Consider the following 452,303-nt stretch of genomic DNA (forward strand, 5'->3'; position numbering starts at 1 on the left):
GCTCCCATGCGTGCCTTCATCGTGCCGAACGGATGCTCGACGGTCTCGCGACGAAGGCGCATGGCGAGCGGGTTCGCATCGAGCCGTTGCTGCACGGCGTCGAGTAGATCCTCGTGCTCCCATCGCGTGATCCGGCGCTCTGACCCGGGCGTGCACTGGGGTTTGATCGAACAATTCTTACAGGCGTTGGTCCAGTAGCGCCGCAGCATCTTGTCGGCTTCTTCGTTGGTATAGCGATACGGCAATCGCTCCCCGGCCGGACAACGATAGGCGTCTTCCTCAGGCAAATAGACGAAGTCCTGCTTACCGAAGCGTCCGTCCGACTTGGCGCCCGAAGTCATCGGCTTGGGTAGAGTTACCGTGATGCCGGCCTCGTGGCAGGCGAGGATCTCCGGGCTGCTGAAGTAGCCGCGATCGGCAACGGCCTCGAGCGCCTCAGTCTTCAGAACAGTCTTCGCCTGCATGGCCATATTGGCAAGTTGTGCCCGATCTGAGCCGCTGTTCGTCACCTCATGCGCGATGATCAGGTGATGGTCGGTATCGACGGCGACTTGGACATTATAACCGACAACGCCGGATCCGCGGCCACTGGTTGCCATCGAACGGCTGTCCGGATCGGTCAGGGAGATTTGCTGATCCGGCGAAGCAAGCATCTGCTTCTCGTAGGCGGCAAGCTTGCCCATCTCCTCCTTCAACTTCGTCAGCTTCTCGGTAAGCCTCGTCACCTTCGCCGGCAGCGCCTCGCTCGGCTCCTGTCGGTCGGCCGTGTCAAGTTGGCTCAGATAGCGCGCGACGCTCTCCTCCAGCTGAGCACGACGCCGTTCCACCTTCGCCCGTGTGAAGTTCTTGTCCCGGTTGTTCACGGCTTTGAACTTGCTGCCATCGATCGCAACGCTTGCCGTCGCCAGTAAACCCATCTCTCGGCAGAGTTCAACGAAGCGCGCACATACCTTGCGCAGTGCCAGGCCGCTGTCCTTGCGGAAGTCGGCAATCGTCTTGTGATCGGGAGCGAGCCGACCCAGCAGCCACATCACCTCAACATTGCGGCCGGCTTCTCGTTCGAGCCGCCGGCTCGATTGTACCCGGTTCAGATAGCAATAGATGTAAAGCTTCAGGAGAACCGAGGGGTGATACGACGGCCGACCCGTTGCGGCTGGCTCCGCTCCCTCAAAGCCCATCTCAGCCAAATCGAGCGCATCGACAAACACGTCGATCACGCGAACAGGGTTGCTCTCGTCAATGAATCATCGAGGCATTCAGGCAATAAGGTGCATTGCCCACGATCCGCCTGCTCAACGAAGCGCCTCATCAGCTTCCCCCGCAGACTCACGAGAGAATCATAGCAAAGCAGCAGCGTTTTCACACATGGGGTAATTCCGGACTCGGAGCCATACTCAGGCTCCGGGAATCAGCTCTCCAGGGCTCGACGAGGCCTACCTCAGGGCCTTGCAATGACGGAGAGAGGCAATCGAGCACTATGTCGGATTAGACGTGTCACTGAAACTGACTTCGATCTGCATCGTCGATCGGACAGGAAAGGTCGAGCGCGAAGGGGTGGTTACGTCTGACCCGGAGGCGATTGCGACATTCATCAAATTGCACGCGCCACACGTCGTTCGGATTGGGCTCGAGACTGGAGCAACGTCGACATGGCTGTGGACCGAACTGAATAAGATCGGGTTACCCGTTATCTGCATTGACGCCAGGCATGCGAAGGCGGTTCTGAAGATGCAGATCAACAAGAGCGACCGAAATGATGCTGCTGGCATAGCGCGTATCATGCAATGTGGTTGGTACAAGGAGGTTTGCGTGAAGGATCTCGATAGTCATGCGACCAAAGCCCTTCTTGTCAGTCGAGCTCTGCTCGTCAAGATCAAGCGGGATATCGAAAATCAAATCCGAGGGCTCCTCAAGAACCTTGGGCTTGTCATCGGACGAGCAAAGATGAATATGTTTGCTGTGCGCGCCGCGCAGTTGGCCAAGGATCGGTCAGAGCTTTTTGCCGCGGTAGATCCATTGCTGAAGGCACGCGAGGCCGTCGAGCAACAGATTGTGGACCTTGACCGCAAAGTGCTGCGGCTGGCTCGCAACAATGCTCAGGTGCGACGGTTCATGACGGCTCCTGGCATCGGCCCGGTCACGGCCCTTTGCTTCCTTGCGACGATCGATGACCCCGCTCGCTTCAAGAGATCACGAAGCGTCGGAGCCTACGCAGGGCTAACGACCCGCCGATACGCATCCGGCGAGATTGACTGGACGGGCCGAATCTCGAAATGCGGCGATAAGATGCTGCGAAGTTACCTCTACGAGGCGGCCAATGTGCTGCTCACACGCGTAGCAAAATGGTCAGCACTCAAGGCGTGGGGCATTCGGCTTGCGAAACGAAGCGGGCTACGCAAGGCCAAGGTTGCGGTTGCCCGAAAACTTGCCGTCATTCTGCATCGGATGTGGATCGATGGTACCGAATTTAAATGGTCATCAAGGGATGCTGCTGATCAGCCTGCATAAAGGATAACGAGTTCCCGCCAAACAGCGGGAGCGAACGTCCCTGCCGGGACGCTGGCGTTGGTGAGATCGCCCCTGGCTTTGCGGTGCTCGAAAGGGCAAAGCGCGCTTCACACATTGATCCGCTAACGTCATCTTACGCCATCATGCGGAGGGCACGCCCCTACCGCGGAGAGAACCATGGCCCCGGCAAGGATGTTCAAGGAGAGCTTGACCTCACGCCCGGAATTAGAGAACAGCCAGGGTCAAACTGCGACATTGGCGGATGCTGACCGGAAGTCCACTTTACCCTCGTAAGCCGACATTCATCGGGATGGTTGACAGGTCTGAAAGGGGCCAGAAACGGACGTTCTAACTCTTCGTCATGCATGCTAAGCTGAGAAAATGCGGGATTTTGGCGAGTATTTGCGAGCTTATTTGGCCTATGTCTCGGTCAACCTTGGTTGGGGCAGAGCTGTCGGATTTGCACTTGTGTGGCTTGCTGGAATGTTCGCTCCGGTCGTAGCAAGAACGTTGGTGGAGTTGCCGAGTTGGATGGTGATAACGTGGATGATTGGCTGGGCGTTGCTTGGCTATGTTTTCACGCCTTACGGAATGTGGAAGCATCACCAGATTGCGAACTTGAGTAAGCCAGACGGAAAATAGTCGCGGACACAGGTCCGAGACGTTCGTGATGAATTTTTTCCGGCGACGTCAAGGTCGCCGCCATGGACCCGGAAAAGTAGCGCCTGTTTAGGCGGCAATCAGAGCCGGCCGGCGTCGACGATGGCCCGGGCGAAGGCCTGCGGCGCCTCCTGCGGCAGATTGTGCCCGATACCGCCCTTGATGACTCGGTACTCATATCTGCCCGTGAATTTTGCGCGATAGGGCGTGTCGTCCGGAAAGTGCGGAGCGCCGTTGGCGTCCCCTTCCATGGAGATGGTCGGCACAGTGATGACTGGAGCCATCGCGATCCTCTTTTCCACATCGTCGTACTTCGACTCGCCTTCGACAAGCGAAAGTCGCCAGCGATAATTGTGGATCACGATGGAGACATGATCCGGATTATCGAAGGCGGCCGCACTGCGGTCGAACGTGGCATCGTCGAATTTCCACTTCGGCGACGCGATCTGCCAGATCAACTTCGAGAAGTCGCGCCGATATTTCTCGTAACCGGCCCGGCCGCGCTCGGTGGCGAAGTAGTACTGGTACCACCATTGCAGTTCGGCTGCCGGCGGCAACGGCCCCTTATTGGCTTGCCGGTTGGGGACCGCATAGCCGCTCACCGTCACCAAGGCTTTGCAACGTTCCGGCCACAGTGCCGCAACGATGTCGGCCGAGCGCGCACCCCAATCGAACCCGGCCAAGGTGGCCTTCTCGATCTTGAGGGCATCCATCAAGTCGATGACATCGACAGCTACTGCGGCTTGCTGACCGTTGCGCGGCGTGTCGGCGGAAAGAAATTGCGTCGACCCGTAGCCGCGCACATAGGGGATGATCACCCGGTAGCCCTGCGCCGCGAGCGGGGGCGCAACCTCCACGAAGCTATGGATGTCGTAGGGCCAGCCGTGCAGCAGGATGACCGCTGGACCATCAGCTGGACCGGCCTCGGCATAGCCTACGTTCAGCAGCCCCGCGTTGATCTGCTTCAGCGGCCCGAACGAGGCAATCGCGTCGGACGTCGCGCTCTGCCGGACGACGTTGTCGGATTGCGCGCTTGCGGCCGCGACGATACCCAGATTGGCGGCGGCAATGGTCGCTGCCATGGTGCCAAAGAAGCGGCGGCGAGAATGGTTGACGTGTTCGGATGTCATGCTTGCAGCCATCTGCAATCCTCCATGGTTTCGAGCTTCTTTCGCCCGCGTGGTGTTGGCCGCCGCCCTGCTGTCCGAGAAACGTAAGAGGCGGACTTCGCAAGGATCAGTCGTGCAACAGCATATCTCGTAATCTCGCGTCCGCCGCCAGATTCGCGGCAGGGGGGGCCTGCACCTGAACAACAGCGCGATCAGTCACGTAGGCGACCCCCCTTTGCGGATAATCTGCCGTCGCGGTCTGTGCGACGAAGCCGACGATCAGGAGCGCGGCGAGTCTGATCGCGATGAGCGAAAGCAGTTTTTCGGATGTAGCCATGACCAGAGCCTTGTTCGAGGTTGGTCGAGCATAGTCGGCCGAAGATTTAGCGCAATTCGGAAGATTCGGTAGCAGCCTTCGGCCAAGACGAAGGCTGTATGCCGGCCGCACGGTATGGGACACAGCATGCGTCTCGATGTGGTCGATCTTTGCAGGCGGACAAGTTATTGTCAGCTTTGAGTCAAGGCTGTGTGAAAACGCATCTGAGCCAAGGACGCTCAGAATAGTTTTCTCAATTGCCCTCTACCAGCAGCACCTCCCGGTGCGATTGGTTTCCGCGGCGACGAAATCGAGATGGAAATTCTACGCGCAGATTCAGCGTCTGAGTTTTCGCACAGCCTGGGTCACAAGCCGAAGAACTCCCTTGGGGCACAATTGGTCTGCCGCGCTCCCTGAAGCGGACTTCGCTTCCGGCTTCTTGGCAGCGCCGCATAGGCCGGTGAGTTCTCCTGATCTGGCATGCCGCCGCCTCCTGCCGGGCCGCATGCGGTCAACGATCACGCCAGCAGCGCGCAGAAGCAGACATGCCGGGAGGTCCGAGAAAGGCCAACAGGCCGACATTCTGACGAGCGACGCCGCGAAGCGAGGCGCCGCTGAGATGACCACGATCGCAGCCACTCCCGGCAACAAAATTGAACTCGGCACGATGCCCAGAAGCAAGCCGCCGATGAACGTCCCGATCATTGATCCCTAGTCCGGGACTTGGGGGCTGTAAACACGGGATCGCCAATGTGTTAGACTTTGCCCAGCCGATCAGGGAGAAAAGCCATGACCGCCGAGTTCGATGAAGACCGCTTCAACATGGCTATCCGTAAGTTTCTGAAGCATGTCGGAGTTACATCGCAGCGTGAAATCGAGAACCTAGTGCGTAGCGGGGCGGTGAAAGGTGGCGAGCTCAAACTGCGAATGACCCTGTCCGCTGAGGGGACGCCGCTGAAACATGTTGTCGAGGAAACAGTCGCACTCTGACGAGGGCACACGCTGCGACCCAACGTCCGTTCAGGGTCAACAGGCGACGTCACGGGTTGCTATTGCAAAGTCCTTTCATTCGGGAAGACCAGCCAGTTGCAATGGATTGATCAACGCGTCGAGATGTTCCTGATTGCGATAGGGCAGGCCGTGCGCCCAGCGGGCGACGGAAAACCCGGGATTGCGAGCCAGCAACTCCTTGGCAGCGATACGCGCCTCCCCCTCATGACCCAAATTCCAGAGGGCCGCCACGAGAGTCGAGTGTGCGGTCAGCCAGCGGGGTTTCTCTTTCAAGACTTGTGAGGCGATATCTCGCGCCGCGATGAAATCACCCAAGTGGTACCTTGCCCGCGCTTCATCGACCTTGGATGTAAGAACCATTAGCGGACTCCATCGCTGTGCATGCTCCTCGTAGAGAGCGCAGCTTCTCGGAAATTACCGGCGTATCCATGATACATTCCCGTCATGTGATAAACGTCCGCGCCACTTGGGCTGAGAGCAACAGCCTTTTCTCCAGCCGCCACGGCTTCGTCATGGCGGCGCTGGAATGAGCGAACGTACCCGATGACCAGATAAGCTTCGGCGCAGCAGGTATCCTCTGCCAAAGCCCTGGCCGCGCAGTCCAGTGCTGCTTCGAAGGTGGTGGCTCGGTCTCTTTCCCAACCAAATCGAGCCTGATCGGTTAGCGTAAGGCCGAGCAGGTAGAGTCCCGGTGTGAAGGCGGGATTGATTTTCAGAGCTTGTTCAAATTGAACTCGGGCTTGCGCATGAGTGTACTTGGCAAAATTCTCGTAAAGCTTCCGACCTTTTAGGAAATGCTCGTAGACTAATGGGCTGCCGGAGCGCTTCCGCCAAATCCGGGCCTGCTCGGCACCCGTCAACTGTACTTCAATCGCCGCGACTATCTCTTGGGTGATACGGTCCTGCAGATCGAACACATCGTCCAGCCTGCCGTCAAAGCGGTCCGCCCACCGATGACTGCCGTCCGAGCTGTCGATCAACTGCGCGGTCAACCTCACTCGATTGCCGGCTTTGCGGACACTTCCTTCCAGCACATAGCGTGCACCGAGTATTCGTCCGATTTCGCGCACATCCTTTATCTGCCCCTTGAAGGCGAAGCTCGAATTGCGCGCTATGACCATCAACTCCTGTATCTTTGACAGGGTCGTCAGCACGTCTTCGGCTATGCCGTCGACGAAATACTCTTGCTCCGGATCGCCGCTCATGTTTTGAAACGGCAGCACGGCTATGGAAGGTTTGTCAGGTAGAGGAAGCAGCTTTTTAATGTCAAGCGCCGAGGTCGATGGCGCTGCCGTCCCCCCTGGTTTGATTGCATAGACGCGCACGGGACGGTCGATGTTCTTGAAGCTCTGCTCGCCCAAATCGACAAACTCGACCGCAACCTTGCTGCGAACCTGATCGTAAGCAGAAGCCGAGATAGAGATGCCGCCGGGTTCTGCGATGCCCTCAAGGCGCGCCGCAACATTGACACCGTCACCGAGAATGTCGTCGCCCTCGATCAGGATGTCACCGAGATTGATCCCGATCCGGTAAAGCATTCGCCGGTCCTGCGGAATGTCGTGGTTACGCTCGGCCATTACCGATTGCACAGCTACCGAGCATTCGACTGCGTCGACGACCGAAGGAAACTCAAGCAACACGCCGTCGCCCGTGCTCTTGACGATCCGGCCACCGTGCTTTGCTACCAGTGCATCGAAGACGGCCCGATGTTCGCGGAGAGCGCGCGCGGTGCCGACCTCGTCCAACCCCATCAAGCGGCTGAAACCGACAATATCCGCCGCCACAATAGCTGCTAGTCGCCGTTCGACCCGATTGCCGCTCAAGTGAGACCCCCCAAGACCGGGAAATCGTTCTTTCGGATCAGACCATACTGACCTGCTATCTCGCTAGGGGAAATGTCTCATTTGGGTCAAAAGGCGAAGAACTCAACGTGAGCAAATGTGGTCCGCTATGCCTCGCTGAGCGGACCTGAGCCCGGCGTTACGCCATAGCAACTAAGGGCCAACAACGGAAGTCTGGCGCGCTGACGTGAGTCCAATTTCTCACCCGCAGATGAGTAGAGCCTCGCGCGCTTCGATGTCTGGCATTTTGCTGGCATATGCCCGGTATTTATATGAGCGTATATGCTAGCTTTGGTCAACGAAGCTTTCGGAAACAACAGGGGGGGCGAGGATTGCGGAAACAGCCCGTTGCAATCGAACCACCGGACGACAGTCATCTAGACCTCGGCGACAATAGCCGGTGCAACAACACCGCTTTGCGGAAGGCGACGCGTCGCGTCTCGCAGCTCTACGATTCCGTGTTGGCGCCGACAGGTCTGCGCTCCACGCAGCGATCGATTCTGCTGAACATTGCGCGCTTCGGAAGCCCAACGATGGGCCAGCTTGCCTCATCTCTTGTGCTTGATCGATCCGCGCTTGGTCATAACCTCAAGCCGCTTGAACGAAACGGATTTGTCGTCCTCGATGTAGACCCCGACGATAAGCGGAACCGATTGGCAAAGCTTACCCGGAAGGGGGAAAGCAAACTCCGCGAAACTACCGCCTTATGGCAGGAAGCGCAGAAGCGCTTTGAACGTAAATTCGGCGTTGAGAGAGCGGCATCACTTCGAAAGGCGCTCGCTGTCATCGCTGCGGAAGAGTTTGATGATGCCTTCGAAGCTCCGACCACTTCGCCCACCGCTAAAGCGCGCCCGAAGTCGCAGACGACGAATTGAGTCACGTCCTATCGCGAACTACGCTGGGGCAACGGTGTGCAGGAACTTCACGAGTTGGTCACTCACCTGGTCCGAGGCTTCGTGTTGCACCCAGTGGCCCACATCGTCGAGTTCGAGCCCGCCCACGAGACCCGGAAGGCCGGCGCGCATTTGGTCGATGCTCAACGGATAGAGTTCTCTCAACCCGTCTGCCTTTCCCCAGATGAAAAAGCTGGGTTGAGTGACTTTTGCGCCTTTGAACGCGGCGGATAGATCGAAATAGGGCTCTGCGCCGCGGTAGTAGTTCAGACCACCGTGAAAGCCGGTGCGCTGGAACTCCGCGATGTTATGAGCGACGTAGTCTGGCTCAGCCCACGACGGTAACGGTCCAGGAGCGGCACGATAAAGGCTCCGTGCGGGATCCATAGGGCTCCAGCGTTTATCTGTCGGAGCAGAGCCTGATGCCCAGTACAGAATCCCCGGGATCGTGACCGCAGCGTCGGCCCAAATTTGGTCGGCGTCCAGTCGCATCTGTTCGAACATGTAGAAGTCGTTTTGATGGCCCGACTTCCGCATACGCTCGAAGACGCTGACGTCCCCACGCGGCACGTAAGGCACGCTCAGGCAAAAGACTGCCTTGAATCGGTCCGGACGCATCATCGCGGCGTTCCAGGCATGAGTAGCACCCCAATCATGCCCCACCAAAACCGCGCTGGGAATCTTTAGTGCATCTAGCAGGCCGACCAGGTCGCCGGCCGTTTGGAACGGCGTGTACAGGGTTGCATCCGCCGGAGCGGAACTGCGTCCATAGCCGCGCATATCCGGGGCTATTGCTCGATATCCGGCTGAGGCGGTGGCTTTCATTTGTTGGCGCCACGTGTAGGACGTATCGGGAAATCCGTGGCAGAAGAGAACCGCTGGCCCTTCCCCTTGCTCAGTGACATGCAAGGAGATGCTATTGGTCGCGATGTCGTACTCCTTGAGATCCGAGTCGCCTCTGGGATTCGCTGCCTTCGTCATTTGACTCTCCAACAGGCCTGCGACAACGGCCGTCCCGGCCACGAGCAAAGTGCGTCGCGAGATTGGCATTATACTTACAGACCTTTCGCTTTGAGCCACGACTGAATGGCTTCGGTCAATTCGGTTTTGCGCTCGAGCGGCAACCAATGGCCGGCGGGGAGGCCCGTTACGGAGAGATCCTGGCATGTGCTGCGCATGGGATCTCCGAGGCGGCCGTGGGTGATGTCGCAAAGCGCGTCCCAATTGCCATTGACGAACAGCACGGGCTGGCGCAGGCGTCCGCCGTCGGGTGCCGCATGGGCGTAGACGAGGTTGGCGGTGTCATTGAGGTACCAAGCGTTGGCCGTCCGGAAACCGCGAGCGCGAAACGCCTCGACCAAAGCATCGAAGTCGGCGGGTGGCCAGAGCGTAGGGTCGGGCTGAACTGCCGGGGCACGGCGTGCAGAACCAAACCACCCCCCGTTTGCCGAGACCAAGGCTGACCGATAGACTTTGCCGATCGCCGCAGGGTTTCCCTGTCGATAGATTGCCGCGAGCGTCGCGGGGATGTCCGCGTCGAAGTCGCCGACCGTCTGGTCGAAATGGGTCGTATAAAAGCGATAGTAGTCCCATGGCCCGTCGGGATATCCGTCGGCGGGGTAGAGCTCACGGTCGACGAGTGGCACGAGGCTCGGCAACGCGAAGGCCTCTGGCGAGTAAGGGACAGAGACGAACACCGCGCGGCGACAGCGTGCCGCGTGATGGGCGGCTATCGCCCCGACAACAGGACTTCCCAAATCGTGGCCGACCCAGACTGCAGGACGCGCGCCCAGATGGTCGTGAAGCTCGACCATGTCGTCGACAATCTCCTTCAGGGCATAGGCCTCTGAGGGGGCCGGCGCCGATGATCCGCCGTAACCGCGCATATCGGGCGCGATGCAACGCCAGCCTTCGGACGCGAAGGCCTCGACCTGCGCACGCCACATCAGGCCAATTTCGGGCCAGCCGTGAACGAAAATCATCAAGGGCCCGTCGGCGGGGCCGGCCTCCCAATAGCGCGTCGTGTGGCGGGGCGAGCTGAAGGTGTGAGCCTGCAGGAGAATATCATTAGTCGTAGTGTGAACGCCCTGGGCACTTCCAGAACCTTGCGCTTTGGCCATTTGACCCTCCAGGAGACCACTTGCAACAACGACAGTCCCGCCCGCGAGCAGAGCACGGCGAGAGATATCGGGCATCTTCTGAATCATTATCCATTTCCACGGTTCGGTCGGAGTAAAAGCCTGCACTCCCTACTTAAAGGGCGGACCCGGCCCCCTTGCGCATATCGTTGGCATATGCCCATAATATGCTGGCATATGCCCCTAACGTCAAGTGCCGACGAAAAACGCGAGATCGGCCGACCGTCGTCCTCGCCACGAAGGAGTCACATGATGACGCATTCCCATGGCGCCGCTTTCCCGGCCTTCACCGAACATCGAATCCAACGCGATCGCGGGAGCGTGTATGTCCGCGACTTTCCCGGCGATGGACCCGCATTTGTGGCGCTGCACGGATTTCCCGACAACTCGCACATCTATGATGAACTCATTCCGCATCTGGTCTCGGCCGGTCGCAGGGTGGTCGCGGTCGACTTCTTGGGTTTCGGCGCATCCGACAAGCTGGCGGGTGCGCACTACAGTTTCGCGCAACAGCTCGGTGATCTGGAGGCGGTAGTGGAGGCCTTGGGCCTCGATAAGATCATCCCCGTGGGACACGACGCAGGTGGCCCTGCAGCTGTCAATTTCGCCCTGAAGCATCCGGATCGCACTAGCGCCGTCACCTTGATGAACGCATTCTACGGCGACGCCCCAGGACTGCGGGTTCCCGAGTTTATTGAACTTTTCTCAAATAAAGGGTTGAAAGCCCTTCACATGCATTTCCTCGCGAGCCCACAGCAGTTTGCCTGGTTGCTGGGGTTTCAGCGTGACCAGATGCAGGTAGGGCTCACTGAGGTGCAGAAGGCCCGCTACACAGAGTTCCTCGGCCCGATTATCGACAACAACTTCAGGCAGCGGCCGAGCGCCGGACCTGCCTTCGCGCAGATGACTTACCAATTGACAGACGAGGTCGCTGCAAACACGGCCCGTCTGATGGAGTTTAGGCGGTCGAGCGTTCCCCTCCTACTGATCTGGGGGAAGGCCGATCCCTACCTTCATGTCTCAGTTGCCGAACACATGCGATCCCAGGCCCGGAATGCTGTCCTTCATGCCCTTGATGCAGGGCATTGGCCACAGATCGACGCGCCTGCTGACGTCGCCCGGATCATGCTTGCAGGCCATTAATCGCAAGTGGTCGCTTCGCAAAAGTCGACGTCGGCGCGCGCCCGAAGAGATTCGAACTCCTGACCCGTAGCTTCGTAGTTTGTCGCCCCATGCTCGAAATGGTCATCATCGTCAGGAGCCTACATTCCAAATCTACCATTACGCGAATATCTCCCTCTTTTTAAATATAGCCAATTATCAACAGGCCGATCGTGAACCTCGACCCGATTTTGAGTATCTTGGAGGCAGCTTCACAAACCTCCGAGCTCTCGATGAAACCGACGAAACGGAAGAGGATTGAACCGACACGGCCAAGCTTCAGGGAAGTAGCGGCCCTCGTCACGCCTAATGTGCCGCCCTGGCTACCGGCCTTTTTGGAATGGTGGGCTCAAGGAATTCAGCATGATCGCATGGCAGACGAGATCCGCCCCTCAAGGGCTAAAACAGCCGAAATGTTGTCCGAGATCGAAGACGCACTGGCTCTTGCTCGAAGCAATCTGAATAATCCTGACATTCGAAATCTTATTGAAGCGACAGAGAATCGATCACCGCCCCTCGGCGCGCTGATCGCTGCAGTACAAGATTTGTCCAAGAGGACTTCGAGGGCACGCTCATCGTCCATCGTCGCAGGAAAGGATGGAAAGACCAAGAGAGGAAGGGGCAAGCCGAAAACACCGAATATTTTCGATGCGAAAACACTTTGCGCTGCTCGGATCCTCGAACTGGGGCGGTTTCTCAACAAATTCGAACCCGGCATAAGGAGTCCAAGCGCAGCCAAGGCCGCTCAGGCGTACTGGCTTGCGTCCGGGGGCAGTTCAGACGGAGCTGGCGACCCAATCAATGGGTGGAAACACCATTTTAAGCTCGCGAAGGAAAACGCTGAATCGATCGGACTTAAGCGATTGATTTGGTGGCGCGATCTCGAGCAATGCCAACGCCGCGGGAGACCATCTTGGTTCCTTGGGACCGAATATCCCCCTCAATAGGCGGGAATTTAGGTCGGCTATCTCCCACGTCAGTTACCCCAATAACATCCTGTCAGGTTGCTGAACTTTCAGGATGTACGCGATGGACGACTATCTCTTCCGAGGGACGCCCTTCGGCTCCAATGCCGAACTGACGAAATTCACCTCTGGCCGGGCAATCCTCCAGTGCTTGGTGTCGGATCTTCAGCCCCACCCAAGCAATGCTCGGCAGCACAGCAAAGCTCAAATACGTGCGATCGCGAAGAGTATCGCCACGTTCGGTTTTAATGCACCGATACTGGCTAACAAGGACCTTCAAGTCCTGGCCGGTCATGGTCGCTGCGAGGCCGCCAAACTTCTCGGGCTGACGCATGTACCCGTGATCTTGCTTGATCACCTCACCGATACTCAGGCCAAGGCGTATATGTTGGCCGACAACAAGCTGACGGATAGATCGTCTTGGGATGAACCCAGATTGGCCATTCAGCTCAAGGAATTGGCCGATCTAGCGCTAGAATTCGATATTGAAGCCACCGGCTTCGAAGCACCCGAGATCGACTTTCGAATACAATCGCTGGAAGAGTCCGTTGACGAGGACGACGGACTTTTCATTGCGCAGGGTCCTTCGGTGTCTAAGCAGGGTGATCTCTGGCACCTCGGAGACCATCGCGTCTTCTGCGGCAATTCACTCGAGGAAGAAAGCTACGTCACACTTGGAGCCGGCCTCCAAGCAGACATGGTATTCACGGATCCACCATATAACGTAAAGATCGACGGTAACGCTGCGGGGCATGGAAAAACTAGCTATCGCGAGTTCGCTATGGCTGTCGGAGAGATGTCCGATGGGGAGTTTACCGGATTTTTGACGACGGCATTATCGAACGCTTCTTCGAGCGTTACCAAGGGCGGGATTATCTACGCTTGCATGGACTGGCGGCATATGGAGCAAATACTTGCCGCAGGCCGCGCATCAAAACTCGAGCTGATGAACTTGTGCGTATGGGTTAAACCAAACGGAAGACTCGGCTCCTTCTACAAGTCACGACACGAGCTGGTTTTTGTTTACAAGAACGGCAATGAATCCCATCGAAATAATATTCAACTTGGCCGCTTCGGGCGCAATCGGACCAACGTCTGGAATTACTCCTCTCCAAGCCCTCTCAAAGCCGAAGCCGCCAGATCAGCAGAAATGCCGGCGACACATCCGACCATAAAACCGGTTCAGATGGTTTCTGACGCCATCTTGGACTGCACGGATAGAAACTCGATCGTTCTCGATCCCTTCTTGGGTAGCGGCACGACTCTCATGGCTGCAGAACGAACCGGACGCCGGTGCTACGGCATCGAGCTCGATCCTCTCTACGTCGATGGCGCCATCACGCGTTGGCACGCGCGACTGGAAAACGAGCAATCAGCCCTCTTGGCGAGACATTCGAGTTCATAAAGGCAAAGCGGATGGACGGCAATGAGTGAGCCTTCAGACCAATATGAAGTTGGGTACGGGCGCCCTCCCCTGCGGACTCGCTGGAAGAAAGGTCAAAGCGGTAATCCTCGTAAGAAGCCCAGACGGCCGGAGAATGAGATAGAGATCCTCGATCGACTACTGCTGTCCGAGGTGAAGCTTACTTTGAATGGAGAAACAAAACGCGTTGCCGCCATCGAAGCCATCATATCGCGGCTTCAGCTAAAGGAGCTGTCTGGGAATTCCAAGGCATCCCGCACGCTCTTGAAATACCGACGCCTCGCGAACGAGCATGATGATCGACGTCAACCCCTGCAGTTGAGATTCACAAGCGACGTCGGATCAGTCGGAACGTCGGAGAGCGATCTTGGCTGACGACGCCGTCGGCTACGGCCGGCCACCAAAACAGTCTCAGTTCAAGCCCGGAAGCTCCGGCAACCCTCGGGGCCGACCGAGACGTAAGCCGACCGCTTTGGCCGACGTGATCTCGGGAACCCTCACAGCACCAATCCAGTACCGCGAGCATGGCCGCACCCGAACGACAACACGAGCAGAACTGGGTCTGAAGGTCATCGTCGACAGAGCGGTAAAGGGAGATATCAACGCAGCAGACCTGATCCTCAAGATTCGCGCAGATGCCCTGCGAGGCGGCGTATCCCGTAGCGAAATGCTTGAAATTGACGGTTGGCTCCGGGATTTTCCCAACCAGACGGCCGAGCAGAAGGCCGCAGATATTGCAGGGACCGCAGTGGCTGACTCGTTCAAAGAATAGACGCTGCGTTCCACTTTATAAAAGGCCTGAGGCTTCCGCAGTACTCTGATCAGAGGTTGCAGGTCCACGAACCAAATCGGTCTTCATCGAAAATGCGTCTCTCTCTAACTCCGCTCCACATCGGGCAAGAAGCCGCTCATTCGGCGCTCCGGACGCATCGCTTCAAAGCGCTTCGGTGCGGGAGACGGTTCGGCAAGACCGACTATGCGAAACTCTGGATCGCCGACGGCCTCCTCCGTGGCTGGGAATGCGCCTGGTTCTCGCCCCAGCACCGGACCTGGTCTGAGGTCTATTCCGAGCTAGTGGTCGACCTACGTCCTCTCATTGAAAGAACTTCCAAACAGAGCGCAGTCATGCGCTTTAAGACGGGCGGCCGTTTGGACTTTTGGACCCTTGAGAATCCGATCGCTGGTCGCAGCAGACGTTACCGGCGTATTGTGATCGATGAGGCCGCATTCGCAAAGGACGGCGACAATAAGGTCGAGGGTTCCATGATGAGCATCTTTGAGAAGGCGATTAAGCCCACGCTCTACGACTTCAATGGCGAAGTCCTCGTTTGCTCAAATTCTGCCGGAAAGAATCCCGACAATTTCTTCTACAACATCTGCACGGACGCTCAGTACGGCTTCGTCGAGTACCTCGCCACCACAGCGGACAACCCGCTCTTGCCCAAGAGATTGGGACATGAGGATATTGCCACTTGGACCGACCGCCGCACGCGCCTTCTGGCCGAACTTGCTCGAGACAACGACCTGGTATATGCGCAGGAATACCAGGCGGAGTTTGTTGATTGGTCCGGCGTCGCATTCTTCAGCAGGGAAAAGCTTCTGGAGACTGGCCAACCCGCAGCGTATCCCGGCTCTTGCGATGGCGTATATGCCGTTATCGATACTGCCTCGAAAACCGGGACTGATCACGACGCGACGGCGGTCACGTATTTCGCGATAAATCGCTTTGGGCCATCTGCGCCGCTCGTCATCCTTGATTGGGATATCGCGCAGATTGAAGGAGCGACCCTGGAGACGTGGCTCCCATCGGTCTTCATTCGACTTGAAGAGCTTGCAAGGATCTGCGGAGCCAGGGGTGGGGCGCTCGGTGCCTGGATCGAAGATAAGAACTCCGGCACAATTCTTCTGCAACAGGCGCAGCGCAGAGGAATGATGTCGAGGCCGATCAATACAAAATTGACTGCCCTCGGAAAGGACGAGCGCGCAATTTCCGTCTCAGGTTACGTCCATCGCGGACAAATTAAGTACTCCGGCCACGCCTTCAACAAGGTATCCATTTACAAGCGAAAATCACGCAACCACCTTCTTGATCAGGTTGAAAGTTTTCGGATCGGGGACAAGGACAGCGATCGAGAAGACGATCTGTTGGACACTTTTTGCTATGGAATTTCGATAGGCCTCGGCAATAGCGACGGTTTTTAATCTAGCCGACCAAAACAGCGCCTGCGGCCGTCTCGATCAGACTTGCCTTTTCAGAATGAAGCGTTTTCCACGTTTATGAACCGCATGATGAATTCGGGACTTGAGAGCGAGCCATTCATCGTCAGACTGTCTTCCAAGAAGCAATCGGTCGCCTTCGCGAAGAAGGAGCCTGAAAATTTCACATAGTCTCCTTGGACGGCTTCTCCAAGAGCGAAGTACAACTTGGTGTCAGGTTCGACGAGCGTGTCGGATCCGGCATCCGACAGGCTCGTACTGAACGTCTTGACTACAATGCCAGGTGCAATTTCAACCACAACAACACCCTTGCCGTCACCATTCGTCGTGAGGCGAACGAGTTTGCCTATCCAGTTTTTCACCTGAGTAGATTTGAAAAACGCACAGATTGCCTTGCCCGCTGTGGCCGGATTGCTCCCTTCGCGAAATCCGTCTTCGCCGCTTCGTAAGCACCGTGCGCTTTGGCCAATATCTCAATGAGTGTCGTTTCGTCAGCCGGCATTGGCACACTACGAGCTTTCATCAGGCCCGTTTCCGCGTCGTCATCGTACCAATCGATGTCGGTTTTGTCGCCGGGTGCAGCGACGGTCAGAACACCCGGGAATTTCTGGCCGTCGGCGATCACCATCGTCGTGTGGCATGCAATCGTATTCTTAGCCGGATCCGCGAGTAGTAGCTTGTCGCTCTTGTAGTCAATGATCTTTATCTTCCGCCCCGCGAGCTCTGACGAAGCATTTAGCTCATCGATTACTATCTTCTTTAGGTTTGGCGGATCGCATGGCGTGCCGCCCTTTTTTTGCGTTTGCTGGGCGAGCGACGGAGTTCCCGCGAGGATCAACAGCGATAAACAAACTAACGCCTCCTTGGCCAAACTAGCATTTCTCGTTCTGTCTCGCGCACGCAATGGTATGTCCTCCCTGATGTGCCGACAACTTCACGTTAGCTCGGACCACCACAACTATCCCGTTTTGGGATAATCCTTTTTCAGGATCAGATTGCTGGCCGCTTTGCGCCGGCGGTCAATGCAAAAATCTCTCAAATCGACTGAATATGCCCGTTTCATTGCGATACTTGTCGCGATGCGGAAAGACGCAGGGGTCCGCCAGCAGGCTCTGGCGAAGAAGCTTGGTCGGCCTCAATCTTTCGTAGCCAAATATGAAGGCGGCGAACGCCGGATAGATGTGCTCGAGTTTATTGCGATTGTTCGCGCTCTAGGCGCTAATCCCTCGAAAGTGTTTCGCGATTTCCTGGCTGGAAAAGAGGCGCCAACGAAGCGCTCGGGTCGCTGAGAGAGCGAGAGCGGCCGAGACCAGTTCGCTGAATGGCCCTGTCCCTAAAAAGAGCCAGAAAATTGCTCGGAATCCACTCGACTTCAGGGCGAAGGGGAGCGTCACTGTTCCTCGTAAACGGGGAGATGGGACATGGACAAACCAGCCTTCAACGACGCGGTTATCGCCTGTCTTGGCGAGATTCATAAACAGCTGTCCGAAGCGGCGCAGATCGCGAAGGCTGCCGAGGCCTGTGCGCTTGCCGGACGCGTCCCGGAGGCCATCACGATCTCGATGAATATCGAGCAACTGATTTACGAGGCCGGCCGGCTTCATGACGCCGCCTCCCTCATGCACAGGCTCGCGCAAGACTGACCAGGATTATCGGCTTGCGTGCCCGGTCTTAGGCCGGGCTCGTGTCAGTGGCAGCCCCTGTTGCTGCCTCTGGAACGATGGAGAGCCAAATGACCGCCCGAAAGTCCAAGTCAAATTCAAAGTCGTCAAAATCGCCACGAGGTCGAACTCCTTCCAATACCCGGGCGCCGGTCAAGGCGGCGGTTCTGGCCAAACCAGTCCGCTCTAAAGACCCAAAAGCGCGGGCAGCCTCGTCGAAGCAAGACACTGTGCTCACGCTTCTTCGTCAGTCCAAAGGTACGACGATAGCAGCCGTCATGAGGGCAACAGACTGGCAGCAACATTCGGTGCGCGGATTCTTCGCCGGTGTTGTCAGGAAGAAGCTCAAACTGAACCTGACGTCGGAAAAGATCAACGGCACCCGTGTCTATCGAGTCGTTCAAGCGGGCGCGGCCTCATGACCGGTCAGAATGCTCTTGCCAAAGCCGACCCAGCCGCCGAGGCTGAGTTAGGTCGGCTTCCCAGCATGCCGATCGTCGAGCTGCGGAAGCGGTATCGGGAGCTTTTCCGGGGCGAACCGCCCCCCGCTTTTGGCCCCGACTTGCTACGCCGGAGCATCGCCCACAGGATTCAGGAGAAGGCCTACGGCGGCCTTCCCTCTGCAACAAGGCGTCTCCTCGACCAGTTGGCCGCCTCAGCGCTGCCCAAAGGCCGGCTGGAACTGCCGCGCAAGATCAAGCCAGGATCCGAACTTGTCCGAAGTTGGAAGGGCAAAACCTATCGGGTGACGGTGTTGCCCAAAGGATTCGGATACTTGGGAAAGGCATTCGCTAGCCTCTCAGAGATCGCCTTCGTCATCACTGGCACCAAATGGAACGGCCCGCGGTTCTTTGGTCTGCGCTCGGCGCCCGGTCAGGAAGCGGCAAATGCCGAATGATGCCAAGGCCAGCTTTCGCTGCGCCATTTACACCCGTAAATCAACCGAGCACGGCCTGGACCAGGAGTTCAACTCGCTGGACGCCCAACGGGAAGCTTGCGAGGCCTACATCAAAAGCCAGTCGTTCCAGGGTTGGAAGGCCCTACCGCAGCAATACAACGACCCCGCCTTCTCGGGAGGCAATCTCGACCGCCCCGCCGTCAAAAGGCTGCTTGCCGACATTGAAGCCGGCAAAATCGATGTTGTCGTCGTCTACAAGATCGACCGTTTGACCCGCTCGCTGGCGGACTTCGCAAAACTCGTGGTGGCCTTCGACGCCAAATCGGTCTCATTCGTTGCGGTAACCCAACAGTTCAACACCACCACGTCTATGGGGCGGCGGACCCTCAACGTCTTGCTTTCCTTTGCTCAGTTCGAGCGCGAATTGTCCGCGGAGCGTGTCAGGGACAAAGTGGCCGCGAGTCGGCGCAAGGGGAAATGGACGGGCGGCACCGTGCCGCTGGGCTACACCGCCAAGGACAAGAAGCTCGTCATCAACAAATCTGAAGCGGACACCGTCCGCACGATCTTCAGCCTTTACCGAGAATTGGGCTCATTCAGCAAGCTTGTGTCTGAACTCGACCGGCGCAAGATCGTCACCAAGCGCCGTGACACCAAGATCGCAAAATACCGGGGTGGCATTCCTTTCACGTACGGCCCTCTCGCCTACTTCCTGAAGAACCGGATCTACATCGGGGAGACCCATCACGACGGGAAATGGTTCAAGGGTGAGCATGAGCCTATCCTGGACCGGCAACTCTTCGATGCAGTGCAAGAAAAACTCAAATCAAAAACGGTCAGGCGTAAGGTCGCTTATTCGGAAAGCGGCGCTCTGCTGCAAGGCAGGATTTTCGACGACAACGGCAATCTCATGGGGCCGAGCTTTTCGAGCAAGAACGGAGTTCGATACCGCTTCTACGTCAGCAGGGCACTGCGCGGTCGCAAGCAAAACGCCGGATCGGTCACTCGGATCTCCGCTCCTGAGATCGAAGGGCTTGTCGAGGCTTCGATGCTGGAGAGATGTGGTCTAAATTTGGAACAAGCAATCAACAACGTCGGGCGGATCGTGGTGTCGGAGAACAAGATCCAAGTCTCGCTGACCACCGGCCGCCCGAAGGACAAGCAGTTCGAGTTACCCTGGACGCGGCGGCCGAAGAAACTATCTCATGTTCAACTCGCCGGCTCGGAGGATAAAGCCGATCAAGCGCTGCTCCGGTCTATTGTCCGTGCTCGGCTATGGCTCGACGAGCTATTATCCGGCCGCCACGCGTCGATCGAAGGCTTGGCGGTTTCCGTTGGAATCCATCCGAAGATCGTGCGGCAAGGCTTGAGACTTGCTTTTCTGGCGCCCGATGTCACGGCCGCGATTGTCAATGAGGGCTTTCCGATCAAGCTGAAGCAGATTCCAAAAACTCTGCCTCTTGCTTGGAGCGACCAGCTAAGCATTATCGGTTAGCGTCGCCGCCTCGGCAGCTACGCGGCCTTGCTTCGGCCACCCTCAACCACAGTAAACAAAGCGCGCCGATCCACGGGTGATGTCGTTGGCGGCGTCTGCTCGCGAATGAGCTTCACATCTGATTCTGATACAGCTTCTTCCATCAAAGCCGGTGCAGGAGCGTCGCGCGTCGATTCAATCCAGGCCGGAGCGGCCCTAGCGCTCTCTTCCATCATCTCAAGCGCAGTCGCGCCCTTCGCCGTCAACCGCCAGCCGAATGAATATCTCTGCACGAAATCAAGCGAGAAGACGTCCAATGATGGGAATGCAGCACCCAGCCGCTTGCTGTAATTCGTCCAATCAGAGCCGCTGGTCGCCAAAAATGCGAGGTCGCTCTTGATGTTCGAAAGCGTAGCCAACCCATTTGGGTAGCTGGCGAGCACCTTCAAAATGGATACCTGGAAATTCACGACCGCAACCCATACAAATATACTCACCACTCTTTCAGCAAAGCGTTGCCCAAGCAATCATTTCCAATGGACTACGCGCTGAATCCGCCTTCGCCCTCAACTATCCCCTGACATCCCCGATTACCGCCAAGGCTCTCGGTTCATCCGGTTCGCAAGGCTGGTGGCTGGTCGAGCGGCGGGCTTAACGGTGTAGCATCGGCCCGCTTCGAGTCGCCGATCGAATGTTATGGAACATGCCTCACAGGGACTGCCATCAGGCAGTGCACTGCAGACGAAGCTCCAGTCAGTGGTGGCACTGGGGATAGAGCGGGCGAAAAGCCCAACGGCGATGGTTCGGTTGGCCATTACCAGCACCAGCGTGCCGCAGATCGCCGCCGTGACCGGCCGCTCCCTGAAGGAGTGGAGCCATTCTCGACGCGTACTACCGCGGTCGCGACATTCAGCTCGTTAATGCTTACAGCGGAACTGTAAATCGAAAGCAGAAGAAAGCGTCGACACTGATTTCAACGAGAAGAGGTAAAGCGGGCGGATCGCAATGAGCGAGGCCCGCCCTGAAGTACTTTTAACCAAGATCACATGCCGTAAATGATCTTCAAATCGCCGCCGGCCCGAAACGCGATGACGATGCCATCGGCGGGCAGATAGACCTTTTCCAGCTTCGCGGAAGCGAGATGCCCCGCCATGCGGAAACCGTCCTTCAGCGGCCGGTTGAGCTTGGCATTGGCGGCGTTAAGGAGGTTTTCGTAAGCAATGCCGTAGTCGATATTTGCCTTCGATCCGAGTTCAGCCGTGATCGGGGCGATGAGCGGTTCGAGCGCTTCATTGTTGGTCGTCACCGCCAGATCAGACAGACGGATGGCATGGCCATCTGCGTCGACCTGAACCGCGCCGGCAAGATAAACCCATTTGCCTGCATTGGGATCCGTCTCGGAGGCCTTCGCGACGCGTAGTCCGATGACGAGTTTGCCGGACGACGGATAGACGTCGATATCGCGAACCGCGATACCTGGCACTGCCGGCATCGCGGCGATGACCTGCTTCAGTTTGTCCTTGAGCACGTCGTAACCAATTTTGACCGGAAGGACGACATCGAACGCGCCGGGCGCATCAACATCGCGACCGAGGGACGGCAACGCCGTCGCGGCCACTGTCGGTGGGGCCTGACCGATAATCGTCGCGGCCGTGCCGGACAGTTCGAGCGAGCCGCGCAGAACCTTCGCATCGGCACGCACGCCGGCAAAGGACGCGTTCTGCGGCGTGATCTGCAACCAGACGGAGGGATTATCCGAGAGCTGGATCGGCTCAAACGCGTGCCGCCAGGCCGCCACGGCCTTGTCGTGGAGATCGAGGCGCCGCGCCGCAGCCAACGCGTGCGACCTGACCACGGCAAGCTGGCTATGAATTCGAGGCTCGGCATATTTCGCCAATGGAATTTCGCGGCCCATCACATGCAAGACCGGCGGCTCGCTCCAGTGGAAGCCGTCGCTGAAGTTCAGGTCGAGCGACCAGTCGCGGTTGAGCTGCGGATGCGCCTCGGCCTCGATCGTAGCACTGGCCTCGGTCTCGCCATGAATGCGCGCCGTGAACCGGTTGGCGCCCTGCCCTTCGAGGACGCCGTGGATCGGCACCGAACCATAGACCCGGTCGCCGTGGCCATACAGCGAAACACCACCGGAGCGCTCAACATAGCCCCAGACATCGCAATTGGCGTTGACGCGGAAGAACAGGACGCGGCGGTGCACGCAGCTAATCTTCTCGTCGATGCTGGCAAGACGACGGGGGATGTCCCTCTCGATGTCAGACGCCAGCGCCGGCAGTCCGAATTCGATCGTCGCGGAGATACGCGAATCCGTGCTGAACGGCGCCACGATATCGGGAGCAAGCGGCGGCTTGTCGGCTGCCGATGCAACCGAACAAAAGCTGATCAGGGTCAATGCGGCCACGGCAGCGCCGGCCTGAAAGCGCGATTTCGGAATGAAGAGCATGATGGGCCTCGATCTCTAGATGATGAAGTAAAGGTTGAAGGGCCGGTATGTCAGAGGCGGTGGCGGCCGCCGCCAAACCCGCCACCGCGAGCGAAGGATCGCGGCGCCGGCCGGAACGCCTCGGCACGGGAGCGCATGAACTGCGCGCGCGGTGCCGCCATCGGGCGATTGAAGCTCCGCGCCGGCATCGCCGCGTGGTTCGCCTGCCTTGCGGCCGACCTTGGGGCAAAGGACTTCGCCCCGTCCGGCGCACGCCGGGCCAAGCCTGCCGCGCCGATGGCCTTCGCGGCCTGGCCTGCGCCATCGAACTTGTGGTCGGCTTCGCGTGACAGCTCGGAACGACCGGCGTCCATGTGATCCTTCAACGCATCGCGCGCGGCGAGCGTGTTGCCCCGGCCGAAGCGTTCGGCGACCGCAGCATTGCGGTAAGGCACATCGCCACGGTGCGCGGGATTGTGGGCCCAGATGTTGTTGGTGATGTCGGTGCGGTTAAACGCGTTGAAGCGGTTGACGTTGATGATCACGTTGTTATGCCACCAGTCGCATCCGCCCCAGATTGCCGCGCCGACGGCGATGCCCGCTGCGAAAGAGACGACATTGCTGGCAACGAACCCCGGCGGGGACCAGAAAAATGGCGGATAATCCGGATAGCCCCAGGTGCCGTAAGCTGCGGCCGGGTCGTAGACCGGGACATAGTAGACATCTGGATCGACCGGCGCGATCACAATGGCCTGTTGCCGCGACGGCGTTGAAACGCCGGCCGGAGCGGGCTCTGTCGTGACGCGCTGCTGAGCATTCGATTGCAAATTGCCTGCCGCCTGCGACTCGGCGCGCAGCGTTTGCACGGCGTTCATGACGTCCTGCTGCTGGGCGAGAAAGGCGTCGCCGAGCTGCTGCGTCCAGTCGAGCTTGTCGTTCATCATCTGGAGCGTCTGCGGCACGGCGGCCAGCGCCTTCACGCTCGGATCCCAGGGCTGCGTCTGCATCGCGCTCTGCAGCGCCGCACCGTTCATGCCGGGATTGTCGCGAGACCAGCGAGCGGCCTCGACGATTTCGAGCGGATAGGTCGACGCCATAACGACCTGGGTGAGCAACGGATCCGGATAAAGCGCGATCGGCGCGACGAGTTGCTCGAGCTGGCCTTCGGTGAGCTTTTGATCGGATGGCGCCTGCCCTTGGGTTTGCGCCTGCGACGCGGATGCGTCCTGCGCGCGCACCGACGTGCCGGCCAACCCCAATGCGAGCACGACAGCCGCACCACAGAGTGTGAGGCGTCCGAGCGCCGATTTGATCTGGTTTGTCATCTTCGTGTCCTGTGTTTGATCCACGGACCGGCAGCACTGCCGGCCCGCAATTGGAGCTGGCTTACGGGCAGATGCGCTGGTTGTTGCGCCAGTAGCAGGTTGATCCGCGATGATAGGCATAGACGTTGCCGTAGCGGCCGACGGCGACGGCGCCGTTCCGGTTGAAGGCGACGCCGCCGCGCGGACCGACGCAACCTGCGCCGTAGACGTTTCTGCCGCAGGAAAATGCCTGGGCCTCGGACGGTGTGAACATGGCTGCGAGGCCGGCTATCGCCACAGCCGCGCAGGCTGACGCGGCCGCGCTCTTTACGGCTACTCTGCCTATTTTACTCGCTAAACGGGAATTTACGTTCGAGATCGTTTTCATGGTCGTTGTCCTTTGTCGGTGATGACGAAATTGTCCCGTGGGCGGCGTTTGAGCTCGCCTTCAAAGCGAGCGACAAATGCTCCCGCAAGCCTCCGAGCACAAATACCGCTTCCATATGCAGGTATCGGCGCGCGCTATAACCGCCGGTGAAACAATCGCTGGATTGGAAAAACGCTCGTAAATCAGCCTGCGGAACGAAAACCTCTATGACTTCAACTGCTGCTCACAAGAACGTGCTTCACGCGCCGCCGAGCGCAAGGCGACTGACCTCGTTCAGGCCGCGTCCCTCCAGTTCGGCCAGCACGGCCTCGTCCGAAAGCGGCAGCTTGCGCGCTCGCTTCCAGTCCTGCTTGACGGTCTCGAGGAGACGCCGCACCACATGGTCCGATGTGGTCTCGATTGCCAGCTCGCGCCGGTCATCGAAGCTGCCAGGGCTGAGATTGATAGAGCCGATGATCGCGCGATCGTTGTCGGCCACCATGATCTTTCCGTGTAGCTTCAGGTGCCTCAGCGTGCGAACCTTGGCGCCGACATCGTGCACGATGCGTAAGCCGCTGACGCCCTCGAACAGCTTCTTGTGCTTCAGCTTGTGCAGCGCGCGCGACATGATCCGGACCCGCACGCCGCGTTTCACGGCGCGAACCAGCCGCTCGATGATCACCATGTCCTGATAGCGCTCGTTCTGGAGCCAGAGCGTTTCCCTCGCACCGTCGATGAAATCGGCGATGCGTTGACGGCCGTTGTTGGGGCACCAGATCAGGTCCGAGTCCGGGTCGGGCGAAAACGGCTGTTCCGCCCAGTCAGCGTCGAAGCACCGGACCATCTCCGCGACTTCGGATGTATTAGTCGTTTGGACCGCGTAGTCGCGCGTCTCGGTGAGATCCCGCGGCTCCCAGTTCAGCGATTCGACAAATCCGGTGCGCCCGTCAATCACCATCGACTTCTGGTGGGTGACCGCAAACTCCGTGCTGCTGTCCTTCACTGCAACGCCCGCGGCTCGCAGCGCTTCGCGCGCGAGGTCGTTGTCGCTGGTGCCGTCGCGCCGCGATGGATTCAACATGACACGAACGTTGACGCCGCGCCGCCGGGCAGAGACCGCAGCTTCGAGCAGCGTCGGATCGGTGAACAGGAACATCCGGATGTTGAGGCTATGGCGGGCAGCGTTGATGGGAGCGATGATCGCATCTGCGGTATCGTCGGGAAGAACGATCAGCCTGTGTGACATGGTACCTTGATCCTGGTTTCGAGGCATTCAAGCCGCATTGGCGGAGCGGGCTTGTCCGGCCTGATGCTGAACATGATTGAGATCCGCGAAGACGCCGCCGCGCGCCAGCAGCTCTTTATAGCCGCCCTCCTCCGCGACCACGCCGTCCCGGAGCACGATGATTTTGTCGGCGTCAGCCAGCGTATTCAGACGGTGGGCGATCATGAGGACCGTGCGGCCTTTCATCAGGCGATGGAGGGCCTCGATGACGAGCCGCTCGGACTGCGGATCCAAGGCTGCAGTCGGCTCGTCCAGCACGAGGATGGGGCTGTCGCGTACGACGGCGCGGGCGATGGCGATACGCTGCCGCTGGCCACCCGACAAATGGTTACCGTGCTCGCCGACCAGCGAGTCGTATCCGTGCGGCATGCGCGCGATGAACTCATCCGCATTGGCGACGCGGGCAGCTGCTAGGATGTGCTCCTCGCTGGCGTCGGGCCGGCCATAGGCGATGTTCTCGCGGATCGTTCCTGGAAACAACACTGTGTCCTGAAGGACGAAGCCGATCTGGGCACGCAGCGCGGCAACCTTGTAGTCCGCGATATCGATGCCGTCGACCAGGATGCGGCCGAGCCTCGGATCGTAGAAGCGCGGCAACAGGCTCAGCAGCGTCGACTTGCCGGAGCCGGTCGGGCCGACGATGCCGACCACCTGCCCAGGAGCGATTTCGAAGGACACCTCGTTCAGCACCTGCTCATCGCCCTCGTATCCGAAGCTGACGCGGTCGAACCTGATGCCGCCCCGTACCCGGCCGGGTTCAACCGCGCCAGCTCGCTCGGCAATCACCTCGTCGGCGGACAGAATGGTCTGGATCCGCTCAAGCGCGACCGTGGTCTGGGCAATTGTGCTGGTCATGCTGGCGAGGTCCTTCACCGGCTTGAAGAATCGCTTGAGGTAAGCGAGGTAGACGGTCAGCGCACCGGCCGTCATGGTGCCGGCAACGATCAACGCCGTTCCCTTCCAAAGCACGATGCCTGTGCAGATCGCGACGACGACACTCACAAGGGGTGACATCAGCGATTTGATCTTGCGAGCTCGAAGGGCCGCCTCCACAGTGGCATGGCTTGCCGCCTCCAGATGTGCGATCTCGAGTTCCTGCCTTCCGAACGCCTTGGTGACCTTGATCGTGCTCAGCCCCTGCTGGACGATGGAAAGCACTTCGCTCTGGCGCATGCGGACGGCACGTGTCGCCTCCTTCACCGCTCGCTTGAAGCGGAACACGAACAGCAGCAACACCGGCGTGAAGGCGACCGCGATCAGGGTAAAATCCCAATCTAGCCACAACATCAGTCCCACCATGAACAGGATGGTAAGCAGGTCGATCACGATGTCGAGGGTCGAGGACGAGGCGAAATCCTGGATGGTCGCTACATCGCTCGTGATGGTCGACACCAGCGTTCCGACCTTGGCATGCTCGTAGTAGCGTAGCGACAGCCGGTGCAGATGCTCGTAGATACGCAGGCGCAGATCGTTGGCGACCCATTGCCCCACGCTCGTCGTGTAGTAATTATCGATGTAACCGGCGATCGCACCGATGACGGCAATGACGAGCGTCGCGACGCCTGCGAACAGGGCAACCCCTAGCGTGTGTTTGCCGAAGCCGTAGTCATGGGCCCATTCGAGCCAGTGCGGCAAATGGTGGTTACCGAGTGCATCGTCGATCACAAGCTTCAGCGGCCACGGTGCGGCGAGACCGGTCGCGATCTCGACCAGCATGGCGATGAAGACGATGGTCAGCCAGCCGCGGTAAGGCCGAGTCAGGTCGAGCACCAAGCGTGACATGATCTGACCTCGTCTATTGAGCCGACGCTTCGGCGGGCATCATGGCCGGAACCGGCTTGCCGCAATCATTCGGCACGGGCTGCCCGGCGAACCGGTCCATCATCCAGCCGACCGCTGCATTAGCGCTGTCGCGCGCGACCAAGCCGTGCCCGACGCCGGGGACCCACATCATGACAACCTTGCCGCCAGCCTTGCACTGCTGCTGCATGTAGGCGCGCGTCACGTCAGGACGGACGATGTTGTCGGCCGTGCCCTGCGCCAGGAACAACGGAATTTGAGGCGAAAGCGCAGCCGGGGTGTTGCGAATGGCGAGCGAACGCCAGGGCTCGACCGTTGCGATGTTCGGCACGGACATGAAGGTTTGCTCGAGCGGCTTCTCGGTCTGGCGGCGCTCGAGAATATCGAAGATCGATTCGATGCATTCGTTGGAGAGCCGGTCGACGGCCGGCATCGCCTGAGGTAGCACCACCTTGTCGATCGGTGCTCCATACACACGCGACCAGGACCACAAGGTCATGGCGGTGAGGTTCTTGCCGCCGGACGACTTGAAGTCGTCGCCCATCAGGGTCACGAGCGATGTCGCGGGGGCGGCTGCGGCAACGCCGACGAGGCGCAACTCGGGCGCATAGGTCTTGGCGATCAGCCCCGTGTAGAGCGATGCCTGGCCACCCTGCGAATGACCCCAAACGGCGAAGCTGTTGCCGTCACCGACGCCGGGCAGGCTCCGCGCGGCACGCACCGAGTCGATCACGGACCGCGCCTCGCTGTCGCCCACGAGGTAGGGATGCGGGCCGGTGGTGCCGAGGCCGGGATAGTCGGTCGCGGCAACCACCGCGCCCTGCTCGACCAGCTGGCGCAGCCCCGCCATCTGCTGAAAGACAAAGATCGCGAGCGACGGCGCACAATGCGGCACCACGCCGGTCGTCGGATGCGCCCAAGCCACGATCGGGCGGCCACCCGCTGGCGCGGGTCCCGGCGGCACGATGATCACGCCGGAAACGGCGATCGGTTCACCATGCATGCCGAGCGAACGATACAGCACGCGATAGGCCTGTGCGCCCGCCGGAGCGAACGCCATGGGCTCGGAGCGGATCAGGCTGCCAGGCGGCCCGGCAAGCTCCTGCGCCGATGCCTCATAGAAAGCTGTCTGCGCTTGCACTTTGGCAGTCGGCAGCGACAGCATCGCTGCGCAGAGCATCGCACCAAGCCACCGGCCCAGCGGCGGTGCGGCAGCCGAGAATTTCTTTGAAACTTTCATGATAGCCTCGCAATTGAATGTGGATGCGGGCCCGCGCCCGCCCGAGTCCCGACGCACAGTCGGGGGCCCTACTGAACTTCGCCGGAGTGGATGCGCGTCGTGCGCTCGTAGTCGTCCTGCTCGGAATGCTCAGGGAACAAAACCTCGCGGCACGGTTCGCTCAGCCTTGCCTCGTTACCCCGCAAGCATCCGACGATCGCGCCGACATTCGGGATGTAGCTGCCGCAGAGCCTGAAGACGTCCGGCCGGCATGCATTCTGCTGCTGCATGGTGCCTTGCGCGAAAGCGCTGGTTCCAATCGTCGACATGGCGACTGCAACAGCAACGGCTTTGGTGAGTCTCGAAAACATTCTGTCATTCTCCATTTGATATTAAATGCGCTCATGCAACAGTCTTAGGTTGTTGCTCGATGCATGCGACATGCGGGGCTAAACGCAGAACTGCAAACGTCTCAGATCACTTCATATGCAAAGAGCGTCGCGACGACCGTGATGGCAACCAGGCCACAGAGAAAAATTATGTCTGCGATCTGCTCGACCCAGACGCTGAGCCGGGTGCGGTTGGACCAGCGGATCGACAAATACGATGTCAACGCGCTGATCAGAAACGTTACTGCGGAAATCGCCGCATATTCGTCGACATGTGACGTGCCGTGCTTGGCTTCGGCGAGCTTGACCAGCCCGATCAAAGTTGCGCACACGCCAATCATCGTTCCCGACACCGGCAGGATATGCGACGCCAGACTGTCGTTTCGGGTCCGTATGGTGATCCTGTTCGACATGAAATGGTCGTTCGCTTTGCTGTGGTTTGCGCGCCGGGTTCAAACAATGCCGACGCACTCAGCCGTCATCAAGTCCACTGGCCGTTCGGGAGCCGACCATGGAATGGGGTATTGCGGCAGTGGCCATACGGTCCGTGCCAGTAGCCGGGAGGGCAACCGTTCCAGGCCCCTGGCGTCTTGTAGCCGCCGTTCGGCAGGCGACCGTAATAGGGGGTGTCGCGGCAATGGCCCAGGGACCGCGCCAGGCGTTGGGACCGCAACCGCCGGAGACCTGGATGACCATTGCGGGAGCGTCGGCACTCACTATCAGCGACGCAGCAGAGGAAGCAGAGGCAGTCGCCGCAAGCATCGCGGCGGCAACCATTGCGTCAGAAACTTCAACACGAGACCCTCCTTGGTTTTGATGATTTTCAGTTCAGAATGAGGACGCCCTACCGAGGGCGGCCGCGTAGATCGGGATGCTTAGATGCTCGAAGGCAGCCTGCTGCTGCGCGCCGAACACATCCCGTTCATCCATCGATGCCGAGATGTTCGGCCGATCGATGGAAATCTTGATCGCGTTGCAGGTGTCGACGAAGAACGTGCCGATGACCCGGCTCAGCGGGACACTGAGGATCTTCGCGACATTCTCGCGCGCGAAGACATTCGAATGCAGGGCCGCCTCGTAATTCTCCGCCGAGGTAAAGATGACGTCGAACGTCAGGCGATTGATCCCCGCATCTTTGCTGCGAATGACGACGGCCATATCAAGCAGGCGCTGGGCACCGACATGCGCGCCCACCGGTGCATGGTCTGCGATCAACGACAGGGTGCGGTCATCGACACTGCCGCGATAGCCGGCCTCTCCGAGATCGAAATAGCGCGGCCTCGCGTTGCCTTGCCTCTCCCATTCTGCCCCGTTGGCCTGATAATAGGTGATCGGGAACATCGCGTTCTTGATAACGTCTTCGTTCTGAAGCAGATGGTAGAGCGACCAGACGTAGGCGTCGGGCGCATCGAGGTTCAGCCGTGAATTCGTCTTCGGGCTTGCAACGCTTGTGATCCGCTCGATCTCGCGCTGGTGCTTAGACGCAAGCTTCTCCGGATCTAGATCTACGCTGCGCAATAGGACGGCGGGGTTCGAGGCATCGGCCTCGTTGATGGTGAATTGGGCTCCGGCAAGTGCATCAGGAAATTCTTCGCCGACGAGTTTGATCACGGCGTCCTTGATCCGCAGGTAGTTCTCGAAGAAGACAGGATCACGAGTCCCGCTCGGAACGATCGCCCCAAACAAGCCGTCCTCGCGCTTGAAGCTGACGAGGTTTGGCGACAATGGATAGGCGATGTTCCCCGCGGTCGCCTTGCGGCCGGGATAGCCGTAATGAATGAGATAGTGCGTGAGCAGGCTCGCAAGCAGGGTGGCTGCTTCCTGGGTCGTCGCCACGGTCTCGATGATGATGCCCAGCTCGCGCTGCGAGGCTTCGACTGGTGTCGCCTGGACGCCATTGCGGCCGTAAACCAGCACGTCGGGTGGAATCATCGGAAGAGCCACAGGATCGATGTAGATCAAAGACAACTTGCGTGCGCCCAGTCGGCGCGATCCTTCGAGCTTGATGCTCCATGGCCACGGTTTCCGCGAGCGGACGAATTGGCTGCCGCGAATGCCCGCGGTGCGGCTGTCGCGCGAGAAGAACTGGGTCTTCTCCATGACGAGAATGCCTTCCGGATAGAATTGCAACTGGGGGTGGCTCTCCTCGTAGAGCGAATGAGCCGCGATCGAATAGGCCGTGCAGCGGCGCGCGGGATTCGGTGCGCTGAACAAGGCCGTGCCATCATCATAGATCTCCGCGACAAGGCAGTCCGATGGCGAGCCTGGATCACAAGCGAGCGCACCGCATTCCAGGACGTGCCCGACATGATAGGCAAGCCCCGCGTCGATGCCGCGGCGGATCATGTCGGACGCGAACAGCGCGATGTCGCATGAGCGGCCGGCAAGGATATATTGTGCCCCGTCTTCCAGCGCAGTCATCAGGGGATGGATCCCCATCTGTCCGACGATGACGCTTTCGCGCAGCGCCTGCTCGTCAAGCTCTGGACCTGAGCCGGTCGGACGGAGCGTGCCATTACGGTACTCCTTGACGACGACCTCGGGATCCAACTCAGATCGGATCACCGCGACCTTGGCGTCTTCGACCTTCAGTTCGGCGAATATCTCCTTGGCGACCGCGATCATCCCGTCGAGATTGCGGTTAGCGCCGGCCATGCCGCTGCTACCGAGAATGACGGGACAGCCGATCTGCTTGCCGGCCTCGACCATGTGCCGGTAATCGGCCTTCACCGCCTCGCGTTCGAAATACTCCGTTCCCGTGCCGAGATAATAGGGGCCGGCATCCATCGACCCTCCATCGCAGATGATGGCGTCGACGCGTCCCTTCAGGGCCGCCTGCAACGATTCCTTTGGATACCCGTAACCAAGCGCACCGCAAGGAGCGACGACACGATAGATGAGGTTGGGCATCGAACAGTACCTTCTCGAAGAGGGGCAATCCGATGTGGCTCGCCCGCGAACGCGGCGGAGCAATGGTCCGAGCGGCCATCGAAAACAAATACGGCTTCGATATGGAGATATCGGTCTCGGTTATGGCTCGATCTGGTCAGCGTAATGCCAGGCCATGACAGCAAGCCGCATATCTCCCTCTTGGCGAGACTGATCAATGGCTTGCTCGAATGAGCAGCAACCGCGGCGGACAAGTCAAATGAAGGGGAAAAGTGCGGCTGATGCCGGCTATTCACATGTCCGTTATTGTCGAGTGAACGGAGACGAACCGTCGATGGCCGGCGACGTGGCATTGGAAATCGGTCCTCGACTAGCCATCACGCTCGTAAGCACTACAGGCGCGAGATTCGCAGACCTATCGCCGCCAGATATATCCTCATGCCGAATCCGTATTTGCCTCGCGCACCACTTTCGCCGAGTGAAACGCCAGTTCAGTGCGGCCGGCACTTATCCATTGCCCACCGCAGCTCAACCTTCCGCATATCACTCGAAAGGATTCACCATGTTTGATTCAAAGATTACGCGCCGCGGCTTTGCCGCCACCGCGGCGACCAGTGTAGCTGCGATCGGCCTCGTCGGTACCACCGTCAACTCCGCCGACGCCTATCAAGGCAACATGGAGCGTGCGCTCTCGTCGCTGTATCAGGCCCTTGGCGAACTGCGCCAGGCGACCGCCAACAAGGGCGGTCATCGTGTAAAGGCGATGGAGCTGGTTGGAGAAGCGATCGCTCAAACCCAAGCCGGCATCGAATTCGCCGATGAGCGGAGCGGCGGCTAGTATTCTTTGCGCGACTGCTGCCGACTCGGCAGCAACGGCAAGCCGCGTGACTGGGTGGTGGTGGAGAATTCAGCCTGATCGGGGCAAATCCTGCACCGAGACGCGCTCATTGATTCAGGCGGCACGTTCGAGTTCTCCGCCGCCGCACGGTGGAGCGCTCGCCTGCAAGCGGGACGATTTCCAGGTCCACCCCGCCGAACGGCTTCGTTCCGTTGTGGCAGCGGCGCCTGGAGCAACTGGTTTCTTACTCGTCGCCTATCGCTATCTCCAAGAAAATACTAGCGTTTTATGCCCCCTCCCGGCGCGGCCGCGGCAATTTTATAGGTGCGGAGCCGTCGGCGCTGTGTAAGATTGCGGCTTGGGGTGGTCCGCCGTCGAACTGGGCCGGTCGGACGGTGATCGAGCCGCCCAGAAAAGCTGCGGGCGACACGCGGTCATGCAATTTCGTCATCTTCGCTATTTCGTGAAGGTCGTCGAATCCGGCAGCTTCTCGCGCGCGGCTGCAACGATACACGTCGCGCAGCCCGCCCTTAGCCAGCAGGTCGGGGAGCTTGAAGAGCGCCTAGGCTTCACCTTGCTTGAGCGCAGTGCGCGCGGCGTACGTCCCACGGCGGCCGGCGACGTCGTGTTTCGCGAGGCCTCCGAAATCCTCCGTCAGCTTGAGCAGCTTCCCGGCCTTGTACGGTCGAGCGGCGGCGAAGTCGAAGGCATCGTCAACTTCGGAGTGACGGTAGCACTCGCGGGCGCCCTCGCGGGTCCGGCTGTCGCGGCATGCCAAGAAGCACTGCCGAAGGTGACGCTGAAATTCTCCGATGCTGACAGCGATGTGCTTCAGGCCAGGATCGAGGCACAGACGCTCGACATGGCCTTGGTCTTTGAAGATGATTTCGTACCGAATTTCTCACGTCATCCTATCTTCCGGCAGCGTCTTTACCTGGTGCGGCGCGATCCCCTGGCAGGGTGTAGCGGCGTCGTATCTCTCGAACAGGTCGCAAAACTGCCGCTCGTACTCCCGCCACTCCCCAAGCATCGTCGCGTCGTGATTGACCGCGCCTTCGCAGAAGCTGGGCTGACGCCAAACATCATCGCCGAGACCGATGCTGCGCTCAGCGAGTTGTCCGCGGTGCGTTCCGGCGTCGGAAGCTCGATCTTCAACGCCGGGACGTTTGAGAACGTCTATCCGGGTGCGTTCGCCGAGCCGCTGCTCATCGAGCCGCCGATCTCCCTCACGTGCTCGCTGGTTTCTTCAAGCGACTTTCCGCTCACTTATGCGGGCGAAGCCGTGAAAGACGTGCTGATCCGCTTCGTGAAAGATCAAATCGTGGGGAATACGCGACCGGGCGCGGAGCTGATCGCATGATGCAGTACCGCCATCTGCATTATTTTGTCAGCGTGGTCGAGGCTGGCAGCTTCTCGCGCGCGGCATCCACGATCCACGTCGCGCAGCCCGCACTCAGCCAGCAGATTGCGCAACTCGAAGAGCAACTCGGCGTGGACCTGCTCCTCCGGAGCGCACGCGGCGTTCGTCCGACTGCCGCAGGTGAAGTGCTCTATCGCGAAGCGTCTTCCATTCTGAAACGATTACAGCAGCTTCCCGGCATCGTGCGGTCCGAAACCGGAGCCGCGGGAGGCACCGTGCGGCTCGGGATGTCTTCAACCGTCATGGCGACGGCACCCATGGCATTCATAGAGCAATGCAAGGCGGCGCTGCTCAATGTTGTTCTCATGATGGCGGTCTCTGACAGCCCAACAATCAAACGGCGTGTGACCGAGCATGAACTCGACCTTGGCTTGATACTGGAGGACGAGCTCACGCCGACCGTCGCGCGTATTCCGCTGTTCAAGCAGCAGCTCTTTCTCATTCGGCCCCATGGGGCCTCGAAGGGCAAGCCCGTGCCACTCGCCGAACTTGCATCGCTGTCGCTGATCCTGCCGCCTTCGCCGAACATGACGCGCACCGCGCTCGATCGCGCTTTCGCGGCCGCAAAGCTCACGCCAAACGTCGTGATGGAAGCCGACATCGTGGCAAACATCATTACCGCGGTACGGGCTGAGGTTGGCGGCTCGGTGCTGCCGAAGGGTGATCTCTCCGACATGTCGGGCGGCGATCTCGGTCAGCCCGAGGCGATCGAGCCGCCGGTTTATCTCACCTGTTCGATGATTTCGTCCGGCAACTTTCCTCTCGCCAATGCTGCGGAGGCCGTACGCGATCTCTTTACTCGCTTTGTCGAATCTACTTTGCGAGAGACGCGGGCGCCTGGCGTCGAATGGATCGGCGCCAAACAATTCTGATCCGACATGCCGGTGCCCCTCCTGTTCAGCATGACACCTCCGCCGGTGCTCCTTCGATCGGGCGAGCGACTGCGCATTGATATTGGTAGCAGCATGGAGCTTCTGATCAGCGGTTAGAGCCACGGAAGGCAATGCGAGGCGACCCACTTCTGAAATCAGGCCGCCAACCGAAACGGTCTATTCGCTCAAAAAACAAAAATGAGGGGATAAGCTAAGATTGTTGAAAATATGCCAGTTCCCGTTATGGCGACTTCGAAAACGAGGACTGCTGCCAAGCGGTACCTCCGAGTCTGCAAACTCCACTGAATCCTACGCGCATCAATTCAAGGTGCAAGCAACCGCGGCTGAAGGTCCCATTTTCATTTGCCGTAGCCGTCCATGACTTCTCCTCAGCGGCCAAGGTATTGGGTGCGGCTATAGCTCTATATCGACATCGTCTTTGTAGGGATGGCGGCGATTAGCTATGACATTCGCCAAGCCGAACCCAGTGCGAACCGCGCGGCGATATGCAACGTCATTTTCGCGCCATACCGCAACAAAGCTGTCGAGGGACAGCGGATTGGCTTCGCCGCATCGCAACGAAGCGCTGCCATTCTCCCTTTAATATCATCGCAGGAGCGAGAGCATGAAGTCCCAAGTCTTGATTGTTGGCGCTGGACCGGTCGGATTGACGATGGCAGCGGAGCTTGCCCGTTATGGAGTTTCAGTGCGAATTGTCGATAAGGCGGCGCAGCGAACCGACAAGTCCAAGGCGGTCGTGCTCTGGAGCCGCACTCTGGAATTGCTCGATCGTGCAAATTGTGCAGACGCTTTCGTGGCCGCCGGAAACAAGGTCGATGCCGCAAACATTATCGCCGATAAGACGGTCATCGGTCATATTAATATCTCGGATGTGAACAGCCCCTATCGCTTCGCACTGATGCTGCCGCAATCGGACACCGAGCGGTTGCTCGAAGAACACTTGGGCCGCCTCGGTGTCGAAACGCAACGGCAAACCGAACTTTCGAGCTTCGAACAGGACGAAAGCGGTATAACGGCAGTCCTGCGGAATGCCGATGGGCAGGAAGAAGTGGTCAAGTCAGATTGGCTGATCGGCTGCGACGGCGCCCACAGCGCAGTGCGCCATAGTCTCGGCCTCTCGTTTCTGGGCAATACGTTACAAAGTGATTGGATTTTGGCAGATCTGCATCTGAGTGGATATCCGTTGCCTACAACGGAAATGGTGACCTATTGGCATGAGGATGGCGTGCTGCTCATCATTCCGATGTCAGCAACCCGCTTCCGCATTATCGCCGACCTCGGTCTCTCGAAGGGAGGCGCTCCCGTCAATCCTACGCTCGACCAGGTCCAGGCGATCATTGACAGTCGCGGTCCCGGTGGGATGACGACCGACAATCCAATATGGCTTTCAGCATTCAGAATCAACGAACGCAAAGTAAGCGACTATCGCTCCGGCCGAGCTTTCGTGGTTGGCGATGCCGCGCATGTGCATAGTCCGGCCGGCGGGCAAGGCATGAATACCGGCATGCAAGACGCATTCAATCTGGCCTGGAAACTGGCGCTGGTTTGCCGCGGCGAATCCGCGGAATCGCTGCTCGACAGCTTCAGCGTTGAGCGCAGCGCAGTCGGCGCAGAGGTGCTGAAGGCCGCGGGCCGGCTGACGATGGTTGCCACGATGCGAAACCACACGGCGCAAGCGGTGCGTAATCTGTTCGGCCGGCTCTTGCTGGGACTGTCGCCGGTTCGCAAAGCCATGGTGGATACCATGAGCGAGGTATCAGTCGGTTACGATCACAGTCCACTTAACGGACCCGGCGTTCACCGCGGTGATATACCAGCTCCCGGCCAGCGCTTGGGACCGATCGCTGGACAAACCCCGGTTGGCTTCGGGATTGCTCCGCGTTTCGCGTTGTTCGCTGCGAGAACTAGTAGAGTAAGCCGGTTGGCCGTGAAATTCCCCAGCCTTCTTGAGGCCGAGATTCGAGCCCCCCTCGATCCCAACGTAATGCTGCTAGTCCGGCCAGACGGTTACGTCGCGTGCGCGGCAGGAGCCGATGACGTCGGTATCATCACTGACTATTTGAGCGCAATCGACGTCTCGGAGGCCGTGGCTGCCTAGTTCTTGCGATCAGAATGCTTTGAGGCTGATTTGGTCGACTCGGCAGCTCGAAACCCTTGGGCATCGTGATAACGGACTTGTCGCGGTCCCTCTTGCATGAGAGCGACAAGAGTCCGGCCTCGTACTTCCTGCGTTTCGGGTTGTCGTACTCGTTAGCCAGCTTGCAAATGGCCGCCAGCGCGGCCGGTTGGAAGAACTCATCGACCTCTCGAAGCGTGTCAAGGACGGCTTCAGCGCGCTTGGCGAGGCCTTCCATCTTGGAGCGGATGGCCCCGATGATCGCCGCGACCTTCTCGGGTTCTCCGGCAAAGGGTGCCTTCGACGTAGAGATCAAAGGCCGTTTGCGCGAGCTCTTCGGGGCGCCGTTCTTGACACGTGCCATGGGGGGAGCCGTTGGTAGCGGGAGGGCGACTCCATCAAACTCCCCCCTCAAAATCGCCTTTGTCTTGAAGGCTCAACGGCTGCCCGCAAGAAGCTACTATCCCGCCTAGCCATCGCGATCAGATTTTGGCGTAGAGCCCGCTACCATATCCGCAGTTCCTTCTTGACGTGCTTCCGGCGGCTTGAGCACTCGTTTCCGCGGCCCGTTCTTCCAACGGGTTAGGCGGTGATGATCCGATCGGGCCGCTCTCTTTGCGAGCGCCCTCACAAGATGAAGCAACATTTCTTGCGTGGAAGCATTTCCGGGTTGTCTGTCGGACATGGCAAAGCCCCGCGCGGCTGGCACGACAGAATATCTGATTTTTAGATAATCTGGAATCTGTATTATTTGGACACCCCGTCAAAGTGGGGTTTGCAGTGTCCAAAACGATTCGATCGGCCAGACATGAAGCGCTTCGCACGCTCATTCGAGATCGGCGGAAAACAGCAGGACTAACCCAAGCACAGCTGGCGAAGCGCCTGGGTCGATATCAATCGTATGTCGCGATGATTGAAGGTGGCGAGCTCAGGATCGGTCTTATCGAATTTCTAGATCTTGCGAAGGCTATCGGGTTTGACCCTGCATTCGCAGTTCGAAAGCTTACTAAAATCGCGGAATGATGGCTAATTATAAGGAGATTCCTTTGGAAGTAAGTCCAGCGTCTCACGAATAAACACGGCTGGAATGATAACACCTAAGGAAAGGTCTTTGTCTTTGAAAATTGTCGAGTTCACCTGCTGGGTGATAAGACCGGCGAGAAATTGAATTGTCTCGCCCAAATGAGTGGCGCCGCCGTACACCCTGTTTCTATCCGCAAAGTAGACGGGACCACCGCTATTGCCGGGAAAAATTCGAAAATCAAACAACCAGTTCTTCTGGTCCTTGGCTGGGATCAGTGGATAAGAGGCAATTTTACCGCTTCTCAGGATAGGATAGCCGTGCTGTCCAGCGGCGAACAGAGGATATCCTAGACAAATTAACTCGTCTCCCGGATGGACCTCGAATTTTTTCAACCACTCGTCGGTACCGATCAGATCGATTGAAAGCAATTTGACCTTCTGAAACTCGGTCGGCATCTTCATGTACATGGCCGCAACGTCGACGTCCTTGTGCTTCACGTACAAGGCTTTGCCGTTCTCGCGAATCGCAAATTCATACTCTTGCTGACCGTAAGACCCATCATCGTTGCGCCAGCGGAAATTTATCTTTGCCGTGTCGCCGGCGATTTCCTCCAAGACGTGAGCGGCAGTGATCAGCACGAACGATGCTTTGGTGTCGCTCATGGGCTTTCCCATGATAAAAATAGTGCCTGCTGAAGTGGCGGCTTGTTGCTTTGCGCTGGCTCCAAAAACTTGGAAAGTTGCTTCCATCAATTGGGTGTTGATTTCGAAGTATTCGTTCTCGGCGCCTCGCGCGCTGCCTGCTGCAATCGCACCCATAATGATCCCCACCGCTAAAATGAATCTGATCAAGGTCTCGCCCTGCACCCTGAGGTTAGTATGCAGGGATGTACGCCTCTTCGACGGACTCGACTAGTGATTGCTTGATCCGAAATCACCACCTCCCGTCCATTTGGGCAAGACGGTGCTACTCGGCAAGATGGTACTACCCGCTACCAAAATTTACATTTTTTGCTGCAAAATCAGATATTTAGGCGATTTTTGGTAGCGGGAGAGGGACTCGAACCCCCGCCCCAAGGATATGATTCCCGTGCTCTCGTAATTGACTAGCTTTTGTTAGAAAGCAGTCAAAAAAGGACTACGTCGATCGGGCGGCAGTCCTGATCGAACTCGTCTCCGCCGATCGTCTTCGCAAAACGGGAATATTCGCGGATAGGGCCGGAGACTTTTCCCGATTTTCTCCCTGAGTTGGGCAGGCTGAGGCTCCGGAGACAAATTCGAATGCGCGAAAAGCCGGGATTTCCGGCTCATTTGCACCTCTATTGGGAAGTCTCTCCGGAGGCTGGACTGCGTGGCTGGGGCGGGAGGGATCGAACCTCCGAATGGCGGAATCAAAATCCGCTGCCTTACCGCTTGGCTACGCCCCAACAGGCGACCTAGGAACGAGGCGGAAGAACTGGCTACCGCGGATTCCCTCCAGTCGCAGCCGGTCTATAGGGAGCGGCGCGGCATTTCAACCGCCTGGAGGGGCAAAATACCACAGGCCCGGGATTGGCCGGGCCACACTCTATTATAGGCTCGATTATAGGCCCGGCGATGGCTCCGTTCCGGGCCGGTGCGACCCCGGCCGCCCCGGCAGTTGAGACCTCCGGCGTTTCATGGGAATACGGCGCCAAGACTGTCCACGGGAGCAAGCCATGACCTACCGCGCGCCGATTAATGACATGCTGCTGTCGCTCAACCATGGCGCCGGCCTGAAGGCCGCCGTGGAGGCCGGTCATTACGGCGATTTCGACGTCGACATTGCGGCGGCCGTGCTGGAGGAAGCCGGCAAGTTCGCAACCGACGTGCTGGCGCCGCTCAACCGGATCGGCGACGAGCACGGCATCAAGCTCGACGGCGGCAAGGTCACGACCGCGCCGGGCTGGCCGGATGCCTACAAGCGCTGGACCGACGGCGGCTGGAACGCGGTGTCCGGCCCCGAAGATTTCGGCGGCCAGGGCCTGCCGATCGCGATCAATGCGGCCTGCACCGAGATCTGGAGCGCCTCCAACGTCGCCTTCGGCCTCTGCCCGCTGCTCACGGCGTCCGCGATCGAGGCGCTCGACGCGCATGGCAGCGACGAGCTGAAAAGGATGTATCTCGAAAAGCTCGTTACCGGCGAATGGACCGGCACGATGCAGCTCACCGAGGCGCAGGCCGGCTCTGACGTCGGCGCGCTGCGCACCCGCGCCGAGCGCGCACCCGACGGCACCTATCGCATCAAGGGGACGAAGATCTTCATCACCTATGGCGAGCACGACATGACCGATAACATCGTGCATTTCGTGCTGGCGCGTCTTCCCGACGCACCCGCCGGCACTAAGGGGATTTCTCTCTTTCTTGTCCCCAAATTCATGGTCAACGCAGACGGCTCGCTCGGGCAACGCAACGACATCTTTGCTAGCGGCGTCGAGCACAAGCTCGGCATGCATGCTTCCCCGACCTGCACCATGACCATGGGCGACCATGGCGGCGCCATCGGCTTTCTCATCGGCGAAGAGAACCAGGGCATGCGCTGCATGTTCACGATGATGAACCAGGCCCGGCTCGGCGTCGGCCTCGAAGGCGTCGGCGTCGCCGATCGCGCCTACCAGCAGGCGTTGTCCTATGCGCAAGAGCGCAAGCAGGGCCGCGCCATCGGCAACAAGGGCGACGGTTCGGATGCGATCTTCGTGCATCCCGACGTCAAGCGCATGCTGATGCGGATGCGGGCGCAGACCGCGGCCGCACGCACCATCTGCTATGCGACCGCGGTCGCGCTCGACGTCTCGACGCGCGCCAAGGATCCGAAGGTCCGCGCTGATGCGGCTGCGCGCGCGGCGCTGCTGACGCCGATGGCAAAGGCCTATTCCACCGATGTCGGCAACGAGGTTGCCTATCTCGGCGTGCAGGTGCATGGCGGCATGGGCTTCATCGAGGAGACCGGCGCGGCGCAGCATTATCGCGACGCCCGCATCACCGCGATTTACGAGGGCACCAACGGCATCCAGGCGATCGACCTCGTCACGCGCAAGCTGGCGGCCAATGGCGGCGCGGCAGTGTGGGCGCTGCTCGACGAGCTCTCCGCGACCGTCAAGCAGGTCGAAACCTCCAACGATCCCGCCTTCGGCACCACGGGCGTGAAATTACGCGAGGCGCTGGATGCGCTGGCACGCACCAGCAAATGGCTCTTGGAGCGTGTCGCGTCGGCGCCGAACGAGGCGCTCGCAGGCGCCACGCCTTACCTCCAGCAGTTCGGTGCCACGCTCGGCGGCTGCATGCTGGCCTCCGAGGCGCTTGCCGCGAAGGCCGAGGGCTTTGCGGATGCGTCGCGCTTCGTCTCGCTCGCGCGCTTCTTCGCCGAGAACATCACCGTGCAGGCCGGCGCGCTGGAGCGCACCGTGACAGAGAGCGCGGAATCGGTCGCGGCGGCGGATGCGGTGTTGTTGGGGTAAAGCGGGCTACGAAGCTGCGATCTTAGCGGCTCTCCCCGGCCGCCACAGCACGACGCCGGCGGCAACGAGATCAAGCACCACACATATCGCAAACGCCATCGTGTAGTCGCCGGTCAGGCTGCGCACGAGGCCGATGATACCGGGGCCGAACGCGCTGACGATGCCGCTGATCGATGTTCCCAGCCCCATCGCAGCGGCGAAGGCCGCGCTGCCGATCTCGCGCTGGATGATCAAGGGCGGGAACGTGATCATGTTGCCGATCGAGAAGCCGTAGACGGCGCAGCACACCAGCAGCACCGTGGGGCTGGTGCTCTGAAGAAGCACGAACAGCGCCGCCGCCTGGCTCGTCATCGACGCCGCGCAGGCGAGCCGCGGATCGAGCCGGTCCACGAACAGGCCAAGCGACAGGCGGCCAACCACCGCCATGGCCGCCATGATGGTGACGGCAAGACCCGCAGCATAGCGGCCGATCATCGGCTCGAGGAACGTCACCTGATGGATGATGAATCCCATCTGCGCCAGGAGCGCGATCGCGATCGGCAGCACCATGGTCCAGAACGCTGCGTTGGCAAGCAGCGCCCTGCGCGAATGAGCTGCAGCGCCGAAGGCGCGCCCCGTTGACGCCCGCGACGCATCGGCCGGCCAGCCGGTGAAGATGACCACCACCGGCAACACCAGCACCACCATGACGATGGTGACCGCCAGCATGGCGGAGCGAAAGCCGATACTATCGGTCAGCACCAGCAGCACCGGAACGAGAACGATGCCGCCGCAGGTGGCGCCGTTGAAGGCAAGGCTGAGCGCGAGCCCGCGGCGCCGCTCGAACCAGGCGTTCAAGACGGTTGCGATCACCACGGTGCCCATGCCGGTCCAGCCCACGGACATCAGCGCATAAGCGAGATAGAGCTGCCAGGGCGCCTGCATCAGCCCCAGCAGCGCCGTCGATGCGCCAAGCGCCGACAGGCCGCACAGGATCAGCGCCCGCAGCCCGATGCGGGCGAGCAGATCGTCGGTGAAGATGACGAGCACGGAGGTCAGCAGGAACGAGAAGGTGCTGGCGGCGGATACCAGCGTGCCCGGCCAGCCATGGGCGCGCTGGAGCTCGGCAAGATAGACGCCCTGGCCGTAGAGGCCGAAGCCGAACATGAAGAAGGCCATCAGGAAACAGGCCAGCACCACGCGCCAGCCGCGATATTGCAGCGAGGATTCGTCAACGCCCGTTGCGGCAATCATCGATCGACTATTGGCCATATGGACCGTGCGGGCTCATCGTGCCGCACAACCACCGGTTTTTCAAATGAAACATTGTAGCCGATTGTTGCAGCGCGCAATGCAGCCTGAAATGCGATCCAGATTTCGTGACCAGGTTCCGCGGACCAATGCAACCATCGGGCGGGTGTCATGCAGCCACTCACGGGTGTCACGGTCGAAAAGGTTGAGCCGCAGGATTGGCATGCCTGCGAGATCATGTAGGCTGAGCGTCGCAGGACTCGCCGACGACAGGCGTCGCGGCGACCGCAGGGAGCCTTCATGGCGAACGGCAACATTATCGTCACGGAGGAACGCACCACACGCGTGATCACCCTGCGCCGTCCGGGCAAGAAGAACGCGATCACGCAGGACATGTATCGTGAGATGAGCCGCGCCATCGACACCGCGCAGAACAATCCCGACATCCGCTGCATGATCATCACCGGCGGCTCCGGCGTGTTCACGGCCGGTGACGATATCGACGATTTCCTGAAGGCCGACACCTCGCGCCCCGAGACGCTGTCGGACGGCGCCAAATTCCTCTATTCGCTGGCGCTCAACGTCAAGCCGATCATCGCGGCGGTGGACGGCGCGTCGATCGGCATGGGCACCGTGATGCTGTTCCATTGCGACTACGTGCTTGCCTCCAACGCCGCGACATTCTCGGCGCCCTACATCAATCTCGGGCTGGTTCCGGTCGGCGCCGCCAGCCTGCTGATGCCGCGCACCATGGGCTACCAGCGCGCCTTCGCCATGCTGGTGATGGGACGGGCCTTCACCGCCGCGGAGGCTCACGCAGCAGGCTTCGTCAACACCGTGGTCTCGCCGGGACATACCGAGGTCGAAGCCCGCAAGGTGGCGCGCGAGATCTGCCGGCTTCCGGCCGAGGCGGTGGCAATCTCGCGCAAATTGCTGCGTGCCGCGCCGGAAGAGCTCAGCCGCCGCATCGACCAGGAAGGCCATCTGTTCGGCGAGCGGCTGAAATCGGACGAGGCGATCGCCGCGTTCAACGCGTTCGCGAACCGGAAGAAGCGGTGAGCCGCTCTTCCACCTTTTCCCACAAGGGCAGAGGAAAGGAATCGCGGCGCGTTCACGACAATGCTTCGTGAAATCTTCGCGCGGAACGACTAATATTGTTCCATGCGACCTTTTCTCCGTCTCGCCTGCGTCACCCTCACGCTTGCTGCCCTCCCCGCCGCGGCCCAGACCGCGGCGCCGGTCGAGCTGCGCATTCTCGCGATCAACGATTTCCACGGCAATCTGCGGCCGCCGGCAGGCGGCATCCGCATCAATGATCCCGAGGACAAGAGCAAGAAGGTCACTGTCGCGGCCGGCGGCGCCGAATACATGGCGACGCTGGTCAAGCAATTGCGCGACGGGCACAGGAACACGATTTTCGTTGCCGCCGGCGATCTGATCGGCGCGAGCCCGTTTTTGTCGGCGATGTTTCACGACGAGCCCTCGATCGAGTCGCTGTCGATGATGGGGCTTGCGATCACCTCGGTCGGCAATCACGAATTCGACGAGGGCACGACCGAGCTGCTCAGGATGCAGAACGGCGGCTGCCATCCCCTTGACGGCTGCCAGGGCCCGCATCCGTTCAGCGGCGCCAAATTCCATTATCTCGCGGCCTCCACCATCGAGACCGCGACCGGCAAAAGCGTGCTGCCGCCCTACGAGGTCAGGGAGTTCGAGGGCCTCCCCGTCGCCTTCATCGGGCTGACCTTGAAGGGCACGGCCGGCATCGTCTCACCCGCCGGCATTGCGGGCCTCGAATTCCGCGACGAGGCAGAGACGGTGAATGCGCTCGTGCCGCAACTGAAGGCGCGCGGCGTGGAAGCCATCGTGGTGCTGATCCACGAAGGTGGCGAGCCCGCCGGCGACTACAATGAATGCCCGGGCATCTCGGGACCGATCGTCGAGATCGTCAAGAAATTCGACCGCGCCGTCGACGTCGTCGTCAGCGGCCACACGCATCGCGCTTACGTTTGTAATATCGATGGACGGCTGGTCACCAGCGGCGACAAATACGGCACGCTCGTTACCGCGATTGACCTCAAGCTCGATCCGGCAACACGCGACATCGTCAGTGCCAGGGCCGAGAACGTCATCGTCGCCAACGCCTCGCTGGCCAAGGATCCCGAGCAGACCGCGCTGATCGACGCCTACGACAAGCTGTCGGCGCCGATCGCCAACCGACCGGCCGGATCGGTAACGCAGACGCTATCACGCGTTCCGAACCAGGCCGGCGAAAGCCCGCTCGGCGACGTCATCGCCGATGCGCAGCTTGCAGTCACGAAGGATGCCAAGGATGGCAGCGCTGTCATCGCGCTCACCAATCCCGGCGGCATCCGCACCGACATCGTCCCGAAGGAGAACGGCGCGGTGTCCTATGGCGAGGTGTTCGCAAGCCAGCCGTTCCGCAACCGCCTCGTCACCATGACGCTCACCGGCAGCCAGCTCAAGGACATGCTGGAGCAGCAATGGCTCGATCCGAAGCGGCCGCGGATCCTCCAGGTGTCGAATGGATTCAGTTACAGCTGGGACGCCTCGAAGCCGCTTGGCGAGCGCATCATGACTGAGAAGATGACGCTTAACCGCCGGCCGATCGAACCGGCCACAGGCTATCGCGTGACCCTCAACGACTACCTCGCAGTCGGCGGCGACGGTTTCACGATCGCGAAACAAGGCACCTTGCCGCAATATGGCGGTTACGACGCCGACGCGCTGTTTGCCTTCTTTAGGGCACACGGGCCAATCGGACCGCTGCGGTCGGCCCGCATCCTGCGCGTGAATTGATCTGACGCAAACGGAATGGAACGGGACCACCCTTTGCCATTCCCGGCCAAATGCATAGATTGGGTTTTGCGTTGCGTTTTGGCGTCGGATGCGCCAAGCGACGTCGAGAGCCCGTACCCAGTGAGGCCGACCTAATGAGCACGCTTCTCCTCTCCCACAAGGCCTGCCTCGACCACGTCACGCCGCCGGGACATCCTGAAAGGCCCGACCGCCTGCGTGCGGTGGAAGAAGCGCTGTCGGTTGAGCGCTTCCAGTTCCTGGCGCGCGACCTGGCACCGGAGGGCGATCTCGATCTCGTCGCGCTCTGCCACAACGAGGACTACGTCACCGAGCTTCGCCACATCGCGCCGACCAGCGGCCAGGTCTATCTCGACGGCGACACCTCGATGTCGCCGGGCACGTGGGAAGCGGTGATGCGCGGCGTCGGCGGCGCGGTCGCGGCGACCGAAGCGGTGATGGCGGGCGAGCATCGCAACGCCTTCGTCGCGGTGCGCCCGCCCGGCCATCACGCCGAGATCGGCAAGCCGATGGGCTTCTGCTTCTTCGACAATGTCGCGATCGCCGCGCGCCACGCGCAGCGCAAATACGGCATCAAGCGCGCGGCCATCGTCGATTTCGACGTGCACCACGGCAACGGCACGCAGGACATCTTCTGGTCGGACCCGACCGTGATGTACTGCTCGACGCATCAGATGCCGCTGTTTCCGGGCACCGGCGCGATCGGCGAGCGCGGCGACCACGACACCATCGTCAACGCGCCGCTCGCCTCCGAAGACGGCGGCCCCGAATTCCGCACCGCGTTCGAGAATTTGATCCTGCCGCGCCTGACGGAGTTCAGCCCCGAGCTCCTCATCATCTCCGCAGGCTTCGACGCGCATTATCGCGATCCGCTGGCTTCGCTCAATCTGCGCGCGGAGGATTATACCTGGGTGACGCGCAAGCTGATGGACCTTGCCGACAAGACCGCTGGCAGCCGAATTGTTTCGGTGCTTGAGGGCGGCTATGATCTGCAAGGACTGAAAGAATCTGTTACGGCGCATGTCGGCGCCCTGATGGGCGCTTGACGACCCCGCCACATTAAGCCCGCAAAACTCTGCTGTTTTGCAAGAGAAGCGAATCGGGCAATCGGAAACGGATATGGCCGAAAACACCCAAGTCGACGTCTCCCGGCTCACCTTCGAGCGCGCAATCGAGGAACTCGAGACGATCGTGAAGCGGCTCGAGGACGGCAAGGTGCCGCTCGAAGAATCCGTCACGATCTACGAGCGCGGCGAAGCGCTGAAGCGCCGCTGCGAGGAGCTGCTGCGCCAGGCCGAGGCGCGCGTCGACAAGATCACCACCGATGCCAGCGGCCAGGCCACGGGCACCGCGCCGCTCGACGTGCAGTAAGCGCCCCGTTCAAAGCCGCCCGTTTTGGGCATCGGCCGCCTGCAATTTTTCATGATCGCACGCTGTTCCTCCGCTCATGAGGCCGGCTAGCTGGGCCATGAAGATTGAGGAACTCCCTCGCGAGGGCGTCCGAGCCTCTCGAATCCGTCCAAAAAGGCCTTGCTCTCGCCCAAAATCCTGCCAAGGAACCGGGCAAGATAGGAACCACCCGTCGACGCCGCGATTAACCACTCTGGCCCGCGGGTTGCACGGGTATGCCCGTAATCGGTCCGGCGGGTTGGCTTTGGCCCAAGCTTTGGTGTAAAGCTGCGCGGAGTGTGGCTTTTTGTTAGCCTTGCGTGGGCATCGATTACCGACGACAAGCGTTTCAAATCGCTAATGAAATTGGCTGGGACGGACGAAGCCGATCGAAGTGACAGGGATCACAGAGACTGAACCGGAGCGCACTTAAGCTCACCTAAGCTTGAAGACGGGGCTTTGCCCCATGCAGGTGGCTCCCACGGTTTGAGGACTCGCGCTGCGCCGATATTGTGCAAACCCATCGCGCACCGGAATGACTTTCCGGCGCTGACAAATTGGAAATCGCTGTGAACGAATACAGTAAAACGCCGCTTCTCGACACCATCCGGACGCCGGACGACCTGCGCAAGCTGAAGGTCGAGCAGGTTCGCCAGGTCGCCGACGAGCTGCGTCAGGAGACCATCGATGCGGTCTCGGTGACCGGCGGTCACTTCGGCGCTGGCCTCGGCGTGGTCGAGCTCACCACCGCGATCCATTACGTCTTCGATACGCCGCGTGACCGGCTGATCTGGGACGTCGGCCATCAGGCCTATCCGCACAAGATCCTCACCGGCCGGCGCGATCGCATCCGCACGCTGCGCACCGGCGGCGGCCTGTCCGGCTTCACCAAGCGCAGCGAGAGCGATTACGATCCGTTCGGCGCCGCGCATTCCTCGACCTCGATTTCCGCCGGCCTCGGCATGGCGGTCGCGCGCGACCTCGCCGGCGGCAAGAACAACGTTATCGCCGTGATCGGTGACGGCGCGATGTCGGCGGGCATGGCCTATGAGGCCATGAACAACGCGGGTGCGATGAACTCGCGCCTGATCGTCATCCTCAACGACAACGACATGTCGATCGCGCCGCCGGTCGGCGCCATGAGCGCTTATCTGTCGCGGCTCTACTCCGGCAAGACCTATCGCACGCTGCGCGAGGCGGCCAAGCAGATCAACCAGCGTCTGCCCAAAGTGCTCGCCAACCGGGCCAATCGCGTCGAGGAATATTCCCGTGGCTTCATGATGGACGGCGGCACGCTGTTCGAGGAGCTCGGCTTCTATTACGTCGGCCCGATCGACGGCCACAACCTCGACCATCTGCTGCCCGTGCTGAAGAACGTCCGCGACATGGAGACCGGCCCGATCCTGGTCCACGTCGTGACGCAGAAGGGCAAGGGCTACGGCCCGGCGGAAGCCTCCGCAGACAAGTACCACGCCGTCGTCAAGTTCGACGTCGCCACCGGCACCCAGGCCAAATCCAAGCCGAATGCACCGGCCTATCAGAACGTGTTCGGCCAGAGCCTCGTCAAGGAAGCCGAGAAGGACGACAAGATCGTCGCCATCACCGCGGCGATGCCGTCGGGCACCGGCGTCGATATCTTCAACAAGGCGTTCCCGGACCGCACCTTCGACGTCGGTATCGCCGAGCAGCACGCGGTGACGTTTGCCGCCGGTCTTGCGACCGAAGGCTACAAGCCGTTCTGCGCGATCTACTCGACGTTCCTGCAGCGCGGCTACGACCAGATCGTTCATGACGTCGCGATCCAGAACCTGCCCGTGCGCTTCGCCATCGACCGCGCCGGTCTCGTCGGCGCCGACGGCGCGACGCATGCCGGCTCGTTCGACAACGCCTATCTCGGCTGTCTGCCGAACATGGTGATCATGGCCGCGGCCGACGAATCCGATCTCGTGCACATGGTAGCGACGCAGGTCGCGATCAACGACCGCCCGAGCGCGCTGCGCTATCCGCGCGGCGAAGGCCGCGGCATCGAGATGCCCGACGTCGGCGTTCCCCTCGAAATCGGCAAGGGCCGCGTAATCCGGCAGGGCAACAAGATCGCCCTGCTCTCCTTCGGCACGCGTCTGGCCGAATGCGAGAAGGCCGCCGACGAGCTCGCAGCTCACGGCCTCTCCACCACGATTGCGGACGCGCGCTTCATGAAGCCGCTCGACACCGAGCTGGTGCTCAAGCTCGCCCGCGACCACGAGATCCTGATCACGATCGAGGAAGGCTCGGTCGGCGGTTTCGGCTCGCATGTCGCGCAGTACCTGACCGACCAGGGCGCGCTCGACAGCGGCCTGGTGCGCTTCCGCTCCATGGTGCTGCCCGACGTGTTCCAGGACCACGACACCCCGGCCGCGATGTACGGCCGCGCCGGTCTCGACGCCAAGGGTATCATCGCCAAGGTGTTTGAAGCGCTCGGCAAGGACGTCAAGACCGAGACGGTCAAGCTCGCCTGACGGCGAGCTTCGACCTTCGCCGAACAGCGCGACTTTCATGAAAATCTATCTGGCAGGCCCTGACGTGTTTCTGCCGGATGGGGTTGAGATCGGCCGGCGCAAGGCCGCGATCTGCGCTGCGCATGGGCTCACCGGTCTCTATCCCCTCGACAACGCCATCGACCTCGCCGCGCCCGACGCTTCGCGGCAGATCTTTGCCGGCAACGAGGCCATGATGAACGATGCCGACGCCATCATCGCCAATCTCACACCGTTCCGCGGCGCTGGTTCCGATCCCGGCACCGTCTACGAGCTCGGCTACATGGCCGGCCGTCGCAAGTTTTGTCTGGCCTATTCCAACGATCCCGCCACTTATGCCGACCGTGTCGGCCGCTTCATGAACGTCACGACCGAGGACGGGCGGCTGGTCGACGCGCAGGGGCTGACCGTCGAGGATTTTGGTCTCGTCGATAACCTCATGATGATCCACGCGCTGGAGCTGCATGGCTGCCCGTTGGTAACACCGGCCGCGATGCCGATCGACGTCTGGCACGATCTGGCCGCGTTCGAGGCTTGCGTCCGGATGGCGGCTGCGCGATTGATCGCACCATAAGCGCATCAGTCTTTTCCGGAGAGCCGATGTCCACTCCCCGCAAGCGCGCGGATGTTCTGCTGGTCGAGCGCGGCCTGTTCGAGAGCCGGGCACGGGCGCGCGCGGCGATCGAGGCCGGGTTGGTCACCGCGAACGACAAGCAGGTCGCAAAGCCGTCGGAGACCATTGCGGAGGACGCGGTGATCCGGGCCGAGCCCGCGCACCCCTATGTTTCGCGCGGCGGCGTCAAGCTCGCCGGCGCGCTCGAGCGCTACCCGATCGATATAGAGGATCATGTCTGCCTCGACGTCGGCGCCTCCACCGGAGGCTTCACCGAGGTGCTGCTGGCGAACGGCGCGAGCCTGGTATTTGCCATCGATGTCGGCACCAGCCAATTGCATGCATCTTTGCGCGGTCATCCCAAGATCGTGTCGATGGAAGAGACCGACATCCGCGCCTATGAGGGCAAGCGGTTGCCGGCGCGGCCCGATGTCGTCGTCATCGACGTCAGCTTCATCTCGCTCAAGGCCGTGCTGCCGGTGGCGCTGTCGCTGGCCGCAGCGCCGATGAGCCTGCTGGCGCTGATCAAGCCGCAATTCGAGGCGGACCGGAAGCACAACAAGAAGGGCATCATCCGCGACGCCGCGGTGCACCAGGAAATCTGCGACGACCTCGCAGCATTTGCCGCCTCGCTCGGCTGCACCGACATCGCGGTGTTTCCCTCCTCGATCGCAGGCGGCGACGGCAACATCGAATTCTTCCTGGGCGCGCGCCGTGGTTGAGCGATTGAAGATCGATCACGTCGGCCATCGCGGCGACGGCGTCGCGCTCGACGCAGGCGATACGCTCTACGTGCCCTATACGCTCGGCGGCGAGACCGTCGAGGTCGATCATGTCGCGGGCCACCATCCCGACCGCCGCAAGCTGCTCGCGGTGGAGACCGCAAGTCCCGAGCGCATCGCGCCGTTCTGCCCGCATTTCGGCGTCTGCGGCGGCTGCGCGATCCAGCACTGGGCGCCCGAGCCGTATCAGGCCTGGAAGCGCGGCATCGTGGTCGAGACGCTGGCGCAGGCCGGCATAGACTGCGAGGTCGCGCCGCTGGTCGACGCGCATGGTGTGGGGCGCAGGCGCGTCACGCTGCACGGAAGGTTCGGCACGCACAACGTGCTCAAGGTCGGTTTTTCCGCAGCAAGCTCGCACGACGTCATCCCGATTCATCGCTGTCCCATTCTCGATCCCGCGCTCGACGGCGCGCTCGATGCCGCCTGGGCGGTCGCCGAGCCGCTGACGTCAAAAATGCCGGTGACGAAACCGCTCGACATCCAGGTCACCGCCACCGCCAACGGCCTCGATGTCGATGTGCGCGGCTCCGGCCCGCTACCGACACCGCTGGTCACCGCGCTGTCGCGCGTCGCCGAACAGCACCGTCTGGCGCGGCTGACGCGACATGGCGAGCTGGTGCTGCAACGCCTGCCACCGACGCTGCAGATGGGCCGCGCCGAGGTGACGCTGCCACCGGGCTCGTTCCTGCAAGCCACCGTCGCGGGCGAAGAAACACTTGCTGCACTCGTCGCGGAGCGCGTCGGCAAGGCCAAGGACGTGCTCGACCTCTTCTGCGGCGTCGGTCCCTTTGCGTTGCGGCTCGCGGAGAAAGCGCGCGTCACCGCCTATGACAACGATGCCGGCGCCGTTGCCGCGCTTGCCAAGGCCGCGCGCACGCCGGGGCTGAAACCGATCACGGCCGAGCCGCGCGACCTGTTTCGACGTCCGCTGGTGTCGCCAGAGCTGCGCGACTTCGACGCCGTGGTGTTCGACCCCCCGCGCCAGGGCGCGCAGGCGCAGGCGCTAAGGCTCGCTGCGAGCAAGGTGCCGGTCGTGATCGCGGTCTCCTGCAACGTCGCGACCTTCGCTCGCGACGCAAGGCTGCTCATCGATGGCGGTTACAAGATCGAAACCGTGGTTCCGGTCGACCAGTTCCGGCACACGCCGCATGTGGAATTGGTGGCGCGCTTTACCCGGTGATGTCTTAACGCCGCAGCGCGCCGAGCGCGGGCGACTCGCCTGGCAGCATGTTCGATCTGATATCGCTGTCCATGCGGCCCGAGTCCTGCTGGGTGAACCCGGCCCCGAACGTCAGGCTGAGGTTGGAGGTCGGCTTGAATTCGACGCCCCCGAACGCGCCATAGCCAGGTGCGGCGCCGGAGGTCAGCGGCGCCACCGAGCTGCCGATGCCACTGCCGTATTTCAGCGTGTCGAAACCGGCAAAGAACGTCACGGGCAAGCCGCCCGCAATCTTGGTGTTGTAACCGAACTGCGAGCTGTCATAGGAGAGCGCGCTGAAATTGCCGGCTGGACCGGTCTGGCTGAGGCCGCTCCAATTGAGGGTGCCGCGTTGGCTGCCGACAAAGAAGCCGTTCGCAAAATTGGTGCGCCCGCTGGGATCGAAGCTCGGAAAATTGCCGTAGGTATCCGAGCTCTGGCCGGCACTGCCGCCAAAGCCGAAAGCTCCGCCCGGTATCCAATAACTCATCGGCGCAACTTGCGCATGAACCGGTGCTCCACCGAGGCAAAGCACGGCGAGGAGTGCTGCGAGACCGCAAGAACGCGCGAGGCTGGACATTCAGGCTTCCGTCGAAAAGGTTCCAAATTATACCCCCGGGATCGCGCGAATGCCAGTGGAGGGGCGCCGCACATCGCTTGATCCAGTTCCAGGATTACGTCTTGCCGACGCGTTGAACCTCCCCCGCGCCGGATTGACCCACATAAAGGATGCGCAAGCCCAGGCCGCGGCTTTGATCGCGAAGGCTTGGCGCGGATTATAGCGCGCAATTGCGCGGACCCTTGAGAATGCCCAACGTCTGTATGGAGGCTGTCATGGAGGTCAATTCCGACAGGTTGAATGCCTTTATGGGCAAGATGGTCACCGAGTTCGGTGCGGCGATGAATGCATCGCTGGTCCTGCTCGGCGACAAGCTCGGTCTCTACCGCACCCTCGCCGCAAAAGGACCGATGAACTCGTCCGAACTCGCGAGTGCCACCGGAACGGCGGAGCGCTATGTGCGCGAATGGCTGTCGAGCCAAGCGGCGTCCGGCTACATCGAATACGATTCCGCATCGGGAAAATTCTCGATGCTGCCGGAGCAGGCGATGGCGCTGGCCGACGAGGACAGCCCGGTATTCCTCGGCGCCTTCGGCAACGTCATTGCCTCGGCGTTTCTCGACGAGCCGAAGGTTTCGGACGCATTCAAGAGCGGCAAGGGCGTCGGCTGGAACCGGCGCAGCGAGTGCCTGTTCTGCGGCACGGCCCGCTTCTTCCGCACCGGCTACATGCATCATCTGGTGCAGGAGTGGCTGCCCGCGCTCGACGGCGTCGTGGACAAGCTGAAGCGCGGCGCCAAGGTTGCCGATGTCGGCTGCGGGCACGGCGTCTCGACACGGCTGATGGCGGAGGCATTCCCGAACTCGCGCTTCTACGGCTTTGACTATCACGAGGGCTCGATCGAGGCCGCGCGGAAGGGAGCGACTGCAGCCAAGCTTGGCGATCGCGCCACCTTCGCTGTTCATTCCGCCAAAACCTACCCGGCCGAAGGCTACGATCTCGTCTGCTTCTTCGATTGCCTGCACGACATGGGCGATCCCGTCGGCGCCATCCGTCACGTGCGCGAATCCATGGCGAAGGACGGCACATGCATGCTGGTCGAGCCGTTCGCCAACGATCGCCTCGAAGACAATCTCAACCCGGTCGGACGCGTCTATTATGCAGCATCGACCATGATCTGCACGCCGGCCTCGCTCGACCAGGAGGTTGGCCTGGCGCTGGGCGCGCAAGCCGGCGAGGCAAGGCTGCGCAAGGTCGCCAGCGAGGGCGGTCTGTCGCGCTTCCGCCGCGCCGCGGAGACGCCCTTCAACCTGATCCTGGAGGCACGGGTCTGATCCCCATCATGCCGGGCGTGTGCATGCGGCCATGCCGATGCCGCAGCCTCGCCCGGCGTCGGCATCCTTGCCTCCCTCGCGCCGCAACGTAAGCTGGCGTCGAACAAGGCGGCGATAGTCCGCCGAATGGGAGGATGACGATGAGATATCTTGGCCTGGCGCTGGCTGTGCTGTTCGCTGTGACGATCTCGGGAGCAGGCCGCGCCAGCGAGCCGACCAGCTTCACGCCGCTGAAGCCGGACGAGCTCACGCCGCCGCAGAAGGAATGGGCGGATGCGATCGCGGTGCCGCCGCGCAATGCCAAATTCGCCAACCCGCCCTACCGCGCCTATATCCGCAATCCCGAGCTTGCGCCAAAGCTCTCGGCGATGTCGGACTATCTGCGCTGGAATTCGTCGCTGCCGGCGCGCTTGAGCGAATTCGCCATCCTGATCACCGCGCGGCAATGGACGGCGCAATATGAATGGTTCGCGCATTACCCGCTGGCGATGAAGGCCGGGCTCGATCCGCAGGTCGCCAAGGACGTCGCAAGCGGCGTGCGGCCGCAGGCGATGAAGGATGACGAGGCCGCGCTCTATGATCTCGCGATGGCGCTCTATCGCGACAAGAAGGTGTCCGACGAGGTCTATCGCTCGGCGCAGCAGAAGTTCGGCGAGCGCGGCATCATGGATATCATCGGCCTGATCGGCTATTACGACCTCGTCTCGATGACGCTGATCACGATGCAGGCCGAAGCGCCGAACGACAGCGTTCCGCCGCTGCCGCCGCTTGCGGCCAAGTAGAAGCGCACACAGGCCCTGAGAACTCTATCACCATCACCCTGAGGTGGCCGCTTCTTCAGCGGCGGGATGACGGATTTGACAGCAGCGATTGCGAGCGCAGCGAAGCAATCCAGCGACAAGCAGCCGTAAACGGCTACGCCGTCCTGTCCACCGAAGACGATGAATCCGCCGGCGGATATTTCGTCACCGGCACCACGAACGACTTGGTGCCGACCTGGTAGATGATCTTGCCGTTCTGTCCGTCATCCGTTGCGATCTGCGACTGCCCGAACATGATGACGTTCTTGTAGACGATGCCGGTGCCCTGGCGGGTGATGCCGTCGGTGGTGACGCTGACCTCCGCTTCATTGCCGTTGACGGCGAGCACGCGAAAGCTCGCGCTTTTGCCGTTGTCGCTGGAATAGCCACCCCAGCTTCCCATCAGCCTGCTGTCGGAGGCCGGCGGCGCTTGTTTTTCGAGAGACGCGGTCTGCTTGCCGGCGCCGCCCGCCGAGAACAGGAGCACCAGGTTCTTGCCGTCCTTGGTGCCGACCGTGACCGAGCCGAAGGTGATAAGCGAGCCGCTGATCTGGGCAAAACCGCGGTCGGTGTGGCCGTTGTGGGTGTACTCGACCTGTGCACGGCTGCCGCGAATGTTCACGACCTTGAAGCCGACGGGCTGGTTGTTGCCGGCCCAATTGCCCTTCCAGTCACCGAGCAGAGCGCTCTGGTGATACATCCGCTCATTGGCGGGCGAAATCTGGCTGGTGCTTTGCGTGACGATGGCCATGGACTTGCTCGACGAATGGGTCCGACGAACCCGCTTGCTGTCGAGCACTGGCAAGGAGCGTCAGAAACATTCAGACACAATTCTGATTAGGGCCACGCCGTGGTTAACAAGCGGTTAATTTCAACCGCCGGGTGCGACGGGGCAAATGGTCTCATCGGGGTGTGCGCCTCAGCGCCCCCAGCGGTCCGACCAGATCTTCTCGCCGATCGTGCAGCTGACGCGCGGCTCCTTGTCCTTGTCGGCAACCCGCACCACCGGACGCTCGGGCGTGCGGCCTGCGACTTCCATCAGGAGCTTCGTGCGGATCGCTTCCTTGAACTTGTCGCGGTCCTTGATCGTGATCACGAAGGAGCCGGGACCGCCGACGACGCAATCCTCGTAATAGTAATCGAGATTGTCGATATCCATGGTCGAATAGGACGGCTCCTTGACCATGATCGGCAGACCATTGATGACGATGCCCTTCTCGAGCGCGGCGTCACGCGCCAACGTGACCGGGCTGCCGTTGTTGTTGGGGCCATCGCCGGAGATGTCGATGACACGGCGAAGCCCGTGATAGGGATCCTCGTCGAACAGCGGCATCGCGAAAGTGATCGCGCCAGAGATCGAGGTGCGCGAGGCGCGCCGGATCGGCGTCTTCAGGATCTCGGTGGCGACCGCATCCGCGGTCTCCGGTCCATCGATCAGCCGCCAGGGGATGATGATCTTCTGGTCGGTGGACGCCGCCCATTCGAAATAGGTCACGGCGATCCGGCCGTTGGGGCCCGCCTTCAACGCCTGCAGGAACTCCTTCGACTGGATCGCCTGCGCGTAGCCCTCGCGCTGAATCGCGAGCTCGTCCATGTCCATGGAGTAGGAGACGTCGACCGCGAGGATCAGCTCGACATCAACCGACTGCGCATCCCCGTCGGCTGCCTGCCGCTGCGGTTGATTTCGCGCCGGTTCAAATTTAGGCCCTGGCGCCGCGATCCCCGCGACGTCCCCTCCGGCAAGCACGCCGGCCACCAGCACAGCCCCGATCGAGAACAGCATGCGCATCGCAGTCTCCCGTCGTATGACGCGATGGTGACATGCAAACGGCTTGCCGCAAAGTGCGAAGATCGTTTGTGCTTCACATTCGAGTTAGGAATTCGCGCGGCATGGTTTTCGTGCGTTGCGCGAAACCGCCGTCATGTCGCCATGCTTGCGTCGCCGCGCATGCGAGCCACGGGAGCGCAGTTCCCGCCCACTTGTCCCGCGCGATTTCCATGTTAGGCTGACCGCACAGATGGGGATGGAGTCCCCCGACAACCGCCCGGCGGTCGACGATCGTAGTGGGCTGATGACTCCTGCTTAAGGTGAGGCAATCAGCCTCTGCCTTTGGCGGGAGCATGGAGAAACCCGCCGGAGGCGGGTTTTTTGTTGCCTGATGACGAAGGTCGGGACTTGAAGGAAGAGACTTGAAGGCAATGACGTGACGACGACACCGAATGCAGCGCGCGCGGGGCTGCCCAGGGGGATCTGGGTGCTCGGCTTCGTCTCGATGCTGATGGACATCTCCTCCGAGATGATCCACGCACTGCTGCCGGTGTATCTCGTTACCGTGCTCGGCGCCTCCACACTCACCGTCGGCTTCATCGAGGGCATCGCGGAGGCGACCGCCTCGATTACAAAAATCTTCTCCGGCGCGCTGTCGGACTGGCTCGGTCGCCGCAAGCTGCTTGCCACGCTCGGCTATGGACTTGCCGCCTTGACCAAGCCGCTGTTTCCCCTTGCTCCCAGTGTCGGCTGGCTGGTTGCGGCGCGCTTCATCGATCGCGTCGGCAAGGGCATCCGCGGCGCGCCGCGCGATGCGCTGATTGCCGACATCGCGCCCGCGGGCTCGCGCGGCGCGAGCTTTGGGCTGCGGCAATCGCTCGACACCATCGGCGCCTTCGTTGGCCCGCTCGCCGCGATCGGCCTGATGTGGTGGACGGCGGACAATTTTGCCGCCGTGTTCTGGGTGGCCGTGCTGCCGGCGTTCCTGTCGTTCGGCCTGATCGCGTTTGCGGTAAGCGAGCCGGAGCCGGACGCAAACCGGGAACCTGCAAAGAATCCGATCAACTCCGCCGCGATGCGGCAGCTCGGCGCAGTCTATTGGCGAGTCGTCGCGGTCGGCGTCGTGTTCACGCTCGCGCGCTTCAGCGAGGCTTTTCTGATCCTGCGCGCCCAGAACATCGGCCTCAATGCGATGTGGGTGCCAGCGGTGCTCGTGCTGATGAACATCACTTACGCACTCTCCGCCTATCCGGCTGGCGTGCTCTCAGACCGGATCAACCGGACCGCCCTGCTCGCGCTCGGCCTCGTCTTCCTCGCGGGCGCCGATCTCGCGCTCGCGCTGCTGCCGAGCCTTGCGGGCCTCGCGCTCGGCGTCGTGTTGTGGGGACTGCACATGGGATTGACCCAGGGGTTGCTCTCGGCGCTCGTCGCCGATACTGCACCACCAAGCTTGCGGGGCACCGCGTTCGGCTATTTCAATCTGTTCACGGGGCTGGCGCTGCTGGCCGCGAGCGTGATCGCCGGCGCGCTGTGGGACGCCTACGGCCCGGCCGTAACATTCCTCGCAGGCCTCGGCTTTGCGGTGGCAGCGCTGGTGGGGCTGCTCGCCATCGGCAACGGGCTGGCAGAGAAAGGCAAATGATGACGGGAGGCCATACATCGTGCTGAGCGGAGTGATCGCAATCGTGATCGGCAGCATATTCGGCGGCTGCGCGCGCTATTTCGTCTCCGGCGCGATCGCGCGGCGGCTGGGCGAAACGTTCCCCTGGGGCACCATGACCATCAATGTCAGCGGCGCTTTCCTGATCGGCATCTTTGGCGCGCTGGCGACGCATCCCGGCTCGGTCTTCGCCTCGCCCAACCCGTGGCTGTTCGCGGTGACCGGCTTCCTCGGCTGCTACACCACGGTCTCCTCGTTCAGCCTGCAAACGCTGACACTCGCCCGCAACGGCGAGCCGCTCTCTGCGCTCGGCAACGTCGCCTTCTCGGTCGGGCTGTGCCTCCTCGCGGTCAGTTGCGGCTTCTTCCTCGCCGATGGCTTTGGAGGCTAGAGCCAGATGAAAATACCCTCCTTCACCGACCGCTGGCCAAGCGCGATACTTTATGCCTGGGTTTCCTTCGGAAGCATCCTTGGCGGGCTGGCGCGCTATTTCGTTTCGCTCGTGCTCGACATCGGTCCGGGTTTTCCGTTTGCGACGCTGTTCATCAACGCCACGGGATCCATGATCATCGGCTTTTATGCGACCTTGACCGGTCCGGACGGCCGCGTGCTGGCGCGGCCCGAGCACCGGCAGTTCGTCATGACCGGGTTCTGCGGCGGCTACACCACCTTCTCCGCCTTCAGCCTGGAAACCTTCCGCCTGTTCCATGGCGGCATGAAATTGACCGCGTTCGCCTATGTCGCGGCTTCCGTCGTCTGCTGGCTGGTGTCGGTGTGGCTCGGACATATGATGGCGAGCCGCTACAATCGATTGAAAAGGAGCTGACCATGCAAATTCCCAGTCAGGCAGTTTCGCTCCGCATCTTCATCGGCGAGAGCGACTATTGCGACGGCAAGCCGCTCTATGAAGCAATCGTGCTGATGGCGCGCGAGCTGCACCTTGCCGGTGCCACCGTGCTGCGCGGCCCCATGGGCTTCGGCAAGTCGAGCCGGCTGCACACGTCGAAGATCCTGCGGCTGTCGGAGGATTTGCCGTTGCTGATCGAGATCGTCGACGGCGAGGACAACATCAACGCATTCCTGCCCATCCTGGATGGCATGATGTCGAGCGGGCTGATCACCTTGGAGAAGGTGCAGGTCCTGCAATATGGTAAGAAGGCCGCAAGCTGATCGCCGGCAGGAACCCAAGCCCGCCGTATCCGGGAGGCGGAATGAACGACACTGTCACCACACCGAAAACCAGGACCAAGACCAAGGTCGAGCGGCCAAAGCTGCACAAGGTCATCCTGATCAACGACGACTACACGCCGCGTGAATTCGTCACCATGATCCTGAAGGCGGAGTTCCGCATGACCGGGGATCAGGCCTACAAGGTCATGATCACCGCGCACAAGCTGGGCGCCTGCGTCGTCGCCGTGTTCACCAGGGATGTCGCCGAAACCAAGGCCACCCGCGCCACCGACGCCGCCCGCACGAAAGGCTATCCGCTGCTGTTTACGACAGAGCCGGAGGAGTAGGGCGCGAGCTAGTTCTTGAGGCGCGCCATGATGATTTCGTCGTGATAGATGCCGTCGACCAGGATGGCCATCCGCCTGGTGCCCTCCTCGACAAACCCGACCTTGCGATAGAGAGCTGCCGCAGCGGTGTTGGTCGCGAACACGCCGAGCTCGATACGCCGGAATCCGAAAACGTCCGCGGCCTGAACGGCCTGCCGCAGCAACCTCTCGCCAAATCCCCTGCCCCTGAACTCCGGCAGAAGCCCCATGAAGAGATCACCGACATGCGCCGAGACGGCGCGGCCGGCGGGCGGCACGTTGCACCATCCGACCACGGCGCCGTCAGCGACGGCGACAATCTGCGGATAGCCGCGCTCGACGTTGCGGGCAACGAAGGCGCGGACCTGCTCGATCGGCGGCGCCTCAACGAGCGCGATATATTTGCGCTCGCGGGCAACGACATCGACGGCGGCGCGAAAGGCATCCGTGTCGGCGACCTCAATCTGGCGAAACTCGACGGTCATGGGCGGCCTCGTTGATTGCGTCGGAGCATAGCCCCGCGTTCGCGTCAATTTTACCGATCCTCGCCACCACAGGTTTAATCTCCTGTGTCACGACCATACGATGACAACCGCACTGCGCAAACAGCTCGAGCTCCGGCCCGCCCGCCCCGAAACCTCATTCGGTCCGTTCAAGCTCCTGCATGCCCTGCCCTGGCTGGTCCTGGCGGCCGCGATGCGGGTGATCGCGTTCGGCGGTGGCGGCGTGGCGTTGCCGGCAACGATCATCGCCGCGATCTCGGTACTGCTGGCCTTCTTTGCGACCGCGCAACGGTCAATCGAAGCGGCCGGCGGTCAGTCCTCGCTCAGCGAGCTGACGATGATCCAGCAGTTCAGGCTCTCCTTCTCGATCTTCTGGCGGGTCACGCTTCTGATGCTTACTGCATGTCTCGCCGCGGAGGCGATCGGCCACCAGGGGTTCGGACCGCACCTCATGTTCGGACTCGACGGCATGGCTTTCGACCAGTTCACCCATCCCGGGCGGTTCTGGAGCGCATGGATCGCCGCCATCGTGCTGCTCATGATCGTCCGCGCCGATCGCGACGACGGCAAGATCGCACTGTTTGCCGCGATCGGCGAATTCGCCCGGCGCGGTCTGTGGCTCGGAGCAGCCGTGATCGTGCTCGGCATCGTCAACGTCGCCCTTGCCTATGGACAGGAATGGGTGCGGAGCGCGATCTGGAATTTCTGGCAGACGTCGTCAGCGACGCAGTTCATCAAGAACCTGATTTATTTCGTCTTCATCTTCTCCTTCGCCATGCTCCGGCTGTGGATCACCCTGACGATCCTGACGCTTGGCCTGAGGCAGTCCTATGTCCGCGCTGACTAGCTTCGTCGGCCGCGCTATCCGCTAGGCCATCACCACCGGCGTCTCCTCGGCCAGCCCATAAACGCGCTGCGCCTTGGAAAATCCCGCGATCGGAAATTCGCCGAGCTCGCGCCAGCCTTCGCGGCGGATGTTCGCGAAAGCCTCCGACGCCACCACCGTCCGACCGGTGCGGCCGGCGATCTTCTCCAGCCGTGCCGCGAGATTGACGGCGGGGCCGATGCAGGTGAAGTCGAGACGGTCGCCGCCGCCGATATTGCCGTAGAGGATGCTGCCGACATGCAGGGCGACGCCGAAGCGGAAGCGCTCGATCACGTCGCCAACCGGATGCGCAAGCGCCTCGACGCTGGCACGGGATTCGCGCGCGGCTTCCAGCACACGCGCGCAGACATGCCCGGCGTCGCCGACATATTCGTCGATCGGGAACACCGCGAGCAGGCCATCGCCCATGAATTTCAGGACTTCGCCGCCATGGGCGCGGATCGCGGTCACCTGACAGTCGAAATAGCGGTTCAGGATCTCCACCACCGTTTCGGGCGGCAGCCGGTCGGACAGCGCGGTGAAGCCGCGCAGATCCGACAACCAGATCGCGGCCTGCATAGTGTCGTTGTGACCGCGCCGGATCTGCCCGGCAAGGATGCGTTCGCCGGCGCGATTTCCCACATAGGTATCGAGCAGCGTCGCGGCGGTACGGCGCAGGGTGACGATCTCGCTGACGCGCGCGAGCGGTGCCACGATCGAGCGGATCGTCGCGATGTCGTCATCGCTGAAACCGCCGGGATGCCGCGTGGTCCAGCTCAAGGCATGGATCGAGTCGTCGAGAAACCGCATCGGCGTGGCGATGTAGTCGGTGACGCCCTCGGCGCGCATGTCTTCCAGGAACGGAAACCGCTTGGTGTCGAGCTCGTCGATGCGTCCTCTGACTTCCAGCCCCTCCTCGAACACGATCCGCAACGGGCTCCGGGCAAATTCCGGCGTGTCCAAAATCTCGAAATCGACCGTGCCGATTTCGACCTCCTGTCCTTCCCGCCAGATGAAGTTGCGGCCGAAGATTTCGGGATGCAGCGTACGGATGAAGATGCCGAACCGCCACAGCGGCAGGCCGGCCGCGACCAGTTGCTCACAGGCGTCGGCGATCATCTCGGCCGGCCCGCGAGATGACCTGGCGCCGTCGATCAGCCAATTGATGATGCGCTGGAGCTCGGAGGTTTTCATGCGCGCATTTGCGGATGAAGTTGTGGAGCCGTCAAGCCGCGCGGAGGGCTACCGCCCGACCTGCCCGCGGTCGCGCAAAAAGTGATCCGCCAGCACGCAGGCCATCATGGCTTCGCCGACCGGGACGGCGCGGATGCCGACGCAGGGGTCGTGGCGGCCTTTGGTCATGATCTCGGTGTCGGCGCCGCTGCGATCGACCGTCAGGCGCGGCTGCAGAATCGACGAGGTCGGCTTCACCGCGAAGCGCACCACCACCGGCTGGCCGGTGGAGATGCCGCCCAGAACGCCGCCGGCATGGTTGGACAAAAAGCGCGTACCGTCATTGCCGGTGCGCATCTCGTCGGCATTCTCTTCGCCGGTCAATTCGGCCGCGCCAAAACCGGCACCGATCTCGACGCCCTTGACCGCGTTGATGCTCATCATCGCAGACGCGAGCTCGGCATCGAGCTTGGCATAGATCGGCGCGCCGAGGCCTGCCGGCACGCCCTCGGCGACGATCTCGAGCACAGCGCCGATCGAGGAGCCGCTCTTGCGGATTCCGTCGAGATAGGTCTCGAAGAACGCGGCCTTGTCCTTGTCGGGACAGAAGAACGGATTGTTGGCGATCTCGTCCCAGTTCCATTTGGCGCGGTCGATCTTGTGCGGCCCCATCTGCACCAGCGCGCCGCGGACTTTGACATCGGGCAGCACTTTTCGCGCGATGGCGCCGGCGGCAACCCGCGTCGCGGTCTCGCGCGCGGAGGAGCGGCCGCCACCGCGATAGTCACGCAAGCCGTATTTGGCCTCGTAGGTGAAGTCGGCGTGACCCGGCCGAAACTTGTCCTTGATCTCGGAATAATCCTTCGAGCGCTGGTCGGTGTTCTCGATCAGGAGCCCGATCGGCGTGCCCGTCGTCACCTGCACGCCAGTCTCCGGATGTGCCATCACGCCGGACAGGATTTTCACTTGGTCCGGCTCCTGGCGCTGGGTGGTGAAGCGCGACTGGCCGGGCCGGCGGCGGTCGAGGTCCTGCTGGATCTCCGCCTCGGCGAGCGGGATCATCGGCGGACACCCGTCGACCACGCAGCCGATCGCCACCCCGTGGCTCTCGCCAAAGGTGGTGACGCGGAACATGTGGCCGAAGGTGTTGAAGGACATCGCTGCTCGCTCGGTTCCGGCGTGTGGTAACGCGCGGGGCGCTGGGGGTCAAACCCGCAAGCCCCCCCGGAATGACGGTTGCAGGGTCTAACTATACTTCTCCAGCCGGCCGTCGCGGAACACGTAGACGGTGCCCTGCTCGATGTAGAGCTCGGCAGCGCTGGCTGGGGTCTCGATACCGAGCGAGACCATCAGGGCCCGGCAGGTGCCGCCATGGGCGACCGCGACGGTGTCGGTCCGGAGCTCGTCGTACCAGGCGCGGACGCGGACCTGCACATCGGAGTAGGTCTCGCCGCCTGCAGGGCCCACCGTCCATTTGTCGGCGAGGCGCCTCGCATAGATGTCCGGATTGGTCGCCTCGCTCTCGGCCAGGGTCAGCCCCTCCCAGACGCCGTAGCCGATCTCGCGCAGACGATCATCGAGCGCGTAGTCGGCAGGCGGCAATTCGAGCTTGCCGCGCGCAAGTTCCATGGTCATGCGCGCGCGGCCGAGCGGGCTCGACACATAGGGCAATGCCGCCTTGTCGCGGCCGTCGCGCTTGAGGAGGTCGGCGAGAATGCCGCCGGCCTGCACCGCCTGGCCGCGGCCGCGCGCATTGAGCGGAACGTCCTTGGTGCCCTGCAGTCGGCCGAGCGCGTTCCAGTCGGTTTCGCCGTGGCGAAGATAATAGATCGTGGGCGCGGGCATTGTCGGGGCGGCGATCAGTCTTTCGATGTGTCCGGCGCGTCAGGCCGCATCATGCCCAGCACGTTGTAGCCGGAATCGACATGGTGGACCTCGCCGGTGACACCGCGCGACATGTCCGACAGGAAATACACCGCGCTGTCGCCGACCTCCTCGATCGTCACATTGCGCCGCAGCGGCGCGTTGACCTCGTTGTATTTCAAGAGCTGGCGTGAATCGGCGATACCGGCGAATGCCAACGTCTTGATCGGGCCGGCCGAGATCGCGTTGACGCGGATCGCCTTCACGCCGAGATCGGCGGCCAGATAGCGCACGCTGGCTTCGAGTGCGGCCTTCGCCACACCCATCACGTTGTAGCGCGGCATCCACTTCTCGGCGCCGTAATAAGACAGTGTGAGGATCGAGCCGCCGTCGGTCATCAGCTTCTCGGCGCGCTGCGCGAGCGCGGTGAGCGAGTAACAGGAGATCAGCATCGACTTGGAGAAGTTTTCCGGCGTGGTGTCGACGTAGCGGCCGTCGAGCTGTTCGCCATAGGCGATCGCGTGCACGACGAAGTCGATCTTGCCCCATTTTTCCTTGAGGGTATCGAAGGCCGCATCGATGGTCGCGGCGTCGGTGACATCGCAATGGCCGAGCACGAGCGCGCCGACTTCGGCAGCCAGCGGCTCGACCCGCTTCTTCAGCGCATCACCCTGGTAGGTAAATGCGAGCTCCGCGCCGGCGGCGTGGCATGCCTTGGCGATGCCCCAGGCGATCGAGCGGTTGTTGGCAACCCCGAGGATCACCCCGCGCTTACCCTGCATCAGACCTGAATTCTGCGCCATTTCCTTAAGGTCCCGTCGATCTGGGTTGAGATCTGGAGGTACACCAGCCCTCCCCTGCGGTACAGTCCTAATACGCGGCGTTAACGCTGTTTCGAGCGCTGGAATAGCCGTTCCGCTCGGGTGTTATGATCGTTGAGGCGTTCGCGCCGAAGGTGAAGGACGTCAAGACGGCATGAGTGCGTTTCGCCAGAGTGTTGAAGCCATGATCCCGGCGTTGCGCCGCTACGCACGCGCGCTCACGCGCGACGCGGACGCAGCCGACGATCTGGTGCAGGACACGTTGGTGCGTGCGTTGCGTTCGGAGCAATTGTTTCTCGGAGGCGACGTCAGGAGCTGGCTCTACACGATCCTGACCAACCTCAACAAGAACCGGCGGCGCTCGCTGGCAAGGCGACCGCAATTCATGCAACTGACGGAGAACAACCCGGATGCCAGCGGGACCGAAGCCGAGGGGCGCGACATCGAGAGGGCGCTCTCGACGCTGGTCGAGGAGCAACGCTCGGTGCTGCTCTTGGTGATGCTGGAAGGCATGAGCTACCGCGAGGTCGCCGACATCCAGGGTGTTCCGATAGGCACCGTGATGTCGCGCCTGGCGCGGGCAAGGGCCCACGTTAAAGCGTCGCTGGAAGGTGAGCGCCCGGCGCTCAGGCGGGTGAAATGATGGCAGGGTTGATGCATGGCGTATGTCGCATCCTCCACATGCAGAGGGACGAGACGCAAGTAAGCCGCGAACGATATTTTGGGCCGCAGAGCCAGAGACGACCGATATGAACGACCACAACATTTCAGTGACCGAAGACGAACTGCACGCCTATGTTGACGGCGAGCTGCCGGCCGAGCGCTGCGCCGACGTCGAGGCATGGCTAGCCAGCCACCCCGAGGATGCCGAGCGGGTGCAATCCTGGCGCGCCATGGCGGAGATGCTGCACGCCCGCTACGACGGCGTCGCCCAGGAGCCGGTGCCGGCACGGCTGGAGCTCGAACGGCTGGAGCGCCGCCCGCGGCAATGGCTCTACGGTGCCGTCGCGGCTACACTGGTTGCCTTCGTCGCAGGCGGCGCGGCCGGCTGGGTCGCGCATGGCGCCACCAACGCGCCCTCGACCTTCCAGAGCTTTACGACGGACGCGCTCGACGCCCACCGCCTCTATGTCGTCGAGGTGCGCCATCCCGTCGAGGTCGGCGGCAACGAGCGCGACCATCTCCAGGCCTGGCTGACCCGGCGCTGCGGCTGGACCGTGTTCGCGCCCAATCTGGAGGCGAGTGGGCTGAAGCTCGTCGGCGGCCGGCTGCTGCCGGGGCCGAGCGGGCCGGCGTCCTTCCTGATGTATGAAGGCGCCTCGGGCGAGCGCTACACGATCTACACCGCCAAGACCGAAAACGGCGCAACGCAGATGCGCTACGCCAAGACGGACAAGGATGGGGCGTTGTTCTGGGCCGAGCGGGGCGTCGGCTACGTCGTCAGCGGCGGCGGCGGCGACCGTGACCGGCTGACCAAGCTGGCGCAGGCCGTCTACGACCAGGCGGAGAAAAACGGCGGCTGAACAACCACGCGAATGCGGTGCCTCGATTCCGACATTGAAAATTTGGAATCTGACATGCGTGCGTCTCATTATCGCACTGGATGCTCACGCGAAAATGAGCAGCGTTCGATCCGCCGATCGACGCGGGCGGCCTCGATTGGGGTTTTTGGTACCGCGCTGGTCCCCCTCTCGAGGCCGCACCTTTTTATCGGCTGCCCCGCCGGACAGCCGACACGTCGAACACGTGAAGCGCTACCGCGCCTCAGGCATATGAGCATCATCTCCTGCGAGAGTGCTCTCAGCCTTTAGGAGAACCCCTTCAGTTGCGATCTCGCCCTAAGGCGCGATGGCTCGCGCTTTAGCTACTTGTTTGCGCATGATCTTCTCGGAAAACCGCTGCGCGCTTTTCCGAATCACGCTTTAGCCAAGCCCGCTACGTGGATTGTAGGGGTGTTGGTCCCGCCACTTTTCCATCAATGCTTCAAGCTCGGCGTCGTTCCCGTCCGGTAGCATAATCCGGATAACGACGAAGAGATCCCCGATTCCGCCTGATTTCGGCAAGCCCTTACCTTTGAGACGGAAGGTCCGGCCGCTGGAGGTGTTTTTCGGGACCGACAATTCGACCGCATTGCCGAGCGTGGGCACACGGACCTTGCCGCCGAGCACCGCCTCATAGAGCGTGACCGGCAGGTCGATCCGCAGGTCCGCGCCCTCGAACTTGAAGAACGGGTGCGGCGCGATGCTGATGGTGATCAGGAGATCGCCGGGCGGATGGCCCTGCGCATTCTCGCCCTGCCCCCTCAGCCGGATCTGCTGGCCCTCGACGACGCCGACCGGAATCTTGACGTTGAGCTCCTTGCCCGTCGGCAGCCGGACGCGCTTCTCGCCGCCCTGCACCGACTCTTCCAGCGAGACGGTCATGGCGACGTTCAGATCGAGATCGACGCCGACCCCGCCGGTGTCGAACTCGAACTGGGCACCGCCGCCGGCCCCGGGCCGCGCACCGCGCACCCCGCCGCCGAACATGCTGTTGAGGATATCCTCGAACCCGCCCGAGCCTTGGCCGGGGCCCGCGCCACCGCCGCGGAACGTGTAGCTTTCGAACCCGCCGGGACCCGCGCGACCGCGCGCACCGCCGCCGCCTGGAAAGCCCTGGAAGCGCGGCTTGCCGTCGGCGTCGATCTCGCCGCGGTCGAACTGCTTGCGCTTGTCCTCGTCGCCGATGATCTCGTTCGCCGAATTGATCTCGGAGAAGCGCTCGGCGGCCTTCGGATCATCCTTGTTGCTGTCGGGATGGTGCTTCTTGGCAAGCTTGCGATAGGCGCTCTTGATCGCGGCAGCGTTGGCGCTCCGCGGCACCCCCAAGACCTCATAGGGGTCGCGCATCCGTCACGTCTCCTCTAGGGAAAATCGGTATGTTCAAAGGGCTCCCCGCCCCACATTGACTTCATGTGGGGGGCGAGTGGTATTTTTGCAACTAGCCGACCGGGTCGATTCTCTACGTTTGGAGAATGATCTTATCGGAAAACCGGCCTCCACTTTTCCGGATCATGCTCAACTCCGCCACGGCTTTAGCGTATGAATCTCCCAACGGCCACGGCTGCTTTGGCAGCCGGCGCCCTGAAGCCAGCTTTCGGTGTTCCCGTTGACATAGCTCGCCAGGAAATCGCGGCACTTGCGGCCGTCTTCGGCGGCATAGGACTGCGCGATCGGGGTGACCGAGCCACGCGCGCCCGTCTCCGGATTTTCCCAGTGCTGGCTGGCATCCTTGTCGCCTATGCTCAGCACGTCGGAGGCGGCGTTGCGGGCAAAGGCGAGATCGGTCTCGGTTGGTGCGGCCAGCTTCGCCGGCCGCGCGACCGAGCCGGTGAGGTCGCTATCGTCGGCCTTGGCGTAAGCAGTGGTGTCGCTGCGGGAAAAGCTGCATCCGCCTGCGCCGAGCCCGATCAGAATCATCGTCATGGCGAACCCGGACGGCCGCATCGCCGATAGGCCAACGCGCCCCCATGCCCTATATAGGGCGGTAGCGGACAACAACGCGTTTTGGGCCGCGGAACGCAACTCGGACTCCAGACATGACCGACACGACCTCGATGAAACACCAGACACCCTTAACATCCGGTGATTTCACCGCGGCCGACGAGCCTTTTGCGCTGTTTGCGGCCTGGCTGGACGAGGCGATCAAGAGCGAACCGAACGATCCGAACGCAATGGCGCTCGCAACCGTCGACCCGGACGGCCTGCCCGACGTGCGTATGGTGCTGATGAAGGGCTTCGATATCGAGGGTTTCGTCTTCTACAGCCACATCGCGAGCCAGAAGGGCCGCGAACTCGCCGCAAATCCTAAGGCAGCGTTACTTTTTCACTGGAAGTCGCTGCGCCGACAGGTCCGCATCCGCGGCAACGTGACGCCGGTGACCGAGGCCGAGGCCGACGCCTATTTCGCCACCCGCCCCAAGCAGGCGCAGATCGGCGCCTGGGCGAGCAAGCAGTCGCAAGAGCTGGAGAGCCGCTTCGCCTTCGAACAAGCCATCGCAAAAGTCGCGGCCAGGCACGTCATCGGGGAAGTGCCGCGGCCGCCGGGCTGGAGCGGCTGGCGCATCACACCCTCGCGCATCGAGTTCTGGCACGACCGCCCATTCCGCCTGCACGACCGCATCGAATTTCGCCGTGACGCGGCCGGCCAGCCATGGTCCAAGACGCGGATGTATCCTTAACATTTTGTTTGAGCATGATCTTTTCGGAAAGCCGCTGCACACTTTGCGCTAACGCGGCCCTCCGGGTCCGGATCACGCTCTAACCTGAAAGACCTTCATGCCGCAGTCCTCCAATGCGCCGCGCCGTACGCTGCTCCTGACCGGAGCCAGCCGCGGCATCGGCCATGCCACCGTGATCCGTTTCTCATCGGCCGGCTGGCGCGTCATCACCTGCTCGCGGCATCCGTTCCCGGAGGATTGTCCGTGGGATGCGGGTCCTGAGGACCACATCCAGGTCGACCTCAGCAATCCCACCGACACCGCGCGCGCGATCAACGACATCCGCAACCGCCTCGAAGGCGGCATGCTGCACGCGCTGGTCAACAATGCCGCGATCTCGCCGAAGGGACCGGGCGGCTCCAGGCTCGGCTCGGTCGACACTGACCTCGACACCTGGACCCATGTGTTTCACGTCAACTTCTTCGCGCCGATCATGATCGCGCGCGGGCTGATCGAGGAATTGAAGGCTGCGAAGGGCTCGGTGGTGAACGTCACCTCGATCGCGGGCTCGCGCGTGCATCCCTTTGCGGGCGCCGCCTACGCCACCTCGAAAGCTGCGCTCGCATCCCTGACGCGCGAGATGGCCTCGGACTTCGGCCGCGTCGGCGTCCGCGTCAACGCGATCGCGCCGGGCGAGATCGACACCTCGATCCTGTCACCGGGCACCGAGAAGATCGTCGACCAGCAGATCCCGCTGCACCGCCTCGGCACGCCCGACGAGGTCGCCAAGATCATCTACGTGCTGTGCACGGACACCAGTTCTTACGTCAACGGCGCCGAGATCCACATCAACGGCGGCCAGCACGTGTAGGCTCTCATCGTCATTGCGAGCGAAGCGAAGCAATCCAGACCGCCTCCGCGGAGACAGTCTGGATTGCTTCGTCGCTTTGCTCCTCGCAATGACGGAATTGAAAATGGCACCTGGGAAGCAAGGCGATCCAGACAAAGCCGCCGCAAGACCTGGATCGCCTTGACCCTTCCGTTCCTCAATCGGCGCGATAGCGACGCGACGTCTCGCGCAGCCTTGACGCTGCAGCATTTGGAGCGGCAGCGTTGATTGCAGTCGAGCAGTCGTCGTCGTTCTCGCCGTCGAGCAGCGGAGCACCACAGTGCCGGCACATGCGTGCCGACAACGACGGCGCCTTGCCGCTCGTCACGACCTGACGATAGCTCGCCAGATCGATGACGTTGCGGGGCGTCGTTATGTGTTTCTCAACCATGGCTTTTCCTCGCGGCTAGACGCTGCTTATCGCAGACAAGCTTCGCGTAAACGTTCAGCCCACCGCTCAAATTTTACCGGAGGAATTGGGGCGGAGATCACGTATCACAGCGCAGCCTCAATCCCGCTCTATTCTGCGACACCAACGGCTGTGTCTTTGCGACCGGCGTAAGGTCTCGGTCACTATTTGCCGAGAGCGCGACGAGATCACAGCCACTTCTTCCACTTGAAGATCCAGTACGGAACGATCGCCGCGCACAGCATCAGCACCAGCGCAAACGGATAGCCGTGCGTCCATTCGAGCTCCGGCATCGCCTTGAAGTTCATGCCGTAGATCGAGGCGATCAACGTCGGCGGCATCAGGACAACAGCCATGACCGAAAACAGCTTGATGATGTTGTTCTGCTCGAGATTGACGACGCCGAGCATGGCGTCGAGCACGAAGGTGATCTTGCTGGACAGATAGGAGGCGTGGTCGGTCAGCGAGACGATGTCGCGCTGCATGGTCTTGAGCTGCTCGCGCATGTCCTTCGACCATTTCACGCCCTCCACCACCGCCGACAGGAAGGCCACGACGCGGCCGATCGACACCAGGCTCTCGCGAACCTTGGAGGTTAGATCGCCCTTGCGGCCGATCGAGATCAGGATCTGCGAATATTGCTTGGCGTGGCCGTGACGCTCGCTCTCCGGCTCGAAGATGTCATGCGAGACCTGGTCGATCTCGGCGCCGCAGCGCTCCAGAATGTCGGCGCAGCGGTCGATCACCGCGTCCAGGAGTTCCATCAGCACCATTTCGCCGGTGATTCCGGGCGTACAAGTGCGGGCGAGCTTGCCCTCGACCAGGGCGAATGGCTTGGGCTGGTCGTAGCGCACCGTGACCAGACGGTGGTCGCCGAGAATGAAGGTGACCGCCGTGGTCCGGGGCATGTCGGTGTCGGAGTGGCACATGAGCGTCGCGGTCATGTAGCGGGCGCTGTTCTCGATATAGAGGCGGCTGGAGATCTCGATCTCCTGCATGTCCTCCCGGGTCGGGATCGCGATCCCCGAAAGCCGCTCCACGGCCTTGTCCTCGGCCGCGGTCGGGTTGAACAGATCAATCCAGACCGCGTGCTCCGGCACCGCAGCGAGATCGTTGACAACAGCCTTCTTCAGGGAGGAGTCGGAGGGAACAAACACAGAAAACATGCACAACTCCAGCAAGGGCCCGCGACAGGCTGACGCCCCTTAGCGCGATTCCGACAAGTTCACGATGACAACTACATTAACGGAGCGTTCCCATTTGTGGCTGCACCGTGGCACGGAATCGACAGTTCGACATCCTTAGCCCCAAAATCAGCGCAAGGTCGCAAAACTTGCGGCAAAAAAGCCACAGGTTGGATCTCGCAGCGCGGGACAAGCTCTGAAAGGCTGGAATTGTGGCGGATTTCAACGATAATAAGGGCTACGGAGTCGTGGAATTGAGCGTGGATCAAGCCCCGCGACAGCTTGTTGTTTTCGATTGGAACCAAATCATGTCGTTGCTGAAAGTTACGCTTGGTCTTTTGGCCGCCGGCTTCATGCTGTCGGGCTGCATGCAGTCCACGCACTTCGAGGCAACCAACACGCAGAATTTCAAGCCGAAGGACAAGGAACTGCTCGCCAAGATCCGGTATGAGAACACCCCGGTCGCTGAGCCCTTCCGCCGCGCCATCGTCGACTACCACCGCAAGGAATCGCCGGGTTCGATCGTCGTCGATTCCGACAACCACTACCTCTATTACGTGATGGATGGCGGCAAGGCGATCCGCTACGGCATCACCGTCGGCGAGGAGGCCATGGCTTGGTCCGGCATCGCCAAGGTCGGCAGCATGACTGAATGGCCGGCCTGGCACCCGACGCCCGGCGAGATTTCGCGCCTTGGCGTGCCGACCTTTGTCGCTCCCGGCCCCGACAATCCGATGGGCTCACGCGCGATGTACCTCTACTCGGGTGGCAAGGACACCCTGTTCCGCATCCACGGCACCAACCAGCCTGAATATATCGGCGCCTCGATCTCCTCGGGCTGTATCCGTCTGACCAACGAGGACGCGATCGATCTCTACAGCCGGGTCAAGGTCGGCACCATCGTCGTGGTGCTCGAGCCGAAGCACGGCGACTCGCCCTACAATTCGCGCCTCGCGCTCCAGGGCGGCGGCACGGGACAGGCCGGCAGCTACTGATCGCCGCCTGATCTCACGGACCTTCAAAAGCGCCGGTTTCACCGGCGCTTTTTTGTTGCGGGCTTGCTCTTGCTGGAATCGGCGGGCGCGGCAGGTTTTGCGGTGTCCGGATCGTCGGCTCCATCCTTGCTCTCGGATTTGGCCGCGACCTCGCGCGGCGGCGCTTCCTCGGGGCGCTCTGCCGGAAGCAGTGGCGCGACGTGCGGCAGGGGATCCCAGACATTCCATTGGCAGATCCGGTAATCGTTGCGCCGCTGCGCCAGGTCGAGATGGATATGGTCCTCGTGGTACCAGTCCGAGCCCGGGCCGAGCACTGTGGAAAAGCGCGAGCAGACCGAATGCAGCACGCGCTCGCGCACGTCGCGCGACATGGTGCGGTCGGTCAGGCCGATCGACTGCCCATTGGCGAGCTTGATGGCGCGGACATCGAGCGCGTTGGCCTTGCCATGCTCGGACAGCATCGCGCCGACGATCCGATTGCGGCCGCGGCATTCGAAGCTATCAAAATTGTCGAGATCAGAGATGGTCGAGCCGAGGCTTGCGGCGAGCGGCACCATGTCCGAGCGCACCCAATCCGCAATCGCAGTCGCCATGGTGCAGCGGAGGACCGCCGCTGGCTTGACCGCGACCTTGCGCTTGTCCGGCAGCACGATCGCCTCCAGCCGCACCAGATCCTCGCCGCCGCACCCGCCGGGGCCGCGGATGTCCGGAACTGAGGGCGCGATCGCGATCTCCTCGGTCAGCGCCACCCGGCAGGCCGAGGCCTGCTTCTCGGGCGGCGGTGCGGCCTCGGCAGGCTTTTCTGCGGGGGCCTTGGCCTCGGCGGCCGGAGCCTCCGGCGCGGCCTTGTCGGACGCTTTGGGGGCCTCGTCCGGCCGCGGCCTGGGCAAGGGAATCCTCGCGGAATGAGCTGTCCCGCGCGCCCGTGGTGTACCAAGGCCAAAGATATCGAGCGGCGCAGCATAATTTCGCGCGGCCGCCGGCTCAGGCAGCGCAAGCGATAGGCCGATCCCAGCGGTAACCATTGCCGCGCCGATGGACATATAGCCGCGACAAGACCATTTGCGGCGAAAGTCCGGCAGGCTAAAACTCATGACAATTCTTTGGCCCAACGCTGAGAGCGATAACACGCCCAGCGAATTCTCGGAGGAACGACGGAATGCTTGGTTTGATGCAAGACTGGCCCCTGCTCTGCCACAAGATCATCGAACACGCCGCGAAGATTCATGGCAAGCAGGAGGTCGTAACGCGCTCGGTCGAGGGGCCGATCCATCGCACCAGCTATGCCGAAATCCACCAACGTGCGCTCAAGGTCTCGCAGATGCTGGAGCGCGACGGCATCAAGCTCGGCGACCGCGTCGCCACCATCGCCTGGAACACCTGGCGCCATCTCGAAGTCTGGTACGGCATCATGGGCATCGGCGCCATCTGCCATACCGTCAATCCCCGCCTTTTCCCCGAGCAGATCGCCTGGATCATCAACCATGCGCAGGATCGCATTGTGATGGTCGACCTCACCTTCGTGCCGGTCGTCGAGAAGCTCGCCGACAAGCTGCCGAGCGTCGAGCGCTACGTTATCCTGACCGACAAGGCGCATATGCCGCAGACCACGTTGAAGAACGTCGTGGCCTACGAGGACTGGATCGCGGAGGCCGACGGCAAGTTCAAATGGAAGGACTTTGACGAGAACACGGCGGCCGCGATGTGCTACACCTCCGGCACGACGGGCGATCCCAAGGGCGTGCTGTACTCGCATCGCTCCAACGTGCTGCACGCGTTGATGGCCAACAATGTCGACGCGCTCGGCACCAGCGCCTCCGAGACGATGCTGCCGGTGGTTCCGTTGTTCCATGCCAACAGCTGGGGCATCGCCTTCTCTGCGCCCTCGCAGGGCACCAAGCTGGTGATGCCCGGCCCCAAGCTCGACGGCGCCTCGGTCTATGAACTGCTCGCGACCGAGAACGTGACGCACACCGCCGGCGTGCCCACGGTGTGGCTGATGCTGCTCCAGCACATGGGTGCCAACAATCTGAAGCTGCCTGACCTGAAGATGGTGATCTGCGGCGGCTCGGCGATGCCGCGCTCGATGATCAAGGCCTTCCTCGACATGGGTGCGAACGTCCGCCACGCCTGGGGCATGACGGAGATGAGCCCGATCGGCAGCGTCGCCGCGTTGAAGCCCCCGTTCCAGAATGCGACCGGAGAGGCGCGGCTCGACGTGCTCCAGATGCAGGGCTATGCGCCGTTCGCTGTCGAGATGAAGATTACCGATGATGCCGGCAAGGAGCTGCCCTGGGACGGCAAGACCTTTGGCCGCCTGAAAGTCTCCGGGCCTGCGGTCGCCAAGGCCTATTTCCGCCTCGACGCCAACATCCTCGACGAGGAGGGCTTCTTCGACACCGGCGACGTCGCGACCATCGACGAGGCCGGCTATATGCGGATCACCGACCGTTCCAAGGACGTGATCAAGTCCGGCGGCGAGTGGATCTCCTCGATCGACCTCGAAAACCTCGCGGTCGGCCACCCAGCCGTGGCGGAAGCTGCCGTGATCGGCATCTTCCATCCCAAATGGGACGAGCGGCCGCTTTTGATCGTGCAGCTCAAGCAGGGCCAGCAGGCCACCCGCGACGACATCCTCAAATACATGGATGGCAAGATCGCCAAATGGTGGATGCCCGACGACGTCGCCTTCGTCGACGGCATCCCGCATACCGCCACCGGCAAGATCCTGAAGACCGCACTGCGCGACCAGTTCAAGGAGTACCGCTTCCCGAACGCCGCGGCGTAAGCGACGGCCTCCAACGTCGTTCGGGGGCGCCCGCAGGGCGACCCCGGAATGACGAGCCGTAACAACCCGGAATCCCTTGAATTTGCTGCCGGGCCGTGGTCTCAACGGCTCATTCGGCAATTCCGCCGTTTCGCGCGGCGACGCCCCAAAACCCCGGCAGAGCTCACCCGATGGCCCGCAGGTTTTCCGCTCCCTATCAGTCGGAGCCCGTGTCCAGCCTCGCGAGCTGGGCGCGCAATCTGGCCGTGTTTGCGGTGGTCGCGGTGGCGGTGTCGATCATCATCGTCCGCTTTGGCTTCCTGGAGATGAAGCCTGCACTCGCGACCTTCTTCGGCGGGCTCGCGATCGCTGCGCTCTCGATCCTGTTCGGCCTCGCCGGCTTTGCCGCGATCTGGCAGAATGGCTCGCGCGGCATGGCGCGCATCCTGCTCGCTTTCCTGATTGCCGGGGTGATCCTCGCTTATCCGGCCTATCTCGGCCTGCAATACCGCAAGCTGCCGGCGATCCACGACATCACCACCGATCCGATCGACCCGCCGCGCTTCGACGCCTTAGCGCGCCTGCGCACCGGCGACGGCGCCAACAGCGCAGTCTATGCCGGCCTCTATTCGGCCGAGCAGCAGCGCCAGTTCTATCCCGACATCGAACCGATCGAGCTCGAAATTCCCGTCGACCGCGCTTATGCGATCGCGCTCCAGCTGGTCAACAAGCGCAAATGGCTCGTCATCGACGAGCGCGCGCCGCAGCCGCCGCGCCGGATCGGCCGCATCGAGGCAGTGGCGCGCACGCCGATCATGGGCTTTCGCGAGGACATTTCGATCCGGGTCGTGCCTGACGGCGACGATTCCCGCGTCGATATCCGCTCCGCTTCGCGCTATTTCGACAGCGATCTCGGCAGCAACGCTGCACGTGTGACCAAATTCATCGACGATCTCAACACCGCTGCGGACGCCGACGCGCTCAAGCCGGTGAAGAAGACGCCGGTGGCGCCGCCCAAGGCGCCGGCGAAGACGGTGAAGAAGTGACCGAAGGCTAGCCGGCCGCCATCCGGTACGTCCCGCCGATCACGGGATCGCCATCCGTCGCCACCACGCCGCGCGCGACCAGATCTTCCAGATGCGCCAGTACGGAATAGCCGGCGGCCGTCGTCAGCCGCGGATCGATGCCGATATAGATCGCGCGCACCATGGTCGGGATATCGGCCTCGCCCTTGGCGAGGCGGTGCAGTATCGACGCCTCTCGTGCCTTGCGGTGCCGGATCAGGAAGCGCACGAAGCGCGGGCCGTCCGGGATCTCGGGGCCGTGGCCGGAGAAATACAGATCCTCCTCGCGTGCAGCCAACCGGTCGAGCGATTCCATATAATCGATCATCGAGCCATCGGGCGGCGCCACGATCGAGGTCGACCAGCCCATGACGTGATCACCGACGAAGTTGAACTTTCGCTCGGGCCAGGCGAACGCGAGATGGTTGGCGGTATGGCCCGGCGTAGCCACAGCTTCCAGACGCCAGCCGGCGCCTTCGACGACGTCGCCGTGAGCGATCCTGACGTCGGGGATGAAATCGCGATCGGAGCCGGATTCCGGGTTGTGCTTCTCGCTCTCGAAGCGCGGGCGCGAGGCACGATGCGGGCCCTCGGCATAGACGGTTGCGCCGGTGGCTTGCTTGAGCCGCGCGGTGTTCGGCGAATGGTCGCGGTGGGTGTGGGTAACGAGGATGTGCGTCACGGTCTCGCCACGCACGGCATCCAGCAGCGCTGCCGCATGCGCCTCGTCATCCGGGCCGGGATCGATCAGCGCGACCTTGCCCCGGCCGACGATGTAGCTGACCGTGCCGGTGAAGGTGAAAGGGCTCGGATTGTTACAGAGCACACGCCGCACGCCGGGGCGGACTTCCTCGACGATTCCAGGCTTGAGCGGAAAGTTGCGGTTGAACGGGATGTCGTCGTTGTCGGACATAGCACTTCCTGCATGCTGCTGCCCCACCCTCCGCCGTCATACCCCGCGAAGGCGGGGTATCCAGTACGCCGCAGCGTCTGAGGCGAAGACGAGGTCTCTGGGATACTGGATCGTCCGCTCCTGTGCGCAAATGCGCACAGGAGCGGACGACGACAGTCGAGCCAAACAACCGCTACGGAATTCCGCGGCGACTAAAAGAACGCCTGGATGCCCGTGATCGCACGTCCCAGGATCAGGGCATGGACGTCGTGGGTGCCCTCGTAGGTGTTGACCGTCTCGAGGTTATGGACGTGACGCATCACGTGGTACTCGATCGAGATGCCGTTGCCGCCGTGCATGTCGCGCGCGACGCGGGCGATGTCGAGCGCCTTGCCGCAATTGTTGCGCTTGACGATCGAGATCATCTCGGGCGCGAACTTGCCCTCATCCATCAGGCGGCCGACGCGCAATGAGGCCTGGAGGCCCAGCGCGATCTCGGTCTGCATGTCGGCGAGCTTCTTCTGCACCAGCTGGGTCGCGGCCAGCGGCTTACCGAACTGCTTGCGGTCGAGCGTGTACTGGCGGGCGCGGTGCATGCAGTCTTCGGCGGCGCCGAGCGCGCCCCAGGAAATGCCATAGCGGGCGCGGTTGAGGCAGCCGAACGGGCCCTTGAGGCCGGAGACGTTGGGAAGCAGCGCGTCTTCCGGAACCACGACGCCGTCCATCACGACTTCGCCGGTGATCGAGGCGCGAAGCGACAGCTTGCCGCCGATCTTCGGCGCGGACAGGCCCTTCATGCCCTTCTCCAGCACGAAGCCGCGGATCTGGTTGTCGTGCGCGGCCGATTTGGCCCAGACCACGAACACGTCGGCGATCGGCGCGTTCGAGATCCACATCTTGCTGCCGGTCAGGCGATAACCGTCCGACACCTTCTCGGCGCGGGTCTTCATCCCGGCCGGATCGGAGCCGGCGTCGGGCTCAGTCAGGCCGAAGCAGCCGACCCACTCGCCGCTGGCGAGCTTCGGCAGGTATTTCTTGCGCTGGTTCTCATCGCCATAGGCGTAGATCGGATACATCACCAGCGAGGACTGCACCGAGTTCATCGAGCGGTAGCCGGAATCGACCCGCTCGATCTCGCGCGCAACGAGGCCATAGGCGACGTAGCCCGCATTGGCGCAGCCATATTCCTCCGGCAGCGTGATGCCGATCAGGCCGAGCTCGCCCATCTCGTTGAAGATCTCGCGGTCGGTCTTCTCTTCGAGATAGGCCTTGGCGATGCGCGGCAGCAACTTGTCCTGGGCGTAGGCGCGGGCGGTGTCGCGCACCATGCGTTCGTCTTCGGTGAGCTGCTCGTCGAGCAGGAACGGATCGTCCCACTGGAAAGAAGCCGAAGCCGGCTTGTCCTTGGCCTGAGGGCGCACGCTCATGAAACGTCCTTTCACGTCTGGTTCCGTCAAGAATTGCCCGACAAACTAAAGCGCCGCGGCAACAAGTGCAATTGCGTTGCAGATGTATGGGTCTGCGTGAATCCCGGGGACGCGCTTCGCACGCCCCGGGATGACAGCGCTAGCTTTCAAGCTGCTCGTTAGCGACGATCTCGATGCCGAAGCCCGACAGACCCTTGTAGTCGTGCACCGACGAGGTGAGATGGCGGATCGAGCTGACGCCGAGATCGCGCAATATCTGCGCACCGACGCCGACCTCGCGCCACTGGCGGTTGCGGTCGGCCTCCGTCGACGTCTCATCCGCCAGCGGTGCCACGGGGACACCGGCCGCGCCGTCGCGCAAGTAAACCAGCACGCCGCGGCCGGACTTCTTGAAATGCTCGAGCACGGCCGCCATGCGCTTGTGGCCGGTGAAGGTGTCCTTGACGATGTTCGGCTTGTGGAAGCGCGTCAGCACGTTCTTGCCGTCGCCGACGCCGTTGTAGACGAAGGCGACGTGGGCAATGGAATCGAACGGCGAGCGGTAGGCATAGCCCTGCAGCGGTCCGATCGGGCTTTCGGTGACGAAGGTCGAGACCCGCTCGATCAGCTTTTCGCGCGCCTGGCGATAGGCGATCATGTCCGCAATGGTGACATGCTTCAGCTTGTGCTCGGCAGCGAAGCGGGCAACCTGCTCGCCCTTCATCACGCTGCCATCGTCGTTCATCAATTCGCTGATGACGCCGACCGGCGGCAGGCCAGAGAGCTTGCAGAGGTCGACCGCAGCCTCGGTGTGACCGGAGCGCAGCAGCACGCCGCCGTCCTTGGCGATCAACGGGAAGATGTGGCCGGGACGGGCGAAATCGTTGGCGCCGGCATTGGGATTGGACAGCGCGCGGCAGCACGAGGCGCGCTCCTCGGCCGAGATGCCGGTGCCGCCGTCAGGCTTGTAGTCGATCGACACCGTGAACGCGGTGGTGTGCGCGGAATCGTTGTGGGCGACCATCGGGTCGAGTCGCAGCCGGCGCGCGTCCTCGGTGGTGATCGGCGCGCAGACGATGCCGGAGGTATGGCGGATGATGAAGGCCATCTTTTCCGCTGTGCAGAACGAGGCGGCGACGATCAAATCGCCCTCGCCCTCGCGATCCTCGTCATCGGTCACGACGACGAGCTCGCCCCGGGCAAAGGCCTGCAAAACTTCCTGAACGGTATCGGGCATTTCCCAATCTCTATCGGTTATGGGCCGGAGGCTTAGCCGGACGCCTTAGCTGGACTTGGGCCCAAGCGCTAGTGTCCTGGACGCAACCGCATATGTCCCGACACAGGCCTCTCAAGGAAGCTTGCACCGAAGATACCAAGATATAGGCGCGGGTGTCCCGGGCGGAAGGCGGCCGTCAGGGCAGCACTTCGCGCCGCTCGCTCAGCCGCACGTCGAGCTCGGCGCGCTTGTCCTCCAGCAGGCCGGCCTGGGCGGCTTCGATCACCGTAAACAGCTCATGGGCGTCGCTGAGCCGGGTCACGGTGACATAGCTGGCGCCGGCCTCGTAGAGCTCGCCGACGTCGGACAACAGATCGGCGGTCGCCACGATCAGGGCGTTCGGGTTGAGATTTCGCACGTGGCGGACCAGCTTCTCGTTGCTGGCGCCCTTCAACAGCGCATCCGGCACGCTGAGGATGATCATCTCGGACTTACCGATCCCGGCATGGAGCAGCGTGTCGACATTGCTGATGTCGCCATAGATCACGTGCAGGCCGCGCGAAAGCAGGGTCTGATACACATTGGGGTTGAAATCGACCACCGTGATCTGCTCCAGCAGCAGCGGGTTCTGCCGCTCGATCTCGGCGAGCAGCGCGCTCGCCGCACGAAAAAAGCCGAGGATGACGATGCGGCGGGCCTCGCCATGGCCGCCCTCGTCCCCCTCCTCGGCATGGCCGTGGCCATGATCGAGGTCGCGCAGGCCGATCCGCTTCAGGGGGCCTATGGCCCAGCGGGTGATCTCGTCGCTGCGCGTCATCACGAAGGTCGAGAGCACGGCCAGCACCACGAAGGCGAAGGAGGCCGCATTCGCCGTCTCGGCTGCGATGTGATTGTCGCTGACGCCGGTCTGGATCACCACCAGCGAGAATTCGGAAATCTGCGCGAGGTTGATAGCCGGCAACAGGCTCGCACGCAGGCCCTGCTTCATCAGATAGAGCGGCGTGAAGGTCGTGACGAGGCGGCTTACCACCGTGAACGCCGCGATCATCAGCGCGAGCCCGATCACGGAAAGACCAGGGACGGGAATGGTCATGCCGAGCGCGACGAAAAACAACGTGATGAAGAAGTCGCGCAGCGTCGTGACCTTGGCGGTGACGTCGAGCGCATAGGGGAAGGTCGAGAGCGAGACGCCGGCGATCAGCGCCCCCATCTCGCGCGACAGCGAGAGCTGCTCGGCGGTCTCGGCCACGAGAAAGCACCAGGCCAGCGCGCCGAGCAGGATCAGTTCGGGACGCCGCGCGATCTGGTGGAACAGTCGCGGCAGCACGTAGCGGCTGACCAGCAGCGCGGCCGCGACCAGCACCGCGACGCGGCCGATCGACAGCAGGATGACGCTCACTTGCAGATTGGCAAGGCTTGGCTGCACCGCCAGGAACAGGATGGCGAAGATGTCCTGGAGCACCAGCACGCCGAGTGTGACGCGGCCGGGCAGCGTATCGAGCTCGCGCTTCTCGTAGAGCACCTTGACGATGATTACGGTGCTGGAGAGCGCGCAGGCAATACAGAGATAGAGCGCATCGAAATGGCCGCCTCCGAGCGACAGCCCAATGCCTGCAAAGAACAGGATGCCGAGCAGGCAACCGCCGAGGAGCTGGCCGCCGGCCGCGAACAGGATCACCTTGCCTGCCCGCACAATCTTCTTCAGGTCGATCTCGAGCCCGATCATGAACAGCATGAAGATCAGGCCGAGCTCGGAGATCACACCGATCGATTCCTGCGACTTGACCCAGCCGGCGCCGAATGGACCTATGCAGAAGCCGGCGATAAGATAGGCCAGGATCAGCGGTTGCCGGGAGAAATGGGCGAGCAGGCCCAGCATCCAGGCAAACAGAATACAGAGAGTGATGTCGCGAATGAGCTCGTGCATGCCAGATGGGTCCGTTTCGTCGCACCCTAGAGACCGAGCGCAGTGCGGCAAGCGAGCAATTCGTCACATGCTGACGGCGCTCGCACTTGCAATGCTGCTATGCCCGCTCGCCTCTGCCCTGCCCGCGCTCGCGCAGCCCAAGGTCAATATCGAGCAAAATTTTGCGGATTCGCTCACGGCGATGCCGAAGGAGGAACTCGGCGTTTCCGGCGGCTTCTACGTCCCGGCCTATTCCAGTGTCGCGATGAGCCAGGGCAAGCTGCGCGTCGATTTTTCGGTGACGCTGAGCGTCCACAACGCCTCCGAGACGCAGCCGCTGGTGATCAAGCGCATCGCCTATTTCGACACCGCGGGCAAGCAGGTCGAGAGCTATCTGAAGGCGCCTGTCGCGCTCAAGCCGCTCGCCACCGTCTCGATCTTCATTCCGACCGACGATGTGCGCGGCGGGACCGGAGCCAACTTCATCGTCGACTGGGCCGCCACAGGCGAGATCACGGAGCCGGTGGTCGAAGCCTTGATGGTTGGCGGCGTCGCCAATGCGCATTACTCTTTCATGAGCCAGGGACGTCCGACCCGGACGGTTGGCAAGAAGTAAAGCAGGTCCAAGCGTCCCGCATTGAGGACGTCTATCGGCCGCGGCTTCGAGCGAGCGCTGTCGCGACCGCAGATCGAAAACCCGAAAACAACCCCATGCACAGTAGCCCGGATCTGCAAAATCAACGGCTTATTGGTCCGCGTAACACAGATGCGGATTTTACGAATTTTGTTTGACGCGTCGGGCAAAACACTGGCATGATGACATCATCGAAATCGCGGCGCCCGGTCGGCACCAGGTCGACCGCTCAATAAAAACAACGAGGAACGCTCCCATGACGTCCAGCTTCGATTTCGCGCCCCTGTTTCCCGCAGGGCTGCCGGCCCCTTCTGCGCGCTGGACTGGCCTCGCCAAATACAGCTTCGTCGGCGGCAATAACGACAGCGAGCAGTTGCCGCTCGACGAGTTGGTCGAGGCCGCCAATCAGGCCCTGCGACGCGAGGGACGGTCGCTCGCCACTTACGGGCTGGCGCACGGCCCGCAAGGCTATTTGCCCTTGCGCGAATTCCTCGTCACCAAGTTGAAGCGCGATGCCGGCATGAACTGTACCGTCGACGACATCATGATCGTCTCCGGCTCGTTGCAGGCGCTCGACCTCGTCAACCATACGCTGCTCACGCGCGGCGACACCGTGATTTTCGAGCAGGAGAGCTATCAGGGCTCGTTGACCCGCCTGGCACGCCTCGGCGTCAACGTGGTTGGCATCCCCCTCGACAAGGATGGCATGCGCATGGATGTGCTGGCCTCGACGCTGGCGGATCTGAAAAGCCGCGGCATCCGGCCGAAATACATCTACACCATTCCGACCGTGCAGAATCCGACTGGCAGCATCATGCCGGAGAGCCGCCGCGCGGAGCTGCTGCGGTTGTCGGCCGAATACGGCGTGCCGATCTTCGAGGACGATTGCTATGCCGATTTGGTCTGGTCGGGACAGCGGCCACCCGCGATCCACGCGATGAGCCCGAACGGCGGCGTGATCCATATCGGATCGTTCTCGAAGTCGATCGCGCCGGCGCTGCGCGTCGGCTTCATCGTGGCGCCTTGGGATGTGATGTCGCGGATGCTGGCGCTGAAGACGGACGCCGGCTCCGGTGCGCTGGAGCAGATGGTGCTCGCCACCTATTGTCGGCCGCACTTCGCAAGCCACGTGCCGGCGCTGACCAAGGCACTGCGCACCAAGCTCGACACGCTGATGGAAGCCTTGAACGAGCAGTTCGGGACCACCGCGGAGTTCGAAGAGCCCAAGGGCGGCATCTTCCTGTGGGTCAAGCTGCCCGACCAGGTCGATACGCTCAAGCTCTATCAGGCTGCGCTCGCGGCGGGCGTCTCGATCAATCCGGGGCCAGAATGGTCGACCAACAAGGGCCACTCCGGCTCGCGCCTGCGGCTGTGCTTTGCGAGCCCTTCACATCAGCAGATCCGCGAGGGCGTCGCCGTGCTGGCCGAGGTCTGCCGCAAGGAGTTCGGCGTGCCGGCCCGCAGCGCCAACATAGAGAAGGCGCGGGCTCAGTAGGCAGCCTGCCCACGCCGTCGCTGCGATTCGCATGTCTCCTCTCCTAGCGCGCGACCGTCACCGACCGTTCTGTTCGCGCCAGCGAAAAGAACAGGATTGCGGAGAGCACGAAAGCGAAGACGAAGAAGATGGTCCGTCCCAGCACCAAGAGCTTTGCTGAATCCGGCGGCAGAACGGAGATCAGGACGCCGCAGGGAATGTAGCACCACAGCACGATTGCGATGAGGCGCCCCACCCCGCCGAGGCGAAGAAAGCCCAGGGAGAACAGAAAGGTCGCGAGATAGCTCGCGTGAAACTTGATCTGCGACGCGGCCATCTGGAACTCGCCGTCGCCGGCAGAGACCGGGAGTCCCGCCTCGATCGCGTGCACCGTCGTCATGATGTGATGATTTTCGAGCGAATCGAGCAGCAGCGTCAGCATCGCGGCCGCGAGCGCGACGCCGACGAGACGGGCGTCCAGCACCTCGCGCAGCCGCGCGGCCAGCACGACAAAGAAGGCGCCGTAGAAAATCATGAAGAGGTTGTCGAGGCCGAGATTGATCCGCAAGCCCACAGCTCCCGATGGCGCTCCGAGGAAAGCACGATAGTCGTCCACAGCCCGCGCGCTCTGGAAGAAGTCCTGCGAACTGTGGGTCAGGAGAATGCCGGCAACCATTGCGGCGACGGTCGCGGCCGCAAGCGTTGCGAGCAGCCCGAGTGTGCGGTCCAAGCCTTGGTTATCCATGCTATATGCCCTCTCGTAAGCAGCCAATGCGTTACAGATATCATATGATATTCAAAAATCAATTGATATCTGAAGGAAGGATGGCGGTGTCGTGCCGAAGCTAAATCGTGAAGAGAGTCAAGCACGTACCCGGAGCCTTCTGATCGAGGCGGCTCGCCGCGAGATCGTCAAGAAGGGTTTCGCGACCGCCTCGATCCGCGACATTGCCGAGGCGGCGGGCTTTTCGCTCGGAGCGATCTACTCGAACTTTCCGGACAAGGAAGCGATCCTGCTCGAACTGATCCAGCAGCATCAATCGGAAGAGCGCGCGCGGATCGAAGCCGCGCTGACACGTGCGAACGGCGAAGCCGCGAGCGCCATGGCCGGCATCGAGAAATGGGCAGAGACCGTCAATTCGGACCCTGATCTCGGCGTGCTGGCGATCGAGTTGCAGCTGCACGCATTGCGCAGCCCTGCGTTCGCCGAAGTCTATAGCGAGATGAACCGGAAACATCGCCGCGCGCTGGGCACGATGATTGCCCAGCTATTCGAGCTGTTCGGCAAGCAGGTGCCGGGAGACCCATCAGAGATTGCGACGGGACTTGCCATGCTCAGCCGAGGGCTATCGCTGGCGCCGGCGGCCGGCGACAACCATCGCGCCGGGCGAATCCTTTTGACTTTCCTGAAGGCACTGATCGAAGCCGCCCCCACCGCACAAAAAGCGAAGAAGGCTCGCAGCGGCAAGGCGTCTGGCTAGTCCGGTCCAGGCCCGCAGATCGACAGATGTCACGCCGCCTGCTTCTGGCTGCTGTGGATTGCGGACGCCAGCCGCAGCAGCAGGACGATCGAGACATTGCCCTTGCCGGCCTCGATCTGCGCGATGTAGCGCTCGGAAATCCCCGACCTGCGGGCAAGCTCGCGGCGCGACAGGTTGCAGCGCATGCGCGAGGACCTCAAGCGCTCGCCCAGTTCGGCCAGGAACGCGGTTTCGGAATAAGGCGGCGCGGCACAGCTTCCCGGCAGCACCTCGCCCGCGAAATCCATCACTTGGTTCAGCATCGGTCTATCCAATTTCGCCTTCCGGAAACGCCATCTTAGCCGGCAAACGGCCGGCTTCATTGACGCGGATCAAATTCGTGCGCGATTGGCGGCTGCCGTGGACGATCGCGACGGGGATGCTACACTTTGGAATTCGTCGAGGCTGGGCTTGCAAGAACATGACGCGTTGTTTGAGCCGCTGGATCACGGCTGCGGTGCTGTGGATCGCGTTTGCGCCCCAGGCGCGTGCCGAGACGCTTGCGGCGACGGTCGAGCAATGGGGCCTGCTCGGCTCCTGGGCCGTGGATTGCTCGCTGCAGCCCGACCGCGACAAGGGCGCGCTGCTCACCTACGAGATCAGCAAGGACGGCCGCGTGATGTACCGGCGCAATTTCGGCGAGGCCAAGGACGAGAGCGAGGTGGTGTCCGCTGCGGTCAACGCGGAGGGCCTGCTCAATCTGATGGTGTTCTTCCCGTCGCTGCATCAGAGCCGCGAGTTCGGATTGCAGCTCGTGAAGGACGGCAGCCTGCGCGCGATCTACAATCGCAGCGAGCGCGGCGAGTACACAATCAAGGACGGCAGATACGTCAAGACCGGCGCGCCAACCCCGCCGCAACAACGCTGCGACTAGTCGCCTGAACAGATGTTCAGAATTCTCCCGCAGTTTCTCCGGAACGTTCGCACGCATGCGCCGTTCTCATTGGCATTACGTTGGAGGAGGACATCATGAAGAAACTTGGTTATGTGGTTGCGGCTCTCGGCGCGCTTGCGATTGTTGCACCGACGATGGCGAGTGCCGAGACGGTGGTGATCAAGGGCGGTCATCACGGCGCCTACGGCGCTCGCGCCGAAATGCGCGAGCATCACGACAATGGCTGGCATCGTCGCTGGCACCATCACGACCGTGTCGTGGTGATCAAGCACGGTCATCGCCATCACTGGGATTAATGCGCAACGCAATACGGAAATGGCCCCTCCCGGGGCCATTTCTTTGCGTTGGCAAAGCCTGCCGACGATACTAGTCCCACGCCGGCGCGAAGCCGGGATTGACGCAGCGCTTGTCCTTGGGCAGTGCCGCGATTTTCTTGCGGTCGGCATCGTCGAGCACGATCTTCAGCGCGTCCAGATTGGCCTGCTGGCTCTCTCGGCGTGACGCCTTCGGGATCGCGGCGACGCCGTCCTGGTCGAGCAGCCATTTCAACGCCACTTGGGCGGCGCTCGCGTTGTGCTTGGCGCCGATCTCGCCCAGCACCGGATCTGTGGCGACGCGGCCCTGCGCCAGCGGGCAATAGGCGACCAGCGGGATCGACTTGGCCGAGAGATAAGCCAGCACCTTCGATTGATCGAGCATCGCGTGATATTCGATCTGGTTGCAGGCGATCGGCGCCTTGATGTCCTCGACCACGGTCTTGAGCAGCGCCGTGGTGAAATTGGCAACGCCAATCGCCCGCGTGCGCCCCTCCGCCTTCAGCTTCATCAAGGTCTCGAACACCGCGCCCCAGTTCGCCGACTTCGACGGCCAGTGCACAAGATAGAGGTCGACATGGTCGAGCCTGAGCTTGTTCAGGCTCGTATCGAAGGCGCGGCGGATCGCGTCGGGGCTGAGGTTCTCGTGCCAGACCTTTGTCGTGACATGCAGCTCGCCACGCGGAACACCGGCGGCCGCGAGCGCGGCGCCGATGGCTTCCTCGTTGGCGTACATCTCGGCGGTGTCGATATGGCGATAGCCGATCGACAGCGCGCTCTCGACCGCGGCGCGGCAGGCATCGCCCTGCATGCGGAAAGTGCCGAGGCCGAGCTTGGGCATGCTGATGCCCTGTGTCTTCAAATTGTCCATTGAACAGGCTCCTGAGGTATTTCACCCCGCCGGATGCGCGCGGCGATGCCGCGTGAGCAGGCTCTTCGGTGATGGAAAAGAGGTGGCGGGAGAGGCCAGTATAGCGTGCTGGGCGCGTGGCGGCCAATCAAGATCGGGTTAGGTGCTTCCCCACCGTCATGCCCGGGCTCGTCCCGGGCATCCACGTTCTTGATGCCGAGCAGCGACGCGTGGATGGCCGGGTCAAGCCCGGCCATGACGGCGGAGAGTCGCGCACCCCTCAGGAATGCTGGGCGACCATGGCCGGACGGGCCTGCGGCTGCGGCACGATGTCGACCGACCAGAGATCGCGGTTGTCGACGTCCTTCAAGGTCACCGTCATCACGCCGGTCGCGCCGTCGATGTCGACGCGACCGAAGAACTGCAGGCTGAAACAGGGCGCGAGGTTTTCGCCCTGGGCTTCGCTACAGCCGTTCTGGTACATCGCGGCCGGGCCAAAAGTGTTGTCGAGCTCGCCAGGGCCCCAGGTGCCGGCATGCAGCGGGCCGGAGACGAACTCCCAGAACGGCTCGAAATCCTGGAACTGGGCTCTGTTGGGATCGTAGTAATGCGCGGCGGTGTAGTGCATGTCGGCGGTGAGCCAGACCACGTTGCGGACACCAGCGTGCTTGATGGACGCAAGCAGCTCCGCGATCTCATGCTCGCGCCGGTCGGGCGAACCGTTGCCGAGCGCGACGGCATCGAGGCTGATCAGGCCGATCGGCAGGTCGGCCGCGATCACCTTCCAGGTCGCGCGTGAGGCAGTGAGCTCCCGCTTCAGCCAGGCGAGCTGCTCGGCACCCAGAATCCAGCCGCGATGGTCACTGCCCTTGTTCCAGCTGTCGTCGCGATAGCTGCGCATGTCGATCATGAAGACGTCGAGCAGCGGCCCGTGGGCGATCTTGCGATAGACCCGTCCCTGACGCGCACCGATGTCGCGGATCGGCATGAAATCGAAGAAGGCGCGGCGAGCACGCGCGACCAGGCGCGGGGTGCCGTCGTCCTCATAGCCGGCCTCGTCGTAGCTGCCCCTCGGCGACCAGTCGTTGGTGACCTCGTGGTCATCCCACTGCGCCAGCATCGGCACCTGCGCGTGGAAGGCGCGAAAATTGTCGTCGAGGTGGTTGTATTTGTAGTTGCCGCGGAACTGCGCCAGCGTGTGCGCGACCTCCGCCTTTTCCTCGGTCACGAGATTGCGCCAGGTCTCGCCGTTCGGCAGCTTCTGTTCGGACGGGATGGTACAATCGGCATAGATGTGATCGCCGGAGTGGATGAAGAAGTCCGGGCGGTTGTCGAGCATGGTGCGATAGCTGCGGTAACCACCGCGCGCGATGTCGATGCCCCAGCCTTGGCCGGCGACGTCGCCGGACCACAGGAACGAGATCGACTGCTTCTCCGCCGGCGCGGTGCGGAAATGGCCGATGCGGCTTTCGCCGGCGAGGCCAGTCGCGATATCGTCGAACCGGACGCGATAGAAGATGTCCTGCCCGGGCGGCAGATCATTCAGCAGCAGCTTTGAGGTGAAGTCGGCATCCGGCGTGGCGTCGCTAGATGCCGACGCAATGATCGTCTTGAAGCTTTCGACGGTCGCGCATTCCACCTGCATCCGCGCCGGCCGGTCGGCGCGGGCCCAGATGACGGCAGAGCCGTCCGACACGTCGCCGGACTGGATGCCGCCCGCGATTTGCGGGCGATCGACAGCGCGACTGATGCGTGGTGTTGCGAGCGTGCCGAGCGACGCGATGGCGAGAGAGGACGTGGAGCGGACCAGGAACTGCCGCCGGGTCCATGCGCGCGAGGCGCGGAGCGTTGCCATTCAGGAGACCTTCGTCGAATCGTGACGGAAGGTGCCTGCGCTCCTTGACTCCCGGCTTACGGTTTCTTGACTCCGCGCCTACGGTTTTGCGACGCGGGGATGACGGCCTCAGATTGGACTAGCGCTGCCAGTTGCAGATGCCGCCGGTGCGGCACGGCCAGGTCTGGATACGGGTGTCTCTCGCCTGCGCGTCGAGCGGATTGCCGTGACGATGCGCGAGCTTGGTACGGGCCGCACCGCGCGGCTGCACGCTCTTCGTCTGCGCGACCTTTGGTTCCGACACATGCACGCGCTCGGCCGCGACCTTCTTCGGCACATCGACTGGTTGGGCCCGGGCCTGCGCCTCATTGCCGCCGCGTGCCTCTAACGCGACAGGCGCGAACTGCGTCTCGGGCCCAAGCCGCTTCGGCGACAGCACCGCCTTGGAGAGATCGAGTCCAAGATATTCGTTGGGCTTGTAGTCATCAGCGCGCGCAACACCGCCCCCTGCGAGCACGAGGGCAATTGCAACAGCAAAATGAACGCTCTTCAGGACCACGGACGCCTCCTGAAATGATGATTTAAGAGGTAATTTACCTCTATTTAGGAGGCGTCGCGCGCAATTCCAGCGGTCAATTGCCGCCGTGGTTAAGAAGTTTGACAGTGTCAGGCGACCTTTCTTGCCGTTCCCATATCCTCTAGGAACCCCATCAGGCGGCCGCGGATGATTTGTTCCGCCTCGCCCATGATGCGATCGACGAGTTCCTTGCAGGAGGGGATGTCGTGGATGAGCCCTGCGACCATGCCGCAGCTCCAGGCACCGGCATCCATCTGCCCGTCCAGCATGACCTTGGGATAGACGCCCGCAACCTGATCATGGATGTCGTCGATCGTGAGCTTGTCGCCCTTGGCGTGCTCGATCTCGAGCAGGCGATCGACATTGGCGTTCTTGAGCACGCGCTCGGTGTTGCGGAGCGCACGCATGATCAGGCGGGTGTCGAGTTCAGTCGCCGCGACCAGCGCGTTCTTGACGTTCTGATGTACCGGCGCTTCCTTGGTCGCGATGAAGCGCGTGCCCATGTTCATGCCGGCCGCGCCGAGCGACAGCGCGGCGACGAGGCTGCGCCCGTCAGCCATGCCCCCGGAGGCGACGAACGGAATCTTCAACTCCTCCGCCGCACGCGGCAGCAGGATCATGTTGGGAATGTCGTCCTCGCCGGGATGACCGCCGCACTCAAAGCCGTCGACGCTGACGGCGTCGCAGCCGATGCGCTCGGCCTTCAGCGAGTGACGGACCGAGGTGCATTTGTGGATCACCTTGATGCCGGCCGCCTTCAACGCCGGCATATAGGCTTCCGGGCTGCGGCCCGCGGTCTCGACGGACTTGACCCCGCCCTCGACGATGGCCGCGATGTATTCCGGGTAAGGCGGCGCCGCGAAGGTCGGCAGGAAGGTGAGGTTCACGCCGAACGGCTTGTCGGTCATGTCGCGGCAACGCGCGATCTCTTTCGCAAGCAGCTCCGGCGTCTTCTGCGTGAGGCCCGTGATGATACCGAGCCCGCCGGCATTGGAGACGGCGGCGGCCAACTCGGCAAAGCCGACGAAATGCATGCCGCCCTGGATGATCGGGTGCTCAATGCCGAACAGTTCGGTGATCGCGGTCTTCACTCAAGTACCTCCCGGAATTTTGCTTGATGTTTGGATCAGTCTAGCCGGACTTTTGCGCCGCGGTCACCATTTCTCTCCGAAGGGACGGATCTCCATCTCGAACGTCCAGGCGCTCTTTGGCTGCTGGTAGAGCTGCCAATAGGAGTCAGCCACCGCCGACGGCGGCATCAGCAGATCGGGATTATCGAGTGCATCGGGCCCGAGCGCCTCGAGCCGGCGCTGCCGCACCCACTCGGTATCGACGCCGGAATCGATGATGAGATGGGCGACATGAATATTCTTCGGGCCAAGCTCGCGCGCCATCGCCTGCGCCACCGCACGCAGTCCGAATTTTGCACTGGCGAACGCCGCAAAGCCGCTGCCGCCGCGCAAGGACGCGGTCGCGCCGGTGAAGAAGATCTTGCCGCCGCCGCGCGCCAGCATCAGCCGCGCTGCTTCACGGCCGGCGAGGAAGCCGGAATAGCAGGCCATCTCCCACACTTTTCGGAATACGCGCTCGGTGGTGTCGAGGATCGGGAAATTGACGTTGGCGCCGACGTTGAAAATGCAGACTTCCAGCGGCGCATGCTTGTCGGCGTCGTTGAGGAAGGAGATGACTTCCTCTTCCTTCCGCGCATCCAGCGAACGGGCGTGGATCTCCCCGCCCGCCGCTTCGATGTCCTTCACCAGCGGCGCCAGCTTGTCGCCGTTGCGACGGCCGGCGAAGATCGAAAAGCCTTCAGTGGCGAATTTCTTCGCAATCTCGGAGCCGATGAAATCGCCGGCCCCGATCACGGCCGCTGTCGCGTTTCGCTTGGGCAAGGTCGCCTCCTCCGGTTGAGACCAATATGATTGGGCAGGACGCTATAGTTCTAAAATAGAACTGTCAAATTTTGCGTCGGAATGCTAGGTATGGCTGCAAATTGCGCTGACCATTCAAGTCAGTTCCTTTTTCTGACTTACTCGACCAAGCCGGAGACGGATCATGAAGTGGGATACGCTGGACGAGGAGCCCTGCTCGCTCTCCCGCACGGTCGCCGTGGTCGGCGACCGCTGGACACTGCTGATCCTGCGCGAATGCTTCTTGCGCGTGCGCCGGTTCGAGGGATTTCAATCCTCGCTCCAGATCACGCGGCACCTGCTGTCGGAGCGGCTGAAGAAACTGGTCCGCTTCGGCATCCTGCGCCGCGTCCCCTATTCCGAGGCACCGAAGCGCTATGAATACATCCTGACGCAGAAGGGCCTCGACCTCTATCCGATCATCATGGCGATGGTGCATTGGGGCGACACCCACATGGGCGACGAACGCGGCCGCCCGCTGCTGCACGAGCACAAGACCTGCGGCAAGCAGTTCGACCCGGTGATGGTGTGCTCGGAATGCGGCGAGGCGCTGCATGCGAAACAGGTGCATGTGCATGCGGGGCCGGGGCGGAGGGAGGTGGCGGCGGGGTGAGCCCCAGTGCTGCCGGGCTAGATCAAGCCTACGCGAACGGAACACCATAATAAGCGTTGATGCCGCGCACCGTAGCGTCGTCACCCCAATTCCACTCGCTCTGCTCGCCATATTTCGGCGCGTCTTGCAGCTCCTTGGCCGTGATGCCCGTGACATAGCCGCCGAGCTCGGTGTCGTATTTCAGCGACTGCCAAGGCAACGGGTAGTGGTCGTTGCCGACGCCCAAGAATCCACCGAAGCCAAGCACGGCGTAAGACACTCTGCCGCTCGTCTTGTCGATCATCACGCGCTCGATCGAACCGATCTTGCTGCGATCGGCTCCATAGACCGACGTTCCCTCGACCTTGTCGCTGCCGATCAACCGACCCAGTTCGGCGCGATCCAGTTCGCCTTGATTCAACATCTCAATTCTCCGCTCGGCCAATGTCGAGGATCAACTTGATGCTGGGGTGATCGTTCCAGATGGCGTTGTGCGGCATCCTGCAGCGCAAGATCAAGAAAGAGCGCCGCACCGCGCTAGCAATCCCCGGTGATCTCAAGGAGGAAGCCTTCTGCAAGAAGCTGATCGAGCGGGCCGCGCAAGGCCTCGGCGGTCTCGACATCATCGTCAATAATGCGGCACGGCAGCAGACGCGCGCCTCGATCCTCGATCTCTCTTCGGAAGATTTCCACGCGACCATGAAGACCAACATCTATACGCCGTTCTGGATCATCAAGGCGGCGCGGCCGGCGGATCAGGAACCTTCGCTCGCTCCCGAGCTTTACGAAACTGTCATGGAGAACTTTCGTCGGCCGCGGACCAATGGCGCTCGTAACAGTCAAACCCACACGGATCGATACCGCGATCGCCGATCAGATCGCAGTTCGTACCAATTACGAGCTTGAGGATGCCGCGGAAGCGCTGACCTGGGGCGCAGACGAGCATGTGCTGCTCGCGCTGGCGGCGGCGGGCGGGCTCTATGTCCAGCTGCGCAAGCCGCAGCAGCGTCCTGTCGCAAATCATGTTTTGACCGTTTCACTGGTAACCGCCGTCCTGCCGCATATCCTCAAATCCGTATTCGACCAGACCAGGCCGGACCGGTTGACTGTTGTCGGCCATCGGCATGGCGTTCCCGTCTCAGGACGGGCTCGCGATGCCTTTCCGTCCGGTCATGCCGTCCACATGGGCGCGCTCGCGTCCGCAGCCGGTCTGCTGCCGCCGGCGCGGCGTCGCGCGGTGCGCGCGATTGCGGTCGCGCTCTCGCTGACGCGGATCGCGCTGCTCGCGCATTGGGCGAGCGACGTCGTTGCAGGCTTCGCGCTCGGCGCCGGTGTCGAGAGACTCTTGCGGCCGTGGACGCTGGCAAAACCGCGCCGCAAGTAGGCCGAGTCGCGCGATCAGCGAGCAACCACGACTTGGTCTGGTAAGCGCAGGAAATCATGCATCTCCGCCGCGACCTGCAGCTGCTCGATGCGCACGCTGACGGCGTCGCGCTGCTTGCCGTGTGGCAGGCTCGCAAGCTCATACTCGAGCCGCAGCCTTTGTGCCTCGATACGTTGTTCGAATGTGTGGGGCTCAGACCGTCTTCGCATCGTCCGTCCTTGGTGGTTGCAGGCCCGGGCTGTTGGCCCAACGCTCGACTTCTTCGATGATCTTCCGATGGCTCGGGCGCACTGGTTCTGGCGCTACGAACTCTTCGGAAAGCTTGCGGGGCAATCTGACTTCGTCCCTCATGACCTCGTCTCCCTCCCCAGTAAAACGCGCTTACGCGAAAGTAGTTTCACTATAACTTATTGATTTTGCTTGGTAATATTACTCAATTGATGATTCTTCCGACTCCGGCGGAACTCTTGTCAAATTGGTTCATTGAGCAAACTACTCACCTTGCTCAATTTACGGATTGACCATGAACGATCTTCGCGCCGAGCGGCTTCAAGTCATGCTCTCGCCTGAGGAACTGGCCGCACTTGATGATTTCCGATTCAAGCATCGCATGCCGACACGCGCGGCCTCCGTGCGCGAGCTGCTCAAGCTCGGGCTTGCCACAGCGGGGGTCGATGCGGTGCCCGGCGTCAAATCAAGCGATTTTGGCGTGTTCCGCCGCGGACGCGACGGACACACTCAGGCAGATCCTGAGGGCGGCGCCGAGGAATGAATCAAACGGCCCCGGCACAGGGGTGCCAGGGCCGTCCTTGGAGATTGCTTCCGGAGCACCGGGGGCATGACACCCGAAAGCAACTCATCGACGCTTCGCGCGGGGATTCGTTCCTCGCGGGACGCCTTCTAATGTTTGAGCACGATCTCTTCGGAAAACCGCTTCGCACTTTGCGTTAACGCGGCCCTTCAGTCCGGATCATGCTCTAGCCGCTCGGCGCGTCGCCGGAATCATCCGGCGTCATGCCGGAGCCCGGCGTCTTGCTGTCGTCGTTCAGCTTGGGATCGCGCGTCGCCTCACGCGACGGCGAGCCTTTTTCATTTTCATTTGTCTTATGCACGGTCTGCGCGCGCTGCTTGTCGCGCGGCTGGTCCTCAGCCTTGTTGTCCTTGACGATACCGTGGTCAGAATGCGCCATGATGTCCTCTCGCCTCTGCTGATGCTTCGAAGCGCTTACGCGCCGGGACGTCGAATGTTCCGGCGCGTGCGAGAGGGCGGCAACACTAGCTGTGCACAGCATGCACTGCGGCCGATGCATTCTCCTGATGCACCTGCCGGACCGTGGTCACCGTCGCGAACGCGACCGAGACGCCGAAGGCGAGAATGAGTGAGAGAAGAGCCAGACGTGGAGCCATCATAAAACCTCCTCCTGGAATCAAAAAATCAAGCGATCGACCATGCCCAGATGATTGTTGATTGGTCGCGCTCATTCCGTGCGCGGTCTCACACGCGGATTCACGAAAACGAGAGCGATCACGCAGCCACCCTGTGGCGGATGCGGACCCTCACGGGCGGGATTTCGCCGTCAAGCCAGTCCTGCTCGTTCGCCAAGGCGGTCCAGGCATCCGCCATACGCGAATAGCGATTATGGGTGGGCTGCCCTTCCGCGCGCTCGGCGAGTTGCAGGCAGTTGTCGGCGTTGTCCCTGAAGATATCAGACTGTTTCATGGATAAAACGTGGGCATGGAGCAGGCGTTCCGCAACCGCCCTTACGGGATCGTAACGTTGAGCGGAACTTCGCACGCTACCGGTCATTGGCTATTCATGCGAATTCTTGTCGCGATAATCCTGGTCTTCATCAGCTCCGCGGCGCTCGCCGACAGCACCGCTGAGCAAATGCGGGGTGATCACACGCCGACTGCAACCGATGTCATCGGCGGCCTCTACGCATTCGGCCGCTTCCAGCAGGGCCTGTTGGAGAGCACCGACCTGAAGGGCAATACGGAGGTCAAGAACCTCGCCGCCCTGCGCGCCGAGGAGGCGGCCAAGCGCGACAAGGCGCTGAAGGAGATCCAGGACACGATCGGCGCCGAGCCGCGCGTCAGCAAATCAGCGTCTGCTGGCGCCAGCCTTGCCGAGCCTGAAAGCGCGGATGGGCCAACTTACGTCAGACGTTTCTACGCAGCCCAAATCCCCGAATACGAGGCCGCTATCGGCTTGATCGAGCGCTATCTGCGCGCGCCTGACGACGCCGCACTCGGCGTCTTCGCGCGCGAGCAACTGCCGATCCTGCGCGCGCAGTTGAATGATGCCGAGCGCACCATGGCAGACAAGTAGCAGCCCTCATCATTGATGAACCGGCTGGCGCCACGGCCACATGGCGCAGTTGACGCCCCTTCCCGCCGGCCTGCAGCCGGACCATTCTCGCAAGGCTCCAGAAATCAGCTCCAATTTCTTTGGAACCGAATGGAACCGATTGCATCTTTCGCTGTTAAAGAGCCGGGCTGAGCAAAGCAGGTTCCATTTTCGCGTGCCGCAACCTTGGCGCTTGATTTCGAATTTGGCTGACGCTCTTGTTGAGTCATCGCGTCGTGCCTGGGATTCGGCCGACGCCTGCGGGGAAATCATATGAGCGACCTCGATTCCGGAACTGCATCACGCTCCGGTCGTCGCGTCCCAAAGCCAAAAACCAACGGTATGTCGGAGCCGGATTCCCGGCCGGAATTGCTGCTCGCGCTTCAGGCCATGCGCAGCGGCGATTTCTCCGTTCGGATGAGCGGCGACTATCTCGGCATCGACGGCAAGATTGCCGACACTTTCAATGAAATCATCGCCGCCAACCAGCGCATGGCGCAGCAGCTCGAGCTGGTCGGCCAGGTGGTCGGGCGCGAAGGCAAGACGCGGCAGCGCGTGAAGTTCGGTCTTGCCTCCGGCTCCTGGGCCGACATGGAAGGCTCCGTCAACACGTTGATCGACGATCTGTTATGGCCGACGCGCGAAGTGACGCGCGCGGTCGCAGCCGTTGCGCAAGGCGACCTGATCCAGACCGTCAAACTCGACGTCGAGGGCCGCCCGCTCCGCGGCGAATTTTTGCAATCGGCGACCATCGTCAACACGATGATCAAGCAGCTCGGCGTCTTCACCTCCGAGGTGACGCGCGTGGCGCGCGAGGTTGGCACCGAGGGCAAGCTCGGCGGCCAGGCCCAGGTGCCGGAAGTGACCGGCGTCTGGAAGGACCTGACCGAGAGCGTCAACTCGATGGCGAACAATTTGACCAACCAGGTTCGCAACATCGCCGAGGTGACGATCGCGGTCGCCAACGGCGACTTGTCCAAGAAGATCACCGTCGACGTCCGCGGCGAGATCCTTCAGCTCAAGGAAGCCATCAACACGATGGTGGACCAGCTCCGGTCCTTTGCCTCCGAAGTGACGCGCGTGGCGCGCGAGGTCGGCACCGACGGAAAGCTCGGCGGCCAGGCGATCGTGCCGGGCGTCGCCGGCACCTGGAAGGATCTCACCGACTCCGTCAACGCGATGTGCGGCAACCTCACCGCACAGGTGCGCAACATCGCCAACGTCACCACCGCCGTGGCGCGCGGCGACTTGTCCCGCAAGATCACCGTGGACGTGCGCGGCGAAATATTGGAGCTGAAGGACACCATCAATACGATGGTGGACCAGCTCAACTCCTTTGCCTCCGAAGTGACGCGCGTGGCGCGCGAGGTCGGCACCGAAGGCAAGCTCGGCGGCCAGGCGCAGGTGCCGGGCGTCGCCGGCACCTGGAAGGACCTCACCGACAACGTCAACTTCATGGCCTCGAACCTGACCGCGCAGGTCCGCAACATCGCCGACGTTGCCACCGCAATCGCCGGCGGCGACCTGTCGAAGAAGATCACGGTGAACGTCTCGGGCGAAATCCTTCAGCTGAAGGAAACGCTCAACACCTGCGTGGACCAGCTCAATGCCTTTGCCGGCGAAGTCACGCGCGTCGCGCGTGAGGTTGGCACCGAGGGACGGCTCGGCGGCCAGGCCAACGTGCTCGGCGTCGCCGGCACGTGGAAGGACTTGACGGAGAGCGTCAACTCGATGGCGTCGAACCTGACGGCGCAGGTCCGCAACATCGCCGAGGTGACCACGGCGGTCGCCGGCGGCGACTTGTCGAAGAAGATCACGGTGGACGTGCGCGGCGAGATTCTGGAGCTGAAGGACACCATCAACACCATGGTGGACCAGCTCAACGCTTTCGCCGGCGAAGTCACGCGCGTCGCGCGCGAGGTCGGCACCGAAGGCAAGCTCGGCGGCCAGGCTCAGGTGCGCGGCGTCGCCGGCACATGGAAGGACTTGACCGACTCCGTGAACTCGATGGCGTCGAACCTGACCGGCCAGGTGCGTAACATCGCAGAAGTCGCAACCGCCGTCGCCAAGGGCGATTTGTCGAAGAAGATCACGGTGAACGTCTCGGGCGAAATCCTTCAGTTGAAGGAGACGCTCAACACCATGGTGGACCAGCTCAACGCTTTCGCCGGCGAAGTCACGCGCGTCGCGCGCGAGGTCGGCACCGAGGGCAAGCTCGGCGGTCAGGCCCAGGTGACGGGCGTCGCCGGCACCTGGAAGGACCTCACCGACAACGTGAACTCGATGGCGGGCAACCTCACCGCCCAGGTCCGCAATATTGCCGAGGTCGCAACTGCGATTGCCGGCGGCGACCTGTCGCGCAAGATCACCGTGGACGTGCGCGGCGAAATCCTTCAGCTGAAGGACACCCTGAACACGATGGTCGACCAGCTCAACCGCTTCGCGGGCGAAGTCACGCGCGTCGCGCGCGAGGTCGGCACCGAAGGCCGCCTCGGCGGTCAGGCCAACGTGCCCGGCGTCGCCGGCACCTGGAAGGACTTGACCGACTCCGTCAACTCGATGGCGGGCAACCTCACCGCCCAGGTCCGCAACATCGCCGAAGTGACCACCGCCGTGGCGCGCGGCGACCTCTCCCGCAAGATCACCGTGGACGTGAAGGGCGAAATTCTCGAGCTGAAGAACACCATCAACACCATGGTGGACCAGCTCAATGGCTTTGCCGGCGAAGTGACGCGCGTCGCGCGCGAAGTCGGCACCGAAGGCAAGCTCGGCGGCCAAGCTGAGGTTCCCGGTGTCGCCGGCACCTGGAAGGATCTCACCGACAACGTCAACTTCATGGCCTCGAACCTGACCGCGCAGGTCCGCAACATCGCCGAAGTCGCGACCGCGATCGCCGGCGGCGACCTGTCTAAGAAGATCACGGTGGACGTGCGCGGCGAGATCCTGCTGCTCAAGGACACCCTGAACACCATGGTCGAGCAGCTCCGCTCCTTCGCCGCCGAAGTGACGCGGGTGGCGCGCGAAGTCGGCACCGAAGGCCGGCTCGGCGGTCAGGCCGTCGTGCCCGGCGTCGGTGGCACCTGGAAGGACCTCACCGACAACGTCAATTTGCTCGCGGCGAACTTGACCACGCAGGTCCGCAACATCGCCGAAGTCACCACGGCCGTGGCGCGCGGCGACTTGTCCCGCAAGATCACTGTGGACGTAAAGGGCGAAATTCTCGAGCTGAAGAACACCATCAACACCATGGTGGACCAGCTCAACGCCTTTGCCGGCGAAGTCACCCGCGTCGCCCGCGAAGTCGGCACCGAAGGCGAGCTTGGCGGCCAGGCCCAGGTACCCGGCGTCGCCGGCACCTGGAAGGATCTCACTGACACCGTCAACTTCATGGCGGCGAACCTGACTGAGCAGGTCCGCGGCATCGTCAAGGTCGTGACCGCTGTTGCGAACGGTGATTTGAAACAAAATCTCACCGTGAAATCGAAGGGCGAGGTCGCTGCGCTCGCCGACACCATCAACAACATGACCGAGACGCTCGCGACCTTCGCTGACCAGGTGACGTCGGTGGCGCGCGAGGTCGGCGTCGAGGGACGGCTCGGCGGCCAGGCCGACGTGCCCGGTGCCGCCGGCACCTGGAAGGACCTCACCGGCAACGTGAACCTCTTGGCGGCCAACCTCACTTCGCAGGTACGCGCGATTGCGGAAGTCGCGACCGCGGTGACCAAGGGCGATTTGACGCGGTCGATTCAGGTCGACGCCCGCGGCGAGGTCGCGGAGCTGAAGGACAACATCAACACGATGATCACGAATCTCCGTCTGACGACGGACGTGAACACCGAGCAGGACTGGCTGAAGACCAACCTCGCCAAATTCACCAACATGCTCCAGGGCCAGCGCGATCTCACCACGGTCGGCCGGCTGCTGCTGACCGAGCTCTCGCCGCTGGTGAACGCGCATACCGGCGTGATCTACCAGGTCGAGAACGAGGACAATCCACAACTCCTGCTGCTCGCCTCCTATGCCGGCGACGGCATCTACCCCTATCAGCGCGTGCTTCCGTTCGGCGACGGCCTGATCGGGCAGTGCGCACTCGACCGGCGTCCGCGCGTGGTTGCCGACATTCCCTCCGACGTCGTGCCGATCAACTCGGCGTTGCTGCGCGTCGCGCCGAAGAACCTCGTGGTGCTGCCGGTGCTGTTCGAGGGCCAGGTCAAGGCGGTGATCGAGCTTGCCTCGCTCACCTCCTTCACGACCTCGCAGATGACGTTCCTCGAGCAGCTGACAGACTCCATCGGCATCGTGCTCAACTCGATCGAGGCGACGATGCAGACCGAAGGCCTGCTCAAGCAGTCGCAGCAGCTCGCAGGCGAGCTCCAGACCCAACAGCGCGAATTGCAGCAGACCAACGACCAACTCGAACAGAAGGCGCAGCAGCTCGCCGAGCGTAACGTCGAAGTCGAGCGCAAGAACCAGGAGATCGAGCAGGCCCGCCGCGCGCTGGAGGAAAAGGCGACCGAGCTCGCGCTGACCTCGAAGTACAAGTCCGAGTTCCTGGCCAATATGAGCCACGAGCTGCGGACCCCGCTGAACTCGATCCTGATCCTCGGCCAGCAGCTCACCGACAACCCGGACGGCAACCTCACGGGCAAGCAGGTCGAATTCGCCCGCACCATCCACGGCGCCGGCACCGACCTGCTCAACCTCATCAGCGACATTCTCGATCTGTCCAAGATCGAGTCCGGCACTGTGACCGTCGACGCCGAAGAAATCCTGACCGCGAACCTGCTCGAGACGGTCGGGCGGCCGTTCCGGCACGAGGCCGAGAACCGCAATTTGTCATTCAAGATCGAGGTCGATCCGAACCTCGCACGCAGCATCGTCACCGACTCCAAGCGCCTGCAACAGGTCCTGAAGAACCTGCTGTCCAACGCCTTCAAGTTCACCGGCGAAGGCGAAGTGCGGCTGAAGGTCGCCGGCGCACTCGGTGGCTGGGGCACGGATCACCCGGTGCTGAACGCCGCGCCGGCCGTGATCGCCTTCGAAGTATCGGACACCGGCATCGGCATTCCCCTGGAGAAGCAGAAGCTGATCTTCGAAGCGTTCCAGCAGGCGGATGCCGGCACCAGCCGCAAATATGGCGGCACCGGCCTTGGCCTTGCGATCAGCCGCGAGCTTGCAGGCCTGCTCGGCGGCGAGATCCATCTGCGCAGCGCGCCCGGCAAGGGTTCGTCCTTCACACTCTATTTGCCGCTGAAATATTCCGGCCCGACGCTCGCCCCGCGCGTTGCGCCTTCGTCGCAACAATACAACCAACCGCCGGCACTCCAGCCGGTGATGACCGCGCCCGAGCGCGTCATCGAGCAGCTTCCCGACGACCGCCTCAATCTCGAGCCCGGCGACAGCATCCTGCTGATCGTCGAGGACGACCCCCATTATGCGCGCATTTTGGTCGACCTCGCACGCGACAAGGGTTTCAAGGTCCTGGTCGCAGCGCGCGGCGCGGAGGCGCTCGAGCTTGCCAAGCAATACCAGCCGAGAGCGGTTTCGCTCGACGTGTTCCTGCCGGACATGCTGGGCTGGACGGTGCTGAGCCAGCTCAAGCACAATCCGCTGACGCGCCACATTCCCGTGCAGATCATCACGCTCGACGAGGACCGGCAGCATGCGCTGGCCCGCGGGGCCTTCGCCTTCGTCAACAAACCGACGACGACGGAAGGCGTTTCGGCCGCGCTGACGCAGATCCAGGAATATGCGCGGCCGCGGCGCAAGCGGCTCCTGATCGTCGAGGACAACGAGGCCGAACGGCTCTCGATCCACGAGCTGCTGCATCATGACGACATCGAGATCGTGACGACCGATACCGGCGCCGGCGCGCTCTCGACTCTACGCCATTCCCCCTGCGATTGCGTCGTGCTCGACCTGCGGCTGCCCGACATGAGCGGCTTCGAGGTGCTGGATCAGATCCGCCACGACGAGGCGCTGTCGAACATTCCCGTCGTGGTGTTCACCGGCCGCGAGCTCTCGGCCGAGGAGGATGCGGAACTCCACACCATGGCGCGCAGCATCGTGGTCAAGGGCGTGGAGTCGCCCGAGCGCCTGCTCGACGAGACCGCGCTGTTCCTGCACCGCGTGATCACGGAACTCCCGGTCGAGAAGCAGCGCATGCTGGAGAAGCTGAACAGTTCCGACGAGGACCTGATCGGCAAGACCGCGCTGCTCGTCGACGACGACGCTCGCAACATCTTCGCGCTGTCGAGCGTGCTGGAGCGGCGCGGCATGAAGGTGCTGACCGCGACCACCGGCCGCGAAGCGGTGACGCTGGTCGAATCCAACCCGGAAATCGCTATCGTGCTGATGGACATCATGATGCCGCAGATGGATGGGTATCAGACCATCGGCGTAATCCGGGAGAACCCGGCCTTCTTGCGCCTGCCGATCATCGCGCTGACAGCGAAAGCGATGAAGGGTGACCGCGAGAAGTGCCTCGAGGCAGGTGCGTCCGACTATCTCGCCAAACCCGTCAATACCGATCAATTGCTGCTTGCGATCCGCATGTGGCTGCACCGCTGAGTGGGGTCCGATTAAATGGACCATAAAAAGGTCAACATCCTCCTCGTCGACGACCAGCCGGCCAAGCTGCTCGCCTACGAGGTGATCCTGAAGGAACTCGGCGAGAACCTCGTGATCGCCTCCTCCGGCCGCGAGGCGCTGGAGGTGCTGCTGAAGACCGAGATCGCGGTGATCCTGGTCGACGTCTGCATGCCCGAGCTCGATGGATTTGAGCTCGCCGCAATGATCCGGGAGCATCCGCGCTTCCAGAAGACCGCGATGATCTTTATCTCGGCGATCCAGGTCTCCGACATCGACCGGTTGCGCGGTTACGAAATGGGCGCGGTCGACTACGTGCCCGTCCCGGTCGTGCCGGAGGTGCTGCGCGCCAAGATCAAGGTGTTTGCCGAGCTCTACCGCAAGACGCGAGAGCTCGAACGGCTGAACCGGGAGCTCGAGGACCGCGTCCGCGCGCGCACGGCTGAGCTGGAGAACTCCACGGCAAAGCTGCGCGAGAGCGAAGGGCGCCGCAGCATGGCGATCGCGGCCGGCAAGATGGGATCCTGGGACTGGGACTGGGTCAACGGCGACTGGATGTGGGACGAAGGCCAGTACCGCATCTTCGGCGTGACGCCGGAGACCTTCAGCGTCTCCTTGGTGAACATTCAGGCCTTGCTTCACCCTGACGATGTCGACCAATTCCGTCAGGCCATCGCCGCGTTCAATACGGGCGCGCGCGCCTATGAGGGGGAATTCCGCGTCGGCCGCCCTGATGGCGAGGTGCGCTGGTGTGTCGGCACGGCGGCGGCGACGGTGGACGAGAGTGGCCGCGTGGTGCGGGTGAGCGGCGTCACCGTCGACATCACCGAGCGCAAGCGCGCCGAGGAGCGGCAGAATCTTTTGGCGCGCGAAGTCGATCATCGCGCCAAGAACGCGTTGGCGTTGGCGCAGTCCATCGTGCGCCTGACTCGCGCCGACGGAGTCAAGGCCTATGTCAACGCGGTCGAGGGCCGCATCAATGCGCTCGCGCGCGTGCACACCATCCTGTCGCTGTCGAGCTGGCAAGGCGCCGAGCTCTCCAAGCTGATCGAGGAGGAGCTTGCACCCTATTCGCTGGGCGGGCAGATCAAGCTTGCGGGGCCCGAGGTGCAGCTGCTGCCGACCACCGCGCAGACGCTGGCGCTGGCGCTGCACGAGCTCTTCACCAATTCGGCAAAATATGGCGCGCTCTCGACGCGATCGGGGCGGCTCGCGATCGGCTGGCGGGCCGAGAACGAACTTCTCACGTTGACCTGGGAGGAATCCGGCGGGCCGCTGGTCCGAACGCCGAAATCGCGCGGCTTCGGGACAAGGAGCCTTTTGGCGAGTGTCGAATCCCAGCTCGGTGGACAAGCGCAATTCGATTGGCGAGCCGAGGGCCTGTTGTGCCGGCTGGAGGTGCCGCTGACGCTAAAGACTGGGGCCGCATCGGCAGCACAGGACAAGTTCGACGCCAACACCTTGCTCGAGCTGCAGCGTGCGTTAGGCTAACGCGACGCAGCTATTTTCAATCGCGGCATCGACCGAGATTCATCGGCGAGGCGCCCTTCGAGCCAGGCTTCCGTTTGTGCGAGATCACGCAACGCCGTCGCGTAGCGGCGGGCCGCGCTGCGCTCCGTACCGCGCGGCAGGCTGCGCGCCTTGCGCAACATGTCGGCCGCGGCGTTGCGGTACGCCAGCGAGCGATAGAGAAAGACCACCTTACCCATCTCGAATGTTCCCGTGTTGATGGCGCTCATCCTCGCAAGGCGGGCATGAACGCCGGATGAAGCGGCCAATGACAATTCCTTCATGCGGGATGGAACCCGCGATCACCCCGCGCGTTTGTATGCCAGATCGAGCGGCAGTTCCATGCGCGCAAAAAAGTCGCCGAAAAAATCGCCAGGCCTGATCTCTCCCGCGGGAGTCATCAAGCTGATGACGCATGCGCTGATGGGCGCCGCGCTTGGTCTAGCTCTCACACTGGCTCTGGTCTTGGCTAATCCTGCGGTCGCAGAATTGCTGAACCATGGCGGAAGCGCGGCCGTCTTCGTCTTTGTCGCCACGCTGGTGACGACGTTTGCAATCGGTGCAGCACTGACGGGTGTCGTGTTCATCCTCAATGAGGACAAGGAGTCTTGAAGCGTGCGTGACGTGCGTGCGACGCTTTATTCGGATTCACTCAGTCTCGCGACAACGCGCTCGCGCGTCGTCGAAATGTCTTAACGGCGCGCGGCCACGCGAACCGGCTTGCTCTCGATCGTCGCTGAGCGAAGACGCACCCGGTTGCGGATGTCGGGCAAAACCTCGCCGCCGCCGGCCGCCTTCCATTCGCTGATCAGCAGTTTGATTTTCCGGCGCAGATCCATCTGCGCCAGGGCGTGCTCGGTGCATTCGCGATCGCGGTTGACGAGGTCGCGCACGGACGCCTCGATACCCGCCATCTCCAGCCTCAAGACACTGATTTTACGTCGAATTTCATTAATTCTGTTGTCCATGGCTTGTTAGAACAAAATAAGAACATATAGTCAAGTCGCGAATTCAGTTTGGAGCGTGGACATGCAGGTTCAGGGTAAATACGACGCCAAGGTTTTTCTCATGGAGCAGATGAGCCGGACGCAGGGATTGAGGCTGAAGCGGCTGAGCGAAGAGGCCTACCAACCCGCGCAATACGATCGGGGGCTGACCTCGGCTGAAGCCGCGCGCCGCATCCAGGTGCTCGAAGCGGAGATCGAGCTGGCGAATTCGTTCTGAGCGCGCGGCCCGCGCATTTGGAACGTTGCGTAACCGATGCGGTTCTCTCTCCCCGGGCCAAGGGAGAGACTTGATGGCACGAAAGGCAAAGAAGCGTCGCTATTCGCGCAGCGCCGGCAGCGATGTCGAGCGCGAGATGCGGCGTTACAAGAAGGGTACCGCGAAGAGCGGACCTGGCGGTCGCGGCGGACGCGTGAAGAGTCGCAAACAGGCGATCGCGATCGGCCTGTCCGAAGCGCGCAAGAAGGGCAAGAAGGTCCCGAAGCGGACGACGGCCAAGAAGGCGACAAAGAAGGCGACAAAGAAAACGGCCAAGAAAAAGTCGAAGCGCAAATCCGCCAAGCGGTAAGACTCACTGGTCTCAGATCATGCTGCCCGGCATGAAGCAGCGGATCGAAATGCCGAAGGCCGTCTTGACCGGCCAGACCATGGTGCGGCCAGCGCGGTTCGGCTCGGTGATGACGGCGTCATCCGGTACATCCACCCATTGTTCGTCAAGGCGCACCCGGTAGTGCCCGTTGTGAGATTCCCAATCGGGATCGGCCACGGCAACGCCATCGGCATCCGAGCAGCACGGGCCGAGATGGCTGCGCAGGCTGTCGAACCAGGGTTTGAGCGGCGAATCGGCGTAGCGGCCGTCGTCGCGCCCCATGGCGCTTCCGGTCCACAGCACCAGCGGCGCCACGAACAGCGCACGCCTCAGCGAGAGCTTCAATCGATCCATATCGGCACCGATCAAAAGCGAACCACCGGCGGGTTCCAGGAAGCAGCCGGACGTCCGAAGTTCCACGCTTGCAAATCACCTCGGCGTTGTCACGCCAAAGCACAACACGCGAATCCAAAGTCTGACGAGCGAACGCGGCTTTTTCGGACGAACCCCGTCATCATTGCTGCCGTTAACGAGAATGTTATCGGTGCCTGTGGGTATCTGGCAAACAGGTACGAAAAAGGCGGCCCGCAGGCCGCCTTTTGAATTTGCCTGGGTACGCTGGGCTTAGGCCAGTGGCACCGCGACGAACCGGGTCGCCTCCGCGCTCTTCACCTGCAACAGCACGCTGTTCTTGCCGGACGATTTGGCCTGCGCCAGCTCGGAGCGGACGTCGCCGACATTGGCGACGGGCTTGCCGCCGACATTGAGGATGACGTCGCCGGTCTGGATGCCGCGCTGCGCTGCCGGCCCCTGCGGATCGACCTCGGTGACGACGACGCCCTTCTGGCCGGCGCCCTGCACGTCACCCGCCGGGGCCAGGCTGAGACCAAGGCGCGGCGTACCGGCGCCTTGCTGAGCCTTGCCGTCATCGCCCTTGCCTTGCGCCTGCCGCTCATTCGGCAACTCGCCGAGTGCGAGCGTCACAGTCTTGCTCTCGCCCTTGTGGAAGACATCGAGCTTCACGGACGTGCCCGGTGCCAACGTGGCAATGGTACGGGCGAGATCGCGGGAGTCCTTGATGGCGGTGCCGTTGACGGCGGTGATGACGTCGCTGGCCTCGATGCCGGCCTTTGCCGCCGGGCTGCCGTCCTGCGGATTGTCGACGATCGCGCCGCGCGCCTCCTTGAGGCCGAGGCTATCGGCGATATCCGATGTCACCGGCTGCACCTGCACGCCAAGCCAGCCTCGGGTCACCGCGCCCTTGTCCTTCAACTGCGCGATGACGAGTTTCGCGGTCGAGGCCGGGATGTCGAAGCCGATGCCGACCGAACCGCCGGAGGGCGAGAAGATCGCGGTGTTCACCCCGATCACGTTGCCGTTCATGTCGAAGGCCGGACCGCCGGAATTGCCCTTGTTGATGGGCGCGTCGATCTGGATGAAGTCGTCATAGGGGCCGTTGCCGATGTCGCGGCCGCTGGCCGAGACAATGCCCGCGGTCACGGTGCCGCCGAGGCCGAAGGGATTGCCGACCGCAACCACCCAGTCGCCGATGCGCGCCTTCTGGTCGGCGAATTTGACGAACGGGAGGTCCTTCTTGCCTTCGACCTTGATCAGCGCGAGATCGGTCTTCGGATCAGTGCCGACCACCTTCGCGGTGTAGACCGTGCCGTCGTCCGTCGTCACCTGCACCGACTGGGCGTGGTCGACGACGTGGTTGTTGGTCACCGCAAAACCGTCAGCAGAGATGAAAAAGCCGGAGCCCTCGCCCGTGATCATCTGGTGGCGCTGGCGCGGCATGCCGTTCCTGCCGCCGGGGAAGCCGAATTCCCGCGAGAACTGGTCGAACGGCGTCTGCTCGTCCGAATCCATCCGGTTCTGTTGCAGCATCGCGCTCTTGTCGTTGTCCTGGTCGATTTTCACCCGCACCGAGATGACGGCGGGTTTGACCTTGGCAACCAGATCGGCGAAGCCCGGCGGCGTCGCGACCACCTCAGCGGCCTGCGCCGGCGTGATGAGGGAGTTCACGCTGAGCGGTGATGAACCGGGAGACGCAGCCAGCACAGCCACGCCCAGCGCGGCCACGGTGCCCAGCAGCGCCAGCCGGCGCGGCCGCAAAATCTTAGCGGACGTGGTGGTGTCGGAATTGACGCGATCGTTCATGTCGAAATGTCCATGTTGGTGAAGGTTGTCGCCCTGCACCCAACATGGGCGTTGCCACCTTACGGTGTCCCGTCCACGCGATTAAATCTTGGCAAAGGTGCTGCGGCCGGCGGCCGCAGGACATTCACGCCGCAGCGGGTCTCTCCGATGCCGCGGAGGCGATCGCGTCTTCTTCGCGTTGCGCATTGCACGCGTCAAAATGCGCTTTTAGCGCGACCTCGGCGAGATGTTCGAAATGTTCGGCTTGGCCGAGGAGTTGCCAGTTCTGGAGCGGCCGGTAGGCCGCCTGCTGGCGACAGAGGGACGCCAGCGCCCGGTAGCGACGTACGTTCTCCATGAGACCCTCCCTCGCGTTCACAGGGCTTATTGCCCTGATTTGCGTCAGGCCGATGGCGGTTGTGCAAAACATTTGTTGCGCGCACAGCGCGCCTGAACGCCGTTAACTTTTGAGAAATGCGCGCGCGCACTTTAGTTCCAGAAGCGCAGGCCTGCACGTGGAACCTGAGGCGTAAGGCATGCACTCTAAGCGTAGAGGCGACGATCCACGTTGACACCGATCAGATCGAGATACCGCTCGATCAGGTCGGGACGGCCGATGAGATAGCCCTGCATTTCCTCGCAGGCTTCGCCCGCACGCCCGGTACAGCCGGCACCACAGCGCCTGCGTTGCGCGAATCATCCGCAATCTAGCGGATGCGCGCGGTCTCGCCGACCCGCACGGCCTGCACGGAATTACCCTGCATTTTCGGAACCCGGCCGGCCTCAGCGGCGATCCGAATGGCAGCGATATTGCCGGCGTAATCGGCGCTGCTCTTGCCGCGAAACACGGCGGAACCCGCGACCAGCGTATCGGCGCCCGCCGCGGCAACGGCGGCGGCATTGTCGCGCGTGATGCCGCCATCGACCTCGAGCCGGATCGGCCGCTCGCCGATCATGGTCCGGATCCGCGCGATCTTCTCAAGCTGGGATTCGAGGAAGGACTGACCGCCGAAGCCCGGATTGACCGTCATCACCAGCACGAGGTCGATACGGTCGAGCACGTATTCGATTGCGCTCTCGGGCGTGGCTGGACACAGGCTGACGCCGGCCATCTTGCCGAGCGCACGGATCGCCTGGAGCGAGCGGTCGAGATGAACACCCGCTTCGGCGTGAACCGTGATGACATCCGCCCCTGCCTTCGCGAACGCCTCGAGATAGGGATCGACCGGCGCGATCATGAGATGCACATCGAACGTCTTCTTTGTTAGCGGCCGGATCGCCTTGATGATGTCGGCGCCAAAACTGATGTTCGGCACAAAGTGCCCGTCCATGACATCGCAATGGATCCAGTCGGCGCCGGCCGCATCGATCGCCGCGATCTCCTCGCCGAGGCGTGCGAAATCCGCCGCCAGGATCGAGGGGGCGATGAGCATTTCTCTGGTCATGGCTTTGCACTCCGCGCATCGGCTCCGCCGCTGAAGACGCGACTCGCCAGGATATCGGCTGGATCGATGGTTTCGAGGTCCGCTACATCGAGCATGCGGTCGAGATCGGACACCAGGCGATCGGCCTGCCGCAGGCGGATGCGATCGACCGCATTGCGGATCGAGCGCGCATTGGAGAAGAACGGCTGGGTCCGGCGCAGCGCGATGTATTTTTCAAAGGCCTCGCGCGCGGCAGTCGAGAAGCGATAGCCGCGCTCCCTGAGCATCAGCTCGGCGATGACGAGCAGCTCGGTTTCCGCATAGTCCGGAAAGTCGATGTGATGGGCGATGCGCGAGCGGAAGCCGGGATTGGAAGCGAAGAAGCTCGTCATGCGCTCGCCATAGCCGGCGAGGATGACGACGAGATCTTCGCGCTGGTTCTCCATCACCTGAAGCAGGATCTCGATCGCCTCCTGGCCGTAGTCGCGCTCATTGTCCGGCCGATGCAGGTAATAGGCCTCGTCGATGAACAGCACACCGCCCATCGCCTTCTTCAGGATCTCCTTCGTCTTCGGCGCGGTGTGGCCGATATACTGGCCGACGAGATCGTCACGCGTCACCGAGATCACCTGCCCGCGCCGCACGAAGCCGAGCCCGTGCAGGATTTTTGCCATGCGCAGCGCCACCGTGGTCTTGCCGGTGCCGGGATTTCCGGTGAACGACATGTGCAGCGTCGGCGGCGTGGAGGCCAGGCCTGCGCGCTGGCGGATGCGCTCGATCAGCAGCAGCGACGCGATTTGGCGTACGCGGTTCTTGACCGGCTTCAGGCCAATCAGCTCCTGCTCGAGCTGTTGCAGCGTGTCGGTGATCCCGGCCGCTTCAGCTTCCTTGCGGAGATCGAAATTGGTCTCGCTGCCTTCGGTGGTCGCGTGGGGCACATCAAGCATCGTCACCTCGAAGAAAAGAGCTTCGCCGCGGGGGAAGCGGCGAAGCAGTGGTCCGCCAAGGATACGGAGCAGGGAGTGCTCCGCGCGGAGAAAAATAGCTATTGCGAAGCGTGGGCCGCCGGCTTGCGTACGGTACTGTACCGAATTGCGCGCCCGCCAACCTCCTGCCGCACCAGCTCAAACTCGGCCTCATGCGGTGGCCGGTTGACGAGGAAGGAGATCCGCACCGACTCCCAGCCATGGCTGGAATCGGTGCCGCTGATGCGGATGTAGCGGTCGCTGTACACCCGGCGGCACTCGGCGAGCTCCATCATCACGCCGGCGGCGTCCTGGAGATCGAACATCGGCAGGCCCCACATCTCCCAATAGGTGTTGCGCGGATGCGGATCGTCGGTGAACTCGATGTTCACCGCCCAGCCATTGGCGAGGCAGTATTGCACCTGCTTGGTGATCTGGTCGTCGGTCAGATCGGGCAGGAAGGAAAAGCAGCCCTGGGTGAGTTTCATGTTGCGTCTCCTCAAACGGTTTCGAGCGCGGTCGGCACGAAGTCCGGCGTGTCGGTGGATTGATAGTTGAAGCTGACGTCCTTCCAGACCTCGAGCGCCGCCTTCAGCGGCGTGCAGGTCTCGGCCGCCCTCGCCAGGATCTCCGGCCCTTCATGGACGTAGTCGCGCCCCTCGTTGCGGGCGAGGATCATCGCCTCCAGCGCCACGCGGTTGGCGATCGCGCCGGCCGCAATGCCCATGGGATGACCGATGGTGCCGCCGCCGAATTGCAGCACGACGTCTTCCCCGAGCAGATCGAGCAGCTGATGCATCTGGCCGGCATGGATGCCGCCGGAAGCGACCGGCATCATCTTGTTGAGGCTCGCCCACGACTGGTCGAAGAACAGGCCATGCTCGAGCTTGGTCGGATTGAAATCCTCGCGGCAGACGTCGTAATAGCCCCGCGTAGTGTTGGGATCGCCTTCGAGCTTGCCGACCACCGTGCCAGCATGGATGTGGTCGACGCCAGCAAGGCGCATCCATTTGGCGATGACGCGGAACGACACGCCGTGACTCTTCTGCCGCGTATAGGTCGAGTGACCGGCACGATGTAGATGCAGGATCATATCATTGCGGCGCGCCCATTTCGCCATCGACTGGATCGCGGTGTAACCGATCACGAGGTCGATCATGACGATGCAGGATCCAAGCTCCTTGGCGAACTCCGCGCGCTCGTACATGTCCTCCATCGTTCCGGCGGTGATGTTCAGGTACGTGCCCTTCACCTCGCCGGAGGCAGCCTGAGCGCGGTTCACGGCCTCCATGCAATAGAGGAAGCGGTCGCGCCAATGCATGAAGGGCTGCGAGTTGATGTTCTCGTCGTCCTTGGTGAAGTCGAGCCCACCCTTCAGCGCCTCGTAGACCACGCGGCCGTAATTGCGGCCCGAGAGCCCGAGCTTCGGCTTGACCGTTGCGCCGAGCAGCGGCCGGCCAAACTTGTCGAGCCGCTCGCGCTCGACCACGATTCCGGTCGCCGGTCCCTGGAACGTCTTCACATACGCGACCGGGAAGCGCATGTCTTCCAGCCGCAGCGCCTTCAATGGCTTGAAGCCGAACACGTTACCAATGATCGAGGCCGAGAGGTTGGCAATCGAGCCCGGCTCGAACAGGTCGAGGTCATAGGCGATGTAGGCGAAATACGAGCCCGGCGTACCCGGCACCGGATCGACGCGATAACACTTCGCGCGATATTTCTCGGCGGCCGTCAGGCGATCGGTCCACACCACCGTCCAGGTCGCGGTCGAGGATTCGCCGGCGACTGCGGCCGACGCCTCGATCGGATCGACGCCCTCCTGCGGTGTCACGCGGAACAGCGCGATGACGTCGGTGTCCTTTGGCACATAGTCGGGCTCCCAATAGCCCATGCGCGCGTATTCCATCACACCCGAGCGATAGCGCTCCTTGCCGCGGACGGTTCCTGCGTGTGCATTCATGACTCTCTCCTGCTCTTCTCTCTCTGAATGATTAGGCGGCGACCGGTTCACGAGCGTCGATGCGCGGATCGAGCTCGCCTGCGCGGTACCGCCGCGCCATCTCGCTCAAGGGAACGACCTTGATCCTGCTGGCGTGGCCTGCGGTGCCGAACTGCTCGAAACGCTCGCGGCAGAGCTCGCGCATCGCGTCCATCGCGGGCTTGAGGAATTTTCGCGGGTCGAACTCGGAGCGCGCCTGCGCAGCCACCTTGCGAAACACCGCGGTCATCGCCAGGCGGCAATCGGTGTCGATATTGACCTTGCGCACGCCGCTCTTGATGCCGCGGACAATTTCTTCCACCGGCACGCCCCAGGTCTGGGGCATCTCGCCGCCAAACGCGTTGAACATGTCCTGGAGCGGCTGCGGCACCGAGGACGAGCCGTGCATCACCAGATGCGTGTTCGGCAGCCGGTGGTGGATCTCCTCGACCACCCGCATCGCCAGGATGTCGCCGTCCGGCTTGCGGCTGAACTTGTAGGCGCCATGCGAGGTGCCCATCGCGATCGCGAGCGCATCGACTTTTGTCGCGCGGACGAAGTCGACGGCTTGGTCGGGATCAGTGAGCAGCTGGTCGTGGCTAACCTCGCCTTCGACACCGTGGCCGTCCTCCTGCTCGCCGCCGCCATGCTCGAGCGAGCCGAGCACGCCGAGTTCGCCTTCGACGGAGGCGCCGACCCAATGCGCGAGATCGACGACGCGGCGGGTAATCGCGACGTTGTAGTCGTAATCGGCCGCGGTCTTGGCGTCGGCCTTGAGCGAGCCGTCCATCATGACCGAGGTAAAGCCGTGGGCGATCGCGGAGGCGCAGGTCGCCTCGTCATTGCCGTGGTCCTGGTGCATGCAGAGCGGAATGTCGGGATAGGTCCGCTCCAGCGCGTCGATCATGTGCGAGAGCATGAGATCGCCGGCATAGCTGCGCGCGCCGCGCGAGGCCTGGATTATGACGGGCGCGTCGACCTCGGCCGCCGCCTGCATGATCGCAATGCCCTGCTCCATGTTGTTGATGTTGAACGCCGGCACGGCGTAACCGTGACTAGCGGCGTGATCCAGCAGTTGCCGAAGGGTGATACGGGCCACGAAGAGTCCTCCTGTTATCGCTTGCCTGCACGGGCGATCGCCCGCCGGGCGGCTTCCGCAATACCTTGCGATGTGATGCCGAATTCGCGGTAGAGCACGGGCGCCGGCGCCGACGCGCCGAAGCCGCGCATGCCGACGAACTCGCCCTCAGTGCCGATCCAGCGCGGCCAGTCGCCGAGCACGGCTGCCTCGACCCCAACGCGCGGCGCGGTGCCGAGCACGGAGGCGCGGTAGTCGTCCGGCTGCTCCTCGAACAGCGCGAAGCAGGGCGCGGAGACCACGGCGGCGCGGATGTGCTCGGTCGCAAGCAGGCGTCCGGCTTCCAGCGCGATTGGGACCTCAGAGCCGGTTGCTATCAGCGTCACGTCGCGGCCGCCGTCCGGCGAGACGATGAGATAGGCACCCCGCGCGACGCGGTTCCTGCCACGCGCATCGCTGCGGAAAGTCGGGAGCGCCTGCCGTGACAAGCACAGCACGGAGGGACGATGCTCGGACTCGAGTGCGCAGTCCCAGGCTTCCAGCGTCTCGACCGCATCGGCTGGACGGAATACAAGCAAGTTCGGAATGACGCGCAGCGCGGCGAGGTGCTCGACCGGCTGGTGCGTCGGGCCATCCTCGCCGAGTCCGATAGAGTCGTGCGTCATCACATGGATGACACGCAGCCGCATCAAAGCCGCAAGACGGATCGCTGGCCGGCTGTAGTCAGAGAAGGCAAGGAAGGTGCCGCCATAGGGAATGAAGCCGGCATGCAGCGCGAGGCCGTTCATCGCGGCCGCCATGCCGTGCTCGCGGATGCCATAGTGGATGTAATCGCCGGCGAAAGCGTCGCGCGTGACGGCGGTTTGCGGCTTGGCATGCGTCAAGTTCGAATGGGTCAGGTCCGCGGAGCCGCCGATCAATCCGGGAATCGTCGCCGCGATGCCATCGAGCACCTGTTGCGAAGCCTGCCGCGTGGCGAGCTTCGGACGCTCGGTGGCAAAGCGCTCGCGCAGTTTCGCCGCGGCTAGCGCATAGGCGCCCGGCAGGGCAACGGCTTTGCCCTCGATGAAGAGGTCGCGCTGCTCGGGCGTCGCGCATTCGTAGCGATCGAGCCAGGCGAGACGATCGACCTGTCCGCGCTGCCCGATCATCCGCCACGCCTTCAGGATCGGGATCGGCACCACGAAGGGCTGATAGTCCCAGCCCAACATCCTGCGCGCAGCGGCCGTGTGCTCGGTGCCGAGCGGCGCGCCGTGCGCCTTCTCGGTGCCCTGCCGGTCGGGAGCGCCATAGCCGATGATGGTGCGGCAGGCGATCAGCGACGGTTTTGTCGTCTCGCGCTCTTCCGCAATCGCCTGCGCGATCGCCTCGGGATCGTGCCCGTCGACACGGCGCACCGACCATCCGGAGGCGGCGAAGCGCGCGAGCTGGTCATCGGAGGTCGCAAGCGAGGTTGGTCCGTCAATAGAAATGCCGTTGTCATCGAACAGGACGATCAGGCGGCCGAGCCCGAGATGGCCGGCAAGCGAGATCGCCTCCTGGCTGATGCCCTCCATCAGGCAACCGTCGCCGGCAATCACGTAGGTGAAGTGATCGACAAGCCCGTCGCCATGCCGCGCGTTGGCCATGCGCTCGGCGAGCGCCATGCCGACCGCGGTCGCGATCCCCTGCCCCAGCGGCCCCGTCGTGGTCTCGACGCCCGGCGTATGGCCATATTCGGGATGGCCCGGCGTCTTCGATCCCCATTGCCGGAACGCCTTGATGTCGTCGAGACTAACGTCGCCGCCAGTGAGATGAAGCAGCGCATAAAGCAACATCGATCCGTGGCCCGCCGAGAGGACAAATCGGTCGCGATCCGGCCAATTCGGATGCGCCGAGTCGAACTTCAGGAAGCGCGAGAACAGCACGGTCGCAACATCGGCCATGCCCATCGGCAGGCCGGGGTGGCCGGACTGCGAGATCTCGATGGCATCGACCGCGAGAAAGCGGACGGCGTTGGCGAGATCGCTATGCGCGACTGCCGTGAGGTCGGCGTCGGCGTGGACGGAGATGTTCATCGGATCCTCCCCTCGTTCACTTCAGGTTTCGCTTGCGCTCGATCAGCTGCATGATCAACGGCGTCAGGATCAGCTGCATCGCCAGGTCCAGCTTCGCGCCGGGACACACGATCGAATTGGCGCGCGACATAAAGCTGTGCGGCAACATCGAGAGCAGATAGGGGAAGTCGATGCCGCGCGGATTCTTGAAGCGGATCACCACCATCGATTCGTCCGGCGTCGGTATCCAGCGCGCGATGAACGGATTTGACGTGTCCACCGTCGGCACGCGCTGGAAGTTGATGTCGGTGTCGGTGAATTGCGGGCAGATGTAGTGGATGTAATCCGGCATCCGCCGCAAAATGGTGTCGGTGACGGCCTCGGTCGAATAGCCGCGCGCGCTGCGGTCGCGGTGCAGCTTCTGGATCCATTCGAGATTGATGACGGGCACGACGCCGATCTTCAGGTCGGCATAGCGCGCGACATTGACCTTATCCGTGACCACGGCGCCGTGCAGGCCCTCGTAGAACAGCAGATCCGAATTTTCGGGCAGCCGCTCCCATTCGGTGAAGGTGCCGGGAGCTGCGCCGTGCAGTGCGGATTCTTCGGCGTCGTGGACGTAATGCCGCGTCACCGCGGTGCCGGTCTCGCCATAGTCGCGGAATGCCCGCTCCAGTTCCTCGAACAGATTGGTCTCGGGACTGAAATGGCTGAAATGCCTGTTGCCGCGCTCGGCCTCCGTGGCCATCTGCGTGCGCATCTCGGTGCGGTCGTAGCGATGGAAGGCGTCGCCTTCGATGTAGACGGCGTTGACCTTCTCGCGGAAGAATATCTGCTCAAAGGTCTTCTTGACCGAGGTGGTGCCGGCGCCGGAGGAGCCGGTGATGGAGATGATCGGATGCTTCCTGGACATGCGCTACTCCCTCACAGCCGGAAGAAGCCACGCCGCGCGAACAGCGGCGCAGAGACGCTGGCGACCAGCAGTGGATCACAGTGCAGTTCCGCGACGCGCCGCACCTCGTTGCTCGAGCCCATGATCAACGGCACGCGCTGGTGCAGGCTGTCAGCGGCAAGGTCGAGGATGCGTTCTCGCCCGGTCGATGCGGAGCCGCCGGCCTGCTCGATGATCATCGCCATCGGGTGCGCCTCGTAGGTCAGCCGCAGTCGGCCATCGCCATAGCCGGGGCGTGCATCGGACGGATAGAGGAAGACGCCTCCGCGGGTGAGGATGCGATAGGCCTCCGCGACCAGCGAACCGATCCAGCGCATGTTGAAATTATGGTTGGCGGGCCCATCGACGCCGGCGAGACATTCATCGACGAAGGCGCGCACCGGCGGGTCCCAATGCCGGCGGTTCGACGCATTGATCGCGAACTCGTCGCAGCCCTCGGAGATCTGCACGCCGCTGCGCGCGAGACGGAAGCAGCCGGCCTTACGGTCGAGCGTGAAGGTGTCGACGCCGTCGCCGAGCGTCAGCACCAGCGAGGTCTGCGGACCGTAGGTGATGAAGCCCGCCGCAAGCTGCGCCGAGCCGCGCTGATGGAAGGCGAGAGCGAGATCATCCGGCGCAGGCAGGATCGAGAAGATCGTGCCGACGGTCATGTTGATATCGATGTTGGAGGAGCCGTCGAGCGGGTCGATCGCGACGCAGATTTTTGCCGCGCGGTCGCCGATCTGGGGCTCGCGCATCTCCTCGGACGCCAGTGCCGCGATCGGCAGCTTGCCGAGACACCGGCGCAGGACCGCATCTGCCTGAACGTCGAGATCGCGCTGAAGATCGCCGTCGCTGTTGCGGCCCGTGGTCAGGCCCGAGGCGTCCGCGAGGTCGCCGGTGCCGATGAGGTCGGCGATCTCGATTGCGGCCGCTGCGATGGCATCGACTGCGGCCGCCACGGCCAGGGCATGCGGCGCCGTCTCGGAATACCGTTGAAGATGCTCGTCCAGCCTGAGTTGCCTGGTCATCTGCGTCCATCCCCTTGGCGGGCGCCGCATCCAGTTCCCTCCCCGGCGGAGGTCGGTGCGGTCGGTCCCAGCACGATGAGATTGACAGGGGCAGCTTAATAAGGAAAATTTCTATTCATAATGAGCGCCAAAGAATTTTCTTATAATGGCCCCGGCCACGCGGCGACCCAGCTCCGGCATCTGACGATCCGGCAGCTGCGTTCGCTTGCGGCGCTGTCGGCCAGGGGCAGCGTCACCGCCGCGTCGACCCAGCTCGGGCTGACGCAACCGGCCGTGACGCAGCAGCTCCGCCAGCTTCAGGACCTTGCGGGTTTGCCGCTGGTGCAGCGGACCGGCGACGGCATGCTGCTGACGGAGGCTGGCAAGGAGGTGCTGGCGCTCGCCGAGCGGGTCGAGGCCGCAATCGCGGACTGCCAGGGCGCGCTCGACCTGCTCGCAGGGAAGACCGGCGGCACCGTGCATCTCGGCGCGGTCTCGACGGCAAAGTATTTCGTGCCGCATGCGATCGCGGCGTTCTCCAAGCGCTCTCCGAAGATCGAGATCAAGCTCACCATCGGCAATCGCGAGGAGATCCGCGAGGCCATGCACGGCTACGAGCTCGATTTCGCCGTGATGGGTCGGCCACCGGCCGATGTCAGCGTCGACGTGCGTCAGCTCGGGCGCAATCCGCACATCATCGTCGCGCGCAAGGGGCACTGGCTGGAGAAGGATTCCGGCCTCAGCCTGACCGATCTCGTGCACGAGACCTTCCTCACCCGGGAGCCGGGATCAGGCACGCGCACGCTGATGGAGGGCATGTTCCAGAAGTCGGATCTCGAGCCGATCATCGGCATGGAGATGAGCAGCAACGAGACCATCAAGCAGGCGGTCATCGCCGGACTCGGCATCGCCTTCATCTCGGCGCACACGGTGGCGCATGAACTCGCCGAAGGCCGGCTGGTCGTGCTCGACGTCGCCGGCCTGCCGATCGTCCGGCAATGGTACGTAATCCGCCGCAGCGACAAGGTGCTGCTGCCGCCGGCGCAAGCGATGTTCGATTTCCTGGGCTCTGAGGGAGCGAACTATCTGCCCGAGGTGCCCGAATTCGGCGGGCGATAGCCCGACAATGTTCAGCCGATCAGCTTCATCGCGACCGTTGCCGCCAGAATGACGATGATCTGAAGCAGGCGCTCTGTCGTAAAGATGCCGTTGAAAGTGATCATCGCTCGCCCCGGGCCGTCGTGAAGGAGATCTGGGCGAGTTGCTATCACACGGGGACACCGGGGTAACTCCGTAGTCGTCCCGGGTCGTGCCTCCGCACCGTTTTCCCGGGACTCGAAATGTTTCGAACGATTCAAATCTGATTTCCCGGAATTGCTGGACGCCCAACGTGTTCATGCACGCAGTGACTTCGCGTGCACGGACGGGCCTTGCCCCGCGTCCGGCCGCATCATTGGGGAATCCGGGCGAGTTTTGAAAAGTAAGGGAGGGCGCGATGAATCGCATCGCCGCCAACGGAGAGCTATTGTCTTCTGCTGGTCGTTTTTCCAATCATCGAGTTCCGGGTCTTACGGGCGTCCTGCTGACCGCACTGATGACCTCAGGCGCATTCCTCGCAAGCCCACAGGCGTTCGCGCAATCCGCGACGGGACAGGGCGCTACGCTTCCCCCCGTCACCGTCACCGCGCCGGCGGCGCAGCGCAGCGCCAATCCGTCTTCGCCCTCGCGTCGGTCGGGTGGCGCGCGGACGCGGCGCACGCAGACGGCGCGGCGGCCGGAGACGGCCGCCGAGCCGAAACCATTCGCGCAGTCGCAGGATGCCCGCACCGGCACAGTCGGCTATTTCGCCAACAGCACCGCGGTCGCCACCAAGAGCAACACCGCGATCGTCAACATCCCACAATCGCTGAGCGTCATCACGCAGCAGCTGATCCGCGACCAGAACTACCAGGGCCTGACCGATGTGACGCGCTACGTGCCCAGCGTCGCCGTCCACCAGGGCGAAGGCAATCGCGACGAGCTCGTCATCCGCGGCGTCGATTCCAGCGCGAATTTCTTCGTCAACGGTTTTCGCGACGACGTCCAGTACTTCCGCGATATGTACAACGCGCAGAGCATCGAGGTGCTGAAAGGCCCGAGCGCGCTGACGTTCGGCCGCGGCGCCGGCGGCGGCCTGCTCAACCGCACCCTCAAGGAAGCCGACGGCACCCGCATCTACGAGGCGACCGCACAGACCGGCTCATGGGGCGACCGGCGCGTCACACTGGATGCCGGACAGGCCATCAACGAGAACGTCGCGGCGCGGCTGAACGTGTTCTACGAGGGCAGCGATGCGTTCCGCGACTTCAACCATCTCGAACGCTACGGCATCAACCCGACCGTCACGCTGAAGCCGGACGACTTCACCAAGGTCAAGCTCTCTTACGAATATTACCACGACGGCCGCACCGCCGATCGCGGCAACCCCTCGCAAGGCCTGCCCGGCAGCGTCACACGGTTCAATCCGACGACGCCGTTTGCGCCGAACGGAAATCTCCAGACCTTCTTCGGCAGCCCGAGCCTCAATACCGCACAGGCAACCGTGCAGACCGGCATGGCGATCGTCGAGCACGATTTCCAGAACGGATTGACAGCGCGCAACGGCACCATCGCGGCCGACTATCAGAAATTCTACCAGAGCGTCTATCCGGTGAACGGCGCGCTTGCGGGCGCGGTCAATCCAGCCGACACCGCGTTCAATCTCGGCGCCTATCAGCACACCACCAACCGCGACAATGTCTTCAACCAGACCGATTTCACCTACAAGGGCTGGACCGGCCCGGTATTCCATACGGTCGGCTTCGGCACCGAGTTCGGCCGCCAGACCGGCGTCGACATCCGGAACACCGGCGTCTTCCCGAACGGCACCAACACCATCGTCCAGAACCCGTTCGCGCCGACCTATTTCGGGCCGGTGACCTTCGTCCACCACCCCTCAGCCGTGAATGCCGACGGCGTAACCACGCCGGACTCCAACAGCAAATACGGGTTGAACATCGAGTCCGGCTATTTGCGCGATACGATCGAGCTGTCGCGATTTCTCCAGGTCATCGCCGGCGCGCGGTTCGACCGCTTCGAGATGTCGGCGCTGGACATGAACACCAACATCAACCGCAACCGCACCGACAATCTGGTGTCGCCGCAGGCGGCCCTGATGGTCAAGCCGATCGAGAGCATGTCGATCTATACCGCCTACAGCATCTCATATTTGCCCGCCTCCGGCGACCAGTTCTCGGCGCTCACTGACGGCACGCTGATCCTCCAGCCACAGAAGTTCGAGAACACCGAGGTCGGGATGAAGTGGAACATCAACCCGAAGCTGCTGTTCTCGACCGCGATCTACAATCTGAACCGCACCAACCAGCCGATCGCCGACGGTAACAATCCCGGCTTCTTCTTTCCGTCCGGCAGCACGCTGACGCGCGGGTTCGAGGCAAGCCTCGTCGGCTACGTTACCGATCAGTGGCAATCCTCGCTCGGCTATGCCTATACCGATGCGAAGATCACCAGCGCGACGTCGGCGACTGTCGTGCCCGGCAACCGCGTTCAGCTCGTGCCGTACAATCAGTTCGCATGGTGGAACAAATATCAGTTCACGCCGATGTGGGCGGCGGCGCTCGGCATCATCTATTTCGGCGATTCCTTTGCCTCGTCCGACGACACGGTAAGGCTGCCGAGCTTCGTGCGCTTCGACGCCGGCGTCTACGCCACGATCGATGCCAACTGGCGCGCGCAGCTGACCGTCGAGAACATCTTCAACAGGGGATATTGGGCATCGGCCGACGGCAACAACAACATCTCGCCCGGCCAGGGCCGCACGGTGCGAGTCCAGGCCAGCTACAGGTTCTGATGGTGGCGCCTGCGGTCACGTTGATGGTTAACAATCAGGCGGCGAGCTGGGCGGTATAGTCCGCCCGGCTGGCGAAATAGCCTTCCAGCTCCGCCAGCGCGCGGGCTTCCCAATCGCTTGCCTGCTCCAGCAGCGACCAGCTCTGGCCCGGTCGGAATGCCGCGGTCTGGCGGTAGAGCGATGCGATACCGCGGTAACGGCGCACATTCTCAAAGATGGCGTGACCGTTCATTTGGCCGTTCATGTCTAAAACTCCCTCGTCCTTCCTGCGAGGGAATTTGCGGCCAAATCTTTTTCGAAAAGTTAGCGTCGCACGCCAAGCGCGCGGATGGTTGCCGGACTGTTGCGCGGGCGCAACGCGCAAACCTCATTTATTGCGGATTCGTTGCCGCGCTATCGCCCGAGGACTTCAGCCCGCCGCGGCTGATGAGCGTGATCGTCTCGCGGCAGAGATCGGCGAGACCGATCAGCAGCACGGCGAGCAGGAAGAAAAGGTTGATGGAATCCGTATAGGCGCTGGTCAACGGGCTGAACTCGAAGAAGGGCGGCATGAACGCCCACCACACCAGCGGAATCACGAGCAGCACGGCGAACACCGCAGCCGGCGCGCCCGCCAGAATTCCGACCAGGAAGATGCTGGGAATGAACGCCGCGAAATAGAGCTTTGCGCCGAGCGCAACGCATACGCCTTGAATGGCGGCCGACGCCGCCACGATTGCAAAGCCGAGCAGAAATGCCTGCCACGACCATGGCCGTACTCGCGGTACGCCAAACAATCCCGCACGCCTCATCAGCCTCCCCCTGCCGCCCGTTAACCGGGCCCGCTTGCGACCAAAGTACAACAGCCGCGCCGAAATCGCGAGGCGGAAATAGCTCGGTCCAGGGCTTCATATCGAAGGCTTGGTTAAGCCGGCCGCAGCGCACAATCGGACCATGCCGCGATCACTCGGTGGCCGCATAGAGCAAGGCCGCGACAGGCATGGCCAGGCCGATGCCTGAGGCGAGCGTCCAGCCGCCTTGCGCGAAGGCCCAGGCGCCGAGCGCAGAGCCGGCAGCGCCGGCGGCGAAGAACGTCGCCATGTAGAGGCCGTTGAGGCGGCTGCGATGCTCGTGCCCGAGCACGAAGATGGCGCGGAAGCCCAGCACGACATTGCCCTGCACGCCGAAATCAATGGCGATCCCAGCCACGACGAGGCAGGCAAGATTGAGCGCCGACCCGGCCGCGCCGATATGCGTCACCAGGAAGCCCACGGCTACGAGCAGCATCGCAACGATGGTGGCGATGCGGCTATGGCCGCGGTCGGCGAGCCGGCCCGCGATCGGCGCCGAGGCCACGCCAGCAACGCCGGCGAGCGCGAACAATGCGATGCCGCGCTGGGTGAAGCCGAATTCGCCGGCGAGTTGAAGCGGCACCACCGTCCAGAACAGCGTGAAGGCACCAAACAGGCCCGCCTGATAGAGCGCGCGACGGCGCAGCAGCGGCGTGGTGCGCGCCAGATGCGGCATCGACATCAGCAGCTCACCATAATGCATGCGCGCGACTGGCTTGCGCTTCGGCAGCGTCATCCAGAGCACAGTTGCAAGCACGATCATCAGCGCGGCGGAGCAGAAGAACACTGCATGCCAGGACAGCGCCGCGGTGACGAAGCTCGACACCGGGCGCGCCAGCATGATGCCGAGCATCAATCCGGTCGAGACGTTGCCGACGACGCGGCCGCGAATGGCTTCCGGCGCAAGATGCGCCGCATAGGGAATGATGATCTGCACCGCCACCGAACCGAGCCCGATGAACAGCGCCGCGATCAGGAATGGCACGGCATGGGTCGCAAATGCGGCGGCGAGCAGGGACGCGGCGCCGAGGGTGATGACGGTGCAGATCAGCGTGCGGTTCTCGACGAGATCGCCGAGCGGCACGATGAACAGCAACCCCGTGCCATAGCCGATTTGCGTCATGGTGACGATCAGCCCTGCCGCAGCATGCGACAGGCCGAGCGCGGCGCTGATCGGGGCGATGAGCGGCTGGGCATAGTAGATGTTGGCGGCGATCATGCCACAAGCCGCCGCCAGCACGAAGGTCAGTCGTTGCGACACCGCATCCGGCTCGGGCGCGGTGTCGATGGTGGCATTCATCGTCATTCCAACTCTCCAGATATAGGAAATGTTCATTTCCTAATTTGACAAATGTTCAAGCGAGCAGCTTCATCGCGACGCCGACCAGGCGCTCGCCGTCGAGCGGCAGCCGCGCCTTGCCGACGACGCGCAGGCCCTGCGTCATGCAGATCATCAGCCGCGCGGTGTCGTCGGCCTCGACATGGCCGGGAATCGAGCCGTCCGCGTGCCCCTCGCGAATGAGGCCGGCGATGAAGGTCTCGTTGGTCCTGAGTTGCGCGGTGACGCGCGCGCGGATCACCGGATCGACCGCGGAGAGCTCGACCGCGCTGCCGACCACGATGCAGCCGCGGCGCCCCTCACTGCCCTGGGAGTGCTCGACGTAGGACAGCAGCATAAGCCGCACCCGCTCGCGGCCATTCGCGCCGCGCACGGCTGCGCTGCGGGTCTGCTCCCGGCGCACCGTGGCGTAGCGCTCGAAGGCGGCGAGGAACACGGCATGTTTGTCGCGAAACGCCTTGTAGACGCTGCCGGTGGCAAGCCGCATCGCGGCAGTCAAATCTCCGATCGAGGTGGCATGATAGCCGCGCTCGCAAAACACCCGGATCGCCCCGTCCAGGGCGGTGTCCATATCGAACTCCCGGGGACGGCCGGGCGAATGGGCAACAGGCTGGGACTGGCGGGCGGCTTTTTGCATTGCGGAATAATAGGGAATGATTGTTTCCTAATCAAGACACCTGGTTGTGATTGGATGGGGAGAGGCGCGGCGGCACGCGCCTCAAGAGCGGCTGTCGCCCCCTGGCGACGGGAGCCGCTCTCTTCCGCGAGACTCCTACGGTGATCGGCACGGGCGTGGGACTATCCTTTCGCAGCACGCTCGTCGTTCGTGTGAGAGATCACGCCTCGGCGTGCACTGACCCGCGCCGGCGCAGACCTACAGGCGGGAACCAAGACCTCCATCAATGCGACGAAACAAAATCTGCCGGGATGAAACCATTTTCTGGCGTTCACGAAGGCGTGGTGAAACCGCCGGCCGTTAGGAAACGGCCATTGGAAGCGACGGGCCAAGGGGCGTTGCATAAACAATGACAATCGCCATGGGGCGAGGGGCGAAGCCATGTCACAGATTCGCAAAGCTTTTTTAGGCGCTGTCGCGACCGCATTGACGCTCGGTGCCGTGCAGTTCGCCTCAGGTCACGACCTTGTAAAACGCGGGCAGGCGGTCTCCGAACAGCCAAGCCACATCGTCAATCGCGCCGGCAAGGCAGACCGTCTTGCCGACCGCAAGCCTTTCGCAGTTCCGACGAAAACGGTTTCTCTGCGCTTGGATGATCTCGCCGATACCTCGGTCTTGCTGCGTATTCCGTCTGCGCAGGCCCGCACCACCAAGCCGCCGACTCTGCCGCGGAATCAGAGCCGCAAGCCGACACTTGCCTGCGAGCCCGTGGTCAGCGCACTCACGGAAGTCGCAAGGCTTCTGCAGCCCGGCCGTTGCGTGACCTGATCGGCTCAATCCTCACCGCTTACGTCGCAGACCGGAACGCAAACGCTACCCAGCCGGCGAAGTTCCTGGTGTTCCTGATCCAGTACACAGGCGATGAGTCGCCACCGAGAACTAGTTAAAAGCAAACCAGGCCTTCGCAACGAACGTCGCGCCGCACCAGTTCGAGACCAGGCCGTCAGGGTTGGTGACGGCATTCACGATGCCGCCCGGGCGCGCATTTGGATCGCCCGTAAAGACAAAGCAGTTCTCCTTCGACAGATTGGTGTCGTAGTAGCGCAGATCGAGATTGAAGGCCTTGTGGGTGAAAGTCACGCCCGCCTGCCAGTTGAGATAGGCGGGTAGCGGGAATCCGCCGAGTTGCGCGGCCTGATTGCCGAACCACGAATAGCCGGCAGCAGCGGTGAACGACACGGCCAAGCTCTGCGGTAGCAGCCGGCCAGGTACATCATAGCCGACGCCGGCCGCAGCATATTGGCTCCAGGCGCCGGTGTTCGAGACGTTAGGAGAATAGGCGTAGCCGGCCGCGACATGGATGTATTCGCCGATGCGACGATCGCCGCGGATAGCCGCTTCCCAATAGTTGATGCCATTGGTCTCGCCGGGAAGCCTTTCACTGGGGTAGGCGAAATAGGTGACGCCAAGATCGAAATCGATGTTTGCGATCTTCGGGCGGACCCCGCCGGCAAACGTGAGCTCGGCGGCCGGCTGGGTCGGTAGCTTGACGGTGGCCACCGTAGTTCCGACGTAGATCGCACCAAATCTTGTTTCGAAGGCGGCGCCAGCCGCGGGCCCATGATCGGAAAGCGTGGTCCCGCGGTAGATGTAGTCGGATGCAACGCCCGCGCGAGCGCTGAATTCGAGTTCGTTTGCTGAGGTTTCACGGTTGGTGTCTGCCGCTGACCATCCGCGGTTGCCAAGACCGATCGCACCGCCTGGACTTGGGGGATTGGCCTGTGCCAGGGCGCCGGTCATTGGTGCAAGGCACAAGCCGACCAGTGCAGCGCATGAGGCATCGGGTAACCGCCGAACCGATGCAAAACCCGGCCACCTCACTGTCGCTATCCTCCAAGAGCCACCGCGATTCCAACCAGCATGCCACCAACAGCCACCATCACAAAGCCAGCGGCCCAAGGCCGCAGCCCGCTCTGAATTCCAAATACGTAACCGCAGCAGAACAGCATCACGATAGCGACGGCGTAGGAGACGCGCAGCGCCACTCTGGCGTCGCTGAGAAATAGAAACGGGATGACCACCGGGAAGGTCGAAAGGAAGCTTAGCAAGCAAAGGCCCAGCGCCCCCGTCCAATCACGTTTCGTCAGTCTCGGGCCGTGGGATGGCTCGGGCAACAGCTGCAACTTCTGCCGCATCGCTTCCAATTGCTGCGCAGGCAAGAACACCGCCAATTCCTCTGGCAGTGCGCCGGCGATGACGCTGCGTACTGTCTCGGAATCCGGCGCTTGCCGCATCGCTTGGAGCATTCGAATCTCGCCTCCCCGGCTGTTGATCCGACCCAATAGATAAAGACCGCCATCAACGATGCCCCAGGCAAGGTTGCAGCCGAGCACACCGATCAACATGGTCTGGAGATTGATGTTGGACCCCGCTGCGATACCCAGCGAGCAGATAAAGGTGAGAGCCATGATCAGGCCGAACAAGGTCTCCGAGATCCGTTCCATCGGATCCAGCACGCTACCGAACAGAGAATCTGAAGCTTCTGACATCTTAGTCGCAAACCTCATGACCAGATGTTCGGGGATCGAGCGGTCTGCACGATGCCGCTGCTGGCGTATTCCTGGAAGGTCGGTGCGGCGTTGCTCGCGCTTCTGTCCATACGGATTCACTCGGATCAGAAATGGCCGGGCAAGTGGTCCTCGATACCAGCTTACCTCCACTCGGCGTGACATCGCGGACTATCTCGGCCTGGCGGTAGAGGCCGTCTCGCGCTCGGCTATCGCATCTGCGCGAGCTCGGTATCGTTCGCTTCATCGAAACAACCAGCGTCACATCCTCCTCATGGACAGGCCGCAACCGGCTGGATTTGACCGCCAGAACTAACGCTGGACGCGACGGATTTCTTCGCGTTTCTCCGGCTTCCCATGAAAAAGGGCCCCGGTTGATGCCGGGGCCCGGGTTCACTGGGAAGATACGAGCTCAATAGCGAGCAGTGACCGGCGCACCGTAACCGCCGAAGCGATAATTGACGCGCAGAGTGATCATATCCACATCCTGGCTGACGCCGTTGCCGAGCAGAGTGATGCGTCCGGGTGTGACCACGCCTGCGAAGGTGGTGTTGTCACGCCCCATCCAAAGATGGTCATACTCGACGCCGACCGACCAGTTCGGCGCGAAGCCATATTCCCAGCCGACGCCCAGGGCACCGCCCCAGCGCGTGTGACCAGCAGAGGCGAGGCCGACTCCAGTGACGTTGTTGAATATATCAAAGCGATTGCGCGTCACCGCAGCGCCACCCTTTACGTAGAAGAGCGACGCGTTCCATGCCCAGCCGAGTTGGGCCGTGAACAGCCCAATGCCATCGATCTTGCCTGTGGTTGAGATCAATGGATCGATCAGGCTGACGCGCGTGTTCTTGATCTCAGCCCAATCGCCCTGCGCTTCCAATCCGAGCACAAACTGATTGGTTTGCCAGCGGTACCCGATCTGTCCGCCCGCCAGACCTCCGGAGCGATCGGCGCAACCACCTGCGAGTGTCCCTGCGGGCGTCAGGAAATCCACGCAACCATGGCTCTGCCCCCAGCCTCCGTTGGCGCCAATGTAGAATCCGCTCCAGTTGTAGATCGCGATCACCGGTGCCGGCGGCGGCGCCTTGACAGCCATATCGGCGGCCATGGCCGGAGCCGCCATGCTCAACGCCGCAAGGCCGATCGCAGCTATCGAAAGCCTTTTCATCATCGTCATGTCCCCTTTGCTTAGCTCTCTTCCGTTCAAAACGTGAGCGCCTATGCAAGCTAGCGTGCATAAGCACCGCGAACATCCATAAGTTTAAGATCAATGCGACCCCAAAGCCCGTATCAAAATGGCAACACTCCAGCGCTATGTAGGTGCACGGTAACGTGCTTATTCTCCATCAGGACCTACATGTCGGTCAGGGTCCCATTGTTCGTCGACAAGCCAGGCTTGGATGCGGGACGACGGAATGAGTTGCCTAGGCGCGTGCGGATTGATCGTGCCCGCAAATACAGCGAGGCCTTCGTCAAGCTTTGCACGAACGAACGCCTTGGCTTCTGCTTCCGTAGCGAATGTCCTTGTTTCTCGAGGACTTCGCTGCTTCGGAAGCGTGCTGCGCTTGCGAACCTCGAAGGTGACGTACCAAGTCGGCGTCATTGCACTCACCAACAAATCACCCCAGCCCCCCGTCGGTCTCCTGTTGTGGTGAGCGCGTCACATAGTCCCTTGATCTGAATCAAGATCGAGCCCGACGTTGCCAGACATCGGACAGGCAAGGAAACCGTCGTTACTTTGAAAGACCCCGCTCAAGCTTTCATTTGAGGAGCGAGTTCGCCCGCCCTGCCCTTGGCCTCTCGTGCCGACGCTGCCGCGTCCACGCAAGCCCGGCTCGCGAAACATGACGACACATGATCGCCCCTCAAGGTCGAGCCGGGATGGCGGACACATACGACAAATCCGAATTTCGGCAGAGTGGGATATTTTGTGAGAAAGGATTGGCGGGCTTGAGGGTGTTTTGCCCGACGGGCGGGTCAACTCAAATCATGTTTGCAAGCGCGTCGAAGAGCGCAAGATTAAGGCTCTTTGTCTCGTTGCAAACGGGGATGGGTTGCGAGGAGAACTTTGCCACACCCATCTCGGCCCCCGGGTCCACATACAGCCATTGCCCGTGAATGCCGAGGGCAAAGAACGCGTTGCTGCCAGCTCGTCTCTGATACCATTTATTTCGATAACGGCCTCCAGGCTGCCATTCGGCGAGCGTGCCTGAACTCCATCGCCCCGAAGGAGCGCCCGTTGCGGTGTCGAGCACCCACTCCTGCGAGACAGTACGGCGTCCGTCGACGACACCGCCCAATCGCATCATCTCGCCGATGCGGACAAGATCGCGCGGGCTCATGCAGATGCCGCCGCCGGATCGGGCCGAGCCGGCAGCATCGACCGTGACATAGGCATCCTGCCTCGCCCCGAGTGGCACTCGCGAGACGGACCTGGCGAGAATAGCGAGTGTTTTGTCCGTCGGGCTACAAGAGCGTCATCCCTTGGCCCGCACCGGTGTCCCATCCGCCATGGTGGTCACGCCCTTCCGCTCCACGATCATCCCATATGCGCGAGGCTGGCGATGAACGTCGAAATTGAACGTCGTGCGCTTATAGGAATTGCAGAGATCGAGATCGCAGCGGGCCAGCGCGATCTCGTCGCCTTTGGTTGTGCATCTCGCCACGATTTCACCGGAGGGCGCGATGATGCAACTGCCTCCGATATGGTCAACGCCCTCCTCGATGCCGGCCTTGGCGACGCCGACCACGAAGGTGCCGTTCTGATAGGCGCCGGCCTGCATGACCAGATGATTGTGGAACAGCGAGAGGTCGTCGTGCTCGGGCGCGGGCGGATTGTGCACCGGCGTGTTGTAGCCGATCATCACCATCTCGGCGCCCTGGAGCCCCATCACCCGATAGGTCTCGCTCCAGCGACGGTCATTGCAGATCGCCATCCCCATCACGCCGCCGAATGCGTTAGTGACACCGAAGCCGCTGCCGGGCTCGAAATAGCGCTTCTCCAGATGCTGAAACTTGCGCCATGGCTCGTGTTCAGTATGGCCGGGCAAATGGACCTTGCGATATCTGGAAACGATCGCGCCGCCTTTGTCGACCAGGATGGAGGTGTTGTAGCGATGGACAATTCCGGCCTCGACCGTCAGCTCGGCATAGCCGAGGTAAAATCCGATGCCGATCTCGCGGGCGAGATCGAACAAGGCTTGCGTCTCGGCCCCTGGCATCTCACGCTCGAAGAAACTGTCGATCTCGGCCTGATCATCAAAATACCAGCGCGGAAAGAACGTGGTCAGCGCCAACTCGGGATAGACGATCAGGTCGCAGCCATTGGCCTTCGCCTGGCGCATCAAGGCCATCAGCCGCACCACGACTCCGGTCCTCGTCTCAGTCCTGGCAATCGGGCCAAGCTGGCCGGCTGCGACATCTACAAATCTCGTCACGCGTCTGTCCCTCGTTCGCTCGATTGCGTCGAGACCGAGCCTATCGCGCGGCACGCCGCGCGCACAGCCTCCCTGCCCGGCACGATGCCTAACCGGGAGGCAGGCTTGCTTCCGCCATGCGGAAAGTGCCGACGACAAATTGTAATCTTGCGCGCCTACGCTTCTCTCGGATCGATGCACAGAGCGGAGCAAGCAAGATGTCGAACCAACTGGCTGAGGACGTGAGGGCGTTTTTCCAGGGCTATTGCGCGGCGTTCGAAACGCTGGACGTGGAGGCCATCGCCAATCGCGTCGCCTATCCAAGCCACATCGTCTCGGACGGCGATGAAATCACCCTGATTGCGATCGCGAACAGGAAGGACTGTCTGGCGACGATGCACAGGGTCGTCGAACTGCATCGCCAGCTCGGCGCGCCCTCGGGGCGCATTCACGACCTGTCGATTCTGGCGCTGTCGCCGCGACTGGTACAGGCCTCGCTGCGGATGGATGTGCTCGATGGCACGTTGAAGCTTCTCTATGACTTCCAGGCCACCTACAGCCTCGCGAAATTCGCTGGTGCCTGGCGCATCGTCGCGATCGCACACAATCAGATCCCGCGCCTGCTGCGATGCGTATCACAGCGGCAATCCGGGCTCTAGCTGAACGCCACCTACCAGCCTGCCGCGATCGGCTCGCTGAAGGACATCATCCGACCGGACGCCGCTGCGCGGGACAGCTGGCGCCGACGATGCCGCTCCGCGATCCGCCTGTTCGGACCGGCCGGCGCAGCCTGCTTCGGCTGCTCGGCGGGTTTCGTCACCATCGCAAAAGCCTGGCGCGGGCTCTCTTGCGTGGCCGGCATTGCGGTCGCCGCAGGTGCGGATGCCGGCGCGACCGCTGCGACCCTGGACAACGGAATCTGGCGCACGCTGGTGTCGAAGGCGATCTTCTCGGGCCATGTCTGCGTGGAGCGAATGCGAGCTATCGATACGTCCGGCCCGGCCTGGAGGGTCGCGCTCAGGGGGGCATCGACATAGCGGTCTGCAAGGATCAGGAGAGCCAACAGAGCTCCGCCAACGAAGACGAAGTAGCGGATGAGCGGCATGGGTCCCCCGGTCGCCTCGGTGTCGAGGTCCTGCGGCAACGGGAAAGAGTGGCAATCGTTCCGGCAAGACATAGAGGCAATCTCGTCCGGCGAGGAACCAGACGCGTCGGCCTCACTTGTTCCCCAAAGCGAGGAGACGGACATGGCCAGGCATCTGACACGAGCGCGCCTTGCGCGCGGCGTCACCGGCGCGATTTCGGCGCTGGTTCTCTGCACGATCGCCGCCTTTGGCGCTGCGCATCATTTCGCGGTGTGAGGGAGACGTTCGCATGACATCTGACCCCGAGGAATCAGTCAGGCTGCAAGGCTATGGCGAGATGACGCTGCGCACGGCCATCGCTACGGTGATGGCGCTCGCGCCACGGGACCGTTCAAACACCGCCGTCTTTCGCATTCGCGACGGTGCAAAACTCGCTTCACGCGAGATCGCCGACCTCGCATCGGACTGGGGCATTGAATCGACGGGTGAAATCAGGTCCCCGCCGCGCGACCCCGATCGACATTGGAGCGAGACCGTTCGCGGCATGGTCCGCGAGGCGCCGTTGCCCGCGCTCATGATTGCGTTCCTGGCAGGTGTGGTGGTGGCGCGGAGGTGACGAGCCGCGACGCGCAACGCGTCAATGCCAAACGGCCTGGCAGGCCAGCTCGCGCAGTCCGTACGTTGGCATCCTCCTTGCTGTGCTGAGGTCAATCCCTCAGACCCGCGGTGGGTCTGTCTCATGGTGAGGCGATCACATGCAGCCGATTTCCCGTTTTGAAGCGACCATCCCGACACAGCTCCACGCGCTGATCTCCGATCTGCGTTGGCGGACGCAAATGCTCGACGCCGACATTCAGGAAGAAGAGCGCAAAGCGGCAATCTTCGACCCAAAGAACCCTGCCTATCCGATGCTCGCTCTGACCCTGAGGGCCCGGCGCAACAATATCCAGACGAGCATCACGATCCTGGAACGCGGCCTCGACAAGCGATCAGGCGAGCGGGCGCACGCCGCCTGATGAAGGGTGCCGGGCTCCGGCCCGGCAAGGCGCCGGAATTTGCGTTGCTTAACTGCAACGGTTCCCGACTGTCTAATGCCGGCCAAAAGAAACGCCCATTGCGGCCACGAACCCCGCTCACAACGCTGTGAGACAAGCAGGGGAACGACGATGCGCGCACAACGCGTTTGGAACGTGAATGGAGCCGCCAGCATCGGGCAGCTTCAATCCAGACTGGATGATCTGAACAAGCGGCTCAGCCAGCTCGAAAATCAGCATCCCGCGAGCTGGAAGATCGAGGAGCTGAAATCAGGCGCGCTCAGCCTGTCGCGGGACATCGACGACATAAGGTGCGCCGAGGCGACGGCCGCGTTGGGAGAATTGCTGCGGAAGTAGTCGGCGGTTGCCGAGCCGCAGTTCTGATGCCGATTTGCGGCGACAGGGCGCTTAATCGCTTACCGAATCGCTGTCGCCCATTGTCCGGCGAGTTATGGGCGCTGTCATCCCTCGATGATCAGGCAGCCATAACTGGCACGAGCGGACCAGCGTGGGCTTCACCACCCTCTCATCCGAACCGTCGAACAGAAGCCATGCCGCGCCGGCAGGCCGCCCTGCTTGGCCCAAATCGGCCGTGGACCCGCCTCGCAAATCGTTGCAATAAGGCGCTTCCGAGGCGCTGGCGGCCGGTCCGCCAAGCCTCTGGAACACGTCAACTTTTGGAAGAATGGTCGGAGTGGCAGGATTCGAACCTGCGACCCCTGCGTCCCGAACGCAGTGCTCTACCGGGCTGAGCCACACTCCGACAAGAAGGCGGCTTATAGCGTCGGGTTTGGCGCACCGCAAGCGGCCGATTTGAGGAATTTCGTCCCAGTGAAAACGGGCCTTGAAACACTGATTTTGCCGGCCGGCGCGGCTGGCGCCGAGGCTGCCGCCCGGCGGCTGGCCGCCGGCGGACTGGTCGCGTTCCCGACCGAGACGGTTTATGGGCTCGGCGCGGACGCCGGAAATGCCGTCGCGATCGCCCATCTCTACGCCGCCAAGGGCCGTCCGGCCTTCAATCCGCTGATCGCCCATGTCGCCGACCTCTCAGCCGCCCGCCGGATCGGCCGATTCGACCCGCGTGCCTTGAAGCTTGCGGAGGCGTTCTGGCCCGGGCCACTGACGCTGGTGGTGCCGAAGACAGAGGGGTGCCCGGTGGCGGATCTCGCCACCGCGGGCCTCGACACGGTCGCGATCCGCATTCCCGCCCATCCGGTGGCCCAGGCGATCCTGCGCGCTTTTGGCGGGGCTGTGGTGGCACCGTCCGCCAACATTTCCGGCCACGTCTCGCCGACACTGGCCGCCCATGTCGAGAGCGACCTTGCGGGGCGGATCGACCTGATCATCGACGGCGGGCCGGTCGAGGTCGGCGTGGAATCGACCATCGTCGGCTGCCTCAACGCGCCGATGCTGCTGCGTCCCGGCGGGCTCTCGCGCGAGCGGATCGAAGCCGTGCTCGGCGCGCCGCTGGCGCGGCAGCCTGTGGAGGCCGAGAGCGCTGACAGCCAGCCGCTGGCGCCGGGGATGCTGGCCTCGCATTACGCGCCGCGCGCCAATGTGCGGCTCAATGCGCGCGACATCGCCCCGGGCGAAGCGCTGCTGGCGTTCGGCCCTGCGCACCTGCCCGGCCTTGACGCCGCGTCGGCTGTCATGAATTTGTCGCCCGCCGGTGATCTCGATGAAGCGGCCGCCAATCTGTTCGGCTATCTTCGCGCCCTCGATGCGAAGGGGCCGCGGGCGATCGCGGTGATGACGATCCCCGAGGAAGAACTTGGCGAAGCGATCAACGACCGGCTGCGCCGGGCTGCTGTCGCGCGGTAGCGCATGATCCGGAAAAGTGTGGTGCGGTTTTCCGACAAGATCATGCGCAAAACGAAAAGAGCAAGAGACGAGGACATGAACATCAATAAATCGGCCACCCCTCCGCTTGCGCCCGACCTGATCGACCAATTCCGCAAGATCGTCGGCGACCGCCATGCGATCACGGATGCGGCCGACATCGAGGCTTACATCACCGAGGAGCGCAATCTGTTTCACGGCCGCTCGCCGCTGGTGCTGCGCCCGGGCACGACGGCGGAAGTCTCTGCGATCTGTAAGCTCGCCTCCGCGCACAACATCGCGCTGGTGCCGCAGGGCGGCAATACCGGGCTCGTCGGCGGCCAGACCCCGCACAATGGCGAGGTGGTGGTGTCGCTGCGAAGGCTCGACAAGATCCGCGAGGTCGACGTCGCTTCGAACACCATGACCTGCGAAGCCGGCGTGGTGCTGCAAATCGCGCAGCAGAAGGCCGCCGAGGTCGACCGGCTGTTCCCGCTATCGCTCGGCGCCGAAGGAAGCTGCACCATCGGCGGCAATCTTTCGACCAATGCCGGCGGCACGGCCGCGCTCGCCTATGGCGTCGCGCGCGAGATGGCGCTGGGGCTCGAGGTGGTGCTGGCCGACGGGCGCGTGCTCAATTTGCTGTCGAAGCTGAAAAAGGACAACACCGGCTACAATCTGCACAACCTCTTCATCGGCGCGGAAGGCACGCTCGGCATCATCACCGCCGCGACGCTGAAACTGTTTCCGAAGCCGCGGGCGATCGAGACGGCGTTCGTCGGGCTGAAGTCGCCCGACGCGGCGCTGAAGCTGCTGACGATCGCACAAAGCGAGGCTGCGAATGCGCTGACGAGCTTCGAGCTGTTGTCGGAGATGGCGGTCGACTTCTCGATCCGCCACGGCATCGACGTGCGCGATCCGCTCCAGGCGAAGCATCCCTGGTACGTGCTCATGGAATTGTCCTCACCCGGTGACGATGCCCGCGCGCCGCTGGAAACGATCCTGACCCGCGCGATGGAAGACGAGATCGTCGACGACGCCGTGATCGCGGCCAACCTCACCCAGCGCGCCGGCTTCTGGAAGCTGCGCGACGAGATGTCATCGGCGCAGAAGCCGGAGGGCGGCTCGATCAAGCACGACATCTCCGTGCCGGTCGCCACCGTGCCGGACTTCATCACGGAGGCCAATGCCGCTGTGGTGAAGTTGATCCCCGGCGCGCGACCAGTGCCGTTCGGCCATCTCGGTGACGGCAATCTGCACTACAATGTCAGCCAGCCGATCGGCGCCAACACCACGGATTATCTGGCGCGCTGGCACGAGATGAACGCGGTGGTGTTCGCGATCGTGCTGCGGATGGGCGGCTCGATCTCGGCCGAGCACGGCATCGGTGTACTCAAGCGCGACGAGCTGCCGGACGTGAAGGACAAGACCGCGATCGAGCTGATGCGGTCGATCAAGGCGATGCTCGATCCGCATGGCATCATGAATCCGGGGAAAGTGCTGTGAACACGTCCGTCTCTCCTGCCCTTACGATCGATGCGATTGGAGATGCCGATGTCGAGCCGGTGGTCGCGCTGTGGCAGCGCTGCGGCCTGACGCGGCCCTGGAACGATCCGCATGCCGACATCTCGCTGGCGCGTCGGCGCGACAACTCCACCGTCCTGATTGGCCGCGATGGCGGCGCGATCGTTGCCACCGTCATGGTCGGCCATGACGGCCATCGCGGCTGGGTTTATTACGTCGCCGTCGACCCTGATGGCCGCAAGCGCGGCCATGGCCGCGTGATCATGGCCGCGGCCGAGGACTGGCTGCGCCAGGCGGGAATCGCAAAGCTGCAGCTCCTGGTCCGCCGCGAGAATGCGCAGGCCAATGCGTTCTACGCCTCGCTCGGCTTCGAGGAATCCACCTCGGTGATGTTCCAGAAGTGGCTCGATGGCCGCGCTCCCACAACGTAGCCCTACTGGAAGACAGCAATGACCATTTCCGATCGCGTCCGCATCAAGGACGTCCGCGTGCTCTCGGACAATTGGACCACCCTCAAGAACACGACGTTCGAGTACCGGCGCGCCAATGGCGAATGGCAGACGCAGCACCGGGAAACCTACGAACGCGACAACGCCGCCGCCGTGCTGCCCTATAATCGCGCCCGGCGTACCGTGATCCTGGTGCGCCAGTTCCGTCTGCCGGTGTTTATCCGCGGCTACGATGATCTCCTGATCGAGGCAGCCGCTGGCGTGCTGGACGATGCCTCGCCAGAGATGCGCATCCGCGCCGAGGCCGAGGAAGAGACTGGCTACCGCCTGCACGACGTCCACAAGGTGTTCGAGGCCTTCATGAGCCCCGGCGCGGTGACCGAGAAGCTGCATTTCTTCGTCGCCGAGTACGAGCCGGAAATGCGGGTCAGCGCCGGCGGCGGCCTGGCGCACGAAGGCGAGGACATCGAGGTGCTGGAGCTCGGCATCGACGAGGCACTGGTGATGATCGCCGACGGCCGCATCATCGACGCCAAGGCGATCATGCTGCTGCAATATGCGGCGCTGCATCTGTTTCGGTAGCGGCTTCTTCACCTCGCCCCGCTTGCGGGGAGAGGTCGGATTGCATCGAAGATGCAATCCGGGTGAGGGGGACTCTCCACGAGTCTCGCTGTCACCTCCCTCGCCGAGACTCCCCCTCACCCCAACCCTCTCCCCGCGAGCGGGGCGAGGGAGCGCACCTACCGAGCGGCGTCTCCTTTGCGAAATGCAATTCTGGCCTGCGCCGCCCCGCTCCCTGTTGAGCTACCCGCCGACTATCTCTAGTCTGGTCCTAACCAAGAACCACAGGAGACGCGCCCCATGTCCGCTTCGCGCGACGATGAATTCGGCTTTGCGCCCGACTACGATGCTCCCGTCCCCTATATGCAGCGCACGCGCGATTATTACACGGCGATCGGCTACGCCACGGCGTATCGCTGGGCGCATTACACCGAGGCGCCGTTCCAGCCGCTCAAGAAGAAGCTGGCACAATCTCGCGTTACCCTTATCACCACGGCCGCACCGTACGATCCGACCAAGGGCGACCAGGGGCCGGGTGCGGCGTACAACGGCGGCGCGAAGTTTTACCAGGTCTATGACGGCGACACCGCCAAGCAGCATGATCTGCGCATCTCGCACATCGGCTACGACCGCAAGCACACCAGTGCGACCGACAACGGCACCTGGTTTCCGCTGCCGCAACTTCTGAAGGCCTCCGCTGCCGGGCGCATCGGCGAAGTCGCCCCGCGTTTCTTCGGCGCGCCAACCAACCGCAGCCATCGCGTCACCCTCGACACCGACGCGCCGGAGATTCTGGCGCGGTGCCTCGCGGACCAGGTCGATATCGCCGTGCTGGTGCCGAACTGCCCGGTGTGCCACCAGACCACGGCGCTGGTGGCGCGGCATCTCGAGGCAGGCGGCATTCCGACCGTGGTGATGGGCTGCGCCAAGGACATCATCGAGCACGCCGCCGTGCCGCGCTTTTTGTTCTCCGACTTCCCGCTCGGCAATTCCGCGGGCAAGCCGCATGACGTCGCCTCGCAGTCGCAGACCTTCGAGCTGGCGCTCAAACTGCTGGAGACCGCGAGCGGCCCGCAGACCACGATGCAGTCACCGCTGCGCTGGAGCGAGGACGCCTCCTGGAAGCTCGATTACAACAATGTTGCGCAGCTCTCGCCGGAAGAGCTGGCGCGCCGCCGCGCCGAGTTCGACAAGCAGAAGGAAATCGCGCGCGGCAATCGCGCCGCCTGACGTCCTCCAACAACGATAATCAAAAGGGGAGAGCGACGTGACGCGACCGTTCGAGGGCGTGAAGATCCTGGACTTCACGCAAGTGCTGGCCGGCCCCTATGCGAGCTACCAGCTCGCGTTGCTTGGCGCCGACGTCATCAAGGTCGAGCGGCGCGAGGGCGAGGACATGCGCCGCACGCCGCTGTCGCGTGAATGGGCCGAGCGCGGGCTCGCCCCCGCATTCCAGGCCATCAACGGCAACAAGCGCAGCCTGACGCTCGACCTGCAAAAGCCCGATGCGATCGCGATCGTGAAGAAGCTCGCCGCGCAGGTCGACATCGTGATGGAGAATTTTCGCCCCGGCGTGATGGACAAGCTCGGCATCGGCTATGAGGCCCTGTCGGTGATCAATCCAAAGCTGATCTATTGCGCGGTGTCCGGCTTCGGCCAGACCGGGCCCGATCGTTTGCGGCCCGGCTATGACGGCAAGATGCAGGCGCTGTCGGGCATCATGTCGATCACTGGCCATCCCGAGACCGGGCCGACACGCGCGGGCTTTGCGGTATGCGATGTGCTCTCGGGCGCGACCGCCGCGTTCGGCGTGTCGAGCGCGTTGTACCAGCGCGACCGCACCGGCAAGGGGCAGTTCGTCGATGTCTCGATGCTGGAGGCGACGATGGCGTTTCTCTCGGGGCAAATCGCGGACTGGTCGGTCGCGGGCCATCGCCAGCAGCTCTCGGGGAACCAAGCCGTCAGCCGCAAGACCACGGCCAATCTCTTCAAGGCCGGCGACGGTTACATCCTGCTCGCCGTCAACAACGAGAAGCAATACCGCGCGCTGATGTCTGCGCTCGGCCGCGAGGATACGCTGTCCGATCCGCGCTTCGCCGACTGGTTCGCGCGCAACGAGAACGAGCCGGCGCTCCGCGCAATCATCGAAGAGGCGCTCGCGGCGAAGCCTGCGCGCGAATGGGAGACGATTTTGGAAGACGCCGGCGCGCCCTGCGCCAGCATCTGGAAGATCGAGGAGGTGATCGACCATCCGCAGATCAAGGCCCGCGGCGCGATCCAGGAGCTCGACACGCCCTATGGCCGCCTGCGCTTTGCCGGCAGCGGGTTCAAGCTCGCACACGGCGGCGGCAGGCTCGACCGCATGGCGCCGGAATTGGGCGCGGATACGGACGCGGTGCTGGGCGAGCTCGGGTTCAATGCGGCGGAGATCGCGGCGCTGAGGGCTAGGGAAATTGTGTGAGAGCGCCGCTACAAACTCAATTGTCGTCCCGGCGAAGGCCGGGACCCATAACCACGAAATTGAGTTTGGCGAAGGTTGCCCACCACGATCGCGCGCAATAACTGCGTCCTGGGGGTATGGGTCCCGGCCTTCGCCGGGACGACATTATGTTTTGGAGCGCCACCTCGCCTAAAACAACGACCCCTGCCCGTCATCCGCCGATCCAGCCGCAGCCTTTCTCACCGCCCGCTTCGGCTTCGACGTCTCCGCCTCGGCCTCCATCTCCTCCGCACTGATCGGCAGCAGCAATTGCTCATCGTCATTGGCGACGCGGTTGACGCGGGTGGAGACCGGGTGCCAGGCGAACTCGCCGATGCGCGGGGCGACCATCAGCGACAGAACGCCGTCGACGTCGTCGCCGCGGCAATCGAGCCAGCGCTCGAGATCGCGCGGGCTGATGGTCACCGGCACGCGGTCATGCAGCGCGGCGAGGTCCTCGCTTGCCGCCGCGGTCACGATCGCGACCGTATCGACCTCCTCGCCGTTCGGCCCGGCCCAGGTTTCGAACACTGCGGCGAAGCCGAGCGGCGCGCCATCGGCGCGATGAATGAAGAAAGGCTGCTTGCGGCCGTCGACCGCCTTCCATTCGTAATAGCCGTCAGCCGGGATCAGGCCGCGCCGCCGGCGTATAGCCTTTTTGAAGGCTGGCTTCTCTAGCACCGTCTCGGAGCGGGCGTTGATCAGCAACGTAAATCCGCGGGGGTCCTTGACCCAGCTCGGCAACAGGCCCCAGCGCATCAGGCGGAAATGGCGCGCGCCGTTCTCGACCAGCACAACTGGAATCGGTTGTGTCGGCGCAACATTGTACCGCGGCGGGAAATTCGGCTGCTCGACATAGCCAAACAGTTGCCGCAAAGCCGCGGGGGCCGAAGTTATGACGAAGCGTCCACACATCCTTGGGTGTCCATATAGGGTCCGTTCAGGTCCTTTTAACCCCGGACGTTAACACTGCGGCAGATGAGCTCAACGGTCTCCCAAGCCGCGCGGACGCATGGACAGACGGGGCCCGAGGCCGCGGCCTGGGCCGAGCGGCTGCGCGTGGCCAACATCAACCCGCGGACCGGGCTTGCCACTGACTATCTCAACCATTTCAATGAAGCCGTGATGCTGCTGGAAATGGTCCCGGACATGCCGGAATGCGCCGAAGATTTTCTGACCTGGTCGCCGCTGTCCTATGCCGAGCATTTCACCGCCTCGAATTTCAAGGCGCGCGACCTCGCCATCGAAGCTTATGAGAAGGCCGAGCCAGCCGTGCGCGCCCAGTTCGACAACATCACCGACACCATGACCTCGATCCTGACCGCGGTCGGCTCGGCCATGCGCGAGGTCGAGAAGGACACGACCCGCGTCCGCCTCGCCGAACAGGCCGCACTCTGGGTCAAGCCGCTGATCGCGGCCTGCGGCGGCATCATCAATGGCGGCGCGGAAGCCGACGTCGACACCATCATGGCGAATTGAGCCAGGGTAGATATGACCGCGGTCGTCCAGCCCAACCATCCCCAGCTCGCGGTCTCGGCCGCGATTTTCCGCGACGACAAGGTGCTGCTGGTCCGCCGCGCCCGCTCGCCGGCCAAGGGCTTCTATTCGCTGCCGGGTGGCCGGGTCGAGTTCGGCGAATCCCTGCACCAGGCACTGAGCCGCGAGATCGACGAGGAGACCGGGCTCGACATCGAGATCGTAGGGCTCGCCGGCTGGCGCGAGGTGCTGCCGGCCGCCAGCGGGGCCGGCCATTATCTGATCATGTCCTTTGCGGCCCGCTGGGTGGGCAAGGAACCGGCTCTCAATGACGAGCTCGACGATTTCCGCTGGATCGACCCGGACGCCCTGGCGAGCCTCGGCGACCTCAAGCTGACCGGAGGGTTGGAGGAGGTCATCCAGTCCGCCCGCCGGCTGATCGGGTCCTGAAGACCTCCGCCCTGCCTTGCGTCCATCGCCCTGAGGGGGCATACACGCCGCCGATGTCCACGCGATTTCTGGCCATTTTTGCCCTGATTCTTGCCTGCGCCTCCGTGCCCGCCCGGGCCCAGGACGTGGCGGCGCCGTTTGACGCCGATTTGCAGCGGCTGGCCGAGATCCTCGGCGGCCTGCACTATCTGCGCGGCATCTGCGGGTCCAACGAAGGCAACAAATGGCGCAGTGAGATGCAGGCGCTAATCGACGCCGAAACCCCGGCCGGCGAGCGCCGCACCCGCATGATCGCCGGCTTCAACCGCGGCTATAACGGTTTTCAGCAGACCTACCGGAGCTGCACACCGGCCGCCACCGTCGCGATCCGCCGCTATATCGAGGAAGGCTCGAAGATCTCGCGCGACCTCACGGCGAGATACGCGAACTGATTTCCCTCCGTCAAACTGGCTCTTGAATCCCTCATCCTGAGGAGCGCGGAACGCGCGTCTCGATGGATGAAAGGCGCGGCTGCCGCACCGGGGCCTCTATGGTTCGAGACGCGTGCTTCGCACGCTCGTCACCATGAGGGTTTGGCAGCCGGAACTCTGTCATCGACTTTGTTCACAGCCGTTAACCGTTCCTAAAGATGTGGCCTAGCGGGCGTTAATCCGCGTGCTACACCACTTTCCCAGCGCATCGCCGTGGATCGCGCCCCAGCCCCCGTCGAGTTTCATGAGCCATCCAGTGTCCTACGCCCCCGCCCGCGCGCCGCTGCCCGATCACGAGCAGAAACAGGCCGCGCTGAGCTATCTCAACGAAGCCTGGGCCGAGGCGCGCCATGACGGCGTCGACGGCGACTGCCTGGCGCAAGCGAGCCTGTTTGCGGCGCTCGCCGAGCTCGTCGGCACCTATGGCGAAGACGCGGTGGCGAAGTTCGTCGAGGGTTTTCCCGCCCGCATCCGCAACGGCGAATTCTCCGTCGACATTTCCCGGCAATAAACACTTTTCGAAAATGACCCCGCCACGCGGGCGGGGCCAGTCTACGGATGAATGACTTTGCGAAGGTTCGCGAAGTCTGCCGCGCTTATCGCATGGAAGCCGCAGACCCGAGACAAGCATTAGTCTCGCGATGACCGGGACGTTTTCCCGAAACGACCGGGAACGCTACGGCACGACCTTGAGCGTCGCTTTCATGTTGGGATGAAAGCGGCAGTAATATTCCACCGTCCCGGCCTTCTTCACGACCATCATTCCTGATTTCTTCGCTGGCAGATTCACGTCGAAGTCGCCGTTTCCAGCGGTTGCAGTGTGCGCGAAGACGTCCTTGTTGATCCACTCGACGGTGTCGCCGACCTCCACGGAGGCCTCAGCCGGCGATATCACCAAATTCTCCATCGTGATCTGAACGGTCGCCGCCTGTACCGGGACGACCATCGACGCGAACGCGATCGCACCCGCGACCGAAGACAGCCATCCCGGTTTCATAGCGGCCCTCTACTTCAGCATCGCCGCGACATGCTCGGCGTGCTGCTGATGCCCCTGGAAGATCTTCAAACCCGTCTGCAACAGGCTCTTCAGCTCCCCATTGCTGGCCGAGGGGATGAGCTGAGTTTCCAGAGCGCCGTTGACCGCCTTGTGATAGGCGACCTCATTGGCGACATAGGCCTTGTCGAAGGCCGCGCCGTCGAGCTTGTCGAGCTCCGCAAGCTTGTCGCTCGCCTGCTTCGACAGCGCGCGGCTGGTGTCGTTGTCCTCGGGCGTGACGTTGAGCTTCTTGACCAGCGCGAGCGCCTGCTTGTTGACCGCCTCGTGATCCCTCAGCATGTCCTCGGCGAACGCCTTGACGTCCTTGCTCTTGGCCTTCTTCATCGCCTGATTGGCGGCGTTGATGTCGAGAACCCCCGCGGTGTAGGCGATATGCGCGATCTGGGGATCGGTAGGCTTGGCGCCTTGCGCGAGCGCAGGGCTGGACAAAAGGGCGATCGCAGCGATCGCCGCGCTCAATCGGACGAACATAGTTTGACACTCCTGTGGCGCCGAGGCTTTGCCGGCGCGTTGCTTTGCACAGGAGTTGGATGAGAATTCCGCGCGAACGTTCCCGAAAAATTACGTGCCTGCCCCAAGACGTTTCAGCACGGCTTCCGTGAGGCGCTCGCAGCGCTGGCCGGCAAACGGGAACGCATCCATCACCACCGGGCCGATCTTCTTCTCGACGTTCTCGCGCAGCATCGTGCGCGCGCGGTGCAGCCGCGTCTTCACGGTTTCGGGCCGGACGCCGAGCAGCTCGGCGGTCTCTTCCATGGTCATTCCCTCCATCACGCGCGCGATGAAGACCATACGGAAGACATCTGGCAATTCGTCGACCGCGTGCTCGACGACGCGCTGGATCTCACGTTGGGCCATGGACTTTTCCGGATCGCTTGCGGCGGACGAGAGGGGAAACCGGATGATCTGCGCTTCGAGCACGGACTCCGGCAACATGTCCAATTGGACGTGCGGCTTCCGGCTCCTCACCCGGGTGAAGGCCTCGTTGATCGCGATGCGCGACAGCCATGTCGACAGGCCGGACTCGCCACGAAAGCGGTCGAGATGCGTGAACGCGCGGACATAGGTCTCCTGCACCACATCCTCGGCTTCGCTGTCGTTGCGCAGGATGCCACGGGCGAGCCGGTAGAGCCGGCGGTTGTTGGCCTGCATGATGGTGCGCAGCGCGGCCTCGTCGCGGGCCTGCGCGCGGCGGATTAGCTCCGCCTCCGGCGCGCTGGCATCCAAGGCCGGAAATGTTGCGGTGCGATGGATAGCAGTCACGGGCACGTCTCCAGCTTTCGGGACATTAGATGCAAGCCTGAGAGAAAGGTTCCGGGCCTTTCTTACCCCCAAGGGGAAGGTTAAGAGTGCGGCATCCTAGTCCGTCTCGATCGGCAGCGCCGGATCCCGCGCCCACTCCCCCATCGAGGCGTCATAGAGCGTGAGCTTGTCGTAGCGGAGTTGCGTCAGCAGCAACAAATCGATCGTCGCCGAGATACCGCCGCCGCAATAGCAGATCACGTTCTTGTCGCGGGTGATGCCTTGGGCGGCGAATTTCGCTTCGGCATCTGCAAGCATCGTCAGCGTCTTGTCGGCATTCACGAGCGTTGCCGCCGAAACATTGACGCTGCCGGGAATGCGGCCGGGTCGGCCGTAGCGGCTCGGCTCGAGGCCACGATGGAATTGCGGACCGAGCGCGTTGACGATGACGGTTGCGGGATCTCCGATCCGTGCAGCGACCGCATTTTTGTCGACGAAGAAGCCGGCGCGTGGCGCGGCCTTGAAGGTCGTGGCCGGATATCCCTTCGGCGCTCCCGTCTCGACCGGCCGCCCCTCTTCCTTCCATTTGTCGAAACCACCATCGAGCACGCGCGCATCGACGCCGAGCGAACGCAGCATCCACCAGAACCGCGTCGCCCACATCATGGTGCCGATGCTGTAGAGCACGACGGTTTTGGTCGCATCGAGGCCATGACGGCCGAAGGCGGCTTCGAGTTGGGCGACGCCAGGCATCATGAAGAACTGTTGCGCAGAGGTGTCGGAGAACTCACCTTGCAGGTCGAGGAAATCGGCCCCGGGGATGTGGCCGGCCGCGAACGTCTTGTCGCCGGGCACCGCGCGATAGGGCACGTCACTGCCCGGCGGCACCGGCTCGTTGTAGGTCGTGCAATCGTAGAGGCGGAGATTGGGATCGCCGAGGATGGCGGCGAGTTGTTCGGTGGTGATGAGGGCCGTTGGCTGGGACATCGGACTGCACTCCCGTTCGAGAGGAAGTGTAGACCTCTCCCCTTGTCATTGCGAGCGAAGCGAAGAAATCCAGAGTCTTTCCGCGGCAGCAGTCTGGATTGCTTCGCTGCGCTCGCAATGACGAGAGTGTGGCGGCACCTTACGCCTTCAGCGTCTCCAGAAACCGCACCGGCTCGCCTTGCGAGGCCGTCACGAGTTCGCCCTGCCACATCACGCGGCGGCCACGGATGAAGGTGCCGACGGGCCAACCCGTAACGCGCACGCCGTCATAGGGCGTCCAGCCGGCTTTGGAGGCGACCCATTTGTTGGTGATGGTTTCGCTGCGCTTCAAGTCGACGATGGTGAAGTCGGCGTCGTAGCCCGCCGCAATCCGGCCCTTGCAGGCCATGTTGTAGAGGCGCGCAGGGCCGGCGCTCGTGAGATCAACGAAGCGGGCGAGCGACAGGCGGCCGGCATTGACGTGATCGAGCATGAGGGGCACCAGCGTCTGCACGCCGGTCATGCCGGAGGGCGAAGCGGGATAGGTCTTCTGCTTCTCTTCCAGCGTATGCGGGGCGTGGTCGGAGCCGAGCACGTCGATGATGCCCTGCTCGATGCCGCGCCAGATGCCGGCGCGGTGATCGGCGCCGCGCACCGGCGGGTTCATCTGCGCCAGCGTGCCGAGCCGCTCGTAGCATTCCGGTGCGGCCAGCGTGAGATGATGCGGCGTCGCTTCGCAGGAGGCGACATCCTTGTGGTCACGCAGGAACTCGATCTCTTCCTTGGTCGAGATGTGCAGCACGTGGATGCGCTTGCCCGTCTCGTGCGCGAGCTTGACCAGACGCTGCGTCGCCATCAGCGCTGCGGTCTCGTCGCGCCAGACCGGATGCGAGCGCGGATCACCCTCGATGCGCAGCGATTTGCGGTCGTTGAGGCGGTATTCGTCTTCGGCGTGGAAGGCGGCGCGGCGGCGGACCACCTGGAAAATGCGGCGCAGGCTCTCGTCGTCCTCCACCAGCAGCGCGCCGGTGGACGAGCCGATGAACACCTTGACACCCGCACAGCCCGGCGCGCGTTCGAGCACGGGCAGATCCTGCACGTTCTCGCGCGTGCCGCCGATAAAGAAGGCGAAATCGCAATGCATGCGGTGATGGGCGCGCTTCACCTTGTCGGTGAAGGTGGCCTCCGTCACGGTGAGCGGCGAGGTATTCGGCATCTCGAACACGGCGGTGACACCGCCCATCACGGCGCTGCGCGAACCTGTCTCGAGGTCTTCCTTCTGCTCCAGCCCGGGCTCGCGGAAATGCACTTGCGTGTCCATGACGCCGGGCAGGATGTGCAGGCCCTTGCAGTCGATCACCTCCGCGGCGGAGGTTTGCGACAGCGGGCCCAGCTCGGCGATACGGCCGTTGGTGATGCCGATATCCCGAACGCCCTCGCCGTCCTGGTTGACCACGGTGCCGCCCTTGAGGATGACGTCGAAACGCTGGGTCATGGCTGAAGGCCTCTCTCATCCCCAAGCGCAGGGCTCGAGGTCTTGTCGTTTAATCCTTGCGGGCTTACGTTCCGGAGCAACATGTCGCAAGAGATTTTCGCATGAAATCAGCGTTTCTTCCCGACCGAGGCGTGGTCAAGGTCGCGGGCGAGGATGCGCGCAACTTCCTCAACGGCCTCATCACGACCGATCTCGACAGGCTCAAGCCGGGCTTGGGGCGATTCGGTGCGCTGCTGACGCCGCAGGGCAAGATCATCGTCGATTTCCTGATCACGGAGGCGCCTGCCGGCCATGGCGGCGGGTTCCTGATCGACTGTCCGAAGGCGCTGGCCGATGGCCTCGCCACCAAGCTGAAATTCTACAAGCTGCGCGCCAAGGTGACGGTGGAAAACCTCTCCGACAGTCTCGGCGTGCTCGCGGCCTGGGGCGGCCCGCTTGCGGCCCAGCCGGACCTCACCTTCACCGACCCGCGCAATGGCGAGATCGGCTATCGCATCCTGATCCCCGAAGATCTCAAGCAGAAGCTGTCCGATCTCATCGGCGCCGAACTCGTCGATGCCGCCGAATATGAAGCCCACCGAATCGCGCTCGGCGTGCCGCGCGGCGGGCTCGACTTCATGTACAGCGATGCCTTCCCGCACGAGACCAACATGGACCGTCTGGCCGGCGTCGATTTCGACAAGGGCTGTTATGTCGGCCAGGAGGTCGTCTCGCGCATGCAGCATCGCGGCACCGCGCGCACGCGCAGTGTGAAGGTGCTGCTCGATGGGCCCTCGCCCGAGACCGGCGCCACCATTCTCGCCGGCGACAAGCCGGTCGGGACCATCGGCTCGACAGCCGCCGGCAAGGGCATCGCGCTGGTGCGCATCGACCGTGTCGCCGATGCGCTCGATGCAAACCAGCCGCTCAGCGCCGGCGGCATCACGTTGAAGCTCGCAGAGCCAGAGGTCGTGCGCATTCCAACCAAGCAGCCCATCGCATGAGCCGCGCTCCTCGCCTGCATCCCGACGGAAAGACGCGCTGCCCCTGGCCTGGTGAAGATCCGGTCTATGTCGCCTATCACGACACCGAATGGGGCGTGCCGGAATATGACGACCGCGCGCTATATGAAAAGCTGATTCTCGACGGTTTCCAGGCCGGCCTGTCCTGGATCACGATCCTGCGCAAGCGCGACAATTTCCGCAAAGCCTTCGACGATTTCCAGCCGGAGAAGATCGCGCGCTACAACGAGAAGAAGGTGCACGCGCTGATGAACGATGCCGGCATCGTGCGCAACCGCGCCAAGATCGACGGCACGATCCTCAGCGCAAAATCCTATCTGGAGATCATGGAGAAGGGGCCGGGCTTCTCAAAACTGCTGTGGGACTTCATGGGCGGCCGGCCCCAGGTCAACCAATTCAAGACCACCGCGAGCGTGCCGGCCTCGACGCCGCTGTCGGTGCAAATCTCCAAGGAGCTGTCGTCGCGCGGCTTCAAATTCGTCGGCCCGACCATCGTCTACGCCTTCATGGAGGCAACCGGCATGGTCAACGATCATCTCGTCGACTGCCATTGCCATGCGAGCTGCAGCAAGACGCAGCGCAAGCCCCGCCTCAAAGTCAAATGACCGCCAAGAAGACGGCCGCGCGCGACGTACAATCCCGCGCCTGGCAGCGCATGCTGTCGGGCCGGCGGCTCGATTTGCTCGATCCCTCGCCGCTCGATGTCGAGATCGGCGACATCGCGCATGGGCTGGCCCGCGTCGCGCGCTGGAATGGCCAGACCATTGGCGCGCACATCTTCTCGGTCGCGCAGCACACGCTGCTGGTGGAAACGGTGATGCGCCACGAATCACCGCGCGTCGACCAGCGCGTGCGGCTCGCAGCGCTGCTGCATGATGCGCCTGAATATGTGATCGGCGACATGATCTCACCGTTCAAGGCCGTGCTCGACGGCCATTACAAGGCGGTCGAGAAGCGCCTGCTCGGCGCTATCCACATCCGCTTCGGCCTGCCGCCGGTGCTCCCCGAGGAGATCACTTTAGCCATCAAGGCCGCCGATCGCGGCGCAGCCTACCTCGAGGCGACCGAACTCGCCGGCTTTGGCGATGCCGAGGCCAAACGCCTGTTCGGCCGCGATCCCGGCCTCTCCGACAGCGTCCGGCGCGATTATCTCACGCCATGGACCGCGGCGCGGGCCGAGAAGCAGTTTCTGGAGCGGTTTGGCGCGGTGTTTGCGTTGGCCTCGTAGGGTGGGCAAAGGCGCGTTTGCGCCGTGCCCACGATCTTTTCGCGGTTGCGACAGGCGTGGTGAGCACGCTTCGCTTTGCCCACCCTACGAGCGCTCGCTATAATCGCCGGCAAAAAGGTCCCCCCGATGATCCACGTCTGTTCCCTCGCCGCCCTTCCCGAAACCGTCCGCCTCACCGGGGCCAGCCACGTGCTGACCGTGATGGCCAATGTCGAGCAGGTGGTGCGGCCGGTGTCGGTGCTGCCGGCCAACCATCTCAAGGTGTCGATGGACGACATCACCGAGGAGATGGACGGCTTTGTCGCGCCGTCCGAAGCCCATATCGATCAGGTGCTGAACTTCGTCCGCGGCTGGGACCGCAACGCGCCGCTGGTGGTGCATTGCTATGCCGGCATCAGCCGCTCCACCGCGAGTGCGTTCGCAACCGTCTGCGCGCTCAATCCAGATCGCGACGAGATCGAGATCGCCAGGAAGATCCGCGCGGCCTCGCCGATCGCCTCACCGAACCGGCGCATCGTCAGCCTTGCCGACCGCGCGCTGGGGCGCAACGGCCGCATGCTGCGCGCGCTCGACGAGATGGGCCCGGGCGCGATGATGGTCGAGGGCCGCCCCTTCGTGATCGAGCTCGAATGACCCCAGCGCCTGCGATCGCTGCCGCATGAGCGACAGACTGACGCCGATCGAGATCGGCCTGACCGCGGCGATCGTCGCGATCGAGGATCATGAGCCGCTGGTCCTCACCGCGCACAGCAGTGACGGGCTGGCCGGCCTGCCGTTCGGTCCGTTCGATGCGCCAAGCCACCGCACCTTCGAGATCGGCCTGCGCGCCTGGGTTGAGGCGCAGGCGGGATTGCGGCTCGGCTATGTCGAGCAGCTCTACACCTTTGGCGATCGCGGCCGGCATGCGGAGACCGGCGACACCGGCGCGCATATGGTGTCGATCGGCTATCTCGCGCTGACGCGCGCCGCTGATGGCGCGGCGACCGCGGCCAGCTTCGAGCCCTGGTATCGCTTCTTTCCCTGGGAGGACTGGCGCGAGGCGCCGCCCGCGATCATCGCCCGCGACATCATCCCGGCTTTGACGAGATGGGCCGAGGAGGAAACGCCCGAGACCACGCGCGCGCTGCCGCGCAAGGATCGTGTCCGCTTCTATTTCGGCCTCGACGGGGCGCCCTGGGACGAGGAGCGCGTGCTCGACCGTTACGAGCTGCTTTATGAGGCCGGGCTGATCGAGGAGGCGCGGCGTGACGGCCGCCCTGCGGCATTGGCGCGCAAGGCGCTGCCCGCGCTCGGCACCTCGATGCGGTTTGACCACCGGCGGATCCTTGCCACGGCGATCGCGCGGCTGCGCGCAAAACTGAAGTATCGCCCTGTGGTCTTTGAACTTTTGCCGGCCGAGTTCACACTTACCGAATTGCAGTACACGGTGGAGGCGATCTCCGGCCGGCACCTGCACAAGCAGAATTTCCGCCGCCTTGTCGAAATGGAAGCCCTGGTCGAACCGACCGGGGTGATGTCGACACAGACCGGTGGACGGCCGGCGGCGCTCTACCGCTTCCGCCGCGACGTGCTCCAGGAGCGGCCGGCGCCCGGCTTGCGCGTGCGCTCCCGGCGTTAGGTTAAGATTGCGCGGTCGGCCCATGCGCGCCGGTCGCCAGGAGGCTTCATGTTCGACAGCTCGTTTGACGACATTGCGATGATCATTGCGATCATCGCCTTCCTGATCGCGATCAAGGCCTCCAGCCAGGCGGCCGAGCTGCGCCGGCGGCTGAACACGCTCGAGGCGATGCTGTATGCGCAGCGACAGGTCCAGCCACCGCCGCTTATGCAGGCGCAGGAGCAGGCTGAAGCGCCCGCGACAACCGCCGCAGAGCCACCGCCGCTTGCGCCCGAAATCGAGCCGGCGCCGCCGCTCGTCACCGAACATGTTTCACCGCCGCCGATTGAGGCGGCTGCGGACAATATCGCGCCGCCTCCCGTGCCGGCCGCAGAGCCCGGCTTCGAGGAACGGCTCGGCACCCGCTGGGTGGTGTGGATCGGCGGCCTTGCGCTCGCGCTCGGCGGCTTCTTCATGGTGCGCTATTCGATCGAGGCCGGCCTCATCGGCCCCGGCGTACGCGTCTTCCTCGGCGGCCTCTTCGCGCTGGCTCTACTCGGCGCCGGCGAATGGTCGCGGCGCAAGGAGAGTATCTCCAACATCGCTGTGCCGATCGCCAACATTCCCGCGATCCTCACCGCCGCCGGGACGGCGGTGGCGTTTGCGACCATCTACGCAGCCTACGCGCTCTACGGCTTCCTGGTGCCCGCCACCGCCTTCGTGCTGCTCGGCCTCGTCGCGCTCGGCACGCTCGCCGCGGCGCTGCTGCATGGACCGGCGCTCGCTGGCCTCGGCGTGGTCGGCGCCTTCGTGACGCCGGTCCTCGTCTCCAGCGGCAAGCCGGACTATTGGGCGCTCTACGTCTATCTCGCCATCGTCACCGCCGCGAGCTTTGGGCTCGCCCGCATCCGGCTGTGGCGCTGGCTGGCCGTGACCACCATCGTCTTCGCCGTGCTCTGGATCTTTCCCGGGCTCGATCTCGGCGAATTGCAGGTCGCGCCGCACGCTTTCCACGTGATCGCAGGCTTTGTGCTCGCGGCCCTCCTCGTGGTCTGCGGCTTCATGTTCGGCCCGACGATCGAGTATGGGCAGATCGAGCCGGTCTCGTCGAACGCGCTCGGCGCCTATCTGTTCGGCGCGATGCTGATCGTGCTGTCGAGCGCGCATGCCGATCTGGCGCTGATCGCCTTCACCCTCCTCATCGGCGCAACATTGTTCGTCGCCTGGCATGCGCCGGCGGCGACCGGCGCGCTGGGCGCGGCGGCAGCGGCCGTCTTCATCGTGTTCGCCGAATGGGCGGTCCGTGCCAATCCGGACATGCTGGTGCTGCCGGGCGGACCGATGCCCGGCATCGGACCGGTCGCGACCGACAGCGCGGTGACGCTGCATCTGGTGATGGCCGCGATCTTTGCCGCCGGCTTCGGCATCGCGGGCTTTCTCGCACAGGGCCGATCGAGTTCGGCGATCATCCCCGTAGTGTGGTCGGCGGCTGCCGTCGCCACGCCCATCGCGATCCTGGTCGCGCTCTACGCGCGCATCGCCCATCTCGACCGCTCGATCCCGTTTGCGATCCTCGCCGTGCTGCTCGCCGCCGCCTTCGCGGCTGCGACCGAAACGCTCACCCGCCGCGAGACCCGGCCGGGCGTTGCGATCTCCACCGCGCTGTTTGCCACCGGCACGCTCGGTGCGCTGGCGCTGGCGCTGACCTTTGCACTGGAGAAGGGCTGGCTCACCATCGCACTGGCGCTGATGTCGCTCGGCACCGCCTGGATCTCGATGCAGCGGCCGATCCCGTTCCTGCGCTGGCTCGCTGCCATCTTCGCAGGCCTCGTCACCGCGCGCATCGGCTATGATCCGCGCATTGTCGGCGACGCCGTCGGCACCACGCCGATCTTCAACTGGCTGCTATGGGGCTACGGCCTGCCGGCGGCATCGTTCTGGACGGCAAGCATTTTCCTGCGCCGCCGCGGCGACGACGCGCCGCTGCGCATGGTGGAGGCTGCCGCGATCCTGTTCACCGCGCTGCTCGCCTTCATGGAGATCCGCCATCTCGCCACCGACGGCGACATGACGGCAGCGCCGTCACTGCTCGAATGCGCACTCCAGGTTTGCGTGGCGCTGGCCATGGCGATCGGGCTTGAGCGGTTGCGGCTGCGAAGCCGCAGCATTGTGCACAATGTCGGCGCGGTCGCACTCACGGCCATCGCGGGCCTCGTCGGCCTGTTTGGCCTGCTCATCATGGAGAACCCCCTGCTGTGGCGCATCGATGTCGGCGGCGCTGTGTTCAATTTGCTGTTGCTCGGCTACGCGCTACCGGCGGTACTGATGCTGCTGCTCGCCTATGCGGTGGTCGACGCGCGCGGCAAGGCCTATGCCAACACCATCGCGGGCGCAGCGCTGGTGTTCGCGCTCGTCTATGTCACGCTGGAGATCCGCCGCTTCTATCACGGGCCGATCCTCAGCAGCGGCGAGACGACGGGCGCCGAGCAATACACCTATTCGATCGGCTGGCTCGCCTTCGGCATGGTCCTGCTCGGCATCGGTGTCGTCGTCAATTCCGAGCGGGCGCGGCTGGCATCTGCCGCCGTCATCGCGCTGACGATACTGAAGGCCTTCGTGATCGACATGTCGACGCTGACAGGCGTCTATCGCGCGCTGTCGTTCATGTGCCTCGGCATCGTGCTGGTTGCGATCGGCTGGCTCTACCAGCGCATCCTGTTCCGGCGGCAGGTCCCGCCGCCGGCGCCGCAGGCAAGCGCGTAAACGTCAGGCCGCGCGGACCGAATCCAGGAACTGCGCGACCTCGACCTTGAGACGCGTGCTGTCGCTCGCGAGCGATTTTGCCGCCGACAGCACCTCGCTCGAGGCCTCGCCGGTCTCGATCGCACCGCGCTGCACGTCGGTGATGTTCGACGAGACCTCCTGCGTGCCAACCGAGGCCTGCTGCACGTTGCGCGAAATCTCCTGCGTGGCCGCGCCCTGCTCCTCGACGGCGGCGGCGATGGCCGCCGCCACTTCGGACAGCCGCTCGATGGTGCCGCCGATCTCTTGGATGGCACTGACGGATTCTCCGGTCGCGGCCTGGATGCCCGTGACCTGCGCCCCGATCTCGCCCGTCGCCTTCGCGGTCTGTTCGGCCAGCGCCTTGACCTCGGAGGCGACGACGGCGAAGCCGCGGCCGGCTTCGCCCGCGCGCGCCGCCTCGATGGTCGCGTTCAGCGCCAGGAGATTGGTCTGGCCAGCGATCGTATTGATGAGCTCGACGACGTCGCCGATCCGGGAGGCGGCCTGCGACAGAGCGTTGACGCGCTCGTTGGTGCGCCCCGCCTGCTCGACGGCTTCCGCCGCCATCCGTGCCGAATCCTGCACCCGGCGGCTGATCTCGGTGATGGAGGACGACAGCTCTTCCGAGGCCGAGGCCACCGCCTGGACGTTGGTGGAGGCTTCCTCGGACGCAGCCGCGACGACGGTCGCGAGCTCCTGTCCGCGCTGCGCGGTGCTGGTCAGCGTCGTCGCGGACGCCTCGAGCTCGGTCGAGGCCGCGGAGACGGTGCCGACGACTTCGCCGATCATAGCTTCGAACTTGCGGGTGATGGCATCGACGCGGCGGCCGCGTTCGATCTTGGCGTCGGCGTCGGCGGCCGCGGCCGCGTCGGCGGCCTTCTTGGCGATCAGTGCCTCCTTGAAGATCTGGAGCGCATCCGCCATCGAGCCGATCTCGGTCTTCTCGCCGCGATGCGGCACTTCGGCCGAGAGGTCGCCCTCACCGAGGGCCTGCATCGGGCTGATGATTGAAGCAATACCACGAGAGACGTCGCGCACGAGATAGTAGGCCGCGCCGATCGCGATCACGACCGAGGCCACGATGATGCCGACGAGGACGCGGAAGATCGTGGCGTAGCTGTCGGCCGCCTGCTTCGTCTCCGATTCGGCGCCGCGGTTGTTGAGTTCGATATCCTGCGTCAGCAGCGGGTCGGCGGCCTGGGCCATCTTCGCGACCTTGGTCTGCAACAGCTCGTTGGCGTCGGTCGGGAAGCGGCCGAGGTTCTTGCGCGACAGCGCCATCACGTCCTGCACGCCATTCAAATAATCACCCCACGCCCTGGTCCATTGCTCGTAAATGGAGCGCTCTTCGGCGGTCGTGATCAGCGCCTCGTAGGTCTTGCGCGTCTTTTCGATGCGTTCGCGCAGCGAGGCGAGGCGCTTCTCGGCCGCTTCCTTGCCTTCGGCATTGTCCTGCATCAAGTGCAGACGGAGCGCGACGCGCAGCTCGTTGACGTCAGCGCGGATCGAGCCGAGGGCGCGCACACTCGGCAGCCAGCTCTGCGCAATCTCGACGGTATGAGAGTTGATGTTCTGCATGGTGCCGATCGCCACCACGCCGACGCCGGCGAGCGAGAGCACGAGGACCGACAACACGGTCAGAAGCTTGAAGACGATCGACAACTTCGACATCACAACAAATCCCGATGATACCCGGCAACGCACAACTGACCTGCACCGCAATCGTCACGACGGACGACGAGGTGGGGGTCATTCCAACAATGCTGGCTGGTTCTTATCCGGTAAGATTGCGCTAATAGTTGCAAACAGGCGTTAACAAGAACCTAGTGGAACTACTGATTTGCCGATTCTCGACACTTAACGTCACTGCAATCATTCGTTGCAGTGACGGAGATATGACGCCGCGCCACAACCCACGGACCGCGGCCGGCGCAGCGCAACATCCGCGTGAGGCGATCTACGCCCTCACGCTGCCCGAACCGTGTCCAGGAAGCGCCCGACCTCGCTCTTCAAGCGGTTGCTCTCCTGCGACAACGATTGTGCGGCTGAATGCACCTGCGCCGAGGCAGCTCCGGTCTCGCCGGCGCCGCGCTGGACATCGCCGATGTTCGCTGAGACCTCAGACGTGCCGTGCGCGGCATGCTGGATGTTGCGAGAGATCTCCTGCGTCGCGGCGCCCTGCTCCTCGGCGCCGACGGAATCCTGCGTCGCGGTCTGGATCGCGCCGATGTGCTGGCCGATCTCGCCGGTTGCCTTGGCGGTCTGCTCGGCGAGCGCCTTCACCTCGCTCGCCACCACGGCAAAACCCCTGCCGGCTTCGCCCGCGCGCGCGGCTTCGATCGTGGCGTTGAGCGCGAGAAGGTTGGTCTGACCGGCGATGGTGTTGATCAGATCGACCACGTCGCCGATGCGCCCCGCCGCCTTGGTCAATTCGGCGACGCGCGCATTGGTGCGCTGCGCCTGCTCCACCGCGACGTCGGCGACGCGGGACGATTCCTGCACCTGACGGCTGATCTCGGAGATCGACGACGTCATCTCCTCGCTCGCGGAGGACACCGACTGCACATTAGCGGACGCCTCCTCCGAAGCCGATGCCACCGCGGTGGCGAGCCCGTTGGACCGCTCGGCCGCCCGTGTCAGCGTGTTGGAGGATGCTTCCAGCTCGGTTGCCGCCGATGAGACAGTCTCGATGATCTCGCCGATCGCGCCTTCGAAGTCGTCGGCCAAGCCGCTTCATATCGGCCCTGCGCTGGGAGCGGCGGCGCGTGTCGGCTTCCGCCTGCTCGGCGCGCAGCCGTTCCGCCTCCGACATGTTAGTCCTGAATACTTCGACCGCACCGGCCATCTCGCCGATCTCGTCCTTGCGCCCGACGCCGGGAACGGAAGTCGAGAGTTCGTCGCGCGCAAGCCGCGTCATCGCATCGACCATGCCCGACAGCGCCTTCGAGATCGAGCGTCCGAGGAAGAAGCCGACCACGGCGAGCACCGCGACGGTGACGAAGAAGGCTATCATCATCCAGAAGCGCACAGCGTCGCGGGTCGCTGCTTCCGCAGCGTCGGCCTGCTTGTAGAGGCCTTCGACTGCGGTCCGCACCTCCAGCATTCCCGGCTCGAGCTCGCGAAAAGTCTTCATCATGCTGGCGTCGTAGGCCGCACTCTGCTGCGCGGTCTCGGCCCAGGCCACGAACTCGGACTGGTATTTCTGGAGCTTGGCCGTGATATCGGTCATGACGGATGCGGGCACGGAAGCGGCTTCCATCGCCTTGGAAAATTCAGTCGCGGCCTTCTTCAGTTCAATGACGTATTTGGGATCACGCCGCAGCATGAAATCCTTCTCGTGCCGGCGCATCATCAGCATCCAGCTCGTCAGCCGCGGATTGTCGAGCTCCTTGAGCTTCGCCTCGATGTCGTGAACGGCGCCGCGCAGCGAGCCGGACAGACCGAGCGTCTCATTCAAACCGAGCCTGGTCTCGGCGGCAACCAGCGCGTCGAAATCGGTCGCGTAGTGCTTGAAGCCCTCCTGAGCCTGCTTGGTCTTGTCGGACAGCGCGCTCATGCCGCCCGCCGACATCAGCCGCTCCACCTCGTCGAAATCGCGATTGACCGGGCCGATTAGCTCGGCATGCGCCTTCGCATAGCTTTCGTTGCGGCGCTGCTGAAAATTCTTCTCATTGCGGCGAGCCTCCAGCATCTCAATCGAGAGCTGCTTGTTGAGGTCGGCGATCGCGCGGGCCCGGTTGGCGACGGTGCGGGAGGCATCCTGGGAGAGACTACCGATCTCGTAGATCGCGCCGAAGGCGACGAGGCCAACGAGACCGAAGAGTCCGATCGCCATCACCTTGTGGGTCAGGCGGATGGAAGGGCCGCTCATGAATGTGCTCCAAAACGCTGGCTACGCAATACGGATTGGGCGACTCAGCACCCGGAATATTGCGGGGATCATGACTGCTTCGCTTTTCTGGAAAGTTAACCCTGCGCCTCATTCGTCGCGGGCGCCGCAATATGCACGCGCGAAGCCTCCGCGCTTACACGCGCGGCGGTTGTAGCGCCTGATCTATTGGAAGGCGCCGCTTCAGGCGGCGCGCACAGTGCCGAGAAACTTGCCGACCTCGAGCTTGAGGCGGTTGCTGTCTCCGGACAGCGACTGTGCCGCGGCCAGCACCTGCGAGGAGGCCGAGCCGGTTTCGCTCGCCCCGCGCTGCACGTCGGTGATGTTGGACGATACCTGCTGTGTGCCTTGCGAGGCCTGCGCGACGTTGCGGGAAATCTCCTGCGTCGCGGCACCCTGCTCTTCCACCGCGGCCGCGATCGCCGAGGAGATCTCCGACAACCTTTCGATGGTGTCGCTGATGTCCTTGATGGCGCCGACCGATTCCTGGGTGGCGGCCTGGATGCCCGAAATCTGCTGGCCGATCTCGCCGGTTGCCTTCGCGGTCTGCTCGGCAAGCGCCTTGACCTCGGAGGCGACCACGGCAAAACCACGCCCGGCCTCGCCCGCGCGGGCCGCCTCGATCGTGGCATTGAGCGCCAGAAGATTGGTCTGGCCGGCGATGGTGTTGATCAGCTCGACCACGTCGCCAATGCGCGTCGCCGCCTTCGACAGCTCACCGACACGCTCGGTCGTGGTGCGGGCCTGGCCGACCGCCTCGCTGGCGACACGGGCGGATTCCTGAACCTGACGGCTGATCTCGGTGATCGAGGAGGACAGCTCTTCGGTCGCCGACGCCACCGACTGCACATTGGTTGAGGCCTCCTCGGAGGCCGAGGCGACGACGGTCGCAAGCTGCTGTGCATGCTCGGCGGTCGAAGTCAGCGTTGTCGCGGAGGCCTCGAGTTCAGTCGAGGCCGAACTCACCGTCTCGATCACCTCACCGACGGCGCTTTCGAACTGGTCGGCGAGCCGCATCATGTCCTGCCGGCGCTGCGCCGCGCCGCGCTGCTCCGCTTCTTTCTGTTCGGCCTCCATCCGGATCTTGGCAATGCCGTTCTCGCGGAACACTTCCGCGGTCTTGGCAACTTCTCCGACCTCGTCCCTGCGGTCGAGGCCGGTGATCTCGACCTGGTAACGGCCGCCGGCAAGCTCCTGGAGCACGCCGACGATCATGCGGATCGGCCGGGCAATTCCATACTGACCGATGACAAAACCAACCACGCCACCAATGACCACGCCGAGCGCTGCGAGGATGGTCAAGAGGCGCGACGTCGATTCATACTGTTCACGCGCTTCCTTGCTCTTCTCCTCGACGCGCGAGTTCAGGCGATCGGCCAGCTCGCGAATCTTGCCCTGAAGGTTCTCCGCGGCTGTCCTGCTCTTCAAGGCGGTGTCACGCAGCTTGTCAGCGCTCTCGCTCAGCTTCGACGACTTCTCGGCTTCGACCGCCGCCAACGTCGCGTCCATCTGGCTCTTGTAGGCCGTGAACGCCTCGCGCACGCCGGGGAGCATCGTCTTGGCTTTTTCGTCCGGGGTCTGGCTGACCTCGTCGAAGCGTTCCTGATACTGTTTGAGCTGAGCGTTGATGATTTCGCGCGCGGCCAGACGATTATCGTCACGAGGATCAAGCGCACTCCGGAATTCTGCTCGGTTCAGCGAAATGACGTTCTGGTTGGCGCGCGCGGCGAGCAATGCCCGCCTCGAGGAGGTCGACATCACGTCGGCCTTTTCGCTGAGATCGCCGAGCGCCGATACGCCGATCCAGGCGATCGCCGCACCAATCCCGCACAGCAGGACGACGATCCCGAGGATCTTGCTCAGGATGCGGAAGCGGCCGAGAAAATGCATGACAAGAATCCTTCAAGGAAATTTCCGCTCAAGCGGCTCAATCTCCATGAGGTTCATCTAAAATCTTTCTGGTTCCCTTAACTACGGTCGCCGTAGAAACACGGAGTCTCGGCGAGGCCTTAAGCTTCGATGGCTGCGCAGGAAGCTAGACAGCTCCCTGCGAGTTTCGTCAGGCCGCGCGGACGGTATCGAGGAACCTGCTGACCTCGAGCTTCAGGCGATCGCTATCGCTGGACAGCATCTGCGCGGCGGACAGCACCTGCGAGGAAGCCGATCCGGTCTCACTCGCCCCGCGCTGCACGTCGGTAATGTTGGACGAGACCTGATGGGTGCCATGCGCGGCCTGCTGCACATTGCGGGAGATTTCCTGCGTGGCCGCGCCCTGTTCTTCGACGGCCGCAGCAATGGTCGAGGAGATCTCCGACAGTCTTTCGATGGTGGCGCTGATGTCCTTGATGGCACCAACCGATTCCTGCGTCGCCGCCTGGATGCCGGAAATCTGCTGACCGATTTCGCCGGTCGCTTTCGCCGTCTGCTCGGCGAGCGCGTTGACTTCGGAGGCGACGACCGCAAAGCCCTTGCCGGCTTCGCCCGCGCGCGCCGCCTCGATCGTGGCGTTGAGTGCCAGGAGATTGGTCTGGCCCGCGATGGTATTGATCAGCTCGACCACGTCGCCAATGCGTGTCGCCGCTCTGGACAACTCGCTGACACGCTCGGTCGTGTTGCGGGCCTGGCCAACGGCCTCGCTTGCCACGCGCGCGGACTCCTGCACCTGCCGGCTGATCTCGGTGATCGAGGACGACAGCTCATCCGTCGCTGATGCCACCGACTGCACGTTGGTGGAGGCCTCTTCCGAAGCTGCAGCAACCATCGTCGTCAACCCTTGCGCCCGCTCCGCGGTCGAGGTGAGCGTCGTGGCGGACGCTTCGAGCTCGGTAGAAGCCGACGACACTGTGTGGACGATCTCGCCGACCGCGGCTTCGAAGTTATCGGCGAGTTTTCGCATCTCGGCTTTGCGCTGCTCGGCCGCGATCTGATCCTGCCGCACCTTGGTTTCCGCTTCCTCGCGGGCCTTCTGCTCGGACACGATCTTGAATTTTTCGACGGCACCGGCGACCTCGCCGACCTCATCCTTGCGGCCAAGACCCGGCAGCACCACGGAGAAGTCGCCGCCGGCAAGCTTTTCCATCGCCGCGGTCAGCGCGCGCATGGGCCGTGCGATGCTGAAGACGGAGAAGATGCACGCACAGATCAGAACGAGCGCAACCAATATGCCGGTGATGAACGACGTTCGCGCGACGGACGCGGCCTCCGCTTCCGCCTCGGCGCGGGCGTCGATGCCTTTCTGCTTGGCAAAGCCGGTGATCTGGTCGGTCAGCTCGGATATCTCTTCGTTGATCGGTGCCAGGGTCTCCTTGCGGATGCGATCGACGTCCGCCGCCAGCTTTGCGAGTTGCCCTGCCGCTTCACCGTCCTTCTTCGCGTCGAGCGCAAGCTCCTGCTTGCGGATGGCTTCGATCTGCAGCGCGCCCTTGCTGAAATTGTCGATCAACGCGGTCAGGCGATCGATCCGCTTGTGGTTCTCCGCCGAGCGCGAGAGCCTGGCCATTTCGGCCGCGAACTGCAGGGCTGACTTCTGCCGATCGTTGAAATAGATGACGGCCTTCTGCAATTCTGCCGGCGAGGACGATGTCAGGATATCGCGAATGCCGATTTGCATGCCGCGCACCGAGGCCTTCGCCTCAGCGGCATTCTGCGCGATCGTCTGCTGCTGCGATGCTGCTGCTCCGAGCTTCTGAACGTCGGCGTCCCCGCTCATCTGGAGGAAGATCATCAGCGCGACGAGCCCGATGGTCAGCGCCGAGGTGATGGCGAGCTTGGTGCCAATTCGCAGGTTCTGAATGAACGACATTGAAATATTCCCAGGATACGCATTGCCGCGACGAAGCGCGTGAACAGGTTGGGAAATCTAACCGGCAGGTCCGTCGTTAACGTTAAGTACGGCCGCCGCACCCCGGGTAGAAATACGGGAATCGCTGCTCAGGCCGCCGCACTTGCACAGCTTTCACGAGCAGAGAAGCGATGCTTCGCGAATTTGCAGGTGTTACGTTCGTTAACGCCTGCCCACATTCGCCGCCGCGTCACAGCCCATAGTCTCGCCGACGAGGCTGATGCGAAACACCGGCTTCTTGTTCTCGTCGAGCAGCTCCATCCGCCACTCGGCGTCCCGCCTCAGGCCGCGCGCGATGGTGCCGAGCAGATTGGCGCAGACCTCGGTCATCTCGGTCCAGGCGGCGGCGCCATCCTCGAACTCATACGGCTGATCGGCGGCGCCGGAGTAGCGGCCGGTGCCGATGCGGAAGAAATACAGCGACATCGTTGAACCCTTGTGTAGGGCCACGCCCCCCGGCCGTACGCAAACTGAGGCGCGAGTCGCTACCAACGCATGAAAGCTGCCGTCCGTATGGCTACGGCGCGGCGGCTTCATGATCGATGGATGTCGTCAACGACAGAGTGCGCGAGCAGTCACGCGCAGCCCACTCACTGCGTCGAGCGGCGCAGCTCCAGCGGGGCATCGTCCTTGGCGGGCTCGGACTTCACTTCCGACTTCACCGGCTCAATCCGGCTGCTCTCGACACGCGGCGTCTCGACGCGCGCGGCGACCTCGGTGCTCGATGCGTTGACCGAACCGGTCTGCTCCGGGCTACGCAGCGAGCGCGGCCGTGCGACGGCGCGCGCCATCAGCATCTGGTTGCCACCCTGATGGTGGAACTCGCAATAGGCGAAACTCATGCCCGACACCGAGCCGCGGAAACTGCGATCATCGGTCTTTTCGAGGTTGAAACAGGGTTCGAACGGAATGCCCTTGATCGAGGCGCAGACGTTCTGGCCGCGGATCTGGAGCGTGTTGCCGGGCAGCCGGAGATGGCGCACCGGACCTGCGCCGGAGAACTGCACCGCGCCGGCGGCGCCGAGATCATCGAGGATGCGGCCTGCGCCGCGGGTGCCTTCGAAACAGGTGAAGGCGAAAACCTTGCCGGCAACGAAGCGGCGCGCCTCATCGGCGTTCATGCTTCCGGCAAGCGCCGGCGCAAACGTCACGGCCGCCGTGACAGCCCCCAACACAATACGCGCAAGCATGCTCTACTCCGAACCAACCCCGCAGCGGGCGATGCCGTATCTCTTTACCCGCTGCTTACCATACTAACCGTGGCGACATTGAAGCAGCTTGGTTGGTAAAGTCTGAACGTCGTTAGACAATTTTTACCACGATGCGGCCGCGGACCTGGCCGGCCAGGATTTTCGCGCCCCATTCGGAAACTTCGTCGAGCGCAATTTCATGAGTTATTTCAGATAGTTTTGCCCGATCCAGATCGGACGCAAGGCGCTGCCAGGCGGCTTTGCGCGGCTCAATCGGGCACATCACGGAATCGATGCCGAGAAGGCACACTCCACGCAAAATAAACGGCGCGACCGAGGACGGCAGGTCCATGCCGGCAGCCAAGCCGCAGGCAGTGATCGCCCCGCCATACTTCGTCATCGACAGCAGGTTGGCGAGCGTAGTCGAGCCGACGCTGTCGACACCGCCGGCCCAGCGCTCCTTGGCCAGCGGCTTGGGCGCCGCCGACAATTCGTTGCGGTCGATGACCTCGGCGGCGCCGATCTCCTTCAAGTAGTCGGCTTCCGATGCGCGGCCGGTCGAGGCGATGACGTGGTAACCGAGCTTCGAGAGCATTGCGGTCGCAACCGAGCCGACGCCGCCCGCCGCGCCCGTCACCACCACGGGGCCGCTCTTCGGCGAGATGCCGTGCTTCTCTAGCGCCAGCACCGAGAGCATCGCGGTGAAGCCCGCGGTGCCGATCGCCATGGCGTCGCGCGTAGATAAGCCCTGCGGCAAAGCGACCAGCCAGTCGCCCTTAACCCGCGCCTTCTCGGCATAGGCGCCGAGATGGGTCTCGCCCATGCCCCAGCCGGTGCAGACGACCTTGTCGCCGGCCTTCCATTGCGGATGCGAGGATTGCTCGACGGTGCCGGCAAAGTCGATGCCGGCGATCATCGGGAAGCGACGCACCACCGGGGCCTTGCCAGTGAGCGCGAGGCCGTCCTTGTAGTTCAGCGTCGACCATTCGACGCGCACGGTGACGTCGCCCTCCATCAGTTCGGCTTCGTCGAACTGCGCCAGTTGCGCGGTGGTGCCCTTGTCCGCCTTGTCGATCCGGATCGCCTTGAATGTGGCCACAGCAATACTCCCTGACTTGTTTCAGGGGATGTTTAGCCGATCAGGCAGGCTGCGCAACCGCTCGCGGAGCCGGTTTCTCCACGATCGGAAGATTGATCAGCGCCGAGAGCACTCCGAACAGGATCGAGAGCCACCAGATCGGCGTGTAGGAACCGAAGCGCTCGAACACGATGCCGCCGAGCCAGACGCCGAGGAAGCCGCCGACCTGATGGCTGACGAAGGCGAAGCCATAGAGGGTTGCGAACCAGCGCGTACCGAACATCAGCGCCACGAGTGCCGAAGTCGGCGGCACCGTCGACAGCCAGGTCAGGCCGGAGACCGCGCCGAACGCGATCGCGGAGAACGGCGTGATCGGGAACGAGATGAAGGCGAGCGTTGCCAGCGCGCGGGTGAAATAGATGGTCGAGAGAATGTAGCGCTTCGGCAGCGAGTTCTGGAGATAGCCGACGCTCAGCGAGCCTATGATGTTGAAAAGACCGATTGCCGCGATCACCCAGCCGCCGGTTTGCGTCGAGATGCCGCGATCGACCAGGAACGCCGGCAGATGCACAGTGATGAAGGCGAGCTGGAAGCCGCAGGTGAAGAAGCCGAGCACCAGCAGCACATAGGAGCGATGGCCGAAGGCTTCCGCGAGCGCCTTGGTGATGGTCTGCTCATCCGCAGGCGCCGTGCTGGCGGTGCTTGCGACGGGCGGCGTCGAGATTGCCAGCGACAGCGGGATGATCAGCAGCATCAGGAAGCCGAACACGGTGAGCGTTTGCTGCCAGCCGACATTGTCGATCAGCGCGACGCCAATGGGCGCGAACAGGAACTGGCCGAGCGAGCCCGCCGCAGTTCCGGCACCGAGCGCAAGACCGCGCTTCTCGGCCGGCAGCAGCTTTGTGAAAGCCGACAGCACCAGATTGAACGAGCAACCCGCAAGGCCAAAGCCGACCATCACGCCCGCGCCGATGTTGAGCGACAACGGCGTCGACGAATAGCGCATCAGCAGAAGTCCGCCGGCATAGAGCAGCGCGCCGACGCACATCACCCGGAACAGGCCGAAGCGATCGGCGATGGCGCCGGCAAGAGGCTGGCCCAGCCCCCACAGCAAATTCTGAAAGGCGATCGCGAGGCCAAACACGTCACGGCCCCAGGCGAATTCGTGGCTCATCGGCTGCACGAAGAAGCCGAGCGCCGAGCGCGGGCCAAAGCCGAGCATGCCGATCGCACAGCCACAGAGGATGATGACGGCCGGCGTGCGCCAGTTGGAAGAACGTGAGACCGGACCGAGTTCGCTCACCTGCGTCGACATGCTGTTCCTCCTCGGCCATTGGCGGATCCGAAAACAGGCAACCGCTGTTCAGCCGTTTAATGCAAGTGCATGGAAACCCCAAGTCGAAAATGATTGCGTCCTCCGAAGAGCTGCCACGGGAGCGTTGCGTTTCGCCAGGGCCTCGCCGGACGCGCGATGCCAAGTCTTGACGAGAATGTGTGGAGGGAGACCTAGCGGCTTCCCTCCAGGCGTGTTATCTCTGATCTACTCAGATTGAGCATATTAGAGCGACGACGGAATGTGCCCGGCCTCTCGGCCGGATTTCTCGGGCTCCATATATACTCTATTTGAGTATAAGTATCATGCACGGGAGGCTTCAATGCCGATCACTGGAATTTACGGCCCTGACGATTTTGCCAATCGGCCGCAGGGGCAGACCATCACCCACGTCGCGCCCGCGCGAAAGGGCCCCGCATTACCGATGCCCTCGCTCGAATGGACGCCGGAGGTCGAACAGGCCACCGCGCCGCTCTACGAGCGCGTCAAACAAGTGATCCCGCCGATCGAGTGGCCGCTGATGGCGCCGACCATCAAGGCGATCAACGAGCTGAAGCGCGCGCGCAACGCGGTCATCCTCGCGCACAACTATCAGGCGCCGGAGATCTTTCATTGCGTCGCCGACATCGGCGGCGATTCGCTCCAGCTGGCGGTCGAGGCCACCAAGGTGAAGGCCGATGTCATCGTGCAGTGTGGCGTGCACTTCATGGCGGAGACGTCGAAACTGCTCAACCCGGACAAGACGGTCTTGATCCCGGACCAGCGTGCCGGCTGCTCACTCGCCGCCAGCATCACCGGCGCCGACGTGCGACTGCTCCGCGAAAAATTCCCCGGCGTGCCGGTCGTTGCCTATGTCAACACCTCCGCGGAGGTGAAGGCCGAGGTCGACATCTGCTGCACCTCGTCGAACGCGGTGCAGGTGGTCGAGAGCCTGAATGCGCCGAGCGTGATCTTCCTGCCTGACCGCTATCTCGCGAGCTATGTCGCCTCCAAGACCGACGTGAAGATCATCGCCTGGAAAGGCGCCTGCGAGGTCCACGAGCGCTTCACCGGCGCCGAGCTGCGCGCGTTTCGCGACGCCGATCCCTCGGTGCAGATCATCGCGCATCCCGAATGCCCGCCGGACGTGCTGGCGGAGGCCGATTTCACCGGCTCGACCGCGCACATGATCAACTGGGTGCGCGAGAAGCGGCCGCGGCGACTGGTCATGATCACGGAATGCTCGATGGCCGACAATGTGCGCGCCGAGCTGCCGGACGTGGAGATGCTGCGTCCCTGCAATATCTGCCCGCACATGAAGCGCATCACGCTCGCCAACATCCTGGAGAGCCTACTGACGCTTCGCGACGAGGTCACAATCGATCCCACGCTTGCGGTGCGTGCGCGGCGGTCGGTCGAGCGGATGATCAATTTGAAAAACTGAGATAACACCATGACAAACAACATCCACAACTTCACCCGCTCGACCGACGATGTCGTCATCGTCGGCGGCGGCCTTGCCGGACTGTTCTGCGCACTCAAGCTTGCGCCGCGGCCGGTGACACTGATCTCGGCCGCGCCACTCGGACAGGGCGCATCATCCGCATGGGCGCAAGGCGGCATCGCCGCCGCCGTGGCCGAAGGCGACAGCCCGGAGGCGCATGCCGCGGACACCATCGCGGTCGGCGGCGGTATCGTCGATGAAGCGGTCGCGCTCGGGATTGCGCGCGAGGCCAGCCAGCGGATTCACGACCTTCTCGCCTATGGCGTGCCATTCGATCGCGATCTCGAAGGCCGCCTCGCCGTGGGGCGCGAAGCTGCGCATTCGGCGCGGCGCATCGTGCACGTGCGCGGCGACGGCGCGGGCGCGGCCATCGTCGCAGCGCTAAGCGATGCCGTGCGCCGCACGCCGTCGATCCGCCTGATCGAGGGTCTTGTTGCCGAAGCACTGCTGACCGAGGACGGCGCGGTCACCGGTCTGCAATTGCGTGAGGCCGGCAATTTTGCGGCAAGGCCAGTGATGATCGCCTCCCGCGCCGTTGTGCTTGCCACCGGCGGCATCGGCCATCTTTATGCCGTCACCACCAATCCGGTCGAGGCCGGCGGATCGGGCCTGGCAATCGCCGCGCACGCCGGTGCTGTCATTGCCGATCCGGAATTCGTGCAATTTCACCCGACTGCCATCATGGTCGGGCGCGATCCGGCGCCGCTCGCAACCGAGGCGTTGCGCGGCGAAGGCGCGACGCTGATCAACGGCAATGGCGAGCGGTTCATGACCGCGAGCCATCCGCTCGCCGAGCTTGCGCCGCGCGACATCGTGGCCCGCGGTGTGTTCGCCGAGATCGCAGCCGGCCGCGGCGCCTTCCTGGATGCCCGGGAGGCGCTGGGTACGCGCTTCGCCGAACAATTCCCGACCGTGTATGCTAGCTGCATCGCCGCCGGCATCGATCCCGCCACGCAGGCCATCCCGATCGCGCCGGCCGCGCATTACCACATGGGCGGCATCACGGTGGACGAGCGCGGTCGCAGCTCGATCGACGGGCTCTGGGCCGGCGGTGAAGTGTCGTCCACCGGTGCGCACGGCGCGAACCGGCTCGCATCCAATTCGTTGCTCGAGGCCGTCGTCTATGCCGCGCGCATCGCCGACGATATCGCCGGCGGCGCGATCCCCTCGCCTGCCCGGCACCCCGATACGTTGGTGACACCGCGCGCCAGCGCACAGGACACAGCGAGCGTGAAGCGTCTGCGGGCAATGATGAGCGCGCGCGTCGGCGTCATCCGCGATGGTGATGGACTTGCGGAAGCCGTACGCCAGTTCGCCGCGCTCGAACGTGAAACCACCAGCATTGCTCTTCGCAACATGGCGACGACCGCCCTGCTCGTGGCCGCCTCGGCATGGAACCGGCGAGAGAGCCGCGGCGCGCATTTCCGCTCCGATCATCCGGCGGAGAACCCAGCGCAGGCGCAGCGAACCATGACCACGCTCGCGGCGGCACGCGAGGTCGCGGAAAGCCTCACCGATCGTCCACTTCCACGCACAGCGCAATCCATGATCGCCTGATGGAGTTTTCCATGATCACCCCGACCTCACTGCTCAATCCCGACGCCTTCCTGTCCCCGCTTACGATCGACGAAGCCGTGCACCGCGCACTCGACGAGGATCTCGGCCGCGCCGGCGACATCACCTCGCTTGCAACGATACCGGAAGCCACGAAGGCACAAGCGATCCTGGTCGCGCGTCAGTCCGGCGTGATCGCGGGATTGCCGCTGGCGCTCGCGACACTGCAAAAGCTGTCGCCCGACATCGAAGTGCGCGCGCATGTCCGCGACGTTGCGCGGGTTGCCCGCGGTCAGCATGTGCTGACGATCTCAGGTCCCGCGCGCGCCATTCTCACGGCGGAGCGGACAGCCTTGAATTTCGTCGGCCGCCTGTCCGGCGTCGCGACGCTGACGGCCGACTACGTTGCGCGAACCGAAGGCACAAAAATGCGCATCTGCTGCACGCGCAAGACGACGCCGGGATTGCGGGCGCTGGAGAAATACGCGGTGCGCTGCGGCGGCGGCTTCAACCACCGCTTCGGCCTCGACGATGCGATCCTGATCAAGGACAATCACATCGCGGTCGCCGGCGGTATCCGCCCCGTGCTGGAGCGCGCCCGCGCCCATGCCGGGCATCTGGTCAAGATCGAGATCGAGGTGGATACGCTGGCGCAACTGCGTGAGGTGCTCGATACCGGACTTGCCGAGGCGGTGCTGCTCGACAACATGGATATCGCGACGCTACGCGAGGCGGTGAGACTCAGCGAAGGCCGCGTCGCACTGGAGGCGTCCGGCGGCGTCACGCTGGAGTCGATTGCAGCGATCGCGGCGACCGGTGTCGACTATGCGTCCGCAGGCGCGCTGACACATTCGGCGCCGAATTTCGACTGTGCGCTGGATATCGAGGCTTGACGTAAAGCTACCGCCGCTCGCTTACGCCCATCTCGGCGGAGCTCTTGGCTTCTTGCGCGAGCTCGGCCGAGAGCGCGGCGGTCTGGGCGGGCGTGCCCCAGCTCGGCTCCTCGTTGCCGTCGCCCCAGTTGCGGGGCCGATAGAAGGTGTGCACGCCGAATTTGTACATCTTCTTCATCTCGGCGACCCAGGACGGACGCACCCAATAGGCGTGATAGTGGGTGGATTTACCGACCTCTGGCAACCAGATCTGGCCGTCCAGCATCGCCTTCGATATCTTCCTGGCCCGCTCCCACATCTCGGGCTCGCGGATCACGTCGGGATTGTTGTCGCAGGCGAACGTGAACTGGCAGGCGAAGTGGCGATATTTGTTCTGATAGACCACACCGCACACGGTGTCCGGATATTTCCCGGAGAATACGCGGTTCATCACGACTTGCGCGACCGCGATCTGGCCCCGCACGGCTTCGCCGCGGGACTCGAAGTAGACGGCTTCGGCGAGACATTTCTCAGACTTCGCGCGTGACTTGTCGTCGAGCGCCAGCCGCTCCGCCGGCGATCTGGCGTGCTGATTGTCAGCGTTGACCTCGCCCTTCGGCGCAACGCTCTCGCCGCTATCGGTGGCGCTGGGAATGTCTTCGGTCGGCGGCGACAACGAGGCCAGCTTCATGTCAGGGTCGGGCATCACGATCAGCGGCTCGGCACCGGGCTGCCAGCTCTCAATGCTCTCGATATTGCCGCCGAGCGAGGAACTGCCGAAGAACAGGTTTGAGGTCTTCACGCTAAAGGGATCGCGCGGCGGCGCGGCGAGCGTCGCCTGCTTCAGCGCGGCAAGCGGCTGGGCCGCAAAGGACAACGCATTGTCGCCGGCCTTCGGCGGATTGGCATATTGCGGCAATGGCGGCGCGCGCAGCGCCTCCTGGAGCTCGGGATCGAGCGCAGCTGCGGACTCCGGCGACATGGCTTGCGGCAACGCGGCCGGCAACTGAACGGTCTTGGCGCCAAACACCGAGCTGTTGGAGGTCGCCGGATCTTGCTGCGCGGGAGCCGCGGACGGCGCAACCGTCTCCGGGGCAGGCGTCGCGGTCGCGAGGCGATCGCCCTTCAGCGCGCGATCGACCTTGGGGAAATCGGCGGCCTGGTAGCGCGGCGGCGCCTGGAGCGCCGGATTGCGGGTGATGGTGCCGGTGATGTCGCGGCCATCGAGGCTCGCGAGGCGAACCATCGTGCTCTGCGGCACCGAGGTTCCGATCGGTCGGGAAAAGCTATAGGTGGCGAGCTGGATGGAGGAGGCAGCAGAAAACACCTGCTTCTGCCAACGCTCGGCGACGCCGGGCTGACGGGCCAGCAGAGAGGAAATGTCCTGATAACCGGTCTCTCTCGGCATCAATGCGAAGATGCAGAGACCGATTCCGAAGGACGCGAACCGCGCGCCCTTCGGATGGTTACGCAACACAAACATCGATACGCTCACGCTAGGCTTACGCTAGAAAAATCGAGCAGCAGTACATCCGTGCAATTCGATCTTTCTCGTGAGTATCTAATTTAGGTTGCCGGGGCGTTAATCGACGTTGCGCAGCGAGCACACTCAAGCAGTCTCAGGTGTTTTCAGTGGTGATTGCGTGCGTTGGTAAATGCGTCCTCACGTGACACGGTAAACATCCGGTCAACGCGAATGGTGAAGGAACCCTTGCTGATAGTTCTTGCGCGCACGTATCATTATGGGACGCGTGATGAGTTCCCGTCGCGCGACAACCTCGTCATTGCGAGCGTAGCGCAGCAATCCAGACTGTCTCCGCGGAGGGATTCCGGATTGCTGCGCTGCGCTCGCAATGACGTGTGGATAGAGTGTCGCCTGAAATAAAAGAGGCGGGGTTTTGCCCCGCCTCTTTCGCTTTCAACAATTCTACTCTTGCTTACGCCTGGCTCGCAACCGCCTTGCCGAGCGCGGCCTGCGCCGCGGCGAGGCGGGCGATTGGCACGCGGTAGGGCGAACAGGAGACGTAGTCGAGGCCGATCGCGTGGCAGAAGGCGACGGAAGCGGGATCGCCGCCGTGCTCGCCGCAGATGCCCATCTTGAGCGAGGGGCGTGTCTTGCGGCCGCGCGCGACGCCGATCTTGACGAGCTCGCCAACGCCTTCCTGGTCGAGCGAGATGAAGGGATCGATCGCAAGGATGCCCTTCGACACGTAGGGACCGAGGAAGCTCGCGGCGTCGTCGCGGCTGATGCCGTAGGTCGTCTGCGTCAGGTCGTTGGTGCCGAACGAGAAGAAATCGGCGCTCTGCGCGATCTCGCCAGCGAGCAAACAGGCGCGCGGCAACTCGATCATGGTGCCGACCTGATAGGAGAGCTTGGTGTTGGTGTCGCGCATCACCGCTTTCGCGGTCGCATCGATTCGCGCCCTGACGAGGTCGAACTCCATCTTGGTCGCGATCAGCGGCACCATCACCTCGAGGCCCACCGCCTTGCCGGTGCGCTTCTCGGCTTCGACCGCAGCCTCGAAGATCGCACGTGCCTGCATCTCGGCGATCTCGGGATACGCGATCGCGATCCGGCAGCCGCGGAAACCGAGCATCGGATTGAACTCCGACAGCTCGCGCGCACGGTCGGCGAGGCGCCTGGGGTCGGTGTTCATGGCGCGCGCCACTTCCTCGACCTCGGCATGGGTGTGCGGCAGGAACTCGTGCAGCGGCGGATCAAGCAGTCGGATCGTGACGGGCAGGCCCTTCATGATCTCGAACAGCTCGACGAAGTCGGCGCGCTGCATCGGCAGCAGCTTTGCAAGCGCCGCACGGCGCGACTGCTCATCCTCGGAGAGAATCATCTCGCGCACCGTGCGGATGCGCGTCTCCTCGAAGAACATATGCTCGGTGCGGCAGAGGCCGATGCCTTCGGCACCGAACTTGATCGCGGTGCGAGCGTCCTCCGGCGTATCGCCATTGACGCGGACGCCGATCTTGCGGACCTGGTCGGCCCATTTCATCAGCGTGCCGAATTCGCCGGAGAGTTCCGGCTCGATCATCGGCATGCGGCCGGACAGCACCTGGCCGAGCGAGCCGTCGATGGTGATGACGTCGCCGGCCTTGAAGGTGCGCGAACCGATGCTCATGGTGCCGCGGCCGTAATCGACGCGGATGGTGCCGCAGCCGGAGACGCAGGGCTTGCCCATGCCGCGCGCGACCACGGCGGCGTGCGAGGTCATGCCGCCGCGCGTGGTCAAAATGCCTTCGGCGGCGTGCATGCCGTGGATGTCTTCGGGGCTGGTCTCGATGCGGACCAGAATGACCTTGCGTCCGTCGCCCTGGAGCTTGGCCGCTTCGTCCGAGGAGAACACGATCTCGCCGGAGGCAGCACCCGGCGAGGCCGGCAGGCCGGTGGCGATCACGTCGCGTTTGGCGTTGGGATCGATGGTCGGATGCAAGAGCTGGTCGAGCGAGGCGGGATCGATCCGCGTCACCGCTTCCTTCTTGGTGATGAGGCCTTCATTGGCGAGCTCGACCGCGATGCGCAGCGCCGCTTTCGCGGTACGCTTGCCGCCGCGGGTCTGCAGCATCCAGAGCTTGCCCTGCTCGACCGTGAACTCCATGTCCTGCATGTCGCGGTAGTGCTTCTCGAGCAGCGTGTAGATCCGGGTCAGCTCCTTGAAGGCCTCCGGCATCGCCGCTTCCATCGACGCCTTGTCGGAGCCCGACTCTTTCCGCGCATCCTCGGTGATGTCCTGCGGCGTGCGGATGCCCGCCACCACGTCCTCGCCCTGTGCGTTGATCAGGAACTCGCCGTAGAGCTTGCTCTCGCCGGTCGAGGGGTTGCGCGTGAAGGCGACGCCGGTCGCCGACGTCTCGCCCATGTTGCCGAACACCATGGCCTGCACGTTGACCGCGGTGCCCCAGGATTCCGGAATGTCGTGCAGCTTGCGGTAGGTCACCGCGCGCGCATTCATCCAGGATGAAAACACCGCGCCGACCGCGCCCCAAAGCTGGTCATGCGGATCCTGCGGGAAATCCTTGCCGGTCTCGCGCGCGACCGCGTCCTTGTACTTGCCGACCAGGTCGACCCAGTCCTCGGCGGTGAGGTCGGTGTCGAGCGTGTACCCCTGGTTGTCCTTGAAGGTGTCGAGGATCTCTTCGAAGTGATGATGCTCGAAGCCGAGCACCACGTCGGAATACATGGTGATGAAGCGGCGATAGCTGTCATAAGCGAAACGACGATCGCCCGACAGTTTCGACAGCGCTTCGACGGTCTCGTCGTTGAGACCTAGATTGAGCACGGTGTCCATCATGCCCGGCATCGAGGCGCGCCCGCCGGAGCGCACCGAGACGAGCAGCGGATTCTTGGTGTCGCCGAACACCTTGCCGGTCAACTTGCCGACATAGTCGAGCGCCTTCTCAACCTGCGACTGCAATTCCTTCGGATAGGACTTGTCGTGCGCGTAGAAATACGTGCAGACCGTGGTCGGGATGGTGAAGCCCGGAGGTACCGGCAGGCCGAGATTGGCCATCTCGGCAAGGTTGGCGCCCTTGCCGCCGAGCAGGTCGCGCATCTCGGCTTTGCCCTCGGCTTTGCCGTCACCGAACGTGAAGACCCACTTGCCGGCCTTGACCGCAGCCGGTGGTGCTTTGGCCGGGGCCGACGCCTTCACAGCGACCTTTGCCGCAACCTTCGGCGCGGCCGACTTGGTCACAGCCTTCGAAGCCGGCTTCGCTGCCGGCTTGGCAACCGGCTTTGCGGCGCTCTTGGAGAGCGCCTTGCGGGCCGCCGGCGCGGCCTTCGCCTTGGCGGAAGGCTTTGATTTCGCTGGGAGTTTCTTAGGCTTCGAGGCGGCTTTGGCCATAGCTTGCACACAACCTTCGAGAGGGACGGGAGTTGCGGGCCTTACACCACTTTGGGCAGGCCCGCGCAAGTCGCAGAGTTCCGGAAAATCAAGGCCTAGAGATGGAGCCACCTCAACAATCCGAGCCCGATAGCACCATTGATGATGAGAAAGATCGCGACGATCAGGTTGAGAAGGCGCGGCGTGATCAGGATGAGCACACCCGCGATCAGCGACAGGATCGGAGAAATGTGAGCGACGGTGAGATGCATGAAAAGTGTTCCTGTGGCGTGAGGCGAATCGCGGGCGGATCATAGCGGACCGGGTTCCGCGGGTAGAGACGCACTGAGGCCGCACGAGTTCCCCCCTTCACGAAAACCGCCCGAAATTGCCGCGTATGCGGCAGGGCTTTTTCGGAACATCGCGCACGGCGCAGCATTGGCAAACAGTCGCGCCACTGGCGCCGGCTGAAATCACTTTCGAAGGAGTTGCCCATGCGGAACAGGATTCTCGCCCTCGCAGCGCTTGGCGTCGCGCTCGGCACGCCGATCGCAGCCTCTGCGCAATCCAGCGTCACGGTTGGGCGCGCGCCCGTCGTCGTCGACAGCGGTCCGACCATCGCCGTCGAACAACGGCCCGCCTTCCGCGACTATGTCGTCGAACAACGTGTGCCTGCTTTCAGCATTCCGGATCGTGTGGTGGTCGGTTCCACCTTACCCGAGACCGGCGTCACCTATTATGACGTGCCGCAACGTTTCGGCGCCACCACCTATCGCTACACCGTCGTGAACGGCGCGACCGTGCTGGTCGAACCGCGCTCGCGGCGTATCGTCGAGGTGGTCGAATAGACCTTTGTTTGGACGCGTCTGCTTCGCGCGGACCGGTACCCGCTTCGCTCGAAAACGCTCTGCACAACTCGATGTCCGGCGCGCCACATCGGACTGGCGCGAGCAGCGTAAAATCGGACATCAGGCCCCGCCCGGTCTTCCCCCCGCCGGGCGGGGCTTTTTTGCGAGATCAGTCCTGGATCTTCGAGAAATCCGCGACCGCGCGCGTGGCGCTGCGGATTTCGTTGAGCAGCTTCAGGCGATTCTCGCGCACCTTCGGGTCGTCGTCATTGACGCGGACTTTTTCGAAGAAGGCATCGACCGGCGGACGCAGCTTTGCCATCGCGCTCATGGCGGCGGCAAAATCTTCCTTGGCGACGGCGGCACTGGCTTCCGCCTTCACTTCGCCGATCGCCTTGGCTAACGCCTTCTCCTCGCCCAAGCCGTAGAGCCCAGAATCAGGCGCGCCGTCGAACGTGCGCTTGTCCTTCTTCTCCTCGATGCCAAGGATGTTGCTCGCGCGCTTGATGCCGGCGAGCAGGTTCTTACCGTCGTCAGACTCGAGGAATTTGCCGAGCGCCTCGACGCGGCGAACGATCATCAGCAGATCATCCTGGCCACCGAGCGCAAACACGGCGTCGACGAGATCGTGCCGCGCGCCCTGCTCGCGAAGCTGCACTTTCAGGCGATCGGCGAAGAAGGCGAGCAGGTCGCTCGGAATCTTCTGCGCATCGGCCGGCTTTACCGACAAGCCGGCGAGCCCGGACGCAGCTAATTTTGTGAGCGACAAACGCAACGTGTTCTCGGCGATCAGCCGGATCACGCCCAGCGCCGCACGACGCAGCGCGTACGGGTCCTTCGATCCCGTCGGCTTTTCGTCGATCGCCCAGAAACCAGCAAGCGTATCGATTTTGTCGGCGAGCGCCACCGCAACGCTCACCGGCTCGGTCGGCACGCGATCGGCGGGGCCTTGCGGCTTGTAGTGCTCCTCGCAGGTTGCAGCGACCGAAGCATCTTCGCCCTGGGCCAGCGCGTAGTACTTGCCCATAAGGCCCTGCACTTCCGGGAATTCACCAACGACTTCGGTCAGCAAATCTGCTTTGGCCAGATGCGCAGCACGGGCCGTCTTGGCAACATCAGCGCCAACCAGCGGCGCGATCTCGGCGGCAAGCCGTTCGATTCGCTTGATGCGCTCAGCTTGCGTGCCGAGCTTCTCGTGGAACACGATCTGCTCGAACTTCGGCAGACGATCCTCGAGCTTCGTCTTCAGGTCCGTCTCGTAGAAGAACTTCGCATCCGACAGGCGGGGGCGGATGACGCGCTCGTTGCCGGCGACGATGGTCTTGCCACCGTCCGGCGCCTCGATATTCGCGGTGAGCACGAACTTGTTGGTCAGCTTGCCCGTCTTGGGATCCCTGACAACAAAGCACTTCTGGTTGTTGCGGATGGTGGCGCGGATCACCTCTTCCGGGATCGCGAGATATTCCTTCTCGAACGATCCCATCATGACGACCGGCCATTCGACGAGGCCCGACACCTCGTCCAGCAACGCCTGATCCTCGACCAGCTCAAGTCCCTGCGCGAACGCCAGCTCCTTGGCGTCTGCGAGGATGATGTCCTTGCGCGCTTGCGGATCGAGAATGACTTTGGCGGCCTTGAGCTTGGCTTCGTAGTCCTCGAAGCGACGCACATTGATCGCGGCAGGCGCCATGAAACGATGACCGTAGGTGGTCTGTCCGGTCTCGATGCCGTCGATCGAGAACTTCACGACGTCAGGCTCTTCGGTCTCGATCCCGAAGGTCGCGGTGATCGCGTGCAACGGACGCACCCAGTTGAGCGAGCCAGGCTTGCCCGAGCGCACGCCCCAGCGCATCGATTTCGGCCAGGGGAAGGTGCGGATGATCACCGGCAGAATCTCGGCGAGCACCTCGATCGCGTCGCGGCCGGGCTTCTCGATCAGCGCGATGTAGAAGTCACCCTTCGGATCGCGCTGAATCTTGGCCTCATCCAGCGATTGCAAACCTGTCGCTTTCAGAAAGCCCTGAACGGCCGCATCGGCCGCGCCGATTTTCGGCCCGCGGCGTTCGGTCTTCAGATCAGGCTGGCGCGCAGGAATGCCGTGCACGGTCAGCGCGAGGCGGCGCGGCGTCGCGAACGCTTTCGCGCCCTCATAGACGAGGCCCTCGGCGACGAGCTTGTCGGTGACCATGCGGCGCAGATCCTCGGCCGCCTTGGCCTGCATCCGCGCGGGGATTTCTTCGGAAAACAGTTCCAGCAACAATTCGGGCATCAGGCTGCTCCACCGGCTTCGGTGTGCACCCAGGCTTCGCCGCAGGCTTTGGCCAGTTCACGCACGCGCAAAATATAGCTCTGCCGCTCCGTCACCGAGATCACGCCGCGCGCATCCAGCAGGTTGAAGACATGGCTCGCCTTGATGCACTGGTCATAGGCCGGCAGCGCCATCAGATGCGCCTCGCGCTTGCCGTCCTTCCAGCCCAAGTCGAGATATTTCTTGCAGGCCGCTTCCGCCATCTTGAACTGCTCGAACAGCATCGTGGTGTCGGCATATTCAAAATTGTGCCGCGAATATTCGCGTTCGGCCTGGAGGAACACATCGCCATAGGTGACCTTGGCGTCACCGTCGCGGCCGTTGAAGTTGAGATCGTAGACGCGATCGACGCCCTGCACATACATCGCGAGCCGCTCGAGCCCATAGGTGAGCTCGCCCGCGACCGGCGCGCATTCGACGCCGGCGACCTGCTGGAAATAGGTGAACTGGCTGACTTCCATGCCATCACACCAGCATTCCCAGCCGAGGCCCCAGGCGCCCAGCGTCGGGCTCTCCCAATCGTCCTCGACGAAGCGAATGTCGTGGATGGCCGAGTCGATGCCGATCGCGGCGAGCGACTTCAGATACAACTCCTGAAGGTTCGGCGGCGACGGCTTCATGATCACCTGGAACTGGTAGTAGTGCTGCATCCGGTTCGGATTCTCGCCGTAGCGGCCGTCCTTGGGCCGGCGCGAGGGCTGCACATAGGCGGCGTTCCACGGCTTCGGGCCAAGCGCGCGCAGCGTGGTCGCCGGATGGAAGGTACCCGCGCCCATCTCCATGTCGTAAGGCTGCAAAATCACGCAACCCTGCTCGGCCCAGAACCGCTGGAGCGCGAGGATAAAACCCTGGAACGAGCGTTCCGGGCGCATATGGGCGGGCAATGAGGCGTCCATCGTCAGATCAGGCTCTCGCGGGGGTTTTGAATCGCGCGGGACCGTATCGACGGCGGGGGTGGGAATCAAGGCAAAGGGGCGCTTCTTACCTCTTCCACTTGCGGGAGAGGTCGGCGCTCGCTGGGCGATGCGAAGCATTGTCCCGAGAGCGACGGGTGAGGGCTCTGTCCTCTGCGGCAGTCTCGCCTGCCGGAGACACTCCCTCCCCAACCCTCCCCCGCAAGCGGGAGAGGGAGCGCACCGTGCGTGCGGAGAGAGTGCTAGCCCGGTCGGTAAGCTCCGGTCACGGGGTCACGCTTCAGCGTCGGGATGGTGCCCATATGGGCGGCCTCGGCGACGCGCGAGAGGCGCATCTCCTCCAGCTCCTGGTTGATCCGGAGTGCGGTCTTGTACGCCCAGCGGACCACGGCAAGCCCGCCCAGGACGCCCGCGAATGCAACGAACGGCGGCATCGGTCGATCCTTGTTCAATGCTCAGCCCCCACGCGCATTCTTGCGCAGACCGGGCCGCGCCGCAATTGGCTCGGCCCGGACCAAATGGCGCGGGAGGGCTTTCACCTAGAACCCGAATTTTGCCCAAATCGCGCGGGTTTCAACCGCCGAGATCAGATCGTCCGGCAGCCCGGCCATTGATTCCATGGCCGAAAGCCGGCCTGCGCCGGGCGATTTCCGCCCCAAAAGGCCGGAGAGCAGCCCGGTCGGCTGGGCGATCACAGGGGTGAGAACCTTCTCGCCAAAGCGGGCACGAAGAGTCGAGCGGAGATCGCCGATGCCGTCGGCCAAGCCCAGGGCGATCGAGCTCTCGCCGGCCCAGTACTCGCCGGTGAACAGGGTGTCGTCGGCCCCCTTCAGCCGGGTCCCGCGGCTTTCCTTCACCAGCGCGATGAAGATCTGGTGGATTTCGCGCTGGAGCGCCTTCAGCTTCGCGACATCGTCGGGGTTTTCGGGCAGGAACGGATCGAGCATCGCCTTGTGCGCGCCGGCCGTGTAGAGGCGCCGCTCGATGCCGAGCCGCTTGATCGCCTCCTGGAAACCAAAGCTGCCGCCGACCACGCCGATCGAGCCGAGGATCGAGGACGGATCGCAGAAGATCTCGTCGCCCGCGCATGCGATCATGTAGCCGCCGGAGGCCGCGACGTCCTCCACGAACACCAGCACCGGCAGCTTCTTCTCCGCCGCGAGCTGCTTGATGCGCAGATAGATCTGCCGCGACTGCACCGGCGAGCCGCCGGGCGAGTTGATCACCAGTGCCACTGCCTTGGCATTGCGGACCGAGAACGCGCGCTCCAGCACCCGCGCGACGCCCGCGAGCGACATGCCCGGGCGGAGCGGCGTCACCGCGCCGATCACGCCCGACAGCCGCACCACCGGCACCACCGCCGTGCCGGGGCGGAAGCGCGCCGGCAGATATTGCAACAGCTTGTCGACCAAGCCGGAACCTGCGGGATCGTTCAATTGTTCGGCCATGCCGTTACCTCTGATTAACCAATTCTTATCACGCGACTGTCATTGAAACTTGCTGGAACGTGTTTTGCAGATTCCTCGTTGGGAAGCTGCAATGAAGCAGCGGAGGAAATGCCATGAAGATCTATCTGCTGTTGATGCTGATCGGTGCCCTTTTCGCGGCTATTCGCTTCACGTCCCCACAAGAACAGCAGTCGGAATCGCTTCCGCAGTAAGCCGTTACGGCTCCGCCAACTGCAAGACCGCCCTCCCCTCCAGGATATTCCTGACCTCTTTTTTAGGCACGCGTGACTCGTCATTGAGCACGAGACCCGGCAGTAATCGCGTCGGTGCCCGGCCGCCTTTGACCGCGCGCACCAGCACCCGGATCGCAGGTCGCCCCGCCTCGCCGTGAACCGGCAAGATCGACAGGCTGCCGAATCCGCGTGACAGCGCTGCCAAAACCTCTGCTATCCCATCCGCACGCCAGATCAAGGTGAGCACACCGTTCGATCTAAGGATACGACGGGCCGCATGCACCCAGGCATCCAGCGTGTCGTCCGTTGCGACATGTGCGATCTGACGCGCCTGATCCGGCGAGCCGCGATGCCGTGCGGGATCGTTGAAGGGCGGGTTCATCAAGACGCTATCGACACTGTCGGGCACGAGCCCATGTGCGGCGAAGGCCTGCGCATCGGCCGTGACGTCGAGCACAATCGCTTCCGCGGCAATCGCATTCGCCGCCGCATTGGCGCGCGCAAGCTCGGCCAGCTCCGGATCGATCTCGACCAGACTGAGACTGATCCCGGCGACGCGCCGGGCGAGCGCCAGTCCGGCCGTGCCGATACCGGCGCCGAGATCAACCACACGATCGCCTCCCCTGGCCTCCGTCGCCGCCGCAAGCAGAATGGCGTCGTGCCCGGCGCGATGGCCGGACCGCTTCTGCTTCAGGAGCAACTGCCCGCCGAGAAAGGCGTCCTCGGTGATATCTGCCAAGACCTCACTCATCCAAGACTTCACTCATGCAAGGCCTCAATCATCGCCGCGCAATTCGTGGCTGAGGCCGGCCTCGGTGAGCAGCTGCCGGGCCTCCAGGGCATCGTCCTCATGGACCAGGATCCGTCGCGGCAAAATGCCGAGCGAGCCCTCGATGATGCTCATGTTCTGGTCCAGCACCAGATGATGGATGTTGGCGCCGTCGAGCAGGGCGCCAATCGCCGACACCAGCACGATATCGTTGGTCCGAACCAGTTCACGCAAAACACAGGCCTCCTGCCTGACGGGGGATAAGCGGCAATGTCAATGGTTCCACAGCCCTTGCCGCATCCCCGTCCAGTTTCTATTGTCTTTCCATCAGAATAGCCCTTCCGGGGCAAATATTGGAGACCGGCGTGGCCGTCATCGTACCTTTCGAAACTCCCGGCGCGTCGATCGAAGAGCTGGTTGCCCTTGTCGCCGGTGACATGGAGCGCGTCAACGCCACGATCCTGTCGCGGACCGGCTCCGAGGTGACCATGATCCCGGAGGTCGCCAACCATCTGATCTCGTCCGGGGGCAAGCGCCTGCGGCCGATGCTGACGCTCGCCATGGCCAACCTCGCCGGCTACACCGGCGACGGCCACATCAAGCTCGCCGCGTCCGTCGAGTTCATGCACACCGCAACCCTGCTCCACGACGACGTCGTCGACGAGAGCGAGATGCGCCGCGGCAAGCTGTCGGCGCGCATGCTGTGGGGCAATGAGGCGAGCGTGCTGGTCGGTGACTTCCTGCTCGGCCAAGCCTTCCGCATGATGGTCGAGGTCGGCTCGCTCCGCGCCCTCGATATTCTTTCGGCGGCCGCCGCCACCATCGCCGAGGGCGAGGTGATGCAGCTTGCCGCCGCCAAGAACACCGCGACCACGGAGGACGAATATCTCGCCGTGATCCGCGGCAAGACCGCCGAGCTGTTCGCGGCTGCCTGCGAGGTCGGCCCCGTGATCGCCAACCGCCCGAAGGCGGAGCAGACCGCCTGCCGTTCGGTCGGCATGAACCTCGGCATCGCCTTCCAGCTCGTCGACGACGTGCTCGATTATGGCGGAAAGAGCGCAAAACTCGGCAAAAATACCGGCGACGACTTCCGCGAAGGCAAGATCACCCTGCCGGTGGTTCTCGCGTTTCGCCGCGGCAACGACACCGAGCGAGCCTTCTGGATTCGGGCGCTGGAGCGCGGCGAGATCGGCGACACCGATCTCGATCACGCCCTCGGCCTGATGAACAAGCACCGTGCGCTCGAGGACACAATCAGCCGCGCCCACCACTACGGCGCCATGGCGGTCGACGCGCTCGCGCTGTTCCCGTCCTCGCCGATGAAGAGCGCGCTGGAGCAGGTCGTGGCGTTCTGTTTGGCACGGTCGCACTAGTCGCGCCGGCCAACGTCCTTTTCCGATTCCGCACCGCTGATAGTCCCGTCATCCTGAGGCTCGACAAGCGCCTCAGGGTGACGGTGACGCGTACGCGCTCGCGGCTTCCACAACATCATTGCGAGCGCAGCGAAACAATCCAGTCTGTCCCCGCGGCAAGATCCTGGATCGCTTCGCTGCGCTCGCAATGACGGAAGATGGCGCCCAGCCATCGTCCAATAACTACCACTTCAAGTCACAGCATTGACTTCGCGATCTCGTGGCCCGCTCCACCCGTCCCGCTGCTGCCTGTCCAGTGACTTGCATTTTGCAAGTAACTTGCCTAGCTTCCCCGCCATGCAGCCCAAATCCTCCTCCATCCTGGAATGCCCGGTCGGCCGCGCCGTGGAAACGGTTGGTGAATGGTGGAGCATTTTGATCCTGCGGGATGCGTTTCAGGGCTCCACTCGGTTTGACGAGTTCGAGCGCAATCTCGGCATCGCCCCGAACATCCTGTCGCGGCGCCTGTCCCATCTCACCAAGACCGGCATGTTCGTACGCCGCCGCTATCATGAGAGGCCGCCGCGTCACGAATATGTGCTGACAGAGAAGGCGCGGGATTTCTTCCCCGTCATCGCGACGCTGCTCGCCTGGGGCAACAAGCATCTCGCGCCGAAGGGCGAAGCCATCCTGCTGGCGAACCGGGACGATCGTCGCCCGCTCGATCCGGTCGTGGTCGATGCCGCCGACATGCGGCCGATCACGCTCACCAATGCAGTCGTGATCGCAGGTCCCGGCGCGAGCCGCTTGATGCGCCGGCGGCTCGCCTTGCTCAAGGCCATGAACCCGGCGGTTGCGCCGGCTGGAGACTGACATGCGTCGTATTGTCGTGACGGGAATGGGTGCGGTGTCGCCGCTCGGCTGTGGTGTCGAACTGTCCTGGCGCCGGCTGCTCGCGGGCCAGAGCGGACTGCGCCCCCTGCCCGAATGGTCGCAGGCGCTGCCCGCGCGCGTTGGCGGCCTCGTGCCTGAGAAGGCCGCGGATGCGGAAGGAGGATTTGACCCGGCCGAGGCGGCCCCGCCAAAAGATCAGCGCAAGATGGACCGCTTCATCCTGTTTGCGCTGCTCGCCGCCGCAGAGGCGATCGCACAGGCCAAATGGACACCGCAGGATGTGGCGCCGCTGGAACGCACAGCGACGATCATCGCCTCCGGCGTCGGCGGTTTCCCGGCGATGGTGGAAGCGGTGCGTATCACCGACCAGCGCGGCCCGCGCCGGCTATCGCCGTTCACGATTCCCTCGTTCCTCGCCAATCTCGCCGCCGGTCACGTCTCGATCAAATACGGCTACAGGGGACCGCTGGGGACGCCGGTCACGGCCTGCGCCGCCGGCGTCCAGGCGATCGGCGATGCCGCGCGCATGATCCGCGCCGGCGAGGCTGACATCGCGATCTGCGGCGGCTCTGAGGCCTGCATCGATCTCGTCAGCCTCGGCGGCTTCGCCGCGGCACGCGCGCTGTCGAGCTCCTTCAACGACGAGCCAGCATGCGCCTCGCGCCCGTTCGATCGCGACCGCGACGGTTTTGTCATGGGCGAGGGAGCCGGCATGCTGGTGATTGAGGAGCTGGAGCACGCGCTCGCACGAGGCGCCACGCCGATCGCAGAGATCGTCGGATACGGCACCACGGCCGACGCCTATCACATGACGTCAGGCCCGCCCGACGGCGACGGCGCCCGCCGTGCCATGGAGATCGCGCTGCGGCAGGCGAACCTTGCGCCCGCGGATTTGCAGCACCTCAACGCGCATGCGACGTCAACACCGGCCGGCGACGAGAGCGAGCTTGGCGCCATCGCCGCGCTGTTTGGCCGCAACCGTGGCATCGCGGTGAGCGCAACAAAATCGGCCACCGGCCACCTGCTCGGCGCCGCCGGCGGCCTCGAAGCGATCTTCACTGTGCTGGCGCTGCGCGACCAGATCGCGCCACCGACGCTCAATTTTCAGAATCCCGATCCCGGCGCTGATGGCATCGACATCGTCTCAGGCGCAGCGCGGCCGATGGCGATGCAGCACGCTATCTCCAACGGTTTCGGCTTCGGCGGGGTCAATGCCAGCGTGATCTTCCGCCGAATGAGCTAGACGAGAGCACTTGCAATCCGCCAAAGAAGAAAGGGGCCGAAGCCCCTTTCTCAGCGCTTACCACTGATGCCAGTGGTGCCAATGATGCCAGCCATAGCCGCCGGCCCAATGACGGTGGTGCCAGCCGTAACCACCCCAATAATGCGGGTGATAATAGCCGCCGCCGTCATAGTGGCGGTGCCAGCAATGGCCCCATTCGTTGCAGATATAGCCGGAAGGAACGACGCCTGACGCACTGGGGACGTCGATCGGCTGAGCCGATGCGGCCCCGCTGGACAAAGCGACGCCGCCAAGTGCGGCGAGGCCAACAAACGCGGAGACAAGTTTCATGATTTCACCTCCTAACATCTGTTGGAGGCGACGAACGACGAACGCGTTCGGTGCGTTACGAAGGTTTAACGCCGATGAACACGCCTGCGTTGATTAACAAGCCTTGCGCTGGTCTCTGGCCAACGCACGCGGATGATATGTGTCGCATCAGGCCCGGCACGCTTTCCAACTTGTAATGACTTGCCGAGATGTAACGCGCGCGTTTCGAACGGAGCATCGCCGAGAGCCCACCCATTGATGCTGCGATGGAGGGTTCGATGAAGATGATGTCCTGGTCGCGTTATCATCTCCTGCCAAGGTCGTTGTCGCGCGCCATGCGTCGCTGTCGCGCGGCGAAGCTGCTCAAGGCTCGACAACGCTGCCGCGCCACGCAGCCGCCGGCCTCTCGCACCGGCCCGGCTCCGAAGCGCGCATGACCAGCACCTCGCTTGTGGAATGGCCGGCGGCAGGCTACTCCGATCTGACTGTCGTCTTGACCGCGCACCGAAGAGGATCGCCGCACAATGCTCGTCCCGGAGAGCCGCTTCTATGAGTCCCACGGCCTGCGGCTGCATTATGCCGACTGGGGCAATGATGGCGCGCCGGTCCTCATCCTCGTTCATGGCGGCCGCGATCATTGCCGGAGCTGGGACGTCATCGCCCGCGCGTTGCAGCCGTATTTTCACGTGCTCGCGCCCGACCTCCGCGGTCACGGCGATTCCGACTGGACCAAGGGCGGCAGCTACGCCCTGACGGAATATGTGTACGATCTCGCCCAGCTCGTCCGTGCCATCGCAGCGCCTCAAGTGACTCTCATCGGCCATTCGATGGGCGGAATGGTGAGCCTGATCTTTTCAGGATCATTCCCGGAGCAGGTCACGAGGCTGGTCGTCCTCGACGGCGTGACAATGTTGCCGGATTCACCAAAGCCGCCGACTCATGAGCGCATCAGCAAATGGGTCGCACAACTCGACAAGCTACACGACCGCACGCCGCGCCGCTATCCGACCCTCGATGACGCCGCCGCGCAGATGGTGCTTCACAACAAGCGGCTGTCCCGCGACCTCGCGCTGCACCTCGCCACGCACGGCGCGCGCCGAAACGAGGATGGCACTTATAGCTGGAAGTTCGACCCCTACCAGCGCGCCTCCGCGCCGCACCGGCTCTGGCCGGACGATCATGTCGCGCTGTGGTCGCGCATCGCCTGCCCGACGCTGCTGCTCAATGCAGGTGAAAGCTTTCTGGCCGGCGCCCGGGCGGCAGGCCTGGAGCGCTATTTCCCGCAGGCGCGCGTCGAGACCATCTCTGGCGCCGGACACTGGCTGCAGCATGACAAGCCGCAAGAAGTGTTAGATGCAATCCGGCTGTTTCTGGGGCTCGCGGACAGAGGCGCCTAGCTCAACGTCCCCGCATGCACCCACCAGCCGGGGTGATCGCGCCGGATCTTTTCGGCGGCGGCATGCGCCTCAGCCGGCGCACCATAAATCGCAAAGCACGTCGCACCCGAACCTGACATCCGAGCGAGCTTGACGCCGGCGGAGTCACGCAAGGCTGTTAGCACCTCGCCGATCACAGGCTCGATCCGCATGGCAGGCGCTTCGAGGTCGTTGGCCACGGTCTCGAGAACATCGACCCAGTCGGCAATCGACCCGCCCTCTTCCGGCCAAGCAGGAGCATCGAGGACGGAGGTGGCCCCGACCAAGAGCTCGCCATTGCGCAGACCCAGCGCCTGGAACACGTCCTTGGTCGCGACCGGCACGCGCGGATTGACCATGACGCAGGGCATGCGCGGCAGCGCCAGCGGCAACAGCTGCTCGCCGACGCCGGTCATGTCGCAGGCGCGCGAGAAGAGACACACCGGCACGTCGGCGCCGGTGGCCAGCGCCACCTTCTGAAGGCGGGCGTCATCGAGCGGGAGGTTGTTGAGACGCGCCAGCAGCCGCAGCGCCGCCGCCGCGTCGGCCGAGCCGCCGCCAATGCCGGCTGCGACCGGTAACACCTTGTCGAGCGCGAACGCACCGAGCTTCAAATTCGGCACAGCTTCAGCCAATAGCTTAGCCGCCTTGAACACGAGATTGTCGTTGGTGTCACCGCATGCGCCAGCGAGCGGACCGGTGGCGGTGAGCTTCAGCTCGCCACCCGGCTCCAGCGTGAGCCGGTCGGCGCAATCGGCGAACGCGACCACGCTTTCGAGATCATGATAGCCGTCGGCACGACGGCCGACCACGCGAAGGCTCAAATTGACCTTCGCGCGCCCCTCTTCAATCAACGCCGGCATTGGCGATCAACCCCAAAACGCACTCAGAATTAGCCGCCCTTGCCATCGTCCTTCTTCTTGTCCGCCTGCGCGGCCGAAGAGTTCGAATTATCGTCCGCTATGCCATTCGCGATCTTGGCCTCGATCTTCGGCAGATCATCCGGCTCGGGCTTGAGATCGCGGGCGTGCGCCCACTGGAATTTTGCCTCCAGCGTGCGCCCGACGCGCCAATAAGCATCGCCAAGATGGTCGTTGATGGTGGGATCCTCGGGCTTGAGGTCGATCGCGCGCTCGAGGTTCTTCACCGCTTCCTCGTAATTGCCGATGCGGTAATAGGCCCAGCCGAGGGAGTCGACGATGTAGCCGTCGTCGGGACGCTGCTCGACGGCGCGCTTGATCATCTTCATGCCCTCGTCGAGGTTCACGCCCTGGTCGATCCAGGAATAGCCGAGATAGTTGAGGACATGCGGCTGGTCGGGCTGGAGCTCGAGCGCCTTCTTCATGTCGGCTTCGGCCTTGCCCCATTCCTTGGAGCGCTCCTCGCAGATGCCACGATAATAGTACCAGACGCTGTTGGCCTTGTCGTTTCCGGCCGGCAGCACGTCGATGCCTTGCGAATAGGTCGCACCGCAGTCGCCGAACTTCTTGCGGCCGCGCTCGAGATTGCCGAGCGCCATGATGGCTTCGAGGTCTTTGGAATCCTCGCTCACCACGCCCTTGAGGATCTTGATGGCCTCATCGGTGCGGTCGGCTGAATCGAGATCGACGGCGAGCTGGATCTGGGCATTGCGCTTCAAGGGCGACGACGACGGCACGCGCTCATAGACCTTGATCGCCATCTGCGGCCGCTTCACCGATTCATAGAGATCTGCGAGCGAGAGCAGGGCCAGCGGGTGAGTGGGCTGGAGGTAGAGCGAGAGCTGGAGATAGACCAGCGCAAGCTCCTCGCCGCCGCGGCGGGTCAGCGTGGCGCCGATGCCGTAGAGAGCCTCGGCCGCGCCCGCCTGTGCGGAATCAACCAGCGGCGGCATCTTCTTGCCGGCCTTGGTGTCGCGCAGGCCTTCCACGATCAGCGGATGGCGCGCGAGCTTCTTGTCGAAAGCCTCATAAACGGCGGTTGCCGAGGCCGCGTCCTTGTTGCGCGACAGCCAGCGGCCATAGGCCTCGGTGATGCGCAGCATGGAATCGTCGAGCTTGTAGGCGCGCTCGAATCGGGTGCCGGCGTCCTTTTCCTTGCCGGCGAGCTCGAGGATCAAGCCGGCGTGGAGATCCTTGAACAGCGGATACCATTCGGGACCCGCCAGCTTGTCGATGTTGGCGACAGCGCCTTTGGCATCGCCGGCGCCATAGGCCGCCCAGCCTGACAACAGGGTTGCGACCAGATCGGTGATCGGTCCGCGGATCGACTGGTTGATGTTGCTTTGCGCGCTCGGATATTTCTTCAGCTTCAGATCGTGAACGCCGACCACGAGGCGCGCGACGCGATTGGTCTTGTCGATGGTGAGAATGCGTTCGGCGAGCTTGACCGCTTCATCGATGTCGCCGTCGGCAACCGAGGAGATGAAGGCGCGGTCGAGCAGCTCGTTGTTCTTGGGGTCGGTGCGCAGCGCGGAGCGGTAGAAGGCAGCGGCCGAGGTCGCGTCACGCTCGACGCTGGCATGGCGGGCGGCGAGATAGCTGCCGGACGTGGTCAGCGACTTCAGATCGTTTCGGGTCGGAAACTGCGCCGCCGTGTCGGACGGATGATCCGGCGTCTGCGCCTGGACCGCGCCGGGGACCGTCGCGATCGCTGTGCCCATGAGGGCGATGGCGGCAACAGTCCAGCGGTTGAAACGATTTGAAAACATCAGGGCTCGCCTTGAGTTGGTAGTGCCTGGGTTTGAAGCAAAAGGCCGTCTCGCATGCGAACGCGGCCGGCGACACGGGACCCGGAACCGTCAGGGCCGGACAATGCCGCTTTTGGCGCTTCACCGCAAGGATTCGGACCGGACGATCCCCTCCGCACGCCCCAAATCGGTCAAGAGCGCCCCAAGACGATGCTAGTATGGCCTTATCGTGGCCGGGGGCGCCTGCTGTGCCCCTGATCTCACGCGAACGTGCGCAACCATCACCTTTCGTGACGCGAGACGCCCTTACATCGCCTCGTAGTTCGGCCCGCCGCCGCCCTCCGGGGGAACCCAGGTGATGTTGCCGTTAGGGTCCTTCACGTCGCAAGTTTTGCAGTGGACGCAGTTCTGGGCGTTGATCTGGTAACGGGGGCTCGCGCCCTCCTCCACCCACTCATAGACGCCGGCCGGGCAATAGCGATTCGACGGACCTGCGAACACATCATGCTCGGACATCTTCTGGAGGTTCATGTCGGCAACCCGAAGATGGACCGGCTGGTCTTCCTCATGATTGGTGTTGGATAGGAATACTGACGACAGCTTGTCGAACGAGATCTTGCCGTCCGGCTTCGGGTAATTCTTCGGCGCGTGGCTCTTGGCCGGATCGAGCGTGGAGCGATCGGGCTTGGCGTGCGACTGTGTGCCGAACAGCGAGCCGCCGAACAGCGTGTTGCACCACATGTCGAAGCCGCCGAGGGCAACGCCGATCACGGTGCCGAATTTCGACCACAGTGGCTTGACGTTGCGGACCAGGAACAGGTCCTTGCCGACCGACGACGAACGCCACGCGTTCTCATAGTCGACGATCTCGTCATTGGCGCGATCGGCGGCGAGCGCAGCCGCCACATGCTCGGCGGCAAGCATGCCGGTACCCATCGCATTGTGCACGCCCTTGATACGCGGCACGTTGACGAAGCCAGCCGCGCAACCGATCAGCGCACCGCCGGGGAAGCTGAGTTTTGGCACCGACTGGTAGCCGCCCTCAGTGATGGCGCGTGCGCCGTAAGCGAGCCGCTTGGCGCCCTCGAAGGTGCCGCGGATCGACGGATGGGTCTTGAAGCGCTGGAACTCGTCGAACGGCGATAGATACGGGTCGTCGTAATTGAGATGCACGACGAAGCCGACGGCGACGAGATTGTCGTCGTAATGATAGAGGAACGAGCCGCCGCCGGTCTTCAGGTCGAGCGGCCAGCCGAAGGAATGCTGGATCATGCCCTTCTGGTGCTTGGCGGGATCGATCTGCCAGACTTCCTTGAGGCCGATGCCGAACTTCGCCGGCTCGCTCTTGGAGTCCAGGGCGAACTTCGCGATCAGCTGCTTGGTCAGGCTGCCGCGGGCGCCTTCGGCGAACAGCGTGTACTTGCCGAGCAATTCCATGCCTCGGGTAAAGGAATCCTTCGGCTTGCCGTCGCGGCCGATGCCCATGTCGCCGGTGGCGATGCCCTTCACCGCGCCCTGCTCGTCGTAGAGCACTTCGGCCGCGGCAAAGCCCGGATAGATCTCGACGCCGAGCGCCTCGGCTTTCCGCCCCAACCAGCGGCAGACATTGCCGAGCGAGCCGATGTAGCAGTGATGGTTGTTCATCAGCGGCGGCATCATGAAGTTCGGCAGCTTGATCGCGCCACCGCCCGTCATCCAGTAGAAGCGGTCGTCCTTCACCTGCGTCTTCAGCGGACAGTCGGAATCCTCGCGCCAGTCCGGAACGAGCTTGTCGAGCCCGGCCGGGTCGATCACGGCACCGGAGAGAATATGCGCGCCGACCTCGGAGCCCTTCTCCACCACAACGACGTTGAGATCGGCGTTGAGCTGCTTCAGCCGGATCGCGGCCGCCAGGCCCGAGGGGCCAGCGCCGACGATGACGACGTCGAATTCCATGGATTCGCGCGGGGGAAGTTCTTCGGTGCTCATCTGATCTCAGCCCTTGAGACGGTTCCTCGGTCGTTTGCGCTCCCTTGTTTCCGATTTTTCCGGGTAGGACAACCACGGAAATGCGTTCCGCCGGGATGCAAGGCGGCCCAAACTGATATAAAAGCCTGACCTTCCAGATGATCCCCGAACCCGCCCCCACCGTCCGAGAGCTTCTCGCCTTCTATCTGGAGGCGGGGGTCGACTGCGCGCTCGCGGAGGAACCGGTCGACCGGCTGGCTGAGGCGGATGCCCCGCCGCCGGCCCTGCGCGCGGCACCGCCGGTCGAGGCGCCGCGGCCTGTCGCAGCCCCCGCGGTGATACGTGGCGAGGCTGCGCCTGCCCCCGACATTGCGATCGCCTCGGCGCGTGATGCCGCGCGCACCGCGCCGACGCTGGAAACCCTGCGCGAGCTCATGCAGAGCTTCGAGGGCTGCGCGCTAAAGCACACCGCGACGCAGCTGGTGTTCGCCGACGGCAATCCGCAGGCCCGCATCATGTTCGTGGGGGAGGCGCCCGGGCGCGACGAGGACATCGAGGGGCTGCCCTTCGTCGGGCGCAGCGGCAAGCTGCTCGACCTCATGATCGGTGCGATCGGGCTGAACCGCACCACCGCCTACATCGCCAATGTGATTCCGTGGCGTCCGCCGGGCAACCGCACGCCGACGCCGCAGGAGACGCAAGTGTGTCTGCCCTTCATCCAGCGCCATATCGAGCTGGTGAATCCCGACGTGCTGGTTACGCTCGGCAATCCCTCGACGCAGACGCTGCTGTCGACGCGCGAAGGCATCATGCGCACCCGCGGGCGCTGGTTCGACTACGACACCGGTCAGCGCACGATCCGCGCGCTAGCGACGTTCCACCCGGCCTATCTGCTGCGTTCGCCGTCCTACAAGCGGCTGGCCTGGCAAGATCTGCGGGCGATCGCGAAGGTGCTGGCGGGCGCGTAAGGGGCGGAGCGGCCTCTCGGTGGAGGTTACGTCCCCTTCGGCCGCACGATGGCCCAGCCGATGCGCAGCAGCTGCTGACGGCCGGTCACCAGCCATTCGAAGGCGCGCGGCACTTCCGGGACGATGCCGGGAAAGCGCGCGAGGATTTCGGGCGGTGGCGTCCCGGCGGTATCGGAGGCGCGCCAGACCACGACGCCGCCGGTCTCGTTGAACTTGGCCTGATTCACCCAGGGCGTGCGCGCGGGCTCGGCATCGATGAAGAGATGCGGCCGGCCGGAATGCAGCGTGATCAGGCTCGCAAGCTGGCTTTCACCTGCGACCGCGCGCAGTCGATGATTGGTGCGGCGGGCAAAGCTGTCGTCGAAGAAGTCCGAGATCGCGCGCGCCGGCATCGAGGTCGCGATCTCGCCGGTGCCGCTCCAGGGCAGGAACAGCACGGCCAGCACGACTCCGGCGGCGGGCGCCACGACGGCAGCGGCCCACACCGTGCGCAGCATCCGTGCGCGGCGCATCGCGATGAGATCGCCGGCCACCACGACCATTGCGAGGCCCGACATGACCAGCACGACGCCGGCGCCACCGACGACGGCCTCTAACCCGAACAGGCCGGAGATCAGGACCGCGCCGATCAGGGGGGCCAGCGCGAAGAAATAGACGAAGTTGCGCGCAAGCGGCTCGACCGGCGGCCGGTAGATGATCGGCGCGTCCTCGGTCTTGCCGGCAAACAAGCCGGTGTTGAGGAAGGTCAGCACCGGGATCGCCGCTGCGCCGAGCACGAGGCCGCCAAAGAGCCAGGCCGCGTGCAGCGCGCGGGCGTTCAGCTCGGAGAGCTGAGGCAGGGCCGGCAGGACCAGCGTCTCGGCACGAGACAGCCAGACCGCATAGGGCAGCGCCAGCACGGCGACCACGATAAGCGCGAACAGCGGATCGAGCGCACGCAACGTGCGGCGGCCGCCGGCGGTTGCGACCGCGAAGATGAAGAGCAGCGCGAGGAGAAAGATCGCCGCGGGCGTGGTCAGCAGCAGGAGGCCGGCCTCGATCGACCAGGCGAACCAGGCATTGCCACGGCGCTGGCCTATGATTTGCCAGGAATGCAGCAGCAGCAGCGTCCATAGCGGCCGCGCCAGTACCAGCGGGCCGAAGTCGAGCGCCGGCGAGGAGAAGGCCAGCACCGTCATGGTCAGCAGCACCGCGAGCACCGCCTGCTGGGTGCCGACCACGGCGCGTGCGAGGTGATAGAGCGTGATGAAGGTGGCGATCTCGCAGAGCTCGGCCAGGACGTAGACGCCGAACATATGGCCGCCGGCGCCACGATAGGCGATGTCGGCGAGCCAGACCGGCAGCGGCGGGCCCAGATCAGTGCCGACCTGGTATTCACGGCCGAACGCCAGCAGCGTCGCGAGGCTGCCGGGCGGGCTGCGGTAGAACGCCAGCGCCACGAACAGCCACATCGCGGCCTGCAACAGCACGGCGATCCACACGATCAGCCGCGGCCGGGCGCGAATGAGCTCGATAACCAGGGAGGTAAACCGCATGCAACGTCCGAAAGATGCAGCCAACCCGTCCAGCCGGCCCTATTCGCTCACGACTGTTTTGATAAAGGGCGCTTCGCGTCGTGGCAACGACAGTCTGCGCTAGAGGCTGGCTGAAGCATCGATTTCGACGGCCGCTTCCACCTGCACGTCGACCTCGGTGACAACAAACAAGTCCGGCACCGGCTCGACGGTCCAAGGCATGTGCTTGGCGCGGGCGGCGGCGACGGGGGCGAAGAAGGTGCGGTGGTGGACGGTGGGACCGAGGCGGTTCAGCGCGTCGAGGTGCTCCGGGACGCCGTAGCCCTTGTGCTGCTCAAAACCGTATCCGGGGCAGTCCTGCGCCAGCGCGCACATCAGCCGGTCGCGCGTCACCTTCGCGATGATCGAAGCTGCCGCGATCGACAGCACAATGCCGTCGCCGCCGATCACGGCTTCGCAGTCGCAGGCCGTATCGAGCCGGTCGCGGCCGTCGACGAAGACATGGCGCGGCGCCTCGGGCAGTGCCACCACCGCGCGCTTCAATGCCCACAGCGAGGCGCGCAGGATATTGTCGCGGTCGATGCGGGCGCGCGAGGCAACGGCGACCGAGACCTGCGCGGTCGCGCAGATCTTGTCGAACAGTCTTTCGCGTTCCTCGGCCGTCAGCCGCTTGGAATCGTCGATGCCGCGCGGAATGCGGTCGGGATCGAGGATCACGGCAGCAGCCACCACCGGCCCAGCCAGCGGCCCGCGCCCCGCCTCGTCGCAGCCTGCAACCGGCCAGACCCCGCGCTTGATCAGCGCGCGCTCGCGGCGGAAACTCGGCCGGGTGACGGCGATGACGCCTCTGGCCGCCTTCGGCGCTTGCGCGGTCTTACCCCTGGCCTTCTTCGTGGATTTGTCCCGAATCATGGCCGGGATCGTGCGCAAGCCGCCTTGCTTGCGCAACCGGGAACCCCGGACAATTCCCGCTATTCAGGCCGAGGCGTCAGTCCGCCAGATGCACCCGTCGGTCCTCGCCCACCTCGATGCCGGGCGCGACCACGACTTCCCAGGGATGGCCGTCGGGATCGGCAAAATAGCCGGAGTAACCGCCGTAGTCGGTCTCGTGCGCGGCCTTCAGCAGCTTGGCGCCCTTGCCGATGGCGAAGGCCAGCACCGCATTGACCTCGTCGCGCGTTCGGCAGTTCCAGGCGAGCGTCATCCCACGGAAGGCCGATGGCTTCGGCTGATCCGGCAAAGTCGCGTCAGCCGCCAGTTGATCCCAGGGAAACAGGGCAAGCACGGGACCGCCGGTGTCGTAGAACGCAACCGCCTCGCCGGTCGCCTTTAGTCGACGCGAGAAACCGAGAGCGTCATAGAAAGCGATGCTGGCTCGGATGTCGTTCACGCCAAGCGTGATCACCGTGAGCCGCGGCACCGGCGGAGGCAATTCCTTACTCATGACACAACACCTCGTTCGTCCACGCCTCAAAACAGACTGAGCTGATCGCCGTTCCGCTTCGGCCTGGCAAAGTGATCCGTCGTCAGCTTTGCGCGCCGCTTGTTGAGCCCGAGCCTGTCGCAGGCGATCTCGAAGCGGCGGCCGATGGTCCAGGCCATCGGGCCGGTGCCCTTCATGCGCTCGTCCCATTTCGCGTCGTAATCGCGGCCGCCGCGCATGTCGCGGATCAGCGTGAAGACGTGGCGATAGCGGTCCGGATAGTTCGCCATCAGCCATTCGCGGAAGAGATCGCGCACCTCCAGCGGCAGCCGCAGCAGCACATAGGAGGCCTCCTTGACGCCGGCATGGGCCGCCGCATCCAGAATGCGCTCGATCTCGGAATCGTTCAGCGCGGGAATCACGGGCGCCACCATCACGGTGGTCGGAATGCCGGCGTCCGACAGTTGCTTAAGTGCCTCCAGCCGCTTCGGCGGCGTCGACGCTCGCGGCTCCATGGTGCGCGCCAGCTTTGGATCGAGCGACGTCACGGAGATCCCGACCTTGGCGAGATTGCGCTTGGCCATCCGCGCGAGGATGTCGATGTCGCGGGTGACCAGGGCAGACTTGGTGACGATGCCGACGGGATGGCCGGCGCGCTCCAGCACCTCCAGAATGCCGCGCATGATTTTGCGCTCGCGCTCGATCGGCTGATAGGGATCGGTGTTGGTGCCGATTGCGATCATCCGCGGCTCGTAGCCTGAAGCTGCGAGTTCCTTCTCGAGCAGCGCTGGCGCGTCGGGCTTGACGAACAGCTTTGACTCGAAGTCGAGCCCCGGCGACAGGCCGAGATAGGCATGCGTCGGCCGCGCGAAGCAGTAGACGCAGCCGTGCTCGCAGCCGCGATAGGGATTGATCGAGCGGTCGAAGCCGATATCGGGGGAATCGTTGCGGGTGATCACCTTGCGCGAGGTGTCGACGCCGACCGTAGTCTTGAAGGCCGGCAGTTCCTCAAGGCTCTGCCAGCCGTCGTCGAAGGCGACGCGCGCCTCGGCCTCAAAGCGGCCGCTGGCGTTGGATTGCGCGCCCCGCCCTCGCCTGCGCTGTTTGTCGATGGCGACAGCCAGTTCGGGGAAATCAGAAGGCGCACCCGCCGGCTCGGAGGGCGCCGTGACCGGCGGGTGCTTGAGAGCATGAGAGGATGCTGGACTCATGAAGCCAAGATAGCATGCGATCGGAACAAATCAAGAACAAGAATAAAAAACTCGAAAACAACCCCATGCACAGTAGCGCTGCCCAAACTTCGCGCGCCCGGCCTTGACCTCACGCAACACCGCACGCGCCGCGATCCCGTTTGATCCCGAGCAGGATCAATTTTGGGATCGATCGTCCCGGAACACAGTTGGTGACGATCCTTGGTGAAGGTCGGCAGGAACATGACAAATCAACAACAATCGGCCGTCGCGCACAGCGAACTCGATCTCCTCGATCGCTACTGGCGCGCCGCCAACTATCTGTCCGTCGGGCAGATCTATCTTCTGGACAACCCGCTGCTGCGCGAGCCCTTGCGGCCCGAGCACATCAAGCCGCGCCTGCTCGGCCATTGGGGCACGACGCCCGGGCTGAACTTCGTCTACGCCCACCTCAATCGCGTCATCCGCGCGCTGGACCTTGACATGATCTATGTCTGCGGTCCCGGCCATGGCGGCCCCGGCATGGTCGCCAACACCTATCTGGAGGGCAGCTACAGCGAGATCTATCCGACCATCGGGCGCGATGCGGACGGATTGCGCAAATTGTTCAGGCAGTTCTCCTTCCCCGGTGGCATCCCGAGCCACGCCGCGCCGGAGACACCGGGCTCGATCCACGAGGGCGGCGAGCTCGGCTACGCGCTGGTGCACGCCTATGGCGCGGCGCTCGACAATCCCGATTTGATCGTCGCCTGCGTCGTCGGTGACGGCGAGGCGGAGACCGGGCCGCTGGCGGCGTCCTGGCACTCGAACAAGTTCCTCAATCCCGCGCATGACGGCGCAGTGCTGCCGATCCTGCATCTCAACGGCTACAAGATCGCCAACCCGACCGTGCTCGGACGGATGCCCGACGAGGAGATCCGAAACCTGTTCCGCGGGCTTGGCCACGAGCCGCTGTTCGTCGAGGGCGACGATCCCGAATTGATGCACCGGACCATGGCGGATGCGCTCGATGTCGCGCTCGCCAGCATCCGCTCGATCCAGCAGCATGCGCGCGACGGACGAAAGACGGTCGAGCGTCCGCGCTGGCCGATGATCGTGCTGCGCAGCCCCAAGGGCTGGACCGGCCCGAAGGAAGTCGACGGCAAGAAGGTCGAAGGTTTTTGGCGCGCGCATCAGGTTCCCGTCGCGAGCTGCCGCGAAAATCCGGCGCACCTGAAAATTCTCGAGGACTGGATGCGCAGCTACGAGCCCGAAAAGCTGTTTGGTGCGGACGGCGCGCTCATCCCCGAGCTAAGGGCAATGGCCCCCGAAGGCAGCCGCCGCATGGGCGCCAACCCGCATGCCAATGGCGGGCTGTTGAAGAAGGAGCTGAAGTTGCCGGACTTTCGCAGCTTCGCCGTGGACGTGCCGCAGCCCGGCGGCGTCACCGGGGAAGCGACGCGCGAGCTCGGCAAATTTTTGCGCGACGTCATCCGTCTCAATGCAGACGCGCGCAACTTCCGCATCGTGGGTCCGGACGAGACCGCGTCAAACCGGCTCGATGCGGTGTTCGAGGCAACCGAACGCGTCTGGATGGAACCGACCGAACCTTACGACGTCCATCTCGCCCGGGACGGCCGCGTCATGGAGGTGCTGAGCGAGCATCTCTGCCAGGGCTGGCTCGAAGGATATCTGCTCACTGGCCGTCACGGCTTGTTCTCCTGCTACGAGGCCTTCATCCACATCGTGGATTCCATGTTCAACCAGCACGCCAAATGGCTCAAGGTGACGCGGCATTTGCCGTGGCGGCGGCCGATCGCCTCGCTCAACTACCTCCTGACCTCGCATGTCTGGCGGCAGGACCATAATGGCTTCAGCCATCAGGATCCCGGCTTTGTCGACCTCGTTGCCAACAAGAAGGCCGACATCGTCCGCATCTATTTCCCGCCGGACGCCAACACGCTGCTTTGGATCGCCGACCACTGCCTGCGCACTTATGACCGTATCAACGTCATCGTCGCCGGCAAGCAGCCGGCGCCACAATGGTTGTCGATGCAGGACGCCGCCACGCATTGCGACGCCGGCATCGGCATCTGGAATTGGGCCGGTACGGAAGATGCGAATGGCGAGCCCGATGTGGTGATGGCCTGTGCCGGCGACGTGCCGACCCTGGAGACGCTTGCCGCCGTCGACATCCTGCGCAAAGCGCTGCCAGATTTGAAGATCCGCGTCGTCAATGTCGTTGACCTCATGACGCTGCAATCGAAGGAGCAGCATCCACATGGGATCAGCGATCGCGACTTCGACAGCCTGTTCACGCGCGACAAGCCGGTAATCTTCGCCTATCACGGCTATCCCGCCCTGATCCATCGCCTGACTTATAACCGCACCAACCATGCCGGCCTGCATGTCCGCGGCTTTGCCGAGGAGGGCACCACAACGACGCCGTTCGACATGGTCGTGCTCAACGGGCTAGACCGCTATCACCTCGCGATCGAGGCGATCGAACGCGTGCCGGGGCTTGCGACCAGGGCCGCGCAAGTGAAGCAGCAATTCCGCGACATGCTGATCGAGCATTCGCGTTACATCCGCGAGCATGGCGAGGACATGCCTGAGATCCGCGACTGGGTTTGGCCCGGCAAGGCGGGCTGACATCATGCCCGTGTCCGATGCGGTTCTCGTTCTCAACGCCGGCTCGTCCAGCATCAAGTTCGGCCTGTTCGAGATATCGGCGGCCGAGCCTGTCCTGCTCTGCAAGGGCCTGCTTGACGAGCATGAGGCAAAGCCCCGGCTCATGGTGAAAAGCCCTGCGGGCGAGGATCTGTTCGAGAAGCACCGGACTGCGGAGGACACCGACGGCGACCATTTGTTTGCCGACGTGCTGGCCTTCATCGAGGATCGTTTTGGCAGCCTGCGCACGGTGGGACACCGCATCGTTCACGGCGGTCCCAATTATTCAGGCCCGGTCGAATTGACTGAAGATGTCTATGCGAAGCTGGAGGCGCTGACGCCGCTTGCGCCGCTGCATCAGCCGCGCTGCCTGGCGCCGGTGCACGCCATCAGGGGGATGCGGCCCGCGCTGACGCAGATCGCCTGTTTCGACACCGCGTTTCATCATGGCCTGGCGCCGCCCGCAAGCTGCTTCGCCATTCCGAGACGATTTGAAGAGCGCGGCATCCGGCGCTACGGCTTTCATGGGCTCTCCTTTGAATATGTCGCGGGTCGGCTCGCGGAAATCGCGCCCGAGCTCGCGGGCAGGCGCACCGTCATCGCCCATCTCGGCAATGGCGCGAGCCTGTGCGCACTTCACGACGGCCGTAGCGTCGACACCACGATGGGACTGACGCCTCTCGATGGCCTCGTGATGGGCACGCGCTGCGGCACCATCGACCCCGGCGTCCTGCTCTATCTGCAACAGCATGAGAGGATGTCGGTCGAGGACGTCGAGCACCTGCTCTATCACGAGTCAGGCCTGCTCGGGGTCTCCGGCATCTCTGCGGACATGCGCACGCTGCTCGCGAGCGAGGAGACTGCGGCGCAAGAGGCTGTCGATCTCTTCACGTTCCGCGTGGCGCAGGAAGTCGCGGTGATGGCGAACACGCTTGGAGGGATGGACTGCCTGGTCTTCACCGGGGGCATCGGCGAGCACGCCCGGGAGATCCGCAGCGCAATCGGCGAGCGTCTAGGCTGGCTCGGCGTGCGCATGAATGCCGCGGCGAATGACGCGGCGCGCGAGCGCATCGGCGGCGGCGAAAGCGCGGTCGATGTCCTCGTCATTCCGACGAACGAGGAACTGACTATCGCGCGACATTGCGCGGCGGTGCTGCAAGCGATCACGGAATGAAATGCGGCCGGACTTTCCTTCTCCCCTTGTGGAGAAGGTTGGTGCGAAGCGCCGGATGAGGGGTTCTGTCCGCGCGCGCATATGCAAATGAGTGAGCGGAGATAGACCTCTCACCCAATGAGTTCGTGTCTCCTAGCGATGCTGCCCTCTCCCACACGGGGCGAGGGCACAGTCACGCACGCCTCGCTCGCGGAAAAATTCATCCCGCACTAGTGAATGCCAGACAAAATCTGGATGCAGCCGATCACGACCTCGATCACGATCAGCACCACCACCGCGATTTCGAGACGCAGCGAACGCTGGGTGTCGATGATGTCGGTCAGTGCGTTGGCGGTTGCCGACACCGCGGTGAGCTTGCGCTCGAGCGTCTCCAGACGTTCCTTCAGCTCGTACTCGTCTTCGAGACGGCCATAGAGCCGGTCGAGCTCGGGCTTCTCCCAGAGCACATCGGGTTTCTCCGCAACGGCAACGCGGCCGGCCACGCGCTGCTGCACCAGCAGCGCATTGCCGATCAGTTGCAGAATGCTCTTGCGCCGGCGCGGCGTGCGGCCGCGCTCGGCGAGCTTGCGTGCGAAGGGCTCGATGACGTCGAAGACCGCGGCGACGCGCCGCTCGTCGCGTGCCAGCGACGTGCTCTTGGCGAGCGCGTCCGCAACCAGGAGCAACCGGTCGTCGGAGAATTTGGCAAGGTAGATCGGCCCGCCGGGCTGGATCGCCTCAGTGCTTTCATCCTTGCAGAGTTGCGCGTGCGCGATCTCCTCCTCATAGGGGCTGAGCTCGCCGATTACGCGCGGCTTGAGGCTATCGATCAGCACCTTCTCCTCCGAAGGAAGAAGGCCGATCAGCACCACGACGCCGTAACGGAAGACCACGGCAAGGCCGGCATGGACACGGAAGGCGGCTGGCGTCGAGGACACCAGCGGGCCGAGCTCGAGGCCGGAGGCATTGATGCGGTCGCCCAGCATCAGCGCGCGAATCCGCAGGGTTGGCGCGGCGTCCGGCTTCGACAATGCTGGCGCAGAGCCAACGGGAAGTTGATCGGCATTCACGCGAACATCCTGCTTTCGTGTCACCCGGCCTTCTACGGAGCACGCATCGGCGCCGAAACATTCGGCAATACAGCCACCCCGCGCGCGACACATTCGGCTGCGATCAGGGGCCCTGAGTTTACCATCGCACGCCGAAGCACCGGCAGAAAGTTGCACTCGGCAACGCCGCGTGTTTATGACAACATCATAACAAGCTACGCTTCTCCCGAAGTCGCAGACACCGAAGCCTCAATCATGCTGAGCGTCATCATACCGACCGAAGGCGTCGAGCAGACGGCGGTCGCGACTCTGGCCGCACTGGTGCCCGGTGCCGCGGCCGGCATCATCCGGGAAGTGCTGCTGGTCGACGGCACCCGCAACGGGGTCATCGAGCGCGTTGCCGACGTCGCGGGCTGCCGTTTCATCGGCTATGAGGGATCATCGCAAGGCGCCGCGCTGGCCGCCGGTGCACTCCAGGCCCGGTCGCCCTGGCTGATGTTCCTCCCCGCCGGTGCGGTGCTGGAAACCGGCTGGATCGAGGAGACCACCCAATTCATCCAGGCCGTCGCGTCCAGCGGCCGCGATCGTGCCGCCGTGTTCCGATACGCCCGTTCCCCCTACGCAGATACCGGGTTCCGCGACTTCTTGCGCTCCGTGGTGCGCAAGCTCGCAGGTCCCCTGGGAGATCAGGGACTTTTGATCGCGCGTGATCATTACGACCGGATCGGCGGCTATCCGCCCCAGGCCCGCCGTTCCGAGGCGCGGCTGCTGCGGCGGCTTGGCCGCTCCTCACGGACGCTGCTGCGCAGCCGGATCGTCATGGTCGGCTGACATGCATCTAATACTTGCCAAAGTCAAATAATTGTTTGACAATGGCAAGTATCGAGGTGCCCCATGCCATCCAACCCGACGCATTCGACCGACCCATTGGCCAGCGACCAAGTCGCTCAAGATCAGGTCTTTCAAGACCAGGTCTTGGAGGATCAGGTCTCCGAGGACCAGGTTCTGGCGGTTCGCGCCTTCAACCGCTTCTACACCCACAAGCTCGGCGTGCTCGACCAGCAGCTGCTGAAAAGCCCGTTCTCGCTGAGCGAGGCGCGCGTGCTCTACGAACTCGCCCACGGTGGCGAACAAGATGGCGGCGAGCAGTCGGCCAAGGAGATCGGCATCGCGCTCGGGCTCGATGCCGGCTATCTCAGCCGCATCGTGCAGAGCTTTGACGAGGGCGGGCTGATCGCGCGCAAGCCGCTTCCCAGCGATCGCCGGCAGGTCCAGTTGAGCCTGACTGCGAAGGGCCGCCAGGCTTTCGCCAAGCTCGAACGCTTGTCGCAGGACGACGTCGCCGCGATGCTGCGGCCGCTGCCGGGCGAAGATCGCAGGCGTTTGACCGGTGCGATGGAGACGATCGAGCGGCTGCTCGGCCTGCCGCGCACGCCGGCACCGCGCGCAACCTTGCGCGATCCGCGCCCCGGCGACATGGGCTGGGTGGTGCAGAGCCACGGCGCGCTCTATGCCAGCGAATACGGCTTCGACTCCGGCTTCGAGGCGCTGGTCGCCGAGATCGTCGCCAAATACATGACGTCCTACGACGCCTCGCGCGAGCGCTGCTGGATCGCCGACATCGAGGGCCGCCCGGTCGGCTCGGTGTTTCTGGTGAAGGCGAGCGACGACGTCGCCAAGCTGCGCCTGCTAATCCTCGATCCGGCCGCGCGCGGACAGGGCCTCGGCCAGCGGCTCGTCGCCGAATGCGTCGCCTTCGCGCGCGCCTGCGGCTATCGGAGGATGACGCTGTGGACGCAGAGCAATCTGATCGCCGCGCGAAAAATCTACCAGGATGCCGGCTTCAAGCTGACCGCGACCGAGCCGCACCGCAGCTTTGGCCAGAACCTGACCGGCGAAACCTGGGAGCGCGATCTCTGATGCGCCAGCGGCACGAACCCGCGCGCCGTATCACTGGAGAGCTCGTCGATCTCTACAAGCGCCGGGCACGACGACTGCGCGCGGAGGCGTGTCGGAATTTGTGGCTGATGGTGTGGGGTTCGCTGCGGCGGAGGACCTAGTCGAGAACAAGCGCTGCAACACGCGAGATGCGCATTGCCGTGCCCTCGCCCCTTGTGGGAGAGGGCAGCGCCGGAAGTAGACACAAACTCACTTGGGTGAGGGGTTTGTCTCCGCGAGCGCCTGTGTGAGCGGACAGAACCCCTCACCCGGCGCTTCGCGCCACCTTCCCCCACAAGGGGGGAAGGGAAAAGAACACCTGCGTTCGCGACTACACCGTCGCGCCCTGCGCCTTCGCTCTTCGCAAATGCTCGTCCAGCCGCGGCATGATCTCGACGAAATTGCAGGGACGCGTGCGGTAGTCGAGTTGGGCATTGAGGATGCCGTCCCAGCCGTCGCGGCAGGCGCCGGGAGAACCAGGGAGGCAGAAGATGTAGGTCGCGCCCGCAACGCCAGCGGTGGCGCGGCTCTGGATCGTCGAGGTGCCGATCTTGGCATGGCTCAGCATGTGGAACGCGATCGAGAAACCGTCCATGCGCTTCTCGAACAGCGGCTCGATCGCCTCCGGCGTGACATCGCGCCCGGTAAAGCCGGTACCGCCGGTGGTGATGACGACGTCGACACCGGCATCGTCGATCCAGCGCCGGATGACCGCGCGGATCGCCTCGACGTCATCGGTGACGATCTCGCGCGCGGCGAGATGGTGGCCGGCAGCAAGGAGACGATCGGCAAGCGTCTGGCCGGACTTGTCGTCGGCGAGTGCGCGCGTGTCGGAGACCGTGAGCACCGCGATGTTGAGCGGGATGAACTGCTTTGTTTCGTCGATGGACGCCACGACTTCACTCCTGCTTTCCCACCCACCAACGTCATCCCCGAGCGAACGCAAATGCGTTCGTCCGGGGATGACGCTACGACCAGTTTACTACGACCCGCCGCCGAACGTGTTGCAGGCCTGCACCGTGCCCTGCTGATAGCCGGTCATGAACCACTGCTTGCGCTGGGCCGCCGAGCCGTGGGTGAAGGAGTCAGGCACGACGCGGCCCGTCGCCTGGCGCTGCAGCGTGTCGTCGCCGATCGCGCTTGCGGTGGTCAGCGCGGCGTCGATGTCACCGGCCTCCAGGAAGCCCGGACGTTTCTTCTCCTCGCGGTTGACCCAGACGCCGGACAGGCAGTCGGCCTGGAGTTCCACCTTCACCTGAAGCGCGTTCGACTCGGCTTTGCTGCCGGCCTGCTGCTGCAGCCGCGTCACGCGCGGAATGATGCCGAGCAGGTTCTGGATGTGATGACCGGCCTCATGCGCGATGATGTAGGCCGCGGTGAACTTGCAGGCATTGCCGGAGCAGCCGTGGAAGCGCGTCTCGACCTCGCGGAAGAAGCCGGTGTCGAGGAAGATGGTGCGGTCCGGCGGGCAATAGAACGGGCCCATCGCCGACTGCGCCATGCCGCAGCGGCCGCCATTGGTGGCGTTGCGGAACAGCACGATCTTGGGACCGGTGTAGGACTGGCCGCTGGCCTGGAAGATTTCGCTCCAGCGATCGTCGATCTCGCCGAGCACGCCGGCAATCATGCTGCCCATCTCGTCGGTCGGCGCGCCGCGTTTGGCGGTCGAGGACGACTGGCGATCGGTCTGGTAGCTCGGCGCCTGGCCGCCGCCCGTGAGGATCTCGGCGCCGCCGATCAGGATGCGCGGATCGATGCCGAAGGCGTAGCCGATCAGGCCGAGCACGATGACGGTGCCGATGCCGAGCCCGCCGCCGCCCATGGGAAGACCGAACCCGCCGCCGCCTCCACCGCCGCCACCATCATCGCCGCGACGATCCTCGACGTCGTCGCTGCGGCGGAAATCATCGTATCGCATGGTGGCTTCCCTCGGGTCGTCGATTGCTTGGCAGGGGCACGCAGAAACGCGAAAAGCTCAACGCGCCACACACGTAAAATTTCCATTGTGTTAATCAATATCCCGCTCGGCAAATATTGCCTAGTCCGACAGCGTGCGACGTCAGCAATTTTTTCCGGGGTCACTGCAATTTTTTCCGAGAGAAATTTGGAGTCTTTTGGAGCCTCGGCCGCTCCCGCACCGCGAAGAAATACGAAATACACCGTAAAACATAGCGAATGTGCGCAACCAAACTCGCGCAACGCACGATGCGACGCCTGCTCACAAAAACAGCGGGTTAAGTCGATTTTTACTTTGCCGCTTCATTGTAACGGTCAGTCGGTTGTTTGGTCCCGCGTCGCCGACAGCGTCGCCTGAGTCAGAGTTCTTGAGTCATGGTAGTGTCGCGTCGCGGGGCGTCTGCAAGGGCGCCCCGCACAAATTTTGAGTCCGCCTCGCATCGCATCATCCTCGGTGATTGCGTCGCCGAGATGTCGAAGCTTCAGGCAGGTTCGGTCGATCTGGTGTTCGCAGATCCGCCCTACAACCTCCAGCTCAAGGGCGATCTCAAGCGCCCCGACGAATCCCATGTCGATGCCGTCAACGACGACTGGGACAAGTTCGAATCGTTTTCCGCCTATGACGATTTCACCCGTGCCTGGCTGCTCGCCGCGCGCGCTGCGATGAAGCCGTCGGCGACGATCTGGGTGATCGGCTCCTATCACAACATCTTCCGGGTCGGCGCGATCATGCAGGACCTCGGCTTCTGGCTGCTGAACGACATCGTCTGGCGAAAGACCAATCCGATGCCGAATTTCCGCGGCCGCCGCTTCACCAACGCGCACGAGACCATGATCTGGGCCGCCCGCGACGAGAAGGCCAAGGGCTACACGTTCAATTACGAAGCGCTGAAGGCTGCGAACGAGGACGTGCAGGCACGTTCCGACTGGCTGATCCCGCTGTGCACCGGCGAGGAACGCCTCAAGGGCGCTGATGGCAAGAAGGTTCATCCCACGCAGAAGCCGGAAGGCCTGCTCGCGCGCGTGCTGCTGTCATCGTCGAAGCCCGGCGATCTCGTGATCGATCCCTTCAACGGCACCGGCACCACCGGTGCTGTCGCAAAACGTCTCGGCCGCTCCTATATCGGCTTCGAGCGCGACAAGACCTATGCCAAGGCTGCGGAGGCCCGCATCGCCGCGGTCGAGCCGCTGCCGGAAGCAAGCCTCGCCCCGTTCATGACCGCGCGCGAAGCGCCGCGGGTCGCATTCTCCGAGCTGATCGAGCGTGGCATGATCATGCCCGGGACGAAATTGTTCGACGCCAAGAAGAAGCTCGGCGCGCTGGTCCGTGCCGACGGCGCCATCATGCTCGGCGACAAGGTCGGCTCGATCCACCGCATCGGCGCGGTGGCGCAAGGCGCGCAAGCCTGCAACGGCTGGACCTTCTGGCACATCGAGACCAAGAAGGGCCTCAAGCTGATCGACGAACTCCGCGCCGAGATCCGCGCCGGCATGGCGGCGGGGTAGCGCTCCGCTCCATCGTCATTCCGGCGCGCCAGCAAGGCGAGCGAGCCCGGAATGACGAGGGGTGGTTGAACGCGATCGCCGTCAGCACTAGATTTGACCGATCAGTCCTCGCCCGATCGGTCCGCCCCCATGCGACGACAGTCCGAGACATTGCTGCTGGTGCCACTGCTGCCGATCTTCCTGGTCGGCATGTTTCCGATGTTCCTGATCGCCCTGCTGGGATTTTTCGGTCTGGCCCTGTTCGGCGTGCTCGTGGTCTGTGTCGGGCTCGCCAGCAGCAACGAGGCGCACGACGCCTTCAATCACGACGTCATCGTTCACGGCTATGCGCGGGGAACCGAGCGCGCCACCCAGGCGTCCAACATGCGCTTGGCCGCGCGGCTGGGGCTGCGGCTGGAGGCCGTCGGCGCTGCCATGATCGTCGCGTCGGGGATCGGCCTGTTCTACGTCGGCTGACCTGCGCGGGGCGCAGGTACCGCACGGCAAACTCGCCGGTTGCGCCCCCGGACCAGGTTCAGGCAAGAGAAGGCCGCCTGCGGCACGACGCTGCGTTCGTTCTCTAAAAAGTGGATTGGGGAGATAAACATGCTCAAATTCTATTTCAACGGATCGCCGAACCCGACCAAGGTTGCGCTTTATCTCGAAGAGAGCGGTCTCGCTTTCGAGCCGGTGAAGATCGACACCCGCAAGGGCGAGCAGTTCACGCCGGACTATCTGAAGGTCAATCCGAACGGCAAGGTGCCGGCGATCGACGATGGCGGCACCATTGTTTTCGATAGCAACGCCATCCTGCTCTATCTCGCCGAGAAGACCGGCAAATTCCTGCCCGCCGCCGCCGTTCGCGGCGAGACGCTGTCCTGGCTGATGTTCATTGCCACCGGCGTCGGGCCGTATTCGGGTCAGGCCGTGCACTTCAAGCACTTCTCGCCCAAAGACCAGGCCTACGCGCACAACCGCTACCAGTTCGAGGGCCACCGCCATTACCAGATCCTCGACGATCATCTCGCCAAGCACCGCTACATGGTCGGCGACAGCTACTCCATCGTCGACATGGACCTGTGGGGCTGGGCGCGCATGGCCGCCTTCGTGCTCGGCGAGGATGCACCGAGCAAATATCCGAACGTGAAGCGGCTGGTCGATGAGATCACCGCACGCCCGGCGGCGGCGCGCGCGATCGCGCTGAAGGACAAGTTCACCTTCAAGGCCGAGATGGACGACGAGGCCCGCGGCAACATGTTCAAGCACATGACGACGAAGGTCGCCTGATCAACCCACGCCGTTATTCGAGGCCACGCGCATGCGCGTGGCCTTTTTGCTTTTGAGACGCTCTCAGGCCGCGTGGACCGAGTTCAGGAACTTCGCGACTTCCTGCTTCAACCGGTTGCTGTCGGCCGACAGCGAACGCGCTGCCGACAGCACCTGCGAGGAGGCCGAGCCGGTCTCGAAGGCACCGCGCTGCACGTCGCCGATATTGGTCGAGACGCGCTGGGTGCCGTTAGCGGCCTGCTGCACGTTGCGGGAGATCTCCTGCGTGGCGGCACCCTGCTCTTCCACGGCGGCTGCAACCGTCGATGAAATCTCCGACAGCCGCTCGATGGTGCCGCTGATCTCCCGGATCGAGCCGACTGACTCTTCGGTCGCAGCCTGGATGCCGGAGACCTGCTGGGCGATCTCGCCGGTGGCCTTCGCGGTCTGCTCGGCCAAGGCCTTGACCTCGGAGGCGACGACGGCGAAGCCGCGGCCGGCCTCGCCCGCGCGCGCCGCCTCGATGGTGGCGTTGAGCGCCAGAAGGTTGGTCTGGCCGGCGATGGTGCTGATCAGCTCGACCACGTCGCCGATACGGGCAGCAGCCTTGGAGAGCGCGCTGACGCGATCGTTGGTCTTGCTCGCCTGCCCCACCGCCTCGCCGGCGATGCGGGCGGATTCCTGCACCTGGCGCGCGATCTCGCTGACCGAGGAGGACAGCTGTTCGGTGGCGGACGCCACCGCCTGCACATTGGCCGACGCTTCCTGAGAGGCGCTGGCCACTTCGGTCGACAGATCCTGTGCGCGCGTCGCCGTCGCGGTCAGCGTACCGGCGGACGCCTCCAGCTCACCCGACGCCGAGGACACGGTATCGACGATCTCGCCGACCGCCTGTTCGAACTGATCGGCGAGCCGGACCATGTCTTTCTTGCGGCTCTCGGCCTGGCGCGCCTCGACCTCGACCTGCTCGTGGCGCAGGCGTTCGGTGTCGACCATATTGTCCTTGAACACCTGGATCGCCTTGGCCATGTCGCCGATCTCGTCGGCCTTGCCGCGCCCGGGAATCTCGATCTCGAGATTGCCGCCGGCCAACGCCCCCATCGCGCGGGTCATCGAGGTCAGGGGACCAACGATGCTGCGGGCAATCAGGACAGCGACGATCAATCCGAACAGGATCGCGAGACCGCCCGCGATCTCCTGCACGGACGTCGTGCCATCGATCACGGCTTCGGCCGTGACGCGCGACTCCTTGTAGTCCTTCTTCAAAGCGGTTTCGGCGGCCTTGAGCTTGCCGATGCTCTCGACGATGAGGGGCGCGAGGTTCCTGTGGTAGATCTCGTCGGCCTGGAGCATTGCGGCGGATGTCGTCTCGAACGCGGATTTGTAGATTCCGAGCGCGGTCTTCACCGGCACGATCGCATTGCGCAATTCCGCCGCCTGAGGACTCTTTTCGAGCGCTGCGAGCCGCTGCGCGGCCCTGTCCGCGTTCGTCCTGAAATTCGCCGGCCCCTTGGTGTCGCGCAAGGCCAGGAAACGCCAGTTCGCGATCTGAACAAGAAGAAGCCTGGATTCGAGGTCCGCGACCAGGGCCGCGGTGTCTTCGTCAGCCGATGCGCGCGCCGCATCGACCAGCTTGCCCATCTTGACGGTCAACTCGTCGCCGCTCGGCAGCAGGGTCGCCTTGCCCGTCCTCGCCTCGTTGACGGCGTCGCCGAGATTGTCGCGCAGGGTCTTCATTTTGGCGATGTCGTCGATGAGACCGCTATAGAGCCTCCGCCGCTCCTCGGAGAGCGTGCCCGTCGCCCCGACCTTCAACAGCTCGGTCGCAGCCGCCTCGCGTTCCGGGGCCTCCCGCATTGCGGGTTCGTTGGCGTCGTAGATGTAGCGAAGGTTGGCTCGCTGGATTGCCTGGAGATGGGTCGAGATCTCCAGCACCCGCGCCGTGCTGTCCGAAAACGCCGAGGCCTTTGCGACCTGCTCCTGCACCGCCCGCAAATTCCAGACGGCAACCACCGCCATCACGAGACCAACCGCCACCAAGGCCATGAAGCCTGCGTACAGGCGTCCCCTGATCCGCAAACGAAACTTCGGCATTCCCACTGTCCACCCAGAAGCATGTGAATTCGAGCGGCCGAACAATTCCGGCAATCGTCACCGGCCACCCTGGCAGCCGCGAGTCGATTCTCGGCGACCCACGCTGCACCGCGACACAATGGGGGACACTTGTTAATTGAACCTTCCGATTGTTCGCGCGCACCACATTGGCGCGCGCGAAATCTGATGATTTTATAAGCCCCTTGCGCAAGGTTTGGCGCAAGGCCCGCAGCTTCATGCAGGCCGCTGCACGCAATTCCCGGATGAACGTTTGTTAGGCGGCCGCTTGCGGAAATGGCCCCAGCGCACTTTCAGTCAGCACCGAGTCGCAATATTCCCTGATCTCCTTGATCTTGCCGTCCTCGAGGCGAAACACCAGGCAATAGTCGTTGTCGTAGCGGACACCCTCGGGCGTGACGTTGTCGCCCTTGGCTTCCACCGCGACGATGTCGCCGTCGGCGATGAAGCGGTGGGCGACGGTGCGCGTCCGGTCGCGAAGGCGGGTCCGCACATAGCCGTGCAGATCATTCATGATCGCTTCTTTGCCCGTGAAGGTGCGCGACCAGGAATACTGACCGGTCACGACCCATTTGGCGTCATCGGCAAGGCTTGCCGCAAACAGCGCGCGGTCGCGCACGGCCGGGTCGGGGTCGGCGGCGGCAGCAAAGATATCCTGCATCAGTTTCTTGTTGGCTGCGGCGCTCATGGCGGCATCTCCGTGTGGTGGCATCGCAGAGATCATCGCCGCCGGATCGGAATTCTTCAAATCGATAGCGGATATGATATCTATTCGCCTCATGAATTTGAATTCGTTTGACCTCAATCTATTGACCGCGCTCGACGCGCTGCTGCGCGAGGCCAATGTCAGCCGTGCCGCCCTGCGCATCGGCCTGTCGCAGCCGGCGACAAGCCACGCGCTGCAACGGCTGCGCGACATCTTTGGCGACCCGCTCTTGGTGCGCACCGGCGCCCGGATGGAGCTGACGCCGCGGGCGCAAGCGCTGCGCGCGCCGCTGGCGCAGGCGCTCGACCAGGTACGCGGGCTGTTCGTGCCGGAGGATTTCGATGTCGCGCGCAGCGAGCGGCAATTCCGGCTGATGATGCCGGATCTCGCCGTCGAGCTGCTGATGCCGCCGCTGATGGAAAAGGTGACGCGCCTTGCGCCCAACGTCCGCATCGACGTGGTGCCGTGGCGGGGGCCCGCGATCTTCCACGCCGAGTTCGCCCGCACCATCGATCTCGTGATCTCGATCGGCAACGCCTTCAAAGGCTTTCACCGGCAATTGCTCTACACCGACAGCGACGCGCTGGCGGTGCGGCACGGCCATCCCATGAGAACGAAGCTGAAGCGGCGCGAGGCTTTTTTGGCCGCACGCCATGTCGGCGTCATCATCCGCGGCAATAGCGAGGATTTGATCGACACTTGGCTGCGCACCAAGGGCATCGAGCGGCACATTTCGCTGGTGGTCTCAGGCTATCTCGAAGCGCTGCACGTCGCCGCCCGCACCGACCTCGTCGCCTTCGTGCCGCGCCGGCTGATCGCGGCGCTGTCCAGGCAGTTCGGGCTCATCACGGTGACGCCGCCGCTCGACCCCGGCATCGACGAGCAGTTCATGTTCCACCCGACGCGAGCGCAGATGGACCCGGGATCGATCTGGCTGCGGCGGCTGATGCTGGAGACGGGACGGGAGCTGGAGAAGCGGAAGGCTTTGCAGGGTGGTAGGGTGGATTAGCCGAAGGCGTAATCCACCACTTCTGTCACCGTGGAGATTAAAGAGGTGGGTTACGCCGAGCAGATGCGCTTCCGCGCATCTGCGGGGCTAACCCACGAGACCTCACGCCTTCTGCGCGTCCATTACCTTGCGCACGGCGGGGCGGTCGGACATGCGCTTGAAATGGTCTGCGATCTTCGGCGTGGCGTTGATGTCGACGCTGTCGCCCTCGAGCCAGTGCGAGAGCGTGTGGAGGTAAGGATCGCAGATCGTGAACTGGTCGCCCATCACCCACGGTCCTTTGAACATCTTCTGTTCGATCAGGGAGAAGCAGGCGCCCATGGTTTTCGGCACCATCGCTTTCATGTCGACGAACGAACTCTCCTGCGTCGCCCAGCGCGCACCGCGCATCTTGTGGGCATGGTTGATGTGCGCCGTCGAGCAGAGATAGGAGTTGAACGACTGCAGCTGGGCGAAATCGAAGGGATCGTCAAGCGGCGCCAGCTTCGCGTTGGGAAAGGTTTGCGCGATGTAGGCCAGCATCGCCGGCGTCTCGGTGAGGACGCCCCGATCGGTCACAAGAGCCGGCACGCGGCCCTTCGGGTTGATCGCGAGATAGTCCGCGCTGTTCTGCTGATTGTCCTTGAAGCTCAGCCGTTCAGCCGTGTAGTCGGCGCCGGCCTCCTCCAGGGTCATGTAGGTGGCGAGCGCGCAGGTGCCGGTGGCGTAGTAGAGCTTGAGCATGTCGGACCTCATGGGAAAATTGGAAATTATCCACTGTCAGCCGTCAGGTCCATAGCACGGCGTGCTCTTCGCAGTTGCCCACCGCCGCCCGCCTGTGCCAAGACGCCTGCAATCGGAGGGGATTTGTCATGACCGTACTCATCGCCGGTGGCGGCATCGGCGGGCTGACGCTTGCGCTCAGCCTGCACGGAATCGGCGTTCCCGTGAAAGTGTTCGAGAGCGTCGCGGAGCTGAAGCCGCTCGGCGTCGGCATCAACGTGCTGCCGCATGCGGTGCGCGAGCTGATCGAGCTCGGGCTGATGGACAAGCTGGACGCCAGCGGCGTGCGCACGCGCGAGCTCGCCTATTTCTCCAAGCAGGGCAAGCCGATCTGGAGCGAGCCGCGCGGGCTGGAAGCCGGCTACAAATGGCCGCAATTCTCGATTCATCGCGGCACGCTGCAGCAGCTCCTGCTCGACACCTCGGTCGAGCGGCTCGGCCGCGACAACATCCTGACCAGCCATCATCTGACCGGATGGAGCGAGACCGCTGAAGGCGTCCGCGCCGATTTCATCGACAAGGCGACCGGCAAGGCCGCAGGCACCTACGACGGAGCGATCCTGATCGCCGCCGACGGGATTCATTCCGCCGCGCGAGAAAAGCTCTATCCAAACGAAGGCCCGCCGATCTGGAACGGCCGCATCCTCTGGCGCGGCGTCACGCCGTCGAAAGCCTTCCTCAGCGGCCGCACCATGATCATGGCCGGCCACGAGATCCTGAAATTCGTCTGCTACCCGATCTCGAAGGCGCCGGACGCCGCGGGCAATCACCTCATCAACTGGGTCGCCGAGCGCCACATGCCGCCGACCTATCAGTGGCGCCGCGAAGACTATAATCGCACCGCGCGGCTCGAGGAGTTTCTGCCCTGGTTCGAGAGCTGGCAGTTCGACTGGCTCGACGTGCCTGGCCTGATCAGGGATTGCCCGCACGCCTATGAATATCCGCTGGTCGACCGCGATCCCGTCTCGCAATGGACTTTTGGCCGCGTCACACTGATGGGCGACGCCGCGCATCCGATGTACCCGATCGGCTCGAACGGCGCGTCGCAGGCGATCCTCGATGCCCGCACGATAACGCGCGAGATTCTGGCACATGGTCCAACCCCTGCGGCGCTGCTTGCCTATGAAGCCGAGCGGAGGCCTGCGACCACCGACCTCGTCCTGCTCAACCGCAAGAACGGTCCCGAGCAGGTGATGCAGATGGTCGAAGAGCGCGCGCCTGACGGCTACAAGGTTGTCACCGACGTGCTGTCGCAGAAGGAGCTGGAAGACATCGCCGCGAACTACAAGCGCGTCGCGGGTTTCCAGGTCGAGGCGCTGAATGCGAAACCGCCGATCGTGAGCAAGGATGCGAAGCGGGTGGGGGCGTGAGCTTTCACTCGAAGCGGGACGCATGTTGATGCGCCCTCGCCCCTTGTGGGAGAGGGCAGCGACATGCGCGGCCAGACTATCTACTCACCACCCTCGCCGCCTCCAGCAATCGCTCGCTGGCCGTTGCTGTCGCCAGCACCGTGCCATCCTCAGTCATCAGCTTCGCCTCGACGAACGCAATCGTCTTGCCAAGTTGCGTCACCCTCGCCTCGCCGATGATCGGCCCGGGCTTTGCGGGGCTCAGAAAGTTCACAGTCATGCTGATCGTGGTGGTGTAGAGCCGGCCCTCGCTCATCACGAGGACCGCAGGCCCCATCGTGTCGTCGAGCATGGCCGAGAGCATGCCGCCCTGGATGAAGCCTGCCGGATTGCAGAACTCCGGCTTGCCCTCGAAGCCGAGCTTGATCCAGCCGTCCGCGGGGCGGGCATCAAGCAGGCGCCATCCGAGCAGTTCCGCGCAGGGCGGCCTCTTGAAGTTGTCGAGCGCGGTCTTGACCATGCGAACCTCCGTGACCGTCAACAACTAGCCCAAGCCTGCTGACACCCTCATGGCAGCAGGCGATACGCCGCAGCGCAACACTCCGTGGAAATACGGAAGTTTGTGCGAATGCAGGGCATTCCGCATGCCATTAAGCTTGCTTCAACCAAGCGATTTCATGACCGATTCAATACGATCCAATTGAACAATCGGCCGGTAAGCGGTTGGAAGTTACGAGATGGGAGAAGCGACGGTGAAACCGGAGCCTTTCCATGCGAGCCCTCTTGCAGCAGGTCGCAGACCGCCTGCACGCGATCGAAGATCACCTGACGGTCCGGACGCAGATCGCTGCAGCCGTCGCTGCAATGTCCATCGTGCTCGTAGGCACGCTGGCTGCCGGCGCCGCACTCATCAGCTACAGGCACACCGCCGCCCTCATCGAGAGCGGCCTTGCCGGAATCGCGTCCACCACTTCAGCCCGGCTCGACCGCTTCATGGCGAGCGCAACCGCACCTTCATGATGCCGGCGGAGGACGAGCGCGCCGCGCGCGCCGCCTGAGATCCTAGCCCAGCGCATGCGCAATCACCTTGCGCATGACGTTGGGCAGCGCCTCGTCCGCAAGGGTCGCGATCGGCACCCAGCGCATGCCTGCGGGTGCGCGCGCGCGGGCGTCGGCCTTCGCGGTGTAGACCACGAGTTCCAGCGGAAAATGCGTGAAGACATGGGTGACGACGCCGACCTTGCGTTGCCAGCGTGACAACCCGTTCACTTCCGGCGCCTGCTGCTTCGCGGCCGTATCCTCATGACCGGCGAGCCAATCCGAGCCCGGCACTTCCGTCATGCCGCCGAGCAGGCCTTTTTCGGGCCGGCTGCGCACGAGGAGTTCGTCGCCGCGCGTGACGACGAAGGCGGCGCCACGCCGTAACGCTCCGCTCTTCTTCGGCGCCTTGCGCGGAAAGCTCTCCTGCGTTCCCTGCGCGCGTGCCGTGCAATCCTCATTGAGCGGGCATAGCGAGCAGGCCGGCTTCTTCGGCGTGCAGATCGAAGAGCCGAGATCCATCAGCGCCTGCGCGCTATCGCCGGCGCGAGACGTCTCGTCGCCGGCGCGGGTATCGGCGAGCAGCGTCGCCGCCAATTGCTGGATCAAGGGTTTTGCCTGCGGCAATTCCTCCTCGACCACGAACAGGCGCGACACCACCCGCTCGATATTGCCGTCGACCGGCATGGTGCGTCGGTCGAAGGCGATTGCCGCAATCGCAGCCGCCGTATAGGGCCCGATCCCCGGCAGCGCGCGCAGCCCTTCCTCCGTGTCGGGAAATGTGCCGCCATGGTCACGCGCCACCGCGACCGCACAGGCGTAGAGATTGCGCGCCCGCGAATAATAGCCGAGCCCGGCCCACATCCGCAGCACGTCGTCCAGCGAGGCGCGGCCCAGCGCCGTCACGTCAGGCCAGCGCGCGAGGAATTTTTCGAAATAGGGCCCGACCGCCTTTACCGTGGTCTGCTGAAGCATGATCTCCGACAGCCAGACCCGGTAGGGGTCCGACGTCTCGCCGGGCGCGGCGCGCCAAGGCAACCTGCGGCGATGGCGGTCGTACCAATCGAGCAGCAGCTTCGGACGCGACGACGTCTCCGGCAGAACCGGTTCCGACTTGGCCTTGAGGGCGGCTTTAGGGCTCATACGCTCACTGTAGCGGCGTCACGCCGATCTCTCCACGTCATGCCCGCGCTCATCGCGGGCATCCACGCATTTCTTCACGGCGAGGAGCCTGTGGCCCGCGCTTGGTGCTATAAGGGCCCATGTCCAAGCTTCGTCCTATGAAACCCGGCCCCATCAACGCCAAGCCGCTCTCGCTGCTGCTCAACGACGTCTTTGCCGAGGCCTATGCCAAGCAGGGTTTTGCCGCGCGCGAGCTGGTGACGCGGTGGGCGCAGATTGCCGGGCCGGAGATCGCAGCTCACGCCGAGCCCTTGAAGATGCAATGGCCGCGGCCGGTCGAGGGCCAGCCGCAAGAGCCGGCGACGCTGGTGCTGCGGGTCGAGGGGCCGATGGCACTGGAGATCCAGCACTCTGCCGACGTGATCCTGGAGCGGGTCAACCGCTTCTTCGGCTGGAGCGCGGTCGGCAAGCTCGCCTTCCGCCAGGCCCCCCTGTCACGCGCCCGGCGCCCGGTGCGGCCCGGCCCACCGGACCCCAAAGCCGTTGCCAAGGTGGCGGAGGGCCTGGGCGACATCGAAGACGAAGAATTGAAGACGGCGCTGGCGCGGCTCGGGGCCGCCATCAAGCGAAATTGAGCCTCATTCCGCGGCTAATATGGACCCGTCCTTATCGCTCGCCATTGCCTCAAACCACGTTTCAAGCTAGCGACAGGCCACCCGGGAACCTTGATATGGACTTCAACAGGATTCTTGGGGCGAGACCACGCCAATTCGGGAGCCGACCTTGATCATCACCCGCCGCGCCTTCAATACGATGCTGTCGCTGACCGGGCTTGCCGCGCTCGCCGGGCTCTCGCCGCTGCGGTTCATCTCCGAAGCTATGGCGCAGGCCGCTGGCGATGTGGCCAAGCCGGTGTCGCTGCCCGACATGGCGCTCGGCCCGAAGGACGCCGCCGTCACCATCACCGAATTCGCCTCGATGACCTGCCCGCACTGCGCGGCCTTCAACGAGCAGGTGTTCCCCAAGATCAAGTCGGAATACATCGACACCGGCAAGGTGCGTTACGTCTTCCGCGAGTTCCCGCTCGACATCAAAGCCGCCGCCGGATCGATGCTGTCACGCTGCATCGCCAATGGCGACGCGCCGAAATATTTCGCGGTCACCGACATGCTGTTCCGCCAGCAGAACGACTGGGTGGTGAAGAACACCACCGAGACGCTGGCGCGGATTGGCAAGCAGGCCGGCCTCACCCAGCAGCAGGTCGAAGCCTGCCTGAAGGATCAGGCGCTGCTCGACAAGATCGCCGCCGACCAGAAATATGCGAGCGACGTTCTGAAGGTTGATTCAACGCCGACCTTCTTCATCAACGGCGAGAAGATCAAGGGCGAGACCTCGTTCGAGGAATTCGCCAAGAAGATCAATCCGCTGCTGAAGAGCTGATCTTCAGCGCGGACCTCCTGATTCGCATCTCCAAAGCCGTATCTTTCCCGGCATAAATCCCTTGGGAAAAGCGGCTTTCGCAGGTTGCCCTCGCGGCGCACCGCGGCCATTGTCCGCCGCATGAGGCGCCCCGCGCGACTCACCCAGAGAGTGACATTGCCTTTCATGGTATTGTCCCGGCAGGGGGATTCGCGCCTGCCAACAGAGATGCGTGCTTATGAAGATCACCCGCCTGCGCCTACACGGATTCAAGTCCTTCGTTGAGCCCACGGACTTCGTCATCGAGCCCGGCCTGACCGGCGTGGTCGGCCCCAACGGTTGCGGCAAGTCGAATCTGGTCGAGGCGCTGCGCTGGGCGATGGGCGAGACCTCCTACAAATCGCTGCGCGCCGCCGACATGGATGCGGTGATCTTCGCGGGCTCCGGCAACCGTCCCGCGCGCAACCACGCCGAAGTGACGATGACGATCGACAATGCCGATCGCACAGCGCCTGCGGCGATGAACGACAGCCAGCTGCTCGAAATCTCCCGCCGCATCGAGCGCGAGTCCGGCTCGGTCTATCGCATCAATGGCCGCGACGTGCGCGCCCGTGACGTGCAGATCTTGTTTGCCGACGCCGCTACCGGCGCGCGTTCGCCGGCCCTCGTCCACCAGGGCAAGATCGGCGAGATCATCCAGGCCAAGCCCGAGCAGCGCCGCCGCGTGCTGGAAGACGCCGCCGGCGTCGCGGGCCTGCATGCCCGCCGCCACGAAGCCGAGCTGCGGCTGAAGGCGGCCGAAACCAACCTCACCCGCGTCGAGGACGTGATCGGCCAGCTCGCCGGCCAGATGGAGGGCCTCAAGAAGCAGGCCCGCCAGGCCGTGCGCTATCGCGAGGTCGCGTCCAAGGTCCGCAAGGCCGAGGCAACCCTGTTCCACCTGCGCTGGATCGGCGCCCATGCCGACGTCAGCGAGTCCGGCCAGACCCACGATCTGGCTGTCCGCGAAATGGCCGAACGGACCCTGCATCAGGCCGAAGCAGCTCGCATCCAGGCGATCCGCGCAACCGAAATGCCGGCGTTGCGCGATGCCGAAGCCCGTGCCGCGGCAGGCCTTCAGCGCCTGACCAATGCACGTGAACTGCTCGACCGCGAGGAAGAGCGCGCCAAGGAGCGCGTCACTGAACTCGAGCGCCGCCTGGCACAGTTCGAAGGCGACATCGCCCGCGCCCAGCAGCAGACCATGGATGCCGACGTCGCGCTCGAGCGGCTCGACACCGAGGACGCCGAGCTGAAGGAAGAGATCAAGTCGCGCGTCGAGAAGCGCTCCGGTGTCGACGAGCGCGTGGCCGAGGCCGAGGCGGTGCTGACCGAAACCGAGCAGCAATTCTCCGAGCTCACCACCGCGCTGGCCGATCTCACCGCCAAGCGCAACCAGCTCGAAGCCAATGTCCGCACCCACCGCGACAAGCTCGCCCGGCTCGACCAGGAGATCGCGAATGTCGCCGCCGAAGAGCAGAAGCTCGCGGACGAGACCGGCGGCTTCGGTGATCTCGACGAGCTGACCGCGACGGTCGAGAACGCGGAGCAGACGCTGGCGGCTTCCGAAGCCGCGGCGCAAGCAAGCGAAGCCGCGCATGTCGCCGCGCGCCAGACGCTGGAATCCTCGCGCTCACCGCTCAACGAAGCCGACAAGCGCGTGCAGAGGCTCGACACCGAGGCGCGCACGATCTCCAAGATCGTCAACGGCGAGACCAAGAATCTGTGGCCGCCGATCATCGACGGCATCACCGTCGACAAGGGTTTTGAAAAGGCCATCGGCGCCGCACTCGGCGACGATCTCGATGCACCCGTGGATCCGTCGGCGCCGATGCGCTGGACCAATGCCGGCGTCACCGAAGGCGATCCGGAACTGCCCGAGGGCGTCGTGCCGCTCTCCAATCACGTGCAGGCGCCGGCCGAGCTGGCGCGCCGCCTGGCGCAGATCGGCGTGGTGCCGCGCGAGCGCGGCGCCGAGCTCGTCTCGCAGCTCAAGACCGGCCAGCGACTGGTCTCGCCCGAGGGCGACGTCTGGCGCTGGGACGGCTTTGTCGCCGCCGCTCACGCCCCGACCGGCGCCGCACGCCGGCTCGCAGAGCGCGCCCGCCTCGTCGACATCGAGAACGAGCTGGAGCAGGCCCGCATCGACGCGCAGATCCAGCGTCAGGCGCTGGAGAACGCCGAGTCTGAATTGCAGATGGCGGCCAGCACCGAAGGCGCATCGCGTGAAGCCTGGCGCGCCGCGCAGCGCGAGCTGAACGTCGCGCGCGAGCGCCATGCCACCACTGAGCGCGAGATCAACCGTCACGCTGCGCGCAAGGCGACGCTGTCGGAAGCGCACAGCCGTCTCGCCGCCGACCGCGCCGAGGCAGAGGCCGCCTACGAATATGCCGAGGCCGGCATCACCGAACTGCCGTCGAGCGAAGAGACCGAGACCCGTCTCGCCGCGGTGCGCAGCGACATCGAAGGCCATCGCCGCATGGCGGCGCAAGTTCGCGCCGAGGCGCAGGCGCTGGCGCGCGAGGCAGAGCTCGCCGACCGCCGCGTCCAGGCGATCCTCGCCGAGCGCACCGAGTGGCAGAACCGCAAGGGCAGCGCGGCCTCCCATATCGACACCATCCAGGCCCGCATCACCGAAGTCTCGATCGAACGCAGCGATCTCGAAAACGCGCCGGCCGTGTTCGCCGAGAAGCGCAGCGCGCTGATCACCGAGATCGAATATGCCGAGAACGACCGCCGCGTCGCCGCCGACGCGCTCGCCTCCGCCGAGACCGCGATGGCGGAGACGGATCGTGCCGCGAAGCTGACGCTCGAAGCGCTGTCGAGCTCGCGCGAGGCGACCGCGCGTGCCGAGGAGCGCATGGAGGGCGCGCGGCGCCGGCTTGACGACATCGAGCGCGAGATCCGCGACATGCTCGAAGTCGAGCCACAGGCGGTCGCCGGCCTCGCCGAGATCGAGCCCGGCGCGGAGTTGCCGCCGCTTGGCGAGACCGAGGAAGAGCTGGAGAAGCTGCGCCGCGACCGCGAGCGCCTCGGCGCAGTCAACCTGCGCGCCGAGGAAGAGCTGCGCGAGGTCGAAACCCAGCACACCAGCCTCACCACCGAGCGCGACGACCTTGTCGAAGCCATCAAGCGGCTGCGCCAGGGCATCCAGAGCCTCAACAAGGAAGCCCGCGAGCGGCTGCTGACCTCGTTCGAGGTCGTGAACAACCATTTCAAGCGCCTGTTCGTCGAGCTGTTCGGCGGCGGCGAGGCGGCGCTGCACCTGATCGAGAGCGACGACCCGCTGGAAGCCGGTCTCGAGATCATTGCAAAGCCCCCGGGCAAGAAGCCGCAGACGCTGTCGCTGCTCTCGGGCGGCGAGCAGGCGCTGACCGCGATGGCGCTGATCTTTGCGGTGTTCCTCACCAACCCTTCGCCGATCTGCGTGCTGGACGAAGTCGACGCGCCGCTCGACGACCATAACGTCGAGCGTTACTGCAATTTGCTGCACGAAATGACCGCCTCGACCGACACGCGCTTCGTCATCATCACGCACAACCCGATCACGATGGCGCGGATGAACCGGCTGTTCGGCGTCACCATGGCCGAGCGCGGCGTCTCGCAGCTCGTCTCGGTGAGCCTGTCAGAGGCGGTGGACATTCTCGACCAGAACGTGGCGTGAGGCTCAGGATGCCCCGCCTGCGCGGGGCATGACGATGGGAAGATGATTTCACCGACCCTTCCTCCTGAACTAAAGGCCGCTCTCGACGGCAAGCTCCAGGGCTTTTCGCGCACTGACGCCGCACAGCGATCGCAGAAAATCTCGATCACCTATCGCGCCGGCGGCGGCTCGGGCACGATCAAGTCCGACGCCGACGCGCTCGCCTATGCGCTCGCGCGCATGCCGGCTACCTACGCCGCCGTTGCCGCTAGCCTGAACGCATTGACCGAAATTGCGCCGGATCTCGCCCCGGAAACGCTGCTCGACGTCGGCGCCGGTCCGGGCACCGCGAGCTGGGCCGCTGCGGAGGCATTTTCGTCGCTGCAAGATTTCACTTTGCTCGATGCCAACGCCACCCTGAGCCGGCTCGCGCTCGACCTCGCGCGAGACAGCACCCGGCTGGCGGATTGCCGTTACCTGCCGGGCGACGCCGGCGCGAACCTCGCCGAGGTCTCGCAAGCCGATCTCGTCGTTGCCAGCTACATCATCGGCGAACTCGGCGAGCGCGATCAGCGCGCGCTCACCGAAGCGATGTGGGCCAAAGCCCGCCACGCGCTGGTCGTGATCGAGCCCGGCACGCCCGCGGGTTACGCGCGTATTCTCGCGCTGCGCCAGCAACTGATCGCGGCTGGCGCCCACGTTGCTGCGCCCTGCCCGCACGAAAAGCCCTGCCCGCTCGTAGCGCCGGACTGGTGCCATTTCAACCAGCGCCTGCCGCGCTCGCAGGCACACCGCCAGATCAAAGGCGCCGACGTGCCGTTCGAGGACGAACGATTCATCTACGTCGCCCTGACCCGCACGCCGCCCACGATGCGCGCCTCGCGCGTGCTGGCACCACCGGATGTCGGCAAGGCCGAGATCACGGCAAAGCTTTGCACTGAGCAAAACGTCGAACTCGCAAAGGTACCGCGCCGCGACAAGGCCGCCTATGCCGGCGCCCGGCGCTGGCGCTGGGGCGATGCCGTCATGGCCGAAAGTTAACCTCGTTCCCCGCTTTTGCCTTGAACTCGGATGGCTCCCCATTCGACCAAGTCTTACCTTTCCTCCGCGCCGGGCTCTCCCTCGGCCCCGTTTTGGGTTACGCTGCCCGCCTCAATCCCCTTCAGGAGTTCTCCATGTCGACCGGCTGGATCGTTCTCGGCGTTATCGTCGTCCTCGTGTTCTTGGCCTTCAGTGCCTACAACCGGCTGGTGGCGCTGGGCCAGCGCGTTGGCCAGGCCTTTGCCGATGTCGACGTGCAGCTCAAGCAGCGCCACGATCTGGTCCCGAACCTGGTCGAGACGGTGAAGGGCTATGCCTCGCATGAGCGCGGCACGCTCGACGACGTCATCAAGGCGCGCAACTCGGCGATGTCGGCGCAGGGTCCGACGCAGGTGTCCGCGGCCGAGAACCAGCTCTCCGGCGCGCTCGGCCGGCTGATCGCGCTGTCGGAGGCCTATCCCGACCTCAAGGCCAACACCAACTTCCAGCAGCTCGCCAGCGAGCTTTCCGACCTCGAGAACAAGATCGCGGCGAGCCGCCGCTTCTTCAACAGCGCGGTCCAGGAGTACAACACCGGCATCCAGCAGATGCCCGCCGCGCTGTTCGCCGGCATGTTCGGCTTCACCAAGAAGGACTTCTTCGATCTCGGCGCGAGCCGCACCGAGGTCGAGGCGGCGCCCCAGGTGAAGTTCTGATTTGAGCCGATAGGCCGGCAGGGCAACGCGTCATGGCCGCGTATGGTCTCTACACGCACATCGCCTCGAACAAGTTTCGTTCGATGGTGCTGCTCGCCGGCCTATTCGCGCTGGTCTATGTGCTGGTCTATGCCGGCGCGCTGGTCGCTGAGGTCGTCATCAACGGCAATGAGACCGCCGCCTATTATCTGAGCCGTGCCTTTGCCGACCTGCTCAAGGCAGCGCCCATCGCGACAATCGCGGCGGTCGCCTGGATCGTCATCGCCTATTTCTTCCACCAATCGATGATCGATGCCGTCACCGGCGGCCACGACGTGACCCGGCAGGAGGAGCCGCGGCTCTATAATCTCCTCGAAAATCTCTGCATCTCGCGCGGCATCACCATGCCGAAGCTGAAGATCATGGATTCTCCGGCATTGAACGCGTTCGCGACCGGCCTCAACCCGCGACAATATGCGGTCACCGTCACCACCGGTCTCCTGAAGGCACTGAACGACCAGGAGATCGAGGCGGTGCTCGGCCACGAGCTCACCCACATCAAGAACGGCGACGTGCAGCTGATGGTCGTCGCCGTCATCATCGCCGGCGTGGTCGGCTTTTTCGGCGAATTGTTCTTCCGCCTGTTCACGAATTTGAGCTGGAGCTCCGGCGGCTCGTGGTCGTCCGGCTCCTCCTCCTCGTCGTCGCGATCGTCCTCGTCATCGAGCGACAGCAAGAGCTCCGGCGGCGGCGCGATCGTTGTGATCATCATCGCGGTCGTGCTGATCTTGGTGGCCTGGCTGGTGTCGCAGGTGGTGAAGCTCGCGCTATCGCGCTCGCGCGAATATCTGGCGGATGCAGGCTCGGTCGAACTCACCAAAAATCCCGACGCCATGATCTCGGCGCTGCGCAAGATCGAAGGCCGCGGCGAGTTGCCGGGCGCGACCTCGGCGGTGATGGAGCTGTGCCTCGACAATCCGCGCGAGGGCTTTGCCGATTTGTTCGCGACCCACCCGTCGGTGCAGTCCCGGGGCGACGCGCTGGTCAAGTTTGCCGGCGGGCACGATCCCGGCCCGCTGCCGCCGCCCGCGGATGAGACAGAAGAGCCCGAAGAACAACAAGCCGACCAGCAGGACGCCCCGCCGCCGCTGCCACAGGGTCCGTGGAACGATTCAGGCGGCCGGTCAAATCCGCCGCCCGTCCCCGCGCCAAGCCCCTCCGGAACCGCAGCCGGCAATCCGCTGGGCAATCCCATGGGTCCTTGGGGCCGTCATTGAATGTGTGATTTGCCGCGCCTTACGGCCGATTTTACAGCGATCGGGAAAAACCTCGGGAATTGCCGCAACGGCGGCCTGCGGAATTGAATTCTCCCTTGTTTCTGCCATGTTCGCGCCCAACAGCAGACTCGGGACATCGATTTGGGGCCCGGCCGATTGCGACCTCGCGATCGGGGGCGCGCGTTAGGGGACAGCAATGGCAAAGCCGGCAGTGGTTGTGGTGGGCGCAGACAAGGGCGGGGTCGGCAAGACCACGGTGTCGCGCACCCTGCTCGATTATTTTTCCGCCAACAATGTGCCGACCCGCGCCTTCGACACCGAGTCGCCGCGCGGAACACTGAAGCGCTTTCACCCGGACATCACCGAGATCGTCGACATGACGACGACGGCCGATCAGATGAAGATCTTCGATACGCTCAATGCGACAAGCCCGTCGGTCACCGTGATCGACGTTCGCGCCGGCCTGCTCTCGCCGGCTCTGGCCTCGCTGCGCGACATCGGCTTCCTCGACGCCGCCAAGGCCGGCCAGATCACCTTTGCGGTGTTCCACATCCTCGGACCCTCGATCGCCTCGCTGGACGAGATCGCCGAGACGGCCGGTTTCATGACCGGCGCAAAATACTTCCTGGTCAAGAACTTCATCAACGATACCCAGTTCTTCCAGTGGGACCAGGCGACCTACAATTCCTACTTCCACCGCATCAAGGACGCGACTGAGCTGACGATCCCCAAGCTCAACGAAATGGCCTATGAGCAGGTCGAAGTCTCCTCCGTCCCGTTCCTGAAATTCGTCGCCAACAAGGGCGTCCACGACGAGGCCGCCAATTATTCCTTTGTGCTGCGCGGTTATGTCCGGCATTGGCTGGCCAACGTCTGGAGCGAGTTCGACCGGATCCACCTGACCGATATCGTCGGTTCCAAACCCGGCGGCCGCAGCAGCGAAAAATAGTTGCAGAGCGCGAGCGGATACGGCTGGATTGGGGCGGTGAGTTCGCTCAGATAATACCCGTGATGCCCGCAACGCCTCTCTACATCATCTGTTCGCCCCGCCCGCTGGTCGGCAAGACTCTGCTGGCGCGGCTGCTCGCCGAATTCCTGCTGCTCAAGAACGGCAACGTCACGGCCTTCGACGTCAATCTGAAGGAGCCGTCGCTGCTCGATTATCTGCCGAAGGTCACCGAAACGGCTGATGTGATCGACACCTTCGGCAAGATGCAGCTGATGGACCGCGTCATCGTCGATGATGGCCTTGCCAAGGTGATTGACCTCGGCTTTCACGCCTTCGACGAATTCTTCAAGATGACCGACGAGATCGGCCTCTTGAAAGAGGCTGCACGCCGCCATGTCGCGCCGATGATCCTGTTCATGGCCGATACCGACCGCGTCTCGGCCCGCGCCTATGAGATGCTGCGCGGTCAGATCCCGCGGGTGAACCTGATCACGGTCGATAATGAATTCATCATCCGCGGCGAGCTCCCGCCCGCGATGGCCGAGGGCCGCTTATTGCGCCTGCCGGCGCTGCCCGGCTTCCTCAAGACCTATATCGACCGGCTGAACTTCTCCTTCACCGGCTATCTGCGCCAGGAGAAAGACTCCTCGACCGAGCTGCACCAATGGGTCCGGCGGAATTACCTCGCGTTCCGGGAGCTCGAGCTCAGCCTGATCCTGCAACGGTCCTAGTACCGCTGCACGCAGGTTTTGACCGGTTGGCCTGCTTGGTTGGCCCAACCCAATGTCGGCAGGCGCGTCCGGATTTGGACCGGCCCATCTCCGCGATCATACTGACCGTTTCCCTCGCAGCGAGTAGAATGCACCATGAGTTCCAGTCATCGCGTTGTGCTCGATCGCGCTGTGCTGGCGACGGAAGTGGTCGGCAGCGGCGAGCCAGTCGTTTTTCTGCACGCCGCCATCTGCGATCGCCGCATGTGGCGTGCGCAGCTAATTGGTGTCGGCGCTCGCAACAAGGCGATTGCCTATGACCGGCGGGGCTTTGGCGAGACCAGCGCCGACAGGGAAGATTTTTCCGCAGTCGCGGATTTGATGGCAGTGATTGACGCCATGGCAGACGGCAAACCTGCAATTCTTGTTGCATGTTCGGACGGCGGGCGAATCGCGCTCGACGCCGCCCTTCGGCATCCATCATTCGTTCGGGCGCTGGCGCGCTTCCTCGACATGAACGGCTTAGCACTCCGGTCGCCTCCGATCGGAGCGAACCTCGATGTCGCGCCTGCCTTCCATCGGTTGGCCGAGATATCGGTGCCGACGCTCGTGATGAGCGGTGACCTGGACCTACTCAACATTCAGGAACGAAGCCGGCATGTTGCAGCTTAGGTGTTGAACGGGGTGCACCATGAGCTGACCGGCGTGGCCCATTTACCGAGTCTGGAACGGCCAGCGGATATCACAGGCCTGCTCACCGGCTTCATCAAGCGCTGCTCTGGCGTTAGCGAATAGGCCGATGCGGATCGGGGCTCAGACGCGTTACGCGATATTTTTACCCGGATAATATTGACTACGCATCAGTTCGAGCTTATTGAGGGTGCCCATCAGCGCCCCCTCTAGCCAAGGTCTCACCCGTGAGCATCGACCGGAAAGCTGCCATCGCCGCCTACAAGGAGCGGAAGACCATTGCAGGCATTTACGTCGTCCGCTGCGCGGCCTCCGCCGAGGCCTGGGTCGGCCAAGCTCCGAACCTCGCGACGATCCAGAACCGCATCTGGTTCTCGCTCCGTCAGGGCGTCCATCCCTGCCGCAGCCTCCAGTCTGCGTGGAACACGTATGGCGAGGCGGGACTGACGTTCGGCGAGTGCGAGCGCCTGAAGGATGACGAGACGGACTATGTCCGGAGTGCGCTCCTCAAGGAGCGCGTGCTGCATTGGCGAGCCGAGCTGAAAGCCGAGGCGATCTGACGATCGCCGCAGCGAAGACTCAGTGCCCTTCGAACGTCATCAGCGTGCGCACCGGCACGTCCATGGCGCGCAGCTTGGCCGCGCCGCCGAGCTCGGGCAGATCGATGATGAAGCAGGCCGCGACGACATTGGCGCCGATCTGCCGCAGCAGTTTTACCGCGCCCTCCGCAGTGCCGCCGGTGGCGATGAGATCGTCGACCAGGATCACGCGCTCGCCGGGCTGGATGGCGTCGACATGCATCTCCATCTCGTCGATGCCGTATTCGAGCGAATAGGCGATGCGCACGGTGGTGTGCGGCAGCTTGCCTTTTTTACGGATCGGCACAAAGCCGGCGGAAAGCTGATGCGCCACCGCGCCGCCGATGATGAAGCCGCGCGCCTCCATGCCGGCGACCTTGTCGATCTTGTTGCCGGCCCAGGGATTGACGAGCTCGTCCACCGCGCGGCGGAACGCACGCGCGTCGGCGAGCAACGTCGTGATGTCGCGAAAGATGATCCCCGGCTTGGGATAGTCGGGAATGGCGCGGACGCTCGCCTTTAGATCGTGGTCAAAGGTCATTGGTGCCTCTCAATTGACCGGCGCATCCAGCCGGAACGCGTTCTCGACGATACGCAAGCCCACTTCGTTGCCGAGCGACATCAGCGATTCCGGATGGAATTGCACGCCGCCGACCGGCAGCGTCTTGTGCTCGAGCGCCATGGCGACACCGTCCTCGGTGCTGGCGGTGACGGACAAAACCTCCGGCATGCTGTCGCGCTCGACATAGAGCGAATGATAGCGGCCGATGACGATCTCGTTCGGCAAATTACGCATCAAGCGCCCGCCGCGCACCTGAACCCGCGAGGGCCGGCCGTGGGCGGGATGCGCGAGCTGACCGAGCTCGCCGCCGAAATATTCGCCGATCGCCTGCACGCCGAGGCAGACGCCGAATACCGGCAGCTTGTTCTCCAGCGCCGCGGCGATGGTCTTCTTGATCCCGAAATCCTCCGGGCGCCCGGGCCCGGGTGACAGCACCAGCAAATCCCACCTCTTCTGCTTGAGCATGTCGAGCGCATGCACATAGCGGACCACGGTGACGCTGGCGCCGACCTGGCGGAAATAATCGGCGAGCATGTGGACGAAGCTGTCGTCGTGATCGATCAGCAGCACCCGCTTGCCCGAACCGGTGGCATCGGGCGCAAAGGCCGACAGCGGCTTCGGCGGATCGCCGCGCAGCGCCTGGAACAGGGCCGCGGCCTTGACCTGGCACTCGCGGTCTTCCGCGGCGGGATCAGAGTCGAACAGGCAGGTGGCGCCGACGCGAACCTCGGCGAGACCGTCCTTCATGCGAATGGTGCGGATGGTGAGGCCGGTGTTGATGCTGCCGTCGAAATTCACCGCACCGATCGCGCCGGCGTACCAGCGGCGCGGCGAGCGCTCGTGATCCTCGACGAACTGCATCGCCCAGAGTTTTGGCGCGCCGGTGACGGTGACGGCCCAGGCATGGGTGAGGAAGGCATCGAGCGCATCGAAGCCCGGGCGCAGCATGCCCTCGACATGATCGACGGTGTGGAACAGCTTTGAGTAGGTCTCGATCTGGCGGCGCGCCAAGACCTTGATCGTGCCGGGGACACAGACGCGCGCCTTGTCGTTGCGGTCGACGTCGGTGCACATGTTGAGCTCGAACTCGTCCTTCTCCGAGTTCAGCAGCTGGCGGATCTGTTCGGCGTCGCCGATCGCATCGGTGCCGCGCGCGATCGTACCGGAGATCGGGCAGGTCTCGACGCGGCGTCCGTCGGAGCGCACGAACATCTCAGGCGAGGCGGAGACCAGAAATTCGCCGTCGCCGAGATTCATCAGCGCGCCGTAGGGCGACGGGTTGATGACGCAGAGGCGCTGGAACACTTCGGCCGGCGAGCGGTCGCAGGGCTCGGCGAACAGTTGGCCCGGCACCGCCTCGAAGAGGTCGCCGCGCGCAAAGGCGGCGCGGGCGGTTTCCACCGTGGCCTGATATTCGCCGGGTGCGTGATCGGCAAAACCCTGGCGCGGCGTCTTCTGATACGGGCTCTCGGCGGTCTCGCGCGGCAGGCCTTCATTGGACCTGCCCTTCCACGCAAAATCGTAACTCAGCACCACGCCACGCCCGGTGGCGCGGTCGTAGGCGAGCAGGCGATCTGGGATATAGAGCACGATGTCGCGCTGATCTTTCTCGCGCGGACGCTTCTGCACGAGGTCCTCGATCTGGAATACGAGGTCGTAGGCAAAAGCGCCGAACAGGCCGAGCAGGCCGTCGTCATTGGCCGAGAAAGCCGCAACGATATCGCGCACCAGCGACATCACGCTGGCGCGGCGCGTGCGCTGGTCTTCCTCGACCGGCGCCTCCCCGCGGATGATGTGGCCCGACAGACGCATCGTCGTCTTTTCGGAGATCACCACGCAGGGCTCGTGCAGCACCTCAGCGAGGAAGGCGATCAGCACCTGGCCGCGTTCGTTGAGCGCTTCCAGCTTGAAATTGACGCCAGTGGTCTCGAGCTTGAGCGGTGGATCGGAGAAGCCAAGGTCAAAGCTCTCGTAACGACCGGGCACGGTCGTGCCCGACGACAGCACCACGCCATGGCGGCGGTCGAGCAGGCTGATGAGATCGTCGAGCCTGTTGGCGCCGCCGGTAAACTGCTCCGCCACTCGCGTGATCGCCAGGCCGGCGCGGGTCACATAGTCACTTCTGGCCGGGAGGGTAAAGACGGTCCTGTTCATGGGGTCCTCTTACGAAACTTGCCGAGGGAACGCCACACAGGACAAACGATCAGGCCGCCGCACTGCGTGGGCGACCTTCGACGATTTTGGGAAAAGAAATCGCACCGGCCACCTCTTAGGAGGTGCGCCACCAAAGACGGGTTGGGCAGACTGCGGTGCTCATGGGGCGGATACTCACCATGGCCCGGAGGCGGCGTCAAGGGTGGCCCCCGCAGCCAGGAAGATGGCTGTTACCCCAGATGCTTCCGGAAAAACTCCGTCGCCCTGCCCCAGGCGAGCTCGGCGGCTTCGCGGTCGTGAACGGCCTGGCGCTGCTCGTTGACGAAGGCGTGCTCGGCGTCATAGCGGAACAGCTCCAGCGACTTGCCGGCGGCCTTCATGGCTTTCTCGAAGCCGTTGACCAGCTCTGGCGTGCACCAATCGTCCTTGTTGGCGAAATGCGCTTGCAGCGGAATCTTGACGTCGGCGGGCTTGGCGGCCTGCTCGGGCGGGATGCCGTAGAACACGACGCCCGCCGCGAGCTCAGGCACATGTACCGAGCCGATGATGGTGACGGCGCCGCCGAGGCAGAATCCGGTCAGGCCGACCTTGGCGCCGTTGCGCGACAGATATTGCGTAGCGCCGCGCACGGTCTGCGTGGTGGCGTCCATGAAATCGAGCGAGTTCATCTCTTTGCCGGCGGCGTCCGTGTCGTGATACGGCACCACCTTGCCCTTGTAGAGATCGGGCGCGAGCGCATCGAAGCCGGCGAGCGCAAAGCGGTCGCACAGGCCCTTGATCTGGTCCGACAGCCCCCACCATTCCTGGATTACGACGACTCCCGGCGCATTGCCGCGCGCGGCGTTGGCGAGATAGCCCGAGGCGTCCTTGCCGTCCGGGCGCTTGAAGGTGATGGCGGTTCCCATGGGTGTCCTCCGAAGATGTGCTGGGGCGTGGCTGGAGGCATCTTGGCGGCTACGCGCGCGATAGGCAATCGCGCCAAATAACACACGCTCGTGTCCAACAAAAAAGCCCCCGTCTCGGGGGCTTCTTCATTCTCGTCTCGCGTGCGCCGCTCAGTGCGAGTCGGCCCAGACCTTCTTCTTGGTGAAGTACATTAGGCCCGCGAAGATGATCAGGAAGACAAACACCTGGAAGCCAAGGCGCTTGCGCGCTTCCATGTGCGGCTCAGCCGTCCACATCAGGAACGTGGTGACGTCCTTGGCGTATTGCGCGACCGTTGCCGGCGAGCCGTCATCATAGGTCACCTGGCCGTCGCTGAGCGGCTTCGGCATCTTGATGGCGTGGCCGGGGAAGTACCTGTTGTAGTACGAGCCCTCCGGGATAGTCACACCCTCCGGCACCTTGTCCTCGAAGCCCTGAAGCACGGCCGCGACATAATCAGGGCCCTGCTCCTGATACTGGCTGAAGAAGTCGACGAGGAACAGCGGGAAACCGCGGCCGTAGGAACGCGCCTTGGTGATCAGCGACAGATCGGGGGGTGCCGCGCCGCCGTTCGCCGCGCGAGCCGCCTGCTCGTTCGGGAATGGCGAGGGGAAGTAGTCGGCCGCCCGGCCGGGGCGCTCGAACATGTCGCCCTGATCGTTCGGACCGTCCTTGATCTTGTAGTCGGAGGCAAACGCCGCCACCTGCGCCACCGAATAGCCGGGGCCGCCGGCATCGCCAAGATTGCGGAAGGCGATGAAGGACAGGCCGTGGCAGTTGGAGCAGACCTCCTTGTAGACTTTCAGGCCGCGCTGAAGCGCACCGCGGTCATACTTGCCGAAAGGGCCCGCGAACGACCAGTTGTTGCCCGGCGGCGTGGGGCCGCCTTCCTCGGCGCGAGCATCCTGCAAGCTGCCGACCAACAGCGCGCCGGCGGCGACGAGCGCGACCGCGATCGAGGCGACGGCCTTGCCGCTCTTGGCAAGGATCGCCTCCGAGATCGAGTTCGGCACCGGCCGCGGCGTCTCGATGCGCGAGAGCAGCGGCAGCACGATCAGGAAGTAGGCGAAGTAACAGACCGTCAGGACCCGGCCGGCGATCACGTAGATGCCTTCCGGCGGCTGCGCGCCGAGATAGCCGAGCAGGATGCAGACCGCGACGAAGATCCAGAAGAACTGCTTGGCCAGCGGACGGTACTTCGACGACCGGGTCTTGGCAGCATCGAGCCAGGGCAGGAAGCACAGGATGATGATCGCCGAGAACATCCCGATCACGCCCGCGAGCTTGTTCGGGATCGAGCGCAGGATCGCGTAGAACGGCAGATAGTACCATTCGGGCACGATGTGCGGCGGCGTCACGCCCGGATTCGCCGGAATGTAATTGTCGGCGTCGCCGAGATAGTTCGGCATGTAGAAGATGAACCAGGCGTAGAGCAGCAGGAAGCAGGCAACGCCGAACCCGTCCTTGATGGTCGCGTGCGGCGTGAACGGCACGGTGTCCTTTTCCGTCTTCGGCTCGACGCCGTCCGGATTGTTCTGGCCGGCGACATGGAGCGCCCAGACGTGCAGTACGACGACGCCCGCGATCAGGAACGGCAGCAGGTAGTGCAGCGAGAAGAAGCGGTTCAGCGTCGGGTTGCCGACGGAGTAGCCGCCCCACAGCAGCGTCACGATGCTCTCGCCGACATAGGGAATGGCGGAGAACAGGTTGGTGATGACAGTGGCGCCCCAGAAGCTCATCTGGCCCCACGGCAGCACGTAGCCCATGAAGCCGGTCGCCATCATCAGCAGATAGATGATGACGCCGAGGATCCACAACACCTCGCGCGGCTCCTTGTAGGAGCCGTAGTAAAGGCCGCGCAGCATGTGGACGTAGACCGCGAAGAAGAACATCGACGCGCCGCAGGCATGCATGTTGCGCAGCAGCCAGCCGTAATTGACGTCACGGACCAAAAACTCAACCGACTTGAAGGCGAGATCGGCGTGCGGCGTGTAGTGCATCGCCAGGACCACACCGGTCAGGATCTGCATCCCGAGCATGAATGACAGGATGGCGCCGAAGGTCCACCAGTAGTTCAGGTTACGTGGGGTGGGATAGACGACGAAGGAAGAATGCACGAGACCCAGGATCGGCAGACGTCGCTCGATCCATTGCAGGGCCGGATTGCTCGGCTGGTAGTCGGATGGTCCGCTCATGATGCGATCCTGAGGCAATAATACGACGTGACGGTTCGAGGCTTCGGACTAGGATCCGAAGCTCAGCCGATCTGGATTTTGGTGTCGGAAACGAACTGGTACGGCGGCACCGGCAAGTTCGCGGGCGCGGGCCCCTGGCGGATGCGGCCGGACGAATCGTACTGCGAACCATGGCAGGGGCAGAAGAACCCGTCGTAATTGCCTTCATGAGCGATCGGGATGCAGCCGAGATGGGTGCAGATGCCGATCACGACCAGCCACTGGTCATGGCCGGCTTTGACCCGGTCCTGGTCGGACTGCGGATCGGGCAGGCTCGCCACAGGAACGGCGCGCGCCTCGTCGATCTGCTTCTTGGTGCGGTGACTGATGTAGATCGGCTTGCCGCGCCAGAACACCTTGATGTCCTGCCCCTCGGCGACCGGGGTCAGATCGACTTCGATCGGCGCACCGGCGGCGATGGTCGAGGCGTCCGGATTCATCTGGGAAACGAAGGGCCAGAGCGCAACTGCGCCCCCTACTGCTGCAGCTGCCCCCGTTGCAACGAATAAGAAATCACGGCGTGTCGGATGGTCCGCCGAAGACGCTGTCGTCACGATTCCAACCCTTTCTTCTTATGCTGCCGGTGGAACCGCTCCAGGAGCCCCCAAGGTCCCCAGAACAGGCTGCCGGCGCCCGCGGCCCCCCGCGGCGGCAGAACTTGGCTTGTCCCCGCCAAAACAAGGCGAAAAACAGCAGTCCAGAATCGTTCTATTGGCACCCTTGCCGGGCGAGCGCAAGCCCGCTAACGGCGTGGAAGCGTGCAATGCACGAATTCCCGCGCTAGCGATGTTTTATTGAGACATTTCCGGCCCGCAACCAACCTGTCACCGCCCATGCAGATCGCACTTTTCCAACCCGACATCGCCCAGAACACCGGCACGATTCTCAGGCTCTGCGCCTGTCTGGGGCTGGCTGCCCATATCATCGAACCGGCGGGCTTCCCCGTCTCTGACCGGCTGTTCCGCCGCGCGGGAATGGACTATCTCGACCATGTCAGTCTGACCCGCCACGACTCCTGGTCGAAATTCGAGGACTGGCGCGCGGCACACGGGACCCGGCTGCTGCTCTTCACCACCAAGGCCGCCACGGATTACCGCGATTTTCATTACCAGACGTCGGACATCCTGCTATTCGGGCGCGAGAGCGCCGGCGTCACCGACGCGGTGGTCGAGGCCGCCGATGCCCGCCTGGTGATTCCGATCACGCCCGGGCTGCGGTCGCTCAATGTGGCGATGACAGTGGCGATGGCAGCAGGCGAAGCGCTGCGGCAGGTCCGGAACCCGCAAGCTTGAGACGATTAAGGAGAGACCAGTGAGTTACGCGGTCAAGGAGATCTTCCTGACCCTGCAAGGCGAAGGCGCCCATGCCGGGCGCGCCGCCGTGTTCTGCCGTTTTGCCGGCTGCAACCTCTGGAGCGGCCGCGAAGCTGATCGGGCGGATGCGACCTGCAAATTCTGCGACACGGATTTCGTCGGCACCGACGGCACGCTCGGCGGCCGCTACGCCTCGGCCGCGGAACTTGCCGACACCATCGCCGGACAATGGCGTGCGACGGCCGCCAACCGCTACGTCGTGCTGACCGGCGGCGAGCCGCTGTTGCAGGTCGATGCTGCGCTGGTCGATGCGCTCCATGCCCGCGGCTTCGAGATCGGCGTCGAGACCAACGGCACGGTCGCGCCGCCCGAGGGGCTCGACTGGATCTGCGTCAGCCCGAAGGGCGGCAGCGATCTCGTGCTGAAGCGCGGCCACGAGCTGAAGCTGGTCTACCCGCAGGCGCTGGCGGCCCCTGAGACGTTCGAGGGCCTCGCCTTCGAACGCTTCTCGCTCCAGCCGATGGATGGACCCGAGGTCGCCCAAAACACCGCGCGCGCGATCGACTATTGCCTGCACCACCCGCAATGGCGGCTCAGCGTGCAGACGCATAAATCGCTCGGCATCAGATAGGATTGGTTGACGGACAGATGTGGGAATTGACGAAATCGTTCCGCTTCGAGGCGGCGCATTCGCTGTCGGGAACGACGTTTGGCCCAGCCAGCGAAGAGATCCACGGCCACTCCTTCCGCGCCGAGGTGACGGTCCGCGGCACGCCGGACCCTGCGACCGGCATGGTGGTCGATCTCGGCCTCCTCCAGCGCGCGATCGAGGACGTGCGCGTGGTGCTCGACCACAAGTTCCTCAACAAGATCGAGGCGCTGGGCACACCGACGCTGGAAAACCTGTCGCGCTTCGTCTGGGAGCGGCTTGCCCATATCGGCAAGCTGACCCGCGTCAGCATCCACCGCGACAGTTGCAACGAAAGCTGCACCTATTACGGTCCGCAGGCTGACGGATGACATCTACGATGGACCCAAACTTGATCGACGATCGCAAGGCCCGCGCGCGCACCTGGTTCGAATCCTTGCGCGACGACATCTGCGCGAGCTTCGAGCGGCTGGAGGACGACGCGCCGCAAAGCCTCTATCCCGGCGAGGCCGGCCGCTTCGCGCGCACGCTCTGGCAGCGCACCGACCATTCTGGCGCGGCCGGCGGCGGCGGCGTGATGTCGATGATGTCCGGCCGCCTGTTCGAGAAGGTCGGCGTGCACTGCTCGACCGTGCACGGCGAATTCGCGCCCGAGTTTCGCGCGCAGATCCCGGGCGCGGCGGATGATCCGCGGTTCTGGGCCTCCGGCATCTCGTTGATCGCGCACTTACGCAATCCGCACGTACCCGCCGTGCACATGAACACGCGCTTCGTCGTCACCACCAAGGCGTGGTTCGGCGGCGGCGCCGATCTCACACCGGTGCTCGACCGCCGGCGCACGCAGGACGATGCCGACACGCTCGCCTTCCACGCCGCGATGAAGCAGGCCTGCACGCAGCCGAACGGCATCGCCGACTACGACAAGTACAAGAAGTGGTGCGACGAGTATTTCTATCTGCCGCACCGGAAAGAGGCGCGCGGCATCGGCGGCATCTTCTACGACTGGCACGACAGCGGCAACTGGGACGCCGATCTCGCCTTCACCAAGGATGTCGGCCGCGCCTTCCAAAAGATCTATCCTGACATCGTGCGGCGCAATTTCGCGACGGCCTGGACCGCAGAAGACCGCGAGGAGCAACTGATCCGGCGCGGCCGCTACGTCGAGTTCAACCTGCTCTATGACCGCGGCACCATCTTCGGGCTCAAGACCGGCGGCAATGTGGATTCGATCCTGTCGTCGCTGCCGCCCGAGGTGAAATGGCCATGACTATGCTGAAGCCGCTCCCCCGCGCCATGCTGATCGACATGGACGACACCATCCTGTCGGCCTATGGCCGGCCCGAGATCGCCTGGAACACGATCGCCAACGAGTTCGCCGAGGAGCTCGCGCCGCTGCCGCCGCCTAAGGTCGCAACTGCGGTGCTGGCCTATGCGCGAAACTTCTGGGCGAATGCGGAGGCCGCATGGCGGATGAAGCTTGGCGAAGCACGGCGACTCACGGTGCGAGGCGGCTTCGCCGCGCTCGCCGCCGACGGCCATCGTGCCCTCTCCGACGATCTCGCCGATCGCCTCGCCGACCGCTTCACCACCTATCGCGAAGAAGCGATCTTCATTTTCCCGGGCGCGCATGATGCGATCGACGCGTTGAGGGCGCACGGCATCAAGCTCGCACTGGTCACCAACGGCGCCGCCGACATGCAGCGCGCCAAGGTCGAGCGATTCGAGCTGACCCATCGCTTCGATCACATCCAGATCGAGGGCGAGCACGGTTTCGGCAAGCCCGAGGAGCGCGCCTATCTGCACGCGATGGACGCGCTCGGCGTCACCGCGAAAGACACCTGGATGATCGGCGACAATCTGGAATGGGAAGTCGTGACGCCGCAGCGCCTCGGCATCTACGCGATCTGGATCGATGTGCATGGCGAGGGCCTGCCCGAAGGCTCGGCCGTGAAGCCCGATCGCATCATCCGTTCGCTGACCGAACTGGTGCCGGGCCGGGCGTAACCAGAGCGCGACAACAAAATATCGAAAACAACCCCATGCACAGTAGCCGGCTGCTGCAATTTCAACGGCTTGCCGCAAACGCAATGCATTGCTGATTTTACGAAACCTTTTGACTCGTCGGGCAAAACAGGCGCATGGTGCCATCATCGCCGCGCTTGGGACGGAATAGCCGTTGGGACGGAATAGTCCTCGGGCGACCATCGCGCGATCACCCACTCGAACCTCTGCCATCGACGTTTCGCGCAGTCTGCGCAAGCCGGCGCACATTCACGGTCTCGCAGCCCGTGATCGGCGTGTCATGACGCCTTGCTAGCCTTCCGTCTCGTCGATCAACCCGAAAAGGACCACCCATGGAACTGAAAACCGGCGACGTCGTGATGCTGAAATCCGGCGGCCAACCGCTGACCGTCGCAGAGGTGAAGGGCGACGACATCCTCTGCCTCTGGATGGGCTCGGAGGGCGATCTGTTCCGCGAGACGCTGCCGCTGGCCACGCTCGAACACCTGGAAGTCGAAGACCACGACGAGGATGATGACGAGGAAGAAGACGAGGAGTAGGCACGCCTGATGTCCGCTTCTCCGCCAATAACGGCGCAATAGCGGACATCGCTGCGTGTCGCACAAGGGCCGATACCCGAAGTGGCCGGGCCTAGTCAGCGCACGCAAGGAATTGTGCTGACGCTTCTAAGCTAAGGACGCCCTCGGCAGCACACGATCTGGTGATCAAGTCGCACGACGTTTGTGTGGTTGCTGGAATCGTTCGCCAATTTCGGCGAGCGGCGACGCAGGAGGAAGCATACGCCGCAAAGCGTCTCCTTCCTCCATGCGACGCGGCAGATGAAGATTCCGGAATGGCCGTCGAACGACAGCTCAAATTCGTTGGCAAATATGTAGTACGGCGTGGAGATGCAGGCCCCCAGCGCGCTGATATCGCGCACCATGCACGGATGAGTCCCACTAATTTCACCAAATGACAGCCGCGCCGCCCGGTTGATCGGTATGCGCTTCATTGCACGACGTTCGATCATGGCGAGATACTCCGAATAAGAATTTAACCTCCAATCAAACGATCGCAGCGATTGCGATCGCACTTTACGAAGTCAGTTTTCCGGTCCCGCCGACGTTCGGAAAACGGCAATACCTGCACGTTGATTTGCGCGGCCTCCGCTAACAAGCAGTATTGTTGTCTTATTAAAATTGGATCGGAGTTAGTGGTTAATTCGGGAGCCGAGCTTACAAGTGGACCTTCGTGCTTTCGAAGCGGCAGGTCGGCCTCATCACCGATACCGAATAAGTGGCGCCTTTAGCCGGAGGCATAATGGCTATCTTGCTCAGTTGGCGTCTGACCATAGCCAGTCATTCTCGATCAATGGGCTGGATCGCCTAAAGGACCCATGCTCTCCCATCCGACGGGGCGGCACTCTTGTGACATGGGCCTCGGCAGGTCGGTTTCGTGCCAAAGAAACGGGCATAGCTAGAACAGGGCTTCGTCAAGGGGCGCGTTAGTTCCTAGGAGCCTTTAGGGCTTCATGCGCTGCTAAGAATGCTTGGCGGCCCGCGGGGGTCCCGCAGTACACGGTAATCTGAACCAAGGCTTCTTTGATCTCATCGACCGTTACACCGCTGGCAACCGCGGCATTCGTGTAAATGCCCAGCTCTTGAAAGCGGCCGAGCCCTGCGAGGATTCCAAGCGTCAGGATACTCCGTGTCTTCTGGTCAAGCCCGGGGCGACTCCACGCATAACCCCAAGCCAATTCCGTGACGGCGTGTTGAAACGTCATCATGAAGTCGTCAGAACCCGCAAGGTTCGCGTCCACGTACTCCGCGCCGAGTACTTGTCTTCGTGTTTCGAGACCCTTCGTAAACAATTCGCTCTCGACCATGGCTTGCCTCTTCTGTTCTGGTCACGGACTAGCGCAGCTAAACAGGTTTCGGTTTCGCCCTCAATGTCCGCCATGGGTGGTCAAGAGGACGTCGATCCTGGCCCTGTCCTCTTCCGCTTTATCCACGAAGCCAATGAGCCAACGGCCGGTGAACAACCTTTCGTCAGCGGCACCGCGATCATGTTCGATGTCCGCTTCGGGCCAACAGCCGGCGTGACCACTCGGTCTTGCAATCGCGGCCGGAGATGACCCGGTGATCTCGATCGCGGTTTGTCGTGCTCATCGCGATCTCCGTCGCGACTAATCGCACGAGAAGCATATCGTCTCCGGCTTGGAATTCGCGGCCTCAATTCTCGAAGCATGTCCGCAGATGATCCAGGCGACGACGTGCACGACGAGAAATGCGGCGGCGACTCCCAAAAGCCAGCCCATTTCATTTTGCGCCGGGGACCTGCTCGTCAATCCTGTTTGCGCCGCCCTGTTCGCAACGACCATTCGCGTTCTCCGGAATTTTGTTTGAGTTCGTTTGTGAGCAGGCGCTCATATTGGCGCATGACGCGACGCGCCTAGCGGCGTCGCGACGCATGCAGCGCGGACATGATGAAAGCGATGATGCTTCGCTTCCTGGGTTCGACGGGACGATCGGAAGCCCGGGAGACGGCTTCGGATCGATACGAAATGGTGCTCATTCCCGATCCCTGTTGGCTAGAAGAAGCCGGCGCTGAGATCCAACCCGTAGGTCAGCGACAACAGCCACACGAACAGGACGGCTCCGCAGAGCAACGCGATCTGTTTGAGGAGATTTGCCCGCAGCGATGAAGTGGGAAACGCCCGCACGAAAGCTTTTGCGATGGCGGCAGTTGTGAGAGCCCGCATGATGGGTTCCAGGGATTGCTAGTGGCCCGGCACTATCGAGCGCCGCGCGTCTCGCACGAACTCGCGGCGGTGCTGTCGATGTCTGCGGGCTTGTTCGATTTCCCAAAAAGCCCAGACAAAACACGCCCCAAGGCACACCGAAATCACGACGAACCAAAATGCTTGATCGCCGGCGGTCTGGATCATGAAATGTCCATTGCAAATCGAGCTTCAAAGCGAAGGAAATGTGCTCAAGAACGCCTGATCAGGGAACGCTGACGCTCGGCATCGGCGCGGTCGGGCGGATCGACGCCTTGGTCGGTGGCTGCTGCGCGAAAGCTGCGAGTGCAATCAAAACGGCGCACGACAGGGCAATGAAAAAGCCGAAACGCCATCGCCTTTCGGTCCGGTCGTCGCCGGGCCTCTCAAGCCGGCGCGCGCCCGTTGCTGTGCGCATCGTTGGTCTCCGAATGTCGTGACGGTTGAGAGGACCCATCTTCCCAACACCCGTGCTGAATATCGCGCCAATTGATGCGTCTGAAAACTACCTAGAAAGGTGGTGCGGTGTCCCTTATGTATGATCGCGCAGGTCGGCGACCTCCGAGGTCGGCGAACTCTGCACACGCTTTGGGAATGACATGCATCCATCCACGGATCCCACCGATCCGCAAAATCAAGAAGTTTACGCACTCTGGGATCAGCTTGCCGAGTTCTCAGTCGGCGACGGCGACGCCGCGCTAACACATTTGCTGGCCGCACTGCGCACCATGTTGTCGGCTCGTAATGTGCTATGGGGCGTGGTCGTGCGATTGCCTTCGCGCAGGCGGGCCGATCCCTTGCTCGGCTGGCGTCCGCGCCTCGTCCGGGTGCTGGACCCGATGCCGGTGGTGGCAGCTTCCGTGCAGAAGCAGTTCGATACGCTCTGGTCCGACAACGTCGACCTGTCTCAGATCCTTTCCATGTCGGGAGATGAGCCGTTCCGCGTCCGCCTGCTGTTCGAAGCGCTGCCGCCGGAATGGTTCGAGGGCGAGCACTATCGGCGGCACTATCTGGACGCCGGCTTCGCCGACAGCATTTCCGTGCGCATTGCGCTCAATAACGACGTGAGGGTTCGCCTATTCGTATTTCGCGATGCGCAGGCACCCCGCTTTACGGCGCAGGACGGTCAGCGTCTGGGCTTCGTGATGCGCGCCTTGAGATGGTTTCACCGTCAACAACTGCTCAGCCACGGCCTGCTCATCGCCAACGCGCCCCTGACACCCGCTGAACGCAGGGTGCTGCTCGCACTGCTCGACGGACAAACGGAAAAGCAGATCGCGCAGAAGCTCGACCAAAGTCCGAACACCACGCACTTCCACGTCAAGTCGATCTACGCCAAGTTCGGCGTACGCAATCGTTCGGCGCTCGCGGCGCTGTGGCTCGGCAAGCTGCGATAACGACAGCGGTCGCAGTCGCATGCGGCGGGCTCGGCGGGAGGAGCCAGCAGCTTACATGGCAACGGCTTTGGGCGAGTCGTCCGCGTTCTCCCTGGCCACCATGTCCATGGCGGGTCATCGGCGAAAATCCCGGCGCACCTGATGTCCGCTTCTGTGCCGACAACGGCGCGATAGCGGACATCGCTGGATGTTGTAGATGGGCCGGAAGTCCCTCGATCGAGCGGAAGACGTGATTTTGCGAGAGGGCGAGCACAAGCGGCGTCATGCGGCCTCAAACGTCAATCCAACGGAACGTTCAGACTGGTCCCTTTGGTCATGATGCCACCACGGTTGCCAATCTCAATCGAACCATAGCGCTGCTTGAAACAATCGGGCAGCGGCCGGTCACCTTCCATGCTGAGCCAAAGGCGCAACAAATGGCGCTTTTGGCCTGCATTGGGCCAATCGCGAAATCCGGTCCGATCATGCAACAAAGCATGATTGTAGACGAACTGCATGTCACCCGGTTGAAGCCGCATGCCAAAATGCAGAGTGGGGCTGTTTGCGAGCGCGTCAAAGAGATCGAGCGCCTCGACGTGAGCCGGCGTCAGTCTTGGCGCATCGGGAAAGCGCTGCGCACTGTCGATATATTGGCGCTGATAGAACCCGGTCAAGAAACCCACATGCCAATTCAGCACCGGGATTTCAAGATATGGCTTTTCGTTCTCCGGCACCTCGCCTCGCCGGTCTGTCGCGATGGGATCAAACAAGAGGGCGGCAAGGTCAGGACGCCGGTCGAACATCTCGTTGTAGATGGTCGCCGTACTGACAAGGAGGGAATCACCTCCCTCCATCGCCTCGCGAATGCATAACAGTCCAACCACGTCGGACGAATCCGTGTGGAAGGTTTGCCTTTCCGACGTTTGATAAATTCGGGTGTTGGGATCCCTCGCATCGGCGCCGACGTCACGGACGTGACCAAGAATGTGCCCCGCTGCATTTTGGGACCGCGCTGATCCGAGATGCGCGCCCACCCCGCAAAATATCGTAGCGGCAAACTCCTGGCTATATTTTGCCACCGCGAGGCCGCGTATGACTTCGAAACCCAAGCCAACCAGCAGCTTTGTCTTGAGCTCTTCCAGGTGCGCGCCGAAGTGAGGAAGCGGGAAGCTTTGCTTCGTGATCTCGGCGATTTTCTTGCTTCTGCCAAGATAGGATTCAGCCGCGTTCTCAAGCTCGGTGATCTCGCTGGCAACAAGCGATATCAACCATCGATCAGGATTGGCCTTCATCTCGGCGCCTAGCCAGGCAGATGGGATGTCGATCTTCCCTTGAGGGCGATTGATCCCGCTGGGCACTGAGACCACGTTCATAGTGTTGGCTCCTGAGAAGATGTGTCGCGACCTGCCTGTTTATTCGATCACTTGATCGGCAGTTGCGAGCAGCGCCGTCGAGATTGTTAGTCCGAGAGTTTTTGCGGTCCTCATATTGAGCCACAATTCGATTTGAGTCGGCTGCTCTACTGGCAGATCGGCGGGATCGGCTCCTCCCAGAATTCGCTTCACATAGTAACCCGCCCTGACCAGAAATTTCTTCCGCGGAGGACCATACGCGAGAAGGGAGCCAAATCCGACTATCGGTGGAAAAGTCGAAAAGAGCGGAATACGCTGGTCTTTGGCAAATGCGGAAATTCGGTCGCCAAGATCCAAGTTTGCTGCATCCTGGAGCAGATGAATCACCTCAGGCTTTGTAGCCACAAGGGATGCAAACGTGGCGTCGATTTCTTCCGGCAGGCTCAACGGAACGGAATGAACCGTCATCCCCATCGCGCTCGCACGGGTTCTGAAATTCTCGAGGATGCGAGGATTTGACGGATTGGCGGGATTGTAGATGACGCCGAGGACCTTCGCCTCGGGCACCACCATTTGCTGATATTCCAGCATCTTTGGTGACAGGTCTTGGGCCAGGGTTGCCAAACCCGTGGTGTGGCCGCCGGGCCGAGCGAGGCTTCCGATCAGGCCGTTGCCTACAGGATCGTTAATGCCCGCCATGACGACGGGAATTGGCGGCAAGAGGCCCTGCGCCGCTCGAGCAGCTGCAATCGTGTTCGCCAGCAAGACCCTCGCGCTGTTGCGCGCCAATTCCGTCGCCAAGGCGGGAAACCGACCGTAGGCGCCCGCGGCAAAACGCGATTCAAGGACGTACTCGCGGCCCTCGATCAAACCGACGTCGCGCAAGCCCTCGGTGATCTCTGCGAGTGACGCCTTGGATTCGGGCGATCCCTCGGCGCCTGCGGATAGAACTCCGATGCGAGGCGGCGCAATCTGCGAGGCCGCCGCAATCGGCCACGCCGACGCCGCTCCACCCAAGACACCAAGAAATTCGCGCCGCCGCATTTAAATGCTCCCCGGTGAAGCCCATTCGAAATAGCAATACACGGCACCGGCAGACTGCGATATGTCCACCTTGGCGCACAAGCCGACGCTTATGAGCGCGAGGCCCGATTCGCGGCCCGAGCGCGAAATGCTCATTGGGCCAGGGTCATCTACGCGATCAACTGCTTCGCCGCAGCAGAGATCATCACCAGCCCGCCGGTGACCACGGCGACATCGAGAATGGCCGTATGGATGTGCACCGGCATCCGTTCGACGAAAGCCTTTGCGAGGAATGCGCCGGGGATCGCTATCCCGCCGATCAGCAGCGCAAAGGCGAGCACCTGCACGGTGACGGCGCCGGCGAGGCCGAACACCGAAATCTTGATGAGGCCGGTGCCGAGCGAGATCATCGCATCGGTTGCGATCACGGCGGCGCCTTCGAGGCCTGCGGCCATCAGCAGCGAGAGCAGGATCACGCCGGAGCCGGAGGTGCCGCCGACCAGCACGCCGTGACCGACCGAGCCGGCGGCAAGGCCGGTATCGCCGATCTTGACCTGGCGGCGGCGGAGCACGCGGCGCAGCGGCACGCTCAGGATCAGCATGGAGCCGATCACCAGCGCCGCGCCGGCATTGGTCAGGCGTGTGTAGCCATAGGCGCCGAGCGCGGTCGTCAGCGCCGCGCAGGCGAGCACGATCAGCGCGCGGCGGCGATCGGCATAGCGTAAATAAGCAATCGCGCGGCTCGAATTGGTGAAGATCGCGGAGATCGCGATGATCGGCACCACCGGCTCGGCGCCGACCAGAGGCACCAGCACCAGCGGCATCAGGGCGCCGGTGCCGTAGCCGGCGAGACCACCGATGATCGAAGCAAACAACGCCATCAACGCGACCAGCAGGAGCTGAAAAATCGAGATGTCGGCGAAGCCTGAGACGATGGTCACGTTCTCTCATCGCGGCTGATGCGTGCCGCAGCTTGATCGGCGATGGAAGCGAGTGCGGCTTCCTCTAGTGGAAAATCCGCGGCAAGCCAAGCGTCCTCGGCCAATGTCAACACATGTCCGAGCGCCGGCCCCTCAGTCATGCCGCGCGCGATGAAGTCGGCGGCGCGAAGCGGGAATTTCGGCGCGGTCCAGCGCTGCGGCAGCTCGGCGAGTTCGCGCCAACGCGACGACGTGACGTCGCCGCCGGCCCGCGCCCAGCCCAGCAACACACGATCGTGATAGCGCTCAGTGCCGAGCCGGTACAGCAGCCGCCGCGCACTGGCCTCGTCCTTGGTCGGGAAACGCCACCAGCGATGGCCCATCGAATCCAGTGCCTTGGCCTCGGCATTGGAGAGCCGGAGGCGCGTCGCGACCCGCTTGGCGTCCTCGGTGACGGCCACCGACAGCGCGGCCAGGCGGCGCGTTGCATTCGCCGGCAGGCCGAGTTCGCGCTCGATCGCGATCATCGCCGACAGCGGCCCGGCATAGGCGACGCCGCCGATCAGCGTTTGCAGCAATCCGGCATCGACCATCGCAAGCACCGCGCTGGATGCGCCGCCCGCCACCAGCAATTTCAGCATCTCCATGCGCACGCGTTCGGCCGACAGGGTCGCAAGACCCGAACGTCCCCGGATGCAGGCGAGATAGCCGTCGCGATCGGGATCGCCGGCGCCGAAGGCGGCGTGGATGCGGAAGAAGCGCAGGATGCGCAAGTAATCCTCGGCGATGCGCTGGTCGGGATTGCCGATGAAGCGCACGCGGCGTGCCTTGGCATCCGCGATCCCGCCGACATGGTCGTGGACGACGCCATCAGCATCGACCGACAACCCGTTCATGGTGAAGTCGCGCCGCTCGGCGTCCTTCACCCAGTCGCGGCCGAAGGCGACCTTGGCCTTGCGGCCGAAGGTTTCTGTGTCCTCGCGCAGCGTCGTGACTTCATAGGGCTGGCTGTCGATGACGAGCGTGACGGTGCCGTGGTCGATGCCGGTCGGCACGCACTTGATGCCCGCGGCTTTCGCGCGACGCACCACCTCCTCCGGAGGCGCCGTGGTCGCGATATCCATGTCGCCCGGCGGCAGATCGAGCAGTGCGTTGCGCACGGTGCCGCCGACCACGCGCGCCTCCTCGCCGCCCCCGTTGAGCAGTTGCAGGACGCGCGCGGCCCCGCCTGAGGTCAGCCAGGGCGCATCGGCAAATATCGGCTCCGCGCTCATCGTCGGCCCTTATCTTTCCGTGCCCGGCACGAGCTTGCCGTTCACGACATGGGCGGGAACGTAGGTCGAATCCGGTGCTGCGCCGGAGAAATGTGCGAACCCGATCAGCCCCGCGATCACAAGCACGAGCGCCGCCAGGGCAAGCCGCGCGATGACATAGATCCGCCAGGACGATTGCACGAACAGCCCGGAACGGGTGGCGGCCAGGAACAACGCATAGACGGCAAAGGGGATGAGGAAAATTCCGATCTCGGTCAGCACCGGCCGGATCATGATGCGTAGATCCGCTCATAGAGCACACGCAGCATGCCGGCCGTCGCGCCCCAGATGTAGCGTTCCGCGAACGGCATCGCGTAGTAAAACCGCTCCATGCCACGGAATTCCTTGCTGTGCATCTGGTGGTTCGCAGGATTCATCAGGAAGGATAGCGGCACTTCGAATGCGTCATCAACCTCGGAATGGTTGATGGTGAGCGCAAAACCCGGCCGCACCCTGGCGACGGTGGGCAGGATACGGAAACCGAAGCCGGTGCCGTAGAGATCGAGATAGCCGATCGGCTCGACGAAATCGCGCGACAGCCCGACCTCCTCCTCGGCCTCGCGCAACGCGGCATCGAGCGGGGACGCATCGGTCGCATCGATCTTGCCGCCGGGAAAGGAGATCTGGCCGGCATGGTCATTCAGATGCGCCGAGCGCTGCGTCAGCAGGATGGTCGGCTCGGGATGGTCGACCACCGCGATCAGGACCGCCGCCGGCCGCACCGGCTGCTCGCGCGCGACGATCTCGAGCATCTTGTCGGTGCCGGGATCGCCGGAGGGCGGAATGATGTTCGGATCAAACAGCCCCGGCGGAACGTCGAAGCCGAGCCGCGCCCGGGAGCGGGCGAAGAAATCCGCCGCGCCAATCGCAACGGGCTCGTTCTCGGGCTCGCTCCTGGAGATAGGCTTGTTCAAAGCGCGGCCCTCACCTGCTCCGCGTCGGCCATGGCGAAGAATTCGCCGGCCGACTCGACGCCGAACATCGGCTGGCCATCGACCATCCGCTCCTCACCCATGTCAACCAGATCGTAATAGAGCGCGCGGGTGACCTTGGCCCAGAGATCGGCGCGAACGTGCAGATAGGGCGTCAGTCCGCCATCCTTCGCCTGCTCGAAACGGAGCCGGTGCGCGCCGTCGCAGATGACCCAGTCGTCGACATTGGTGCGGAAGCGCAGCACGCGATGGTTGTCCTCGCCGGCCTTCTGCATCTCGACCGCCATGAACGGCGCGTCGTCGACGCGGATGCCGACCTTCTCCACCGGCGTGACGAGAAAATGCTTGTCGCCTTCGCGCTTCAGGATGGTCGAGAACAGGCGCACCAGCGGCGCCCGTCCGATTGGCGTGCCCATGTAGAACCATGTACCATCGATCGCGATTCGAATGTCGAGATCGCCGCAAAACGGCGGATTCCACAGATGCACCGGAGGCAGTCCTTTTTTGACGCCTTCGGCATTGGCAGCACTTTTGGCGGCGGCAGTCAGCCCCTCAAGACCGCGATCGGCGCTCTGCCCTTGGTTCGCCATGGTTTGCCCTGACTTTGTCATTTGGCACGATTGGTGCAAGTCTGATTTGTACGTTGACGTGTAGATCGGTGCGCGGTTCCACCCCCGGATTAGTCCGGTGTGGAGGTCGCCACTTCGTGATGCCCTACATAACCCTAAGCCGATAAGGTGGGGATAGGTTAATTCAACGAATACATGGCCTTCCTGCAAGTCTAGCATAAGGCGCAAAAGACACGTGGCGAGATCACGTGACGACAGACAATTTGACGACGCAAGATAGCCGCGTGGCAGGCTTAAGGAGCTAACGGATGGCGGAAAGTGTCGAGAAACTCGAGGACGGCATCGTCCGTTCGGCCGAGCAGGTGTCGAGCCAGGTTCGTGCGGCGAAGGACGCGATCGCGTCCGTCATCTTCGGCCAGGATCGTGTGATCGAGAACACGCTGGTCACCATCCTCTCCGGCGGCCACGCGCTTCTGATCGGCGTGCCCGGCCTTGCCAAGACCAAGCTGGTCGAGACGCTCGGCATCACGCTCGGTCTGGATGCCAAGCGCGTTCAGTTCACGCCCGATTTGATGCCGTCGGATATTCTCGGCGCCGAAGTGCTCGACGAGAGCAACGCGGGCAAGCGCTCGTTCCGTTTCATCGCCGGCCCCATCTTCGCGCAGCTCTTGATGGCCGACGAAATCAACCGCGCGAGCCCGCGCACGCAATCGGCGCTGTTGCAGGCGATGCAGGAGCAGCACATCACCGTCGCCGGTGCGCGCCACGATCTGCCGAAGCCGTTCCATGTGCTCGCGACGCAAAATCCGCTGGAGCAGGAAGGCACCTACCCGCTGCCCGAAGCGCAGCTCGACCGCTTCCTGATGGAGATCGACGTCGACTATCCCGATCGCGACGCCGAGCGCCGCATCCTGTTCGAAACCACGGGCGCCGAAGAGACGCTTGCAAAGGCATCGTTGACGGCGGATGCGCTGATCACCGCACAGCGGCTGGTTCGCCGCCTCCCCGTCGGCGATTCCGTGGTCGAAGCGATCCTGTCGCTGGTCCGCGCGGCGCGTCCGGGTCCGGACAGCGGCGAGACCGGCAAGTTCATCGCCTGGGGCCCGGGCCCGCGCGCCAGCCAATCGCTGATGCTGGCGGTGCGCGCACGCGCGCTGATCGACGGGCGTCTCGCGCCGTCGATCGACGACGTGCTCGACCTCGCCGAACCCATTCTGAAGCACCGGATGGCACTGACGTTCCAGGCACGCGCCGAGGGGCGCACGATTCCGGACGTGATCCGGCAATTGAAGACACGGATCGGTTGATGGCCGCAGACACCGGGCACACAGCGAAGGAGATTGTCGCGATCCGACGTGCCGATGGCGAAAGCCGTACGCTCGCCGCTTCGCTGCCGCGCCTGGTGCTGGAAGCCCGCCGTATCGCCGCCAACGTCATCCACGGACTGCACGGCCGCCGCCGCGCCGGCTCCGGTGAAAATTTCTGGCAGTACCGCCGCTTCGTCTCCGGCGAACCGTCGCAGAATGTCGACTGGCGCCGCTCGGCGCGTGACGACCATCTCTATGTCCGCGAGCTTGAATGGGAAGCCTCGCACACGGTCTGGATCTGGCCCGACCGCTCCCCCTCGATGGCCTTCGCTTCAAAGCAGGCGCGCGAGTCCAAGCTCGAGCGCACGCTGATCGTCGCCTTCGCGCTGGCCGAGTTGCTGGTCGCCGGCGGCGAACGCGTCGGCATTCCCGGGCTGATGGCCCCGACCGCGAGCCGCAGCGTCATCGACAAGATGGCGCAGGCGATGCTGCATGACGATGCCGACCGGCTGAGCCTGCCGCCGTCCTTCGTCCCCTCGGCGCTGGCCGAGATCATCGTGCTGTCGGATTTCTGGTCGCCGATCGACGAGATCCGGGCCACGCTGGCGGGCCTGTCCGGCTCCGGCGCGCATGGCACGCTGGTGCAGGTCGTCGATCCCGCCGAAGAGTCATTCCCCTATTCCGGCCGCGTCGAATTCGTCGAGCCCGAAGGTTTCGGCGTGATTACCGCCGGCCGCGCCGAGAGCTGGGCGCAGGATTACACCGCGCGGCTCGCGCTGCACCGCGACCAGATCCGCGCCGAGACCAGCAAGCTCGACTGGCTGTTCACGACGCATGCGACCGACCGCTCGGCGGCCGAATTGTTGCTGTTCCTCCATGCCGGCATGCAGGTGAGCAAGTCGGGCGCCCGCACCACGACGATCAAGGCGGGGCCGGCCGCATGATGGGATTGCCGCTCGCCTTCACCGAACCCCTGCTCCTGATCGGCCTCGTCAGTCTGCCGGTGCTGTGGTGGCTGCTGCGGGTGATGCCGCCGCGGCCGCGCCGCATCGAATTTCCGCCGACGCGGCTGCTGTTCGACATCGCGCCACGGGAAGAGACGCCCTCGCGAACGCCGTGGTGGCTGACCGCGTTGCGCCTGCTGGCTGCGGCGCTCGTCATTTTCGCCGCCGCCGGCCCGATCTGGAATCCGCAGACGGGGCTCGCCGGCAGCAAAGCGCCGCTGATGATCATGTTCGACGACGGCTGGAGCGCCGCTTCGAACTGGGACATCAGGATCAGAGCCGCCGACGAATTGATCGCCAATGCCGATAACGACCGCCGCGCCATCGCGCTGGTGCCGTTGTCCGAGCCGAACCGCGACATCACCCTGATGCCGGCGGGTGCCGCGCGCGTCGCGCTGCGCCAGCTGACGCCAAAGCCCTATTCGATCGATCGCGTTGAAACCCTGACCGCGGTCGACCGTTTCCTGAAAGCGACCGGTGATTGCGAGATCGCCTGGCTGTCTGACGGCGTCGACACCGGTCGCGGCGAAGAGTTCGTGCAAGCCCTCGGCAAGACCATCGGAGATCGTAGCTTGACGGTGTTCGAAGGCGGCACCTCCTCCCCGCTGGCGCTGGTCGCGGCAGAGAATGCGGCTGCCAAGATGACGGTGAAGGTGCTCCGCACCGACAGCGGCATCGCCGCCGGCACCGTGCGCGCGCTGGACCAGAAGGCCTCGCCGATCGGCGAGGCCCGCTACACCTTCGGCCCGCAAGACAAGGAGACCGAAGCGGCGTTCGACCTGCCGGTCGAGCTGCGCAACGACATTTCCCGGCTCGAGATCTCCGGCGAGCGTTCGGCCGGCGCGGTGCAGCTGCTCGACAAGCGCTGGCGTCGCCGCGCCATCGGCATCGTCTCGGGTGCAAGCAGCGAGACCGCGCAGCCGCTGCTGGCGCCGACCTTCTATCTCACCCGCGCGCTGGCGCCGTTCGCCGACGTGCGGCTGGCCGACAAGGGCTCGCCGCAGCAGGGCATCACGCAATTCCTCGACCAGAAGCTGCCGATGATCATCCTCGCAGATGTCGGCACCGTCGCGCCCGAATTGCGCGAACGTCTCAATGCCTGGATCGACCAGGGCGGCGTGCTGGTGCGGTTCGCAGGTCCAAGGCTGGCGCAGGCCGAAGACGATCTCGTTCCGGTCAAGCTGCGCAAGGGCGGTCGCACGCTCGGCGGCAGCCTGACCTGGGAGAAGCCGCAGCATCTCGCCGCCTTCGCCGCCGACGGTCCGTTTGCCGGCGTCGTCGTCCCCAAGGACGTCACCGTGAACCGGCAGGTTCTGGCCGAGCCCGATGCGGTGCTCGCGACCAAGAGCTGGGCCTCGCTTGAAGACGGCACGCCGCTCGTGACCGGCGAGCATCGCGGCAAGGGACTGGTCAGCCTGTTTCATGTCAGCGCCGATATGCGCTGGTCGGATCTGCCGATGTCGGGCACCTTCGTCGAAATGCTGAGGCGGGTCGTCGACATGTCCGGCTACACCTCCAAGCCCGGCGCCGGTGTTGCCGGCGAAGCCAGCACCGAGACGCTGGCGCCGCTGCGCATGCTCGACGGCTTCGGCGCCTTCGGGCCGCCGCCGGCCACCGCCAAGCCGCTGACGGCTGATTATCGCGACCGCGCCACGCCGGATCATCCGCCCGGCTTCTACGGTCCGGCAGAAGGACCGCTCGCCGTGAACACGCTCGCCAGCGCCGACCGCATCGCAGCCCTCAACACCGCGAGCCTGCGCGCCCGGCACGCCACCTACACCAATGCCGAGCCGCGTGACTTGCGCGGCTGGCTGCTGTCGACATCGCTCGCGCTATTTTTGGTGGACGCCATCATCGTCGCACTGCTCGGCGGCGGTCTCGCCGCGCTGCTGCGCCGCCGCGCCGCACCCGCAATGATCCTGCTCGGGCTCGTGCTCACAGGCGTCGCGGTGCTTTCGCCGACGCCGTTGCGCGCCGACAGCGCCGCGGACGAGTTCGCGATGAAGTCGACGTCGCAGACCCGCCTCGCCTATGTCGTCACCGGCAATGCCGACGTCGATTCCATCGTCAAGGCCGGCCTGTCCGGACTGACGCTGTTCCTGGCGCAGCGCACTGCGCTCGAGGCCGGCGATCCCGTCGGCATCGATCCGGCGCGCGACGAGCTCGCCTTCTTCCCGCTGATCTACTGGCCGATCGTGCCGGGCGCGCCGAAGCCGCCGCAGGACGCCATCAACAAGATCGACGCCTATATGAAGCAGGGCGGCACCGTGATCTTCGACACCCGCGACGCGGTCGAAGCACTGCCCGGCGAGAACGGCGCCTCGCAGACGCCCGGCATGCAGGCGTTGCGCGAAATCCTGTCCTCGCTCGACGTGCCCGAGCTCGAGCCGGTGCCGCGCGAGCACGTGCTGACCAAGACCTTCTATCTCTTGCGCGACTTCCCCGGCCGCTTCAACTCGGGCCAGACCTGGGTCGAAGCGCTGCCGCGCGAGGACGACGACGAGACCGCGCAGAAGCCCGCGCGCGGCGGCGACGGCGTCTCGCCGATCATCATCACCTCGAACGACCTTGCGGGCGCCTGGGCGCTCCGTCCCGACGGCCAGCCGATGCTGCCGCTGACCCCGGGCGAGCCGCGCCAGCGCGAATTCGCTTACCGCGCCGGCGTCAACATCGTGATGTACACGCTGACCGGCAATTACAAGGCCGACCAGGTGCACGCACCAGCGCTGATCGAACGGCTGGGGCAATAGGATCGATATGAATTACGGCATTGCGTTCACGCCGCTTGTTCCCGCGATCGTCCTGTGGATCGCGCTGGCTGCGATCGTCGTTATCGCGGGCGTGCTGCTGTTGGCACGGGCGCGCGGTACGGCCGTGCGCGTGGCTGCGCTGGCGCTGTTCCTGCTGGCGCTCGCCAATCCATCGTTCACGCGCGAGGACCGCGATCCCCTCACCTCGATCGCCGCCGTCGTCGTCGACAAGAGCCCGAGCCAGAATTTCGGCAAGCGCAACGAGGAGACCGCGAAGGCGCAGGAGGCGCTGGTCGACAGCCTGAAGAAGATCAAGGGGCTGGAGGTCCGCGTTGTCGATGCCGGACAGGCCGACGGCGAGACCGACGGCACCAGATTGTTCGGCGCGCTCGCCTCCGCGCTGTCGGACGTGCCGGTCGACCGCGTCGCCGGCGCGTTCCTGATCACCGACGGCCGCGTTCACGACATCCCGGCCAATGCCGCCGCGCTCGGCTTCCAGGCGCCGGTGCATGCGCTGATCACCGGGCAGAAGGACGAGCGCGACCGCCGCATCGCGGTCACGGCGGCGCCGCGCTTCGGCATCGTCGGCCAGAACCAGACCATCACCTACCGGCTCGACGACCAGGGCGTCTCTGGCGAGCGCGCCAAGGTCACGGTCCGCCGCGACGGCGAGGTCATCAACGAGCGCACGCTATCGAGCGGCCAGACCGCAAGCGTCGACGTCGAGATCAAGCATGCCGGCCCCAACATCGTCGAGATCGAGGCCTCGCCGCTCGAGCGAGAGCTGACGCCCGTGAACAACCGCGCCGTCGTCGCCATCGACGGCGTGCGTGACAAGCTGCGCGTGCTGCTCGTCTCGGGCGAACCGCATTCCGGCGAGCGCACCTGGCGCAATCTGTTGAAGTCCGACGCCAGCGTCGATCTCGTGCACTTCACCATTCTGCGGCCGCCGGAGAAGCAGGACGGCACGCCGATCAACGAATTGTCGCTGATCGCGTTTCCGACCCGCGAGCTGTTCCAGCAGAAGATCAACGAATTCCAGCTGATCATCTTCGATCGCTACGCCCGCCAGGGCGTGCTGCCGATCGCCTATTTCGACAACATCGCGCGCTATGTGCGCGCGGGCGGCGCCGTGCTGGTCTCGGCCGGGCCCGATTACGCTTCCAACACCAGCATCTGGCGCACGCCGCTGGATTCGGTGCTGCCGGCCGAACCCGTCGGCGTCACCGAAAAGCCGTTCTATGCGCATCTGTCCGACGTCGGCAAACGCCATCCGGTGACGCGCGGGCTGGAGGGCTCGGCATCCGAGCCGCCGCATTGGAGCCGTTTCTTCCGCACCGTCGACACGCGCAACTCCGTCAATCCGCCGGTGATGACGGGCGCGGACGGCAAGCCGCTGCTGTTCCTGACGCGCTTCGGCGAGGGCCGTGTCGCGCTGCTGCTGTCCGACCACATCTGGCTGTGGGCGCGCGGCTATGAGGGCGGCGGACCGCATCTGGATCTGCTGCGGCGGATGTCGCACTGGCTGATGAAGCAGCCGGATCTGGATGAAGAGGCGCTGCGCCTCCAGGTGCAGGGCAAGGACCTCGTGGTGGTGCGCCAGACCATGTCAGACAGCGTCCAGCCGGTGAGTGTGACCTCGCCCTCCGGCGTGTCGCGTGATTTGACGCTCACTGCCGGCGACCCCGGCGAGTGGCGCGCGAGCCTGCCGGCCAGCGAGCTCGGCCTGTGGCAGGCCACCGACGGCACGCTGAAGGCGCTGATCAATGTCGGCCCGACCAATCCGAAGGAGTTTTCGGAAGTCACCTCCACCACCGAGACGCTGAGGCCACTGACGCAGGCGACCGGCGGCAATTCGGTGCGGGTGGTCGACGGCTCCAGCGTCGAGCTGCCGCGCATCGTGCCGGTGCGCTCGACCAGCGTCTTCGCCGGCGACGGCTGGATGGGCGTGCGGATGCGCGACGCCAGCGTGGTGAAGGGCGTCGGCGTGCTGCCGATCTTCGCTGGCCTGATCGGACTCCTGCTGCTGCTCGGCGCATTCGCCGCGACCTGGGTCCGCGAGGGACGCTAGTTGCACGAACGACACAATTAGAAACGGCCCGCGCGGACCGTTGCGGCGGCGGTTGACATCCGTTCGTCGTTCCTGTGATGTTACATTATAACATCGTGATGGCCGGGGGTTATGGCCTCGCGATGCGGGGTGCGTTTCCAGATGAAGTGGTTCCGGTCGAATGTCAGGCACGGTGCCCGGCTCGCGATTTTCGCGATGCTGGTGCAGCTCGCGCTGACGTTCGGCCACAGCCACTGGTTCGCCCAGGCAGCGCCCCTCGCCCAGTCTCAGCTGAGCGACAGCGCCAAGGGCATCGCTTCGATCGACCGCGCCGCGCTCCAGAAGCCGTCGCCAGCGGCCCCCGACCGCGAGCAGCCCGGCGACGACAATTGCGCGATCTGCGCCGTCATCGCGTTGGCAGGCACGGTCATGTCTGCGACGCCGCCTCTGCTGCTGCTGCCGCAGGCGATCGAACTGCTCTACCGCGCCACTGATGCCGAATTCGTCCATCTGAAATCGGCGGCCACGGCGTTCCAGCCGCGCGCCCCTCCCACCTCCTGATCCCCATCGATTGAGCTGCCATCGGAATCGGCTGTTTCGCCGGTCTCGCAAGGCTATCGAAATTGAACCGTCGCGTGTCGACGGCGCGTGCCGCCTGCAAAGCCTCGAAATGAGCGCGGCGGTGCGCAATCGGAATCAGGACAATGGTGTCTCCAAAACCAATATTGGCGGGCTCGAGCCTCGCCGCACTCACGCTTGTCTACCTCGGCGGCAGCGCCATGGCGCAGACAGCAGCGACCGGCGCCGTCACGACGCTGCCCGGCATCGAGGTCGACGCCCCCAAGCAGACCAAGCCCCCGCGCAAGCCCAAGGTTCGCGTCGTCACCGACAAGCGACGTGAAACGCCGCAAGTGCAGCCGCAGACCGAGGCGCAAGTCACCGCCGGCCGGAGCGAGAAGTTCGACAGCGCGCGTCAGGCGATCCTCGCGCCCGCAGGCGCCACCACGCACACGCTCAATCGCCAGGCGATCGAGGCGCTGCCGCAGGGGACCAACGCCTCGCTCGACAAGGTGCTGCTGCAATTCCCCGGCGTCACCCAGGATTCGGCGGCGAGCGGCGACCTGCATGTCCGCAACGAGCACGCCAATCTGCAATATCGCATCAACGGCGTCATGCTTCCCGACGGCGTTGGTGCGTTCGGGCAGATTCTCGACACCGGCATCGTCGGCAGTCTCAGCCTGCTCACCGGCGCGCTGCCTGCACAGTATGGGCAGCGCACGGCGGGTGTGCTCGACATCCAGACCAGGGCCGACGCCTTCAACAACACGGGCGTGGTCGGCGTCTATGGCGGCAGCAACGGCACGATCTCGACCAATGTGGAATATGGCGGAACGGTCGGGCAGACCCAGTACTTCCTGTCGGGACGCTTTCTCCAGAACAATCTCGGCATCGAGAACCCGACGCCCTCGGTCAACGCGATTCACGACCGCACCAACCAGGAGAAGGGATTTCTCTATCTGTCGACGATGATCGATTCGACCAGCCGCCTCACCTTCATGAGCGGCGTGTCGAACTCGACCTTCCAGATTCCCAACAATCCCGGCCAGACGCCGAATTTCACGGCGTTCGGCGTCTCGAATTTCGACTCGTCCCAGCTCAACGAACACCAGAACGAGTTCAACCAGTTCAACGTCGTTGCCTACCAGACCTCGAACGGCGAATTCGACACCCAGACCTCCTATTTCAACCGTTACAGCCAGTTGCACTTCTATCCCGATACAGTTGGCGATCTCGTCTTCAACGGCGTGTCCTCGGACGTCTATCGCCAGAGCGTGGTCAACGGCATCCAGCAGGATACTTCCTGGCGCATCGGCTATGCGCACACGCTGCGCTTCGGCTTCTCGTTGAGCGCGGAGCGGACGCTGGTCAACAGCGGGACGACGGTGCTGCCGCTGGTCGATCCCGCAGACCCGACCGCGGGCACGATCGATGCGCCGTTCTCGGTGTTCGATTCCAGCGCCAAGACCGGCTGGCTGATCGGGACCTACGTCCAGGACGAATGGAAGATCACCAACAATCTGACTTTGAATGCCGGCCTGCGCTTCGACCAGATGTACCAATATGTCGATGCCAACCAGCTCAGCCCGCGCGTCAGCCTGACCTGGAAACCGTTCGACGGCACCACGTTCCACGCCGGCTATGCGCGCAACTTCACCCCGCCTTCACAGGTGATCGCCGCACCCGTCAATCTCGCGCTGGTGACACCACCCGGCGCGCCGGCCAATACGCAGACGCCGGAGGTCGGGCAGAACAGCCCGGTCCTCCCCGAGCGGGCGCACGTGTTCGACGTCGGCGTGGTGCAGAAGATCTATCCGATCCCCGGTCTCGAGGTCGGCGTCGACGCTTACTACAAGAAGGCGCGCGACCTGCTCGACGACGGCCAGTTCGGCGCGGCCTATGTGCTGAGCGGCTTCAACTACGATCGCGGCGAGAATGTCGGCGTCGAACTCAAATCGACCTACAGCAACGGCAATTTCAGTGCCTACGCCAATGTCGCCTGGGCCAAGCAGATCGCGACCAGCGTGGTGTCGAACCAATATCTGTTCGGCGCGGACGAGCTCGCCTATATCGCGGGTCATTACGTCTACACCGACCACGCGCAGATGCTGTCGGCATCGGCCGGCGCCTCCTATCTCTGGGAGGGAACGCGCTACAGTGTGTCGATGATCTATGGCAGCGGCCTGCGCTCGGGCTTTGCCAATACCGATCATCTGCCCGGCTACACGCAGGTGAATTTCGGCCTGTCGCACGATTTCAACATCGTCGCACCGAACAAGCCGACGACACTGCGGTTCGACGTGGTCAATGCCTTCGACACGATCTACCAGATCCGCGACGGCTCCGGCATCGGCGTGTTCGCGCCGCAATACGGACCGCGGCGCGGATTCTACTTCGGCGTCTCACAGCGGTTCTAGCCTCTGCTTCAGTCGGGGCCCGCACGCCCCGACGCACCGCGCGGCCAGCGAAGATTCAGGTCATCAGAGATGACCTGAACAACCAATAATTGCAGGATTTACGGATCACTCTCCTGCAATCGTTCGTGATCGACGCTACTCCGAACCTGTGGTAGCATTGTCAGAAGTAACTCTACTAGCGTGCAATTATTTTGAACGCCATGGCAGGTTGCAGTTGCAACACTGCCGGTGCCCCGGTACGGCCAGCAAAGATCGCATTGCTTACGATCACCAAGCCGAGAAGCTCAGCAAATTTATCGCGCGCAGGCGCGGGCCTGGCAAGCGTCGGCAAGCCATAGCACCTTGCACTCCGGAATTTCTCGATTGGCGCGAAACGGCGCCTGACGAACACCAGCATCGATCGAGAGAAACGCAGTCCAGGAAGAGGCGAACATGGCTCTCAGCAGCAACAATCTGAACACCACCGGTGGGAAGACGACCAACTTCTGGATACGATACGAGACATCGCTGGCCGATCAGACAAACGTCATCAACAATGCCAATTCCCTGCTTGGTGTCGTCGAGACCGAATTCGGCGTCACGACCGGCTGGTTCGGCACGCCTTCCAACCAGTTCGGGACGAGTCACCAGCAGGAAGTGCGCCTCGATCAGGCCGACACCGACAATGGGGGCGGCAGCTTCAGCTTTCCCGGTGCCTTCAACAACGGTTTCGGCAATCCGATCAGCCTCGACTCGCAAAATCTGATGAGCGATGCGCCGTTGCCGGCGCAGCGCGTCGGCATGGTGTTCATGGCCGAGTGGGTCGAAGTGCTGATGGGCATCCGCGGCAACTGGAACGCCGGCGACAGCAGCGGAGAGGGGCTGTCGCATTGGTCCGCCATCACCCGCTTCCAGCAGGGGCATGACAATTACTACGGCTCGTTCGTCGCGAACTGGCTGAACGGGACCGGCAACCCCAACCAAGGGACGATCCTGCCGAACCCGGCGCGCGGGGACTGGGTCAACACGACCTATACCGGCTCGACCGTCAGCGACGGCACGTTCGTCCACGGCGACGGAGATCCCGTCAGCTACGGCTGTGCCCTCGCCTTCATCTACTATCTCAACGTCCAACTCGCCTTCAGCATCAACCAGATCATTTCGAACTACAATTCCAACCTCGCCAGCATCTACCATACCCTCACCGGCGACAATTCCGACCCGTTCGCGATCTTCCTCGGCCTCCTCCAGACCGTCTATCCGGCGTCGGCGACGGCGTCGATTTCGGGATCCAACCGAAACAACCCCTTCCCGATCGCCCGCGTCAGCTTCGGCGCCGGCAAGAACACCTTCGGCAAGGACGAGACGCAGGACATCATCAATACCCAGGGCGGCTACGTCCCCAACGCCTTCACGATCTTCATCGAAGGCTTCAGCAAGACCTCGTTCCTGTCGCTCGGCGTCACGGTGGGAAGTTTTGGCGGCTCGTTCTCAGGTCTGTCCGGCGTGACGATCACGCCCAATCCGATCGGCGTGCAGTTCGAGAGCGGCATCAACGATGTTACGCCGCAGCGCATCGAGATCGCCTACGATCTGCACCTCGACAACACCTTGCTGGCGCACTTCCCCGGAAGCGGCGAAAGCCAGTTCGACCTGTCGGTATCGCTCAACGCCTCCGCGACCGGTCAGGTCAGCGGCTCGCAAGCCTCGATGCAGTTCGAGCTGATCGCGGGTGCCGATCCGTATTTCACCAATTTGAACGCAGATCACAGCAACCTGCCGTATCTGAGCCAGGATCTGCGAGTCTTCACGGTTACCCCGGCGCTCAATGCAACGCCGGTCCCCGGCGTGCCCGCGCTGGCCGACAACGTCACCGGGGCCTACAGCTATATCCAGAACCTGCTGTCGCGCTGGAATTCCGCGACCAACGGCTTCACCAATCCGAACGGCCCCGATCCGTTCACGACCATCCTTCCCGGTCAGGGCGATGCCAACCAGGGTGACTCGTCGGTCAGCCCGTTCACCGTGCAGATCACCGGCTCGCCCTTCCCGATCAACATCACCATCAGCAACAATTACAGCTTCGTCGTCGCCCGCGTGCGGCTGCGCGGCTCCGCCGCATCGCAGGCCAGCAATGTGCGCGTCTTCTTCCGGCTGTGGACCACCCAGACCAACGATACCGACTACGACATCAACGGCGCATATCTTTCCAATGCCGATGCCGCCGGCAAACCGGGGTCGCCGCAAATGGGGGTCGGGAACACGACGATCCCGTTCTTCGCGACCAACAATTTCTCCAGCGAGAGCGACTATTCGACCGGCCCCAACATCCAGACGCTGACGATCCCCGACCATCAGGACCAGCTCTGGACCTATTTCGGCTGCTTCCTCAATCTCTACGACACCGGAAACGTCATCAACGGCGCGCAGGTGCAGACCTATCTGAACGGCACGCACCATTGCATCGTCGCGCAGATCGCCTTTGACGACGCGCCGATTCCGCAAGGCGTGTCACCGCTCTCCTGGGACCAGCTCGCACAGCGCAATCTTCAGGTCACGCGTTCCGACAATCCGGGCCCTGCCGCGACGCATCGCATTCCGCAGACCTTCGACACGAGGCCCGGCCGCACCGTCCGTCCGCCGACCGGACCGAACACGATCTATCCGGACGAACTGATGATCGAGTGGGGCAACGTGCCGGCGGGTTCGGTCGCGTCGCTGTATTGGCCCCAGGTGCACGCCAACGACGTGCTGGCGCTCGCCAGGACGTTCTACGGCGTCTCGCCGCTCGGCATCAGCGACGCCAACACGATCCGGATTCCGATCACGCGCGGCGTCAGCTACGTGCCGATTCCGCCTGGCGCAGGCGACAATTTCGCCGGCCTCATCACGATCGATCTTCCCGCAGGCGTCCGCAGCGGCCAGGTGTTCGACGTGACCGTCAAGCGATTGGGCACGCGCATCGGCAAGGCATCGCCGCCACCCCCGCCACCGCCGCCCAGGCTGCAAACCGCAGCCGCCATGTTCCACCCGGACGGCACGACCACGACGACGCATCCCCGGACCGCCAAAGGCGGGTCCAAGCAACATCGCTCGCCGCCGATGGAGGTGGAGCGGCTGACGCAGTGGCGTTACGTCGTCGGCACATTCCAGATCCGCATCCCCGTCACCACCGGCGACAAGATACTCCCCTCCGAGCAGACGACGCTCGCGATCATGAAATGGCGGCTGGAACAGATGTCGCCGTCCAATCGCTGGCATCCGGTGCTGGTGCGCTACATCAAATATCTCTCCGATCGCGTCGACGGGCTGGGCGGCAATTCAGCTGCCGTGCCGCCTTCACTGACCTTTGTGCCACCCTTGCCGCTGCATCCGCATCGACCCGAGCGAGAGCATTGCGGCAAGGTTTGCGAGGTTCTGTTCGACTGCCATGGCGAGTTCTCCGGATTCGTCCTCGACGATTGCTGCGAGCGGCACGTGTTCCACAGCCGCGCCAAAAACGTCGGCAATCTGGCACTGAGAGCCTGTCGTTACGGACTGACGCTGTGCGTCTGGGTTGACGGCAAGGATGGGGAGAGGATTCGCAAGCTCGCGATCAAGGCGTAGCGAGCCGGGCACAAAACCATCAGCGCCCAGATCGGCTTCGGGCGAAGCAATCCAGGCTGTCTCTGTGGAAAAATTCTGGATTGTTTCCGTGCGCTCGCAATGACTGAGTGTGAGGCGCCGCCGCTTCGCTTGGGGCAGAGCAACTGTAGCGACAGGTTTCCCGGATCGCGCTTCGCTCCATCCGGGCTACGACCTGCTACTGCGAAAGGAAGCGCACCAGATCAGCCATGCTCTGACCCTCACCGTCCGGAATGGCGTCCAGCTGTTCGCGCGGCTGCTTCTGCCGATTGACCCAAAACGTGGGATAGCCGAATAGCCTTGCGCCGGAGGCGTCCCAGCCGGCGAAAGCCGCAAACAGAATTTCCTCGCGTTTCAGCCCGAAGGCGTCGACGCCCATTTGATAGGCCCGCGGATCGGGCTTGTAGGCACGAACCGCATCCGTGCTCAGCTGAAATTCGAACATGCCGTCAAGCGACGTCCCGCGAATATTGCCATCGAGCATCGCGGGCGAGAAATTGCTCAAGAATGCCAGTCGAATGCCACTTTCCTTCAATCCGGACAATGCGGGCACTGCGTCGGGCCAGATCGTCATCTTGAGATAGCTCTCGACGAGCGCGCTTCTCTTGACGCCGGTCAGATCGATATCGAGCGACTTGCAGGCGAACACCAGGGCATCATCGATGACGCCGAGAAAGTCGCGATAATGATCCGTCATCGTCCGCAGCCATGTGTACTCGAACTGCTTCGCGCGCCAGACCTTCGATAGCTCGGCACCGCGTCCGGGAAACAGCTGCTCCGCCATGGCAAAGATCGGACGCGGATCGAAGATCGGAAAGCCGTCGAACGCGATCGCCCGGATCGACCCGCCTGCTCCCCGGGAGGTGTTCGCCATGCCGGATGCGACCGTCAACGACGCGATGGCGAGAATTTGGCGACGACTGAGGGCCATCGGAGTGTTCTCATGCGGCGGACGATTTGTCCGCCCAATCACGATGCTCCATCGGCTCAAAATATTCCCGTTTGCCCCGGAGATATTCGCCCGGCCTCTAGCCCCGCGCCCTGCTCCAGTCGGGGGCGACCGCTCCCGACACGCCCTCGAAGGCGCCGTCGACGAGCTCGAACACCAGGACGCGCGCCGCGTCGACCGGGCCCGGCATGGTGACGCGGCCCTTGGCCACCGGCTTGAAGCCGACACGGCTGTAATAGGGCTCGTCGCCGACCAGCAGCACAATGGCGTGGCCCTTGGCCCTGGCGTCTTTCAGCGCGCGATCCATCAACAGGCGGCCGATGCCGCGGCTGCGGAACGGCGGCTCGACGGTGAGCGGCCCGAGCAGCAGCGCCGGCGTCTCGCCGATCAGGATCGGTAATTGCCGCACCGAGCCGACCAGCAGCGTGCCGATGCGGGCGGTGAAGGAGACATCGAGCAGATGGTCGACGTGCTCGCGGATGCGATAGGCGCTGAGCACGAAACGGCCGGGGCCGAAGGTGCGCTCGTGCAGCCGCTCGATCGCCTGGGCGTCACGGGCAGCTTCGGGAAGGATGGTGAGTGAAAGATCGGTCATAATTGTTTCGCGATTAGCATCTGGAGGTCGGGACGTCCATGGCAGCGCCCGGCGTCAGTTCCTTTTCGGCGCCGGCTGGGACAAATAGGCCAGGATCTTCATCTCCCGCCGCCCCCGCGTCACGGTGTCGAGCACCAGCCCGGACGAGACCGACAGCATCGCCATGATCATGAGGCCCATCGACAGCACGGCGGTCGGCAGCCGGGGCACGAGGCCGGTCTCGACGAAAGTGATCGCGATCGGGATCGAGAGCACGATCGACACCACTGCCAGGAGAATTCCGATGGCACCGAAGAAGCGCAGCGGCTTTTCGGCGCGATAGAGTTTCAGCATGGTGCCGAGGATGCAAAAGCCGTCGCGCCAGGTGTTGAGTTTCGAGAACGAACCCTCGGGCCGCGCGTAATAGGGCGTCTCGACCTCCGCGACCGGCAGTGACAATTCCAGTGCATGGACTGCGAGCTCGGTTTCGATCTCGAATCCATCCGACAGCACCGGGAACGATTTGACGAAGCGGCGCGTGAACACGCGGTAGCCGGACAGGATATCCTGAAAATCGCGGCCGAAGGTCCATGCCAGGAAGCCGGTCAGCATGCGGTTGCCGGTGCGATGGCCAAGGCGGTAGGCCGCCTGCGACTGGTCGATGCGGAAGCCGACCACCATGTCGAGATGCTCGTCGAGCAGCTTGTCGATCATGGGCGGCGCGCTCGGCGCATCGTAAGTAGCGTCGCCGTCGACCAGCACGTAGATGTCGGCCTCGACATCGGCGAACATGCGGCGCACGACATGGCCCTTGCCCTGCCGCCGCTCGCTGCGCACGATCGCGCCGGCTTCACGCGCGACGGCAGCGGTGCGGTCGCGCGAATTGTTGTCGTAGACATAGATCTCCGCCGATGGCAGCGCCTTGCGGAAGTCGGCGACGACGCTCGCGACCGCCGCCTCCTCGTTGTAGCAGGGCACCAGCACCGCGATGCGAGGTTGCGCCAATGTCATCGCGGCAGCGCCTCCAGGTTCGCCGGCTCGCGACAGACCGATGCAGCCTCGCGCGCCTCGGCCGGCCGCATCAGCCGGGCGAACGACAGCGTCCACAGCGACAGCATCGCGATTGGCACGACGTAATAGGGCGTGAAGATCGGGTGACTCAGGAAGAAGACGATGTTGACGACGAGATTGCCGACAACGACGAGGGCTGCCTGCCGCACATGCCCCTCGCCGGTCCGCAACAGCCAGACCGTCGAACCGATCGCGAGTACGATCAGCACGAACTGCATGTCGCGCAGATACTGGCCGAGCACGGCGAAGTCGAAGGCCGGTGCGACCACGTCGGCGCTGCCGTAGGTCGTCGCCAGCGCACTTCCGGCGTTGACGGCCTGGGCGACCAGCGTCGGCGCCATGCTGACGAGCACGCCCGCACCGAAGGCGAGGCCCTGCACGAAAATCGCCAGCGAGCGCGTCCACAGGAAAGGAATTCCGAGGAACAGGAGATAGCCGGACGCGAGCAAAGCATTCGGCAATCTGAAATTGACGGATGCGCCGAGCAGGAGACCGATCAGCGCAATCAACACTACGCTGCGCTTGTCCCTGGTCAGCCACAGCGCCGTGAGGAAGCCGGCGACGGCGCACAGTGCCATGGTCGGTGCGACCGAATAGCTCGCCTTGGCCGGATTCACCATGAGATAGACGGCGAGCGCGCCGAGCAATCCTGCTCCGGCTACCGAAGGCAGCGTCCGCGCCATGGCAATGCCGAGCAGCGCGAGGCCGCACACGATCAGGCTTGCCGCGACATAGAGCGGCGGCACCTGTTGGCCTTCCGGAAGCAGCGCCAGCAGGAAGCCGGTCCCGGGCGGATATTGCAGCACGATCTTGCCGTTCGACATCGGGTTATGACACGGCCAGAGCCTGGGATTGCTCCAATCAGCGTAGCCGATCTCCTTCAGCTTGCCCTCGAAGTAACGGTCGTCGTCCCTGACTGCGTCGGTGTTCAGCCCATCGGCGCCGAAGCGCTGGAACAGGTGCGCCTGCCTGAGATAGCAGATGTCGTCATAGACCCCGCGCGCCTCGCTCCAGCGCGACATCGCGACGATATTGCTGGCGAGGATCGCAAGGCAGATCAGGCCGAAGGCGAGTTTTGCGATTTTCATCCGGTTTCCGTGGCGCCCGTTCGGACGGGTTACTAGCATGGCCCGCGCTCAGCGCCACGTCGCCATCAGCGGCTTGCCGTCCAGCACTTCCGCGAGCCGCAGCCGCGTGCCGGGCGTGGTCCCCTCGGGCAACGCGGCACAATCGAAGAACCCGCATGCGATGATCTCGCGGTTGGGCGCGGGCAGGCGGTCCTGCTTGAAGTGCCTGACGACATAGACCGCGACATGGTCGCGGCGGGAGATGTGGCTGTTGAGGAAGATGCCATGCAGCGCGGCCTCCCCAGTGAGATCGATATCGCCCTCTTCCTTGAGTTCGCGGCGCATCGCCTGCTCCATGTTCTCGCCGTAGTCGACGCCGCCGCCGGGCAGATACCAGCCGCTGACGTAGCTGTGCTTGACCAGAAACACCCTGTTGTCGGCATCGAGCACCACGGCGCGAACGCCGAGCGTCATGCCGCGGACGAGCAGGAAATAGGCGTGGAAGACACGCCGCAGCAGCGGCTCGAATCTCCGTCGGATATTGTCCAGGCGTTCTGCCATCAGCCTCTCGTGATGCGCCCCTTGAGGCTTCGCTTGCGTGTTGCCAGCGACCTTGTCATTACAGCAAGGGAATAGCGAGGCAAGCGCGCGCCATGGCACCTTTCACACTCGCCCACCTGTCCGACCCGCATCTGCCGCCGCTGCCGAAGCCGCGGCTGATCGAGCTCGCCGGCAAGCGTGCGCTCGGCTATGTCAACTGGACGCGCAACCGCCACAAATACCAGCGCCGCGAAGCGCTCGACGCGCTGGTCGCCGACATGAAGGCGCAGGCGCCCGACCACATCGCGGTGACCGGCGATCTCGTCAATCTGGCGATGGAGGCGGAGTTCGCGCCGGCGCGCGCCTGGCTCGACGGCGTCGGCGCGCCCGACCGCGTCACCACGATTCCCGGCAATCACGACGCTTATGTGCGCGCCACGCGCCATCGCTTCGGTGAGATTTTTGCGCCTTATCTTGCGAGCGACGACGGCAACACCGGCTTTCCCGCGATACGCCGCCGCGGGCCGGCCGCGCTGATCAGCCTCTCCAGCGCGGTGCCGACGCCGCCTCTGATGGCGACGGGCACGCTCGGGCGCGATCAGCTCGCCGCCCTCGCCGAGGTGCTCGACCGGCTTGCCGCCGAAGATGTCTTCCGCGTGCTGCTGGTGCATCATCCCCTGAAGTCCAGCGCATGGCAGAAGCGACTGACCGATTCCGCCGCACTGCAGGCGCTGCTCAAGCGCCACGGCGTCGAGCTGATCCTGCACGGGCACGACCACATCCATTCGACGATGTGGTTCGAAGGCCCCAACGGCAACATTCCGGCGATCGGCGTGCCGTCGGCCTCCGCGCTCGCGCATGGGCGCTATCCGGCCGCAGCGTATAATCTGTTCGCGATCGAGAAGGACAATGCCGGCTGGCGCTGCGAGCAGATCGTGCGGAGTCTCGATCATGGCTTGCAGGTGCGAGAGATCAAGCGCGCGCAGTTGATGTAGCTTGTCGTTGCAAGCCACCGGGTCGGCGCAAAGCGCGGCCCGATGACAGGCTCCGCGAAGCAATCGAGAGTGCCTCCGCGGAAACATTTCTGGATTGCTTCGCTTCGCTGGCAATGACGACGTCACCAGCTCCGCAACGCCGCAAGCACGGCTACACCGAACAGCGCGGCGGCACCGAGGATGAATCCAAGCACGAACGGCCAGACCCGCGAACGGCGCGGCGGCTCCGTGACCTCCGGCTTCGGCTCGGGCAAAACCACCATCGCGCGCTCGCGCTCGATCATGCGGCGGGCGACATAGTCGGTGACGGCCTCGGAGATCACCGCGGTGTCGTGCGATTCGGCGAGCACAATGCGGCCGAAGCGGGTGTCCTGGACGAAGCGATACATCCGCTTGTCGCGCCCCATCACGATGTGCGCGACGACGTCGATCCACAGCCTCGGCGTATCGCCCTGGCTGATGCCACGGTCGAACAGATCGATCTGCTCGGGCACCTGTGCGAACAAGGGATCGAGCGCATCGTTGAGGATCTCGAGCCGCGCCACCTCGGCATCCCTGAGGTCGACGACCACGCCGGTCCGGTCGGCGGCCTCGATCCGCGCGCGCAACAGTGCATCACGCAGCCGCACCGGGCGCGGCTGGCTGGGATGGGTCCCGCTGGTCTCGGGCTCTGACATTGTCGGCCTCGTCCTCGACTTTCCTCCATTAACCTATCAGCAACCAAACGGTCCGCAAAGGGCCCATCATTCCAGATACTTACGGCGCCCACAGGGGCCTGACCTGTGCCAAAAACAGACGATCCCACCCGGCTTGCGCCGGATGGGACCCTCCGTCCTTGGACGTCTTCTTGGGTAAGTCAGGCGGCCGTCAGGCCGAGACCCGCGACGGCTCTTCCACGATCGAGAAGCGGACGCCGGCCTTGTGGCGGTTCTCTTCCGAAACCGAGCGCCAGGCATCCTCGGCTTCCTTGCGGGTCTTGAACGGACCCTGCACCTGGGCCGAGCCTTCCACGAGCTTGTGGAAGTTCATCGAGCCGAACTCGCCGCCGATCACCCAGAAATTGCTGCTGGTCATTGTCAGTCTCCTGTTACCCGGATTAGCCGAACTGGTTCATCGTGTTGTGGGTGCCGCCCGCCTTCAGGGCCGCCTCGCCGGCGAAGTATTCCTTGTGGTCGTCGCCGATGTCGGAGCCGGCCATGTTCTGATGCTTGGCGCAGGCGATGCCCTGACGGATCTCCTGGCGCTGGACGTTCTTCACGTAGCCCAGCATGCCCTGCTCGCCGAAATACTCCCTGGCGAGATTGTCGGTCGACAGCGCCGCCGTGTGATAGGTCGGCAACGTGATCAGATGGTGGAAGATGCCGGCGCGCTTGGCCGAATCCGCCTGGAAGGTGCGGATGCGCTCGTCGGCTTCAAGAGCCAGCGGCGTATCGTCGTATTCCGGCTTCATCAGCTCGGCGCGGTTGTACTTGCTGACATCCTTGCCGGCTTCCTTCATCGCGTCGTAGACCTGCCAACGGAAGTTGAGCGTCCAGTTGAACGACGGCGAGTTGTTGTAGGCCAGCTTCGCGTTCGGAATGACCTCGCGGATGCGGTCGACCATCTTGGCGATCTGCTCGATATGCGGCTTCTCGGTCTCGATCCACAAGAGGTCAGCACCGTTCTGCAGCGAGGTGATGCTGTCGAGCACGCAGCGGTCTTCGCCCGTGCCGGCGCGGAACTGGTAGAGGTTGGAGGGCAGCCGCTTCGGACGCATCATCTTGCCGTTGCGGTTGATGATGACGTCGCCGTTGCGGGCGTTCGCCGCGGTGATTTCCTCGCAATCGAGGAAGCTGTTGTAGAGGTCACCGAGGTCGCCCGGCTTGTGGCTGACGGCGATCTGCTGCGTCAGGCCGGCGCCGAGCGAGTCGGTGCGGGTCACGATGATGCCGTCTTCGACGCCGAGCTCGAGGAAGGCGTGACGGCAGGCGCGGATCTTCGCAATGAACACCTCGTGCGGCACGGTGACCTTGCCGTCCTGGTGGCCGCACTGCTTCTCGTCCGAGACCTGGTTCTCGATCTGGAGCGCGCAGGCACCCGCCTCGATCATCTTCTTGGCGAGCAGATAGGTCGCCTCGGCATTGCCGAAACCGGCGTCGATGTCGGCGATGACGGGCACGACATGGGTCTGGAAATTGTCGATCTTCTCGATCAGCGACTTCTCCTTCGCCTGGTCGCCTGCCTTGCGGGCGGCGTCGAGGCTGCGGAAAGTATCGTTGAGCTCACGGGAATCCGCCTGACGGAGGAAGGTGTAGAGCTCTTCGATCAGCGCCGGCACCGAGGTCTTCTCATGCATCGACTGATCGGGCAGTGGTCCGAACTCGGAGCGCAACGCAGCGATCATCCAGCCGGAGAGATAGAGGTAGCGGCGATCGGTCGTGCCGAAATGCTTCTTGACCGAGATCAGCTTCTGCTGGGCGATGAAGCCATGCCAGCAGCCCAGCGACTGGGTGTACTTGGTCGGGTCGGCATCATAGGCAGCCATGTCGGCGCGCATCAGCGCCGCGGTGTAGCGGGCGACGTCCAGGCCGGTCTTGAAGCGGTTCTGAAGGCGCATACGCGCGACAGCCTCGGCGGAGACGCCGTTCCAGGTCGGCTGGGTCTTGAGGAGCGCCTCGGCCGCCTCAATCTGGCTCTGATACGACGCCGGTCCCTGAATGGCCTGGTCGATCCCGCGCGGTTGGAAGTTCATGTCCGTGATCCCTTCAGTCTTCGTCACTATCGACAATCTTGACAGTGCATTGCGAAATGCGTGGCGTAAGCTAAACGCGAGAACACGAAGTTCGTATAGAGGCCTTGTATTTGAATGGTGATGTCATGTAACATAAGAACATGTAATAGATGTAATTTTGTAAATCTTGTAAATATATAGGTCAGCTAGACTGCCCTTAGCGCCGCTGGAGACGTGAAAATGCCCGCCGAGTCCGGGAAAAAACTGTTCGTCGGCCCGCGCTTCCGGCGGATCCGGCAGCAGTTGGGGCTGTCGCAGACCCAGATGGCCGAGGGGCTCGGGATCTCGCCGAGCTACATCAACCTGATCGAGCGCAACCAGCGCCCGGTGACAGCCCAGATCCTGCTGCGGCTGGCCGAGACCTACGACCTCGACTTGCGCGATCTCGCCACCGCCGACGAGGACCGCTTCTTCGCCGAACTGAACGAGATCTTCTCCGATCCCCTGTTCCGCCAGATCGACGTGCCCAAGCAGGAGCTGCGCGATCTCGCCGAGCTCTGCCCCGGCGTCACCCACGCGCTGCAACGGCTGTACGCGGCCTATGCCGAGGCGCGCCAGGGCGAGACGCTGGCGGCAGCGCAAATGGCCGACCGCGACGTCGGCACGCGCTATGAGGCCAACCCGGTCGAGCGTGTGCGCGAGCTGATTGAGGCCAACCGCAACTATTTTCCGGAGCTTGAGCAGGCCGCCGAGACCTTGCGCGACGAGTTGAACGTGCCGGCCGAAGAGCTCTATGCGGCGCTCGCCGCGCGCTTGCGCGAAAAGCACTCGATCCAGACCCGCATCATGCCGGTCGACGTGATGCGCGAAACCTTGCGGCGGTTCGACCGTCACCGCCGCCAGCTCCTGATCTCCGAGCTGGTCGATCCGGCCGGCCGCGCGTTTCAGCTGGCCTTCCAGCTCGGACTTGGCGAATGCGCGCAACAGCTGGAGACTATCATCAGCCGCGCCGGCCCGCTTGATGACGCGCCGCGGCGGCTGTTCCGCATCACGCTCGCCAACTACTTTGCCGCCGCCGTGATGATGCCCTACCCGGCGTTCCTGGCTGCCGCCGAAGCGCTCAATTACGATATCCATTTGCTGGCGCAGCGCTTCAATTCCGGCTTCGAACAGGTCTGCCACCGGCTCACCACCTTGCAGCGGCCGAATGCGCGCGGCATTCCGTTCTTCCTGCTGCGCGTCGACAATGCCGGCAATGTGTCGAAGCGCTTTTCGTCCGGCACCTTCCCGTTCTCGAAATTCGGCGGCACCTGTCCGCTGTGGAACGTGCATTCGACCTTCGACACGCCGGATCGCCTGTTGAAGCAGGTGATCGAGCTCTCCGACGGCACGCGCTATTTCTCGATCGCGCAGATGGTGCGCCGGCCGGTGGCGCCGCACCCGCTGCCGCAGCCGCGCTTCGCGATCGGCCTCGGCTGCGAGATCCGTCACGCCTCACGCCTGGTCTATGCCGCCGGTATGGATCTGGAGAAGGCGGAAGGCACGCCGATCGGCGTCAACTGCCGCCTCTGCGAACGCGAAAACTGCGCCCAGCGCGCCGAGCCACCGATCACGCGCACGCTGATCCTGGACGAGACGACACGGCGGGTAAGTTCGTTTGCGTTCTCGAATGCACGGGAGTTGTGAGGGGGCGGGCATCTGCCTCCTCGTCATTGCGAGCGAAGCGAAGCAATCCAGACTGTCTCCGCAGTGACAGCCTGGATTGCTTCGTCGCTTCGCTCCTCGCAATGACGAAGGGCTCACGCCAGCGTATGCACGATCACCGGCCCTGCGGCGGCGCTGGCGTGGCCGGCGAGCAGTGAGCCGAGATCCTTCTCGATCCAGGCAATCGCACGCCGGTTCGCCTCCTCCGCCTGCTCGAACTTGTCGAAGATGGAGATCGCGGTCACCGTGTCGTCGCCGGCATAGACGACGTAATAGGCCCTGAAACCATCGACATCGCTGATGATCGGAACGGCGCCGTCCTTGATGCGGCGCGCCAGCTCTTCCGCGCTTCCGCTTTTCGCCTTGGCCTGACGGATGGCGGCATACATGGCATCCTCCTCCGGCTATTGCTGTGGGGCATGGTGCCCGGCTTCGATCCTACGCCGAAGCGCGGATCCGGGATACCCTGCTTGGTTAACCCGGGACTAACCTCACCCCGCGATCTGCAACCAACGATTAAGCACGCCTCAACATCGGTGCCTTAGTCTCGCCCTACTCACTTTTCGCAAACAACGGCAGCCTATCCTGCCGCGCGAAAGTGACATCAGGGGGTTCATCATGCGCATTGCGCTGCTGCTGACTGCGACCATTATCGGCGCGCTCTCCGCCAATCCATCCAATGCCGGTCCGCTCGACGCTGCGTCCGCCGATGCCGCGCAGGCGCTGCCGCCCGGCTTCCAGAGCTACCGCGGCTACATGTTCGACGTGTCGGAGAACTCCGACCGCAAGGATGTCGACAAGCTCACCAATAATCTGAAGCAGCAGATCGACGTCGTCGAGGCTGCCGGCTTCTCCCCGCGCGTGCTGCGCTTCTTCCATACCGTTCCGATCATCGCGAGCGAGCTGGCTTGCCTCGACGAAGGCGCCGCCACCGCGTGCTACGGCCGGGTCACGCCGGACATCCAGCGTACCGCGCCCCGGACGCTGACAGTGTGGGACCACGACAAGCAGCGCTGGACCAATCCGAATGCCGTCGACCTCGCGGTCGATTCGGGGCTCGGCGTGATCATGGTCCGGCCGGACATGATGCGTTACGAAAAGGAGGCCGTGCTGCTCCACGAGATGCTGCACGCCTATCACGCGCGGCTGCTGCCGGACGGTTACGCCAACAAGGGCGTGATCGGCTATTACGCCTATGCCAAGTCCAAGGATTTCCTGCCCAAGGAAGCCTATGCGCTGAAGAACCACATGGAGTTCTTTGCCGTGACCGCCAGCATCTTCCTGGCCGGCAAGAGCGAATTCCACGATCCCAAGACCCGCGAAGCGCTCAAGGAGAAGATGCCGGACTACTACAAATATCTGGTCGGCGTGTTCGGTTTCGACCCCGATCCGGCGGCTGCCTCGAGTGGGCCGGTTGCCTCGCTGAAGTGATCGTAGCGCCCTCGGGCCAAGCTACGTCAAAGCCACGTCAAAGCCGCGCGAAATGCGCGGCTTTTTCCGTTTTGGTAACCGGAAGCTGCGGATGACGCACCGCCGGGAATTGCCAAGGCGAGGCTCGATCTGCATAGTCCCGCCGCATCGATACTGCTTTCAAGAGGATAAAAGAACATGGCGGACGCCGACCTGGATGTCGTGATCCGGCAACTGGCCAGACAGCTGCATACGGGCCTGATGACCCGCGCCAAGGAGCGGCGGGATCGCTTCAACGGCCTTGCGGCCAAGGCCAAGGGCAAGGAGACGGGCGACCGCTTCAAGATGATGGCCAAGGCCACCATGGAGCAGGCCGCCGCCGCCGCCAATCGCCTCCAGATGTCCGCCGACAACGTCGCCGACAGCTACGCGCGGTCAATGCGAATCGTGGCCAGCACGCCCGTCGCGGTGAAGGCGGAGAAGAAGCCGGCGAAGGAAAAGCCGGCGAAGAAGGCCGCGAAGGCGAAGAAGAAGAAAGCCAAGTAGCGCGGCTTGCACGCTTCACCTCGCCCCGCTTGCGGGGAGAGGGAGAGAAACTCATCTCACCGCCGCGGCGTGGAGGCGCGGGTCGGCTCGGCATTCGAAAGCTCGGCGAGCTTTGCGCGCGCGGCGTCGTGCGTGCGGCTGTCCTCGCCGGGGGGCAGCGCCAGTGCGGCTTCGAAATCGGCGCGGGCGTCGTCGGCCTGGTTGCGGGCGAGGAACGCCAGGCCGCGGTCGAGGCGGGCCTGCGCGTCCGACGGGTCGAGACGGACGGCGGTGCTGTAACTTAAAATCGCGCGATCGAGATCGCCCTTGGCGGCGAGCGCGAGGCCGCGCTTATGATAGGGCGCGGCGAGCTTGGGATCGAGCGCGATCGCTTCGTCGTAATCGACAATCGCAAGCTCCGCTTCGCCATTCTGCTGGTAGGCCAGCGCACGGTCGCGATAGAGCGAGGCGCGGTTGGGATTGAGATGGATGGCCTCGTTGAAATCGGCGATGGCCCGCCGGTGGTCGCCGTGGCGCAGCGCGATCCGCCCGCGCCCTTCATAGGCAAAGGCAATCAGCGAACCGCGGAACGGCGAGAAGCCGATTACGGCCGAGCAGATATCGGGCTCGTCCTCATCGCCACAATTCACGACCGTATGCGTGGACAGCCCAATGGCTACGCCCAGGACGATCAACAATGGCACAGCAGCTTTGGTCATCTTCGACGGTGACCGGCGCAAGACCAGCCACGCATCCCCTTTCGAAGGAACACTCTCCAGCTGGTATTAACACCGGCCGAAACCATCCTGTGTGCGCCAGGTCACAAAGCCGGACGCGATCTCCGGCGGGTTCCGTTAGCCCCAAGGACCACGTGAAGGACCACGTGAAGACGAGCGGCCCCACGGTCCCTGCGGTGGATAGTTTTCATTGGCGCCCACCGACGGCGCCGCATGGGCACCGAGCTCGGCCGCCAATTGCTGAAGCGCTGCGATGCGGTTCTGCGTCGAGGGATGGGTGGCGAAGAGACTGTCCACGCCATGGCCCGACAGCGGATTGATGATGAACATGTGCGCGGTTGCCGGGTTGCGCTCCGCCTCGACATTCGGCACCTGATGCGCCGCGCTCTCGATCTTCACCAGCGCGGACGCCAGCCACATCGGCTGGCCGGCGATGCGCGCACCGAGATTGTCGGCGGCATATTCGCGGGTGCGGCTGATCGCCATCTGCACCAGCATGGCGCCAAGCGGCGCCAGGATCATCATCAGGATCGAGCCGACGATGCCCGGGCCGTTGTTGCCGCGGTTGCCGCCGAAGAACATGCCGAATTGCGCCAGCATCGAGACGGCGCCCGCAATGGTCGCGGTGATCGTCATCAGCAGCGTGTCGTGATGCTTGATGTGCGCAAGCTCATGCGCGATCACGCCGGCAAGCTCCTCGCGGCTGAGCTGGCGCATCAGGCCGGTGGTGACGGCGACGGCGGCATTCTCCGGATTGCGCCCCGTGGCGAACGCGTTGGGCTGCGGCTCGTCCATCAGGAACACCCGCGGCATCGGCAGCGCGGCGCGGCCCGCAAGCTCGGCGACGAGCCCGACCAGCTCCGGCGCGCTGGCACGGTCGACCTCATGTGCGCCGTACATCGAGAGCACCATGCGGTCCGAGTTCCAATAGGTGAAGAGATTGGTCGCCGCGGCAATGGCGAGCGCGATCGTGGCGCCGGCGGCGCCGCCGATCAGATAGCCCACGCCCATGAACAGGGCGGTGAGGCCTGCGAGAAGCATTGCGGTACGAAGATAGTTCATGGCCGTCTCCCGGGCCGGCCGCGGCCGCTGGAGGCGGCTCAGGCCGGCACGCATGAGGTAGGGATGACCCCGGCCCGGGTGCAAGGTTTCCGGGTGCGTCGCGGAGCCGCGGCACTGGTTTGGGCTGGATCGTTCCATTAAACTTCGTCAAGAATCCAAGCGTCCCCTCCCCTCCGGAACCCTCATGCTCCAGACCCGATTTGCGATCGCGGCCGCCGCTCTTCTCGCGCTCTCAGCTTCAGCCTCAGCTCAATTTGCCGCGCCGCCCGTGAGGCCCGCGGCCCCCAAGGCCACCGCGCCGTCGCCGCGCGCGGCGTCGTGCCACAATGGGCAGAACTTCGACCGCTTCCTGGCTGACGTGAAGCAGCAGGCCATTGCTGCCGGCGTATCGCAGCGCGCGCTTTCGGAAGCTTCGCCCTACCTCGTCTACGACCAGGGCATCGTCAACCGCGACCGCGGCCAGCGCGTGTTCGGCCAGCTCTTCACCGAATTTGCCGGCCGCATGGCCGCGCCTTATCGCATGCAGAACGGCCAGCAGCACATCAAGCAACACGCGGCGGCGTTCGCGCGCGCCGAAAAGGAATACGGCGTGCCGCCGGCGGTGATCGCCGCGTTCTGGGGCCTCGAAAGCGATTTCGGCGTCAACATGGGCAATCTGCCGACACTAAAATCGCTGGTGTCGCTGGCCTATGACTGCCGCCGCTCGGAGATGTTCGTGAACGAGACCATCGCCGCGCTGAAGATCATCGACCGCGGCGATCTTACGCCGGACGAGATGATCGGCTCCTGGGCCGGCGAGCTCGGCCAGACGCAGTTCCTGCCCGTGCATTACGTCAACTATGCCGTCGATTATGACGGCGACGGCCGGCGCGACCTGTTGCGCAGCGAGGACGACGTGATCGGCTCGACCGCGAACTACATCGCGAACGGATTGAAGTGGCGGCGCGGCGAGCCGTGGCTGGAGGAGATCAAGGTCCCGCAAAACCTGCCGTGGGATCAGACCGATCTCACCGTGCAGCAGCCGCGCTCGAAATGGGGCCAGCTCGGCGTCACCTATCCCGACGGAAGGCCGCTGCCGAACGACAATCTCGCGGCCTCAGTGTTGCTGCCGATGGGACGGACCGGACCGGCCTTCATGGCGTATCCGAATTTCGCGGCCTATACCGAGTGGAACAACTCGCTGATCTATTCGACCACCGCGGGCTATCTCGCCTCGCGCATCGCAGGCGCTGCGCCGATGCGCAGGCCGGCCGGTCAAGTGGCGCAACTGCCGTTCAACGAGTTGAAGGAGTTGCAGCAGCTCCTGGTGCGGGCCGGCTTCAATGTCGGCAAGGTCGACGGCGTACTCGGCCAGCAGAGCCGCGCCGCCGTGAAGGCGATGCAGGTCAAATACGGCCTGCCGGCCGATTCCTGGCCGACCGCCGAGCTGCTCGCCCGTATGCGCGGCGGCACGGCACAGGCGCAGCCGGCGGCGACCGTGCGGTAGAATTTTCGAACTGCAAAGGCTGCTCCGGCGATTGTATTTTGCCATGCCGATCCCATGTGAGTGGGTCAGGTTTCTCCTGAGTTTTCCCCTCATTCGAGCGAGCATCACATGTCCTTCCACGAAGCCGTCGTCCCCGCCTATTTGCAAATGCTGAACAGCCTCACCAGCCTGCTCGCCAAGGCTGAGGCGCATTGCGCGGCCAAAAAGATCGACCCGGCTGTCCTGCTCGGCGCCCGCCTGTTTCCGGACATGCTGCCGCTGTCGAAACAGATCCAGCTCGCCAGCGATTTCGCCTCCAAGGGCTGTGCTCGGTTGACGCATAGCGAGGTGCCCTCGACGCCCGACACGGAGAAGACGTTTGAGGAGCTGAAGCAGCGGCTCGCCAAGACGATCGACTACGTCAAATCGTACAAGCCGGAGCAGTTTGAAGGCGCCGACACCAAGGACGTGACCTTCCCGGCGGGTCCGGACCGGTCCATGACGCTCAAGGGCCAGCAGTTCTTCAGTGCGGTCTCGCTGCCGAACTTCTATTTCCACGCCACGACCGCCCACGGCATCCTGCGCCACAACGGTGTCGAGGTCGGCAAGCGCGATTTCCTCGGCGCAAACTGAGTTTGCGGGGCCACGGCAGCGCAAATCCGCTGCCGTGGCCCAAATTGCACATGAATTATGCTGCGCAGGTCCTCCTGCGTAGCTCGCCTGCACTTTCCGTATGGCTCATCCCTTGCGCTGATTGCCGCGATGCACAAGTGTTCCGGACCTCTCACCGCCCGGAAACACCTCAATGAGCCGTCCGACCAAATTGTTTGAGACCTACAAGCTCGGCCCGATCACGCTGGCCAACCGTTTCGTGATGGCGCCGCTGACGCGCAACCGCGCCGCGCCCGGCACTTTCGTACCCTCCCCGCTCGCTGCCGACTATTATGGCCAGCGCGCCTCCGCGGGGCTGCTGATCACCGAAGCGAGCCAGGTCTCGCAGCAGGGCCAGGGCTACCAGGACACGCCCGGCATCTATTCGAAGGACCAGGTCGCCGGCTGGCGCAAGGTCACCGACAAGGTGCATGAGCGCGGCGGCAAGATCTTCATCCAGCTCTGGCATGTCGGCCGCATCTCGCATGTCGACCTCCAGGCCAATGGCGTGGCCCCGGTGGCACCGAGCGCGATCCGCGCCAAGGGCAAGACCTTCGTCAACGGCACCTTCGCCGACGTCTCCGAGCCCCGCGCGCTCGAGCTTTCCGAAATTCCAGGGATCATCGACGACTTCAAGCGCGCCACGAAGAATGCGCTGGAGGCCGGCTTCGACGGCGTCGAGATCCACGGCGCCAATGGCTATCTGCTCGACCAGTTCGCCAAGGACGGCGCCAACAAGCGCACCGACGCCTATGGCGGCTCGATCGAGAACCGCGCCAAGTTGATGCTGGAAGTCTCCAAGGCTGTCGTAGCCGAAGCCGGCGGCGACCGCACCGGCATCCGCATCTCGCCGGTGACGCCCGCCAACGACATCGTGGATTCCAATCCGCAAGCCTTGTTCGATTACATTACCGACGGCCTCAGCGCGCTGAAGCTGGTCTATCTCCACGTCGTCGAAGGCGCCACCGGCGGCCCGCGCGACTTCGCGCCGTTCGACTATGCGGGCCTGCGCAAGCGTTTTGCCGGCGCCTACATCGCCAACAACGGCTACGATTTCGAGCTCGCCACCAAGGTGCTCGACGCGAACGCGGCTGACCTCATCGCGTTCGGCAAGCCGTTCATCTCCAACCCCGATCTGGTCGAGCGGCTGAAGAAGGGCGCGGCACTGAACGATTGGGACAAGAACACGTTCTACGGCGGCGGCGCCAAGGGATACACGGATTACCCGACGCTGGAGGCGGCGGAGTAGCCTCCTCCCCTCTCACCGCTCGTGCGGGGAGACAGTGAAAGAAACAAGGCCGGGATCATTCCCGGCCTTTCGTTTTGGCAAGAGCAGGGAACCGTCCACACGCGCCGTAGCGCCCGCCACGAGGTTGGCCAGCGAGAGCACCCCGTATTGCTGCCTCGTTGCTTCCTTGCTCTAATGCCGCGATGAATGACACCGAGACACTTGTTCGCCGCGCGACTGAAGCGTTCAATTCGGGCAAGCCGGATGAGGCGCAACGTCTGTGCGAACGAGGCCTTGCACGCGAGCCCGGCGATCCGGTGCTGCATCATCTGCTGGCCGCTGTGTTGTTCTCCAGGAATGCCATCGCCCCTGCTCATGCCCATATTGACGTGAGCCTTGCCAAGCGCCCCGGCAATGCGGCAGCCCGGCTGCTTGCCGCCCGGATTGCGCGCAGCGAAGGGAATTTCGAGGTCGCGCTCGCGCACATCGATTCCGCGATCGCCACGAGTCCGCAACGCGAAATCTTCGTCGAGAAGGCGAGAACGCTCGATCAGGCTGGCTTGAGGGCTCAAGCGCGCGAATCCTGGCGAGCAATCCTGAAGGTCATCCCCGGCCACCAGGAAGCCGCGGCACGGCTCGGCCGGCTGGCGTGGGAGGATGGCGATCCCGCCACCGCCGCAAGTTTGCTCGCGCAGGCGGTCGCAACCAGCGCACCGGCTTCGGTGTGGTTCGATCTTGGCGTCGCGCGACAGGATTTGCGCGACCACGCCGGCGCCGCAAGCGCCTACCGCAAGGCCTTCGAACTCAAGCCCGACCATGCCGAGGCCGCGCTCAATCTTGGCATCGCCTTGCAGGAGGGTGGAGACGTCGATGCCGCCATGCGCGCTTTTGCGCAAGCCTATCGCTTGCGCCCGCAGCTTTTTGGCTCAATTGCGATGGCGTTGACATCGGCGTCGCACGGCCGGCTCTGGCTTGACGAAGACGAATTGCGGCGCGCTTTAGCGAGTTAACCGGCCACGCTTCGCGCGAAAATGCTTGCGATAGACGTTGGGCGCAGCCAGCACATCGGCGACGACCTTCGCGTAGGAATTCTGGTGCGCCTCGTCGAACACTTCAAATACCAGTTCTGGCGCCTCACGCGGCACCGCAAAACACTGCGCGACCGGCGTGCCTTTTTCGAGAACGCCGGAAAAATCGGGCTGCGTCCATACGGCTGGAAAGTTGATGCCGCCGTCGTGAAACCGGTCGGCGTCGACCAGACCCGAAACAAGGCGGAATGGCAGATCATCGCGATTGACGGGATGCGTCGCGAACAGCGACCAGCCAGGCTCGAGCTCGATGGTCCAGAAACTGTTGAACTTGATCGCGGACCGTCCGTTCGCAAATGGCGCAGCAGCGAATTGCGCAACTGGATGAAAGCTCAGAGGCGCGCGCGGATGTCCCGACGTGGCCGGCTCGGGAATATCCCAATCCCAGGTGAATCGTCCAGACTCAACCCTGATGTCGCACGGCAGCGGGATCATGACCCCATAGGCCATCGCATCGACAAAGGGCGGACATTGCTTGACCGTGCGGATGTCTCGATCGTGGATGTCCGAGTGCGCCTTCGCGGGCATCGCGCGCAGCCAGTCAGGCAAGGCTGTGCGCGCCGGATAGGGCCTGGCCAGATGATCGGTCAGCTTTGGATCGCAACGGAACGTCATGCGCATGGCGAAGTCTCGCTTCGGGATCTCGGCTCGCCAATTCAGATCAAGGCCGTCGATAACGCAAGTGGCCAACACGACAAAAGGCCGGGATCGCTCCCGGCCTCCTGCTCCTGGATAGCCGGGACGAACCCGGCCATCATGATGTCTGCGAATTACTTCGCTTCTGCGCGCTTCGGCGGCGAGGCCGGCCACGACTTGATCAGCGTGTCGTAGTCGATGGTCTCACCCTTCGGCTTCTCGTTCGCGAGCTTGCGCTGCGGAGCGATGTTGCCGTCCTTGGCCGACTTGGCGAACCAGTATTCGGCCGTCTCCTTCTTGTTCAGCTTCGGCCCGCAGGCGCCCTGGACGCCGGATTTCTCCAGACGCTCCATGACGGAATCCTGCGCGGCTGCCAGCGAATCCATCGCTGCTTGCGGCGTCTTCGCACCGGACGACGCATCGCCGATGTTCTGCCACCACAATTGCGCGAGCTTCGGATAGTCGGGCACGTTGTTGCCGGTCGGGGTCCACTGCACGCGCGCCGGCGAGCGGTAGAACTCGATCAGGCCGCCGAGCTTCGGTGCACGTTCCGTGAAGCTCTTGTCCCAGATGTCGGACTCACGCGTGAACGTCAGACCGACATGGCTCTTCTTCAGGGTCACCGACTTGGAGTTGATGAACTGCAGATAGAGCCAGGCTGCCTTGCGGCGGTCGACCGGGGTGGACTTCAGCAAGGTGGCCGAACCCACATCCTGGTAACCCAGCTTCATGCCTTCCTTCCAGTAGGAGCCGTGCGGCGACGGAGCCATGCGCCATTTCGGCGTACCGTCCGCATTCATCACCGGCAGACCGGGCTTCACCATGTCGGCGGTGAAAGCGGTGTACCAGAAGATCTGCTGGGCGATATTGCCTTGCGCCGGCACCGGACCGGATTCGGAGAAGGTCATGCCCTGTGCCTGCGGCGGGGCATATTTCTTCATCCAGTCGAGGTACTTGACGATCGAATAGACCGACGCCGGACCGTTGACGTCGCCGCCACGTTCCACCGACGAGCCGACCGGACGGCAGCCTTCCATGCGGATGCCCCATTCGTCGACCGGAAGGCCGTTCGGGAGACCCTTGTCGCCGTTACCGGCCATCGACAACCACGCGTCGGTAAAGCGCCATCCGAGCGAGGGATCTTTCTTGCCGTAGTCCATGTGGCCATAGACCCGGACGCCGTTGATCTCCTTGATGTCGTTGGTGAAGAACTCGGCGATATCCTCATAGGCCGACCAGTTCACGGGAACGCCGAGATCGTAGCCGTATTTGGCCTTGAACTTGGCTTTGTAGTCGGGATTGGAGAACCAGTCGTAACGGAACCAATAGAGGTTCGCGAACTGCTGGTCGGGCAGCTGATAGAGATGCCCGTTCGGCGCTGTGGTGAACGACTTGCCGATGAAGTCGTTGACGTCGAGCATCGGGTCGGTGACGTCCTTGGCTTCGCCGGCCATCCATTCCGTCAAATCGACCGCTTGGCCGTAACGGAAGTGGGTTCCGATAAAGTCGGAGTCGTTGATCCAGCCGTCATAGACGTTCTTGCCGGACTGCATCTGGGTCTGGATCTTCTCGACGACGTCACCTTCCTGGATGATGTCGTGCTTGACCTTGATGCCGGTGATTTCCTCGAAGGCCTTGGCCAGCGTCTTCGATTCGTATTCGTGCACAGTCAGGGTTTCGGAGACCGCGTTGATCTCCATGCCCTTGAAGGGAGCGGCGGCCTTGATGAACCACTGCATTTCCTTCATCTGGTCTTCCTTGGACAACGTCGAAGGTTGAAACTCCGAGTCGATCCACTTCTTCGCGGCTGCTTCATCCGCGAAGGCCGGCGCAGTGAACGAAGCTGCCGTCAACGCAACGGCGCTCGTCATCATCCAAAACCGGGTCCTGGTCACAGGACCCTTCTTTCGTCGCTCTAAATATCGCATGTTGTTTCCTCCGTTACAGCGATAAACTCTCAGGCCCGGGTTACCCCCCGGATCTGCTCTTTTTCGTTCGCCTAGACCGTGCGGAATATTGCGACGGCAGAGGCAAGCGAAATCACGGTAGCGAGCCACAGGCTCGACAATTCAATTCCTTCTCCGACCGGCAGCGTCGCGATCGTGTCGGTGCCGGCGAAACCGATCCACAACAGGTGGATCACGGCGGCCATGATCAGCGAAATGAACAGCCGGTCGCCGCGCGTGGTCGGAATACGCAGGATCCCGACGCGCTCGGCCTCCGGATAAGCGACGGCGAGCCACGTCATCACCGCCAGTGTCATCGCCAGCAACACGAAGAAGATCGCCGTCGGCGGCGTCCAGGCCATCCATGCGATGTTTTCCATGAAAGCCTCCTAGACCCTGCCGAGCGCGAAGCCGCGCGCAATGTAGTTGCGGACGAACCAGATCACGAGCGCGCCGGGGATGATTGTGAGAACGCCGGCCGCGGCCAGGAGCCCCCAATCCATTCCGGCCGCCGAGACCGTACGGGTCATGACGGCGGCGATCGGCTTGGCGTTGACCGAAGTCAGCGTGCGCGCGAGCAGCAGCTCGACCCAGGAGAACATGAAGCAGAAGAAGGCGGCGACGCCGATGCCGCTCGCGATCAGCGGCACCAGGATCCTGATGAAGAAGCGCGGGAACGAATAGCCGTCGAGGAAGGCAGTCTCGTCGATCTCGCGCGGCACGCCGGAGACGAAGCCCTCGAGGATCCATACCGCCAGCGGAACGTTGAAGATGCAATGCGCGAGCGCAACCGCCCAGGGCGTATCGAACAGGCCGATCGCCGAATAGAGGTTGAAGAATGGCAGCGCATAGACCGCGGCCGGCGCCATGCGGTTCGACAGCAACCAGAAGAACAGATGCTTGTCTCCGAGGAAGCGATAGCGCGAAAACGCATAGGCCGCCGGCAACGCCACGGAAATCGAGATGATGGTATTGATAACGACGTATTCCAGCGAGTTGATATAGCCGGAATACCAGCTCTCGTCGGTGAAGATACGCTTGTAGTGCTGGAGCGTCGGCGCATGCGGCCACAGCGTCATCGTCGAGACGATCTCGGCGTTGGTCTTGAAGCTCATATTGACGAGCCAGTAGATCGGCAGCAGCAGGAAGATCAAGAACAGCACCATGATGAGGCGGCGGCCGGGGATCGAGTGCATCACGCGGCTCCTTCCTGCGGCTTCCGCTCGGCGCCGGCATTGGTCATGACGGTGTAGAAGACCCAGCAGACGATCAGGATGATCAGATTGTAGACCAGCGAGAGCGCCGCGGCCTTGCCGAGGTCGAACTGGCCAAGCGCGATCTTGACCAGCTCGATCGACACGAAGGTGGTCGAGTTGCCAGGCCCGCCGCCGGTAAGGACGAACGGCTCGGTGTAGATCATGAACGAGTCCATGAAGCGCAGCAGCACGGCGATCAGCAGCACGCGGTTCATCTTCGGCAGTTGGATCGCCCTGAACACCGCCCAGCGCGAGGCGCCGTCGATTTGGGCTGCCTGATAATAGGCCTCAGGGATCGACTTCAGGCCGGCATAGCAGAGCAGCGCGACGAGGCTGGTCCAGTGCCAGACGTCCATCACGATGACGGTGACCCAAGCGTCGAACTCGTTGGAGACGTAGTTGTAATCGATGCCGATGGCGTTGAGGACATAGCCAAGCAGGCCGATGTCGGGCCGGCCAAAGATCTGCCAGATGGTGCCAACGACGTTCCACGGGATCAGCAACGGCAGCGCGAGGATGACGAGACAGGCCGCAACCGTCCAGCCGTCGCGCGGCATCGACAGCGCCACGACGATGCCGAGCGGCACCTGGATGGCGAGGATCACCATCGAGAAGAACAAATTGCGGCCGAGGGACGCCAGGAAGCGGCCGCCGAGATCCGTCGAGGGGTCGAGCAGCTCCTTGAACCAGCCGACACCGTTCCAGAAGAACTGGTTGTTGCCGAACGTATCCTGCATCGAATAGTTCACCACCGTCATCAGCGGCAGCACCGCCGAGAACGCGACGACCAGGAACACCGGCAGCACCAGGAACCAGGCTTTTTGGTTGATGGTCTTGTCCATCAGGCGGCTCCTTCCACGAGAAGGCTATCGGCATAGACGTGGATATGCGCCGGATCGAATTTCATCCCGGCCGTGCCGTCCGAGCTGGTGAAGCCGGCCGGCGCGCGCGCCGCGAGTTTCGCGTCGCCGAGGCGCGCACGGGCAAAGCGGATGCGGCCGAGGTCGTCGATGCGCTCGATCTTCGCCGTGAGCAGGCCGGGCGTGGGCGCGACGACCTCGACGAATTCGGGACGCACACCGATCTCGATCCTGGCACTCGCCGGCAATTTGTCGTAGCTGCGGTTGAGCGCGATGACATGGCCGTCGATCCGCGCCTCGCGTCCCTTCACTTCGGCCGGCAGAATGTTCATGCCGGGTGAGCCGATGAAATAGCCGACGAAAGTGTGCGCCGGCTTGTCGAACAATTCTGCCGGCGTGCCGCTCTGCACCACGCCCCCGTCATGCATGACGACCACGGTGTCCGCGAAGGTCAGCGCCTCGGTCTGGTCGTGGGTGACATAGATCATCGTGAGGTCGAGCTCGCGATGCAGCGCCTTCAGCTTGGAGCGAAGCTGCCATTTCAGCTCGGGATCGATCACCGTCAGGGGCTCGTCGAACAGCACGGCGGCGACGTCGGAGCGGACGAGGCCGCGGCCTAGCGAGATCTTCTGCTTGGCATCGGCCGTGAGCCGGGTCGCCTTGCGGTTCAGATACGGTTCGAGGTCGAGCAGGCGGGCGATCTCGGCGACGCGCTTGTCGATCTCGGCCTTCGGAACACCGCGGTTCTTCAGCGGAAACGCCAGGTTCTGCCCCACCGTCATGGTGTCGTAGATCACCGGAAATTGGAACACCTGGGCGATGTTGCGCTTCTGAGTTGACAGCAGTGTGATGTCCTGGTCGTCGAACAGGATCTTCCCCCGCGACGGCGTGATGATGCCGGAGATGACGTTGAGCAGCGTGGTCTTGCCGCAGCCGGACGGCCCGAGCAGCGCATAAGCGCCGCCCTGCCGCCAGGTCATGGTCACCGGCTTCAGCGCAAAGCTCTCCTGCGGCGCGTCATTGCCGCCGTAGGAATGGGCGAGATCGACGAGGTCAATGCGAGCCATGGCGCATCCCTCCCTTACGAGCTCGGCGCGGCGACCAAACGGTCGGCCGCGTCAAACACGAAAACATCATTGGGGTCGAGCACGGCATCGATGGTCTGGCCGGGCTCGAACTCGTGCACACCGTGCAGCACCGCAACCCAGTTCGATCCGTCGCGGGTCAAATGCACAAAACTCTCCGAACCGGTGATCTCGGTCACCGTCACCGTGGCATGGAAGGCGTGGCGGTCGGCCTCGCCGTTGGCGAGCGCAAGCTGATGCGCACGAAAGCCGACGCGATAGGCGCCGTCGGCGAGAGAGGAATAGAGACCGGACGCCGGCGCGGCGATGCCTCCTGCATATTGCACGGAGCCGTTCTTCTTCTCGATGCCGACGAGGTTGAGCGGCGGATCGGAGAATACCTGCGCGACGCGCAGGGTCTGCGGCCGGCGGTAGACACTGGCGGTCTCGCCGATCTGGAGCGCCCGGCCCTGCCACATACACACCGTGTTGCCGCCCAGCAGCAGCGCTTCGGTCGGCTCGGTGGTGGCATAGACGAAGATCGCGCCGGAGGCCTCGAAGATGCGCGGCAGCTCGGCGCGCAGCTCCTCGCGCAGCTTGTAGTCGAGATTGGCGAGCGGCTCGTCGAGCAGGACCAGGTCGGCGCCCTTGACCAGCGCGCGCGCCATTGCGGTGCGCTGCTGCTGGCCGCCGGAAAGCTGGAGCGGCGTACGCTTCAGGAATGGCTCGAGCCGGAGCAATCTCGCAGCTTCAGCCACGCGCTTCTCGATCTCCGCGCGCGGTTTGCCCTGGACGCGCAAGGGCGAAGCGATGTTCTCATAGACCGTGAGCGAGGGGTAATTGATGAACTGCTGATAGACCATCGCGACCGAACGCTGGCGCACATCGACACCCGTGACGTCCTTGCCATTCACCAGCAGCTTGCCTGTTGTCGGCTTGTCCAGGCCGGCGAGCAGCCGCATGATCGAGGTCTTGCCCGACAGCGTCGGCCCGAGCAGCACGTTGAGTGTGCCGCTCTCGAGCGTCAGCGAGACGTCACGGATGTACGGGACCCCGTCGACGGTCCGGGTCACGTGATCGAGTGTCACGCTCATGAGCGTCCTCCTGCTTCCAGCAAGGGACTTTGCGGCACAGCGTGGGTCCTGATCCAGTCGTCCAGAGCGGCAATTTCGTCGGCAGATAGTCGCAGACCGAGCTTTGAGCGGCGCCAGACGATGTCCTCGGCGGTCATCGCCCATTCATTGGTCATGAGGTAGCGGACCTCGCGTTCGGTCAGTGTTGCACCAAAGGCCTGGCCGAGATCGGCTGCCGATTTTGTGTCGCCCAGCAGCTTGATGGCGCGGGTGCCATAGGCGCGTGCGAGGCGCCGCGCATGCTCATGGCTGAGGAAGGGATAACCGCGCTGGAGCTCGCCGATCAGGCCGTCGACGGCCGAGACATCCATGTCACCGCCGGGCAGCGGCCATTTGCCGGTCCAGCCTTCGCGCGCTTTTGCACTGCGAAGATAGGGCGCGAGCCGCTCCAGCGCCTCCTCGGCGAGGCGGCGATAGGTCGTGATCTTGCCGCCATAGATCGACAGCAGCGGCGAGCCGCCAGGCGTATCGAGCTCGAAGACGTAGTCGCGGGTCGCGGCCTTGGCTTCGCTGGCGCCATCGTCATAGAGCGGACGCACGCCGGAATAGGTCCAGACCACGTCCTCAGGCGTCACCGGCTTGGCCAGATATTCACTTGCAGCCGCGCAGAGATATTGAATCTCCTCCACTGTGGCCTTCACCTTGGACGGGTCGCCGTCATAGTCGCGGTCGGTGGTGCCGATCAGCGTAAAGTCGTCCTGGTAGGGGATGACGAAGATGATGCGGCCGTCGGCGTTCTGGAACATGTAGGCGCGGTCGTGGTCGTAAAGCTTCTTGACCACGATGTGCGAGCCCTGCACCAGCCGCACTTTGGCCTTGGCATTGACGCCAGCGCCGCGGCCGAGCACGTCCTCGACCCAGGGGCCGCCGGCATTGACCACCGCACGAGCCTGGATCGATGAGCGCGCGCCGGTCAGCGTGTCGACCATGCTCACGGTCCAGATGCGGTTGGCCTGGTTGATCTCGGTGGCACGGGTGCGGGTGCGGATCTCGGCGCCCTTGTCGGCGGCGTCGCGGGCGTTGAGCACCACAAGCCGGGCGTCATCGACGAAGCAGTCAGAATATTCGAACGCGCGTGAATAGCGATTAGGGATCAGCGGACGGCCGACCTCGTCGCGCCGCAGATCGACCGAGCGCGTTGACGGCAACAGATGACGGCCGCCGATGTGGTCGTAGAGGAAGAGGCCGAGGCGCAGCAGCCAAGCCGGGCGCAGGCCGGCGTGATGCGGCAAAACGAAACGCAGGGGGCGGATGATGTGGGGCGCGATGCCCCAGAGAATCTCGCGCTCGATCAGCGCCTCGCGAACCAGCCGAAACTCGTAATATTCGAGATAGCGCAGGCCGCCATGGACCAGCTTGGTCGACCAGGACGACGTCCCGCTCGCCAGATCGTTCATTTCGCACAGGAAAACCGTGTTGCCGCGGCCCACCGCGTCACGCGCGATGCCGCAGCCGTTAACACCGCCTCCAATGATGGCGAGGTCGAAAATACGCTCCAACAGACGCATCCCCCGGCGACCGCCCGTTCAATCGAGCGGCTACTTTCGTTTTTGATTAGATCACACCGAAAAACGAAAGCAAGATGAAAGAGAGGCGAAGGGAAGCGAAAGCGGAACTTTTTTATGGGCAATCCGGCGTCGAACTGAGCAATCCAGAAGACAATTCGAGCAGCAATAGGCGCCTTGAATACTCATTCAGGGTGATATAGTCAGTATAGTCAATATGGTTCTTTTCGACATGACAGACCACAGCACCGCACCCGACGCGCCGCCGACTGACACTTGGACGCTTGCCAACGCCAAGGCACGACTGTCCGAGGTGGTGGACCGTGCCCAATCAGGTCCCCAGATCATCACACGTCACGGCAAGCCCAATGCCGTGATCGTTTCCGCCGAGGAATGGGCGCGCAAGACCGCACGCAAAGGCACGTTGGCCGAATTCCTGCTGGCTTCGCCGCTGCGCGGCGCCGACCTCGAGCTTGAGCGCGTGCGTGACGCGCCGCGCGACGACATGCCGTGAACCTGCTGCTCGACACCAATGTGCTGTCTGAGGTTCAACGGCCCGCGCCCGATCCGAAGGTTCTGGTCTGGCTGGACAGCATCGACGAGGACCGCGCCTTCATCAGCGTCGCTTCGATCGCCGAGCTTCGGCGCGGCATCGCGTTGATGGACGATGGCCGCCGGCGCACTGCACTGGCCGACTGGCTCGCCAACGATCTGCCCGCACGTTTTGCCGAGCGCATCCTGCCGATTGACCAAGTGGTGGCCGAACGCTGGGGCGATCTGATGGCGCAAAGCCGCAGAAGCGGCGTTGCCCTGTCCGTCATGGATGGATTCTTTGCCGCGACCGCGCTCGCGAATGACCTCACGCTGGTCACGCGCAATGTGAGGGATTTCGCAGCATTCGGCGTTTCGCTACTCAACCCATGGGACGCCGCATAACCCTAGCGCAGCCGCACCACCGGCGCCGCTTCAGGTGCCGCATCCTGCGCATCGGTCTGACCATCGTCGATATCCGCCCCTTTCGGCATCGCCTCGACCACCTCGATGCCCTTGCCGTGGCAGATGGTGGCGAGGCGCTCGGGCAGCTCCTGGTCGGTGACGAAAGTCTGGATCTGGCTGATATGGGCGATGCGGACCGGTGCGCTGCGCCGAAGCTTGGTGGAATCAGCGACCAGCATCACGGTGCGGGCGTTGGCGATGATGGCTTGCGCCACCTGCACCTCGCGATAATCAAAGTCGAGCAGCGCGCCCTCCTCATCGATCGCGGACGCGCCGATGATGGCATAGTCGACCTTGAACTGTCCGATCAGCTGGGTCGCGGTCGAGCCGACCACGGCGCCGTCGGCGCGCCGCACCGTGCCGCCGGCAACCACCACCTCGATGCGGGGGTGGCGATAGAGCAGCATCGCGACGTTGAGATTATTGGTGATGACGAGCAGATCCTCGTGCGAGGTCAGCGCGCTCGCGACCTCCTCCGTCGTGGTGCCGATGTTGATGAAGAGCGAGCAGCCGTTCGGGATCAGCGAGGCGGCCGCGGCGCCAATCGCTTTCTTCTCGTCGGCAGCAACGAAGCGTCGGGCCTCATAAGCGAGGTTTTCGACGCCGGAGGCGATGATGGCGCCGCCATGGATGCGGGTCAGCGAGCGGCGCTCGCAGAGATCGTTGAGATCTTTGCGGATGGTCTGTGCCGAGACTTCGAACCGGCGCGCGAGCTCTTCGACCATGACGCGGCCCGAGGCGCGCGCGATGTTGAGGATTTCGGCCTGGCGATGTGTCAATCCGGTCACGGCAAATGGCCTCAAATCAGAATGTTGCATGGTGCGGCGGTTCGCGCCGTCGGTCAATGCGAGAGCTGATCACGGTTAACGGACGAGGCTCCTCACCAGGCCATCGCAGCAGCAAGGCGCACGAGCAGCTCCGGATCGTCGAAAGCGCTTGCGGAGGCGAGCGCGCCGGCGTCGACAAGGTCAGCATGGCTGAGGCTGGTCCGAATGCCGATGGTCGGAATGCCGGCCGCTGCCGCCGACTGCACACCGGAGCGGGAATCCTCGAACGCGATCGAGGCTGCTGGACTGGCGCCGGCGAAGCGCAGCCCTTCCTGATAGGGCAGTGGATGCGGCTTGCCGTGCGGCAGCTCGTCGCCGATCACGATCGCCTTGAATCGATGTGTGATGCCGAGGCCGGACAGCAGCAGCTCCGCATTCAGCCGCGGCGCATTGGTGACGGCGACCATGGGAATGCCGGCCGCGTCAGCCTGGTCGAGCAGCGCCATCAGACCCGGCAGCGGTTCGATCTGCCCCGCGACCAATGTCCGGAACACTTCCTCCTTCTCGCCGAGGATCACGGCGCGCCGCTCCACCGATTCGTCGGACAGAAAGCGCTCGCCGATCGACGCATTGGCAAAGCCTTGTAGTTCCTTCGAGAAGCGCGCGTGATCGAAAACATGGCCGCGTGGGCCGAACACGTGGTTGAACGCCCTCAGATGCAAGGGGTCGGTGTTGGCGAGCGTGCCGTCGATGTCAAACAGCAATGCTTTGCCATTGGCCTCGATCATGTCCGTACTTTCCCAAATGCGCGATGCATCAATGCGAAACACGTATCAATACAGCCCCTATCGCGCAATGACGCACGCGCATGGCGACCACGCGCCGCTCGACAAAGCCGCGCGCGACTGCAACAGTCCATGCAAGATCAAAAAGGAGAAACCATGACGATCAACCGACGCGATCTGGCCCTCTCGACTCTCGCCGCCTCTGCGCTCGCTCTCGCAACACCGGCGCTGGCGGCGTCCGCGGATGAAGAAGCCGTGGCGAAGAAGGTCGATGCCTTCCGCCTCGCCCAGATCGCCGCCGACCCGAAGGCGCTCGGCGCGCTCTGTGCCGACGAGGTGAGCTACAGTCATTCCAACGGCAAGGTCGAGGACAAGGCGACCTTCGTCACCAACGCCACCGACGGCAAAGCAAAATTCCTGTCGATCGAATATCAGGACCCGACCATCAAGGTCGTCGGCCCCGCCGCGATCGTGCGCTTCCACTGGGTTGCGGAACAGGAAATGGCGGCCGATGGGAAAAAAGTGCCGACCAATCTTCACATCCTGATGAACTGGCAGAAGCAGGGCGACGACTGGAAGCTCTTGTCGCGGGCCGCGACGAAGCTGTGATGACGATTCTTACCCTCTCCCCCTGTGGGAGAGGGTGGATCGCCGCGATAGCGGCGAGACGGGTGAGGGGTCTCTCTCCGCGAGAGCCTCTCTCACTTCTGAGTGCTCAGAAACAACCCCTCATCCGGCGCTTCGCGCCACCTTCGCCCACAAGGGAGAAGGAAGAGCAGCGGCGCACGCGGCAAAAGATTCCGACCTGCACGACGCTCGCCCCGGAATGATAGGCAAAAACTACGCCGCTTCCTTCACATCGCCGTTAACCAGCTTGCGCGCCGCGCGTTCGGCTTCGCGGGCGTTGCGGAAGAGCTGGCCTTCGAGGCGATTGAATTGGTGAGACGCGGCGAAGAAGCAGTAGCCTCCCTGGCCGCGAACGACGATACCTGCGGTCTGTGAATTAACTTCGATGATGTAGCTGTCCGGCATGGCCCGTTGATTCCTCAAGTGCGGGCAAATAACAGCACTCCTGCCCAAAAGTTCCGAGGGCATTTGAGGCCGCTTCCACCCCGAATCGACATGCCATTGAGTACGCCGGGACCTCATCCATTTTATGACTTGTTCTTGGCGAAGCCGCGACGATGACGGACGCAACGCCGCGCGGTCATGCGTCGCGCGCGATTACGTCGCGATAGGCGGATCGGTGCGGCTGATCGGCTGCGGATGGCCGCTATCGTCGATCGAGACGTAGGTGAAATTGCCGTCGGTGACGAGGATCGGCTGCAGCTCCCTGCGCCGCAGCGCCCAGGCTTCCAGATGCACAGTCATCGATGTGCGGCCGACCCGCACGAGGTTGGCGTAGACCGAGACGAGATCACCGACATAGACCGCCTTGCGAAAATTCATCGCCTCGATGGCGACCGTCACGGTGCGCGACTTCGCAGCCTTTGAGGCGAACACGCCTCCGCCGACGTCCATCTGGCTGAGCAGCCAGCCACCGAAGATGTCGCCATTGGCGTTGGTGTCGGCCGGCATCGCCAGCGTGCGGATGCAGAGATCACCGCTCGGCTCGGTAGTCCCCTGTTCGCTCATGCCTCTCCCACTTGAAATTTGCTCACTTGAAACTGTCCCAGCCCGGATCGGGTGCGAAGCGTCCGCCGAATCGTTCGGCCAGGGCGCTCAAGCTGGATACGACATTCTCCACGCCGCGCGCACGCGCGTAATTGAGCGGACCCCCGCGGAATGGCGCGTAGCCGGTGCCAAAGATCATGGCGCCGTCGACCGCATCGGCGTCGTCGACGATGCCTTCACGTAAGCTCGCGACGCAGACATTGGACATTGGCAGCACCAGGCGGTCGATCATCTGGTCGGTGACGCGCGGGCCGGTCTCGGGCAACGGCGCCTTCTCGGCCTTGCCGTCCGTCCAGGTGTAAAAGCCCTTGCCGGTCTTGCGGCCGAGTTCGCCCTTGGCGACCTTGTCGCGCAGCCAAGCCGGCGTCGGCGGCAGCAGATCACCGAACTTCGCGCGCAGCATGTCGCCGACGGCCAGACAGATGTCGAGCCCGACCTGATCGGCCAGCTCGATCGGCCCCATCGGCATGCCGAACTGTTCGGCTGCCGCGTCGATCAGGCGCTGGTCGACCTTCTCGTCCAGCATCACCATGGCTTCCAGCATGTAGGGCGTCAGCGCGCGGTTGACGAGGAAGCCCGGCGAGCTCTTCACGGAGAGCGGCAGGCGATCGATCGCACCGACGAAAGCGAGCGCATCCTTCAGCACCTGTGGGTCGTTGCCGTCATGGCTGACGACCTCGACCAGTTGCAGCCGCGACACCGGGTTGAAGAAATGCAGCCCGACGAGCCGCTCAGGCCGCGCCAGCGTGGTGCGAAGATCCTGAAGCGGAATGCTCGACGTATTGGTCGCAAGAATCGCGCCCGGCTTCATCTTCGGCTCGAGGCCGGCATAGACCTTCTGCTTGAGCTCGAGCTTTTCCGGCACCGCCTCGATGATGAGATCGGCGTTGCGGACGCCCTCGCCGTCCATGTCGGGGATCAGGCGATCGAGCGCGTCGCGCACCTCGGTCGGCTTTCGGATGATCTTGCCGTAGAGCTCGGCGGCCCGCTTCACCGCGCCAGCGATCGGCTCCGCCTTCATGTCGGCAAGCGAGACGCGTACCCCCTGCCCCGCGCACCACGCCGCGATATCGCCGCCCATGGCGCCGGCGCCGATGACGTGAACATGCTTGATCGTGTTGCTGCTTCCCGCCGCCTTCTTCATCTGCTCGCGCAGGAAGAACACGCGGATCAGATTCTGCGCGGTCGGCGTCACCATCAGCTTGGCGAACGAGGACTGCTCGGCTTTCAGCATCGCGGCCTTGCTGCCGCCATGGGTCTCCCAGAGATCGATCAGCGCGTATGGCGCGGGATAGTGTTCGCGGGGCGCAGCCTTTGCCGCTTCGCTGCGCATGCGCTTGGCCAACAGCCCGCGCACAGGTCCGAAATTGGCCGCGCGGGTCAGGAAGCCCGGACGCGCCTTCTTCAGCCGACCAAATAGCGCGTCCTTCACCGCGTTGCGGACGTGGCGCTCCTGCGTCACGGTGTCGACAAGGCCAAGCGATTTGGCGCGGCGCGCATCGATGGTGCGTCCCGTCAGCATCAGAGCCATCGACTGGGTCGGATCGACCAGCGCGGTAAGGCGCGCTGTGCCGCCAAGGCCGGGATGTAGCCCCAGCATCACCTCCGGGAAGCCGAAGCGCGCACCGTCGATGGCGATGCGCGACTGGCAGGCGAGCGCGACCTCGAGTCCGCCACCAAGGCAGAAGCCGTGGATGACCGCAACGGTCGGCAGCTTCAGCGCCTCCAGATGATCGACCACCGCATGCGCGGCATGGATGCGGGCCTCCACCATCGCGGGATCGCTGGCACCGCGAAATTCGTTGACGTCGGCGCCGGCAATGAAGCCGGACGGTTTGGCCGAGCGAATCACGAGGCCTGCGGGACGCTCGGTCTCGATCGCGGCGAGCACCGCGTCGAACTCTTCCATCACATCGGCGGACAGCGTGTTGGCGCTGGCATCAGTGCGGTCGAACAGCAGCCAGGCGACGCCGTCGGCGTCGCGCGTCAGCTTGAAATTCTTGTACGGATTGTCGGCTGCGGGCTGGGGCCCGAGCTCCAGCACGCGGTCACCGAGCGCGGTCATGATCTTCGAATCCATGGTCACACCGCCTCGATCAGCATGGCACCGCCAAGCCCGCCGCCGATGCATTCGGTGGCAACCCCACGCCGCGTGCCGAGCCGCTTCATCGCATTGACAAGATGCAGCACGATGCGGTTGCCGGACGTGCCGACGGGATGGCCGAGCGAGATCGCGCCGCCATCGACGTTGAGCCTGTCGCGATCGATCTCACCGGCGGCGCCGTCAAGTCCCAAAATCTCGCGGCAGAATTTGTCGTCGTTCCAGGCGGCGAGGCAGCCAAGCACTTGCGTGGCGAAAGCCTCGTTCAGCTCCCAGGTCTCGACATCCTTGACGGTGAGGCTGTTGCGCGTGAGCATCGGCGTCGCCGACAGCACGGGACCCAGCCCCATGATGCTCGGATCAAGCGCGGCCCAGTTGCTGTCGATGATGACAGCCTTTGGCGTCAGCTTGTGCTTTGCGACCGCCTCGTCGGAGGCGAGGATCACCCAGGAGGCGCCATCGGTGATCTGCGAGGAGTTGCCGGCGGTGACCTGGCCCCAGGGACGCTCGAACACCGGCTTCAGTTTGGCCAGCGTCTCAGACGAAGAGTCCGGGCGGACGCCGTCATCATGATCGAAGAATTTGCCGTCGCGGGAAAACGCGGTCTCGACCTCGCCCTTGAGGAAGCCCTGCGTCTGCGCGTTCGCAAGCCGGCGGTGGCTCTCGGCGGCGTAGGCATCCGACTGTGCGCGCGTGATGCCGAAGAGGTGGCCGACGACTTCGGCGGTCTGGCCCATGTTGAGATCGGTGATGGGATCAGTGAGCCCGCGCTCCAGGCCGATGATCGGCTTGAGATAGCGCGGCCGCAATTTGAAGGCAGCCGCGGCCTTTGCAGCAATGCCTTTGGCCGTGGCAAGCCCAGCAAACCAGCGCACGCCGGAATTGGGCCAGACCAGCGGCGCGTGGCTGAGCGCCTCGGTGCCGCCGGCGAGGATTAGGTCGGCATGGCCTTCGCGGATGTAGCGGTAGGCGGTGTCGATCGACTGCATGCCGGAGCCGCAATTGATCTGCACGGTAAAGGCGACCATGTCCTCGCCCATGCCGAGCCGCAGCGCCGCCACGCGGGCCGGGTTCATCTCGTCCGCGATCACGTTGACGCAGCCGAGGATGACCTGGTCGAACGTCTCAGGCGAAAACGGCTGGCGCGCCAGCAGCGGCCGGCCGCACTGCACGGCGAGATCGACCGGCGTGAATGGCCCCGGCCCCGAGCGCGCCTTGAGAAACGGCGTTCGGCTGCCGTCGACGATGAAAACCGGTCGTGCCATCAGCTCGCCGCCCTCTGTTCACCGAGTTCCTGGAAGAACTGATGCACATCTCCGGTTTTCTTGTAAATCGGCGACAGCGCCTCCGGCGCAAAATCGTCGACCTCGATCACATTTGTGACAGCTTCGTGGGCCGCGGCTAGCTGCTCGCCTTCGGCCTGCGTGATCACGCCCTTGGCCACGGCGTCCTTCCAGTCGCTGATATGCGCGGCGCGCATCCGCTTGGCGATCGCGTCGGAGCTTACGACCAGCGCGAATGCGCGCTCCAGTCGCGCAAAACCGCGATCATCATCGACATGGGCGAGATCAGCCGTGAGGCGGTCGCGCGCGGCCGACGGCTCCAGCACGAGGCTCGCGCATTGATGCACGACGCGGTCGGATGGGCCGAGCACGCGGGCGCCGAAGGGCTGGACCACGAGCTTGAGGATCACAGCGACGAAGCGGTTCGGCAGGTTGGCAAGGATTTCGGCAAGACGGTTCTCGATGGTCCTGAAGCCGCTCGCCATGCACCATTCCAGCGCGGCAAAATCCTCCTTGTGCCGGCCCTCGTCCTGCCAGCGTTTCAGCGCGGCCGAAAGCAGATATAACTCCGAGAGAATGTCGCCGAAGCGCGCCGAGAGCATCTCCTTGCGCTTCAGCGCTCCGCCGAGCGTGAGCAGCGCCATGTCGGCGCAGAGCGCAAAGGCCGCCGAATGGCGCGAGAGCTGGCGATAGAATGGCGTCGCATCGCCCGCGTCGGGCGCAGGCGCAAACGCACCAAAGGTCCAGCTCCGGCCGAAGGCACGGAACAACGTCTGGAAGCTGTGGCCGACATGCTTCCAGAACGCCTTGTCGAACGCTGTCAGGCCGCGTTCGTGGTCGGTATCGGCGAGCGCATTCATCTCGGCGAGCAGATAGGGATGGGCGCGGATGGCGCCCTGCCCGAACACGATGAGATTGCGGGTCAGGATATTGGCGCCCTCGACGGTGATGCCGACCGGCACGGCGCGATGGAGGTTGCCGAGATAGTTTTGCGGACCGTCGATCACGGCCTTGCCGCCATGGATGTCCATGGCGTCGTCGATCGCGGTGCGCATCCGCTCGGTCGCATGCAGCTTCATGATGCCGGAGATGACAGCGGGATGGACGCCGGCGTTCAGTGCGGCGCAGGTCAGCCGCCGCGCCGCGTCGAGCTGATAGGCGGTGGCGACGATGCGCGCCAGCGGCTCCTCGACACCCTCGAATTTGGAGATCGAGATGCCGAACTGCTCGCGGATGCGGGCATAGGCGCCGGTAGTGCGGGCAGCATAGGCGGCACCGGCCGCCGACAGCGACGGCAGCGAGATGCCACGGCCGGCGGCGAGCGCCGTCATCAGCATCTTCCAGCCCTGCCCCAGCCGCTCCTGGCCGCCGATGACATAGTCGAGCGGAATGAAGACGTCGCGGCCCCAGTTCGGGCCGTTCTGAAACACCTGCATCGACGGCAGATGGCGATGGCCGATCTCGACACCGGGCAGATTGGTCGGGATCAGCGCCACACTGATGCCGAGCTCGTCCACATTGCCCACGAGATGATCGGGATCATAGGCCTTGAAGGCAAGCCCAAGCAGTGTCGCGACGGGCCCGAGCGTGATGTAGCGCTTGTGCCAGTTGAGCTTCAGCCCCAGCACCTCGCGGCCCTCGAAATTACCCTTGCAGATGATACCGGTGTCGATCATCGAGGCCGCGTCAGAGCCGGCCTCGGGACTAGTGAGACCGAAGCAGGGAATGTCGCGGCCGTCGGCGAGGCGCGGCAGCCAGCGCCCCTGCTGCTCCTTGGTGCCGAAGCGCATCAGAAGCTCGCCCGGTCCGAGCGAGTTCGGCACCATCACCGTGACGGCGGCTGCGATCGAGCGGGTCGAGATTTTCCGAACGACTTCCGAATGCGCATAGGGCGAGAAACCGAGGCCGCCAAATTCCTTCGGGATGATCATGCCGAAGAATTTTTCGCGCTTAATGAAGGCCCACACGTCCTGCGGCAGGTCGCGCCATTCCCAAAAGATCTTCCACTCGTCGAGCATGGCACAGAGCTCGTCGACGGGCCCGGTGAGGAAGGCCTGCTCCTCGTCGGTCAGGCGCGCCTGCGGGACCTTCAGAAGCTTTCCCCAGTCGGGATTGCCGGTGAAAAGGTCGGCGTCCCACCAGACGTCACCGGCCTCCAGCGCCTCGCGCTCGGTGTCGGACATCGCGGGCAGCACGCCACGTGCCCAGGAGAAGATCGGCTTTGTCAGGGTGTCGCGGCGGAAGCTCATGGCTGACCTCATGCATCGGCGCGTTTGACCGGCATTTTAGCGGAAACTGGCGGGCAGAAGTGAACACTTCGGGAGCAAAAAGCAGCGAATTGACGCGGCCGGGCGGCCGCCCCGGGCCATAACGGCCGGGTGCGGTACCAGTTCCGGGCTCCGAGCTTGGCCGGCCTAATCCGGCCGGACCATCTCGAACATGTTTTCCGGCTTGATCTCGAAATAATCGCCGCGGCGGCCGGCACGGACGATCGGGCGGGCGGCGGCGGTCTGGTAGACGCCGTCCTTGATCATCGCCTTGTCGATGTGGACGGCGACGACCTCGCCCAGCGTCAGCCAGGCGTCGGCCTCCTTGCCGTTGGCGCCCTTGAGGCGGACGATGTCGGACACCTTGCACTCGAACGCCACCGGGCTCTCGCCGACGCGCGGCACGTTGACGAGCTTGCCGGGCACGGCGGTCAGGCCAGCAACCTCGAACTCGTCGACCTCAGGCGCGACATGCGCGGCGGTCGCGTTCATGTGCCTGGCGAGATCCATGGTGGCGAGATTCCAGACGAATTCGCCGGTCTGCTGGATGTTTGCGACCGTGTCCTTCCAGTTGGTGGAGGAGAAGCCGATGATCGGCGGCACGTAGCAGAAGGCGTTGAAGAAGCTGTAGGGCGCGAGGTTGACGTGGCCCTTGGTGTCGCGCGACGAAATCCAGCCGATCGGCCGCGGCGCGATGATGGCGTTAAAGGGATCGTGCTTGAGGCCGTGGCCCTTGGAGGGCTCGTAGAAGTAAAGGTCTTTGTCGGTCACGCGCTGATTCCTTCTCGTCATTGCGAGCGCAGCGACGCAATCCAGAATCCCTCCGCAGAGACAGTCTGGATTGCGTCGCTGCGCTCGCAATGACGGAGTTTGTTGGTCCCGTTATTGCCCGCTATCCGCCCTTGCTGGGCGGTGCGAAGCTATCTATAGGAGAAATTCCCCCGCCCCGTCAGTGACGCGGCGACAGACCCGCGATGACGAAATCGATCATCTCATCGATCGAGGGGCCCGGCTTGGTGGCGCACTGGGCGATCATCTGAGGGTGGAAGAAGCGCATCATCGCGGTGCAGGCGCACATCGAGGCCAGCTGCAAGTCCGGGGCCTCGAACTCGCCGGAGGCCGTGCCTTGCGCGATCATCTGGCCCATAACCCCGGCAATGCACTCCATATGGGCGACGCAGACGTCCCAGTCCTCCTGCATCGCGATCTCGACCATCTCATGCAGCTTGTTGTCGCCGACATAGCGCTCGGTGTTCATGCGATGGATGGTGGTAAGCAGCTCGCGGAAGCGTTCAAGCACCGGACCGGGCCCGGCCACGATCCGCTCAGCCTCGAGTTCGACCTCGCCCATCAAGGCTCGCGCCACCGACTGGTGGATCGCTTTCTTCGATTCGAAGAAGCGATAGACGTTGGCGGGGCTCATCCGGAGCTCCTTGGCGATGTCCCCGACCGTGGTCTTTTGATAGCCGATCTGGCGAAACAGCCGCTCGGCCACCTCGAGGATACGATCCCGGGTGTCCCCTTCGATATGTTCCGCAACCAGTGTCATGTGTCAGGACTCGTTAGTCAGCAGTCTTCTCATTTATTCAGCCGCTTCAGCAAGCGGAATTGCGTGCTCGTCATTGCTCCCATGCTGCGGCGCGGCAGGCTGCTCGGGGGTGCCGGCCTCATCCAGGCTCTTGCGGAACCAGAGGGCGTAGAGACCCGGCAGGTACAGCAGCGTCAGGAAGGTCGCGACGAACAAGCCGCCCATGATGGTGATCGCCATCGGACCCCAGAAGGCCGAGCGCGACAGCGGGATCATGGCGAGGATCGCGGCGAGCGCCGTCAGCACCACCGGGCGCGCACGGCGAACGGTCGCCTCGACGATCGCCTCACGGCGCGTCAGGCCGTGGGACACGTCGGTCTCGATCTGGTCGACCAGGATGACGGCGTTGCGCATGATCATGCCGGCGAGCGCGATCAGGCCAAGCAGCGCCACGAAGCCGAACGGGGCGTTCGCGATGTTGAGCCCGAGCGAGGCGCCGACGATGCCGAGCGGCGCGGTCAGGAACACCAGGATCAGGCGGGAGAAGCTCTGGAGCTGGATCATCAGCAGCGTCAGCATCACCATGACCATCAGCGGGAAGAGGACGAAGATCGAGGCGTTGCCCTTGGCGGACTCCTCGAACGCGCCGCCAGCCTCGATCCGGTAGGCCGGCTCGAGGTTGTCCTTGATGGCTTGCAGCTTCGGCGCGATCTGGCCAGTGACGTCGGGCGCCTGCACGCCGTCGACGACGTCGGAGCGCACGGTGATCGCCATGTCGCGGTTGCGCCGCCACAGGATCGGCTCCTCGTGGGCATATTCAATTCTAGCGATCTGCTGCAGCGGCACGGCAACGCCATTGCGCGAGGTGATGGTGAGATCGCCGACGCTGCCGAGATCGAGGCGTTCGGAGCCGACCGCACGGGCAACCACACCAACCTTCTCGATGCCGTCGCGCACGGTCGTGACCTGCGAGCCCGAGATCAGCATCGACAGCGCCTGCGACACGTCCTGCGGTGTCAGGCCCATGGCACGGGCGCGATCCTGATCGACGACGAGCTTGAGGTATGGCGACTGCTCGTTCCAGTCGAGCTGGACGTCCTTGACGTTCTTGTTCTCGCGCATGACGTCGCGGACCTGGTAGGCGATCTCGCGCACCTTATTGGCATCGGGGCCGATGACGCGGAACTGGACGGGGAAGCCGACCGGCGGACCGAAGTTGAAGCGGTCGACGCGCACGCGCGCTTCCGTCAGCATGCCGTCGGCAACCGCACCCTCGATCTTGGCCTTGACGCGCTCACGCGCCTCGACGCCCTTGGCGACGATGACGATCTCGGCAAAGGCCTCGTTCGGGAGCTGCGGGTTGAGGCCGAGCCAGAAGCGCGGCGAACCCTGGCCGACATAGGCCGTATAGGTGTCGATATCCTTGTCGTCCTTCAGCAGCGTCTCGGCCTTCTTCACCGCCTTCTCGGTGACGTTGAAGGCGGTGCCTTCAGGCAGGCGGAGCTGGAGGAACAGCTCGGGCCGCTCGGACAGCGGGAAGAACTGCTGCTGGACGTGACCGAAGCCGACGATCGAGGCAACGAAGACGCCGACGGTCGCGACGACCACGGTGATGCGGTGGTTGACGCACCATTGCACGATGGCGCGCAGGCCGCGGTACATGCGGGTCTCGTAGACGGCGTGCGGATCGTGATTGTGGTGCACCTTGATATTGGGCAGCAGCATGACGCCGATATAGGGCGTGAAGATCACCGCCACGAACCACGAGGCGACCAGCGCGATCGCCACGATCCAGAAGATGCTGCCGGCGTATTCGCCGACCGCGGAATTGGCAAAGCCGATGGGGAGGAAGCCAGCGGCCGTGACCAGCGTTCCCGTGAGCATCGGAAACGCAGTGGATTCCCAGGCAAAGGACGCCGCGCGCATGCGGTCCCAGCCCTGCTCCATCTTCACCACCATCATTTCAACCGCGATGATGGCGTCATCAACCAGGAGCCCGAGCGCGATGATCAGCGCGCCGAGCGTGATGCGGTGCAGGTCGAGCGACATCGTGTTCATGACGATGAAAACGATGCCGAGCACCAGCGGCACCGACAGCGCGACCACGATGCCGGTACGCCAGCCGAGCGCCAGGAACGACACGAACAGCACGATGACGAGGGCTTCCATGAAGGAGTGCACGAACTCGCTGACGGCGTGCTCGACCACCTTGGGCTGGTCGGCGATGAGCCGGACGTCGACACCTTGCGGCACCGCCTTCATGAATTCAGCGGTCGCCTTCTCGACCTCCTTGCCGAGTTCGAGGATGTTGGCGCCCTTGGCGGTGACGACGCCGATGCCGATCGCAGACTTGCCTTCCTGGCGCACGATGAAGCTCGGCGGATCGACATAGCCGTGGGTGACGGTGGCGATATCGCCGAGGCGGAACACACGCCCGTTGCTCTCGACCGGGGTCTCGGCCACGGCCTTGGCGCCGTCGAGCGCGCCGGTGACGCGCAGCGGCACGCGCTGCGACGAGGTTTCGACCGTACCGGCAGGCGTCACGTTGTTCTGCTTGGCGAGCGAGTCGAACAGCGCCTGCGGCGTGATGCCGAGGGTCGCGAGCTTGGCGTGGCTGAATTCGACGAAGATGCGCTCGTCCTGATTGCCGTAGACGTCGACCTTGGTCACGCCCGGCACCTTCAGCAAGCGCTGGCGAAAGCCTTCCGAGACCTTCTTGAGCTGGGCATAGTCGGCGCCGTCGCCGGTCATCATGTAGAGGATGGAATCGACGTCCGAGAATTCGTCGTTGACGACGGGTCCGAGGATGCCCGAGGGCAACTGGCCCTGCACGTCCACCAGCTTCTTGCGCAGAAGATAGAAGAGATAAGGCACGTCCTTCGGCGGCGTGGAGTCGCGGAAGGTTACCTGGAGCGCAGTGAAGCCGGGCTTGGAATAGGTCTGCACCTTCTCGAAGTAAGGCAGCTCCTGGATCTTCTTCTCGATGGGATCGGCGACCTGCGCCTGCATCTCCTGGGCGGTCGCGCCCGGCCAGAGCACGGAGACGTTGACGACCTTCACCGTGAAGAACGGATCCTCGGCACGTCCGAGCTTCTGATAGGAGAAGAAGCCGGCGACGCCGAGCACGAGCATCAGGAACAGCACCAGCGTCGGATGGCTGACGGCCCAGGCCGAAAGGTTGAAGCGCTTCATCGCTCTCTCCGAAAAGACGATCCAATTGCCAAAACGACAGCCACTCTCTTCAAATCGTCGTCGTGAGGCAGCGAAGCAATCCAGGGGGCTGGGCAGGTTCTGGATCGCTTCGCCGCTTCAGCCTTCGCATTTGCGCGACGGCCGAAACTCACCTCACACGACGTAACTCGTAAAAACGCCTCAGAAGGACAGTGACGAGACGATCCGGACCTTCTGGCTCGGATCGAGCTTCTGCACGCCGAGCGCGACGATCTTGGCGCCTTCTTCGACGCCGCTGGTGATGACGACGTCGTTGCTCTCGTAGGACTTGACCGCGACCGGCTTCAGCGTGACCGCGCCGTTGTCGTCGACGACGTAGAAGGAGGGCTTGCCGCCTTCGTTGAACAGCGCCGACAGCGGCAGCCGCGCGACGCGCTCGGTGGCCGCATCCGACAGCGTCAGCGTCGCGGTCATGCCGAGCGAAACCTTGTCGTCGGCCTCAGGCAGCGAGAATTTTGCAAGATAGGTGCGCGTCGCGGAATCCGCGGTGGGCGCGATCTCGCGCAGCTTGGCCGTATATTTCTTGCCCGGCTCCGACCAAAGAGTGACGCTGGCGGCGCCCGATTTGGCACGTCCGACCAGCGTCTCAGGGATCGCGACGACCGCTTCCTTTTCGGCAAAGCGGGCGACGCGGATCGAAGTCTGGCCTGCGGCAACCACCTGGCCGGGCTCGATCAGCGTTGCGGTGACGACGCCACGGGCGTCGGCGTTGAGCGTCGCGTAGGAAAGGGAATTCTTGGTCAGCTCGACCGAGCGCACGGCGCGGTCCAGACGCGCGCGGGCCTCATCGGCAGCGGCGCGGCTCGAATCCATCGCCGCATCCGTGGTCCAGCCCTTGGCCTTCAGATCCTTGGCGCGCTGCTCGGCAGCGGCGGCCTGCGCCAACACGCCGGTCGAAGCGGTTTGCTCGGCGACGGCCTGCTCGGCCTGGAGCTTCAGATCGATCTCATCGAGGGTCGCGAGCGGCTGGCCGATTTCGACGGTCTGGCCGACCTCGACCAGGCGCTTGGCGACCTTGCCGGCGACACGGAAGCCGAGATCGCTCTCGATCCGGGGTCGGACGGTGCCGACGAAGCTCCGCTCCGGGGTCTCGGCATCGTAATGGGCCGTCGCGACCAGAACCGGCCGCGGCGGCTCGGCCTTCTGTGCCACGGTGTCATTGCATCCAGCCAGCGCGGCTGCCATCAGGGCCAGCGACGCACCTGCCAAGAGCCTGGAATAGCTCAATAAAACTGACCTGACGAACATCGGAGGACACTCCTGCGAGCTGCAACGAGACGAATGTCGACTAATCACTGATAAAAGTCAATAATCGTCAGTCATCAGGAAAGCGTGATCGTTAAGGTGTGGTAACCCTCCCCGTCACCCTGGCGAAAGCCAGGGCCCAGTACCCCTAAAGCTGGCTATTGAAAGAAGACGTCTCCCCGCGCGCCCCAAGAGAAGCCGCAGGGTTTGGGCCCTGGCTTTCGCCAAGGCGACGACCGGAAACTACCGCCCCTGTTCGGCGAACTCGTGCTTGCTCTCGTGGCCGCCGATGAAGACAAGGATGCCGGCAATCAGCGGCAACACCGCGAGCACCAAAAGCCCGGTCGAGGTCTGGCCTGTGGCTTCCTTGACCCAGCCGATCAGATAGGGGCCACCGAAGCCGGCGAGATTGCCGATCGAGTTGATCAGGGCGATGGCACCGGCCGCCGCCGTGCCGGACAGCCAGGCGGTCGGCAGCGTCCAGAACACACCGAAGCAGCAGAAAACGCCGATCGCGGCCACCGTCAGCACCACCATCGTCATGGTGGGATCGGTGAGATAGCTGGAGACGGCCAGCGCGACGGCCGTGAGCAGCAGCGGCGCGCCGACATGCATCACGCGCTCGCGCGTCGCATCCGAATGCCGCGCCCACAGGATCATCGCGATGGTACCGAACAGATAGGGGATCGCAGTGACGAAGCCGGTCTGGGCATTGGTGAGGCCGAACGCCTTGACGATCTGCGGCAGCCAGAACTGCATGCCATAGAGCGCGCCGACGAAGCCGAAATAGACCAGGCTCAGCATGATCACCTTCGGCGACGACAACGCCTCACCGAGCGACAAATGCTTCACCGCCTGCTTGGCGGCGATCTCGGAATCCAGCCTCGTCTTGAGCCAGGCCTTCTGCTCGGCCGAGAGCCAGTCCGCCTTCTCCGGCCGGTCGGTGAGGTAGAACCAGGTGACGATGCCGAGCAGCACGGCAGGGATGCCTTCGATGATGAACAGCCACTGCCAGCCCTTCAGGCCCATGGCGCCGTCGAGCCCAAGCAGAAGGCCCGAGATCGGCGCGCCGATCACGGTCGAGACCGGGACTGCAATGGCGAACGCCGCAAGAAAGCGGCCGCGATATTCGGCCGGGTACCAATAGGTGAGATAGAGGATGATGCCCGGGAAGAAGCCGGCCTCGGCGACGCCGAGCAGGAAACGCAGCACGTAGAAGCTGGTAACACCGCTCGTCAGCGCCATCAGCGCCGAGATGATGCCCCAGGTCACCATAATGCGGGCGATCCAGCGGCTGGCGCCGAACTTCTCCAGCGCCAGATTGCTCGGCACTTCGAAGATGAAATAGCCGATGAAGAAGATGCCGGCGCCCCAGGAGAAGATCAGCGGCGTGAACTTCAGCTCGGCGTTCATCGTCAGCGCGGCAAAGCCGAGATTGACGCGGTCGAGATAGGAGAAGAAGTAGGCCAGCACCAGGAACGGAATCAGGCGCCACGAGATGGCGCGGATGGTCGAAGTCTCGATTTCGCTTTTGGCTGTGCCGGCAGAACCGGCAAAGGTGGTCGTGGTCTGGCTCATGGCGTCCCCCGAATTGTTGCTTTTGTGAGCTAAAGGGCGGTTTTCAGCATCGCGGGCAAAGAGTCAATGGAGCAAGCAATGCACGGGGCGCAGCCGGATAAACCTGTTGCGCCGCGACAGCGGTCGCTGATCCGCGCCGCCCTGGCGCTGATCGTAATCGCCTGCGGGCTGTGCTTGCGCTGGTACGGCTTTCCGCTCGGGCTTCCGGCCTTCGTGGTGAAGTATGGCGGCTCGCTGTTATGGGCGACCATATGGTGTTTTTGCTTGTCGGGGTTTTGCTGCCGCGGCTTTCGCGGAGCCAGCTTACAGCGATCGCGGTGGTGATCGCGATCGTGGTCGAGTTCTCACGGCTGGTGCATATGCCTTGGCTCGATGCGTTCCGGCTGACGAGGGCAGGCGCACTGCTGTTGGGGCGCATCTTCTCGCCGTGGAATTTGGTTGCTTATGCGGTCGGGATTGCGCTCGGCCTTTGGATCGATCGGCGGGTCCTCATTCCGCCAATTGAAACCGCTCGAATCGATCGAGCTCCGCCTCGATCTTCTGCTTGAGCTCCTTGCGCCCCGCGGTCTTCTTGCCCTGCCCGACCCAATTCCATTTCTGCATCAGCACCTTCTTGCCTTGCCGGTCGGTCTTCAGATCGAGCGCGGCGACGATCTCGTCGCCGACCAGCACCGGAAGCGCGAAATAGCCGAGCTTGCGCTTGGCCTTCGGCACATAGGCTTCGAACAGATGGTTGTAGCCGAAAATGAGATTGGTGCGCTTGCGCTGGATGATCAGCGGATCGAACGGCGAGAGGATGTGGACGAGATCCGGCAACACCTCGGCCGGCTCCAGCGCGGACGGCTCTGCCCAATGCTCCTGCTTGCCGGCGCTGTCGATCGCGACCGGGACTAGCTCGCCACGGCGAACGCGCGAGGCGATCAGGCCTGCCACACCCTTCTTGCTCGGCGCGTCGAGATGGCAGATCGAATCCAGGCTGACGATGCCCTGTGACCGCAATGCGCGATCGAGCAGATAGGCTGTGATCTCCTTCACTGATGCCGGCTTCGGCAGCTTGTCCCAGCCAAAGTGGCGCGTCATCAACTCATAGGTCTTGAGCATGCCCTGGCGCTCGCTGACGGTCGCGACGCCGGTATAGAAGGCGAGCTGCAAGGCCCGCTTCGATGGTTTCCGGCTCTGCCAGAGATGCTCCTTCTCGGTGAGCACGTCGTCCTCGATATCGCGGATCGTCAGCGGGCCGGCGCGAAGCAGCCGCATCACCTTGCGCGTGTCGGCCGGCGTTACCGAGGCGTACCATCTGTGGCCCTCGCGGCGGTGCTCGCGCATCCCCGGCAGGAAGAAGCGAAAATCGTTCGACGGAACGTAAGAGAGCGCATGCGTCCAGTATTCGAACACGCTTTTGTCGACACTCTGTGCATGACGCAGATCGGCGCGGCGGTAGGACGGGATACGGCTGAACAGGATGTGGTGATGGCAGCGCTCGATCACGTTGATGGTGTCGATCTGCACGTAACCGAGATGGGCGATCGCCTCCGCCACGGCACTTGCACCCTCCCCGAACGGCGCGCGCACGTCGAGCCTCTGGGCGTGCAGCCAGATCTGCCGGACCTGTGTCGTCGAGAGCGGAAGGAGTTTTGGTGCGCGGGACATTGCGGGAGACAATGTAGCGGGATTCGCGCCGGGAGAAACAAGAGGACGGCAAAAGAAAAGCCGCGCTGCCATCTGCTGACAGCGCGGCTGGATCATGCGGCCGAGGCCTACTTCATCATCATGGCCTTCTGCGCCTTCATATAGTGCATGCAGCCGTCCTTCATCTTGCCCATGCTCATGTCGGTGTTCGCCATGGCCATTTCCTTGTTCGCGGCAGTCTTGCCGGCCGTGTCGGCGGGGCCAGTCATCGTGGCCGTCGATTTCATCAGATTATCGCTGGTGCACGCCATCATCGCGGCGGAGGCGGGTGAAACTGAAAGAGCGAACGCGACAAATGCTGCGGCGGTGAGCAAGGTTTTCATCGAAAAATCTCCTGAAGTAAAACGAAACCGGCGTCATGCCGGCCTTCGCAACTACGTATTCTCTGCCGACAATGTTTCGCGGAGAAGAAAATTTTCTTACTGCAATGCGAAGGCACCAGGGATCAGCGGCCGTCCTTTGGCGCTTTGGACCGGTTGCTGAGGCTGCCGGTGGCGATGTCCGGCTCGCAGGAGGCCTTGCCGCGCCCCTCGGACTGGCATCGATAGACGCTGCCGGTGAGGCGGTCGACCAGCCACATGTTCTCGTCGGTCGGGTTTTCGAGGCCGACATAACGGGAGGTCAACCCCGTGATAAGCGTCGAGAGCAGGATCGCCACCGCGATCATGGCCGCGCCGATGTAGACGGGCATCGAGTTCAGGAACACGGTCCGATCCGGCGGCCCATTGCGATAAAACTGGTAATCACCTGGCCTTGGCACTGGATGGAACTCGGCTCCCCTTGTTTGCGGTTGTCGGATGAAGGGTTTTTGCTAGGCGTGCATCTGGCCGATTTCTTGTTCGCGAGCAGGCCATGCGGCGACCGCTTTGCGACGATTGATGTAGCTGGATTTCCAAGGCAGAAGCGGCCCGGCTCGGGCCGCCTCGCCGTTTGCCTTTGCCTCTCAGCGGCGGCCGAACAATCCACCCATCATGCCGCCGAACAGACCGCCGGGGCCGCCTGTCGGCGCACCGCCGCCACTACTATAATGGCGCCGTCCGCCACCACCGGAGGAATGGCGACGCGCCGGCTCATCGTCTGCCTGCTCGGAGGGCGCAGCACGGGTCGAAACAATCTCCGACAGCAGAGCCTTGTGCTGGAGCTTGTTGAGGTAAGCGGTGGCGGGATAGCCACGTGCCGCCTGCCACCGCTTGATCACGGAGCGGGTCTCGTCGTCGAACGTCCCGGTCACCTTGACGTCGAAGCCGAGCCCGGTGAGGCGGCGCTGCGCGTCCCGGCGCTGCCCCTTGTCGAGACCGATCTGGTCCTCGGAGATCTGGTTGGCTTCTTCGGTGAAAGTCGCGGGATCAATCCCGGCCGACAGGTTACGGGTGGTGTTGGACGGTCCATCCTGCAACGCTGCGATGCGGGAGAGTGCGATCGATTTGAACGTGCCGTTCGGATAGTTGGTGAGATAGGCGTTGAGCTCTTCCACCTTGTTGGTGTCCTTGATCGAGCGCCAGAATTCGAGCTCGATGTCGGAGCTTTGCTTGGTTGCGGCCGACACCGGCGCGTTCGACGGATCGGTCGTGGCCGCAACCGACGCGGCAACCGGATTGAGATAGACGTTGCCGGTGAGGTTGGTGTGTCCCCAGGGTAATTGCCCCTTGCTCGTCTCGTCACTGACCTGGGCACGAACCTTGGTCATGGCCTGTTGGATCTCGACGCCCGGCTGGGCAATGTTGGCGACGAGGGCGCGGGTGAACGGGCTGTTGGTGCCGGCCTCGCCGTCGAGCGCGGTCTGGCCGGGGCCGGTGGCAAAGGCAATCAGCGTGCCCTCGCCCGACTTCATTTCGGCGAGGCCAGTCTGCACGCTGACGGTGCGAGTGGCCTTGGCCGAACGGATCTTTGCCGCGAACGGGTTATCACGGCAAGCGTCCAGGAATACGAGCTTCACCTTCGCATCCGCCATGGTCTGGTCGAGCGTGATGTCGACATTGATCGCCGCGCCGAGCTTGACGTCGATCTCGGATTTCAGGTCTGCGTCGATCGGCAACAGGTAGTTGACGCCGTTCACGGCAATCCCGTGGCCGGCATAGAAGAAGACGGCGACATCGGCGCCTTCGCTCTTCTTGCCGAACTCGAGAAGCTTCGCCGTCATCGCGTCGCGGGTAAGGTTGGCGCCCTCGACGACATCGAAGCCGACATTGCGCAGCACCCTGGCCATCGTCTTGGAATCGATCGCCGGGTTGGGAAGCTGCGGCACATTCTTGTAGGCGGAGTTGCCGACCACGAAGGCGACGCGCTTGTCGGCCAAAGCTGCGTTGCCACTGACGAGAAATGCTACGATCGAAATTGCTGCGATCAAGAAGCGCATGATCATTCTCCCCTGATCTAAACTTCTTCGCTGCTCTCGGATCAGCTTGAGCCGATCCGATGAGAGCAATTTGATCCAGTTCACGACGATGTACTGTGATCTGGATCACCCGGGGATTTCTGCTGCTCGAACCGAGCTGAGACACGCTGCGACGGTTGCTTTTCGGGCTGCTGACGCAGCGGGCAACAACGGCTGGTGACGAGCAATGGCGGCGAGATTGTACCCGCGTTGGCCGTGAGTCCAGCGCGTCGCGGGGGACGATCTCGAAAAGACTTGCAGGATTTGCACACGGCTTTCGAGGATCGAATGAGACAGCGTTACTTCCTGACGCGGGGCCTTGTGCTGCACCGGCGGTAGGTCACTGCCGCTGGCTGGATGCCATGGATGCCGACCGGCACTGGCGTTAAGATACGCGTGGAATTGTGGTCGGCTCTGAATGTGACTCGTATCACATAAGAGCCTTTGAACCTAGCTTACGCTCGCAGCATCAAATCGCCATCAGGCGTCACAGCGAGGATACGACAATGACCCATTTCAATAAGTTTTTTGGACTGAAGGCGATGACACTCACGGCCGCGCTGTCGATGACGGCGAGCCTGGCTTTCGCCGCGGACAACAACGTCTCCTCCAGCCAGATCCTGGATGCGCTGAAACCGAAGCCGGTGACCCGCGGTCTGTCTGTCGGTCCGCAGGCCGATCCGACGGCGCAGGCCAAGGAAGCGACCTTCCTGAACACCGTCCGCAACCGGCAGACCCGCTCGCTCTCGATGGGCGAGCGTGATCAGATCGCCGAGCTCGCGGCGGCCAAGCCGAACATCGATCTGGAGATCCAGTTCGATTACAACTCGGCCGACATCGCCAAGACCTCGGTGCCGTCGGTGCAGGCGCTCGGCAAGGCGCTGTCCGACCCGTCGCTAAAGGGCTCGACTTTCGTCGTCGCCGGCCATACCGACGCGATCGGTACCGAAGAATACAATCAGGGCCTCTCCGAACGTCGCGCCGATACCATCAAGAAGTATCTGGTGCAGAACTACGGCCTCAACAACGGCGATCTCGTCACCGTTGGTTATGGCAAGACCAAGCTGAAGGACACCGCCAACGGTGCCGACCCGGTCAACCGCCGCGTCCAGGTCGTGAACATGGACACCAAGACGGCGTCCAAATGATCTGAGACGTGATCACCACAATCGACAAGCCGCCTGCCGCGTGAACGGCAGGCGGCTTTCTCTTATCAGATCCAGCTCTGAAACAGCATCAGCCGGTTGAACGTCTGCATCGACGTGCCGACGAAGGCCGCCGAGATCGGCAGCATCGCCGCAAAGCCAATCGCGGCGACGCCGACATAGGCCCACAACAGCCAGCGCGGCAGCCTCTCTTTGCGCAGCACATAGACCAGCGCGAGAGAGGCCGCGGTTGCGGCCGGCAGATAATAATAGATGAAGCCGAGCGTGCGCGGCAGCAGCGCCCAGGCGAGCCAGGGGCCAAAGAAGAACGCCGCGATCAGGAACGCATCCCACCGACGTCCGACGATGAAGTCGCGCAGCACCACGACAAGCGCGAGCAGCGCCGGCCACGCTACCAGCGGATTGCCGAGGAAGACGACCGCGGAGACATTGTCTTCCGCGGTCTTGTCGAACAGGAACCACACCGGACGCGCAAGCAACGGCCAGGACGGCCACGAGCTCATATAGGTATGGCCCGCGATTGCCGTGGTGGTGTTGTCGGCAAAGATCCGGCGCTGCGCCTCGATCAGATCCGGCAACGATAATCCGTAGAGCGGAACGAAGGCAACAAGATAGGTCAGCGCCGGCAGCGCTGCAAAGCAGAGCGCGACATGGTGCAGCCTGAAATCAGGCCAAAGATCCGGCCGATACCAGTCGCTCGGCTTGGCGTCGGCAAACAGCGTGTGCCAGCTCTGCATCAGGCGGACGACCGCAACGATAGCGATGCAGACTCCGAGCGGAAACAAGCCACTCCATTTGCAAGACGCGGCTAGGCCAAACAGCGCCCCCGCAAGCGCGAACAACGCATGCGGGCGCTCTCTTCGAAAGCCATGCATGAAGGCGGCCGTCGCGAGCAGACCAAAGCCAAGCGCAAAAATGTCGAGCATCGCGATGCGCGCCTGGACATAGAGCATCTGGTTGAAGGCCGCGATCATCGCCGCCGCGATCGCAGGCCCTTGCGCGGCAAACAGCGCCAGACCACAGAGATAGATCGCAACGATCGCGAGCGCGCCGAACAGCGTCGCCGGATAGCGCCAGCCAAGCGCGTTGTCGCCGAAGGTCGCGATCGATGCCGCGATCAGCTCTTTTGCCAACGGCGGATGCATCGGGTTGAGCATCGGCTGCGACAGCGTGGAGCCGAGCAGTTGCCGCGCCGCCGGCACATAATGCACCTCGTCGAAGACGAATTTGTCCGGCGTCGCCAGCCCGATGAGCAGCGCGAGATGCGCAGCTAGGAAGATCGCGACAGCGATCACTGCGCTCCGCGACACCTTTGGGACCGCAGGCAATTCACGCGGCGGCTGTGGGGCTATTTTGCGTGGCAAATCTGCGTCACCGCGGATAAAAAAATAACTCAGCACCTGCATTGAACGCATTCTACCGCGGCTGTCACTAAGCTAACGCGCGTCCTGCGCCGCTTGTGATAATTCTGCCACAACACAAGTGCGCGCGGTCCGGTACGATCAGGGACATATCGATCGGTAGCGACATGAATTTCCGTTTCTTGCTTTTCCCCACACTGCTATCGGCCGCATTGTTCGCGGCGCCGTGCGCGCAGGCGCAAACGAAGACGCGCGTCGGCGAAGCCGTGCTGGTCCAGAACGAAGTGGTGCGCGTCGCCGCGACCACGACGCCGATCAATGTCGGCGACAGCATGCTGCGCGACGAGACCGTGCAGACCGGTGCCAACAGCGCGGCGCGTTTCGTCATGGCCGATAGCACCAACCTCTCGCTCGGCCCGAGCGCGACGCTGAAGCTTGATCGCACCGTCTTCAACGACGAGCACAGCTACCGCGACGTCGCGATCCGCATGACCACCGGCGCATTCCGTTTCGTCACCGGACATTCGGAAAAGACCGCCTACAAGATCACGACGCCGCTCGCAACCATCGGCGTGCGCGGCACCACACTCGATATCCTCTCCCAGCGCGGCCGCTCCATCATCGTGCTTCAGGAGGGTGCGGCCAGTGTCTGCACGCTGAGCTTCCAATGTGTGCAGCTCACCCAGCCCGGCGACACCGCAATCATCACCTCGACCGGCGGCAAGGTTTTGATCACCAAGACCAACACGCCACCCTGGACGTTTGCCGGCGCCTGTGCCGCGAATGCCGGGCTGTGCTCTGTCAACCAATATGCCGACGCATCGCCAACCATCACGCCCGCCGTCCATGACGACGGCATGCTGTGCGGGCGTTGATGATGGCGAAGCTCGGCTTCAGGCGGTTTGCATTGAGCGCCGCCGCAATCCTTGCACTGTTGGCGTTTGCGAACGACGTCCGTCCGGCTGCGGCGCAGTCCACCTGTGAGACCGAGTGCGGCGGGCCGAACCCCAATCCATCGCCGACGTACTCGCCTTCCCCCTCGTCGAGTCCATATCCCTCACCGAGCCCCTATCCGTCGCCGAGCCCGTATCCATCGCCGAGCCCGTATCCATCGCCGAGCCCGACGCCGACCGGCTCCGATTCCAGCGGCAACTCGATCGGCGGCCTCGCCAACCAGCGCTTCAACCAGATGATCACCAACCGGGTGCTCGGCACGGTGCTGCTCGGCGTCAACGAGCAGGTCAATTGCAGCGATTGCATCAGCGCGTTCGGTTCGGCCGGCTCGTTCTCGGCGGGCATCCACGGCCGCAAGGAGCTCACCCCCAATCTGTCGCTGCTCGCCGGCATCGCCTACACGCAATACAGCGAGGGCGGCTACAACATCACTAGCGCGCCGATCGGCGCCTTCGCGCTGCGCTTTGACTTCACCGATTGGGGCTCGTCGCGCCCGTTCTTCGACGTCGGCACGATTCTGACGCCGTGGGAGAAGGCGCGCTACACCCGCAGCTACAACACCAGCCTCGGTCCGGTGAGCGTGACGAGCTCGACCAACGCCGCCAACTACGCGGTCTATGGTCGCGCCGGCTGGATGAGCCGGCTGTCACCGCGCGACGAGGTCGCGGCCTCCGTCGAGGTCTGGCAGCTCTGGCAGCGCGTGTCGGGCTACGCGGACAATGCGGCCGCGTTCAATCCGTTCGACGCCACCATCGCGACGGGCACCGACCGGACCAGCCTGGTCAAGATCGGCGGCCAGTGGACCCATCTCTACGGCAGCAATATCGAAGCCAACGTCAATGGCGGCTGGGTGCAGTCGTTCGCCAGCCACAGCGGCATCGTCGCCACCGTGACCGGCGACGGCGTGGTGGTGCCGACGATGGGCAACCAAGGCTGGTTCGAATATGGCGGCCGCCTGGGCTTCCGCGTTTCCAAGGGCTGGATCGTTGACCTCTTCGCCAACGGCACGATAGGCCCGCAGCCGGTCGGCAACACGATCCATGGCGGCGTAGGGCTGAGAATCAATTACTGAGACGCGATCTCGCCTCAGACTCCGCCGTCATACCCCGCGTAGGTACGCCGCAGCCTATCGATTGACCACTACCGTTTCGGAGTACTGAATCGCCCGCCCTAGTGCGCAATTGCGCACAAGGCGGGCGATGACAGTAAGCATGTGGCGAAAGCGTACACCTCACGCCGCCGACTTGCCCTCGAACGCGCGACGCAAAACTTCGACATCCAGCTTCACCATCTTCATCATGGCCTGCATCGCGCGTGCGGCCGCAGCCCTGTCCGGACTCGTGAGAAATTCGAACATCACCTTCGGCACCACCTGCCAGGACACGCCGTAACGATCACTGATCCAGCCGCACTGCTGTTCCTTGCCGCCATGGGCCAGGAACGCATTCCAGACGCTGTCGACCTGGGCCTGATCGTCGCAATGGATCATCAGCGACAGCGCGTGGGTGTACTCCACCTTCATCCCGCCATTGAGCGCGACCAAAGGCTGTCCGGCCACCGTGAACTCGACGACGAGCACCGAGCCCTCCTTGCCGGACGGATTGTCCGCGACATTGCGCTGGACATGCGTGATCTCGGAATTCGGCACCAGCGAAACGTAGAATTTTGCGGCTTCCTCGGCATCGCCGTTGAACCACATGCAGGGCACGACCTTGGACATCGTGAGTGCTCCTCTTCAGTTTTCGATTTTCTCGAGGCTGGATCAGGCCATCGCGGGCTGCGTGGGGGCAGCCCCAAGGTCCATCCAGTTCACACCCCACATATGACCATCGGGATCCTCGAAGCTGCGGCCATACATGAAGCTGAACTCCTCCTTCGGGCTGGGATCGGCGGTGCCGCCGGCGACCTCGGCCTTGCCGACGATATCGTCGACGTCGTTGCGGCTGTCCGCGGACAGGCAGAGCAGCACCTGGTTCGAGGTCTTGGCATCCGCGATCGGCTTCGGCGTGAACTGGCGGAATTTGTCGTGGGTCAGCAGCATGGCGAAAATGGTCTCGGAGAAGACCATGCAGGACGCCGTCTCGTCGCAGAATTGCGGGTTCTTGACCGCGCCGATCGCCTCATAAAAGGCGGTGGCGCGCTTGAGGTCGGTCACCGGCAGGTTGACGAAGATCATCTTGGGCATCGGAAGCTCCTTGGGCGGGGTACTGCCCAAGGACGGATCGCCCGGGGGCCATCCGACATCGCTTCCGGATATTTTTTGACCGGGGCCTGCGTGGTTCTGCCGCAGCGGAACCACGCAGGCTTCCGCCCGTCCTACTTCTTCTCGTTCGGATCCCGGTGCACCGGATCGATCCACAGCACGGTCTCGGGCTTCTCGACCGGCTCGATGTCGAGATTGATCGCGACCGCCTCGCCGTCGCTGCGCACCAGCACGCATTCCAGCACCTCGTCGCGGCTGGCGTTGATCTCTTGATGCGGCACGTAGGGCGGCACGAAAATGAAATCGCCGGGGCCGGCCTCCGCGGTGAATTGCAGGCTCTCGCCCCAGCGCATCCGCGCCTTGCCCTTCACCACATAGATGACGCTTTCGAGATGGCCGTGGTGATGCGCGCCGGTCTTGGCATCGGGCTTGATGCTGACAGTGCCCGCCCACAATTTCTGCGCGCCGACGCGCGCGAAATTGATCGCGGCCGCGCGGTCCATACCTGCCGTCGACGGCACGTTCGTATCGAGCTGGTTGCCGGGGATGACGCGCACGCCGTCATGTTTCCAGCGATCGTCATGATCGTGGTCATGGTGGGAATGCGTGTGGTCATGGCCGGTCATGTGACTTGCTTTCTGTTGGTTCCGTGCGCGGCAAGCTAACCAAAGCCGGCCTATCAAGCCATACCCAAAATCGGAACTCTCGTAGCCGCCCGACGTTGTCATTCCGAGCCAACTGGAAGGAGAGTTTCATGGGTAGCACGAGCGACAAGATCAAGGGCACCGCCAACGAAGCCATCGGCAAGGCCAAGCAGGGCATCGGCGAAGCCACCGGTTCCGATCGCCTGAAGGGCGAAGGCGTGGTCCAGGAGGTACAGGGCAAGGGCCAGAAGGCCATGGGCGACGCCAAGGAAGCCGCAAAGGACGCGGTCGACCGCGCCGCTGCGGCGGCCAAGCGCGCGGCAGAATAACGCGCGTTAGATTGAAAGCGAAAAGACCGGCCGGAAGGCCGGTCTTTTTGTTTGGACGGTTACTTCACCGCGAGCAATTCGACATCGAACATCAGCGTCGCGTTCGGCGGGATCACGCCGCCAGCGCCGCGCGCGCCATAGCCGAGCTGCGGCGGGATGATCAGCGTACGTTTGCCGCCGACCTTCATCGTACCAACGCCCTCGTCCCAGCCGGCGATGACGCGGCCCTTGCCGATCGGAAACTCGAACGGCTCGTTGCGGTCGACCGACGAGTCGAATTTCTTGCCCTTCTGGCCGTTCTCATAGAGCCAGCCGGTGTAGTGCATCACGCAGATCTGGCCGGCCTTGGGCGAAGCGCCGGTGCCGACAACGCTGTCGATAGTCTGCAAGCCTGAAGCTGTGGTCATGGTCTTTCCTGCGGTCTGGGCCGAGGCCGTGGTGGAAACGAAATCGGACACGCTCGCGATCATTGTGATCGCGAGTGCCGACATGATGGCGAGGAGCACGCGTTGGAAACGCTGCATAAGACACCTTCCGTTTGAGGCGGGAGGTGTCTAGCGCAACGAAGGTGCGGTTTCCAGCCGTAACGTTTGCAGTTCTGGGCCGCGCTCAATAGCCAAGCGCGCAGCCGTCCTTACGCGGATCGGAACCGCCGGTGAGCGTGCCCTTGTCCCAGTCGATCCAGATCGCCTGGGCGCCGCCGAGCGGGCCTACCACGCTGGTGGTCTTGTGGCCGAGCTTCTTCAGGCCCTCGACGATATCGGCCGGCACGCTGTCCTCGAGCTGGTACTGGCCCTCGTAATGCAGGCCGCGCGGCATATCGATCGCCTCCTGCACGTCGCAGCCATAGTCGAGGATGTTGGTCACGACGTGGGTCTGACCGACCGGCTGATACTGGCCGCCCATCACCGCGAACGGCATCACGGACCGGCCGCCCTTGGTGAGGAGGCCCGGCATGATCGTGTGCAGCGGGCGCTTGCCGCCTTCGATGCAGTTGGGATGGCCGGGCTGGATGCGGAAGCCGCCGGCGCGGTTCTGCAACAGCACGCCGGTCTTGTTGGAGACAATGGCCGAGCCGAAGGAATGCGCGACCGAATTGATGAACGAGCAGACGTTGCGGTCCTTGTCGACCACCGTGATGTAGATGGTCGACGGATTCATCGGCGGCGCGACGTTCGGCAGGTCGAGCATGCCGTCCAGGCGGATCTTGCTGATATACTCGTCGGCAAAGCCCTTCGCGAGCATCTCGGCAACGTTGATCTTCATATGCTCGGGATCGGCGACATGCATCTCGCGATTCATGTAGGCGATGCGCGCCGCTTCCGCTTCGAGATGGAAACGCTCGACGCTGAGCGGCGCGAACTTCGTCAGGTCGAAGCGCGACAGGATGTTGAGCATCAGCAGTGCGGTGACGCCCGGGCCATTCGGCGGGCACTGCCAGACGTCGTAGCCCTTGTAGACGGTGCCGATCGGCGTCGTCGTCTCGGTGGTGTGCGCGGCGAAATCGTCGAGCGTGTGCAGGCCGCCGATTCCGCGCAGGGTCTCGACCATGTCTTCCGCGATCGCGCCCTTGTAGAAGGCGTCACGGCCGTCCTTGGCGATCGCGCGCAGGGTCTTGCCGAGCTCCGCCTGGCGGATGACGTCGCCGGCGACCGGCGGCTTGCCGCCCGGCAGCAGGTAGCGCACGGTGTTGGTGCCGTTCTTCAACTTCTCGAACTGGTTCTTCCAGTCGAAGGCGATGCGAGGCGCGACGACATAACCTTCCTCCGCCGCCTTGATCGCGGGCTGGAGCAGCCGGTCGAAGCCGAACTTGCCATGATCGCGCAGCACGGTCGCAAAGGCGTCGATCACGCCGGGGATCGAGACCGCATGCGCAGACGTCAGCGGTACGGACGTGATCTTACGCTCGAGATACCAGTCGGCATTCGCCGCCTTCGGCGCCCGGCCGGAGCCGTTATAGGCAATGATCTTGCCCTCGCCGCGCGGCTGGATCAGCGCGAAGCAGTCGCCGCCGATGCCGGTCGATTGCGGCTCGATCACGCCGAGCACCGCCGAACCTGCCACCGCCGCGTCCACCGCCGTGCCGCCCTCGCGCAGCACCTCGATTGCGGCGAGCGACGCCTGCGGATGCGAGGTCGCGACCATTGCGTTGGTGGCGTGGACCGTGGACCTGCCGGGGAAGTGGAAGTTTCTCATCGAATTCTTGCTCTCTCAGACGTCTCAGCTAAGGCTTGGGGCGCGCGGCGCTCCATCGCGGAAAAACCGGGCCTTCATGACACATTCCGGGCCGCCCGGGCAATGCTGGCATACCAGGGAAATGGCTGCCATTCGCTGGGAATAGACCTGTCGGTTGCGGGTTTTCTGGGCGCCGGCCGCCTGCTAAATGGGCCCATGATTTACAAGGTCTGCGCCTTCTACCAATTCGCCGCCCTGCCCGACTACCGCGAGTTGCGGGAGCCGCTGCGCGCGTTCTGCGCCGGCCTTTCGCTGAAGGGCAGCGTGCTGCTGGCGCATGAAGGCATCAACGGCACGATCGCCGGCGCGCCCGAGGCGATCGACGCGTTCGCTCACGAGCTCGCGCACGGCGACCTGTTCGGCGGCAGGCTGAACAATCTCGAATTGAAGTTCTCGACCTCCGAGGCGATGCCGTTCGGCCGGCTCAAGGTGCGGCTGAAGAAGGAGATCGTCACGCTTGGCGATGCGGCCGCCGATCCGACCCGGCAGGTCGGCGCTTATGTCGAGGCCGCCGAATGGAACGCGTTGATCTCGGCGCCCGACACGCTGGTGCTCGACACCCGCAACGCCTTCGAGGTGGCGATGGGCACGTTCGAGGGCGCGGTCGATCCCCGTATCAAGCGCTTTGGCCAGTTCAAGGATTTTGCCGCAGAGCAGCTCGATCCCGCAAAGCACCGGCGCATCGCGATGTTCTGCACCGGCGGCATCCGCTGCGAGAAGGCGAGCGCGCATCTGCTGGCGCGTGGCTTTGCCGAGGTCTATCACCTCAAGGGCGGCATTCTCAGATATCTCGAGGAGGTGCCGGAGGCGCAGAGCCGCTGGCGCGGCGAATGCTTCGTGTTCGACGAGCGCGTGGCGCTCGGCCATGGTCTGCAAGAACTTGGTTTGCGCCAACGGGACAAGGACGCCGCACGTGACGAATGAGATCAAGGCGCTGAGCGAGCGTATCGACACGATGGAGACGCGCCTGGCCTACCAGGACGACACCATCGAGACGCTGAACCAGACCATCACGGCGCAATGGAAGCAGATCGACGCGCTGACGCGACGGCTCGCACAGCTCAGCGAACGGCTGCAGGAGGCCGAGGCGAATGCGCCGGGTCCCGCCAACGAGCCTCCGCCGCATTACTGAACGGGATTATTGACCAGACGGCTTACTGGCCAGACGCTCTCGCCAGCAGGTTCATGACCTCGCCCGACATCATCAGGCGGTCGCGGCCGGCGTCCTTGGCGGCGTAAAGCGCCCGGTCGGCAGCTTCCACCAGCGATCCCGCGCCCGCGGTGCGCTCGAACGACGGCCGGCAGGCCGCGCCGCCAACCGAGACGGTGACGCACTTCGCCGCCGGATTGGCGGCATGAACAAGGCCTGCATCGTGGACAGCGCTGTGAATCCGCTCGCCGATCCGGGCGCAGCCGGCGGCATCGGTGTTTGGCAGCAGCATGGTGAATTCCTCGCCGCCATAACGGGCCGCGAGATCGCCGACCCGCTGCATCTCGGCGGCGATGATCTTGGCGACCACGCGCAAACAGGCGTCGCCTGCGGGATGGCCATATTCGTCGTTGTAGGCCTTGAAGTGATCGACGTCGATCATCAGCAGGCCGAGGCTGGAGCGGTCACGATAGGCGCGCGCCCATTCCTCGTTCAGCCTCTCGTCGAAACGACGGCGGTTGGCGAGACCGGTGAGGCTGTCCTCGATCGCGAGCGTCTCGAGCCTGGTCTCCAGCTGCTTTTGCTCGGTGATATCGCGCGAGATCGCGACGACGCCGTCGACATTGCCATTGTCCTTGCGCGTCACCCGCATGGTCGATTCCAGCCAGACCTCGGATTTCTGCCGGTGCACGTTGCGATAGGTGAGGCGCGCCTCGTCCCTCTCGCCGCGCTTCAGGGCATCGACGACGGCCTGGACTTGCGGCAGGTCCTCCGGATGGACGCCCGCGAGCGCCTGCGTCCCGATCAACTGATTGGCGCGCCAGCCCACGACACGGTTCGACGAGGGCGAGACGTAGCGCAGTCGTTCATCGAGCCCGATGCTGGTGACCATGTCGCTGGAGCCTTCCGCAAGCAGGCGGAAATGCGCCTCCTTCTCGACCAGGGCGGCGGCCATGCGCTGGCCGCGCTGCAGCTGCCGCACCAGCACCGCGCCGATCACCGCGATCAGCATCACCAGCGCGAGCACATAGAGCATGCGGGAAATCGCGGCAGCACGCCACGGCGCGAGCAACTCGTCCTTGTCGACGGTAGCGAGCAGGACGAGCGGATAGCGGCCAGAGCGCTTGAAGAAGCTGACGCGCTCGGCGCCGTCCAGCGGCGACTTGAAATGATAGGCGCCGTTCGGCCGTTGCAGGCTGGCGTCGCGGAACAGCGGGGTGTCGCCGACATTGCGGCCGACGAATTTGTCGTTGCTCGGGTTGCGCGCGATGATCATGCCGTCGCCGTACATCAACGCCACGGAGCTGTTGCGGCCGATCTCGAACTGCTCGTAGAAATGCGAAAGATATCTGGAACTGATGGCCGCGAGCACGACGCCGCCAAAACTGCCGTCCTGCTTGTCGAACCGGCGCGACAGGGTGACCACCCATTCGCCGTCCAGCAGGCTCTTCACGGGGTGGCCGACAAAGGCCTCGCGCTTGGGCGAGAGCTGGTGGTGACGGAAGAACGCGTCATCGCTGAGCGTCGAGACGATCGTGCCCGGCGAGGTCAACCAATTGCCCTGATCGTCGATGATGGCGAGGCTATGGACGCGCTCCATCGCCTTCTTGCGCACCTCCAGCAGGGTGCGCAGCTTGGCGATCGTGGCGGGATCGGTGCCGTCCATCTCCAGCCGGCTGACGACACCGACGACACCGGAATCCAGCAGATCGAGGCTGTCCTCGGCATGCTGCGTCAGCGAGCGGGCGACGTTCGCCATTTCGGTTTCGGCGCCCTTGAGCACGGCGTCCCGTGCTGCCCATTCGCGCCAGCCGCTGACGCCTAGGATGGCCACGCAAGTGAGCACGACGAACGCCGCCGCGCGTAGCGGCAGGCGGCTCCATCCGGCTCTCTTCGAGACGACATTCATGCAGCAGAAATCTCCGATGATCGGAACTTCTGCCGCTTCTGTTATTGAACCCTGAAACGCTTGCCGACATTCGCAACGATCTGCGGGTTTTCCCGTACTCCTACGGACGCAAGCGTCCGCAGATCGCTAACAATGCGTTATCGACCCTATCGGAAACCGGCGACCCGGCGCGCCTTAGCTGAAGATCGACTTAACCTTGGCCCACAGCGAGGGGCCGTCAGCTTCCGCGTCGGCCTTCGACGGCGCCGGCTGGGCAGCGCTGACAGGATCGGATGCGGGGAAACTATCCTTCAGGCCGGCGTCGAGCTTGGCGTGGCGATCGGCGACGAGCGCCTCGCGCAGATCGTCGGCGTGCTTGTCATGCGGCGCGGGATTGAATGTCTCAGCCATGGATTGCTCCTCCGTTGGCTGGTCAACGCGGCGCATTTGCGCTGGTTCCCCTGTTCCGCTCGGGCTTTCGACGGTGTATCAGGAACCTCAATCTGCATCAGGACAGTCCGTGCCCCAGTCTGCGACAAAACCCTTCATCGACGTGCTCTCCGGCCAGCGGCAGGCAATCCCGCCGGTCTGGATGATGCGGCAGGCCGGCCGCTATCTGCCGGAATATCGCGAGGTCCGCGCCAAGGCCGGCGGCTTCCTCGATCTCTGCTTCAATCCCGAGCTTGCCGCCGACGTGACGCTGCAACCGATCCGAAGGTTCGGCTTCGATGCGGCGATCATCTTCTCGGACATCCTGGTGATCCCCTATGCGCTCGGCCGCTCCGTGCGCTTCGAGGTCGGTGAAGGCCCACGACTGGAGCCGCTGGATGATCCCGCCAAGGTCGCGACGCTGGCGGCACACGCCGATTTCGGCAAGCTCGTGCCGGTGTTCGAGGCATTGCGCATCGTGCGCGGTGCGCTCGATCCGAAGATCGCGCTGATCGGCTTCTGCGGCGCGCCGTGGACGGTCGCGACCTACATGGTCGCAGGCCAGGGCACGCCGGACCAGGGACCGGCGCGGATGATGGCCTACCGGCATCCCGAAGCCTTCGCAAAAATCATCGACGTGCTGGTCGAGAACTCAATTGAGTACCTGCTGGCACAGCTCGCCGCCGGCGCCGACGTCCTGCAGATCTTCGACACCTGGGCGGGCGTGCTGCCGCCGGCCGAGTTCGCGCGCTGGTCGGTCGAGCCGACGCGGCGCATCGTCGAAGGCGTGCGGGCCAAGGTGCCGGATGCCAAAATCATCGGCTTCCCGCGCGGCGCCGGCGCGCAATTGCCCGGCTATGTCGAAGCGACCGGCGTCAACGCCGTCAGCATCGACTGGACCGCGGAGCCGGCATTCATCCGCGAGCGTGTTCAGTCACGCGTCGCCGTGCAGGGCAATCTCGATCCACTGGTGCTGATCACCGGCGGCGCGGCGCTCGACCGCGCGGTCGACAATGTGCTGGCGAATTTCGCGCAAGGGCGCTTCATCTTCAATCTCGGCCACGGCATCCAGCCGGAGACGCCGATCGCCCATGTCGAGCAGATGCTGAGGCGCGTGCGGGGGTAATTTGTCCCGCCCTGGTGGCGGGAACAAAAAACCGCGAAAACAACCCCATGCAAAGTAGAAATCATTGAGGGATTTCGCCCCGCGCGGCTTTGAGCCTTGTCGCGACGACGTTTGACTCGTCGGGCAAAACAGGCGCACGATCCTATGATCGCACCGATGATCGTTTTGAGAACGGCTAGCGCGGCCGGCTGCGCTCGATGATCTCGGCGGCGCCCTTCGTCAGTAGATCGAGTCCCACCGCACGGCCGAGTTCACGCGGGCGGTTCGCAGGTCCCGCGTGCGAAACCTCGATGATGGTATTGCCGGAAAGATCGAGCACGGACGCGGTGAGGGACATCTGATCGCCGTCGATGGTCGAGAAGCCCGCGACCGGCGAATTGCAGTGGCCGTTGAGCACCCATAGCACTTCGCGTTCGGCATCGGCACAGGCGTGCGCAGAGGGATCATCGATCGATGCGAGGATCTGCCGGGTCTGCCAATCCTGCGCGGCGCATTCGACCGCGACGATGCCCTGCCCTGCCGCAGGCAGCATCTCCGCAGCGGTGAACTCATAGGCGATGCGATGTGAAAGACCAACGCGATCGAGGCCGGAGCGCGCCATGATCAACGCATCCGCGGGCCCGACCGCGCCGCCATCCGGCAAGCGCTGCTTCTCGCCATGGTCGAGCTTTCGGACGCGCGTGTCGGCGGCGCCGCGAAAATGGATCACCTCGATCTCCGGAAACAACCGCCGCACATACGCGGCGCGGCGCACGGCATTCGTACCAATCTTGAAACCCTTGCCGCGCGATTGGCGCAGCGCCTCCAGCGTCACGCCCTCGCGCAGCACCAGCGCATCGCTCGCGGGATCGCGCGAGAGCGTGGCGCCGATAACGAGGCCGGGCGTGTCCTCGTTGCCGGGCATGTCCTTCAGCGAATGCATCGCCGCATGGAGTTCGCCCGATAGCACGGCGGCGCGGATCTGTGCCACGAAGGCACCGCCCTTGCCGCCATGCGGCAACAGCTTGCTGGTCTGGTCGAGATCGCCGGTGGTGTCGAACTTGACGATCTCGACCTCGAGACCGGGCATGGCGGCGGTCAGGCGGCGCGCGATCTCTTCCGTCTGTGCCAGCGCCATCGCGCTCTTGCGGGTGCCGATCTTCAATCGAGTAGCCAAGTCCAAACCCTCTCACTACGCGGGTTTACCGCGCATCCTCCAGTATCATGTCCGACGCCTTTTCGGCGATCATGATGATCGGCGCGTTGGTATTACCCGACACAAGGTCGGGCATGATCGAGCCATCGACCACGCGAAGGCCTTCAAGCCCCCTCACCTTCAGGCGCTGGTCCACCACCGCAAGCGCGTCATTGCCCATACGACAGGTCGAGGTCGGATGGTAGATGGTGCTGCCGCGCTCGCGGCAATAATCGAGCAGCTCGGCATCCGTGGATACCTTCGCCCCGGGATCGTACTCATTGACCACGAACGGCTTCAGCGCCGGCGCATGCAATATCTTGCGCAGGATCTTCAGGCCTTCGACATTCGTGGTGCGATCGGTCTCGGTCGACATGTAGTTGATGCGGATTTCCGGCGGCACCGTCGGGTCCGCGCTCTTGATGCGCAGGCTGCCGCGGCTTTCGGGCCGGAGCTGGCACACGGATGCGGTGAAGCCGGAAAAATCATGCAGCTTCTCGCCCATCTTGTCGGTCGAGAACGGCAGGAAGTGGACCTGTATATCGGGCGAGGCCAGCCGCGGATTGGTCTTGAAGAATGCGCCCGCCGTGCCGGCCGCGATCGTCAGCCAGCCTTTCCGGAACAGCGCATAGCGCGCACCGGCCAGCGTGCGGCGGATCGGATTGTTGACGGTGTCATTGAGCGTGACCTTCTGCGCGCAGCGCATCACGATGCGGACCTGCATGTGGTCCTGGAGATCGTGACCGACACCTTTCGCATCGAGCACGACGTCGATGCCGAGCTTGCGCAGGAGATCGCCGGGACCGACGCCGGAGAGCTGAAGCAGCTGCGGCGAGTTGTAGGCGCCGCTCGACAGCACGATCTCTTTTCGCGCCCGGGCGCGGCGGACAGCAGCGCCTTGCCGGTATTCGACGCCGACCGCGCGACGCCCCTCGAACAGCACGCGCTGGCCGAGCGCGGAGGTTTCGATCTTGAGATTGCTGCGTGTCTTCGCGGGTCCGAGATAAGCCACCGCCGTCGAGGCGCGGCGGCCGTTGCGCGTCGTGGTCTGGAACAGGCCGACGCCTTCCTGCGTGGCGCCGTTGAAATCGGGATTATAGGGCAAGCCGTTGGCGACCGCGGCGTCGATGAAGGCTTTCGACAGCGGATCGGTCACGACCATGTTGGACACCGGCAGCGGACCGCCCGTGCCGTGATATTGATCGGCGCCACGCGTCTGGTTCTCGGCCTTCTTGAAATAGGGCAGCACGTCGTCATAGCCCCAGCCGGCGTTGCCGTGCTGGCGCCAGCGGTCATAGTCCTCGTGCTGGCCGCGCACATAGAGCAGGCCGTTGATAGAGCTCGATCCGCCCAGCGTCTTGCCGCGCGGCTGGAACACCTGGCGGCCCTTCAGCTCGGGCTCCGGCTCGGTCTGGTACATCCAGTTGACGGTCTTTTCCTTGAATAGCTTTCCGTAGCCGAGCGGGACGTGGATCCAGATATTGGAATCCTTCGGGCCGGCCTCGAGCAGCAGCACGCTGTGCTTGCCATTCGCCGACAGCCGGTTGGCGAGCACGCAGCCGGCGGAGCCGGCGCCGACGATGATGTAGTCGAACTCAGAGTCGGACGGCGTGAGGGAGGAATTTGCGTTCATGCGCTACTGTTCTTCTTGTTGGCGTGGGCGTTTCCAGTTCGTCACTAGCATAATCATGCGCGCAGTCGCAGCGCCTCGACCAGCGACTTGAACGCACGGGCATATTCCGCGCCCGCCCTTGCGATATCCGTGCGTCCGGCGCAGGCGACGGCGGCCTCCGTCACCGCGCCGAGCAGCAGGCGCGCCAGCGGCTCGACCGGCTGCCGCGCGATCAGGCCAGCTTCCATCGCCACCGAGAGCGCACGCGGCATCTTGCCGCCAAAATGCTGCGCGTCGATCTCACGCCAGCGCTCCCAGCCGAGCACGGCCGGGCCGTCGCGCAGGATGATCTGGCCGGTCGGGCCCTTGGCGGTCGCCGCAAAATAATGCTGGGTGCCGGCAACCATCGCGGCCAGCACGTCCTTCTCGGCGCGCGTAGTGCTGTCGATCTCGGCGACGAGGTCGCGCGAGACGGCATCGAACACGGCTTCGAACACCGCCTCCTTGGTCTTGAAGTGATGATAGACCGCGCCCTTGGCGACGCCGGCGGCCTCGGCGATCTCGTCCATGGTGGTGGCGGCAAAGCCATGCGTCCCGAACAGCCGCCGCGCCGCCGCCAGGATCGCCTCCGATGTTGCGGCCCGCCGCTCCGCCTGTTTCGCCATGCATCTCGTCTAATCGAATTCAGCCGAGACAGCCAGTTGACTTTTCGACTATCGGTCGGTATTTACCGACTATCAGTCGGTTTTAATCGTGAGGTGATCCATGCCGAGCCGTGACATCGTCGAAGCCTTTGCAAAGCGGTTGGAGGCCGGTGACTTCATCGGCGCCATCGAGCAATTCTATACGCCCGATGCCGTAACCTATGAGAACAACGCCGCGCCGACGTTCGGCCGCGACAACCTCGTCGCCAAGGAGCGCGGCGTGCTCGCGGCGTCGAAGGAGGTCAAGGCTGTCCGCATGGGGCCGAGTATGATCGAGGGCGACCATGTCGCGACGCGCTGGAGCTTCAGGTTCACCAATGCCGAAGGCTTGACGCGAACGCTGGATGAAATTGCGTGGCAGACATGGCGGGGCGATCAGCTGATCGAAGAGCGGTTCTATTACGATCCGAAGCAAATCGGGCGGTGAGCGCGCCTCCTGGACATAGGTGTCATCGCCCGCGAAAGCGGGCGATCCAGTATTCCACCAGCGCTGGTGATTGAACCGATAAGCCACGGCGTACCGGATGCGCCACGTTTGCGGGTGACAGCGGAGACTGTGGCAAACATTCCGCTGCCGGTTACAGCCGTAACGCGCGCACCGCATTTGTATCGATTTGTTATCGATACCGCGGGTTCCACACGCGGAAGTGGTCGCGGCGATGCCGCATCGCGGGGATAATTCATAGTTCGTCAAAGGTTTGCGGCGAATTCTCCGGACCGGGCTGGACAAACACGGCCATACTAGGCTTTGGAATGCGGACACAACTGACCAGCTATTTCGCGCGGCTGTTCGCCGGCGATCTGTCGGCGTTCGGCGGCCCCGCAACCGACGAAGCCGTTGCCGGCCATATCCGCGCCGAACAGATGTCGCTCGTGCTCGGCTATTCCGTCGGCATCATGCTCGCCAATGCCTGCAACGCCGCCGTGCTCGCGGTCGCGCTGTGGAATTCGCCGGACGGGACATTTGCGCTGGCCTGGGCGGTCGTCGTCGCCGGCGCGGCGATCGTGTTCGGCCTGCAATCCCACGCCTCGCGGCGCATCACCAAACCGCAATTCGTCTCCCGCCGGGCCATGCATCGGCTGGTGCGCAATGCCTTCGTCCTCGGCGCTGCCTGGGGCATCGTGCCGGTTGCCTTCTTCGCGAACGCTGCCACCGGCGGACAGCTCGTCATCACCTGCCTCTGCTCCGGCATGCTGGCCGGCGGCGCGCTGGCCTTCGCCACCATCCCGATCGCGGCCATCGCATTCACGACGCCCATCTTCATTGGCATCGCGATCTGCCTCGGCCAGGACGGCGATCCCGCCTATGTGCTGATGGCGGTGCTGGTAGTGGTCTACGGCAGCGTGCTGCTGCGCGCCGTGTTCGTCAATTCCTTCGCCTTCGCGCGGCGCGTGATGCGGCAGATCGACGCCGAGCGCACGGTCCGGCAGGATCCGCTGACCCATTTGCCGAATCGTTTTGCCTTCAACGAGACGCTCGATGCCGCGCTGAAGCGGCTCGCGCTCTCCGGCGAGGAATTCGCCGTGCTGCTGCTCGACCTCGATCGCTTCAAGGAGGTCAACGACAAATTCGGCCATCCCGCCGGCGACGAATTCCTGGTCCAGGTCGCAAGCCGGCTGCAACGCTGCACCCGCGCGGCCGAGCATGTCGCCCGCATCGGCGGCGACGAGTTTGCGCTGGTGATGGCCAATCTGGCGCGGCCCGAGGATGCGCTCGATATCGCGGAGCGCTTCGTTGCGGCCTTCACCGAACCGTTCCTGATCGAGGGCTGCGAGATCGTTGGCGCAACCAGCGTCGGCATCGTGCTGGCGCCGCGCGACGGCAACACGCAGCTCGACATCATGAAGAACGCCGACACTGCGCTCTATCGCGCCAAGAAGGCGGGACCGGGCACGGTCTGCTTCTTCGAGCAAGCCGACGACAAGGCCTCGCGCGACCGCAAGGCGCTGCAGACGGACCTGGAAGGCGCGATCGCGCGTGACGAGCTGTTCCTGGTGTTCCAGCCGTTCCTCGATCTCGACGACAACAAGATCACCGGCTTCGAGGCGCTGCTTCGCTGGCAGCATCCCTCGCGCGGACTGGTGCCGCCGAGCGAGTTCATTCCGATCGCCGAGGAGACCGGGCTGATCCACGAGATCGGCGAATGGGTGATCCGGCGTGCCTGCGCGACACTGGCGGACTGGCCCGAAGAGATCCGCGTCGCCGTGAATTTCTCCGCGGCGCAGTTTCACAACGCCGGCATCCTCCAGACCATCGTGCAGGCGCTCGCCGACGCCAAGGTCGCCCCGCAACGGCTCGAGATCGAGATCACGGAATCGATGCTGCTGTCGAAATACGGCTCGGCCGCGTCGATCCTGAGTGCGCTGCTGCAGCTCGGCGCCACGGTGGCGTTAGATGATTTCGGCACCGGGTTCTCGTCGCTGACTTACCTGCGCAAGCTGCCGTTCAACCGCATCAAGATCGACCAGTCCTTCATCCGCGACATGCTGGTGCAGCCGGACTGCGCCGCGATCGTGAAATCGGTGATCTCGCTGGCGCGCGACCTGCGCATCGGCGTGGTCGCCGAAGGCGTCGAGACCGCCGATCAGCTCGAATATCTGAGGCAGATCAGTTGCGAGGAAGTGCAGGGTTATCTCATCAGCCGGCCGGTGTCGGCCGAGCAGGTTCTGGCGCTGCTCGACACGAAGAAATTTCGGGCGACCTACGCGGCGTAGGGCGTAGACTCGTAGACGCGGGGAGGTCCGATTCTAGCGGGTGAAGCAGACTTACGCAGGCAACCCCGGCGTTTCGCCTTTTGACCCCTTGGCGGATTTGGCGGGGACCCGCTAGCAGCCACGCGACGCTAAGTTGAAGGCTGACTCAGGATAGCTCATTCCGGGCAACTCGTGTATGCTGGCCGTACGCGGCTGGAAATAGCCAAGGGAGCGGGAAAAATGAGCGAAGAAGGTGCTCGCACGCGGCCTGCCGTCCCTCTCGCAGCTTCCCTTGCCCAGTTCACCGAAAAGCTGATCGCACGACGAGGCGTCGAGCAATCCAATGTCCTGTTCGGAGGCCAGATAGGCCCCGCTACAAAGGCTTTGAGCGCGAGGACCAACGCCATCGGTGTCGGCGACAAGGCACCGCACTTTTCGCTGCCAATGGCAGAGGGCGGAATGTGGAGTCTGGGGGAGCATCTTGCCCTTGGCGAGTACGGCTCACTGGTCGTCGTGTTCTATCGCGGCACCTGGTGCACCTACTGCAATCTCTATCTCCGCGGATTGCTCGAGGTTCGATCGCAGCTGTCCGACGCCAACGCCGCTTTGATTGCGGTCTCACCGGAGGCCGCACCAGCTTCCGGTGACGATGCCAGCGCCGAAGACGCGAGATTTCCGGTCCTAATCGATCATGGTGGCAAGGTCGCCGAACAGTACGGCCTCACCTTTGAAATGAATGATGCTGCCAAAAACGTGCTGAAGAGCTCCGGCCTTGATCTCGAGAAACGAAATGCCGATGGGCGATGGATACTTCCTGTGCCCGGGACATTCGTGATCGATCGCTCCGGCAGTGTTGCCTACGCTCATGTCGATGCAGATTATCGCACCCGGCCTGAACCGCAGGAGATAGTTGCAATGTGCCGGTCACTACGGAGCTAGCCGGTATCGCATCGACGTGGGCGACAGATTAATCGAAACGAGACACAGCACCACTTCCGCCTTTGGACCCACTCGCAATCGCGGTCGATCAGGACGACGCCGACGTAGAGCCGGGCAAGCGTGGCAACCAGCGCGACACGTTGGCGCAATAGGTGTCGTACTCCGCTCCAAATCCCCCACGCAGCGTCGGCTCCTCATAAGCCAGAACGAAGATGTGGAAGCCGATCCACAGTAGCGCGCCGTAGACCAGAAGCCTTGCGTTTCCGAGGATCAGTCCTTGGCCGAGTACAATCGCCACTAGGGCAAGATAGATCGGATTGCGGACATAACGATTGGGGCCGGTGATCACCAAATGTTGCGGTGGTTCAACCGGCGCTGGCGTGCCGCCGCCTTGCAGCGCAAATCGTGTGAAGGTTTCGACCAACACCGGAATGCCGAGCAGGATCAGAACCACGCCGAACCATCGGATAAGCTGGAGATCGAAGAACGGCGCTTGCAGACGCCATTGCGAAATCCACCACGGCACGACACCGGCCACCGTCGTGGGGGCAATCAGAAAAAAGACCGCCGACCCCAGAACTGCCAGGCCTCTGGTCATGATGTTGCTCTCGGCCTCACAAATCCCAGCGTGCACCCGCGATAGTGACGCAGTCGCGATCGCCGGCCTCATCGTAGCGCCCGGCGACTGGGGCGACAAGGATCGACTGGCCCGGGTCACACTGCTCACGACCGCTCATGGCCCCTTAACCGACTAGCTTGCGCGAACTGAACCCGTCCGCTCCCGAGGCCGGAGCGAGCAAGGCATGGCTTCGCGGGTTGATCGTATGAGGGCACGCATTGCACCCGGTCAGACCGCATCCGCCCGGAGCAGCGTGTCCACCGTGATGGTGCCCCGCGCGCGGGAGACGCAGGCGCAGATCTTCTGGTTGCTTTGCTTTTGATGGTCGCTGAAGAAGACGTCGCGATGATCGATCTCGCCGTCGACTTCGACCACGTCGATGGCGCAGAGGCCGCATTCGCCGCGCTTGCAGTCGTACATCACGTCGTGGCCGCTGGCATTGAGCACGTCGAGCATCGAGCGCTCGCGCGGAATTTCCAGCTCGACTTCAGAGCCCATCAGGCGCACGCGAAAAGCTTCGGTCGGCAGCGTGCCGCTGGAGCCGAAGGTCTCGTAGCGGAGATCGGGAAGCAGATGGCCAGCGCCGACCCAGGCGTGGCGGGCGGCATCGAGCATCCGCATTGGGCCGCAGAACAGCGCCAGCGCGCCTTTCGGCACTGAGGCAAACAGGGCGTCGAGATCGAGCCGCTTGCCTTCATCGCTCGCATGAACGGCCAGCCGCTGACCTAGCGCCTCGGTGAGGTCGTCGAGATAAGCGGCCTCGCCGCGCGAGCGCACGGCATAATGCAGCGTGACATCAGCCCCGCGCCGCGCCAGCGCCTGCGCGGCACCGAGGATCGGGGTGATGCCAATGCCGCCGGCGATCAGACAATAGTTTTCGCGCGCCCAGTCGACGGCGAGCAGCGACGCCGGCTTCGTGATGTCGAGCCGCGCGCCCGGCGCGAGCTGCCACATATAGCGCGAGCCGCCGCGGGAATCCTCGGCCCGGCCCACTGCGATCCGCAAGCCCCGCGGCGAGGCTTCACCGACCAGCGAATAGGACCGCGTCTCCGGCTGGCCGTCGATGGTCACGCTGACATTGATGTGGCTACCGACCGGATAGGCGGCGCCGTCGAACTGATCCGGCAAAATCAGGAATTCGCGAATGCCCGGCGAAAGATCGCGCGTCGAGACCAGCGTCGCAGGGGTCCAGGTTTCGATGAAGCGCATGGTGACTGCCCTCAGTCGGTTGCGGTCTTGATCAGCGCGAGCGCCGGCAGGAGGTCGAGATGGGTCCGGTTGCGCAGCGCGAGCCGAAGATTGCGCACGGCGAGCCGCGCATGCTCGCGCATGACGGCCTCGGCGCGCGCGCCTTCGCGATTCTCGATCGCGTCGATGACGACGCGGTGGTGCTCCTGGCCGATGATCAGGATCTGCTGCGCCTCGGGCAGCGCCGACTGCGCCATCACGAAGCCGCTTGGGGAGGCAAACGGCAACGCCGAGGCGCGGTCGATCTGCCGGATCAAGGGCGGGCTGCGCGACAATTCGGTGAGCAGGGCGTGGAAGCGCGCGTTCAGCGCGACATAGGACGAGAAGGCGTCGACCGAAATCGGCACCTGACGCAGCAATTCCTCGATCGCGGCGAGACATTCCTTCAGCGGTTCGAGCTCGCGTGCTGACACGCCGCGCTCGGCCGCGAAGCGCGCGGCGAGGCCTTCCAGCGTGCCGCGCAGCTCGATGGAATCGGAGATGTCGCGCTCCGAAAACGCCTTCACCATGAAGCCGCCGGAGGGGATCGCCTCCAGCAAGCCCTCTTCCTCCAGCCGCACCAGCGCCATGCGCACCGGCGTGCGCGAGGCACCCGTCGTCTCCACCGCCTGAAGCTCGGAGATGCGCTCGCCGGGGCGCAACGACCCGGACAGGATCTGGTCGCGCAGCGCGAGCTGCGCCTTCACGGTCTGCGAGACGGAGCGGTCGACCTCGCGCTCGGCCATATCCTACTCCGCGGCCTGAAGGTGTTGCGGCGGGTTTTCCTTCGCCACCATCTTGTCGATCAGCTTGCGCGTCCACATCGCGCCGGCGTCGATGTTGAGGTTGTAGAAGATGCGATCGGGGTTCTCGTCCATCGCGCGCTGCTGCGCTTCGAGGATCAGCTCGTCCTCGTGGAAGATGCCGGAGACACCGTCGCGGATCTCGGAGGTGATGCGCTGCTCGCCGATCTGGTAGTTGCGGACGAAGGCCCAGAAATAATGGCAGGTCTTTTCGGTTTCGGGCGTGATGGTGTTGAGCACGAAGCCGTTGACGCCCTGCGAGCGGTCGCCTTCCGGCGCGCCGGTGCCGGTCGGCGCGACGCCGACGTCGATCGCGATGGTGCAGGGAGCCTCGAAGCGGATGATCTGCCAGCGGTCGACGAGGCCGGACTTGCCAAGCTGTTTCGCCCAGAACGGTGGCGCCTCGATGCCGCGCATCCAGCGCGTCACCGTCACCGTCTTCTCGCCATGGGTGACGTCGAACGGCGCTTCGGCGACCGCATCATTGCCGATCGACGAGCCGTGCACGAAGGTCTCGTGGGTGAGGTCCATGAGATTGTCGAGCACAAGGCGGTAGTCGCAATTGACGCGGATGGTCTTGCCGTCGCCAGCCCAGGCGGGATCGTGATTCCAGTGCATGTCGGGCACCAGCGCGGGATCGGCAAGCGCGGGGTCGCCCATCCAGAGCCAGATGTAGCGGTGACGCTCGACCACGGGATAGGCGCGGACACAGGCCGACGGGTTGATGGTCTCCTGCGAGGGCATGAAGGTGCAGCGCCCCTGCGCATTGTATTTCAGGCCGTGATAGCCGCAGACGACGGTATCGCCTTCGAGCCGTCCCTTGGACAGCGGCACCAGGCGATGCCAGCAGGCGTCCTCGAGTGCGGTCACGGAGCCGTCAGCCTTGCGGTACATCACGACGTGCTTGCCGCAGATGGTGCGCGGCAACAGCGCCGGCTTCACCTCGGCATCCCAGGCGGCGGCGTACCAGGCGTTCATGGGGAAGGGCTTTGTCACCGGGCGATCTCCCAAAGGCTTATGGATACGTTGTGTATACAATAGCGGAGGAGGAGAATGATTCAAGCCCAGCATTACCCTACTTAATTACCTTTCGCATTCTTGCTGTATACATTCTGAACTAAATATTGTGCTCACGCCCCGAACACCTTCTTCAGCCCGGCCTGCGCCTCTTCCTGAATCCGCTTCAGGTGCTCGGTGCTGCGGAAACTCTCCGCGTAGATTTTGTAGACATCCTCCGTGCCGGAGGGACGCGCGGCGAACCAGCCGTAGTCCGTCTCGACCTTGATGCCGCCGAAGGGCTGGCCGTTGCCGGGCGCCTTGCTCAAGGTGGCGCGGACGGGATCGCCGGCGAGATCCTTGAGGCCGAGCTGCTCGGGCGTGACGGATTTCAAAATGTTCTTTTGCGGCGTGGTGGCGGCGACGTCGATGCGCGCGTAATGGGGCACGCCGAGCTCGGCGGTGAGATCGCCAAAGACCTGGCTCGGATCGCGGCCGGTCTTCGCCATGATCTCGGCTGCGAGCAGGCCGAGAATGATGCCGTCCTTGTCGGTGGTCCACACCCCGCCGTCGCGGCGCAGAAACGAGGCCCCTGCACTCTCCTCGCCACCAAAACCGAAGCCGCCACTGAGGAGGCCGTCGACGAACCATTTGAAGCCGACCGGCGTTTCGACCAGCTTGCGGCCGAGTTTTTTCGCGACGCGGTCGATGATCGAGCTCGATACCACGGTCTTGCCGATCGCGGCGTCCTTGCTCCAGTTCGGGCGGTGCGCGAACAAATAGGAGATCGCCGTCGCAAGATAATGGTTCGGATTCATCAGGCCATTCGTGCGCGTCACGATGCCGTGGCGGTCAGCATCGGTGTCGTTGGCGAAGGCGACGTCGAAACGGTGGCGCATCGCGATCAGGCTCGCCATCGCGTAGGGCGAGGAGCAGTCCATGCGGATCTTGCCGTCCCAGTCCACCGTCATGAAGCGGAAGGTCGGGTCGATCGCCTCGTTCACCACGGTGGCCTTGAGGCCGTAACGCTCGATGATCGGATGCCAGTAATGCACGGCGGCGCCGCCGAGCGGATCGATGCCGATATTGATGCCGGCGGATTTGACCAGGTCGAGATCGACGACGTTGCCGAGATCGGCAACGTAGGGCGTGATGAAGTCGTAGGCGTGGACGTTCGCGGATTTCTTCGCCTTCGCATAATCCATGCGAGCGACGCCCTTCAGGCCATCGGCGAGATAGGCATTGGCGCGCCTCTCGACCACGCCCGTGACATCGGTGTCGGCTGGGCCGCCATGCGGCGGATTGTATTTGTAGCCGCCGTCTTCAGGCGGATTGTGCGAGGGCGTGACGACGACGCCATCAGCAAGGCCCGAGGTGCGGCCCTTGTTGTAGGTCAGGATCGCGTGCGAGATCACCGGCGTCGGCGTGTAGCCGCCGTCCTTGTCGATCATGATGTCGACGCCGTTGGCCGCAAAGACCTCGACGGCGCTGGCGAGCGCCGGCTCGGCCAGCGCGTGGGTGTCGATGCCGATGAAGAGCGGACCGGTCAGCCCCTTTTCCTTTCTGTAGTCACAAATGGCCTGCGTGGTCGCGAGGATGTGCCCCTCGTTGAAGCTGTTCTTGAGCGAGGAACCGCGATGGCCGGAGGTGCCGAACGCAACCCGCTGCGCCGGGTCGGACGCGTCCGGCTTGTTGGCGAAATAGGCGGTCACGAGCCGCGGAATGTTGGCGAGCGCGTCCGGCGAGACCACTTTACCCGCCGCGGGATGAACATCAGCCACTGAAATATCCTCGTCCTGTCGTAAAGCTGCGGCGCACCATAGCCGGCCACCTCTCCGCCAACAACAACCCGCGCAACCTGTAGGCTGTTCCGCACAGTCACCATCTGCGGTACACGCGGCGCTTAGGGATACCGGGCTGATTGAGGGAGATGGCCTTGCACGACGGGAAACCAGGCCGTGGATGAGCTGAACCGCCAGATCCTGGAGAGCCTGAAGAATATCGAGTCCCGCGTGGCAACGCTGGAAGCCGCGCACGACCGCTTGGCCAAGGCCTATTCCAAAGCGAGGACCACGCAGAGAAGGCCCTGGGTTCGTCCGCCGATCTGGACCTTCGAGCAGCATTCGCCGCGGCCGCTCAAATTGACTGCGCCCTTCGACGTCAACATTCCTCCGGCGAGCGCCCCCCGGATCGGAATCGTGACGCCGACCTACAACTACGCCCGTTATCTGGCAGCGACCATCAACAGCGTGCTGGAGCAGGGATATCCGAATCTGGCCTATCATGTTCAGGACGCCATCTCGACTGACGACACTGTCGCCCTTCTGAAGAAATACGGCGATCGATTGAGCTGGCGAAGCGAACCCGACAACGGACAGGCTCACGCAATCAATTTGGGCTTCGCTGGGAACGATTTCGACATCATGGGTTACCTCAACAGCGACGACACCCTGCTGCCAGGTACCCTTGCCTATGTCGCGAACGCTTTCCAGACGCGGCCGGACGTCGATATTGTTTATGGGCATCGGATCTTCATCGACAGGGATGGCCTTGAGATCGGCCGCGCCGTGTCCTGCCTGCTCATGACCCGCAAGCGCTGCGTTTCGCCGGCTACATTCCGCAGGAGACCATGTTCTGGCGCCGCCGCGTCTGGGAAAAGGTCGGACCGCTGGACGAGAGTTTCCAATACGCGCTCGATTGGGACTTCCTGTTGCGCGCGCAGAACGCCGGCTTCAAACTGGCAAGACTGCCGAGATTTCTCGCCTGCTTTCGTGTGCACGATGCGCAAAAGACGTCGAGCGAATACGATGTCGGCTACGCGGAGATGCAGCGGCTGCGGCAGCAGCATCTGGGCTTCGCACCGTCCCAACGGGAGATTTACCGCGCGCTGCGTCCCTATTTGATCAAGCAGCTTCTGTTACACTGGAGCTTCAAATCAGGATTGCTGAGGATATGAAGGGCGTCCCGGGACGCATGTCCCGACGGCCCATTTCAAGCGGGACTACAATCAGGACGGACGCATGAACCGCGAAGACATCATCCGGCTTTACGACGATGACTACGCCTCCTCCTATGAGGAGGAATTCCTTCTGTCGGACCTCACCCGGTCGGATAGCCAACACGAGATCGAACTGCTGCGCAGCCTGCTCGGTCCCGGCACAAACTGGCTCGATGTCGCGTGCGGAACCGGCTACTTCCTGCGGCAATTTCCCGAGATCGATCGAGCCGGCATCGACCTTTCACCCGCCATGCTGCGACGGGCGCGCAGTTCGAATCCGGGTGCCTTCTTTGCGGAGCATGATTACCGCGAGCCCCGTCCGGATTGGACGGACCATTGGGGTCTCGTGTCATGCATGTGGTACGCTTACAGCCTGGTCGACACGGTCCGGGACCTGACACGGCTGATCGAAAATCTGGCGTCCTGGACGGCGCCGGAAGGGACGTGCTTCGTGCCTCTCGCGGACCCCCGGTTGATCACCGGCGTCAACCTGCCCTATCAGGCCGCAAGCCCGAACGCCGGCAAGGTCATGATCACCGGCATTCTCTGGAGCTACGTCGAGAATGACGGTCGCAAGGTGCATGCAAACCTGATCGCGCCCAACGTCGAGTTCATGGTGGAGCAGTTTGAAAAACACTTCGAGTCCGTCGCGGTTGTCCGCTACCCACCGGCATTCGAAGGCTGGCAAGGTCGGCCCGCCCTTCTGGCGACGCGAAAAAGGCAAAGACGGAGCGGCGTAGATTCAACCCCGATTTAGGGACTGCGCGCGCCCTCCGGCCCATCGCCTCGGCCAGCATGGAACGTTCTTGGCTGCGAAGATAAAGATATCATGATGACGATGGCAGCCTTTCCCCGCCTCGCCGGCTTCGCAAGGGTCGACAATTGGTGGCATTCGAAGATTCCGCCGCTGTTGTCCGTTGCGTACGTTGCGATCCTTCTGGAAGCCCTCGACGCCCACACCGCCATTCCGCTTCTCGTCTGCTACCTCCTTTCGGTCTGCTGCGCCGCGATCTACGGTCATATCGTCAACGACATCTTCGACGTTCAATCCGACTTGAAGTCGGGCAAGCACAACGCGATGGCGCAAATCGGCTGGACCGGACGCGTGCTCCTGTGCGTCACCTTCCTATGCGCCGGCTTCGTTCCGGCACTCGTGGTCGATTACTCGGACAGCGCGCTTCTGCTGCTGGCGATGAACTACCTTTGGCCGACACTGTATTCCCTGCCTGTCGTGCGATTGAAGGAAAGAGGCCTGCTCGGCGTCGCCTGTGACGTCCTGGGCTCGCACGTTACGCCGACCTTGCTTGCTCTTTCGATCTTCAACGTTCTGGACAACGGTGCACCGGCGGGACACTTCGGCTTTGCGATCCTCGCGGTCCTGTGGGCTGCCGCGCTCGGACTGAAGGGCATCCTGCATCATCAGGTGCTTGATCGCGAAAGCGACCTGCGCGGCGGTACCAGTACTTTTGCGACGGGGACCGGATCGTACCCGATCATGCGCTTCCTGACCGGGTTCAATCTTTGTGTCGAGCTTCCGATCAGTTGCGCGCTGGTCGCGGTGATCTATCGATCATGCCCGCTCGCCGCCGTCGCTCTGTCGATCTATTGCGCCCTGGAAACGATCCGCTTCGTCTCGGGCGACACGTTTGCGCTGACGTCCGAGGCGGCCACGACACGCAGGATTGTTCCGTTCACCAATGAGATGTTCTACGTGTTGTGGTTTCCGATGTCCGCCGCCCTGCAACTCGCCGGCACGTCTGCGGCATGGTGGTGGCTCCCGTTTTTTCAGGTCGTGATGTTCTATCGACCGATCATCATGCAGCGCTCTGAACTGGCGTTCATCATTCAAAAGGTGCGCGCGAACTCTGTTCAACCGGCTGCTCTTCCGCGGGCGATCGAGGCTGCACGTCCGCGGCAGGAGGTCAGAGACTGCGAGCAGGAGAACGATGCCCGCAGGTCGACCGATTGGACGATCTTTCTCTTTGCAACATCTGCGATGGCCGAGTTTGTCAACAATGCCCTGGCCGGAATCAGGCAATGCGGGATCGACCCTGATCGGGTGCAGGTCGTCTTTCCTGCCAGTTCCGAACGCAAGCTGGGCCCGATCGTAAAGGCCTTTGCGGCGAGAACCCGCATCCTCGAACAAATGGTCGATGTGTCGCCGGACGACATTCCGAATGACTATGTCGAATGGGACACCGCCGAATTCAACGTTCTTTTGACCTACCGTTTCCCGGTTCTTCGCATTCTTCTGTCGGAAGGCAGCAATGTCGTGTGCGCCGATGCCGATGTGGCATGGTTGCGAAATCCCCTACCGTATCTGTCAGACGTGCTGGAGCGCTATCCGTGGGCCTGCCAGATCGAACCCTACGCGCAGTTTCCATCGCACTTCTGCCTGGGATTTTTCGCCCTCAAGGCGACGGCTGAGACGATCGAACTGATCGACCTCCACATCGCCCGGAACGTCGGGGAAGCCCTGAAGCAGGCCGACCAGACGCTGTTTCGTGACATCCTGCTGGAAACTCCGCGCTATTTCGCCAGTGTCTTCGCGCTCCCGGAAAGTCTGTTTCCGACTGGCCGATTGTACCAGGCGCTGCAGTTTCGCGGCGTGCCGCCGCCGGTGCCCATGCTGGACACCCAGGGCCCCTTCATCTTCCATGCCAACTGGTGCGTTGGGCTCGACAACAAGCAGCGTCTGCTGAGCCATGCCGGCGCATGGTTCGGCCCGACGACGGAGGCCATTCGCGACGAACACCAGGAGATTCTCGACATTCATCTGAACAAGCCGGGGCTTCATACCTTCAGCGTGCCTGCCCATGTCGGCGTGCTGCGCCTCCTGAGCGAGAAGGCATTCGCGCCAAACGACGACAGGCAACTCGGCGCGGCCATCACGATGATCAAGATCGACGGCGTCAAGCTGCCGCTCGACGACCCCTCGTTGCACGCCGGCTTTCACATGCTCGAGCGAGATCGCAAGCGGAGCTGGCGGTGGACCGACGGAGCGGCGATCGTGCAGCTACCCATCACGACGAGGGGACGAAAAGTCGAGATAGACTTGTTCGCCGTTGCCGCCGCCGGCGCGCAGCAGCGCGCGGATCGATCACCAGAACCACCCCCGTCGTAGTTTGGGCCAGGAAATAGCTATAACCATAAGAACGCAAAATGCTTGTTTGGCTCGCTTCCTATCCGAGATCCGGCAATACTTTCTTTCGCGTGCTGCTGAAGACACTCTGCGGCCTCTCCACCTACGATTTTCATGAGCCCTTCCCGCCCCGGAGAGACTTCGAAAACTTCATTGGGGAGGCGAGCCTTGGCACCCCCCTCCCGGAGCTCGCTCGGGACACCGGCACGCACATCGTCAAAACCCATGAGATGCCGCAGGAGGACTATCCGGCGATCTACCTTGTTCGGGACGGTCGGGATGCGGTCGTTTCCTATGCCAGGTTCCTGCTTAACTCCGGATATGACGCCGGCGGCCAGGATTTCACCGGCCTCCTGCGGCGCCTGATCGAGTCGTCCGAATCCTATGGCGGATGGAGCGGCAACGTCCTCGCGTGGCGCCAACGGAAAACCTCTACAGTCATGGTTCGCTTCGATGACCTTATCGCCAATCCGATTGATGAGCTGCGGCGGGCCACGGCCGCGGCGGGTCTATCCCTGGCGGAAACCGGCTTGAGAGGCCCGCCCACGTTCGAGGAACTTCACAAGCTCGACTCGAAGTTTTTCTCCAAAGGGCGAACCGGCGGATGGATCGACGATATGTCTCCCGAATTGCATCTCTTGTTTTGGCGCCGCCATGGTCACGCGATGCGCGCCCTGGGTTTTCATGATCAGGAGCCCACGGCGCAGGAACTTGCCGGCAAGCCCTTGCAAGCGGGTGAACGCTTGTTGTTCGGCATCGGCCAAGCCGGTCAAGTGACGCTCGGCGCTGGCTGGGGGGAGCCGGAGCAGTGGGGAGTATGGTCCATCCAGCCACAGGCGTCGTTGCACGTTTCGGTCGGCCCGCATCACAACGCCCCGATTCAAATTGATCTTGGCTATCGCTCGTTCATCGAGGGCGGCCGCGAACTGGAGGTGACCTGCCTGGCGGAGGGCCGGCAGTTGTCATCCTGGACGTGTCGTCCCGCCACCTGGCGCGGGGTGCAGCGGATCGTCATCCCGTCGAATCTCTCAGGCGCGTATGGACTTCTCAATCTGGAGTTCAGGATCTCGGAGCCGCGATCTCCAGCCGAGTTGGGCCTCAGCTCGGACACGCGTCAATTGGGGATTGGACTCGAATCGATGCAGCTCACCGGGCCCTGATCGCGCAAACCTCAGCATGACGGTGATGGATTGGCGCCTGCGGCGTTGGGCGCACGGCCGGCGGCGCATTCCCGGGATCATGCTATGGTCGGTGCTATCGAGGCTCATCGAATCGTCCATGGCTCCTCTTTCACGCAAGCTCCCGCCTCTGCTGATTGCCTGGCTTGTCGCGGCGACGCCGGCGCGCGCCGCGGAATTCTACACCGAGGACCTACGCATCCCGATGACGGAGGCGGGGCCGCAGGGGCTGGAGGCGTTCCTGGTTCGCCCGACGGGGACGAAGCGTTATCCGCTCGCGCTGCTAAGCCACGGCTCGCCGCGCGACTTCGACGATCGTGCGACGATGTCGGCGCACAAATATTACGGCATTGCGCTCGAATATGCCCGGCGCGGCTTTGCCGCGCTGGTCGTGATGCGGCGCGGCTACGGCACCTCGCCCGGCGGGCGCGTCGATAGCGTCGGCGGCTGCGCCAACGCCGCCTATCTGCCGGCGGCAGCCGTCGCGGTCGCTGACTTACGCGCCGCGATCGATGCGATGGCGCGGAGAGCCGACGTCACGACATCAGGCATGATCGCGGCCGGCCACTCCGCGGGCGGGCTCGCCACCGTCGCGCTGACGGCGCAGGCGCCGGCCGGTCTCGTCGCCGCGATCAGCTTTGCCGGCGGCCGCGGCTCGCGCGACGATGACGACGTCTGCAATCCGGTTGGGCTGGTGCAGGCCTTCGCCAGCTTCGGCAAGACCTCGCGGGTGCCGATGCTGTGGGTCTATGCGACCAACGACCTGTTCTTCGGCCCTGATCTGGCAGGCCGCCTCTATGACGGATTTCGCGGCAATGGCGGCAACGCAAAGTTCGTTGCGGCGCCGCCCTACGGCGACGACGGCCACTATCTCTATTCGGTGGTGGGCCGCCCGCAATGGACGCCGCTCGTCGACGCCTTCCTGCGCGAGCGCGGGCTCGGCCACGACATCCTGAGCCCGCCCGATCCGCTGCCTTCGCCAAGCGGCTTCAACGACGCAGCGCGCGCCGAATTCTCGCGCTATCTCGCCAGCACGATGCCGCACAAGGCTTTTGCGGTATCACCCAATGGCGGTTACGGCTGGCGTTCGGGGCGCAACACGGCGGATGACGCGCAACGCGATTCGCTCGCGGCCTGCATGAAATGGTCGCCGACCTGCACGCTCTATGCGGTCGACGACCGGCTCGCTGGCGCCTCGCCTAGAGCCGCTCGCTGAGCGCGAGCTTGTAACCGACGCCGGTGACGGTCGCGATCACGGGCGTGCCGCTGCCGACCAGCTTGCGGCGCAGTCGCGCCACCAGCGCATCGACCGTGCGGATGTCGACCTCGGCCTGGCGGTTGCTGACGACTTCGATCAGATAGTCGCGGCTGAGCGGCCGTCCGTCGGCGCCGACGAGGGCCGCGAGCAGGTCGAATTCGGCGCGCGTCAGCGCCACCGGCTTGCCGTCGCTGCCGAGCAGCTCGCGCCGCGTCAGGTCGATGATCCAGTCGCCGAACGCGATCGAATTGTGATTGCGCGCCGCCTTGCGGTCGATCGAGCGACGCCGCAGCACGCTGCGTGCGCGCGCGAGCAGGTCGCGCAGATTGATCGGCTTGGTGACGTAGTGATCGCCGGCAATCTCGAGCCCGAGGATGCGATCGACGTCGGTGTCGCGGCGGGTCACGAAGATGATGCCCGCGTTGCTGGTCGCCTGGATCTCCTTGGCGAGCTCAAAGCCGTCGCCATCGGGCAACTGCACATCAAGGAAGACGAGGTCCGCGCGCCCGCGCAGCGCCTGGCGGCACTCCGCGCAGGAGCCGGCGCCGACCACGTCGAAATTGTTCTCGCTGAAGTAACCGACCAGCATCGTCCGCGTCACCGGATCGTCCTCGACGACGATCAGCCGCTCGCGGCCGACCGGACGCAATTCCTGAAGCGCGGAATCAGTCACGGTATTGGATGTCCTGTGTGCGTTTGATCCGACCTGAAGATTCAGGTCGTCGCGCGATGCGCTGTCCTGTGAACGAACATTCACGGCTTATTCGAGCCCCCGAAATTGCCCGCCGAATACTAGGCTTGTTATGCTGCCCGAACAATATTGGTCACGGTATTGCAGTAATAAGTATGAATTGCCCCACACTTCTCACCGAGCGCATCGTTGTGCGGGGCCGTGCTCGTATTGTCCGCCGCAGCACCAACAATCTCGCTCATCCGGTTCGGGATTCAACCGCTGGTTCATGTAAACGCTTCCTGCGCATCACACAGCCGTTCTGGCTCGCAATCCTCTCTACCTGGTCATCGCGCTGTCCTTTGTCGCCGACCGCGCGACCTGGCACCTGATCGAGCGGCGCGCCCAGGATCTCGCGCATCGCCTGACTGCTTCGACGGCCAAGGCCACGCGCGCGGAGCCCGTCACCACCGCAGGCGTGGTGCCGAACGGCCGCAGCGCCGGCGCACGAACCGCCTCAGGACGATCCGACCTCGATCCGGTACGACAACTCTTCTTCCGCGCCGGCTGCGATGTGCATCAGGCCCGGCTTGTCGCTGAACTCGCCGTCGAAGTCGGCGGGGCTGGCATAGCCACGCCAGGGCTCGATGCAGAGGAACGGCGCGCCCGTCGGTTTTGACCAGACGCCGAGCTCGCGAAAGCCGCGCCATGACATTCTGAGCCAAAGCCCGGCGCCCTGTCCGGCCGCATAACGGACCGCATGGCTGTTGATGCGATCCAAGATGACGGCGTCGTTGGTGAACAGGGATTCCGACAGAGGAAGCACCGCGCCCTGGACGGGGCTCGGATCCGTTGCCGCGAGCAGCAGTCCGCCATCGACGCGGCGAACCGGACCTGGCTCTTCGTTCGTGAATGTCAGCGCGTAATCCGTTTTGGACATTCCGGGCTGAAGCGGCCAGTTGAAGGCGGGATGGCCCCCGACGGAAGCCGGCAATGTCTCCTCGCCGGTATTGACGATCTTCAGCGTCACATCGAGTCCGGCCGCGTCGAGTGCGTAGGTTACAGCCAACCGGAACGCGAACGGGTAGAGCGCGCGCGTCGCTTCGCTGTCCTCGAGCACCAGCGTGCAGCCGTTGTCGCCGCGCTGCGCCCATACAAAACGGCTGTCGCGCGCAAAGCCGTGCTGGGTCATCCGGTACGTCTTGCCCCGGTGCCGCATTTCGTCATTGGCGAGACGCCCGACGATCGGAAACAGCAGCGGCGCATGACGCGGCCAGGCCGGCCCGGCCTGCCAGACGAATTCGACGCCGCCGCCGTCCCTCAGCGAGCACAGCTCGGCGCCTTGCGCCTTGATGATCGCGGTGAGACCGCCGCTCCGGATCGTGTGCGTGTCGTCGGTCATGACCGTCTCCGTAGCGACAGCGAGGCTGGCGGCGCAAAACACCGCAGCCCTGTTCAGGCGGACCATAGCGCATTGGAGGATGTTGCGCTCGCCTCGGGATAAGGCGAGCGCAAAATTGCGGAGCTCTGCTGCCCTGCTACGCCTGGGACGACCGCCCGATGCTCTCATAGACGAAGCCGGCCGCAGCCATCTCTTCGGGGCGATAGATGTTGCGGAGGTCGACGACGACCGGCTGCGCCATGGTCGCCTTTAGCCGGTCGAGATCGAGCGCGCGGAACTGCACCCACTCGGTGACGATGACGATTGCATCGGCGCCTTGCGCGCAGGAATAGGCATCCTCGCAATAAATGATGCTGGGCAGTTCGCCCTTGGCCTGCTCCATGCCGACGGGATCGAAGGCCTTGACCTTCGCGCCCATGTCGATCAGGCCGGTGATCAGCGGGATCGACGGCGCATCGCGCATGTCGTCGGTGTCGGGCTTGAAGGTGAGGCCGAGCACTGCGATGGTCTTGCCGCGCAGCGAGCCGCCGAGCGCCTGGCTCACTTTTCGCGCCATCGCGCGCTTGCGGTTCTCGTTGACCGCCAGCACGGATTCGACGATGCGCAAGGATACGTCGTAGTCCTGCGCGATCTTGATCAGCGCCTTGGTGTCCTTCGGAAAGCACGAGCCGCCGAAGCCGGGACCCGCGTGCAGGAATTTGGTGCCGATGCGGTTGTCCAGGCCAATGCCGCGCGCGACCTCCTGCACGTTTGCGCCGACTTTCTCGGAAAGGTCGGCGATTTCGTTAATGAAGGTGATCTTGGTCGCGAGGAACGCGTTCGCGGCGTATTTGATCATCTCGGCGGTGCGGCGTTCCGTGAACATCAGCGGCGCCTGGTTCAGCGACAGCGGGCGATAGATGTCGCCCATCACCTTGCGGCCGCGCTCGTCGGAGGTACCAACGACGACGCGATCGGGAAACTTGAAGTCGCGGATCGCCGCGCCCTCGCGCAGGAACTCGGGGTTCGATGCGACGACGACGTCGGCCGCAGGGTTGGTCTCGCGAATGATGCGCTCGACCTCGTCGCCGGTGCCGACCGGAACGGTCGACTTCGTGACCACGACGGTAAATCCGGAGAGTGACTGCGCGATCTCGCGCGCGGCGGCGTAGACGTAGGAAAGATCGGCATGACCGTCGCCACGGCGCGACGGCGTGCCGACCGCGATGAACACGGCGTCGGCATCCGCGACCGGCTTCGACAGATCGGTGGTGAATTCCAGCCGCTTGGCTTTCACATTCGCTGCGACCAACTCGTCGAGCCCGGGCTCGTAGATCGGGATCTCGCCGCGATGAAGCGCCGCGATCTTCTTCTCGTCCTTGTCGACGCAGGTGACGTCGTGACCGAAATCCGCAAAGCAGGCTCCAGACACCAGTCCCACATAGCCCGTGCCGATCATCGCAATTCGCATGAATAACTCTTTCCGTTGACGACGGGTGTTCCAACGAACACCCTAGACCATTTCTCTACCCGACCGCACGCCCAACATTAGGGCAAGCTGCTTCGCGAACCGAATAACCTTAACCGCTCCGCGTGACAGGAATTGCGGACAGTCTCTGGAACACGCGACATGCGGCAGTTGCATTCTACATATGCGACAGATACGCCGCATAGGCCCGCTTCAAGCCATCGTGAAGCGACGTCGTCGCGCGCCAGCCGAGCTTGGCGAGACGGCTGACGTCGAGCAGCTTGCGCGGCGTGCCGTCGGGGCGAGCCGTATCGAAGGAGATCTCGCCGCTGTAACCGACGACCTCAGCGACGACACGGGCGAACTCGGCGATGGTGATGTCCTCGCCGGTGCCGATGTTGATCAACTCTGCGCTCGAATAGGTCTTCATCAGGTGCACACAGGCATCCGCCATGTCGTCGACATAGAGGAACTCGCGCCGCGGCGTGCCGGTGCCCCACACGACGACGCGCTTGGCGCCTGAGAGCTTCGCTTCGTGGAAGCGGCGGATCAGGGCGGCAACCACGTGGCTCAGTTCGGGATGATAATTGTCGCCGGGGCCGTAGAGATTGGTCGGCATCACGCTGATGAAGTCGCGGCCATACTGGCGGCGATAGGCCTCCACCATCTTGATGCCGGCGATTTTCGCGATCGCATAGGGCTCGTTGGTCGGCTCCAGCGGGCCGGTCAGGACCGCGTCCTCGCGCAGCGGCTGGGCGGCAAGCTTCGGATAGATGCAGGACGAGCCGAGGAACATCAGCTTCTCGGCACCGTTTTGATGCGCGGCCTGGATGACGTTGGCAGCGATCGCGATGTTCTCGTAGATGAACTCGGCCCGCAGTGTGTCGTTGGCGACGATGCCGCCGACTTTTGCCGCGGCAAGGAAGATCACCTGCGGCCGGACCTTCGCGAACCAGTCGAACACGGCGGCCTGGTTGCAGAGATCGACCTCGCGGCGGTCCACGGTGACGAGCCTGACGTCCTCCTGCGCGAGCCGGCGCACGAGTGCGCTGCCGACCATGCCGCGATGGCCGGCGACGTAAACACTTTTGCCCTTCAGTTCAAACGGTGCGCTTGCCATTTGCGACATCCCGTTTGGCCTCTGTCAGATCGCTCGCCATCATCTCCGCAACAAGCTCTGCGAACGTCCGCTTCGGCTTCCAGCCGAGCACCTCGCGCGCCTTGCTGGCGTCACCGACCAGGAGATCGACCTCGGTGGGGCGGAAGTAACTGGGATCGATCTTCACCACGGTCTTGCCGCTCTTGGCATCGATGCCGGTCTCGTCAACGCCCTCACCGCGCCAGTCGATGCGGCGGCCGACTTCCGCAAACGACAATTCGACCATCTCGCGCACCGAACGCGTCTCGCCGGTGGCGAGCACGAAATCGTCGGGCTTGTCGGCCTGCAGGATCATGTGCATGCCCTCGACATAATCCCGGGCATGGCCCCAGTCGCGCTTCGCCGAGAGGTTGCCGAGATAGAGCGTCTGCTCGAGCCCAACCTCGATGCGCGCCACGCCGCGCGTGATCTTGCGGGTGACGAAGGTCTCGCCGCGGATCGGGCTTTCGTGATTGAACAGGATGCCGTTCGACGCGAACATGCCGTAGGCTTCGCGGTAGTTCACCGTGATCCAGTAGCCGTAGAGTTTTGCGACGCCATAGGGCGAGCGCGGATAGAACGGCGTGGTCTCTTTCTGCGGAACCTCCTGCACCAGGCCATAGAGCTCGGAGGTCGAGGCCTGGTAGAACCGCGTCTCCTTCTCCATGCCGAGGATGCGGATCGCTTCCAGCAGCCGCAGCACGCCGATGCCGTCGGCATTCGCGGTGTATTCCGGGCTTTCGAAGCTGACGGCGACGTGGCTTTGGGCGGCGAGATTGTAGATCTCGGTCGGCCGTATCTGCTGCATCAGGCGGATCAGATTGGTCGAGTCCGTCATGTCGCCGTAATGCATCAGGAACGGCACGTTGCCGACATGCGGGTCCTGGTAGAGATGGTCGACGCGCGCGGTGTTGAACGAGGACGAACGCCGCTTGACGCCGTGCACGACATAGCCGAGCGACAGCAGATATTCGGCGAGATAGGCGCCGTCCTGCCCGGTCACGCCGGTAATGAGAGCGATCCGCTCACGCATGGCTCTGCGCCTTGTTCCCAGTCAAAGAGGTTCAGTGAACGGGATAACCACCGTTCGCTCTCCCTGACAAGCTCGGCGGCAACGGAAAATGACGCGAACGAGGCCTGCCCGGATGACGGGCCTGCCGTCCGATAGCGCGATCACACGCCGTGGTACTTTCGATACCATTCGACGAAGCGGCCGAGACCGTCCGCGATCGTCGTCGATGGCGCGAAACCGACGTCGCGCTGGAGGGCGGAAATGTCGGCTCGCGTCTCCAGGACGTCGCCGGCCTGCATCGGCAGCAGCTCGCGGATCGCAGGCTTGCCGATGATCTTCTCGAGCGTCTCGACGAACTCGATCAGATTGACCGACCTGTTGTTGCCGATGTTGTAGACGCGATACGGCGCATAGCTCGACGAGTTCTCGGGCTGCTCCGCGCTCCATGCGGGATTCGGCGCCGCGGGCCGATCGAGCGTGCGAATCACGCCTTCGACGATGTCGTCGACATAGGTGAAGTCGCGCCACATATTGCCGTTGTTGAATATCTTGATCGGCTCATTGGCAAAGATCGCGCGCGTGAAAAGATAGGCGGCCATGTCGGGCCGGCCCCACGGACCGTAGACGGTAAAGAAGCGCAGACCGGTCACCGGCAGCTTGTGAACATGCGCGAACGTGTGCGCCATCAGCTCGTTGGCCTTCTTGCTCGCGGCGTAAAGGCTCACCGGATGGTTGACCGAATGCTCGGTCGAATACGGCAAGGTGCGGTTGGCGCCATAGACCGAGCTCGACGAGGCGTAGACGAGATGTGCGAGGCCATGGCGCCGACCGGCTTCGAGCACGGTGACAAAGCCGTCGCAATTGGCGCGGATGCTGGTGATGGGGTCGTCGATCGACGCGCGCACGCCGGGCTGCGCCGCCAGATGCACAACCCGATCGGGTGAGACCTCGTCGAAAACGCGCGTCACTGCGGCAAAATCTGCGAGGTCGATCTCGTAGAATGTGAAGCCGGGACGGTGCTGGAGGGTTGCGAGGCGCGCATGCTTCAGCGCAGGATCGTAATACGGCGTAAATGCGTCGACGCCAACGACCTGCTCGCCACGCGCCAACAACCGTTCACAAACGTGCATTCCGATAAAGCCGGCAGCACCGGTAACAATCACTGGCCGCAAAGTTGTCATCTCGTTCATTCCGCGAAGCAATGCCAGACCAGGGCATGAGAGGCAAGGTTTTGACGATAACGACAACCATCAGGCCGAGCGGGTCCATGTAAGCACATCGAAATGTGTAGGAAACGTGATGGTGTCATGCATCCTCGCATGCTATCCGCCTGCGAGGATGCTCGGACGGTAGCGCCACATGTGCTACAGATCATAGATAGATCGTACATTCGGCGCGGATGCTCAGTCTTGAGGCATCGTTCGCGCAAGATACGCACAAAGAAAAAGATCGACTTTGAAACTCTCCATCAACGGCAGGTTCCTGTCACAGTCGCTTACAGGCGTGCAACGCTATGCCGCCGAAATCGTCAAAGCGATGGACCGTCTGCTCACGAGCGGCCAGGCCCCGCAGCAACTGCTGGCTGCAGAGTGGCAGATTCTGGTGCCGCCGACTGCACAGGCGCTCGCCGGTCTTCGCCGCATTCAGGTCAAACAGGTCGGAACTTTGCAGGGCCACGCGTGGGACCAGATCGATCTGGCGCGCGCGGCCGCCGGCACGCGCCTCGTCAGCCTCGCCAATTCCGGCCCCGTGCTCCACCGCGACCATCTCGTCGTGATTCACGACGCGCAGGTGTTCAAACGGCCGGACTTCTTCAGCTGGCGGTACCTCGCTTTGCATCGGACGCTCGGTCATTTGCTGGCACGCACAGCAACGATCGCAACAGTTTCAGCGTTTTCACGCAACGAACTTGCCGAGATGTTATCGCTGGATTCCGCATCGATCCCCGTCGTTCCAAACAGCGCAGAACACTTCGCGTCGGTCGATCCCGATTTCTCGATCATCGAGACGCTGCGCCTTGAACCCTATCGCTTCTTCCTCTTCGTCGGCTCGATGACGAAGAACAAGAATGTCGATACCGCCATTCGTGCGGTCGAACGGCTCGGCCGCACGGATTTTCCGCTGGTCGTGGTCGGAGGCGACAACAGCAAGGTGTTTGGCGGGAGCGCCGGCGAATCGAGGACCGGAATCGTCATCGCCGGCCGCCTCAAGGACGAAGAAATCGCGGCCCTGTTCTCGAAGGCCGCTGCATTCGTGTTTCCGAGCCTCTACGAGGGATTCGGCGTACCTCCCCTGGAGGCGATGTTCTTCGCCTGTCCGGTCATTGCGAGTTCCGCTGCGGCCGTGCGCGAGACCTGCGCCGACGCAGCCGCCTATTTCGATCCGCTCGACGCCGACGAGTTGTCCGCGCGGATGCACGAAAGAATCGATCTCGGCCGGATTTCTTCGGTGGAACAGGAGAAGCAACGGCAGCGGCTGGCGACATATTCGTGGACCAAATCGGCCGCAACCATGCTCGAAGTCCTTGCCAAACCGGCTCCCCAAGCCACAACCGGCAGCGCGGCACGATGACGCGGCCCAAATATTGCTGCTTGGAGGCGTTACGCGTGGTCTCCGCCAGACAAGGAAGGATCGACGGTTGTCCAGCGGTCTGAAGGTTCTGCATGTCGCCGAAACGGTAAGAGGCGGCATCGCAACCTACCTCAACGAGCTTCATCCCCATCAAAGCGACAGTTTCGGGCGTGGCAACGTCAACTATGTCGTTCCGTCCGACCATCGCAGCGACCTGGTCAACATCGAGGATGACGCCGTCACCACCTTCCCGCGCGACGGTCGCAACGTGATCGGCCTGTTTGCCATGCTGTCCGCAACCATGCGCGCGGTCCGGCAGCTTCGGCCGGATATCATTCATCTTCACTCGTCGTTCGCCGGGCTCGTGGTGCGCCCGGTGCTGTGGCTGACCTATCGGCGTTCGCGCATCGTCTACTGCCCGCACGGATGGGCCTTCGGCCGCGAAACCGGCCGCCTCAGCCGCGCCGTCACGCAGTTCACCGAACTCGTGCTGGCGAAGCTGACCCATCGCATCGTCTGCATCTCCGAAAGCGAGCAGGTCGATGCCATACGGGTCGGAATTGCGACGAAGCGCCTCGCTCTCGTGCACAACGGGATTTCCAAACAGCGCCCCGTGCTCGACCAGCGGAGCGCGCCATGGCGGTCGGACAAGATCAGGGTCCTGTTCATCGGACGTCTCGACCGTCAGAAGGGATATGATCTCCTGATCGAAGCGGCTCGGGCGCTCGGAGACGCGATCGACGTGCGCCTCATCGGCGCGTCGGTCGTCAGCAAATTCAGCAGAAGCGACCTGCCCGCCAACGTCTCGCTGCTGGGCTGGATGGACCGAAACCAGATCGAGGCCGAACTGGACCAGGCCGACATGGTCGCGATTCCGTCGCGCTGGGAGGCGTTTGGCCTTGTCGCCATCGAAGCGATGCGGGCCGCGAAGCCGATCATCGCATTCCGCATCGGCGCCCTGCCGGAAATCGTCGAAGACGGTGTGACGGGCGTGCTGTGCGACCAGGTCTCGCCCGAAAAGCTGGTGGAAGGATTCCAGCGCGCAACCAGGCTGGACCTGCCTGCGGTCGGCCGGGCCGGATACGAACGTTTCACCCGGCTCTACGACATCGAGCAGACCCACCGGGGGCTGAGCCAAGTCTATGCCGACGTCCTGCATACGCACGAGAGCGAAGCCGGGCAGCAGGCAAAATTGCAGTCCGATTTCTCGAACAATCTGCAACCGTAGTAGCGACCGGCCGATCAGGCTGTCCGATGGGCATCGCTCCGCGCGAGGTCGGCGTCGATCACGCGTTGATCGGAGAACGACCACGCAATCGCGAACATGACGGCCATCGTACAGATGAGAAAGCCGGCCGCGAACAGCCCGGTTTGCAACATTGTCTTCGCCTTCCCTTTTGTTTGACCGACAGGTAGCCGGATCACGATTAGGAAGACCTTACGGACAGCGGCGCACTGCCGGCTTCCGGATCGCAGCCTTAACGGAGGCGGAATCCCGCCGCAGAAATTATCGATGCGGAATCGATGCAGGCTCACGCAAGCGCCCGCCAAGCTTGACGCAAGCCCGCGAAACACAACGCAGGGTAAGCTCAGATCCGAATCCAACACTTGAAGTCTACGGCGGTACCGCCTCGCGAAACGCTGTCGAACGCGCAGATCCGCCGTCGCGCGTCGTTCACAAGATCGGCATCAGCCGCATTCGCGACATCGATCTGACACGCGCATGTCTGTTTTGCGAGCTGCTTATAAAAGAAGACGTGCCGCCCAACATTTAAACAGCCATTTGCACGTGTATCGCGATTCACAAGTTGCAATAAGGTCACAGCCATAAGTGCTTTACCATAATCACGAAGACGCAGCAGTGACTCAGTAGCTGGACAGTTGCTACGGTGATTCAGATTTTAGGTGTGTGCGAGGGAAATGACATTGGCTAAGACCGAACAAGCTTATTGGGATTTCGGGATTAGCCGGATTCTGGCCGTCGCTGCGATCAGCATTTCGTTGACCGGCTGCGCGGGCTTCATTCCCCTAGACGCTCCGGATGCCGTTTCCACGCAAACAAATGCTGCGCTCGTCACCGAGCCAACCGCGCCGATGGCCTACGCACTGATGCCGGCCAATCCGGCGGTGCTGCAAGCGACCAACTCGTTTACGGACACCTCGGGACTGATCTTCTCCCGCCTTCCGGGCGGCAATTACCGCGACGTCACGATCGGCGTCGGCGACATCGTCACCGTGACCGTGTACGAAGCCCAGGCGGGCGGCCTGTTCATTCCACGCGAAGCAGGCGTGCGGCCGGGCAATTTCGTCGATATCCCGCGGCAGCAGGTCGACCAGTCCGGCAACATCAACATTCCCTACGCCGGATCGATCAAGGTCTCCGGACTGACACCGCGCGCCGTCTCGAACATCATCCGCGAACGCCTCAAGGATCGCGCCATCGATCCGCAAGCGGTCGTGAGCGTCGCAGAACAGCGCGGCAACCAGATCAGCGTGCTCGGCGAGGTCAATTCGCCGCAGCGCTTTCCGGTCGACCCGGGCGGCATTCGCTTGATGGGCGCGATCGCGCGCGCCGGCGGCCCCAAATATCCGTCCTACGAGAGCACGATCACGATCAAGCGCGAGGGACGCACCTACAACGAGTCGATGTCCTCAGTCGTACATAACCCCAACGAGGACGTGCTGCTCGCTCCGGGCGACGTTGTCTTCCTGACCCGCATTCCCAGGGTTTACATGGCGTTCGGCTCGACACCGTCGCCGGGATCGATCGGTGGCACCAACAATCGCCGCTTCACCTTCGAGAACGACAACATGTCACTGGCCGAGGCACTCGCCAAGGCGGGCGGTCTCGACAGCTCCCGCGCCGATTCCAAGTCGATCTATGTCTATCGTTTCGAGCCGAAGCCGCTGCTCGAGCGCATCGGTATCAATGTGTCGCAATTTCCGACCAAGACCATTCCTGCCGTCTACAAGTTCGATATGAGCAAGCCCGATGGCTGGTTCCAGGCGGACACCTTCAGGATGCGCGATCACGACGTGATCTCGGTCGCGGAATCGCCATCGACCGAATTTATCAAAATCATGGCCCCGCTGGACGCAGCTTCAACCAACGCGTCGAACATCTCCAGCGTCGTGATCAACTCCAAGTAACAGCGACAGCGCTCGATCGTTTGGATCTGCCCGGACGGGTTCCGCCCTTGCGGACGTCCGGGCAGTTTTCCATGGCCCGCTTCTTGAATATCGCGTGAATATTTCGGCCCCGTCCCGGCGTAATCATTCACGCGGTTTTGGGCGCGAATGCGATTGCGGATCCAGCTATTGCGTGGCAAGCGGGGTGCGCCCCCGTCTACGATCAACGCATGAGGCGATCGTTGAAGATACTCATCGTCAATACCCTCTATCCTCCCGACATCATGGGGGGAGCCGAGGTATCAGTATCGCTGCTCGCAGAAGCCTTCATGCGCAACGGCCACCATGTCGCCGTCGTCTGCCTGCAAGAGGCGGGCGATGTCGCGGTCGGCGATCGCAACGGTATCCGTACCTACAGGGTGCAGATCGACAACGCGTACTGGCCGTTCGGACAGGACCGCAAGCCGCCGGCGCTCGATCGCCTCCGATGGCACCTGCGCGATACCTGGAACAGGCGGGCGGCGAAGCGATTTGGCGCCATCCTCGACACCGAGAAACCGGACGTCGTTCACACCAACAATCTGACCGGATTTTCCGTGGCGCTGTGGGCTGAGGCCAAACGTCGCAATATCCGCATCGTCCATACGCTGCGCGATTACTCGCTCATCTGCAAGCGATCGACACTTTTCAGCAAAGGCGCCACCTGCGAGCACCGCTGCCTGGCGTGCAAGACCATGACCATGCCGCATCTCTACGCCTCCCGTATGGTCGACGCAGTGGTTTCCAACAGCCAGTACGTGCTCGACCGGCACCTGCAACTCGGATTCTTTCCGGACGTATCCCACAAGGTGATCTACAACATCGCGGACGCCAGCGTGCAGCCTGCCCCACCTTCCTCGGACGCCAATCTCACGTTCGGCTTCATCGGGCGGATTGAGCCGGAAAAGGGTATCGATGTCGTCCTCAAGGCGATTTCGCTGCTTCCCAATTCGGGCTGGCAACTCAAAATCGCCGGAAAGGGCCTCGAAGCTTACGAGCGAGAGTTGAAGGGAAGGTATGATAATCCGAGGATCAAATGGCTTGGCTTCATAAAGTCGCCGGAATTTTACGCCGCCGTGGATGTTTGCCTAATTAGCTCGGTTTGGCCGGAGCCATTGCCGCGGACACTGATAGAAAGCATCAATGCCGGTCGGGCGACCATTTGCTCGACCGCCGGCGGAATACCAGAAATCTCTCATTTCTCGACCTCACTCGGCTCGTACGAACCAAGTGACTTCCACAAACTGGCCGAACTGATGAAGCAGGCAATCAGCGAGGCGCCGAAATGGAAGCAGACTTTCCCACCACGGCCTGACTTTGCAGCCAGCTTCACACCCGAAGCTGTTACCAGACGATATCTCGACGTTTATTTAGAAGGCACCTCGAACACCGATGGAGAAAGATGAGAAGGACTCTCGGGGTTCGTTCACAGATGTATATTGGATGAGATCCTTCCCATGAGGATATTGATCACATCGTCACTGTACCCGACACCGGGCGCACCGAAGGTGGTCGGCGGAGCCGAGATATTCGTGCGCCGCATTGCCGAAGGCCTTCTGAAGAATGGCGATGCCGTCGAGGTCGTTCGAGCAGCCTCGCTTCCCGAACAGCCGATGGAGACCAGCAACGGCATCGACGTCTACTCGGCGCCGGTCAAGAATATCTACCGGCCGTTCACCGGACAAAGAAGCGCGCCTGCGCGCGGATTGTGGCATGCGACGGAGGACTGGCGTCAACGTGCCGAACTTGTCGCCGGCAGGATCAGGGCATTCAAGCCCGACGTGCTTCACTCGAACAACCTCTCGGGCCTCACGACGGCGGTGTGGAAGGTTGCGGCCGAGCTTGACGTGCCGGTCCTTCACACCTTGCACGATTATTATCTGACCTGCCCGCGGTGCTCGCGCTTCTCGAAGGGGAAGGCCTGCGAGCACACTTGCATGAGCTGCAGGTTGCTGACCATCAACCGCCGAAGCGCGACCAAATATCTGCGCGGCGTCGTCGGCGTGAGCCAACGTATCCTCGACATCCATCTGGAAACGGGTCTGTTCGCGGACACTCAGCTGCGCAAGGTCATTCCCCATGCGTCCACGATGGCAGTCTCCGCACCTTCGAAGGAGCCCCCGGGTCCGGTACTGACCTTCGGATTCATCGGCCGCCTGACGGAAGAGAAGGGCATCTATAATCTCGTCAAGGCCTTCGCCTATCTTCCTCGCGACCGGGTGCGGCTTGTCATTGCTGGCGTCGCGGACGCCGATGTGCAGCACGAGCTCAGAGCCATGGCCCCCAAGGCCAGTATCGAATTTCTCGGATTCGTCGAGCCCGAGACATTCTACAGCCAGATCGACGTCGTCGTGATTCCGCCGATCTGGGAGGAGCCGGGTCCGCTCGTCGTCGCCGACGCCCAGGCCGCGCGCAAGCCCTTCTTGGGGACGCAATTTGGCGGAATTCCCGAGGCGGTGAAACGCGGTGCCGTCGGCTGGCTGACCGCGCCCGACCCGAAATCGCTCGCGGACAGCATCATGCGGATCATGTCGAATCCCCAGGAGTTGGCCGCGATGCTCGACAAGCTCGCCCAGAAGAATGATCATCGAACCTTCGCCGATGTCATCGCCGAATATCGGGGCGCCTTCGAACTCCTGAGCCGGCGCAAGCAATAGCCCTCGGATGACCGCATTGCGCAATCAGCTCGTTCTTCCCTGCGCATCACCCCGCAGCCTGACCATCCCATGACTCGTTTGTTCGCGCTTGTCGGAGTCATCTACCAGAGCGCGGCAGCGATTATTCTCATCTTCCTGCTGGGCCGTGTCCTCCCGCCTCTCGCTTACGCCACGTTCTCCCTCACGCTCGCTTCCAGCCAACTGCTCAGCGTGCTGATGTTCGAGTGGCTGCAATTGGCCGGCGTGCGTTTTCTGGCTGCCGCCGCCGAAGAAGACGCAGCTCGGCTGCGATCTTCTTTGTTCGGCGCGGCGCTGCTCAGCGCCCTGGTGCTTCTGGTGATCGGCGGCCTCGCAGCTTCAATCGCGACCCCGATTTCCACGAGTGTTGGTTTCGTCGGCCTTGCACTCGCCGTGGCCCAGGGCGCGACGGATCTCCACTTCATGGTTGTCCGCGTTTCACACCGGCTCGGCGCAGCCGCCTTTCTGCTCATCCTGAGGGCCACATTGATGGTGGCCGGAGCAACGGCCGGCGCATGGTTCTACGGCACTGCCAACGCGGCGCTCCTCGGCATGCTATGCGCCCAAATTGCCAGTCTGCTCGTCGGCCAGTTCGTGCATACCCAAACGCTTCAGAAAGTGTCGCGCCCTGCCCTGCTCGATGATTGGGGCAGCTTCGCCCGCTACGGCATGTTCGCTGCCGGCGCCTCAGTGCTCCACCTTTCAGTCCCGGTCTCGATACGCTTCGTCGTCGTTTCTGCCCTGGGCGACGCCGCTCCGGCGGTCACCGCGGGATTCTCGATGGCGATCGACCTTCTGCAGCGACCGTTTGCGGTGCTGGTCGCGGCCATCCATACCGTCAACTACCCCGAAGTGGTCCATCAATTCGAGCGCGGCAGCGCGGACGACGCCCGCGCTTCCGTCGCGCATCTTCTCGATTTCATCATATGCGCCACATTGGTGATGCTTGGAGGACTTATCGGCTTTCTGCCGGATGCGGGACTATTGTTCGTTCCGCCGTCCATTCTCGCAAGCTTTCTCCAGACGTCGACCGGCGCGGCTTTGTTCTATTTCATGCACTGTCACCTGCAATCGACGCTCGCGATCGCACCACATCTGACAAAGTCCGCCACCCGTCTCGTCGTCGTCGCTCTTTGCCAGTTGCTGCTTGTCCTCGCGGTAGCGGTACCGACACAAGCCATAACGGGCGCACCGACCTACGTCCTGGTCAGCGCCATCGTCGCGACCGCGGTCGTCATCGTGCTTGCGAGCGGACCAATGATACGATTCGGCGCAACGCCGCGATGGGGCCTCGTCGCAGCGTCTGTCGCAGGCGCCGCCTTCATAGGCGCATTTTCGGCCGTTCCTTCGCAGAGCCCGGTCTGGCTGATCGCGAAAATTGTGGTCGCCACCGCGATCGTCGCCCTGCTCGCGTGGAAGGGGCGCTTTTTGGAAGCAGCGGGCTCATCCCGATCGGATCTGTAACGACAGCGTGACATCTCGATGCACGCCAGACTGAAAAACGGCCTGCCCAACAACTCGGCAATCCCGCGCATTGTCCGATTGCTTGTCTTGCCAGTTGTGCATGTGCGAGATAAAGGCGCGGTGGCAGGGCTGGGTCATATGGAACCCGAGTGGGCGTCATTCAGTGACACCCGGAGATCGACGTGATGCTGAAGAATCTGCTGTCGATGTCCGGCATGAACGTTCTCAAGTCCGGTCTTCAATTCGCGATGACCGTCATGATGACGTATTTCGCGGCGCCTTCTGAATTTGGACTCGTCACGTTTTCACTGCCGTTCGTCGGTTTCATCGCGCTGTTGACCGATCTGGGCATGTCGAGCGCCATGGTGCAGCGGCCGACGCTCGATCGGGACGACGCGGGCGCCGCGATCACGCTGATCTGTGCCATCGGCCTGCTCTGCGCCGTGATGCTGGCGGCGATCTCCGCGCCTCTCGCCGTCGGCCTCGACATGGAGGGGTTGGGAAGCGTTCTCGCCACGTTGTCAATTTCGGTGGTGCTCTCGATTGCCGCGCTCGGTCCGCGAGCCGTTCTTGAGAGGCATCTGCGCTATCAGGTCGTGGCGACCGTGGAGATCATCGCTGTCATCGTTTCGGTATTCACATGTGTTCTGGGCGCCTTTCTGGGCTGGGGCGTATGGGCGCTGGTCAGTTACTATGTGGTCGTCCAGATCGTTCGGGCAGCGGCCTTCGCAATCATCGCGCGCAAGGATGTGCGGCTTAATTTTCAATGGGGCCGCGTGCGCACGATCCTGACCTTCGGCGGTTGGGTGTTGGCGAGCAATCTGCTCAACTTTGCCGGTCGCGCGGTCGGCAACGTCCTGATCGGCGGCGCCGTCGGCTCGGCCGCCGTCGGTCTGTACGGCCTGGCCTATCAGATCATGATCCTGCCGCTGATGGTGATCACCTGGCCCGGCAGCGGCGTCCTCATGGCGACGCTCAGCCGTCAGTCCGCAACAGGAACGCTCAAGGAGCGCAATCAGATCATTTGCGGTGTGCTGTCGCTGACAGCGACCGTGGTTTTTCCCGGCATGCTTTATCTCACGTTCGGCGCCAACTACCTCTTCACCGCATTCTTTCCAGCCAAATGGACCGGCATCATCCCGTTGGTCGGGCTGATGTCGATTGCAGGGGCAGCGCAGTCGATCACGGCCTACAGCGGCGCCATGCTGCTGTCGCGAGGCAAGGCACAGCTTCAATTCTGGGTTTCGACCGCGAACAGCATCTCGACGATTGTGGCATTCGTCGTCGGGCTCAGATTTGGGCTCATCGGGATCATCAAGATCTACCTTGCGGTGACGCTCATCGTTTCCATCGCCACGATGCTGATCACCTCCTGGGAGACCAAGCTGCCGGTTCTCGATCTGGTCAAGGCGCTTGCGCCCGCGACGATTGCCACGATTCTCGGCCTCATTGCCGCGGACGGCGCAACGGGCATGGCCACGACACCGACTTCCGCCTGGTTGTTCGGCACGGCCGCCTACATCGTGACGATCGCGATCTGCTATCTGCTGTTACATCGACAGCTGGCCCGGAGTCTCCTCGGCCTTCGCGATCTCAAGCTGAACAAGGAGCAGCTTCCTGCCACTTAGTCATCCTGTTGCCGGGGCTCTTCACACCAAAGCGCAAACCTGCAAGACTCGGGCAAGCCATCAACAACATTGCGATACTGTCTCGCGCCGGAACGCGCGAGCTTGATGAGGTGAAATCGAAAGGGCCCATGAATATTCTGATCATGACGGCGACCATCACGCCGAAAGCCGACGTCCGTAGCCTCGGCCGCAAGGATCCCGCCCTTCGCCGTAAGGATTACGAAGACGCGCTTTGGTTCTATGGCCGGCTGGTCGGTCAGTGCATCGACCGGATCGTCTTCGTCGAGAACTCGGAATCGGACCTGTCCAGCCTCAAGGCAATTGCCCAACAGTTGAACATCGTCGACGACATCGAATTCATTTCCTTTGCGGGACTGGACTATCCGCAGATGTACGGCCGAGGTTACGGCGAACTGTTCCTGCTCGACTACGCGATGGAGAACTCGCGGTTTATCAGGGAATGCGATGCTGGAACACCGATCTGGAAGGTCACCGGCCGGTACGTCGTCCTGAATCTTGCCAAGCTGATCCAGAAGACCCCAAAAGGGTTCGATTTCTATTGCAACATGCGGAACTACCCCAAAAGGGTGGTCGACATGTACATGATGGCGTGGACCGCGGCGGGATATCGCAAATATCTCCAGGGCAGATGCAAGCTCTACGAGGAGACTTCCGCCGCGGCGTTTCCCGAAAAGGCGCTGCGCGACGATTTCGAGGCCGCGCCGAGAACGCCAAAATTCGTTCGACGGTTCCAGACGGTGCCGCTCGTCAGCGGCATACGCGGCCTCGACAACAAGGGATACGCAACAGACAACATCTGGAAGTTCTATATCCGAGTCGCGCTGGACAAGGTTTGCCCGTGGCTCTGGATCTAGGCCAAATGTTGCAATAGGCGCGCGCCTACATTCCGCGCTTGGTTAGCTCCTCGGCCTCGTGGGGCGCGAGAGTCTTTCCCGCAAAACGCGACAGCATGTAGAGCGGCACCTTCGGAGTATGGAGGTCGTACATCAGGCCGAAGCGGTTCTCCGGCGGGGCCTTGGCCGGCTCGTCGAACAACTCGTAGATCAGCACGCTTTCGATGTCGGCATCGACCTGGTTGACGATGTAACTCAAAGTGGCATGCAGGCTCTTGAAGCATGCCTCGGTCATGGGCTTGCCGGCCTCGTTCTCGTAGGTCGGCTTGTAGATTTCGGCGCAATTGACTTCATTGAAGACGACCGGCTTACCATACGAGCCGAGCTTCTTGAAAAGATTGTAGGCCTGCCTGCTGCCTCCCCATGCGCGGTTCGGATTCTGGTTCAGAACTTCGTAATAGTGATACGAGATGACGTCGAATCCGACGCCCTTCGAGGCCATAAAGTCGAGGAAGCCGAACATCGTCGAGGTGGTGTTGAGCACACGCCGCAAATGCAACCCGTACTCGCGGTTGATTTTGTCGATCGCATCCGACATGCCTTTGAGAACCGCAACCCAGTCATTCATGACCGGCATGTCGAATTCCTCCGCGGTCCAGCCGTGGCCGTAGAGCTTCTTGCCGCTTGAATCGAGCGCGAGAAGGTTGATTTCGTTGCCCATCTCCCAATCGTTGATCTGGTCCTTGAAATTGACCACGAACGTATAGGTTCTTGAATAGGCCTGCTGATACAGCGCCTTCGCGTCGCCGGCCGGATACTTGCCGCCATCCGTGCGATCGCCCCAGGCAAACGGCGTCGCCAGGATCGGCTTGAGCGTGATGCCGTAGGTCTTGGCGAGCGCGATCATGTCCCGATACATCTGAACCGAGTAGGGATCGGTGTCGCGCGCGAGATTTGCGCCGACCCTGTACTGGGTAAGCCCGCGGGCCCGCATGACTTCGAAGATTGCCTTCAGGTCCGCGCGCCGCCCATCGGGGCCATCGACCCCCCATGTGAGCGGGCCCGCGACGGCATTCTCGACGGATGCCACCAGACCGAGTGCCAGCAACAGCGCTGCCAGTAACAATCTCTTCATTACCAGGAACATTGCGCCTCCATGCGCCCGAGAAACCGCATCCGTTCGATTCTGATCTGCCATTGCCTGCATCCGCTCGCGCCTTCACAATATGATCACAATACGCTCTCACCGACAAAAGCGCAGCCGCCGCGCACTGCTGGCGCGAGCAGCACGATTGCAGGCTTTTGTGGCGAAAATTACCGGAGGAATTGCCGTTTCAATTCCACTCAGTATCTATAATGTCGCCCCAATGGAACGACATAACGCCGAGCGAGAATGAATTGACGAACGCCACCCTCGAATCGAAGCCTCAGGCCGCCCTCCATCGTTCGACCGAGGCGGGGCGCTCGGTCGCATGTGTCATCGTGACTTATGGACGGCGCGAGCAACTGGTGCGGCGGACGGTTGTGGCGGCTCAAGCCAGTCCCGCGGTCAAATGCGTGATCGTAGTTGACAATGGATGCAACCGCCCGGTGAGCCCGGAGGATTTCGCGCCGGAACCACGTGTCGATATCGTCAGGCTCCCTTCAAATCTGGGATCGGCCGGCGGTTTTCATGCCGGCATCACCGCCGCCCAGCGCCTCGAAGACGTGCAATTCGTTCTCATTCTGGACGACGACAATGTCGGCGAGGACGGTTTCCTGGATCGCCTGCTCGCGCTGCATACTGCGCTCGGAGCGACAGACGATATCGGTCTGTGCGCATTGCGCCGGGATCGGGGCATCTATCCGACGCTGCTCGCCGACCAGAATGCTGTCGCAATTCGCGCCAACTCGTTCCTGAATTTTCATCTCGCCTCGCTTCCGTCGAAACTATGGCGCCGGATCGCACGATCCGGCAGGCCGCATCCGGACAATTACGGAGAGTTTCACCTGCGCCGGATCGAAACCGCGCCGTATGGCGGGCTGCTGCTGCCGATTGCCGCCGTCCGGAAGGTTTCGCCTCCAAACAAGGAATTCGTCCTCTATAGCGACGACCATGACTACTCGCTGCGCCTGACGGACGCGGGGGTCGTCATCTATTTGACCGATGTCGGTTGCATCAACGACGCGGAAGAATCGTGGGACAAGCCCAGCACCAGCGCGCGCAGTGCGCTCGTCAGCCCGGATGCGCCGGCCTGGCGGCTCTATTATGCTTGCCGGAACCGAATCTTGATTGAGAAACGGTATACAACCTCCCCGATTGCCTATCGCATCAACCGAATGAGTTACGTCGGCATCCTCGCGATCGAGGCAATGCTGGCTTATCGCAATCTCAACGGCGCCAGAAAGGCACTTCGACCGCTGCTCGAAGCCATTGCCGACGGCGACGCGCAGCGGCTCGGATGGCGAACCGACTACCAGTTGCCCGGCGCACAGCCGACGAGCACTGCACACACGCACTAGCGCGCAACGAATCATCTTCGTTCGCCCAGCAATTTTCATCTCGCCGTCATGAAACGTTGTGCTGCGAAACTCATCACTCATGAATCGTGATTGGGCAATAGCGGCAAGTTCCTGCGCGGAACAAGCCGTCTCTCGCAATGTGCTGAAAATACTTGCAGTTCTTCTCGCGGAAAAGCCGCTGATCTTTACATCTTTAGCCTTCTTTCTAACGTCACTGACAAACTCTGCCGCTATGCATTTACCAACAGCGGGAATCACCAGAGCAAGTCATGGCGACCATCACCAGCAGCAATCAAACCGTTCTCTCGGCAAGTGCGTTCACCAGCTCCATCGGCGTCAACACGCACGTGTCGTATGCGTGGGGCAGCTACAACAATCTTGCGCTCGTCGAAGCAGACCTCAAATATCTCGGCGTCACCACGCTTCGTGACGGTTTGACGAACATTCCGGCGGCACAGCCCGTGCTCGACGGCCTGGCGAACGACGGATACAAGTTCGACCTCGGCGTTTCATCGTCGATCCCGGCGACGGGGGCGGCGGGACTGCAGCAATATGTCGCCGCGCTCGACGCGTTCGAGGCAGCACACCCGGGCAGCATCATCGCGCTCGAAGGCCTGAACGAAGTCAATCTCCAGGCGTTCAGCTACAACGGCAGCTCGACGATCGAGGCTGCGGCGCAATTCCAGCAGGCGCTCTACACCGCGATCAAGGCAGACGCGTCGCTGGCAAAACTTCCTGTTTACAATCTGACTCTCGGCTACGACGATCCCGCGGATTTCGCCAAGCTCGGCAATCTCAGCTCGTCCTCGGACTACGCCAACTCCCACGCCTATGTCAGCACCGGCACTACACCGGCAGCCGCACTGGCTTCGGCGTTGAATCTCGCGAGCTCGGTCACTCCCGGCGACCCCTCGGTCATCACTGAAACCGGCTACACGACGCTGAGCACGACGCCGTATCTCGGCGTGGACGAGGCGGTCCAGGCGAAATCGATCCTCAACACCTTGATGGACGCCTTCAAGGACGGTGTCGGCACGACCTATCTCTACGAATTACTCGATCGCAACTCGTCGAGCAGCGATACCAATGCGCAGAGCCATTTCGGGCTGTTCTACGACGACGGAACGCCCAAGCTGGCCGCCACCGCAGTCCACAATTTGACGACGATCCTCAATGACGACGGCACAGGCAGCGGCCAGCCGACGAGCCCGTTGAACTATACGCTCAGCAACATGCCGGACTCCGGCAACAGCATGGTGCTCGGCAAGAGCAACGGTGCCTACGATCTCGTCGTCTGGGCTGAACCGAAGGTCTGGGATCCGAATACGAACACCGAGATCAGCAATCCGAGCCAGACCGTCACGGTCCAGCTCGACGGCGTCCATCAGTCCGTCAAGGTTTACGATCCCACTGGCGGAACGGACCCGATCGCGACCTACACCAATGTCAGCTCGTTCACGATTCCCGTGAGCGACCACCCCATCATCATCGAGATCGACGGGGTGTCCAAGGCCCCCTCGAATCCGACCCAGGCCACCGACGTCACCGGCACGGCCGCCGAAATCGTGGCTGAACTCGCCGACCTTTCCGCGTCCACCACCCTCCATTCGATCACGCTTACGGACACCCACGTGCTCGCCGTCGCGTCCGTATCGACGATGAATTACATCATCTCGCACTACGGAAACGCCCTTGCGGCCATTCAGGGCGGATACTCGTTCTCGGTGACGACCTCCACGACGAGCTGGAGCGAGACGAAGTTCTTCAACACGACCGGCACGCAGACGGGAACGTCGACCTCGAACTTCACCAACGGCGTCATTACCAGCAAGTCGCTCGTCAATGTCGACTCGAGCAGCGACACGGTGCTGTACTCGGCTGGTGTAAAGACGCAGGAAACCATCGTCAGCGCAAATGGTGCGAAGCAGATCATCAACTACAATCCGGATGGCAGCATCTCAAGCGAGACTGTCTACGGCTCGGACAAATCCACCACAACGACGGTTTACGCCAACGGCTTGAAGTCCAAGATCTATGTGACCAATGCCGACGGAACCCACACCAACACGTTCTACGGCATCACCGGGCAGGCATACGCCACCCAGATCCAGATCACCAAAGCTGACGGAACGGTAACCTCAATCACCAATCTGCACGCCGATGGTACGACCCAGTATACGAAGGTGGTCAACGCCGACGGCAGCACCACCACGGGCCTCTACAATAGCGCAGGTCAGAAAACGTCGGAGGTGCGGAACTATAGCGATGGCTCAAGCCTGACTACGAACTACAACACGTCTGGCGTCGTAACGCAGACCGTCGCGAAGGCTGCCAACGGCGGCACGACCACGACCAATTATGCCGCGAGCGTTCTGACTTCGATCTACATTACCGGCGCGGACGGCACCAAAGAAACCAAGCTCTATACGGCGGGCCAGATCGCTAGCGATCTCGTCCAGAAGACCGACGGATCGTCGACGATGACGGTCTATGCGAATGGCGTCACATCCAAGGTGTATGTCACCAACACCGACGGCACCCATACCAACGCGTTCTACAACATCACCGGCCAGGCCTACACGACGCAGATCCAGACGACCAAAGCCGACGGAACGGTCACCGCCCTCACCCAACTGCACGCCGACGGCACGACGCAGTATACCAAGATCACGAACGCGGACGGCAGCACCACCACTGGCCTCTATAATACCGCGGGCCAAAAGATTACGGAGGTGCGCAACTACACCGACGGCTCAAGCCTCACCACGACTTACAACACGTCCGGGGTCGCGACGCAGACGGTTGCCAAGGCGGTCGACGGCACCGCTACGACGACGAACCTCAGCGCGGGCGTTCCGACGTCGATCTACATCATCGGCGCCGACGGCAGCAAGGAAACCAAGCTGTTTGCGGCCGGCGTGATCACGAGCGATCTCGTCCAGAAGACCGACGGGTCGTCATCGATGACGGTCTATGCGAGTGGCGTCAAATCCAAGGTCTATGTCACCAACGCCGACGGCACGCACACCAACACCTTCTACAACATTACCGGCCAGCCCTATACGACGCAGATCCAGACGACCCAGGCCGACGGAACGGTGACCGCCTTCACCAACCTGCATGCCGATGGCACGACGCAGTACACCAAGATCACCAACGCGGACGGCAGCACCACCACCGGCCTCTACAACACCGCCGGCCAGGAGATCACGGAGGTTCGCAACTACACCGACGGTTCGAGCCTCACTACGACGTACAACACGTCCGGGGTCGCGACACAGACGGTTGCCAAGGCCGTCAACGGCACCGCCACAACAACGAACCTCAGCGCGGGCGTTCCGACGTCGATCTACATCATCGGCGCCGACGGCACCAAGGAAACCAAGCTGTTCGCAGCCGGCGTGATCGCCAGCGATCTCGTCCAGAAGACCGACGGCTCATCGACGATGACCGTCTTCGCCAGTGGCGCGAAATCCAAGGTTTACGTCACCAACGCCGACGGCACACATACGAACACGTTCTACAATGTCACCGGACAGGCCTACACGACCGAGATCCAGAATACCAAGGCCGACGGCACCATCACGGCGATCACCGACCTCCACGCGGACGGCAGCTTCCAATACACCAAGGTCGTCAACGCCGACGGCAGCATCACCACCGACCAGTATGACAGCGTCGGCCACAAGACGACTGAAGTCCAGACCTACACCAACGGCTCGACGCTGACGTCTTCCTATGACACCTCCGGCAATGTGACCCAGACTGTCGCCAAGGCCAGCGGCAATACCACGACGACCAACTACAGCAGCGGCGTCGAGGCTTCGGTCTACATCGTCAACGCCGACGGCTCGAAGGAGTCCGATCTTTACACGGCGGGCCACCTGACCAGCGTGGCGATCCAGAAAACGGACGGCTCGTCGTCGACGACGATCTACAGCAACGACGTCAAGACGGCGACGTATGCAACGAATGCCGACGGCACGCACACCAACACGTTCTTCAACGTCACCGGCAAGGCCTACACGACCGAGATCCAGCAGACCAAGGCGGACGATTCGATCACATCGATCACCGATCTGCACGCCGACGGCACCTTGCAATACACCAAGGTCGTCAACTCGGACGGCAGCATCACCACGGACCAGTTCGACACCACCGGGCACAAGACGACTGAGGTGCAGAACCACACCGACGGCTCGACCTTGACGTCCACGTTCGATACGACCGGCAGCGTGACCCAGACGGTGGCGAAGGCCAGCGGCAACACCACGACGACCAATTTCAGCGGCGGCATCGAGACGTCGGTCTACATCACCAATGCCGACGGCTCGAAGGACACCCAGACCTACTCGAACGGCAAGATCGCCAGCGACTACGTTCAGAACACGGACGGCTCGAACTCGACGACCGTGTACGCGGACGGCGTCAAGACCAAGGCTTACGTCAACAACGCCGACGGATCGCACGACAACTTCTACTTCAACGCAACCAATACAGAGCATGACTCCTACAATACGGCCGGCAATCTCGCCTATATCGACATCCTGAACTCGGACGGAACGCACAATTCGTCGGCCAAGGTCGCAGGCATCACGCTCGCCGGCGGCGCCGGAAACGACACCTTTGCGGTGGCCGGCGCCGGATCGACCACGGTCTCTTTCGGCGGCGGCAACGATTTGGTGAACGGCTTCCATGCCGGATCGGCGACGGGCCACGACACGGTCGCGATCGCGAAGCTGATGGCCGCCGATTACAGCCATCTCCAGCTCAGTCAGTCCGGTGCCGACACCCTGGTCCACGTCACGGCGAACGACTCGATCCTGCTGAAGAACGTCGTCGCCGCGAACTTGACCAGTAACGACTTCCTGTTCGTCTGATCGCGAGGATGGGTGCGGCGAAATTTCGCTTCGCCGCACGCATCCAGGGATCAGCGGGCGCAGAACCCGCCATGCTGGACATGGCGCGCCCGCATGAGATTGCCTGACCGCGACGTCATTGCCTGATACATCATCATTGCGCCCCAAAATCAGGATTTGACCGATCCCTGAAGCGGTCGGTAAAATCGAGACGCAGCGCGGCATTGAGGCGACATTGACGGATATCGAGGGCGCACGGTCCCCAAAAGGCGGGATCGTACCGGGAATTCAATACCTGCGCGGTTTTGCAGCCATTCTGGTCGTAATCTGGCACGTCAACTGGCTGGTCAGCCTTCCGCCTTCTTACGGCGAGAGCCCGTTCCTGCTCGCGGAAACCGGCCTGTTCGGCGTCGCAATCTTCTTTGTCATCAGCGGCTTCATCATCACGATTGTTTCATTCGGCCCGGTCCGCAGCACGCCCGCGGAGTTCTTTCTCCGGCGCTTCGTGCGCATCATTCCCTTCATGTGGGTATGCGTGATCGGATACAATCTGCTGTCGCTGGCAGGCTCCGGAAAGCTCGATCTTCTCCCCGGCCTGAGGGCGCTGGCGCTCTGGCCAATCGGGGAGCTGCGGCCACATGTCGTCTGGACCCTCCGGCACGAGTTCATTTTCTACATTCTCTTCGCATGGACGATGCTCCAGCCACGCCCTCGGTTTTATGTGCTGATCGCCTGGTTCCTTGCGCCATTGGCCTGGTACGCGACGGCACATCTGCTGCCATGGCCGGAGCTGCTGCAACCGGAGAGCACGGGTCTCGCGCTGGCGACCGTGGTTGGCTATGGCAACATCATGATGCCCAATCTCCAATTCGGCATGGGCTTCGCGCTCGGCTTGCTGTGGCTGAAGGGCCATCCGCTGGTGCGCAGCCGATTCCCGGCAGCATTCCCCCTCACCGTCGCGGCGACGACGCTCGGGGCGGTCGTCGTGGGGATCATGCTTTCGGAAGACAACGGGCTGCGGGCCGTGTGGTGGACTCTGCTCGCGACGATCGTGGTCTGGCTGGGCGTCGTTTCCACCGAAAAGCCAGGACTGCTGCATTCCCTGGGCATGTTGCTCGGGGACGCCTCCTATTCGATCTACCTCACCCACGCGGCAACCGCGGTCGTGCTGATTCAGATCTCCGCCCGCCTCCACAATCCATTGCCGTCTGCTCTCTTCGTCATCCTTGCGGTGATCGCGTCGGTCATCGCCGGGATCCTGATTCATTGGTATGTCGAGCAACCCCTGATCGGTTATTGCCGCCGGCTGGGACGCCGCCGCTCGATCATCGCATAGCGGCGATCGGTTGGGCGAAAACTGCAATTCGGTGCTATGCCAACCCGGCCTCGGCACCGTCACCGCCATGAATTGGCTTCAACTCCGTGGCATCCGCTGATGCTGCCAAAACAGACGAATGAAAGGCCGTAGGAGAATGTCGCAATCGGATCGAGACGCAGGGCTCGCAACCGTGTCGTTGCCGGGCGCCCTCGACCGCGAGCGCTCCTCCGCTCCGTCTAGCTTCCGGCGGCTGTCCGACACCATTCAGTCGAGCCTGGCGCAGAGGGAAACCGCCGAGAGCATCCTGGCAAAGAACAACGGTCTCGGACCGGGTTTCAACATGATGCGGCACCTGCTGTCGCTGGTCATCCTGTCGCATCACTGCCGTGTCGCGGTTGCCGGCCTGTTCGCCGGCGCCGTCTTCGTCAAGAAGCTCGATGAACCGGGAATGGCCGTCTACGTCCTCAAGGATCCCGGCGCCGCCGCCTTTGACAAGATGGGCGGATTGACCGCCCTGTCCTTCAGCCACCTGCATGCATCCGAAATCATCCAGGAGCTGCTCAGGCCCGGCCTCATTGCGCTCGTGGGGATGTTCTTCGCGCTGAGCGGCTTCCTCGTGACCGGCAGCGCCATCAAGAACCCGGATATCAAGACGTTCTTCGTCAACCGCGTCTTGCGCATCGTCCCGGCGCTCAGCGTCGAGGTGACGCTCTGCGCGCTCGTGGTCGGACCGCTGCTGACGCAACTGCCGCTGTCGCAATATCTGTCCGAGTACCAGTTCTTCCGCTATTTCGGCAACATCGTCGGTCACGTCACGTTCGAGCTGCCGGGCCTGTTCCTGCACAATCCCTGGCCGGAGATGGTCAACGCCAATCTCTGGACGCTGCCCTGGGAGCTCTGGTGCTACGTCTTCGCCTTCGCGCTCCTGCTCGTGCGCATGATCTCGAGCGAGCCGCGAAAGATCCGCTGGCTCACGCTCCTTGTCGGCGCCGCGCTCATCGCCGAACTCCTCGCCTACTTCATCGATCCTGCGACCTTCAGCGTCCGGCAGGATTCGACGAGGCTGGCCGGCTGGTATCTCGTTTTCATGTTCTTCTTCGGCATGGTGTTCCGCCTGAACGCCAGATACGTGCCGATCCACTGGGCGATCTTTGCGATCTCCGCCGCTTGCTACGCGGTGATCATGTGGCTCAACGTGCTGCTGCCGCTCGCCGGCATATTCCTGACCTACTGCACGGTCTATATCGGCATGCAGAGTTTTCGGACGTTCGATCGCCTGTTCAGCCAGGATCTTTCCTACGGCATCTATCTCTACGGTTTTCCGATCACGCAGGCGACGATCGACATTTTCCAGCGCTTCTTGGGGCCAGATCACCGCCTCTCGCTCGCGGTGATCCTGCCGATCGTGGTGGTGCTGACCCTCGGATTTGCGGCCTTCTCCTGGAACATCATTGAAAAACCGGCGCTTCGGCTGCGCCGGTTCTACCAAAGGCCCGCTTGACGGGATCAAGCCGCCGGGCTTTGCGCCATTTTCCGCGCGAAGATGTTCCGGAGCGTCCCGTCGATGATCCGGCGCACGCGCACTTCGATGATCTCGTAACTGAACGCGCTTGCGATCAAAGCGAGCGCAAGCCCGAAAATCACGAACCCGCTCCACAGCAGCCAGCGATCGACGCCGCGATCGACCAGCTTCAACCCGATGACTTGCAGCGGAAATAGCACGAAGGGGTGAACGAGATAGAGACTGTAGCTGATCTTGCCGAGGTATTGCAGTGGCGCCAGTCTCAACAGACCTGCGATCCCCGATCCCGTCGCCAGCACCATCCCGAACAGGAGAAAGCCCGGGATCAGCGCCGCAAACGGATGCAGCACGTCGAGCGCGACATACATTGCGGCAAAACAGGCGAGGCCGGCAACAACGCCCGCGACGCCTGTCATCCGAAAGCGCAGATTGCTCGCGCTGAACAGCATGCCGACGACGAAGAAGGCGGCGATCGGCCAACTCAGGATGCAAAGGAAGCCCAGCAGGATCAACGGCGCTGCAAGCAACCAGCTCTTCAACCGCACGACCGCGGCGAAGCACAATGCGAACAGGATGTAGAAGGCCCATTCATAGGTCAACGTCCAGGCGTTCTGCTGGGCGATCGGAAGTCCGAGCGCATCCTGGACGAAGAACAGATTGGCAAAGAACACCTGGAGGTAGGTCGGCAGGTCGATTCCCCGGAAGAACTTGTATCCGACGATCGGGCCGGCCACGAACAACGCCAGATGCAGCACGACGAAGACCGGCATGATGCGCAGGACGCGATCATACATGAACTTCCCGATCGATCCGTGCCGCACCAGGCTCGCGGGAATCAGAAAGCCGCTGATCATGAAGAACAGTTCGACGCCATGCCCGCCGGAGTTGATCACCGATTGCAGCCACGGCCATATCGGCGGCAGAAAGCCCGGATTGGGGATGTCGTAGAAGCCCCCCTTCGGCATATCGCAAAAATGGTCGATCAGGACGCTCAGCGCGGCAATTCCACGCAATCCCTGAATTGACGGCACGAACGGGCCGCCGGACTCCGCGTAGGTCTTTTCGCCCTGGCTGTTCATTCGGCCCCCTGTCCCCGCAGTGACGGTTGAAGCGCAACCGCGGAAAACGCCTGCGGACGAAACCGGTGACCGAAGGTCACCATGGGCTTCTCCACAGCCAGATAGTTCAGCCAACTAACCAAGATCGACCCCGATCCAACTCCGATCACAAAGAGAGACCATTGCCCCGGGCCCTGACCTGTTCCGAAAAACTGCACGATCACGACCAGCACGTAGGGCCCCATCAGGTAGACCGAATAGCTGACACGGCCGACAAAGGACAGGATGCTCGAAGCCCCGCGCTCGCCGAGAGCGGCAAACGCGAGGAATACGACGGCAGCCCCGATATAGGCGGCCCCCATGCCGTAAGCGCAGAAGAAATTGTCCTGATAATCCACTCCATAGCGCCGGTATGCGCAGGCGGCCGCATAGAGCACGTAAAGCAGCGTGCAGATCGCGACATGACGCCAATCGAGGCGCTCGCCGATCACGGCATCGCGAACCACCTTGCCGAGAAACATCGCCGTGAGGTCCAGCATGAGCTCGAGCAAGCCCCAAAAAAGGTGGTTCGTCACAAAGGGAAGCGCCACGATTGCGGTCAGAGACGCTGCAATGATGATGCAAATCGCAGTCCAGCGCGCCCTCAGAAGACCGACAGCGAACAGCGCGATACACGCAACATAGAAAATCAACTCTACGGCGAGCGTCCAATATCCGATGTTGAGGTTCGCGACATTCATGAACATCTGCAACATGGTGATATTGGCGACGACCTGCGACAGAGGAAATGTCTTCCCCTCCATCGCCGGCGCAATGAGCAGAACAACGACGATCGACACCCAATAGGCCGGGTAGAGCCTGAAAATGCGACCGATCGCAAAATCCCGGATCGGCGCAGAGCTATTCGGAAAACTGTTCGGAATCACGAAGCCGCTGATGAAGAAGAACAGCACGACGCCGAACCGGCCGAAATTGAAGTACTGGCCGACTGCGTTATGGAAGATCCGGTAGTAGTCCCCCGCCGCGTGGTTCAGTACGATCTGCTCCAGCGCATGCTGGAGCAACACGGACAGAACAGCGATACCGCGCAGGGTATCTATGAACGCGAGCCGCTTGTGCATTGCCGGCCCTTCAGCCCGATTCACTTAATCTGGGCGTAGCGCCGCCCATTGCTGGCGCGCCTTGAGCGGGCGCATTTGCGTGCAACGCGTAGCGTCTTTTCGGCTTCCCCCCCTGGAAAACGAAGGAAGCTCGCTTGGAGAATACGCCGCTGAAGATAAACGACATCAGCAAGAGGCCCGACGCCGGCCCGTAGTCGGCCACCGTGACGCTGAAAATGTTCAGCACGAATGTGAGGGACAATTTGTAGATGTCGGTCGTCAGCAACGTCGCACGGATCACGAAGAATATGAAGATGATGAATGGCACGCCAAACATCAGATAGGTGACGAGATAGAAATTATCGACCGGCACCCAATAGGACGTCAGGTTTGAAAACTGATTCTGCGGATAGTTGAAACAGCCCACACCGCATCCGGTAATGTAGCCGATCGGCATCAACTGAGACATGAAGATGAACGGCTTCTGCCAACTGTTGTTGATCCGATCGACCAGGCTGAAGAGAAAAGCCTTTGCACCGACCGACGTCCCACCAAAGACCAGGATCAAGAAGATAGGAATAAGGATCGAGGCATAGGACCATGCCGCCAACATCCTCAGGGTCGGGAAGCGCATTCTTTCAGGCATCATCCGGATGACGATCAGCGCCATCAGATATATGGCAAGAACGCCCATGGTCGTCTTACTCGTCGTCAACTTCAAGGCATAGAGAGCAACCCCGCCGCAAAACAGGCACCACCACACGTTCTTTCGTATCGAAGTCATGACGAAAGAAACGAGAATGAAGAGGCTGACGATGGTGCTGTCCTCGCAAAAGCCGGAGAGCCGTTGCTCGGAGCCTGCCCACCACAGGCGCCCCGCCTTCCGCTGCACGCCGAACGCCTCATAGGTATAATTGAGCCAAGGCGCTTTCCAATAAGCCGACAGGACCACGCCGAAGATCGATGCGTAGAACAGTATCGAGATCAAAAACAGAAGCTTTTTGTAGGCACCGGTATCAGCATCGCAAAAGCTGAAGCCGATGAAGACAGGCAGAATCATTTTGAACGACGAGGCGAGCGCTGTGACGTTGCCCAAAAAGAGATAGCCGATCCCGAGCGACATAAAAATCCACAACAGCACGACCACGGCAATGATGCTGCGATTTTGTATGATGCAACGATGAATAAACAGGCCAAGGCAGATCAGGCCGAAACCATCCGGCACGAACCAGAGCGGGCTCAGATGGGCAATGTAGAGATAATACCGAGCGGCGGCCGAGAAATCGTCACGCAGGAAATACGTGGCCATCGCAACCGCTTCGAGACTGAATCCCCCCCACATGATCAGCGGAAGTCGCAGTAGCGGCATTGTCCGGCGCAGCGCTATCGTCGTCGTCATATTCGTCCTTAGCTCGACAGGCGTGTGGAAGGCTTGGCCGGTGCCGGCGAATACTCTGCCGCCCTGCGAAAGATGTTTCGCACCAGCCTGCCTCCGGGCAGTTCAATGTACCGATAGGTCAATTGCGACAAAGCGAGTACGGCGCCGAGCACGATCATCAGATTGAGCGTCGGCGCCAGTCCTGGACGGATTGCCTCCAGACCGGCTACCGCATGCTTGCCCGCAGCGCGAACAAAATACTCGGCAAGAAGCACGATGAAGGCGTGGACCATGTAAATGGAGTATGACCGCTGACCGAGCCATAACAGCGGTCTGATCGTGAGCATGGCAGGAACGACGACGGCCCCAGGAAACGCCAAGAGCGAGCCAAGAAGCACGGCAAAGGTTACGGGCAAAAGGTAGCTGATCCACGGATAGGCTTCAGTCAGGGAAACATGCGCAACGGTCGCAACCACGGCAGCGAACTGAATGGCGCCCTGCAAACCGGGACTGATCCCGCGCGGCAGCGCCTCTACCGCTTTCGCAGTAAGCACGCCAAGAAAGAAGCTGGTGAAGCATCGCAGCAGGCCCCAATCAAATTGGACGTCCAGTTGGGGTGTCGCGATCACCATCGTGAGGATCAACCAGCTGCCGATCGCCAGCGTGGCGGCCCCGAAGTAAAACCAGGCAAGCGAATTAAACCGCTGCGCGACAAGCAGCATCAGTCCAAACACGAGATAGGTATAGAATTCGACGCTGATGCTCCAGCTCGGCGCATTCCAATTCAGGTAGTCAACAAAGCCCAGCGAGTGCAGCAGGAAGACATTCAAGAAAAACGAATACCCGTTGTTGACTTCAAAAGCCGCTGGAGCAGTTACGACAACTCCCGCCATCACCAGTCCGAGCCCGATCCGCGCGAGACGGAACAGCAACAGCACGAGAAGCATTACGATGTGCAACGGATACACGCGCGCGAACCGTCGAAGCATGAACTCGCGCAGGGAGAAGTGCCCGTAATCGGCTTGCAGATAGCCCAACGACATCACGATGCCGCTGAGCACGAAGAACAGATCGACCAGAAATCCGCCGCTGCGGAAGAACGGACAGTCAATCCACGCACGATTCGGAAACGCCGCAAGGAAGGTCGGCATCAGGACCACATGGTGAATCACCACGGTGACCGCCGCAATTCCCCGAATGCTGTCCAGAGTCAGGACATGCGCTTTCTCGCGATGAACGGGCACCGTCACGACAATTTCCTAGCACCTTGCAGTGCAGCATTTCTACTGGGCATTCGAGGTGAATACAATGTCCCGCCCGGTACTGGTCGCATGCATCTCGATTGGAGGAGTCGCCCGCATCGAAAGCCGTGACGCTACGGTTAATTTGCCGCAGGCAACGCACCCGGCCAGCGACGATGAAGCGGTCGCTTGCCCGCGGGATGAGCAGCTTGCCATTTGCGGAACGAGAAGCTGACCGCGCAACACATCTTTGGCGTCAATGCTACGCGCCTTGCATGTTCGCGAGACCGTGCAATTAACCTATTCATTCGGCACGAATGTGGCAAAAGAGCACCCAATTTCGGGAACTGGAATGCGGAGCTGCGGTGCGGCTCTCGGGAGTTGATCTTGTACAAGGCTTCGCGGTTTGCGGCGATCGGAGTGTTCATGCTGGCCCCACTGCCGTTCGGCTCCGCCGAGACGGTTTGGATCTGCATCTGGACGGCGCTGCTCGCGTTGAGCCTCGCCACCGCCGATCTGCGCAATGCGACGCTCGATGATTTCTATCTGTTGCTGCCGCTATTCGCCGTTCTCGTCGTCGTCGCGGCCGTGGTCACGGTTCAGTTATGGCCGAATCCATCCTTTCATGAGGTCGATGCCGCATGGGAGGTGGCGCGAGGGGCGGTGAGAGCAGATCTGCCCGGCCGCGTCTCGATCACTGCCAACGCTCCATGGCTCGCATTCGGCTATCCGCTGTTGTTCGTGCTTGCCTTCACGCGAGCGGTCTACATTGCAAGCGACGCGGAGGATGCGCGGCAGTTGCTGCGCATCCTCGCCTGGACGGGACTTGCCTACGCTCTCTACGGAATCCTCGCGGGAATCGGCGATCCGACCACGCTCCTGTTCCGCCGCAAGGAGGCCTATCTCGGCTTTATCACAGGCACATTCGTCAACAGGAACACGGCGGCCACCTTCTTCGGGACCTGCGCCCTGCTGTTTCTGCTGCCATTGTTACGCTTCATCTATCGCCAGGATCGGCCGAATCGACCGCCGTCGGGACAGGTGACCGCGCTGATCGCATACTACGTCTCCTCGCCCCTGGCGCTGGGCGGCGGCTTTGTCGTTTGCCTGGTTGCGACGGCGATGACGGGTTCTCGCGCGGGACTCCTACTGCTGATCTTGACCGTCTTTCTGGCAACCGCACTCTTCTTCGCGCCGCTGCGCATTGGCAAGCTTCGCCGCTGGGGCTGGCTCGCAGGAATAGCCGTGGCGGTGCTGTTCCTGTTTCAGCTCGTCGGCGGCGCAGTCGGCGGACGAATCCTGACCTACGGCCTCGTGGATGAACAGCGGTTCACCATGTATCGAACCGTATTGATCATGATCCAGGAGCACCCGCTGCTTGGGATCGGTTACGGAAACTTCGAAAGCGCCTTTCCGGCCTACAGGCCGGATACCCTTGGCAGCCTTGGGGTTTGGGACCGCGCGCACAGCACGCCGCTCGAACTCGCAGTTGAGCTGGGCATCCCTGCCGCTTGTTTGATTCTGATCACATGTCTCTGGTATCTTTACCATTTGTTAAATGGAAGCTTGCATCGGCGGCGCGACCGCTACATACCGATCATCGGTGCAAGCGTAGCGACACTTGGCTTCCTGCATACGAGCCTCGATTTTTCGTTGCAAATTCCAGGCTTCGGTGTGTTTTTTGCGGCGATCACCGGCTGCGGGCTCGCGCAATGCAGGCCCTCATCCGAGCAAAAAAAGTAGCGTAATTTCAGTTTTGGCAATATGTTGATTCATACTTTACTCGATTGCATGGCTGGGGAGTCGAATGCGTAAATCAGTGGGGCTCGGGGCTGCCTTGCTCGCGATGACAGCAGCGACGTCAACTTTTGCAGCCCAACCCGGCTGCGTTCCAAATCCTGATCCCGTGACCTCCGAACGGGCAATTCAGTTCCTCGATAAGCCTGAGGCCCTCCTGGACAAGTTCAAGGACGGTCAAGGCGGCCTGGCGTCTCAGGTCCGAGATATGCTGACCAACAGGCCTGAAACGCTTGAAGGCATGGGCTCGCTCGCCAAGGCGAGTTCGGATGACCAGGGCCGGGCAGTTGGCGCGGGAATGGGAACTGCCGCCGCGGTCTGTGTGTTGACGCAGCCCCAGTTCGCGCAACAGATCCAGGCCGTCGCGTTGAAGACTGAAAAGCCCGGGCTGATTCAGTCGTTCACGGGCATCACAGGCGACATCCCGACCGAGGCAACCGCGGGCGCGGACGCCAACGGCGACACGACTGCAGGTGGTGGACAAGGCACACCGCCGGACGCGCGTGCAGGCGGCGCGATCAGCCCGCCTCCGCCGCCCTCGTTTTCCGCCGGAGCAGGCCCAGTCTCCCAGACGACGACGACAACAACGACCCTGTTCGCCGCGTCGACAGGAACCTCGTCACTCACGCCCACTAGCCCGTCGCGCTAGGCCCGGAACGAAATCAAACTCAGCGTATTGATTAACCAAGCCGGCCACGCACAATCGTGGCCGGTCATTTGCATTCAATTTTAAGGGCTCGGGGAACCTGGCTCTAAAATCTTTGTGCGAGACCTGTTGCGTCAAGAATAGACCGATAACGGGGAATGACATGAAACTGTTGTACGCGCCCTTGCTAGCAGCCTTGATCGCATGTGCCGGCAACACCGCGAAGGCCGAGTCGGATTCGGCACAGCATCCGGCCGAAGCTTCGTTCATCGAAGAATTCGATAGCGCACTTGCGCCGATGAACTTCGTCAAGTTCTGCATGAAGAATGATGCGGAATGCGGCGCCGATGCCGGCGAGCGCACGTTGCCGCCTGCCGGCACCGCCATGGGGATGCTTCGTCAGGTGAACCTGTCGGTCAACGAATCGATTGCACCGATGCGCAAGCCAACGGATCCGGTGACCGCAAATTGGACGGTTTCGCCGTCAGCCGGCGACTGCAACGACTACGCAGTCACCAAGCGACACCAATTGATCGCGATGGGATGGCCGCAGAGCGCCCTGCGCCTTGCGGTTGTGCGGATCGACGGCGGACAGGGCCATTTGGTGCTGGTGGCGCGGCTTCCGGATGGCGACATGGTGCTGGACAATTTGTCCTCGACCATTCGCCCCTGGAATTCCCTCGGCTACGAATGGATTTCGATGCAGTCCGGCATCAACCCGCACTTCTGGGTGAACATCGGCGATCACGGGCGCAAGCTTCGCGAAAGGCGCGTCGCGCTGCTCTCGGGTTCGTCGCTCTGATTGAGGTTCAGATCCCGCTCCTCAACGGGATCGTGTATATCAACGCCCGTGGCTCCCGCCGCGGGCGTTGTCGCGTACGCGTTCACAACAGGTCATCGACGCATCATGAAATTTGCTATGAATTTCTGGGGCTTCAGACTATATTTTGCACCGCACAAGAATTTGACATAGTTAAGCGCGACACTCGGTTTGAGCGAAGTTCTGCGGCAATTTGAATGAACGCGGTGAGTGGTTTGGTCCTGCCTCAACGACGACAATTTGCCGTTCGCGCCATCGGCGGTTTTCGCGCGGCAATCGTTTTGGCGCTGCTGATGGTGGTGTGCGCCGCCGGCCGTTGCGAGGCCCAATGCGTCGAGCAGTCGCAGCGTGTCCCCGCCTCCATCTTGAAGGTGTTCCAGACCGAGCCTGCGTCACTGCTGCGCGACCGCGACGTCCGCGGCGACCGCGCCAAGCTCACCGGTCGCCTCGCCGCCTATGTCGTGAGCGATATAACAATTCTGTCCGCAGTGCGCGATCTCGTCAGCGAATCTGCCAATGTTGACCGTACCTCAATCGGCATGGCGCTGCGCCGGGCGCAGCTGATCTGTGTGCCCCGCAAGCCCGAAAACGCCCAGAAGATCAGTCAGTTTGTACAAAAGTTGGCGGACTCGGCCGTGAGCTCCGGTTACTCCGCGGAGCTCGAGGCCGTCGAATTCAATCCGAATTCGGTGGCGTCCCCGTCGGCGGGAAGTGCGCCAGCGTCGCCAACCAAAAATCCTTCTGGTCCTGCCAACAGCCTCATGTCTGGCGAATGGAGTACGGATGTCGGCGATCCGTTTGCTCCTGCGCCGACCCCCCAATAATCTCACGTCAGGTCGATGAACATTCAGATGTATCAGCCCAGAGAGCAATTTCACCTGCAAGAGAGGTCCGCTCTAGAGTTGGCGGGATCGACACTTAGCCTCGAGCGCATCATCGGGATTTTGCGCCGGCAGTGGCCGGTCGTAGCGGCGGTCACCGGCGTCGCTTTGGCGATCGTCCTCGTTTACCTGCTGACGGCGACGCCGATGTATACGGCGAACACGCGCATCCTGATGGACACCCGCCAGACGCAGGTGCTCGACAAGGATAACGGCACGTCCAACGCGCTGATCGACCCCGGCTTCGTCGACAGCCAGGTCGAGATCATCACTTCCGACGATCTGATCCGGTCCGTCGTCCGTCGCATGAATCTGACGGACGATCCGGAGTTCAACGGCTCGGATCCGGGCCTGCTGCCGGCCATCATCGGAAAAGTCATCGGACTCTTTGGATCGGACGGGCCTGCATCGAAGGAACGCATCGAACGCGGAACGGTCGCCGCGATTGAAAACAACCTCAAGGTCGAGCGCCTGCTGACGACATACGTCTTGTCGGCCAGCTTCCGCTCGCGGGACGCCGATAAGGCGGCCCAGATCGCCAACGAGATCGCGGATGCCTATATCGTGGGCGCCCTCGACGCGAAGTACCAATCCACCAAGCGCGCCAGCGAATGGCTGCAGCAGCGCAGCGCCGAGCTGCGCGAGCAGGCCACCATCAGCGACCGCGCCGTGCAGACCTTCAAGAGTCAGAACAACATCGTCGGCACCAGCCGCGGCCTGATGAACGAGCAGCAGCTCACCGACGTGAACACGCAGCTCATCCAGGCCCGCGCGGCGACCTCCGAGGCCAAGGCGCGGCTGGACCGCATCGAGGCGATCAGCGACAAGGATCTTGCCCAGCCGACGGTCACCGACGCGCTGAACAACCCCGTGATCACCCGGCTGCGCGCCCAATATCTCGATCTCTCGGCGCAGTATTCGGATTGGTCGACCCGGTACGGCAAGACCCATCAGGCGTCGATCAATCTCGCTAATCGCATGGATGAGCTGCGCAAGTCGATCGCAGACGAGGTCAGGCGCATCGGCGATGCCTATCGCAGCGATTACGAAATCGCCAAGAGCCGCGAGACGTCGCTGGAGGAAAACCTCAAGAATCTCGTCAGCCAGGCCGGCAGCACGGGACAGGCGCAGGTCAAGCTGCGCGACCTCGAGAGCGCGGCCGACACCTACCGCAACCTGTACAACAGCTTCCTGGAGAAGCAGCAGCAGGCAATGCAGAACCAGAGCTTCCCGATCAGCGAATCCCGCATCATCGCCACGGCCGTCAAGCCGGATCGCAAGAGCTCTCCCAAAACGGTGCTCTCTTTAATCGGAGCCCTGTTCGGTGGCCTTTGCTTCGGCTTGGGCGCCGCCTTCGCTCGGGAGATGTTGAGCGATGTGCTGCGCGCTCCGAGCGAGGTCGAGGACGAGCTCGGCGTCAAATGTCTCGGAGTGCTTCCTGCCATCGGCTCAAGGCCGATGGGCTTGCCGAGGATACGCGGATCGCGATCGCCGGACGGTACGCCGATCGAGCCAAGCGCCCAGCTTTCCCGCTACGTCATCGATCATCCCTTCTCGCGCTATGCCGAGACCATGCGCAACATCAAGGTCTCGATCGATCTCGCCCGCTTGTCGCGGGACGTGAAGGTCATCGGCGTCGTGTCCTCTCTTCCGAAGGAAGGGAAAACCACGGTTTCAGCCAATTTCGCGCACTTGACCGCGTTCACCGGAAAGCGCGTGCTCCTGATCGACGGCGACCTTCATACGCGCTCGCTGACCAGGGAGCTTGACCCGACCGCCAAGACCGGGCTGCTCGAGTCTCTCAAGGATCCGCAATCGGTTGGACACCACATCAGGCGCAGCGCGGAGACCGGGCTGGATTTCCTGCCCTCTTTTGTCGTCTCGCGGATGGTCAACTCCGCCGACATCATGGCCTCGAAGGCGATGGCCGATCTGTTGTCGTTGCTGCGAAACGAATACGACTACATCGTCATCGATCTGGCGCCGGTGATGCCGGTCACCGATGCCAAGGCGATCAGCCATCTGATGGACGCGTTCGTCTATGTCATCGAATGGGGCCGCACGACGCGAACGGCCGTTCAAGAATCGATGTCGAGCTCAGAAGGAATTCAGAAAAAGGTGATCGGCGCCGTTCTCAATGGTGCAAACCCGAAGATGCTGAAGCGCATCGAAGGCTACAAAGGCTCGCACTACAACGCGTACTATGTCGAGGGAGCCTAAAAACGAGGTCGGCGGCGCGTCCAGCGGTTCGCGCTGGTTCGCGCGAGGCGCCAACTTCTTGCTGGCGGGATCCGCCCTTGCGTGGGTGGTATCGACCATCCCGAACATCACCGATCCCACCGTATCGCGCGTTGCCAGGCAAATTGCCGCTGGCGAAAGCTACGACGCGCGGTTGCTGCGTCAGATCGTGACGACGAACCTGCCGGCGGCTCAGCGCCAGTGCGAACCCAAGGCTCTTCGGGAGCTGCTCGTCCTGCAATTGTCGGCCGCCGACATGACCGTGCGCGGCACAGACCTGGCGCAAGCGGATGCGGACGTTGATACCGTGCAACGGACGAGCAGGATCCTGTTGGGATGCGCCCCAACCGAGTCGCTGGGATGGCTGGGGTTGTTTTGGTCCGGCTCCCGCCAGGATGGGCTAACCGCCAGAACCGTCGCGCTTCTCGGCCAATCCTACCGCCTGGCGCCGCATGAAGTCTGGCTGCAAATGATGCGCGTGCCCCTGACCTTCCGCGCATTCGACGCGCTGCCCCCCGCATTGACGGACGCCGCGATACAGGATTTCAACGACGTCTTCCACGACCGACTGTTCCCCAGCGCCGCCGCGCTCTACGTCAAATCCCCGACGTCAGCACGCAGCAGGCTTCTGGATCTGACCTGCGACCTGTCCGAGCGCGAGAGGCTGGCCTTCTGGTATCTCGTCCGCGGCGCCGGGGGAAATATCCAGCACCGGTGCTATCCGCCCGACGACCGTCCGCGCTATTTGCGCGACAACTAGCCCTCGGGTTGCGGGTCGTACGGATCGCGATGCTAGCCGAAGCGGCCCGTGTTGGGCTTACGGTCGATATGATCTGGAACCGATGCCTGCGCGCGCGTATGAACTGCAGGCGCGGGCCTCTCAGTAGGCTTCCTGATGGATCAGCGCCAGCGCGGTCTTCAGGATGATCCTGATATCGAGCCAGATGCTCCAATTGCTGACATACCAGACATCGTACTCAACGCGCTTTTCCATCAGATCGATGGTCGGCGTCTCGCCACGGAAACCGTTGACCTGGGCCCAACCGGTCAGGCCCGGCTTCATGTGATGCCGGTACACGTAGTTGCTGATGAGCTGGTCGTAATAGTTGTCATGTGCGAGCGCGTGCGGCCGCGGTCCGACCAGCGACATCTCGCCGCGCAGCACGTTCCAAAGCTGCGGCAATTCGTCGATGCTGGTCCGCCGCAGCATGCGACCGATGCGCGTGACCCTCGTGTCGCTCTTCGTCGCCTGGGTGACGACATGACCGTTCTCGGCAACCGTCATCGAGCGGAACTTCCAGATTTCGAACTGCTTGCCGTTGAACCCGCGCCGGGACTGCTTGAAGATCACGTTGCCGAGTGAATCGAGCCTGATCATGATCGCGGCGGTCGCCAGCAGCGGCGCCAGCAGAAGCAGGGCGAACGAGGCGAGCCCGATATCGAGACAGCGCTTCTGCGCCCGCTCGAAGACGGTGAGCGGCGCACGCTGGATCTCGATCGCAACCGTGCCGCTGACGGGCTGGAACGGACGCGAGACCAGATCAGCGATCGGAAAGTCCGGCAGAAGACGAATCGGCTGCGGAACCACACGCAGGTGCTGGCTCAGCTTCTGGAGCAGGGGCATTTCGTCCCAGTCGATGACCAGGAGATATTCTTCCACATCTGCCGTCCGCGCCTGACGCACCACGTCGCGAATCTCGTGATCCCACCCCGCGCCGTCTGCTGACGGATCGAGGACGAAATGCCGCACGACATTGAAGCCGTGCTTGCGCAGATCCTTGAAGCGGGTCGACGTGAAATCGAGCGGCTTGAGGCTGAGGAGCACGACCTTTCGGTCAACCAGGCGGCCCTTGGCATAGCTCGAGTTCAAGGCGACGCGCCACAACACGCGAAGCCCACCCAGGGCAACGCCGCCGGTCGCGGCAAACAGCAGCGTGGTTCCGCGCGACAGATCCGCGGACGATTTGAGCAGGAAAGCCTCGACCGCGAGAATGGTCAGCGAGATGCCCCATACCGCGAGGATCTTGCGGAGCTGCCAGATCGTGCTCAGCAGCCGATGGTGATCGTAGATGCCCTGGAAGTACGCGATCGTCACGAACACTGCGGCGACGACGAGACCGGCTCCGACGGACGAATCCTGCTCGGCGACGAGCAGGCCATACAAACCGCTCGCCACGAAATAGCTGAGCAGGAGTGCAAGGAAGTCGCCCGCGATCAGAGCGATCTGGAGGGGTCTTTGGAGGGCACCGCGACGGTTCGATAAAACCGAATAGTGATTTTCTGAACCGTAAGTTGCTACAGCCATCCGAACCTCGCTGCCTCGTCCACGCACTCGCCATCGAGAAATTGCAAACAGTCGATCTAAATTTGCGATGCGTCTTCGACAGTCTCTTAACTAAACAAAGCAACAATGCGGCACTGCACCAAAGAAATCAAATGTATTTTCTGCAATGCAGTGACGCAAACACTTGATGCTCAACGCACTGTCACGAGCTTGACATTTAAGTGAGCAGCACGCCGCGTTTCGCGCCATATCGCGTCATTTTCGTTCAATATTGCGCGAGCATTTGAACGGTTGTTCAACCTTGTTGCTTAAGCCGACGTTAGCTCGCCGCCGTTAACACTCGTGGCTGTTTCGGGAGTTGTTGCGCGTGAGCACCGTAGTCGTTTTCAGTCTGTTGATCGGGTCGTTGCTGGGGGGCCGATTCCGGATTTTCATCCTGCCCCCGGCGATTGTTCTTGGCGGGGCGATGATTGGCGCTGCCTCTGTCTGGCAAGGGCATAATTCAACGCACACTGTTGTTGCGATCCTCGTCTTTGCGGGTGTGCTCCAGCTTGGCTATCTCTGCGGCGCGATGCTGGTCCGCGCGCGTGCGACAGTCTATCGCGGCAAGGCCACGCCGCCGCTCGACAGCCGCGGCTTCGGTTAGGCGGGCCGAAGCGCGGCAAATCGACGCTTCGCTGGTGCCCCGTCAACCGTGCGAATGAGCACTCATATGACGTGAGTGGGAAAAAAGCGGCTCGTGGCCGCCCTATTTCGTCGATAGCATATTGACATCTCGGGCGAAGCTCTCTGAAAGAGATGCACCCCATGGTCATGCCCCCGACTCAGAACTCGCCCCGGCCGAAGCTGCCGAACGGCGTGCGCATTTACGCACTCAGCGATATCCACGGCTGCGCGCATCTGCTCGAACAGATGTTCGCCGTGATCGACGCGGACATGGCGAATAGCCGGCCGTATCGCGCGATCGAGGTTTTTCTCGGCGACTACATCGATCGCGGACCGGACTCGCGTCGCACCCTCGATCTCCTGATCGAGCGCAGCCGCCATCGCAACACGGTCTTTCTCAAGGGCAATCACGAGGCCTATTTCACCTCGGTTCTGGATGATCCCTCGCGCATCACCGACTGGTTTCAGTTCGGCGGACTGCAGACCTTGATGTCATATGGGATCTCGGCCTCGCCCGAACTCAGCACGGATGAACAGTCCGATCTCGTGCACGAGCTCACATCCGCGATGCCGCCACACCACATCGCGTTCCTGCGCCAGTTGCGCCCGACATTCACATGCGGCGACTTCTTCTTCGTGCATGCGGGCGTTCGCCCGGGAGTTCCACTGTCCGAGCAGCGCGAGCAGGACCTGCTATGGATCAGGGACGAATTTCTCCAGAGCAAGAAGCGTTTCGGGAAATATGTCGTGCACGGCCACACGCCGGTGCGGCAAGCCGAGCTGCTCGAGAACCGGGCCAACATCGATACCGGGGCTTATGCGACCGGCAATCTGACCCTGCTGTCCATTCAGGGCAACAGCATGCTCGCGATCTAGCAACGCGCGCGCGGTGCGGACCGTCAGTTGGTCTGGCTTGCCGGCGGCCGGTATTCCGGGAACCGACTGAGCATCGCGGCCTTGAGAAACTTGAAATGCGCGATCGAGGCACCGAGTTCCTTGAGCCTGCGCTGGCCGTTCAGGATTTCCGTGTCGAACAGATCCTGGTGGTGATTGTCCAGCGCCTCGCGCTCGAGATATTCGTCATTACCGTTGCCGAAGGTCACGGCCGCGCGCGCCAGCACGTCTTCCACGCGACGGTTGAGGCCCGATTGCTCCCGCTCTGCCGCGTGCAAAGCGTCTTCGATGGCGATCATGATGGCTTCAATGCGCGTGCGGTCGGTTTCGGCGTCGCGCTCGGGCGAGCGGGCACGGAACGTCTGCTCTCCGCCAAAACGGTCTTTCAGGAAATTATGAGTGCGGGCCCGCAAGAAGAGCTGAAACATGCGTGCATTCCGGTTCGAGGCGCCAGACCGGAAAATGGGCCCTGGATGGTTAACAAAGGTTGAAGGCCTTAGAACGTTGTGCTCCGCTCCCACCTGGTAACCGGCCAGAGGACGTTCAGATCGTCGCCTTGAGGTCGTCCAGCTCGCGATCGAGCGCCTGCTGCCAACTCGGCGGGGTGATGCCGAACCGCTCGCGCAGCCGCGTGAGATCAAGGCGCGAATTGAACGGCCGCTTCGCCTTGACGGGAAATTCGTCCGAACCAATCGGCACGATTTCCTTCACGGCAAATTTGGCGCCCCGCAACTTCAATCCGGAAACGATCGCAGTCGCAAAGCCGTGCCAGCTGGTCTCGCCCGCGCAAACCAGATTGACGACCCCCCCTCGCTGCTCGAACGTCTTGCGAACGTCGTCGTCGCTCTTTGGCAGCATCGCTACCACCGCTTCTGAAATCGCATTGGCGGTCGTCGGAGCGCCGATCTGGTCGGCGACAATGCGCAACTGCTCGCGTTCTCCGGCGAGCCGCACGATCGTCTTGAGGAAATTCGCACCGGTTGCGGCGTAAACCCACGACGTGCGCGCGATTAAATGCTGCCCCCCCGCCTCGGCAATGGCCTGGTCGCCGGCGAGCTTGCTTTGGCCATAGACCGAGAGCGGACCCGGAGTGCTGTCCTCGCGCCAGGGACGATCGCCAGAGCCGTCGAAAACATAATCGGTCGAAAAGTGCACCAGTGGCACGCGGCGGGGCGCGGCCCACCGGGCGATCGCCCTGGGAGACTCCGCATTGATCCGAAACGCGAGCTCGCGCTCGTCTTCCGCACGGTCGACAGCGGTATAGGCAGCCGGATTGATGATCAGATCCGGCTTGATCGAATCCAGCTTGCCCGCAAGTTCGTCTGGCCGCGAGAAATCGAACTCTTCCAACGACGGCGCAACGATATCGGCCCGCCCCTGAAGCAGCGGAAGCAGAGCTCCGCCCACCTGCCCCGCAGTTCCCGTCAGGAGAATCTTCATGTCAGATTTCCCCGTAGCGCGGGAGATTCTTCACATCCGCCAGCAAAGGCGCGTCGGCATCCTTGGGCGAAAGCGAGGGATCTGCGAGACCCCAGTCGATGCCGATCGCAGGATCGTTCCACCGAACCGATATCTCATCCTTCGGACTATAGAGCGCGTCGCACTTATAAAAGAAATCAGCCGTCTCGGAGAGAACGGCAAAACCATGGGCGAAACCACGAGGAACCCACAATTGTCGCCGATTCTCTTCATTCAGTTCGACAGCAACATGACGCCCAAAATTTGGGCTACCGACGCGTACATCGACCGCAACATCCAGAACCCGACCGCGGAGCGCCGTGACCAGCTTGCCCTGCGTGAACGGATTCTGTAGGTGCAGACCGCGCAAGACGCCATAACGCGAGCGTGAAAGGTTGTCTTGCACGAATGGCTGTGCAACCCCGTTCTGCGCATAACGCTCGAATTGGTAGGTTTCCAAGAAAAAGCCGCGTTGATCTCCGAATAGCTTCGGCTCGATGATCAAAACTTCGGGCAGGTCCGTCTTGATAACGTTCATTCCAGCGACTTCAGCTCCGCGCGCACAACAATCTTGTGCAGCGCACACTATCTGATAATTTCGAATTGGTAAACCAGAGGGACCTATGAAGGGAATTATACTCGCTGGCGGAACTGGCTCGCGCCTTTATCCCGTCACGACAGTGGTATCGAAGCAGCTGCTTCCGGTTTTCGACAAGCCGATGATCTACTATCCGCTGTCGACACTGATGCTCGCTGGAATTCGCGACATCCTCATCATCTCGACGCCGCAGGATAAGCCGCTATTTCAGCGCTTGCTCGGCGATGGATCGGAGATCGGCGTCAACTTCTCGTACGCCACACAGGAAACCCCGCGCGGTCTTGCCGACGCATTCATTGTTGGTCGCGAATTCGTCGGATCAGATTCCGTCGCCCTGGTTCTCGGAGACAATATCTTCTATGGGCACGGACTTCCCGAGATGCTCGCCAAGGCCGCTGCACGCAAGAGCGGCGCCACGGTCTTCGGCTACGTCGTCAACTCACCCGAACAATATGGCGTGATCGAGCTCGACGGTGACGGGCGCGCGCGCTCGATCGAAGAAAAGCCCAAGCAGCCGAAGTCGAATGTGGCCGTGACCGGCCTCTACTTCTACGACAATGCCGTGGTTGACATCGCTGCAGGGATCAAGCCTTCGGCGCGCGGCGAGGTCGAGATCACCGACGTGAACAACGCCTACCTCGAGCGCGGCGACCTGTTCGTCGAAGTGCTTGGACGCGGGTTTGCCTGGCTCGACACGGGCACGCACGCCTCGCTGGTCGAAGCCAGTCACTTCGTTCAGATCCTGGAACAGCGCCAGGGGTTGCGCATCGCCTGCCCCGAGGAGATCGCCTTGCGGCGCGGCTACATTTCCCTCGAAGCCTTCATGAAGGTTGCCGAGAAGACCGCCAAGAGCAGCTACGGCGAGTATCTGCAATCGGTGGCCCGTTCCTACGCCGCTCACGACTGAGGCAGATCCCCATGCGATTCGAAGGCTCCACGATTTTCGTTACGGGCGGTGCGGGTTTCATCGGCTCCGCAGTCGTCCGTCATCTCCTCCGGGACACGCACGCGCGCGTCGTCAACATCGACAAGCTGACTTATGCGGCGAACCTCGAGTCACTTCCTGGTGCCGAAGCAAATCCGCGCTATGCCTTCGAAAAGCAATGCATTTGCGAGGCTCTGTCGCTTCGCAAGCTGTTCGAAAAGTACCAGCCCATCGCGGTGATGAATCTGGCTGCCGAGAGCCATGTCGATCGCTCGATCGATGGCCCCGGCGAGTTCATCCAGACCAATATCGTCGGCACCTTCACGCTGCTGCAGGAGGCGCTACGATACTGGAGGAACCTGACCCCGGATCGCCGTTCACAGTTCCGCTTTCTCCACATCTCCACCGACGAGGTGTTCGGCTCGCTCGGCAAGGACGGTTACTTCACCGAGACGACGTCCTACGCGCCCAACTCACCCTATTCGGCGAGCAAGGCGTCATCCGACCATCTCGTCCGCGCCTGGCGTGAGACCTACGAACTTCCCACAATGGTGACGAACTGCTCGAACAATTACGGGCCGTATCACTTCCCCGAGAAGCTTATTCCGCACATCATCATCAAGGGGCTCGCCGGAGAGAAGCTGCCGGTCTATGGCGATGGGCAGAACATCCGCGACTGGCTCTACGTCGAGGACCACGCCAAGGCGCTCACCCTCGTGCTCGAGCGCGGCGCGGTCGGCGAGACCTACAATGTCGGTGGCCGCAATGAGCGCACCAATCTGCACGTCGTGGAGAGCATTTGCGACCTGCTGGATGAAATGTCACCGGGCACCGCGGCCTCGCGGCGCGGCCTCATTTCCTTCGTCGCCGACCGTCCCGGTCACGATCGCCGCTACGCGATCGATGCCTCGAAGCTCGAGCGCGAACTCGGATGGCGCGCTGACGAGAATTTCGAAAGCGGCTTGGCCAAGACGGTTCGCTGGTTCTTCGACAACCAGACATGGTGGAAATCCATTCTCGATCGCGGCTATCAGCAGAAGCGTATCGGTCTGGGATAGCGGATCGACACGCTTTCGCGGCACCTGTCGTCGTGCAAGACACCGGCGGCAGGCTGACCGCGTCGACCTGCGGAAGGGGCGCGCACAAGGATGGACGAATACTACTTCGTCTGGATTCGCGGCCTGGATGGCCGTCCGAAGCCGCAGATCTGGGCCGCGGACCAATTTTCTGGCCCGGAATGGAAGTTCAGGCAGGTGATGGCCCGGCATGATCTCGATGCAAGGGCGCGCGGAATGGGGCTGGATCGCCTCGCGAAGCTTTTTCCCGCGCCGCCGGGTCTGGACGAGTGGGCCTAGGTTTCCGGCCGTAGAAGTCTAGAGATAGGGTTGATCGACGCGGCTCTGCGCCATCCAGACCTTCCAAGCGCCTTCATGCTTGGCGTAAAGCTCCAGCCAGCGCTTCTCACCGGGGGCAGGCTGAGAACCGCACTCAATCCATATTGCCTCAGTTCGACCGCCATCCGACTCGCTATCGAGCCGTTCGAACTCAAAGGTCTCCTCGAGCGTAAGACCGATCAGAACGCGCCTGCCAATCGCATCGACAAAATACCGCCGCGGCGCATTATTGTTCCTGAAGCCAGTCATGGCGCTCCTCTTTCGCGATCGACGGACCGCTCAAGCCATCAAGACGATAACCGCAGGCCCGAACGAACGCTGACAGGCCTTCATTAGCAGCGCGTCTGCCGCCTCTATTCGGGCCCCGAACATTCTCATCTTCGAGTTGTGTCGAGATCATGATGACGGTCGCTGATTTTGTCGTCAGGGGCGGGAATTTTTGAGCAGCACCGTGCTCGTGTTCTGATCGTTCGCATCAACCGACGACCCAGAAGAAGAACTTCACCGACAGCAGGACGATGAAATAGACCCACACGGCCATTGCGATCAGCGCGATACTGAAGAAAATTCCCTCGAAGGCCCGTTCTCTCATCTTCGCAAAAGGCATAGCTGACAGTGCTTTTTGAAGCATCTCGATCTTCTTGTCTGTTCGTATCGTTCACACGATCATAGCCGAACGAATTCGACGATCTCGTGACGGACGCAGGCGAGAAACGTCCGCTGCGCATGCGATCTCCCTCGCAGTATCGCTCTTCAACGAATTTTGAATCGATGCGCCGTGCGGCATCGAACAACGGAACGGTTTTTTTCATGACGGGCTTGAACGAAATTTGATCCAATTTAAGACTTGCAACTTTCACGCGATCTCGTCTCCGCGGCCTGCGAGGATTTCGAAAGCGGAAGACCGAGAGATGGTTCCGCGGCGACCAGACTGGTGGCAGAACATCCTCGATGGCGGCTACCGTCACACGCGGATCGGACTCGGCTGACGAAAACCCCGGAGTTATACGGAGCCCTCCGCGCCGATTTTATCCCGGTAAGGTTGAGCAGTTAGCTTAATCCGCGTTGTTTGTTGCGAAGTCTCACCAATCGAATATCCGTCTCCGCACCGGGCTTCCCCCAAGGGCCCGGCCCCACCCAAGCAAAGCCGTCGAGCGCCATGGGTCCGCTTGGCGGCTTTGTCGTTGTGTCGATGCGAGAGGATCATTTCGGTTATGGCGCGGAAGCCCTGGTCGTTCAAGGAAGACCGCCGGCTCATGGAGCTGGCCAAGTCTTCGACGTCGCTGGAAGACGCGGCGAAGCAGCTCGGACGCTCGCCCGACGCGATCAAGCGCATGGCCTTGCGTCTCGGCCTGGCGCTGAAGTCGAAGGCCGGCAAGAAGAGCTAGCGGGCGTACACGACAATTCGTGGACGCGGGCGCCTCCCGTCATCACCTGATGAATCGAAGCCGCCAAACGACGCATCCCGAACGCTTCGGCGCTCTCGATCTCTCCACGCGCGGATGTTAGACTATCCAACGATGAAGATTGAACGTCATCTCTTTTTGGCGGAGAACGGTCGCTTGATTGGCCTCGGTATCCGCTCGACAGTCTGTTGGAGGATTGCACCATGTTGTTCCGCGCACTCGCCGTAGCTTTGCTCCTGAGTCTGCCTTCGGTGGCGTCGGCGCAAGTTCCCGTGCGGTTCGGATTCCCGAACGGGGCGCCATGGTGTGCGTTTGGCTTCGATTGCCGATTCCTGAATTTCCACGAATGCGCGGACAGGATCTATGATCCCGCACGCAACTGCCTCAAGAATCCATACTTCGCAGCCCGCTGGCCGACCAACGTCGACAAAGGTTGGTCCTACAATCGGCGTTGACCGTCGCGCCGCCCTACGCACATAAGCGGAACTCTCGGCCCGCCTCAGCATTGTTCCGGAAAGGCATGCTGGAGGCGAAGGCCGTCATGGCAAACTCTTTCCTTGTTATGGTGTCCATTTGGTTCGCCATGAACATCTTGTTCGTGGCGTGGAGGCTGTGGGTTACGAGGCCGGACGGCTGGGAAATTGGCGCCCGCCCTCACCAGCTCTGTCCCATCGGCGTGAGATGGCATTTGCGTCGTCGCATCTGACGTCATCCAGACAAACGATCGCGACCGGGACCCTCGCTGATCCCTGTCGAATGCTCCGTGAACTTCGGTTTACACGGCCGCAAGCGCGATGGCCTTAAACCCTATTTTAGCGGCTCTGAGGTAGAGTCCGGGTAACCCTCTCTTAACCTCCGCGGGCCGGATGAAAGCAGCACGGCCGAAATTGTCATTCGCAGCGCTCGTGCTTGCGGGCATGGCGACGTTCGGCCTTGCCGGTCACATCGCCGCGACGCGATTCATCCATGATCAGCAAGCACGCCAGCTCGACGGGCTGACCGAAGTCGTGCTGCGCCGATCCGAATTCGCCATCGACTTTGCCACCGCGAGCCTCGACGACTTGGCCGGCCGCGGGCTCGCCACATGCGATGCGGCCTCGCTCCAGGCGATCCGCCTCCACGTCTATCAGCGCTCGACCGTGAAGGACGTCCGTCTCGTCAATTCCGACGGCTCGGTGATCTGCTCGGCCTATTCGGAGACGCTCGAATTCGACAAGGGCTGGGTCGATCGGACGGACATGCTCGCCTCGCGCGATTCCAAGCTGATGCTGTTCCGCGTCGAGCAGTTCGGCGGCGACGCGCTTGGCGTGCTCAGGGACATCGGCGACAAGAAGGCGCTGGTCGCCATCCTCGGCATCAATTCCAGCCTGTTCGACATCATGCCGGCCGAGTTGCGCGCCCGCGGCGAGGTTCTCCTCGCGCTCACGAACGGCGCACAGCTCGGCGAGTTCAGGCTCGACGCCGACAAGGCGCTGGCGCATCCGGCCGATTTCGAAAAGAGCTCGGCGCGCTATCCGCTGCGTACCGTCATCCGCGTCGACAAGGCCGTACTGTCGACGTGGAACAGCGAGGCCTATTGGCCGGCGCTGGCAGTCTCGCTCGGCCTCGGCGCCCTGTTCGGCCTCCTCCTGGCGCGGACCCGGCGCATGGAAGGCCCTGTCGCCGATCTCGATCGCGCGCTGGCGCGCGGCGAGTTCAAGCCCTATTTCCAGCCGATCTTCGATCTTCGGACCGGCGAGATCAGGGGCTGCGAGATCCTGGCGCGCTGGCTGCGCGAAGACGGCACGGTGGTCCCGCCGATGAATTTCATTCCGCTGGCGGAATCCAGCGGACGGATCGAAGCCATGACCTGGCAACTGCTCGGCCGCGCGCTGGCCGACCTCCAGCCTCACCTCAAGGCCGACAAGGATTTCAAACTCTCGCTCAATGTCGTGCCAAAGCACATCCTGGGCACAGGCTTCGTCGAAACGCTGCGCAGCAACGTCGCCGCGGCGCGGGTTTCGGCGCGGCAGATCGTGCTCGAGGTGACCGAGCGGGACGAGCTCGAGGATCTCGCGCGCGCCGCAGCCGTGGTGGGCGAGCTGCGCGACTACGGCTTCCGCGTCGCCATCGACGACGTCGGCGTCGGCCATAGCGGACTGTCGCGGCTGAAGGGCCTCGGCGCCAACACGATCAAGATCGACAAGTTCTTCGTCGACACCATCACGGTGGACGCCTCGACCACGACGATCGTGGAGATGCTGGTGGCGCTCGCCAAGGACTTCCACATGACGGTGATCGCGGAAGGCGTCGAGACCGAGGAGCAGGTCCGCGCGCTGATCTCGTGCGGCGTCGAAGAGGGACAAGGCTATCTCGTCGCCGCGCCCCTGCCCTTTGCGAAGTTCAGCGAGTTGATGGCGTCGCGGCGTACGGCGATTGCCGTCGCAGCTCCGGTCGACGACGCCGCGCTGGTGGCTTGACCGACCCAACAGGCCCGAATTCGGACAGCTCGGCGACAGGCAGTCATGAACGCTGCATCGGCGATGTGCGCACCTTAACGATATTCTCGCTTTCGAGAGCGGCACGCCGACAGAGCTGCTATGATGCGGCAATGCGCCGAAACCATCTTATCGCGGCCGCGGCCATCTGCCTCGCGCTGATCGTCTATGCCACGCTTGCCAAGCTTGCGGGCAGGCCGGCGCTCATGGGCCATGCCGAAGCCTATTGGGTCGTCGTCATCGAGCGCTTCAGCGCCTACGGCCTGCTGGGCTTCCTGCTGTCCTTCCTGCTGCCGGGTCGCTTCAAGCTGGCCTGCGCGTTCGTGATCGCCGTCGCAGCCGGGCTCGAATTGTTGCAGGCGCTGACGCCCGACCGCGATCCGGGGTTCCTCGACGTGCTGCAAAAGGCGGCTGGCGGCACCGTCGGTGTCATCCTCGCCCAGACCATTCTGGCGTTCCTGCCCAGACCACCGTCCTGACGCCTGTCGCGTCAAGTCACATCGCGGGCGCGATGTGCGGACAAATCCGACAGCCTATTTCGTCATCTGACCGCGCAGCTCGCCACCCGGATTGGCCGCGGTATGGATGTTCGCATACCATTTGCCGGACAGCAGATCGGCAGCCTGCGCCTCGGTGAGGGTCGCCGTGCCCTGGATTGGGGTTTGCGCCGATTTGAACGGGAGCGCGATGCCGGCATTCTTGCCGGCCTCGCTGGGTCCATGGAAATGCGCGCCCAGCGCGGGACCAGTCAGACCGGCATAAGTGACCGTGTAGGTCAGGACCTTCGTATCGGTGTCGAAAGCCGCCTCGGCCTTGCCGGAGCCGGAGCTCGCATTGGGCGGCACCTCGTTGCTGCCCTTGAGCTCCCCCTGCAACTTAATCACTTCGGCACGGACCGCCGTCACGAGAAGAACCGGGAGCGCAAAAACCAACACCCCCGCAAGGCACGCGGCTCTCTTCATGGCAATCTCCCAGCCTGGATTCTGTTAGTTTCGACCTGATCCGATGTGAAACACCAGAGGCCGCACCAAATTCCGGCTGGGTGAGTATGCCTGATTCGACCGAGGCCGACTGCGGCAGCGGCGGAGTTACGCCACGCCGCGCGTGAGGCTCGCCGGATCGGCCGTGAGAACCCCGGACATCTGCCGATGGGTTTCCCGCAGCGCCGCAATCGCATGATCGAGATCGAATTCGGTTTCGCGAATGGTCTCGAAGAACCGGGCCATCAAGGCTGGGTTCAACTTGACGCGGGTGTTTCCATCGCGGCTCTTGCGGCGATCGAGCGACAGGTGCAGCGCCTGCACCCTGGCTTCGGCAGCGCTACAGCCGCTGAGTGTCGCGAGTTCGTCGTATGTCATCCAGATCTGAGGCATATCCCTGTCCGCCTTTTGTTATGGGCCGCAACCTAGATTTGACATCTAAAAGCACTCTTGCCGCAGTGCCGTCGCGACATGCTTTCGCGATAACAGCGTCAACGCAAAGCTAAAGAGCGGGAAGCGTCAGGACAAAGGCGTCCTGGGCGGCGCGAACGGATGGTGCGGCCGCGATCGGCTGTCGAGGCCCTTGGGCAATTTGTCGGCATTGAGCTTCACGACCGCGCATTTGGCGTCTGCCGCGGGCGTATCTTCCTGGCTGTAGATCAGCGTCGCCTCGAACTTGATATCAGGCGCCTCCTTGGCCGTCCCCGTGCAGGTCGCCACCGCACCGCTGCACACACCCGTGAGATTGACCTCGACCTCGTCCGGACCGAACACGCTGGGATTGCCCTCGGCATGCCGTTTCACGGTCAGGACAGCCGTGAAGCGTTGCTGATCGACCTGGTAGGAGCCGCCATAGGTGAAGAAGCTATCGCGGCCCGAAATTCGCCCCTCGGTTAAATCGACGAGGCCAGTGCCCTGACCACGCGAGGTTCTGAACCAGGCAGCGTATTTGCCGTCTCTCAGCATGAAAAAACATCCGCCGTACAATTCAAACGTATTTGCAGCCAACTCTTGGGCGCGACAATGACTGTTGCGGCGCGCATTCCGTCACGGTTAATGCCGTGCAAAGCCAATTCCTCAAATTGCCTGCGCCGCGCGCGATGCAGGCAGCAGCGTCAGAACAGATCTATGCCATCGTCCGCGGGTTCGAACCCGTGGCGGTCTGACACGGCGTATCCAGTAACGCTTTGCTACGGCACCGTTTTCTGCCATCACCGGTTTGAACCTCTTCCTGCTAGAGTGCACCAATAACAAGAGTGAGTCTGATCACACGCGCCTGCCGCAACCTCTGCTAACGTTGCGGCAGGACGTGGATCAGTCGCGTATCGTTCGAATTGGATCGGAAAGCCCATGAGAAGCCTGATCGGCGCCATTGCCGGCGTGTTTTGCCTCGCGGCCCCCGCTCTCGCGGAGACGCCGGCCGCGATCGTCGAGGACGTCCAGGGCAAGGTCGACGGCGTCGAGTTCATGGACTATGTGGCGCCCGGCAAAATCATCAAGCTCGGCCCCAAGGCAGGCATCACACTCAGCTATCTCAAATCCTGCCTGCGCGAGACCATCAGCGAAGGCGTCGTCCTGGTCGGCGCCGAGCAGAGCACCGTACAGCTCGGCAACGTGCAGCGGGTCAAGGTGCCCTGCGACGCCAATGCGGCGCAGCTCTCCGAACGCGAAGCAAACCAGAGTGCGGCAACCACGTTCCGCACCATGCGGTCCGACGCCAAGGGCACGCCGTCGAAGCTGCCGACGATCTACGGCACGGCGCCGCTGATCCAGGCCAAGAGCGGCAGCACGCTGGTGATCGAGCGCACCGACGGCAAGGAGCCCACGATCAGCGTGCCGCTCAAGAGCGACTTCATGGTTGGTGGCAAATTCTATGATTTGACCAGGGCCGGGAAGTCGCTGACCCCCGGCGGCACCTATCTCGCGACGCTCGGCGCCAAGCACTATGCTTTCCAGGTCGATGCCAGCGCCACCTCGTCGCCGACGCCGATCGTCGGCCGCCTGTTGCGGCTTGAATAGAGAGCCTGCGACATCGCGATGCGGCGGATCGGCAGGCGGGACATCGTTGCGGCGATCCTGATTGCGCTCGTTACGGGCGCGATCTTCACGTCGCCCCCGCTTCAGACGCTGCAAGGCCTTTCGCTCGACATCCTCACGGCCTTGCGCTGGAAGCTGATCGGCGATCGCCGCGATCCCGCGACATCGCCGGTCGTCGTGGTGGCGATCGACGGCGAGACCTACGACACCCCGCCCTTCAAGGGATCACCGACTCAGACCTGGACACGCGAGATCGCCCGCGTGCTCGGCAGCATCACCGAAGGCGGCGCCAAGGTGATCGGCTTCGACGTGATCTTTCCGAGCTCGATCGAGCAGTCAGAGATTCCCTTCGGCGACTCACCGCTCGGCACCCGCATGAAAGGGTTTGACCGGGATTATCTCATCGCCTTGCGGAAGCTGTCCGACAGCGGCAAGCTGGTGCTCGGCGAGATCCTGAGCAACGACCATCCAGACACACCCTACCCCGCACAGCGCCTCGCGGTGAAAAACTATGTCCGTGCCCTCAACGTCCACACCGACCCCGACGACGTCATCCGGCGGATGCCGCTGAGCTTTTCCATCGACGGCAAGCCGGTCCCTGCAATGGCCGCCGAGCTCGCCGCGCGCGCGCTCGGCGCAACGCCAGAGACTGGGCCATCCGGCGTGTCTGGGTTGTCGAGCTATGCCATCCCGAGCGCGGTGCCCAACACGCTGACGCTCAACTTCCGCGGCATGGGCCGCGACGTCCCAGCCTATTCCTTCGCCGATTTGCGCGCCTGCGCCGAGAAGGGCGACCACGACTTCTTCCGCCGCGCCTTTGATGGCAAGGTCGTGCTGCTCGGCACCATCCTGAATTTCGAGGACCGCAAGCTCACCTCGATGCGGCTGTCCGGCGGATATGACGGAACGCCGGCGGCGCGGTGCGCCGTGCCCGCGCCGGCGGGCGCCGCACAAAAGGCGCGCAGCGAGATCGCCGGCGTGTTCGTTCATGCTGCGGTCGTGCGCAATCTGATGGATCAGGATGGGGTGACCGAGCTCGGCTTCCCCACGCGAACCATTCTGACAATTGCCTTCGCGGCGATCGTCGCACTGGCGGCGTGCCTACTGGCGCCGACGGGAGCTGCGATCACGTGGCTCGCGCTTGTCGCCATCTATGCGGGTATCGCCCTTGCCCTGTTCGATCGTGCGGTCGCGCTGCCCCTGACCGAGCCCGTGGTCGCGGGTCTCACCGCGCTCGCGATGATGATCGGCTACCGCTTCATCATCGCCGATCGGGAGGAGCGTTTTCTGCGAAAGAGCTTCGCGTTCTACCTCGCGCCCGAGGTGATCAACAGCATGGTCGCGTCCGGCAATATGCCCGTACTCGGCGGCGAAATGCGCAACATCACCATGTTCTTCTCCGACCTCAGCGGCTTCTCCTCGATTGCGGAGAAGATGACGCCGGGCGAGCTGGTCGCGTTGATGAACGACTATCTGTCCGCGATGACCGACATCATCGAAAGCCATGGCGGCTATGTCGACAAATATATCGGTGATTCCGTCGTCGCGATGTTCGGCGCGCCGGCCGACGATCCTGATCATGCCCGGCACGCGGTCGCGGCCGCGCTTCAGTGCCGCGACCGGCTGGCGGAGCTCAACCACGGCCATCCCGCGTTCCAGGGCCGCGGCCTCGCCCACCGCATCGGACTGAACAGCGGTGAAGCCGTGGTCGGCAATATCGGCTCGCACCGGCGCTTCAACTACACCGTCATGAGCGACACCGTGAACCTCGCCTCGCGGCTCGAAGGTGCCAACAAATATTTTGGCACGACGATCATGGCCTCGGAAATGACAATGAGCCAAAGCCATGGCGCCTACACCTGGCGCGAGCTGGACACGGTCAGGGTGCAGGGGCGTGACGAGCCGATCCGGGTGTACGAGCCGCTGGCCGACATGAACCAGGAGACGCAAGAGCAAGCCCTGCGCGCGTCCGTTTACGCCAAGGGACTTGCGTGCTGGCGAGCCCGTGACTTCGCGCAAGCCGCCGATGTGTTCGAAAGTGCGGCCGGCGACGATCCGCCGTGCAGATATTTTGCCAGGCGCGCCCGGGCAATGGCGGCTAGTCCGCCACCAGCAGACTGGACGCCGGTGAATACGCTGGAAGGGAAGTAGCGCCGCCCTAAAACGGCAGCCCGACATAATTCTCCGCGAGCAACCGCTGCGCCGTCTCGGACGAGACCAGATACTCCAGCTCTGTCTGCTGAAGCCTGTCTTCGTACTCGGAACGGTCGGGGAAGCGGTGCAGCAGCATCGTCATCCACCACGAGAAGCGTTGCGCCTTCCATATCCGCGCCAGTGCCTTGGCTGAATAGCCCTTGAGCCCGGAATCGTCGCCGTGCTGATAATGCGCGAGCATGGCGTGGTAGAGATAGTAGATGTCGGAAGCGGCGCTGTTCAGCCCGCGCGCGCCGGTCGGCGGCACGATGTGCGCGGCGTCACCGGCAAGGAACAGGCGGCCGTAGCTCATCGGCTCCGCGACGAAGCTGCGCAGGGGCGCGATGCTCTTCTCGATCGACGGCCCCGTGATCAGGCGCGCAGCAACGTCGTCCGGCAGACGACGCTTCAGCTCGGCCCAGAACGCATCGTCCGACCAGTCCTCGACCTTGTCGGTGAGCGGCACCTGGACGTAATAGCGGCTCAACACTCGCGAACGCAGCGAGCACAGCGCAAAGCCGCGCGCATGCTTCACATAGATCAGCTCCGGCGATACGGGTTTGGTGCGCGACAACACGCCAAGCCAGCCGAACGGATAGACTTTCTCGTATTCCCGCAGCACATCCTTCGGGATCGACTTACGGCTGACGCCGTGAAAACCGTCGGCGCCGACGACGTAATCGCAATCGACGCGGATCGTTTGCCCATTAGAACGGTAGGTCACGTACGGCCGGTCCGACGTCAGTTCGTGCGGCGTCACGTCCTCGGCGTTGTGCACGACCTTGCCACTGAGCCGATCCCGCGCCTCGTAGAGGTCGCGCGTCAGCTCGGTCTGGCCGTAGACCAGCACCGAATTGCCGCCGGAATGTTTGTGCAGATCGATGTGCGAGAGAACCCCGTCATGGGCGATCTCGAATCCGTTGTGGATCTCGCCCTCGCGGTCCATCCGCTCGCCGCACTGCGCCTCGCGCATCAGCTTGGCAAAGCCATGCTCGAGCACGCCGGCGCGGATGCGGGCCAGCACGTGGTCGCGGCTGTATTTCTCCAGCACGACGGTGTCGATGCCCTTGAGGTGCAGGAGCTGGGACAGCAGCAGCCCGGACGGCCCGCCGCCGATGATACAGACCTGCACTTTCATTTTTCCATCCTCCCGTCGACGCAGTTTTTGCAGAATCATCTCTGCAAACCGATGGAGGGTTTCGCCTTTGTCTTGTACAATTCGAACATGAGAACCGCAGCCCCAGCCCCGGCGATCCGGGTCTACAATCTGTTCGGCGAGTCCGGCGACCTGCCGGACGTCGTGCACTGCGAGACGATTGCGTCCCGCTCGGTGCTGCACGACTGGACGCTCGCCGTGCACCGCCACGCCCGGCTGCACCAGGTGCTCTTGATCGAGCGCGGCGGCGGCGAAGCAACGCTCGACGGACGCGTGGTGCCGCTGAAGCCAATGCAGATCGTCAACGTCCCGGTCGGCCACGTCCACGGCTTCCGCTTCGTGCCCGGCACGCAGGGCTGGGTGCTGACCATCGCCGCGGAAATCCTGGACGAGGCGCTGCTCGCTGCCGAAGGCCTGCGCGGCGCGCTGTCACGATCGGCCGTGGTACGCGGCACGCCGCAGATCCGTATCACCATGAAGCAAATATTTGCCGAGCATGCTGCGCGCAATTTCGGCCGCGCGCATGTGCTGCGCGCATTGTCGGCGGCCATGATCGGACTTGTGGCGCGTGTGCTCACGAGCGAAAGCGGCCGCCATGGCATCGCGGAGTCCGGCCTGTTCCGCCGCTTCGAGGCCCTGCTCGAACAGCATCATCTGGAGCGCTGGACCGTTGCAGATTACGCCGAGGCGCTGTCGATCACGCCGACCCATCTCAACCGGGTGACGCGCGCGGCGACCGGCGACACTGCTTCGCATCTGATCCTGAACCGGCTGATCCGCGAGGCGCGCCGGAACCTCGTCTATACCAACCTTCCGGTCTCGACGATCGCCTACGCGCTCGGCTTCGAGGACCCCGCCTATTTCAGCCGAGTCTATGCTGCAGCTACCGGCCTGTCGCCGCGCGACTTCCGCGCGCAGCTCCATCGCGGAGAATAGCAGGCCTGGACCAATTCAGGAGCCGAACCTCCGACGATAGTCCTGCGGCGCGGTGGCAAGCACGCGCAAAAAACTGCGGCGCATGGTTTCCTCCGAGCCGAAGCCGCAGCGCTGGGATATCCTCTTCACCGGCAGCCGTGTCTCGGACAGCATTCGCCGCGCAGCCTCAACCCGAAGCCGCTCGATCGCACGCAGCGGCGTCAAGCCGGTGGCGCGCGCATAATGCCGGCTGAAACTGCGTTCGCTCATCCCGGCCTGACGCGCGAGTCTTGGCAACGACAGGTCGCCGGCCAGATGCGTGTCGATCCAGTCGTGCAGCGCGCCGAATTCGTCCTCGGCCGATTGCAGCGACAGCGCCTCGCTGAACTGCGCCTGACCGCCCGGCCGCTTGAGGAAGACGACGAGATAGCGCGCCACCGCAAGCGCCGTGGTGCGGCCCAGATCCTCTTCCACCAGCGCCAGCGCGAGGTCGATGCCGGCCGTCACCCCCGCCGACGTCCAGATCGTGCCGTCGCGCACGAAAATCGGATCGGACTCGACGCGCACGGCGGGGAAGCGGCGCGCGAGCTCGGCGCAGTACGACCAATGTGTCACCGCGCGCCGCCCGTCGAGCGCGCCCGATGCGCCTAGCAGAAATGCGCCTGTGCAGACCGACGCCACGCGCCGCGCCTTATTCACGCGCCGCCGCAGCCACTCCAGCAGCGCCGGATCGGCCGCGGCCAAATCAACGCCCGGGCCACCTGCGACCATCAGCGTGTCCAGCGCGCTTGCGCCGCGCGGAAGCGGCTCTGTTGCAATCTCCAATCCCGACGATGCCGTGACGCGCGCGCGGTCTTTCGCCACCACCCGAAGGATGTAGGGCGGCGTTCCGCCCCCCTCTACGATCTGCTCGTTGGCGGTCGCGAACACCTGGAGCGGCCCGGTGACGTCGAGCAACTGCACGGCTGGGTAGGCCAGCATCTCGATCACGCGAACGGCGCTGCCCCGGCCGGAGGCGCGCGTTTCGCGTGCGACGGAATTTGGCGGGAAACGAGGGGACTTTGGCATCTCAGCCACAGCGTGCCCCGTTAGGTTATTGCTGTCCAGCTTCGAATTGAGAGCAAACCCATGATCCCGCACGAGACGCACCTGCACATCGGATCCCTGCTGTTCGACGGCCTCGACCAGATCGATCTGACCGGTCCCTTCGAAGTGCTGTCTCGCATTCCGAATACGACCTATCGCATCTACGCCAAAACGACCGAACCGGTTCGCGACGTCAGAGGCCTGCGGTTGACGCCGGATGCAACGTTCAACGACGCTCCCCGGCTCGATGTGCTTCATGTGCCGGGCGGCTTCGGCCAGGAAGGCGTGATGGAGGACGACGAGGTCCTGTCCTGGATCGAGCGGCAGGCTGCGGGCGCGCGCTGCGTATTCTCGGTTTGCACCGGCGCCTTGCTTCTCGGCTCGGCGGGATTGCTCCGGGGACGGCGGGCGACGACCCACTGGGCTTCATTTCACCTACTGCCACTGTTCGGCGCCATTCCTGTCAACGAGCGGGTTGTCATCGACGGCAACTGGATCTTTGCCGCTGGCGTCACGGCCGGCATTGACGGGGCCCTCCGGCTCGCGGCCGAGCTACGCGGCGACGACGTCGCGCGCGTAATCCAGCTCTACATGCAGTACGCGCCGGAACCGCCGTTCGACAGCGGCACGCCGGAGCGTGCCCCCGGCCTGATCCTCAACCAAGCGAGGCGTGCCGTGGCCGACATCACCGCGCAACGGGAGGCGACCGCCCGACGCGTGGCCGCGAGGCTCGGGATCGCCACCGCGAGCGGCTAGTTCGCAAGACCTCACACTCAACAAATCAACGGAGAGACCATGAGCACGAAAACCTTCACCAAAACCGCGCCGCCGGAATGGCTGCTCGCGATGTGGAAAGAGATCGACGACAAGACTTTTGGCAAGGGCTTCGACTGTTTCGCCGAAGACGCGATCTGCAATCTCGGCGTCGCCGATTGGCACGGCCGCGAGGCGATCCGCAGCAATTTGCGGCAGTTCATCGACCGCGGCTTCACCGCGCTGCACGACGTCGTCGAGTTCTGGGATAGCCCCGGGCTCAAGATCTTTCACGGCAAGGTCGCGATGCGTTTCGACGACCCGAACATTGCGCCGGTGCGACCGACGATGGCCCATTTCTTCTACATGGACGAGAAGGACCCCACCAAGGTCAAGCGCTGGATCGGAGCAGTGGGGCCGACCGGCTTCTAGCCCGCGCGTTGCGACAACAGGATCGGCCCCAACTTCGGATGGGGCCGATTCATTTTGGGCGGGACGAATCAGACGTCGAAGAACATCGTCTCGTCCGGCCCCTAAAATTGGTCGCAAAGGAGGAGCGACCTTCCCGGCGCGCGCGTCGTTCGAAAATCGAAGGCGACCGTAGCCGGGATCTGGCCAATTTGGACCGGACCCGCCGTTATTTCCGGCCATCTACTTACCTTCGTATAGAGCGTCCAACCCTTTGGATAAGGTCCGTTTACCTCCGTACGATTGAGCCTGGAATGCGCGCGCCTTAGCGTGGCTGCATTCGGCGCCCTGGCGCTGGTGGCACGGGACCTCCCTAACCTTGGCGCAAGACGGCCACACCCTGTCCGGTCGTCTGCGCTATTTTTTCAGCAAGCCATCGGCGACTTGCGTATTTCCCGGCCGACACAACGAGCCGAGATACCGTGCCTTGGCGACCGAACCTGCCGGCTTTCGTGCGGAACTGGAGATTTGTGCATAATGTCTCCGCTTGAGAAGATCGCACTCTTCATCGATGGCTCCAATCTCTATGCCACCTCCAAGGCACTCGGTTTCGATATCGATTACCGGCGTCTGCTCAGCGAATTTCGCGGCCGAGGTGTGTTGCTGCGGGCCTTCTACTACACGACCATCATCGAGGATCAGGAATACTCGTCAATCCGCCCGTTGATCGATTGGCTCGACTATAACGGGTACACCGTCGTTACCAAGCTTACCAAGGAGTTCGTCGACGCCACCACCGGCCGCCGCAAGGTGAAGGGCAGCATGGATGTCGAACTCGCCGTGACAGCGATGGAGCTCGCCGAGCACGTCGATCAAATCGTGTTGTTCTCGGGTGATGGGGATTTTCGGTCGCTGGTGGAAGCCGTGCAACGCCGCGGCGTCCGGGTGACCGTCATCTCCACGCTGACCAGCCAGCCGCCGATGATCGCCGACGAACTGCGCCGGCAGGCGGACATCTTCATTGATCTGGCGGAACTGAAGTCAAGAGTGGCGCGCGATCCGGCGGAACGGCCGGGATCGCGCGAGATGCGTCAACAACCACCGCAATCCACCGCGCGCGGAGCGATCAATCGAGGTGACCCGGTGGAATGATCCTGCAGGACGATCGGCGGACCGTCAGACGTCGAAAAACACCGTCTCCTCCGGCCCCTGCAAGTTGATCGTGAAGGAATACACGATCTCGCCCGCCCGTTCGCTGCGGGCAGCAATCAGCGTCTTGCGGCGCACCGGCGGCTCCACGAGATTGAGCACGGGATCGGCGGCATTCGCGGCTTCTTCGTCGGAGAAATAGAGCCGGGTGTTGAGCCCGATATTGATGCCGCGCGCGACGATCCAGATGTTGACGTAAGGCGCGCATTTACGGCCCGCCTTGTCGATGATCGCGCCCGGCTTGATGGTCTCGAACGTCACCAGCCCGCTCTCGAAATCGGAGCCGGCGCGGCCCCAGCCGCGGAAGTCTTCGCCCAGCGCGCCGGCCGAGCGATCGGCCGGATGGTGGTAGCGGCCGGCTGCGTTGGCCTGCCAGATCTCCAGCAGCACGTCGCGCAATGGCGTGCCGCTGCCGTCGATCACCTTGCCTTCAAGCGTGATGCGCTCGCCCGGCGTGGTCGCTGTCACCAGCACGTTGGAAAAGTTCTTCTCGAAAATGTCGAAGCCGGCCATGGCCGGGATCAGGCCGATATGGACGTAGGGCCCGGCGGTCTGCGAGGCGGTTTCCTTGAGATAGTTGAGCGGCTGCGGCATGGCTCAGTTCCCCTCAGTGCGGTTTTCGAAATAGGTGGAGCGCTGGCCACGCAGCACGATGTCGAAGCGATAGGCGAGCGAGTCGAACGGCGTCGAGGCGTTGAGGTCGAGCGGCGCCACCAGGCGGTCCAGCGCGTCCTTGTCCGGGATCGTCGTCAGAATCGGGCAGACCGGGATCAGCGGGTCGCCCTCGAAATACATCTGCGTGATCAGCCGCTGCGCAAAGCCCGAGCCGAACACCGAGAAGTGGATGTGGGCGGGACGCCAGCTATTGACGAAGTTGCGCCAGGGATAGGGCCCGGGCTTCACGGTGCGGAAATAATAATAGCCGGCGTCGTCCGTCAGCGCGCGGCCGCAGCCGCCGAAATTCGGATCGATCGGCGCCAGATAGGTGTCCTTCCTGTGCCGGTAGCGTCCGCCGGCATTGGCCTGCCAGAACTCGACCAGCGTGTTCGGAACGCCGCGGCCGGTCTCATCCAGCACGCGGCCGTGGACGATGATGCGTTCGCCGACGGGATCGCCGTCCTTGGCGTAGTTGCGGATCAGATCGTTGTCGAGCGGGCCGAGATCGTTGTGACCGAACACCGGCCCCGTGATTTCCGAGACCGAGTTCTCGATCGACAGCAGCGCCTGGCGGGGCGAGCGCAGCACCGAGGATTTGTAACCGGGCGCATGGGCCGGCGGATGAATAGTGCGGTCGCGCTGAAAGAAGCCGACGTCGCGAGGGCTGAACGGCTCGGGGCGGTTGAGGCGGGGATCCTGCAAGGCTGGCGCCTGGGCATTCATCGGCGTTGTCTCTCCCTGTAGCGCCCGGTTCCGGGCGCGGCTTATCGGGAGATCATGGACCGGTCTATTCCCCGGATAAATAGATCGATTATAATGAATTCCATGAAGAAAATCGATCATTTGGCACTGGACGGCCACGCCCTCGAACTCTTCCTGGCGGTGCTGGAGGAAGGCTCGGTGACGGCGGCGGCCACGCGACTCGGCCTGACGCAATCGGCTGTCAGCCACGCCCTGAACAAGCTGCGGCGGATCGCCGGCGATCCGCTGTTCGCAAAATCCGGCCGCGGCATCGTCGCGACCGCCCATGCCCATGCGCTGGCCGCGAAGGCGCGCGCGCTGATCGACGAGATGCGCAGCTTTGCCGGCGGCATCGTTTTCGAGCCGGCGCTTGCACAATTATCGCTGACGATTGCCGCCAACGATCTGCAGCGCGATCTCCTGCTGCCAAAGTTCTTCGATCATGTCTCCGCACAAGTAAAGAGCCTGAACCTGCGCGTGATCCCGTCGCAATCCCCCTCGCCTGCGATGCTGCGTGAGAACCGCTGCGACCTCCTGATCACGCCGCTTCCGCCGTCCGGCGTCGATATCGTGCAGAAGCGCCTGCTGAGCGATCATTACGTCTGCTACTTCGATCCCAAGGCGCGCACCGCGCCGGACAGCCGCAGCGCCTATCTCGCGGCTCGCCACGTCACCGTGGTCTATACCGACAATGAGCGGCTCGACTTCGATCGTCGGCTTGCTGCCAACGGCTTCCACCGCGACATCGCCATCTCCGTGCCGAGCTTCTCCGGCGTGCCGTCCTTCCTGCGCGGCTCGCAGATGCTGGCGAGCATGCCGAGCCTGCTGGCGTCCGGCGTGATGCGCGGATTCGGGCATGTGCCAATTCCGCTTGCTTCACGCACAAGAACGCTGGCCGAGCTGCCGATGTTCATGGTCTGGCACCAGCGTTATCAGAAGGACCCCGCACATCGCTGGATTCGCGCACAACTGGAGTCCTTAGCTGCAACAGCCAGTGCGTGAGTTTGACGCGCTGATTGCGAACGGCGGTTCACGTCAGAACTATTGGCTGCACCACGAAGACTAAGCTAAAATTTGGTTCGACGTGCGAAGGGAACGCCAACGGCGTTCGGAAGGGTCTCGTGAAGTCCAGCGTGTGCCTTCTGACAGCCTGCGATTCCGTTCAGAGGCCGCTGGCAGATTTTACACTTCCCCGCATGAAGGCCTTCGCGGCGGCTCATGGGTATGAGCAGCGCTTCGTTCACGGCAACGACTGGGAGCGTCCACGCGGATGGCTGAAGATCCAGGCGATCCGCACGGCTCTCGACGGCAATTTCGACTTCGTGCTCTGGATGGACGTCGATGCCATCGTGCTTCGCAACGATGTCGACGTCAGGACGGCCGCGGTGGATGATGCCCATCTGCACATGGCCTGGCACGGTCCGGAAACGTCCGAGATCATGGCCGCCGATTTCGTTCCGCACTTCAACTCAGGCGTCATGCTGATCCGTGCGAACGACTGGTCGCGCGCATTCTTCAAGCGGGTCTGGGAGATCGGCCAATTGCCGCATCCCTGGTTTGACCAGGCGACAATACTGCACGCACTCGGTTACGATGGTTGTCTGGGGCTCGGACCGGATCGCCCGGACGAGCCGAACCGGTCCCGTCTCGCGCGTCTCGATACCGCCTGGAATTCGATACCCGGCCTCGCCACCGCACCGGATCCGATCGTTCACCACTATGCCGGGATCAGCAATCCGTCGACGCGGCTCAAGATGGTCGAGGCGGATGCACTGACGGCGTCGATGCGCGAACGGCTCAACGCCGATTTGCGTCAGGCAATCGCCCGTCAGTTCGGCCAGTGGCGCGAGGACGCGGCCATGCGCGACTGGGTCACAGGGGAGCGGGATTCCGCGCTGGCCGAGCGGTACGAAGTCCTGTCGGAGCGGGATCAGGCGCGGGCGCAATTGGCGGCGGTCCAGAACTCCACTTCCTGGCGGGTGACCGCGCCGCTGCGCTGGACCCGGGAATTGTTTCAGCGGCGGTGATAGCAGTGCTTCGCCGGCTGCCAGGCGGTGGCCAGCCCTACGCCAAACCCACTGGTTGGGCAGCGGCGGCCACGCTAGAATTATCCCATGACAGTGACCGACATTGCGAGCCGGACCTACAATCACAGCTGGCGGCTGGATCCCATCATCCGCAGCCTGCTTGATACCGACTTCTATAAACTATTGATGTTACAAATGATTCGGGAGAACTACCCGAGTCAGCAGGTGACTTTCTCGGTCATCAACCGCTCGCGCCATGTGCGCCTTGCCGAGATCATCGACGAGGGCGAACTGCGCGCCCAGCTCGACCATGCCCGCACCATCCGTTTCACCAAGAAGGAGCTGATCTGGCTTGCCGGTAACACCTTCTACGGCAAGACCCACATGTTCTCGGCGGACTTCATCCGCTGGCTCGCAGAATTCCGCCTTCCCGAATACGAGCTGCGCAAGGTCGAGGGGCAGTACGAGCTGCATTTCCATGGGCCCTGGACCCACACCACGATGTGGGAGATCCCGGCGCTTGCCATCCTCAATGAGCTGCGCTCGCGCTCGGCGATGAAAGGCCGCGGCCGCTTCGAGCTCGACGTGCTCTATGCCCGCGCCAAGGCCAAGCTGTGGACCAAGGTGGAGCGGCTGCGCAAGCTCGAGAATTTGCGGCTGTCCGACTTCGGCACCCGCCGCCGCCACGGCTTCCTGTGGCAGCGCTGGTGCGTCGAGGCGGTGAAGGAAGGCCTGGGTTCGTCCTTCATCGGGACTTCCAACGTGCTGCTCGCAATGGACAACGATCTCGAGGCGATCGGCACCAACGCGCACGAGCTGCCGATGGTGGCGGCCGCGCTCGCCAGGGATGACGAGGAATTGCGTTGGGCGCCCTATCGCATCCTCGACCAGTGGCGGCAGACCTATGGCGGCAATTTGCTGATCGCCCTGCCCGACGCTTTCGGAACCAAAGTTTTCCTGCGCGATGCGCCGGAATGGGTCGCTGACTGGACCGGCTTCCGCCCCGACAGCGCGCCGCCGATCCAGGCTGGCGAGGAAATCATCAAATGGTGGGAATCGAAGGGTCGCAACCCCAGGGACAAGCTGCTGGTGTTCTCAGACGCCATGGACGTCGGCTCGATCGAGGAGACCTATCACCATTTCGGCGGCCGGGTGCGGCTCTCGTTCGGCTGGGGCACCAACCTCACCAATGATTTCGTCGGCTGCCCGCCGGATGGCTCGATCAATCTCGATCCCATCTCGCTGGTCTGCAAGGTGACGTCGGTCGACGGACACCCAGCCGTCAAGCTCTCTGACAATCCGGAAAAGTCGACCGGCATGCCCTCCGAGATCGAGCGTTATTTGCGGGTGTTCGGCGATGCCGGCCGGGTGCGCAAGCCGGTGCTGGTCTAGCGCCAGGCTCAATTTCTCTCGATCGGGCAAATTGCACGGAACGATTCCGAGGCATCGGCTCGCTCATACAGCGCCAATTCCGGCTGTCGAAGACGCGATGCGGCGCGAGGCTGACACTTGCCGCAGTCATGAACGATACGACGCGCCGGGTCACTTGAGCAGGAGATAGCGGACCGGATTGTCGTCGCACTGGCCCGCTCCACACTCCAGCACGGTGGACAGGAGATTTGCGGCAATCAACAATGCGAAGATCGCGAACAGCGCGTTCGATGCCAGCCCGTTCATGGACGCGTCTCCGCCGACGTCCCGTTTGCCCGCGACATCCTTCAGGACGAAGACAAGCGCGACGTAGCACACGACGCCTACCGCCGCGATCAGCGCCCAGGTGTAGAAATGCAAACCAAACAGCGTCGAGCCGTATCCGGGATCGCCCGGGGCCAGATGCAGCGACATTTGCCGGATCGAGATAAAGCCGGTGACGAGGCTGCCGATGAGAACCATCGCATAGTGCGACGCACGTTCCCCGATGCGCAGGTTGAACAGAAACCCGATGCCGATCGCGATGAACCCGGCCCGTTGCAGCAAGCAAAGCGGACAGGGCAGCTCGCCGAGCGCCAGTTGATAATAGAACGCCACCGTCAGGACCAACGAGATCCCAAACAGCCCAAGCATATTCAGTATCGCGGCGGGTGACCGTCGTTCGTTCATCTTCGTCGTGTCCATGTCTTGCGCGATCAGAACGAAAATCTCAGCGGATCGGTCGCGTGGTGGAAGAACCATGCGACCGTGACGACGACTGTTGCGCTCCAAAGCAAATACCCCAGTCCCGCGCGCGAACGCCAGACGCAGCCGCAACCCACGAGCGCCAGCAGGAAAGGCAGAAACATGTACATCCGCGTCGGCTCCTCGGGCGATTCGCACCCTGCGTAAACGGGGCGAGAGACACATACATCTCTCCGCGATTCGGCGCTTCCCGTCGGCACCGCCGCGTCGTTCAAGAGCCGGCTTCGCTGCGCCGCTCCTGCGCATAGCGCACCAGCGCCGCGAAGCGATAGATGCCGTGCACAAACTTGCCATAGGGCATGGTGATGAACAGCGCGAACACCGCGCCAAGATGCAGCGCCAGCAGCGGCCCCATGGCGGCAGTCTCTCGCAGGATCAGAAGCGCGAGGCCGGTGAGGCCGGTCAGGAACAGCATGGCGATGAAGCCGACATCCATGCCGTAGCGGTGCTCGTCGAGCAACTCGGGGGCACGGCGCGATTTAGCGATGAACAATCCAATCGGTCCCACGATGAGGCCGAGGCCGCCGAGCGTGCCGAGCACGACGGGCAGATCCCACCAAGGATACGGCGCCTCGCGGCCCCAGAGATAATGATACAGAGTGGCCACCGACGTTGCGGCAAAACACAGCAGGAAGCCGTAGAAGGTCAGGTGATGATAGAGCTTGCGTCGGTCGGTAGGCCGCTCGTCCTCATTGTTGCAGCCGACCCCGCCGCCATGGAGATAGCGCAGCTCGCCGGCATCGCGGATCGCCTGAAAGATCGAGCCACCGTCGGCGCGTCCCCCGATCGGCGTGCCGATGTCGCGCCAGAAGGCGCGCACGCTCATCACCAGCGCGAGGATCGCATAGAGGAAGGCAGCGCTGAACAGTGCGGCCATCGCGTTGTGCGGCATCAGTCTGTAGAACGCGCCCGGCCCGGTGTGAACGCCGAACAGCACGCTGCGGTCGTTCAAGGCCGCAAAGCCGAAGATGAAGGCGGCCATGCTGAGCGCGGCGACGACGCTGATGACGAGGCCGTTGCGCGCAAAGGCGCCGGACAGCTCCTGCGGCCACGCATAGGCCGCATAGGACTCGGCGCGCGCGATCGCCAGCGTCTGCGGAACGTTGACGTTGAATTCGTGCGGCGGCGAGAACTGACAGTCGACGTAGCAGGCGCCGCAGGAATGGCAGAGATTGGCGAGATAGTTGAGGTCGCCGTCGGAGAAGGCACGGCGCATCTCCATCGCCGGAAACACCGCGCACAGACCCTCGCAATAGCGACAGGAATTGCAGACCGTCATCAGACGGTCGGCCTCGTCCAGAATTCTAGTTCCGTGCATGTTTCGCCGCTTCCCGTCCTGCGATCCGCCCGAACACGCTGCCGATGGTCATGCCTATGCCGGCCGCATAGCCCCTGCCAAGCACGTTGCCGGCCATGATCTCGCCGGCCGCAAACATATTGGCCGACGGCTTGCCGTCCGCCATCAGCATGCGCGCCTCCTTGGTCACGCGCGTGCCGAGATAGGTGAAGGTGATGCCGGGCCGCACCGGATAGGCGAGATAAGGCGGCGTCTCGATCCGCCGCGCCCAATGCGTCTTCTGCGGCGTGATGCCTTCGGTGCGACAATCGTCCAGAATGGTGTGGTCGAAGGTGCCGGGCCGCACCGCGGCGTTGAATTCGGTGATCGTCTTTTCCAGCGCGGCCGGATCGAGCGTCAGCTTGGCGGCGAGCTCGGCAATCGTCTGCCCGGCGATCGGCGGGAACAGCGTCGGCATGAACGAGGTGACGACGGTCGAGTCGAAGATGATGTAGGCGATCTGGTCGGGCTGCGCCGCGACGAGCCGGCCCCAGATCGCGTAACGCTTCGGCCAGATGTCCTCACCCTCGTCGTAAAAGCGCTGCGAGTGCTTGTTGACGACGATCCCGAACACGACGGAGTCGTGGCGCGTGATGATGCCGCCGTCGAATTTCGGTGCGCGGGCATCGATCGCGACCGCGTGGCACTGGGTGGGATCGCCGACCTCCTGCACGCCCTTGGCGAGCAGCATTTTCAGGATCGTGCCACGGTTATAGGGCGTGCCGCGGATCAGGAAATTATCGGCGGCATCACCCCAATATTGCTTCAGCCATTCGATGTTGGCCTCGAACCCGCCGGCCGCGGCAACCAGCGACGTCGCGCGGATCTCGGTCTCGCTGTTGATCGGCCGCTTGAGGCGGGCGGCGAGGAACATGCCGTCCTCGATCACGAGGTCGGTGACCTCGGCGTCGTATTCAACGTCGACGCCGAGCCGTTCGGCGGTCAGATACAGCGCGTTCAGCATCGCCCGGCCGCCGCCGAGAAAGAAGGAATTGGTGCGGCCGAGGCTCAGCGTGCCACCGAGCGACGGCTGCCAACGCACCCCCTGCTCCACGATCCAGTTCAGGATATCCTTGGACTCGCTGATCATGTGGCGGGCCAGCACCTCGTCGGTCTGCCCGCCGGTGACGCGCAGCAGATCCTCCCAAAACTCCTCCTCGGTGTAGGGGCCGGTGAGGATTTCAGTGGCCGCGTCATGGGCACAGCGCATGTTGCGGGTATGGCGGGTATTGCCGCCGCGGTAGAATTTTGGTGCCCCCTCGAGCACCAGCACCGACGCGCCGCCGCGCCGTGCCGCGATCGCCGCGCACAGCGCCGCGTTGCCGCCACCGATCACCAGCACGTCGTATTTGCTGCTCATGCCGTCTGCCTGATGGGACGAAGTTAGAGACATTCTGCGCGCAGGAGGCCCCGGTCAAGCCGGTCCGCTATTGCGTACTTTTGTATACAAAGATATACAGAACCCGCGCAAGCGGCATCTCTGCATGGGCAGGATGCGCATCGCGTTCAGAGGTCACGTGGCCAGACGCCCGGCAAAGGCAAGCGGATCGATCGCACGTGGCGGTGGCGTGGCGCTGGGCGAAGCGGTGTTCCGCTCGCTCTGCGAGGCGCTCCAGGCCGGCAGCTACCGCGCTGGCGACCGCCTGCGCGAGGAAGAAGTCGCGCAGAGGCTGAAGGTTAGCCGCACCCCGGTCCGTGAAGCCCTGGGCCGGCTCGCAGCGCGCGGCTTCGTCGAGCCCGCCGGAGGCCGCGGTCTGATCGTCCGCAATCTCGATATTTCCGAGATGCTCGAGCTCTACGCCATGCGCGAGATCATGGAAGGCGCCGCCGCGCGCCTTGCCGCCGAGCACGCCTCTGCGACCGAGGTCGACGCGCTCAGGGATATCGAGCAGACCTTTGTCGAGGCTTCCGAGACCGACGCCGCCGAGATGGCGAGACTGAACCGCGCCTTTCACGAGGCGATCTGCCGCGCCGCGCGCAACCGCTATCTCGACAATGCATCAGGCGAATTGCAGGACTGGATCGCCCTTCTCGGCCCCACCACGTTCACGGTGTCGGGCCGGCCCTCGACCAGCCATGGCGAGCACCAGGCCATCATCGACGCCATCGCCGCACGCGACGGCGACAAGGCCGAGCAGCTTGCCCGCGCGCATATCCGCGAGGCGCTGCGCTGCCGACTAAAATTGTTGCAGAAGCAGTAGCGCCCGAGCCTTACGCGACCACATCCGCGACGACCGCCTTCAACGCATCTCGCGCGTCGCCGGGTTTGAGCCGCACTTGCAAGCCGCGCTGGCCGCCATTAATATAGACCTGATCATGCGCGAGCGCGCTCTGCTCGATCACGGTGCTCACAGGTTTCCGCTGCCCAAACGGACTGATGCCGCCAACCTTGAAGCCAGTGACGCGCTCGGCTTCAGGCGGCTTCATCATCTGCGCCGACTTGCCGTTCACGGTGGCGGCGAGCTTCTTCATCGAGACTTCCTGGTCGGACGGAACGATCACGCAGACCGGCTTGCCATCGACCAGCGCCATCAACGTCTTCAGCACCCGCGCCGGGTCTTCGCCGAGCGCAGAGGCCGCTTGAAGCCCGATGCTTTCTGCGTCGGGATCATAGTCGTAGGTGTGGACGGTGAAGGCCATACCGGCGGCTGAAAGCGCACGGGTGGCTGGGGTGATTTTGGACATGATTCACATTTACCACCGTCATTGCGAGGAGCGAAGCGACGAAGCAATCCAGGATTTCCCCGCGGAGACGGTCTGGATTGCTTCGCTTCGCCCGCAATGACGGGTGTGGGTACACCTGCGCGCCACGCACTCAGCTGTCGTCCCGGCGAAGGCTACTCCGCCGCGTCGCGCATCTCCGCGCGCTCGGCCCTCGCCGCGCAGAACTTGAACTCCGGGATCTTGCCGAACGGATCGAGCGCCGGATTGGTCAGCAGATTCGCCGCCGCCTCCGCGTAGCAGAACGGCATGAACACCATATTCTCGGGCACGTCGCGGTCGGAGCGGACCTTGACCTCGACGGCGCCGCGGCGGGTCTCGAGGCGGATGAAATCGCCGGGCGCAAGCTTCTTCCTGTGCATGTCCTTCGGCGACATGAAGGCGACGGCCTCCGGCTCGATCTGGTCGAGCACCTGGGCGCGGCGCGTCATCGAGCCGGTGTGCCAGTGCTCGAGCACGCGACCAGTCGATAGCACCATCGGATATTCGGCGTCGGGCACTTCGTCCGGTGGGATGACGTGAGCCGGCACGATCTTGCCGCGCCCACTCGCGGTCGGGAAACCGGTGGTGAAGATGATCTCGTTGCCGGGCTTGTTCGGATCGTCCGCCGGATAGGTGACGGCGCCTTCACGCACCAGCCGCTCCCAGCTGATGTTCTTCAGCGACGGCATCAGCTCTGCCATCTCGGTGTAGACCTCGCCGGGGCCGGCATAATTCCAGGGCAGCCCCATGCGCTTGCCGATCTCCTGGATGATCCAGAGATCCTGTCGCGCATCGCCCGGCGGCTTGACCACCTGGCGCGCGAGCTGGACGCGGCGATCGGTGTTGGTGAAGGAACCCTCCTTCTCGGCGAAGGCCGAGGCCGGCAAAATGACGTCGGCGTGGAAGGCGGTCTCCGTGACGAAGAGATCCTGCACCACGAGATGATCGAGCATGGCGAGCGCCTGCCGCGCATGCTGGAGATCGGGGTCGGACATCGCGGGGTTCTCACCCTCGATATACATGCCCTTGATCTGGCCGGCATGGATCGCGTTCATGATCTCGACCACGGTCAGGCCGCGCTCGGGATCGAGATCCTGGCCCCACAGCTTCTCGAAGGCGCCGCGCATGTCATCGCGGCCGACCGGCTGGTAGTCCGGCAGGAACATCGGGATCAGACCGGCGTCGGAGGCGCCCTGCACGTTGTTCTGGCCGCGTAACGGATGCAGCCCGGTGCCGGGACGGCCGACCTGGCCCGTGATCAGCGCCAGCGCAATCAGGCAGCGCGCATTGTCGGTGCCGTGGACATGCTGGCTGATGCCCATGCCCCAGAAGATGATCGAGGATTTTGCCCGCGCATAGGTTCGCGCCACCTCGCGCAGCGTCTTCGCCGGGATGCCGCAGATCGCCTCCATCTTCTCCGGCGTGAACTCCTTGATCTTCTCCTTCAGGTCGTCAAAGCCCTCGGTATAGCCGGCGATGTACTGGTCGTCGGTCAGGCCTTCGGTGATGATCGTGTTGATCATCGCGTTCAGCATGGCGACGTCGGAGCCGGGCTTGAACTGCAAATGCCTGGTCGCGTGCCGCGACAGCGTCTGCCGGCGCGGGTCCATCACGAACAACTTTGCGCCGTTCTGCTTGACCGCGTTCTTGATGAAGGTCGCGGCGACCGGATGGTTCACGGTCGGATTGGCGCCGATCACGATGATGACCTCGGCGTCCATCGCCGCGGAGAACGGCGCCGACACCGCGCCCGAGCTCAGGCCTTCGAACAGCGCCGCCACCGACGAGGCGTGGCACAGGCGGGTACAATGGTCGACATTGTTGGAGCCGAAGCCGGTGCGAACCAGCTTCTGGAACAGATAGGCCTCTTCGTTCGAGCCCTTGGCCGAGCCGAAACCGGCCAGCGCCTTCACGCCGTTGGTGTCGCGGATCTTGACCAGACCATTGGCCGCGATGTCGAGCGCTTCCTCCCAACTCGCCTCACGGAAATGCGTGAAAGGGTTTGCAGGATCGACCTGGTCGTTGGAATCCTTCTTCGCATTCGGCAGCCGCACCAGCGGCCTTGTCAGGCGATGCGGATGGTGGATGTAGTCGAAGCCGAAGCGGCCCTTGACGCAAAGACGATTGTGATTGGCGGGGCCGTCACGGCCCTCGGCATAAATCACCTTCTCGTCCTTGACCTCATAGGTTACCTGGCAACCGACGCCGCAGAACGGGCAGAGCGAATCCACTTTCTTGTCGGCATAGGTGACGCGGGTCTGGTTGTCGTCGAGCATCACGGCCGGCATCAAGGCGCCGGTCGGGCAGGCCTGCACGCATTCGCCGCAGGCGACGCAGGTGGACTCGCCCATGGGATCGTCGAAGTCGAACACGATTTTCGAGCCATGACTACGATAAGCCATGCCGATGACGTCGTTGACCTGGACCTCGCGGCAGGCGCGCACGCACAGGCCGCACTGGATGCAGGCATCGAGATTGACACGCATCGCCGGATGGCTGGCGTCGGTCTCCCAGCGTTCGGCGGCGGGGAAGCGGCTTTCGGTGACGCCGGTGGTCTCGGCCCAGTGCCAGAATTTCGATTCAGGATCGTGCGAGGTCGCGCGCGCCGGCTGGTCGGCGACCAGCAGCTCCATCACCATCTTCTGCGCCGACACCGCCCGTGCGGACTCGGTCTTCACCTTCATGCCGACCGACGGCGTGCGTTTGCAGGATGCGGCCAGAACGCGTTCGCCCTCGATCTCGACCATGCAGGCGCGGCAATTGCCGTCGGGGCGATAGTCCGGCGCGGGCGAATAGCAGAGATGCGGGATCTCTCGGCCCTGGCGTTTGGCGACCTGCCAGATGGTCTCGCCGGCATTGGCCTCGACCTGCTTGCCGTCGAGCTCGAACGCAATCTTGGTCATTCGGCCGCTTCCTTGAACTCGTCAGGGAAATATTTGATCACGGTGGTCAGCGGATTCGATGCCGCCTGTCCGAGACCGCAGATCGAGGCATCGCGCATCGCCTGGCTCAATTCTTCCAGCAATGCCCGGTTCCAGACCGGCTGCTGCATCAGCAGCGCGGCCTTCTGGGTTCCGACGCGACAGGGCGTGCACTGGCCGCAGCTCTCATCCTCGAAGAACTTCATCAGGTTCAGCGCCGCCGCGCGCACACTGTCTTTCTGCGACAGGATCACGATCGCTGCCGAGCCGATGAAGCAGCCGTATTTCTCCAGCGTGCCGAAATCGAGCGGGATGTCGTCCATCGCCGCCGGCAGAATGCCGCCGGACGCGCCGCCCGGCAGATAAGCGTAGAACCGATGGCCATCGGCCATGCCGCCGCAATATTCGTCGATCAGCTCGCGCACGGTGATGCCCGCGGGCGCAAGCTTCATGCCGGGGTTCTTGACGCGGCCCGAGACCGAGAAGCTGCGCAGGCCGTAGCGCTCGTGCCGGCCGTTGCCCTTCCACCAGTCGGCGCCCTTCTCGACGATGTCGCGCACCCACCACAGCGTCTCGATGTTGTTGATCAGCGTCGGCAGGCCGAACAGACCGACCTGGAACGGATAAGGCGGCTTATGCCGGGGCAGACCGCGCTTGCCCTCGATGCTTTCGAGCAGCGAGGATTCCTCGCCGCAAATATAGGCGCCGGCACCGCGCCTCATGTGCAGCGTCGGACTACCTGCCGGAAGCCTTGCAAGCTCGCGTTCGAGGATCTCGCGCGCCGCCGGATATTCGTCGCGCAGATAGATGTAGATGTCCGACGCCTGCACCACATGGGCGCCGATCAGCATCCCCTCGATGAAACGGTGCGGATCGCTTTCGAGATAGACGCGATCCTTGAACGTGCCGGGCTCACCCTCGTCGCCGTTGATCGCCATCAGCCGCGGACCGGGCTCGCCGAGCACCGCACGCCATTTGCGGCCCGTCGGGAAGCCGGCGCCGCCGAGACCGCGCAGCGAGGCGTCATCGAGCGACTTCAGCAGATCGTCTTTCGACAATTCGCCGGAGAGCACCCGGTTGAGCAGCTTGTAGCCGCCGCCGGCGACATAGGCGTCGTAGTCGATATATTTCGGCAGGTGCACATGTGTGTCGCCGGCTTTTGCGGCCGCCAGCACGTTGCCGACAGTGGCGTGGTCGACGAAATTGTGGCCGACTTCCGCGGCAGGCGCGGTGTCACAGCGGCCGACGCAGGGCGCGCGGACGACGCGGATGCCGGGACCCGATGCGTTTTGCAAATCCGCGAGCAGCTTCTCGCCACCGAGCATCGCGCAGGTCAGCGAGTCGCAGACGCGGATCGTCAGCGGCGCGATATCCGGCTCGCCTTCCTTTACGATGTCGAAATGCGCGTAGAAGGTCGCGGTCTCGAACACCTCGGCGAAGGCTAGCTTCATCTCGTCGGCAAGCGCGGCGAGATGCGCGGCCGAAATCTGGTGATATGTGTCCTGGATCAGGTGCAGATATTCGATCAGGAGATCGCGTCGCCGCGGCCGGTCGCCAAGCAGTTGCTCGATCTCATGCGCGGCGGTGGGGTCGACCTGCCGCCCCTTGGGCGTGGCCTTGGCGCGCTTGCGCCCCTCACCGGGATGCTCGAATTCGCGAACCTTGTGAACGTCGTCGTTGCTCATCGGTGCGTCTCGTAGACCTTCTTTAGAACAAGTCCAACCCTAACCCTTGGCATGCCAGATGCCAAGAGAATTCAAGTGATCCGATAAGCATTTAAGGGCATGCGGCCAACAAGCCCCATGCCCCTCACGCAAACTCCACGGGGAACCCGACCTCAAGTCTTGTCCATGCACTCTTCGATGTAGAACCAGCGGTCGTCGCCGATCAGACCCTTGGACTTCACGTCGGCCCGGCAGGCTTTCAGCTTCGGCTTGTTGGCCGACCACTTCGCCTTCATGTCCTTCAGCTTCTGCATGGTGAGCTTGATCTTGCCCGGCGGCTTGGCATCGGTGGTTGCGGCCGGCGCCGGCGCAGCGGGTGCGGCTGCGGTCTGGGCAGACGCGGTGTGGAGGCCCGCAGCCAACAGCATGGCGGCGAGGCAAATACGGGTGCGAAGCATAGAAATCCCCCTAGTCCCATTCTTGATAATTGGCAGGCGAACACCGCGGGAAGCTGAACAGCCTCCCGCGGTAGTGGGTTGCGATCAGAGGATCTTAACCGCGCTCTCGAGCGTCTTGTACACGCCCCAAGCCAGCGGAACGCCGACGAAGAGCCAGAACAGCGCAGCTCTGACGTCGAGGCCCCCAGTACCGATCCCGAACGAGCCCGTCTGGACGGTATTCGCGCCCGCGTTCGCCGCCTGCAACTTGGCTACTTCTGCCTCGCTCATGTACCATTTCGCATCGACCGGCTTGATCAGGTAGTTGCAGATGATGCCCGCAATAAGCATTGCGCAGAGTATGTACATGGTCGTGTTGTAGAGCTGGTCACGCGGCACGCCCGCCGCGAGTTGAAACTCGCGGATGTAGTTCACCACGACGGGGCCGATGATGCCCGCGGTCGACCACGCCGTTAGCAGCCGGCCATGAATGGCGCCGACGAACTGGGTGCCGAACATGTCGGCGAGATAGGCCGGCACGGTCGCAAAGCCGCCGCCATACATCGACAGGATGATGCCGAAGCCAAGCACGAACAGCAACTTCGAGCCCATCGCCGCGAAGGTCGGCGCCAACGCGTAGAGCACGATGCCGAGGATGAAGAACGTATAGTAGGTGTTCTTGCGTCCGATATAATCCGACAGCGTCGCCCAAGCGAAGCGGCCGCCGATGTTGAAGAGCGACAGCAGGCCGGCGAAGCCAGCCGCGATCCCGGCGATGACGGTCTTCTGCTCGACCGAGAGCTGACCAAAGGCGAGTTCCGGATGCCCTATCAGCTTGCCGGCGAAGATTTCCTGGAGCATCGGAGAGGCCATGCCAATCACGCCGATGCCGGCCGACACGTTCAAGCATAGCACCCACCAGATCAGCCAGAACTGCTGCGTCTTGTGGGCGTTGTCGAGGTGGACGTGATGCTCGGAGATCATCGTCTTCTTCTCGCTCGGCGGCGTCCAGCCATCGGGCTTCCAGCCAGCCGGCGTCACGCGGTAGGCGAACGCGCCGATCGTCATGAAGACAAAATAGACAACGCCCATGACGAGGAAGGTCTGCCACACGCCGACGTCGGTCGAGGTCTTGAAGTAGTTGATCAGGAGGTTGGCGAACGGCGCGCCGATCATGGCACCACCACCGAAACCCATGATCGCCATGCCGGTCGCCATGCCGCGACGATCGGGGAACCATTTGATCAGCGTCGACACCGGCGAAATGTAGCCGAGACCAAGACCGATGCCGCCGATCACGCCGGAGCCGAGCCACATGATCCAGAGCTGATGCAGATAGATGCCGATGGCGCCGAGCAGGAGACCACCGCACCAGCAGATCGCCGCAACAAAACCGGCCTTGCGCGGACCGACCCGCTCCAGCCAGCCGCCCCAAACAGCGGCCGCAACGCCGAGCACCACGAAGAACAGGGTGAACATCCACCCGAGGCTTGCGACCTTCCAATCGCAAGTGGTGGTGAAGAGCTCCTGCCAGAGCGACATATCCGGGCAGGCTTTCGGCGCCGTGATGCCGATCGCGCGCGACAGCGGAAGCCAGAACACCGAGAAGCCGTAGGCCATGCCGATGCAGAGATGGATGCACAGCGCCGCGGGCGGCACCAGCCAGCGGTTGAACCCGGCGGTCGCGATGGTCCGCTCGCGATCCAACAAACCTGCGCCAGCGCCCGAAATCCTCCCAGCGCTTTCAATTGTCGTCATGCATTCCTCCCCTGCAGCCGCCCTTTTGAGCGGGCCAGCCACTACCATCCTGTTCCTCAGCCCGGTGCGGTGCAGCTGTTGTCCCTGCTGCTCCGCACAATCATCCGACACGCGCCAGGATCGTCACGCGCGTCTGAAAAGTTAACCCCTCGAGCGGGGCTCTATGCCCGATACGACGTGCAGGCTTCGTGAGTGGCCCGTTGATCCGCGTATCGCAGACAAGACTCAACCTCCGCGCCTGCGCGGACAAAGTCAATTTGGGCAGAAGCCATGATCGATGTCGATAGACAAAAGGTCGGTATCAGCGCGGTAACGCGGCTAAGAACGCAGTGCAGCATTGGCGCTGTCTATCGAGCCATTCGTCTTTTCTATCAGAAACACGATGCGCGCATCGTTGCGCTCGGTGATTTCCACCTTGTCGCCGGTCTCGCGGATCAGGTTCGGAATGTCGATTACCGACAAGGGATCCGTGCAGTGCACTTCAAGCTGATCGCCCGGCTGCAATGGTTTCAGCGCCTTGCGTGTTTTCAAGGCAGGCAGCGGGCATTTCAGCCCGGTGAGGTCAAGCGTTGTTCTGGTCGTCGTTCTTGTCATGGGCGCAACATGGCGGGAGGGGTCGATGACGTCAACGCGTTGCCTTAGATCAACTCGGCATAGGACAGGAAACCTACACTGTCGCCCGGCTCGACACCCGTGATGTCCTCGCCGAGTTCAACGAGGCCGTCGGTCTCCACCAATGACGACAGCAGCCCGGCGCCCTCGCGCGGGAACTTGACCGCCTCCAGCACGCCATCGTCTCCGCGCCGCAACGAAGCGCGAACATATTCGCGGCGGGCAATCTTCTTCTTGTAGGTGAACGCGGCGCGGACGGGGATCGGCAAGAGCTTTTCCGGCGGGCTGCCGGCGAGCGACAGCACGGTCGGCCGCACCACATGGACAAAGGTAACAAAGCTCGCGACGGGATTGCCGGGCAAGCCGATCAGCGGCGTGCCATCAATGATGCCCATCGCCACGGGCCGGCCGGGCTTGATCGCCATCCGCCACAGTACCAGCGAGCCGATGCTCTCCACCGCCGCCTTGACGTGATCCTCCTCGCCGGTCGAGACGCCGCCGGTGGTGAGAATCAGATCATGCCTGCCTGCAACCTGTTTCAATCCGTCCGCAAGCAAGCTGCGCTCGTCGCGCAAGATGCCGAGATCGCTGACCTCGCAGCCGAGCCGGCGCAGCATCGCCATCAGCATGAATCGGTTGGAGTCGAACAGCTGCGACGCCGCGCGCGGTTCGCCGGGCGAAGCCAGCTCGTCACCGGTCGAAAACACCGCGACGCGGATGCGCCTGACGACATTGAGCCGGTTCAACCCGAACGCCGCGGCGAGCGCGACGTGCTGCGGCCGCAGCCGCTGGCCGGCGCGTAGCGCAACGTGGCCTTGCGGAACATCTTCGCCCGCGGGCCGGACGTTGGCGCCCGGCTTCAGCCCCGGCGGCAACACGACCTGGCCGCTCTCGTCGATGCGAACATCTTCCTGCATGAAGACAGTCTCGGCGTCCGGCGGCATCGGCGCGCCGGTAAAGATGCGCGCGGTGTGGCCGGGCTTGATCGCGGCGTTTGCGAGGCCGCCGGCCTGGATGCGGCCATCGAGCGGGAAGGCTCGCTCCGCTTGTCCCGGAAGGTCCGCGTTGCGCACGGCATAGCCGTCGACGGCGGAATTGGTGAAGGGCGGCAGCGGCAAGGGCGCCGCGATATCGCGCGCCAGCACGCGCCCGTCGGCATCAACCAGCGCCACCGTCTCGAGATCGGCAATCGCGCTGACGCGCGCCGTGATCAGGCCAACGGCCTCGTCGACCGACATCATCGGTCCACCGAAGGCAAAACAATCGTCCGACAGTTGCGCCATGGTGCCTCGTCAGCGCATCGCAGCGCTTTTCGCGACCGCTTCCTCGACCGGCATCGCCGCGCGCAGCAGCAATGCGGCGGCGGCCGGGATATCGTCGAGATGGACAGTCGGCAGCCGGGTTTCAACCGCGACGTCGGTCGCGATCCCGACAATGCCGGGATCGTCGGGAAACAGCAGCGGCTTGCCGTTGGCAGCGCGATGCACCTCGATCTTGCGATGCGGCTCGCGCTTGAAACCTTCGACCACGATGAGATCGACTGCGGACAGCTTGCTCAGGAGTTCCGGCAGCCGCGGCTCTGGCGCGCCGCGCAGCTCGTGCATCAACGCCCAGCGGTTTGCCGAGGCCACCAACACCTCGGCCGCACCGGCCTCGCGATGGCGCCAGGAATCCTTGCCGGGCACGTCGACGTCGAACTGGTGATGCGCATGCTTGATCACGGAGACGCGCAGGCCCTGCGCATGGAAATGCGGAATGAGCCGCGTCAACAGCGTGGTCTTGCCCGCACCGCTCCAGCCTGCAAGGCCGATGACTTTCATAACAGCTAGATCTCCACCAACGGCTCGCCGGCCGATGGAACCCCCGGCCTCTCCCCGTCATTGCGAGCGCAGCGAAGCAATCCAGACTGCCACCGCGGATATAGTTCTGGATTGCTTCGCTTCGCTCGCAATGACGATGAGGCGGCATTTCGCTCTCTCGCCCGCATGCTTATATCGGCTTGACCCGAATGTCATGCTAACGTCGCGGCCATGATGAAAATCGACAAAGCCCCGGTGCCCCTGATCGTCCCGAACCCAGACGACCCGCGCCTGACCCAAAGGGTGACGGGGACCGACCAAACCGGCGCCAAGGTCGAGATCAAGGTGCCGATGGAGCGGCCGCTGACGCTCTACCTGAATGCTCAGGAGATCGTCACCATGATGACGATCGGCGACTATCCGGAATATCTGGCGCTGGGCTATTTGCTCAACCAGAACATGCTGAAATATAACGACGCTGTCACCGAGGTCGAATACGACGACGACCTCCAGGTCGTCGTGGTGCGCACCGAGCAGCACACCAATTTCGAAGCCAAGCTCAAGAAGCGCACGCAGACCTCGGGCTGCGCGCAAGGCACAGCTTTCGGCGACCTGCTCGAAGCGGTCGAAAGCGTCGCGCTGCCGAAGGCCGAGCTGCGCACCTCCTGGCTCTACCAGATGACGCAGACCATCAACACCATGCCCTCGCTCTATCTCGAAGCCGGCGCGATCCACGGTTGCGTGCTGTGCAAGGAAGACGAACCGCTCTGCTACACCGAGGATGTCGGCCGCCACAACGCCGTCGACAAGATCGCGGGCTGGATGTACCGCCACGGCGTCGATGCCGGCGACAAGATCCTCTACACCACTGGGCGCCTGACCTCCGAGATGGTGATCAAGACCGTGCGGATGGGAATTCCGATCCTGGTGTCGCGCTCCGGCTTCACCGCCTGGGGTGTCGATCTCGCCCGGCAAGTCGGACTGACGCTGGTTGGACGCGCCCGCGGGAAACGCTTCATCGTGCTCGCCGGCGAGGAGCGCATCGTCTACGACCAGAACCTCGCTTACGTCGAGGAGGAGTCGTCGAAACACAAGCGCAAGGGTGAAGCTGGTGACGATTAATCTTCCGCCGACGCAGGGCGTGCTGCTCGCCGGCGGCCTCGCCCGGCGCATGGGCGGCGGCGACAAGCCGATGCGCACCATCGGCGGCCTCACCATTCTGGAGCGCGTAATCGCGCGCCTTTCGCCCCAGTGCAGCGGAATGATCATCAACGCCAATGGTGATCCCGCTCGCTTCGCGGGGTTCGGCTTGCAGGTGATCGCCGACGACGTGCCTGGCTTTCCCGGCCCGCTCGCCGGCATCCTCGCCGCGCTCGACTGGACCGCGGCGAACCGGCGGGACGTCGAGTGGGTGCTGAGCGCGGCCGGCGACTGCCCGTTTCTGCCGCGCGATCTCGTGGCGCGCCTGCACGAGGCACGCGAACGAGAGAACGCGCAACTCGCGGTCGCCGCGTCGGGCGAGCAGTCGCATCCGGTGATCGGGCTGTGGCGCGTGAGTTTGCGCGAGGAGCTACGTCATGCGCTGGTGGTCGAAGACCTCCGCAAGATCGACCGCTGGACCGCGCGCTTTCCGCTCGCGACGGTGACGTGGCCGACAGAGCCGCTCGATCCGTTCTTCAATGCCAACACCGTCGAGGACATTGCGGAAGCCGAGCGCCTGGCTGCGCTGGATGCGGCGTCTTAATCGAGCTCAGGCCGCCAGCGGCACGGTCCAGGCGTCGTAGCCGTAGACCCAGCTGGTATCGGTCCGCTGCTTTAGCCAGATGTTCGCGCGCGAGGTTTCCTGCGCCCGCGTGGTCCGGACCTTGCGCGTCGCCTCGAAGCGGCGGAAAGCGTTGGCGATGCGGTCGCGGTCGACGCCATCGAGGCAGCGCGACAGCACCGCGGCGTCCTCGATCGCCATCGCTGCGCCCTGCGCCATATAGGGCGTCATCGGATGGCAGGCATCGCCGAGCAACGTCACCTTGCCCTCCGACCAGCGGTCCAGCGCATCGCGGTCCATGATCGCCCATTTGTGCACGTCAGGGCACGCCGCGAGCACCTGGCCGACCTGCGGATGAAAGCCTTCGAACGAGGCACGCAGATCGCGCACGTCGCCCTTCGCCGACCAGGACTCGATGCGGAAATCCGGCTCGGGCTGGCTGGTGACGAGATAGACCTCGCTGCGGTCCGGCTTGACATAGTAGATGACGATATGGCGATCCTCGCCCCACCATTTGGTGCAGTCGTCGATCTTCTCGCCACCGAGCAGCGATGCGGGGTAAGTCGTGCGATAGGCGATGCGGCCGGTGAATTTGACCGGCGCGGTGTCAAACAGGATGTCGCGCACCACCGAATGCACGCCGTCCGCGCCGACCACGGCATCGGCCACAGTGCTTGTGCCGTTGGCGAACGTGAGCCGGACACCATCGCCGGTCTCGTCGAGACCGACCAGCCTGTGGTTGAGCCTCACAAACTCATCCGGCACCGCGCTCGCCAGCGCCGCATGCAGATCGCCGCGATGCGCAAGCAGATAGGGCGCGCCAAATTTCTCTTCCGCGCTCTCGCCAAAGATCATGTCGAACTTGATGTCGCCGCTCTTCCAGTCACGGTTGTTCCAGGAACGCGGATAGAAGGATTGGCTGCGCATCCGCGCTTCCAGCCCCAGCGCGCGCAGCACCTTCATCGCGTTGCAGCCGATCTGGATGCCGGCACCGATGCGGGCGAACTGCGAGGCCTGCTCGTAAACCATGACGTCGATACCGGCGCGCCGAAGCGCAGCGGCGGCCGCGAGCCCGCCCATGCCGGCACCGACGATCGCAACCGAAAGCGGCCTTGCCATCGCGTCCCCCACCCCATTTGTCGCGCGGCTTGAACGCCGCGTCGTCCACTTAAGCTGGCCGGAAGCCAGCGCGCTCCAGCGCTGCGCGGGCGTCGTCCGAACCGAGTGCGTCGAGAAAGGCCTGCACCGCCGGACGTTGCTTGCGCGCTGTCACCAGCGCAAAATCATAATGCTCTTCCGCCAGCGGAATGAAACCGAGGCCGACCGCATGGGCGACCGGCGCAATGGTCATGCCCCAGTCAGCGCGGCGCTGTGCGACGGCGGCGGCAACCGCGTTGTGCGAGCGCGGCTGGTTCCAATAGCCCTCCGGACGCGCGCCGCCGAGCAGCCGGTCGATCAGGATGCGCGTTCCGGCGCCCTGGTTGCGGTTGACCATGATGCAGGCGGCGTCCGCGAGCGCGGCGGCAACCGCGTCCTTTGCGCTCAGGCCGTCAAAACGCTTGTCGCCCTTGCGGAAGACGATGCCCTGCATCCGCCGCCAGCCCGGCACGAGCTCCAGCCCCTCGACGAGATAGGGCGTATTGTACGTCTCGCTCTTGTCATCGAACAGATGGATCGGCGCGAGATCGCATTCGCCGCGTCGCGCCGCCGCTAAACCGCCGAGGCTGCCGACAGCGATCGAGCGCACGGTCAGGCCTGCATGCGCGAGCGGCGCCGTGACGAGATCGAGGCCGGTGCAATGGCTGCCGACGATGACGAGATCCGGCACCCGCACATGCGGCGTGAACAGCGTCACCTCGGCTTCGGTGCCGGCCGGCATCTGGTCGGCCAGCGCATCGATGCGCAGGAAGCCGTCGGCCTGCGCAAAGGACGTGATCGCGCCAGAACCCTTGCCGGATGGATAGGCGATCAAGCCATCTCTGCCATCGACGAGCGAAACCATGACGAATTCGGTGCGGCCGAGTTCGGAGGCAATCCGCACCGGCACGGTCGCATTCACCTTGGCATCGGAGCGCGGCGGCAGCCCGGCCATCTTGCGCAACACCGGCACGATCATGTCGTGGAAGGTGAACATCGCCGAGGTCGGGAAACCCGGCAGGATCACCACCGGCTTGCTTCCGCAGACCGCGAGGCACAGCGGCTTGCCGGGCTTGAGCGCCACGCCATGCGCGATGATGCCGGGCGTGCCGAGCCGGCCGATGATGCGGTGGGACAGGTCGCCCGCGCCCTTCGAGGTGCCGCCTGACAACACCAGCATGTCGGCGTCCGCAAGCGCGTGCCGCATCGAGGCTTCGAGCTTTGCTTCGTCGTCGGGAACGGCACCCAGGAAGATCGCCTCGCCGCCGTTCTCGTTAATTGCGGCTGCGACGATTGCGCCATTGGTGTCGTAGATCGCGGCGGGCGCGAGCGCCTCGCCGGGTTGAACCAGCTCATCGCCGGTCGAAATCACTGCGACACGCGGCTTGCGCGCAACAGTCACCTCGGCAATGCCGCAGGCCGCCAGCATGCCGATCTCGCGCGAGCCGATGATCGTGCCCGCGCGCAGCAGCGCCTCACCGCGCGCGATGTCGGACCCAGCATACGACACGAACTGCCCTGGCGACGCGGCGCGACGGACGTCGATGGCGTCAGCGCTTGCCGGCTGGGTGTGCTCGACCATGACCACGGCGTCGGCGCCGCGCGGCAGCGGACCGCCGGTGGCGATCGGCGTTGCGGTTGCTGTCGCCACTTGCAGCGCAGGCGCGGTGCCGCAGTGAATGGTCTCGCCGTTCAGCGTGAGGCGCACAGGCGCGCCTTCGCCAGCCGCGGCAAGATCAGCCGAGCGCACGGCAAAGCCGTCGACATTGGAACGGTCGAAGGGCGGCACGTCGATCGGTGCCGTGACGTCTTCGGCCAGGGCCGCGCCGAGCGCATCGGCAAGCTTTCGCGTTTCGCGCGGAATCGCGCGCGGGAACAGCGCAGCCTCGAAGCGCGCCAGCGCATCCTCGCGCGACAGTACCTTGAGGAACTGCTCCTGCTCGAGGGTACTGCGATCTTGTGGCTGCGGGACCTTCGTCATGTCGGAGTCTCTGTCATTCCCGCATCAGATAGGCATCGACAGGCGTACCTGCCGCAAATCCCTCGCTGCCGCCGGGAATGAGCAGCCATGCGTCGGCACGGGCAATTGCCTGGAGCGGCCATTCGCCCACGGCAAGCGGCAGCCACGCATGATGTTCCTCGACCAGCACCGCGATTTCGGCGATGCCGACATTGGACGCGATCTTGCGAGCGAGCGGCAAGGCGACCTGCCGGCGCGGCCGCCGCGCCGACAATCGATCGATGAGTGGAAGCGCCAACGCAAGCCAGACCGCGAGCGCGTGATCGGGCGAGCCGGGCAAGGCGATGACGGGAACTTGTCCAATCCGCCCAACCGCGGCGGTGCGTCCAGGCAGAAGCGCAAGGCCATGGGCGAACACGTTGCCCCGCTGAGCCAGCGCCAAGACAGCGGCATCCTGGCGACCGACACCGCTGCCGCCGATCGTCAGCAGGAGATCGCAGGCAGATGCGTCGATCGACTCGGCGATCGATGTCGCATCGCGCGCGCCGGCTTCATGCGCACTCACATCCAGTCCCGCCGCCCGCGCGATCTCGGCAACCATCTGCACGGTCGCTGTTGCACCCGGAACGTTGACGATGCGTAGCCGTGGCCGCCGTACGCTCAGCTTGTCCGCACCGGCGACTCGCGCCAGCAGCAGAGCGGCCGCACCGATGGGATATCCCTCTGCAGCGGCGAGCGTGTGTTCGGCGATATCGCTACCGGCACGCCTGACGCCCTGCCCCGGCACACCCTCCGCCAGCACTTGTGTGAGCGGACCTGATACCTCGACCGCATCGGCATCGAGCACGCAGTCGCACCCGTCCGGCATCGCGTCGCCGGCATCGACCCACGCGGGAAGCCTGGTCAGGGGCAGCGGCGAATAGGACGACGCGCCGACGAGATCGTTGGCACGCAACGCCCAGCCGTCCGCAGCGGCGATGTCGCGAGGCGGATGGCCTGCGAGCCGCGGCGTCCCCGCCGCGATGCAGCCGGCCGCTTCAGGCAGCGGCAATCCAACCGGCGCGATCGGATCGACGCCGCGCAGCTGCGCGGCGAGCGCAGTGTCGAGCGGCGTGAGCGATGGCGGCAGGCGCTGGGTCATAGGCCATGATGGACCATGCATCGCCAGGTTTGGCAACCGCTCGCGCCGCGAACATCAACCGCCCGGCCTCTCCGCATTCGGAAAGAACACCTGCTGCCCGTCGACCTTGTAGCCGGCGATCGCCGCCTGCCCCTCCGGCGAAATCAACCAGTCGACGAAGCTTTGGCCCAGCTCCTTCTTCACGTTCGGATGCTTCTCCGGGTTCACCAGCAACACGCCGTATTGGTTGAGCAGCCGCTTGTCACCTTCGACGACGATGTCGAGATCGCCGCGATCTTTGAAGGCGATCCAGGCGCCGCGGTCGGACAGCACGTAGGCGTTCGCCGTGCGTGCGGCGTCGAGGGCAGCGGTCATGCCCTGCCCGATCTCGCGATACCAGGCGCCCTTGGTGCTGGCGACGTCGATGCCGGCGACGATCCAGAGCGCGAGCTCCGCCGCGTGGGTGCCGGAGCGGTCGCCGCGCGTCACGAACGGCGCGCCCTTGGCCTCTATCGCCTTCAGCGCGGTCGCGATGTCCTTGCCCTTCACGCCGGCGGGATCGCTCTTCGGGCCGATCAGCACGAAATCATTGTACATCACGTCGAAGCGCTTTGTGCCAAACCCGTCAGCGACGAATTTCTCCTCCTGCGGCCGGGCATGCATCAGCACGACGTCGGCCTCACCTCTTCGCGCCCACTCGAGCACCTCGTCAGTCCGTCGTGCGATCACCGTCACCTCGATGCCGGTCTTGTCGCGGAAGATCGGCAGCAAGTAATCAAGCAGGCCCGAATCCTGCGTCGATGTCGTCGAGGCCAGCACGATCGCGCGGTCCTCGGCGGATGAGGCCGCAACGCCCGCGGCAAGGCCGCAGAGAAGTGTCAGCGCAACGGACAGTCGGCGAGCGGCCATGAAGGAGTTCCCATCGAACAGGATGCAATCATGAGGATCGATTGCGCCGCGCTCGTGACGCGTTTGCCCGCTGCGGCAGCAACATGAGATTGAGATCAATTTGAGATACTACCGAAAGACAGGCTGCGCCGCGCGTTGGCGACCACACCACACCCAGGCGAGTTCTCTCGGGAAATTTCGGCAATGAACAGCCCGCATGCTGATTGCAATCGCGAGCGAGACGGCCGCAAGGCCCGCACCATTCGGGCCTCTCAAGATCGTCAACCAAGATCAGAACCCGCGTCGGGATGTGTTGCAAAGCAGCGAGATCATCAGGCATGGTTCGCGCGGACGAAATCGAAGTGCAGAATTCCACCTGCGTTGAACGTCAAAAAGAAGCAAGAATTTGCATAGGAATGCAGGATGGAATTCCTGACGACCAGCGAAGCCGCTGACTATCTACGCCTTGGCGAACGCAAGCTCTACGAACTCGTCACCACCGGTTCGATCCCCTGCACCAAGGTGACCGGAAAGTGGCTGTTTCCCAGGCACGAGCTCGATCTCTGGGTGCTGTCCGGACTGGCGCGCCCCGCAGGCATGCTGACCGCGGAGCCGCCGCCGGTTGTCGGCGGCAGCCAGGACGAGCTGCTGGATTGGGCCTTACGCGAATCCGGCTCTGGCCTTGGATCGATGAGCGAGGGGAGCGCGCGCGGGCTCGAGCGGCTGCAGCGCGACGAGGTCATGGCCGCGGCGGTGCACTTCCACAGCCTGGACGCCGCCGGCAATCTCGCCTCCGACGCCAGCATGACGGCGCTGCGTGACGCCCCGGACCTGCATGATGTGCTGCTGGTCGCCTTCGTGCGCCGCGAGCAGGGCCTGGTGCTGCCGCCGGGCAATCCGAAGCGGCTGCGTGGTCTCTCCGACGTGCTTGCCCTCGGCGCCAGGATGGCGATGCGACAACAAGGCACAGGCGCGCAGATGCTGCTCGACATGCTGCTGAAGCGCACCGGTGCTTCGACACGGGATTTGCGCCGGGTCGAGACGCCAAGCCTGACCGGACCGGATCTCGCCGAGGTGGTGCGCGCGGGACAAGCCGATTGCGGGGTCGCGACGCGCGCCGCGGCGCGCTCCGCCGGCCTCGATTTCGTGCCGCTGGTCTGGGAGAATTTCGATCTGGCGATGCGGCAGCGCAGCTATTTCCGCCCCTCCATGCAGGCCCTGATCCGATTCCTGAGCGAAAGGCGGCTGCAGCAGCGCGCCGAGGAGCTGACCGGCTACGATCCCTCGCCGGCAGGACAGATCCGCTTCGCGGCCTGACATTGACGCCCGCCCCCAAATAGTTGCAAAAGAAACCAATTCAGCCGGGCCATACCCGGATGCAACAGCGGCCAACGAGCCGACGAGGGAGGACAAGCGTGAATCCAGCGAGATTTGGACTGCCGGTCGCTGCCGCCTTTTTAGCGATGCCCTTGGCGGCGGCGCTGATGTCAGGCGCGGCGTCAGCGCAGGTATCCGACGATCTGGTCAAGATCGGCGTGCTCACCGACATGAACGGCCCGGCCTCCGCGCCGACCGGCCAGGGCTCGGTGACGGCAGCGCAGATGGCGATCGACGATTTCGGCGGCACCGTCCTCGGCAAGCCGATCAGCATCGTGATCGGCGACCACCAGCTCAAGGCCGATATCGGCGGCGGCATCGCGCGGCGCTGGTACGACGTCGATCAGGTCGATTTGATCGTCGACGTACCGGTCTCCGCGGTCGGGCTCGCGGTGCAGAACGTCGCCAACGAAAGGAAGCGGCTGTTCATCACCCACTCCACCGGCACCGCCGACTTCCACGGCAAATTCTGTTCGCCCTACGCGATCCAGTGGGTGTTCGACACCCGCGCGCTCGCCGTCGGCACCGCAGACGCAGTCATCAAGCGCGGCGGCGACAGCTGGTTCTTCATCACCGACGATTACGCCTTCGGCCATTCGCTCGAGCGCGATGCGTCCAGCGTCATCACCGCCAATGGCGGCAAGGTGCTGGGCTCGGTTCGGCCGCCGCTGGCAACGCCCGATCTCTCCTCCTTCGTGCTGCAGGCGCAGGCCTCCAAGGCCAAGATCATCGGCATTGCGGCAGGTCCCCCCAACAACATGAACGAGATCAAGACCGGCTCGGAGTTCGGCGTGTTCAAGGGCGGCCAGCAGATGGCGGCGCTGCTGGCGCTGATTACCGACATCCACGGCCTCGGCTTGCAGGCAGCTCAAGGGCTGTTGCTGACGACGTCGTTCTATTGGGACATGGACGACAAGACGCGCGAATGGTCGAAGCGCTATTTCGCAAAAATGAACAAGATGCCGACGATGTGGCAGGCCGGCGTCTATTCGAGCGTGATGCACTATCTCAACGCAATCAAGGAAACCGGCACCGACGATCCGCTCAAGGTCGCGGCGAAGATGCGCGAGAAGCCGATCGAGGATTTCTTCGCTCGCAACGGCCGCTTGCGCGAAGACAATCTGATGGTGCACGATCTCTGGCTGGTGCAGGTGAAGACGCCGGAAGAGAGCAAATATCCGTGGGACTATTACAAGATCCTCACGACCATTTCGGGCGAGAAGGCGTTCGGGCCGCCGGACCCGGCGTGTTCGATGGTGAAGAAGTGATGGGCGGAAAAAAGCTAGCCACGACGTCATGGCCGGGCTTGTCCCGGCCATCCACGCGCCTCCGCGAGCGCTGCTAGACGTGGATACCCGGGACAAGCCCGGGCATGACGATTGTGGTTAGCACCGAGCGCTACTTCATCACGCCGATCTCGCGAAAGTACTTCATCACGCCCGGATGAATCAGCTCCGGCTTCGGCGCTGCGGCGACTGTGTTCGCCGCGGTGGTCTCGCAGGCCTGCGCGAGCTTCTTGCAGAAGGTTGCCTCGGCGCTGTACAGCGTCTTGGCGAGACGATAAGCGACATCGTCCGGCAGATCCTCGCGCGTCAGCACGAAGCTCCAGGAGCCGAGCGAGGCGATCGGCTCGGACTGCTTCGGATAAGAACCCGCCGGCACATTGAGCGGCTTCAGGAACGAATGCTTGGCGCGGATGCGTGCGATCTCCTCTGTGCTCGGCGCGATGAAGCGCGCGCCCGATGGACTTGATGCCATCGCCGCAAAGCCGGGCCAGCCGATGCCGGCGCCCCACAGCGCGGCGACACGGCCATCCTCGACCATTGCGGGGCCGTCGCCGGCGCGGTCGAGATAGATCGCCTTGAAGTCCTCGTCCTGCTTCAAGCCGAGGCCGTCCAGCACGTAACGCGCCAGGATCGGCAGGCCCGAACCCTTTGCGCCGAACGCGACGGGCTGGCCCACGAGATCGCGGATGGTCTTGTAGGGACTGTCCGCGCGCACCACGAACATGCCGGGATTGGAGTAGATCGCGGTAAGAATCTTCAGCCGCACAGGCGCGCGGCCGATGCCGGCGAAGGCCTCATAGGCGGGCTCGCCTGCGACCAGTGCGAGATCGAGCTCGCTTTTCTCCAGCAGCGGAATGTTCTCGTTGCTGCCCTTGGTGTTGCGCGGGACGATCGTCAACGCGTGATCGGCCGCGTTCATCACCTCCGCAAAGGCGTTGCCATAGAGCGGGAAGCCGCCGCCGGGCGTTGCGGTACCGAGGCTGATGATCGAGGTCGGAATGGCGTTGCCTCCGGTTTGAGCTGTGGCGGGACTTGCCAGCGGTTTTGCGAGCAGCGCCGCGCCGAGCAGGATAACGAATGCAAATTTCATGGTCGTTCCCGGCGGGCCCGCGTCAACATCGACTTCAGGCGATGTAGGCAGCGACCCGAATTTGTGAAAGCCTGGCCACAACGACAATAAAGCAATGGGAGGCGACATGTTGAAACTTTTACGGCGCGCTGTGTTCGGGCTCGCGATCATCTCAGGCCTGTTCAGCGCCGCGCCTGCTGCCTCCGCCGCCGACTACCCCAATCGCCCCGTGCACTGGATGATCGGCTTTGCCGCCGGCGGCCCGGTCGACATCGTGGCGCGGATCATGGCGCAGTGGCTGTCGGACCGTCTCGGCCAGCAATTCATCGTCGAGAACCGCGCCGGCTCCGGCGGCAACATCGCAGCTGCTGCTGCGATCAACGCACCGGCCGACGGCTACACGCTGCTGTTCGTCGCGCCCAACAACGCGATCTCGACCTCGCTCTACAAGAAGCTGCCTTACGACTTTTTGCGCGACACCACCCCAGTCGCCAGCATCATGCAGCTGACCAACATGCTGGTCGTCTCCAACGCGATGCCGGTGAAGACGGTTCAGGAGTTCATCGACTATTGCAAGGCCAATCCCGGACAGATCTCGTTTGCCTCGTCCGGCAACGGCACCTCGGTGCACATGTCGGCCGAGCTGTTCAAGGTGATGACCAAGTGCGACATGGTGCACGTGCCCTATCGCGGCTCGGCGATCGCCTTCCCCGACATCATCTCCAACAAGGTGCAGCTGATCTTTGACAACCTTCCCTCCGCGCTCGAGCAAGCGAAGGGCGGCACTGTCCGCGCGTTGGGGGTGACCTCGCCGCAGCGCTGGCCGATCGTACCCGACGTGCCCGCGATCGCCGAGACCGTGCCGGGCTTCGAATCGGTCGGCTTCTACGGCATCTCCGCGCCAAAAGGCACGCCGCCCGAGATCGTCGACCTCCTCAACAAGGCCGTCGGCGAAGCGCTGAAGGACCCGAAGCTGGTGGCGCGCCTCGCCGAGACCGGCGGCATCCCCAAGCCGATGACGCCGGCCGAGTTCGGCAAGCTGGTGGCGGACGAGACGGAGAAGTGGCGCAAGGTGGTGGAGTTCGCCGGGGTCTCGGTGGATTAGGGCCGGCGATCTGCCGCGAGCTTGCAGCTCGCCAGCAAGACATCGGAAGGGGGTCGGAAGCCCCCTTCGATCAAAAATGTTGAAAACAACCCCATGCACAGTAGAACAGCCGTGCGATTACAAGGAGTTACGGGGAGCGGAAAACGAGTCTTCGCGGGGGCGATTTGACTCGTCGGGCAAAACAGGAGCATAAGGGCATCATCTCCAATTTCGGCTATTCGAAAATAACCAACGATGCTGCGCCGGCATTTCCATCCGCCGGAGCCAGCATTGCACCCCCGCCTCCATCCCTGTAAACGAACCGCGCACCGTTGCCGGCCGCACATTGCCGCGGCCGTCTCGCGGCGGGGCCTGTAGCTCAATGGTTAGAGCCGGCCGCTCATAACGGTCTGGTTGCAGGTTCGAGTCCTGCCGGGCCCACCAAGAATATCAGCATCTTGCCTGGTCTTCGTTGCCCGCACGGCGGAGACCGCACCAGATACGTGCGCTTTTCGTTCGTGCACAATCGTGAGGGTGGCCGGAGCTGATGAGTGGATGCGAGCTGAAAAGCGATAAGAAAATCTAATGAAGGACCAGTCGATGCCGCACGATTCGGCGTAATGCTCCGCGCTATGGCGAAACAGCAAGCTGCACTCTGAATCTTCAAACGCCCACACGCGCAGCATCGAGGACAGCTTCAAGAAAGGTTTCAGCGTCCACACCGGGCAGAGAGGCCATCGTATTCCTCAGGCGGCCATCAAGCAAAAGCATGGCCAAACCATGCACGAGGGCCCAGGACGCAGTTGCTCTCGCTGCCACTTGCACAGGCTTCATCGGCTTGGCTTCGGCCGCGGAAATCACCGCCGTTCGTAACGACTGGCGCGACTCGTCAATTGCCGCCAGCAGCGAAGGCCTTTTCATGTCCAGCCTTTCGCTATGGAACATCAGGAGAAATAGCTTAGGGTGAACTCGTGCGAACGCGACATAGGCCGATCCCATCGCTCTCAACCGGTCGCGAGCGTCACCAGAAGTCGAGTTGCCTGCTTCCGCAAGCGCTTCGGCAAACCTCAGATAACCGACGGCGGCAAGCTCACTCAACAGCCCGGTGAGATCGTCAAAATGATTCTTCGGCGCAGTGTGCGAAACGCCGACAGCCCGGGTCACCGCGCGAAGTGTCACGGCCTGGAGCCCATCGCGCTCCAGAATCTTTTCCGCAGCGAGAAGGACGGCCGACTTGAGATCGCCGTGATGATATTGCGCCGATGAACGCGTAGTACGCTTGCCCATGCTAATATTTACACTGGAAATATTCCGATTGACAAGCGCCGCTTGGGCTCCTATGAAATGTTTCCACTGGAAATATTCAGCTTTGGCGGCGCGATGGCCGGCCCGAAACGACGTTCAAACGTCGTAACGCGAGCAGCTATGCAGGGCGCTGTGCCGATTGCTTGATGAAGGTGAAGTGCCATGCTGGCTGAACTTATCAAGATGACGATCACATTCGTGATGTCGAACTACTCGCTGAGCTTCTTTTCACTCGGACTGATCGCTTCATTTGTTGCGATTGCACGATCGGAGAATTCAATCGACCAGTCGCTGGTCGTCGAGAAACTGCTGGCCTGGTACGTGTTCTTCAGCATCGGGATCGATAATTTCTATGACTTCGTGATGCACGTGTTCTTCGGCCAGATGTCCGCTGCTTTTATCGGTTGGGCCGATAGTCCGTTCCAGTTCGAGGTCGGGACCGCGAGCCTTGGCTATGCCGCCGTTGGGCTTCTCGCGGCCTTCAGGAGCTATGATCTGCGTCTCGCAGCCGTGCTTGGCCCAAGTGTCTTCACACTGGGAGCGGCGGCCGGTCACATCAATCAGATGGTCACCGCGCACAATTTCGCACCGGGCAATGCCGGCATCATCTTCTGGACGGACATTTTGATCCCGCTCTTCGGATTTGGCTTGTTGTGGCTGCATCGACGCGACGTCGGCGCGGTAGCCGTGCCGATCCCGACCTAACCACCGCAGACACCTGACCCGTCCCGAAAGGCATGGAGCGCAAAATGACTGATGGCATCACGAGGCGGAGCTTTAACGAATTTTTGCTCGCTGGCGCGGCGGCGGCGGGTTTGGGCCTGGGCGCCCGCCCCGCGACGGCCCTGCAGACAGCAGATATTGCATGGACCTCCGACAATCCGCATCTTGGCGGGAACTTCGCTCCAATCGGTCCGGAATTGAATGTCGACAACCTGCCTGTAATCGCAGGTCGTATCCCGGCGGGTCTGAGTGGCGCCTATATGCGCAACGGTCCCAATCCACTCTTCAAGCCCATTGCCTTCACTTATCCGATGGACGGCGATGGAATGATTCACGCAGTGTATTTCGACAGCGGTCGCGCCCGCTATCGCAACCGCTTCGTGCAGACTGCCGGCCTGGTGGCGGAGCGCCGCGCCGGACGCGCGATCTATGGCAGCTTCACGCACCCGGTGCCGATCGATCCGACGCTACTGCAACCGCAAGATCCACAAGGGCCGTTCAAGAATGGCGCCTTCATCAATGTCATTCGACATGGCGGTCATTTGCTCGCACTCGATGAGTCGACGACAAGCTACGAAATGACCATGGATCTCGATACCATCGGTGAATGGAAAGCGGGGACCGATAAGCCGCTCAGGCTTGGCGCGCACAACCGTCGCCACCCGAAAACCGGCGCGCTATTCGCGATTGCCTATTCGCACGCGGAGCCGACCGTTCAGATCCATCAGATCGATTCGGCTGGCAATCTCGCCAAGACCTTTTCGATTGCGCTCGCCGCGCCGACCATGATCCACGACTTCGTGCTGACCGAGCGTTATATCGTGCTGCTCGCCTGTCCGGCCGTGTTTGACAGTGCGGCCGCACGCCAAGGACAGCCGTTCCTCCAATGGCGGCCCGGCATGGGCACGCGCATTGGTCTGATCGCGCTCGACGGCAGCACGACCCAGTGGCTCGACGCCGATCCATTCTTCGTCTTCCACTTCGCCAATGCCTTTGAGCGAGGTGGCAACATCTTCATCGACTACGTGCAGCACGAAAGCCTCGCGCTCGGCTATGCCCAGCAGGCGCAAAAGTCGCCGACGCTGCACCGGATGACGATCAACCTGGCTGCTCGCAAGGTCAGCGACACGCAGGTCGCAGGCATGGTCACCGAGTTTCCTCGTATCAACGACGGGTTCGACGCGCTGCCGACACGTTTCGTCTATTTGCCGACGCTGACAGACACGTTGCGGCAGGTTAAGCCACCGTCGGCCACTTTCAACACCATGATGAAAATCAACACGGAGACCGGCGACGTGCTCCGCCACGATTTCGGCAACAGGATCGCCGGCGAGGCGACCTTCATTCCACGAGGTACGAACGGCGAGGACGACGGTTATCTCGCAATTTATGCCTTCGATCCGGAGAACCAAACCAGCGATCTTATCCTGCTTGACGCGGCACACATCGACGCCGACCCGGTTGCAGTGATCCGGTTGCCCCAACGTGTACCGCAAGGCCTGCACGGAAACTGGATTCCGAAGGACTGAAGCCTGCCCGGTCTACAAAGCCACACCGATGCGCTGAAATGGATCAACTCGAGGAATGACGATGACGCCCAACCAGGAGAACGCAGCGGAGTCGTGCCTGCGCGGTGCTGAAAGCAATATTATGACGTTTCCCGAAATCGTTCAGATCCTTACTCGATCGGGTTTTGAGAGCTACGCTATCGACTTTCGTCGAGGCCGTGCAATCTACTATCTTCCCGATGCTCAGAGCGTCGAATATCCGACCCACGCCGTGATCCCAGTTGCCAGGAATTTCGAAGCGGCCGCCATCCAAGAGGCCATCCGAGAGGCGCAGCAATTGGTGCCTGGCTATACTTACAATGGATTTTGCCAGAAAGTCGCAAAGGCGGGCTGTTCAGGATACGTCGTATCATTCGTCGGCAGGCGCGCGGTCTATATGGGACGCACAGCAGAGACGCACGTTGAATACTTTCCTTCCTGACGCTCGCTTCGGGTCAAAAGCTGACGGTGTCCGACCAAGAGACGGCTGTCTCCTGTCGCTCGATAAGCAGACATGTAGCTTAGCTTCCAGCCCTTTTCTCGCTATCGCTCAGGCGCATCAGCGGGGGCGTCTCGAGCGTTGTGGTAGCAAAGAACTTCTCGAGCTGGATCCTTGTTCAGTGTGAAGCCGTTTGCGACGACATATCGCCGCCTTGGGTTTATGGCGCGCTCGGAGGGCGTCCGCATTTGGGACTACGGTGACAGTACTGGACTGCACCCGAAGGCTCACGATTGAGTGCACTGTCACCGAATACGTAATACCCGCACGATCGATCACAGAAGGGTCGCGAGCTCATAAGCCAGGACGACTCCGCCAAGGCAGCGTCGCCATGGGTTCACCCCGCGGAAAATCTCGTCGAGGGACCACACGATGAGGCCGCCTTTGAACACGATGTCCAGAGCAACGGCGGCAGTGCCCGGCGGATGCCAGAGCCAGCGCAGGCCGCCAGCCGCTATGACGACCCAGAGAACGAGGTTGGGGGCCTGCGCGATCGTGATGTCACCGGTTTCGCGATTCCGAAAGAACCATTGCAAGAACCTGGACATGATCGCAGCTGCCTCTCCGGTGGCCAAGATACTCGAATACTCAGATCGCCCCGATTGCCGCCGTCTCGATGTCTGCCATCGAGGGCCGCATCAGGTCTTCACGATCTCGCTCATGACTTAAGTGCACAGTCATCGTAATAGCGGTTGATTTTATTGGCGCCAGACCTGATCAATATCGCAACACTCCCCATTACGATGCGCGATGTCCGCGAGCGCATCCAGCGGCGGACGTGCGGCGCCGCTCCGGGCTCTCTCATTTCAGGACTGAATATGCGCAAGCTTCTGGCAATTCTGGTGATCTCGTGCTGGGCCACTTTGGCTTACGCACAAAAGGCCGACCTCATTGTCACCAACGCAAAAATCGTAACGCTGGATCCAGCATCGACGATCGCGCAGGCGCTCGCAGTCCGCGAAGGCAAGATCGTTGCGGTTGGCGGCAACGATGCCATGGACGGCCTGATCGGGTCCGCGACACGCCGCGTCGACGCCGGCGGACGCACCATCATTCCGGGATTGATCGATTCCCATATTCACGCAGTACGCGCCGGTCTGACCTACGCAACCGAGGTCAACTGGATCGGCGCAAAGACGATTGGCGAGGCAATGGAACGCTTGCGCCAAGCGGCAAAAGCGCGCCCGGCGTCCTGGATCATCGTGGCCGGTGGCTGGAGCGAATTGCAATTTGCAGAGAAGCGGCGGCCAACCCTGGCCGAGGTGATGTCGGCAGTTCCCGACAATCCGGCTTACATTCAGCTGTTCTACTCGGCGGTGCTGATGACGCCGAAAGCGCAGCAAGCGCTCGGGATTTCCACGGATCAGTTGCCGCCCGGCATCACGGCCGAAAGCGCTGCATCGGGCGAAACCTCGGGCTGGTTCAACGGCACCATCGTCAGCATCTCCGCGCTGTTCGATCGCCTCCCAAGGCCGAATTTCGAGGACAATGTCGCCGGGACCCGGCAGTTCTTCACGGAGCTCAATCGTCTTGGAATTACCGGGATCGTGGATCCCGGCGGCTTCAGCATTTATCCCGGCCACTACGCCGCCTTGCAAAAACTCTGGCGCGACAAATCACTTTCGGTGCGGGTCGCCTTCAGCCTGTTCGCCCAGAATGTCGGCGCGGAATTCGAGGAGTACAAGACTCTCACGCCATTCCTGCCGATGGGATTCGGCGACGACATGCTGCGATTCAACGGAATCGGCGAGCGGATCACCGGCGCCATGTACAACAACAACGCGCCCGATGCGGCCGCCAAGGACAAGTTCCTCCAGATCGTTCGCTGGGCGGCAAAACAAGGGCTCACCGTCACCATCCACTGGCAGGAAGACAAATCCGTTCATCAGCTGCTCGATCTCTATGAAGAGGTCAACAAGGAGACGCCGATCGCGCCGCTGCGCTGGTCCATCGCCCATCTCGACAACGCCTCGCCCGAAACGCTGGCGCGGATGAAGGCCCTTGGTGTCGGCTGGACCATGCAGGACGCCATGTATCTCGGAGGCGACCGTATCGTGGCGCAGGCCGGCGAAGCTGCGCGCAGCATGCCGCCCATCGTCACGGCGTTGCGCGCAGGCGTCCATGTCGGCGCCGGCACGGATGCGCATCGGGTCGCGTCCTACAATCCGTTCGTTGCGCTGCAATGGATGCTCGACGGCAAGACCGTCGGCGGACTATCGACGCGCGGCCCGGACGAAACACCCAGTCGCGAAGATGCTCTTCGCCTTTATACCGTGGGAAGCGCCTGGTTCTGCTTCGACGAGACGCGGCGCGGCACACTCGAAAACGGCAAGCTCGCCGACTTCGTCATTCTCGATCGGGATTTCATGTCCGTCCCCGTCGAGCAAATTGGCGCGACGGCGTCTCTGCTGACGGTGGTGGGCGGCAAGGTCGTCTACGCAGCGGATGTTTTCTCAAACGTAAAATGAGAACTGGAGGGCCGCTGTTGCTCTTACGAAATCCCGGCTTGTTGTCCATTTCAGCGATATGTGCTCTCGGCTCACGCCATGCAGCTTGGGCGGCCGAACCGGATGGCGCTGGCGGCAATGTTTAGCCGAGGATCTGAAGTTCACCTTGACCTTCGTCACCTCGTTTTCGATCACCTGCCCCGGAGAGAAATGTCCAATGCCGGCTTCGACGAGCGGAATCGACCGCAGGGTTGCCGGGGAATACGGTGAGAGTGCACTCAATAGTTCCGGCCGCTTTCGCGGGTTCGGAGGCTCGTGAATCAAGTGCACCCCCGCCGTGACTGCAGCCTTTGGAGACTATGACGGCGAGACCATAGCCGATAACGCACATGGACCCACGACGCGTATGGGACCATATTGGCGAGCATCACTTTGTTCGACGAGCAATGGAGCCACCGAATGTACGCCAACATTCTCTTGAGCACGGATGGATCGGACGTCGCGCGAAAAGGCCTTGAGCATGGCATCACCTTGGCGAAGGCCTTGAACGCCAAGCTGACAATCATCACCGTGACGGAAGCGCTGCCGGTGGACTATGGGAGCGGGCACGCCTCGGGATGGATTCCCACGCAGGACGAGGTTGATAGCTTTGACGCAACCTGCAAGGCCCGCGCCGGCAAGGTGCTCGATGAAGCCCGCGCACTGTCGGAGCAGATCGGTAAATCTGCAGAACTCTTGCATGTTCCGAATGCGCACCCGGCGACTGCGATTATTGAAACAGCAAAGTCCAGGGGCTGCGACTTGATCGTCATGGCCTCTCACGGGCGTCGCGGCCTCAGGAAGCTGTTCCTGGGCAGCCAGACATCCGAGGTCCTGGTGGACGGAAGCGTTCCGGTGTTGGTAGTACCGAAGCCGGCATAAGTGCGGGGCTTACCCGGCGCCGTTCGGCAGCTCCGCCGAGCTGCCGCACAAGAAAGCCCGCGTGTTCTCGCCGAGCACACCCCCTACAGACCGCCAGTTGACCGCTCTCTCGCGGCAGGAGAATTTCATGGTTAGTGAAAAAGGCCCGAACATCAAGAAGAAGCAGAAATGCAAAAATTGTGAGGGCAAAGGTTTGCTCAAGAAGGGCGACAAGGTGGTGAAGTGCCAGCGCTGCAAAGGCACCGGAGTGCGGTGATGTGAGTTTATGATCTCTCCGATACTGGTACCGGCGCGGTCCGCTTCTCAGCATATCATCGGGTTGTCCCCGTGGTCACAAACTCCACCCGGTTGATCCGAGGGCACTGGCGCAAATGCGTTGGGGGCCGGCGGAGCGATCCACCCATCGCCCTCGATGCGAGGGATGCTCGACCCCACGCTCTGTTCGGTCTGTCGATCGCTGGCGCGGTTCTCACGCGCCTGGAGCGGCGTCGTAAAGATCGTGGTGACAACCAATCCGGTCAACAAAGCCTTGGACAAGACTGACCCGATAGGATTTTTGAATGTAGTCATCGTGGCGATTCCTTTCGATTGGGTGATCCCGCGCGAGGCATGAGATCATATCCACCACAACTAGACGTGCGTGTCGCGCGCCTGTTCCCGGATCACACCGATTTGCCCGGGGCGCATACAATTTTCGCGAACACGAGATCGAGGCCTGCGCCGGATTCGGTTGCCCTGCATCGAACGTGAAGAAGATTTTAGTTGGACGAGAATGAGAAGTGTCTACCTCGTACGAGGCCAGCCCTTCGAGGCTTTGCGGCCGAGGCCAGCACAAGCTCGCGGACACGCTTCGCGAGCGCTGATCTACCGCGCCAAAAACGCTGCGTGTTGACCGGACGACCTTACAGGCTCGCCCGCAAACGAGGCGCGGCGAAATCGAGGAAGCTTCGCATCTTGAGCGGCATCAGGCCGCGACTGGCGTGGATGAGGTTGATGGGGATCGGCTCCGGTTCGAACTTGACCAAAATCTCTTCGAGGGTGCCTTGCGCAATCGCGCCCGCGGCCTGATAGCGCAGCAGCCGCGTCGCGCCGACGCCTTCTACGGCCGCGTCGACCGCGGCCTCGGCGGTCGTCACCGACAGGCGTGGACGGATCAGCACGTCCAGCGAACCGGGCGATCCCGGCGCGCGAAAACGCCAGGTCGAGGCTGGCGCCATGATCTCGAAACTGACGCAGGGGAGTTTGGCCAAATCCTGCGGCGTCTTCGGCTTGCCGTGGCGCGCCAGCAAGGCCGGGCTCGCGCAAACCACGGTCCGCATCGCGCCGATTTTTGTCGCGACCATCGTGCTGTCGGGCAGAGCGCCGATGCGGACGGTCATGTCGACGCGGTCATCGACGAGATGAACATTGCGATCGGAGAGCAGCAGCCGAATGTCGATCTCGGGAAAATAGGCGAGGAACGCATTGACGATTGGCAGGACGTGGAGGCGTCCAAACAAGACCGGCGCGGCAAGCACCAGTTCGCCCTTCGGGGTGACGAATTCGCCGGCGGCGATGCGTTCGGCGTCCTCGACCTGTTCGAGGATGCGCCGGGCAGCGGCGACATAGGCCGTCCCGGCATCGGTCAAGGCCAGTTTTCGCGTCGAGCGGACCAGCATCTTCGCGCCGAGCAGCGTCTCCAGATCGGAGATCTTCCGGCTGAGCGTCGGCAGCGGCACGCCCAGTGCGCGACCGGCGGCGGACAGGCTGCCCTTCTCCACGGCCAGCAGAAGCATCGACATGGCCTCGAGGCGGTCCATTCTGTCTTTCCATAATCTGGAAGGATGGTTTCCAAAACTACATGATTATCCCAAATCCTGAAACAGGCCATTTTGCGGGTGTCGAGCCGCTCATGGTTCGAGAGCAAGGACAAGCAACGATGACCCGCATCAGCATCCCGACCCGTGACGAAGCCCCCGAAGTCTCCAAGCCGCTGCTCGACGCCGTGCACGCGCAGCTTGGCGTCGTCCCCAATCTGTTTCGCCTGATCGCCAGGAGCCCCGCGGCGCTTGCCGGCTATCTCGGCTTCAGCGGCGCGCTCAAGAAGGCGCTCGACGTCAAGACCCGCGAGCGGATCGCGATCGCCGTCGCGGAGATCAACGGCTGCGACTATTGTCTGTCGGCGCACAGCTATCTTGGCCTGAACCTCGCCAAGATCAGCCCGGAAGAAATCGCGCTGAACCGGACCGGCCATTCGAGCGACCCGCGCGCCGATGTCGCGGTCGCTTTCGCCGCCAAGGTGACAAAGGATCGTGGCCAGGTCAGCGACTCTGATATCGCGGCCGTACGCGAGGCCGGGTTCACCGACGCGCAGATCGTCGAGATCGTCGCGATCGTCGCCGAAAACGTCTTCACCAATTTCCTGAACGTCGTCGCCGCCACCGAGATCGACTTCCCGGTCGTGCGTCACGCCGAGGCGGCGTGATGCAAGCGCGAGCCGGAGCCCTTCCCGGGGCTCCGGCTCGCAACGGCCGTCACCGGCCGGATCGCCAACTCACCCTCTATCCACGACGCACTCCGCACCATCGATCACGTAGGCTGCGTGACGAAAATCCCTGATGGTGGCGAGCTTGTCGGCGGACCAGTTCAGCAGCATGAAATATTTCGCCCGTCCATTCGGCTCATTCGGATCGAACACCAGGATCGCGGGACGTCCCTCGACCTGCCCCGTCACCAGGTGCCAGTCGCTGATCTTCGAATAGTTGCCGAAGTAATTCGAGACCTCGGCCTTGCCTTTCAGCCTGGTGCGGTTGACGAGCTCGAGCCTGACGTCGTCGGCGATCATGGCGCGGATCGCGTCGAAGTCGCGGGCATTGAAATGGCCGACATAGGCGTTGAGCCGCGTGCGATCGGCTTCCGACAGGCCCGGCTGCGGCACATCGTCAGGCTCCTCCGCAAACTCACGCAGCTGCGTGCGTCCACGATGCAACGCGGCCTTCACCGCCGGCAGGCTGAAATCCATGATGTCGCAGACCTCGGCAAGCGAGCAGCCGAGCACGTCCATCAGGATCACGCTGGATCTCTGCGCGGTCGGCAGCCGCATGAACGTGCGCAGGCTGGTCGCAGCGATCTGGCGGCTTTCCACGTCATCGAGCTGGTCGGCGATCATTTCCACCTCCTCAGCCGAATGCAGCGCCTCTTGCCGGTTGCGGCGACGCAGAAAATCCAGCGCAGTGTTGTGCGCGATGCGGAACAGCCAGCCCTCCGAATTGACGACGGGCGCGGCCGATTGCAGCGCTTCCATCGCCTTGATCAGCGCATCCTGCAGCACATCCTCACCGTCGATGACCGAGCCGACCATGCGCGCGCAGTAGCGATGCAGTTTCGGTCGCATCCTCGCCAACAGGGGCTCGATATCGATAGTGGCCAGCGGGTCTGGCGCCATTGCTTCTCCGCCTCGCCTGTTCAGGACTCGTCCAGCATACGGTAGTTGCCGACGATCCTCACATCCCGAACCAGCGGCGGCTCGGCGCAGCGGTCGCGGATGCCATCCTGGAACGCCTGAAACGCCTTAAGTTTCGGGATCGGGCTCGAGCCGTCCTCGGCCGCGGCCTCGACAAGATGGATGAAGGTGTCGTCCTCCAGCCGCAGCGTCATATAGCGCACGCCGTCCGGCCTGGCCGCCTTCAATTCCGCAAATACGGCCGAAACCAGTTCGGCGTTCCTGTCGGCCAGCTCCGGCTTGGTCTTGTATCTGATCAACGTCCTTCTCATCGCGCGCTCCTTGCTCATGTCGCGACCTGGCTCGCTCATCGCGCTCCATCTTTCCATTCTACCATGACCTTCCCGGAAAACCGGTGCCCCGTTTTTCCGGATCAATCTCGCGCAAAATGGCCGCGTCACCCCCTAGGACGTTTGCCGGCCGGCGAAGGATGCGGCCCGGAATAAATTATTTCCGGGCCGCATCCTTTGCCGCTGCGGCCTCGTCTAGCCCACAGAACGCGCCGCGACAGGGTGGCTCGACACACGGAGAGAGGGCGATGCAGACCCCGACCAATCGCGCCGAGCAGAACTGGGTGCTTGGCGTCACCGCGCTGGCATCCTTCATGATGGCGCTGGACGCCATGATCATCACGACGGCATTCGCGGCCATCCGCGCCGAATTCGGCAGCCCGGTCGAGACGCTGCAATGGACCGTCAACGCCTTCAACCTGACCTTTGCCGTGCTGCTCTTGACCGGCGCCGCGCTCGGCGACCGCTTCGGTCGCCGCCGGATGTTCGCGGCCGGGATCGCCCTGTTCGTCGTTGCATCGGCGGCCTGTGCGCTCGCAGGCAATGCCACCGCGCTGATCGCCGCCCGCGCGCTGCAGGGCGCCGGCGCCGCGCTGGTGATGCCGCTGGCGATGGCGATCCTGAGCGGCACGTTCGGCCGGGAGGAGCGCGCCCGCGCGCTCGGCATTTTCAGCAGCATCACCGGCTGCGCGCTGATCATCGGCCCCGCCATCGGCGGCTTCATCACCGAACATTTCGGCTGGCGCTGGGTGTTCTGGATCAACCTGCCGATCGGCCTGATCGCGATCGCCCTGGTGCTGGCACGCTTGCGCGAAAGCTTCGGACCGGCTGCTGCATTGGACATCCGCGGACTATCGCTCGTCGCCCTCGCGGCGCTGGCGCTGGTCTGGAGCCTGTTGCGCGGCAACGCCGTAGGGTGGGCGAGCGCCGAGGTCATGGGCACGCTGATGTCGGGCCTGGTGTTCACAGCCGGCTTCGTGCTCTGGGAATTGCGCGCGTCCGCGCCGATGGTGCCGATGCGGCTGTTTGCATCGCGCGCCCTCGCCTCCGGCATGTCCGCAAGCGTCCTGTTCTACGCCGCGATGTATGGCGTCTTGTTCCTGCTGCCGCAGTTCCTGCAGACCACGATGGGCTTCGACGCCTTCGGCGCCGGACTTCGCCTGCTCCCCTGGACAGCGACGCTGTTCGTCACCGCCCCGGTCGCCGGCGCGGTCGTCAACAGGCTCGGCGAGCGGCCGCTGGTCGTGACGGGATTGCTGATGCAGGCGATCGGCCTTGGCTGGATCGCGGAGATCGTGAGCCCCACGGTTCCCTACTCCGCTCTGGTCGCGCCGCTGGTGCTGGCCGGCGTCGGCGTCTCGATGGCGATGCCTGCCGCGCAGAACGCCATCCTGAGCTCGGTCGCGGTGGCCGAAATGGGCAAGGCGTCCGGCGTCTTCAACATGGGCCGCTTCCTCGGCGGCATGTTCGGCATCGCTGCGCTGGTGGCGAGCTTCTCGGCCCACGGCGGGGTGGATTCGGCCGCGCATTTCGAGAGCGGATTTGCCTCGGCGATGAGCCTCGCCGCAACGCTGTCGCTGGCCGGCGCGATTGCGGGGCTTTTCCTCCCGGCACGGCGACGCACCGCCGGCGCAGCCGCGCCGCAAGATGCGTGACGAAACGCATCGTCCCCCTCAATACTCCACCCGCCAAAGCCGCCACCGCTCTGGCACGCCCTTGAGCTGGTGAACACCGTGATCCCTGAAACGGATCTGGGACTGCGACTTCAGCAGGTCCTTCACCGCGCTCGAGACCAGGACCTCGTCGGCACGCGCTTTCGCGGCAACGCGCGTGCAGATGTGGAAGGCGAGACCGACCATTTCGCCCCCGCTCATCGTATACTCGCCCGCATGCAGCCCGACCCTGATGTCGAGGCCCAGCGTCCGCACCGCCTTGCGGATCGCGGTTGCGCAACCGATCCCGGCAGCCGGCGCCTTGAATGTCGCCAGCACGCCATCGCCCGTTGTCACGACTTCCTTGCCGCGCGAGCTCTTCAGCTCCTTGCGGACGGCGGCGTAATAGTGGCCCATGATTTTCGTCCAACGCGTATCACCGAGCTTTGCCGCCTTTTCGGTGGAGCTGACGATATCGACGATCAGGATCGTGGCGAGCGCTTGCTTGGGCCCGGCGTCACGGCCGGCGGATCGAGGCCGGGACGCAATCGATCCGGTCAGCGGTTCATAGCGATGATTGCGGCGCCGCGCGATTGCGGCCTTTGCATAGTCCTGGGCCCGTTGCGCCGTGCCGCAACGAACCGTCTTCTCCTGCGGCAGACGGGTCCAATAGACCTTGCGGCCGGCTCCGGCGCCTAGGACCTCCACGGCGCCCCATTTGAGGAAAACCGCCGAGCCGACGCGCCTGACACACCACGCTTTCGAGGTGTATCCGGACACGTTCGACTGATGGAGTCCAATGCGAAGGAATTTTGGCATGACCATGCGGCCAATCGAAGAAACGTCTGGGCGGCCTGGGGCAAAGCGTAGTCATACAATGCTGCGTTGGCAACCGGATGGCGGCGCGGCTAGCTTGCCTATCTCAGATCACCCGCCGCGGCTGTTGAAATGAGCGACCAAAAGCCTCTTCCTTCCGCGTTCGGTAGATGGTGACGACCTCCCGGCACGCTTTGACATTCAACCGGTGGAAATCGAGCTTCAATCGCTCCAGCTCACCGGCGGTGATGCGGTAGTTGTCCGCTCCCAGGAACAGCAGCGCCATCGTGGTCGGCCACGAGAAATCGAGAGACTTGGCCAGGATCAACGCCGGCTCGCGATCCTTCTCGATCAAGGCCCGTTCCGCGATATCGATCGGCAGCTGACAGAGCAACGACAAGGCGACCGTGGTCTCGTTGAACTTGAGGGAGTGGGCGAGCTCGAAGACCTTGTCTTCGGTCAGTTCGCCCCGCTCGTGCAGCTTCGCGACCGTGCGTTTGGCCGTGAAGTAATCCTTCGAAGCCGGGCCAAACCGGGCGTGAATGGCCCCGGTGACGTCGACAACGACGCGATGGATCGCGGCTTCGATATCCGGACGCTCCTTCTGGAGCTTTTGCCGCACCTCTTCGGAGGCTTTGGCGATCAGCTGGTGGAACAGATGTCGGGGAATGTCCTTTCGAAGGCCCACCGACTCCGCGAGGATCGAATCCCCTTCCGAGCGGCGGACCAGATGAAGAAATCCGGAGTTGGAGAAATTCGCTCCCTTGTTCGAGGCGACTGAGGTGACGACCTCGGACGACCCCCGCACCACCAGCACATCGGTGACCGCCTCCGGAACCGCCTGCCGCTTCGAGATGGCAAGCAGATGCTGCTGGCTCTTGCTTTTGGCGCACGCGATCAAGGTCTCGGTGTCGAGGCGCTCCGACTGGCTGAGAATCGGCCACGCGACGTCGATGCAGTCGTCGCTGGCCATCTGCCGTGTCAGCGCGAAAGGCGCGTTCGGGCTGCAGGCGAGCTTGCCTGCGAGCTTCGCCCGCGCGCTCGTCTCGATCTCCTGCGCGAGGCGACCGATGACCTCGCCGAAAGTCCAGACCTGCTCTTCCGAATAAGTGCCGGCGATCAGAATGTCCGCCGCGTGCCAGAGCGCCCGCAGACAGCTCTCGGGATTTCCTCTCGCAACCGCTTCGTCCAACTCGGCCAGGAAAGACGCTGTGACAGCCATTGATGCGCTCGCAATTTTGAAAACGATCAAACGACAAAAAGGGATTTGGACCAAACGAGGCGATAACATCACCTCAGTCGTCAACGCGCGGTAAAACGTCCCCGACAGCCTCAAGCCGGGCTTAAGGCGCGCCTAATCGGATCGATTGGATTTTAGGTATTGCGGGAGCTGGCCGAAACGACCGCCTTCAACAGTCTGCATTGCGCAGGCGAGCGCTGCCTCTGACGGGGGACATCGCCCTCACCCGGGAAACGCAAACAACTCGATCGGCTCGCTGAAGCCGCGCACGGCGTGTTCGCCCATCCGCTCCAGCTCGAACTCCCGCGCCACAAGGTCCGCAAAGTCGCGCGACAGCAGCACCGTCTTTCCGAGCTGCTTGGTGAGGGCTTCGAGGCGCGAGGCCATGTTGACGGCGGGGCCGATGACGGTGAAGTCGAGCCGGCTGGATGATCCGATATTGCCGTACATGACGTCGCCGACATGGACGCCGATGCCGTAGTTCAGCGGCGCGCGGCCCGTACCGTTGTTGCGCTCGTTCAGGGCGACCATGGCCTGACGGGCCTCGGTCACGGCGTGCAGCAAATTGGCGCAGGCGTTAGGCGCGCTGAGCGGGAAGATGGCGAGCAGACCGTCACCGATGAACTTCAGGATTTCGCCGCCGTGGCGCGCGATCGGCTCCGACATCGCGTCGAAATAATCGTTGAGGAGATCGATGACGTCGTCGCGCGGCCAGTTGTCGGAAATCCTGGTGAACTCGCGCAGATCGCAGATCATGATCGCGGCGCGCACCGTCGTCCCAGTGCCGCGCCTGGTGGCGCCGGCCAGGATGAGCTCGCCGGCATGGGAGCCGACATAGGTCTCCAGCAGCGTTCGCGCCAGGCGATTCTTGACGCGGATTTCGCTGACCAGCGCCAGCACGGGCAACAATTTCTTCAGCGCTACGATATCCGCCTCGTCGAAGCCGCCGCGGCGGTCGGTCGCGAAGGTGATGAGATGCTGCTTGCCGAGGGTATGGTAGAGCGGCCAGGCGATATAGTCGGTCAGGCCCTTCGCCCGCATCTCGTCATAGAGCGCGTGCTTGCGGCCGAGCGCCGGATCCTGTTCGAGATTCTCGCGCACCTCGGTGGCGCCGTCCTGTATCTCGTTGGCTGAACTGCCGATATATTCGGAGCGCTCCCTGACATCGAAATCGACCCGCGCGAGCTCCGCCTCGCGCATGCCGTCGGACCACATGAAACGGGCGCCCAACCATTGCGGGTGCTGGATCAGGATATGAAGCGTCGCGCGCTTGAGCGGAATTCCGGCCTGCTGGAGCCGGACGCACATCTCGGCAAAGATGTTGTCGATGAAGCGCTGATCGCGCGTGCCGTTGGTGAGCCAGTCGACGACGGCGTCGCTGCCGGAACGGAGGGATTCATGGTTTGGCGGCGCATTCATTTGTCTGCCCTCGACGGCGGTCTACGTCACCGACATATCGTGTTCCGGCGCAACGGCGTCAACCTGGCCAGTTGCACGGATTGTACGCATCGCCCTGGTGGGCAGGATCGCCGTTTAGGCGACGATTTCGATAGACCCCAGCACTGCCAGCCCCGCGACGAGCGCGAGCGTCGACGCCCCGGTCAGTTCGACCTTCAACGTGTTTTCGTGCGAAATCGCAAAATCGGCGCCGTCGAGACGGATGCTGCAGTCGCCGCGCGCCGCATAGAGCAGATGCGTGCCGGCGGACAATTGCCGATTGCCAGGCTCGCTGAGTGCCAGGAGTTCGATCTCCACGGCGCCGCGCCGCGCCATCAAGTTCACAACCTCGACCGGACCGGCCTCGAGCTCGGTCACGATCGCGTGCTCACCGGTGAAGCGCACGGTGGTGAACGGCTCGCGCTCGTCGAATTCCTGCCCCGGCGCTTTGAGCACCAGCCCGCGCCCGCCGACGACCATCTGCAAACGGTCGATGCCCGGCATATGGGAGAACGGCCCGGGCGCCACGATCGGCGTGGCGGCGAAGCGCCACAGCAGGCTGTCCCAATCCTTCACCGGGCTATCTGCCCGATGCGCATCCGCGATATCGGTGAAAACGCCGCCGCCGTTCTTCCATGGCGAGCGGGCGTAGTCTTCGGATTTCAGCAGCGTGGCTTTCATGGCCTGGAGTTTACCACAAAAAGGCTCCCGCCTCACACCTTGGCGTCGAGCTGAAGTCTGTTGGTCAGCTCGTTGACCAGCGAATCCACGAACTGGTTCTGATAGGCCGAGATACCGTTGAACGAGACCGGGCCGCCGGCCTGCACCAGCATCGCGCCGCCGGAGACGGCGGCGTCCGTGCTGCCGCCGGCTGATTTGGTATCGAGCTTGCCCATGGCGTCGTTGAGCTGGCTGGCGATTTTGTCGTCCATCTCGCCATTGGCCTGGAGCGTGGTGAGCAGCGACTGATAGGCGCTCGAGAGATCGGCTCCCGTGCCTGTCTCCGCAGTGGCGGAGAACGTGCCGTTGGTCTTGCCGTTGTAGCTCTTGTAGGTGAGCGTTTCGGTGGTGGCGCCGTCGCTGCCCGTCTTGCTGTCCAGCATCAGCTCGAACGCATTGCCATAGGCGCCCGTGGTCAGCATGTTCGGATCGTTCGGATTCTTGTTCCTGCTCGCGCCGGACTTGTCGGAGCCTGCGGTCCAGTTCGGCGGGACGGTGTAGCTGACGTTGGTCACGTCTTCATTCCTGCGGTCATTGCGCGGAAATATTTAGCAAAATTTGTGCCAGCGAAAGCGTCGTTGATTTTCATCGGCTTTCGTCGATGGAGCTCGCCAGCAAGCTGCGCCGCACTGTGCACGCTGCAAAAATTGCCCGGCAGTTTGATCCCATCGCGCGGTTGGGCGAGGCTTGCGCGACTCGCGACGTTGGGGAGACATCGCGCTACACGCCCCCTCACTCGCCCTTGCCGGCCTTCAGCTTCGGCAGCGTTTCGACGATCTTCTGCTTGCCGTCGACGATCTCGGCGAGAAAGCTGGCGCGGTCGATGTCGCCGTTCTGGTCCCAGCTGGCTTCCATCAGCATGCCCGGCGCCTTGTCGGGCGTCAGGGTCAGGCCCTTCATGGTCGCGCCAAAGGCCTTGCTGTCGAACTTGCCGATCTTTTCGGTGACGTATTTGACGAGATAGACGGCGGTATAGCCCTTGATGCCGTTGTGGTCGGGTCGGTATTTGTAGCGCTCGCTGAATTTTCTCGTGAACTCCTCGATCGCGGGGACCGGCGCGTCGGCGCTGAGGCCGACATGGCCGCGCACGCCGTTGGCAGCGGGGCCGGCGAGCTCGACCACTTTCTGACTGAGCAGCGTGGTCTCGCCGAACAACGGTGTTGAAAGACCCTGCCGCTTTGCCTCGATCAGGAAGCGCGCGCTTTCCTCCTCGTTGGTGTAGACGAAGATCGCGTCGGCCTTGGCGCTTTTCAGCTTGATGACATCCGAGCCGAAATCGACCTGGCCCTGCTCGGTGGAGATATCGGCTGCGACTTCGATGTTGCGCGCCTTCATCTCCTTCACGAAATTGTCGCGGCCGCCCTTGCCGAAATCATTGTTGACCCAGACCACCGCGACCGACTTCACATTGAGCTTGTCGTGCAGATAGTTGGCGATCTTCGGCATCGAGAATTGCTGGCCGAAGGCGGTACGGAACACCCACGGATTGCCCTGCGTGGTGATGTCGGCGGCCTCGGCGCCGACGATCTGCGGGACCTCCGCCTGCTGCGTCAGCGCCATGTTGACCTTGACCGAACCGGAATAGATCGGCCCGAGCACGACATAGGGATCCTTGTCCAACACCTTCTGCACCTGCGCGCGCGAGATGCCGGGGTTGCTCTGGGTGTCCAGATGCTCGGTCTGGATTTTGCGGCCCAGAATGCCGCCGGCATTGTTGATCTCGTCGACCGCGAGCGCGACGCCGTCGCGCCAGTTGGTGCCGGAGACCGCGCCCGGGCCGGACAGCTCGATGACATCGGGGATGTACACGGTGCTCTGCGCGCTAGCCCCACCCGCCCACAGTGATGCTGTGATGACGAGGCCGAGCGGCCCTGCAAGATGCCTCATGATGTCCCTCCCGTTTTGTTCTGTTGTTATCTTGTTTGATCCGCCGCGCCGTCGAAGCCGAGCAGTCTTGCCGGCGTTCGCCATAACAGGCGATGCTGATCGCTCGCGTCCGGAAACAGTTTTGTCAGCACCGCGAGCAGTGGTCCGTAGTCGAGCCGTTCAGCGGCGCGCAGGAATGGATAGTCTGATCCCCAGACGCAGCGGTCGAGCGTGAAAGCATCGACCAGCGCGGCGATGAACGGCCAGGTATCCTCATAAGGATGCGGCTGTTGCGAGAATTTGTAATAGCCGGAGAGTTTGATGTGCGCGTCGCGTTCGCGGCCGATCGCCAGCAGTGCCTGGAAGGCTTTGCCTTGTAATCCCTGCGCAACCGTGGGACGCCCGCAATGGTCGAACACCAGACGCACGGGCGACTTTTCGATCAGCGGCAAGAGCGGGATCAGCCGATCGTTCTCGACCTGGATCTGGAGAAACAGATCGAGGCTCGTCAGCTTCTCCAAAAGCGGCGCCGTCTTGAGATAATAATCGGCGCCGTGGAACGGCACGTTATAGGCGACCCCGATCACGCCGGCGGCCTTCAGGCGTTCGAGCTCCCTGATGTCGACATCGTTCTCGACGACGGCGACGCCCCTGAAGCGGCCGCCGCCCTGCTTCAGGGTATCGAGCAGGATGCGGCTGTCGCTGCCATAGCCGGTGTTGGTCGCGACCACGAGCGCGTGACGAACATCGAAAGCGTCAAACACGCGGATCAGCTGCGCCGCGGTCGCAATCTCCTGCCCGCTCGGCCGGTACGGTGTATCGTCGGAATAGGGAAAGCGGACGGGATCGATGGCGTGGATGTGGCAATCGATCCTGGGGGACGCCGGCAAGGTCATGGCGCAAAAACTCCCCGTGCGTCTCAGAACGTCGCCTCGATGGCCTTGATCAGTTCGGGCGTCACATCCGGCATGACGCCGAACCACGCCTTGAAGGCGAGCCGGGCCTGATTGAGCAACAGGCCGAGCCCGTTCACGGTGACACAGCCGCGCGCGCGGGCCTCGGCGAGGAATGGCGTCTCGAGCGGCGTGTAGATGAGATCGGCGGTGAGTGTCGCGGGCT

Annotated in this window: 436 protein-coding genes, 3 tRNA genes, 4 pseudogenes and 1 riboswitch (2 of these 444 only partly in view); of the genes and pseudogenes, 203 read left to right on the plus strand and 240 right to left on the minus strand. The window is 63.1% G+C overall.

Annotated features, from left to right (window positions below; translation table 11 throughout):
* A pseudogene (locus tag ACPPVR_RS32280) lies at nt 1-1,309 on the minus strand (IS1182 family transposase) (it extends 130 nt beyond the left edge of the window).
* A gap of 158 nt (nt 1,310-1,467) precedes the next feature.
* Here ACPPVR_RS32280 and ACPPVR_RS32285 point away from each other — a divergent pair.
* Nucleotides 1,468-2,508: an IS110 family transposase gene (locus tag ACPPVR_RS32285; protein ID WP_426616227.1), complete on the plus strand. Its 1,041-nt coding sequence runs from the start codon at nt 1,468-1,470 to the stop codon at nt 2,506-2,508.
* Between the two features lie 740 nt (nt 2,509-3,248).
* On the opposite strand, the gene ACPPVR_RS32290 is transcribed toward ACPPVR_RS32285, so the two are convergent.
* Together ACPPVR_RS32290 and ACPPVR_RS32295 are read right to left on the minus strand one after the other, a co-directional pair.
* Nucleotides 3,249-4,298, minus strand: coding sequence for an alpha/beta fold hydrolase (locus ACPPVR_RS32290; protein ID WP_426616228.1), 1,050 nt, complete (start codon nt 4,296-4,298; stop codon nt 3,249-3,251).
* A gap of 106 nt (nt 4,299-4,404) precedes the next feature.
* Nucleotides 4,405-4,614: a hypothetical protein gene (locus ACPPVR_RS32295; RefSeq protein WP_426610568.1), complete on the minus strand. Its 210-nt coding sequence runs from the start codon at nt 4,612-4,614 to the stop codon at nt 4,405-4,407.
* Between the two features lie 768 nt (nt 4,615-5,382).
* On the opposite strand from ACPPVR_RS32295, the gene ACPPVR_RS32300 reads away from it, so the two are divergent.
* Nucleotides 5,383-5,583, plus strand: coding sequence for a DUF6494 family protein (locus tag ACPPVR_RS32300; RefSeq protein ID WP_027547784.1), 201 nt, complete (start codon nt 5,383-5,385; stop codon nt 5,581-5,583).
* 75 nt (nt 5,584-5,658) lie between these two features.
* On the opposite strand, the gene ACPPVR_RS32305 is transcribed toward ACPPVR_RS32300, so the two are convergent.
* Nucleotides 5,659-5,964 carry a hypothetical protein gene (locus ACPPVR_RS32305; RefSeq protein ID WP_426610569.1) on the minus strand — a complete coding sequence of 102 codons (306 nt, stop codon included), beginning with the start codon at nt 5,962-5,964 and terminating at the stop codon, nt 5,659-5,661.
* Nucleotides 5,964-7,427: an adenylate/guanylate cyclase domain-containing protein gene (locus ACPPVR_RS32310; RefSeq protein ID WP_426610570.1), complete on the minus strand. Its 1,464-nt coding sequence runs from the start codon at nt 7,425-7,427 to the stop codon at nt 5,964-5,966. The genes ACPPVR_RS32305 and ACPPVR_RS32310 overlap by 1 nt, the downstream gene beginning before the upstream one ends.
* A gap of 350 nt (nt 7,428-7,777) precedes the next feature.
* Here ACPPVR_RS32310 and ACPPVR_RS32315 point away from each other — a divergent pair, with 350 nt between their 5' ends.
* Nucleotides 7,778-8,320: a MarR family winged helix-turn-helix transcriptional regulator gene (locus ACPPVR_RS32315; protein ID WP_426610571.1), complete on the plus strand. Its 543-nt coding sequence runs from the start codon at nt 7,778-7,780 to the stop codon at nt 8,318-8,320.
* An 18-nt stretch (nt 8,321-8,338) separates the two neighbouring features.
* Here the strand turns inward: ACPPVR_RS32315 and ACPPVR_RS32320 are convergent, their stop codons facing one another.
* Together ACPPVR_RS32320 and ACPPVR_RS32325 are read right to left on the minus strand one after the other, a co-directional pair.
* Complete coding sequence (locus ACPPVR_RS32320) at nt 8,339-9,319, minus strand: alpha/beta fold hydrolase (RefSeq protein WP_426610572.1); 981 nt, start codon at nt 9,317-9,319, stop codon at nt 8,339-8,341.
* A 74-nt stretch (nt 9,320-9,393) separates the two neighbouring features.
* Nucleotides 9,394-10,458: an alpha/beta fold hydrolase gene (locus tag ACPPVR_RS32325; RefSeq protein ID WP_426610573.1), complete on the minus strand. Its 1,065-nt coding sequence runs from the start codon at nt 10,456-10,458 to the stop codon at nt 9,394-9,396.
* Between the two features lie 267 nt (nt 10,459-10,725).
* Between ACPPVR_RS32325 and ACPPVR_RS32330 the strand changes: the two genes are divergently transcribed.
* The 6 genes from ACPPVR_RS32330 to ACPPVR_RS32355 all read left to right on the plus strand — a co-directional run bounded on the left by ACPPVR_RS32330 (nt 10,726) and on the right by ACPPVR_RS32355 (nt 16,227).
* A complete protein-coding gene (locus tag ACPPVR_RS32330; protein ID WP_426610574.1) occupies nt 10,726-11,619 on the plus strand; it encodes an alpha/beta fold hydrolase in 894 nt (297 codons plus the stop codon).
* Between the two features lie 251 nt (nt 11,620-11,870).
* On the plus strand, nt 11,871-12,584 hold the full coding sequence (locus ACPPVR_RS32335) for a hypothetical protein (RefSeq protein WP_426610575.1): 714 nt from the start codon (nt 11,871-11,873) through the stop codon (nt 12,582-12,584).
* An 82-nt stretch (nt 12,585-12,666) separates the two neighbouring features.
* Nucleotides 12,667-14,007, plus strand: a complete 1,341-nt coding sequence (locus ACPPVR_RS32340; protein WP_426610576.1) for a site-specific DNA-methyltransferase — start codon at nt 12,667-12,669, stop codon at nt 14,005-14,007.
* 21 nt (nt 14,008-14,028) lie between these two features.
* Nucleotides 14,029-14,400, plus strand: a complete 372-nt coding sequence (locus ACPPVR_RS32345) for a DUF5681 domain-containing protein (protein WP_426610577.1) — start codon at nt 14,029-14,031, stop codon at nt 14,398-14,400.
* Complete coding sequence (locus ACPPVR_RS32350) at nt 14,393-14,797, plus strand: DUF5681 domain-containing protein (RefSeq protein WP_426610578.1); 405 nt, start codon at nt 14,393-14,395, stop codon at nt 14,795-14,797. Before ACPPVR_RS32345 ends, ACPPVR_RS32350 begins: the two co-directional genes overlap by 8 nt.
* A 353-nt stretch (nt 14,798-15,150) precedes the next feature.
* A complete protein-coding gene (locus ACPPVR_RS32355) occupies nt 15,151-16,227 on the plus strand; it encodes a hypothetical protein (protein ID WP_426610579.1) in 1,077 nt (358 codons plus the stop codon).
* A 50-nt stretch (nt 16,228-16,277) separates the two neighbouring features.
* On the opposite strand, the gene ACPPVR_RS32360 is transcribed toward ACPPVR_RS32355, so the two are convergent.
* Together ACPPVR_RS32360 and ACPPVR_RS32365 are read right to left on the minus strand one after the other, a co-directional pair.
* Nucleotides 16,278-16,604, minus strand: coding sequence for a hypothetical protein (locus ACPPVR_RS32360; protein ID WP_426610580.1), 327 nt, complete (start codon nt 16,602-16,604; stop codon nt 16,278-16,280).
* Nucleotides 16,601-17,113 (minus strand): hypothetical protein, encoded by a 513-nt coding sequence (locus ACPPVR_RS32365; protein WP_426610581.1) that lies wholly within the window; start codon nt 17,111-17,113, stop codon nt 16,601-16,603. Before ACPPVR_RS32365 ends, ACPPVR_RS32360 begins: the two co-directional genes overlap by 4 nt.
* Nucleotides 17,114-17,237: 124 nt before the next feature.
* Between ACPPVR_RS32365 and ACPPVR_RS32370 the strand changes: the two genes are divergently transcribed.
* From ACPPVR_RS32370 to ACPPVR_RS32390, 5 genes are all read left to right on the plus strand, one after another.
* Nucleotides 17,238-17,531 (plus strand): helix-turn-helix domain-containing protein, encoded by a 294-nt coding sequence (locus tag ACPPVR_RS32370; protein WP_426610582.1) that lies wholly within the window; start codon nt 17,238-17,240, stop codon nt 17,529-17,531.
* 132 nt (nt 17,532-17,663) lie between these two features.
* Nucleotides 17,664-17,885 carry a hypothetical protein gene (locus ACPPVR_RS32375; RefSeq protein WP_426610583.1) on the plus strand — a complete coding sequence of 74 codons (222 nt, stop codon included), beginning with the start codon at nt 17,664-17,666 and terminating at the stop codon, nt 17,883-17,885.
* An 89-nt stretch (nt 17,886-17,974) separates the two neighbouring features.
* Nucleotides 17,975-18,325 carry a DUF3489 domain-containing protein gene (locus ACPPVR_RS32380; protein WP_426610584.1) on the plus strand — a complete coding sequence of 117 codons (351 nt, stop codon included), beginning with the start codon at nt 17,975-17,977 and terminating at the stop codon, nt 18,323-18,325.
* Nucleotides 18,322-18,801: a DUF2924 domain-containing protein gene (locus tag ACPPVR_RS32385; RefSeq protein ID WP_426610585.1), complete on the plus strand. Its 480-nt coding sequence runs from the start codon at nt 18,322-18,324 to the stop codon at nt 18,799-18,801. Before ACPPVR_RS32380 ends, ACPPVR_RS32385 begins: the two co-directional genes overlap by 4 nt.
* Nucleotides 18,791-20,296, plus strand: a complete 1,506-nt coding sequence (locus tag ACPPVR_RS32390; RefSeq protein WP_426610586.1) for a recombinase family protein — start codon at nt 18,791-18,793, stop codon at nt 20,294-20,296. The genes ACPPVR_RS32385 and ACPPVR_RS32390 overlap by 11 nt, the downstream gene beginning before the upstream one ends.
* 17 nt (nt 20,297-20,313) lie before the next feature.
* On the opposite strand, the gene ACPPVR_RS32395 is transcribed toward ACPPVR_RS32390, so the two are convergent.
* From ACPPVR_RS32395 to ACPPVR_RS32445, 11 genes and pseudogenes are all read right to left on the minus strand, one after another.
* Nucleotides 20,314-20,745 carry a hypothetical protein gene (locus ACPPVR_RS32395; RefSeq protein ID WP_426610587.1) on the minus strand — a complete coding sequence of 144 codons (432 nt, stop codon included), beginning with the start codon at nt 20,743-20,745 and terminating at the stop codon, nt 20,314-20,316.
* 572 nt (nt 20,746-21,317) lie between these two features.
* On the minus strand, nt 21,318-22,730 hold the full coding sequence (locus ACPPVR_RS32400) for a DUF4403 family protein (protein WP_426610588.1): 1,413 nt from the start codon (nt 22,728-22,730) through the stop codon (nt 21,318-21,320).
* Between the two features lie 50 nt (nt 22,731-22,780).
* Entirely contained in the window at nt 22,781-24,034 is a 1,254-nt protein-coding gene (locus ACPPVR_RS32405; protein WP_426610589.1) for a DUF3300 domain-containing protein, read from the minus strand.
* Nucleotides 24,035-24,095: 61 nt separating this feature from the next.
* Nucleotides 24,096-24,401, minus strand: coding sequence for a hypothetical protein (locus ACPPVR_RS32410; RefSeq protein ID WP_426610590.1), 306 nt, complete (start codon nt 24,399-24,401; stop codon nt 24,096-24,098).
* Between the two features lie 238 nt (nt 24,402-24,639).
* Nucleotides 24,640-25,626: a phospholipase D-like domain-containing protein gene (locus ACPPVR_RS32415; RefSeq protein WP_426610591.1), complete on the minus strand. Its 987-nt coding sequence runs from the start codon at nt 25,624-25,626 to the stop codon at nt 24,640-24,642.
* Between the two features lie 27 nt (nt 25,627-25,653).
* The gene (locus ACPPVR_RS32420; protein ID WP_426610592.1) at nt 25,654-27,447 is read right to left on the minus strand and encodes an ABC transporter ATP-binding protein; all 1,794 of its coding nucleotides are present in this window, start codon (nt 27,445-27,447) and stop codon (nt 25,654-25,656) included.
* 13 nt (nt 27,448-27,460) lie between these two features.
* On the minus strand, nt 27,461-28,705 hold the full coding sequence (locus tag ACPPVR_RS32425; RefSeq protein ID WP_426610593.1) for an alpha/beta fold hydrolase: 1,245 nt from the start codon (nt 28,703-28,705) through the stop codon (nt 27,461-27,463).
* Between the two features lie 68 nt (nt 28,706-28,773).
* The gene (locus tag ACPPVR_RS32430) at nt 28,774-29,055 is read right to left on the minus strand and encodes a hypothetical protein (protein ID WP_426610594.1); all 282 of its coding nucleotides are present in this window, start codon (nt 29,053-29,055) and stop codon (nt 28,774-28,776) included.
* Between the two features lie 101 nt (nt 29,056-29,156).
* Nucleotides 29,157-29,486: a hypothetical protein gene (locus ACPPVR_RS32435; RefSeq protein WP_426610595.1), complete on the minus strand. Its 330-nt coding sequence runs from the start codon at nt 29,484-29,486 to the stop codon at nt 29,157-29,159.
* 68 nt (nt 29,487-29,554) lie between these two features.
* A pseudogene (locus ACPPVR_RS32440) lies at nt 29,555-29,850 on the minus strand (GCG_CRPN prefix-to-repeats domain-containing protein).
* A gap of 51 nt (nt 29,851-29,901) precedes the next feature.
* Complete coding sequence (locus tag ACPPVR_RS32445) at nt 29,902-31,983, minus strand: DUF4387 family protein (RefSeq protein ID WP_426610596.1); 2,082 nt, start codon at nt 31,981-31,983, stop codon at nt 29,902-29,904.
* A 541-nt stretch (nt 31,984-32,524) separates the two neighbouring features.
* On the opposite strand from ACPPVR_RS32445, the gene ACPPVR_RS32450 reads away from it, so the two are divergent.
* The 5 genes from ACPPVR_RS32450 to ACPPVR_RS32470 all read left to right on the plus strand — a co-directional run bounded on the left by ACPPVR_RS32450 (nt 32,525) and on the right by ACPPVR_RS32470 (nt 38,252).
* Entirely contained in the window at nt 32,525-32,800 is a 276-nt protein-coding gene (locus ACPPVR_RS32450) for a hypothetical protein (protein ID WP_426610597.1), read from the plus strand.
* A 358-nt stretch (nt 32,801-33,158) separates the two neighbouring features.
* Nucleotides 33,159-34,160: a LysR substrate-binding domain-containing protein gene (locus tag ACPPVR_RS32455; protein ID WP_426610598.1), complete on the plus strand. Its 1,002-nt coding sequence runs from the start codon at nt 33,159-33,161 to the stop codon at nt 34,158-34,160.
* Nucleotides 34,160-35,092, plus strand: a complete 933-nt coding sequence (locus ACPPVR_RS32460; RefSeq protein ID WP_426616229.1) for a LysR substrate-binding domain-containing protein — start codon at nt 34,160-34,162, stop codon at nt 35,090-35,092. The genes ACPPVR_RS32455 and ACPPVR_RS32460 overlap by 1 nt, the downstream gene beginning before the upstream one ends.
* A gap of 625 nt (nt 35,093-35,717) precedes the next feature.
* A complete protein-coding gene (locus ACPPVR_RS32465; RefSeq protein ID WP_426610599.1) occupies nt 35,718-37,211 on the plus strand; it encodes an FAD-dependent monooxygenase in 1,494 nt (497 codons plus the stop codon).
* Between the two features lie 798 nt (nt 37,212-38,009).
* Nucleotides 38,010-38,252 carry a helix-turn-helix domain-containing protein gene (locus ACPPVR_RS32470; RefSeq protein ID WP_426610600.1) on the plus strand — a complete coding sequence of 81 codons (243 nt, stop codon included), beginning with the start codon at nt 38,010-38,012 and terminating at the stop codon, nt 38,250-38,252.
* 3 nt (nt 38,253-38,255) lie between these two features.
* Here ACPPVR_RS32470 and ACPPVR_RS32475 read toward each other — a convergent pair whose 3' ends face one another.
* Both ACPPVR_RS32475 and ACPPVR_RS32480 read right to left on the minus strand, forming a co-directional pair.
* Complete coding sequence (locus ACPPVR_RS32475; RefSeq protein WP_426610601.1) at nt 38,256-39,071, minus strand: hypothetical protein; 816 nt, start codon at nt 39,069-39,071, stop codon at nt 38,256-38,258.
* 533 nt (nt 39,072-39,604) lie between these two features.
* A tRNA-Gln gene (locus tag ACPPVR_RS32480) sits at nt 39,605-39,679 on the minus strand.
* A 270-nt stretch (nt 39,680-39,949) separates the two neighbouring features.
* Between ACPPVR_RS32480 and ACPPVR_RS32485 the strand changes: the two genes are divergently transcribed.
* A complete protein-coding gene (locus ACPPVR_RS32485; protein ID WP_426610602.1) occupies nt 39,950-41,728 on the plus strand; it encodes an acyl-CoA dehydrogenase in 1,779 nt (592 codons plus the stop codon).
* Nucleotides 41,729-41,734: 6 nt separating this feature from the next.
* Here the strand turns inward: ACPPVR_RS32485 and ACPPVR_RS32490 are convergent, their stop codons facing one another.
* Entirely contained in the window at nt 41,735-42,961 is a 1,227-nt protein-coding gene (locus ACPPVR_RS32490) for an MFS transporter (RefSeq protein ID WP_426610603.1), read from the minus strand.
* A gap of 297 nt (nt 42,962-43,258) precedes the next feature.
* On the opposite strand from ACPPVR_RS32490, the gene ACPPVR_RS32495 reads away from it, so the two are divergent.
* From ACPPVR_RS32495 to ACPPVR_RS32530, 8 genes are all read left to right on the plus strand, one after another.
* Nucleotides 43,259-44,017, plus strand: coding sequence for an enoyl-CoA hydratase-related protein (locus tag ACPPVR_RS32495; protein WP_426610604.1), 759 nt, complete (start codon nt 43,259-43,261; stop codon nt 44,015-44,017).
* 102 nt (nt 44,018-44,119) lie between these two features.
* Nucleotides 44,120-45,778 carry a bifunctional metallophosphatase/5'-nucleotidase gene (locus ACPPVR_RS32500; RefSeq protein WP_426610605.1) on the plus strand — a complete coding sequence of 553 codons (1,659 nt, stop codon included), beginning with the start codon at nt 44,120-44,122 and terminating at the stop codon, nt 45,776-45,778.
* 134 nt (nt 45,779-45,912) lie between these two features.
* Nucleotides 45,913-46,842, plus strand: coding sequence for a histone deacetylase family protein (locus ACPPVR_RS32505; protein WP_426610606.1), 930 nt, complete (start codon nt 45,913-45,915; stop codon nt 46,840-46,842).
* 73 nt (nt 46,843-46,915) lie between these two features.
* Entirely contained in the window at nt 46,916-47,167 is a 252-nt protein-coding gene (locus ACPPVR_RS32510; protein WP_008132970.1) for an exodeoxyribonuclease VII small subunit, read from the plus strand.
* Between the two features lie 587 nt (nt 47,168-47,754).
* Nucleotides 47,755-49,683 (plus strand): 1-deoxy-D-xylulose-5-phosphate synthase, encoded by a 1,929-nt coding sequence (dxs, locus tag ACPPVR_RS32515; RefSeq protein WP_426610607.1) that lies wholly within the window; start codon nt 47,755-47,757, stop codon nt 49,681-49,683.
* 37 nt (nt 49,684-49,720) lie between these two features.
* On the plus strand, nt 49,721-50,275 hold the full coding sequence (locus ACPPVR_RS32520; protein WP_426610608.1) for a nucleoside 2-deoxyribosyltransferase: 555 nt from the start codon (nt 49,721-49,723) through the stop codon (nt 50,273-50,275).
* Between the two features lie 26 nt (nt 50,276-50,301).
* Nucleotides 50,302-51,036 (plus strand): TlyA family RNA methyltransferase, encoded by a 735-nt coding sequence (locus tag ACPPVR_RS32525; RefSeq protein ID WP_426610609.1) that lies wholly within the window; start codon nt 50,302-50,304, stop codon nt 51,034-51,036.
* Nucleotides 51,029-52,276, plus strand: a complete 1,248-nt coding sequence (locus ACPPVR_RS32530) for a class I SAM-dependent RNA methyltransferase (protein WP_426610610.1) — start codon at nt 51,029-51,031, stop codon at nt 52,274-52,276. The genes ACPPVR_RS32525 and ACPPVR_RS32530 overlap by 8 nt, the downstream gene beginning before the upstream one ends.
* A gap of 4 nt (nt 52,277-52,280) precedes the next feature.
* Here the strand turns inward: ACPPVR_RS32530 and ACPPVR_RS32535 are convergent, their stop codons facing one another.
* A complete protein-coding gene (locus ACPPVR_RS32535) occupies nt 52,281-52,874 on the minus strand; it encodes a hypothetical protein (protein WP_426610611.1) in 594 nt (197 codons plus the stop codon).
* A gap of 254 nt (nt 52,875-53,128) precedes the next feature.
* Here ACPPVR_RS32535 and ACPPVR_RS32540 point away from each other — a divergent pair, with 254 nt between their 5' ends.
* The gene (locus ACPPVR_RS32540) at nt 53,129-54,187 is read left to right on the plus strand and encodes a class I SAM-dependent methyltransferase (protein WP_426616230.1); all 1,059 of its coding nucleotides are present in this window, start codon (nt 53,129-53,131) and stop codon (nt 54,185-54,187) included.
* A gap of 140 nt (nt 54,188-54,327) precedes the next feature.
* On the plus strand, nt 54,328-54,969 hold the full coding sequence (locus ACPPVR_RS32545) for a carboxymuconolactone decarboxylase family protein (RefSeq protein WP_426610612.1): 642 nt from the start codon (nt 54,328-54,330) through the stop codon (nt 54,967-54,969).
* Between the two features lie 133 nt (nt 54,970-55,102).
* On the opposite strand, the gene ACPPVR_RS32550 is transcribed toward ACPPVR_RS32545, so the two are convergent.
* Complete coding sequence (locus tag ACPPVR_RS32550; RefSeq protein WP_426610613.1) at nt 55,103-55,738, minus strand: hypothetical protein; 636 nt, start codon at nt 55,736-55,738, stop codon at nt 55,103-55,105.
* Between the two features lie 168 nt (nt 55,739-55,906).
* Nucleotides 55,907-56,776, minus strand: coding sequence for a DUF1194 domain-containing protein (locus ACPPVR_RS32555; protein ID WP_426610614.1), 870 nt, complete (start codon nt 56,774-56,776; stop codon nt 55,907-55,909).
* A gap of 222 nt (nt 56,777-56,998) precedes the next feature.
* Nucleotides 56,999-57,076: riboswitch (Fluoride riboswitch) on the plus strand.
* Nucleotides 57,077-57,191: 115 nt separating this feature from the next.
* Here ACPPVR_RS32555 and ACPPVR_RS32560 point away from each other — a divergent pair.
* The 5 genes from ACPPVR_RS32560 to clpS are packed head-to-tail and all read left to right on the plus strand — an operon-like array spanning nt 57,192 to nt 59,932.
* Nucleotides 57,192-58,397, plus strand: coding sequence for an MFS transporter (locus ACPPVR_RS32560; RefSeq protein WP_426610615.1), 1,206 nt, complete (start codon nt 57,192-57,194; stop codon nt 58,395-58,397).
* A gap of 19 nt (nt 58,398-58,416) precedes the next feature.
* A complete protein-coding gene (gene crcB, locus ACPPVR_RS32565; protein WP_426610616.1) occupies nt 58,417-58,806 on the plus strand; it encodes a fluoride efflux transporter CrcB in 390 nt (129 codons plus the stop codon).
* A gap of 6 nt (nt 58,807-58,812) precedes the next feature.
* Nucleotides 58,813-59,241 (plus strand): fluoride efflux transporter CrcB, encoded by a 429-nt coding sequence (crcB, locus tag ACPPVR_RS32570; RefSeq protein ID WP_426610617.1) that lies wholly within the window; start codon nt 58,813-58,815, stop codon nt 59,239-59,241.
* Nucleotides 59,242-59,243: 2 nt separating this feature from the next.
* Complete coding sequence (locus ACPPVR_RS32575) at nt 59,244-59,585, plus strand: DUF190 domain-containing protein (RefSeq protein ID WP_426610618.1); 342 nt, start codon at nt 59,244-59,246, stop codon at nt 59,583-59,585.
* 41 nt (nt 59,586-59,626) lie between these two features.
* Entirely contained in the window at nt 59,627-59,932 is a 306-nt protein-coding gene (clpS, locus tag ACPPVR_RS32580; RefSeq protein ID WP_426610619.1) for an ATP-dependent Clp protease adapter ClpS, read from the plus strand.
* An 8-nt stretch (nt 59,933-59,940) separates the two neighbouring features.
* Here clpS and ACPPVR_RS32585 read toward each other — a convergent pair whose 3' ends face one another.
* Complete coding sequence (locus ACPPVR_RS32585; RefSeq protein ID WP_426610620.1) at nt 59,941-60,435, minus strand: N-acetyltransferase family protein; 495 nt, start codon at nt 60,433-60,435, stop codon at nt 59,941-59,943.
* A 100-nt stretch (nt 60,436-60,535) separates the two neighbouring features.
* Between ACPPVR_RS32585 and ACPPVR_RS32590 the strand changes: the two genes are divergently transcribed.
* A complete protein-coding gene (locus tag ACPPVR_RS32590; protein ID WP_426610621.1) occupies nt 60,536-61,300 on the plus strand; it encodes a hypothetical protein in 765 nt (254 codons plus the stop codon).
* Between the two features lie 21 nt (nt 61,301-61,321).
* Here the strand turns inward: ACPPVR_RS32590 and ACPPVR_RS32595 are convergent, their stop codons facing one another.
* The 4 genes from ACPPVR_RS32595 to fabI all read right to left on the minus strand — a co-directional run bounded on the left by ACPPVR_RS32595 (nt 61,322) and on the right by fabI (nt 65,157).
* Nucleotides 61,322-62,512 carry an adenylate/guanylate cyclase domain-containing protein gene (locus ACPPVR_RS32595; RefSeq protein WP_426610622.1) on the minus strand — a complete coding sequence of 397 codons (1,191 nt, stop codon included), beginning with the start codon at nt 62,510-62,512 and terminating at the stop codon, nt 61,322-61,324.
* Between the two features lie 48 nt (nt 62,513-62,560).
* On the minus strand, nt 62,561-63,649 hold the full coding sequence (aroC, locus tag ACPPVR_RS32600; RefSeq protein WP_426610623.1) for a chorismate synthase: 1,089 nt from the start codon (nt 63,647-63,649) through the stop codon (nt 62,561-62,563).
* A gap of 87 nt (nt 63,650-63,736) precedes the next feature.
* On the minus strand, nt 63,737-64,336 hold the full coding sequence (locus ACPPVR_RS32605) for a histidine phosphatase family protein (RefSeq protein ID WP_426610624.1): 600 nt from the start codon (nt 64,334-64,336) through the stop codon (nt 63,737-63,739).
* 14 nt (nt 64,337-64,350) lie between these two features.
* Nucleotides 64,351-65,157 (minus strand): enoyl-ACP reductase FabI, encoded by an 807-nt coding sequence (gene fabI / locus ACPPVR_RS32610; RefSeq protein ID WP_426610625.1) that lies wholly within the window; start codon nt 65,155-65,157, stop codon nt 64,351-64,353.
* A 172-nt stretch (nt 65,158-65,329) separates the two neighbouring features.
* Here fabI and ACPPVR_RS32615 point away from each other — a divergent pair, with 172 nt between their 5' ends.
* Together ACPPVR_RS32615 and ACPPVR_RS32620 are read left to right on the plus strand one after the other, a co-directional pair.
* Nucleotides 65,330-65,818: a sigma-70 family RNA polymerase sigma factor gene (locus tag ACPPVR_RS32615; protein WP_426610626.1), complete on the plus strand. Its 489-nt coding sequence runs from the start codon at nt 65,330-65,332 to the stop codon at nt 65,816-65,818.
* 106 nt (nt 65,819-65,924) lie between these two features.
* The gene (locus ACPPVR_RS32620; RefSeq protein WP_426610627.1) at nt 65,925-66,698 is read left to right on the plus strand and encodes an anti-sigma factor family protein; all 774 of its coding nucleotides are present in this window, start codon (nt 65,925-65,927) and stop codon (nt 66,696-66,698) included.
* Nucleotides 66,699-67,097: 399 nt separating this feature from the next.
* Here ACPPVR_RS32620 and ACPPVR_RS32625 read toward each other — a convergent pair whose 3' ends face one another.
* Nucleotides 67,098-68,063 (minus strand): DnaJ C-terminal domain-containing protein, encoded by a 966-nt coding sequence (locus tag ACPPVR_RS32625; protein ID WP_426610628.1) that lies wholly within the window; start codon nt 68,061-68,063, stop codon nt 67,098-67,100.
* Between the two features lie 168 nt (nt 68,064-68,231).
* Nucleotides 68,232-68,639, minus strand: coding sequence for an RT0821/Lpp0805 family surface protein (locus ACPPVR_RS32630; protein WP_426610629.1), 408 nt, complete (start codon nt 68,637-68,639; stop codon nt 68,232-68,234).
* 113 nt (nt 68,640-68,752) lie between these two features.
* On the opposite strand from ACPPVR_RS32630, the gene pdxH reads away from it, so the two are divergent.
* Both pdxH and ACPPVR_RS32640 read left to right on the plus strand, forming a co-directional pair.
* On the plus strand, nt 68,753-69,394 hold the full coding sequence (gene pdxH, locus ACPPVR_RS32635; RefSeq protein ID WP_426610630.1) for a pyridoxamine 5'-phosphate oxidase: 642 nt from the start codon (nt 68,753-68,755) through the stop codon (nt 69,392-69,394).
* Between the two features lie 97 nt (nt 69,395-69,491).
* On the plus strand, nt 69,492-70,244 hold the full coding sequence (locus ACPPVR_RS32640; RefSeq protein ID WP_426610631.1) for an SDR family NAD(P)-dependent oxidoreductase: 753 nt from the start codon (nt 69,492-69,494) through the stop codon (nt 70,242-70,244).
* A gap of 175 nt (nt 70,245-70,419) precedes the next feature.
* Here the strand turns inward: ACPPVR_RS32640 and ACPPVR_RS32645 are convergent, their stop codons facing one another.
* Both ACPPVR_RS32645 and ACPPVR_RS32650 read right to left on the minus strand, forming a co-directional pair.
* Nucleotides 70,420-70,653 carry a hypothetical protein gene (locus ACPPVR_RS32645; protein WP_426610632.1) on the minus strand — a complete coding sequence of 78 codons (234 nt, stop codon included), beginning with the start codon at nt 70,651-70,653 and terminating at the stop codon, nt 70,420-70,422.
* Between the two features lie 206 nt (nt 70,654-70,859).
* On the minus strand, nt 70,860-71,837 hold the full coding sequence (locus ACPPVR_RS32650) for a magnesium transporter CorA family protein (RefSeq protein WP_426610633.1): 978 nt from the start codon (nt 71,835-71,837) through the stop codon (nt 70,860-70,862).
* A gap of 326 nt (nt 71,838-72,163) precedes the next feature.
* Between ACPPVR_RS32650 and ACPPVR_RS32655 the strand changes: the two genes are divergently transcribed.
* Complete coding sequence (locus ACPPVR_RS32655; RefSeq protein WP_426610634.1) at nt 72,164-72,850, plus strand: L,D-transpeptidase; 687 nt, start codon at nt 72,164-72,166, stop codon at nt 72,848-72,850.
* Between the two features lie 38 nt (nt 72,851-72,888).
* On the opposite strand, the gene ACPPVR_RS32660 is transcribed toward ACPPVR_RS32655, so the two are convergent.
* The gene (locus ACPPVR_RS32660; RefSeq protein ID WP_426610635.1) at nt 72,889-73,944 is read right to left on the minus strand and encodes an extensin family protein; all 1,056 of its coding nucleotides are present in this window, start codon (nt 73,942-73,944) and stop codon (nt 72,889-72,891) included.
* Nucleotides 73,945-74,009: 65 nt separating this feature from the next.
* Here ACPPVR_RS32660 and ACPPVR_RS32665 point away from each other — a divergent pair, with 65 nt between their 5' ends.
* Both ACPPVR_RS32665 and ACPPVR_RS32670 read left to right on the plus strand, forming a co-directional pair.
* Nucleotides 74,010-75,638, plus strand: a complete 1,629-nt coding sequence (locus tag ACPPVR_RS32665; protein ID WP_426610636.1) for a fatty-acid--CoA ligase — start codon at nt 74,010-74,012, stop codon at nt 75,636-75,638.
* Nucleotides 75,639-75,808: 170 nt separating this feature from the next.
* Nucleotides 75,809-76,663, plus strand: coding sequence for a DUF1499 domain-containing protein (locus ACPPVR_RS32670; protein WP_426610637.1), 855 nt, complete (start codon nt 75,809-75,811; stop codon nt 76,661-76,663).
* Nucleotides 76,664-76,670: 7 nt separating this feature from the next.
* On the opposite strand, the gene ACPPVR_RS32675 is transcribed toward ACPPVR_RS32670, so the two are convergent.
* The 4 genes from ACPPVR_RS32675 to ACPPVR_RS32690 form a co-directional block, all read right to left on the minus strand.
* Nucleotides 76,671-77,594 carry an MBL fold metallo-hydrolase gene (locus ACPPVR_RS32675; RefSeq protein WP_426610638.1) on the minus strand — a complete coding sequence of 308 codons (924 nt, stop codon included), beginning with the start codon at nt 77,592-77,594 and terminating at the stop codon, nt 76,671-76,673.
* Between the two features lie 191 nt (nt 77,595-77,785).
* Nucleotides 77,786-79,000 carry an acyl-CoA dehydrogenase gene (locus tag ACPPVR_RS32680; RefSeq protein WP_426610639.1) on the minus strand — a complete coding sequence of 405 codons (1,215 nt, stop codon included), beginning with the start codon at nt 78,998-79,000 and terminating at the stop codon, nt 77,786-77,788.
* A gap of 139 nt (nt 79,001-79,139) precedes the next feature.
* Nucleotides 79,140-80,216 carry a 3,4-dihydroxy-2-butanone-4-phosphate synthase gene (gene ribB / locus ACPPVR_RS32685; protein WP_426610640.1) on the minus strand — a complete coding sequence of 359 codons (1,077 nt, stop codon included), beginning with the start codon at nt 80,214-80,216 and terminating at the stop codon, nt 79,140-79,142.
* Nucleotides 80,217-80,391: 175 nt separating this feature from the next.
* Entirely contained in the window at nt 80,392-82,122 is a 1,731-nt protein-coding gene (locus tag ACPPVR_RS32690) for a cation:proton antiporter (protein WP_426610641.1), read from the minus strand.
* A 67-nt stretch (nt 82,123-82,189) separates the two neighbouring features.
* Here ACPPVR_RS32690 and ACPPVR_RS32695 point away from each other — a divergent pair, with 67 nt between their 5' ends.
* Together ACPPVR_RS32695 and ACPPVR_RS32700 are read left to right on the plus strand one after the other, a co-directional pair.
* Nucleotides 82,190-82,717 carry a DUF3124 domain-containing protein gene (locus ACPPVR_RS32695; RefSeq protein ID WP_426610642.1) on the plus strand — a complete coding sequence of 176 codons (528 nt, stop codon included), beginning with the start codon at nt 82,190-82,192 and terminating at the stop codon, nt 82,715-82,717.
* 274 nt (nt 82,718-82,991) lie between these two features.
* Nucleotides 82,992-84,230, plus strand: coding sequence for a PLP-dependent aminotransferase family protein (locus tag ACPPVR_RS32700; protein WP_426610643.1), 1,239 nt, complete (start codon nt 82,992-82,994; stop codon nt 84,228-84,230).
* A gap of 43 nt (nt 84,231-84,273) precedes the next feature.
* On the opposite strand, the gene ACPPVR_RS32705 is transcribed toward ACPPVR_RS32700, so the two are convergent.
* A complete protein-coding gene (locus ACPPVR_RS32705; protein ID WP_426610644.1) occupies nt 84,274-84,939 on the minus strand; it encodes a hypothetical protein in 666 nt (221 codons plus the stop codon).
* Nucleotides 84,940-85,045: 106 nt separating this feature from the next.
* Here ACPPVR_RS32705 and ACPPVR_RS32710 point away from each other — a divergent pair, with 106 nt between their 5' ends.
* On the plus strand, nt 85,046-85,690 hold the full coding sequence (locus ACPPVR_RS32710; protein ID WP_426610645.1) for a TetR/AcrR family transcriptional regulator: 645 nt from the start codon (nt 85,046-85,048) through the stop codon (nt 85,688-85,690).
* Nucleotides 85,691-85,719: 29 nt separating this feature from the next.
* Here ACPPVR_RS32710 and ACPPVR_RS32715 read toward each other — a convergent pair whose 3' ends face one another.
* A complete protein-coding gene (locus ACPPVR_RS32715; RefSeq protein ID WP_426610646.1) occupies nt 85,720-85,992 on the minus strand; it encodes a helix-turn-helix domain-containing protein in 273 nt (90 codons plus the stop codon).
* A 158-nt stretch (nt 85,993-86,150) separates the two neighbouring features.
* Here ACPPVR_RS32715 and ACPPVR_RS32720 point away from each other — a divergent pair, with 158 nt between their 5' ends.
* Nucleotides 86,151-86,603: a hypothetical protein gene (locus tag ACPPVR_RS32720; protein WP_426610647.1), complete on the plus strand. Its 453-nt coding sequence runs from the start codon at nt 86,151-86,153 to the stop codon at nt 86,601-86,603.
* Nucleotides 86,604-86,698: 95 nt separating this feature from the next.
* Nucleotides 86,699-86,920, plus strand: coding sequence for a hypothetical protein (locus tag ACPPVR_RS32725; RefSeq protein ID WP_426610648.1), 222 nt, complete (start codon nt 86,699-86,701; stop codon nt 86,918-86,920).
* Between the two features lie 70 nt (nt 86,921-86,990).
* Here the strand turns inward: ACPPVR_RS32725 and ACPPVR_RS32730 are convergent, their stop codons facing one another.
* The 5 genes from ACPPVR_RS32730 to ACPPVR_RS32750 form a co-directional block, all read right to left on the minus strand.
* Nucleotides 86,991-87,809 (minus strand): aldo/keto reductase, encoded by an 819-nt coding sequence (locus ACPPVR_RS32730; RefSeq protein WP_426610649.1) that lies wholly within the window; start codon nt 87,807-87,809, stop codon nt 86,991-86,993.
* A 259-nt stretch (nt 87,810-88,068) separates the two neighbouring features.
* Nucleotides 88,069-89,643: an alkaline phosphatase D family protein gene (locus ACPPVR_RS32735; RefSeq protein WP_426610650.1), complete on the minus strand. Its 1,575-nt coding sequence runs from the start codon at nt 89,641-89,643 to the stop codon at nt 88,069-88,071.
* A 118-nt stretch (nt 89,644-89,761) separates the two neighbouring features.
* Nucleotides 89,762-90,181 carry a hypothetical protein gene (locus tag ACPPVR_RS32740; RefSeq protein WP_426610651.1) on the minus strand — a complete coding sequence of 140 codons (420 nt, stop codon included), beginning with the start codon at nt 90,179-90,181 and terminating at the stop codon, nt 89,762-89,764.
* A 107-nt stretch (nt 90,182-90,288) separates the two neighbouring features.
* On the minus strand, nt 90,289-91,290 hold the full coding sequence (locus ACPPVR_RS32745) for an NAD(P)H-dependent flavin oxidoreductase (RefSeq protein ID WP_426610652.1): 1,002 nt from the start codon (nt 91,288-91,290) through the stop codon (nt 90,289-90,291).
* A gap of 63 nt (nt 91,291-91,353) precedes the next feature.
* Nucleotides 91,354-92,091, minus strand: a complete 738-nt coding sequence (locus tag ACPPVR_RS32750; RefSeq protein ID WP_426610653.1) for an SDR family oxidoreductase — start codon at nt 92,089-92,091, stop codon at nt 91,354-91,356.
* 163 nt (nt 92,092-92,254) lie between these two features.
* Here ACPPVR_RS32750 and ACPPVR_RS32755 point away from each other — a divergent pair, with 163 nt between their 5' ends.
* Nucleotides 92,255-92,722 (plus strand): winged helix-turn-helix transcriptional regulator, encoded by a 468-nt coding sequence (locus tag ACPPVR_RS32755; protein WP_426610654.1) that lies wholly within the window; start codon nt 92,255-92,257, stop codon nt 92,720-92,722.
* A gap of 28 nt (nt 92,723-92,750) precedes the next feature.
* Here ACPPVR_RS32755 and ACPPVR_RS32760 read toward each other — a convergent pair whose 3' ends face one another.
* Nucleotides 92,751-93,125: a PRC-barrel domain-containing protein gene (locus ACPPVR_RS32760; RefSeq protein ID WP_426610655.1), complete on the minus strand. Its 375-nt coding sequence runs from the start codon at nt 93,123-93,125 to the stop codon at nt 92,751-92,753.
* Nucleotides 93,126-93,214: 89 nt separating this feature from the next.
* Here ACPPVR_RS32760 and ACPPVR_RS32765 point away from each other — a divergent pair.
* Nucleotides 93,215-93,490, plus strand: a pseudogene (locus tag ACPPVR_RS32765) (SDR family NAD(P)-dependent oxidoreductase); the annotation flags it as partial.
* A gap of 34 nt (nt 93,491-93,524) precedes the next feature.
* Nucleotides 93,525-94,085, plus strand: a complete 561-nt coding sequence (locus tag ACPPVR_RS32770) for a phosphatase PAP2 family protein (RefSeq protein WP_426610656.1) — start codon at nt 93,525-93,527, stop codon at nt 94,083-94,085.
* Between the two features lie 14 nt (nt 94,086-94,099).
* Here ACPPVR_RS32770 and ACPPVR_RS32775 read toward each other — a convergent pair whose 3' ends face one another.
* Nucleotides 94,100-94,294 (minus strand): hypothetical protein, encoded by a 195-nt coding sequence (locus ACPPVR_RS32775; RefSeq protein WP_426610657.1) that lies wholly within the window; start codon nt 94,292-94,294, stop codon nt 94,100-94,102.
* A gap of 314 nt (nt 94,295-94,608) precedes the next feature.
* Between ACPPVR_RS32775 and ACPPVR_RS32780 the strand changes: the two genes are divergently transcribed.
* Nucleotides 94,609-94,857, plus strand: a complete 249-nt coding sequence (locus ACPPVR_RS32780; RefSeq protein ID WP_426610658.1) for a hypothetical protein — start codon at nt 94,609-94,611, stop codon at nt 94,855-94,857.
* Nucleotides 94,858-95,062: 205 nt separating this feature from the next.
* Here ACPPVR_RS32780 and ACPPVR_RS32785 read toward each other — a convergent pair whose 3' ends face one another.
* The 3 genes from ACPPVR_RS32785 to ACPPVR_RS32795 form a co-directional block, all read right to left on the minus strand.
* Complete coding sequence (locus ACPPVR_RS32785) at nt 95,063-95,275, minus strand: hypothetical protein (RefSeq protein ID WP_426610659.1); 213 nt, start codon at nt 95,273-95,275, stop codon at nt 95,063-95,065.
* Between the two features lie 85 nt (nt 95,276-95,360).
* On the minus strand, nt 95,361-95,492 hold the full coding sequence (locus ACPPVR_RS32790) for a hypothetical protein (protein ID WP_354225280.1): 132 nt from the start codon (nt 95,490-95,492) through the stop codon (nt 95,361-95,363).
* A gap of 118 nt (nt 95,493-95,610) precedes the next feature.
* Entirely contained in the window at nt 95,611-95,805 is a 195-nt protein-coding gene (locus ACPPVR_RS32795) for a hypothetical protein (protein ID WP_426610660.1), read from the minus strand.
* A 96-nt stretch (nt 95,806-95,901) separates the two neighbouring features.
* Between ACPPVR_RS32795 and ACPPVR_RS32800 the strand changes: the two genes are divergently transcribed.
* The 3 genes from ACPPVR_RS32800 to ACPPVR_RS32810 all read left to right on the plus strand — a co-directional run bounded on the left by ACPPVR_RS32800 (nt 95,902) and on the right by ACPPVR_RS32810 (nt 104,511).
* Nucleotides 95,902-96,414, plus strand: coding sequence for a DUF4142 domain-containing protein (locus tag ACPPVR_RS32800; RefSeq protein WP_426610661.1), 513 nt, complete (start codon nt 95,902-95,904; stop codon nt 96,412-96,414).
* A gap of 291 nt (nt 96,415-96,705) precedes the next feature.
* On the plus strand, nt 96,706-103,002 hold the full coding sequence (locus tag ACPPVR_RS32805) for a HAMP domain-containing protein (RefSeq protein WP_426610662.1): 6,297 nt from the start codon (nt 96,706-96,708) through the stop codon (nt 103,000-103,002).
* 15 nt (nt 103,003-103,017) lie between these two features.
* A complete protein-coding gene (locus ACPPVR_RS32810; RefSeq protein WP_426610663.1) occupies nt 103,018-104,511 on the plus strand; it encodes an HWE histidine kinase domain-containing protein in 1,494 nt (497 codons plus the stop codon).
* Here ACPPVR_RS32810 and ACPPVR_RS32815 read toward each other — a convergent pair.
* On the minus strand, nt 104,508-104,813 hold the full coding sequence (locus ACPPVR_RS32815) for a hypothetical protein (RefSeq protein WP_426610664.1): 306 nt from the start codon (nt 104,811-104,813) through the stop codon (nt 104,508-104,510). The two genes, ACPPVR_RS32810 and ACPPVR_RS32815, sit on opposite strands and share 4 nt — an antisense overlap.
* On the opposite strand from ACPPVR_RS32815, the gene ACPPVR_RS32820 reads away from it, so the two are divergent.
* A complete protein-coding gene (locus tag ACPPVR_RS32820; protein ID WP_426610665.1) occupies nt 104,812-105,141 on the plus strand; it encodes a hypothetical protein in 330 nt (109 codons plus the stop codon). The two genes, ACPPVR_RS32815 and ACPPVR_RS32820, sit on opposite strands and share 2 nt — an antisense overlap.
* Nucleotides 105,142-105,221: 80 nt before the next feature.
* Here the strand turns inward: ACPPVR_RS32820 and ACPPVR_RS32825 are convergent, their stop codons facing one another.
* Nucleotides 105,222-105,443 carry a hypothetical protein gene (locus tag ACPPVR_RS32825; protein ID WP_426610666.1) on the minus strand — a complete coding sequence of 74 codons (222 nt, stop codon included), beginning with the start codon at nt 105,441-105,443 and terminating at the stop codon, nt 105,222-105,224.
* A gap of 115 nt (nt 105,444-105,558) precedes the next feature.
* Here ACPPVR_RS32825 and ACPPVR_RS32830 point away from each other — a divergent pair, with 115 nt between their 5' ends.
* A complete protein-coding gene (locus tag ACPPVR_RS32830) occupies nt 105,559-105,753 on the plus strand; it encodes a DUF3072 domain-containing protein (RefSeq protein ID WP_426610667.1) in 195 nt (64 codons plus the stop codon).
* Between the two features lie 73 nt (nt 105,754-105,826).
* Entirely contained in the window at nt 105,827-106,102 is a 276-nt protein-coding gene (locus ACPPVR_RS32835) for a DUF6496 domain-containing protein (RefSeq protein ID WP_426610668.1), read from the plus strand.
* A 12-nt stretch (nt 106,103-106,114) separates the two neighbouring features.
* On the opposite strand, the gene ACPPVR_RS32840 is transcribed toward ACPPVR_RS32835, so the two are convergent.
* The 11 genes from ACPPVR_RS32840 to ACPPVR_RS32890 all read right to left on the minus strand — a co-directional run bounded on the left by ACPPVR_RS32840 (nt 106,115) and on the right by ACPPVR_RS32890 (nt 117,705).
* On the minus strand, nt 106,115-106,477 hold the full coding sequence (locus tag ACPPVR_RS32840; RefSeq protein ID WP_426616231.1) for a hypothetical protein: 363 nt from the start codon (nt 106,475-106,477) through the stop codon (nt 106,115-106,117).
* 270 nt (nt 106,478-106,747) lie between these two features.
* Nucleotides 106,748-108,283, minus strand: coding sequence for a Do family serine endopeptidase (locus ACPPVR_RS32845; protein WP_426610669.1), 1,536 nt, complete (start codon nt 108,281-108,283; stop codon nt 106,748-106,750).
* A 124-nt stretch (nt 108,284-108,407) separates the two neighbouring features.
* Entirely contained in the window at nt 108,408-108,620 is a 213-nt protein-coding gene (locus tag ACPPVR_RS32850; RefSeq protein ID WP_426610670.1) for a hypothetical protein, read from the minus strand.
* A 349-nt stretch (nt 108,621-108,969) separates the two neighbouring features.
* Complete coding sequence (gene rpe, locus ACPPVR_RS32855) at nt 108,970-109,707, minus strand: ribulose-phosphate 3-epimerase (RefSeq protein ID WP_426610671.1); 738 nt, start codon at nt 109,705-109,707, stop codon at nt 108,970-108,972.
* On the minus strand, nt 109,704-110,633 hold the full coding sequence (cbbX, locus tag ACPPVR_RS32860; RefSeq protein ID WP_426610672.1) for a CbbX protein: 930 nt from the start codon (nt 110,631-110,633) through the stop codon (nt 109,704-109,706). The genes rpe and cbbX overlap by 4 nt, the downstream gene beginning before the upstream one ends.
* Nucleotides 110,634-110,731: 98 nt before the next feature.
* Complete coding sequence (locus ACPPVR_RS32865; RefSeq protein ID WP_426610673.1) at nt 110,732-111,139, minus strand: ribulose bisphosphate carboxylase small subunit; 408 nt, start codon at nt 111,137-111,139, stop codon at nt 110,732-110,734.
* An 11-nt stretch (nt 111,140-111,150) separates the two neighbouring features.
* A complete protein-coding gene (locus ACPPVR_RS32870) occupies nt 111,151-112,611 on the minus strand; it encodes a form I ribulose bisphosphate carboxylase large subunit (protein WP_045003026.1) in 1,461 nt (486 codons plus the stop codon).
* 31 nt (nt 112,612-112,642) lie between these two features.
* Entirely contained in the window at nt 112,643-113,728 is a 1,086-nt protein-coding gene (fba, locus tag ACPPVR_RS32875; protein ID WP_426610674.1) for a class II fructose-bisphosphate aldolase, read from the minus strand.
* A 14-nt stretch (nt 113,729-113,742) separates the two neighbouring features.
* Complete coding sequence (gene tkt / locus ACPPVR_RS32880; RefSeq protein WP_426610675.1) at nt 113,743-115,764, minus strand: transketolase; 2,022 nt, start codon at nt 115,762-115,764, stop codon at nt 113,743-113,745.
* A gap of 16 nt (nt 115,765-115,780) precedes the next feature.
* Nucleotides 115,781-116,656 (minus strand): phosphoribulokinase, encoded by an 876-nt coding sequence (locus ACPPVR_RS32885; protein WP_426610676.1) that lies wholly within the window; start codon nt 116,654-116,656, stop codon nt 115,781-115,783.
* Nucleotides 116,657-116,667: 11 nt separating this feature from the next.
* The gene (locus ACPPVR_RS32890) at nt 116,668-117,705 is read right to left on the minus strand and encodes a class 1 fructose-bisphosphatase (RefSeq protein ID WP_426610677.1); all 1,038 of its coding nucleotides are present in this window, start codon (nt 117,703-117,705) and stop codon (nt 116,668-116,670) included.
* 120 nt (nt 117,706-117,825) lie between these two features.
* Here ACPPVR_RS32890 and ACPPVR_RS32895 point away from each other — a divergent pair, with 120 nt between their 5' ends.
* Both ACPPVR_RS32895 and ACPPVR_RS32900 read left to right on the plus strand, forming a co-directional pair.
* Entirely contained in the window at nt 117,826-118,803 is a 978-nt protein-coding gene (locus ACPPVR_RS32895) for a LysR family transcriptional regulator (RefSeq protein WP_426610678.1), read from the plus strand.
* Between the two features lie 376 nt (nt 118,804-119,179).
* The gene (locus ACPPVR_RS32900; protein ID WP_426610679.1) at nt 119,180-121,573 is read left to right on the plus strand and encodes a TonB-dependent receptor; all 2,394 of its coding nucleotides are present in this window, start codon (nt 119,180-119,182) and stop codon (nt 121,571-121,573) included.
* Nucleotides 121,574-121,607: 34 nt separating this feature from the next.
* Here ACPPVR_RS32900 and ACPPVR_RS32905 read toward each other — a convergent pair whose 3' ends face one another.
* From ACPPVR_RS32905 to ACPPVR_RS32920, 4 genes are all read right to left on the minus strand, one after another.
* A complete protein-coding gene (locus ACPPVR_RS32905; protein ID WP_426610680.1) occupies nt 121,608-121,817 on the minus strand; it encodes a hypothetical protein in 210 nt (69 codons plus the stop codon).
* Nucleotides 121,818-121,944: 127 nt separating this feature from the next.
* On the minus strand, nt 121,945-122,364 hold the full coding sequence (locus ACPPVR_RS32910; RefSeq protein ID WP_426610681.1) for a DUF4118 domain-containing protein: 420 nt from the start codon (nt 122,362-122,364) through the stop codon (nt 121,945-121,947).
* 151 nt (nt 122,365-122,515) lie between these two features.
* Nucleotides 122,516-123,709 carry an MFS transporter gene (locus ACPPVR_RS32915; RefSeq protein WP_426610682.1) on the minus strand — a complete coding sequence of 398 codons (1,194 nt, stop codon included), beginning with the start codon at nt 123,707-123,709 and terminating at the stop codon, nt 122,516-122,518.
* A 49-nt stretch (nt 123,710-123,758) separates the two neighbouring features.
* Nucleotides 123,759-124,313 carry a TetR/AcrR family transcriptional regulator gene (locus tag ACPPVR_RS32920; protein ID WP_426610683.1) on the minus strand — a complete coding sequence of 185 codons (555 nt, stop codon included), beginning with the start codon at nt 124,311-124,313 and terminating at the stop codon, nt 123,759-123,761.
* A gap of 486 nt (nt 124,314-124,799) precedes the next feature.
* Between ACPPVR_RS32920 and ACPPVR_RS32925 the strand changes: the two genes are divergently transcribed.
* Complete coding sequence (locus ACPPVR_RS32925; RefSeq protein ID WP_426610684.1) at nt 124,800-125,186, plus strand: hypothetical protein; 387 nt, start codon at nt 124,800-124,802, stop codon at nt 125,184-125,186.
* 111 nt (nt 125,187-125,297) lie between these two features.
* On the opposite strand, the gene ACPPVR_RS32930 is transcribed toward ACPPVR_RS32925, so the two are convergent.
* Nucleotides 125,298-126,158, minus strand: a complete 861-nt coding sequence (locus ACPPVR_RS32930) for a TorF family putative porin (RefSeq protein WP_426610685.1) — start codon at nt 126,156-126,158, stop codon at nt 125,298-125,300.
* Nucleotides 126,159-126,244: 86 nt separating this feature from the next.
* Complete coding sequence (locus tag ACPPVR_RS32935; RefSeq protein ID WP_426610686.1) at nt 126,245-126,907, minus strand: VIT1/CCC1 transporter family protein; 663 nt, start codon at nt 126,905-126,907, stop codon at nt 126,245-126,247.
* 16 nt (nt 126,908-126,923) lie between these two features.
* On the opposite strand from ACPPVR_RS32935, the gene ACPPVR_RS32940 reads away from it, so the two are divergent.
* Nucleotides 126,924-127,241 (plus strand): hypothetical protein, encoded by a 318-nt coding sequence (locus ACPPVR_RS32940; protein ID WP_426610687.1) that lies wholly within the window; start codon nt 126,924-126,926, stop codon nt 127,239-127,241.
* Nucleotides 127,242-127,337: 96 nt separating this feature from the next.
* On the opposite strand, the gene ACPPVR_RS32945 is transcribed toward ACPPVR_RS32940, so the two are convergent.
* From ACPPVR_RS32945 to ACPPVR_RS32955, 3 genes are all read right to left on the minus strand, one after another.
* Entirely contained in the window at nt 127,338-128,093 is a 756-nt protein-coding gene (locus ACPPVR_RS32945) for an outer membrane protein (protein WP_426616232.1), read from the minus strand.
* Nucleotides 128,094-128,907: 814 nt separating this feature from the next.
* Entirely contained in the window at nt 128,908-129,267 is a 360-nt protein-coding gene (locus ACPPVR_RS32950) for a hypothetical protein (RefSeq protein ID WP_426610688.1), read from the minus strand.
* A 135-nt stretch (nt 129,268-129,402) separates the two neighbouring features.
* On the minus strand, nt 129,403-130,362 hold the full coding sequence (locus tag ACPPVR_RS32955) for an N-carbamoyl-D-amino-acid hydrolase (RefSeq protein ID WP_426610689.1): 960 nt from the start codon (nt 130,360-130,362) through the stop codon (nt 129,403-129,405).
* Between the two features lie 197 nt (nt 130,363-130,559).
* Between ACPPVR_RS32955 and ACPPVR_RS32960 the strand changes: the two genes are divergently transcribed.
* Nucleotides 130,560-131,000 (plus strand): hypothetical protein, encoded by a 441-nt coding sequence (locus tag ACPPVR_RS32960; RefSeq protein ID WP_426610690.1) that lies wholly within the window; start codon nt 130,560-130,562, stop codon nt 130,998-131,000.
* A gap of 11 nt (nt 131,001-131,011) precedes the next feature.
* Here the strand turns inward: ACPPVR_RS32960 and ACPPVR_RS32965 are convergent, their stop codons facing one another.
* Nucleotides 131,012-131,446 (minus strand): hypothetical protein, encoded by a 435-nt coding sequence (locus tag ACPPVR_RS32965; protein ID WP_426610691.1) that lies wholly within the window; start codon nt 131,444-131,446, stop codon nt 131,012-131,014.
* Nucleotides 131,447-131,715: 269 nt separating this feature from the next.
* Here ACPPVR_RS32965 and ACPPVR_RS32970 point away from each other — a divergent pair, with 269 nt between their 5' ends.
* From ACPPVR_RS32970 to ACPPVR_RS32980, 3 genes are all read left to right on the plus strand, one after another.
* Complete coding sequence (locus ACPPVR_RS32970) at nt 131,716-132,042, plus strand: hypothetical protein (protein ID WP_426610692.1); 327 nt, start codon at nt 131,716-131,718, stop codon at nt 132,040-132,042.
* Nucleotides 132,043-132,181: 139 nt separating this feature from the next.
* Nucleotides 132,182-132,442 carry a hypothetical protein gene (locus tag ACPPVR_RS32975; RefSeq protein WP_426610693.1) on the plus strand — a complete coding sequence of 87 codons (261 nt, stop codon included), beginning with the start codon at nt 132,182-132,184 and terminating at the stop codon, nt 132,440-132,442.
* Nucleotides 132,443-132,592: 150 nt separating this feature from the next.
* The gene (locus ACPPVR_RS32980) at nt 132,593-132,817 is read left to right on the plus strand and encodes a hypothetical protein (protein ID WP_426610694.1); all 225 of its coding nucleotides are present in this window, start codon (nt 132,593-132,595) and stop codon (nt 132,815-132,817) included.
* A gap of 329 nt (nt 132,818-133,146) precedes the next feature.
* On the opposite strand, the gene ACPPVR_RS32985 is transcribed toward ACPPVR_RS32980, so the two are convergent.
* Nucleotides 133,147-133,223: transfer RNA gene (locus ACPPVR_RS32985), tRNA-Pro, on the minus strand.
* 68 nt (nt 133,224-133,291) lie between these two features.
* Between ACPPVR_RS32985 and ACPPVR_RS32990 the strand changes: the two genes are divergently transcribed.
* The 6 genes from ACPPVR_RS32990 to ACPPVR_RS33015 all read left to right on the plus strand — a co-directional run bounded on the left by ACPPVR_RS32990 (nt 133,292) and on the right by ACPPVR_RS33015 (nt 139,273).
* The gene (locus tag ACPPVR_RS32990; protein ID WP_426610695.1) at nt 133,292-134,281 is read left to right on the plus strand and encodes an L-threonylcarbamoyladenylate synthase; all 990 of its coding nucleotides are present in this window, start codon (nt 133,292-133,294) and stop codon (nt 134,279-134,281) included.
* Nucleotides 134,282-134,356: 75 nt separating this feature from the next.
* Complete coding sequence (locus ACPPVR_RS32995; protein WP_426610696.1) at nt 134,357-135,784, plus strand: FAD-binding oxidoreductase; 1,428 nt, start codon at nt 134,357-134,359, stop codon at nt 135,782-135,784.
* Nucleotides 135,781-136,233, plus strand: coding sequence for a GNAT family acetyltransferase (locus ACPPVR_RS33000; protein WP_426610697.1), 453 nt, complete (start codon nt 135,781-135,783; stop codon nt 136,231-136,233). Before ACPPVR_RS32995 ends, ACPPVR_RS33000 begins: the two co-directional genes overlap by 4 nt.
* Before the next feature lie 18 nt (nt 136,234-136,251).
* Nucleotides 136,252-136,833, plus strand: a complete 582-nt coding sequence (locus ACPPVR_RS33005) for an NUDIX domain-containing protein (protein ID WP_426610698.1) — start codon at nt 136,252-136,254, stop codon at nt 136,831-136,833.
* A gap of 279 nt (nt 136,834-137,112) precedes the next feature.
* Nucleotides 137,113-138,042 (plus strand): glycine reductase, encoded by a 930-nt coding sequence (locus ACPPVR_RS33010; protein ID WP_426610699.1) that lies wholly within the window; start codon nt 137,113-137,115, stop codon nt 138,040-138,042.
* 37 nt (nt 138,043-138,079) lie between these two features.
* Entirely contained in the window at nt 138,080-139,273 is a 1,194-nt protein-coding gene (locus ACPPVR_RS33015; protein ID WP_426610700.1) for a CaiB/BaiF CoA transferase family protein, read from the plus strand.
* A 168-nt stretch (nt 139,274-139,441) separates the two neighbouring features.
* Here ACPPVR_RS33015 and ACPPVR_RS33020 read toward each other — a convergent pair whose 3' ends face one another.
* Nucleotides 139,442-140,206 carry an SOS response-associated peptidase gene (locus ACPPVR_RS33020; protein ID WP_426610701.1) on the minus strand — a complete coding sequence of 255 codons (765 nt, stop codon included), beginning with the start codon at nt 140,204-140,206 and terminating at the stop codon, nt 139,442-139,444.
* A gap of 63 nt (nt 140,207-140,269) precedes the next feature.
* Between ACPPVR_RS33020 and ACPPVR_RS33025 the strand changes: the two genes are divergently transcribed.
* The 4 genes from ACPPVR_RS33025 (at nt 140,270) to ACPPVR_RS33040 (ending at nt 142,198) form a co-directional block, all read left to right on the plus strand.
* Nucleotides 140,270-140,770 carry a hypothetical protein gene (locus ACPPVR_RS33025; RefSeq protein ID WP_426610702.1) on the plus strand — a complete coding sequence of 167 codons (501 nt, stop codon included), beginning with the start codon at nt 140,270-140,272 and terminating at the stop codon, nt 140,768-140,770.
* A 12-nt stretch (nt 140,771-140,782) separates the two neighbouring features.
* Nucleotides 140,783-141,217, plus strand: a complete 435-nt coding sequence (locus tag ACPPVR_RS33030) for an NUDIX hydrolase (RefSeq protein WP_426610703.1) — start codon at nt 140,783-140,785, stop codon at nt 141,215-141,217.
* A gap of 53 nt (nt 141,218-141,270) precedes the next feature.
* Complete coding sequence (locus tag ACPPVR_RS33035) at nt 141,271-141,648, plus strand: TIGR02301 family protein (protein WP_426610704.1); 378 nt, start codon at nt 141,271-141,273, stop codon at nt 141,646-141,648.
* Nucleotides 141,649-141,931: 283 nt separating this feature from the next.
* Complete coding sequence (locus ACPPVR_RS33040) at nt 141,932-142,198, plus strand: hypothetical protein (protein ID WP_045005124.1); 267 nt, start codon at nt 141,932-141,934, stop codon at nt 142,196-142,198.
* Between the two features lie 165 nt (nt 142,199-142,363).
* On the opposite strand, the gene ACPPVR_RS33045 is transcribed toward ACPPVR_RS33040, so the two are convergent.
* The 5 genes from ACPPVR_RS33045 to ACPPVR_RS33065 all read right to left on the minus strand — a co-directional run bounded on the left by ACPPVR_RS33045 (nt 142,364) and on the right by ACPPVR_RS33065 (nt 146,447).
* Nucleotides 142,364-142,684: a cupredoxin domain-containing protein gene (locus ACPPVR_RS33045; protein ID WP_426610705.1), complete on the minus strand. Its 321-nt coding sequence runs from the start codon at nt 142,682-142,684 to the stop codon at nt 142,364-142,366.
* 9 nt (nt 142,685-142,693) lie between these two features.
* Entirely contained in the window at nt 142,694-143,215 is a 522-nt protein-coding gene (locus ACPPVR_RS33050; protein WP_426610706.1) for a DUF4142 domain-containing protein, read from the minus strand.
* Between the two features lie 90 nt (nt 143,216-143,305).
* Nucleotides 143,306-144,007, minus strand: coding sequence for an RNA polymerase sigma factor (locus ACPPVR_RS33055; protein ID WP_426610707.1), 702 nt, complete (start codon nt 144,005-144,007; stop codon nt 143,306-143,308).
* Between the two features lie 96 nt (nt 144,008-144,103).
* Complete coding sequence (locus tag ACPPVR_RS33060) at nt 144,104-144,973, minus strand: sulfurtransferase (protein WP_426610708.1); 870 nt, start codon at nt 144,971-144,973, stop codon at nt 144,104-144,106.
* 139 nt (nt 144,974-145,112) lie between these two features.
* Nucleotides 145,113-146,447 (minus strand): dihydroorotase, encoded by a 1,335-nt coding sequence (locus ACPPVR_RS33065; RefSeq protein ID WP_426610709.1) that lies wholly within the window; start codon nt 146,445-146,447, stop codon nt 145,113-145,115.
* A gap of 101 nt (nt 146,448-146,548) precedes the next feature.
* On the opposite strand from ACPPVR_RS33065, the gene ACPPVR_RS33070 reads away from it, so the two are divergent.
* From ACPPVR_RS33070 to ACPPVR_RS33095, 6 genes are all read left to right on the plus strand, one after another.
* On the plus strand, nt 146,549-147,430 hold the full coding sequence (locus ACPPVR_RS33070) for a YgfZ/GcvT domain-containing protein (protein WP_426610710.1): 882 nt from the start codon (nt 146,549-146,551) through the stop codon (nt 147,428-147,430).
* The gene (locus ACPPVR_RS33075) at nt 147,427-148,053 is read left to right on the plus strand and encodes a DNA-3-methyladenine glycosylase I (protein ID WP_426610711.1); all 627 of its coding nucleotides are present in this window, start codon (nt 147,427-147,429) and stop codon (nt 148,051-148,053) included. The genes ACPPVR_RS33070 and ACPPVR_RS33075 overlap by 4 nt, the downstream gene beginning before the upstream one ends.
* Entirely contained in the window at nt 148,050-148,676 is a 627-nt protein-coding gene (locus tag ACPPVR_RS33080; protein ID WP_426610712.1) for a YfbR-like 5'-deoxynucleotidase, read from the plus strand. The genes ACPPVR_RS33075 and ACPPVR_RS33080 overlap by 4 nt, the downstream gene beginning before the upstream one ends.
* A 126-nt stretch (nt 148,677-148,802) precedes the next feature.
* On the plus strand, nt 148,803-149,309 hold the full coding sequence (locus ACPPVR_RS33085) for a tyrosine phosphatase family protein (RefSeq protein ID WP_426610713.1): 507 nt from the start codon (nt 148,803-148,805) through the stop codon (nt 149,307-149,309).
* 25 nt (nt 149,310-149,334) lie between these two features.
* Entirely contained in the window at nt 149,335-150,294 is a 960-nt protein-coding gene (locus ACPPVR_RS33090; RefSeq protein ID WP_426610714.1) for an NUDIX hydrolase, read from the plus strand.
* Nucleotides 150,295-150,342: 48 nt separating this feature from the next.
* A complete protein-coding gene (locus ACPPVR_RS33095) occupies nt 150,343-153,036 on the plus strand; it encodes a DUF2339 domain-containing protein (RefSeq protein ID WP_426610715.1) in 2,694 nt (897 codons plus the stop codon).
* 3 nt (nt 153,037-153,039) lie between these two features.
* Here ACPPVR_RS33095 and ACPPVR_RS33100 read toward each other — a convergent pair whose 3' ends face one another.
* From ACPPVR_RS33100 to ACPPVR_RS33140, 9 genes are all read right to left on the minus strand, one after another.
* Nucleotides 153,040-154,728 carry a methyl-accepting chemotaxis protein gene (locus ACPPVR_RS33100; RefSeq protein ID WP_426610716.1) on the minus strand — a complete coding sequence of 563 codons (1,689 nt, stop codon included), beginning with the start codon at nt 154,726-154,728 and terminating at the stop codon, nt 153,040-153,042.
* Nucleotides 154,729-155,022: 294 nt separating this feature from the next.
* Nucleotides 155,023-155,592: a methyl-accepting chemotaxis protein gene (locus ACPPVR_RS33105; RefSeq protein WP_426616233.1), complete on the minus strand. Its 570-nt coding sequence runs from the start codon at nt 155,590-155,592 to the stop codon at nt 155,023-155,025.
* A gap of 31 nt (nt 155,593-155,623) precedes the next feature.
* Complete coding sequence (locus tag ACPPVR_RS33110; RefSeq protein WP_426610717.1) at nt 155,624-156,928, minus strand: HAMP domain-containing protein; 1,305 nt, start codon at nt 156,926-156,928, stop codon at nt 155,624-155,626.
* A 201-nt stretch (nt 156,929-157,129) separates the two neighbouring features.
* Nucleotides 157,130-158,836 (minus strand): methyl-accepting chemotaxis protein, encoded by a 1,707-nt coding sequence (locus ACPPVR_RS33115; RefSeq protein WP_426610718.1) that lies wholly within the window; start codon nt 158,834-158,836, stop codon nt 157,130-157,132.
* Between the two features lie 169 nt (nt 158,837-159,005).
* Nucleotides 159,006-160,748 (minus strand): methyl-accepting chemotaxis protein, encoded by a 1,743-nt coding sequence (locus ACPPVR_RS33120; RefSeq protein WP_426610719.1) that lies wholly within the window; start codon nt 160,746-160,748, stop codon nt 159,006-159,008.
* 201 nt (nt 160,749-160,949) lie between these two features.
* The gene (locus tag ACPPVR_RS33125; RefSeq protein ID WP_426610720.1) at nt 160,950-161,213 is read right to left on the minus strand and encodes a DUF6894 family protein; all 264 of its coding nucleotides are present in this window, start codon (nt 161,211-161,213) and stop codon (nt 160,950-160,952) included.
* Nucleotides 161,214-161,377: 164 nt separating this feature from the next.
* Nucleotides 161,378-161,977: a hypothetical protein gene (locus ACPPVR_RS33130; RefSeq protein WP_426610721.1), complete on the minus strand. Its 600-nt coding sequence runs from the start codon at nt 161,975-161,977 to the stop codon at nt 161,378-161,380.
* Nucleotides 161,978-162,089: 112 nt separating this feature from the next.
* Nucleotides 162,090-163,076 carry an MDR family oxidoreductase gene (locus tag ACPPVR_RS33135; protein ID WP_426610722.1) on the minus strand — a complete coding sequence of 329 codons (987 nt, stop codon included), beginning with the start codon at nt 163,074-163,076 and terminating at the stop codon, nt 162,090-162,092.
* A 40-nt stretch (nt 163,077-163,116) separates the two neighbouring features.
* Nucleotides 163,117-164,370, minus strand: coding sequence for an MFS transporter (locus ACPPVR_RS33140; protein ID WP_426610723.1), 1,254 nt, complete (start codon nt 164,368-164,370; stop codon nt 163,117-163,119).
* A gap of 340 nt (nt 164,371-164,710) precedes the next feature.
* On the opposite strand from ACPPVR_RS33140, the gene nadA reads away from it, so the two are divergent.
* The 3 genes from nadA to nadC are packed head-to-tail and all read left to right on the plus strand — an operon-like array spanning nt 164,711 to nt 168,318.
* Entirely contained in the window at nt 164,711-165,811 is a 1,101-nt protein-coding gene (nadA, locus tag ACPPVR_RS33145) for a quinolinate synthase NadA (protein WP_426610724.1), read from the plus strand.
* A gap of 9 nt (nt 165,812-165,820) precedes the next feature.
* Nucleotides 165,821-167,428, plus strand: coding sequence for an L-aspartate oxidase (locus ACPPVR_RS33150; RefSeq protein ID WP_426610725.1), 1,608 nt, complete (start codon nt 165,821-165,823; stop codon nt 167,426-167,428).
* An 11-nt stretch (nt 167,429-167,439) separates the two neighbouring features.
* Nucleotides 167,440-168,318, plus strand: coding sequence for a carboxylating nicotinate-nucleotide diphosphorylase (gene nadC / locus ACPPVR_RS33155; protein ID WP_426610726.1), 879 nt, complete (start codon nt 167,440-167,442; stop codon nt 168,316-168,318).
* Nucleotides 168,319-168,325: 7 nt separating this feature from the next.
* Here nadC and ACPPVR_RS33160 read toward each other — a convergent pair whose 3' ends face one another.
* The 3 genes from ACPPVR_RS33160 to ACPPVR_RS33170 form a co-directional block, all read right to left on the minus strand.
* Complete coding sequence (locus tag ACPPVR_RS33160) at nt 168,326-169,780, minus strand: cell wall hydrolase (RefSeq protein ID WP_426610727.1); 1,455 nt, start codon at nt 169,778-169,780, stop codon at nt 168,326-168,328.
* 454 nt (nt 169,781-170,234) lie between these two features.
* Entirely contained in the window at nt 170,235-173,150 is a 2,916-nt protein-coding gene (gene ppdK, locus ACPPVR_RS33165) for a pyruvate, phosphate dikinase (RefSeq protein ID WP_426610728.1), read from the minus strand.
* 95 nt (nt 173,151-173,245) lie between these two features.
* Complete coding sequence (locus tag ACPPVR_RS33170) at nt 173,246-173,401, minus strand: DUF3096 domain-containing protein (protein ID WP_426610729.1); 156 nt, start codon at nt 173,399-173,401, stop codon at nt 173,246-173,248.
* A 222-nt stretch (nt 173,402-173,623) separates the two neighbouring features.
* On the opposite strand from ACPPVR_RS33170, the gene ACPPVR_RS33175 reads away from it, so the two are divergent.
* Nucleotides 173,624-173,977 carry a DUF1236 domain-containing protein gene (locus ACPPVR_RS33175; protein WP_426610730.1) on the plus strand — a complete coding sequence of 118 codons (354 nt, stop codon included), beginning with the start codon at nt 173,624-173,626 and terminating at the stop codon, nt 173,975-173,977.
* 169 nt (nt 173,978-174,146) lie between these two features.
* Here the strand turns inward: ACPPVR_RS33175 and glyS are convergent, their stop codons facing one another.
* The 6 genes from glyS to ACPPVR_RS33205 form a co-directional block, all read right to left on the minus strand.
* Nucleotides 174,147-176,246, minus strand: a complete 2,100-nt coding sequence (gene glyS / locus ACPPVR_RS33180) for a glycine--tRNA ligase subunit beta (protein WP_426610731.1) — start codon at nt 176,244-176,246, stop codon at nt 174,147-174,149.
* Nucleotides 176,246-177,181, minus strand: a complete 936-nt coding sequence (locus tag ACPPVR_RS33185) for a glycine--tRNA ligase subunit alpha (RefSeq protein WP_426610732.1) — start codon at nt 177,179-177,181, stop codon at nt 176,246-176,248. The genes glyS and ACPPVR_RS33185 overlap by 1 nt, the downstream gene beginning before the upstream one ends.
* A gap of 260 nt (nt 177,182-177,441) precedes the next feature.
* On the minus strand, nt 177,442-177,633 hold the full coding sequence (locus ACPPVR_RS33190) for a hypothetical protein (protein WP_426616234.1): 192 nt from the start codon (nt 177,631-177,633) through the stop codon (nt 177,442-177,444).
* Between the two features lie 105 nt (nt 177,634-177,738).
* On the minus strand, nt 177,739-178,647 hold the full coding sequence (locus ACPPVR_RS33195; RefSeq protein ID WP_426610733.1) for a S49 family peptidase: 909 nt from the start codon (nt 178,645-178,647) through the stop codon (nt 177,739-177,741).
* A 216-nt stretch (nt 178,648-178,863) separates the two neighbouring features.
* Nucleotides 178,864-179,631, minus strand: a complete 768-nt coding sequence (locus ACPPVR_RS33200; protein WP_426610734.1) for a tRNA1(Val) (adenine(37)-N6)-methyltransferase — start codon at nt 179,629-179,631, stop codon at nt 178,864-178,866.
* A gap of 24 nt (nt 179,632-179,655) precedes the next feature.
* Nucleotides 179,656-179,883 carry a DUF2007 domain-containing protein gene (locus ACPPVR_RS33205; protein WP_247985267.1) on the minus strand — a complete coding sequence of 76 codons (228 nt, stop codon included), beginning with the start codon at nt 179,881-179,883 and terminating at the stop codon, nt 179,656-179,658.
* Nucleotides 179,884-180,014: 131 nt separating this feature from the next.
* Between ACPPVR_RS33205 and ACPPVR_RS33210 the strand changes: the two genes are divergently transcribed.
* The 3 genes from ACPPVR_RS33210 to fabF all read left to right on the plus strand — a co-directional run bounded on the left by ACPPVR_RS33210 (nt 180,015) and on the right by fabF (nt 183,138).
* On the plus strand, nt 180,015-181,022 hold the full coding sequence (locus tag ACPPVR_RS33210; protein WP_426610735.1) for a polyprenyl synthetase family protein: 1,008 nt from the start codon (nt 180,015-180,017) through the stop codon (nt 181,020-181,022).
* 336 nt (nt 181,023-181,358) lie between these two features.
* Nucleotides 181,359-181,874 (plus strand): winged helix-turn-helix transcriptional regulator, encoded by a 516-nt coding sequence (locus tag ACPPVR_RS33215; RefSeq protein ID WP_426610736.1) that lies wholly within the window; start codon nt 181,359-181,361, stop codon nt 181,872-181,874.
* Between the two features lies 1 nt (nt 181,875).
* Nucleotides 181,876-183,138 (plus strand): beta-ketoacyl-ACP synthase II, encoded by a 1,263-nt coding sequence (gene fabF, locus ACPPVR_RS33220; protein WP_426610737.1) that lies wholly within the window; start codon nt 181,876-181,878, stop codon nt 183,136-183,138.
* 57 nt (nt 183,139-183,195) lie between these two features.
* Here fabF and ACPPVR_RS33225 read toward each other — a convergent pair whose 3' ends face one another.
* Nucleotides 183,196-183,468, minus strand: coding sequence for a hypothetical protein (locus ACPPVR_RS33225; protein ID WP_426610738.1), 273 nt, complete (start codon nt 183,466-183,468; stop codon nt 183,196-183,198).
* Nucleotides 183,469-183,971: 503 nt separating this feature from the next.
* Here ACPPVR_RS33225 and ACPPVR_RS33230 point away from each other — a divergent pair.
* Nucleotides 183,972-184,844: an alpha/beta fold hydrolase gene (locus tag ACPPVR_RS33230; protein ID WP_426610739.1), complete on the plus strand. Its 873-nt coding sequence runs from the start codon at nt 183,972-183,974 to the stop codon at nt 184,842-184,844.
* Here the strand turns inward: ACPPVR_RS33230 and ACPPVR_RS33235 are convergent.
* The 3 genes from ACPPVR_RS33235 to ACPPVR_RS33245 form a co-directional block, all read right to left on the minus strand.
* Nucleotides 184,841-185,725, minus strand: a complete 885-nt coding sequence (locus ACPPVR_RS33235; RefSeq protein ID WP_426610740.1) for a 4-(cytidine 5'-diphospho)-2-C-methyl-D-erythritol kinase — start codon at nt 185,723-185,725, stop codon at nt 184,841-184,843. The genes ACPPVR_RS33230 and ACPPVR_RS33235 overlap by 4 nt on opposite strands.
* Before the next feature lie 29 nt (nt 185,726-185,754).
* Entirely contained in the window at nt 185,755-187,551 is a 1,797-nt protein-coding gene (locus ACPPVR_RS33240; RefSeq protein ID WP_426610741.1) for a tetratricopeptide repeat protein, read from the minus strand.
* Between the two features lie 285 nt (nt 187,552-187,836).
* The gene (locus ACPPVR_RS33245) at nt 187,837-189,498 is read right to left on the minus strand and encodes an electron transfer flavoprotein-ubiquinone oxidoreductase (RefSeq protein WP_426610742.1); all 1,662 of its coding nucleotides are present in this window, start codon (nt 189,496-189,498) and stop codon (nt 187,837-187,839) included.
* 137 nt (nt 189,499-189,635) lie between these two features.
* Here ACPPVR_RS33245 and ACPPVR_RS33250 point away from each other — a divergent pair, with 137 nt between their 5' ends.
* Nucleotides 189,636-190,445 (plus strand): uracil-DNA glycosylase, encoded by an 810-nt coding sequence (locus ACPPVR_RS33250; RefSeq protein ID WP_426610743.1) that lies wholly within the window; start codon nt 189,636-189,638, stop codon nt 190,443-190,445.
* A 26-nt stretch (nt 190,446-190,471) separates the two neighbouring features.
* Here ACPPVR_RS33250 and ACPPVR_RS33255 read toward each other — a convergent pair whose 3' ends face one another.
* The 4 genes from ACPPVR_RS33255 to ACPPVR_RS33270 all read right to left on the minus strand — a co-directional run bounded on the left by ACPPVR_RS33255 (nt 190,472) and on the right by ACPPVR_RS33270 (nt 194,593).
* Nucleotides 190,472-191,980 carry a glycosyltransferase family 39 protein gene (locus ACPPVR_RS33255; RefSeq protein WP_426610744.1) on the minus strand — a complete coding sequence of 503 codons (1,509 nt, stop codon included), beginning with the start codon at nt 191,978-191,980 and terminating at the stop codon, nt 190,472-190,474.
* Between the two features lie 99 nt (nt 191,981-192,079).
* Nucleotides 192,080-192,871, minus strand: coding sequence for a ribonuclease HII (locus ACPPVR_RS33260; protein WP_426610745.1), 792 nt, complete (start codon nt 192,869-192,871; stop codon nt 192,080-192,082).
* A 76-nt stretch (nt 192,872-192,947) separates the two neighbouring features.
* A complete protein-coding gene (locus ACPPVR_RS33265) occupies nt 192,948-193,403 on the minus strand; it encodes a VOC family protein (RefSeq protein WP_426610746.1) in 456 nt (151 codons plus the stop codon).
* 26 nt (nt 193,404-193,429) lie between these two features.
* Nucleotides 193,430-194,593 (minus strand): PA0069 family radical SAM protein, encoded by a 1,164-nt coding sequence (locus ACPPVR_RS33270; protein WP_426610747.1) that lies wholly within the window; start codon nt 194,591-194,593, stop codon nt 193,430-193,432.
* A 222-nt stretch (nt 194,594-194,815) separates the two neighbouring features.
* On the opposite strand from ACPPVR_RS33270, the gene ACPPVR_RS33275 reads away from it, so the two are divergent.
* On the plus strand, nt 194,816-197,203 hold the full coding sequence (locus ACPPVR_RS33275; protein ID WP_426610748.1) for a phosphoketolase family protein: 2,388 nt from the start codon (nt 194,816-194,818) through the stop codon (nt 197,201-197,203).
* Between the two features lie 4 nt (nt 197,204-197,207).
* A complete protein-coding gene (locus ACPPVR_RS33280) occupies nt 197,208-198,395 on the plus strand; it encodes an acetate/propionate family kinase (RefSeq protein ID WP_426610749.1) in 1,188 nt (395 codons plus the stop codon).
* A 209-nt stretch (nt 198,396-198,604) separates the two neighbouring features.
* On the opposite strand, the gene ACPPVR_RS33285 is transcribed toward ACPPVR_RS33280, so the two are convergent.
* Nucleotides 198,605-199,444 carry an RMD1 family protein gene (locus ACPPVR_RS33285; protein ID WP_426610750.1) on the minus strand — a complete coding sequence of 280 codons (840 nt, stop codon included), beginning with the start codon at nt 199,442-199,444 and terminating at the stop codon, nt 198,605-198,607.
* A 234-nt stretch (nt 199,445-199,678) separates the two neighbouring features.
* Between ACPPVR_RS33285 and ACPPVR_RS33290 the strand changes: the two genes are divergently transcribed.
* Both ACPPVR_RS33290 and ACPPVR_RS33295 read left to right on the plus strand, forming a co-directional pair.
* Nucleotides 199,679-200,254 (plus strand): glycosyl transferase, encoded by a 576-nt coding sequence (locus ACPPVR_RS33290; RefSeq protein ID WP_426610751.1) that lies wholly within the window; start codon nt 199,679-199,681, stop codon nt 200,252-200,254.
* A 63-nt stretch (nt 200,255-200,317) separates the two neighbouring features.
* On the plus strand, nt 200,318-201,343 hold the full coding sequence (locus tag ACPPVR_RS33295) for a bifunctional helix-turn-helix transcriptional regulator/GNAT family N-acetyltransferase (RefSeq protein WP_426610752.1): 1,026 nt from the start codon (nt 200,318-200,320) through the stop codon (nt 201,341-201,343).
* 349 nt (nt 201,344-201,692) lie between these two features.
* Here ACPPVR_RS33295 and moaB read toward each other — a convergent pair whose 3' ends face one another.
* Together moaB and ypfJ are read right to left on the minus strand one after the other, a co-directional pair.
* Nucleotides 201,693-202,256 (minus strand): molybdenum cofactor biosynthesis protein B, encoded by a 564-nt coding sequence (moaB, locus tag ACPPVR_RS33300; RefSeq protein ID WP_426610753.1) that lies wholly within the window; start codon nt 202,254-202,256, stop codon nt 201,693-201,695.
* A gap of 87 nt (nt 202,257-202,343) precedes the next feature.
* The gene (gene ypfJ, locus ACPPVR_RS33305) at nt 202,344-203,279 is read right to left on the minus strand and encodes a KPN_02809 family neutral zinc metallopeptidase (RefSeq protein WP_426610754.1); all 936 of its coding nucleotides are present in this window, start codon (nt 203,277-203,279) and stop codon (nt 202,344-202,346) included.
* A gap of 413 nt (nt 203,280-203,692) precedes the next feature.
* Here ypfJ and ACPPVR_RS33310 point away from each other — a divergent pair, with 413 nt between their 5' ends.
* From ACPPVR_RS33310 to ACPPVR_RS33320, 3 genes are all read left to right on the plus strand, one after another.
* A complete protein-coding gene (locus tag ACPPVR_RS33310; RefSeq protein ID WP_426610755.1) occupies nt 203,693-204,823 on the plus strand; it encodes a site-specific DNA-methyltransferase in 1,131 nt (376 codons plus the stop codon).
* Between the two features lie 129 nt (nt 204,824-204,952).
* Nucleotides 204,953-205,279: a hypothetical protein gene (locus ACPPVR_RS33315; RefSeq protein ID WP_426610756.1), complete on the plus strand. Its 327-nt coding sequence runs from the start codon at nt 204,953-204,955 to the stop codon at nt 205,277-205,279.
* A gap of 129 nt (nt 205,280-205,408) precedes the next feature.
* Nucleotides 205,409-206,089 (plus strand): glutathione S-transferase family protein, encoded by a 681-nt coding sequence (locus ACPPVR_RS33320; protein WP_426610757.1) that lies wholly within the window; start codon nt 205,409-205,411, stop codon nt 206,087-206,089.
* 63 nt (nt 206,090-206,152) lie between these two features.
* On the opposite strand, the gene ACPPVR_RS33325 is transcribed toward ACPPVR_RS33320, so the two are convergent.
* Nucleotides 206,153-208,162 (minus strand): methyl-accepting chemotaxis protein, encoded by a 2,010-nt coding sequence (locus ACPPVR_RS33325; RefSeq protein ID WP_426610758.1) that lies wholly within the window; start codon nt 208,160-208,162, stop codon nt 206,153-206,155.
* 274 nt (nt 208,163-208,436) lie between these two features.
* Nucleotides 208,437-208,868 (minus strand): nuclear transport factor 2 family protein, encoded by a 432-nt coding sequence (locus tag ACPPVR_RS33330; protein ID WP_426610759.1) that lies wholly within the window; start codon nt 208,866-208,868, stop codon nt 208,437-208,439.
* A 91-nt stretch (nt 208,869-208,959) separates the two neighbouring features.
* On the opposite strand from ACPPVR_RS33330, the gene ACPPVR_RS33335 reads away from it, so the two are divergent.
* Complete coding sequence (locus ACPPVR_RS33335) at nt 208,960-209,895, plus strand: LysR family transcriptional regulator (protein WP_426610760.1); 936 nt, start codon at nt 208,960-208,962, stop codon at nt 209,893-209,895.
* A 102-nt stretch (nt 209,896-209,997) separates the two neighbouring features.
* Here the strand turns inward: ACPPVR_RS33335 and ACPPVR_RS33340 are convergent, their stop codons facing one another.
* The gene (locus ACPPVR_RS33340; protein ID WP_426610761.1) at nt 209,998-210,618 is read right to left on the minus strand and encodes a glutathione S-transferase family protein; all 621 of its coding nucleotides are present in this window, start codon (nt 210,616-210,618) and stop codon (nt 209,998-210,000) included.
* Between the two features lie 128 nt (nt 210,619-210,746).
* On the opposite strand from ACPPVR_RS33340, the gene ACPPVR_RS33345 reads away from it, so the two are divergent.
* The gene (locus ACPPVR_RS33345) at nt 210,747-212,027 is read left to right on the plus strand and encodes a flavin-dependent oxidoreductase (protein ID WP_426610762.1); all 1,281 of its coding nucleotides are present in this window, start codon (nt 210,747-210,749) and stop codon (nt 212,025-212,027) included.
* 76 nt (nt 212,028-212,103) lie between these two features.
* Here the strand turns inward: ACPPVR_RS33345 and ACPPVR_RS33350 are convergent, their stop codons facing one another.
* Nucleotides 212,104-212,526, minus strand: a complete 423-nt coding sequence (locus tag ACPPVR_RS33350; protein WP_426610763.1) for a PaaI family thioesterase — start codon at nt 212,524-212,526, stop codon at nt 212,104-212,106.
* A gap of 251 nt (nt 212,527-212,777) precedes the next feature.
* Between ACPPVR_RS33350 and ACPPVR_RS33355 the strand changes: the two genes are divergently transcribed.
* Nucleotides 212,778-213,026: a hypothetical protein gene (locus tag ACPPVR_RS33355; RefSeq protein ID WP_426610764.1), complete on the plus strand. Its 249-nt coding sequence runs from the start codon at nt 212,778-212,780 to the stop codon at nt 213,024-213,026.
* 42 nt (nt 213,027-213,068) lie between these two features.
* Here ACPPVR_RS33355 and mutY read toward each other — a convergent pair whose 3' ends face one another.
* Nucleotides 213,069-214,187: an A/G-specific adenine glycosylase gene (mutY, locus tag ACPPVR_RS33360; RefSeq protein ID WP_426610765.1), complete on the minus strand. Its 1,119-nt coding sequence runs from the start codon at nt 214,185-214,187 to the stop codon at nt 213,069-213,071.
* A 119-nt stretch (nt 214,188-214,306) separates the two neighbouring features.
* On the opposite strand from mutY, the gene ACPPVR_RS33365 reads away from it, so the two are divergent.
* The 10 genes from ACPPVR_RS33365 (at nt 214,307) to ACPPVR_RS33410 (ending at nt 225,168) form a co-directional block, all read left to right on the plus strand.
* Nucleotides 214,307-214,801: a DUF721 domain-containing protein gene (locus tag ACPPVR_RS33365; protein ID WP_426610766.1), complete on the plus strand. Its 495-nt coding sequence runs from the start codon at nt 214,307-214,309 to the stop codon at nt 214,799-214,801.
* Nucleotides 214,802-214,949: 148 nt separating this feature from the next.
* Nucleotides 214,950-215,606 (plus strand): DsbA family protein, encoded by a 657-nt coding sequence (locus ACPPVR_RS33370; protein ID WP_426610767.1) that lies wholly within the window; start codon nt 214,950-214,952, stop codon nt 215,604-215,606.
* A gap of 217 nt (nt 215,607-215,823) precedes the next feature.
* Nucleotides 215,824-219,288, plus strand: coding sequence for a chromosome segregation protein SMC (gene smc / locus ACPPVR_RS33375; protein ID WP_426610768.1), 3,465 nt, complete (start codon nt 215,824-215,826; stop codon nt 219,286-219,288).
* Nucleotides 219,289-219,330: 42 nt separating this feature from the next.
* Complete coding sequence (locus ACPPVR_RS33380) at nt 219,331-220,308, plus strand: small ribosomal subunit Rsm22 family protein (protein ID WP_426610769.1); 978 nt, start codon at nt 219,331-219,333, stop codon at nt 220,306-220,308.
* Nucleotides 220,309-220,442: 134 nt separating this feature from the next.
* Nucleotides 220,443-221,003, plus strand: coding sequence for a LemA family protein (locus tag ACPPVR_RS33385; RefSeq protein ID WP_426610770.1), 561 nt, complete (start codon nt 220,443-220,445; stop codon nt 221,001-221,003).
* 32 nt (nt 221,004-221,035) lie between these two features.
* A complete protein-coding gene (locus ACPPVR_RS33390; protein WP_426610771.1) occupies nt 221,036-222,259 on the plus strand; it encodes a M48 family metallopeptidase in 1,224 nt (407 codons plus the stop codon).
* 196 nt (nt 222,260-222,455) lie between these two features.
* Complete coding sequence (locus tag ACPPVR_RS33395; protein ID WP_426610772.1) at nt 222,456-223,208, plus strand: hypothetical protein; 753 nt, start codon at nt 222,456-222,458, stop codon at nt 223,206-223,208.
* A 62-nt stretch (nt 223,209-223,270) separates the two neighbouring features.
* Nucleotides 223,271-223,939, plus strand: coding sequence for a hypothetical protein (locus ACPPVR_RS33400; RefSeq protein WP_426610773.1), 669 nt, complete (start codon nt 223,271-223,273; stop codon nt 223,937-223,939).
* A gap of 135 nt (nt 223,940-224,074) precedes the next feature.
* Entirely contained in the window at nt 224,075-224,590 is a 516-nt protein-coding gene (locus tag ACPPVR_RS33405) for an alpha/beta fold hydrolase (RefSeq protein WP_426610774.1), read from the plus strand.
* 245 nt (nt 224,591-224,835) lie between these two features.
* Nucleotides 224,836-225,168 carry a GIY-YIG nuclease family protein gene (locus tag ACPPVR_RS33410; protein ID WP_426610775.1) on the plus strand — a complete coding sequence of 111 codons (333 nt, stop codon included), beginning with the start codon at nt 224,836-224,838 and terminating at the stop codon, nt 225,166-225,168.
* A 19-nt stretch (nt 225,169-225,187) separates the two neighbouring features.
* Here the strand turns inward: ACPPVR_RS33410 and ACPPVR_RS33415 are convergent, their stop codons facing one another.
* The 5 genes from ACPPVR_RS33415 to petA form a co-directional block, all read right to left on the minus strand.
* A complete protein-coding gene (locus ACPPVR_RS33415) occupies nt 225,188-225,727 on the minus strand; it encodes an adenine phosphoribosyltransferase (RefSeq protein ID WP_426610776.1) in 540 nt (179 codons plus the stop codon).
* A gap of 9 nt (nt 225,728-225,736) precedes the next feature.
* On the minus strand, nt 225,737-227,902 hold the full coding sequence (locus ACPPVR_RS33420; protein ID WP_426610777.1) for an anthranilate synthase component I: 2,166 nt from the start codon (nt 227,900-227,902) through the stop codon (nt 225,737-225,739).
* A gap of 230 nt (nt 227,903-228,132) precedes the next feature.
* Nucleotides 228,133-228,807 (minus strand): dienelactone hydrolase family protein, encoded by a 675-nt coding sequence (locus ACPPVR_RS33425; RefSeq protein WP_007607077.1) that lies wholly within the window; start codon nt 228,805-228,807, stop codon nt 228,133-228,135.
* Between the two features lie 150 nt (nt 228,808-228,957).
* Nucleotides 228,958-231,021 (minus strand): cytochrome b/c1, encoded by a 2,064-nt coding sequence (gene fbcH, locus ACPPVR_RS33430; RefSeq protein ID WP_426610778.1) that lies wholly within the window; start codon nt 231,019-231,021, stop codon nt 228,958-228,960.
* Between the two features lie 62 nt (nt 231,022-231,083).
* A complete protein-coding gene (petA, locus tag ACPPVR_RS33435) occupies nt 231,084-231,614 on the minus strand; it encodes a ubiquinol-cytochrome c reductase iron-sulfur subunit (protein WP_426610779.1) in 531 nt (176 codons plus the stop codon).
* A gap of 279 nt (nt 231,615-231,893) precedes the next feature.
* On the opposite strand from petA, the gene ACPPVR_RS33440 reads away from it, so the two are divergent.
* From ACPPVR_RS33440 to ACPPVR_RS33465, 6 genes are all read left to right on the plus strand, one after another.
* Nucleotides 231,894-232,352, plus strand: a complete 459-nt coding sequence (locus ACPPVR_RS33440) for a tRNA (cytidine(34)-2'-O)-methyltransferase (protein WP_426610780.1) — start codon at nt 231,894-231,896, stop codon at nt 232,350-232,352.
* A 19-nt stretch (nt 232,353-232,371) separates the two neighbouring features.
* The gene (gene queE, locus ACPPVR_RS33445) at nt 232,372-233,004 is read left to right on the plus strand and encodes a 7-carboxy-7-deazaguanine synthase (protein ID WP_426610781.1); all 633 of its coding nucleotides are present in this window, start codon (nt 232,372-232,374) and stop codon (nt 233,002-233,004) included.
* 17 nt (nt 233,005-233,021) lie between these two features.
* The gene (locus ACPPVR_RS33450; protein ID WP_426610782.1) at nt 233,022-233,393 is read left to right on the plus strand and encodes a 6-pyruvoyl trahydropterin synthase family protein; all 372 of its coding nucleotides are present in this window, start codon (nt 233,022-233,024) and stop codon (nt 233,391-233,393) included.
* Between the two features lie 8 nt (nt 233,394-233,401).
* The gene (gene hemF, locus ACPPVR_RS33455; RefSeq protein WP_426610783.1) at nt 233,402-234,289 is read left to right on the plus strand and encodes an oxygen-dependent coproporphyrinogen oxidase; all 888 of its coding nucleotides are present in this window, start codon (nt 233,402-233,404) and stop codon (nt 234,287-234,289) included.
* Nucleotides 234,280-235,026, plus strand: a complete 747-nt coding sequence (locus ACPPVR_RS33460; protein WP_426610784.1) for an HAD family hydrolase — start codon at nt 234,280-234,282, stop codon at nt 235,024-235,026. The genes hemF and ACPPVR_RS33460 overlap by 10 nt, the downstream gene beginning before the upstream one ends.
* A 350-nt stretch (nt 235,027-235,376) precedes the next feature.
* Nucleotides 235,377-235,583, plus strand: a complete 207-nt coding sequence (locus ACPPVR_RS33465) for a YodC family protein (protein WP_426610785.1) — start codon at nt 235,377-235,379, stop codon at nt 235,581-235,583.
* A gap of 131 nt (nt 235,584-235,714) precedes the next feature.
* Here the strand turns inward: ACPPVR_RS33465 and ACPPVR_RS33470 are convergent, their stop codons facing one another.
* The 5 genes from ACPPVR_RS33470 to ACPPVR_RS33490 all read right to left on the minus strand — a co-directional run bounded on the left by ACPPVR_RS33470 (nt 235,715) and on the right by ACPPVR_RS33490 (nt 238,220).
* A complete protein-coding gene (locus ACPPVR_RS33470; protein WP_426610786.1) occupies nt 235,715-236,053 on the minus strand; it encodes a PilZ domain-containing protein in 339 nt (112 codons plus the stop codon).
* Between the two features lie 474 nt (nt 236,054-236,527).
* Complete coding sequence (locus ACPPVR_RS33475; protein ID WP_426610787.1) at nt 236,528-236,908, minus strand: carboxymuconolactone decarboxylase family protein; 381 nt, start codon at nt 236,906-236,908, stop codon at nt 236,528-236,530.
* Between the two features lie 705 nt (nt 236,909-237,613).
* Nucleotides 237,614-237,784, minus strand: coding sequence for a response regulator (locus ACPPVR_RS33480; RefSeq protein WP_426610788.1), 171 nt, complete (start codon nt 237,782-237,784; stop codon nt 237,614-237,616).
* An 18-nt stretch (nt 237,785-237,802) separates the two neighbouring features.
* A complete protein-coding gene (locus ACPPVR_RS33485) occupies nt 237,803-237,970 on the minus strand; it encodes a hypothetical protein (protein ID WP_426610789.1) in 168 nt (55 codons plus the stop codon).
* 58 nt (nt 237,971-238,028) lie between these two features.
* A complete protein-coding gene (locus ACPPVR_RS33490) occupies nt 238,029-238,220 on the minus strand; it encodes a hypothetical protein (RefSeq protein ID WP_426610790.1) in 192 nt (63 codons plus the stop codon).
* A gap of 289 nt (nt 238,221-238,509) precedes the next feature.
* Between ACPPVR_RS33490 and ACPPVR_RS33495 the strand changes: the two genes are divergently transcribed.
* The gene (locus tag ACPPVR_RS33495) at nt 238,510-239,199 is read left to right on the plus strand and encodes a helix-turn-helix transcriptional regulator (RefSeq protein ID WP_426610791.1); all 690 of its coding nucleotides are present in this window, start codon (nt 238,510-238,512) and stop codon (nt 239,197-239,199) included.
* A gap of 278 nt (nt 239,200-239,477) precedes the next feature.
* Here ACPPVR_RS33495 and ACPPVR_RS33500 read toward each other — a convergent pair whose 3' ends face one another.
* The 7 genes from ACPPVR_RS33500 to ACPPVR_RS33530 form a co-directional block, all read right to left on the minus strand.
* The gene (locus ACPPVR_RS33500; RefSeq protein ID WP_426610792.1) at nt 239,478-240,551 is read right to left on the minus strand and encodes a TauD/TfdA family dioxygenase; all 1,074 of its coding nucleotides are present in this window, start codon (nt 240,549-240,551) and stop codon (nt 239,478-239,480) included.
* Between the two features lie 39 nt (nt 240,552-240,590).
* A complete protein-coding gene (locus ACPPVR_RS33505) occupies nt 240,591-241,574 on the minus strand; it encodes an ABC transporter substrate-binding protein (protein WP_426610793.1) in 984 nt (327 codons plus the stop codon).
* Nucleotides 241,575-241,723: 149 nt separating this feature from the next.
* The gene (locus ACPPVR_RS33510) at nt 241,724-242,494 is read right to left on the minus strand and encodes a sulfite exporter TauE/SafE family protein (protein WP_426610794.1); all 771 of its coding nucleotides are present in this window, start codon (nt 242,492-242,494) and stop codon (nt 241,724-241,726) included.
* A complete protein-coding gene (locus tag ACPPVR_RS33515) occupies nt 242,491-243,747 on the minus strand; it encodes a CCA tRNA nucleotidyltransferase (RefSeq protein ID WP_426610795.1) in 1,257 nt (418 codons plus the stop codon). The genes ACPPVR_RS33510 and ACPPVR_RS33515 overlap by 4 nt, the downstream gene beginning before the upstream one ends.
* A 9-nt stretch (nt 243,748-243,756) precedes the next feature.
* On the minus strand, nt 243,757-244,020 hold the full coding sequence (locus ACPPVR_RS33520) for a DUF6111 family protein (protein WP_426610796.1): 264 nt from the start codon (nt 244,018-244,020) through the stop codon (nt 243,757-243,759).
* The gene (locus tag ACPPVR_RS33525) at nt 244,017-244,700 is read right to left on the minus strand and encodes a CoA pyrophosphatase (RefSeq protein WP_426610797.1); all 684 of its coding nucleotides are present in this window, start codon (nt 244,698-244,700) and stop codon (nt 244,017-244,019) included. The genes ACPPVR_RS33520 and ACPPVR_RS33525 overlap by 4 nt, the downstream gene beginning before the upstream one ends.
* On the minus strand, nt 244,697-245,308 hold the full coding sequence (locus ACPPVR_RS33530; protein WP_426610798.1) for a DUF1285 domain-containing protein: 612 nt from the start codon (nt 245,306-245,308) through the stop codon (nt 244,697-244,699). Before ACPPVR_RS33530 ends, ACPPVR_RS33525 begins: the two co-directional genes overlap by 4 nt.
* A gap of 287 nt (nt 245,309-245,595) precedes the next feature.
* Between ACPPVR_RS33530 and ACPPVR_RS33535 the strand changes: the two genes are divergently transcribed.
* The 7 genes from ACPPVR_RS33535 (at nt 245,596) to ACPPVR_RS33565 (ending at nt 258,958) form a co-directional block, all read left to right on the plus strand.
* The gene (locus tag ACPPVR_RS33535) at nt 245,596-246,594 is read left to right on the plus strand and encodes an AAA family ATPase (RefSeq protein WP_426610799.1); all 999 of its coding nucleotides are present in this window, start codon (nt 245,596-245,598) and stop codon (nt 246,592-246,594) included.
* The gene (locus tag ACPPVR_RS33540; RefSeq protein WP_426610800.1) at nt 246,594-247,538 is read left to right on the plus strand and encodes a DUF58 domain-containing protein; all 945 of its coding nucleotides are present in this window, start codon (nt 246,594-246,596) and stop codon (nt 247,536-247,538) included. The genes ACPPVR_RS33535 and ACPPVR_RS33540 overlap by 1 nt, the downstream gene beginning before the upstream one ends.
* Nucleotides 247,535-250,348 carry a DUF4159 domain-containing protein gene (locus tag ACPPVR_RS33545; RefSeq protein ID WP_426610801.1) on the plus strand — a complete coding sequence of 938 codons (2,814 nt, stop codon included), beginning with the start codon at nt 247,535-247,537 and terminating at the stop codon, nt 250,346-250,348. The genes ACPPVR_RS33540 and ACPPVR_RS33545 overlap by 4 nt, the downstream gene beginning before the upstream one ends.
* A 7-nt stretch (nt 250,349-250,355) precedes the next feature.
* A complete protein-coding gene (locus ACPPVR_RS33550) occupies nt 250,356-252,419 on the plus strand; it encodes a hypothetical protein (RefSeq protein ID WP_426610802.1) in 2,064 nt (687 codons plus the stop codon).
* Between the two features lie 141 nt (nt 252,420-252,560).
* Complete coding sequence (locus ACPPVR_RS33555) at nt 252,561-252,959, plus strand: DUF2946 domain-containing protein (RefSeq protein WP_426610803.1); 399 nt, start codon at nt 252,561-252,563, stop codon at nt 252,957-252,959.
* A 143-nt stretch (nt 252,960-253,102) separates the two neighbouring features.
* Nucleotides 253,103-255,373, plus strand: a complete 2,271-nt coding sequence (locus tag ACPPVR_RS33560) for a TonB-dependent receptor (RefSeq protein ID WP_426610804.1) — start codon at nt 253,103-253,105, stop codon at nt 255,371-255,373.
* A 432-nt stretch (nt 255,374-255,805) separates the two neighbouring features.
* Nucleotides 255,806-258,958 (plus strand): hypothetical protein, encoded by a 3,153-nt coding sequence (locus ACPPVR_RS33565; RefSeq protein WP_426610805.1) that lies wholly within the window; start codon nt 255,806-255,808, stop codon nt 258,956-258,958.
* Nucleotides 258,959-259,154: 196 nt separating this feature from the next.
* Here the strand turns inward: ACPPVR_RS33565 and ACPPVR_RS33570 are convergent, their stop codons facing one another.
* The 5 genes from ACPPVR_RS33570 to ACPPVR_RS33590 all read right to left on the minus strand — a co-directional run bounded on the left by ACPPVR_RS33570 (nt 259,155) and on the right by ACPPVR_RS33590 (nt 263,198).
* The gene (locus ACPPVR_RS33570; RefSeq protein ID WP_426610806.1) at nt 259,155-259,907 is read right to left on the minus strand and encodes a haloacid dehalogenase type II; all 753 of its coding nucleotides are present in this window, start codon (nt 259,905-259,907) and stop codon (nt 259,155-259,157) included.
* Between the two features lie 97 nt (nt 259,908-260,004).
* A complete protein-coding gene (locus ACPPVR_RS33575; RefSeq protein ID WP_426610807.1) occupies nt 260,005-260,520 on the minus strand; it encodes a GNAT family N-acetyltransferase in 516 nt (171 codons plus the stop codon).
* A 54-nt stretch (nt 260,521-260,574) separates the two neighbouring features.
* Nucleotides 260,575-261,510, minus strand: coding sequence for a glycosyltransferase family 2 protein (locus ACPPVR_RS33580; RefSeq protein ID WP_426610808.1), 936 nt, complete (start codon nt 261,508-261,510; stop codon nt 260,575-260,577).
* Nucleotides 261,507-262,658 carry a hypothetical protein gene (locus tag ACPPVR_RS33585; protein ID WP_426610809.1) on the minus strand — a complete coding sequence of 384 codons (1,152 nt, stop codon included), beginning with the start codon at nt 262,656-262,658 and terminating at the stop codon, nt 261,507-261,509. The genes ACPPVR_RS33580 and ACPPVR_RS33585 overlap by 4 nt, the downstream gene beginning before the upstream one ends.
* Nucleotides 262,659-262,706: 48 nt before the next feature.
* Nucleotides 262,707-263,198, minus strand: a complete 492-nt coding sequence (locus ACPPVR_RS33590; RefSeq protein WP_426610810.1) for an NUDIX domain-containing protein — start codon at nt 263,196-263,198, stop codon at nt 262,707-262,709.
* Nucleotides 263,199-263,290: 92 nt separating this feature from the next.
* On the opposite strand from ACPPVR_RS33590, the gene ACPPVR_RS33595 reads away from it, so the two are divergent.
* Entirely contained in the window at nt 263,291-264,172 is an 882-nt protein-coding gene (locus ACPPVR_RS33595) for a metallophosphoesterase family protein (protein ID WP_426610811.1), read from the plus strand.
* Between the two features lie 122 nt (nt 264,173-264,294).
* On the opposite strand, the gene ACPPVR_RS33600 is transcribed toward ACPPVR_RS33595, so the two are convergent.
* The 3 genes from ACPPVR_RS33600 to ACPPVR_RS33610 form a co-directional block, all read right to left on the minus strand.
* Nucleotides 264,295-264,849 (minus strand): hypothetical protein, encoded by a 555-nt coding sequence (locus ACPPVR_RS33600; RefSeq protein ID WP_426610812.1) that lies wholly within the window; start codon nt 264,847-264,849, stop codon nt 264,295-264,297.
* A gap of 190 nt (nt 264,850-265,039) precedes the next feature.
* Nucleotides 265,040-265,246, minus strand: coding sequence for a DUF4170 domain-containing protein (locus ACPPVR_RS33605; protein WP_045005285.1), 207 nt, complete (start codon nt 265,244-265,246; stop codon nt 265,040-265,042).
* Between the two features lie 22 nt (nt 265,247-265,268).
* A complete protein-coding gene (locus ACPPVR_RS33610; protein WP_426610813.1) occupies nt 265,269-266,903 on the minus strand; it encodes an isocitrate lyase in 1,635 nt (544 codons plus the stop codon).
* Nucleotides 266,904-267,122: 219 nt separating this feature from the next.
* On the opposite strand from ACPPVR_RS33610, the gene ACPPVR_RS33615 reads away from it, so the two are divergent.
* A complete protein-coding gene (locus ACPPVR_RS33615; protein WP_426610814.1) occupies nt 267,123-268,568 on the plus strand; it encodes a helix-turn-helix domain-containing protein in 1,446 nt (481 codons plus the stop codon).
* Nucleotides 268,569-268,681: 113 nt separating this feature from the next.
* On the opposite strand, the gene ACPPVR_RS33620 is transcribed toward ACPPVR_RS33615, so the two are convergent.
* Nucleotides 268,682-268,975, minus strand: a complete 294-nt coding sequence (locus ACPPVR_RS33620) for an antibiotic biosynthesis monooxygenase (protein ID WP_045005289.1) — start codon at nt 268,973-268,975, stop codon at nt 268,682-268,684.
* Between the two features lie 229 nt (nt 268,976-269,204).
* Between ACPPVR_RS33620 and ACPPVR_RS33625 the strand changes: the two genes are divergently transcribed.
* Nucleotides 269,205-270,017 (plus strand): hypothetical protein, encoded by an 813-nt coding sequence (locus ACPPVR_RS33625; protein ID WP_426610815.1) that lies wholly within the window; start codon nt 269,205-269,207, stop codon nt 270,015-270,017.
* Nucleotides 270,018-270,194: 177 nt separating this feature from the next.
* Nucleotides 270,195-270,542, plus strand: coding sequence for a hypothetical protein (locus tag ACPPVR_RS33630; protein WP_426610816.1), 348 nt, complete (start codon nt 270,195-270,197; stop codon nt 270,540-270,542).
* 56 nt (nt 270,543-270,598) lie between these two features.
* Here ACPPVR_RS33630 and ACPPVR_RS33635 read toward each other — a convergent pair whose 3' ends face one another.
* Both ACPPVR_RS33635 and htpX read right to left on the minus strand, forming a co-directional pair.
* Nucleotides 270,599-271,240, minus strand: a complete 642-nt coding sequence (locus tag ACPPVR_RS33635) for a tetratricopeptide repeat protein (protein ID WP_426610817.1) — start codon at nt 271,238-271,240, stop codon at nt 270,599-270,601.
* A 135-nt stretch (nt 271,241-271,375) separates the two neighbouring features.
* A complete protein-coding gene (gene htpX, locus ACPPVR_RS33640; RefSeq protein WP_426610818.1) occupies nt 271,376-272,320 on the minus strand; it encodes a zinc metalloprotease HtpX in 945 nt (314 codons plus the stop codon).
* A gap of 184 nt (nt 272,321-272,504) precedes the next feature.
* Here htpX and ACPPVR_RS33645 point away from each other — a divergent pair, with 184 nt between their 5' ends.
* From ACPPVR_RS33645 to ACPPVR_RS33660, 4 genes are all read left to right on the plus strand, one after another.
* A complete protein-coding gene (locus tag ACPPVR_RS33645; protein ID WP_426610819.1) occupies nt 272,505-273,806 on the plus strand; it encodes a lytic murein transglycosylase in 1,302 nt (433 codons plus the stop codon).
* A 108-nt stretch (nt 273,807-273,914) separates the two neighbouring features.
* Complete coding sequence (locus tag ACPPVR_RS33650; RefSeq protein WP_426610820.1) at nt 273,915-274,418, plus strand: DUF1993 domain-containing protein; 504 nt, start codon at nt 273,915-273,917, stop codon at nt 274,416-274,418.
* A gap of 172 nt (nt 274,419-274,590) precedes the next feature.
* On the plus strand, nt 274,591-275,685 hold the full coding sequence (locus ACPPVR_RS33655) for an alkene reductase (RefSeq protein WP_426610821.1): 1,095 nt from the start codon (nt 274,591-274,593) through the stop codon (nt 275,683-275,685).
* 182 nt (nt 275,686-275,867) lie between these two features.
* Nucleotides 275,868-276,674 (plus strand): tetratricopeptide repeat protein, encoded by an 807-nt coding sequence (locus ACPPVR_RS33660; protein WP_426610822.1) that lies wholly within the window; start codon nt 275,868-275,870, stop codon nt 276,672-276,674.
* On the opposite strand, the gene ACPPVR_RS33665 is transcribed toward ACPPVR_RS33660, so the two are convergent.
* The 8 genes from ACPPVR_RS33665 to glpD form a co-directional block, all read right to left on the minus strand.
* Complete coding sequence (locus ACPPVR_RS33665) at nt 276,663-277,562, minus strand: hypothetical protein (protein WP_426610823.1); 900 nt, start codon at nt 277,560-277,562, stop codon at nt 276,663-276,665. The two genes, ACPPVR_RS33660 and ACPPVR_RS33665, sit on opposite strands and share 12 nt — an antisense overlap.
* Nucleotides 277,523-279,259 (minus strand): ABC transporter substrate-binding protein, encoded by a 1,737-nt coding sequence (locus tag ACPPVR_RS33670; RefSeq protein ID WP_426616235.1) that lies wholly within the window; start codon nt 279,257-279,259, stop codon nt 277,523-277,525. Before ACPPVR_RS33670 ends, ACPPVR_RS33665 begins: the two co-directional genes overlap by 40 nt.
* A 128-nt stretch (nt 279,260-279,387) precedes the next feature.
* Entirely contained in the window at nt 279,388-279,714 is a 327-nt protein-coding gene (locus tag ACPPVR_RS33675; protein WP_426610824.1) for a DUF2160 domain-containing protein, read from the minus strand.
* A gap of 9 nt (nt 279,715-279,723) precedes the next feature.
* Nucleotides 279,724-280,530: a carbohydrate ABC transporter permease gene (locus ACPPVR_RS33680; RefSeq protein WP_426610825.1), complete on the minus strand. Its 807-nt coding sequence runs from the start codon at nt 280,528-280,530 to the stop codon at nt 279,724-279,726.
* Nucleotides 280,530-281,432 (minus strand): carbohydrate ABC transporter permease, encoded by a 903-nt coding sequence (locus tag ACPPVR_RS33685; protein WP_426610826.1) that lies wholly within the window; start codon nt 281,430-281,432, stop codon nt 280,530-280,532. The genes ACPPVR_RS33680 and ACPPVR_RS33685 overlap by 1 nt, the downstream gene beginning before the upstream one ends.
* Complete coding sequence (locus tag ACPPVR_RS33690; RefSeq protein ID WP_426610827.1) at nt 281,432-282,517, minus strand: ABC transporter ATP-binding protein; 1,086 nt, start codon at nt 282,515-282,517, stop codon at nt 281,432-281,434. The genes ACPPVR_RS33685 and ACPPVR_RS33690 overlap by 1 nt, the downstream gene beginning before the upstream one ends.
* Before the next feature lie 14 nt (nt 282,518-282,531).
* Complete coding sequence (locus ACPPVR_RS33695; RefSeq protein ID WP_426610828.1) at nt 282,532-283,608, minus strand: ABC transporter ATP-binding protein; 1,077 nt, start codon at nt 283,606-283,608, stop codon at nt 282,532-282,534.
* Entirely contained in the window at nt 283,605-285,155 is a 1,551-nt protein-coding gene (gene glpD / locus ACPPVR_RS33700) for a glycerol-3-phosphate dehydrogenase (protein ID WP_426610829.1), read from the minus strand. The genes ACPPVR_RS33695 and glpD overlap by 4 nt, the downstream gene beginning before the upstream one ends.
* Before the next feature lie 229 nt (nt 285,156-285,384).
* On the opposite strand from glpD, the gene ACPPVR_RS33705 reads away from it, so the two are divergent.
* Complete coding sequence (locus tag ACPPVR_RS33705; RefSeq protein WP_426610830.1) at nt 285,385-285,666, plus strand: type II toxin-antitoxin system Phd/YefM family antitoxin; 282 nt, start codon at nt 285,385-285,387, stop codon at nt 285,664-285,666.
* Entirely contained in the window at nt 285,663-286,088 is a 426-nt protein-coding gene (locus tag ACPPVR_RS33710; protein WP_426610831.1) for a type II toxin-antitoxin system VapC family toxin, read from the plus strand. The genes ACPPVR_RS33705 and ACPPVR_RS33710 overlap by 4 nt, the downstream gene beginning before the upstream one ends.
* A 2-nt stretch (nt 286,089-286,090) precedes the next feature.
* Here ACPPVR_RS33710 and ACPPVR_RS33715 read toward each other — a convergent pair whose 3' ends face one another.
* A complete protein-coding gene (locus ACPPVR_RS33715) occupies nt 286,091-286,936 on the minus strand; it encodes a DeoR/GlpR family DNA-binding transcription regulator (RefSeq protein WP_426610832.1) in 846 nt (281 codons plus the stop codon).
* Between the two features lie 92 nt (nt 286,937-287,028).
* The gene (locus ACPPVR_RS33720) at nt 287,029-287,703 is read right to left on the minus strand and encodes an HAD family hydrolase (RefSeq protein ID WP_426610833.1); all 675 of its coding nucleotides are present in this window, start codon (nt 287,701-287,703) and stop codon (nt 287,029-287,031) included.
* Between the two features lie 153 nt (nt 287,704-287,856).
* On the opposite strand from ACPPVR_RS33720, the gene ACPPVR_RS33725 reads away from it, so the two are divergent.
* Nucleotides 287,857-288,309, plus strand: coding sequence for a nuclear transport factor 2 family protein (locus ACPPVR_RS33725; RefSeq protein ID WP_426610834.1), 453 nt, complete (start codon nt 287,857-287,859; stop codon nt 288,307-288,309).
* A gap of 231 nt (nt 288,310-288,540) precedes the next feature.
* Here ACPPVR_RS33725 and ACPPVR_RS33730 read toward each other — a convergent pair whose 3' ends face one another.
* The 10 genes from ACPPVR_RS33730 to ACPPVR_RS33775 form a co-directional block, all read right to left on the minus strand.
* Entirely contained in the window at nt 288,541-288,732 is a 192-nt protein-coding gene (locus ACPPVR_RS33730; RefSeq protein WP_426610835.1) for a hypothetical protein, read from the minus strand.
* 192 nt (nt 288,733-288,924) lie between these two features.
* Complete coding sequence (locus tag ACPPVR_RS33735) at nt 288,925-289,335, minus strand: acyl-CoA thioesterase (protein WP_426610836.1); 411 nt, start codon at nt 289,333-289,335, stop codon at nt 288,925-288,927.
* Between the two features lie 22 nt (nt 289,336-289,357).
* The gene (locus tag ACPPVR_RS33740) at nt 289,358-291,454 is read right to left on the minus strand and encodes a 3-hydroxyacyl-CoA dehydrogenase NAD-binding domain-containing protein (RefSeq protein WP_426610837.1); all 2,097 of its coding nucleotides are present in this window, start codon (nt 291,452-291,454) and stop codon (nt 289,358-289,360) included.
* 2 nt (nt 291,455-291,456) lie between these two features.
* Nucleotides 291,457-292,740 (minus strand): acetyl-CoA C-acetyltransferase, encoded by a 1,284-nt coding sequence (locus ACPPVR_RS33745; protein ID WP_426610838.1) that lies wholly within the window; start codon nt 292,738-292,740, stop codon nt 291,457-291,459.
* Nucleotides 292,740-295,007: an acyl-CoA dehydrogenase gene (locus tag ACPPVR_RS33750; protein WP_426610839.1), complete on the minus strand. Its 2,268-nt coding sequence runs from the start codon at nt 295,005-295,007 to the stop codon at nt 292,740-292,742. Before ACPPVR_RS33750 ends, ACPPVR_RS33745 begins: the two co-directional genes overlap by 1 nt.
* A gap of 165 nt (nt 295,008-295,172) precedes the next feature.
* A complete protein-coding gene (locus ACPPVR_RS33755) occupies nt 295,173-295,796 on the minus strand; it encodes a flavin reductase family protein (RefSeq protein WP_426610840.1) in 624 nt (207 codons plus the stop codon).
* A gap of 178 nt (nt 295,797-295,974) precedes the next feature.
* Nucleotides 295,975-296,574 carry a TetR/AcrR family transcriptional regulator gene (locus tag ACPPVR_RS33760; protein WP_426610841.1) on the minus strand — a complete coding sequence of 200 codons (600 nt, stop codon included), beginning with the start codon at nt 296,572-296,574 and terminating at the stop codon, nt 295,975-295,977.
* A 33-nt stretch (nt 296,575-296,607) separates the two neighbouring features.
* On the minus strand, nt 296,608-299,745 hold the full coding sequence (locus ACPPVR_RS33765) for an efflux RND transporter permease subunit (protein WP_426610842.1): 3,138 nt from the start codon (nt 299,743-299,745) through the stop codon (nt 296,608-296,610).
* A gap of 180 nt (nt 299,746-299,925) precedes the next feature.
* Complete coding sequence (locus ACPPVR_RS33770; RefSeq protein ID WP_426610843.1) at nt 299,926-301,032, minus strand: efflux RND transporter periplasmic adaptor subunit; 1,107 nt, start codon at nt 301,030-301,032, stop codon at nt 299,926-299,928.
* A gap of 240 nt (nt 301,033-301,272) precedes the next feature.
* On the minus strand, nt 301,273-302,607 hold the full coding sequence (locus ACPPVR_RS33775; protein WP_426610844.1) for an MFS transporter: 1,335 nt from the start codon (nt 302,605-302,607) through the stop codon (nt 301,273-301,275).
* A gap of 78 nt (nt 302,608-302,685) precedes the next feature.
* Here ACPPVR_RS33775 and ACPPVR_RS33780 point away from each other — a divergent pair.
* Nucleotides 302,686-303,155, plus strand: a pseudogene (locus ACPPVR_RS33780) (DUF2809 domain-containing protein).
* Here ACPPVR_RS33780 and ACPPVR_RS33785 read toward each other — a convergent pair.
* From ACPPVR_RS33785 to ACPPVR_RS33800, 4 genes are all read right to left on the minus strand, one after another.
* Nucleotides 303,097-304,257: a winged helix-turn-helix domain-containing protein gene (locus ACPPVR_RS33785; RefSeq protein ID WP_426610845.1), complete on the minus strand. Its 1,161-nt coding sequence runs from the start codon at nt 304,255-304,257 to the stop codon at nt 303,097-303,099. The pseudogene ACPPVR_RS33780 and the gene ACPPVR_RS33785 sit on opposite strands and share 59 nt — an antisense overlap.
* A gap of 107 nt (nt 304,258-304,364) precedes the next feature.
* Nucleotides 304,365-304,619 carry a hypothetical protein gene (locus tag ACPPVR_RS33790; protein WP_426610846.1) on the minus strand — a complete coding sequence of 85 codons (255 nt, stop codon included), beginning with the start codon at nt 304,617-304,619 and terminating at the stop codon, nt 304,365-304,367.
* Between the two features lie 122 nt (nt 304,620-304,741).
* Nucleotides 304,742-304,987 carry a hypothetical protein gene (locus tag ACPPVR_RS33795; RefSeq protein ID WP_426616236.1) on the minus strand — a complete coding sequence of 82 codons (246 nt, stop codon included), beginning with the start codon at nt 304,985-304,987 and terminating at the stop codon, nt 304,742-304,744.
* Between the two features lie 252 nt (nt 304,988-305,239).
* Nucleotides 305,240-306,652: a caspase family protein gene (locus ACPPVR_RS33800; RefSeq protein ID WP_426610847.1), complete on the minus strand. Its 1,413-nt coding sequence runs from the start codon at nt 306,650-306,652 to the stop codon at nt 305,240-305,242.
* A gap of 524 nt (nt 306,653-307,176) precedes the next feature.
* Here ACPPVR_RS33800 and ACPPVR_RS33805 point away from each other — a divergent pair.
* Entirely contained in the window at nt 307,177-307,818 is a 642-nt protein-coding gene (locus ACPPVR_RS33805) for an OmpA family protein (RefSeq protein WP_426610848.1), read from the plus strand.
* A gap of 65 nt (nt 307,819-307,883) precedes the next feature.
* Here ACPPVR_RS33805 and ACPPVR_RS33810 read toward each other — a convergent pair whose 3' ends face one another.
* Nucleotides 307,884-309,164, minus strand: coding sequence for a phospholipid carrier-dependent glycosyltransferase (locus ACPPVR_RS33810; RefSeq protein WP_426616237.1), 1,281 nt, complete (start codon nt 309,162-309,164; stop codon nt 307,884-307,886).
* 200 nt (nt 309,165-309,364) lie between these two features.
* On the opposite strand from ACPPVR_RS33810, the gene ACPPVR_RS33815 reads away from it, so the two are divergent.
* Both ACPPVR_RS33815 and ACPPVR_RS33820 read left to right on the plus strand, forming a co-directional pair.
* Nucleotides 309,365-310,072 carry a FecR family protein gene (locus ACPPVR_RS33815; protein WP_426610849.1) on the plus strand — a complete coding sequence of 236 codons (708 nt, stop codon included), beginning with the start codon at nt 309,365-309,367 and terminating at the stop codon, nt 310,070-310,072.
* A 2-nt stretch (nt 310,073-310,074) separates the two neighbouring features.
* Nucleotides 310,075-311,223 carry a hypothetical protein gene (locus ACPPVR_RS33820; RefSeq protein WP_426610850.1) on the plus strand — a complete coding sequence of 383 codons (1,149 nt, stop codon included), beginning with the start codon at nt 310,075-310,077 and terminating at the stop codon, nt 311,221-311,223.
* A 159-nt stretch (nt 311,224-311,382) separates the two neighbouring features.
* Here the strand turns inward: ACPPVR_RS33820 and ACPPVR_RS33825 are convergent, their stop codons facing one another.
* The 3 genes from ACPPVR_RS33825 to ACPPVR_RS33835 form a co-directional block, all read right to left on the minus strand.
* Nucleotides 311,383-311,871, minus strand: a complete 489-nt coding sequence (locus ACPPVR_RS33825) for a VOC family protein (RefSeq protein ID WP_426610851.1) — start codon at nt 311,869-311,871, stop codon at nt 311,383-311,385.
* A 42-nt stretch (nt 311,872-311,913) separates the two neighbouring features.
* Nucleotides 311,914-312,336 carry a VOC family protein gene (locus ACPPVR_RS33830; protein ID WP_426610852.1) on the minus strand — a complete coding sequence of 141 codons (423 nt, stop codon included), beginning with the start codon at nt 312,334-312,336 and terminating at the stop codon, nt 311,914-311,916.
* Between the two features lie 131 nt (nt 312,337-312,467).
* Nucleotides 312,468-312,980, minus strand: coding sequence for a cupin domain-containing protein (locus tag ACPPVR_RS33835; RefSeq protein WP_028148584.1), 513 nt, complete (start codon nt 312,978-312,980; stop codon nt 312,468-312,470).
* 128 nt (nt 312,981-313,108) lie between these two features.
* On the opposite strand from ACPPVR_RS33835, the gene ACPPVR_RS33840 reads away from it, so the two are divergent.
* Nucleotides 313,109-313,327 (plus strand): CsbD family protein, encoded by a 219-nt coding sequence (locus ACPPVR_RS33840; protein WP_426610853.1) that lies wholly within the window; start codon nt 313,109-313,111, stop codon nt 313,325-313,327.
* A gap of 59 nt (nt 313,328-313,386) precedes the next feature.
* Here ACPPVR_RS33840 and ACPPVR_RS33845 read toward each other — a convergent pair whose 3' ends face one another.
* Nucleotides 313,387-313,851, minus strand: a complete 465-nt coding sequence (locus tag ACPPVR_RS33845; RefSeq protein ID WP_426610854.1) for an FKBP-type peptidyl-prolyl cis-trans isomerase — start codon at nt 313,849-313,851, stop codon at nt 313,387-313,389.
* A gap of 85 nt (nt 313,852-313,936) precedes the next feature.
* Nucleotides 313,937-315,523: a gamma-glutamyltransferase gene (gene ggt, locus ACPPVR_RS33850; protein ID WP_426610855.1), complete on the minus strand. Its 1,587-nt coding sequence runs from the start codon at nt 315,521-315,523 to the stop codon at nt 313,937-313,939.
* A 195-nt stretch (nt 315,524-315,718) separates the two neighbouring features.
* On the opposite strand from ggt, the gene ACPPVR_RS33855 reads away from it, so the two are divergent.
* Nucleotides 315,719-316,486, plus strand: a complete 768-nt coding sequence (locus tag ACPPVR_RS33855; RefSeq protein WP_426610856.1) for a rhodanese-related sulfurtransferase — start codon at nt 315,719-315,721, stop codon at nt 316,484-316,486.
* Nucleotides 316,476-316,694: a SlyX family protein gene (locus ACPPVR_RS33860; protein ID WP_426610857.1), complete on the plus strand. Its 219-nt coding sequence runs from the start codon at nt 316,476-316,478 to the stop codon at nt 316,692-316,694. The genes ACPPVR_RS33855 and ACPPVR_RS33860 overlap by 11 nt, the downstream gene beginning before the upstream one ends.
* A 22-nt stretch (nt 316,695-316,716) precedes the next feature.
* On the opposite strand, the gene ACPPVR_RS33865 is transcribed toward ACPPVR_RS33860, so the two are convergent.
* Nucleotides 316,717-318,621: a sensor domain-containing diguanylate cyclase gene (locus ACPPVR_RS33865; protein ID WP_426610858.1), complete on the minus strand. Its 1,905-nt coding sequence runs from the start codon at nt 318,619-318,621 to the stop codon at nt 316,717-316,719.
* 174 nt (nt 318,622-318,795) lie between these two features.
* The gene (locus ACPPVR_RS33870; RefSeq protein ID WP_426610859.1) at nt 318,796-319,011 is read right to left on the minus strand and encodes a hypothetical protein; all 216 of its coding nucleotides are present in this window, start codon (nt 319,009-319,011) and stop codon (nt 318,796-318,798) included.
* A gap of 109 nt (nt 319,012-319,120) precedes the next feature.
* Here ACPPVR_RS33870 and hemE point away from each other — a divergent pair, with 109 nt between their 5' ends.
* Entirely contained in the window at nt 319,121-320,155 is a 1,035-nt protein-coding gene (gene hemE, locus ACPPVR_RS33875) for a uroporphyrinogen decarboxylase (protein ID WP_426610860.1), read from the plus strand.
* A 175-nt stretch (nt 320,156-320,330) separates the two neighbouring features.
* Here the strand turns inward: hemE and hemC are convergent, their stop codons facing one another.
* Genes hemC through ACPPVR_RS33890 form a run of 3 tightly spaced genes read right to left on the minus strand, consistent with a single transcriptional unit; the run spans nt 320,331 to nt 323,606 of the window.
* Nucleotides 320,331-321,311, minus strand: coding sequence for a hydroxymethylbilane synthase (hemC, locus tag ACPPVR_RS33880; RefSeq protein WP_426610861.1), 981 nt, complete (start codon nt 321,309-321,311; stop codon nt 320,331-320,333).
* A 25-nt stretch (nt 321,312-321,336) separates the two neighbouring features.
* Nucleotides 321,337-322,962: a GMC family oxidoreductase gene (locus ACPPVR_RS33885; RefSeq protein WP_426610862.1), complete on the minus strand. Its 1,626-nt coding sequence runs from the start codon at nt 322,960-322,962 to the stop codon at nt 321,337-321,339.
* A 53-nt stretch (nt 322,963-323,015) separates the two neighbouring features.
* Nucleotides 323,016-323,606 carry a TetR/AcrR family transcriptional regulator gene (locus ACPPVR_RS33890; protein WP_426610863.1) on the minus strand — a complete coding sequence of 197 codons (591 nt, stop codon included), beginning with the start codon at nt 323,604-323,606 and terminating at the stop codon, nt 323,016-323,018.
* Nucleotides 323,607-323,706: 100 nt separating this feature from the next.
* Here ACPPVR_RS33890 and ACPPVR_RS33895 point away from each other — a divergent pair, with 100 nt between their 5' ends.
* The 3 genes from ACPPVR_RS33895 to ACPPVR_RS33905 all read left to right on the plus strand — a co-directional run bounded on the left by ACPPVR_RS33895 (nt 323,707) and on the right by ACPPVR_RS33905 (nt 327,278).
* The gene (locus ACPPVR_RS33895) at nt 323,707-324,072 is read left to right on the plus strand and encodes a YybH family protein (protein WP_426610864.1); all 366 of its coding nucleotides are present in this window, start codon (nt 323,707-323,709) and stop codon (nt 324,070-324,072) included.
* A 326-nt stretch (nt 324,073-324,398) separates the two neighbouring features.
* Complete coding sequence (locus ACPPVR_RS33900) at nt 324,399-326,360, plus strand: putative bifunctional diguanylate cyclase/phosphodiesterase (RefSeq protein ID WP_426610865.1); 1,962 nt, start codon at nt 324,399-324,401, stop codon at nt 326,358-326,360.
* A 219-nt stretch (nt 326,361-326,579) separates the two neighbouring features.
* Complete coding sequence (locus ACPPVR_RS33905; protein ID WP_426610866.1) at nt 326,580-327,278, plus strand: peroxiredoxin-like family protein; 699 nt, start codon at nt 326,580-326,582, stop codon at nt 327,276-327,278.
* A gap of 88 nt (nt 327,279-327,366) precedes the next feature.
* Here the strand turns inward: ACPPVR_RS33905 and ACPPVR_RS33910 are convergent, their stop codons facing one another.
* The 5 genes from ACPPVR_RS33910 to pgm all read right to left on the minus strand — a co-directional run bounded on the left by ACPPVR_RS33910 (nt 327,367) and on the right by pgm (nt 332,704).
* Nucleotides 327,367-327,876: a methyltransferase family protein gene (locus tag ACPPVR_RS33910; protein ID WP_426610867.1), complete on the minus strand. Its 510-nt coding sequence runs from the start codon at nt 327,874-327,876 to the stop codon at nt 327,367-327,369.
* Between the two features lie 249 nt (nt 327,877-328,125).
* The gene (locus ACPPVR_RS33915) at nt 328,126-329,106 is read right to left on the minus strand and encodes a PDR/VanB family oxidoreductase (protein WP_426610868.1); all 981 of its coding nucleotides are present in this window, start codon (nt 329,104-329,106) and stop codon (nt 328,126-328,128) included.
* Nucleotides 329,107-329,117: 11 nt separating this feature from the next.
* Entirely contained in the window at nt 329,118-329,870 is a 753-nt protein-coding gene (locus ACPPVR_RS33920) for a GntR family transcriptional regulator (RefSeq protein ID WP_211387023.1), read from the minus strand.
* A gap of 3 nt (nt 329,871-329,873) precedes the next feature.
* Nucleotides 329,874-330,923 (minus strand): Rieske 2Fe-2S domain-containing protein, encoded by a 1,050-nt coding sequence (locus ACPPVR_RS33925; protein ID WP_426610869.1) that lies wholly within the window; start codon nt 330,921-330,923, stop codon nt 329,874-329,876.
* A 134-nt stretch (nt 330,924-331,057) separates the two neighbouring features.
* Complete coding sequence (gene pgm, locus ACPPVR_RS33930) at nt 331,058-332,704, minus strand: phosphoglucomutase (alpha-D-glucose-1,6-bisphosphate-dependent) (protein WP_426610870.1); 1,647 nt, start codon at nt 332,702-332,704, stop codon at nt 331,058-331,060.
* Nucleotides 332,705-332,881: 177 nt separating this feature from the next.
* On the opposite strand from pgm, the gene ACPPVR_RS33935 reads away from it, so the two are divergent.
* From ACPPVR_RS33935 to ACPPVR_RS33955, 5 genes are all read left to right on the plus strand, one after another.
* A complete protein-coding gene (locus tag ACPPVR_RS33935; RefSeq protein ID WP_426610871.1) occupies nt 332,882-333,826 on the plus strand; it encodes a glycosyltransferase in 945 nt (314 codons plus the stop codon).
* Between the two features lie 117 nt (nt 333,827-333,943).
* Nucleotides 333,944-334,678, plus strand: coding sequence for a class I SAM-dependent methyltransferase (locus ACPPVR_RS33940; protein WP_426610872.1), 735 nt, complete (start codon nt 333,944-333,946; stop codon nt 334,676-334,678).
* Nucleotides 334,679-334,975: 297 nt separating this feature from the next.
* Nucleotides 334,976-337,045, plus strand: a complete 2,070-nt coding sequence (locus ACPPVR_RS33945) for a putative nucleotide-diphospho-sugar transferase (protein WP_426610873.1) — start codon at nt 334,976-334,978, stop codon at nt 337,043-337,045.
* A 38-nt stretch (nt 337,046-337,083) separates the two neighbouring features.
* A complete protein-coding gene (locus ACPPVR_RS33950; protein ID WP_426610874.1) occupies nt 337,084-338,223 on the plus strand; it encodes a sulfotransferase domain-containing protein in 1,140 nt (379 codons plus the stop codon).
* 118 nt (nt 338,224-338,341) lie between these two features.
* Nucleotides 338,342-339,457: an alpha/beta hydrolase family protein gene (locus tag ACPPVR_RS33955; protein WP_426610875.1), complete on the plus strand. Its 1,116-nt coding sequence runs from the start codon at nt 338,342-338,344 to the stop codon at nt 339,455-339,457.
* On the opposite strand, the gene ACPPVR_RS33960 is transcribed toward ACPPVR_RS33955, so the two are convergent.
* The 7 genes from ACPPVR_RS33960 to ACPPVR_RS33990 form a co-directional block, all read right to left on the minus strand.
* Entirely contained in the window at nt 339,441-340,256 is an 816-nt protein-coding gene (locus tag ACPPVR_RS33960; RefSeq protein ID WP_426610876.1) for a winged helix-turn-helix domain-containing protein, read from the minus strand. The genes ACPPVR_RS33955 and ACPPVR_RS33960 overlap by 17 nt on opposite strands.
* Before the next feature lie 172 nt (nt 340,257-340,428).
* Nucleotides 340,429-340,590, minus strand: coding sequence for a hypothetical protein (locus ACPPVR_RS33965; RefSeq protein ID WP_426610877.1), 162 nt, complete (start codon nt 340,588-340,590; stop codon nt 340,429-340,431).
* Nucleotides 340,591-340,686: 96 nt separating this feature from the next.
* Entirely contained in the window at nt 340,687-341,571 is an 885-nt protein-coding gene (locus tag ACPPVR_RS33970; protein WP_426610878.1) for an aldose 1-epimerase family protein, read from the minus strand.
* 136 nt (nt 341,572-341,707) lie between these two features.
* Nucleotides 341,708-343,021 carry a UDP-glucose dehydrogenase family protein gene (locus tag ACPPVR_RS33975; RefSeq protein ID WP_426610879.1) on the minus strand — a complete coding sequence of 438 codons (1,314 nt, stop codon included), beginning with the start codon at nt 343,019-343,021 and terminating at the stop codon, nt 341,708-341,710.
* Nucleotides 343,022-343,196: 175 nt separating this feature from the next.
* A complete protein-coding gene (fcl, locus tag ACPPVR_RS33980) occupies nt 343,197-344,138 on the minus strand; it encodes a GDP-L-fucose synthase (RefSeq protein WP_426610880.1) in 942 nt (313 codons plus the stop codon).
* The gene (gene gmd / locus ACPPVR_RS33985; protein ID WP_426610881.1) at nt 344,119-345,189 is read right to left on the minus strand and encodes a GDP-mannose 4,6-dehydratase; all 1,071 of its coding nucleotides are present in this window, start codon (nt 345,187-345,189) and stop codon (nt 344,119-344,121) included. Before gmd ends, fcl begins: the two co-directional genes overlap by 20 nt.
* A gap of 140 nt (nt 345,190-345,329) precedes the next feature.
* A complete protein-coding gene (locus ACPPVR_RS33990) occupies nt 345,330-346,349 on the minus strand; it encodes an NAD-dependent epimerase (protein ID WP_426610882.1) in 1,020 nt (339 codons plus the stop codon).
* A 274-nt stretch (nt 346,350-346,623) separates the two neighbouring features.
* Between ACPPVR_RS33990 and ACPPVR_RS33995 the strand changes: the two genes are divergently transcribed.
* Nucleotides 346,624-347,739 (plus strand): glycosyltransferase family 4 protein, encoded by a 1,116-nt coding sequence (locus ACPPVR_RS33995; protein WP_426610883.1) that lies wholly within the window; start codon nt 346,624-346,626, stop codon nt 347,737-347,739.
* Between the two features lie 67 nt (nt 347,740-347,806).
* Nucleotides 347,807-348,967 (plus strand): glycosyltransferase, encoded by a 1,161-nt coding sequence (locus ACPPVR_RS34000; protein WP_426610884.1) that lies wholly within the window; start codon nt 347,807-347,809, stop codon nt 348,965-348,967.
* A 14-nt stretch (nt 348,968-348,981) separates the two neighbouring features.
* On the opposite strand, the gene ACPPVR_RS34005 is transcribed toward ACPPVR_RS34000, so the two are convergent.
* Entirely contained in the window at nt 348,982-349,119 is a 138-nt protein-coding gene (locus tag ACPPVR_RS34005) for a hypothetical protein (RefSeq protein ID WP_426610885.1), read from the minus strand.
* A 540-nt stretch (nt 349,120-349,659) separates the two neighbouring features.
* Between ACPPVR_RS34005 and ACPPVR_RS34010 the strand changes: the two genes are divergently transcribed.
* The 6 genes from ACPPVR_RS34010 to ACPPVR_RS34035 all read left to right on the plus strand — a co-directional run bounded on the left by ACPPVR_RS34010 (nt 349,660) and on the right by ACPPVR_RS34035 (nt 357,549).
* Nucleotides 349,660-350,889 carry a polysaccharide biosynthesis/export family protein gene (locus ACPPVR_RS34010; RefSeq protein WP_426610886.1) on the plus strand — a complete coding sequence of 410 codons (1,230 nt, stop codon included), beginning with the start codon at nt 349,660-349,662 and terminating at the stop codon, nt 350,887-350,889.
* A gap of 221 nt (nt 350,890-351,110) precedes the next feature.
* A complete protein-coding gene (locus tag ACPPVR_RS34015; RefSeq protein ID WP_426610887.1) occupies nt 351,111-352,313 on the plus strand; it encodes a glycosyltransferase family 4 protein in 1,203 nt (400 codons plus the stop codon).
* Between the two features lie 51 nt (nt 352,314-352,364).
* Nucleotides 352,365-353,564 carry a glycosyltransferase family 4 protein gene (locus ACPPVR_RS34020; RefSeq protein WP_426610888.1) on the plus strand — a complete coding sequence of 400 codons (1,200 nt, stop codon included), beginning with the start codon at nt 352,365-352,367 and terminating at the stop codon, nt 353,562-353,564.
* A gap of 69 nt (nt 353,565-353,633) precedes the next feature.
* Entirely contained in the window at nt 353,634-355,046 is a 1,413-nt protein-coding gene (locus ACPPVR_RS34025) for a hypothetical protein (protein ID WP_426610889.1), read from the plus strand.
* 185 nt (nt 355,047-355,231) lie between these two features.
* Nucleotides 355,232-356,674, plus strand: coding sequence for a lipopolysaccharide biosynthesis protein (locus ACPPVR_RS34030; RefSeq protein WP_426610890.1), 1,443 nt, complete (start codon nt 355,232-355,234; stop codon nt 356,672-356,674).
* A gap of 128 nt (nt 356,675-356,802) precedes the next feature.
* Nucleotides 356,803-357,549, plus strand: coding sequence for a hypothetical protein (locus ACPPVR_RS34035; protein WP_426610891.1), 747 nt, complete (start codon nt 356,803-356,805; stop codon nt 357,547-357,549).
* 25 nt (nt 357,550-357,574) lie between these two features.
* Here the strand turns inward: ACPPVR_RS34035 and ACPPVR_RS34040 are convergent, their stop codons facing one another.
* On the minus strand, nt 357,575-358,675 hold the full coding sequence (locus ACPPVR_RS34040) for a glycosyl hydrolase 53 family protein (protein WP_426610892.1): 1,101 nt from the start codon (nt 358,673-358,675) through the stop codon (nt 357,575-357,577).
* Nucleotides 358,676-358,926: 251 nt separating this feature from the next.
* Between ACPPVR_RS34040 and ACPPVR_RS34045 the strand changes: the two genes are divergently transcribed.
* The 4 genes from ACPPVR_RS34045 to ACPPVR_RS34060 all read left to right on the plus strand — a co-directional run bounded on the left by ACPPVR_RS34045 (nt 358,927) and on the right by ACPPVR_RS34060 (nt 367,708).
* Complete coding sequence (locus tag ACPPVR_RS34045; RefSeq protein WP_426610893.1) at nt 358,927-360,030, plus strand: glycosyltransferase; 1,104 nt, start codon at nt 358,927-358,929, stop codon at nt 360,028-360,030.
* A 269-nt stretch (nt 360,031-360,299) separates the two neighbouring features.
* Complete coding sequence (locus ACPPVR_RS34050) at nt 360,300-364,910, plus strand: beta strand repeat-containing protein (protein ID WP_426610894.1); 4,611 nt, start codon at nt 360,300-360,302, stop codon at nt 364,908-364,910.
* A gap of 214 nt (nt 364,911-365,124) precedes the next feature.
* Nucleotides 365,125-366,225, plus strand: coding sequence for an acyltransferase family protein (locus ACPPVR_RS34055; protein WP_426610895.1), 1,101 nt, complete (start codon nt 365,125-365,127; stop codon nt 366,223-366,225).
* A 136-nt stretch (nt 366,226-366,361) separates the two neighbouring features.
* Complete coding sequence (locus ACPPVR_RS34060; RefSeq protein WP_426610896.1) at nt 366,362-367,708, plus strand: acyltransferase family protein; 1,347 nt, start codon at nt 366,362-366,364, stop codon at nt 367,706-367,708.
* Between the two features lie 5 nt (nt 367,709-367,713).
* On the opposite strand, the gene ACPPVR_RS34065 is transcribed toward ACPPVR_RS34060, so the two are convergent.
* From ACPPVR_RS34065 to ACPPVR_RS34080, 4 genes are read right to left on the minus strand one after another with little or no spacing between them, the layout of a single operon-like run.
* On the minus strand, nt 367,714-368,808 hold the full coding sequence (locus ACPPVR_RS34065) for an acyltransferase family protein (protein WP_426610897.1): 1,095 nt from the start codon (nt 368,806-368,808) through the stop codon (nt 367,714-367,716).
* A complete protein-coding gene (locus ACPPVR_RS34070) occupies nt 368,805-369,908 on the minus strand; it encodes an acyltransferase family protein (RefSeq protein ID WP_426610898.1) in 1,104 nt (367 codons plus the stop codon). Before ACPPVR_RS34070 ends, ACPPVR_RS34065 begins: the two co-directional genes overlap by 4 nt.
* A 10-nt stretch (nt 369,909-369,918) precedes the next feature.
* Nucleotides 369,919-371,286, minus strand: a complete 1,368-nt coding sequence (locus ACPPVR_RS34075) for a hypothetical protein (RefSeq protein ID WP_426610899.1) — start codon at nt 371,284-371,286, stop codon at nt 369,919-369,921.
* 8 nt (nt 371,287-371,294) lie between these two features.
* The gene (locus tag ACPPVR_RS34080) at nt 371,295-372,515 is read right to left on the minus strand and encodes an acyltransferase family protein (protein WP_426610900.1); all 1,221 of its coding nucleotides are present in this window, start codon (nt 372,513-372,515) and stop codon (nt 371,295-371,297) included.
* Nucleotides 372,516-372,893: 378 nt separating this feature from the next.
* On the opposite strand from ACPPVR_RS34080, the gene ACPPVR_RS34085 reads away from it, so the two are divergent.
* The 6 genes from ACPPVR_RS34085 (at nt 372,894) to ACPPVR_RS34110 (ending at nt 379,648) form a co-directional block, all read left to right on the plus strand.
* Nucleotides 372,894-374,249 (plus strand): O-antigen ligase family protein, encoded by a 1,356-nt coding sequence (locus ACPPVR_RS34085; RefSeq protein ID WP_426610901.1) that lies wholly within the window; start codon nt 372,894-372,896, stop codon nt 374,247-374,249.
* 64 nt (nt 374,250-374,313) lie between these two features.
* Nucleotides 374,314-374,952: a hypothetical protein gene (locus ACPPVR_RS34090; RefSeq protein WP_426610902.1), complete on the plus strand. Its 639-nt coding sequence runs from the start codon at nt 374,314-374,316 to the stop codon at nt 374,950-374,952.
* A gap of 160 nt (nt 374,953-375,112) precedes the next feature.
* Entirely contained in the window at nt 375,113-375,751 is a 639-nt protein-coding gene (locus ACPPVR_RS34095; RefSeq protein WP_426610903.1) for a transglutaminase-like cysteine peptidase, read from the plus strand.
* A 215-nt stretch (nt 375,752-375,966) separates the two neighbouring features.
* The gene (locus ACPPVR_RS34100) at nt 375,967-376,593 is read left to right on the plus strand and encodes a hypothetical protein (RefSeq protein WP_426610904.1); all 627 of its coding nucleotides are present in this window, start codon (nt 375,967-375,969) and stop codon (nt 376,591-376,593) included.
* A 27-nt stretch (nt 376,594-376,620) separates the two neighbouring features.
* Nucleotides 376,621-378,870, plus strand: coding sequence for a polysaccharide biosynthesis tyrosine autokinase (locus tag ACPPVR_RS34105; RefSeq protein WP_426610905.1), 2,250 nt, complete (start codon nt 376,621-376,623; stop codon nt 378,868-378,870).
* A gap of 58 nt (nt 378,871-378,928) precedes the next feature.
* A complete protein-coding gene (locus ACPPVR_RS34110; RefSeq protein WP_426610906.1) occupies nt 378,929-379,648 on the plus strand; it encodes a hypothetical protein in 720 nt (239 codons plus the stop codon).
* Between the two features lie 120 nt (nt 379,649-379,768).
* On the opposite strand, the gene ACPPVR_RS34115 is transcribed toward ACPPVR_RS34110, so the two are convergent.
* A complete protein-coding gene (locus ACPPVR_RS34115; protein ID WP_426610907.1) occupies nt 379,769-381,193 on the minus strand; it encodes an undecaprenyl-phosphate glucose phosphotransferase in 1,425 nt (474 codons plus the stop codon).
* A 445-nt stretch (nt 381,194-381,638) separates the two neighbouring features.
* Between ACPPVR_RS34115 and ACPPVR_RS34120 the strand changes: the two genes are divergently transcribed.
* Together ACPPVR_RS34120 and ACPPVR_RS34125 are read left to right on the plus strand one after the other, a co-directional pair.
* Nucleotides 381,639-381,818 (plus strand): hypothetical protein, encoded by a 180-nt coding sequence (locus ACPPVR_RS34120; protein ID WP_426610908.1) that lies wholly within the window; start codon nt 381,639-381,641, stop codon nt 381,816-381,818.
* Nucleotides 381,819-381,985: 167 nt separating this feature from the next.
* Nucleotides 381,986-382,714, plus strand: a complete 729-nt coding sequence (locus tag ACPPVR_RS34125; RefSeq protein ID WP_426616238.1) for a metallophosphoesterase family protein — start codon at nt 381,986-381,988, stop codon at nt 382,712-382,714.
* A 23-nt stretch (nt 382,715-382,737) separates the two neighbouring features.
* Here ACPPVR_RS34125 and ACPPVR_RS34130 read toward each other — a convergent pair whose 3' ends face one another.
* The 3 genes from ACPPVR_RS34130 to rfbC all read right to left on the minus strand — a co-directional run bounded on the left by ACPPVR_RS34130 (nt 382,738) and on the right by rfbC (nt 384,728).
* Nucleotides 382,738-383,160 carry a hypothetical protein gene (locus ACPPVR_RS34130; protein WP_426610909.1) on the minus strand — a complete coding sequence of 141 codons (423 nt, stop codon included), beginning with the start codon at nt 383,158-383,160 and terminating at the stop codon, nt 382,738-382,740.
* 115 nt (nt 383,161-383,275) lie between these two features.
* Entirely contained in the window at nt 383,276-384,172 is an 897-nt protein-coding gene (gene rfbD / locus ACPPVR_RS34135) for a dTDP-4-dehydrorhamnose reductase (RefSeq protein ID WP_426610910.1), read from the minus strand.
* A gap of 1 nt (nt 384,173) precedes the next feature.
* Nucleotides 384,174-384,728, minus strand: coding sequence for a dTDP-4-dehydrorhamnose 3,5-epimerase (rfbC, locus tag ACPPVR_RS34140; RefSeq protein ID WP_426610911.1), 555 nt, complete (start codon nt 384,726-384,728; stop codon nt 384,174-384,176).
* 85 nt (nt 384,729-384,813) lie between these two features.
* Between rfbC and rfbA the strand changes: the two genes are divergently transcribed.
* From rfbA to ACPPVR_RS34155, 3 genes are all read left to right on the plus strand, one after another.
* Nucleotides 384,814-385,695: a glucose-1-phosphate thymidylyltransferase RfbA gene (gene rfbA / locus ACPPVR_RS34145; protein ID WP_426610912.1), complete on the plus strand. Its 882-nt coding sequence runs from the start codon at nt 384,814-384,816 to the stop codon at nt 385,693-385,695.
* Between the two features lie 11 nt (nt 385,696-385,706).
* Nucleotides 385,707-386,771: a dTDP-glucose 4,6-dehydratase gene (gene rfbB / locus ACPPVR_RS34150; protein ID WP_426610913.1), complete on the plus strand. Its 1,065-nt coding sequence runs from the start codon at nt 385,707-385,709 to the stop codon at nt 386,769-386,771.
* A 90-nt stretch (nt 386,772-386,861) separates the two neighbouring features.
* Nucleotides 386,862-387,068 carry a hypothetical protein gene (locus tag ACPPVR_RS34155; protein ID WP_426610914.1) on the plus strand — a complete coding sequence of 69 codons (207 nt, stop codon included), beginning with the start codon at nt 386,862-386,864 and terminating at the stop codon, nt 387,066-387,068.
* A gap of 18 nt (nt 387,069-387,086) precedes the next feature.
* On the opposite strand, the gene ACPPVR_RS34160 is transcribed toward ACPPVR_RS34155, so the two are convergent.
* Nucleotides 387,087-387,356, minus strand: a complete 270-nt coding sequence (locus tag ACPPVR_RS34160) for a hypothetical protein (RefSeq protein WP_426610915.1) — start codon at nt 387,354-387,356, stop codon at nt 387,087-387,089.
* A 226-nt stretch (nt 387,357-387,582) separates the two neighbouring features.
* Complete coding sequence (locus ACPPVR_RS34165) at nt 387,583-387,738, minus strand: hypothetical protein (protein WP_426610916.1); 156 nt, start codon at nt 387,736-387,738, stop codon at nt 387,583-387,585.
* A gap of 583 nt (nt 387,739-388,321) precedes the next feature.
* On the opposite strand from ACPPVR_RS34165, the gene ACPPVR_RS34170 reads away from it, so the two are divergent.
* The 3 genes from ACPPVR_RS34170 to ACPPVR_RS34180 all read left to right on the plus strand — a co-directional run bounded on the left by ACPPVR_RS34170 (nt 388,322) and on the right by ACPPVR_RS34180 (nt 391,469).
* On the plus strand, nt 388,322-388,495 hold the full coding sequence (locus ACPPVR_RS34170; protein ID WP_426610917.1) for a hypothetical protein: 174 nt from the start codon (nt 388,322-388,324) through the stop codon (nt 388,493-388,495).
* Between the two features lie 884 nt (nt 388,496-389,379).
* Nucleotides 389,380-390,972: an EAL domain-containing protein gene (locus ACPPVR_RS34175; RefSeq protein ID WP_426610918.1), complete on the plus strand. Its 1,593-nt coding sequence runs from the start codon at nt 389,380-389,382 to the stop codon at nt 390,970-390,972.
* Between the two features lie 131 nt (nt 390,973-391,103).
* The gene (locus ACPPVR_RS34180; protein WP_426610919.1) at nt 391,104-391,469 is read left to right on the plus strand and encodes a VanZ family protein; all 366 of its coding nucleotides are present in this window, start codon (nt 391,104-391,106) and stop codon (nt 391,467-391,469) included.
* Nucleotides 391,470-391,523: 54 nt separating this feature from the next.
* Here ACPPVR_RS34180 and ACPPVR_RS34185 read toward each other — a convergent pair whose 3' ends face one another.
* The 3 genes from ACPPVR_RS34185 to ACPPVR_RS34195 all read right to left on the minus strand — a co-directional run bounded on the left by ACPPVR_RS34185 (nt 391,524) and on the right by ACPPVR_RS34195 (nt 392,936).
* On the minus strand, nt 391,524-391,952 hold the full coding sequence (locus ACPPVR_RS34185) for a CHRD domain-containing protein (protein ID WP_426610920.1): 429 nt from the start codon (nt 391,950-391,952) through the stop codon (nt 391,524-391,526).
* Between the two features lie 126 nt (nt 391,953-392,078).
* Nucleotides 392,079-392,363, minus strand: a complete 285-nt coding sequence (locus tag ACPPVR_RS34190; protein ID WP_426610921.1) for a hypothetical protein — start codon at nt 392,361-392,363, stop codon at nt 392,079-392,081.
* A 126-nt stretch (nt 392,364-392,489) separates the two neighbouring features.
* On the minus strand, nt 392,490-392,936 hold the full coding sequence (locus ACPPVR_RS34195) for a hypothetical protein (RefSeq protein ID WP_426610922.1): 447 nt from the start codon (nt 392,934-392,936) through the stop codon (nt 392,490-392,492).
* A 384-nt stretch (nt 392,937-393,320) separates the two neighbouring features.
* Between ACPPVR_RS34195 and ACPPVR_RS34200 the strand changes: the two genes are divergently transcribed.
* Together ACPPVR_RS34200 and ACPPVR_RS34205 are read left to right on the plus strand one after the other, a co-directional pair.
* Nucleotides 393,321-393,989 (plus strand): hypothetical protein, encoded by a 669-nt coding sequence (locus ACPPVR_RS34200; protein WP_426610923.1) that lies wholly within the window; start codon nt 393,321-393,323, stop codon nt 393,987-393,989.
* Nucleotides 393,990-394,007: 18 nt separating this feature from the next.
* Nucleotides 394,008-396,158 carry a CHASE2 domain-containing protein gene (locus ACPPVR_RS34205; RefSeq protein WP_426610924.1) on the plus strand — a complete coding sequence of 717 codons (2,151 nt, stop codon included), beginning with the start codon at nt 394,008-394,010 and terminating at the stop codon, nt 396,156-396,158.
* Between the two features lie 7 nt (nt 396,159-396,165).
* Here the strand turns inward: ACPPVR_RS34205 and pobA are convergent, their stop codons facing one another.
* The gene (gene pobA / locus ACPPVR_RS34210) at nt 396,166-397,338 is read right to left on the minus strand and encodes a 4-hydroxybenzoate 3-monooxygenase (RefSeq protein ID WP_426610925.1); all 1,173 of its coding nucleotides are present in this window, start codon (nt 397,336-397,338) and stop codon (nt 396,166-396,168) included.
* Nucleotides 397,339-397,389: 51 nt separating this feature from the next.
* On the opposite strand from pobA, the gene ACPPVR_RS34215 reads away from it, so the two are divergent.
* Complete coding sequence (locus ACPPVR_RS34215) at nt 397,390-398,292, plus strand: helix-turn-helix domain-containing protein (protein ID WP_426616239.1); 903 nt, start codon at nt 397,390-397,392, stop codon at nt 398,290-398,292.
* 15 nt (nt 398,293-398,307) lie between these two features.
* Here ACPPVR_RS34215 and ACPPVR_RS34220 read toward each other — a convergent pair whose 3' ends face one another.
* Nucleotides 398,308-399,339 carry a GlxA family transcriptional regulator gene (locus tag ACPPVR_RS34220; RefSeq protein ID WP_426610926.1) on the minus strand — a complete coding sequence of 344 codons (1,032 nt, stop codon included), beginning with the start codon at nt 399,337-399,339 and terminating at the stop codon, nt 398,308-398,310.
* A 60-nt stretch (nt 399,340-399,399) separates the two neighbouring features.
* On the opposite strand from ACPPVR_RS34220, the gene ACPPVR_RS34225 reads away from it, so the two are divergent.
* The 3 genes from ACPPVR_RS34225 (at nt 399,400) to ACPPVR_RS34235 (ending at nt 401,670) form a co-directional block, all read left to right on the plus strand.
* The gene (locus tag ACPPVR_RS34225) at nt 399,400-400,113 is read left to right on the plus strand and encodes a DJ-1/PfpI family protein (RefSeq protein ID WP_426610927.1); all 714 of its coding nucleotides are present in this window, start codon (nt 399,400-399,402) and stop codon (nt 400,111-400,113) included.
* A gap of 39 nt (nt 400,114-400,152) precedes the next feature.
* A complete protein-coding gene (locus ACPPVR_RS34230; protein ID WP_426610928.1) occupies nt 400,153-400,542 on the plus strand; it encodes a nuclear transport factor 2 family protein in 390 nt (129 codons plus the stop codon).
* Between the two features lie 513 nt (nt 400,543-401,055).
* Entirely contained in the window at nt 401,056-401,670 is a 615-nt protein-coding gene (locus tag ACPPVR_RS34235; protein ID WP_426610929.1) for an NYN domain-containing protein, read from the plus strand.
* A gap of 24 nt (nt 401,671-401,694) precedes the next feature.
* Here the strand turns inward: ACPPVR_RS34235 and pcaG are convergent, their stop codons facing one another.
* Together pcaG and pcaH are read right to left on the minus strand one after the other, a co-directional pair.
* On the minus strand, nt 401,695-402,321 hold the full coding sequence (gene pcaG / locus ACPPVR_RS34240) for a protocatechuate 3,4-dioxygenase subunit alpha (RefSeq protein ID WP_426610930.1): 627 nt from the start codon (nt 402,319-402,321) through the stop codon (nt 401,695-401,697).
* Between the two features lie 3 nt (nt 402,322-402,324).
* Entirely contained in the window at nt 402,325-403,107 is a 783-nt protein-coding gene (gene pcaH, locus ACPPVR_RS34245) for a protocatechuate 3,4-dioxygenase subunit beta (protein ID WP_426610931.1), read from the minus strand.
* Nucleotides 403,108-403,200: 93 nt separating this feature from the next.
* Between pcaH and ACPPVR_RS34250 the strand changes: the two genes are divergently transcribed.
* From ACPPVR_RS34250 to pncB, 3 genes are all read left to right on the plus strand, one after another.
* Nucleotides 403,201-404,127 (plus strand): LysR family transcriptional regulator, encoded by a 927-nt coding sequence (locus ACPPVR_RS34250; RefSeq protein WP_426610932.1) that lies wholly within the window; start codon nt 403,201-403,203, stop codon nt 404,125-404,127.
* 194 nt (nt 404,128-404,321) lie between these two features.
* Complete coding sequence (locus ACPPVR_RS34255; RefSeq protein ID WP_426610933.1) at nt 404,322-405,152, plus strand: putative nucleotide-diphospho-sugar transferase; 831 nt, start codon at nt 404,322-404,324, stop codon at nt 405,150-405,152.
* An 87-nt stretch (nt 405,153-405,239) separates the two neighbouring features.
* Complete coding sequence (gene pncB, locus ACPPVR_RS34260) at nt 405,240-406,544, plus strand: nicotinate phosphoribosyltransferase (protein WP_426610934.1); 1,305 nt, start codon at nt 405,240-405,242, stop codon at nt 406,542-406,544.
* Nucleotides 406,545-406,694: 150 nt separating this feature from the next.
* On the opposite strand, the gene ACPPVR_RS34265 is transcribed toward pncB, so the two are convergent.
* From ACPPVR_RS34265 to tcuA, 4 genes are all read right to left on the minus strand, one after another.
* Nucleotides 406,695-407,267: a disulfide bond formation protein B gene (locus ACPPVR_RS34265; protein ID WP_426610935.1), complete on the minus strand. Its 573-nt coding sequence runs from the start codon at nt 407,265-407,267 to the stop codon at nt 406,695-406,697.
* Between the two features lie 11 nt (nt 407,268-407,278).
* Entirely contained in the window at nt 407,279-407,437 is a 159-nt protein-coding gene (locus tag ACPPVR_RS34270; RefSeq protein ID WP_426610936.1) for a DUF5993 family protein, read from the minus strand.
* Nucleotides 407,438-407,538: 101 nt separating this feature from the next.
* Nucleotides 407,539-408,645 (minus strand): tricarballylate utilization 4Fe-4S protein TcuB, encoded by a 1,107-nt coding sequence (tcuB, locus tag ACPPVR_RS34275; RefSeq protein ID WP_426610937.1) that lies wholly within the window; start codon nt 408,643-408,645, stop codon nt 407,539-407,541.
* Nucleotides 408,632-410,023, minus strand: a complete 1,392-nt coding sequence (gene tcuA, locus ACPPVR_RS34280) for an FAD-dependent tricarballylate dehydrogenase TcuA (protein WP_426610938.1) — start codon at nt 410,021-410,023, stop codon at nt 408,632-408,634. Before tcuA ends, tcuB begins: the two co-directional genes overlap by 14 nt.
* A 157-nt stretch (nt 410,024-410,180) precedes the next feature.
* On the opposite strand from tcuA, the gene ACPPVR_RS34285 reads away from it, so the two are divergent.
* Nucleotides 410,181-410,864 carry a GntR family transcriptional regulator gene (locus tag ACPPVR_RS34285; protein WP_426610939.1) on the plus strand — a complete coding sequence of 228 codons (684 nt, stop codon included), beginning with the start codon at nt 410,181-410,183 and terminating at the stop codon, nt 410,862-410,864.
* A gap of 10 nt (nt 410,865-410,874) precedes the next feature.
* Here ACPPVR_RS34285 and ybaK read toward each other — a convergent pair whose 3' ends face one another.
* The 8 genes from ybaK to mobB all read right to left on the minus strand — a co-directional run bounded on the left by ybaK (nt 410,875) and on the right by mobB (nt 420,578).
* Entirely contained in the window at nt 410,875-411,348 is a 474-nt protein-coding gene (gene ybaK, locus ACPPVR_RS34290) for a Cys-tRNA(Pro) deacylase (RefSeq protein WP_426610940.1), read from the minus strand.
* Nucleotides 411,349-411,500: 152 nt separating this feature from the next.
* Complete coding sequence (gene fdhF, locus ACPPVR_RS34295; protein WP_426610941.1) at nt 411,501-414,269, minus strand: formate dehydrogenase subunit alpha; 2,769 nt, start codon at nt 414,267-414,269, stop codon at nt 411,501-411,503.
* Nucleotides 414,266-415,972 (minus strand): NADH-ubiquinone oxidoreductase-F iron-sulfur binding region domain-containing protein, encoded by a 1,707-nt coding sequence (locus tag ACPPVR_RS34300; RefSeq protein WP_426610942.1) that lies wholly within the window; start codon nt 415,970-415,972, stop codon nt 414,266-414,268. The genes fdhF and ACPPVR_RS34300 overlap by 4 nt, the downstream gene beginning before the upstream one ends.
* Before the next feature lie 152 nt (nt 415,973-416,124).
* Nucleotides 416,125-416,409: a hypothetical protein gene (locus ACPPVR_RS34305; protein WP_426610943.1), complete on the minus strand. Its 285-nt coding sequence runs from the start codon at nt 416,407-416,409 to the stop codon at nt 416,125-416,127.
* Between the two features lie 84 nt (nt 416,410-416,493).
* Nucleotides 416,494-418,146: an OFA family MFS transporter gene (locus ACPPVR_RS34310; protein ID WP_426610944.1), complete on the minus strand. Its 1,653-nt coding sequence runs from the start codon at nt 418,144-418,146 to the stop codon at nt 416,494-416,496.
* A gap of 318 nt (nt 418,147-418,464) precedes the next feature.
* Nucleotides 418,465-418,740 carry a sulfurtransferase TusA family protein gene (locus ACPPVR_RS34315; protein ID WP_426610945.1) on the minus strand — a complete coding sequence of 92 codons (276 nt, stop codon included), beginning with the start codon at nt 418,738-418,740 and terminating at the stop codon, nt 418,465-418,467.
* 44 nt (nt 418,741-418,784) lie between these two features.
* On the minus strand, nt 418,785-420,041 hold the full coding sequence (glp, locus tag ACPPVR_RS34320) for a gephyrin-like molybdotransferase Glp (RefSeq protein ID WP_426610946.1): 1,257 nt from the start codon (nt 420,039-420,041) through the stop codon (nt 418,785-418,787).
* 9 nt (nt 420,042-420,050) lie between these two features.
* Complete coding sequence (mobB, locus tag ACPPVR_RS34325; protein WP_426610947.1) at nt 420,051-420,578, minus strand: molybdopterin-guanine dinucleotide biosynthesis protein B; 528 nt, start codon at nt 420,576-420,578, stop codon at nt 420,051-420,053.
* Between the two features lie 210 nt (nt 420,579-420,788).
* On the opposite strand from mobB, the gene fdhD reads away from it, so the two are divergent.
* Both fdhD and mobA read left to right on the plus strand, forming a co-directional pair.
* Nucleotides 420,789-421,679 (plus strand): formate dehydrogenase accessory sulfurtransferase FdhD, encoded by an 891-nt coding sequence (gene fdhD / locus ACPPVR_RS34330; RefSeq protein WP_426610948.1) that lies wholly within the window; start codon nt 420,789-420,791, stop codon nt 421,677-421,679.
* The gene (gene mobA / locus ACPPVR_RS34335; RefSeq protein ID WP_426616240.1) at nt 421,666-422,301 is read left to right on the plus strand and encodes a molybdenum cofactor guanylyltransferase MobA; all 636 of its coding nucleotides are present in this window, start codon (nt 421,666-421,668) and stop codon (nt 422,299-422,301) included. Before fdhD ends, mobA begins: the two co-directional genes overlap by 14 nt.
* A 6-nt stretch (nt 422,302-422,307) precedes the next feature.
* On the opposite strand, the gene ACPPVR_RS34340 is transcribed toward mobA, so the two are convergent.
* Genes ACPPVR_RS34340 through ACPPVR_RS34355 form a run of 4 tightly spaced genes read right to left on the minus strand, consistent with a single transcriptional unit; the run spans nt 422,308 to nt 427,445 of the window.
* A complete protein-coding gene (locus ACPPVR_RS34340) occupies nt 422,308-423,438 on the minus strand; it encodes an FAD-dependent monooxygenase (protein ID WP_426610949.1) in 1,131 nt (376 codons plus the stop codon).
* Nucleotides 423,439-423,487: 49 nt separating this feature from the next.
* Nucleotides 423,488-425,437, minus strand: coding sequence for a molybdopterin biosynthesis protein (locus ACPPVR_RS34345; protein ID WP_426610950.1), 1,950 nt, complete (start codon nt 425,435-425,437; stop codon nt 423,488-423,490).
* 13 nt (nt 425,438-425,450) lie between these two features.
* Nucleotides 425,451-426,557, minus strand: coding sequence for a molybdopterin-binding protein (locus tag ACPPVR_RS34350; protein ID WP_426610951.1), 1,107 nt, complete (start codon nt 426,555-426,557; stop codon nt 425,451-425,453).
* 54 nt (nt 426,558-426,611) lie between these two features.
* Nucleotides 426,612-427,445, minus strand: coding sequence for a substrate-binding domain-containing protein (locus ACPPVR_RS34355; protein WP_426610952.1), 834 nt, complete (start codon nt 427,443-427,445; stop codon nt 426,612-426,614).
* 402 nt (nt 427,446-427,847) lie between these two features.
* Here ACPPVR_RS34355 and ACPPVR_RS34360 point away from each other — a divergent pair, with 402 nt between their 5' ends.
* Both ACPPVR_RS34360 and ACPPVR_RS34365 read left to right on the plus strand, forming a co-directional pair.
* Nucleotides 427,848-428,741: a substrate-binding domain-containing protein gene (locus ACPPVR_RS34360; RefSeq protein WP_426610953.1), complete on the plus strand. Its 894-nt coding sequence runs from the start codon at nt 427,848-427,850 to the stop codon at nt 428,739-428,741.
* Between the two features lie 98 nt (nt 428,742-428,839).
* Nucleotides 428,840-430,069 (plus strand): ABC transporter substrate-binding protein, encoded by a 1,230-nt coding sequence (locus tag ACPPVR_RS34365; RefSeq protein WP_426610954.1) that lies wholly within the window; start codon nt 428,840-428,842, stop codon nt 430,067-430,069.
* Between the two features lie 130 nt (nt 430,070-430,199).
* Here ACPPVR_RS34365 and ACPPVR_RS34370 read toward each other — a convergent pair whose 3' ends face one another.
* The gene (locus ACPPVR_RS34370) at nt 430,200-431,177 is read right to left on the minus strand and encodes a TAXI family TRAP transporter solute-binding subunit (RefSeq protein ID WP_426610955.1); all 978 of its coding nucleotides are present in this window, start codon (nt 431,175-431,177) and stop codon (nt 430,200-430,202) included.
* A 106-nt stretch (nt 431,178-431,283) separates the two neighbouring features.
* Between ACPPVR_RS34370 and ACPPVR_RS34375 the strand changes: the two genes are divergently transcribed.
* Nucleotides 431,284-432,261: a Bug family tripartite tricarboxylate transporter substrate binding protein gene (locus ACPPVR_RS34375; RefSeq protein WP_426610956.1), complete on the plus strand. Its 978-nt coding sequence runs from the start codon at nt 431,284-431,286 to the stop codon at nt 432,259-432,261.
* A gap of 347 nt (nt 432,262-432,608) precedes the next feature.
* A tRNA-Ile gene (locus tag ACPPVR_RS34380) sits at nt 432,609-432,684 on the plus strand.
* A 219-nt stretch (nt 432,685-432,903) separates the two neighbouring features.
* Here ACPPVR_RS34380 and ACPPVR_RS34385 read toward each other — a convergent pair.
* A complete protein-coding gene (locus tag ACPPVR_RS34385) occupies nt 432,904-433,527 on the minus strand; it encodes a TetR/AcrR family transcriptional regulator (protein ID WP_426610957.1) in 624 nt (207 codons plus the stop codon).
* A 180-nt stretch (nt 433,528-433,707) separates the two neighbouring features.
* On the opposite strand from ACPPVR_RS34385, the gene ACPPVR_RS34390 reads away from it, so the two are divergent.
* The 3 genes from ACPPVR_RS34390 (at nt 433,708) to ACPPVR_RS34400 (ending at nt 436,257) form a co-directional block, all read left to right on the plus strand.
* Nucleotides 433,708-434,250, plus strand: a complete 543-nt coding sequence (locus ACPPVR_RS34390) for a DUF6790 family protein (protein ID WP_426610958.1) — start codon at nt 433,708-433,710, stop codon at nt 434,248-434,250.
* Between the two features lie 44 nt (nt 434,251-434,294).
* Nucleotides 434,295-435,797 (plus strand): carotenoid oxygenase family protein, encoded by a 1,503-nt coding sequence (locus ACPPVR_RS34395; protein WP_426610959.1) that lies wholly within the window; start codon nt 434,295-434,297, stop codon nt 435,795-435,797.
* 61 nt (nt 435,798-435,858) lie between these two features.
* A complete protein-coding gene (locus ACPPVR_RS34400; protein WP_426616241.1) occupies nt 435,859-436,257 on the plus strand; it encodes a DUF1398 family protein in 399 nt (132 codons plus the stop codon).
* Between the two features lie 332 nt (nt 436,258-436,589).
* On the opposite strand, the gene ACPPVR_RS34405 is transcribed toward ACPPVR_RS34400, so the two are convergent.
* Nucleotides 436,590-436,862 carry a hypothetical protein gene (locus ACPPVR_RS34405; protein WP_426610960.1) on the minus strand — a complete coding sequence of 91 codons (273 nt, stop codon included), beginning with the start codon at nt 436,860-436,862 and terminating at the stop codon, nt 436,590-436,592.
* A 270-nt stretch (nt 436,863-437,132) separates the two neighbouring features.
* Between ACPPVR_RS34405 and ACPPVR_RS34410 the strand changes: the two genes are divergently transcribed.
* From ACPPVR_RS34410 to ACPPVR_RS34425, 4 genes are all read left to right on the plus strand, one after another.
* A complete protein-coding gene (locus ACPPVR_RS34410; RefSeq protein ID WP_426610961.1) occupies nt 437,133-438,782 on the plus strand; it encodes an amidohydrolase in 1,650 nt (549 codons plus the stop codon).
* A 438-nt stretch (nt 438,783-439,220) separates the two neighbouring features.
* On the plus strand, nt 439,221-439,682 hold the full coding sequence (locus ACPPVR_RS34415; protein WP_426610962.1) for a universal stress protein: 462 nt from the start codon (nt 439,221-439,223) through the stop codon (nt 439,680-439,682).
* A gap of 127 nt (nt 439,683-439,809) precedes the next feature.
* Nucleotides 439,810-439,938 carry a hypothetical protein gene (locus ACPPVR_RS34420; protein ID WP_256374932.1) on the plus strand — a complete coding sequence of 43 codons (129 nt, stop codon included), beginning with the start codon at nt 439,810-439,812 and terminating at the stop codon, nt 439,936-439,938.
* A 165-nt stretch (nt 439,939-440,103) separates the two neighbouring features.
* Nucleotides 440,104-440,295 (plus strand): hypothetical protein, encoded by a 192-nt coding sequence (locus ACPPVR_RS34425; protein ID WP_426610963.1) that lies wholly within the window; start codon nt 440,104-440,106, stop codon nt 440,293-440,295.
* A gap of 289 nt (nt 440,296-440,584) precedes the next feature.
* Here ACPPVR_RS34425 and ACPPVR_RS34430 read toward each other — a convergent pair whose 3' ends face one another.
* On the minus strand, nt 440,585-441,481 hold the full coding sequence (locus tag ACPPVR_RS34430; protein WP_426610964.1) for a LysR family transcriptional regulator: 897 nt from the start codon (nt 441,479-441,481) through the stop codon (nt 440,585-440,587).
* Between the two features lie 119 nt (nt 441,482-441,600).
* Here ACPPVR_RS34430 and ACPPVR_RS34435 point away from each other — a divergent pair, with 119 nt between their 5' ends.
* Nucleotides 441,601-442,146 carry a carboxymuconolactone decarboxylase family protein gene (locus tag ACPPVR_RS34435; protein WP_426610965.1) on the plus strand — a complete coding sequence of 182 codons (546 nt, stop codon included), beginning with the start codon at nt 441,601-441,603 and terminating at the stop codon, nt 442,144-442,146.
* 69 nt (nt 442,147-442,215) lie between these two features.
* Here the strand turns inward: ACPPVR_RS34435 and ACPPVR_RS34440 are convergent, their stop codons facing one another.
* Both ACPPVR_RS34440 and ACPPVR_RS34445 read right to left on the minus strand, forming a co-directional pair.
* Complete coding sequence (locus tag ACPPVR_RS34440; protein ID WP_426610966.1) at nt 442,216-443,106, minus strand: sigma-70 family RNA polymerase sigma factor; 891 nt, start codon at nt 443,104-443,106, stop codon at nt 442,216-442,218.
* Nucleotides 443,107-443,126: 20 nt separating this feature from the next.
* Complete coding sequence (locus tag ACPPVR_RS34445; RefSeq protein WP_426610967.1) at nt 443,127-443,435, minus strand: hypothetical protein; 309 nt, start codon at nt 443,433-443,435, stop codon at nt 443,127-443,129.
* 266 nt (nt 443,436-443,701) lie between these two features.
* On the opposite strand from ACPPVR_RS34445, the gene ACPPVR_RS34450 reads away from it, so the two are divergent.
* A complete protein-coding gene (locus tag ACPPVR_RS34450; protein WP_426610968.1) occupies nt 443,702-445,108 on the plus strand; it encodes a DHA2 family efflux MFS transporter permease subunit in 1,407 nt (468 codons plus the stop codon).
* Nucleotides 445,109-445,126: 18 nt separating this feature from the next.
* On the opposite strand, the gene ACPPVR_RS34455 is transcribed toward ACPPVR_RS34450, so the two are convergent.
* The 8 genes from ACPPVR_RS34455 to ACPPVR_RS34490 all read right to left on the minus strand — a co-directional run.
* Nucleotides 445,127-445,924: an adenylate/guanylate cyclase domain-containing protein gene (locus tag ACPPVR_RS34455; protein ID WP_426610969.1), complete on the minus strand. Its 798-nt coding sequence runs from the start codon at nt 445,922-445,924 to the stop codon at nt 445,127-445,129.
* A gap of 103 nt (nt 445,925-446,027) precedes the next feature.
* Nucleotides 446,028-447,143, minus strand: coding sequence for a DUF2336 domain-containing protein (locus ACPPVR_RS34460; protein WP_426610970.1), 1,116 nt, complete (start codon nt 447,141-447,143; stop codon nt 446,028-446,030).
* Nucleotides 447,144-447,383: 240 nt separating this feature from the next.
* Complete coding sequence (locus ACPPVR_RS34465; RefSeq protein WP_426610971.1) at nt 447,384-448,580, minus strand: adenylate/guanylate cyclase domain-containing protein; 1,197 nt, start codon at nt 448,578-448,580, stop codon at nt 447,384-447,386.
* Nucleotides 448,581-448,694: 114 nt separating this feature from the next.
* The gene (locus tag ACPPVR_RS34470) at nt 448,695-449,279 is read right to left on the minus strand and encodes a HutD/Ves family protein (protein WP_426610972.1); all 585 of its coding nucleotides are present in this window, start codon (nt 449,277-449,279) and stop codon (nt 448,695-448,697) included.
* Nucleotides 449,280-449,311: 32 nt separating this feature from the next.
* Nucleotides 449,312-449,833 (minus strand): hypothetical protein, encoded by a 522-nt coding sequence (locus ACPPVR_RS34475; RefSeq protein WP_426610973.1) that lies wholly within the window; start codon nt 449,831-449,833, stop codon nt 449,312-449,314.
* 217 nt (nt 449,834-450,050) lie between these two features.
* Complete coding sequence (locus ACPPVR_RS34480) at nt 450,051-451,205, minus strand: ABC transporter substrate-binding protein (protein ID WP_426610974.1); 1,155 nt, start codon at nt 451,203-451,205, stop codon at nt 450,051-450,053.
* Nucleotides 451,206-451,231: 26 nt separating this feature from the next.
* On the minus strand, nt 451,232-452,080 hold the full coding sequence (locus ACPPVR_RS34485; protein WP_426610975.1) for an amidohydrolase family protein: 849 nt from the start codon (nt 452,078-452,080) through the stop codon (nt 451,232-451,234).
* Between the two features lie 23 nt (nt 452,081-452,103).
* On the minus strand, nt 452,104-452,303 hold the end of the coding sequence (locus ACPPVR_RS34490) for a shikimate dehydrogenase (RefSeq protein ID WP_426610976.1). 643 nt of this gene lie beyond the right edge of the window; 200 of the gene's 843 nt are visible here — the last part of the coding sequence; the start codon falls outside the window, past its right edge — the gene reads right to left on this strand; its stop codon occupies nt 452,104-452,106.

It is taken from the genome of Bradyrhizobium sp. McL0616 (assembly GCF_049993385.1).
GTDB lineage: Bacteria > Pseudomonadota > Alphaproteobacteria > Rhizobiales > Xanthobacteraceae > Bradyrhizobium.

Bases quoted from the DNA above. Each gene is read 5' to 3' on its own strand.
- ACPPVR_RS32885 (WP_426610676.1), bottom strand. From the start codon at position 116,656: ATGTCCAGGAAGCATCCGATCATCTCCATCACCGGCTCCTCCGGCGCC.
- ACPPVR_RS33745 (WP_426610838.1), bottom strand. From the start codon at position 292,740: ATGGCACGACCGGTTTTCATCGTCGACGGCAGCCGAACGCCGTTTCTC.
- ACPPVR_RS32585 (WP_426610620.1), bottom strand. From the start codon at position 60,435: ATGACCGTCGAGTTTCGCCAGATTGAGGTCGCCGACACGGATGCCTTT.
- ACPPVR_RS34020 (WP_426610888.1), top strand. From the start codon at position 352,365: ATGAGGATATTGATCACATCGTCACTGTACCCGACACCGGGCGCACCG.
- ACPPVR_RS33920 (WP_211387023.1), bottom strand. From the start codon at position 329,870: ATGGCCGAGCGCGAGGTCGACCGCTCCGTCTCGCAGACCGTGAAGGCG.
- ACPPVR_RS33655 (WP_426610821.1), top strand. From the start codon at position 274,591: ATGAGCCGTCCGACCAAATTGTTTGAGACCTACAAGCTCGGCCCGATC.
- ACPPVR_RS33630 (WP_426610816.1), top strand. From the start codon at position 270,195: ATGGCGGACGCCGACCTGGATGTCGTGATCCGGCAACTGGCCAGACAG.
- ppdK (WP_426610728.1), bottom strand. From the start codon at position 173,150: ATGGCCAAAGCCGCCTCGAAGCCTAAGAAACTCCCAGCGAAATCAAAG.
- ACPPVR_RS33330 (WP_426610759.1), bottom strand. From the start codon at position 208,868: ATGAGCGCCGCAGCCAACAAGAAACTGATGCAGGATATCTTTGCTGCC.
- ACPPVR_RS34100 (WP_426610904.1), top strand. From the start codon at position 375,967: ATGAACGCGGTGAGTGGTTTGGTCCTGCCTCAACGACGACAATTTGCC.
- ACPPVR_RS33335 (WP_426610760.1), top strand. From the start codon at position 208,960: ATGAATTTGAATTCGTTTGACCTCAATCTATTGACCGCGCTCGACGCG.
- ACPPVR_RS33740 (WP_426610837.1), bottom strand. From the start codon at position 291,454: ATGGATTCGAAGATCATGACCGCGCTCGGTGACCGCGTGCTGGAGCTC.
- smc (WP_426610768.1), top strand. From the start codon at position 215,824: ATGAAGATCACCCGCCTGCGCCTACACGGATTCAAGTCCTTCGTTGAG.
- ACPPVR_RS34155 (WP_426610914.1), top strand. From the start codon at position 386,862: ATGGACGAATACTACTTCGTCTGGATTCGCGGCCTGGATGGCCGTCCG.
- ACPPVR_RS34465 (WP_426610971.1), bottom strand. From the start codon at position 448,580: ATGAATGCGCCGCCAAACCATGAATCCCTCCGTTCCGGCAGCGACGCC.
- ACPPVR_RS34445 (WP_426610967.1), bottom strand. From the start codon at position 443,435: ATGAGAAGGACGTTGATCAGATACAAGACCAAGCCGGAGCTGGCCGAC.
- ACPPVR_RS33660 (WP_426610822.1), top strand. From the start codon at position 275,868: ATGAATGACACCGAGACACTTGTTCGCCGCGCGACTGAAGCGTTCAAT.
- ACPPVR_RS33890 (WP_426610863.1), bottom strand. From the start codon at position 323,606: ATGGCGAAACAGGCGGAGCGGCGGGCCGCAACATCGGAGGCGATCCTG.
- ACPPVR_RS33900 (WP_426610865.1), top strand. From the start codon at position 324,399: ATGCGGACACAACTGACCAGCTATTTCGCGCGGCTGTTCGCCGGCGAT.
- ACPPVR_RS32550 (WP_426610613.1), bottom strand. From the start codon at position 55,738: ATGGCCATCGTCACGCAAAGCACCAGCCAGATTTCGCCCGCCAATGAG.
- ACPPVR_RS33240 (WP_426610741.1), bottom strand. From the start codon at position 187,551: ATGTTTTCAAATCGTTTCAACCGCTGGACTGTTGCCGCCATCGCCCTC.
- ACPPVR_RS32430 (WP_426610594.1), bottom strand. From the start codon at position 29,055: ATGTTTTCGAGACTCACCAAAGCCGTTGCTGTTGCAGTCGCCATGTCG.
- ACPPVR_RS33005 (WP_426610698.1), top strand. From the start codon at position 136,252: ATGACCATTTCCGATCGCGTCCGCATCAAGGACGTCCGCGTGCTCTCG.
- ACPPVR_RS33730 (WP_426610835.1), bottom strand. From the start codon at position 288,732: ATGCCGGACAGCTACATCATCGAAGTTAATTCACAGACCGCAGGTATC.
- ACPPVR_RS34425 (WP_426610963.1), top strand. From the start codon at position 440,104: ATGCTCGACCCCACGCTCTGTTCGGTCTGTCGATCGCTGGCGCGGTTC.
- ACPPVR_RS32485 (WP_426610602.1), top strand. From the start codon at position 39,950: ATGACCTACCGCGCGCCGATTAATGACATGCTGCTGTCGCTCAACCAT.
- ACPPVR_RS34360 (WP_426610953.1), top strand. From the start codon at position 427,848: ATGGAATTCCTGACGACCAGCGAAGCCGCTGACTATCTACGCCTTGGC.
- ACPPVR_RS34030 (WP_426610890.1), top strand. From the start codon at position 355,232: ATGCTGAAGAATCTGCTGTCGATGTCCGGCATGAACGTTCTCAAGTCC.
- ACPPVR_RS32935 (WP_426610686.1), bottom strand. From the start codon at position 126,907: ATGTCAGAAGCTTCAGATTCTCTGTTCGGTAGCGTGCTGGATCCGATG.
- ACPPVR_RS34175 (WP_426610918.1), top strand. From the start codon at position 389,380: ATGAAAGCAGCACGGCCGAAATTGTCATTCGCAGCGCTCGTGCTTGCG.
- ACPPVR_RS33500 (WP_426610792.1), bottom strand. From the start codon at position 240,551: ATGAACGTGGTCTCAGTGCCCAGCGGGATCAATCGCCCTCAAGGGAAG.
- ACPPVR_RS33195 (WP_426610733.1), bottom strand. From the start codon at position 178,647: ATGGCCGAACAATTGAACGATCCCGCAGGTTCCGGCTTGGTCGACAAG.
- ACPPVR_RS32775 (WP_426610657.1), bottom strand. From the start codon at position 94,294: ATGCGAAGACGGTCTGAGCCCCACACATTCGAACAACGTATCGAGGCA.
- ACPPVR_RS34235 (WP_426610929.1), top strand. From the start codon at position 401,056: ATGTCTCCGCTTGAGAAGATCGCACTCTTCATCGATGGCTCCAATCTC.
- ACPPVR_RS33540 (WP_426610800.1), top strand. From the start codon at position 246,594: ATGGCCGCAGACACCGGGCACACAGCGAAGGAGATTGTCGCGATCCGA.
- ACPPVR_RS33505 (WP_426610793.1), bottom strand. From the start codon at position 241,574: ATGCGGCGGCGCGAATTTCTTGGTGTCTTGGGTGGAGCGGCGTCGGCG.
- ACPPVR_RS32920 (WP_426610683.1), bottom strand. From the start codon at position 124,313: ATGGACACCGCCCTGGACGGGGCGATCCGGGTGTTTTGCGAGCGCGGC.
- ACPPVR_RS34395 (WP_426610959.1), top strand. From the start codon at position 434,295: ATGACTGATGGCATCACGAGGCGGAGCTTTAACGAATTTTTGCTCGCT.
- ACPPVR_RS33440 (WP_426610780.1), top strand. From the start codon at position 231,894: ATGCAGATCGCACTTTTCCAACCCGACATCGCCCAGAACACCGGCACG.
- ACPPVR_RS32305 (WP_426610569.1), bottom strand. From the start codon at position 5,964: ATGGTTCTTACATCCAAGGTCGATGAAGCGCGGGCAAGGTACCACTTG.
- fdhD (WP_426610948.1), top strand. From the start codon at position 420,789: ATGATGAAAATCGACAAAGCCCCGGTGCCCCTGATCGTCCCGAACCCA.
- ACPPVR_RS33250 (WP_426610743.1), top strand. From the start codon at position 189,636: ATGATCCCCGAACCCGCCCCCACCGTCCGAGAGCTTCTCGCCTTCTAT.
- ACPPVR_RS33735 (WP_426610836.1), bottom strand. From the start codon at position 289,335: ATGAGCGAACAGGGGACTACCGAGCCGAGCGGTGATCTCTGCATCCGC.
- hemF (WP_426610783.1), top strand. From the start codon at position 233,402: ATGGACCCAAACTTGATCGACGATCGCAAGGCCCGCGCGCGCACCTGG.
- ACPPVR_RS33075 (WP_426610711.1), top strand. From the start codon at position 147,427: ATGAGCCGCGCTCCTCGCCTGCATCCCGACGGAAAGACGCGCTGCCCC.
- ACPPVR_RS33970 (WP_426610878.1), bottom strand. From the start codon at position 341,571: ATGACCGACGACACGCACACGATCCGGAGCGGCGGTCTCACCGCGATC.
- ACPPVR_RS32735 (WP_426610650.1), bottom strand. From the start codon at position 89,643: ATGGCAACGCTCCGCGCCTCGCGCGCATGGACCCGGCGGCAGTTCCTG.
- ACPPVR_RS32595 (WP_426610622.1), bottom strand. From the start codon at position 62,512: ATGAAAACCTCCGAGCTCCAGCGCATCATCAATTGGCTGATCGACGGC.
- ACPPVR_RS34125 (WP_426616238.1), top strand. From the start codon at position 381,986: ATGCCCCCGACTCAGAACTCGCCCCGGCCGAAGCTGCCGAACGGCGTG.
- ACPPVR_RS32665 (WP_426610636.1), top strand. From the start codon at position 74,010: ATGCTTGGTTTGATGCAAGACTGGCCCCTGCTCTGCCACAAGATCATC.
- ACPPVR_RS32410 (WP_426610590.1), bottom strand. From the start codon at position 24,401: ATGAAAACGATCTCGAACGTAAATTCCCGTTTAGCGAGTAAAATAGGC.
- ACPPVR_RS33560 (WP_426610804.1), top strand. From the start codon at position 253,103: ATGGTGTCTCCAAAACCAATATTGGCGGGCTCGAGCCTCGCCGCACTC.
- ACPPVR_RS33530 (WP_426610798.1), bottom strand. From the start codon at position 245,308: ATGGCGAACCAAGGGCAGAGCGCCGATCGCGGTCTTGAGGGGCTGACT.
- ACPPVR_RS34120 (WP_426610908.1), top strand. From the start codon at position 381,639: ATGATTGGCGCTGCCTCTGTCTGGCAAGGGCATAATTCAACGCACACT.
- ACPPVR_RS33680 (WP_426610825.1), bottom strand. From the start codon at position 280,530: ATGCACTCGATCCCCGGCCGCCGCCTCATCATGGTGCTGTTCTTGATC.
- ACPPVR_RS32730 (WP_426610649.1), bottom strand. From the start codon at position 87,809: ATGGACAATTTGAAGACACAGGGCATCAGCATGCCCAAGCTCGGCCTC.
- ACPPVR_RS32495 (WP_426610604.1), top strand. From the start codon at position 43,259: ATGGCGAACGGCAACATTATCGTCACGGAGGAACGCACCACACGCGTG.
- ACPPVR_RS32505 (WP_426610606.1), top strand. From the start codon at position 45,913: ATGAGCACGCTTCTCCTCTCCCACAAGGCCTGCCTCGACCACGTCACG.
- ACPPVR_RS34060 (WP_426610896.1), top strand. From the start codon at position 366,362: ATGTCGCAATCGGATCGAGACGCAGGGCTCGCAACCGTGTCGTTGCCG.
- ACPPVR_RS34470 (WP_426610972.1), bottom strand. From the start codon at position 449,279: ATGAAAGCCACGCTGCTGAAATCCGAAGACTACGCCCGCTCGCCATGG.
- ACPPVR_RS33795 (WP_426616236.1), bottom strand. From the start codon at position 304,987: ATGCCCGTCTACATCGGCGCGGCCATGATCGCGGTGGCGATCCTGCTC.
- ACPPVR_RS33940 (WP_426610872.1), top strand. From the start codon at position 333,944: ATGAACCGCGAAGACATCATCCGGCTTTACGACGATGACTACGCCTCC.
- ACPPVR_RS34430 (WP_426610964.1), bottom strand. From the start codon at position 441,481: ATGGACCGCCTCGAGGCCATGTCGATGCTTCTGCTGGCCGTGGAGAAG.
- ACPPVR_RS32535 (WP_426610611.1), bottom strand. From the start codon at position 52,874: ATGTCCAGCCTCGCGCGTTCTTGCGGTCTCGCAGCACTCCTCGCCGTG.
- ACPPVR_RS33750 (WP_426610839.1), bottom strand. From the start codon at position 295,007: ATGAGCTTCCGCCGCGACACCCTGACAAAGCCGATCTTCTCCTGGGCA.
- mobB (WP_426610947.1), bottom strand. From the start codon at position 420,578: ATGAAAGTCATCGGCCTTGCAGGCTGGAGCGGTGCGGGCAAGACCACG.
- ACPPVR_RS34300 (WP_426610942.1), bottom strand. From the start codon at position 415,972: ATGAGCAACGACGACGTTCACAAGGTTCGCGAATTCGAGCATCCCGGT.
- ACPPVR_RS33010 (WP_426610699.1), top strand. From the start codon at position 137,113: ATGTCCGCTTCGCGCGACGATGAATTCGGCTTTGCGCCCGACTACGAT.
- ACPPVR_RS34040 (WP_426610892.1), bottom strand. From the start codon at position 358,675: ATGTTCCTGGTAATGAAGAGATTGTTACTGGCAGCGCTGTTGCTGGCA.
- ACPPVR_RS33705 (WP_426610830.1), top strand. From the start codon at position 285,385: ATGACAGACCACAGCACCGCACCCGACGCGCCGCCGACTGACACTTGG.
- ACPPVR_RS33085 (WP_426610713.1), top strand. From the start codon at position 148,803: ATGATCCACGTCTGTTCCCTCGCCGCCCTTCCCGAAACCGTCCGCCTC.
- ACPPVR_RS33965 (WP_426610877.1), bottom strand. From the start codon at position 340,590: ATGCGCGAGATCCTGGGCGCGCCGCTCGATCAGGTGCCAGGTCGCGCG.
- ACPPVR_RS33030 (WP_426610703.1), top strand. From the start codon at position 140,783: ATGACCGCGGTCGTCCAGCCCAACCATCCCCAGCTCGCGGTCTCGGCC.
- ACPPVR_RS32615 (WP_426610626.1), top strand. From the start codon at position 65,330: ATGAGTGCGTTTCGCCAGAGTGTTGAAGCCATGATCCCGGCGTTGCGC.
- ACPPVR_RS32910 (WP_426610681.1), bottom strand. From the start codon at position 122,364: ATGAGGCGTGCGGGATTGTTTGGCGTACCGCGAGTACGGCCATGGTCG.
- ACPPVR_RS32460 (WP_426616229.1), top strand. From the start codon at position 34,160: ATGCAGTACCGCCATCTGCATTATTTTGTCAGCGTGGTCGAGGCTGGC.
- ACPPVR_RS33600 (WP_426610812.1), bottom strand. From the start codon at position 264,849: ATGTCAGAGCCCGAGACCAGCGGGACCCATCCCAGCCAGCCGCGCCCG.
- ACPPVR_RS33760 (WP_426610841.1), bottom strand. From the start codon at position 296,574: ATGACACTGGTTGCGGAACATATCGAAGGGGACACCCGGGATCGTATC.
- ACPPVR_RS33415 (WP_426610776.1), bottom strand. From the start codon at position 225,727: ATGACCTTTGACCACGATCTAAAGGCGAGCGTCCGCGCCATTCCCGAC.
- ACPPVR_RS34160 (WP_426610915.1), bottom strand. From the start codon at position 387,356: ATGACTGGCTTCAGGAACAATAATGCGCCGCGGCGGTATTTTGTCGAT.
- ACPPVR_RS32785 (WP_426610659.1), bottom strand. From the start codon at position 95,275: ATGGCGCATTCTGACCACGGTATCGTCAAGGACAACAAGGCTGAGGAC.
- ACPPVR_RS34250 (WP_426610932.1), top strand. From the start codon at position 403,201: ATGAATTCCATGAAGAAAATCGATCATTTGGCACTGGACGGCCACGCC.
- ACPPVR_RS32930 (WP_426610685.1), bottom strand. From the start codon at position 126,158: ATGACCGGCGCCCTGGCACAGGCCAATCCCCCAAGTCCAGGCGGTGCG.
- ACPPVR_RS33480 (WP_426610788.1), bottom strand. From the start codon at position 237,784: ATGCGGGCTCTCACAACTGCCGCCATCGCAAAAGCTTTCGTGCGGGCG.
- ACPPVR_RS33855 (WP_426610856.1), top strand. From the start codon at position 315,719: ATGATTTACAAGGTCTGCGCCTTCTACCAATTCGCCGCCCTGCCCGAC.
- gmd (WP_426610881.1), bottom strand. From the start codon at position 345,189: ATGCGTGAGCGGATCGCTCTCATTACCGGCGTGACCGGGCAGGACGGC.
- ACPPVR_RS34420 (WP_256374932.1), top strand. From the start codon at position 439,810: ATGGTTAGTGAAAAAGGCCCGAACATCAAGAAGAAGCAGAAATGCAAA.
- ACPPVR_RS33400 (WP_426610773.1), top strand. From the start codon at position 223,271: ATGCCCGCAACGCCTCTCTACATCATCTGTTCGCCCCGCCCGCTGGTC.
- ACPPVR_RS34005 (WP_426610885.1), bottom strand. From the start codon at position 349,119: ATGTTGCAAACCGGGCTGTTCGCGGCCGGCTTTCTCATCTGTACGATG.
- ACPPVR_RS32435 (WP_426610595.1), bottom strand. From the start codon at position 29,486: ATGTCGAACAGGATCACCATACGGACCCGAAACGACAGTCTGGCGTCG.
- ACPPVR_RS32725 (WP_426610648.1), top strand. From the start codon at position 86,699: ATGAAGAAACTTGGTTATGTGGTTGCGGCTCTCGGCGCGCTTGCGATT.
- ACPPVR_RS33610 (WP_426610813.1), bottom strand. From the start codon at position 266,903: ATGAACTTCCAACCGCGCGGGATCGACCAGGCCATTCAGGGACCGGCG.
- ACPPVR_RS33350 (WP_426610763.1), bottom strand. From the start codon at position 212,526: ATGGTCAAGACCGCGCTCGACAACTTCAAGAGGCCGCCCTGCGCGGAA.
- aroC (WP_426610623.1), bottom strand. From the start codon at position 63,649: ATGTCCTTCAACACCTTCGGCCACATGTTCCGCGTCACCACCTTTGGC.
- ACPPVR_RS32800 (WP_426610661.1), top strand. From the start codon at position 95,902: ATGCGAATTCTTGTCGCGATAATCCTGGTCTTCATCAGCTCCGCGGCG.
- ACPPVR_RS33225 (WP_426610738.1), bottom strand. From the start codon at position 183,468: ATGAAACTTGTCTCCGCGTTTGTTGGCCTCGCCGCACTTGGCGGCGTC.
- ACPPVR_RS34355 (WP_426610952.1), bottom strand. From the start codon at position 427,445: ATGGCCGCTCGCCGACTGTCCGTTGCGCTGACACTTCTCTGCGGCCTT.
- ACPPVR_RS32805 (WP_426610662.1), top strand. From the start codon at position 96,706: ATGAGCGACCTCGATTCCGGAACTGCATCACGCTCCGGTCGTCGCGTC.
- ACPPVR_RS33585 (WP_426610809.1), bottom strand. From the start codon at position 262,658: ATGAAAATCGCAAAACTCGCCTTCGGCCTGATCTGCCTTGCGATCCTC.
- ACPPVR_RS33150 (WP_426610725.1), top strand. From the start codon at position 165,821: ATGACAAACAACATCCACAACTTCACCCGCTCGACCGACGATGTCGTC.
- ACPPVR_RS33295 (WP_426610752.1), top strand. From the start codon at position 200,318: ATGCCATCCAACCCGACGCATTCGACCGACCCATTGGCCAGCGACCAA.
- ACPPVR_RS34405 (WP_426610960.1), bottom strand. From the start codon at position 436,862: ATGTCCAGGTTCTTGCAATGGTTCTTTCGGAATCGCGAAACCGGTGAC.
- ACPPVR_RS33460 (WP_426610784.1), top strand. From the start codon at position 234,280: ATGGCCATGACTATGCTGAAGCCGCTCCCCCGCGCCATGCTGATCGAC.
- ACPPVR_RS32640 (WP_426610631.1), top strand. From the start codon at position 69,492: ATGCCGCAGTCCTCCAATGCGCCGCGCCGTACGCTGCTCCTGACCGGA.
- ACPPVR_RS33565 (WP_426610805.1), top strand. From the start codon at position 255,806: ATGGCTCTCAGCAGCAACAATCTGAACACCACCGGTGGGAAGACGACC.
- ACPPVR_RS34270 (WP_426610936.1), bottom strand. From the start codon at position 407,437: ATGTACATGTTTCTGCCTTTCCTGCTGGCGCTCGTGGGTTGCGGCTGC.
- ACPPVR_RS33230 (WP_426610739.1), top strand. From the start codon at position 183,972: ATGCTCGTCCCGGAGAGCCGCTTCTATGAGTCCCACGGCCTGCGGCTG.
- fabF (WP_426610737.1), top strand. From the start codon at position 181,876: ATGCGTCGTATTGTCGTGACGGGAATGGGTGCGGTGTCGCCGCTCGGC.
- ACPPVR_RS33385 (WP_426610770.1), top strand. From the start codon at position 220,443: ATGTCGACCGGCTGGATCGTTCTCGGCGTTATCGTCGTCCTCGTGTTC.
- ACPPVR_RS32845 (WP_426610669.1), bottom strand. From the start codon at position 108,283: ATGAACGATCGCGTCAATTCCGACACCACCACGTCCGCTAAGATTTTG.
- pobA (WP_426610925.1), bottom strand. From the start codon at position 397,338: ATGAAAGTGCAGGTCTGTATCATCGGCGGCGGGCCGTCCGGGCTGCTG.
- ACPPVR_RS32620 (WP_426610627.1), top strand. From the start codon at position 65,925: ATGAACGACCACAACATTTCAGTGACCGAAGACGAACTGCACGCCTAT.
- ACPPVR_RS32820 (WP_426610665.1), top strand. From the start codon at position 104,812: ATGCGGGATGGAACCCGCGATCACCCCGCGCGTTTGTATGCCAGATCG.
- ACPPVR_RS32865 (WP_426610673.1), bottom strand. From the start codon at position 111,139: ATGAAACTCACCCAGGGCTGCTTTTCCTTCCTGCCCGATCTGACCGAC.
- ACPPVR_RS33775 (WP_426610844.1), bottom strand. From the start codon at position 302,607: ATGAGCCAGACCACGACCACCTTTGCCGGTTCTGCCGGCACAGCCAAA.
- ACPPVR_RS32525 (WP_426610609.1), top strand. From the start codon at position 50,302: ATGTCCACTCCCCGCAAGCGCGCGGATGTTCTGCTGGTCGAGCGCGGC.
- ACPPVR_RS34090 (WP_426610902.1), top strand. From the start codon at position 374,314: ATGCGTAAATCAGTGGGGCTCGGGGCTGCCTTGCTCGCGATGACAGCA.
- ACPPVR_RS32655 (WP_426610634.1), top strand. From the start codon at position 72,164: ATGTCGTTGCTGAAAGTTACGCTTGGTCTTTTGGCCGCCGGCTTCATG.
- ACPPVR_RS34105 (WP_426610905.1), top strand. From the start codon at position 376,621: ATGTATCAGCCCAGAGAGCAATTTCACCTGCAAGAGAGGTCCGCTCTA.
- ypfJ (WP_426610754.1), bottom strand. From the start codon at position 203,279: ATGCGATACGATGATTTCCGCCGCAGCGACGACGTCGAGGATCGTCGC.
- ACPPVR_RS32915 (WP_426610682.1), bottom strand. From the start codon at position 123,709: ATGACGATGAATGCCACCATCGACACCGCGCCCGAGCCGGATGCGGTG.
- ACPPVR_RS34070 (WP_426610898.1), bottom strand. From the start codon at position 369,908: ATGCACAAGCGGCTCGCGTTCATAGATACCCTGCGCGGTATCGCTGTT.
- ACPPVR_RS33770 (WP_426610843.1), bottom strand. From the start codon at position 301,032: ATGTTCGTCAGGTCAGTTTTATTGAGCTATTCCAGGCTCTTGGCAGGT.
- ACPPVR_RS33690 (WP_426610827.1), bottom strand. From the start codon at position 282,517: ATGGCTCGCATTGACCTCGTCGATCTCGCCCATTCCTACGGCGGCAAT.
- ACPPVR_RS33045 (WP_426610705.1), bottom strand. From the start codon at position 142,684: ATGAAACCGGGATGGCTGTCTTCGGTCGCGGGTGCGATCGCGTTCGCG.
- ACPPVR_RS33895 (WP_426610864.1), top strand. From the start codon at position 323,707: ATGCCGAGCCGTGACATCGTCGAAGCCTTTGCAAAGCGGTTGGAGGCC.
- ACPPVR_RS32755 (WP_426610654.1), top strand. From the start codon at position 92,255: ATGAAGTGGGATACGCTGGACGAGGAGCCCTGCTCGCTCTCCCGCACG.
- ACPPVR_RS33280 (WP_426610749.1), top strand. From the start codon at position 197,208: ATGCCCGTGTCCGATGCGGTTCTCGTTCTCAACGCCGGCTCGTCCAGC.
- ACPPVR_RS34485 (WP_426610975.1), bottom strand. From the start codon at position 452,080: ATGACCTTGCCGGCGTCCCCCAGGATCGATTGCCACATCCACGCCATC.
- ACPPVR_RS34415 (WP_426610962.1), top strand. From the start codon at position 439,221: ATGTACGCCAACATTCTCTTGAGCACGGATGGATCGGACGTCGCGCGA.
- ACPPVR_RS33130 (WP_426610721.1), bottom strand. From the start codon at position 161,977: ATGCTTGCGCGTATTGTGTTGGGGGCTGTCACGGCGGCCGTGACGTTT.
- ACPPVR_RS33550 (WP_426610802.1), top strand. From the start codon at position 250,356: ATGAATTACGGCATTGCGTTCACGCCGCTTGTTCCCGCGATCGTCCTG.
- ACPPVR_RS34345 (WP_426610950.1), bottom strand. From the start codon at position 425,437: ATGACGAAGGTCCCGCAGCCACAAGATCGCAGTACCCTCGAGCAGGAG.
- ACPPVR_RS32335 (WP_426610575.1), top strand. From the start codon at position 11,871: ATGAAACCGACGAAACGGAAGAGGATTGAACCGACACGGCCAAGCTTC.
- ACPPVR_RS34170 (WP_426610917.1), top strand. From the start codon at position 388,322: ATGGCGCGGAAGCCCTGGTCGTTCAAGGAAGACCGCCGGCTCATGGAG.
- ACPPVR_RS32345 (WP_426610577.1), top strand. From the start codon at position 14,029: ATGAGTGAGCCTTCAGACCAATATGAAGTTGGGTACGGGCGCCCTCCC.
- ACPPVR_RS32405 (WP_426610589.1), bottom strand. From the start codon at position 24,034: ATGACAAACCAGATCAAATCGGCGCTCGGACGCCTCACACTCTGTGGT.
- ACPPVR_RS34455 (WP_426610969.1), bottom strand. From the start codon at position 445,924: ATGCCAAAATTCCTTCGCATTGGACTCCATCAGTCGAACGTGTCCGGA.
- ACPPVR_RS33545 (WP_426610801.1), top strand. From the start codon at position 247,535: ATGATGGGATTGCCGCTCGCCTTCACCGAACCCCTGCTCCTGATCGGC.
- ACPPVR_RS34165 (WP_426610916.1), bottom strand. From the start codon at position 387,738: ATGCTTCAAAAAGCACTGTCAGCTATGCCTTTTGCGAAGATGAGAGAA.
- ACPPVR_RS33625 (WP_426610815.1), top strand. From the start codon at position 269,205: ATGCGCATTGCGCTGCTGCTGACTGCGACCATTATCGGCGCGCTCTCC.
- ACPPVR_RS32340 (WP_426610576.1), top strand. From the start codon at position 12,667: ATGGACGACTATCTCTTCCGAGGGACGCCCTTCGGCTCCAATGCCGAA.
- nadC (WP_426610726.1), top strand. From the start codon at position 167,440: ATGATCACCCCGACCTCACTGCTCAATCCCGACGCCTTCCTGTCCCCG.
- ACPPVR_RS34400 (WP_426616241.1), top strand. From the start codon at position 435,859: ATGACGCCCAACCAGGAGAACGCAGCGGAGTCGTGCCTGCGCGGTGCT.
- ACPPVR_RS33090 (WP_426610714.1), top strand. From the start codon at position 149,335: ATGAGCGACAGACTGACGCCGATCGAGATCGGCCTGACCGCGGCGATC.
- mutY (WP_426610765.1), bottom strand. From the start codon at position 214,187: ATGAGCCCTAAAGCCGCCCTCAAGGCCAAGTCGGAACCGGTTCTGCCG.
- ACPPVR_RS32905 (WP_426610680.1), bottom strand. From the start codon at position 121,817: ATGAACGGCCAAATGAACGGTCACGCCATCTTTGAGAATGTGCGCCGT.
- ACPPVR_RS34410 (WP_426610961.1), top strand. From the start codon at position 437,133: ATGCGCAAGCTTCTGGCAATTCTGGTGATCTCGTGCTGGGCCACTTTG.
- ACPPVR_RS33185 (WP_426610732.1), bottom strand. From the start codon at position 177,181: ATGGACGCCTCATTGCCCGCCCATATGCGCCCGGAACGCTCGTTCCAG.
- ACPPVR_RS32380 (WP_426610584.1), top strand. From the start codon at position 17,975: ATGACCGCCCGAAAGTCCAAGTCAAATTCAAAGTCGTCAAAATCGCCA.
- pcaH (WP_426610931.1), bottom strand. From the start codon at position 403,107: ATGAATGCCCAGGCGCCAGCCTTGCAGGATCCCCGCCTCAACCGCCCC.
- tcuA (WP_426610938.1), bottom strand. From the start codon at position 410,023: ATGAGCAGCAAATACGACGTGCTGGTGATCGGTGGCGGCAACGCGGCG.
- ACPPVR_RS33345 (WP_426610762.1), top strand. From the start codon at position 210,747: ATGACCGTACTCATCGCCGGTGGCGGCATCGGCGGGCTGACGCTTGCG.
- ACPPVR_RS34215 (WP_426616239.1), top strand. From the start codon at position 397,390: ATGGAGGGTTTCGCCTTTGTCTTGTACAATTCGAACATGAGAACCGCA.
- ACPPVR_RS33515 (WP_426610795.1), bottom strand. From the start codon at position 243,747: ATGAGCGCGGAGCCGATATTTGCCGATGCGCCCTGGCTGACCTCAGGC.
- ACPPVR_RS34115 (WP_426610907.1), bottom strand. From the start codon at position 381,193: ATGGCTGTAGCAACTTACGGTTCAGAAAATCACTATTCGGTTTTATCG.
- ACPPVR_RS33590 (WP_426610810.1), bottom strand. From the start codon at position 263,198: ATGGCAGAACGCCTGGACAATATCCGACGGAGATTCGAGCCGCTGCTG.
- ACPPVR_RS34480 (WP_426610974.1), bottom strand. From the start codon at position 451,205: ATGAGGCATCTTGCAGGGCCGCTCGGCCTCGTCATCACAGCATCACTG.
- ACPPVR_RS34375 (WP_426610956.1), top strand. From the start codon at position 431,284: ATGTTGAAACTTTTACGGCGCGCTGTGTTCGGGCTCGCGATCATCTCA.
- ACPPVR_RS32760 (WP_426610655.1), bottom strand. From the start codon at position 93,125: ATGTTGAATCAAGGCGAACTGGATCGCGCCGAACTGGGTCGGTTGATC.
- fdhF (WP_426610941.1), bottom strand. From the start codon at position 414,269: ATGACCAAGATTGCGTTCGAGCTCGACGGCAAGCAGGTCGAGGCCAAT.
- ACPPVR_RS33365 (WP_426610766.1), top strand. From the start codon at position 214,307: ATGTCCAAGCTTCGTCCTATGAAACCCGGCCCCATCAACGCCAAGCCG.
- ACPPVR_RS33885 (WP_426610862.1), bottom strand. From the start codon at position 322,962: ATGAACGCAAATTCCTCCCTCACGCCGTCCGACTCTGAGTTCGACTAC.
- ACPPVR_RS32950 (WP_426610688.1), bottom strand. From the start codon at position 129,267: ATGAGCCCGCGCGATCTTGTCCGCATCGGCGAGATGATGCGATTGGGC.
- ACPPVR_RS32975 (WP_426610693.1), top strand. From the start codon at position 132,182: ATGCAGCCGATTTCCCGTTTTGAAGCGACCATCCCGACACAGCTCCAC.
- ACPPVR_RS32680 (WP_426610639.1), bottom strand. From the start codon at position 79,000: ATGAGCGTGCGCCCTCAGGCCAAGGACAAGCCGGCTTCGGCTTCTTTC.
- ACPPVR_RS33110 (WP_426610717.1), bottom strand. From the start codon at position 156,928: ATGAGCGGCCCTTCCATCCGCCTGACCCACAAGGTGATGGCGATCGGA.
- ybaK (WP_426610940.1), bottom strand. From the start codon at position 411,348: ATGTCCAAAATCACCCCAGCCACCCGTGCGCTTTCAGCCGCCGGTATG.
- ACPPVR_RS33490 (WP_426610790.1), bottom strand. From the start codon at position 238,220: ATGCGCACAGCAACGGGCGCGCGCCGGCTTGAGAGGCCCGGCGACGAC.
- ACPPVR_RS33175 (WP_426610730.1), top strand. From the start codon at position 173,624: ATGCGGAACAGGATTCTCGCCCTCGCAGCGCTTGGCGTCGCGCTCGGC.
- ACPPVR_RS33910 (WP_426610867.1), bottom strand. From the start codon at position 327,876: ATGACCAGAGGCCTGGCAGTTCTGGGGTCGGCGGTCTTTTTTCTGATT.
- ACPPVR_RS33835 (WP_028148584.1), bottom strand. From the start codon at position 312,980: ATGACCGGCCATGACCACACGCATTCCCACCATGACCACGATCATGAC.
- ACPPVR_RS34435 (WP_426610965.1), top strand. From the start codon at position 441,601: ATGACCCGCATCAGCATCCCGACCCGTGACGAAGCCCCCGAAGTCTCC.
- nadA (WP_426610724.1), top strand. From the start codon at position 164,711: ATGCCGATCACTGGAATTTACGGCCCTGACGATTTTGCCAATCGGCCG.
- ACPPVR_RS33255 (WP_426610744.1), bottom strand. From the start codon at position 191,980: ATGCGGTTTACCTCCCTGGTTATCGAGCTCATTCGCGCCCGGCCGCGG.
- ACPPVR_RS32945 (WP_426616232.1), bottom strand. From the start codon at position 128,093: ATGAAAAGGCTTTCGATAGCTGCGATCGGCCTTGCGGCGTTGAGCATG.
- ACPPVR_RS32320 (WP_426610572.1), bottom strand. From the start codon at position 9,319: ATGACGAAGGCAGCGAATCCCAGAGGCGACTCGGATCTCAAGGAGTAC.
- ACPPVR_RS33060 (WP_426610708.1), bottom strand. From the start codon at position 144,973: ATGTCCCAGCCAACGGCCCTCATCACCACCGAACAACTCGCCGCCATC.
- ACPPVR_RS34035 (WP_426610891.1), top strand. From the start codon at position 356,803: ATGAATATTCTGATCATGACGGCGACCATCACGCCGAAAGCCGACGTC.
- ACPPVR_RS33340 (WP_426610761.1), bottom strand. From the start codon at position 210,618: ATGCTCAAGCTCTACTACGCCACCGGCACCTGCGCGCTCGCCACCTAC.
- ACPPVR_RS33975 (WP_426610879.1), bottom strand. From the start codon at position 343,021: ATGCGAATTGCGATGATCGGCACGGGCTATGTGGGACTGGTGTCTGGA.
- ACPPVR_RS33325 (WP_426610758.1), bottom strand. From the start codon at position 208,162: ATGCCGAAGTTTCGTTTGCGGATCAGGGGACGCCTGTACGCAGGCTTC.
- ACPPVR_RS34450 (WP_426610968.1), top strand. From the start codon at position 443,702: ATGCAGACCCCGACCAATCGCGCCGAGCAGAACTGGGTGCTTGGCGTC.
- ACPPVR_RS32660 (WP_426610635.1), bottom strand. From the start codon at position 73,944: ATGAGTTTTAGCCTGCCGGACTTTCGCCGCAAATGGTCTTGTCGCGGC.
- ACPPVR_RS33800 (WP_426610847.1), bottom strand. From the start codon at position 306,652: ATGCGCTTCTTGATCGCAGCAATTTCGATCGTAGCATTTCTCGTCAGT.
- ACPPVR_RS33815 (WP_426610849.1), top strand. From the start codon at position 309,365: ATGAATTTCCGTTTCTTGCTTTTCCCCACACTGCTATCGGCCGCATTG.
- ACPPVR_RS33670 (WP_426616235.1), bottom strand. From the start codon at position 279,259: ATGACGAGCGCCGTTGCGTTGACGGCAGCTTCGTTCACTGCGCCGGCC.
- ACPPVR_RS32420 (WP_426610592.1), bottom strand. From the start codon at position 27,447: ATGTCACGCTTGGTGCTCGACCTGACTCGGCCTTACCGCGGCTGGCTG.
- ACPPVR_RS32940 (WP_426610687.1), top strand. From the start codon at position 126,924: ATGACCAGATGTTCGGGGATCGAGCGGTCTGCACGATGCCGCTGCTGG.
- ACPPVR_RS33645 (WP_426610819.1), top strand. From the start codon at position 272,505: ATGCTCCAGACCCGATTTGCGATCGCGGCCGCCGCTCTTCTCGCGCTC.
- ACPPVR_RS33535 (WP_426610799.1), top strand. From the start codon at position 245,596: ATGGCGGAAAGTGTCGAGAAACTCGAGGACGGCATCGTCCGTTCGGCC.
- ACPPVR_RS33115 (WP_426610718.1), bottom strand. From the start codon at position 158,836: ATGCATTTTCTCGGCCGCTTCCGCATCCTGAGCAAGATCCTCGGGATC.
- ACPPVR_RS32960 (WP_426610690.1), top strand. From the start codon at position 130,560: ATGTCGAACCAACTGGCTGAGGACGTGAGGGCGTTTTTCCAGGGCTAT.
- ACPPVR_RS32895 (WP_426610678.1), top strand. From the start codon at position 117,826: ATGAGCGCCAAAGAATTTTCTTATAATGGCCCCGGCCACGCGGCGACC.
- ACPPVR_RS33260 (WP_426610745.1), bottom strand. From the start codon at position 192,871: ATGATTCGGGACAAATCCACGAAGAAGGCCAGGGGTAAGACCGCGCAA.
- ACPPVR_RS34385 (WP_426610957.1), bottom strand. From the start codon at position 433,527: ATGGGCAAGCGTACTACGCGTTCATCGGCGCAATATCATCACGGCGAT.
- ACPPVR_RS33575 (WP_426610807.1), bottom strand. From the start codon at position 260,520: ATGACCGATCTTTCACTCACCATCCTTCCCGAAGCTGCCCGTGACGCC.
- ACPPVR_RS34440 (WP_426610966.1), bottom strand. From the start codon at position 443,106: ATGGCGCCAGACCCGCTGGCCACTATCGATATCGAGCCCCTGTTGGCG.
- ACPPVR_RS32390 (WP_426610586.1), top strand. From the start codon at position 18,791: ATGCCGAATGATGCCAAGGCCAGCTTTCGCTGCGCCATTTACACCCGT.
- ACPPVR_RS33470 (WP_426610786.1), bottom strand. From the start codon at position 236,053: ATGATCGAACGTCGTGCAATGAAGCGCATACCGATCAACCGGGCGGCG.
- ACPPVR_RS34350 (WP_426610951.1), bottom strand. From the start codon at position 426,557: ATGACCCAGCGCCTGCCGCCATCGCTCACGCCGCTCGACACTGCGCTC.
- ACPPVR_RS33275 (WP_426610748.1), top strand. From the start codon at position 194,816: ATGACAAATCAACAACAATCGGCCGTCGCGCACAGCGAACTCGATCTC.
- ACPPVR_RS33245 (WP_426610742.1), bottom strand. From the start codon at position 189,498: ATGAGCACCGAAGAACTTCCCCCGCGCGAATCCATGGAATTCGACGTC.
- ACPPVR_RS34225 (WP_426610927.1), top strand. From the start codon at position 399,400: ATGATCCCGCACGAGACGCACCTGCACATCGGATCCCTGCTGTTCGAC.
- ACPPVR_RS32510 (WP_008132970.1), top strand. From the start codon at position 46,916: ATGGCCGAAAACACCCAAGTCGACGTCTCCCGGCTCACCTTCGAGCGC.
- clpS (WP_426610619.1), top strand. From the start codon at position 59,627: ATGAACGACACTGTCACCACACCGAAAACCAGGACCAAGACCAAGGTC.
- ACPPVR_RS34340 (WP_426610949.1), bottom strand. From the start codon at position 423,438: ATGGCAAGGCCGCTTTCGGTTGCGATCGTCGGTGCCGGCATGGGCGGG.
- ACPPVR_RS32605 (WP_426610624.1), bottom strand. From the start codon at position 64,336: ATGCCCGCGCCCACGATCTATTATCTTCGCCACGGCGAAACCGACTGG.
- ACPPVR_RS32385 (WP_426610585.1), top strand. From the start codon at position 18,322: ATGACCGGTCAGAATGCTCTTGCCAAAGCCGACCCAGCCGCCGAGGCT.
- ACPPVR_RS33095 (WP_426610715.1), top strand. From the start codon at position 150,343: ATGTTCGACAGCTCGTTTGACGACATTGCGATGATCATTGCGATCATC.
- ACPPVR_RS34025 (WP_426610889.1), top strand. From the start codon at position 353,634: ATGACTCGTTTGTTCGCGCTTGTCGGAGTCATCTACCAGAGCGCGGCA.
- ACPPVR_RS32780 (WP_426610658.1), top strand. From the start codon at position 94,609: ATGAACGATCTTCGCGCCGAGCGGCTTCAAGTCATGCTCTCGCCTGAG.
- ACPPVR_RS33720 (WP_426610833.1), bottom strand. From the start codon at position 287,703: ATGATCGAGGCCAATGGCAAAGCATTGCTGTTTGACATCGACGGCACG.
- ACPPVR_RS32870 (WP_045003026.1), bottom strand. From the start codon at position 112,611: ATGAATGCACACGCAGGAACCGTCCGCGGCAAGGAGCGCTATCGCTCG.
- ACPPVR_RS33125 (WP_426610720.1), bottom strand. From the start codon at position 161,213: ATGTCGCTGTATTTCTTCCGCATCGGCACCGGCCGCTACTCCGGCGCC.
- ACPPVR_RS32815 (WP_426610664.1), bottom strand. From the start codon at position 104,813: ATGAAGGAATTGTCATTGGCCGCTTCATCCGGCGTTCATGCCCGCCTT.
- rpe (WP_426610671.1), bottom strand. From the start codon at position 109,707: ATGACCAGAGAAATGCTCATCGCCCCCTCGATCCTGGCGGCGGATTTC.
- ACPPVR_RS33425 (WP_007607077.1), bottom strand. From the start codon at position 228,807: ATGGGAACCGCCATCACCTTCAAGCGCCCGGACGGCAAGGACGCCTCG.
- ACPPVR_RS33805 (WP_426610848.1), top strand. From the start codon at position 307,177: ATGACCCATTTCAATAAGTTTTTTGGACTGAAGGCGATGACACTCACG.
- ACPPVR_RS33915 (WP_426610868.1), bottom strand. From the start codon at position 329,106: ATGCGCTTCATCGAAACCTGGACCCCTGCGACGCTGGTCTCGACGCGC.
- ACPPVR_RS34130 (WP_426610909.1), bottom strand. From the start codon at position 383,160: ATGTTTCAGCTCTTCTTGCGGGCCCGCACTCATAATTTCCTGAAAGAC.
- rfbA (WP_426610912.1), top strand. From the start codon at position 384,814: ATGAAGGGAATTATACTCGCTGGCGGAACTGGCTCGCGCCTTTATCCC.
- ACPPVR_RS33355 (WP_426610764.1), top strand. From the start codon at position 212,778: ATGCGAGCCCTCTTGCAGCAGGTCGCAGACCGCCTGCACGCGATCGAA.
- fabI (WP_426610625.1), bottom strand. From the start codon at position 65,157: ATGGCGCAGAATTCAGGTCTGATGCAGGGTAAGCGCGGGGTGATCCTC.
- ACPPVR_RS32770 (WP_426610656.1), top strand. From the start codon at position 93,525: ATGGCGCTCGTAACAGTCAAACCCACACGGATCGATACCGCGATCGCC.
- ACPPVR_RS33265 (WP_426610746.1), bottom strand. From the start codon at position 193,403: ATGAGTAAGGAATTGCCTCCGCCGGTGCCGCGGCTCACGGTGATCACG.
- ACPPVR_RS34190 (WP_426610921.1), bottom strand. From the start codon at position 392,363: ATGCCTCAGATCTGGATGACATACGACGAACTCGCGACACTCAGCGGC.
- ACPPVR_RS33040 (WP_045005124.1), top strand. From the start codon at position 141,932: ATGAGCCATCCAGTGTCCTACGCCCCCGCCCGCGCGCCGCTGCCCGAT.
- ACPPVR_RS34390 (WP_426610958.1), top strand. From the start codon at position 433,708: ATGCTGGCTGAACTTATCAAGATGACGATCACATTCGTGATGTCGAAC.
- ACPPVR_RS34310 (WP_426610944.1), bottom strand. From the start codon at position 418,146: ATGACGACAATTGAAAGCGCTGGGAGGATTTCGGGCGCTGGCGCAGGT.
- ACPPVR_RS34230 (WP_426610928.1), top strand. From the start codon at position 400,153: ATGAGCACGAAAACCTTCACCAAAACCGCGCCGCCGGAATGGCTGCTC.
- ACPPVR_RS32490 (WP_426610603.1), bottom strand. From the start codon at position 42,961: ATGATTGCCGCAACGGGCGTTGACGAATCCTCGCTGCAATATCGCGGC.
- ACPPVR_RS32545 (WP_426610612.1), top strand. From the start codon at position 54,328: ATGAGATATCTTGGCCTGGCGCTGGCTGTGCTGTTCGCTGTGACGATC.
- ACPPVR_RS33595 (WP_426610811.1), top strand. From the start codon at position 263,291: ATGGCACCTTTCACACTCGCCCACCTGTCCGACCCGCATCTGCCGCCG.
- ACPPVR_RS32400 (WP_426610588.1), bottom strand. From the start codon at position 22,730: ATGCTCTTCATTCCGAAATCGCGCTTTCAGGCCGGCGCTGCCGTGGCC.
- ACPPVR_RS33675 (WP_426610824.1), bottom strand. From the start codon at position 279,714: ATGGAAAACATCGCATGGATGGCCTGGACGCCGCCGACGGCGATCTTC.
- ACPPVR_RS33520 (WP_426610796.1), bottom strand. From the start codon at position 244,020: ATGATCCGGCCGGTGCTGACCGAGATCGGAATTTTCCTCATCCCCTTT.
- ACPPVR_RS33140 (WP_426610723.1), bottom strand. From the start codon at position 164,370: ATGTCGACGCAGGTGAGCGAACTCGGTCCGGTCTCACGTTCTTCCAAC.
- ACPPVR_RS33105 (WP_426616233.1), bottom strand. From the start codon at position 155,592: ATGACGTCGTCGATCTCCGAGATCAGCCGTCAGGTGCAGGAATCGTCC.
- ACPPVR_RS33035 (WP_426610704.1), top strand. From the start codon at position 141,271: ATGTCCACGCGATTTCTGGCCATTTTTGCCCTGATTCTTGCCTGCGCC.
- ACPPVR_RS33685 (WP_426610826.1), bottom strand. From the start codon at position 281,432: ATGGACAAGACCATCAACCAAAAAGCCTGGTTCCTGGTGCTGCCGGTG.
- ACPPVR_RS33485 (WP_426610789.1), bottom strand. From the start codon at position 237,970: ATGATCCAGACCGCCGGCGATCAAGCATTTTGGTTCGTCGTGATTTCG.
- rfbD (WP_426610910.1), bottom strand. From the start codon at position 384,172: ATGAAGATTCTCCTGACGGGAACTGCGGGGCAGGTGGGCGGAGCTCTG.
- ACPPVR_RS33395 (WP_426610772.1), top strand. From the start codon at position 222,456: ATGGCAAAGCCGGCAGTGGTTGTGGTGGGCGCAGACAAGGGCGGGGTC.
- cbbX (WP_426610672.1), bottom strand. From the start codon at position 110,633: ATGCTTGATGTGCCCCACGCGACCACCGAAGGCAGCGAGACCAATTTC.
- ACPPVR_RS33100 (WP_426610716.1), bottom strand. From the start codon at position 154,728: ATGTCGAAGTTGTCGATCGTCTTCAAGCTTCTGACCGTGTTGTCGGTC.
- ACPPVR_RS33310 (WP_426610755.1), top strand. From the start codon at position 203,693: ATGGTAGTGTCGCGTCGCGGGGCGTCTGCAAGGGCGCCCCGCACAAAT.
- ACPPVR_RS34305 (WP_426610943.1), bottom strand. From the start codon at position 416,409: ATGCTTCGCACCCGTATTTGCCTCGCCGCCATGCTGTTGGCTGCGGGC.
- ACPPVR_RS33765 (WP_426610842.1), bottom strand. From the start codon at position 299,745: ATGAAGCGCTTCAACCTTTCGGCCTGGGCCGTCAGCCATCCGACGCTG.
- ACPPVR_RS32810 (WP_426610663.1), top strand. From the start codon at position 103,018: ATGGACCATAAAAAGGTCAACATCCTCCTCGTCGACGACCAGCCGGCC.
- ggt (WP_426610855.1), bottom strand. From the start codon at position 315,523: ATGAGAAACTTCCACTTCCCCGGCAGGTCCACGGTCCACGCCACCAAC.
- ACPPVR_RS34010 (WP_426610886.1), top strand. From the start codon at position 349,660: ATGACATTGGCTAAGACCGAACAAGCTTATTGGGATTTCGGGATTAGC.
- ACPPVR_RS32900 (WP_426610679.1), top strand. From the start codon at position 119,180: ATGAATCGCATCGCCGCCAACGGAGAGCTATTGTCTTCTGCTGGTCGT.
- ACPPVR_RS33120 (WP_426610719.1), bottom strand. From the start codon at position 160,748: ATGTCGTTCATTCAGAACCTGCGAATTGGCACCAAGCTCGCCATCACC.
- ACPPVR_RS32995 (WP_426610696.1), top strand. From the start codon at position 134,357: ATGAACATCAATAAATCGGCCACCCCTCCGCTTGCGCCCGACCTGATC.
- ACPPVR_RS32300 (WP_027547784.1), top strand. From the start codon at position 5,383: ATGACCGCCGAGTTCGATGAAGACCGCTTCAACATGGCTATCCGTAAG.
- ACPPVR_RS34195 (WP_426610922.1), bottom strand. From the start codon at position 392,936: ATGCTGAGAGACGGCAAATACGCTGCCTGGTTCAGAACCTCGCGTGGT.
- ACPPVR_RS32830 (WP_426610667.1), top strand. From the start codon at position 105,559: ATGCAGGTTCAGGGTAAATACGACGCCAAGGTTTTTCTCATGGAGCAG.
- ACPPVR_RS32475 (WP_426610601.1), bottom strand. From the start codon at position 39,071: ATGGGTGCGATTGCAGCAGGCAGCGCGCGAGGCGCCGAGAACGAATAC.
- ACPPVR_RS32465 (WP_426610599.1), top strand. From the start codon at position 35,718: ATGAAGTCCCAAGTCTTGATTGTTGGCGCTGGACCGGTCGGATTGACG.
- ACPPVR_RS33615 (WP_426610814.1), top strand. From the start codon at position 267,123: ATGCCCGCCGAGTCCGGGAAAAAACTGTTCGTCGGCCCGCGCTTCCGG.
- tcuB (WP_426610937.1), bottom strand. From the start codon at position 408,645: ATGCACGGAACTAGAATTCTGGACGAGGCCGACCGTCTGATGACGGTC.
- ACPPVR_RS33020 (WP_426610701.1), bottom strand. From the start codon at position 140,206: ATGTGTGGACGCTTCGTCATAACTTCGGCCCCCGCGGCTTTGCGGCAA.
- ACPPVR_RS33790 (WP_426610846.1), bottom strand. From the start codon at position 304,619: ATGAAAACCTTGCTCACCGCCGCAGCATTTGTCGCGTTCGCTCTTTCA.
- ACPPVR_RS33650 (WP_426610820.1), top strand. From the start codon at position 273,915: ATGTCCTTCCACGAAGCCGTCGTCCCCGCCTATTTGCAAATGCTGAAC.
- fcl (WP_426610880.1), bottom strand. From the start codon at position 344,138: ATGGCAAGCGCACCGTTTGAACTGAAGGGCAAAAGTGTTTACGTCGCC.
- ACPPVR_RS32850 (WP_426610670.1), bottom strand. From the start codon at position 108,620: ATGGAGAACGTACGTCGCTACCGGGCGCTGGCGTCCCTCTGTCGCCAG.
- ACPPVR_RS33450 (WP_426610782.1), top strand. From the start codon at position 233,022: ATGTGGGAATTGACGAAATCGTTCCGCTTCGAGGCGGCGCATTCGCTG.
- ACPPVR_RS33320 (WP_426610757.1), top strand. From the start codon at position 205,409: ATGCTCAAATTCTATTTCAACGGATCGCCGAACCCGACCAAGGTTGCG.
- ACPPVR_RS32290 (WP_426616228.1), bottom strand. From the start codon at position 4,298: ATGACATCCGAACACGTCAACCATTCTCGCCGCCGCTTCTTTGGCACC.
- ACPPVR_RS32325 (WP_426610573.1), bottom strand. From the start codon at position 10,458: ATGGCCAAAGCGCAAGGTTCTGGAAGTGCCCAGGGCGTTCACACTACG.
- ACPPVR_RS33620 (WP_045005289.1), bottom strand. From the start codon at position 268,975: ATGTATGCCGCCATCCGTCAGGCCAAGGCGAAAAGCGGAAGCGCGGAA.
- ACPPVR_RS32295 (WP_426610568.1), bottom strand. From the start codon at position 4,614: ATGGCTACATCCGAAAAACTGCTTTCGCTCATCGCGATCAGACTCGCC.
- ACPPVR_RS32715 (WP_426610646.1), bottom strand. From the start codon at position 85,992: ATGCTGAACCAAGTGATGGATTTCGCGGGCGAGGTGCTGCCGGGAAGC.
- ACPPVR_RS32835 (WP_426610668.1), top strand. From the start codon at position 105,827: ATGGCACGAAAGGCAAAGAAGCGTCGCTATTCGCGCAGCGCCGGCAGC.
- ACPPVR_RS34200 (WP_426610923.1), top strand. From the start codon at position 393,321: ATGAGAAGCCTGATCGGCGCCATTGCCGGCGTGTTTTGCCTCGCGGCC.
- ACPPVR_RS32355 (WP_426610579.1), top strand. From the start codon at position 15,151: ATGCGCTTTAAGACGGGCGGCCGTTTGGACTTTTGGACCCTTGAGAAT.
- ACPPVR_RS33070 (WP_426610710.1), top strand. From the start codon at position 146,549: ATGAAATCAGCGTTTCTTCCCGACCGAGGCGTGGTCAAGGTCGCGGGC.
- ACPPVR_RS32650 (WP_426610633.1), bottom strand. From the start codon at position 71,837: ATGTTTTCTGTGTTTGTTCCCTCCGACTCCTCCCTGAAGAAGGCTGTT.
- ACPPVR_RS32425 (WP_426610593.1), bottom strand. From the start codon at position 28,705: ATGAAAGTTTCAAAGAAATTCTCGGCTGCCGCACCGCCGCTGGGCCGG.
- ACPPVR_RS34315 (WP_426610945.1), bottom strand. From the start codon at position 418,740: ATGACAAGAACGACGACCAGAACAACGCTTGACCTCACCGGGCTGAAA.
- ACPPVR_RS33725 (WP_426610834.1), top strand. From the start codon at position 287,857: ATGACGATCAACCGACGCGATCTGGCCCTCTCGACTCTCGCCGCCTCT.
- ACPPVR_RS33405 (WP_426610774.1), top strand. From the start codon at position 224,075: ATGAGTTCCAGTCATCGCGTTGTGCTCGATCGCGCTGTGCTGGCGACG.
- ACPPVR_RS32690 (WP_426610641.1), bottom strand. From the start codon at position 82,122: ATGCACGAGCTCATTCGCGACATCACTCTCTGTATTCTGTTTGCCTGG.
- pdxH (WP_426610630.1), top strand. From the start codon at position 68,753: ATGACCGACACGACCTCGATGAAACACCAGACACCCTTAACATCCGGT.
- ACPPVR_RS32670 (WP_426610637.1), top strand. From the start codon at position 75,809: ATGGCCCGCAGGTTTTCCGCTCCCTATCAGTCGGAGCCCGTGTCCAGC.
- ACPPVR_RS33200 (WP_426610734.1), bottom strand. From the start codon at position 179,631: ATGAGTGAGGTCTTGGCAGATATCACCGAGGACGCCTTTCTCGGCGGG.
- ACPPVR_RS32970 (WP_426610692.1), top strand. From the start codon at position 131,716: ATGACATCTGACCCCGAGGAATCAGTCAGGCTGCAAGGCTATGGCGAG.
- ACPPVR_RS33420 (WP_426610777.1), bottom strand. From the start codon at position 227,902: ATGAACAGGACCGTCTTTACCCTCCCGGCCAGAAGTGACTATGTGACC.
- ACPPVR_RS32965 (WP_426610691.1), bottom strand. From the start codon at position 131,446: ATGCCGCTCATCCGCTACTTCGTCTTCGTTGGCGGAGCTCTGTTGGCT.
- ACPPVR_RS32575 (WP_426610618.1), top strand. From the start codon at position 59,244: ATGCAAATTCCCAGTCAGGCAGTTTCGCTCCGCATCTTCATCGGCGAG.
- ACPPVR_RS33845 (WP_426610854.1), bottom strand. From the start codon at position 313,851: ATGCAGCGTTTCCAACGCGTGCTCCTCGCCATCATGTCGGCACTCGCG.
- ACPPVR_RS32675 (WP_426610638.1), bottom strand. From the start codon at position 77,594: ATGTCCGACAACGACGACATCCCGTTCAACCGCAACTTTCCGCTCAAG.
- ACPPVR_RS33605 (WP_045005285.1), bottom strand. From the start codon at position 265,246: ATGACCAGCAGCAATTTCTGGGTGATCGGCGGCGAGTTCGGCTCGATG.
- ACPPVR_RS32700 (WP_426610643.1), top strand. From the start codon at position 82,992: ATGACGTCCAGCTTCGATTTCGCGCCCCTGTTTCCCGCAGGGCTGCCG.
- ACPPVR_RS33065 (WP_426610709.1), bottom strand. From the start codon at position 146,447: ATGACCCAGCGTTTCGACGTCATCCTCAAGGGCGGCACCGTGGTCAAC.
- ACPPVR_RS32980 (WP_426610694.1), top strand. From the start codon at position 132,593: ATGCGCGCACAACGCGTTTGGAACGTGAATGGAGCCGCCAGCATCGGG.
- ACPPVR_RS32375 (WP_426610583.1), top strand. From the start codon at position 17,664: ATGGACAAACCAGCCTTCAACGACGCGGTTATCGCCTGTCTTGGCGAG.
- ACPPVR_RS33235 (WP_426610740.1), bottom strand. From the start codon at position 185,725: ATGCCGGCGTTGATTGAAGAGGGGCGCGCGAAGGTCAATTTGAGCCTT.
- ACPPVR_RS32790 (WP_354225280.1), bottom strand. From the start codon at position 95,492: ATGGCTCCACGTCTGGCTCTTCTCTCACTCATTCTCGCCTTCGGCGTC.
- ACPPVR_RS33695 (WP_426610828.1), bottom strand. From the start codon at position 283,608: ATGAGCGTGACACTCGATCACGTGACCCGGACCGTCGACGGGGTCCCG.
- rfbB (WP_426610913.1), top strand. From the start codon at position 385,707: ATGCGATTCGAAGGCTCCACGATTTTCGTTACGGGCGGTGCGGGTTTC.
- ACPPVR_RS33170 (WP_426610729.1), bottom strand. From the start codon at position 173,401: ATGCATCTCACCGTCGCTCACATTTCTCCGATCCTGTCGCTGATCGCG.
- ACPPVR_RS33950 (WP_426610874.1), top strand. From the start codon at position 337,084: ATGCTTGTTTGGCTCGCTTCCTATCCGAGATCCGGCAATACTTTCTTT.
- ACPPVR_RS33870 (WP_426610859.1), bottom strand. From the start codon at position 319,011: ATGGCTGAGACATTCAATCCCGCGCCGCATGACAAGCACGCCGACGAT.
- ACPPVR_RS33380 (WP_426610769.1), top strand. From the start codon at position 219,331: ATGATTTCACCGACCCTTCCTCCTGAACTAAAGGCCGCTCTCGACGGC.
- ACPPVR_RS32825 (WP_426610666.1), bottom strand. From the start codon at position 105,443: ATGGCGGGTATCGAGGCGTCCGTGCGCGACCTCGTCAACCGCGATCGC.
- ACPPVR_RS33215 (WP_426610736.1), top strand. From the start codon at position 181,359: ATGCAGCCCAAATCCTCCTCCATCCTGGAATGCCCGGTCGGCCGCGCC.
- ACPPVR_RS33315 (WP_426610756.1), top strand. From the start codon at position 204,953: ATGCGACGACAGTCCGAGACATTGCTGCTGGTGCCACTGCTGCCGATC.
- ACPPVR_RS33825 (WP_426610851.1), bottom strand. From the start codon at position 311,871: ATGTCCAAGGTCGTGCCCTGCATGTGGTTCAACGGCGATGCCGAGGAA.
- pncB (WP_426610934.1), top strand. From the start codon at position 405,240: ATGACAGTGACCGACATTGCGAGCCGGACCTACAATCACAGCTGGCGG.
- ACPPVR_RS33190 (WP_426616234.1), bottom strand. From the start codon at position 177,633: ATGCCGCCGTTCGTTGCATTCGCGGGCGTCCTGGGCGGGCTTGCCGTG.
- ACPPVR_RS34180 (WP_426610919.1), top strand. From the start codon at position 391,104: ATGCGCCGAAACCATCTTATCGCGGCCGCGGCCATCTGCCTCGCGCTG.
- ACPPVR_RS32520 (WP_426610608.1), top strand. From the start codon at position 49,721: ATGAAAATCTATCTGGCAGGCCCTGACGTGTTTCTGCCGGATGGGGTT.
- ACPPVR_RS32695 (WP_426610642.1), top strand. From the start codon at position 82,190: ATGCTGACGGCGCTCGCACTTGCAATGCTGCTATGCCCGCTCGCCTCT.
- ACPPVR_RS32500 (WP_426610605.1), top strand. From the start codon at position 44,120: ATGCGACCTTTTCTCCGTCTCGCCTGCGTCACCCTCACGCTTGCTGCC.
- ACPPVR_RS32555 (WP_426610614.1), bottom strand. From the start codon at position 56,776: ATGCGCATGCTGTTCTCGATCGGGGCTGTGCTGGTGGCCGGCGTGCTT.
- ACPPVR_RS33830 (WP_426610852.1), bottom strand. From the start codon at position 312,336: ATGCCCAAGATGATCTTCGTCAACCTGCCGGTGACCGACCTCAAGCGC.
- ACPPVR_RS33570 (WP_426610806.1), bottom strand. From the start codon at position 259,907: ATGGCCCTCAGTCGTCGCCAAATTCTCGCCATCGCGTCGTTGACGGTC.
- ACPPVR_RS33905 (WP_426610866.1), top strand. From the start codon at position 326,580: ATGAGCGAAGAAGGTGCTCGCACGCGGCCTGCCGTCCCTCTCGCAGCT.
- ACPPVR_RS33820 (WP_426610850.1), top strand. From the start codon at position 310,075: ATGGCGAAGCTCGGCTTCAGGCGGTTTGCATTGAGCGCCGCCGCAATC.
- ACPPVR_RS32415 (WP_426610591.1), bottom strand. From the start codon at position 25,626: ATGTCACACAGGCTGATCGTTCTTCCCGACGATACCGCAGATGCGATC.
- ACPPVR_RS34255 (WP_426610933.1), top strand. From the start codon at position 404,322: ATGAAGGCCTTCGCGGCGGCTCATGGGTATGAGCAGCGCTTCGTTCAC.
- ACPPVR_RS33785 (WP_426610845.1), bottom strand. From the start codon at position 304,257: ATGTCCCGCGCACCAAAACTCCTTCCGCTCTCGACGACACAGGTCCGG.
- ACPPVR_RS34460 (WP_426610970.1), bottom strand. From the start codon at position 447,143: ATGGCTGTCACAGCGTCTTTCCTGGCCGAGTTGGACGAAGCGGTTGCG.
- ACPPVR_RS32630 (WP_426610629.1), bottom strand. From the start codon at position 68,639: ATGACGATGATTCTGATCGGGCTCGGCGCAGGCGGATGCAGCTTTTCC.
- glp (WP_426610946.1), bottom strand. From the start codon at position 420,041: ATGGCGCAACTGTCGGACGATTGTTTTGCCTTCGGTGGACCGATGATG.
- ACPPVR_RS34220 (WP_426610926.1), bottom strand. From the start codon at position 399,339: ATGCCAAAGTCCCCTCGTTTCCCGCCAAATTCCGTCGCACGCGAAACG.
- ACPPVR_RS34050 (WP_426610894.1), top strand. From the start codon at position 360,300: ATGGCGACCATCACCAGCAGCAATCAAACCGTTCTCTCGGCAAGTGCG.
- ACPPVR_RS32795 (WP_426610660.1), bottom strand. From the start codon at position 95,805: ATGAAACAGTCTGATATCTTCAGGGACAACGCCGACAACTGCCTGCAA.
- htpX (WP_426610818.1), bottom strand. From the start codon at position 272,320: ATGAACTATCTTCGTACCGCAATGCTTCTCGCAGGCCTCACCGCCCTG.
- ACPPVR_RS33555 (WP_426610803.1), top strand. From the start codon at position 252,561: ATGAAGTGGTTCCGGTCGAATGTCAGGCACGGTGCCCGGCTCGCGATT.
- rfbC (WP_426610911.1), bottom strand. From the start codon at position 384,728: ATGAACGTTATCAAGACGGACCTGCCCGAAGTTTTGATCATCGAGCCG.
- ACPPVR_RS32890 (WP_426610677.1), bottom strand. From the start codon at position 117,705: ATGACCAGGCAACTCAGGCTGGACGAGCATCTTCAACGGTATTCCGAG.
- ACPPVR_RS32925 (WP_426610684.1), top strand. From the start codon at position 124,800: ATGTCACAGATTCGCAAAGCTTTTTTAGGCGCTGTCGCGACCGCATTG.
- ACPPVR_RS34075 (WP_426610899.1), bottom strand. From the start codon at position 371,286: ATGACGACGACGATAGCGCTGCGCCGGACAATGCCGCTACTGCGACTT.
- ACPPVR_RS32540 (WP_426616230.1), top strand. From the start codon at position 53,129: ATGGAGGTCAATTCCGACAGGTTGAATGCCTTTATGGGCAAGATGGTC.
- ACPPVR_RS33865 (WP_426610858.1), bottom strand. From the start codon at position 318,621: ATGAATGTCGTCTCGAAGAGAGCCGGATGGAGCCGCCTGCCGCTACGC.
- ACPPVR_RS34185 (WP_426610920.1), bottom strand. From the start codon at position 391,952: ATGAAGAGAGCCGCGTGCCTTGCGGGGGTGTTGGTTTTTGCGCTCCCG.
- ACPPVR_RS33270 (WP_426610747.1), bottom strand. From the start codon at position 194,593: ATGAGTCCAGCATCCTCTCATGCTCTCAAGCACCCGCCGGTCACGGCG.
- ACPPVR_RS33635 (WP_426610817.1), bottom strand. From the start codon at position 271,240: ATGACCAAAGCTGCTGTGCCATTGTTGATCGTCCTGGGCGTAGCCATT.
- ACPPVR_RS33025 (WP_426610702.1), top strand. From the start codon at position 140,270: ATGAGCTCAACGGTCTCCCAAGCCGCGCGGACGCATGGACAGACGGGG.
- glpD (WP_426610829.1), bottom strand. From the start codon at position 285,155: ATGCGTCTGTTGGAGCGTATTTTCGACCTCGCCATCATTGGAGGCGGT.
- ACPPVR_RS34205 (WP_426610924.1), top strand. From the start codon at position 394,008: ATGCGGCGGATCGGCAGGCGGGACATCGTTGCGGCGATCCTGATTGCG.
- ACPPVR_RS32840 (WP_426616231.1), bottom strand. From the start codon at position 106,477: ATGGATCGATTGAAGCTCTCGCTGAGGCGTGCGCTGTTCGTGGCGCCG.
- ACPPVR_RS34265 (WP_426610935.1), bottom strand. From the start codon at position 407,267: ATGGACACGACGAAGATGAACGAACGACGGTCACCCGCCGCGATACTG.
- ACPPVR_RS32590 (WP_426610621.1), top strand. From the start codon at position 60,536: ATGACAACCGCACTGCGCAAACAGCTCGAGCTCCGGCCCGCCCGCCCC.
- ACPPVR_RS33160 (WP_426610727.1), bottom strand. From the start codon at position 169,780: ATGTTTGTGTTGCGTAACCATCCGAAGGGCGCGCGGTTCGCGTCCTTC.
- ribB (WP_426610640.1), bottom strand. From the start codon at position 80,216: ATGCCCGATACCGTTCAGGAAGTTTTGCAGGCCTTTGCCCGGGGCGAG.
- pcaG (WP_426610930.1), bottom strand. From the start codon at position 402,321: ATGCCGCAGCCGCTCAACTATCTCAAGGAAACCGCCTCGCAGACCGCC.
- ACPPVR_RS34065 (WP_426610897.1), bottom strand. From the start codon at position 368,808: ATGAACAGCCAGGGCGAAAAGACCTACGCGGAGTCCGGCGGCCCGTTC.
- ACPPVR_RS32445 (WP_426610596.1), bottom strand. From the start codon at position 31,983: ATGCCCAACCTCATCTATCGTGTCGTCGCTCCTTGCGGTGCGCTTGGT.
- ACPPVR_RS32645 (WP_426610632.1), bottom strand. From the start codon at position 70,653: ATGGTTGAGAAACACATAACGACGCCCCGCAACGTCATCGATCTGGCG.
- ACPPVR_RS33580 (WP_426610808.1), bottom strand. From the start codon at position 261,510: ATGACATTGGCGCAACCTCGCATCGCGGTGCTGGTGCCCTGCTACAAC.
- tkt (WP_426610675.1), bottom strand. From the start codon at position 115,764: ATGAACATCTCCGTCCACGCCGACGCCGACCTCACGGCAGTCGCGCAT.
- ACPPVR_RS32450 (WP_426610597.1), top strand. From the start codon at position 32,525: ATGTTTGATTCAAAGATTACGCGCCGCGGCTTTGCCGCCACCGCGGCG.
- ACPPVR_RS33080 (WP_426610712.1), top strand. From the start codon at position 148,050: ATGACCGCCAAGAAGACGGCCGCGCGCGACGTACAATCCCGCGCCTGG.
- glyS (WP_426610731.1), bottom strand. From the start codon at position 176,246: ATGCCCGAATTGTTGCTGGAACTGTTTTCCGAAGAAATCCCCGCGCGG.
- ACPPVR_RS33840 (WP_426610853.1), top strand. From the start codon at position 313,109: ATGGGTAGCACGAGCGACAAGATCAAGGGCACCGCCAACGAAGCCATC.
- ACPPVR_RS34095 (WP_426610903.1), top strand. From the start codon at position 375,113: ATGAAACTGTTGTACGCGCCCTTGCTAGCAGCCTTGATCGCATGTGCC.
- ACPPVR_RS33050 (WP_426610706.1), bottom strand. From the start codon at position 143,215: ATGTTCGTCCGATTGAGCGCGGCGATCGCTGCGATCGCCCTTTTGTCC.
- crcB (WP_426610617.1), top strand. From the start codon at position 58,813: ATGAAAATACCCTCCTTCACCGACCGCTGGCCAAGCGCGATACTTTAT.
- ACPPVR_RS33465 (WP_426610785.1), top strand. From the start codon at position 235,377: ATGGAACTGAAAACCGGCGACGTCGTGATGCTGAAATCCGGCGGCCAA.
- ACPPVR_RS32720 (WP_426610647.1), top strand. From the start codon at position 86,151: ATGACGCGTTGTTTGAGCCGCTGGATCACGGCTGCGGTGCTGTGGATC.
- ACPPVR_RS33475 (WP_426610787.1), bottom strand. From the start codon at position 236,908: ATGGTCGAGAGCGAATTGTTTACGAAGGGTCTCGAAACACGAAGACAA.
- ACPPVR_RS34370 (WP_426610955.1), bottom strand. From the start codon at position 431,177: ATGAAATTTGCATTCGTTATCCTGCTCGGCGCGGCGCTGCTCGCAAAA.
- ACPPVR_RS33290 (WP_426610751.1), top strand. From the start codon at position 199,679: ATGCTGAGCGTCATCATACCGACCGAAGGCGTCGAGCAGACGGCGGTC.
- ACPPVR_RS32330 (WP_426610574.1), top strand. From the start codon at position 10,726: ATGATGACGCATTCCCATGGCGCCGCTTTCCCGGCCTTCACCGAACAT.
- fbcH (WP_426610778.1), bottom strand. From the start codon at position 231,021: ATGAGCGGACCATCCGACTACCAGCCGAGCAATCCGGCCCTGCAATGG.
- ACPPVR_RS33390 (WP_426610771.1), top strand. From the start codon at position 221,036: ATGGCCGCGTATGGTCTCTACACGCACATCGCCTCGAACAAGTTTCGT.
- ACPPVR_RS33955 (WP_426610875.1), top strand. From the start codon at position 338,342: ATGGCTCCTCTTTCACGCAAGCTCCCGCCTCTGCTGATTGCCTGGCTT.
- ACPPVR_RS32625 (WP_426610628.1), bottom strand. From the start codon at position 68,063: ATGCGCGACCCCTATGAGGTCTTGGGGGTGCCGCGGAGCGCCAACGCT.
- ACPPVR_RS33990 (WP_426610882.1), bottom strand. From the start codon at position 346,349: ATGACAACTTTGCGGCCAGTGATTGTTACCGGTGCTGCCGGCTTTATC.